This window comes from Pseudomonas sp. HS6 (assembly GCF_023375815.1).
Taxonomy (GTDB): Bacteria; Pseudomonadota; Gammaproteobacteria; order Pseudomonadales; family Pseudomonadaceae; genus Aquipseudomonas.
In genome coordinates this window covers 3198473-3657864 of record NZ_CP067412.1, presented here as the reverse complement: position 1 = coordinate 3657864, position 459392 = coordinate 3198473, and the positions used below count along the sequence as shown (strand labels likewise).

Below are 459392 nucleotides of genomic sequence, written 5' to 3'. Positions count from 1 at the left end.
GTACGGGTCGATCTGGCCGGGCAGCAGCACGGTTCGCGCAACGTCAAACCGGACCCGACACGGGTCAAGCAATACCTCGAAGGTTTCAACATCGAGCAATTCGAGATGGTCGGCACGATTGCCAATGCCTCCGGCTCCTTTGCGCTGCTGCGCGGGGCGGGCGGGGTGCATCGGCTGAAAGTCGGCGATTACCTGGGGCGCAACGACGGGCGCATCGTCGCGATCAGCGCCGCCCAGGTCGATGTGGTCGAAATCGTTCCCGATGGCGAAGGCGCCTGGCTGGAGCGGCCGCGCTCCATTCCTTTGAAAGAGCACTCATAGTGGAAGTCGAACAATGAACAGGATTTTCTCCACCCTCGGTTTTTCGCTATGGATAGCGCTGCTGTCGCCGATGGTTCAAGCGGCCAGTCTGAAGACGCTGGATGTTGCGGCGCTGCCGGGCGATCGCGTCGAGTTGAAGCTGTCGTTCGATGGGCCGCCGCCACAGCCCAAGGGCTACACCACCGATTCGCCGGCGCGAATTGCCCTTGATCTGCCGGGGGTGACCAGCCAGCTCACGAGCAAGACCCGTGATCTCGGTAGTGGTAATGCGCGCTCCGCCACAGTGGTCGAGGCCAACGACCGTACCCGGTTGATTATCAACCTGTCGCAACTGGCGCCGTATGACGCCCGGGTCGAGGGGAATACGCTGTTCGTGGTGGTCGGGCAAGGTTCCAAAGTCACCGCGCCGCGACCTGTCACCAAGGCTCCGCGCGCAACGCCGGTGGCCGCCCCGGCCCGGACGTTTACGCCGACGGCCAAGGCCATTCGTGGCGTGGACTTCCAGCGTGGCACGGCGGGCGAGGGCAATGTCGTCATCGACCTGTCTGACCCGACCATCGCGCCGGACATTCAGGAGCATGACGGCAAGATCATCCTCAATTTTGCTCGTACCCAACTTCCAGAACCATTGCGGGTGCGCCTCGACGTCAAGGACTTCGCTACCCCGGTGCAGTTCGTCAATGCCGGCGTCAGCGGGGATCGCGCGACCATCACCGTCGAGCCCAGCGGCACCTTCGACTACTCCACTTACCAGACCGACAACAAGCTGACCGTGAGCATCCGGCCGTTGACTGTCGATGACCTGCAAAAGCGCAACGCCGACCGCAACACCTATAGCGGCGAAAAGCTTTCGCTGAATTTCCAGGACATCGATGTGCGTTCGGTGCTGCAACTGATCGCCGATTTCACCAACCTCAATCTGGTGGCCAGCGACACGGTTCAGGGCGGAATCACCTTGCGCCTGCAAAACGTGCCGTGGGATCAGGCACTGGATCTGGTGCTCAAGACCAAAGGGCTCGACAAACGCAAGGTCGGCAATGTGTTGCTGGTGGCGCCGGCAGATGAAATCGCCGCCCGCGAGCGGCAGGAGCTGGAGTCGCAGAAACAGATCGCCGAGCTGGCGCCGTTACGTCGCGAGCTGCTGCAAGTGAACTACGCCAAGGCCGCGGACATCGCCAAGCTGTTCCAGTCGGTCACCAGCGCCGAGGCCAAAGTCGACGAAAGGGGTTCGATCACCGTTGATGAACGCACCAATAACATCATTGCCTACCAGACTCAGGATCGCCTCGACGAGCTGCGAAGGATCGTGGCGCAACTGGATATTCCGGTGCGTCAGGTAATGATCGAGGCGCGGATCGTCGAGGCCAACGTCGATTACGACAAAAGCCTGGGCGTGCGCTGGGGCGGATCGATCCAGAACAAGGGCAACTGGAATACCTCCGGGGTCAGCAATGGCTCGTCGACCACCATCGGTACGCCGGGCAGCACCAGCACCAACTCACCGTTCGTCGACATGGGCACGGTCAACAACACGTCCGGAATCGGTATCGCGTTCATCACCGACAACGTGTTGCTGGACCTTGAACTGACGGCGATGGAGAAGACAGGCAACGGTGAAATCGTCTCGCAGCCCAAGGTCGTCACCTCCGACAAGGAGACCGCGAAGATCCTCAAGGGCACCGAGATTCCGTATCAGGAAGCCAGTTCCAGCGGCGCTACGTCAGTGTCGTTCAAGGAGGCCTCGCTTTCGCTGGAGGTCACGCCGCAGATCACCCCGGACAACCGCATCATCATGGAGGTGAAGGTCACCAAGGACGAACCGGACTACCTGAACAAAGTGCAGGATGTACCGCCGATCAAGAAAAACGAGGTCAATGCCAAGGTGCTGGTGAACGACGGCGAAACCATCGTGATTGGTGGGGTTTTCTCAAATACTCAAAGCAAGGTCGTAGATAAGGTGCCATTTCTTGGCGATGTGCCGTATCTTGGCCGCCTTTTCCGGCGTGATGTGGTTTCGGAGAAAAAATCCGAGCTGCTGGTATTCCTCACTCCGCGTATCATGAATAACCAGGCGATTGCTGTGAGTCGTTGATTCTGTGCGAAATTTGATTCTTGTAGGACCGATGGGGGCTGGAAAAAGCACCATCGGCCGATTACTGGCCAAAGAGCTGCGCCTGCCGTTCAAGGATTCCGACAAGGAAATTGAACTGCGTACGGGCGCCAATATCCCGTGGATCTTCGACAAGGAAGGCGAGCCCGGTTTTCGTGATCGTGAGCAGGCGATGATCGCCGAGCTGTGCGCGTTCGACGGCGTGGTGCTGGCGACGGGCGGCGGCGCGGTGATGCGCGATGCCAACCGCAAGGCCCTGCATGAGGGCGGGCGAGTGGTGTATCTGCACGCCTCTGTCGAGCAACAGGTCGGCCGTACCGCCCGCGACCGCAATCGGCCGCTGCTGCGCACGGCCAATCCCGAGAAAACCCTGCGCGACCTGCTGGCGATCCGCGATCCGCTTTATCGGGAAATTGCCGATCTGGTGGTGGAAACCGACGAGCGGCCGCCGCGCATGGTCGTGCTCGATATTCTCGACCGCCTGGCACAGCTTCCGCCCCGTTAAAGCGCCGCCCGAAATGCGCTATCCTCGGCGTCCTGTCGAGGGTTGTGGCGGATCGCATGCAAGCGGCGTCACATCACTCAAGACCGGGGACATCCGATAATTCAAGGCAGGACGCCTGCTTCCATCTTCACTGTGGGGACACATGCAGACACTCAAGGTCGATCTAGGCGAGCGCAGCTACCCGATTCATATTGGCGAAGGACTGTTGGATCAGCCTGAATTGCTGGCTCCGCACATCCACGGGCGGCAAGTGGCAATCATCTCCAACGAGACCGTTGCGCCGCTCTATCTCGAGCGTCTGACCCGCAGCCTGTCGCAGTTTTCGGTAGTTTCCGTCGTGCTGCCGGACGGCGAAGCCTTCAAGAACTGGGAAACCCTGCAACTGATCTTCGACGGCCTGCTGACCGCACGTCACGACCGTCGCACCACGGTGATCGCCCTCGGTGGCGGCGTGATCGGCGACATGGCCGGTTTTGCGGCTGCCTGCTACCAGCGCGGCGTCGATTTCATCCAGATTCCTACCACGCTGCTGTCCCAGGTCGACTCGTCGGTGGGTGGCAAGACCGGTATCAACCATCCGCTGGGCAAGAACATGGTCGGCGCCTTCTATCAGCCGAACGTGGTGCTGATCGATACGGCGTCCCTGAAAACCCTGCCAGCGCGCGAGCTGTCGGCAGGCCTGGCGGAAGTCATCAAGTACGGCCTGATCTGCGACGAGCCGTTCCTGACCTGGCTCGAAGACAACGTCGACGCCCTGCGTGCGCTGGATCAAAAAGCCCTGACCTATGCCATCGAGCGCTCCTGCGCGGCCAAGGCTGCAGTGGTCGGCGCCGATGAGAAAGAAACCGGTGTACGCGCCACGCTCAACCTCGGCCACACCTTCGGCCACGCCATCGAAACCCACATGGGCTATGGTGTCTGGTTGCACGGTGAAGCGGTCGCTGCTGGCACTGTAATGGCGATGGAAATGTCCGCACGCCTCGGCTGGATCAGCGAGCAAGAGCGCGATCGCGGGATTCGTCTGTTCCAGCGTGCCGGCCTGCCGGTGGTTCCGCCGGAAGAGATGAGCGAAGCCGATTTTCTCGAACACATGGCAATTGACAAAAAAGTGATCGACGGTCGTTTACGCCTGGTGCTGCTGCGCCGGATGGGCGAAGCGGTAGTGACCGACGATTATCCGAAAGAGGTTCTACAGGCCACGCTGGGAGCGGATTACCGCGCTCTGGCTCAGCTTAAAGGTTAATAAGATTCCGATGACTAGTTTGCATGCCGACGAGGCGTTCCTCGGCCATTTCCAGTTAAGTCATGACCCTTTCGCTCCACGGGTCCCGGGCTTCAAATTCTTCCCAGCCCAGCGCAAACCGGTGCTGGGTCAACTGCATCACCTGGCGCGTTACAGCCAGTTGCTGCTGGTGGTCACCGGCCCTCAAGGCAGCGGCAAGACCTTGCTGCGTCAGGCGCTGGTGGCGAGCACCAACAAACAGTCGGTTCAGAGTGTTGTCGTCTCCGCCCGTGGCGCCGGCGATGCGGCTGGTGTGCTGCGTCAGGTCGCACAGGCGCTGGACGTGGCCCGAGCTGAAGTCGGGGCGATCCTCGATCAGGTCGTACAGCTGGCGCTGACCGGTCAGGAAGTCTATCTGCTGGTGGATGACGCCGAGCAGCTCGACGAGTCCGCCCTCGAAGCCCTGATGGCATTGGGTGCCGGCGCGCCGGAAGGCCGTCCGCATGTGTTCCTGTTCGGTGAGTCGTCGCTGATTGCTCAGCTTGAGGCGCTGCACCTTGAGGAAGAGCGCTTCCACGTCATCGAATTGCAGCCGTACACCGAAGAAGAAACCCGCGAATATCTCGACCAGCGGCTCGAAGGCGCCGGCCGTGGTGTCGAACTTTTCACCGCGGATCAGATCTCTGATATTCACGAAAGCTCCGAGGGTTGGCCGGGCAACATCAACCAGGTCGCTCGCGATGCTCTGATCGAAGTCATGATTGCCAGCCGCTCTGCGGTCAAGCGTCCAAGTATGGGGTTCAACATGCCGAAGAAACACGTATTGGCGATTTCCGCCGTCGTCGTGGTGGCGGTCGCTGCCGCCTGGCTGATGCCCGGTCGCAACAAGGCGCCGACCACCGGCGCACCGGCCAACGAACAGGCACAATTGCCATTGGGCCAGGGTGGTGCACCGAACGTGGAGTTCGCCGGTAACACTCAGCCGATGCCGTTGCCGCTGGTCGGCAATTCGCAACCGGTCATGCGCAAGCCATTGGCCGAAGCGGCCGGCGGGATCACTGAGGGTGACGACGGTGTGCCGCTGGAAGGTTCCAGCAATACACCGCCAACCGTGACCACTTCCGCGCCGCCGGTTGGTGTGCCGGCCGGTCCTGCACCGACGCCGGTTCCAGTTCCAGCGGCCAAACCGACGCCAGCACCGACTCAGGTCGCGACAGCCAAGCCAGTGCCTGCTCCGGCCGCTCCTGTCGCCAAGCCTGCTCCTGCGCCGGCCAAGCCTGTCGCAGCCGCTAAGCCTGTCGAGAAAGCGGCCGAGAAGCCGGTCACCGTCGCCAAAGCCGCCGGTGGCAGCTGGTACGCCGGCCAGGCGCCGGGCAACTATGTGGTGCAGATCCTCGGCACCAGCTCTGAAGCCGCCGCGCAAAACTTCGTCAAGGAGCAGGGCGGCGAGTACCGTTATTTCAAGAAAGTCCTCAACGGCAAGCCGCTCTACGTGATCACCTATGGCAGCTTTGCCAATCGTGATGCGGCCGTTTCTGCCATCAAGGCCTTGCCAGCGAAGGTTCAGGCTGGTAAACCTTGGCCTCGCACTGTCGCCAGCGTCCAACAGGAACTGGCAACAACTCGCTGAAGATTCGGCGGCCTTACCCAGGCCGCCTCTCCAAGCACCTCAAAATCTCTACAAGTGCGCGCCGTCTCTACAGACCGCGTGCCTTGTGGTGTCTGCGTCACAGTAGTCTTTGAGTCGTTGCGGTCAAAATTAAAAAAGTTTTGACTAGCACAGCAGATCGCTTTAAACCTTTCACAAATGCGACATGAATTTGCGACATTTCGTCGTCAAATTTGTGAGCCTCTGTGTCGCTGTGTACAATGACCACCCTTTTGCCCCCGCTAAGCCGGCGTACGTTCGGCGCGAGATGCAAGTGGTTGAATTGAAAAGAAATTTGCCTCGAAAAGAGGCAGCCTGGTGAGAAAGTGTCTATGAAAGCAGGTCTGTACCAACCAGATGAATTCAAGGATAACTGCGGTTTCGGCCTGATAGCCCATATGCAGGGCGAGCCCAGTCATACCCTATTGCAAACGGCCATTGAGGCCCTGACCTGCATGACCCACCGCGGTGGGATTAATGCCGACGGCAAGACCGGTGACGGTTGCGGTCTGCTGATTCAAAAGCCCGACGCCTTCCTGCGTGCCATTGCCCAGGAAGCCTTCAGCGTCGAGTTGCCCAAGCAATATGCCGTGGGCATGGTCTTCTTCAATCAGGATCCGGCCAAGGCCGAAGCGGCTCGCGAAAACATGAACCGCGAGATCCAGGCTGAAGGCCTGCAACTGATCGGCTGGCGCAAAGTGCCTATCGACACTAGCGTCCTCGGCCGCCTCGCCCTTGAGCGCCTGCCGCAGATCGAGCAGGTGTACATCGGTGGCGAAGGCCTGAGCGATCAGGACATGGCGGTCAAGCTGTTCAGCGCCCGTCGTCGTTCGTCGGTGGCCAACGCCGCCGACACCGACCACTACATCTGCAGCTTTTCCCACAAGACCATCATCTATAAAGGCCTGATGATGCCGGCCGACCTGGCCGCGTTCTATCCGGACCTGGGTGACCAGCGCCTGCAAACCGCAATCTGCGTGTTCCACCAGCGCTTCTCCACCAACACCTTGCCGAAATGGCCGCTGGCTCAGCCATTCCGCTTCCTCGCCCACAACGGCGAGATCAACACCATCACCGGCAACCGCAACTGGGCCCAGGCCCGTCGCACCAAGTTCAGCAACGATCTGATGGATCTGGAAGAACTCGGCCCGCTGGTGAACCGTGTCGGTTCCGACTCCTCAAGCATGGACAACATGCTCGAGCTGATGGTCACCGGCGGCATCGACCTGTTCCGTGGCGTGCGGATGATCATTCCGCCTGCGTGGCAGAACGTCGAAACCATGGACCCGGATCTGCGTGCGTTTTACGAGTACAACTCGATGCACATGGAGCCGTGGGACGGCCCGGCCGGCGTTGTAATGACCGATGGCCGCTACGCAGTGTGCCTGCTCGACCGTAACGGTCTGCGCCCGGCGCGTTGGGTCACCACCACCAACGGTTTCATCACTGTCGCCTCGGAAATCGGCGTCTGGAACTACCAGCCGCAGGACGTGATCGCCAAGGGTCGCGTCGGTCCTGGCCAGATCCTCGCCGTGGACACCGAAACCGGGCAGATCCTCGACACCGACGCGATCGACAACCGTCTGAAATCCCGTCATCCGTACAAGCAATGGCTGCGCAAGAATGCCCTGCGCATTCAGGCGACCATGGAAGACAACGATCACGGTTCGGCTTTCTACGACGTCGATCAGCTCAAGCAATACATGAAGATGTATCAGGTCACGTTCGAAGAGCGCGATCAGGTATTGCGTCCGCTCGGCGAGCAAGGCTATGAGGCCGTCGGCTCGATGGGCGACGACACGCCGATGGCCGTGCTGTCCCAGCGCGTGCGCACGCCGTACGACTATTTCCGTCAGCAGTTCGCGCAGGTGACCAACCCGCCGATCGACCCGCTGCGTGAAGCGATCGTGATGTCACTGGAAATCTGCCTCGGTGCCGAGCGCAACATCTTCCAGGAATCGCCGGAGCACGCTTCGCGCGTGATCCTCAGCTCGCCAGTGATCTCGCCGGCCAAGTGGCGTTCGCTGATGAACCTCGACCGCCCGGGTTTCGAGCGGCAGATCATCGACCTCAACTACGACGAAACCGTCGGCCTCGAAGCGGCGATCCGCAACGTCGCCGATCAGGCTGAAGAAGCCGTACGTGCCGGTCGTACCCAGATCGTCCTGAGCGACCGCCATATCGCGCCGGGCAAACTGCCGATCCACGCCTCGATGGCCACCGGCGCGGTACACCACCGCCTGACCGAAAAAGGCTTGCGTTGCGACTCCAACATCCTCGTTGAAACCGCAACTGCCCGCGATCCGCATCACTTTGCGGTGCTGATCGGTTTCGGCGCCTCGGCGGTCTATCCGTTCCTGGCCTACGAAGTGCTGGGCGACCTGATCCGTACCGGTGAAGTCCTGGGCGACCTCTACGAGGTGTTCAAGAACTACCGCAAAGGCATCACCAAAGGTCTGTTGAAGATCCTGTCGAAGATGGGTATCTCGACCATCGCCTCGTACCGTGGTGCTCAGCTGTTCGAAGCCATCGGTCTGTCCGAAGAAGTTTGCGAGCTGAGCTTCCGTGGCGTGCCGAGTCGCATCAAGGGTGCGCGTTTCGTCGACATCGAAGCCGAGCAGAAAGCACTGGCCACTGAAGCCTGGAGTCCGCGCAAGCCGATCCAGCAGGGCGGTCTGCTGAAGTTCGTCCACGGTGGCGAATACCACGCGTACAACCCGGACGTGGTCAACACCCTGCAAGCCGCCGTGCAGCAGGGCGACTACTCCAAGTTCAAGGAATACACCTCGCTGGTGGACAACCGTCCGGTGTCGATGATCCGCGACCTGTTCAAGGTCAAGACCCTCGACACGCCGCTGGACATCAGTGAAATCGAGCCGCTGGAATCGGTGCTCAAGCGCTTCGACTCCGCCGGCATCTCTTTGGGCGCACTGTCGCCGGAAGCTCACGAAGCCCTGGCCGAAGCCATGAACCGCCTCGGTGCGCGTTCCAACTCCGGCGAAGGCGGCGAAGACCCGGCGCGCTACGGCACCATCAAGAGCTCGAAAATCAAGCAGGTTGCGACCGGCCGTTTCGGGGTGACCCCGGAATACCTGGTCAACGCCGAAGTGCTGCAGATCAAGGTCGCCCAGGGCGCCAAGCCGGGCGAGGGCGGGCAACTGCCTGGCGGTAAAGTGAACGGGCTGATCGCCAAGCTGCGTTATGCAGTGCCGGGCGTGACCCTGATTTCGCCACCGCCGCACCACGACATCTATTCGATCGAAGACTTGTCGCAGCTGATCTTCGACCTGAAACAGGTCAACCCGAAGGCACTGGTTTCGGTGAAGCTTGTGGCTGAAGCGGGCGTCGGCACCATCGCCGCCGGTGTGGCCAAGGCCTATGCGGACTTGATCACCATTTCCGGCTACGACGGTGGCACCGGTGCTTCGCCACTGACCTCGATCAAATACGCCGGTGCACCGTGGGAACTCGGCCTGGCCGAAACCCACCAGACCCTGCGCGGCAACGACCTGCGCGGCAAGGTTCGGGTGCAGACCGACGGCGGCCTGAAAACCGGCCTCGACGTGATCAAGGCAGCCATCCTCGGCGCCGAAAGCTTCGGCTTCGGTACCGCGCCGATGATCGCGCTGGGCTGCAAATACCTGCGCATCTGCCACCTCAACAACTGCGCCACCGGCGTCGCGACTCAGAACGAGAAGCTGCGCAAGGATCACTACATCGGCACCGTCGACATGGTGGTGAACTTCTTCACCTACGTCGCCGAAGAAACCCGTGAGTGGCTGGCCAAGCTCGGCGTGCGTTCCCTCGAAGAGCTGATCGGCCGCACCGATCTGCTGGAAATCCTCGAAGGCCAGACCGCCAAGCAACATCACCTGGATCTGACCCCGCTGCTGGGCAGCGATCACATCCCGGCGGACAAGCCGCAGTTCTGCGGCGTCGAGCGCAATCCGCCGTTCGACCAAGGCCTGCTGGCCGAGAGAATGGTCGAGATGGCGACGTCGGCGATCAACGACCTCAGCGGCGCCGAGTTCGAACTGGACATCTGCAACTGCGACCGTTCGATCGGCGCGCGGATCTCCGGCGAAATCGCCCGCAAGCATGGCAATCAGGGCATGGCCAAGGCGCCAGTCACCTTCCGCTTCAAGGGCACTGCGGGTCAGAGCTTCGGCGTGTGGAACGCCGGCGGTCTGAACATGTACCTGGAAGGCGATGCCAACGACTACGTCGGCAAAGGCATGACCGGCGGCAAACTGGTTATCGTGCCGCCGAAGGGCAGCGCTTATCAGACTCAGAACAGCGCCATCATCGGCAACACCTGCCTGTACGGCGCCACTGGCGGCAAACTGTTCGCCGCCGGCACCGCAGGCGAGCGTTTCGCCGTGCGCAACTCCGGTGCCCACACGGTCGTGGAAGGCACTGGTGATCACTGCTGCGAGTACATGACCGGTGGTTTCGTCTGCGTCCTGGGCAAGACCGGTTACAACTTCGGCTCTGGCATGACCGGCGGTTTCGCCTACGTGCTCGACCAGGACAACACCTTCGTTGACCGGGTCAACCACGAACTGGTGGAAATCCAGCGGATCAGCGGCGAGGCGATGGAGGCCTATCGCAGCCACCTGCAGAACGTGCTGAACGAGTACGTCGAGGAAACCGACAGCGAGTGGGGTCGTGAGCTCGCCGAGAACCTCGATGACTACTTGCGTCGTTTCTGGCTGGTCAAGCCGAAGGCTGCCAACCTGAAGTCGTTGCTTTCCAGCACTCGTGCCAACCCGCAGTGATATGCGCCTGAAGAGTTTGATGAGGTTTTAACAATGGCTGAACGTCTGAATAACGACTTCCAGTTCATCGACGTCGGGCGCAAAGATCCGAAGAAGAAACTGTTGCGTCAACGCAAGAAAGAGTTCGTTGAGATCTACGAACCGTTCAAACCCCAGCAGTCGGCCGACCAGGCCCACCGCTGCCTGGGTTGCGGCAACCCGTATTGCGAATGGAAGTGCCCGGTGCACAACTTCATTCCGAACTGGCTGAAGCTGGTGGCCGAGGGCAACATCCTCCAGGCCGCCGAGCTGTCGCACCAGACCAACACCCTGCCGGAAGTCTGCGGCCGGGTGTGCCCGCAGGATCGTCTGTGCGAGGGTGCCTGCACCCTCAACGACGGCTTTGGCGCGGTGACCATCGGTTCGGTCGAGAAGTACATCACCGACACCGCGTTCGCCATGGGCTGGCGCCCGGACATGTCCAAGGTCAAACCGACTGGCAAGCGTGTCGCGATCATCGGTGCAGGCCCGGCGGGCCTCGGTTGTGCCGACGTGCTGGTGCGCGGTGGCGTGACCCCGGTGGTGTTCGACAAGAACCCGGAAATCGGCGGTCTGCTGACCTTCGGCATCCCCGAGTTCAAGCTTGAGAAGACCGTGCTGAGCAATCGCCGCGAAGTCTTCACCGGCATGGGCATCGAGTTCCGCCTCAACACCGAGGTCGGCAAGGACGTGACCATGGAGCAACTGCTCGCCGAATACGATGCCGTGTTCATGGGTATGGGCACCTATACCTACATGAAGGGCGGTTTTGCCGGTGAGGACCTGCCGGGCGTTTACGACGCGCTGGACTTCCTCATCGCCAACGTCAATCGCAACCTGGGCTTTGAAAAGTCGCCGGAAGATTTCGTCGACATGAAAGGCAAGAAGGTTGTGGTGCTGGGCGGCGGTGACACGGCGATGGACTGCAACCGGACTTCGATCCGTCAGGGCGCCAAGTCGGTGACCTGCGCTTATCGGCGTGACGAAGCGAACATGCCCGGCTCGCGCAAAGAGGTGAAGAACGCCAAGGAAGAAGGCGTGAAATTCCTCTACAACCGCCAGCCGATCGCTATCGTTGGTGAAGACAAGGTCGAAGGCGTGAAAGTGGTCGAGACCCGTCTCGGCGAACCGGACGCCCGTGGCCGTCGCAGCCCCGAGCCGATCCCGGGTTCCGAAGAGATCATCCCGGCCGACGCCGTGGTCATCGCTTTCGGTTTCCGTCCGAGCCCGGCACCGTGGTTCGAGCAGTTCGAGATCCAGACCGACAGCCAGGGCCGCGTCGTTGCGCCCGAGCAAGGTCAGTACAAGCACCAGACCAGCAACCCGAAAATCTTTGCCGGTGGCGACATGGTGCGCGGTTCCGACCTGGTGGTGACGGCGATCTTCGAAGGCCGCAATGCGGCTGAAGGGATCCTCGATTACCTGGGCGTCTAAACCCCGCTCGAAACTGCAATGCAATACCTGTGGGAGCTGGCTTGCCAGCGATAGCATCACCTTGGTTTACCTGACAAACCGAGTTGCATGCATCGCTGGCAAGCCAGCTCCCACAGTGTTTTGTGGTGTTGCAAAGCCAGCATTCCAGCGCGACAAATTGACCCGATAGACAAAAGGCTGACCTGCAACCGTGCCTTTTGCGTCGCGCTCTGAGAAAATGCCCGCACTTTTTTTCCGGATGCCGACATGACTGCCCTGAAGAACGACCGTTTCCTCCGCGCCCTGCTCAAGCAACCCGTAGACGTCACCCCTGTGTGGATGATGCGCCAGGCCGGCCGCTACCTGCCGGAATACCGCGCCAGCCGCGCTCAGGCCGGCGACTTCATGAGCCTGTGCATGAATCCGGAATTCGCCTGCGAAGTCACGATGCAACCCCTCGACCGCTATCCGCAACTGGACGCGGCGATCCTGTTCTCCGACATCCTCACCATTCCCGATGCCATGGGCCAGGGCCTGTACTTCGAGACTGGTGAAGGTCCGCGCTTCAAGAAAGTCGTCAGCACTCTGGCTGACATCGAAGCTCTGCCGATCCCGGACCCGCACAAAGACCTCGGTTACGTGATGGACGCGGTCAGCACCATCCGCCGCGAACTGAACGGCCGTGTACCGCTGATCGGTTTCTCCGGTAGCCCGTGGACTCTCGCCACTTACATGGTCGAAGGCGGCTCGTCGAAAGACTTCCGCAAGACCAAGGCGATGCTCTACGACAACCCGCAAGCCATGCACCTGCTGCTGGACAAGCTGGCGCAGTCGGTGACTTCGTACCTGAACGGCCAGATCCAGGCCGGCGCCCAAGCGGTACAGATCTTCGATACCTGGGGCGGCAACCTGTCGGCGGCGGCGTATCAGGAATTCTCCCTGGCCTACATGAAGAAAATCGTCAGCGGCCTGATCCGCGAGCACGACGGTCGCAAGGTTCCGGTGATCCTGTTCACCAAGAACGGCGGCCTGTGGCTGGAAAGCATCGCCGAGGCTGGCGCCGACGCACTGGGCCTGGACTGGACCTGCGACATCGGTAACGCCCGCGCCCGCGTCGGTGACAAGGTCGCACTGCAAGGCAACATGGACCCGACCGTGCTGTACGCCAAACCTGAAGCGATCCGCACCGAAGTCGGGCGCATCCTCGCCAGCTACGGCAAAGGCAGCGGCCACGTGTTCAACCTTGGCCACGGCATCACGCCTGAAGTCGATCCGGAACATGCCGGCGCCTTCCTGCGTGCGGTGCATGAACTGTCGGCGCAGTATCACGAGTAATCGGCGCTCAGCTCTAATGGTAGAAAACCAAAACGCCCGGCTTATGCCGGGCGTTTTTTTGTGGGCGTGAATCAGGCTTTTACGCCACCCAGTGGCGGCAACTTCGCCAGCTTCAACGCCACCAACAGCGCCACCAGCAACAACGCACCGATAAACAGACCGATCCCGTTCCACCCGGCCATGTGCCAGAACACTCCGCCCGCCGTCCCGGCGATGCTCGACCCGGCGTAATAGCTGAACAGGTACAACGAAGACGCCTGGCCCTTGGCCTTGAGTGCCCGACGGCCGATCCAGCTGCTGGCTACCGAGTGGGCGGCGAAGAAGCCGAAGGTGAAGATCAGCATGCCGATGATCACCAGTGGCAGCGGTGTGAACATGGTCAGGGCGAGGCCGGCGAACATTAGGGCGATGGTCGCCCACAGCACTTTGCGACGGCCCAGTTTGTCGGCCAGCGAACCGATTTTCGCCGAGCTGTAGATGCCCGACAGGTAGACCACCGACAACAGCCCCACAAACACCTGATCCAGGTGATACGGCTCGGCCAGCAGGCGGTAGCCGATGTAGTTGAACAACGTGACGAACGCGCCCATCAGCACGAACGCCTCAAGGAAAAGCAGCGGCAAGCCGGCATCGCGAAAGTGCATGGTGAAACCGTCGAGCAGGCTGCGCGGGTGCAGCGAGCGGGAGCGAAAGTTGCGTGACTCCGGCAGGATCTTCCAGAACACCGCCGCCGCGATCAGCGCCAGACCGCCGATCACCAGCATCGCTGTGTGCCAGCTGACGAAGTCGATCAGTACACCGGTGATCAACCGTCCACTCATCCCGCCGATCGCGTTGCCGCCGATGTACAGGCCCATCGCCAGACCGATGTGCTGCGGATGGATTTCCTCGCTGAGGTAAGTCATTGCAACCGCCGCCAGACCACTCAACGACAACCCGATCAGCGCACGCATGATCAGCACGCCGTGCCAGCTCGGCATCATCGAACTGGCGATGGTGCAAAGCGCCGCAGCAAACAGTGCGGCGACCATCACCGGTTTGCGCCCGACCCGATCGGAAATCGGCCCGGTGATCAGCAGACCGAAGGCCAGCATGCCGGTGGCCACCGACAGGATCAGGCTGCTCTGTGCCGCGTTGATCGAATATTCGTGGGACAGCAGCGGCATCATCGGCTGCACGCAGTACAGCAGGGCGAACGTCGCGAAGCCGCCGCTGAACAGCGCGAGTACCGTGCGCATGAACGCTGGTGTGCCTTTCTCGATGTAGATCTCTTGCAGTTCGGTCAGCACATCGTCCGCCGCAGCGGGCGGGACTTCATGGGCCAGTGGAGCGACGGCGGTTTTCACATCAGACCTCGGAGGGCGCGGGCAGGCAGGCAATGAAAAAATCATATAGCTGGCTAATGTTTCTATCCAATATATTGTTCGACCTGTTTGATAGCTTTAACGACCTAATGGGGTTTTCATGGAATTGCGTCACTTGCGCTACTTCATCGCCGTCGCCGAAGAACTGCACTTCGGCCGCGCCGCCCAGGTGCTGGGCATCTCCCAGCCACCGCTGAGCCAGCAGATTCAGGCGCTGGAACAGGAAGTCGGCGCACGGCTGTTCGAGCGTACCAATCGTCGGGTCGAGCTCAGCGAAGCCGGGCGACTGTTTCTGGAAGAGGCGCGGTTGGTGCTGGCTCAGGTCGACAAAGCGGCGGATGTGGCGCGGCGTGCGCAACTGGGTGAACTCGGTGAGTTGAAGATCGGCTTCACCTCGTCGGCACCGTTCAACTCGACCATTCCCCAGGCGATTTTTTCCTTCCGCCAGCGCTTCCCGGCCGTGCACCTGAACCTGCGCGAGATGAGCAGCACCATGGTGGCCGACGCGTTGGTGGACGAGTCGATCGAGGTCGGCATCATGCGTCCGCTGGGCCTGCCGGATTCGCTGAGCGTGGTCGAACTGATGCGTGAGCCCTTGGTCGCGGTGCTCAGCTCCAAGCATCCATTGGCGCAGGGCAGTGAGGAAGGTCTGTTTTTGTCGGCTCTGGCTCTGGAGCCGTTCGTGTTCTTCCCGCGCAGCTACGGCAGTGGTCTGTATTCGCAACTGATCAGCCTGGCCCGTGACGCCGGGTTCAGTCCGCACTTCGCCCAAGAGGCCGGCGAAGCCATGACCATCATCGGTCTGGTGGCGGCGGGCCTGGGCGTGTCGGTGATGCCGGCCTCGTATCAGCGGATGCGCATCGATGGCGTGGTCTATCGACCGCTGCTGGACCCCGAGGCTGTGACGGCGGTGTGGCTGGTGCAGCGCAAGGATCAGAAATCGCCGATGGCCAAGGCGTTTGTCGAGCTGCTCACACGCAAGGTCGAAGCCGGCTGATCAGGGCAGCCGCACCAGATCCCCCTTCAACGCCACCCGCGTCACAAACACCCCGGCGCGACATTCGTAAGTGTTCAGATCCTTGCGTACATGCTGGTCGTAGTAGCTGACGATATTGGTCACCGCATTGGCTCCGACGCGCTTGGCCTGGGCCTGCAGCGCAATAAGGTTCGACTGCAACACCCACTCGCACGAGTCGTGATCGCTCTTGTTGAAACCGTTGGTCTTCAGATCGCTGACCACGCCGCGCTGCAACATCCGCTGAGTCCCCTGTGGTCCATTGCCGATCAGGTAGAACTTCACACTGCCATCCAGCCGCCCGGCACGAATCGCATCCGACAGCACGTTTTCGAACGGCATGTACATCAGGTTGGTGGCGTGGCTGGCGCTGGGCAGCAGGCTGAAAAGGGTGGCGGCGATCAGGGCTTTCGCTTGCATGGTCATCTCCTTGACGGTGAAAGAGAACCGCGAGTGCTCGACCGACCGGGCTCGCCGTTCCGGCAGGCGCTATGTGTCGGCCTGTTTGAGCGAGTGTAGTTGTGGTGCACAGGTTTGGTTGGCTCGACTCCGTACATTTCGAGTAACGGAACTGTCTTAGGGAATATGGCCGTTGTTGCGCAAAATCAGTTCTTTTCAAGCGAGTGTCACGGATGCCACTTCGATACCAGCCTAAGGAGGGCAGTGTTTTGATTTGCGATTTCAGGGGTTATGAAATCCCCGAGATGGTCAAAGTCAGACCTGTTGTTGTGTTACGTAAACATCGAACCAACAGCCTGTTGGTAACAGTAGTGCCGTTGAGTACCACCGCCCCTGATTGTTTGCTCGGGCACCATCTTGAACTTGCAAGCCACCTTCAGGGAGCCAGCCCGAGCTGTTGGGCAAAGTGCGACATGATTGCCACAGTCAGTCTTTCGCGGCTTGATCGGATCAAAAGCCGGGATCGGCAAGGCAAACGCATCTACTTGATCTCACATCTTGCAACAGACGAATTTCACGCGATCAAAACCGCAGTCAGACGGGCGTTGGGACTGTGATGGCTACTGAGGTGGCGCATCAAAGCCAAATGCCAGCCGTTGCTCCACATGCAGTTTCAGGCAATACTGCCGGCGTTCCCGAAAGGGGCTTGTGAGACTCTGAGGATCCTGGGCAACCAGCCATCGCAGAGCCAGGCAGGTGAGAGGCGATGACAAGCCAACCTGTTTGTGAAAGGGCGCCGAAAGGCGCCCTTTGTCGTTTCTCGCGACTACTGAACCGTCGCCAGATCACCCTTCAACGCTACGCCGGCCATGATCGCGCCCGCGTGGCATTCGTAGTTTTTCGCATCCTTGCGCTCGTTGCTCTTGTAGAAGCTGACGATGTTGGTCACGGCGTTGGCGCCGGCGTTTTTCGCGGCCTGGTGCAGGCTGATGATGGCCGATTGCACGACCCATTCGCAGGCCACTTCATCGGACTTGTTGAAGGCGTTGGTCTTCTTGTTGGTCACCGCGCCAGGGCTGACGACGGTAACTTTGCCGGCCGGCGCATTGCCCGCCAGATAAAACTTCACGCTGCCGTCGATCTTGCCGGTACGGGTCGCTTCGGCGACCGCTTTGTCGAACGGCAGGTACACCGCCGTGTCACGGGCCTGGCTGACTGCCGGCAAGGCGCAGAGCAGCAGGGTGGCGGCAGCGAGTTTGTTCAAACGCATGGAGGTCTCCTTGACCTGAATTAATTCGGTTGCGTCCAGCGGCGGAAGATCAGCGAGGTGTTGACCCCGCCAAACGCGAAGTTGTTGTTCATCACGTAGTCGTGGTGCATCTGGCGGAATTCGCCGCGCAGGTAATCGAGTTTGCCGCAGTGCGGGTCGACTTCGTCGAGGTTGAATGTGTGCACGTACAGGTCGCGGTTGAGCATTTCGATACTGAACCAGGACTCCAGCGCACCGCAGGCGCCGAGGGTATGGCCGAGGAAACTCTTCTGCGAGCTGATCGGCATGCGCTCGCCGAACAGGCTGCTGGTGGCCAGGGTTTCGGCGATATCGCCCTGCTCGGTGGCTGTGCCGTGACCGTTCACGTAACCGATGGCGTCAGGCGTGAGGCCCGCGTCTTCCAGCGCCAGCTCCATCGCTCGACGCATGGTGACTTGCTCTGGACGGGTGGTGTGCTGGCCGTCGGCGTTGCTGCCGAAACCGACGATTTCGGCGTGAATGTGCGCACCGCGAGCGAGGGCGTGTTCCAGTTCTTCGAGTACCAGCATGCCGCCGCCTTCGCCGATCACCAGGCCGTCGCGGCCTTTGTCGTACGGGCGTGGCGAGGTTTGCGGTGCATCGTTTTTCAGGCTGGTGGCGTACAGCGCATCGAACACCATGGCTTCGGTCGGGCAGAGTTCTTCGGCGCCGCCGGCGAGCATCAGCGGCAAGCGTCCGAACTTGATCGCCTCGTAGGCGTAACCGATGCCTTGGCTGCCGCTGGTACAGGCGCTGGACGTCGGTATCAGGCGACCGGTGAGGCCGAAGAAGATGCTGATGTTCGCCGCCGTGGTGTGCGGCATCATCCGCACGTAGGAGTTGGCGTTCAGGCCTTCGGCTACCGAATTCAGCAGCATGTTGCCGAATGCCTTGATCTCGTCGGTGCTGCCGGTGGACGAGCCACAGGCCACGCCCATACGGCCGTCCTTGATCGATTCGTCGCCGAGCAGGCCGGCATCGGCCAAAGCTTTTTCAGCCGCGCCGACTGCCAGCCGCGAGACCCGGCCCATGCTGCGCAGTTGCTTGCGGGTCCAGTGCGCCGGCACCACAAAATCGTCGATTGGCCCGGCCAGTCGGGTATTGAGCTCGCTGAAGCGATCCCACTCGTCCATCCGGCGGATGCCGCTGCGGTTGGCGGCGAAGTTGCCGGCGATGGTGTCCCAGTCGCTGCCCAGCGAGGTGATGCCGGCCATGCCGGTGACGACAACGCGCTTCATCAGCACAAGCCTCCGTTGACTGCCAGCACCTGGCGGGTGATGTACGACGCTTCCGCCGACATCAGGAAATTCACTGCACCGGCCACTTCTTCCGGCGTGCCCATGCGTTGTGCGGGGATCATTTTCATCAGTTCTTCCACCGGCACGTTTTCATCGAGCATGGCCGTATCGATCAGGCCCGGCGCGACACAGTTCACCGTGATTTTGCGCTTGGCCAGTTCGATCGCCAACGCCTTTGCGGCACCGATCACACCCGCTTTGGATGCGCTGTAGTTGACCTGGCCACGGTTGCCGATCAGCCCCGAGACCGAGGTGATGCAAACAATGCGACCGGCGGCGCGACGACGGATCATCGGCATCATCACCGGGTGCAGGACGTTGTAGAAACCGTCGAGGTTGGTACGCAGCACCACGTCCCAGTCGTCATCGCTCAGGGCGGGAAACGCGCCATCGCGGGTCAGTCCGGCATTGAGCACCACGCCGTAGTACGCGCCGTGGGCTTCGACATCGGCTTCGAGGATGGCTTTGCAGGTTTCGCGGTCAGCCACGTCGAATTGCAGGATGCGCGCATTGCGACCGAGCGCTTCGACTTCGGATTTCACCGCTTGTGCCTCGCTCACGCCGCTGCGGCAATGCAGGACGATATCGTGGCCAGCCTGGGCCAGGCGCAGGGCAATCGCGCGGCCAATACCGCGACTGGAGCCGGTGACCAGTACGAATTCAGTCATCGTTCGACTCCTTCAATTGTTCAAGATATTGCGCCGCGTGCGGCGGTCGGAACACGTTCAGCCGGGCGCTGGCTTCGATGCCGGGTGCATTGATGTGACATTCGAACACGCCCATGCCGTTGTCGTCTTCCAGCGAGCGGATGCCATGGATGGTCAGTTCGCTGCCGACCGGAAACGCCTCGACATTGCATTCGAACTTGCGGGTGCCAAGCAGAAAGCCCAGCTCCACTGCTTTGCCTTTCTGCCGTGCATGGCAACCAGCGAAGGCAGCGACGCTCTGCGCCATCAACTCGACGCCGACCCACGCCGGCAGGTTTCCATCGGGCAAGTTGAACAGGCCGTCGGGCTTGACCGTCAGGGTGGTGCGGATCTGCTCATCGTCGAAGCTGAGGATTCGGTCGATCAGAATCATGTCGCCAGCGTGGGGCAGCAATTCGGCGAGCGGCCAGTCATTCATGGGGCGTCTCCGATAATCAGGCTGACGTTATTGCCACCGAAGGCAAACGAGTTGCTCATCAGGTAGCGGGGTGCAATGGACGCCAGGCGCTCGCTCGCGGTCACCCACTTCAGCGCTGGCAGGCCGGGATCGGCCTGGCCGTCCCAGACGTGCGGTGGCAAGGCGTGATCCGGGTTGTCGGCGCTCAGGCTCAGCCAGCAGAACGCGGCTTCCAGTGCGCCGGCAGCGCCGAGGGTGTGGCCGGTCATCGGTTTGGTCGAGGAACACGCCACGCCCTGCGGAAAAAGGGTGGAAACGGCAAGGCTTTCCATGGCGTCGTTGTGCTGGGTGGCGGTGCCGTGCAGGTTCAGATAACTGATTTGCGCGGCTTGCAGCTGTGCGCGATCCAGCGCCTGTTGCATGGCTTGCAACGCGCCACGGCCGGACGGCTCCGGTGCGGAAATATGGTGCGCATCGGAACTGGCGCCAGCGCCCAACAGGGCAATGGCGGGGCCGTCGCCGAGCTGTTTGCTCATCACGAACAGCACTGCTGCCTCGCCGATGTTGATGCCTTTGCGGTTGGCCGAGAACGGATTGCAGCGCTCGTCGGACACCGCTTCCAGCGACGAGAAGCCATTCAGGGTCAGCTTGCACAGGCTGTCCACACCGCCGCACAGCACCGCATCGCACAACCCCAGATCCAGTAGACGCCGGGCGCTCATCAAGGCCCGGGCGCTGGAGGTGCACGCGGTGGAAATCACGTAGGTCGGGCCGCTCAGTTGCAGCCAGTCGGCGAGGAACGTCGCCGGGGCGCCAAGCTCCTGTTGCCGATAGTCGTAATCGGCCGGGAACTGTTGGTCGCGAATGTAGTGCGCCAGGCCTTGACTGGCCTCGTCGATACCTGAGGTGCTGGTGCCGAGCACCACGCCGACGCGGTCCGGGCCATAGGCTTGGATGGCTGCGTCGATGTCGTCGCGAATCTGTAACGCGGCTTCCAGCAACAGCTGATTGTTGCGGCTCTTCTGCGCCAACATCTGCGATGGAATCGCCGCCAGTTCGCCGTGCACCGCGGCCACCGGCAGCTCGCGATCCGGCACCCAGCCAGACTCGCGGCGCATGCCCGAGCAATCGCCGGCGAACAGGTTGCGCGCGATCTCTTGCTTGTCACGGCCCAGGGCGCAGATCACGCCGAGGGCGTTGAGGTAGGCGGTCATGGCGTCGATTCACCTAAGGGAGAAACCCGATAGTGCGGGCCTTGGGGCAGGTTCAATTCGAAGCTCAACGGTTGTGCATAACGGATGTCCCAGCGTGCCGGCAAGGAACGTTGCCCGCCATGTTGCTGCGCGGTGGGATAATTGCGCGACAGCTCGCCGGCAGGCGTCAGGGCGAACAGCAGCGCAGCGAACAACTCCCGGGCTTCCGGATTCGGCGGCAGCAGGCCGTCGGCCTGCCAGCGTCCATCGATCAGTTGTTGACGAGCCTGGGGGATGCCCAGCGGGTCCATCATCGACCAGCGAATGCCCGGGCCCTCGCGCTGGATCACCAGCAACCAGTCCTGGCGTTGCTCGGCTTGCTGGCGCTCGATGTGCAATTGGAGCGGCAAGGGCAGCGTAGGGTTATCCACAGGCAGCGGCGCGTGGCTGGCACAGGCATTCAAAAGAAGTACTACGCCGAGCACAAAAAACCGCCACACATCGGACACTGTGGGAGCGAGCTTGCTCGCGAATGCGATCTCACATTCAATCTTTCTGGTGTCTGACACACCGCTTTCGCGAGCAAGCTCGCTCCCACAGGTGATGTGTGGCATCAGTTGTCACCTTGCAATGGTTTGCGCGCCACGACGTTGACCAAGGTTTCTTCGCGTTGGCCAAACGGTTTCGGCTTGCGCAGGCCAAAACGTTCGAGCAGACCGAAATCCTTCGAGCGGCTCCACCACAGGTACGGGTAGGAAACATTTCGTTCGCCGAACTCAAAGCCCTGCTGGCGAATCATTCCCAGATACTGCGCCGCACTCTTTTGCACGTGCATCGGATGGCGGAACAACCAGCGGATGACCCACGTATCAATGTAAGCCTCGGTGGACTCGGCGAACAGTAGATAACCGCCCGGCTTGAGCACCCGGTAGAACTCGGCCAGGGCCTTTTCCTGCTCCACCAGATGATGGAAGGTCTGGTGACAGAACAGCAGATCGACGCTCGCATCCGGGACATTCAGTGTCGCGCAGTCGCTGCCGATCAGCTCCACGGCGAAGCCCTGGCGCGCGGCTTCGACGGCGCTCAGTTCCAGGCTGTGCGGATCGGCATCGACGCCGATCAAACGCTGTGGCGCGAAGGTCTGGCGCAGATGGCCGAAGGATTTGCCCTGGCCGCATCCTGCATCCAGCAGCACCGGGTTGGCCGGCAGCGGTTCGCTGAACAAGCTGCGCAAATCATTGATCGCCACCCGCAACACATGGTGCTGCCAGGTGTGGCTGCGCAGGAACCAGAAGCCGAAACGGGTTTCCTCGACGTAGCTGTCGCTCAAGTAGTTCATGTGTCGTCCCTTGCACAGAGTTCGGAAATCGTTTTCAGCCGGCGGCGCGCTTCGCTGACAAACGGGTTGCGTTCGTCCCAGGCGTAACCGGCGAGGATCGAGCAGATCATGCGACGGATTTCGGGGGAGCCTTGCTCGTGGAAAATCACGTCCTGGAAAGTGCCGGCGTACCAGCCTTCGACGTAGCAGCGGAAGGTATCGACGCCGCGTTTGAGCGGTTCGGCGAACTCGCTTTGCCAGTCCACGGTTTCGCCCTGCAACTGTCGATGCAGCACACCGGCGGCCATGCTCGCCGAGCGCATGGCAATGGTCACGCCGGAAGAGAACACCGGGTCGAGAAATTCCGCCGCGTTACCCAGCAAGGCAAAACCGGGGCCGTGCAGGGTTTTGACATTGGCCGCATAGCCGCCGAGGGTGCGCGCCGGAGTGTCCCACACGGCATTGTTCAGCACCTTGGCCAGACTCGGCGTTTCAGCAATGAAACCGCGCAGGCAGGCATCGAGATCGGCATCGCGACCATTGAAATGTTCGGCAGCGGCGACCACCCCGACCGAGCAACGACCATTGCTGAACGGGATCGTCCAAAACCAGATGTCGCGGTGAAGCGGATGAGTGGTGATGAGGATTTTTTCGCGGTCGAAGGCAGGGTGGTCGATGTGATCTTCGACGTGGGTGAACACGGCCTGGCGCACCGGGAAATTCGACGGCGCCTCCAGGTCCAGCAAGCGTGACAGCACGCGGCCGTAACCGCTGGCATCGAGCACAAAATCGGCTTCGACGCGGTACTCACTGCCGTCTTCGCGACGCACATCGAGTTGCGGACGCGAGCGGTCGAAATCCACGCTGACAATGGCGTCGCCATAACGGATTTCCACGCCTTGCAACGCCGCCTGATCAGCCAGCAGTTTGTCGAAGTCGGCGCGTTGCACCTGGAAGGTGGTCGGTTTGCCGTCGGTGAACGTATCGCTGAAATCGAACGCGCTGTAGCGCTCGCCCCAGGCGAATGCCGCGCCGGTCTTGCGCTGGAATCCGGCGGCGTTCACCACTTCAAGCATCCCCGCCTCTTCGACGAAATCCAGGCAATGGCTGAGCAGGCTTTCGCCGATGGAAAACCGAGGGAAATGCTGGCGCTCGATGACCAGCACGTCGTGGCCCTTGCGCTTGAGCAACGCAGCGGCAATGGAGCCGGACGGGCCGGCGCCGATGATCACCACCTGACGGGATTCCATTTCAACGATTGGCACGCGAGCTCCTGGGTACGGCAATAGGGTTCAGTGACGCGCGGTGCAGGCCGATGAAGGCCGGCAGGAGCGTTGCGATCAAGCCCATCAGCATCAGCGCGAAGTAAAGCGCCGGGCTAATCAGCTGTTGTTGCAGCAGCAAATTGAGAAAAACGATTTCGCTCAAGCCGCGAATGTTCAACAGCACGCTTTCGCGCCAGCGGCTGGCGCCTTCGAACGACGCCCCGGCCCAGCCGAGGCCCAGCCAGTTGCCCAGCAGTTTGCTGGCGATCGGCAACAGCAGCAGCGCTGCCCATTGCACAGCGCCGAGGCTGGTAAAGGCGCTGTGCACATCGATCTGCACGATGCCAAACGTCAGGATCAGCGGAATCGCAATCCAGGTCTGCAAACGGTTCATCCAGCGTGCCGGCAACGGCAACACCAACGGAACTTTCAGCGCGGCCATACACAGCAGGTAGCCGATGCCGAAAATCAGCGCATTGAGCTTGTAGTGTTCGGCCAGCACCAACAGTGCAAAGAAACCCAGGCTGTACGTCAGTGGCCGGCGGATGCCGAACACCCGCAGCAGCACTGGCACGCAGGCCAGCCCCAGCGGCAGCAACAGACTGCTCAGGTGCAGGCTGCCTTGGGCGAGGCCGAACAGGGTCCAGCAGGTCAGGTCGATCAGGATCGCCGTCTGCACCAGACGCCGGGTGGCGGCGGGCGGATAATCGATATGGCGCAGGTACAGGTACAGCACCGGGATCGCGGTGATGGCGAACACCAGACCGATGGCCAGCGAGTTGAGCCATGGTTGCGCCGGCAGCAGCCAGTACGCCGCCGCCAGCCCGCAGGCGAACGGTACGGCGAAACTCGGCACGGCGATTTTCACACTCTGTCGATCCAGGCGCAGGTCGATCACGTCGCTGAGAATGTGCCCGAGCAACAGCGCGAAACTCAGGCTGTAGAGGTTCTTCAGCCAGGCCGGCGCAATCAGTTCGGCACCGCTGAGTTGCCAACTCGGTTCGATCCAGAAGTACATCAACAACGGCAGGACGAAGCTGGCCAGCAGCAACTGGCTGACGATCGGAATCAGCCCGAAATATCGACCGGCACGGGTGGCCAAGGCGAACAACGCCAGCGCCATCAGCCAGAAGACCACGACCATCATGCTGCCGGCTCCGCGACTGTCGCGGCATGGGCATGACGCCCGGCCCACGGCGCCAGCATGAAACTGAAGGCCAGCCCGAGGCTAACCGACAGACCGAAGTTGCTCACCGCCGGTGTACTCGACACTGCCAGCAGGCCGAACGACAGCCAGGTCGTCAGCGCCGCCAGCAAGGTGCCGAGCAAACTGACGGCTGCGCCGCCGACCTGCTCACGCATGAGAATCGCGTAATCGACGCTGATCGCCGTCACCAGCAGCAGACCGAACAGGCTGAACAGGGTCAGCGGCTGACCGAGCCAGCCGAGGCTGGCCAGGCTGCACAGGGCGGCGAGCAACGGCAGGGAAACGATGCGCAACGCACCGCCGAGGCCGAACGGCAGGATCAGCACCAGCACGATCAGCACGCAGGAAGCGAGTTTCAGTTCGGCGGCGCTGATCTGGGTTTCGGCGAACACCCGGTTCAAGTCACCAAGTCGATCCACCAGTTCCACACCGGGCAGATCCAGCGCCTGCACTCGCAGCAGCGCCGGATTGTTCAGGCCTTGCAGGCTCACCATCGCGGCCACGCCTTCCTCGGTCGGGCCGAGCCACAAGGTGCGGTAGGGCTCGCCGAGCGGGCCGACAAGTGCGGCGTCGATGTCTTCGGCGGGCAGGGCCTGCAATTGCGTCAGTTCGGTTTGCAGGGCTGCCAGCGGTACGCCGACTTCAAGCAGGGGCTGCCAGAATTGCGGCAACTTGTTCAGCGCTTCGCGAACCTGCTGTTGCTGGCTCGGCGGGCTGACCAATTGGTTGAGCGCCAGATAACCTTGCAACTTGTCGAGGTTGACCAGTTGATCCAGGCGTTCGCTCAGGGCCGCTTGGCGTTCCAGCAATTGCTGCTGGTTTTCTGCGCGCACCAGGAAGAACTGACTGGTCGGCTGATAACCGGTGATGCGGGCGATGGCCTGCGCTTCGTCGGTCAGGTGCTGCGGCGCGCCGACCCATTGGCGGATGTCGTTCTTGCTTTGCAGTTGCACCAGACCGCCGGCGCAAAAGGCGATCAGCAGGGCGAACAGAATCGGTGTGCGTACATGCTCCAGCAGGGTCTCTCTAAGGCTGACCATGCGCTCGGCCAGACGCAGCGGCCATTGCGCCGGGCGCAGTTCGACGTTGCTCAACAGCGCCGGCAGCAGGCACACCGCCGACAGGTAAGCGCCGAGCAGCCCGGCGGCGGAGAACACGGCAATCTGGGTCAGGGCCGGGAACGGCGTCCAGGCCAGCGCCAGATAGCCGATGGCGCTGGTGATCAGGCTCAGGGTCAGGCCCGACACCGTCAAGCGCAGTGCCGTCCAGCTGCGCCAAGGCTTGAGGCTCCAGCTCTTGGACAGATAGTGCAGCGGGTAATCCACCGCCACACCGATCAGACTCGAGCCGAGCACCAAGGTCATCACATGCAGATGCCCGAACAGTGCCACGCAAGCCACCGCGCCGAACAGCATGCCCACCAGCACCGGAATGAACGCCAGCAATACCCGCCAGCGGCGGAAGGCGAGCAACAGCAGCAAGAGAATGCCGAGGGTGGCACCGCCGCCGACCCAGGAGATTTCCCGGGTCGCTTGCTGCTGTCCGTTGGCCGCGTAGAGCAACCCGCTGGCGGCCAGCAGTTGCACATCGGATTTCGCCGCTTGCTCGCGGCTGTGTTGCAGCAGCGCGGCGACTTGCAGCGGCAGGTTCATGTCGAAGGCGTTGCCGGTGGTGCGCGCGCGCAGCAGTACCCAGCTCTTGCCGTCAGCATCGGCAATCAATGCGCCGCTGCCGATGTCCAGTTGCACCGCGCCGTGCTGCGGCTGGCTGTTCTGGATGCGTCCGGTGAGGCCCAGCCAGTCGTCCTGGCTCGGCACCAGACTGAAGCCGGTGAACGGGTCGAACAGCGCCTGCACCCGCTGGTGGATGAAGGCGTCCGGGTGTTCGATCAGCAACTGTCGATCATCGGCCGAGAGCATCGCCAGTCGACCTTGCAGCAACTGCGCGCGCAGGGCGGGCAGGTCGGCTTGCAGGTTCCATTGCACTTTTTCGAACAGGCCGCTGGCCTGCCATTGCTCGCCCAAAGTCTGGGCCATGGCGACGGCTTGCTGGCGATCGGCGTGGCCGACCAATACCAGCATTTCCCGGTTGAGCGGTTCCTGCATGCGTTGTTCGGCACGCTGCTCGACGGCGTCCGGATGGGTGCCGGGCACCAGCTCCATCAGGTTCGCCGACAGCGGTGCGCCGTCGCGCCACTGCCAGGCGCCCAGTGCGACGACGGCCAGCAGCAGGATCAGGAACAGCCAGGGCAGCCTGCGTTCACTCGGCAAAGTCATGTTGCTCCGCGTCGCTCAACGGTTGGCCGGCGGTGCTGTCCTGCATGCGCAGAACGGTGCTGTCGCCCTGGGTTTCCAGCAGTTCGATGGTGCTCACCAGCGTGCCGCCGGTGATGTTGATCCGGTTGAACACTTGCTTGAGCAGCACCGAACGCGGGGTGAGCGTCAGTTGCCATTTCTGCGCGTCGCCGTTCAGGGCCAGTTCGAAATCCCGTTGCAGGCCGCTGCTGTCGCCTTGCAGGACGGCGAGGAACAAACGGTTCTGCTCGGCGCCGGCGCTCTTGCCGGGCAACAGTTGCCAACCGTTGAGGTCACGACGGGCAATGCCTTTGGCGCTGATGCGGTAATCCTGCTGCAACGGGGTCTTCAGCAGCCACAGCAGGCCGTGGTTTTTGGCGAGGACAAAACTGCCTTTGCTGATCAGCGGCTGGGGCAGGGCGCGCAGGTGTTTTTCCTGAATGAACTGGCCGTGGATCACGTCCGGTTTCGCCAGTTGATCGCTCAACTGTTGCAGGTCGAAGGCGTTGGCCAGCGACGACAGGCCCAGCAACGCCAAGGCCCCGAGGGATTTCAGAAATACATTCATCGCAGCATCCTTTCCACGGCATCGGTGAAGACTTTCGGTGAGGCCAGTTGCATCTCGCGGCTGCTCACCTCGACAGCGACCTGCACCGAGCTGGCGCGGGTCAGGCGCTCGCCGGTCTGGGCGTCGGTGATCAGGTAGTGAATCTTCAGGCGGTTTTCCCATTCCACCAGGCTGGCGCGCACGTTCAGCCGCTGACCAAACACCGCGCCGCGCACGTAGCGCAATTGCAGGTCGATCACTGGCCAGGCGTAGCCCGAGTCGACCATCTGGTTGTAGTTGTGGCCGATCTTGTCGAGCAGTGCGCAACGCGCCACTTCCAGGTATTTCACGTAATGGCCGTGCCAGACGACGTGCATGGTGTCGATGTCAAAGAACGGCACGAGGATTTCCGTATCGGCGTGAAGCACTCCGGCACTACGCATGCAGCCTCCAGTGTTGCTCGGCGATGCGTTGCAGACACAGACGCAATTCGCCTTCCAGGGCACGGTCTTCGATCACCGGCGGGAAGTCTTGCGCCAGTTGCTCATGCATGGCGGCCAGCGACGGTGGCAGCGGTCGTGCGTCTTCATCACGGCCACGCAGCCAGACGCCCTGATTGGCCGCGAGCAGCGTGGCGGCAGCGACCTGTTCGGTCAGCTCCAGCACACGAATGGCGTCGCGGGCGGCGATGGTGCCCATGCTCACCTTGTCCTGGTTGTGACATTCGGTGGAGCGCGAGAAGACGCTGGCCGGCATGGTGTTTTTCAACGCTTCGGCGGTCCATGCGCTGGCACCGATCTGTACAGCCTTGAAGCCGTGGTTGAGCATTGCCCGGTCGGCGCTGGCGCCGGACAGGTTGCTCGGCAAACCGTGGTTGTAACGCTCGTCCACCAGCAGCGCGAGTTGTCGGTCGAGCAGGTCGGCGACGTTGGCCACGAGGTTTTTCAGGCTGTCCATGGCGAACGCGATATGCCCGCCGTAGAAATGCCCGCCGTGCAGCACACGCTCGGCTTCGGCGTCGATGATCGGGTTGTCGTTGGCGCTGTTGAGTTCGGTCTCGATGAACGAACGCAGCCAGTTCAGGCTGTCGGCCAGTACGCCGAGCACGTGCGGTGCGCAGCGCAGCGAGTAGCGATCCTGCAAGCGGTGCAGCGGCGCGGTCGGCGCGTCGATCGCCAGATCCTTGCGCAGCCACGCGGCGACTTGCATCTGCCCCGGATGCGGCTTGGCGGCGAACAGGCGCTCATCGAAGTGCTCCGGATTGCCTTGCAACGCCACCACGTTCAACGCGGTGATGCGGGTGGCCAGTTGCAGCAGATAATCGGCGCGAGCATAGGCGAGACAGGCGAGACCGGTCATCACGGCGGTGCCGTTCATCAGTGCCAGCGCTTCCTTGGGACGCAACACCAGCGGCGTCCAGCCCAGTTCGCGATGCACGTCGGCAGCCTGGCGGCGTTCGCCACGAAACATCACTTCACGCTCGCCGGACAGGGTCGCGGCAACGTAGGACAGCGGCGTCAGATCACCGCTGGCTCCCACCGAGCCTTCTTCGGGAATCAGCGGCAGGATGTCGTGCTCAAGGAAGGCGTGCAGGCGTTCCAGCAGTTCGATGCGCACGCCGGACACGCCGTGGCACAGCGACTGCAAACGCGCCGCCAGCACCGCGCGGGTGGCCTGGGCGTCGAACAGTTTGCCCAGCCCGCAACCGTGGAAGGTGTAGAGATGACGCGGCAGCGCCTCGACGTGATGCAGCGGCACCGCGACCACGCAGGAGTCGCCATAGCCGGTAGTGACGCCGTAGATCACGCCTTCCTTGTCCAGCAGCGAATCGAGGAACCGCGCGCCTTTGGCGATGCGTTCGCGGTAGTCGGCGTCGCTCTGCAACTGCACGGGCGCCTGACGGTTGGCCAGGGCCAGCACGTCTTCGATGCGCAAAGGGCGTTCGCCGAAGGTTACCGGCTCATGGGTTGGCGTCGTCATCGGTCTTCCAGAAAGGGTAAAAGTTGAACCATTGCTTGGGGGCTTCGAGGCAATAGTGACTCAGGCGTTCGGCATAGCGGGTCGCCCACTGATGAATGACCTGTTCGCGATCGCGGCGTGTCCACGTCACGGCATCGGCGAATGGCTCGAGGGTCAGGCGATAGTGGCCGTCAGGCTGCTTGAGGCACATCAGCAGATTGACCGGGCATTTCAGCAGGCCGGCCAGCAGCCACGGGCCTTGCGGGAACCGCGCCGGATGGCCGAGGAAGTCCACGGTCACGCTGCGCCCGCCGTGCAGTGGCACGCGGTCGCCGGCAATCGCCAGCCATTCGCCGCGCTCCAGGCGTTCGTGCAGTTGCAGCATGATCACCGGGTCCAGCTCGCTGACCTGGATCAGTCGCAGATTGGTCGCCCCGGCCTCGCCCAGCAGGCGATTGAATTGCTCGGCGTGCTTGGTGTGTACCAGCACATTCATGGTGACCTTTTCGCCGATCTCCGCCAGCGCCCGGCACACTTCGAGGTTGCCCAGATGCGCGCCCACCAGCATTTGCCCGCGACTGCCGCGCAACTGATTGCGCAGCAGCGCCGGGTCGATGATTTCGATCTGCTCGATGCGTAGCTTGCGGTTCCACACGTCGAGTTTGTCGAGCAGCGAATCGGCGAATGCCATGAATTGGCCGAACACGCGCCACAGGCTCGGACGCAACTCGTGGCGGCCGCTCCAGTCGGCGAGGCGTTGCTGATACTGCCAGGCACTGCGTCGTGCCGTGCGGCCGAACAGGAAGAAGTACAGGACGATGCCGTACAGCAGCGGACTCAGCAGGCGTCGGCCAAGAACCTTGGCGGCGAACGCGGTGAATTTCATCAGCAGAAAGCTGCCGCGTTCTTCGCGGTCGGCCCAGTGCTTCTTGTCGGTCTCGACGGTCATGCGCGCCACCGACGCCAGAGGATCGCGGGCAAGCGCAGCAACATGCCGAAGAACAGGCGTGTGTGCATGCTCGAAATCAGCACGTTGTCGTGGAACATCCGAAAGTGCGACACGCCGTCCAGCGGGTAATGCACGCTGGTTTGCAGCCAGCGCATCGGCTGGTTGCGCCATGACAGGCGCACGAGAATGTCCGAGTCGAAATCCATGCGCTTGCCGATCCGCGCCGAGTCGATCAGCGCCAGTGTCGGCTCCAGCGGATAGACGCGGAAACCGCACATTGAATCGCGGATCTGCAGCGACAGGCTGTTGATCCACACCATCACGTGAGTGAGGTAACGGGCGTACAGCCGACCCTTGGGCACGCTGGCGTCATACAGCGGATAACCGCAGATCAGCGCTCGCGGATGGACGCGGGATTCTTCGACGAAACGGCTGACGTCCAGCAAGTCGTGCTGACCGTCGGCATCGACCTGCAAGGCATGCGTGAAACCCAGTCGTGCGGCTTCACGCAGACCGGTCATCACCGCGCCGCCCTTGCCCTGATTGGTGGTGAGTCGCACCAGATACACCCGCTCGCGTTCGGCCAGGGCATCCAGCACGGCTGCGCAGGATTTGCTGCTGGCGTCGTCCACCAGAATGCACGGCAAGCCTTGGGCGAGCAGGGCGTCGACCACCGTGGAGATCGCGGTTTCGTGGTTGTAGACCGGGATGACCGCGCAAGGATTATGCATCGGCAGCTCCCAGCAGGATCCGGCCGCTGGAGCAGGTCGCGGTGTCGTTGCGGTAAGCGAAATACAGCTTGCCGCGTTCGGGGTCAAAGCGCAGGTGCAATTGGATTTCATCGCCGGGGCGCACCAGTTGCTGGAACTTCAGCACTTCCATTCCGGCGAACGGGCCGGGCAGGCTCAGCAGTTGCCGACCGAGGTTCAGCGCCCACTCGACCTGCACCACGCCGGGTAATACCGGGGCCTTGGGGAAGTGGCCGCTGAAGTAGGCCAGGTCTGGCGGCACACTCAGTTGCAGGCTCCATTCACCCTCGGTTTCGGTCTGCTCCAGAACTTCCGGTGCCTTCGGACGTGGTGCCAGCAGCAGTGCTTCGACATCGGCCTGAGGCAACTTGCCCTGAGTGTTCAGCGGCAGTTGTCGCAGCAAGCGCCAGCGTCGGGGCAAGGCGAGGGCTTCGCAATGCTCGCCGAGATGACGGCGCAGGGTTTCCGTAAGACTGCGCCGACCTTGTTCGCGCAGGGCAAACAGGCCTGATTCACTGAGCACCAGCAAGGCGCCGAGGGACGCGCGGTTTTCCTGCACCACGCCCAAACGCGCTTCGGCGACCCAATCATGGACGATCAGGGCCTGTTCCAGCATCGGCAGGGAGATACGTTTTTCTTCCAGTTTGACGATCCGGTCCAGTCGCCCGAGCAGTTCGAAACGACCATCGGCGTCGATGCGCGCGGCATCGGCGGTGTGTTCGATATGGCCGACGGGCAAGTACGGTGAGGCGATCAACAGGGCGCCGTCGACATCCTGGCTCAGCTCGACCCCAGCGAACGGCTGCCACAGCTGTTGGCCCTGACGCCAGGCGATACCGCCGGTTTCCGAGCTGCCGAGGATTTCCGTCGGCCACTGCTGCAAGCGCTGGTGCAAGCTTTGCGCGGCATCCGCCGGCAACGCACCGCCGGAGGAAAATACCCGGCGTACGGCGCTCAGGGCCGGCCAGTCGAGGTTGTCGACCATGCGCTTGAGCAGCGCCGGGCTGGCGACCCAGGCGAAGGCCGGGTGTTCGCGGCTGGCCCGCTGCATGTCTTCGGGAAAGGCCAGTTGTTTGCGCAGAAACACGCGTCCGGCACACAGCGGCCACAGCACACGGAACAACAGACCGTAAATATGTTGGGTGGCGACGCTGCCGATGATGCAGGCCTCACCGAGATCCGCGCCCCACAGTTGCTCGAGGGCTTCGACTTCATTGGCCAGTTGCCGCAGGGATTTGTCGATGCGCTTGGGTTCGCCGCTGGAGCCGGACGTGCACAGGCTCAGGCGGCACTGGTCGAGATCCAGTTCGGCGCCCGTCAGTGCGGTGTGTTGCAGGTCGCTCAGGTGCGCGTCGTCCGCGTGATCGGTCAGCCACAGGTCGACTTCATTCGACCAGCGCTGACGGGTCTGCGCTTGCAGGTCCGAAGGCAGCAATACGCTGACGCCGGCGCGCCAGGCACCGAGAAGTGCGACGGCCAGTTCTGCGGCATCTTCCAGGTGCACGGCCATTCGCTGCACACCTTTGGCTTGCAGGGCGGCGGCCAGGCTCAAGGCCTGTTCGCGCAGTTGTGCGTGATCGAGTGCCGGTGCGACGGTCATGGCGCGCTGCGGCAGATCCTTGAGCAACAGTTGCTCAAGTTTTATCCAGTTCATGGGCGACCTCTTACCCGTTGTCGTATCAGCCATTCAATGGCAAACATCAGGCCGATCAATCCGTAGGAGATCAGGCCGGTGTACAACATCCACCAGTGCAGCGGGGCCCAAAGGGTCAGCAGGGCCGCGCACAGACCGTTGCAGAAGAAAAACACGCTCCATGCCACGGTGACCTGGCGGGTGTAACGGATCGCCTCGGGCGGCAGTTGCGGCTCGCGAATTCGCGCCAGGCGTTCGACCATCGGCGGGCCGTATTTCAGGCTCAGGCTGAACAGCATCAACATGAAGCCGCTGATCAGCACCGGGTACCAGCGCAGTAACAGCGGGCTGTCGAACAGCGCCAGCAACAGGCAGAACACGATCGCCACGCAGGCCATCCACAGACTGCCGGGCTTGCGCTCGCCGGTCAGCGCACGGGCCAGCCACAGGCTGCCCAGCAGCAGACCGAACTGCCACGGCGCAAAGTGCTCCATGCCGAAATACACCGCAAAGGGGTACAACAGGCCTGCCAGCAGCAGGCCGAGGCCGATCAGTCGGCTCATGCGGCCGGTTGAACCAGACGGTAGACCGCCTCGACCACGTCGCCGACGGTGCGCACCGACTTGAATTCCTCGGCGGCGATTTTCTTGCCGGTCTGACGCTTGATGTGGTCGATCAGGTCGACCGCGTCGATGCTGTCGATTTCCAGGTCCTGATACAGGTTCGATTCCAGGCTCACCCGGGCCGGGTCCAGTTCGAACAGCTCGACCAGGGCATCACGCAGGGTGTTGAAAATGTCGTCACGAGTTTGCATGGTCCGGTCTCAAGCTGCCTGTTTTGCCGTGACGAACGCCGCAAGGCTCGCCACGTTGGTGAAATGGTTGCGGGTGTCCTTGGCGTCGGCGTCGATCTTGATGCCGTACTTTTTCTGGATGGCCAGACCAAGCTCCAGGGCGTCGACGGAATCCAGGCCCAGGCCTTCGCCAAACAGCGTCTGGTCGTCGCCAATATCGTCGACGCTGATGTCTTCGAGGCCCAGGGCGTCGATGATCAGCAGTTTTATCTCACGATGCAGATCGCTCATCTTCGGCGAGCTCCTTGATAAAAAAATGGTGCAGAAAGTCGTTGAGCTTGCGCGAAGCCTGCGGTGCAGGTCCTTGCGCGGCAAAGGTCTGTGGGTCTATATCGGCCCCGACACGAAAACTGAAATGAACGCGGCGGCTGGGGATGCGATACCAGGGCTCGGCCTTGGTCAGCGTAGTCGGGCTGACCTTGATGATCACCGGGGTAAGAATTTTCGCACCTCGTAGTGCGATGGCCGCCGCGCCCCGGTGGAAGGCCGGTGCCTGCCCGGGCTGCGTGCGCGTGCCTTCCGGGAAAATGATCAGGGTTTGTCCTTCTCGCAGTGCATCGGCGGCGGCATCGAGCATGTCCATGCTGCCGTCGTTGCTGATGTATTCGGTGCTGCGCAGCGGGCCGCGAGTGAAAGGGTTTTCCCACAGGCTTTTCTTCACCACGCAATTGGCGTGGCGCACCAGGCCGATCAGGAACACCACGTCGATCAGCGACGGGTGGTTGGCGATGATCATCTGCCCGGGACGGCCAAGGCGTTCGGCACCCTGAATGTCATAAGTCAGCACGCCGGTGCGGGCCATGAACCGGACGAAAAACCAGAACAGCCGACTGACGGTCTGCCGCGCCCGCTCCCGACGGGTTTTCGCGTCGCCCGACAGGCAGCCCAGCAGCGGAAACACCAGCAGGCGCAGGCACAGCCCGCCCAACCCGAACAGGGTGAAGCTGATGGCAGTGGCCAGCAGACGCCAGTGGTAGGCGTCGCGGTTTTTTTCGGTCACGGGTTGCGTTGCCAGGTCCATACACGATTTTTCCAGGCATGTTGGCAAAGGGTTTGCTGGCCGAGCAGGGTTTGCAGCATATTCAGCGCGTGGGGCCATTGCGCTTTGGACAATGCTTCGGGGGCGCTGTTCAGGGTCAGCCGCCAGTCGGTACCGGGGGTCAGCAGCAAGCCCACCGCATACGGAAACGGGACGTCATCGATCCACGCCGAATAGGCGGCGGGCGGTTGTTCTTCGGTGATCACCAACAGGACGGCGGGAGCGCCTTCGTTCAGCAGGGCGGCGGCTTCCAGCATGCCGTGTTCGAGGCCGTCGCCGGCGGCGGCGAGGGCGGTCATCTCGCTGGTCTCGCCGCGCATGATCGACCACAGGCCGATGATCGCGTTGTGCACGGAGAGGCTGAACTGGGTCGGTGACAGCGGTTGTTCGTTGGCCAGGTCGCTGAGGATGTCGAACGTGCGCGGGGTTTCACCGTGGCGGGAGACGAAGACCAGTGGCAGGTTTTCCCGACCGTCGGCCAGTGGCCAGCCGACACTGAAGGCCATCCGCGCCAGGCGGCTGAGACGGCGGCGCTGCATGGCCGGAAGGAACGACACATCGGGCGCGGCATCGCTGCTCGGGAGCGCGACCGGCTGTCGGCTCCAGGCTTGCCAGGCGTCCACACTGTCGAGCCCGGGAGCCCAGGCGCGCCATTGGGCGATGTTGAAGTTGATCACGGACATTCATCCCGCCCCTGCGGGCTGTTTTTGACGCGGTTCTGCCAATGCCACAGAGGTGCTGACCTTGCCGAAAGTGGCGTGGCGCTTGGCGCCGGGTGGCGCGCATTATCCCGGTGCGACGAGTGTGTAGCAAATGCTGGTTACATTTTGCGCGCTGAAATGGACCGAAGGGTACATGGCAAAAACTGTCACTTGGCCATTATCCGGGTTACGACGGGATTGTCTGTCGGGCATATCGACGGTCAATGGCGGCATTTGCGCCATGTCCATTGAGATATTTGCGCCTGACCCTGTAGTCCGTGTCCGTGAAGGTAGCGAAGCGATGCCGGGCACCACTACACTCGGTCATTCTTTGATACACGGAGGTTTTGTCATGCGGCGCGTGGTGTTCAATCAGAAAGGTGGCGTGGGCAAATCCAGCATCGCCTGCAATCTGGCGGCGGTCAGCGCCAGCGAGGGTTATCGCACGCTGTTGGTGGACCTCGATGCCCAGGCCAACTCCACTCAGTATCTGACCGGGCTCACCGGTGACGACATTCCGATGGGCATCGCCGACTTCTTCAAGCAGACCTTGTCTTCGGGCCCGTTCTCCAAGAAGAACAAAGCGGATATCTACGAAACTCCGTTCGACAACCTGCACATCATCACCGCCACGGCGGAACTGGCCGACCTGCAGCCCAAGCTCGAGGCCAAGCACAAGATCAACAAGCTGCGTAAGTTGCTCGATGAGTTGAGCGAGGACTACGATCGCATCTACCTCGATACGCCACCGGCTCTGAATTTTTACGCGGTTTCGGCGCTGATTGCTGCCGATCGTGTGTTGATCCCCTTCGATTGCGACAGCTTTTCCCGTCAGGCCCTGTACGGGCTGATGTCGGAGATCGAAGAGTTGAAGGACGACCACAACGAAGGCCTGGAAGTCGAAGGCATCGTGGTCAACCAGTTCCAGGCCCGGGCCAGCCTGCCACAGCAGATTCTCGACGAATTGATCGCTGAAGGTTTGCCGGTGCTGCCGGTTTACCTCGCCAGTTCGGTGCGCATGCGCGAGTCGCACCAAGCCAGCACGCCGTTGATCCACCTCGATCCACGACACAAGCTGACGCAGCAGTTCGTCGAGTTGCACAACTTGCTGGAAGACGCCTGAAAAAACAAAGTGGGAGCTAGCTCCCACTTTGGACGGTGTCGTCTCAGATGCCCTGGCTGCGCAGCCACGCCATCAGTTGCGGTAACGGAAACGCCCCACTCTGCCGCGCCACCTCACGGCCATTCCTGAACAGAATCAGGCTCGGAATCGAACGAATCCCCAACTGCGCCGACAACTGCTGATTGGCCTCGCTGTCCAGCTTGGCCAGCCGGCACTTGCCTGCCAATTGCGCGGCCGCCTGCTCGAACACTGGCGCAAACGACTTGCACGGCCCGCACCAGTCCGCCCATACGTCCACCAGTAACGGCAGATCGCCCTTGATCTGGCTGGCGTAATCGCCTTGCGTGAGTTCAAACGGCTTGTTCAGCAGCACCTCGGACTTGCAGCGCCCGCATTTCGGGTGGTCGTTGAGACGCTCGGCGGGGATGCGGTTGAGGCCGTTGCAGGAGGGGCAGGGGATGAGGAGTGGGTCGGTCATGATCGGAATCCGGTGGAGAGCTGATAACTCCTAGTTGGAGACGTTTGCTCATATTTTCAATCGTGCAGTGTTTGGCTGTGAGCCTAGGCTGATGTGGACCGGTTGAGCCCGTTGGTCTGCTCGGCTGTATCGCAACTTGCGATAATTTTGAGTTGTGATTAACTCCCCATAGCAGAATGCGATAAGGATGTTGCATGCATGTCATCACCGGAAAACGAATACGAGAAGCCAAAGAAAGGTGGCCTAATTCGGCTACTGCGCTGGATCATTGGTTTGAAATTGCGAAAGGGGGCAAGCCTTCAGACTTTGCGGCGATGAAAGCTTTGTTTCCTGCTATCGACAAGGTAGGTGAGTTTCATGTTTTCGATATCGGTGGCAATAAGCTGAGACTGATTGCCTACGTCAGGTATCGATCTCAAAAACTGTACATCAGGCATGTGTTGGATCACCGCGAATATGATCGGGGTAAATGGAAGGAGGAATGGGCATGAGTGTTCTGATAAAAAAAGCGGCTGAGCATTGGGAGTTCGTCTCGCCATTGCTGCGCAAGCCGAAAAACGAAAGCGATTATGACTTACTCGTCCAAGCGCTTGACGAATTGCTCGGGATGACGGGCGATGACGAATCCCATCCTTTGATGAGCCTGGTGGATATCATCGGTGACTGGATCGAAGAGTGGGATCGCATACATCATCCTGTATTCAAATCACCTGGTTTTGAGGTGCTGGGATATCTAATGCGTGAGCATGGCTTGACCCAGAGCGATTTGCCCGGGGTTGGAACTCAGTCGGTCGTATCGGAAATCCTTAGCGGCAAGCGCCAGCTCAACCTGCGGCAAGTCCGCTGGCTGGCCGATCACTTTGATCTCCCGATGGAGGTCTTTGCCCCGACTCACGAAGAACAACTGATCTCCAGATGCTTGCCCCACTCCGGCGGCCGCTCCGCATAGCTTTCCATTCCAGGCTGTTCCTCGAATGGATTGCTCAGCACCGCATGCAGCCGTCGCACTTCGGAGTAGTCACCCTGTTCCGCTGCATCAATCGCCTTCTGCGCCAGGTAATTGCGCAGGATGTACAGCGGATTCACCGCGTGCATCCGCGCACGGCGCTGTTCCTGATCGGTCGCGCCATCGCGTGCGACACGGGCGACATAGCGTTCGCCCCAGGCATCGAAGCCCTTGATATCGACGAAGTCATCGCGCAGGCGAGCGACGGCCTGTTCGGCTGACTCCTCACCCAGACGACGGAAGAACAAGGTGTAGTCGACGCCGCTGTTCTGCATCAGTTGCAGCAGTTGTTCCAGCAGTTGCTGGTCCTCGTCCTCGGCCGTGGTGAAGCCCAGACGGCGGCGCATCAGGTCGAGGTAGTACGCCTGGAACAGCGGCAGGTACAGGCCAAGGGTTTCGCGCAGGGCTTCGACGCTGATGAATGGCGTCAGGGCCTGGGCCAGGGCGCTGAGGTTCCACTGGCCGACCGGCACTTGATTGCTGAACGAGTAGCGGCCCTGATCATCGGAGTGATTGCAGATGAAGTTCGCGTCGAAGTCATCGAGGAAGGCGAACGGGCCGAAGTCGAAGGTGATGCCGAGGATCGACATGTTGTCGGTGTTCATCACCCCGTGGCAGAAACCGTAGGCCTGCCACTTGGCGATCAACTCAGCGTTGCGCTCGACGATTTCGCGGAACATCGCCAGGTACGGCTCCGGTTGTTCTAGGCACTGGGGAAAGTGCATCGCCAACACGTGTTCGCCGAGCGACTTCTGCTGCTCGGGCCGCTTGGTGTAATAGAAATATTCGAAATGCCCGAAGCGCACGTGGCTCGGCGCCAGCCGCAGCACCATCGCAGCGCGTTCCTGTTTCTCACGCCAGACCGGGGTGTCGGAACCGATCACGCATGCGGCGCGTGAGGACGGGATGTTCAACGCATACAGTGCTTCGGAGGCGAGAAACTCGCGGATCGACGAACGCAGCACTGCGCGACCATCGCCCATGCGCGAAAACGGCGTCTGTCCGGCGCCCTTGAGGTGCAAGTCCCAGTGCTCGCCGGCCGCGTTGTAGACCTCGCCCAGCAACAGCCCGCGACCATCGCCCAGTTGCGGGGTATAGCCGCCGAACTGATGCCCGGAATAGACCATCGCCCGCGGCTCTGCGTCGGCCCACAGTTTATGGCCGCCGAACAGTTCAGCGAATTCCTGGGTGTCAGCTGTCGCTGGGGCCAGATCCAGCAGCGCCAGGGCCGCAGGGCTGGCGACCACCAGTCGCGGGTTGTCGATCGGTTCGGGCAGCACGTGGGCCGAGAACGCGTCGCCCAGGCGGGCGAAGCGGTTGTCGAAGGTCAGTTCGTCGAGGGCTTTCAAGGGCCGGCTCCAGCAGAATGTCCGAGCATTCTGCTGGGATTAGCCGGGTTAGTCGAGTTTGGCGGGTGGCGGCTCTTGCAGCGGTTTTTGCTCGCCGCTGATCGGGACGATGGTTTTACTGTCGTCTTCGATCGGCACCAGTTTGTACTCCTGACCGTGAAGGTTCTTCAGGTAAACCTCCATCTGCCGGAACGAGATGTTGATGTGCTGCTTCTTGAACTCGCGGTTGATGAAGCGGTTGACCTCGTCGATGACCGGGTTGCGGTCACCGAGGTCGCGCACGTGCATGCGCAGTTCGTGGTCGAGGGTGCTTTCGCCGAAGTTGAGGAAGTACACATGCGGCTCGGGTTCTTTGAGCACGCGCGGGTTTTCCCGGGCGGCCTTGAGCAGCAGCTCCTTGACCAGATCCAGATCCGAACCGTAATCCACACCGAGTTTCAGCGTCACCCGGGTAATCGTGTCGGTCAGCGACCAGTTGATCAGTTGCCCGGTGATGAACGTCTTGTTCGGGACAATGATGTCCTTGCGGTCGAAGTCGGTGATGGTCGTGGCACGGATGCGGATCTTGCTCACCGTGCCCGACAGGTTGCCGATGGTGATGGTGTCGCCGATACGCACCGGGCGTTCGAACAGGATCATGATGCCGGAGATGAAGTTCGCGAAGATCTCCTGCATACCGAAACCGAGGCCGACCGAGAGCGCCGCTACCAACCATTGCAACTTGTCCCAGCTCACGCCGAGGGTCGACAGGGTCGAGACGAAACCGACCCCGGCGATCACGTACGACAGCAGCGTCGTGGTCGCGTAGGCACTGCCTTGGGCCAGATTGAGTTTCGACAGCACGAACACTTCAAGCAGGCCCGGCAAGTTGCGTGCGAGTGCAAAGGTGATGCCGATGATGATCAGCGCGCCCAGCATGTCGCCGATGCTGATCGGCACCATGCTCATGTTGGCGCCGGTGCCGCTGGTGTATTCGTAGAGGGTAATGTTGTCGAGGTACGAGAACACCGTGATCAGGTCGGCCCAGACCCAGTACAGCGCGGCGATGAAACCACCGAGCAGCGCCAGACGAATCAGGCGCAGGGACTGCTCGTTGACCTTTTCGATGTCCAGGGTTGGCTCTTCGATCACCGCTTCGCCGTCGCCGGCTTCCTTCGCTGCCTGACGTTTGGCCAGGGCGCGCTGGTAGGCCAGACGCCGTGCCGCGACCGCCAGACCACGGACGAAGGTCGCTTCAATCACCAGCCAGAACATCAGCAGGTACAGCGTGTTGATCAAGCGGTCGCTGAGTTTCAGTGCGGTGTAGTAGTAGCCGAAGCACACCGCGACGAACAGGGCGATGGGCAGAAGGGTGAACATCACACCCACGGCCTTGCGGAACAGCGAGGCGTTTTCGTGGGCCGGGCTGCTGATCAGCAGGCGGCTGAGCAGCCACGCCATCAGGGCGTAGCAGGTCAGTACCACCGGCATGCCCAGCACGTCATCGGCCAGCGCCGCCGGTTGCAGTTCGGCGACCGCCACCACGGCCACCAGAGCCATCACCACCAGACCGAGGCGACGCACCCAGCCCTGAAGGAATTCGACCTGCGGTTTCTCCCAGCGGAAGTGCAATTCGGCCACGCCGCCCGGCGCGAGTATCCGGTAAGCGGTGTAGAACACCAGCCACGCCTGGCCCATTTGCAACAGGGCCGCACCCATGTTGGCGTTCTGTCCTCGGGCGTCGATCTGTAGCGCCAGCCCGCACAGCGCCAGGCCCAGCGCCACTGGCATCGCCAGCAGAATGTTGATCAGGATCGCCTGCGGTGTATGCCACTGACTGTCGCGCTTGAAGTGGCCGATGTCCTGGTGGACTTTGTTCAGTCGCGAATACAGCTGTTTGCGACGCCACAGCAGCGTGCCGATCAACAGCGCCAGCGGCAGGAACAGTAGCGGACGTTGGGTCAGGCCGTCGGTCAGTTCGCTCAGGCTCGACGCCAGCGGCAAGGTGTCGATCTGACGTTTCAGGCGCTCCGGCACGCCGCGAATCCATTCGGTGTCCAGCGGCTTGTTGCTGGGAATCCAGAACATCTGCTCGTCAAGGGTCGCGCGCAAGCTTTGCGCGGTGCTCAGCAATTGCTTCTGGTTCAGTTGCAGGGTGATCGACTCATTGAGCATCGCGCTCAGTTCTCGATTCAAACGCTCGAGAAGGTCGGCGCGGGTGTTGGCCAGTTCCAGCAGGCTCTTGCGAAGTTGCGGTGTGACCTGCTCCGGCGGCTGGGTGGACAACAGGTTGTCGACGTAAGCGGTCGGATTGCTCAGCAGCTCGCGTTGCTGGCTGACTTCGAATTGATACAGGCGGATGTCAGCGATCTGATCCGCCAGGTCGCGGTCGACCTTGAGTCGCGGCAATGCCTGTTTCTGTTTATAGAGAATCTTCGACAACAACAGGCTGCCTTTGAGCACGTTGATCTGCTCGTCGAGGGCTGAGTCACTCTGGGTCACGCTGTCCAGTTGCTGTTTGGTCTGGAGGTTCTGCTGGGTGACTTCGTTGAGACGGTCGGTGCTTTTGAGCAAATAGTCGGAAAGTTTGAGGTTGGCCGCGCTTTCAGTGGCGAGCAGGGTGCTGCCGCCGGATTTCTGCGCCTCGATCGACTGCTGCGTCACGGTTTCCTGAGACAGGGCCAGACGCTTCTGGTTGATCAGGGTTTGCAGTTCCTGGATCTCGTGGTCCAGGCGGTCGGACTTTTCCGAGAGAAGGTCATGCTGGCTGTTGCCCAGGTCCTGCAACTGGTTATTGCCGGCCAATTCCTGACGGCGCAACGGGATCAGCGCATTGAGCGCAGCCAGTTCGGCGTTGAGCAGGTCACGTTGCTCGGCGCTCAGGGTCTTGCCGCTGTCCTTGCCGGTCTTGAGGATGTTGTTGATCTGCTGGATGCGCGTCTGGCTGCTGGCGATTTCTGCCTGGGCGCGCTCCGGGCGAGTCTGCGCAGTAATGATCAGGCTGTTGGCGTCGGCCAAGGCTTTTTGCAGATCGCTTTGCTGGGTCGAGCGCTCGGTGAGGATCTGTTCCAGCTGCTGGATGTTCTCTTTGGTGAAGCGCTGCGCCACTGGCACCACGGCGGTGGCTTTGAGTCGCGTCAGTTCACGCGCGTTCTCAATGGTCTGCTTCGGCGCGGTGGCCAACTGCTGCTTGAGGTCGCTCAGCTTCTGCTCGTAGTCACGCCGGTTGTTGAGTTGGTTCAGCGTGTTTTGCAGGAGCGTTTGCAGGGCCTTCTTGTCGGCCTCGGGCAGTTTGCTGTCGGTGAGCTTGTCCAGGTTGGCCTGCACGGCGTCGCTGGACGGCGGTTCTGCGGCTTGCAACTGGCCGACAGTAAGACTCAGGCCCAGCAGGGCCGCGAGGAAAAAGGAGCGCAGGGTAGGCATAGAGACCGGTCAAGCAAGTGAGAGTGGAGGCAGTTTAGAGGAAGAGCCCGGGGCCCGGGCGACTTCCTTCGGGGAATCTGACGCCCACTTTGCCGATCTTGTTCCCGTCCATGACCGCAACTGTCCAGTGGGTGTTGTTCCATTCCACCTGGTCGCCAACGATCGGTGCTCCGCCGACTTTCTGGGCAATGAAGTGGCCCAGGGTCATGTCCGGATCGATGCCTTCGGCCGGTAGGCCGTAAAGGGCTGCAACCGCTTTGAGCTGGGCGTCTCCTTCGAGTACGAAGTCGCCGAAGAAGCGTAGATCGAGGCCCCGTTGTGGCGCCTGGCTGAACAGTTTTCCGAGGGCCGGCAGGTTGTGTTCATGGCCGATAACACACAGCAAATCATCGACTTCCAGCACCGTACTACCCGACGGATGGAGCAGTTGCTGACCGCGAAACAGGGCCGCGATACGTGTGCCTTCCGGCATTTTCAGCTCGCGCAGGGGCGAACCGATGCACCATTTCTCCGCACCGAGCTTGTAAACGAACAGCTCCCACTCGCTGGTGACATGGACTTCGAGCGCCGCGCGGGAGATCGGCGCGGGCTCTGGCGGCACGGTCACCTTGAGCAGTCTGGCCACCCACGGCAGGCTCGTGCCCTGCACCAGCAGCGACACCAGCACGATGAAGAACGCGAGGTTGAAGTACAGCTGCGCATTCGGCAGCCCGGCCATCAACGGGAACACTGCGAGAATGATCGGTACCGCGCCGCGCAGGCCGACCCATGAAATGAACGCTTTTTCGCGACCGTGGAAGGCCTTGAACGGCAGCAACCCGACCACTACGGACAGCGGCCGTGCGAACAGAATCATCCACAGCGCCAGACCCAGAGCAGGTACGGCGATCGGCAGCAAATCGTGCGGGGTGACCAGCAGCCCCAGCACCAGGAACATGCCGATCTGTGCCAGCCACGCCATGCCGTCGAGCATGTGCAGGATGCCGTGACGGCTGCGCACAGGGCGGTTGCCAATCACCAGACCGCACAGGTAAACGGCGAGGAAGCCGCTGCCGTGCAGGGCGTTGGTCAGGGCAAACACCACCAGACCGCCGGCGATCACCAGGATCGGATAGAGGCCGGTGGCGAGGTTGATCCGGTTGACCAGTTGCAGCATCAGCCAGCCGCCGCCGAGACCGATCACGCCACCGATGCCGAACTCGCGGATCAGATGGGTCAGCAGGCTCCAGTGCAGGCCGGTCTGGCCGCTGGCGAGCATGTCGATCAGGGTCACGGTGAGAAACACCGCCATCGGGTCGTTGCTGCCGGATTCGATTTCCAGGCTGGCGGTCACCCGTTCGTTCAGGCCTTTACCGCCGAGCAGCGAAAACACCGCTGCGGCGTCCGTCGAACCGACGATGGCGCCGATCAGCAGGCCTTGAATCAGATTCAGGTCGAACAGCCACGCGGCGGCCATGCCGGTGAGACCGGTTGTTATGAGGACGCCGACCGTGGCCAGCGACAAGGCCGGCCACAAGGCTACGCGGAAACTGGACACCCGGGTTCGCAAGCCGCCGTCGAGCAGGATCACCGCCAGTGCGAGGTTGCCGACCAGATAGGCCGTCGGGTAGTTATCGAAAATGATGCCGCCGCCATCGACCCCGGCAGTCATGCCGACTGCGAGGATGATCACCAGAATCGGGATGCCGAGACGCGACGAAAGGGAACTGACAAGAATGCTCGCACCTACCAGCAACGCGCCGATCAAGAACAGGCTGTTGATGGTCGTCGCATTCAAAGGCAGTACTCCAGAAGCGGAAAGACGGGCACAAACTGACCATGCAGTCTGCGTGCCAGCGATTCTAACCTGTTGAAATGTGATGCTGTCAAAAAGGTTTTTCAGCGGGTTATTCGGGATTTGGGTTCGGCTTGCGATTGTCCCCCTCACCCTAGCCCTCTCCCGGAGGGAGAGGGGACTGACCGAGTGGCTCTCTCGGATTGCATCGACCTGAAATTCCGAGCCGAACTCAAGATCTTGAAAAGCCCTCCGATCTGCTCCCTTCCCCCTCGCCCCCCTGGGGGAGAGGGTTGGGCGGGCGGCGTTCCGATGAGGGGGTGGCTTTTGATCTTGACCTTGATCTAAAAAATCAAAGGCTGAACCGCCCAACCATATTGTTCAGATCCAGCGCCAGGCGCGACAGCTCATTACTTGCCGCACTGGTCTGATTCGCGCCGGTCGCCGATTGCACCGACAGATCGCGAATGTTCACCAGATTACGATCCACTTCCCGCGCCACCTGCGCCTGCTCTTCGGCGGCGCTGGCGATCACTAGGTTGCGTTCGTTGATTTCAACGATGGCCGTGTTGATGGTGTCCAGCGACATACCAGCGCCACGGGCGATGTTCAGGGTCGATTCGGCACGCTCGGTGCTGTTGCGCATCGAATCCACGGCGTGTTCGGTGCCGCTCTGGATGCTGCCGATCATGCGCTCGATTTCGCTGGTCGACTGCTGGGTACGGTGCGCCAGGGCACGGACTTCGTCGGCCACCACGGCAAAACCACGACCGGCTTCACCGGCGCGGGCCGCTTCGATGGCGGCGTTCAGCGCCAGCAGGTTGGTCTGATCGGCCAGCCCGCGAATCACATCCAGCACCTTGCCGATGTCACGGGATTCGTTGGCCAGATCACCGATCAGGGTCGCGGTGCTCTGCACGTCGGCGCTCATGCGTTCGATGGCGCTGACGGTTTCCTGTACCAGATCGCGGCCGTCACCGGCGGAGGTGGTGGCGTTCTTGGAGGCTTCCGAAGTGCTGACCGCGTTGCGTGCGACTTCTTCAACCGCGCTGGTCATCTCGTTGACCGCCGTGGCGGCCTGCTCGATTTCGTTGTTTTGCTGGGTCAGGCCACGGGCGCTTTCGTCGGTGACGCTGTTCAGCTCTTCCGCAGCGGAAGCCAGCTGCGTTGCCGAGCCGGAAATCCGTTGCAGGGTGTCGCGCAGCTTCGACTGCATCTTTGCCATGGCCGCCAGCAGGCGACCGGCTTCGTCGGTGCCGTCAACGTGGATCGGCTGGGTCAGGTTGCCTTCGGCGATGGTTTCCGCCGCATCCAGCGCTTTCGAGATTGGCTTGGTGATGCTCAGGGTCAGCAGCCAGGCGAACAGGAAGGTCAGGCCGGTGGCGATCACCAGCAGCGTCACCACCAGACTGAAGGCCGAAGAAAACTGCTCGGCGGCTTGCTGGTTGGTGTTGCTGATCTGCTCGCCGTTGATTTGCATCAGACGGTTGAGCACGGTGTTCATCGCTTCGGAGTTGTCGAGCAACTGGGTGTTCAACAGGTTGCGCAACTCATCCACCTGATTGTTGCGCGACAGGGTTTTCATCCGGTCTTCAATCTGGCGGTACTGACCCAGCAACTGCACGTACTGATCGTAAGCCGCACGCTCCTGCGGGGTGCCGATCAACGGCTCGTAATCGGTCTGGGCCTTGCGGATCTGCTGGTTGCGCATCTCCAGCAGTTCGACGGTTTTCTGCTGGACGTCCGGCTCGCGGTTCACCAGCAAACGGTACGACAGCACCCGCAGACGCAGGGTCAGTTGAGTGAACTCGTCGAGGTTCTTGATGCTCGGCACGCTGGTGGTGGTGATGTTTTCGGCGGCGCCGCGAATCTTGCTCATCTGGTTCAGGGCGAACACGCCGAGAATCAGCATCAGGCCGCCGATCAGGGCGAAACCGGTGAACGCCCGGGGGGCGATATTCATATTGCGAAGGGACATGGGGCGGATACCAGGAAGGGCCGCATCCATGCGGGCTGAGACTGCTGTTGGATGACTTATCGGTCATACGACTAAAGTCTTGAGCCGGTGCGCGTATTTGTCGCACGAAGGGCCGGGCGACGAAGTGCAGGAACCAGATCGGCAGATCACAGTCTCTAACACTCGCAGGAATGGTCGACTGCCAGGAAAATCAAGGCTTTGCGCCGGTTTAACCCTGGCATCCACGACGACTTTTCTTTATCGTACGCGCCCTTTGAAAAAGCCCTGGAAGATCAAAATGTTGGAAGCATCCCTCAGCCAATTGGAACAGCTCGTCAGCGACCTGGTGCAACAGAACCAGACCCTTTTGGAAACTAACCAGACCCTGTCCACGGAACTGGCCCAGGCCAAGGATGAAAACGAAAGCCTGCAACTGAGCCTGATGGAACAGGAAGAAAAGCACGGCGCCACCGCTGCGCGCATCCAGGCCCTGGTTGATCGCGTCAACGCAGGTCCTGTCAGCGCATGAACCACGGCACAGCAGGGGTAAAAGTCGTCTCCATCATGGGGGAGGACTATTCGATCAAGGCACCGGCCGGGGAAGAACAGACCCTGCTGGACGCCGCATTGATGCTCAAGGCCGCACTGGCCGACACCAAACGCAAATACCCGACGCTGATCGGTGACCGCCTGCTGGTGCTGGCGGCGATGAATCTGTGCTCGCAGCAGATTGAAATGAAGAAGCAGCACCAGCAGGAACTCGAGCGTTACCAAGAGCAAGTCAGCGCCACGGTCGAGACCATCGCCAAGACCATCAATCAGGGTTGATGGGGTTGCGCACAACCAAGGAATAAGATTGTCGATTGCGTTGTATACAATCGGCACGGCTGTTGCAGTGTTTCAGCCTCTTATTCTTTGGGGGTGCTCCATGCAGTTCTGGCGTCGCAGTATTCAATGGCAGCTGATCCTCGGCATGGGCACCGCCCTGCTGGTCAGCATCCTGATCGTGGTTGGCATTTATACCCTGGTGGTCAACCGCCTCGCCCAGAGCTATCTGGTCGAACAGGCCCTGCCGTCGAGCATCGAAGCGACGCGCAACGACATCGAGCGAATTCTCGTTCAACCCCTTACCGCCGCCAAAGACATCGCCAGCAATACGATAGTCCGCGACTGGCTGGCCACTGGTGAAGACTCCGCCAAAACGGCGGGCTTCGCGCAGTATCTGGAAGGCATCCGCGCCGAACACAATGCGTTCACCGCGCTGATCATCGGCACCGAATCCAATCACTACATCACCGAAAAAGGCCTGGATCGCACCCTCAGCCGATCCAAACCGGCCGATGCCTGGTTCTACTCTTTCCTCGACAGCAATCAGCCCCGCACCCTGAACATCGACAACGACGGGGCCACCGGAGAGCTGGCGCTGTTCATCGATTTGAAGGTGGAGCAGGCCGGCAAAGTGGTCGGCGTAGCGGGTCTTGGATTGAGCATGAAAGAGCTGTCGGAGCTGATCCACAACTTCAGCTTCGGTGAGCGCGGGAAGGTCTATCTCGTGCGTTCCGATGGCCTTATCCAGGTCCATCCCGAGGCACAGTTCAGCGGCAAGCGCACCTTGAGCGAGCAGATCGGCGGCTCAGCAGCACAAGCGGTCATGGGCCATAAAGTGGCGGCCAATAGCAGCTTCCAGCGCGACGGCGAAGACTTCCTCGCCTTCAGCCTGCCTTTGCGTGACCTCGGCTGGACCCTGGTGGCCGAAGTGCCACAGTCGCAGATCTACGCCGAAGCCCGCCGGGCGATGTGGATGAGCAGCGGCATCGGTCTGGCGGTGGCGCTGGTTTGCCTGGCGCTGGTGATCTGGCTGGCCCAAGGATTGGTGCGACCGATTCGTCAGGTAACAGCTGCGCTGGTAGCAATCGGTAGCGGTGGTGGAGATTTGACCCATCGGTTAGATTCCAGCCGCGCCGACGAGCTGGGCGACCTCGCTCGGGGCTTCAACCGTTTCCTCGACAGCCAGCGCGGGATGATCGCCGAGGTGTTGACCACCAGTGAACGTCTGCGTGTCGCGGTCGGCCAGGTGGCCCGGGTTGTGGATAACACCGCCGAGCGCTCAGGCCGCCAGCAGGAGATGACCGACATGGTCGCCACCGCCGTCCACGAAATGGGCCTGACCGTGCAGGAAATCGCCCAGAACGCCGGCAATGCTGCGGTCGCTTCGCAAACTGCTCGCGATGAGGCGATGCAGGCGCGGGAAGTGGTCGGCGGCTCGATTCGCCATATAGAAAGCATGTCCGATGAAATTGGCGTCGCGGCGGGGGCGGTGGGTGAGTTGGCGCATCAGGTGGCGTCGATCGATCAAGTGTTGGCGGTGATTCGCGGTGTTTCCGAGCAGACCAATCTGCTGGCGCTGAATGCGGCGATTGAAGCGGCGCGGGCCGGGGACATGGGGCGTGGTTTTGCGGTGGTGGCCGATGAAGTGCGGACACTGGCGCGGCGGACTCAGGCTTCAACCGACGAGATCCAGCACATGATCGGCAGCCTCAAGCAAGGTGCGGAGAATGCCGTGTCTTCAATGCGTACCGGACAGGCTGCGACCGGCACCGGGGTTGAATCGAGTCAGCGTACTGGAGCGTCGCTGACCGCGATTACCGGGCAGGTCGAGCGCATCAGCGACATGAACCATCAGGTGGCGACGGCGACTGAGGAGCAGTCGGCGGTGACTGAGGAGATCAACCGAAACGTGCAGGGGATTTCCGATCTTGCGCGGGCGACGGCGGGGGAGGTTCGGGCTTGTCGTGAGGATTGTCAGATGTTGCAGCGGTTGGCGGATGATCTGGCGCGGCAGATGGGTGGGTTCAAGTTGAGTTGAGTGCCAAGAGCCAAAGAGCCCCTCACCCTAGCCATCTCCCGGAGGGAGAGGGGACCGACTGCGGTGTATCACGCTCTCCGTCGACCTGAAATACCTTGTCGATTATGGATTCGGCAAAGCACTTTCAGGTCGGTGTACTTCTGAAGCATCCCCCATTCGGCCCCCTCTCCCTCCGGGCGGTCCGACGTTTCGGGAGGGCTGGGGAGAGGGCTGGCTTTAGAACCACGCATCCTGCATTGCCAGACACGTATCATCCCGCGCCTCCAGCAAAGCCAACTCATGCTGACACCCCGGCACTTCCCAGGTCAGAAAATACCGCGCCGCCTGCAACTTGCCCTTATAGAAGTCGACATCCGCCGCATTCCCCTTGGCTAGGCCTTCCTCCGCCCGAATCGCCTGCTCCAGCCAACGCCAGCCAATCACCGTGTGCCCGAACACCTTCAGGTACAACGCCGAATTCGCCAGGCTGCTGTTGACCTTGCCCTGAGCCAGATCCGTCAGCAGGCCGATGGTCACGCTCTGTAGACGAGCGACCAGTTTCTCCAAAGGCTCACGCAGTGCGGTCAACGATTCGTACGCCACCGCGCGCTCGGCCGTGTCGGCAATCAGGCGAATCAGTTGCTTGAGCCCGGCGCCACCGTTCTGCGCCAGTTTGCGTCCCAGCAAATCGAGCGACTGAATGCCGTGAGTGCCTTCGTGGATCGGGTTCAGACGATTGTCGCGGTAGTACTGCTCCACCGGGTATTCGCGGGTGTAACCGTGGCCGCCGAGAATCTGGATCGCCATTTCGTTGGCCTTGAGGCAGAACTCCGATGGCCAGGATTTGACGATCGGCGTCAGCAAGTCCAATAGCTCATGCGCCTGTTTGCGCTCGGCTTCGGTTTCCAGCGTGGTGGTGTCATCGAACAGTCGCGCCGCATACAGGCCGAGATCGAACGCACCTTCGACGTAGGATTTCTGCGTCAGCAGCATGCGTCTGACGTCCGCGTGCTGAATGATCGCCACCGGCGCCGTCGTCGGGTCCTTGCTGTCCGGCACCCGGCCCTGTGGACGTTCGCGGGCGTACTCCAACGAGTACAGGTAACCGGCGTAACCGAGCATCACCGCGCCCATGCCGACGCCAATCCGCGCCTCGTTCATCATCTGGAACATGTAGCTCAAACCGTGATGCGGCTTGCCCACCAGATAGCCGACACAATCGCCGTTATCGCCGAAGTTCAGCGCGGTCGAGGTCGTTCCGCGCCAGCCCATCTTGTGGAACAACCCGGCCAGCAGCACGTCATTGCGCTTGCCGAGACTGCCGTCATCGTTGACCAGGAACTTGGGCACGATAAACAGCGAAATCCCCTTCACCCCGGCCGGCGCATCCGGCAGTTTCGCCAGCACCATGTGCACGATGTTCTCCGAGAGCGGGTGATCGCCGCCGGAAATGAAGATCTTGTTGCCCTTGAGGCGATAAGTACCGTCGGACGCAGGTTCCGCGCGGGTACGAATATCCGACAGCGACGAACCGGCATGGGGTTCGGTCAGGGCCATGGTGCCGAAGAAGCGACCGTCGATCATCGGTTGCAGGAAGCGTTGCTTCTGCTCGTCGGTGCCGAAACTTTCGATCAGGTTGGCGGCACCCATGGTCAGGAACGGGTACGAGGTCGACGCAGCGTTGGCCGACTGGAAGTGGGCGAAGCAGGCCTGGGACAGCAATGTAGGAAGTTGCATGCCGCCAGCGTCGAAACTGCGCGCGGCGTTGAGGAATCCGGCTTCGAGGAAGGCATCCACCGCCGGTTTCACTTCGGGAATCAGAATCGCCTGACCGTTCTCGTAGCGCGGCTCGTTCTCGTCGCCCTTGCGGTTGTGCGGTGCGAAGTACTTCTCGGCGATGTTGCGCGCCGTGCCGATGGCGGCATCGAAGGTTTCGCGGTTGTGCTCGGCAAACCGCTCGCGCCGGGTCAGGCCCTCGGCATCGAGGACTTCGTACAGCTCGAAAGCCAGATTGCGGGAACTGAGCAGCGTCTCGGACATGGCGGCCTACCTTTTTTTGGAATGGACCGAGTCTAGGCGTGCGAATAAAGGCTGAACAGGAAGATTGATAACGGTGATGGAGAGGCCAAAAAAATGGGCGCCGGTGAGGGCGCCCATTTTTTATGTTGCCGGCAGAGTCGCTGATTAACCGATGGTCATCAGGCTGGCGTTACCACCCGCTGCCGCAGTGTTGACGCTCAGCGCGCGCTCGATCACCAGGCGCTCCAGCGCAATGTTGGTCTCGCCCTGGGACAAGCCCTGAACCCCAACGATGGCACCGGCACGCTTGGCAATCTGCTGGCAGACCGCACGCAACTGGTCGGAATGGCCGTGATGCAGAACTGCATCAAACACCACGTCGTCCTTGTTCCAGTCGGAAACCAGTTTGATCCGCGCCTGAATCTCTTTCGGCAGGCGTGCGAACAATGCCTTGCTGGTGTCGGATTCCGGCCAGACCGCCGAACCGCCCACTGCCAGTACTGCCGCGAGTTGGGTCAGCAGGTCACCTTCGATGTCCGCCAGGCACAGCACGTGCTCGCGCGGCAGGATCGCGTAGCTGTTCTTCTCGCCGGTCGGGCCGGCCAGCACGCGGGTGATGCCGCTTTGCGACTGGGCTGCGTATTGCACGCACAGCGTGCTCAGGTCGGCGAACTTGTTGCTGTCGGCCCAGGCTTTCAGGGCAACCAGCGGTTTGCTCAGGGCATCGCGCAGACGAACGTCCGGCGCCACGGCAGCATCACCGCGAGCGAAGGATTGTTCGATGGCATCGGTAGGACGCGTCGACAGCAGGCGGTACAGGTACAGCGGGCCACCGGCCTTCGGACCGGTCCCCGACAGGCCTTCGCCACCGAACGGCTGAACACCGACCACGGCACCCACGATGTTGCGGTTGACGTAGACGTTACCGGCGTTGACGTTGTCGATCACCTTGGCGATGGTCTCGTCGATGCGGGTGTGCACGCCGAGGGTCAGGCCGTAACCGGAGGCGTTGATCTGGGCGATCAACTGGTCGATCTCTTTACGCTTGTAGCGCACCACGTGCAGCACCGGGCCGAAGATCTCGCGTTGCAGCTCGTCGAAGCTTTCCAGTTCGATCAGGGTCGGCATGACGAAGGTGCCGCGTTTGACTTCCTCGGCATCGGCGATGGCCACCTGGTACACGTTGCGACCTTTGTCGCGCATGCCCTGGATGTGTTTCTCGATGCCGGCCTTGGCTTCGGCGTCGATCACCGGGCCGATGTCCACGGACAGGCGCTCCGGGTTGCCGAGACGGCTTTCAGCCATCGCACCTTTAAGCATTTCGATGACGCGATCAGCGGAATCTTCCTGCAGGCACAGGACGCGCAGAGCCGAGCAACGCTGACCGGCGCTGTCGAAGGCCGACGACACAACGTCGATTACCACTTGTTCGGTCAGTGCCGAAGAGTCGACGATCATCGCGTTCTGGCCACCAGTTTCGGCGATCAGCGGGATTGGACGGCCCTGGTTGTCGAGACGACCGGCAATGTTGCGTTGCAGCAGACGCGCGACTTCGGTGGAGCCGGTGAACATCACGCCCTTGACACGCTCATCGCCCACCAGACCAGCGCCGACGGTTTCACCGCGACCCGGCAGCAGTTGCAGCACGCCTTCCGGGATCCCGGCCTCGAGCAGCAGGCGTACGGCTTGTGCAGCCACCAGCGGAGTTTGTTCGGCCGGTTTGGCCAGGACCGGGTTACCGGCGGCCAGTGCGGCGGCGACTTGACCGCTGAAGATCGCCAGCGGGAAGTTCCACGGGCTGATGCAGACCACTGGGCCCAATGGGCGGTGGGCGTCATTGCTGAAATCGTTGCGAGCCTGCACCGCGTAATAACGCAGGAAGTCGACGGCCTCGCGGACTTCGGCGATGGCGTTGGCGAAGGTCTTGCCGGCCTCGCGAGCCAACAGGCCCATCAGCGGCTGAATCTCGCCTTCCATCAAGTCGGCGGCGCGTTCCAGAATCGCGGCGCGTTCGGCCGGCGGGGTGGCCTGCCAAATTGGCGCGGCGTTCAGGGCGCATTGAATGGCGTTGTCGACGTCTTCAACGGTGGCTTCCTGCACATGGCCGACCACGTCACGCAGATCGGACGGGTTCAGGACTGGTGCCGGTGCTTCGTTGCTGGAGGCGCAACCGAGCATCGGCGCGGCTTTCCAGTGGTTGTGCGCGGTGGCCAGCAGTGCGCAGGACAGCGATGCCAGACGATGTTCGTTGGCCATGTCGATGCCGCTGGAGTTGGCGCGCTCGGAACCATAAAGGTCGCGCGGCAGCGGAATGCGCGGGTGCGGCAGGCCGAAACCACCTTCCACGGTTGCCATCTGCTCAATCTGCGCAACTGGATCGGCCACCAGTTCCTGAATTGAAATCGACTGGTCGGCGATGCGGTTGACGAACGAGGTGTTGGCGCCGTTTTCCAGCAGACGACGTACGAGGTACGCCAGCAAGGTTTCGTGAGTGCCGACCGGAGCGTACACGCGGCACGGACGGTTCAACTTGCCTTCGGAGACTTTGCCTACAACCTGCTCGTACAACGGTTCGCCCATGCCGTGCAGGCACTGGAATTCGTACTGGCCCGGGTAATAGTTCTGACCGGCAATGTGATAAATCGCCGACAGAGTGTGGGCGTTGTGCGTGGCGAACTGCGGGTAGATGACTTCCGGCACCGACAGCAGTTTGCGGGCGCAGGCGATGTAGGAAACGTCGGTGTACACCTTGCGGGTGTAGACCGGATAGCCTTCCAGGCCTTCGACCTGGGCGCGCTTGATTTCGCTGTCCCAGTACGCGCCTTTCACCAGACGGATCATCAGACGATGACGGCTGCGGCGAGCCAGGTCGATCACGTAGTCGATCACGTACGGGCAACGCTTTTGGTAGGCCTGGATCACGAAACCGATGCCGTTCCAGCCGGTCAGTTGCGGTTCGAAGCACAGGCGCTCAAGCAGATCCAGCGACAGCTCCAGGCGGTCGGCTTCTTCGGCGTCGATGTTCAGGCCGATGTCGTATTGCTTGGCCAGCAGAGTCAGCGACAGCAGGCGCGGGTACAACTCGTCCATCACGCGCTCGTACTGGGCACGGCTGTAGCGCGGGTGCAGGGCCGACAGTTTGATCGAAATGCCCGGGCCTTCATAAATCCCACGGCCGTGGGAGGCTTTGCCGATCGAGTGAATGGCTTGTTCGTACGAGGCCAGGTACTTCTGGGCGTCGTGTTCGGTCAGCGCCGCTTCACCGAGCATGTCGTAGGAATAACGGAAACCCTTGGCTTCGAACTTGCTCGCATTGGCCAGTGCTTCGGCGATGGTTTCGCCGGTCACGAACTGCTCGCCCATCAGGCGCATGGCCATGTCGACGCCCTTGCGGATCATCGGCTCGCCGCTCTTGCCGATGATGCGGCTCAAGGACGAAGTCAGGCCGGCTTCGTTGTGGGTGGAGACCAGTTTGCCGGTCAGCAGCAGGCCCCAGGTCGCCGCGTTGACGAACAGCGACGGGCTGTTGCCCAGGTGTGGTTGCCAGTTACCGGTGCTGATCTTGTCGCGGATCAGCGCATCGCGAGTGCCTTTGTCCGGGATACGCAGCAGCGCTTCGGCCAGGCACATCAGTGCTACGCCTTCCTGGGACGACAGGGAAAATTCCTGCAACAAACCCTGAACAATGCCTGCACGACCGCCGGCACTCTTCTGGTTACGCAGTTTTTCAGCAATGGAGGCTGCGAGTTTGTTGGTGGCTTCGGCCATTGGCGCCGGCAGGCGAGCTTGCTCGATCAGCATTGGCACCACTTCCGGCTCGGGGCGACGGTAAGCGGCGGTGATCGAGGCGCGCAGTACCGATTGCGGCAGGATGCTTTCGGCGAATTCGAGGAAACATTGGTGGGCGTGATCGGTGTGGACTTCGCCCGCCTCATCGGCGTCCTTGGCGGTCAAACCGTTCAGCTCGGTCAGGGTTGCACCACCCTCGAGTTTTTCCAGGTAATTGAAAATTGCCTGCTTGATCAGCCAGTGCGGCGTGCGATCAATCGAGGTTGCGGCAGCCTTCAGGCGCTCGCGGGTCGGGTCGTCAAGTTTGACCCCAAGGGTGGTGGTAGCCATATTTTTATCCTCATAGGTGCCGCAGTTGCGCGACAACAGCTGGCGGCAAGATTAGCCGTGAGCTGAAAGAGGTGCAACCGGGTGCAACCCTTTTTTTGTCGGAATATTCGGCAGCTTGTCAGGAATAAATTTCAGCTTCGCGAAGATTGCTCTAGATGGGTGCTTTCAAGGTAGATGGCTGGGTGTCACTGCGCCGGAACGGTGCAAAATCGGCGGTTTGTAGTCGAAAAATCCACGTAGGTGCAACTAATTCTCAAGAAACTGGTTGCACCTGTTTTGCTTTGTTGCATAGGATTCGCGCCCAAGGTGCAACCGGGATAACCCGGTGTGCCGGCCAATGGCTTTCCTGGGGAAACATTGGTCATAAATGCGCGGCCGTGCGAATCGTCTGTCAGACGTCAGTCTGCAATCGGTGCAACCGCCGCCGCTACATAAAAACAAAGCCAGGGCACGTACGTAATGAGCGCAAGCAATCCAACCCTGATCACGTTCGTGATCTACATCGCAGCAATGGTGCTGATCGGCTTCATGGCCTATCGCTCCACCAACAACCTTTCCGACTACATTCTGGGCGGCCGCAGCCTGGGCAGCGTGGTGACCGCACTGTCTGCCGGCGCTTCCGATATGAGCGGCTGGTTGCTGATGGGCCTGCCGGGCGCCATCTACATGTCCGGTCTGTCCGAAAGCTGGATCGCCATCGGCCTGATCGTCGGTGCTTACCTGAACTGGCTGTTCGTCGCCGGCCGTCTGCGTGTTCAAACCGAGCACAACGGCGATGCGCTGACCCTGCCGGACTACTTTTCCAGCCGTTTCGAAGACAAAAGCGGCCTGCTGCGGATCATTTCGGCGGTGGTGATTCTGGTGTTCTTCACCATCTACTGCGCTTCCGGCATCGTTGCCGGTGCCCGTCTGTTCGAAAGCACTTTCGGCATGTCCTACGAGACTGCACTGTGGGCCGGCGCTGCGGCGACGATTGCCTACACCTTCGTTGGCGGTTTCCTAGCGGTGAGTTGGACCGATACGGTGCAAGCTACCCTGATGATCTTCGCGCTGATCCTGACGCCGATCATCGTGTTGCTGGCCACCGGCGGTGTCGACACCACGTTCCTGGCCATCGAAGCCAACGATCCTGGCAACTTCGACATGCTTAAAGGCACCACTTTCATCGGCATCATCTCGCTGATGGGCTGGGGCCTGGGTTACTTCGGTCAGCCGCACATCCTGGCGCGCTTCATGGCCGCTGACTCGGTGAAATCCATCGCCAACGCCCGTCGCATCTCCATGACCTGGATGATCCTGTGCCTGGGTGGCACCGTGGCCGTGGGTTTCTTCGGTATCGCTTACTTCTCGGCCAACCCGGATGTGGCAATGCCGGTGACCGAGAACCACGAGCGTGTGTTCATCGAGCTGGCGAAGATCCTCTTCAACCCGTGGATCGCCGGTATCCTGCTGTCGGCCATTCTGGCGGCAGTGATGAGCACCCTGAGCTGCCAGTTGCTGGTGTGCTCCAGCGCCCTGACCGAAGACTTCTACAAAACCTTCCTGCGTAAATCCGCCTCGCAAGTCGAGCTGGTGTGGGTCGGTCGTGCCATGGTGTTGCTGGTTGCACTGATCGCTATCGCAATGGCGGCCAACCCGGAAAACCGCGTGCTGGGTCTGGTGTCCTACGCCTGGGCCGGTTTCGGTGCAGCCTTCGGTCCGGTTGTGCTGATCTCGGTGATCTGGAAGAAAATGACTCGCGACGGCGCACTGGCCGGCATCCTGGTCGGCGCGATCACCGTGATCGTGTGGAAACACTTCGAAGTGCTGGGCCTGTACGAAATCATCCCGGGCTTTATCTTCGCCAGCCTGGCGATCTACTTCGTCAGCCTGCTGGGCCAGCCGAGCGCCGGCATGGTTCAGCGCTTTGAAGCGGCAGAGAAGGATTTCCATCTGAACAAGTGATGGGAATGAGCTGAGGCTCACAAAAGAACGGCCCGTTTCCTATAGGAAGCGGGCCGTTTTTTATTGCCTTCAATTTCTGATGAGCGCTGGAACCCCTGTGGGAGCTGGCTTGCCAGCGATGGCGATGCGTCAGTCGCCCTGAATGCTGGATGTGTCGACCTCATCGCTGGCAAGCCAGCTCCCACAGGGTTCTGCGATATTTCTGACGGATGTGTCTGTAGTTAAAAGCGTTGATTGTTGAAGGCCAAATCGAAGTTTTGAGTAGGGGAAATCTGATTTTTCAGTCACCCAACCTGCACCCCTTGTCCCTCATGCAGAATCGCCCGCCCTCCATCTGCAGAGAGACATCGGATGTTCGCGCCTGCCAATCAACCGCGTTTCACGTTGACCGTCGAAGGCGCCCAGTTTGACCTCAAAGTCCTTGAGTTCACGGGCAAGGAAGCCATCAGCCAACCCTTCCGCTTTGACCTGGAGCTGGTCAGTGAACGGCCGGACCTGGATCTGGAAAGCCTGCTGCACTGTCAGGCGTTTCTAAGTTTAGATGAAGATGGTTCCGGTATTCACGGTCAGATCTATCGGGTCGGGCAGGGGGATTCCGGCAAGCGTCTGACCCGCTATCACGTCAGTCTTGTTCCGCGCCTGGCTTATCTCGGCCATCGGATCAATCAGCGGATCTTCCAGCACCAAAGCGTGCCGCAGATCGTGACGCAGATCCTCAAGGATCACGCGATCCTGCGCGACGCCTTCGAATTTCGCCTCGGCAGCGACTACCCGCCCCGCGAATATTGCGTGCAGTACGCCGAGAGCGATCTGGCGTTCATTCAGCGGCTGTGTGCCGAAGTCGGCATTCATTTCCACTTTCAGCACAGCCCGAACGGGCATCTGTTGGTGTTCGGCGACGATCAAACGGTGTTCCCGCGTCTGGCCGAGCCGACGCTTTATCTGCCGGGCAGTGGCATGGCTGCGGCGGCACCGGCGATCAAGCGTTTCACCGTACGAGTTGAAACCCGCACCAGCGTGGTCACACGGCGTGATTACGACTTCAGCAAACCCCGGCTGGCGCTGCAAAGTCGCGCCGAAAGCGAACAGCGCCCGGTGCTGGAGGATTATCACTTTCCCGGCCAGTTCACCGAGCGCGAAACCGGCAAGCAACTGGCCCTGCGCACTCTTGAACGCCATGTCGCCGACTACCGTCAGGCCGAGGGCCGTAGCGATCAATCTGCTCTTGTCAGCGGACACTTCCTGCAACTGACCGAGCATCCCCGCCTGGACTTGAATGACCTCTGGCTGCTGACTGCCGTCGAGCACCATGGACGACAGCCGCAAGTGCTGGAGGAATCGGTCACCAGCGATGGCGATGAATTCCAGGGTTACCGTAATACCTTTCTCGCCACACCGTGGGACGTATTCTTCCGCCCTCCGATGGGCCCGGAAAAGCCACGGATGCTCGGCTACCAACCGGCCGTGGTCACCGGCCCCAAAGACAGTGAAATCCATTGCGACGAGTACGGCCGGGTCAAGGTGCAACTGGCCTGGGATCGCGACGGCGAACTCGACGAGCATTCCAGTTGCTGGCTACGGGTCGCCAGTGGTTGGGCTCATGACCGCTATGGCAGCGTGCTGATTCCACGGGTCGGCATGGAAGTGCTAGTAGGGTTCATCGATTCCGACGCCGACAAACCGCTGGTCATGGGTTGCCTGCCGAACGCGGCGACGCCGGTGCCGCTGGACCTGCCGGCCGACAAGACCCGCAGTATTTTCCGCAGCCAGAGCAGTCCGGGCGGCGGGGGCTACAACGAATTGCGCATCGAAGATCGCAAAGGCGCCGAGGAAATCTACCTGCGGGCCCAGCGAAACTGGACGCAGCATGTGTTGAATGATCAGCAGGTGCAGGTGGATAACCAGCGCAGTGTCGTCGTGACCGGTCTCGCCAAGCATGAATTGAAGGCCGATGAACAACGCATCACTCATGGCCAGCGCCAGACGGAAGTGAAGCAGGACGACCATCTCACGGTGACCGGCGACCGGCACATCCGCGTGAGCAATCAGGCAATCAACGCCAGTGCTCAATTCCACGTCAGCGCCGGCCAGCAAGTGGTGATCGACGGCGGGGCGAGCGCGACGATTCAGGCGGGCGGGCAGTGGATCAACATCGGCCCGGGTGGGATTTTCAGCAGCGTGCCGATTGTTATAGGTGGCGCGCCGATGGCGGCGATGAGCGCCGCGCCAACAGTGCCGGGGTTGCCGGAGAAACTGGTGGCGGCACCGGCAGCGATTCTGACCGCTGCGCAAATCATGAGCCTTAAAGGTGACGCGCCGTTCTGCGAAGAATGCGAGCGCTGCAAGGACGGTGTTTGTGCGGCTTGATCAATGGTTGAAGGATGAGCCGCTGAAATCGTCGGAGCAGTTGTTCGCGATTTTCAGCAGCGCCAGTCTGGTGGATCCGCTGAAAGCCTGGCCTTCGAATGCGCAGATGCCGAAACCGGTCTGGGCGGAAACGATCTATTCAGAGTGGGATGCAGTGATGCCCTACGTGGGAATCGTCGACGCGGGCAGTGAGTTTCTGGATTGGGTCGCGACCACGGAGTCTCGGGACTGGGGCTGGCTGGCAGTGTCCTCGGCGGGGCTTGAGGCGGTGGTCGAGCACGTTCGCAGTTTGACTCAGGTGCTGATGCCGGACGGGAAAGTGGTGTTCTTTCGGTTTTGGGATGGGCGGTATTTGTTGCCGATTCTTGAGTCGTCCGAGGTGGATGCCGGGCAATTGCTGCCGGTCCTGACGCGAGGATTGATCAACGGTCAGGCCGTCGAGATCGGGGGCAGGGAGCGGGTCTCGGGTCGGGAGTTTCCCTGGTGGTCGATGCCGGAAAAACTGCTGGCGCAGTTCGGCGGTGATGCCCGGGTCAATAATGCCTTGCAGTGGTTGAGCGAGGAGCAGCCGGCGTTGTTCGAGGCGTTTCCCGCTGATGTCTTGCGCTGCAAGGTTGTCAGGTTTTCTGCGGTTTCAGGGTCGGACGAATCGTCGGCTTCGGCATTGCTGGACTACTTGCGGGACGAGTCAGAGTGAAATTTCCGGGCAAAGGCTTCGGACGTTTCCTGCGAGTTGCGGCGGTTTGCGTGAACTGGTGGGCGCGGTGGTGCGGGGATAGTCTTTTGGCGGTCACCGCAAAATCGGTGACAGGGCGTGGAAGCCCTTTTATCGTTAGGCGCGTCAAGCTGCACCAGTCAGACGTCTTTGTCGTTTGAGTTTTTGGTGGCTGTGCGCGGGGCGCTTTCGAGTGCGCCGGGTGCCTAACGTCCCGGTCTTCCACACCTGCGTACAGCCGCCACCTAATGCGTGGAAGTGAGAGTTGGCGGCTCCATCCAATACGTTAGGAGTTAGTCCAGTGCCAACATTGAAACCCGATCCACCGTACGAACCCTTCATCCCCCACCCCAGCAACCGCCTCATGGCGCTGACCAGCAACTGCAACGACATGCCCACCCTGTTCATCGACACCCACGCCCCGCTCGATATCCTGATGGACGCCGCCAACTACCGCATTCGTGCGGTCATCCAAGTCCTGGAAAATATGTGCATGCGCGGCTCGGTCGAGTGCGACTCGGTCATCCTCAGCGACTTCGCCCAGCTCTGCGTGATTCCGCTGCGCGATGGCTGTGATGTGTTGGATGTGATTGGCAAGAGATTGCGCGCCTGTTGAGAGCACTTTGTGGCGAGCGGATAACTCCACTCGCCACAGGGTTCCATCGTGACGGACGCACCTTCAGGCAATCTTTGTAACCTCAGTCACGAATGTTCCGGCGTTGCTACGCGCGACCTTATAGCTGACTTTGTCGCCGACGCCGACTTCAGGTGATGTGTGCGTCTCTACAGTCAAGGTCACACCACCATCGTCGGGCGTTATTCCGATTGCGTAAATCAAATCTATAGCTCCCGTGAATCGGTTGAACTTTGAGACGTCGTTTACTGAAGCAACGGTGCCGGTTCCCGTGGTTGTATTAGAGTTGGGCATTTGTTAGTTCCTTTTCGAGAGTAATTGAGACTGCTCGAGCGTTGATGGCTAGTCGTTCAGTCGACTCATTGGGCGCCGTTTTTCGGCGATAGGGATACTGTCAAAGTTGACAGGTATGGGGTCCGAACCATTGAAAAAGGTTGCCGCTTGTCTGAATCCGGTCGTGTTCGCTAACTGGCTGAAGGAAGTAGCTGATGACGTGTGGGAGTTGTACCTTTGCAGCTTCTGTTCAGGCAGGTTTGAATGCGATGCCAAACGCGTATCAAGCCTGTAAAAGGTGTAAACCATGTCCCCGGTCTAATGTGTAAAGGATGTACCCGACAGCAAGACCACCCACTCAGCCCCCAACCCCTGACTTGCCGCCCGGTAAAAGGTAAACTTCCCGGCCTGCTCAGGAGCAACCATGAATTATCGTCACGCCTTCCATGCCGGCAATCACGCCGATGTGTTCAAACACCTGACCTTGACCCGCCTCATCGCCCTGATGTCGCGCAAGGAGCAGCCGTTTGCCTATCTCGACAGCCACGCCGGCATCGGTCTGTATGACCTGCAGGGCGATCAGGCCAACCGTACCGGCGAGTACCTGGAAGGCATCGCGCGTTTGTGGGATCAGCCGGATCTGCCGGCGCTGACCGCTGACTACATGAAAGTGCTGCACGAGATGAACCCGGATGGCCAGTTGCGCTTTTACCCGGGTTCGCCGGAGCTGGCGCGGCGTCTGACCCGACCGCAGGATCGGGTGATGCTCAACGAGAAGCACCCTGAAGACGGCGTTTTGCTCAAGGACAACATGGCCGGCGATCGTCGGGTCAAAGTGCATCTGGGCGAGGGCTGGCATGTCGCCCGCGCGATGTTGCCGGTGCAGGAAAAACGCGCGGTGATGTTGATTGATCCGCCGTTCGAACAGCTCGATGAAATGCAGCGTTGTGCGGCGTCGATGAAAGAGGCAATCGGCCGGATGCGCCAAACCGTGGCGGCGATCTGGTATCCGGTGAAGGATCAGCGCGCGTTGCGTCGTTTCTATCAGGATCTGGCCGGCACCGGTGCACCGAAGTTGCTGCGGGTCGAGCTGCTGGTGCATCCGCTGGACACGCCGAACAGCCTGAACGGCTCCGGGATGGCGATTGCCAATCCGCCGTGGGGGCTGGAGGAAGAATTGCGTGAGCTGCTGCCGTGGCTGTCCAAGAAACTGGGCCAGACCCAGGGTGGGTGGCAGATGGATTGGTTGATCGCCGAGAGCTGATCGGTGGGTTTAACGGTGTCTGATCGGACGCCTTCGCGGGCAAGTCGAATCGTCGCACCGCCACTCCCACAAGGTCGTGCGCGATTCCAGAATCTGCGCGAACCCTGTGGGAGCGGGCTTGCCCGCGATGCTTTTAGGACTCAGTTGCCTGCCAGACTCGGTGGCATGCAAACGCCGGTGCCGCCAATCCCGCAGTAGCCTTCCGGATTTTTCGCCAGATACTGCTGGTGATAGGTCTCGGCGAAGTAAACGGTCGGCGCCTGTTCGATTTCGGTGCTGATCTCACCCAGGCCCGCCTTCGACAATTCCGCCTGATAAACGGCTTTGCTCTTCAGCGCTGCATCCAGTTGCTCCGGGTGGGTCGCATAGATCACCGAACGGTACTGGGTGCCGATGTCATTGCCCTGACGCATGCCCTGCGTCGGGTTGTGCAGTTCCCAGAACATTGCCAGCAGCTCTTCGTAGCTGACTTTGTCTTTGTCGAAAACCACCAACACCACTTCCGAGTGGCCGGTCAGGCCCGAGCAGACTTCTTCGTAGGTCGGGTTCGGCGTGAAGCCACCGGCGTAACCGACCACGGTGCTGACCACGCCTTCACGCTGCCAGAAGCGGCGTTCCGCACCCCAGAAGCAGCCCAGTCCGAAGATCGCGAAATCGACGTCCTGAAAGAACGGGCCAAGCAGCGGCGTGTCTTTGAAGACGAAATGGTTTTCAGGCAGGGTCATTGCCGTTTCGCGGCCAGGCAGAGCTTGTTCTTTAGTCGGTAGCACGTTTTTGTTCACCAGAATTTCCGAGCGCAGAACCATGATCGTTCCTCTCAGTCAGGATGGGATGTCAATTACACAGACCACCAGTGTGCCCAATGATGCCCAGTTAATCACTAGTCAAAATGTGCGGGCACTTTGGTAGTGGTTTACAGCGGGAGAGGACCGCGCGGGTAGCGCTTGAGCGCCTGGATCAGCTCGCCGCCCGGAATCGGCCGGTCAAACAGGTAGCCCTGGCCGACGTCGCAGCGGTGCCGGCGCAGGAACGCCAACTGCTCGGCGGTCTCGATGCCTTCGGCCACGACCTTGAGTTTCAGGTTGTGGGCCATGGCGATCACGGCGGAGGTGATTTCCATGTCGTCCTGGTTGTCCGGGATTTCGTGGATGAAGCTGCGATCGATCTTGATGATGTCGATCGGGAATTTTTTCAGGTAGCTGAGCGACGAGTAACCGGTGCCGAAGTCGTCCATGGCCAGGGTCAGGCCCAGACGCTTGAGCTGGTCGAGTTGCAAGTGGGTGTCTTCGGTGGCTTCCAGCAGCAGGCCTTCGGTGAGTTCCAGCTCCAGCAGATTGGCCGGCAGCGCTTCTTCCTTGAGGATGTTGGCGATGGAGGCCACCAGATCCGGGTCGGAGAACTGCTTGGGCGACAGGTTGATCGCCACTTGCAGGTTGCCCATGCCGGCGGCGGTCAGCGCTTTGCTCATGCGGCAGGCCTGGCGGGCGATCCACTTGCCGATCGGAATAATCAGACCGGTTTCCTCGGCGACGCTGATGAACTGGTCCGGGCGAATCATGCCGCGCTCCGGATGATTCCAGCGCAGCAGCGCTTCCATGCCCAGCAGCCGCCCGCTGCGCAGGCACAGCTTGGGCTGGTAGAACACGTCCAGCTCGTTCTGGGTCAGGGCGCGGCGCAGGTTGTTCTCGACGAACAGTTTGTAACTGGCCTCGGCGTTCAGCGCTTCGGTGAACACCTGCACCTGGTGTTTGCCGTTGGCCTTGGCCTTGTGCAGGGCGAGGCCGGCGTTGCGCATTAGAGTCTGCGGGTCGCGACCGTGCAACGGCGCGCAGGCCAGGCCCACGGAGCCGGTGACACTGATCAACTGGTTGTCGACGAACATCGGTTTGTCGAGGGTCAGCAGCAATTGGCTGGCGATCTGTTGACCGGCTTCGAGGTCGGTGTTGTCGAGCAACACCGCGAACTCGTTACTGGCGAATCGCGCCAGGCTGCCGCTCGGGCTCAGGCTGTTACGCAGACGCCGGGCCAGGCTGATCAACAGTTTGTCGCCGGTCTGGTGGCCGAGGCTGTCGTTGATCCGCTTGAAGTTGTCGATGTCCACCAGCAGCAGGCTGATCGGGGTATCGCTGTCTCGGGCGAAGCGTTCATCCAGGTTGCGGATAAATGCAGGCCGGTTACCGAGATTGGTCAGGTTGTCGGTGTAGGCCAGGCGCTCGATGCGCTGCTGCGCCAGTTTGGTTTGGGTGATGTCTTCGTAGATGCCGATGTAGTGCGTCAGCTCGCGGTTGTCGCCGTAGACCTTGGAGATCGACAACTGGCCCCAGTAGGGTTCGAGGTTTTTGCGGCGGCTCTTGAATTCGCCCTGCCAGCTGTTGCTCTTGGCCAGCGCCGAAGGCGCGTCGAACAGCAGTTCGCTGAGGTTCTCCAGGGCCGGCAACTCCGACAGGCGCTGGCCGTGGACTTCCTCGGTGGTGTACTGGGTGATCGCGGTGAAGCTCGGGTTGACGTACTCGACCACACCGTCGCAATTGACCAGCAAGAAGGCGTTGGCGCTTTGCTCGACCGCACGCTGGAACAGGTGCAGGGCGCTGGTGGCGGTGCGGCGGTTGTGGTTATTGATGACCTGGGCGAACTGGTCGGCCAGCTCCCCGGCAAAGGCGATTTCGTCGGACTGCCAGGCGCGGGTGACGCCGGTCTGCTCCAGGCACAGCACGCCGACCACCTGGCCGTCGACACGGATACTGGCATCGAGCATGGCGTTGACGTCGCGCGGGCGCAGGGCCTCGGCCATTTCCCGGGTACGCGGGTCGCGCATCGCATTGTGTGCGTCGATGGCGCGGCTGCCGTGCAGCGCGTCCATATAGTCGGGGAAGCCGCTGACATCGATCACGTCCGGCAGGATGTATTCCTGGGTGGCGCGGTGATAGGCGGAAATCGGTACCAGCTTCTGGCCTTCGAGGTTCCACAGGCTGGCGCAGTCGATTTCATAGATATCGCAGGCGCAGCGGGTGATCAGTTCGGCGGCTTCTTGCAGGGAGTTCTGGCTGCTGTAGCGCTGGCGGGCCAGCAACAGGATCAGGTCCTGCTGGGCGCGTACCCGCTCCAGATGTTGCAGCTGTTCCTGCTGGGCACGCTGATTGAGCTCAAGGGCGATTTGCAGGCGCGAGTTCTGGGTTTCCAGGTCGACGGACGGCAATGCTGGCGCCTCGTCGAACACGTCGTCGACCGCCAGCAGGTAACCGCGCAGCAAGTGGCGGTTGTGCTGTTTGTAGGCTTCACCGAGTTCGAGAATGCTTAGCGCGCCGGCGGCGGTGTGCAAGGTATAGCGCACCAGATAATGCGGGCTGTCGCGTAGTTGTTGCTGGATCGCGTCGTGCAACTGATAGCGCGCTTCGGGCTCCATCAGGCTGGCGTAGGGCGAACCGACCAGCGCGCAGAGTTCTACGGCGGGCTGGCCGAACTGGCGTTCACAGTTGGGGTCGAGAAACAGCATCGCCCAACTGGCTTCATTCAGGCGCTCGAAACGCAGCATGCCGAGCCGCGAGGGCACAGGCAACTGCGTCACTACCTCGGCCACCATACGGCTGGCGGCATCGGGTTGGCTCTTCATGAAGGGAACTCGCTTGGAAATTTGCTGAACGCGCCGGGCTCTCGCCCTCTTTACTGTTGCCTGCGGCAAGGTTGCATCATTGCGGCACCGACTGACAAGAGACATGAAGGCCAAGTGCTATAAGAATATGTCGGCTGCAGTGAACATTTCTCCAGCGGTTGCCGGAAAGTAATGCTATCAAGCGTGGAGAGGGCCGTTCCAGAGCCTTCCGGCTTCCGGAACGGTCGTGCCACTGGATTTCATCGCAACGGAATATCGATGGATTGCAGGTGCCTGCCATCCCGATCGTGATAGTTGACCTGGATCCGCCCGGTCTCGACCACCATGTGCGCAAAGTTGTCCTGGCTGATGACTTGACTGGTCAGTTCGTGCCGGTATTCGCCTGCCTCGGTTTGCGCCAGCGGCTGGTCGAGCGTAAAGGTCGCTGCGGTGGCGTAGGGCAACAGTTTGCTGTTGCTCAACGGTGAAGACACGACGGTGTGTACTTCGAAGTCCGGGTCTTCGCTGTGGCTCAGGCGACTGGTCAGTGAGCCATGCACATCGCCGGAAATGAACACGACGTTTTTGAGTCGATGCCGGCGGATGGTTTCCAGCAGGCGCAGGCGCTGTTCGGGGAAGCCCGCCCACGCATCATCGCCGTTCATTTTGCGGTCGGGGTAGAACATGACGCTGGTGACCACGAACTTGACCCGCGCCGGGCTTTCGACCAGCCACGTGCACAAGGCCTGTTCCTGTTCTTCATCGAGGATGCGGCGGTTATCGGTCGACAAGTTGCGGCGAGTTCGACTATCCGTCACAAACCATTCGATATCGCCGTCGCTGAATTGATACCAGTAGTGCTTAAGTAAAGTACGGTCGATTGTGCCGTTAGTTGTTGATGAATAAACCGGGCTGTGACTGGCTTGATAGAATTCGTAAGCCGTCATTGCATTGCGAAATAGTGTTTCATCGGACGCGTTGGCGTTCATTGGCCAGTTATCTTCTATTTCGTGATCGTCCAGGATCATGTAAGTCGAAGTGCCGGACATCAATCGACGAATATTAGGCTGAGAAAATGCTGCACGATACTTTGCAATGAACTCGTCATAGTCGCGGTCCGGGGCGAACAGGTTCAAGTCGTCCGCGTAGATCTGATCGCCACACATCATGATGGCGCTGATCGCCGGTTTTGCGCCCTCGATCAACTGGCTGATAGACGCGAAGATCCGGTCGCCCAGATGCGGGAGGACCGGGATGCCGGAGGTCATGCGCAGGTAGCGACAGGACCCGAGGATGTAGGCACGAGGCTGCAAGGGCTGATGGCTGCGGGTGCGCAGGCGATACGTCTCCCGTGGCCATTGCAGCGGCAACTCCGCCACGCTGTGGATGGTGTGGACGGGACTCATCGGGCTGAACCAGCCGGTCTGGTATTCGTAGTCGGTGTCGGCTTGCAAATGATCGAGCACCAGCACTTCAGTCATGTCGCGGGTTGAATCCAGTTTGACAAACTGGCCTGTCTGCCATTGTTTCGAATCCAGTGCGCGGTAACGAATGCCGGCAAATACGGCAGCGTTATGTTGCCGTCCGCCACGAATAAAGATTCGCGCCTGGTTAGTTGTCATGTGGCCAATGATCGGGCCGACAGTAGGTTTCAGCATGTTCGAATCCATTCGAATAAATAAGGTTATGAATAAAGTTAACCAGTTTTATTGGTGCAACTTTGATTCGCCAAGGTTAGTTGCCTGTCGCTGAAAAATATCGACAGGAAGTGGACTCAAGTCGTGGCTTATATCAGCGCAAGTTGTGGGAAAAATGCAGGCGAACGTTATTTCAGGCAAAAAAAAGCCCCGCCAAACTGACGGGGTTGAGGTACGAGCGTGTGGCGCTCGAAAACGTGGAACCCGGTCGGCCCTCCGTTGCCGGAGGGCCGAGCGGTTTACAGCAGGATGGTGCGGATGTCCGCCAGCAGGCTGCTCAGACGCTGGGTGAAGCGTGCGGCAGCAGCGCCGTTGATCACACGGTGATCGTAGGACAGCGACAGTGGCAGCATCAGTTTCGGCTGGAAGGCTTTGCCGTCCCAGACTGGCTGGATGGTTGCCTTGGAAACACCGAGGATCGCCACTTCCGGCGCGTTGACGATCGGCGTGAAGCCGGTGCCGCCAATGTGGCCGAGGCTGGAAATGGTGAAGCAGGCGCCTTGCATGTCGTCAGCGGTGAGCTTCTTGTCGCGGGCCTTGGCGGCCAGCGCAGCGGCTTCGGCTGCCAGTTGCAGCAGGCTCTTCTGGTCGACGTTCTTGATCACCGGTACCAGCAGGCCATCCGGGGTGTCGACGGCGAAGCCGATGTTCACGTACTTCTTGCGGATGATCGCCTTGCCGCTAGGTGCCAGCGAACTGTTGAAGTCCGGCAGTTCCTTGAGCATGTGCGCGCAGGACTTGAGCAGCAGCGGCAGGATGGTCAGCTTGACGCCGGCTTTCTCTGCAACGGCTTTCTGAGCGATACGGAACGCTTCCAGCTCGGTGATATCAGCCGAATCGAACTGAGTCACGTGCGGGATGTTCAGCCAGCTGCGGTGCAGGCTCGACGCGCCGATCTGCATCAGGCGAGTCATCGGCACTTCTTCGATTTCGCCGAAACGGCTGAAATCGACGACCGGAATCGGCGGAATGCCCGCGCCACTGGTTGCACCAGCAGCAGCGGCCGGAGCTTCCTTGGCCTTCTGCATCATGGCTTTGACGTAAGCCTGCACGTCTTCTTTCAGGATGCGACCGTGTGGACCGCTGGAGCCGACAGCATTCAGCTCGACGCCGAACTCACGAGCCAGTTGACGCACGGCAGGGCCGGCGTGAACTTTGGCGCCAGGCTTGGCTGGAGCAGCAACCGGAGCGGCAGCCGCAGGTGCAGGTGCAGGTGCAGCCGGAGCAGCTGCGGCTGGCGCCGGAGCGCTCGGAGCAGCAGCGGCCGGTGCCGGGGCAGCAGCGGGAGCGGCGCCTTTGACTTTCAGCTTGAGGATCAGGTCGCCGGTGCCGACTTCGTCGTCCAGCTTGATGGAAATGCTTTCCACCACGCCAGCGGCAGGCGACGGGATTTCCATGCTCGCCTTGTCGGATTCCAGAGTGATCAGCGACTGGTCGGCTTCAACGCTGTCGCCAGCCTTGACCAACACTTCGATGATCTTGGCCTTGCCGGCCGAGCCGATGTCCGGGACGTGGATGTCCTGAACGCTGTCGGCCACCGGTGCGGCAGGTGCAGCGGCCGGAGCCGGCGCAGCGGCAGCGGCTGGAGCAGCAGCCTGGGCCGGAGAGGCCGCAGCAGGGGCCGCAGCACCCGCCACTTCCAGATCCAGGATCAGGTCGCCAGTGCCGACTTCGTCGTTCAGCTTGACGCTGATGGCCTTGACCACGCCAGCGGCAGGCGACGGGATTTCCATGCTCGCCTTGTCGGATTCCAGGGTGATCAGCGACTGATCAGCCTCGACTTTGTCGCCAACCTTGACCTGGATCTCGATGATCTGGGCCTTGCCCGACGAACCGATGTCCGGCACGTGCACTTGCTGAACCGAAGCGGCAGCAGGCGCAGCGGCTGGCGCGGCAGCAGCAGGAGCGGCAGCCGGCTTGGATTCAGCTTTGGCAGCAGGAGCAGCGGCAGCCGCTGGGGCCGCAGCAGCGGCGCCTTCGACTTCCAGTTCCAGCAGTTCGTCGCCTTCTTTCAGGCGATCGCCCAGCTTCACTTTCAGGCTCTTGATGACGCCGGCCTTCGGGGCCGGCACTTCCATGCTGGCCTTGTCCGATTCCAGAGTCAGGATGCTCTGGTCGGCTTCGATACGGTCGCCGACCTTCACAAACAGTTCAATTACTTCACCTTCACCGCTGCCGATGTCAGGTACGCGAATGAGTTCGCTCACAGAGTTTCTCCTCAGCAGTCCAGTGGGTTGCGTTTTTCCGGGTCGATGCCGAACTTGGTAATGGCCTCGGCCACGACTTTAGGTTCGATATCGCCACGGTCAGCCAGTGCTTCCAGGGCTGCCAACACCACGAAATGACGGTCGACTTCGAAGAAATGACGCAGTTTCTTGCGGCTGTCGCTGCGGCCGAAACCGTCGGTGCCCAGGACTTTGAATTCCTTGGACGGTACCCACTGACGGATCTGCTCGGCGAACAGTTTCATGTAGTCGGTAGAGGCGATGACCGGACCTTTACGGCCGCTCAGGCACTCTTCAACGTAGCTCTGCTTAGGCTTCTGGCCAGGTTTCAGACGGTTGCTGCGCTCTACGGCCAGGCCGTCGCGACGCAGTTCGTTGAAGCTGGTGACGCTCCACACGTCGGCACCGATGTTGAACTCTTCACGCAGGATCTTCGCCGCTTCACGGACTTCACGCAGGATGGTGCCGGAGCCCATCAGCTGTACGTGGTGCGCCGCATCGCGGGTGTCTTCTTCCAGCAGGTACATGCCTTTCTTGATGCCTTCTTCGGCACCGGCCGGCATGGCTGGCTGCTGGTAGGACTCGTTCATTACGGTGATGTAGTAGAAGATGTCCTGTTGCTCTTCGGTCATCTTCTTCATGCCGTCCTGAATGATCACCGCCAGCTCGTAGCCGTAGGTCGGATCATAGGTGCGGCAGTTCGGGATGGTGGCAGCCAGCAGGTGGCTGTGACCGTCTTCGTGCTGCAGGCCTTCACCGTTCAGGGTGGTACGGCCGGCGGTGCCGCCGATCAGGAAGCCACGGGTGCGGCTGTCGCCGGCAGCCCAGGCCAGATCGCCGATACGCTGGAAGCCGAACATCGAGTAGAAGATGTAGAACGGCAGCATTGGCTGGTTGTGGCTGGAGTACGAAGTACCGGCCGCGATGAAGGAGCTCATGGCGCCCGCTTCGTTGATGCCTTCTTCAAGGATCTGACCTTTCTGGTCTTCCTTGTAGAACATCACCTGGTCTTTATCGACTGGCTCGTAGAGCTGGCCGACGGACGAGTAGATGCCCAGCTGACGGAACATGCCTTCCATACCGAAGGTACGGGCTTCGTCCGGGATGATCGGAACGATGCGCGGGCCGATTTCCTTGTCCTTGACCAGTTGCGCGAGGATCCGCACGAACGCCATGGTGGTGGAAATTTCACGGTCGCCGGAACCGTCGAGGATCGCCTTGAGGGTATCCAGATCCGGAGTCGGTACGCTGAAGCTCTGTGCACGACGCTGAGGGACGAAACCGCCCAGTGCAGTGCGACGCTCTGCCAGGTAACGGGCTTCGGCGCTGTTTGGCTCCGGCTTGAAGAACGGCAGGTTTTCCAGCTCTTCGTCTTTCACCGGGATGTCGAAGCGGTCGCGGAACAGCTTCAGGCTGTCGACGTCGACCTTCTTGGTGTTGTGCGCGGTGTTCTTCGCTTCGCCCGCACCGGTGCCGTAACCCTTGATGGTCTTGGCCAGGATGACGGTCGGTTGTTCTTTGTGGTTGACCGCTTCGTGGTACGCCGCGTAGACCTTGTACGGGTCGTGGCCGCCACGGTTGAGTTTCCAGATCTCGTCGTCGGACAGGTCTGCAACCATCGCCTTGAGTTCAGGCGTGTTGAAGAAGTGTTCACGCACGAACGCGCCGTCTTTGGCTTTGTAGTTCTGGTACTCGCCGTCGATGACTTCGTCCATGCGGCGTTGCAGGATGCCGTCGACGTCCTTGGCCAGCAGTGGGTCCCAGAAACGGCCCCAGATGACTTTGGTCACGTTCCACTGAGCACCGCGGAACACGCCTTCGAGTTCCTGGATGATCTTGCCGTTGCCGCGAACCGGGCCGTCGAGGCGCTGCAGGTTGCAGTTGATGACGAAGATCAGGTTGTCCAGCTTCTCGCGGCCGGCCAGGGAGATTGCGCCCAGGGATTCCGGCTCGTCGCACTCGCCGTCGCCCAGGAAGCACCAGACTTTCTGTTTGCCCGGCTGGATGAAACCGCGGTGTTCCAGGTACTTCATGAAGCGAGCCTGGTAGATCGCCTGGATCGGGCCCAGACCCATGGATACAGTCGGGAACTGCCAGAAGTCAGGCATCAGCCAAGGGTGCGGGTAGGACGACAGGCCCTGACCGTCGACTTCCTGGCGGAAGTTGTTCATCTGGTCTTCGGTGATGCGACCTTCCATGAACGCACGGGCGTAGACGCCTGGCGAGGTGTGGCCCTGGAAGTAGATCAGGTCGCCGCCGTGTTCGTCGGTCGGGGCCTGGAAGAAGTAGTTGAAACCAATGTCGTACAGGGTCGCGCTGGAGGCGAAGCTGGAGATGTGACCGCCCAGGTCAGAATCTTTCAGGTTCGTACGCATTACCATGGCCATCGCGTTCCAGCGTACCAGCGAGCGAATGCGGCGTTCCATGAACAGGTCGCCAGGCATGCGTGCTTCGTGGGTAACGGGAATCGTGTTGCGGTAAGGCGTGGTGATGGCGTAAGGCAGTTGCGAGCCGCTGCGGGTCGCGAGTTCGCCCATACGGGTCATCAGATAGTGAGCACGGTCTTCGCCTTCTTTGTCGAGAACCGATTCCAGGGCGTCCAGCCATTCCTGGGTTTCGACGGGATCGAGGTCTTGCATGGCTTGCTCCAGGGCGGAAAGGCTTCCAGAATCGGTTGCCTGAGTTTGCGACTGGCCTTGTGGGCAGACGATTTAAAATTCTTGGATTGCCGACAGGTTGTTCCGGCGGCGTGTAGTTTTACTACAAATCATCCGGCATTTCAGCCTTTCGAATGTATAGACGAGTAGTAAAACTACAGATGAAAGGCTTGTGGCCTCCGACTGCGTTGTGAGAATAATCGTTAAGGTTGCTCTTTAGCCATCCGAAAAAGGTGAAAGTTTGATGCTGGCTGCCAAAGAAAAAGAAATTTCAGCTATTTCTCACTTTTGTTCGACAGTCCTTCGCGTAGCGGTTTTTCAATCATCACTACAAGCGGCCATTTACACGCCGATCAAGGATAGACCATGACCCTGCCCGCGCTTGCCGAACTGCCCGCCATTCTCCTGCCGTTGGTCAGCCGATCCGAGCAGTCGTTCCGTACGGCCGTCGCTCAGCTTGAAGATGATCAAGGCTTCTCCACCTGGACCCCGGAGCGTTGGGCGCAGTTCGCCCGCGTCACCGCCGCCAGCGATTTCGTGATTGAACAGAGCGTTCGTGACCCTTTGATGTTGTTGTCGCTGGTGCAGTCCGGCGAACTCGACCGGCCGTTCGCCCCCGGCGAACTGTGCGGGCAGATTGCGGCGGCGGTCAGCACCGCGCAGAGCGAGGATGAGCTGGGTCGGGTCCTGCGCCGTCAGCGCGCCCGTCATCAGGTGCGGATCATCTGGCGCGACCTGACTCGCCAGGCCGATCTGGTGCAGACCTGCCGCGACCTCTCGGACATGGCCGACGCCAGCATCGACCAGGCCTATCAATGGCTGTACAGCCGCCATTGCGAACAATTCGGCACGCCGACTGGCCGGCGCAGCGGCGAACCGCAGCAAATGGTCATCCTCGGCATGGGCAAGCTCGGCGCGGTCGAGTTGAATCTGTCTTCGGACATCGACCTGATCTTCGCCTACCCCGAGGGCGGCGAAACCGTCGGCGTGAAACGGGCGCTGGATAACCAGGAGTTTTTCATTCGCCTCGGCCAGCGCCTGATCAAGGCCCTCGACCCGATGACCGTCGACGGCTTCGTGTTCCGCGTCGACATGCGCCTGCGCCCGTACGGCTCGTCCGGCGCGCTGGTGTTGAGCTTCAATGCGCTGGAGCAGTATTACCAGGATCAGGGCCGCGACTGGGAGCGCTACGCGATGATCAAGTCGCGGGTGGTGGCCGGCGATCAGGTGGCCGGGGCGCAGTTGCAGGAAATGCTCCGGCCGTTCGTGTACCGGCGCTATCTGGACTTCTCGGCGATCGAAGCGCTGCGCACCATGAAGCAGCTGATCCAGCAGGAAGTCCGGCGCAAGGGCATGGCCGACAACATCAAGCTCGGCTCCGGCGGCATTCGCGAGGTCGAGTTCATCGCTCAGGCCTTTCAGCTGATCCACGGCGGTCGTGATCTGAGCCTGCAACAGCGGCCTCTATTAAAGGTGTTGAGCACGCTGGAAGGGCAAGGTTATCTGCCGCCGGCGGTGATCAGCGAGTTGCGCGAAGGTTACGAATTCCTGCGCTACACCGAGCACGCGATCCAGGCGATTGCCGACCGCCAGACCCAGATGCTGCCGGACAGCCCGCAGGATCAGGCGCGTATTGCGTTCATGCTCGGTTTCGCCGACTGGGACGCCTTCCATGAAAAGCTGATGTTCTGGCGTGGCCGGGTGGCCTGGCATTTCGCTCAGGTCATCGCCGATCCTGATGAGGAAGAAGGCGCCGACTGCGAAGTGGTGGTCGGCGGTGAATGGCTGCCGCTGTGGGAAGAGGCTCAGGACGAAGAAGCCGCTTGCCGTCAGTTGGAAGAAGGCGGTTTTGCCGACGCCACCAAAGCCTTGAAAGCGCTGGCCGGTCTGCGCAGCAGTCCGCAGCTGCGGGCGATGCAGCGTCTGGGGCGCGAACGTCTCGACGCCTTTATTCCGCGCCTGCTCGCCCAGGCGGTGGAGCATGACAACCCGGATCTGGTACTTGAACGGGTTCTGCCGCTGGTCGAAGCGGTGGCCCGGCGTTCGGCTTACTTAGTCTTGCTGACGGAAAACCCCGGCGCGCTGCGGCGCTTGCTGACGCTGTGCGCCGCGAGCCCGTGGATCGCCGAGCAGATCACCCGTTTCCCGCTGCTGCTCGATGAGTTGCTCAACGAAGGTCGCCTGTTCAAGCCGCCCTTGGCACCGGAACTGGCCGCCGAATTGCGCGAGCGCCTGACCCGGATCCCGGAAGACGACCTCGAACAACAGATGGAAGCCCTGCGCCATTTCAAACTGGCGCACCGCTTGCGTGTTGCAGCCTCGGAAATCTCCGGCAGCCTGGCGTTGATGAAAGTCAGCGATTACCTGACCTGGCTGGCGGAAGCGATTCTCGAACAAGTGCTGGCCCTGGCCTGGCGCCAGACCGTGGCCAAGTACGGCACGCCGCTGCGCACTGACGGCACGTTGTGCGATCCCGGCTTCATCATTGTCGGTTATGGGAAAGTCGGCGGGATCGAGTTGGGGCATGGTTCGGACCTGGATCTGGTGTTCATCCACGACGGCGATCCACAGGCTGAAACCGACGGGGCGAAACCCATTGATGGCGCGCAGTTCTTTACCCGGCTCGGCCAGCGGATCATTCACTTGCTGACGGCGCAGACCAACTCCGGCCAGTTGTATGAAGTGGATATGCGTCTGCGACCGTCGGGTGCGTCGGGGCTGTTGGTCAGTTCGCTGGGGGCATTTGCCCGCTATCAAGAAAATGAAGCCTGGACGTGGGAGCATCAGGCTCTGGTGCGGGCGCGGGTGCTGGTGGGCAGTCAGGATGTCGGCCAGGCGTTCGAGAAAGTACGGGCTCAGGTGCTGGGCAAGGCGCGGGATCTGGCGAAACTGCAACAGGAAGTGAGCGAGATGCGCGCCAAGATGCGCGATAACCTCGGCAGCAAGAGCACTGCCGCCGGTACCGGGGCAAATGCCTTCGACGCCACGGCGCCGTTCGACCTCAAGCAGGACGCCGGAGGTATCGTCGATATTGAATTTATGGTGCAATACGCGGCCCTGGCGTGGTCGCAGACCCACCCGCCGTTGCTGCGCTGGACGGACAATATCCGCATTCTGGAAGAGCTGGAACACGAGGGGCTGATGCCCGTCGAAGACGCCAGCCTGTTGCGCGAGGCCTATAAGGCCTATCGTTCCGCCGCCCACCGGCAGGCCTTGCAGAAGGATGCCGGGGTGATACCGGGCGATCAGTTCGCGGACGAACGGCGGCAGGTGATGCGGATCTGGCGCGAGCTGGGGCTAAGCTGATTCTCGAGACGGGGAGGCGTAAAGCCTCCCCGGTTCGTTTTTGGAAACCACATGAATATTCTGATCGTTGGGCCCAGTTGGGTCGGTGACATGGTGATGGCGCAGACACTGTTTCAGTGTCTCAAGCAACGCCACCCGCAGTGCGAAATCGACGTGCTGGCCCCCGAGTGGAGCCGGCCGATCCTTGAGCGCATGCCCGAAGTGCGCAAGGCCTTGAGCTTTCCGCTCGGCCACGGCGCGCTGGAGCTGGCGACCCGCCGGCGGATCGGCAAATCCCTGGCCGGCCAGTACGATCAGGCGATCTTGCTGCCGAACTCGCTCAAATCCGCGCTGGTGCCGTTCTTCGCCGGCATCCCGAAACGCACTGGCTGGCGGGGCGAATTCCGCTACGGCTTGCTCAATGACGTGCGCACGCTGGATAAAGAACGTTATCCGCTGATGATCGAGCGTTTCATGGCGTTGGCCTATGAGCCGAACGCCGAGTTGCCGAAACCGTATCCGCGCCCGAGCCTGCAAATCGACCCTGTGACCCGCGAGGCCACATTGGCCAAGTTCGGCCTGACCCTCGATCGCCCGGTGCTGGTGTTGTGCCCCGGCGCCGAATTCGGTGAAGCCAAGCGCTGGCCGTCCGAGCATTACGCCAAGGTCGCCGAGGCGCGCATCCGCGAAGGCTGGCAGGTCTGGCTGTTCGGCTCGAAGAATGATCACGCCGTCGGCGAAGACATCCGCGCGCGTTTGATTCCGGGCCTGCGCGAAGAGTCGGTGAACCTCAGCGGCGGGACTTCGCTGGCCGAAGCCATCGACCTGATGTCCTGCGCCGACTCGGTGGTCTCCAACGACTCCGGCCTGATGCACGTTGCTGCAGCGCTGAATCGTCCGTTGGTGGCGGTTTACGGTTCGACTTCGCCGGGGTTTACCCCGCCGCTGGCCGAGCACGTGGAAATCGTTCGCCTGGGCCTCGATTGCAGCCCTTGCTTCGATCGCACCTGCCGTTTCGGCCATTACAACTGCCTGCGCCAGCTGATGCCGGAAGCGGTCAACGATGCCTTGCAGCGTTTGCAGGGCTCTGTGGTCGAGGTTCATTAACTTGCGGGTATTGCTGATCAAGACCTCATCGCTGGGCGACGTGATTCATGCGTTGCCGGCGTTGACCGACGCAGCCCGGGCGATTCCCGGGATCAAGTTCGACTGGGTGGTGGAAGAAGGCTTTGCCGAAATCCCGACCTGGCACCCGGCCGTGGGCAAGGTGATTCCGGTGGCGATCCGTCGCTGGCGCAAAAACCTCTGGAAAACCATTACCAGCGGCGAGTGGAAGCGCTTCAAGCAATCCGTTCGGGCAAACAAATATGACCTGGTGATCGACGCGCAAGGCTTGCTGAAAAGCGCGTGGCTGACCCGCTATGTCAAAGCACCGGTGGCTGGCTTGGACAAGGGCTCGGCCCGCGAGCCGATCGCTGCGCGTTTTTATGATCGCAAACTGGCGGTGGCTCGTGGTCAGCACGCCGTCGAGCGCGTGCGCCAGTTGTTCGCCATTGCATTGGGTTATGACCTGCCCAAAGGCCTGGGCGATTACGGCCTCAATGTCGAGCGTCTGGTTGAATTGCCACGCAAGAATGCTTACGTGGTGTTCCTGCATGGCACCACCTGGGACACCAAGCACTGGCCGGAAAGCTATTGGCGTGAGTTGACCGAACGGGTCGGCTACCTCGGCGTCGGGATCAAGCTGCCGTGGGGCAACCCGCTGGAGAAGGCCCGGGCCGAGCGCATCGCTGCCGGCTTCAAGCATGCCGAAGTGCTGCCGAAACTGAACCTGGCCGGGGTCGGCAAGGTGCTGGCCGGCGCTCAGGCCTGCGTCGCAGTGGACACCGGTCTCGGCCATCTGGCCGCTGCGCTGGACGTGCCGACGATTTCGCTGTTCGGCCCGACCAATCCGGGCCTGACCGGCGCCTACGGCAAGTTGCAGATTCACCTCGGTAGCGATTTCCCGTGCGCGCCGTGCCTGCAAAAGAAATGTACGTATCAACCGACCGCGCAGGATGCCCGTCAGTTTGACCTGAAACGCGAGTTGCCTTTGTGCTTCACGCGTCTGAATCCCGAGCGTGTCGCCAGCCGACTGAGCACGTTGTTGATGGCTGAGGAGCTGCGTTGATGCAATTGGCATTTGTCCTTTACAAGTATTTCCCGTTCGGTGGTTTGCAGCGCGACTTCATGCGCATCGCCCTCGAATGCCAGAAGCGTGGCCATAAAATCCGCGTCTACACCCTGATCTGGGAAGGCGACGTGCCGCCCGGTTTCGAAGTGCTGGTGGCACCGGTCAAGGCGTTCTTCAACCATCGCCGCAACGAGAAACTCAGTGCGTGGATGGAAGCGGACCTGGCCAAGCGCCCGGTGGATCGCCTGATCGGCTTCAACAAGATGCCGGGGCTGGACGTCTACTACGCTGCCGACGGCTGCTTCGAGGACAAGGCGCAGAACCTGCGCCACTCGCTGTACCGTCGCTGGGGTCGCTATCGCCACTTCGCCGAGTACGAGCGCGCGGTGTTCGCCAAAGACGCCAAGACTGAAGTGCTGATGATCTCCGAAGTGCAGCAGCCGCTGTTCATCAAGCATTACGACACGCCGCTCGAACGTTTCCACCTGCTGCCGCCGGGCATCGCCCAGGATCGGCGGCGTCCGGCGGATGCCGACGAGATTCGCGCCGGTTTCCGCACCGAATTCAACCTCAAGGACGACGAACTGTTGCTGGTGCAGATCGGCTCCGGATTCAAGACCAAGGGCGTCGATCGCAGCCTGAAAGCGCTGGCCGCATTGCCCGCCGAGCTGAAGAAACGCACCCGGCTGTTTGTAATCGGTCAGGATGACCCCAAATTGTTCCAGATGCAGAGTGCAACTTTGGGGCTGGGCGACAACGTGACGTTCCTCAAGGGGCGCAGCGATATCCCGCGTTTCCTGCTCGGCGCCGATCTGTTGATCCACCCGGCGTACAACGAAAACACCGGTACGGTACTGCTTGAAGCGTTGGTCGCCGGGTTGCCGGTGCTGGTCAGCGCGGTCTGTGGTTACGCCCACTACATTGCCGAGGCTGATGCCGGGCGCGTGCTGGACGAACCGTTCGACCAGGCGCAACTGACGCAGTACCTGACTGACATGTTGAACGACGACGCTGCACGGGCGGCCTGGAGCCGCAACGGTCTGGCCTTTGCCGAGACGGCCGACCTCTACAGCATGCCGCAGCACGCGGCCGATGTGATTCTGGCGGAGCACGCTTAAATGAAGTTGATGCTGGCTGAACCGTTCAAGAGCCTCTGGGCTGGCCGCGACGCGTTCGCGGAAGTCGAAGGCTTGCAGGGCGAGGTGTACCGCGAGCTGGAAGCCCGCAGGACTTTGCGCACGGAAGTCGACGGCAACGGATTTTTCGTCAAGATCCACCGTGGCATTGGCTGGGGCGAGATTTTCAAGAACTTGCTGACCGCCAAGCTGCCGGTGCTCGGCGCGGGTCAGGAATGGAAGGCTATCCAGCGTCTGCAGGAAGTCGGCGTGCCGACCATGACCGCCGTCGCGTACGGTGAGAAGGGCAGCAACCCGGCGGATCAGCATTCGTTCATCGTCACCGAAGAGCTGGCGCCGACCGTCAGCCTCGAAGACTTCAGCATCGACTGGATCAAGCAGCCGCCGCAGCCAAAGCTCAAGCGCGCGCTGATCGCCGAAGTTGCACGCATGACGGGCATGATGCACCGCGCGGGGGTCAACCACCGCGACTGCTACATCTGCCATTTCCTGCTGCACACCGACAAACCGGTCACCCCGGAAAATTTCAAACTCTCGGTGATCGACCTGCACCGCGCCCAGACCCGTCCGGCGATCACTCAGCGCTGGCGCAACAAGGATCTGGCGGCGCTGTATTTTTCTGCGCTGGATATCGGCCTGACCCGTCGCGACAAGCTGCGTTTCCTCAAAGGTTACTTCCAGCAACCGTTGCGCCAGATCCTGGCGGAAGAAGCGCCGTTGCTGAGATGGCTCGAAGGCAAGGCCAACAAGCTCTACGAGCGCAAGTTGCGCTACGGGGATGCGCTCTGATGGCGGGTTGGAATCTTGAACCCGAATACAGCGACCTCGCAGCGGATTTCGGCAGCCTTGAAGCGGTATTCGCGCTTGAAGGCGAGCGTCTGACTCGCGATCCGCTGTCAGAAGTCATCCGCGTGCAGCGCAACGGCGTCAATTACTACGTCAAACGCTACGTTGGCGCCGGCAAGGGTTTGCGCCGTTACCTCGGCAAACCGCGGGTGAAGATGGAGTGGCAGAACCTCAAGCGTTTCGCCAAGTGGGGCATTCCCACCGCCGAAGTGGTGGCCTGGGGTCTTGAGCGCAATGGCATGGCCTACGATCGCGGGGCGATGATTACCCGCGAACTGCCGCGCACCGAGGACCTCTCGGCGCTGGCCGAGCGCAACGATCCCAAGCTCAAGGATCACGCCTGGGTCGACGGCATCAGCCGGCAGTTGGCCAGCTATACCCGGACGATGCACGACCATCGCTTCACTCATAACGATCTGAAGTGGCGCAACCTGCTGATCGACGATCAGGCGCAGCTTTTTCTCATCGACTGCCCGAACGGCGATTTCTGGCGCGGTTTCTGGCTCAAGTACCGGATTACCAAGGATCTGGCCTGTCTCGACAAGGTTGCCAAATATCACCTGTCGAACACCCAGCGCCTGCGCTTCTACCTGCAATACCGCCAGCGTGACCGGCTCAATGCCGCCGACAAGAAACGGATTCGTCACGTGGTGAGATTTTTCGAGGGACGCGAATGACTGATTTTCTCGCCGCTGAAGACCGTGCGCTGCTGGAGCGCCACGGTCTCGGCACGTTCGACGCGCTGTGGGCCAAGCAGCTCGAGGCGGTGGATGAGCCGAACACCGACGGCGGTGGCTGGAGCAGCGTGTTCCGGCTCGAACTCGAAGGCCACGGCTATTACCTCAAGCGTCAAAGCAACTACCTGACCCGCACCTTGCACGCGCCGTTTGGCGAGCCGACGTTCGCTCGGGAGTTTCGCAACATCAGCCGCTATAACCAGCTCGGCATTCCGGCGCTGCAAGCGGCGTTTTTCGGCCAGCGCAAAGTCAGCGGCGAAGTGCGCGCGATCCTGCTGACCCGCGCCCTCGACGGCTGGGATGACCTGGATTCGCTGCTGCAGCGCTGGTCGAGTCTCGAAGTCACGCAGCAATCGGCGATTCTCAAGGCCTGCGGCCAACTGGCGCGTCGCCTGCACGGTGTGCGTCAGATCCACGGTTGTTTCTATCCCAAGCACATTTTCTTGCGTGCCGAGGGTGCCGGGTATCAGGCGCAGCTGATCGACCTGGAAAAGACCCGGCCCTTGCTGTTCGGTCAGCGTGATCGGGTCAAGGACCTGGAGCCGCTGCTGCGTCGGGCGCCGGAGTGGAACGAGGCTCAGCTGCGCGAGTTGCTGGCGGCGTATCTCGATCAGTCGGTCGACAGTTCGCTGGTCGATAGCTGGGTCACGCGGCTGACTGCGCGGCGTAGTCGCAAGGAGACGCGCTGATGCAGTTGTCCGACCTGAAAAACGCCGGACGTACGCCGAGCCTGCCGCTGACGGTTTCGCTGGCCGATGCGGCGGGTGTCGCCGATTTGCAATTGCTCAGCCTGTTACGGGTGTTGCCGGGGCAGCGCTACGTCGGTGCCGGCGTGTGGCGCGGGCGTCCGGTGCTGGCCAAGTTGCTGGTCGGCAGCAAGGCTGCACGGCATTTTCAGCGTGAACTGGAGGGCGTGAAGCTGCTCGCTGCCCAGTGCATGACTACGCCGCTGCTGCTGGCCGATGGCCTGAAGGACGGCGAGGGTGGCTGGCTGCTGTTCGAGTTCCTCGAAGGCGCCGAAAGCCTCGGTGATGCCTGGAGCAAGGTCGAGTCCTTGCCGTTGTTGGCTGACGAACAGTCGGCGGTACTGGCCGAGGCGCTCGGTGCTATCGGCCAACTGCACGGCAAAGGTCTGTGGCAGGAAGACCTGCACCTGGACAACCTGCTGCGCCATGGCGGCCAGTTGTACCTGATCGATGGCGCCGGCATCTGTGTGGAAAATGCCGGTATGCCGTTGTCCCGACAGAAAGTGCTGGAGAACCTCGGGGTGTTTTTTGCCCAGTTGCCCAAGTCGCTCGAGCCGTTCACCGAAGAATTGCTGGTGTATTACCTGTTGAGCAACAGCGAGCACGCGCTGCCGCTGGAAGCCTTGCAGAAGCAGATCGACAAGGTGCGTGCCTGGCGGTTGAAGGATTTCCTGATCAAGGTCGGTCGTGAATGCACGTTGTTCAGCGTGCGACGCGGGGCCTTTGGCCTGCGCTCGATCCGTCGCGAAGAAGAACCCGCGATGCTGCCGGTGCTGGAGCAGGCCGATGCCTTGCTTGACCAGGGTCATTTGTACAAGACCGGCGGCGCGGCCAGCGTCGGCAGGGTCGAAGTGGCCGGGCGCCCTCTGGTGATCAAGCGTTACAACATCAAGAATTTTGCCCATTGGCTCAAGCGTTTCTGGCGCCCGAGCCGTGCGTGGCATTCCTGGCGCGAAGGCAATCGCCTGGCGTTCCTCGGTATCGCCACGCCCAAACCGCTGGCGGTGCTGGAAACACGCTTCTTCTGGTTGCGCAGCAAGGCGTACCTGATCACCGAGTACCTGGCCGGGCCGGACATCATCGAGCGTTTTGCACCGTACGTTGAAAGCGGCGAAGCGCCGGAAGCCGAGTTGCAGGCACTGGATCAGCTGTTTGCACGGTTGATTGCAGAGCGCATCAGTCATGGCGACTTCAAGGGCCACAACCTGTTCTGGCATGAGGATCGCTGGGCGCTGATCGATCTGGATTCGATGTGTCAGCACGGCTCGGCGGGCAGCTTTGCTCCGGCCTATGCCAAGGATCGTGCGCGGTTCATGCGCAACTGGCCTGAGAGCAGCGCGCTGTATCAAGTGATTGATCAGCGTTTGCCCAAGGATGTGTCGGACGCAGCGTGATTTCTTTCGCTGGTCGGTAAGACGTTTCCGCAATAAAAATCGGGTAAGGCATGTGGTGACAAATTCTTGTGACTTGTCCTACGGCCTTGCCAGAGCCCATGAACTGCCCCCCATAAAGCCCCGATGCTAGTTTGCCCCGACGTTCCCGGAGGGCAAACCTTGACCATCAAAACGGCTATCACCATCGGCGCATTTTCCTTGGCGTTATCTGGCTGCGGCACCGCCGTTACGGTGTTGCAGGGAGACGAAGACGCCACGCGTGGCCTGCGCAAACAGAAAACCTACTGCCAGTCCATTCCGCGCATCTACAGCGGCCTGGCCCATGACTTCTGCCTGCTGCACGCGCCGCCGGATCCCACTGGCATTCTGGTGCCGGTCGTCCTGCTCGACATGACCCTGTCGGGTGTATTCGATACGGCTTGCCTGCCGTATACGATCTATCGTCAGGCGGTAGACGGGAATATCAGTGTTTATTGGCGGCCAAGTCGTGGATAGGCCAATCGACAAGGGTTCTGCGGGGTGAACGACATGGGGCAATTCGCACAGGGTCATTCCCGCCACGTTTACGCTATAATCCCGCCCTTTAGCTGTCTCTCGCCCGGTGCGGGGGCACATCATTTTTCAAGGCGCATCGCGCCTGAATGCAGACTAAAGAGGCTAGACCCCTGTGGCATTGACGATTCTTGGCCTGTCCGGCGCCCTTAGCCATGATCCTTCAGCAGCCTTGTACATCGACGGCAAGCTGGTCGCGGCGGCTGAGGAAGAGCGCTTCGTACGCGATAAACATGCAAAGAACCGCATGCCCTACGAATCGGCGAAGTTCTGCCTGGAGCAGGCTGGCATCAAGCCGTCCGACGTTGACGTGGTGGCGATTCCGTTCGCCCCGATCAGCATTTTCGGCAAGGCTCGCTGGCAGTACGCCAAGCGTTACTGGTACGCCCCGGATCGTGCACTCGACGCGATCCTGATGGGTAACCGCCGCTACAAGCGCTATCGCAACAAGATCGTCTGGTGCCTGGAGCAACTGGGCTTCGATCCGAAGAAAATCAAGATCGAGCCGGTTGAACACCACCTGGCCCACGCCTCCAGCGCCTACCACTGCTCGGGTTTCAAAGAGAAAACCGCGATCCTCGGCATCGACGGCAAGGGCGAGTACGCCACGACCTTCTTCGGTTATGGCGAAAACGGCAAGATCCACAAGATCAAGGAATTCTTCGATCCGGACTCCCTCGGCGGCCTGTACGGCGCGATCACCGAGTTCCTCGGTTTCGACATGCTGGACGGTGAGTTCAAGGTCATGGGCATGGCGCCGTACGGCGACGCCAGCAAATACGATTTCTCGCGCCTGGCCTCGTTCGAGAACGGCGAGCTGGTGATCAACACCGACTACGCCAACGTGATCGGCCTGCGTCGCTATAAAGAGAAGGGCAAGGGTTACTACTTCTCGCCGAAGCTGATCGAGTGGCTGGGTCCGAAGCGCGAAGGCGACATCGCCGACGAGCCTTACATCCACTACGCCGCCAGCATTCAAGCGCTGTTCGAAAAAATTGCGCTGCAGATGATCGACTACTACCTGGGCGACGTGCTCAAGGAAACCGGCAAACTGGCTTACGCCGGTGGCTGTGCGTTGAACGTCAAGCTCAACCAGAAAATCATCGCCCGCGACGACGTCAAGGAACTGTTCGTACAGCCTGCATCCGGCGACGCCGGCACCGCAGTCGGCGCAGCGGCCTATGTGTCCAACGCCCGTGGCGTACCGGTCGAGAAGATGGAACACGTCTACCTCGGCCCGTCGTACAGCAACGAAGACGTGATCGCCGCGTGCGCCCGTCACGAGAACAAGCCGACCTGGCGCAAGCTCGACAACATGCCGGAGCAGATCGCCAAAATCATGGTCGATGGCAACCCGGTGGCCTGGTTCCAGGGCCGCATGGAGTTCGGTCCGCGTGCACTGGGTGGTCGTTCGATCATCGGTTGCCCGAGCGTCGCTGGCGTGGCTGACCGCATCAACCACCAGATCAAGTTCCGCGAGCGCTGGAGGCCTTTCTGCCCGTCGATGCTCGACACCGTTGCGCCACAGATGATCAAGATCGATCACCCGGCGCCGTTCATGACCTTCACCTTCGAAGTGGCTGAAGAGTGGAAGACCCGCGTGCCGGAAGTCGTCCACGAAGACGGTACGTCCCGGGCCCAGGTGCTCAAGCGCGAATACAACCCGCGCTACTACGACATGATGAAGGCGCTGGAAGTGCTGACCGGCAACGGCGTGTCCCTGAACACCTCGCTCAACCGCCGTGGTGAACCGATGATCTGCTCGCCGACCGACGCCCTGAACATGTTCTTCGGCTCGGATCTGCAGTACCTGATCATGGAAGACATCCTGGTGGTCAAAGAAGGCGCAAACGCTTATGACACGCTCGGCTGAACGCCATGTGCTGCAGTTCTGCCACGGCTATGACGGGCCGTTCCTGGACTGCGCGCGGCAGTACGCCAGCCTGTTCGCGGGCACCGGTTATCGGGTCACCACGGTCTTTCTGACCGGGGCGGCCGATAGCGAGGTGGCTGCGGCCTGCGCCTCCGACGAAGTGTTGTTCATGGAATACAGCTCCAAGGCCATTCGTGGCCTGAAGCTGGGTGCCATCGGCGATCTGCGCAAGATCGCCGCTTCACGCAATTTCAGTTTCTGCATCGCCCATCGCTTCAAGCCGATCTATATCGCCTTGCTCGGCACTTCGCTGCCGGTGATTGGCGTGCACCACGCGTTTGGCGATTACAAACGCGGCTCGCGCAAACTCTTTGCGCACATATTCCGCAAGCGCCTGAGCCTGCTCGGCGTGTCCGACGCGGTGCGCGATGACATGCGCCGTTGCCTACCGAAATGGCCGGCGGCGCGAATCCAGACCCTCTACAACCGCATCGATGTCTCGGCGTTGCAGATGAGTCAGGTGTCGGCCCGTGAAGCCCGCGAGACCCTCGGTCTGTCGGCGGATGCGTTCATTGTCGGCAACGTCGGTCGCCTGCACCCGGACAAGGATCAGGCCACGCTGCTGCACGGTTTTGCCGCGGCGCTGCCCGGTTTGCCGGCCAACAGCCAACTGGTGATTCTCGGCAAGGGTCGTCTTGAGGATGAACTCAAGGCGCTCGCCCGCGAGCTGGGCGTCGGTGATCGCGTGCTGTTTCTCGGCCAGGTGCCGGACGCACGCAATTACTTCCGCGCATTCGATGTGTTTGCCTTGAGCTCCGACCATGAACCGTTCGGCATGGTGCTGCTGGAGGCCATGGCCGCCGGCGTGCCGTTGCTGGCGACTGCGTGCGGCGGGGCGAAAGAAGTGGTCGAAGGCGTGGGCATTCTGTTCCCGCTGGGTGATGCCGAACATCTGGCCCAGGGCCTGAAACATCTGGCCGGCATGGACGAGCAGCAACGCCGTCAATGCGCCGAGATGATGTTCGATCGCCTGCGCGAGCGTTTCTCCGACCGCGCCGTACGCGACACCTTCTGGCATTTGCCGCAAGTTACCGATCTGGCACCGAGGGGCTGATGCTCAACCGATTTCAAGGCTGGCGCGAACGTGGCTGGTCGCCCGTTGACGCCTCAACTTATGCACAGGCCTGGCAGCGTTTCGGCGGCAGCGTCGCGACTCATCCGATGGTGGTCGAACGTCTGGCGGATCTGGCCGGCATTCCGGTGCGCTATCTGGCCTGGGAACAGCAGGGCGAAGTCAAAGCGGCGATCCCGACCTGGGGCCGCGACCTGGCCTTGTCCAAGGATGTGCTCAAGCGCAACGGCAAGAAAGGCCTGTTCGATCTCGGCAACGCCGAACTGATCCTGCCGGCCGCCGCCGATGCCCAGGCTCCGCTGCGCCATCGCGGGCGCTACCTGTCGGCGCTCAACGAGAACCGCTTCAGCGGTCTCAAGTTGCAGACCGAACAACTGGCCATGGCCCGTACCCCGGAAGAACTGTCGAAGAAGTTTCGCTACAACCAGCGCCGCGAACTGCGCCTGCTGGAAGAGGCGGGCGGGTTGGTGCGGCCGGTCAGCGACTTTTCGAGTGCTGAACTGGCGGCGATCTACTGCGACCTGTTCCAGCGTCGCTGGGGTTTCCCGGCCACTGGCGCGGCACGCATGGCCGAAGTCATCGAGTTGTTGCGCGAGCTGTTGATCGGCTCGGTAATTTTCCTCAACGATGCGCCGATCGCCATTCAGCTGGTGTATCGCGTCGAAGCGCCGGAGTGGATCAGCGTCGAGTACATCAACGGCGGCGTCGACCCTGAAACCCGTGAATTCAGCCCCGGCAGTGTCTTGAGCTTCCTCAATACGCAATCGGCGTGGGAGCACGCCCGGGCGCTGAACAAGCCGCTGCGCTTTTCCTTCGGTCGTGCCGACCGTGAATACAAGGATCGCTGGTGCAATCCTGTGCCGGTCTTCACCGTATGAGTCAGCCCATGAGCCGCAAACAGCAACTGCTCAAGCGCCACCGGCGCAATAAACGTGTCAGCCTGTTGATTGCGCTGATCGTGTTGATCGCCCTCGGCGTGCTGGTGGCCTGGTGGTTGCCGCTGGTGCTGGCGGTGGTTGGCTGGATCGCTCACGAAGCGTGGTTCGCCGATCACTTGTTCTACTCGCCGAAAGACGATTACCAATACAGCTTTCCGCCGTTCACACCGCAACCGAAAGTGCACTTGAACGGTGAGCAATTGCGCCTCGACGAGGGCGTGATGCTGGTGGATGACGCCACGCTGATCCTCGCTGTGCGGGTGAAAAGCACGTGGCTGGGACGTTTCTTTGATCCGCGTGTCGAGATGGCGGGTGGATCGAATCCGGATGCCCAGACCTTCGAACGTGGCGTCAACGGCCTGCGTTATCTGAACCTCAGCGGTCAGGCGCAAACCTTGTCGCAAGGCCTGCTGCGCCTGCGCGGGCGTTTCTGCCGAGTGACCGGCGAGCCGGTGCTGTGGGCGCTGGAGCAGCCGGACTACCGTCAGCAGCGGGTGATGGTCATCGCGCCGCACGCCGACGATGCAGAATTGGCTGCCTACGGACTGTACAGCCAAGCCAATGAAACCTGGATCGTGACTCTGACGGCAGGCGAGATCGAAGCCGAACACTATCAACAGATGGGCCTGAACAAGGTCGAGGCATCGCGACTCAAGGGCCGCTTGCGTGCCTGGGACAGCCTCGCCGTGCCGCGCTGGGCCGGCGTGCCGCAGGAACACTGCGTGCAGCTCGGCTACTTCTGCCTGCAACTGGCGGCGATGCAGGCTGCGCCGAATCAACCGATTGGCTCGCGGGAAGCCGATCTGAGTGACACGCGAATTTTTCGTCAGTTGAATCCGTTTGCCCTGCCTGGCGATGCCGACGGCGCGCCGACCTGGAACAATCTGCTGGCCGACCTGCGTGACGTGCTGTGCCGTGCGCGTCCGGATGTGATCGTGTTGCCACACCCGACGCTGGATCCGCACCCCGACCATATCTGCGCCCAAGAGGCCGTGCTGGAAGCCTTGCGCGGTCTCGATTACCAACCGACCCTGCTCGGTTACGCCAACCACTTGCACGACAACGATCGCTGGCCGATGGGCGACAGCGGGCAGGGCATCGCCTTGCCGCCGACGTTCGATGCAAACGTGGCGATGCAGCCGCTGTGCCTGCCGCTGCCGATCGAGTTGCAGCGGGACAAAGCCATGGCGCTGGGCATGATGCATGATTTGCAGCCACCGGCACCGTTCAAACGTCGCCTGCGCCGGTTGTTTCAGCGACTGCTGGCCGGTCGTCGTCCTTCGGTCTATGGCGAAAACGAATTTTTCCGCAAAGCGGTCAGACGCCAGGAGTTGTTCTGGGTACTGAAGCAGAGCGAAGCAGGCGCGACGGGATCGCACCGGGGAGAGGTATGAGTCAACGCGCAAAGGTTCTGCAACTGCAGCCCGACTACAACGTCAAATCCCATGATTTTGCTGACCTCGCCGAACAGATCGTCAAGGCTTTGCCGAAGGATCGCTATGAGGTGACGGCAGCCTTCCTGCGCGGCAAACCCGGGCCGGGTGAAGCCGTCAGCCGGGCCGACCGTTCGGTGTATTTCGAGTTTTCCGACAAGTCCCTCAAAGGCATGCGCCTGCGGGCGATGTGGCAGCTGTACAAGTTCTGCCGTCGGGAAAAGTTCGACGTGGTGATCTGCAACCGCTTCAAACCGGTGAACATGATGCTGACGCTCAATCGCTGGTTGAAAGTGCCGTTGTGCATCGGCATTTCCCACGGTTTTGGCGAGTACGACCGCTTCTATCGCCGTCGTCAGACTCAGCGCCTGATCGACCGCCACTGGCGTTTCGTCGGTGTGTCGCCAGCGGTCAAACAGTATTTGCTGGACTGCGATTGCGGTTTCACTGACCAGAACACGTACGCAATCACCAACGCCATCGACATCGAACAGGCCGAGGGTTTGCAGCACAGCCGCGAGCGGGCCCGTGAACTGTTGGGCATCGACCCGAAGGTGCGCCTGATCGGTGCGCTGGGCCGGCTGGTGTCGGTCAAGGGCCACACTTATCTGTTGCAGGCTTTCGCCCAACTGAAAGACAAATACCCGAACACCCAACTGGCGATCATCGGTGCAGGGCGCCTGCAAGCGCCGCTGGCCGCCGAGATCGAACAGTTGGGTCTGAGCGGCCGCGCGCACCTGCTGGGCTTCAAGGAAAACGCCCTGCAATATGTGCGTGCGTTCGACATCTGGACCATGCCGTCGCTGGCCGAAGGGCTGGGCCTGGCCTTGCTGGAAGGCATGAGCGGGCATCTGCCGGTAATCGCGTCGAACGTGCCGGCCATGCTGCCGCTGATCGAAGGCGCCGGTGGTCTGGCGATCACGCCCAAGGACGTACCGAGCCTGGTCGCGGCGCTGGATACTTATCTCGGGCTGTCGGATGACGAGCTCAGGGCCAAGGGTGAGCAGGCCTACCGCTATTTGCAGGAACAACACGACATCGAGGTCTTCCGCCAGGAATACCTGAACCTGATTGACTCCGGCCTGGCGCAGGCCCGCAAGGAACAACCATGAGTGAGGTCGCCGCCCTGAGCGATGCGCAACCCATCGTCACCGTCATCATCGCGTCCTACAACCACGGACCGTACATCGAGGAAAGCATCCTCAGCGTTATCAACCAAAGCTACCGGAACATCGAGCTGCTGGTGGTCGACGACGGCTCGAAGGATGACAGCGTCGAGCGCATCAATGCCTTGCAGGCAAAGCACGGTTTCGACTTCCGTGTGCAGCAGAATCAGGGCCTGACCAATACGCTGAACGGCGCGATTGCGCGGGCCAGGGGCAGCCTGATCGTACCGTTCGGCTCCGACGACATCATGTACCCGGACAGGATCGCCACCCAGGTCGCGTACATGGACGGCAAACCGGAAGTCGGTATTTGTGCCGGCAACATCGAGTTGATGGACGCCGACGGCAACCTTTATCCGGAGAAACGTCAGCGTCGGGACGTGCCGTTTCGTCGTCTGGATTTCGATGACATGTTCCTGGAGCGCAAGCCGTATCCGCCGGCGCCGACCCTGATGATCCGCCGTGAAGCGCTGGAGAAGGTGGGTGGGTTCGATCCGACGATTCGTCTTGAAGATCTGTACATCGAGCTGAAAGTCACCCGCGCCGGGTACTTCATCGATGGCCTGAACGTGGTGATGGCGCGCTATCGCAAGCACGCCACCAACTCCTACAAGAACCACCGTTTCATGATCGAAAACATCCTGCGCACCTATGCGCTGTTCAGCGATCACCCGCTGTACGACGAGGTGCGCTACAAGTCGCTCAATTCGATGTTCCTGAAAACTGCCAACCGCGACCGCAAACTGGCGCGGGAGCTGCTGGCACAGATTCCGTTCAAGGCCTGGAACAAGAAAACCTGGCGCGGTCTGGGCCGGTTGCTGTTTTCGCCGCTGGAAAAGGACTGAGGTCCTGGCCGCTAGCGATCAGCGAGCGGCTTTTTCCTCCAGACGCTTGTTGCCTTGCTGACGCTGGCGTATCCACTGGACGACCTTCTTGCCCGCGTTCATGCCGGGCTGCTCGATGTACAGGAACGTCGCGCTGCTGATCAGAATCAGCAGGCACGTACACACCGCCATCAGTGGCAGGTAGACCCAGGCGTCACGGGCATCGAGGCCAAGCGCCAGCGGCAGGCGCTGAACCATCAGCCAGAGTACGAAACCATGCAGCAGATAGGTGCTGTAGCTGATTTCTCCCAGCCAACGAATGCTGCGCGGTTTGAGGGCGCCGAACAGGGTGTTGCCCGAAGCCACGATCACGAAGAACAGTGATAGCAGGAACAACGGTGGCGTCTTGAATGCCCGGCTGAATGCGGTGAAGGCAATGGTCAATGCCAGCAGGGCGACCAAACCCGCCAATGGCGTTTTACTCCAGGCCACCAGTTGCGGGCGCCGCACCCAATACGCAGCCGCGATCCCGCCGAGGAAACTGGCCAGGAAGTGTTTCTTGAGCGAGTGCTCCCAGCCGACCAGTTGATACAGCGCATAAATCCCGATCAGGCACAGCACCACCTGGCGCCAGTTGCTCCGGAAGATGAATACCGTGGCGGCCAGTGGCAGCGCCATGTAGAAAAACACTTCGTAGGCCAGCGTCCAGGTGACGTTGGAAATCAGCATGCCCGTGTGCCGGTACAGATTGACGTCGGGTCGGTCAAAGGTCAGCCAGGCCAGGGTCTGCTTGAGCAGCTCCACGGCAGGCACTTTCAGTTCCCAGTTCTGCAGATGGAACACGGTGGTGAACACAATCAGCATCAACGGCAAGTACAGCGGGTACAGGCGAAAGCCCCGTGAGATGCCAAAGGCCAGCCAGTCGAACTGTCGGCCCTGAGACAGCAGGCGGCTCCAGAACAGAAAACCGGTGATCATGAAAAACAGGGCCACGCTGCCCTGGCCAAGCATCGAGTAGAAGGCGCTCGGTGGGAAGTCGATCACGCCCGTGCGCAGAAAGATCCAGGTAATGACCGAGTGATGCACGAACACGCCGAAGGCCAGATAGCCGCGCAGTCCGTCAATACTCGCGTAACGGCTTTCACCGGAATGCTGGATATGGCGGGCTATTTTCGGAATGGCACGCAGCAGCACTGCAGCGGTCACGATGGCCAGCAGATAGGCGGCCGGCGCAATGAGTGGGTTGGTTTCAATCATCAATTAACCCTGGCCGTGGTATTGCCGGCCAGCACTTGCTTGTGCAGATTGTCGACCGCAGATTGCGACGCCGTCATGGCGTATCCCTGGAGCAGCGCATCGAGGTGGTCCTCGAACAGCCAGCGCTTGTCGACGGTATAACGCTGCATGTGTCGCAGGTTGCGTTGACGCAGTGAAAGGCTCAGGGGCGAAGGGTAGATTCGCAGGTCCGCCAGATCAATCAGCCCGAACTCTCCGTCCTCCAGCACCAGCACGTTGCCCAGGTGCAGCGAGCGGAAGTAAACGCCCTTCTCATGCAGGCTGGCCATGAATTTGCCGAAGCGTTCGACCAGCGCCTGTCGTACAGCCGGTGCAGTGATGCCCTGCAGTACCTGGCGCAAGGTATGGCCCGGCAGCGGAGCGTAGTGCACTGCGCTGCTGCCATCGTCGAGGCGATACAGATTCAGCACCTGTGGGGTTGGAATGCCCATTGCGCGCAGTTGTTCGCTATTGATGGCGAAACGTTCGGAGTAAGGGTTGAAGTTGCCTGAGGTGTACCAGCGGCGGCGACGGAACAGCTTGAGGAAACTGCCATCGTTCAGGCGTAGAACCTTTGGACCCAGACCATCTTCTTCAATCACCTGGGCATCAGTGCCGAGCTGTTGCAGTCCGGAGGCCGACAGCTTTTGTACCGGTACGGTCAGAAGGCGTCGGGCCCGCTGATTGATGAGGAGCGCAGCAATCAGCGCCAGTGGAATCCACAGCAGGAACCAGTGTTCCTTGGGACGCGAAATGATGCCGCCGCCTTCTGTCAGCCCTGCACCGATACCGAACACTAGCCAGGTGGACGCGATGATCAACAACGGCTGCACGCGCTGACGCCAACTGCTCAGCAATCCCCAGAACTGGAAGAACAGCCACGGCAGCAAGCCCAGGATGCCGACGTAATAAAGCACCCCCAGGACAAAGCTGTGTGGTTCCTGAAAGTTGTAGCCAACGCCCGGGTCAATCGCGAGATCGGCACCGTAGCCATGGCCAACCCAGGGGTGATCGGAGATTTTTTGCAGGGCGATTTGCCAAATCTCGAAACGGTAGGAGTCTCCGCGTTCGGTGATCATTTTCGAAAACAGAGCCAGCACTGTGATACCGACGGCGGCCAACGCCCCCAGCATCACCAGTGAACGCCGATTCCAACAAATAAAAGCCAGCCAGAAAGCCGCGAGGGTCAAGGCCACCAACGGCGTTCTGGAGCCCGTCGCGATCACCGCGGCGAACATGATCAGCATCGCCGGCAGGCTCAGCCAAAGCAGGCGTCCATGCTTGCAGGACATGCTGATGCTGAGCCAGTAGGCGCAGAAGAAACCGAACAGATGAGAGCTGAGCAGCGGGTTGTCGAACGCTCCTCCGCCCACCAGACGCACGCCCGGTTGGTAATGCTGAACGAACGGGATCATGAAACAGACGGTGGCGATCAGTGCGACCACGGCCGCGGCGAACAGCATCGGAGACAGAATGTCGCTGCGGTAGCGCACCAGAAGGTAGCAGCCGACGAACAGCAGCAAGGTATGCAGTGGCGGCTTGAGCATCCCGCCGACCGACTCGTCATGCGGGCCCCAGCAAAGGCTGAACATCGCCCAGGCGACGAACACAAGCAACGCGAGAATCATCGGCTCGCGCAGCAGCTCCTTGAACTCTCGCGGGCGCAGGCACAGGGCAATCAGCGCCGGTATGCTGAACAGGCCGTAAAACAGCTTGTGGTGCAGGCTGCGACCCGGCAGGAAGAACAGCGCGCACAAGAGCAGGAAGTAGCCGACGGGAAGTATCCACAGGCTGATGAAATCGAAGATTCGATTGGACGTACTGCTGAAGCCGCGAAGTTGCATGCTGTGAGATTCAATCCTGAAGTTGATCGGCCATTGCGTTGATGGCTATTTGATGCTGAAAAAGGCGTCTAACAATAACAGCCTTTGCCCGATTGCCAGAACCCTGAAGAAGCTGTGCTAAAGTCAGCGTCCTTTTTATCGACTTTCGCGTGATATGACCGACTCCAGTCTCGCCGCAAGCCCTTCGAGCTTGAAAATCTACTTCCGCCTGCTCGGCTACGTCCGGCCGTATATCAGTCTGTTCCTGATCAGCATCGTCGGTTTTCTGATTTTCGCATCGACCCAACCGATGCTCGGTTACATTCTCAAGTATTTCGTTGACGGTCTGTCCAATCCCGAGGCCGTGCTGTTTCCCACCGTGCCGTACCTGCGCGACCTGCAATTGTTGCAGGCCGTACCGCTGCTGATCATCCTGATCGCTGCATGGCAGGGGCTGGGGTCCTATCTGGGCAACTATTTCCTGGCCAAGGTTTCCCTCGGTCTGGTGCACGATCTGCGGGTGCAGCTGTTCAACAACCTGCTGGTGCTGCCGAACCGTTATTTCGACAAGCATAACTCCGGCCATCTGATTTCGCGTATCACCTTCAACGTGACCATGGTCACGGGGGCGGCAACAGATGCGATCAAGGTCGTAATCCGTGAAGGCATGACGGTGATCTTCCTGTTCGCCTCCCTGCTGTTCATGAACTGGAAGCTGACGCTGGTGATGGTCGCGATCCTGCCGCTCATCGCCGTGATGGTGCGGACTGCGAGCAAGAAATTCCGCAAACAGAGCAAGAAGATCCAGCTGGCCATGGGTGACGTGACCCACGTGGCGTCGGAAACCATCCAGGGCTATCGTGTGGTTCGCAGCTTCGGCGGCGAAGCCTATGAAGAGAAGCGCTTCCTCGACGCCAGTCAGAGCAACACCGACAAACAACTGCGCATGACCCGCACGGGTGCGATCTACACGCCGATGCTGCAACTGGTGATCTACAGCGCCATGGCGGTGTTGATGTTCCTGGTGCTGTTCCTGCGCGGTGACGCCTCGGCGGGTGACATGGTGGCCTACATCACGCTGGCGGGTCTGTTACCCAAGCCGATCCGCCAGTTGTCCGAAGTCAGTTCGACCATCCAGAAGGGCGTGGCCGGTGCCGAAAGTATTTTCGAGCAGCTGGACGTCGAGCCGGAAGTCGATACCGGCACGGTCGAGCGTGATTCGGTCAGCGGTCGTCTCGATGTGCGCAACCTGAGCTTCACCTATCCGGGAACCGAACGTCAGGTGCTCGACAACATCAGCTTCTCGGCCGAGCCGGGACAAATGGTGGCGCTGGTGGGTCGTTCCGGCAGCGGCAAGTCGACGCTGGCCAACCTGATTCCGCGTTTCTATCACCACGACAAGGGCGAAATCCTGATCGATGGTGTGGAAGTCGAGCAGTACAAGCTGCTGAACCTGCGTCGCCACATCGCCCAGGTGACCCAGCATGTCACGCTGTTCAGCGACACCGTGGCCAACAACATTGCCTACGGCGACCTGGCCGGGGCGCCGCGCGAAGACATCGAGAAAGCCGCACGTGATGCCTATGCGATGGACTTCATTGCGCAGTTGCCGGAAGGCCTGGATACACAGGTCGGCGAGAATGGCGTGCTGCTGTCCGGCGGTCAGCGCCAGCGCCTGGCAATTGCCCGTGCCTTGCTCAAGAACGCGCCGTTGCTGATTCTCGACGAGGCCACCTCGGCCCTCGACACCGAATCCGAGCGGCATATTCAGGCGGCGCTGGATCAGGTAATGAAGGGCCGCACCACGCTGGTGATCGCCCACCGTCTGTCGACCATCGAGAAGGCCGACCTGATTCTGGTCATGGATCAGGGCCGGATCGTCGAGCGCGGCACTCACGACGACCTTCTGGCACAGAACGGCTACTACGCGCGTCTCAACGCCATGGGCCTCGACGCCCCGGCCGAAGACATCGCCTGATCCCGCCGAAAACCCTGTGGGAGCGAGCTTGCTCGCGATGACGGTGCAACAGTCAACATCAATGTTGAATGTGCATACACCATCGCGAGCAGGCTCGCTCCCACATTCATTTGTATCCAGACCTTTACCCTTCTTGACCAAACCTGCATAAATCCCGCGTCCGCGCTTGTTAAGGTTCCTGAACGAACTCTGATTTCCATCGAGGGGGCCATCCCCGTCGCGCGGGTACTCTCATGTTGCAACGCTATCTGTGGAAACTGCTGCCCAAGCCGCAGCGGGCCTTTCTGCTCGGGCGCCTGTCGGTGGTCGATCGGCAAGTGGTGAACAAGTCGATGTCGGCCAACCTGCGCTTTCCCAAGGCCTTCGCGCAGCGCTCCTGCCTGTTCATCCATGTGCCCAAATGCGCCGGAAGCAGTGTTTGCGCGTCGATGTTCGACGGGTGGCGGCCCGGCCATTTGCCGTTGTACTGGTATGAAGAGCAGTTTCCCGCGCAGTTCGCCTCGGCGTACAAGTTCGCCTTCGTCCGTGATCCGCTGGAACGTGCCTATTCGGCGTATGCCTTCCTGCGTGGCAACGAGCTAAGCAGCCGTGATCACGCGGCGCAGCAACTGGTCAGGCATTACCGTGACTTCGACGATTTTGTGACACGCTGGCTACATGCCGACACCATCGCACGACAGTTGCACTTTGCGGCACAAACGGACTTTCTCACCGATTCGCTGGGACGGCTGGCGCTGGACTTCATCGGTTATCAAGAACACCTGGAGCGGGATTTTCACCTCGTGTGCGAGCATTTGGGGCTGGCGAGTCAGTTGCAACACGTCAACAGTTCCCGGCAGCGACGGCCGTCGCCGGCGCGTGACTTCTGCACGCAGCGTACCCGACGGCTTGTACGGCGGGTCTACGAGCGCGACTACGAGATGCTCGGTTATGAATGAGACCAGGTCGGCCCTGCTGCCGTCGACCGGTCAAAATGCTGTGCAAGAAATGAGCGAAAAAAAACGCCGTTTCATCCTGTTGCAGCCACCGCACAAGCCTTCGCCAACCCTGTGTTAATATCGCGCCCCTGTTCATTTTGTATGTGGGATGCTCCATGAAGTTGTCCATGCCGCGATTCGATCAAGCCCCTGTCTTGGTGGTCGGCGATGTCATGCTCGACCGTTACTGGCATGGTGGTACCTCACGGATTTCCCCTGAGGCGCCGGTACCGGTTGTAAAGGTCGAGCAAATCGAAGATCGCCCGGGCGGTGCCGCCAACGTTGCCTTGAACATTGCCGCGCTGGGTGCGCCGGCGTCGCTTGTCGGTGTGACCGGTGACGACGAAGCCGCCGACAGCCTGAGCAACAGCCTCAAGGGTGCGGGTGTACGAGCCTTGTTCCAGCGCATTGCGCACCAGCCGACCATCGTCAAGCTGCGGGTCATGAGCCGGCACCAGCAATTGCTGCGTATCGACTTCGAAGAACCTTTCGCCACCGACGCTCTTGCGCTTGCCTCTCAGGTCGACGACCTGCTGGAAGGCATCAAGGTGCTGGTGCTGTCCGACTACGGCAAAGGCGCCCTGAAAAACCATCAGGCACTGATCCAGGCCGCCCGCGCCAAAGGCATTCCGGTGTTGGCCGACCCGAAGGGCAAGGATTTCTCGATCTACCGTGGCGCGAGCCTGATCACCCCGAACCTCAGCGAGTTCGAAGCCATCGTCGGCGGTTGCGTCGATGAGCACGAGCTGGTGAGCAAGGGCGCCAAACTGATGCACGACCTCGAGCTCGGCGCTCTACTGGTGACCCGCGGCGAACACGGCATGACCCTGCTGCGTCCGGATCATCCGGCACTGCACCTGCCGGCCCGAGCCCGTGAGGTGTTCGACGTGACCGGCGCCGGCGACACAGTGATTTCCACCCTGGCTGCGGCGATTGCCGCTGGCGAAGAGCTGCCGCACGCGGTGGCGCTGGCCAACCTGGCGGCCGGCATCGTGGTCGGCAAGCTCGGTACGGCGGCGATCAGCGCTCCGGAACTGCGTCGCGCGATTCAGCGCGAGGAAGGTTCGGAGCGCGGTGTACTGGGTCTGGAGCAACTGCTGCTGGCGGTGGCCGATGCTCGCGCGCATAACGAGCGGATCGTGTTCACCAACGGCTGCTTCGACATCCTGCACGCGGGCCACGTGACCTACCTCGAGCAGGCGCGGGCCCAGGGCGATCGCCTGATCGTCGCGATTAACGATGACGCTTCGGTCAGCCGCCTGAAAGGGCCGGGTCGACCGATCAACAGCGTCGACCGGCGCATGGCGGTACTCGCCGGTCTCGGCGCGGTGGACTGGGTGATCAGCTTCGCCGAAGGCACTCCGGAAAACCTGCTGCGCGAGGTCAAGCCGGACGTGTTGGTGAAGGGCGGTGACTATGGCATCGACCAGGTTGTCGGCGCCGACATCGTCAAAGCCTACGGCGGCACCGTGAAGGTGCTGGGGCTGGTGGAAAACAGCTCGACCACGGCGATTGTGGAAAAAATCCGCAAGTCCGAGTGATGCAAACATAAAGACCGCGCCTGCGATGACTCTCTGGAGTCACTCGCAGGCGCGGTCTTTTGCCGTTCAGGAATTCACTTTCTTGCGCGGCACGATCTTCTTCAGCAGTTGTTTCGCCTTGCCGCGCAATCGCGCCAGCCCCGTGTCCTTGGGTGGCGGCGTCAAACCTTGCTGGCGCAGCCAGTCCTTCCAGCGAATCCGCTCATCGCGCACCAGCCAGCCGTCCTGTCGGGCGAAGCTTTCCGCCAGATACAGACCACGGGTGCCTGCCGGGTACAAATGACCTTTCTTCAGCGTATACAGCTCGGGGAGCGGTTCGCCGTCCTGCAACGGCATCAAATACAAGTCCGGCCGCTTGCGGTCGAGCCGGGCGACCAGTTGATCGCCTTCCAGCCGTTCATCGACATGGAACAGGCTCAAGGACTTGGCCTCCTTGGGCACCTCCAGCCGCAGGTCGTAGATCAATTGCAGTGAGGCAGTCGGCAAGTGCACGTAGGCCTGGGGCCTTTCGAGCAATTGCTGATTGGCGCAGCGCACCGGTCGCGCTGAACCGGACAGCGGCGTCAGGCGAAAGGGCAGGGCCTCGCGATAGTGCAGCGCCGACGCGTACGGCGCCGGCAGCCAGGTGTCGTTGAAGCGCCCGCCGAGCCAGCCTTCCGGGGTTTCAAGCAGGCATTCTTCGGCGATCTCCTGGATTGCCGTGTGCAGCGGGATATTCAGTTCATGCGCCGGCACGTAGCCTGAAATCAGCTTGAGAACCACGTCGCCGCGATCCTGCCGGCGCTGGCGCACCAGCACCCAGTAATCGCGATTCTGCCAGTGCAGGGTCAGGCGTACCGAGACGCCGAGGTTGGCCAGCTCCAGTGCAAAGCGCTCGGCGTCGGCCACGCTGACCGGTTTGCGCCGTTGCAGGGTCTGGGCGAAATTCAGCGGCATGCCGACGCTCTGGTAGGTCAGGCCTTCGGGCGTCGCTTCGACGAACAGCGGCAGCGTCTTGAAGTTGCTCGGGTTCTTTCTAATGAGCGTACGCGGCATGTCGGCTCCTGCTTAAGGCCGCGAAGCGGCGTCATTGACCACGCAGGACCTGGGCAACGGTCGCAACGTTGTGGGCGAGGTGCAGCGGATTGATCGTCCCGACAATGGCACTGGCCACGCCGGGCTGGGCGAACAGCAACTCGAAGCTGGCGCGCACCGGATCCACGCCGGGGCTCAGGCACACGTGACCGCTGGCCAGGGCCTTCTTCACCAGGATGGCTTTGCCGTGGGCAGCAGCATAGTCAATGACAGCCTTCTCGTTTTGTTCGTTCAGATTGTAGGTGACCATCGCGCAGTCGCCTTGCTCCAATGCTTTCAGGCCGCCGTCGACGGTTTTGCCGGAAAAACCGAAGCCACGGATCTTGCCCTCGGCCTTCAGCGCCGCGAGGGTTGCATAGACTTCGCTGTCGTTGAGAATCGCCAGGTCATTGCCATCGGAGTGCACCAGCACCAGGTCGATAAAATCGGTTTCCAGACGTTGCAGGCTGCGTTCCACCGACATACGGGTGTGAGCGGCGCTGAAGTCGTGGGTCGACTGGCCATCGATAAATTCTTCGCCGACCTTGCTGACGATCACCCAGTCCTGACGCTCGCCGCGCAACAGAGGGCCGAGGCGTTCTTCGCTGTGGCCATAGGCCGGGGCGGTGTCGATCAGGTTGATGCCCAGCTCCCGCGCCTGCTTGAGCAGCATCCGCGCAGCGTCGTCGTCGGGGATCTGGAAGCCGTTGGGGTATTTCACGCCTTGGTCGCGGCCGAGTTTGACGGTGCCCAGGCCCAGCGGCGAAACCAGCAGGCCGGTGCTGCCCAGTGGGCGGTGCAAATCGTGCAGGGTCGGCAGGCTCATGGCAGCAGTTGCTCCCAGGCCGGAACGCCCATTGGTGGTTTCGGCAGCTCGGGCAGCGGAGCAGCGTGGCTCGGCTGGATGCCGTCGCGTTGCAGGGAGGCGATCACCCGGTCGGCGAAGTCCGGCGCCAGGGCGAGTTTGGTTGGCCAGCCAACCAGCAGGCGACCTTCTTCTGCGAGGAAAGCGTTGTCCGGGCGGGTCAGGCCGGTTTGCAGCGGCTCGGCACGGTCGACGCGCAGGGTCGCCCATTGCGTGGTGCTGAGATCGATCCACGGCAACAACTGTGCGATTTCCTTTTGCGCAGTGGCGATCTGCTCGGCTGGCTCGCGGGCAACGCCTTCGCTTTCGGCAATGTCGCCACCCATGTACCAGACCCACTGACCATTCGCTGCCGGATGGGTCGTGACGGTGATGCGTGGTTTGGTGCCGCCGCCCAGGCAATGAGCGTACAGCGGCTTCAGCCCCGCGCCCTTGGCGATGATCATGTGCAGCGGCCGGCGTTGCATGGCCGGATGAGTCAGGCCAAGGGCTTCCAGCAGGCCCGCCGTGCCCGCGCCGGCGCTGAGCACGATGCGCTGGGCGCGGATCTCACGGCCGTCGACCTTCAGGCCGACCAGCAAACCACTTTCCAGCAACGGTTCGATGTTCTGGCCGGCGAGCAGACCGTCGCCCGACAAGTCCGCCAGACGCTGGATAAGGCTCGGAACATCGACCACCAGTTCTGCGAGGCGGTAGACCTTGCCCTTGAAGCGCTTGTCTTGCAGGGCCGGCGGCAATTGATCGCCCTTGACCTGATCGACCCGGCCACGCACTGCTTTACTGGCGAAGAAACTGGTGAGGTTGCCGGCCAATGTGCCCGGCGACCACAGGTAATGGGCTTCGGACAGCAGGCGTACGCCGCTCAGGTCCAGCTCGCCGTTGCCGGCCAGGGCTTCACGCCAGCGACGCGGCATGTCGGCGATGGCTTCCGAAGCGCCGGTCAGCGCACCGTGCAGCGCGTACTTGGCGCCGCCGTGGATGATGCCCTGGGACTTCACGCTCTGCCCGCCGCCGAGGCTGGCGCTTTCCACCAGCACGGTCGAAAAACCCTGGCGGCGCAGGCGCGCGTTCAGCCAGAGGCCGGCGACACCAGCGCCAACAATCAGCACGTCGGTGGAAATGGGAGATGGCATGCAACGACCTCAGTGTTCAAGACGAGGGCGCAGTATACAGACTCGGGGAAAAGGGGATTTGTTGCTGATCAACAGAGGGAAGGCATCAGTCACTGTGGGAGCACGCTGGCTCCCACAGGCATCTGGATCGACTTATCAGTGGCCGGCGGTTTTCGAGAACAACTGGATCACCACCACGCCAAGTACGATCAAGCCCATCCCGAGCATCGCCGGGATATCCAGCTTCTGCCCGTAGATGAACAGCGCCGCGATGCTGACCATCACGATGCCCATGCCGGCCCACACCGCGTAGGCCACGCCCACCGGCACGCTGCGCACTACCAGCGTCAGCATCCAGAACGCGATGCCGTAGCCGACGATGACCAGCACCAGTGGCAAAGGCGTGCTGAAACCCTTGACGGCTTTCATCGAAACGGTCGCGATCACTTCGGCGCAAATGGCGATGGCCAGGTAGACGTAAGCGTTCATGTTCAAATCCTCATGTGAAGCGTTGCTTTCTGAGGCGGCATTCTAGTGACTCCCCAGATGGGGTAAAGTCATTACCTATCTGTTTAAAAGATGGGTTGGTCGATGAGCATGCAATGGAATCTGGATCAGTTGCGCGTGTTCGTTGCGGTCGCGGAACAGTGCTCGTTCTCCGCCGTGGCACGCCAGCAACGCAAGGCGCAGTCGGCGATCAGCAGCGCCATTGCGATGCTGGAGGACGACCTCGGTGTCAGTCTGTTCGAGCGTAGCAGCGGTCGCCAGCCGAGTCTTACCGAAGCGGGTGAGGCCTTGTTAGAAGAGGCACGGGAAGTGCTGCGTCAATGCGAGCGATTGAACGGCCGGGCCATGGCCATGTTGCGCGGTCAGGAGGCGCAATTGCGGGTCGCCCAGGATGAGGCGATGCCCTACCAGGCACTGGTGGAAAGCTTCGGTGCGCTGGCCGAGCAGTTTCCGACTTTGGAGGTGCAACTGACCAGCGCGGCCCAGGGCGAGGTTTCGCGCAAACTGGTGGAGCGTCGGGCCGATCTCGGATTGCTGTTCTATCACGATGAAATCCCCGAGGCACTGGAGCGCCGGGTGCTGGGCAGTGTGGAAATGGTCACGGTGTGTGGCGTCAATCATCCTCTGGCTGCGCAGTCGCAAGTCAACTGTCAGCAGCTTGCGCAACATCGGCAACTGTTGATGTCGACCCAGACCAGCGTCTATCCCGGCAGTGAACCGGCCAGCCCACAGGTGTGGCGCGCCGACAGTTTCTACGTGATGGCCGAATGGCTGGTGCGCGACCTCGGCTGGGCCTGGCTGCCGCGCCACGTGGTGCAGTACTCGGCTTACCAAGGCCTGATGGTGGAACTCGACAGCGAATGGACGCCGCCGGCGCTGGTGGTGGAGCTGGTCTGGCGCCGTGACGAACCCTTGGGGCCAGCGGCGCGATGGCTGGCGGAGCGATTTGCCATACACCTGCGGGCGATCGGCGGCAAAAGCCGATAAACTCCGCCGCCATGAATAGAACTCTCTACACCGCGCTGTTTTACCTGGGGCTGCCATTGGTGGCGATTCGGCTGTGGCTGCGCTCGCGCAAGGCGCCGGCGTATGCCAAGCGGATCGGCGAACGTTTTTCCTACGGGATGCCGAAGCTGCAACCCGGCGGCATCTGGGTCCACGCGGTGTCGGTGGGCGAAAGCATCGCGGCTGCGCCGATGATCCGTGCGCTGCTGCAACGTTATCCACAGCTGCCGATCACCGTGACCTGCATGACCCCGACCGGGTCGGAGCGCATTAATGCGCTGTTCGCCGATGAACCGCGCATCCAGCATTGCTACCTGCCTTACGATTTGCCCTGCGCGGCGGCGCGTTTTCTCGATCGCGTGCAGCCGAAGCTTGCCGTGATCATGGAAACTGAACTGTGGCCCAACCACATTCATCAATGCGCCAAACGCGGGATTCCGGTGGCGCTGGCCAACGGGCGCCTGTCCGAGCGTTCGGCCAAAGGCTACGGTCGGTTCAGCAAGCTGACTGCGCCGATGCTGGCCGAGATGAGCCTGTTCGCCGTGCAGACCGACGCTGAAGCCCAGCGCTTCCGTGATTTGGGCGCACGCCCTGAGACAGTGGAAGTCACCGGCTCGATCAAGTTCGACCTGACCATCGACCCGCAACTGTTGCAACGCGCCGCTGAGCTGCGCGGCCAATGGCAGGCGCTGGAGCGTCCGGTGTGGATCGCCGCCAGCACCCATGAAGGCGAAGACGAGGTGGTGCTGAATGCCCATCGCCGTTTGCTGGCCAACCATCCCGATGCGCTGCTGATTTTGGTGCCGCGCCATCCGGAGCGTTTCAACTCGGTGTTCGAACTGTGCCAGCGCGAAGGCTTTGCCACGGTGCGTCGGTCGACCGGCACAAACGTCGATGCTGCAACGTCGGTGCTGCTCGGCGACACCATGGGCGAGTTGCTGTTTCTCTACGCCCTGGCCGACAGCGCATTCGTCGGCGGCAGCCTGGTGCCCAACGGCGGCCACAACCTGCTGGAGCCGGCAGCGCTGGCGAAACCGGTGATCAGCGGCCCGCACCTGTTCAACTTCCTCGACATCGCCGCACAGTTGCGCAGCGCCGGGGCGTTGGCCGAAGTGGATGACGCCGAAGGGCTGGCGACAGAAGTGCAGCGGCTGTTCGAACTGCCGCGCGATGCACAGCGCATGGCTGAAGCCGGATTGAGCGTGATGCGCCGCAATCAGGGCGCGTTGCAGCGCTTGCTCGATGGCCTTGGAAGGTTGATCGACCGGCCATAAAAAAACGCAGCCTCAGGGCTGCGTTTTTGTTTAAGGCCGGGCCTTGAGCTGTTCTTCGGCGGCCTTGGCCAGATCCGGCGGCAGGAAATCCTTGTCCGGGTTGTAGTCGGCCTTCAGATAGCGAGTCAGGTCCTGCAGGTCGCCCGGGTTCAAGGTGCCCGCGGCCTGCTTCAGGCGCAGGTTGTCGAGAATGTAGTCGTAGCGGGTGTTGTTGTAATTGCGCACCGAGGTGTAGAGCTGACGCTGGGCGTCGAGCACGTCGACGATGTTGCGCGTTCCCACCTGATAACCGATTTCCGTGGCTTCCACCGCGCTCTGGTTGGAGATGATCGACTGGCGGCGCGCCTGCACCTGCTCGACGTCGGTGTTCACCGCGCGGTGCAGGTTGCGGGTGTTCTCCACGATCTGCCGGCGCAGGCTTTCGCGCTGCTGCTCGCTCTGATCCAGTTGCGCGTAGGACTGGCGCACTTGGGAGCTGGTCAGCCCGCCGCTGTAGATCGGAATATTCAGTTGCAGGCCTACGGTGCTCTGCTCGACGTTGCCACTGTACGGTGTACCGAAGGCATTCGGGTTGGCAAACCCGAGGGCGTCGTTGTCGCCTTTTTCGTACTTGGCCACGGCGTCCAGCGTCGGCAGGTGACCGGCCTTGCGCTGTTTCAGCGTTTGCTCGGCGGAGCTCACCGCAAAGTTGCTGGCCAGCAGATTGAGATTCTGTCTGGCGGCAGTGTCGACCCAGGCCTTGGCGTCGTTTGGCGCCGGCGGCAGGATCGGCAGGGTGTGGACGATGCCCTGGATCGAGTTGTACTGACGGTTGGTCAGGGTGATCAGCGCTTCGAATGCATCATCGACCTGGCGCTGGGCAACGATCCGGTTGGCACGGGCGGTGTCGTAACTGGCTTGAGATTGCAGCACGTCGGTCTTGTCCGACAGGCCCACGTCGAAGCGCTCGTTGGACTGGTCGAGCTGGCGCTTGAACGCCGCTTCTTCAGCCTTGGTCGAGGCCAGGTTGTCCTGGCTGCGCAGGACGTTGAAGTAGTCTTCGGCCGATTGCAGGATCAGGTTCTGCTCGGTGGCTGAGAGTTGCAGCGCGGCCTGTTCGTTGACGTCCTTGGCGGCCTGGTACTGGAACCAGCGATCGGCGCGGAACAGCGGCTGAGCCAGTGTCGCCTGATAGGAGTGGGCGCTGCGGTTGGCGATGGCCGAAGGCTGGTCGATCGAGGTGCGCACGTTGGCGGTTTCGGCGCCGCCGGAGAGGTTCGGCAGCAGCCCGGCGCGGGCCTGAGGCACCACTTCTTTCTGGGCACCGTACTGGGCGCGGGCGGCGGCCAGATCGGCGTTGTTGTCGACCGCTTCGTGATAGACGCTGACCAGATCGGTCTTGGTCGACAAGGGCGCTTCTGCTGCCCAGACCATAGCGTTGGACGCACAAGACACGGCAACAGCCAGTGAGAGTTTGCGCAGCATGAGGCGATCCCTAGCATGAATATTATGGAAATAATCCGGGCGCCAAAGGTAGGGCGCGGGCACTGCATCGTCAAGGCTTGGCGCCAAGGCGCAGCAGGGCAAGGCGAGTGTAGTTGTGCATTGAGGCGCTCACAATCCTGTCGGCCGCCGCAATTGCGCCATTCATCATGGTGTTTGCCACGGTGTTGGCGTTCTTTGCCGGTTGTGTCTAGACTGGCCGGGTTCTTGTCGGGGTGCCTTGCTATGAGGCTGAGATCGAATAATTTCGGATCCCGTTGAACCTGATCAGGTTAGCGCCTGCGTAGGGAACAAGATTTCTCGTCACCCGGCGAGTCCTCTTGTGCTTCGTCCGGGAAATTGTTCGACAATCGAACGCTCGACGACGATGCACAGCACCAGTCCTGGTGCGTCCGTGCCTTTCAGGTTCTGCTCCGACAATCCACTGCCTGGATGCTGTCTGGAGAGCCCGTGATGACTACAAAATCTAAAAACGCGATCAACCTGAGTGACTCGGCCAAGGTCGACGAGCAATCAGTCAAGCCGTTCACCCGTTCGCAAAAAGTCTACGTTCAGGGCTCCCGCCCGGACATCCGCGTACCGATGCGCGAAATCACCCTCGATGTGACCCCGACCGACTTCGGCGGCGAAATCAATGCGCCGGTCACCGTCTACGACACCTCCGGCCCGTACACCGATCCGAACGTAGTGATCGACGTGCGCAAAGGCTTGGGCGATGTGCGTTCGGCGTGGATCGACGACCGTGGCGACACCGAACGCCTGCCAGGCCTGAGCTCCAACTTCGGCCAGCAACGCCTTGCCGACGCCGAACTGACCAAGCTGCGTTTCGCCCACGTCAACAACCCGCGCCGTGCCAAGGCCGGGGCCAACGTCAGCCAGATGCACTACGCCCGCCAAGGCATCATCACCGCCGAGATGGAATACGTCGCCATCCGCGAAAACATGAAGCTGCAGGAGGCCCGCGCCGCCGGCCTGTTAAAGCAGCAGCACGCCGGCCACAGCTTCGGCGCGAGCATCCCGAAAGAAATCACCGCCGAGTTCGTCCGTGAAGAAATCGCTCGCGGCCGCGCGATCATCCCGGCCAACATCAACCACGTCGAACTGGAACCGATGATCATCGGCCGTAACTTCCTGGTGAAGATCAACGGCAACATCGGCAACAGCGCGCTGGGTTCGTCCATCGAAGAAGAAGTGGCGAAATTGACCTGGGGCATTCGCTGGGGTTCGGACACGGTGATGGACTTGTCCACTGGCAAACACATTCACGAAACCCGCGAGTGGATCATCCGCAACTCGCCGGTTCCGATCGGCACCGTGCCGATTTATCAGGCACTGGAAAAAGTGAATGGCGTGGCCGAGGACCTGACCTGGGAGTTGTTCCGCGACACGCTGATCGAGCAGGCGGAGCAGGGCGTCGACTACTTCACCATCCACGCTGGCGTGCTGTTGCGCTACGTGCCGCTGACCGCCAAGCGCGTGACCGGCATCGTGTCCCGTGGCGGTTCGATCATGGCCAAGTGGTGCCTGGCGCACCACAAAGAGAACTTCCTCTACACCCACTTCGACGAAATCTGCGAAATCATGAAGGCCTACGACGTCAGCTTCTCGCTGGGCGACGGCCTGCGTCCGGGCTCGATTGCCGACGCCAACGACGAAGCGCAATTCGGCGAACTGGAAACTCTCGGCGAGCTGACCAAGATCGCCTGGAAGCACGATGTGCAGTGCATGATCGAAGGCCCGGGCCACGTGCCGATGCAGTTGATCAAAGAGAACATGGACAAGCAGCTCGAGTGCTGCGACGAGGCGCCGTTCTACACCCTCGGCCCGCTGACCACCGACATTGCGCCGGGCTACGACCACATCACCTCCGGCATCGGTGCGGCGATGATCGGCTGGTTCGGTTGCGCGATGCTCTGCTACGTGACGCCGAAGGAACACCTGGGCCTGCCAAACAAGGATGACGTGAAAACCGGGATCATCACCTACAAGATCGCCGCTCACGCAGCGGACTTGGCCAAGGGGCATCCGGGTGCGCAGATCCGCGACAACGCCTTGAGCAAGGCGCGGTTCGAATTCCGTTGGGAAGACCAGTTCAACCTCGGTCTGGACCCGGACACCGCCCGTTCGTATCACGATGAAACCCTGCCGAAGGACTCGGCGAAGGTCGCGCATTTCTGTTCGATGTGCGGGCCGAAATTCTGCTCGATGAAGATCACTCAGGAAGTCCGCGAATACGCGGCCAACCAGCGGATCGACGCGGTCGACGTGGACGTCGCCCAAGGCCTGGCGGAACAGGCCGAGCGGTTCAAGAAGGAAGGCAGTCAGCTGTACAAGAAGGTTTGATCTGACCTGAGTCTGGCGGCGCTCGCGCCGCCGTCATCGCGGGCAAGCCCGCTCCCACAGTGTTTTGCGTTGCCCACAGGATTTGTGTTCAGCGAGGATTCTGTGGGAGCGGGCTTGTCCCGGGCGGCGTTCCGACGATGGCGATCAAAAAAACAACAAATGTCCCTCTGAGATAACACCCTTGAGCATTCAACCTGGTACTTATTCCCCCGACCTCGCTGTGCCCGCCGACAAGCGTGTATTCGGCGGTCGCGATCTGTTTTCCCTGTGGTTCTCCCTCGGCATCGGCCTGATGGTTTTGCAGACCGGTGCGCTGCTGGCGCCGGGGCTGGGCCTGTCGGGATCGCTGCTGGCGATTTTCCTCGGCACGCTGGTCGGCGTCCTGTTGCTGGCCGCCGTCGGCGTGATCGGCAGCGATACCGGCCTGTCGTCGATGGCCGCGCTGAAACTCAGCCTCGGCCGCCAGGGCGCGAGCCTGCCGGCGCTGCTCAATCTGTTGCAACTGATCGGTTGGGGTTCGTTCGAAATCATCGTCATGCGAGACGCCGCCAGCCTGCTCGGCACCCGTGCGTTCAGCGAGGGTTCGCTGTGGGCCAGTCCGATGTTGTGGACGTTGTGCTTCGGTGCACTGGCGACGTTGCTCGCCGTCAGCGGTCCGCTGACGTTCGTGCGCAAGATCCTGCGCAAGTGGGGCATCTGGCTGATTCTGGCCGCGTGCATCTGGCTGACCTGGAACCTGTTCGCCAAGGCCGATCTGGGTGCCTTGTGGGCGCAGGCCGGGGATGGTTCGATGCCGTTCGCCGTGGGCTTCGACATTGCCATCGCGATGCCGCTGTCGTGGCTGCCGCTGATTGCCGACTACTCGCGTTTCGGCAAGCGGGCAAAGAATGTGTTCGGTGGCACGGCCATCGGTTTCTTCATCGGCAACTTCTGGCTGATGAGCCTAGGCGTCGCCTACACCCTGGCCTTCGCGCCGAGCGGTGAAGTCAACGCGCTGCTGCTGGCGCTGGCCGGTGCCGGCCTGGGGATTCCGTTGCTGCTGATCCTGTTGGACGAGTCGGAAAACGCCTTTGCCGACATTCACTCGGCAGCGATTTCCAGCGGGATTCTGTTGCGTCTGAAAGTCGAGCATCTGGCGTTGGCCATCGGTGTGATCTGCACCCTGATCGCCTTGCTCGCGCCACTGGCGCAATACCAGAACTTCCTGCTGTTGATCGGCTCGGTGTTCGCGCCGCTGTTCGGCGTGGTGCTGGTGGATCACTTCATCCTGCGCAAGCGCAGTGGTCAGGTCGCTTCGGCCGCGTTGCGCTGGCCGGCACTATTGGCCTGGCTGGGTGGCATCAGCACCTATCACCTGCTGGCCAACCTGTATCCGGATGTCGGCGCAACCCTGCCGGCGCTGGTCGTGGCAGGGCTGCTGCAGCTCGTGCTCGGTCGGGCTTTCAGTTACGGCCGGGAAACAGCTCGGGCTTGAGGATGCCGTTCAGGCGCGGATAAGGGATCTTCAGTTCGACGTGGCCCAGCGCATAAGGCGCGATGGTGGTCACGTCGTACTTGAGGATCACGCCGCCATAGGTCAGCGCCACGTGCGGGGTTTTGACGAACGGCCAGTTCTTCACATATTCCGGTTCCTGATCGAGCTTGGTGCTGATCAGCCAGCTGTTATGCGCGACCTGCGCAGCCTTCCAGAACGCGTCTTCCTGACCCGGCACCAACATGTCCGACAGGCTCAGCACCTTGTGCTGCTGGCGCGAATAGTTGATGAAGCCGCGACCCGGTGTGCCATGGGCGCCGCCGGTGTCCAGGTAGCTAGACACTTCGACAATCACCAGACCGTCATGCTGCTCGCGTACTTTCGCCTGCAAATAGCTGCTGTTGCGCGGGCCGGCAGTGCGCAGGAACTGCTCGCGGTAGGCGGCCAGGGTCGGTGCAACCGGAGCATCCGGCGATGTGCGGGTGAATTGCAGCAGGCGTTTTTCGATGATGCCATCCAGTGCAGGCTCTGCCGGGAAGTGCAGGGTGTCGATGTTCACCAGCGGGCAGTCAGGGTTGGCGCAACCGGGTTTCAGTGTTTCCGAGGCATCGCGGGTGGTTTCCAGCGGCGTCCGGTAGTTGGGCTGGAACAGGCTGGCGCAAGCGCCCAGGGTCAGGGCGATGGCGGCCACGGAGGCGATTTTGAAAAGCGACATGGGCGTCCTTTCTGAAACAGGGGAAGGCAAAAAGTTACCGCTTCGACTCTCTACGAAGCGGTCAGTTCGCCACTAAGCTAATTAGAGTGGGTTTCGCCTCCACCGTCCATCCCGCTGACGGTAAAGGGGCTGCATCAAACGTCACCGGCGCGTTAGGATGGCGCGAAGTCGAGGTTGCAGGTAGCAGAAATGAACCTCGTATAGGATTTGCAGTAAACGAGGATGCTCATGACCGATTTTGCCAAAGCCATTCCGTCCGCCATCGACATCGTGCGACGCGAGCAATGCTACAAGGGCTTCTACAAGCTCGATCGCGTGCATTTGCGCCACGAACTGTTCGCCGGCGGCATGAGCCGCGAGATCAACCGTGAAGTGTTCGTACGACACGACGCCGTGTGCCTGCTGCCCTACGATCCGCAGCGCGATGAAGTGGTGCTGATCGAGCAGTTTCGCGTCGGCGCCATGGGCAAGACCACCAATCCCTGGCTGGTGGAGTTGGTCGCCGGTCTGATCGACAAGGAAGAAGTGCCGGAAGAAGTTGCTCGCCGTGAAGCGCAGGAGGAAGCTGGACTCGACATCAAGGCCCTGTGGCCGATGATGCAATATTTCCCGTCGCCGGGGGGCAGCAACGAGTTCGTGTATTTGTATCTGGGGCGTTGCAGCACCGAAGGCGTCGGCGGCCTGCATGGGCTGGAGGAAGAGGCAGAAGATATCCGCGTCACGGTCTGGGCCTTCGCAGATGCCCTGCAGGCCGTACGCGACGGACGGATTGCCAATGCGGCGAGCATCATCGCCTTGCAGTGGCTGGCGCTCAATCGCGCCGAAGTGAGGGGGCTATGGTCGTAAACAAACTGCGCGATCGCTATCGTGTCGACCTCGTGGGCCTGCAAGCCGCCTGCGAGGCCAACTACGCGCGTCTGATGCGACTGTTGCCGGACATGCGCCGCGAACCCGAGGCACGGCGCATCGCCGTGACCCAGGGTGACCAGATGCTTGGCGTGCTGGCCATCGAAGTGTTGCAGGCCTGTCCGTACACCACGACCCTGCAAGTACGTCAGGAACACAGCCTGCCCTGGCTGCCGGTGCCGCAACTGGAAGTGCAGGTCTATCACGACGCGCGCATGGCCGAAGTGATCAGCGCTGAACATGCACGACGCTTTCGCGGCATCTATCCTTACCCCAACGCGGCCATGCATCAGCCGGACGAAAAGGCCCAGCTCAATCTCTTTCTCGGAGAATGGCTGAGTCATTGCCTGGCCTGCGGTCACGAGTACGCTGCCGTTCGATAGCTGTGATAACAGCGGCAAGTTGTGAACTGCGTCCGGTTCGACGGTTCCTTCCCGGGGCTTTCCCCCAGCATAATTGCGAACCTTTCCGACCCGGCGATCCAGCCTTGGGAGAACGCCTTGCCGAGCGTATCGACTCTGACCACCGCCGATGCGGCGTTGCTGGTGCAACTGTCCGACAGTCATTTGTTCGCCGAGGCGGACGGTGCGCTGCTGGGCATGAAGACCCGCGAGAGCCTGCAAAAAGTCATCGAACTGGTGCTCGAACAGCAGCCGCAGATCGACTTGATGATTGCCACGGGTGACCTGTCCCAGGATGGCACTCTGGAGTCCTACCAGCAGTTTCGTCACATGACGGCGCAAATCAATGCGCCGCAGCGCTGGATTCCCGGCAATCATGATGAACCGCAGATCATGCAAGTGGCGGCTGTGCAAAGTGCGCTGCTGGAGCCAGTCGTGGACGTCGGCAACTGGCGCGTGACCCTGCTGGATTCTGCGGTGCCGGGCTCGGTGCCGGGGTATTTGCAGGATGAACAACTGCAACTGCTGGCCCGCTCCTTGAGCGAAGCGCCGGATCGGCATCATCTGATCTGTTTCCACCATCACCCGGTTTCGTTCGGTTGCGCGTGGATGGAACCCATTGGGTTGCGTAATCCCGAAGCGTTTTTTGAAGTGCTCGATCGTTTCCCGCAGGCCCGAGCCGTGTTGTGGGGGCATGTGCATCAGGAGATTGACCGCGAGCGCAATGGCGTGCGACTGATCGCCTCGCCCTCAACCTGCATCCAGTTCGAGCCGGGCAGTGTCGACTTCAAGGTCGGCGAACAGGCGCCGGGGTATCGCTGGTTGCGGTTGTTGCCGGACGGGCGGATCGAAACGGGTGTGGAGCGTGTCACCGATTTCCGGTTCACCGTCGATTACGGTTCCAACGGGTACTGATTCAAGGGCACAGCGCTGATTTCCTCGGGTGCTGGCCCAACACCCCTCGACTCCCTGTAAACTCCGCTTTCTTTAGCCGACACCCAGGGAGCTCAAATGTCCGGTTCGATCCTCTATATCCACGGTTTCAACAGCGCGCCGGCCTCGAAGAAGGCCTGTCAGCTGGTCGAGGTGATGGAACGGCTGGGTTTGAGCGATCAACTGCGTGTCCCGGCGCTGCATCACCACCCGCGTGAAGCCATCGGTCAGCTGGAGCAGGCAATCGCCGAGCTGGGTCGGCCATTACTGGTGGGAAGCTCCCTCGGCGGCTACTATGCGACTCACCTGGCCGAGCGCCATGGCCTGAAAGCCCTGCTGGTCAACCCGGCCGTCAGTCCGCACCGGATGTTCGACGGCTACCTGGGGACGCAGAAAAACCTGTACACCGACGAAACCTGGGAATTGACCCACGACCACGTGACGGCCCTGGCCGAACTGGAAGTGCCGGCACCGCAGGATCCGCAGCGGTATCAGGTGTGGTTGCAGACCGGGGATGAAACGCTGGATTATCGCCTCGCCCAGCAGTATTACCGGGCCTGTGCCTTGCGCATTCAGGCCGGTGGCGACCACAGTTTCCAGGGATTTGTTACACAATTGCCGGCATTGCTCAGCTTTGCCGGGATTGGCGCCGATACCTATCAGGCAATCGATTTCACCGCACTGTGAAGTCTTGCCCCATTTTCATTGAATCACTGACGACGAGACCTTATGGCCACTCCCAGCGCTAGCTCCTATAACGCCGACGCCATCGAAGTCCTCTCGGGCCTCGACCCGGTGCGCAAACGCCCCGGCATGTACACCGACACCAGTCGGCCGAACCACCTTGCCCAGGAAGTCATCGACAACAGCGTCGACGAAGCCCTGGCCGGCCACGCCAAATCGATCCAGGTCATCCTCCATGCCGACCACTCGCTGGAAGTCTGCGACGACGGTCGCGGTATGCCGGTCGACATCCACCCGGAAGAGGGTGTGTCGGGCGTTGAGCTGATCCTCACCAAGCTCCATGCGGGCGGCAAGTTTTCCAACAAGAACTACCAGTTCTCCGGCGGTCTGCACGGGGTGGGTATTTCCGTGGTCAACGCCTTGTCGACCCAGGTGCGGGTGCGGGTCAAGCGCGACGGCAACGAATATGAGATGACCTTCGCCGACGGCTACAAGGCCACCGATCTTCAGGTGATCGGCACCGTCGGCAAGCGCAATACCGGGACCAGCGTGTACTTCGCGCCGGATCCGAAATACTTCGATTCGCCAAAATTCTCCATCAGCCGCCTCAAGCACGTGCTCAAGGCCAAGGCCGTTCTGTGCCCGGGGCTGCTGATCAGCTTCGAAGACAAAGGCACCGGCGAAAAAGTCGAATGGCATTACGAAGATGGCCTGCGTTCCTATCTGGTAGACGCCGTCAGCGAATTCGAGCGTCTGCCGGACGCGCCGTTCTGCGGCAACCTGGCCGGGACCAAGGAAGCAGTCGAGTGGGCGCTGCTGTGGCTACCTGAAGGCGGCACTTCGGTCACCGAAAGCTACGTCAACCTGATCCCGACGGAGCAGGGCGGCACCCACGTTAACGGTCTGCGTCAGGGCTTGCTCGACGCGATGCGCGAGTTCTGCGAATTCCGCAGCCTGCTGCCGCGCGGCGTGAAGCTGGCGCCGGAAGACGTTTGGGAACGCATTGCTTTCGTCCTGTCGATGAAGATGCAGGAGCCGCAATTCTCCGGCCAGACCAAGGAGCGTCTGTCGTCCCGTGAAGCGGCGGCGTTTGTCTCCGGCGTGGTCAAGGACGCGTTCAGCCTGTGGCTCAACGCCAACCCGGAAACCGGTCTGGCCCTGGCGGAACTGGCGATCAGCAACGCCGGGCGTCGTCTGAAAGCGAGCAAGAAAGTCGAGCGCAAGCGCATCACCCAGGGGCCGGCATTGCCGGGCAAACTGGCCGATTGCGCCGGGCAGGATCCGATGCGCTCCGAGCTGTTCCTGGTGGAAGGTGATTCCGCCGGCGGTTCGGCCAAGCAGGCGCGGGACAAGGAATTCCAGGCGATCCTGCCGTTGCGCGGCAAGATCCTCAACACCTGGGAAGTCGACGGCAGCGAAGTGCTGGCCAGCCAGGAAGTGCACAACATTGCCGTGGCCATCGGTGTCGATCCGGGCGCCGAGGACATGAGTCAGCTGCGCTACGGCAAGATCTGCATCCTCGCCGACGCCGACTCCGACGGTCTGCACATTGCCACGTTGTTGTGCGCCTTGTTCGTCCAGCATTTCCGCCCGCTGGTGGATGCCGGTCACGTCTACGTCGCGATGCCGCCGCTGTACCGTATCGACCTGGGCAAAGAGATTTTCTATGCCCTGGACGACGCCGAGCGCGACGGGATTCTCGACCGTCTGGTGGCCGAGAAGAAACGCGGCAAGCCACAGGTCACCCGATTCAAGGGTCTGGGTGAAATGAACCCGCCGCAACTGCGTGAAACCACCATGGACCCGAACACCCGGCGCCTGGTGCAGTTGACCCTCGGGGAAGACTTCGCCGAGACCTCGGAAATGATGGACATGCTGCTGGCGAAGAAACGCGCCGGTGACCGCAAGACCTGGCTTGAGTCCAAGGGCAACCTCGCCGAGGTTCTGGCCTGATGCGGTTTGGCGGGGCCTTGGCGGGTGCTTTGCTGCTGGGGTCGATGACGGCGTCGGCGGAGCCTGTGCAAGAACTGCGCGTGCTCGCCGAACACCCGGTCGAAGGCATGCGCGGTGGCAATCTGTCGGGGCTGGCCCTGTGCGGCAACGAGCTGTGGACGGTGTCGGATCGCGATGATGACCAGATCTACCGTCTCGATACTCGCGATCCCGTCTGGCAGGCGACTGCCGTGCGCATCGATCCGCCGCCAGTCCCCGACAGCGGTTTGCCGTGGGGCATCAAGTCACGGACCTGGGCGGCGTCGTTCGTTCGTGGCGGTGACCTGGATTTCGAAGGGATCACCTGCGACAGCGCCGGCAATCGCTACATTGTCAGCGAAGGTCATGCAGCCGTACTGCAGGTGCCGCCGCAAGGGCCGTCGTCGTGGCTGAAAATCTCGCCGATGATGGTGCGCGAAGCTCGGGCCAGTGGCCTGTTGCTGCAATTCAATGCGATCTTCGAAGGTCTGGCGATCAATCCGGCGGGCGATCAGATGTGGCTGGCCGCCGAGCGGCAAAGCCGTGGCTTGTTGCTGATCAAGCGCCAACAGACGGTGTGGGACTGTGACGGTCGCTGTGTGCTGCTGAGCGAAGGCGGGATGGAAATGCAGCCGCCGCAGTTTCCCAAGGCCAGACCGGTCAATCGGGATTTTTCCGACCTGTCATTGTTCAACGGCAAACTGTTTACCCTTGAGCGCAACGCCTACCAGATCTGTCGCCGTGACGCGCAGACGGCCAAGGTCGAGCTTTGCTGGTCGTATGCGGCCGAGCTGTTGCAGAGCAATCGTCGTTACGCGCAGAACTTCGGGCTGGAAGAGGCACTGGTCATCGATGCTCAAGGCGCCTGGATCGGCGTCGACAACAATTTCGGCCCTCGCGCCGATGGCGAGGCGCGCCCGATCGTCTGGCGTTTCGCCGCGCCTGAGGGTGGCTGGAGCGCCAAGCCATGAGCCCGCAACCGCCGGGCAAACGCGCCGGTCGGGTGCTGATGATTCTGGCCTGGTGCGCGGCTCTGTTTCTGGCCACGCGGTTTTTCGGCCAGTGGGAAGAACGCCAGCGTAATCCCAATGCCGAGGTGACTTCGCAGCAGGGCAACGGCTATATCGAAGTGAAACTGATCGGCAACGCCCAAGGGCATTTTGTCGTCAGCGGACTGATCAACGGTCGGCCGGTGGAGTTCATGCTCGACACCGGCGCGACCGACGTGGCAATCCCGGCGGAGGTGGCGAAAAGCCTGAAGCTGGAAGAAGGTTTCGGTGTGACCCTGAGCACGGCCAACGGCCTGAGCCAGGGCTATCGCACCCGTATCGACCGCCTGCAACTGGGCGACATCGTGCTGCGGGACGTCCGCGCACTGGTGGCGCCCGGTCTGCATGGCGATCAGGTGCTGCTCGGCATGAGCGCCCTGAACAAACTTGAATTTACTCAGCGCGGCGGCACCATGCTGCTGCGCCAGACAACGAACCGATGAGGCCCGCATGAGCGACAACCTTGCAGACAGCTTAGATGGCGTAGAACGCCGGTCGCTGGCTGACTTCACCGAAAATGCCTACCTCAACTACTCCATGTACGTGATCATGGACCGTGCCTTGCCGCATATCGGCGACGGTCTGAAACCGGTACAGCGGCGTATCGTCTACGCCATGAGCGAGCTGGGGCTGGACGCCGATTCCAAGCACAAGAAGTCGGCGCGTACCGTCGGCGACGTGCTCGGCAAGTTCCACCCGCACGGCGACTCGGCGTGCTACGAAGCGATGGTGCTGATGGCCCAGCCGTTCAGCTATCGCTACACGCTGGTGGACGGTCAGGGTAACTGGGGTGCGCCGGACGATCCGAAATCCTTCGCCGCCATGCGTTACACCGAAGCGCGGCTGTCGCGTTATTCCGAAGTGCTGCTCAGCGAACTCGGCCAGGGCACCGCAGACTGGGGGCCGAACTTCGACGGCACCCTGCAGGAACCATTGGTGTTGCCGGCACGTTTGCCGAACATCCTGCTCAATGGCACCACCGGCATCGCTGTGGGCATGGCCACCGACGTGCCGCCGCACAACCTGCGCGAAGTTGCCACCGCCTGCGTGCGCCTGCTCGATGAGCCAAAAGCCACGGTCGAACAGCTCTGCGAACACATTCAGGGCCCGGACTACCCGACCGAAGCGGAAATCATTACTCCGCGTGCCGATCTGCTGAAAATGTACGAAACCGGCAAGGGCTCGGTGCGCATGCGCGCCGTGTACCACGTCGAGGACGGCGACATCATCGTCACCGCGCTGCCGCACCAGGTCTCCGGGGCCAAGGTGCTGGAACAGATCGCCGCGCTGATGCAGGCCAAACCATCGAAAGCGCCGCAGATCGCCGATCTTCGCGACGAATCCGACCACGAAAACCCGTGCCGCATCGTGATCATTCCGGTCAACAGCCGCGTCGATCACGACGCGTTGATGCAGCACCTGTTCGCCAGCACCGAGCTGGAGTCGACCTACCGGGTCAACGTCAACATCATCGGTCTGGACGGTAAACCGCAGCTGAAAAACCTGCGTGCGCTGCTGGTGGAGTGGCTGGAATTCCGCGTGCTGACCGTGCGTCGCCGCCTGCAATTCCGACTCGACAAGGTCGAGCGTCGCCTGCACCTGTTGGACGGTTTGCTGATTGCCTACCTCAACCTGGATGAAGTGATCCACATCATCCGCACCGAGGAACACCCGAAAGCCAAGCTGATCGAGCGTTTTGCCCTCAGCGAAATCCAGGCCGACTATATCCTCGATACCCGTCTGCGTCAGTTGGCGCGACTGGAGGAGATGAAGCTGCGCGACGAGCAGGACGAACTGCTCAAGGAACAAGCCAAGCTGCAAGCCCTGCTGGGCAGCGAAGCCAAGCTGAAGAAACTGGTGCGCACCGAGCTGTTGAAAGACGCCGAAACCTACGGCGACGACCGTCGGTCGCCAATCGTCGAGCGTGCCGAAGCCAAGGCGCTGACCGAGCACGATCTGCTGCCAAACGAGAAAGTCACCGTTGTGCTGTCGGAAAAAGGCTGGATTCGTTCGGCCAAGGGCCACGAGATCGACGCCACCGGCCTGTCGTACAAGGCCGGCGACGGCTTCAAGACTTCGGCGGCGGGGCGCTCCAACCAATCAGCCGTGGTCATCGACTCCACCGGTCGCAGTTATTCGGTGGCCGCGCACACCTTGCCGTCGGCACGGGGCCAGGGCGAGCCGTTGACCGGTCGTCTCACGCCACCACCTGGCGCCACGTTCGAATGCGTGCTGATGCCGGAAGACGACGCGCTGTACGTGATTGCCTCCGACGCCGGCTACGGTTTCGTGGTCAAGGGTGAGGACCTGCAAGCCAAGAACAAGGCCGGCAAGGCGCTGTTGAGCCTGCCGAACAACGCCAAGGTGATCGCACCGCGTCCGGTGACTGATCGCGAGAATGATTTACTTGCTGCGGTGACAAGCGAGGGGCGTATGCTGGTTTTCAATATCAGCGATTTGCCGCAGTTGGCGAAGGGCAAGGGCAACAAGATCATCGGTGTTCCAGGTGACCGTGTTGCCAGTCGTGAAGAGTTTGTCACGGACATTGCTGTCATTCCCGCCGGTGCTACGTTGGTCCTGCAAGCGGGTAAACGTCCGTACAAACTGAAAGCCGACGACCTCGAACACTACAAGGGTGAGCGTGGTCGCCGTGGCAATAAACTGCCTCGGGGCTTCCAGCGAGTGGATGCGCTGCTCGTCGAAAACCTCAATTAAGCGGCCAGGGGGCATTCGCATTCATTTCTCCGGCGGAGAAAATGAGTGAGAACGCCTCTCTAGAGCGTCCGATCTACGATTTAACCCGTAGATCGGCGCTTTGGCGCTGGAGTCGGAACGCATATTCACGGATGATATGGCCTTTCCAAGCGCCGGCGTGGCCGAGCGTTCTTCATATTTTTTGAGTATTTTCACTGTGGTCAGCCTTGTGGCGGCCACCTGGACGGGATGATGACTTCTCTGCGCCCCCTTATTCTCCTGCTCGCCGGCGTTCTTGGCCTGGCGGGTTGCAGCGTTCACCAGCCGGTGTCGCTGTATCAGCTGGACAGCGGAAGTCCGGCTCAGCCTGCGCAAAGCGCGGGCATGGCAGTTTTGCTGGGCCCTGTGGTAGTTGCCGACTACCTGCAACGTGAAACCCTGTTGCAGCGTCAGCCGGATGGCAGCCTGCAGGCATCGATCGACGGCCGCTGGGCCGGCAGCCTGTCTTCGGACATCGATCAGTTGCTGTTGCGTCAGGTCGCCGGCCATCTGGACAGCCAGCGTGTGGTATTGGCGCCGGCCACTCTGGGTTTCACCCCGGATGTGCAGGTGCTGTTGACCATTACCCGTCTAGACTCGGGTCAGTCGCAACCGGCGATCCTCGACGCGCAATGGCGTTTGATCGACCGTCGAGGTCAGGTTCGCGACAACCGCATCGTCCATCTGCAAGAGCAACATGCTGGCAGCACTGCCGCACAGGTGCAGGCGCAAGGCGTATTGTTGCAGCGTCTGGCCGAGCAGTTGTCGGTAGCGCTCAAGCCTTTGGCCAATCAGCCACCGGTTGCTGAGGCGCCGCGTAAGTCGGCACCGAAACCGGCTGCGCCGGCGGCGGAAGCCGAGAAGCAGCCGAAGATACCGATGGCTTCGCCGATTCGCACCGATATGGAAGTGTTTCGCTTCTAAGGCTGGAACGAGTCAGAACAGAGCCCGCCTTGTGCGGGCTTTGTTGTTTCTGGGCGTTGGTGGATCATGCTTTGGTACTCGGCTGGAAAAGCCCCTCACCCTAACCCTCCCGAAACGTCGGACCGCCCGGAGGGAGAGGGGACTGACCGAGGTGTCTGGCGTTATCCATCGACCTGAGAAATCGTGTCGATTACGGATTCACAGCCGAGCGTTCAAGTCGGTGTATCGCTCGAATATCCCCCAATCGGTCCCCTCTCCCTCCGGGCGGTCCGACGTTTCGGGAGGGCTAGGGTGAGGGGGCTCCAAAGTCTGGCGCAATCACGAAAACACCCCGCACAAAAAAGCCCGCAGACGAGCGATCATCTGCGGGCTTCTTTACATCAAGGCCTCAGGCCCGACGCTCATGCATCCGCGCCAGTTGCCGCTCAAGCATCGACGGATAAGGCTCCATCAACCGCTCAACACAGCAAGCCCCTTCAGGGCTGGCAATCGGCCGGATCCGCGCACGCTGGCGAATCAGCGCGTCGTCACCAATCTTGCGCTCCACCAGCAGCAGGTTGCGGCTGTGTTGCGACAGCGCCAGGGCGTCCTGCGCGGAGTCAGTCAGCAACAAGTCGATCTGGCTCAGGCCGAACAGTTCGTCGCCGAGGGTCAGGCCCAGCTGCAATTGCAGAGTGATGCCGCTGTCGGCGACTTCGATCTGCAACTGGTGGCCCAGCGCTCGCAGCAGCTCGCCGCAGCAAATGGCGTTGGTCAGGTAATCGTCGCCAATGTCCTCGGTGTGGAACAGCATCAGCGTACTGCCGTCGTTCAGGGTTTCGATTTCACCCTGATACAGCGAAGCGGCCTGCTCCAGGCAGTCGCGATAGCGCTCCTGCAACTCTTCCAGACGTGCCCGTGGCAAACGGCGCAGTTGCTCTTGCGAACCCAGCTGCACGGCCAGCACCGCCGTGTGTTGCGGCACGCTCGGGGTTGGCTGGCGAACGGCAGGTTGCGCGGGCTCGTTCAGCGATTCGTCACGCAGATCGGCAAACGGGTCTTCGTCATCGTCGTCTTCAACGGTGCTCACCACATGGCGCGGCGCAGGCTTCTGCGCGGCCATCGGACGGCTTTCGTCAAAACTCGGATCACGCAGGTTGCGCACTTCGAATTCCGGCTCGACGTCGTCGTCCTCGAACTCGGGTTCCGGCTCAGGCTCGGGAATGGTTGGCTCCGGGGCGTAGCTGGCATGCAGTTGACGGGCCAGATCGCCGATCTCGTCCTGGCGCTCGATACCCGGCGTGTATTCGTCGATCCGGCGCAGCCACACGCGCAATTGCAGCAGCGGCGTGGAGATGTGTCGACCCAGACGCAGGCTCAGGGCCAGGGACAGTGCCAGCAGGATCGCACTCAGGATGCCCATGCTTTGCAGGCTGATGGTCATCGGCTGCTGGAACTGGTCCATGTCCAGGCTGATGCGCAGTTGCCCGGCGGTCACGTCCTGGAAGGTGATCTTGCTCTCGTACATGCCCTCGGCTTCGCCCAGCAGGCTGTGCTTGGGCCGCTGACCGGACTCGGCGAGGATGCGGTTGTCCACGCTGTAGATGGCGGCGTGGGCCACCAGCTTGTTCTTGGTCAGGTTGTTGAGCAGCACGTTGAGGCTGAGGATGTCGTTGGACACCAGCAGTTCGGTCGCGGAGGTGGCGGTCTGCGTGGTCAGGCTTTCGCCCAGCGCATCGGCCTGCTCGTGCATGGCCTGCTTGAACTGCAAGCCCATCACGCAGGCATAGATCACCAGGGCCAGGGCGACCAGGATCACGTTATGGCTGGCAATGCGCAATGCAATCGGTACACGGCGGTGGCGCAGTGCACGGAAGATCAGCAGAAAGAAGTTATCGGTTTTAACTGGCGTGGGCCGGTTCACTGAGCTCGGCTCTTTTGTCCGTGAAGTTGACGCGCAGTATAGCGACAGGCCCTAGACCGGCAAAGCGCTGGCGGTGCCCGATGGTCACTGAAAGTGGGTAGAATGCGGTTTTTTTCCAGTTGCGGGGGTGCGCGTTGCGCGAAATCGTCCTGATTAACATCACGGGAGTCGACCGTCCCGGTCTGACGGCGGCCATTACCGGTGTTCTGGCTCAGGGTGGTGTGAACATCCTCGATATCGGTCAGGCGGTGATCCACGACATGCTGTCGTTCGGCATCCTCGTGGAAATCCCCGACTCCGAGCAAGGCAAGTCGGTGCTCAAGGACATCCTGTTCAAGGGTTACGAGCTCGACCAGCAGGTGCGTTTCACCCCGGTGTCCGAAGAGGATTACCAGCAATGGGTGGGCAATCAGGGCAAGAAGCGCCACATCGTTACCCTGCTGACCCGCAAGGTCACCGCCGGCCAGTTGCAGGCCGTGAGCTCGATCACCGCCAAATACGGCCTGAACATCGACCATATTGACCGTCTGTCGGGTCGCATGCCGCTGGACACCCCGGCCGACAAGGGCAAGGGCTGCATCGAGTTCTCCGTGCGTGGCGAAGCGGCTGATCCACAGGCCCTGCGCGCCGAATTCCTCAGCGTGGCCCAGGAACTGAACGTCGACATCGCCTTCCAGGAAGATTCGCTGTTCCGTCGCAATCGTCGTCTGGCGGTGTTCGACATGGACTCGACCTTGATCGAAGCCGAAGTCATCGACGAACTGGCCAAGGCCGCCGGTGTCGGCGACCGGGTTTCGGAAATCACCGAGCGGGCAATGGCCGGCGAGCTGGACTTCCGCGCCAGCTTCAAGGAGCGTCTGGCGCTGCTCAAGGGGCTGGATGTCAGCGTGCTCGATTCGATCGGCGCCTCGCTGCGTCTGACCGAAGGTGCCGAAACCCTGTTCGCCGAACTCAAGCGCCTGGGCTACAAGACCGCGATCCTGTCGGGCGGCTTCACCTACTTTGCCAAGCAATTGCAGGCCAAGCTCGGCATCGACTATGTGTTCGCCAACGAGCTGGAAGTGGTCGATGGCAAGTGTACCGGCGTGGCGATCGAGCCGATCGTCGATGCCCAGCGCAAGGCCGATCTGCTGAAACAACTGGCTGAAAAAGAAGGTTTGCGTCTGGAGCAGACCATCGCCGTGGGCGACGGTGCCAACGACCTGCCGATGCTGGCGATTGCCGGTCTGGGCGTGGCGTTCCGCGCCAAGCCGCTGGTCAAGCAGTCGGCGAAACAGGCGATCTCGACCCTCGGTCTGGATGGCGTGCTGTACCTGCTGGGCTTCCGGGACCGCGACGGGCAGCTCTGAAAACGGCACAGGATCGCAGCCCTCGGCTGCGGTCCTGGCTCAAAGTGATTTCCACAACGAGTCGAAATCCTCCTCGCTCCCGCCATTCTGCGCGGCCTCCAGCGAACGATAGGCAAACTGATTGAAACTGTGTGTGCTCGCCACCCGCCGATCCAGCCCGGCGCGGTGTTCTTCGCCCTGGGTGTTGATCATGACTTTGCTGCCTTCCTGAAACGGCAGTCGTGGCGCCAATAGCGTCGCGGGCAAGTCGATGGCGCTGATTTCCGGCAACAACAAACCTCGCAGGTAATGGCTGTGATCGTCCCGCGTGCGCACCAGTTGCAAGCCGCAGGGCTGCGCGTGTGGCGCCACCAGTTCGATGCCCATTTGTGTCCCGGCGCCGCGCACCTGGCGGATCCAGCGCACCACGGCAATGCTCCAGCCCTGATTCGTGGTGTCCTGGATGCCGACCATTTCCCCGGCCTGCAATTCGGCAGGCACCTCTTTTGGCCATGCCAGGCAATAACCGCCTGGGCTGTGGTTGATGACGGGCAATGCATAGGTCGGGTAGTGCGGCGGGCTGTCGGCGTCGCCTTCGTCGTCGGCCAGCGGTTCGTAGCGGATTTCCTCGTAAGGCAGGAATTCGTCGGACTTGCTCTGCGGGGCCGCATCGAATGCCTGGCTCCAGCTGTCCTTTTCCCCTTGGGCCACCGCACGGCTGAAGTTGGCGGCGCGCGAGCCGGGATGCCTGAGCAGTTCGCTGAACGTGCGTTCGCCGCCCAGATAGAAGTGCAGGGCGCTCATGCCGACACACACGGTCAGGTTGCCCTGGCCGACGGTGCGCTGAAAGCTGCGTTCGGCGGCTTCGCCCCAGGTCGCGTGCAGATGCTGGAGCGTGTCGAGCGTCAGGCCAGCCGGTACCGGCAGTGGTTTAGACGCATCCTGGTGCAGCAGGTGAGCTTCGATGGCATCGACCAGCGGTTGCGGATCGAAACCGAGCAGCCCCGGCTGTTGTTCGCTGCGAAATTTGCTGCGGTAGCGCGGACCTGCGTCGATCTGCGCAGAAATCGCGAACAGCCCTTCGTCCGAGGCGCCGGGATGCAGTTTCAGCCAGGCGCTCCACGGTTCAAGCACCTGCGCGAGTTGGGCGATCGGGTTCTGACGCAGTTGATTACAACGCGCACTGCCCAGCAGCAGGGCGGCGATATAGGTCTGTTCGACGCTTAGTTCACCGGCGAGGCTGGCCAGATCATCGCGCACCCGACGGTGTTGCAGCTGCAAGTCACGGGCGCAGCGAAACAATTGGTGCAGTTCAAACCACAGCTGATCCGGCGCCGGGCTGTACAACTGCGTGGCGCGCACCAGTTGCCCTTTCAGCGCATGGGCGGCGCGTTGCAGTGCCTCGCTCAGCAGGGCTGCCCGGTCTTTTGAGTATTTGGGGGCGATCCGCAGAACGATCTGTTTGTAACCGATGGTCAGTTGGCTTTGCAGTGACTGACACAGGTTGCTGATTTTGCGGGAGCGCTCATCGAGCATGATCGCCTGATGCAGAAAATGCCGCTCAAGGTGCTGGCAGACGAAGTACACCTCGGGTCGTAGCAGCTCGAGCAGTTGCAGGCGATTGTCGCTGGGCGTCAGCAATTGATTGAGTTCGCCAAGACCCTGATAGAGCAGGCGTGCGGTTTCGCCGATGTTGGCTTTCGGCAGGCCGGCGATCCAGCGCTTGAGATCGCGCGGGGTCGCTTCACAGAAAGACAGGCGTAACTGAGTCGGCGTCGGGGCGCTCAGTTGGGGTTGGGATCGAGGCTCACTCATGCCGTGACCAGCTCCGGCGGCGAATTGGGCAATGCTCAAAACTCTAGCAGTTGTGGTCTGTTTCGCAGGCGCTTGTCAGGCTTTTTTACCGTTGGTCTGCTGGCTGGGTGCCATTTCGGCAAGCGCTACTAGGCTCTCAGGCGTGCGATCGGAAACGCACGGTTGCACGGCTTGCCGCACACGTCGGGCAGGTCTCTGAAAAACTTCAAGGAGATGAGGTTCATGTCTAAATACGCAGTGGCAAATCAATGGGGCGGTAATTCGGCACCTTGGCATCCGGGTGGAACCTGGGTACTGGGCGCGCGGGACAACCAGAAAGTCGTCGCGATCGACATCAAGTCTGGCGATGGCGGTAAAAGCTTCACCGGCACCATGACTTACGCCGGCGAAGGCCCTATTGGCTTCAAGGCTCAGCGCACTGGCCAGAACCAGTACAACGTCGAAAACCAGTGGGGTGGCAACGATGCCCCGTGGCATCCAGGTGGCAAATGGGTGATCGGCGGTCGGGATAACCAGAACGTTATCGCGCTGAATGTCACCTCGAGTGACGGCGGGAAAAACCTCAGCGGCACCAATACCTACGCCAACGAAGGGCCGATCGGCTTCCGTGGGCAGATAGAGTAACGGCGCCACTCGGGTCGTGTCCGCCCCTTCGCAGACGTGCGGAAGGGCGGATCAACAGGTTCAGGCGTTCGGCAGTGCCAGGGCCTGGCCCATCTGTACCGGCGAGCCTGCTTTCATCTCTTCAACCCATTTCACCTGATCCGGCCCGAACAGCACGATCGCGGTCGAACCCAGCTTGAAGCGCCCCAGTTCCGCACCTTTCTCCAGATGAATCGGTGCACGGGCGGCTTCGTCGTAGCGGAAGGTTTTCAGTTCGCGTTTCGGCGGTGTGACCAAACCGGCCCATACGGTTTCAATCGATGCCACGATCATTGCGCCCACCAGCACCACGGCCATCGGCCCGCGCTCGGTGTCGAAGATGCACGCTACGCGCTCGTTGCGGGCGAAAAGTTCAGGGACGTTTTCAGCGGTGGTCTTGTTGACCGAGAAGATCCGGCCCGGGATGTAGACCATTTCGCGCAGGGTGCCGGCCAGCGGCATGTGCACGCGGTGGTAATCCTTCGGCGACAGGTAAACGGTAGCGAATTCACCGCCCATGAACGGCGCAGCATTGGCCGCATCGCCACCCAGCAATTCCAGCACGCTGAAGCTGTGGCCCTTGGCCTGGAAGATACGACCGTGTTCGATCGGGCCGAGTTGGCTGATCGCACCGTCGGCCGGGCTGAGGATAGCGCCCGGTGTCTGGTCCAGAGGGCGTGCGCCATCTTTGAGAGCGCGGGTGAAGAAGGCGTTGAAGTGCTCGTAAGCGGTCACGTCTTCAACCAGCGCCAGCGACATGTCCACCTGATAACGCTTGGCGAACCAGGTGGTGAAGGCATTCTTGAACCAGCGCACGCGGCACTCGGCAATGCAGCCGGCCAGGCGCGACAGCAAGTGATGCGGCAGCAGGTATTGGCTGATGATAAACAAACGCTCTTTCATGACTGTCCTTAAAAATCCTTAAAGCTCGACGGGGGTGTCGGGGTGGTTGCCCCATTCGCCCCAGGAACCGGCGTAGCCCTTGACCCGCGGATAACCGAGAGCCTTGGCCACCAGATAAGTGAAGCCGGACCGGTGATGGGTCTGGCAGTGAGTAATGATTTCTTTGTCTTTAGTGATCCCGAGGCTTTCGAGGATCTGCGGCATTTCGGTGCGGATGCGCAGCTGGCGCGCCTGATCCATGCCTGCCGTCCATTCGAAATTGACTGCGCCGGGGATGTGCCCACCCTTGGCCGCCAGCACTTTCTCGCCGGAATATTCCAGTGGCCCGCGAGCGTCCCAGATCGCCAGATCAGCGGCACCGAGGCGGCTTTGCAGGTATTCGCGGGTGGCGGTCGGTTCGTCGTGCAGGGTCAAGGCTACCGGGCCACCGGCGACAGGAGGGATCTGGATCGACATCGGCGAGCCTTCCGCCAGCCACGCCGGCAGGCCGCCGTCGAGGTAGTGGTACTGGTCGTGACCGATCACGTCGAGCAGCCAGATGAAACGCCCGGCCCAGCCGCCGCCTTCGTCGTCATAGACCACGTAGACCGCGTCCTTGTGATGACCCAGTTCACCGAACAGTTCTTCGAGTTTTTCTTTTGTCGGCAACAGGCCCGGAGCCGGTGCCTGGCCCAGCTGGGTGCGCTTCGGATCGACGAAGCGTGCGCCGGGGAGATGACCCTCGGCATAGCGGGCGGCACTGGTCAGATCCACCAGAATCAGGTTGCGGGCTTCGAGGCGAGGGAGCAGGTCGCTCGGCTCGATGACCAGCGCCAGGCCAGAGAAGTCAGACATGTGAGGTCTCCAGAGCACAAAGGGGAAGGATTGTAGCTGTCATTGGCCGCGCTGGCTAAAACTGTGCAGGGCTTTCTCGATGCACTGCGCGGTTTTGCCGAAGGCTTGCACGGTGATGTCGGCGAACGGCCCGCCACCCTGGTCGGCGACCACGATCATGATCACCCGGCCGTTATTCACCAACGAGCGCAGAAACAGATGTTCGCCACGGAACAGCGTGCGCAGGGATGGCGGCAGCAGGGCGGAGAACTGTGCGTTGTTGTCCGGGGTGATCCGTACCTGTGCCTGCTGCGCGAGCAAGCGTTGCAGCACGGTGCTTTGACTGACGACGAAGTTGAGCGCAGCGGCTTCCTTCGGCAGACCGGAAATCTGATGCACGCGCAGACTGGACTGCGTGCGGTCTGCCATCAGGATCATCACCCGGCGCATGCCGCTGGCCACCAGCGCATCGCGGGCGGCCATGGTCAAGTGCATGGCGTTGGTGAAACGGCTCGGCTCGGCCAGCAGTTCGGCACATTGCCGGCGCCACTTGGCGAGGTCTTCGGCGTTGGGGGCGGCGGCTGGCAGCATTCCGGCGGGCAGGCGACGGGTGCCCCACGGCCACAACAGGGAAACCGCCGGGTGCCACAGATCAGGCATCGAATGTCGGCGTGCGCTGTTGGCGGCCTGCTGGTGCAATTGTTGTTGCACCTCGTCCATCGAGATTTGCAGATAGAGGCTGGTCAGGTACTGCCAGCGCTCGCTGTGCGGACTGTCCCAGGCCTGTTGCGCCGACAGCGCCAAACCGTTGGCCAGCAGCACGGTGTTGGCCGGCTGATTGAGCCAGTGGCGCAGGGTCGGGTCGTCATCGAGGCGATTCTGCTGGCGCAGCGGATGATCGACATCGCGGGCGATGCGCAAAACCTTGACCAGCTCGGGCTGTTCGGTGAGCAGCAATCGATAACCCTGCTGCACCCAGATCGGCAATCGCCAGACTTCGACCAGCGCCTCACCAATCTTCAGCAGACGCACGCCGAACAATTGCTTTTCCACGTCGCGGGCCGATTCGCCCTTGTGGATAACCCGCACTTCCCATTCTTCGAGCAGTTTGGGAAAGGTCAGCGCCAGCGGCCACAGCGGCGACAGAAACAACAGACTGCCCCAATGAATGTCTTGCCACAGCCGCGCCAGGCGACTGGCAAAAAAACCGTTGGCCTGTTGCGTGGCGTGCTGACTGATCATCTGTATCTGGCGCAAGGCCTGGGGAATTTGCGCCTGCGGTTCGGCGGGCAGGCGTGCCAGCAGTTCTTCGGTACGGGCGAGGCCAAGGCGATTGATCGCGACCTCGAGGTTTTCCGCAGGCGCCGTCATGCTGCCCTGAGTGTGGCGGTTGGCTTCTCGAATGATGCTCAGCGCCAGCGCCGGGCTGTCCTGCATCAGGTCGGCAATGTCGCGCAACGAGCTGCGATTATCGCGAATGGCGCGGCAGACGCGATCGTGAGCCTCTTGCGGCACCGGCAGGCGCACGCCGTCGAGCAGCTTCACCCAGCCATCGAGTGTGGTGGGTTTTACGTGTGGGACGTTCGTTTCATTAGCCATGTCTGGACGAGATCTTCACTGACTGTAGACGCGCCCGGCATGGGCTAAATTGGCTTTTCGCCTGAACTGGCTATAGTCTGGCGCAGTTTTGCCGATAAGTAGAAGAAGAGATTTTTTAACTTCCGAATATGACCTTGAACCCGACTTAAATAAGTACTTTCTACCTATGGCTAAAATTATCGGCATCATCGTCGTATTCGCGAGCGTGCTCGGCGGATACGTGCTCTCCCACGGCAAGATTGCCGCCCTGATCCAGCCTTTCGAGGTGATGATCATCGGTGGTGCGGCACTCGGAGCATTCCTCCAGGCCAACCCCGGTTACATGACGATGCACGTGCTCAAGAAATCCCTGAGCATGTTCAGCTCGCGCTTCAGCCACACCTTCTATCTTGAAGTGCTTGGCCTGATCTACGAGATCCTCAACAAGAGCCGCCGTGAAGGCATGATGGCCATCGAGGGCGACATCGAAGATGCCGCTGCGAGCCCGATCTTCGCCAAGTACCCGGCGGTACTGAAAGACGAACGCATGACTGCGTTCATCTGCGATTACCTGCGCATCATGTCGTCCGGCAACATGGCTCCCCACGAGCTTGAAGGCCTGTTCGACATGGAACTGTACAGCCTGAAAGAAGACCTCGAACATCCATCCCACGCGGTGAACGGCATCGCCGACGCCATGCCGGGTTTCGGTATCGTTGCGGCGGTACTGGGTATCGTGGTGACCATGGCCTCCCTGGGTGAAGGCGATCAGAAGTCCATCGGTCTGCACGTAGGTGCGGCACTCGTGGGTACCTTCTTCGGTATTCTCGCGGCGTACGGTTTCTTCGGCCCGCTGGCGCACTCCCTGGCCCACGATGCCAAGGAAGAGCTGAACGTCTACGAAGCTATCAAGGCCTCGCTGGTGGCTTCGGCCTCCGGCATGCCGCCGTCGCTGGCTGTCGAGTTCGGTCGCAAGGTTCTGTACCCGGCTCACCGTCCAAGCTTTGCCGAGCTGGAACAAGCCGTTCGCGGTCGATAGTGCTCTGTTTTGCAAATACGTTCCTTTTTTGGCGAGTGACTGTTGTTGCCAGACAAGGCGCCGCGACGAGTCATAGCTTGCTATGGGGAGGAGCGGCAACGCCGTATGGCAACAACAGGCACCGTCAAAAAGGAACAGAATTTGTGAGACAGAGCACTCTGTATGGAAAATAACCAGCCGATAATCATCAAGCGCGTCAAGCGCATCGCTGGCGGGCATCACGGCGGGGCGTGGAAGATCGCCTTCGCCGACTTCGCGACGGCGATGATGGCGTTCTTCCTGGTGTTGTGGCTGCTGTCCACTGCGACCCCGGAACAGAAGATCGCCATCGCCGGTTACTTCAAGGACCCGGTCGGTTTCTCCGAGAGCGGCACGCCGTACATCATCGACCTGGGCGGCACACCGACCCTGGCGCCGGAAAACACCCTCAACCCTGAAGTGAAGTCGCAGCCGCAACCGGACAAGGTCACGGTCGACACCGAGCAGGTTGAAGGCATGGCCGAGCAGGTCGAGAAGGAGCGTCTGGAACTGTTGCTGCAAGAACTGCAGAACAAGGTCGACGAGAACCCTCAACTGCAGAAGTTCAAGGATCAGATCCTGTTCGAGATCACGCCGAACGGCTTGCGCATCCAGATCATGGACGCGGAAAACCGTCCGATGTTCGACTCCGGTTCTGCACGCCTGAAGCCATACTTCGAAGACATCCTGCTGGCCATGGCCGACACCATCAAAGCGGTGCCGAACAAGATCAGCATCAGCGGCCACACCGACGCCAAGCCGTACACCGGCACCGGTGACTTCGGTAACTGGGAACTCTCGGCCAACCGTGCCAACGCCGCCCGGCGTGCGCTGGTGGCGGGCAGCTATCCGGACGGTCAAGTGGCGCGGGTGGTGGGTTACGCCTCGTCGGCGCTGTTCGACAAGGAGAACCCGTTCAACCCGGTCAACCGCCGCATCGACATCGTGGTGCTGACCAAGAAGGCCCAGGCGGCCATCGAAGGTTCGCAAGGCGCAGAACCCGTGAAACCGGCCGAAGGGCAGAACGGTGAGGCCCCGGCCACACCGGTCGACTCGAACGCCTTGCCGGCGGATCAGCAGCCAGTGCCTGCGCACGAACTGCGCGAACGGTTGAACCTGTTTGACGACGCGGCGCCGAAGCCAACCGCGCCAGGCAGCGCGGCGCCAGCCCCGGCGCCCGCTACACCCGCCACTGCACCGGCCCCCGCGCCGAAGCAGTGACCCACAAAAAAGCCGCGAGATGATCGCGGCTTTTTTGTGTCTGGCTACTCAGTGGTTCAGTAACCGTTCTCCGGCAGGCTGGCGATGATCGAGCGGTAGCTGTTCATTCGCTGCTGCTGCACGCGGCCATCTTCCAGGGCCTTGAGCAAGGCGCATCCCGGTTCGCGGTCGTGCTTGCAGTCGCGGAAGCGGCAAGTGCCGAGTAGGTCGTCGAACTCGATGAACCCGGCCTCGACATCGGCGCGGCTGACGTGGCCCAGGCCGAATTCGCGGATACCCGGGGAGTCGATCAGTTCACCGCCACCGGGGAAGTGGAACAGGCGCGCGGTGGTCGTGGTGTGGGTGCCCTGGCCGGACAGTTCGGACAGCGGGCCGACGCGGGTTTCCACCTCGGGCAGCAGGCTGTTGACCAAGGATGACTTGCCGACACCGGACTGACCAACGAACACGCTGATGCGCCCGTCGAGCTGCTTCTGCAATTGCTCCATGCCGTTGCCGTGGTGCGCCGACACTTCCAGTACCGGATAACCCAGCGTGCGGTACACCGCCAGCAGTGCATTCAGCGCCGGGGCGTTCTGCTCGTCGATCAGGTCGAATTTGTTCAGCAGCAGCAACGGGCGGATGCCGGCGTGCTCGGCCGCGACCAGATAGCGGTCGATCAGATTCGCATGGGGCTCGGGCAGCGGGGCGAACACGATGACGATCATGTCGACGTTGGCGGCCACCGGTTTGAGCTGGCCACGGCTGTCCGGGCGGCACAGTTCGGTGGTGCGCGGCAGTTGCGCAACGATCACGCCGATGCCCTGGTTGCCGGCGCGCCACACAACCTGATCGCCGGTCACCAGCGCGGGCAGGTTGGCCCGCAAGTGGCAGCGGAAAACCTGGCCGGCCAGTTCGCCGTCAACGGCCTCGACTTCGACCTGCACACCGAAGTGGGCGATCACCAGGCCGTGCTGTTCCGGGCCCAGATCGCCGCCTTCGAGCGCCTCGACAGCCGAGGACTCGCGTTTGGCGGCGCGGGCGGCGCGCTCGCCCTGAATCTTTTCGATGCGCCAGTTTTGACGACGATTGAGTTGGCGTTTGGCCATGGGTGTTCCGTCTGAAGAATGCAGCGATTAGGTAAAACGGCCGCGAGTTTAGCACGCCCGGGCACCGCCCTAGGCTAAACTGCGCAGCATTGCCTAGGAGCCGAAATATGCAAAACCCGCAGAATCTGATCTGGATCGACCTGGAAATGACCGGTCTGGACCCGGAAAACGACGTCATCATCGAAATGGCCACCATCGTCACCGACAGTGACCTGAACACTCTGGCCGAAGGGCCGGTGATCGCCATTCACCACAGCGACGAAGTGCTGGCCCGCATGGACGAATGGAACACCCGCACCCACGGCAACTCCGGCCTGACCCAGCGCGTACGCGACAGTCGCGTGAGCATGGCCGAGGCTGAAGCCGAAACCATCGCCTTCCTCGAGCAGTGGGTGCCGAAGGGCAAGTCGCCGATCTGTGGCAACAGCATCTGCCAGGATCGCCGCTTCCTCTATACCCACATGAAGTCGCTGGAAAGCTATTTCCACTACCGTAACCTCGACGTTTCCACCCTCAAGGAGCTGGCCGCGCGCTGGGCGCCGGACGTGCGTGACAGCTTCAAGAAGGGCAGCACTCACCTGGCACTGGACGACATCCGTGAATCCATCGCCGAGCTGCAGCACTACCGCAAGCATTTCATCAAGTTCTGAGATCGGCGACCCACGCCGAGGCGCCCTCTTTTGGTGCCCCGGCGAAGTGAGTAGACTGCGCGCCTTCCTGCCAGGATCGCCACCATGTTGCTGATGCTCTACCTCGTCGCCATTACTGCCGAAGCCATGACCGGCGCTCTCTCTGCGGGTCGCCGCGGCATGGACTGGTTCGGCGTGGTGCTGATCGCCTGCGTTACCGCGCTGGGTGGCGGTTCGGTGCGCGACGTGCTGCTCGGGCACTACCCCCTGACCTGGGTCAAACACCCGGAATACCTGGTGTTGACGACGGTCGCAGCGATGATCACCGTGTTTACGGCACGCTGGATGCGTCATCTGCGCTCGCTGTTTCTGGTGCTCGATGCGGTCGGTCTGGTGGCGTTCACCCTGATCGGCTGCATGACCGCCCTGGAAATGGGCCACGGCATGCTGGTAGCTTCAGTCAGCGGTGTGATCACCGGTGTGTTCGGCGGCATCCTTCGCGACATCTTCTGCAACGACATCCCGCTGATCTTCCGCCGGGAGCTGTATGCCAGCGTCTCTTTTGCTGCCGCTTGGTGTTACATGTTGTGCCTGTTCCTGAACGTGCCGAGCGAACAGGCGATTCTGATCACGTTGTTTGGTGGTTTTCTTTTGCGCCTGCTCGCAATCCGTTTTCACTGGGAAATGCCGAAGTTTGTTTATAACGATGAACATTGACGAGTGGCTACAGCTTCTTACATTTGACTTTTAGTGGGCTTCTGGGTTGCGTGATATCTATAGTTGACGCCGCATATTAAATGCGGGTGCGTCAGGATGGATATCGATCACAGGAGTGAAAGCATGAATGAAGTTAACGAGCCAGTAGCAGAGCAGTCGAGTTTTTCGAGAGCTTTGGACAGTATCGATTTGAAAGTGAAATTTGATTCTGGTGCGTCCGCGCGAAGCAAAGTGCTATTTGGTAATGGGCGCATGCAAGTCAAGGTTCAGGTGCTAGTGTCCGGGTACGATGAAAGCGGAGATTATATTTCTGTGCCCGCAGATGTATTGAATACAGTAGAGCTTATTCATTACAACACCGGGAAAACGCTACGGGACGGTTGGAATGCCAGTACCGAACAGGGGCGATTCACGTTGGAGGCTCCCGTATCAGCGGATTCAATGGACGCATCGGACGATGAGTCGGAACAGCAGGTTCAGCCGCAGGTGCGCACCTTCTGGGTTTCGTCGGCGGGGGTTGGCACCTCACAGGTCGCAGCTCGCATTTCACTGAACGGAACCATTATCCGAAGCAACGGGACCGGCCTGTCGGGTCGCCACGACAGCAGCGTCACGCTGGAGGCGCAATTGCCGGTTACTTATTCCGTCGATCAATTTCGCTGGACGTCGACACGACGTGGCAATGAAGAGCCGGGTAATCGGATCCGGAACTACTATCTCGGACTTTATCCTCAGGGCCAGCAAATCAAGCTGGTTGACTGGAGCTCTTCGTACGGCACCGATAACGTTGAGTTTGTTCGAGGCAACAAGTTATACGCTACGAAGACCAATTATCTGTCCGGTTTTCTGGTTCGTCCGGATAAAAGGGAGATGTCCTTGAGCCTGCCTTATGACGGAGACCCGATTGCCTATACATTCTTTCCTGACGCAATTACGACCAAGACCAAGCACTATGTAGTCAGAGTGAATGACCGCGATGGTGAATTGACGGTGGTGCAGGCTTTATCCGAGTATTCGGATCTTTCTCGCAAGTCCATTGCCGACGGGACGTTTAACTTTTCGATCTATGATCAATACGGAACGGAACATAAACTGGCGATTCGAACTGACGCCGAAGAGCGTTCGTTCACTCTTGGGCGGGGATAAAACTGCGAAGTGGTAATAGATAGGTAAGCGCTTTGTAAAAGACCAAAACGGTAAGCTGCGATGTCAGTGTTCCATGTCGACATACCGGCATCGGCACAATCGCTCGTCAGCTCCTCGCTGTGGAAGGGGCTGACTCAATATCGCTCAAGGATGAGATTTGATGATCGGCAAACCGCCAAAGGGCTCAGGCCCATCTTCTGGAAAAACTGCTCCTCGCACGCCGGGATATGAAAATCCGCCGCGGGTGGGTTTTGAGCTCCCGGGTGCGCCACATCGGCCCGCATTGCCGCCGGTGGCAACTGCCCCTGTTAATTCAGGTACGGAAGCCGGAGTCTCGTCGTCCGTCGTCGAGACTGGCATGATCGTGTCCGAATCTGCGTCCGTGGTCCAGGCAACCCCGCCGATATTTTCGGCTCTGGCGGATTTCTGGATCAGTTCTGCTGTCGCACTGCCGGCCGTCGATGGGCAAGGATTCAGGATATTCAAGCAACGCCGGTACATCCAGCTGACTGACGGTCATCTTGTCCAGGTCGTCAAAGATCCCGCCACGGGTGACTGGCGAGCAACTCTGGCGAGTGAACTCACACCTTCCGGGCCGGTTCTATTACCTGATCAGCACAACCGTTACTGGCATCCGAAAGACAACAGCGGAGCGGTACAAGCCCCCAGTACGGACGACGCAGATGTTGAAACCTTTGCGCCAGGATCTTTCTCGACCCCATCGACTCGCCTGATCTCGCAATCCTCCGTCGAGCTCCGGGTGCGGGCGCTTTATCCCGACCTGCCGGACGCCGAAGTGACGAGCTTCATTGGCGAGCGTTTGCAGGTTGATCCGTACTCCGTTCTTCGGCGGCTGGAGCAAGAATCTGTCACGTTGCGCGAAGATCTGGATCGGTGGCTGGCAAGCGCATCCGTCACCCGCCCGGGTCATGAACCGGGGACGGGCGCTGCAAGCCGCGCTGCCCAGCAGCGGAGCCGTGAGACGTTCAGTCAGGATCTGCAAGCGATCTGGCGGCGCGACTCAGTATTGACCCAAGGAGTTGCCGATCACAGCTTTTCAACGTTCATCGATTTTTCGGGGGGGTTGCCGCACTTGTCCGCTCGGTTCGAATGGGTGACAGAGCTGGTGTTGAGCGCTCGTAACGTCAATGTGACGCTGGGGCGTTTTCTCGATGGTTTTCCCAATGTTCGTTTCCTGATTCTTGAGGCTGTACGGATGGACGAGTTTTCCCCGGCGATTTTCCAGATGCGGGATTTGCAGCATCTGACGTTGAACGGATGTTCGTTGCGATTAACCGAGAGCAGTGCCGAAGGTCTGTCCCGGATTGAAAGCCTCACGTTACTGGATCTGAACGACAACCCCTTGGGCATTGCCCCGCCTGTGGGGTTCATGCATGGGTTGGGTGAGTTGTTTCTGCGCGATTGCGGTCTGGCCGACCTTCCTTCCGGGGTGGAACGGTTACCTGCACTGACTCGCGTGGATTTGCGAGGGAACGACATCACCACCGTCGGCGATGAATTGTTCGAAATTGCGGATACACAGAATCTTTACCTGGATTTGAGGGGTAACCCGCTTGGCGAGACGGCGAGGCAGCGAATCAACCGTTATCTGGAAAATTCCAGTCTCGATCGTAAAGTGCAGATTCCCATGGATGAGGCCGATGTCGATGACGCTCCAGAATCAAGCGACAGTTCTGATAGCGGAATGGAGTCCGACATCGGATAAACACGGGACAGGAAATAAAAACTTGCTCGTTGGTTTGTAACGAGGTCTGAATATAAAAAAGCATGTGGCCCACTTTCTTCTTTGTCTGACTGGCTTTGAAGGGGTGGGTTTCTTGTGTTGGGGGTTCTGTTCAAGGCTTTGGATGGCTTGAATTCATATTCGATGTTTCAAGTTGTTCTGGGTGGGTTCTTTGTTTACATGTTGTCAGGTATTGGTGCTGTTATAGGATTTGCTGATGTGTTTAATATTTGGCTGCGCCCCGTTTGTTTTGATGTGGGTTTGTTGAATATTTGCATGTGGGAATTTTTGTAATGTTTGAAGATGTAGTCAGTGTTCAGAGGCTCGAGGTTAAGTTTGATTCGGCACCCACACTTCGCCATAAACAGCTCTACGCCAACGGCCGGATGCAAGTGCGGGTACTGGTACTGGTTTCGGGTGGCGACGCGCAGGCTAATGAAGTGTCTCTGCATGGTCACCGCGCCTTGCAGACGCTTCGCCTCATTTCCTATAACGGTGCGCGGCCACTTTCGGGCGACTGGAAAGTCGAGACCCGGGAAAATCGTTACGCCCATGACATGTCGGGCGGTATCGCTCGGGCCACTGCTCTGGTGCCGACTAGTCATAACCGCATTACCGATCCTGCCGACCCCCTTCAGGTCTATGAGTTCTGGGTCACCAGCACCAAGCCGGGCTCACTGCAGATTGCCGCCGAGATCACCCTGGGTGACGAAGTGATTCGAAGTAACGGTCAATCGAGCGGGGGCGACAGCAGCGTAACACTGGAGGCGATATCACCGGTCCAGTACCCGTTGAGCCACTTTTCCCTGGAAAAGGTCAGTGAGAGGATCGTTGATCGTTTCGATGCCATTCATCGGTATAACCTGGGGCTTAATGCAGGCCAGCGCTCTATTCATCTACTGGAATGGGCCAGCACCAAGGTGCAAAAGGATGACGATGACGCAACGCTGTTCTTTGCTTCCGGAAATATCGACGACTCCCATTCTGGCGGAAGAACTTATTGCGGTTATATGGCACCTGTCTATGGCGTCAGTGCAACCATTCGCGGGCCCAAGGGATATGTCGGGACACCCGTTAACCAGCAGCCGGGTAAGCTGACGGTATTGAGTTATCTCTCTCCCGACTATCAGCATCAGCGGGTACAGGATCAGGACTTTGCACTGACCGTGTTCGATGAGTTTGGCACTGCGCATTGGATTCAAATAAAACCGAATCTTTCTGGTCGTTCATTCAAGTTGGCTTGATTTCTCCTCGAATGTTTTAGCGAGCCTGATCGTCATTGTTTCGATGCTGCGGAGCTTCGCTTCGCAGTTCGTTGTTTATTATTTCCAGGCACAATAAGGAAGCTGTATATGGAGAACCCTTCTCCGGGCTCTGTGCATTCCAATGCATTCAATTTTGGCGAGTTTGTGAGGGGCGGTGTTGATCCTCGTACTGGCTTGTATACCTGTTCTTTATCTTTGGGCACTGCCCGCTCTGCGGACCTCAACGGGCCTTCGTTCGGACTTGCTCTGAGTTTCAATCCACTCGATAGCCGAAACACCGGCTACGGTTTGGGCTGGTCGCTGGCCACGACCCATTACGACACAATCAGCAAGATGATGACCTTGTCCGGAGGCGAGCGTTACAAGGCCGTCGAAACGGCCATGGGTCTTCAGTTCAGGGAAATGAAGCTGGAAAGCGTCAAGGTCGTGAAAACTGCTACTGGGCGCTTTGATGTTCGTTACAAGGACGGGCATCGGGAGGAACTGACGGTGCAGGGTGGCAGCTCAGTCGCCGTTCCTACCCGGATCGTGGCAGCCAACGGCGTGGCCATCACGTTGATTTACAAAGTGGTCAATCAATACCCGGAGCTGATCGAGGTCAAAGATGACCAACGAACGTTGCTGAAAATCACACGCAAGGCAACGCAGGTCACGTTGATTCAGAACCCGGACGCGACATCCAGAGCCGACTTCACCATGACGCTCAACAGTAATGATCGGGTTGTTGCGATCAGTCTGCCCGAGGGCAGGGGCTGGGAGCTCGAATATTCGCTCATCGATGAAATCGGTTACCTGAAACGGGTCGTGACGCCGCTGGGGGCCGTCGAAATCATTCGCTACAAGGAGCAAGGTCATCTGCTGCCTTCCGGCGAATCTGCTGCGACAGTGACGCTGCCCCATGTGATGTCCCATGATATTTATCCCGGGCACGGGCAACCGAAGGTGAGCAAGACTTACACGTTTTCGGATCGTAACTTTCTTGGGCATGGCTTGACGGTGGAGTCGTCCCACGATGGCGATCCGCTCTACTCTGCACCCTGGAATTACCGGTATGTGTCCGAGGAGCGTTTGTTGGTCGACGCCAAGGTACACAGTCACATCAAGCGGACATTCAACAAGTTTCACTTGTTAGTGGAGCAGGTCACGACGTGTGGGGAAGCGGTGACTTCGCAAAGCACCGAGTATCACCTTGCGCCAGGAAAATCTTTCAACGAACAACCGGCGCAGTTTCGCCTGCCCCGGACCCAGACTCTGAAGTACGAGAACCGCCTCACCAAAAAGCTGCGTCAGGAAACATCGGTCACCGAGTTCGATTCGGTGGGCAACCTGCTCAGGCAGGTGGGACCCGACGGTGTCACGACGCTGTCCGAATTTTATCCATCGGCCGGGGAGGCGGATTGCCCGGCGGATCCTTTCGGTTTTGTGCGGTTCGAGAAACAACGAACGGTCGTGGCCGCCTACGGTGGCGGGGCTTCGACTTGCACCCGTTTTCGATATGCCCTGCACTCGCCCCTACAGGGGGCGTCGCTGGCAAGCGTTGTGATTGTCGAAGAGCAGTTTTTCGAGAAAGTGGAGGGCAACGAGATCCTTCGTTCGAAAGTCGAGTATCGATACTTCGATACACCCGCGGATCCCCTCAGGCATGGCGCCTTGCAAGAGCAACGCGCCATTCGGAACGAACTGACCACCCGTTCGGCATTTACCTATCGACTGGAGGGGACTCGCCTTCATCTGACCACTACCGTTCATGGGTTCGACAATGCCCAGCAAACCACCAGGCAAGTCCTCTCGACACTCAGTGGATTGAAAATGTCCGAAACCGGGGCGGACGCTGATCGAGTCGATTACGAGTACGACGCCATTGGCCGCTGCCTGAGCAAGACCCTCTTCCCGAACACCGCCAACGCCGTCTCGACGACCTGGGGCTATCAGATTGCAGGCGGTGCATCGCCCGCAACAATGACGGTCACGGACCCGGCGGGGGGCGTCCAAAGAGTCAGTTACGACGGGTTGGGGCGTGTGATCGGCATCCAGGAGCTTGATTGCGATCACGCCGATGAGGCAGTGCCGCAAGAAAGTCTGATGCGCGCGGTCTACTCCGCACTTCATGACAAGGCGGGGCATCGGGTGGAGGAGACGCGCACAGACTGGTGGGGCGGCATTGCCTGTCCGGCCCGTACTCGACTGGTCTATGACAGTTGGGGGCAGGTCAAGCAAATGCACTATGCCGACGGTCGCGTAGAGCATCGCGAGGTCGATCCAGTCTCGCTCCAGGAGACGCAGTGGCAGGAGGGAATGGGGAAGGCCGTGACGCTTTTCAATGCTTTCGGCAAGCCGAAAAGTATTGAGATGCTCGACCAGAAGGGTACGAGCCTGGGCAAGTCGTTCTTTGAACATGACGGGTACGGCAGAACCCACAGTCAGACCGATCCGGACGGCAACAAGACCTTTTACCGATACGACGTTTTTGATCGATTGATTCGCAGCGAGTTGCCGGATGGGCATGCGGTCGAGACTGAATATGCCGATCACAGCGCCGAAGAGTTGCCGGTAAGGATCAAGGCTGGCGATCTGGAGCTGGGTCGCCAGGTATTCGACGGACTGGGTCGCCTGACTGCAAGTTCGGTCGGTGGTCGTACCTCCACAACGAGCTATGAAACGGGTTCCAGCCTGGCCAAATGGCAAATGGGCGCTGACGGGAAAAAGGTCGAATTCGCCCGGCCTCAGGGGCTCGGCGGCCGGGTGGTCGAGCGCAAGGCCGACGGACTGCTCTCCCTCGTCACCTATGACGCTGTGCATGGCAAGCCTGAAACCTGCAACGAGCAGGGGCGCGAACATCGTTTCGACTATTACCCTTCCGGGCGCTTGAAGTCCGAAATGACTGTGTACGGTGAGCACCGCCAGACGACGTCCCATACCTGGTCGCTCGGTGGCCGGCCGCTGGCCTTCATTGATGGACAGGGTAACGAACACAAGACCGAATATGACAAATGGGGGCGCAAGGCCGCTTTCACCCACGGCACTTTGCGGGCCGAATACGCCTACAACGCCGCAGGTCTGCTGGAGCGGGTCGATGCCTGGGATGCATCGACAACCCAGCGCATGAAGACCCATCTGGCCTATGACGATATCGGGCGTGAAACCACCCGTCGATTTGAAGTCGAAGGCCTGGAGAGCCAGACGCTGACGTCGAGCTACACCCCGTCCGGCAAGCTGGCGCAGAAAGTCCTGAAGCGCGGTATTCAAGTACTGCGCGATGAGCACTTCGCTTATGACGTGCGCGGGCGACTGAGTCATTACGCGTGCGAAGGTTCGCAGCGGCCACGGGATCCCTATGGCAAGGAAATCGTCGAGCAGACGTTCACCTTCGATGCGCTGGACAACATCCTCACACTGCAAACCCGATTCCCTCAGGGTGTCAATCTGACGACGTTCAGCTACAGCGTGATCGATCCCGCTCAGCTCACGGAGGTCAGTCATTCCCACGCGGATTATCCGCAACCGGTCACCCTGCAATATGACGCCAATGGGCGGATGATCAAGGATGACCAGGGTCGCATGCTGGCGTACGACGCGCTTGGACGGCTGATGGGGGTCAGCAATGCGCAAGGACAAGTGGTGCGGGGTCACCACTACGACGGTTTCGACCGCCTGGTCGAGCTGTCGCAACCCGGCAGTGCGGATACTCAACGTTACTATCACTGCGGTCGCGTCATCAACGAAGTACGTTGCGGCGATTCGCGCAGTGTCGTGCGACATGGAGGCCTGCTGTTGGGACAGCGCCAAGGCGGACTGGATGCAGGCGGGCGGATGTTCGGCACGGATCAGCAACAAAGTGTGCTGACGCTACTGCAGAATGGCCAGCTTGCAGACATCGCCTATAGCCCGTATGGGCATCGGGAAGCCGAAGGCGGATTCTTCAGTCTGCCGGGCTTCAGCGGCGAACAGCTCGATCCAGTCACCGGTCTCTACCTGCTGGGCAGCGGCTACAGGGCCTACAGTCCGACGCTGATGCGTTTTCTGTCTCCCGACAGCCTGAGTCCGTTCGGTGCTGGTGGCTTGAATGCCTACGCATATTGCCTGGGGGACCCGGTCAATCGTGTAGACCCCACCGGGCATTTTTCATGGCAGTCGATTGTCGGTATCGCATTGGGGGTTGTCGGAATTGCCGCGAGTATTGTGACCTTGGGGGGCGCGACACCTCTGGCGTTGCTCGCCATGGGGCTGGGCATCGCCTCGGGGGTGACGGGTATTGCCGGAGAGCTGGTCAATGAACGGGCTCCAGGGTCAGAAGCGGCATCGATACTCGGCTGGATCAGCCTGGGACTGGGCTTGGCTTCGGCGGGGGCGGGCTGGTTGGCTGCCCGGCAAATCATCACGCGGGGTGGGCGGATGCTGGGCAAAAACTTCAATGGACTTGCCGATGAGCCGGTCATTGAATACTACAAAAAAGGCAAGAAGACCGGAGCGACTGGCGCAAGGAATGCAGAACCGCCAGCCCCCCCTCCACGCTGGACTTTGACCGAGGACTACGCAGCGAACGATTACCTTCCCAATGGCAGACTGGGCAATGTTCCAAGGGCTAAATATGAGGAGTTCAGAGTCGATATCGCGACCAACAATAAATCGCCGATCGACGCTTCGAAAAACTATCCCGGGAGCAAATACGATCCTTATCCCAATTATGCCAATGCCAGGCCATTCAAAGGCTACGAGCACGCTCATACTCGATTGTCACAAGAGCATCGTGTGTTTTTCCTGACCAACAATGACATCCGACACGTCATCATAAAACAGATCGGATCGCATGATCCCGCATGGTAACCGATTCGTGGATTACAACCGCGTCAAGCGTCGCGTGCCGAATGTTGGCTCAGCGCCCACTCCACATGCTCCCTGACCAGCTCTGACGGATAATCCCGTCGCGCCTTCAACGCTTCCAGCACCGGAATCGTTGAAGGCGCATTGCCCAGCCCCACCGCCAGATTCCTTAACCAGCGCTCATACCCGGCACGCCGCAATGGCGATCCTTCAGTGCTGCTCAAAAACTTCTCTTCATCCCACAGAAACAGCTCCGCCAGTTCGGCGTTGTCGAGGTTGTGCCGTGGCTTGAAATCGCTTTCGCCGGACGGGCGGGCGAAGCGGTTCCACGGGCAGCAGATCTGGCAATCGTCGCAGCCGAACACCCGATTGCCGATCAGCGGTCGCAGGTCTTCGGGGATGGCGCTCTTCAGTTCGATGGTCAGGTAGGAAATGCAGCGTCGCGCGTCCAGCACATATGGGCCGACGAAGGCGTTGGTCGGGCAGATGTCGAGGCACGCGGTGCAGCGTCCGCAATGCTCGGTGCTGTGGGGTTCGTCCACCGGCAGGGGCAGGTCGACGAACAGTTCGCTGAGAAAAAAATAACTGCCGGCCTTGCGATTGAGGACCAGAGTATTTTTGCCGATCCAGCCCAGGCCTGCCTGTTCGGCGATGGCTTTTTCCAGCACCGGCGCGCTGTCGACGAAGGCTCGGAAACCAAACGGGCCGATCTCGGATTGAATCTTGTCCGCCAGTTGTTGCACGCGTTTACGGATCAATTTGTGATAATCGCGGCCCAAGGCATAACGCGAGATGTAGGCCTTTTCCGGCTTGGCCAGCAATTGCGCCATTTGCGTGTCGCCCGGCAGGTAGTCCATGCGCAGGGACACCACACGCAAGGTGCCCGGCACCAGCTCTTCGGGGTGCGAGCGTTTGCTGCCGTGGGCGCCCATGTAATCCATTTCGCCGTGGTAGCCGGCCTCGAGCCAGCGTTGCAGATGCTGCTCATGCTCGGCCAGGTCCAGACCGCTGATGCCGACTTGCTGGAAGCCCAGTTCGCGGCCCCAGTCCTTGATGGATTGGGCGAGGGCGGGAAGATCTGTGGTGATGGCGGACATGAGGCGAGAGAAACCGGAGCTGAGGTGCGTATAATTCTGCCAGACATCGGAGCCCGAAGACGCATGCCGCACACTAAAGATCAATTACCCGACGCGCTGTACCGCGCCGCGCAGGTGCGGGCGCTTGACGCACGGCTGATTGCTGCCGGCACGCCGGGCTTCGAATTGATGCAGCGAGCCGCCCATGCGACATGGCGCGAACTGGTGCGCCAATGGCCTTCTGCGAATGAATTGACGGTGTTGGCCGGGCACGGCAACAACGCCGGCGATGGTTATCTGATCGCTGCAATGGCCCACCGTGCGGGTTGGGCGGTGCAGGTGCTGGCCGTCGTCGACCCGCAACGCTTGCTGGGCGATGCGGCTTTGGCACATGCCGAAGCGGTGGCCGAAGGCGTTGCGATTGCTGCGTGGACTGCTTCCAGTGAGTTGCACGGAATTCTTGTCGACGCGCTGCTTGGCACCGGTTTGAGCGGTGAAGTGCGTGAGCCGTATGCATCTGCCATCGCAGCCATCAATGCCAGCAGTCTGCCGGTGGTGGCGGTCGATGTCCCTTCCGGTTTGTGTGCCGATACCGGCCATGTGCTGGGCAGGGCGGTGTGCGCTGACCTGACCGTGACCTTCATCGGGCTGAAGCTCGGCCTGTTGACCGGGGACGCGGCGGATCACGTCGGTGAACTGCTGTTTAACGATCTGCAAGCGCCTGCCGAAACCTACAGTGACATTGCTGTCGCCGCCTGCCGGCTCAACGTCGGTAATCTGCCGCGACTGCCTGCCCGGGCATTGGCTGCGCACAAAGGGCGTTTCGGCCATGTCCTGCTGATCGGTGGCGATCACGGCTTTGGCGGGGCGATTCTGCTCAGCACTGAAAGCGCGTTGCGCAGCGGAGCCGGGATGGTTTCGCTGGCGACTCGGCCAGAACATGTCCCGGCGGCATTGAGCCGGGTTCCGGAAGCCATGGCGTTGGGCACTTCGTCGGCCAATCAACTGATGGGGCTGCTGGGAAAGGTGTCCGTATTGGTGGTCGGCCCGGGGCTTGGACAGGCGAGTTGGGGCAGGGCGCTGCTGTCGGCCGCCGCCAATGCGCCGCTGCCGCAAGTATGGGATGCCGATGCGTTGAATCTGTTGGCCTCCGGTTTCGTCACTCTGCCCAAGAATTGCGTGATCACACCGCATCCGGGGGAGGCGGCGCGTTTGCTGAAGATCAGCACCGCCGAGGTGCAGGCCGATCGTCCGGCGGCGGCGCTGGCGTTGAGCAAAAAATATACAGCGGTAGTGGTGCTCAAGGGCGCGGGCAGCCTGATCGCTCATCCCGACGGGCGTCTGGCGTTGTGTCACCAGGGCCATCCGGCCATGGCCACTGCGGGCCTCGGTGATGTGCTGGCCGGTCTGGTCGGTGCGTTGCTGGCTCAGGGCATGAATGCGTTCGACGCGGCTTGCCTGGCGGTCTGGCTGCACGCCAATGCCGGGGCGCAACAAGGTAAATTCGGCCGTGGGCTGGCGGCCAGTGATCTGATTCCAGCCATTCGTCAGTTGTTGGAGGAGCATGCACCGTGTCTGAAGTAACCCTGTACCTGGCCGATGAACAGGCGATGAGCGACTTTGGCGCACGGATCGCCCGCGTGACCGGGGGGCATGGCCTGATCTTTCTCGAAGGTAACCTCGGGATGGGTAAAACTACGCTGTCGCGGGGGATCATTCGCGGGCTGGGGCACGTTGGCGCAGTGAAAAGTCCGACCTTCACGCTGGTCGAGCCCTACGAGATCGGTGACATCCGCGCCTTCCACTTTGATCTGTATCGCCTGGTCGATCCGGAAGAACTGGAGTTTCTGGGCATTCGCGACTATTTCGAAGACGACGCCCTGTGCCTGATCGAGTGGCCCGATAAAGGTGCAGGCTTTTTGCCAAAGCCTGACCTGACCATTACCATTAGCCCGCAAGACAGCGGGCGTTCGCTGACTATTTTGTCCCAGGGCTCGCGTGGCGAGGCCTGGTGTGCCGCTTTGGCATTGGAAACCAATTAAATGATGGGGTTAGGTATGCGCTTTCGCGCGTTGGTGGCTGCCGCTGGACTGATGTTGATGGCAGTAACCGTCAACGCTGTGGCCGAGACGAAGGTCAACAGCGTGCGCCTCTGGCGGGCGCCGGACAACACGCGTCTGGTGTTCGACCTGACCGGTCCGGTGCAACACAGCGTTTTCACCCTCACGGCACCGGATCGACTAGTGATCGACATCAATGGCGCTACCCTCGGCGCGCCTTTGAAAGTCTCCACCGCCAATACGCCGATCACTGCGATGCGCTCGGCCCAGCGTACGCCGACCGACCTGCGGGTGGTCATCGACCTGAAAAAAGCCGTCACCCCGAAAAGCTTCTCGCTGGCGCCGAACGCACAGTATGGCAACCGTCTGGTGGTCGATCTGTTCGATAACGCGGCCGATGCCGCGCCGCCGCCAACACCTGCGCCGACGCCGACGGTCGCGACCGTTCCGGCCGTGCCGGTTACCCCGACAGAACCTGCGATCAAACTGCCGCCGGCCCCGGCCGGCAAGCGCGACATCATTGTGGTGATCGATGCCGGCCACGGCGGCGAAGACCCGGGTGCGTCCGGTTCGCGCGGTCAGCGCGAGAAAGACGTGGTGCTGCAGATCGCCCGTGAGTTGCAGCGTCAGGTCAACGGCATGAAAGGCTTCCGCGCCGAACTGACCCGTACCGGCGACTACTTCATCCCGCTGCGTGGCCGTACCGAGATCGCTCGCAAAAAGGGCGCCGATCTGTTCGTCTCGATCCACGCCGACGCCGCGCCGTCTGCGGCGGCCTTCGGGGCTTCGGTGTTTGCATTGTCTGACCGTGGCGCCACCTCGGAAACCGCCCGTTGGCTGGCCGACAGCGAAAACCGTTCTGACTTGATCGGCGGTGCCGGCAACGTCAGCCTCGACGACAAGGACCGGATGCTCGCCGGCGTTCTGCTCGACTTGTCGATGACCGCCTCTCTGACCTCCAGCCTCAACGTCGGCCAGAAAGTCCTGACCAACATCGGCCGTGTCACGCCGTTGCACAAACAGCGTGTGGAGCAGGCCGGGTTCATGGTGCTGAAGTCGCCCGATATTCCGTCGATCCTGGTAGAAACCGGCTTCATCTCCAACGCCAACGAAGCGAACAAGCTCTCGGCCTCGAGCCACCAGCAGGCGCTGGCGCGTTCGATCAGCAGCGGCGTGCGTCAGTTCTTCCAGCAGAACCCGCCACCGGGCACTTACATTGCCTGGCTGCGTGATTCGGGCAAGATCGCCCAGGGGCCACGTGATCACCGCGTCAGCCCGGGCGAGACCCTGGCGATGATTGCCGTACGTTATCAGGTGTCGCCGGCCACGTTGCGCAGTGCCAACAACCTCAGCAGCGATGAGCTGAAGATTGGTCAGCACCTGACCATTCCCGGCACCGAACTGGCGTCCAAAGAATGAATCAGGTGTTGAACGCTGCCCGCATCGAACTGCTCAGCCCACGGCTGGCGAACCAGATCGCCGCCGGCGAGGTGGTTGAGCGCCCGGCCTCGGTGATCAAGGAATTGCTGGAAAACAGCCTCGACTCCGGCGCCAAACGCATCGACGTCGATGTCGAGCAGGGCGGCGTCAAGCTGCTGCGGGTGCGCGACGACGGCAGCGGCATTTCCGCCGATGACCTGCCGCTGGCGCTGGCCCGTCACGCCACCAGCAAGATCCGCAACCTTGAAGACCTCGAGCAGGTGATGAGCCTGGGCTTCCGGGGCGAGGCACTGGCGTCGATCAGCTCCGTGGCGCGCCTGACCCTGACGTCGCGTACCCGCGATGCCGATCAGGCCTGGCAGGTCGAGACCGAAGGTCGTGACATGGCGCCTCGCGTGCAGCCAGCGGCGCACCCGGTCGGCACCTCGGTGGAAGTCCGTGACCTGTTTTTCAACACCCCGGCGCGGCGCAAATTCCTCAAGACCGAAAAGACCGAATTCGATCACCTGCAAGAAGTGATCAAGCGCCTGGCGCTGGCGCGTTTCGACGTGGCGTTCCATCTGCGCCACAACGGCAAGACCATCCTCAGCCTGCACGAGGCTCACGATGACGCGGCTCGCGCCCGGCGTGTGGCGGCGATCTGCGGTTCGGGTTTCCTCGAGCAGGCGTTGCCGATCGAGATCGAGCGCAACGGCCTGCATCTGTGGGGTTGGGTCGGTCTGCCGACGTTCAACCGCAGTCAGGCGGACTTGCAGTATTTCTTCGTCAACGGCCGTGCGGTGCGCGACAAACTGGTGGCCCACGCGGTGCGTCAGGCTTATCGAGACGTGCTGTTCAACGGCCGGCATCCGACGTTCGCGCTGTTTTTCGAGGTCGATCCGGCAGCGGTCGACGTCAACGTGCACCCGACCAAACACGAAGTGCGCTTCCGTGACGGACGCATGGTGCATGACTTCCTCTATGGCACCTTGCATCGCGCTCTGGGCGATGTGCGGCCGGAAGACCAGTTGGCCGGTTCGGTCACCACCGCGATCGTGCGGCCAACCGGCCTCGAAGCGGGCGAATTCGGTCCGCAGGGCGAAATGCGTCTGGCCGCCAATGCGCTGCTGGAGCCGCCGCAGGCACAACCGACGTTCAATACCTCGCCGGGCGCGAGCACTGGCGGCACTTATCAGTATCAATACACGCCGCGTCCGCAATCAGCGGTGCCGCCGGCCGCCGAGGCTCAGGCCGCGTACCGCGAGTTTTTCGCGCCGCTGCCCGAGGCGAATGCCAACGCGCTGCCGGCCGGTCAGGAAGATATTCCACCGCTGGGTTACGCGCTGGCGCAGCTCAAGGGCATTTATATTCTGTCCGAGAACGCCCAAGGCCTGGTTTTGGTGGACATGCACGCCGCTCACGAGCGGATCATGTACGAACGCCTGAAGATCGCCATGGCCAGCGAAGGCCTGAGCGGCCAGCCGTTGTTGGTGCCGGAATCGCTGGCAGTCAGTCAGCGTGAGGCCGATTGCGCCGAAGAGCATGCGGCGTGGTTCCAGCGTCTCGGGTTCGAATTGCAGCGTCTGGGCCCGGAAACCCTGGCGATCCGGCAGATTCCGGCCCTGCTCAAACAGGCCGAAGCCAACCGTCTGGTGGGCGACGTATTGTCTGACCTGATGGAGTACGGCACCAGCGACCGGATCCAGGCACATTTGAATGAACTGCTCGGCACTATGGCCTGTCACGGCGCGATCCGCGCCAACCGCCGCCTGGCCTTGCCGGAAATGAACGGCCTGCTGCGCGACATGGAAAACACCGAGCGCAGCGGTCAATGCAACCATGGCCGACCGACCTGGACCCAATTGGGCCTGGACGATCTGGACAAACTGTTCCTGCGCGGTCGTTGATGAACCAGCTTCCTCCAGCGATTTTCCTGATGGGCCCGACCGCTGCGGGCAAGACCGACCTGGCCATCGAGCTGACCAAGGTGCTGCCGTGCGAGTTGATCAGCGTCGACTCGGCGCTGGTCTACCGCGGCATGGACATTGGCACGGCCAAGCCGTCCAAAGAACTGTTGGCTGAGTATCCTCATCGGCTGATCGACATCCTTGATCCGGCCGAGAGCTATTCGGCAGCCGATTTTCGCCGCGATGCGTTGCAGGCGATGGCCGAAATCACCGAACGGGGAAAAATCCCGCTGCTGGTTGGTGGCACGATGCTTTATTACAAGGCTTTGGTCGAAGGTCTGGCGGATATGCCGGCGGCGGATCCCGAGATTCGCGCGCAGATCGAGGAAGAGGCTGCACGCCTTGGCTGGCAAGCTCTGCACGATCAACTGGCGGCCATCGATCCGGAGTCAGCGGCGCGTATTCATCCGAACGATCCGCAGCGCCTGAGTCGTGCGCTGGAAGTCTATCGGGTCAGCGGTCAGAGCATGACTGAACTGCGGCTGAAACAATCTGAACAAAGTACCCAAGCTGCGGCATCGGGACTGCAACAATTGCCCTATACTGTCGCGAACTTGGCCATTGCTCCGGCAAATCGTCAGGTACTGCACGACCGCATTAAACAAAGATTCACAAATATGCTGGAACAGGGGTTCATTGACGAGGTCGTAGCCCTGCGTAATAGAAGTGACCTGCATGCCGGGTTGCCGTCTATACGTGCGGTAGGCTATCGCCAAGTCTGGGATTACCTGGATGGCAAGCTGACGTCGGCCGAAATGCAGGAGCGGGGCATCATTGCCACGCGCCAATTGGCCAAACGCCAGTTTACCTGGCTGCGCAGCTGGGACGATTTACACTGGCTCGACAGTCTGGATTGCGACAATCTGCCACGCGCCTTGAAATACCTTGGGACCATCTCCATATTGAGCTGAGTCCTTGCAATTGCCGTCTATCCTTGGGGGTGTGGCGGCAAAAGCCATCTGATTACCTATTTTTTATATTGAATCCTTAAAGGAGTGCGGCACATGTCAAAAGGGCATTCGCTACAAGACCCTTACTTGAATACTTTACGTAAAGAGAAAGTTGGGGTTTCCATCTACCTGGTCAACGGTATCAAACTGCAAGGTACGATCGAGTCGTTCGACCAGTTCGTTATCCTGCTGAAGAACACCGTCAGCCAGATGGTTTACAAACACGCTATCTCTACAGTCGTGCCGGTTCGTCCAATTCGTCTGCCAAGCGCAACCGAATCCGAAGCAGGTGACGCTGAGCCAGGTAACGCCTGATAGGAGTCTCCTTTGTTCTTTGAGCGCCACGGTGGTGGTGAGCGAGTCATCCTCGTTCACTTGGATGGACAGGACCCTGAGGCGCGCGAAGATCCGCAGGAGTTTCAGGAGTTGGCAAATTCGGCCGGCGCCGAGACCGTTGCGTTTTTTAACGTGCCGCGTCATCGGCCAACGGCCAAATTCCTGATTGGCAGCGGCAAGGTCGAGGAGTTGCGCGACCTGGTTCACGCCGAAGAAGCCGATCTGGTGATCTTCAATCACGTCCTCACGCCCAGTCAGGAACGTAACCTCGAACGTGTTTTCGAGTGTCGCGTGATCGACCGTACCGGTCTGATTCTCGATATTTTCGCCCAGCGCGCCCGTACCCATGAAGGCAAGCTCCAGGTAGAACTGGCTCAGCTTGACCACATGAGCACCCGGCTGGTTCGCGGCTGGACTCACCTTGAGCGTCAGGGTGGCGGTATCGGCATGCGTGGCCCGGGTGAAACCCAGCTCGAAACCGACCGACGACTGCTGCGGGTTCGCCTGCGCCAGATCAAGGGACGGCTGGAAAAAGTGCGCAGCCAGCGCGAACAGTCGCGTCGCGGCCGTTCACGTGCGGATATCCCTACCGTGTCTCTGGTGGGCTATACCAACGCCGGCAAATCCACGCTCTTCAATAACGTGACGAAATCCGACGTGTACGCGGCGGACCAGTTGTTCGCCACGCTGGACCCGACCCTGCGCCGTCTGGAACTGGACGACCTGGGGCCGATTGTCCTGGCCGACACTGTGGGTTTCATTCGTCATTTGCCGCACAAGCTGGTCGAGGCATTTCGGTCTACGCTCGAAGAGTCGAGCAATTCCGACCTGCTGTTGCACGTGATCGATGCGGCCGAACCGGATCGCATGTTGCAGATCGAGCAGGTGATGGTGGTGCTGGGCGAGATTGGTGCCCAGGACTTGCCGATCCTCGAGGTCTATAACAAACTCGATTTGCTTGAAGGCGTTGAGCCACAAATCCAGCGTGACGAAAACGGCAGGCCTCAACGGGTCTGGCTGTCGGCACGTGATGGCAGTGGCCTGGAGTTGCTTGAGCAAGCCATTGCCGAATTGCTGGGCAGTGATTTGTTTGTCGGAACCTTGCGTTTGCCCCAGCGGTTTGCGCGTCTGCGTGCACAGTTCTTCGAGCTGGGCGCGGTACAGAAAGAAGAATACGACGAAGAAGGTGTCAGCTTGCTGGCCGTTCGATTGCCGCGCTCGGAGCTCAATCGACTGGTCAGTCGTGAAGGCGTTGTGCCGACGGAGTTCATCGAGCAACACACTTTGCAATAAAAGCCTGAAAAAGCGGTTGTGCCGCAACGGCAGGCATTCTGTAGCATTGGTCGGCGCGCCGTGGGTGCGTCTTTGCTTTATCAGATGGAGAGCGCTATGGCTTGGAATGAGCCGGGTGGCAACTCGAACAATCAGGATCCTTGGGGTGGCAAGCGTCGTAATAACGGCGACCGCAAGGGACCACCAGATCTCGACGAGGCCTTCCGAAAGCTGCAGGAAAGCCTGAACGGGTTGTTCGGTGGTGGTAAGAAACGCGGTGACGATGGCGGTGGTTCGGGCAAGAGTGGCGGCTTCGGCGGCCTGCTCGGCATCGGCCTTGTCGTGCTGGCGGCCGTGTGGCTGTACAGCGCGGTGTACGTGGTGGACGAGCAGGAGCAAGCCGTGGTGCTGCGCTTCGGCAAGTACTACGAGACCGTCGGACCGGGCCTGAACATCTACTTCCCGCCGATCGACAAGAAGTACATGGAAAACGTCACGCGTGAGCGTGCCTATACCAAGCAGGGCCAGATGCTGACCGAAGACGAGAACATCGTCGAAGTGCCGCTGACCGTGCAGTACAAGATCAGCAACCTGCAAGACTTCGTGCTGAACGTCGACCAGCCGGAAATCAGCCTGCAACATGCGACCGACAGTGCGTTGCGCCATGTGGTGGGTTCCACCGCGATGGACCAGGTGCTGACCGAAGGTCGTGAGTTGATGGCCAGCGAGATCAAGGAGCGTCTGCAACGCTTCCTCGATACCTATCGCACCGGTATCACCGTCACTCAGGTCAACGTACAGAGCGCAGCCGCACCGCGTGAAGTGCAGGAAGCCTTCGATGACGTGATCCGTGCCCGTGAAGACGAGCAGCGTTCGCGCAACCAGGCTGAAACCTACGCCAACGGCGTGGTGCCGGAAGCCCGTGGTCAGGCCCAGCGCATTCTGGAAGATGCCAACGGTTACCGTGATGAAACGGTCTCCCGCGCCAAGGGTGAGGCAGATCGCTTCACCAAGCTGGTTGCCGAGTATCGCAAGGCGCCCGAGGTCACTCGTCAGCGTCTGTACCTGGACACCATGCAGGAAGTCTTCAGCAGCACCAGCAAGGTGCTCGTGACCGGCAACAAGAACGGCCAGAGCAACCTGCTTTACCTGCCGCTGGACAAAATGATTCAGAACAGTTCAGGCAGCAATGCACCGGTCACCGGTTCGGCTGCCGCCAGCAACAACACGGACGTCACGCCGCATGTCACTGACCTGCCGCAGTCGCGTACAAGGGAGACCCGCTGATGAGCAATAAATCGCTGATCGCCCTGATCGTTGGCGTTGTCGTGGTACTGGTTGGCTGGAACTGCTTCTACATCGTGGCTCAGACCGAGCGTGCGGTGTTGCTGCAGTTCGGTCGCGTGGTTCAGGCTGATGTTCAGCCGGGTCTGCACGTGAAAGTGCCTTACGTTAACCAGGTGCGTAAATTCGACGCACGTCTGATGACGCTGGATGCACCGACACAACGCTTCCTGACGCTGGAAAAGAAGGCCGTGATGGTCGATGCCTACGCCAAGTGGCGCGTGAAAGATGCCGAGCGCTTCTACACCGCGACTTCCGGCCTCAAGCAGATCGCCGACGAGCGTCTGTCCCGTCGTCTGGAATCGGGCCTGCGTGACCAGTTCGGTAAACGTACCCTGCACGAAGTGGTGTCCGGTGAGCGCGATGCGCTGATGGCTGATATCACGGCGTCGCTGAACAAGATGGCGGAAAAAGAGCTGGGTATCGAAGTAGTCGATGTCCGGGTCAAGGCCATCGACCTGCCGAAAGAAGTGAACCGCAGCGTGTTTGAACGTATGAGCACCGAGCGTGAGCGTGAAGCCCGCGAGCACCGCGCCAAGGGTAACGAGCTGGCCGAAGGCATCCGTGCCGACGCCGATCGTCAACGCCGCGTGCTGCTGGCTGAAGCCTATCGTGAATCCGAAGAGATTCGCGGTGACGGTGACGCCCAGGCCGCTGCGATCTACTCCAAGGCCTACGGGCAGGATCAGGAATTCTACGGTTTCTACCGTAGCCTGCGTGCCTACCGTGAAAGCTTCGCGAACAAATCCGACGTCCTGGTCCTCGACCCAAGCAGCGACTTCTTCCGTTACCTGGAAAAGTCCAAGCCTTGATACGACGTTGACCTGAATCATTCCGCCCGGCGGCTAAAACCTCGGGCGGGGTGATCCTTTGGGAAAACGTGTGTATGATGCGGCAGCCGGGAAATTCCCGGCTTTTTTGCGTCTGCACGTTTGATTGCTGTTTTTGTTGCAGAAGACCGGGTTGAATGACCCGACAGTTTTTCGAGGAAAGTGATGGGCGAAGCCGGTAACAGGCCTTTCGCCGCGTCGTTCATGCGCGTGCGTTTTGAACGGGTCGGTCATTTTCTGCTTCACTCAAGGCTCGCCCTCGGGCTGGCCGCCCGGATCTAAGGGGAATGGCGTAATGGCAACGGTAGACCGCTGGCTGCTGCCAGATGGCATCGAAGAAGTACTGCCACCGGAAGCGGCGCGCATTGAAGTCGCGCGTCGTCAGGTGTTGGATCTGTTCCAGAGCTGGGGTTACGAGTTTGTCGTGACTCCCCATATCGAGTACCTGGAATCCCTGCTGACCGGCGCGGGCCAGGACCTGGATCTGCGTACCTTCAAGGTCATCGACCCGCAATCGGGCCGGCAGATGGGTTTCCGTGCCGACATCACGCCGCAAGTGGCGCGCATCGATGCGCACACCCTGCGTCGCGAAGGTCCGAGCCGTCTGTGCTACGCCGGCAGCGTGCTGCATGCCCAGCCGCGTGCCTTGTCGTCCTCGCGCAGCCCGATCCAGTTGGGCGCCGAGTTGTACGGCGATGCGAGCCCGAGCAGCGACGTTGAAGTCATCAGCCTGATGCTGGCCATGCTGCAACTGGCGGATGTGCCGGACGTGCACATGGACCTGGGGCATGTCGGCATCTACCGCGGTCTGGCCCAGGCGGCCGGTCTGTCGGGTGAAGTCGAGCAGCAGCTGTTTGATGCGTTGCAACGCAAGGCCATCGACGAGGTCATTACCTTGACCGAAGGCCTGCCGGCTGATCTGTCTGGCATGCTGCGTGCACTGGTCGACCTGTGTGGCGGCCGTGAAGTATTGAGCGCCGCCCGTGAGCGTCTGGCCAATGCGCCGGCGCCCGTACTGGCTGCGCTGGAAGATTTGCTGGCGATCGCCGAGCGTCTGTCGGCGCGCTTCCCGGAGCTGCCGCTGTACTTCGATCTGGGCGAGTTGCGCGGCTACCACTACCACACCGGTGTGGTGTTCGCGGTGTTCGTACCGGGTGTTGGCCAGTCCATCGCTCAGGGCGGTCGTTACGACGACATCGGCGCCGACTTCGGTCGCGCCCGTCCGGCAACCGGTTTTTCCACCGATTTGAAAACCCTGGTGACCCTGGGGCGTGCTGAGATCGAGCTACCGTCTGGCGGTATCTGGATGCCTGACAGTACGGATGCGGCACTCTGGCAGCAGGTTTGCCAGTTGCGCAGTGAGGGTCAGCGTGTCGTTCAGGCGTTGCCTGGACAACCTTTGGCCGCCGCCCGTGATGCGGACTGCGACCGGCAATTGATCCAGCAGAACGGGCTTTGGCAAGTATCGCCACTGGCTTCTTGAGTTTTCCTGCCGGCCAACGCCGGCACCAAGTTTGCGCGAATGAGGACAAGTGTTATGGGTAAGAATGTCGTAGTCCTGGGCACCCAATGGGGTGATGAGGGCAAAGGCAAGATCGTTGATCTGCTGACCGAACATGCTGCCGCCGTAGTGCGCTACCAAGGTGGCCACAACGCTGGCCACACACTGGTGATCGACGGCGAAAAAACCGTCCTGCACCTGATCCCGTCGGGCGTGCTGCGCGAAGGTGTGCAGTGCCTGATCGGCAACGGCGTGGTGGTTGCACCTGACGCCCTGCTGCGCGAGATCACCAAGCTGGAAGAGAAAGGCGTACCGGTGCGCGAGCGCTTGCGTATCAGCCCGTCCTGCCCGCTGATCCTGTCCTTCCACGTGGCGCTGGACCAGGCCCGTGAAAAGGCCCGTGGCGAGCTGAAGATCGGTACGACCGGTCGCGGCATCGGCCCGGCTTACGAAGACAAGGTTGCACGTCGTGGCCTGCGTGTGGGCGATCTGCTCAACATGCCTCGCTTCGAAGACAAGCTGCGTGAACTGGTGGATTACCACAACTTCATGCTGGTTGGTTACTACAAAGAGCCGGCCATCGAGTTCGAAAAAACCCTGGCCGAGTGCAAGGAATACGCTGAGCTGCTCAAGCCGCTGATGCTGGACGTTACTGCCGAGCTGCACGACCTGCGTCGCGCCGGCAAAGACATCATGTTCGAAGGCGCCCAAGGTTCGTTGCTCGACATCGACCACGGTACCTACCCGTACGTGACCAGCTCCAACACCACCGCCGGTGGCGTGGCGACTGGTTCGGGCGTGGGCCCGATGTTCCTGGACTACATCCTGGGCATCACCAAGGCTTACACCACTCGCGTAGGTTCGGGTCCATTCCCGACTGAGCTGTTCGACGAAGTGGGCGCACACCTGGCCAAGCAAGGTCACGAGTTCGGTGCTACTACCGGCCGTGCCCGTCGTTGCGGCTGGTTCGACGCCGTTATCCTGCGTCGCGCTATCGATGTGAACAGCATCTCGGGCATCTGCCTGACCAAGCTGGACGTACTCGACGGCCTGGAAACCATCAACATCTGCGTCGGCTACAAAGATGCGCAAGGCAACACCGTTGCCCCGACCGATGCTGACAGCTACGTAGGCCTGCAGCCTGTGTACGAAGAAGTGCCGGGCTGGACCGAATCGACCGTGGGCGCCAAAACCCTGGAAGAGCTGCCGGCCAACGCTCGTGCCTACATCAAACGCGTTGAAGAGTTGATCGGCGCGCCGATTGACATTATTTCGACGGGCCCGGACCGCAACGAAACCATCGTTCTGCGTCATCCGTTCGCTTGATAAGTCGTTGATGTAAAAACACAAAGGCCCCTTCATCGGGGCCTTTGTCGTTTATGCCTGTTGGACGGCATGACCTTTGCTGTGAATCTGTCTACAAGAGTGCCATCAAATTAATGGCGTCAGAAGTAGAGGGATTCACAGTGTCGGCCGTTCTCTCACTGTTACAAAGCCGTTTGTTGCGGCCCGTATTCGTTACCCTTGGTATCGCCCTTTTGGTGCAAGTGTTGGTGGCCGTCGCCCTGACGCGGAGCACCGTCACCGCGCTGGAAGCCGACCTTGGTGCTCGCCTGGGCGTCGACAGCCAGAAGCTGTCCGGTGAGCTGGAGCAGGCCGGGCGTGAAGTCACGTCGAGCCTCGATACGTTATCCACCAATACTCGTCAGCGCCTGACTGCCGGCCTGTCCTCGCGTCTGAAGGACGAGCAGGCACAACTGCGTGCGACCCTTGAAAAAGACCTGAAGGACTCGGCCAACGACATGGCCCAGTTGCTCGCCTCCGTAGCGCCTCGCGCCATGTGGGACAGCGACGTGCCGACCTTGTCCGAATTCGCCCGCCGAGCCCAGCGCAATCCCAACGTGCTGTTCGTGGTTTACGACGACGCCACCGGCCAGCATCTGACCCGCTATCTCAACCGCGAAAATCCGATCAACAAGGCCCTTTTGGAAAAAGGCCAAGGTGAGCGAGCGCTGGATAAAGTGCTGGATGCGGCGAAGCATGATCCTTCGGTCTACTACCTCGAAGCGTCGATCAACCCCAACGGGGTGGAAATCGGCAAGGTGCTGATGGGCGTCTCGACGGCCTCGGTGGACACCGATCTGGCGGCGCTCGATCAGCGCTTCTCGGCGTTGATTGCCAGCAGCGATCAACTGGTCGGCGACAGCCTCAAGGGCGCGGCCGCCGACAGCGCCACGGCCATGCGCGCGCGCCTGCAATCGGCGCAATCCACGGCTGCCGAGATGAAAGCCAACACCACCAGTACCGTACAGGACGCCGCTGCCACGCTGCGCTGGCGCATCGGCATGGGCCTGGCGCTAGTCGGTGCCGGCGTGCTGTTGCTGCTGGCCGTGGTGCTCGGCCATCGTGTGGTCAATCGCCTGAAAATGCTCAACGCCGCCATGGACGACCTGGCAGCAGGTGAGGGTGATCTGACCAAGCGTGTGCAGATCAACAGCAAGGACGAGATCGGCGACATGGCTTCGGCGGTCAACCGCTTTGTGGATAAGTTGCAACCGATCGTGCGCGAGGCCGGGGATGTGGCTCAGCGTACCGGTGTGGAAATTGGCGCGATGACCCTGCGTAATGCCGGAGCCGATGCAGCGGCCGGAATGCAGCGTGATGAAGTCGCCGAAAGTCTGCGGGCACTGTCGCAAATGGCTGATGAGGCGCAATCGGAAAGCCATGCGATGCAGGCCGCGTTGAAGCAGGTGGTGGATATTCGTCAGGCTACCGACGAGAACACCCGCACGTCGGCCAAGGTCGGCAGCTTGATCGAGGCGTTGGCGGGGCAGGTCGATACCGGTGCGAAGGTCATCGAGCGCCTGGCGCAGCAGAGCGAGCAGATCGAAGTGGTGCTGACCGTGATTCACGGCATCGCCGAGCAGACCAACCTGCTGGCGCTCAACGCTGCGATTGAAGCGGCTCGGGCCGGTGAAACCGGACGTGGGTTCGCGGTGGTGGCGGATGAAGTCCGGGCGCTGGCGAGCAAGACCCAGAGCTCCACCGGCGACATTCAGGCGCACATCGTTGCCTTGCAGCAGGGCGCCCGCGAGGCGGTCGAGGCGATCGGTCAGGCCGGGCGTCAGGCCAGCGAAGGGTTGCTGGTACTGCGAGACAGTGCGCGGTTGCAGCAATCGGTGCAGGCGTCGGTCGAGCAGGTGCATGCGGCGATTGGCCTGGCGACTCAGGCCGCGGCGCATCAGGCGCAGGGTGCGCAGGCTGTGCGCGGTCGTGTCGAAACGATTCATGCCCAGGCCGAGAAAGCCGCTCAGGCGGTGGTCGAAACCACGGCCAGCGGCAAGGTGCTGGACGGGTTGGCGGCGCAGCTCAAGGCCAGTCTGGGTCAGTTCCGGGCTTGATATATTGCGGGCAAAAAAATCGCAGCCTCGGCTGCGATTTTTTATCGGCTCAAATACATTCGGGTCGTCAGCAGGTAGACGGGCAAGCCCGACACCACAATCAACAACGCCGCATAAGGCGCCGCCGCCGCAAACTCGACGTTCGCGGTGTGTGCCCACACCTCGGTCGCCAAGGTGTTGAGCCCGGTCGGACTCAACAGCAACGTCGCCGTCAGTTCCTTCATGGCATCCAGAAACACCAGCGCAAACGCCGCGCCCAGTGCCGGGAAGATGATCGGCAGGGTCACTCGACAGAACGCTGTGAACGAAGACGCGCCCAGGGTGCGGGCGGCCTCTTCCAGTTGTGGTGCTGCCTTGTTCAGCGCTGTGCGGATCGGCGCTTGAGCCAGTGGTAGAAACAGTAGCGCATAGGCGATCAGCAACAACGCGGAGGTCTGGTACAGCGCCGGCACGTAATGCAGGGCGAAATACACCAGGGTCAGAGCGATCACCAGCCCGGGCAGGGCGTGGAGCAGATAGGGCAGGCGCTCGGCCCAGATCGCCAGTTGGCCTTTGTAGCGTACCACCAGCAACCCGACCGGTACCGCCAGCACCAGACACAATCCCGCGCCACCCAGCGACAGCGCCAATGAAGACAACAAGGCTTCAGTGATCGCCGCAACCGGGAATGCCGCTGACGATCCCACGGCGAGCCAGTAAGCCAACATGCCCAGTGGAATTCCGCTGCCGACAATCGCCAGCATGAGGCAGTACAGCTGGCCGGCAATCACCCAAGGGCCCAGTCGCACTTGTTCAGCCTGGCGCGCCGCGCCCTGGCCGGTTCGCACATGACGGCCCTTGCCGCGCACGCGCAGCTCCAGCCACAACAGCATCAGGCACAGCGCCAGCAACACTGCCGACAGCATCGCCGCATTGGCATTGCTGAATTCCAGTTCGAATTGCTGATAGATCGCGGTGGTGAAGGTTTGCAGGCCAATGATCGACAGTGCGCCGAACTCCACCAGCATGTGCAATGCAATCAGCAGTGAACCGGCCAACAACGATGGCCAGAGCAGGGGCAGGGTGACGCGGAAAAACACGCCCCAGCGATTCTGTCCCAGGGTGCGAGCCGATTCTTCAAGAGAGGGATCGAGATTGCGCAAGGTTGCTGCGACCGGCAGGAAGATCAGCGGGTATTTCGACAGGCTCATCACCAGGATGGCCCCGCCGAGCCCTTCGAACTGCGCGCTGAGCGACACCCAAGTGAAGCTGCTGACGAAGGCCGGCACCGCGAACGGCAGGCAAAGAATCACGCCCCACAGGCGCCGGCCTGGCAGATTGCTGCGCTCCAGCAACCACGCCAGCGACAGGCCGATCACGCCGCAAGTCAAGGTTACCCCGACCATCAGCGCCAGCGTGTTGCGCAGCAGGCCGAACACATACGGCCGCCACAGCAAATGCAGCGCTTCGGCCCAGCCGGCCTGCCAGGCTTTGAGCCCGACGTAGGCCAGCGGCAACAGGCTCATGACCACCAGCAGCAACACCGGCAGCACCAGCCAGATCGACGGCCGCTTGCGCCGTGGCACATAACCCCCGCGTGTAGCGCGGGCGGATAACGATGCGGTCATCAGTTCAGGCCAACTTCGCGTTCCAGGTCCAGCGCCTCTTCGGCATTGCCCAGATCGGCGGGCGTGACGTCCGGCGCTTCCAGTTCGCTGAATGGCTTGAGGCCGCGATCCGATTCCATGCCTTTATGCAGCGGGTATTCGGCGGTGGTCTGAGTGATCACGCGCTGGCCTTCTTCGCTGGCCATGTAAGCGAGGAATTGCTGGGCTTCTTTTGGATGTTTGCTGGATTTCAGCACGGCTGCGCTGGAGACAGTAATCAAGCCACCAACGTCGCCGCCGGTGAAGTAATGCAGTTTGGAGTCGAGCTTGCCTTTCTCTCGCTGCAGGGCGAACCAGTAGTAGTTGTTCACCAGTACGGTGGCGACTTCGCCGTTTTCCACAGCCTTGAGGGCGACCATGTTGTTGCTGTAGGTCTTGCCGAAGGCGCGCAGGCCAGTCAGCCATTCTTCGGCGGCTTCGCGACCATGCTTTTTGATGATGGCCACGGCCTGTTCCTGGAAGGCGCCGCTGGTAGGTACGAAACCGACCTTGCCTTGCCACTGCGGATCAGCGAAATCCAGGACCGATTTCGGCAGGTCCTTTTCATCGACCAGTTTCGGGTTGAAGGCCACCACGCGAACCCGGGCGGTGACACCGATCCAGGTGCCGTTGCCGGCGACGTATTCTTTTGGCAGAACGGCCAGGGTTGCATCGTCGGCCTTGGCCAGCAGGCCTTGTTCGCCGAGGTTGTTCAGCGGTGGGGATTCTTCGGTGTAGATGACGTCGGCGGGGGAGCGGTCGCCTTCTTCGATGATCTGGCTGGCGAGCTGGTTGCTGCTGCCCTTGCGTACATTGACGTGAATGCCGGTCTTGGCTTCGAAGGCTTTTGCGATCGCATCGCCGACTTCCTTGTGTTGACCGTTGTAGAGCGTCAGGGAAACCGCATCGGCAGCCTGGGTGAGGGGGGGGGCGAGTGCCAGGCCGAGCAGGGTGAAGGTCAAGCCGCGGCGCAGGGTATTTCGAAACATCATTCGCAGGGTTCCTCACTGTCGCATTGCAAAAACTTGCAACAATGATAAACGATATCGTTTCTCAAATGCTCCTTGCGAGGGAGAAGGTGTGTCTGGTAGGCGCTGTGTCTCGGACTTTTCCAGGCCCCGGAAACGCAAAAACCCGCTTTCGCGGGTTTTTGTGAGATTCAAGATCGTAACCTTGAATTTGAATTGGTGCCCAGAAGAAGACTCGAACTTCCACGACCGTAAGGTCACCAGCACCTGAAGCTGGCGTGTCTACCAATTTCACCATCTGGGCTTCATCTTCAGCGTTGCCGCTGTTGATGTGGCGCACTATACGGAGCGTCTTTTGATCTGTAAACCCCTGATTTGATTTTAATAAATCAGTTTTAAGAAAATGACGGCTTAGAATGCAAAAAACCCGCTTTCGCGGGTTTTTGTGTGAGTCTTGAAACTGATCTAGTCTCAAACTCTAAATTGGTGCCCAGAAGAAGACTCGAACTTCCACGACCGTAAGGTCACCAGCACCTGAAGCTGGCGTGTCTACCAATTTCACCATCTGGGCATCTCGGCAACGTGTGTACGTCGTCGATGGCGCGCACTATACGGAGCGTGTTTTTAACTGTAAACCCCTGTCAGCAAAAAAAATGGTTTTTTTTACCAGCGGTGTTCAAAACGCCTTTCAGACGTCGATACAAGGCTCAAGACGCGCCTTATAGAGTCGGAAATTTCCCGTTTGATGGCGCCTATGCCAAACTAACCCGCATATAGACAAGGTGAAAACTCTCTAATGGCCGATTGGCAGTCCCTCGATCCCGAGGCCGCTCGTGAAGCGGAAAAATATGAAAACCCTATTCCCAGCCGCGAACTGATCCTTCAGCACCTTGCTGATCGGGGTTCGCCTGCTGCCCGCGAGCAACTGGTCGAAGAATTTGGTCTGACCACTGAAGACCAGGTCGAAGCCCTGCGCCGCCGACTGCGCGCCATGGAGCGCGACGCTCAACTGATCTACACCCGCCGCGGCACTTATGCGCCGGTGGACAAGCTCGACCTGATCCTCGGTCGCATCAGCGGTCACCGCGACGGCTTCGGCTTCCTGGTGCCGGATGACGGTTCCGATGACCTGTTCATGAGCCCGGCACAGATGCGTCTGGTGTTCGATGGCGACCGTGCCCTGGCCCGTGTTTCCGGCCTGGACCGTCGCGGTCGCCGTGAAGGTGTGATCGTCGAAGTGGTGTCCCGTGCCCACGAAACCATCGTCGGTCGCTATTTCGAAGAAGGCGGTATCGGCTTCGTTGTCGCGGACAACCCGAAGATCCAACAAGAAGTGCTGGTGACGCCAGGTCGCAATGCCAACGCCCAGATCGGTCAGTTCGTCGAGGTGAAAATCACCCACTGGCCGACTCCGCGCTTCCAGCCGCAAGGTGACGTGGTCGAAGTCGTCGGCAACTACATGGCGCCGGGCATGGAAATCGATGTCGCCCTGCGCACCTACGACATTCCGCACGTCTGGCCTGAAGCTGTTCTGAAAGAAGCGGCCAAGCTCAAGCCTGAAGTCGAAGAGAAAGACAAAGAGAAGCGCGTCGACCTGCGCCATCTGCCGTTCGTCACCATCGACGGCGAAGATGCCCGCGACTTTGACGACGCGGTCTACTGCGAAGCCAAGCCAGGCAAACTGCGCCTGTTCTCCGGTGGCTGGAAGTTGTACGTGGCGATTGCCGATGTTTCCAGCTACGTGAAGATCGGTTCGGCCCTGGACAACGAAGCTCAGGTGCGCGGCAACTCGGTGTACTTCCCCGAGCGCGTGGTGCCGATGCTGCCGGAGCAGCTGTCCAACGGCCTGTGCTCGCTGAACCCGCACGTCGATCGTCTGGCCATGGTCTGCGAGATGACCATCTCCAAATCCGGCGAAATGACCGACTACTGCTTCTATGAAGCGGTGATCCACTCCCACGCCCGTCTGACCTACAGCAAGGTCAGCGCGATGCTGGAAACGCCGAAGGCTACCGAAGGGCGCAAGCTTCGCGGTGAATACACCGACGTCTTGCCGCACCTGAAACAGCTCTACGCGTTGTACAAGGTATTGCTGGCCGCCCGTCACGTACGTGGCGCGATTGATTTCGAAACGCAGGAAACCCGGATCATCTTCGGTTCCGAGCGCAAGATTGCCGAGATTCGCCCGACCACCCGTAACGACGCGCACAAGCTGATCGAGGAATGCATGCTGGCGGCCAACGTGGCCACCGCCGAATTCCTGAAAAAGCACGAAATTCCTGCGTTGTACCGTGTCCACGACGGTCCGCCACCGGAGCGTCTGGAAAAACTGCGCGCGTTCCTCGGCGAACTTGGCCTGTCCCTGCACAAAGGCAAGGACGGCCCGTCGCCGAAGGACTATCAGGCTCTGTTGGCCAGCATCAAGGACCGTCCGGATTTCCACCTGATCCAGACCGTGATGCTGCGTTCCCTGAGCCAGGCGGTGTACAGCGCCGAGAACGACGGCCACTTCGGCCTGAATTACGAAGCTTATACCCACTTCACCTCGCCGATCCGCCGTTACCCGGACCTGCTCACGCATCGCGCGATCCGCAGCGTGATCCATTCGAAACAGGACACCCCGCACGTTCGCCGTGCCGGCGCGATGACCATTCCGAAGGCGCGCATCTATCCGTACGACGAAGCGGCCCTGGAGCAACTCGGCGAGCAATGCTCGATGAGCGAGCGCCGTGCCGACGAAGCGACCCGCGACGTGGTGAACTGGCTCAAGTGCGAGTTCATGAAAGATCGCGTGGGCGAGTCGTTCCCGGGCGTGATCACTGCCGTGACCGGTTTCGGTCTGTTCGTCGAACTCACCGATATCTACGTCGAAGGTCTGGTGCACGTCACCGCACTGCCGGGCGACTACTACCACTTCGACCCTGTGCACCACCGCCTGGCGGGCGAGCGCACCGGTCGCAGCTTCCGTCTGGGCGATACCGTTGAAGTGCGCGTCATGCGGGTCGATCTCGACGAGCGCAAGATCGACTTCGAGATGGCCGAGAAAACCATCAGCGCGCCAATCGGCCGAAAGAAGCGTGGCGCCGAAACCGCTGCTCCAGCAGCCAAGGTTGTGGACGAAAAGGCTCCGGCAAAAACCGCCAGCCGTCGTCCGGCCAAAGAAAAGGTGGCCGAGGCTTATCGCCCGAGCGATGCCGTGGCGAAAAACGCCGAACTGCGCAAAAGCCGTGAAATGAAGAAGGCCTTGCTGGCCGACGCCAAGAACGGTGGTAAAGCGGCGTCCGGGGGAAAGACCGGGCGGTCGGCGCCTGAAAAGGCTTCCGGCGGCAAGCCAGCCAAACCGAGCAAACACCGCAAGGGCCCGCCAAAAGCGGGTTCCGCTCCAGCCAGAAGCGGCGGGGCACGTAAACCGAAGGCGAAGTCATGAGTCAGTTGGAAAAAATCTACGGCGTTCACGCGGTAGAAGCGTTGCTGCGTCACCACCCTAAACGCGTCAAGCAGATCTGGCTGGCTGAAAGCCGCAACGATCCGCGGGTGCAGACGCTGATCGAGCTGGCCAACGAAAACCGGGTTCAGATCGGTCAGGCCGAGCGCCGTGAAATGGATGCCTGGGTCGAAGGCGTGCACCAGGGCGTGGTGGCGGACGTCAGTCCGAGCCAGGTCTGGGGCGAAGCGATGCTCGACGAGTTGCTCGATCGCACTGAAGGCGCGCCTCTGTTGCTGGTGCTCGACGGCGTGACCGATCCGCACAACCTCGGCGCCTGCCTGCGTTCGGCAGATGCCGCTGGTGCGCTGGCGGTCATCGTGCCGAAAGACAAATCGGCCACCTTGACGCCCGTCGTGCGTAAAGTGGCTTGCGGCGCGGCGGAAGTGATTCCGCTGGTGGCCGTGACCAACCTTGCTCGCACCCTGGAAAAGCTTCAGCAGCGCGGGCTGTGGGTTGTCGGCACGGCGGGTGAGGCCGAGGTCAGCATCTACGACCAGGACCTGACCGGCCCGACCATCCTGATCATGGGCGCCGAAGGCAAAGGCATGCGTCGCCTGACCCGTGAACATTGCGACTACCTGGTGAACCTGCCGATGGCCGGTAGCGTCAGCAGTCTCAACGTGTCGGTTGCGACGGGCGTGTGCCTGTTCGAGGCCCAGCGCCAGCGCGGGGCCAAGGCCAAGGCGGCTGCCAAAAAGGCTTAAGCTTCACGCAGTCCAAATGTGGGAGCGAGCTTGCTCGCGAAAGCGGAGTTACATTCAGCATCATTGTTGAGTGTTTCGCCCTATCGCGAGCAGGCTGCGCTCCCGCAGCGTTTTACGGCAGAGCGAAGTTTTGGTGGCTGTTCAAATAATCACCAATTGCCTTGCACCTCTTCTGTCCCTTCTCTACAATTGCGCCCCTTGCTGTGACGGCAGGCACGCATGTGCCCCGCGCCGGCAAGTCCATAAGTGTCATTCACTCCTTGTCTGACCGTTTTTGAGCGGCAGGCTACAACCCGTAAGGAGCATTCATGCGTCATTACGAAATCATCTTTCTGGTCCACCCTGACCAGAGCGAGCAAGTCGGCGGCATGGTTGAGCGTTACACCAAGCTGATCGAAGAAGACGGCGGCAAAATCCACCGTCTGGAAGACTGGGGCCGTCGTCAACTGGCCTACGCAATCAACAATGTTCACAAGGCTCACTACGTGATGCTGAACGTTGAGTGCACCGGCAAGGCCCTGGCCGAGCTGGAAGACAACTTCCGCTACAACGATGCAGTGATCCGTAACCTGGTCATCCGTCGCGACGAAGCCGTTACCGGCCAGTCCGAGATGCTCAAGGCTGAAGAAAACCGCAGTGAGCGCCGTGAGCGTCGCGAACGTCCTGAGCACGATGGCAGCGCCGATGGCGATGACAGCGATAGCGACAGCGACAACAGCGATAACGCTGACGAGTAATCCACGGACCTTTTAAGGAGCCTATCAAATGGCACGTTTCTTCCGTCGTCGTAAATTCTGCCGCTTCACCGCTGAAGACGTGAAGGAGATCGATTACAAAGATCTCAACACTCTGAAAGCCTACGTATCCGAGACCGGCAAAATCGTTCCAAGCCGCATCACCGGTACCAAAGCTCGTTATCAGCGTCAGCTGGCCACCGCTATCAAGCGCGCCCGCTTCCTGGCCCTGCTGGCCTACACCGACAGCCACGGCCGCTGAGACCGGGTAGTCGACAAGTAAGTAAGGGATCGAATGCATGCGTGCCTTAGCTGAATTCATCATGCGGGGGCGTATGCAGGCCACGCTGGTCGTGGCCGGATCTGCGGCATTGCCGCTGTTGTTCTGGTTGAGTGCCGCTGCAGGTTGCCTTGTGCTCCTGCGGCGCGGTTCGGACGCCTTGAGCGTCCTGGGTGTGGGAGTGTTGTCAGCGTTAGTGAGCTGGCACTACCTGAAAGACCCGACTGCACTGATTGTGCTGGTCGGGACCTGCGGTCTGGCGCTGGTTTTACGCGCCGGCCACACCTGGAATCGCGCGCTGCTGGTCAGCGTGGCCGTGGGATTGTTGATTGCCGTGAGCCTGGGGACTGTATTCAGTTCCTTCACCGAGACTCTGGCGCAGACGTTTGAACAAGTCTTGCCGCTGGCGATGGGTGAGGTCTACGAGAAATTCTCGGCAGATCAGAAGGCAATTCTCACTGCATTGGCAGTCCCACTGTCGATCATTTCGACAGCGGTGTCGTTGCAGGTTTTTAGCGTGCTGTGCCTGATTCTTGGGCGCTACTGGCAGGCGTTGTTGTATAACCCCGGCGGTTTCGGTCGCGAGTTTCGCGCCATCCGACTGCCGAAAGGCGTTGCGCTGTCGCTTCTGGCCGTCATGTGTGTGGCACCGTTCTTCGGTCTGCATGCCTTGGTCCTGTTGCCGTTGTGCAGCGTGCCGCTGTTCTTCGCAGGTCTGGCCTTGGTTCACGGGCTGGTGGCGCAGAAGCGGTTGGCCGGTTTCTGGCTGGTGGGGATATACGTGACGCTCGTGCCTTTCATGCACTTGCTCGGTCCGTTACTGGTGGTCTTGGCCATCGTCGACAGCCTGATTGATTTTCGCGGTCGTCACGTGTCGAAAGACACCGATAGCGCGAACGGTGAAGGTTAAAAGTTAAGAGGATTTTCACATGCAACTGATCCTTCTGGAAAAAGTCACCAACCTGGGCAACCTGGGTGACAAAGTGAACGTTAAGGCCGGTTACGGTCGTAACTACCTGCTGCCTTACGGCAAGGCTACCGCCGCGACCCCAGCAAACATTGCTGCGTTCGAAGAGCGTCGTGCCGAGCTGGAAAAAGCTGCTGCAGACCGTAAAGCATCGGCTGAAAGCCGTGCTGCCCAACTGGCCGAGCTGGAAGTGACCATCACTGCCACCGCTGGCGACGAAGGCAAGCTGTTCGGTTCGATCGGTACTCACGACATCGCTGACGCACTGACCGCCTCCGGCGTTGAAGTTGCGAAAAGCGAAGTTCGTCTGCCGAACGGCACCATCCGCAACGTGGGTGAATTCGACGTGGCTGTGCACCTGCACGCCGAAGTTGAAGCCACCGTACGCGTTGTCGTGGTAGCAGCTTAAGCAACACCTGATCGGCTGGCGGCTTGTCCGTCAGACGGTTAACATCGGGCACGATCCTGTTTACAGGTCGTGCCCTTTGTCTTTCTGTAATCCCTGCTTTTCCTGAATAAAAAGTGGCCATGAACGAAATCTCCGCTCCCGAGCAATACGATCTGCAAACCGCATCCTTGAAGGTGCCACCGCATTCCATCGAGGCCGAACAGGCCGTGCTCGGTGGTCTGATGCTGGACAACAACGCCTGGGAACGCGTGCTCGATCAAGTCTCCGACGGCGATTTCTACCGGCATGACCACCGTCTGATTTTCCGCGCGATCGCCAAACTGGCCGATCAGAACTCGCCGATCGACGTCGTGACCCTTGCCGAGCAACTGGACAAGGAAGGTCAGACATCGCAGGTTGGCGGTCTCGGCTACCTCGGCGAACTGGCGAAAAACACGCCGTCCGTCGCCAACATCAAGGCCTATGCGCAGATCGTCCGCCAGCGTGCGACGTTGCGCCAGTTGATCGGTATCAGCACGGAAATTGCCGACAGCGCCTTCAACCCCGAAGGTCGCACCGCCGAGGAAATCCTCGACGAAGCCGAGCGGCAGATCTTCGCGATTGCCGAAGCCCGGCCAAAAACCGGTGGTCCGGTGGGCGTAAATGACCTGTTGACCAAGGCCATCGATCGTATCGATACCCTTTTCAACACCGCTGACGCAATTACCGGCCTGTCCACCGGCTACACCGATCTCGACGAGAAGACCAGCGGCCTGCAACCGTCCGACCTGATCATCGTCGCCGGCCGTCCGTCGATGGGTAAGACGACTTTCGCGATGAACCTTGTTGAAAATGCCGTATTGCGCAGCGACAAGGTGGTGCTGGTGTACTCCCTTGAGATGCCTGGCGAATCGCTGATCATGCGTATGTTGTCCTCCCTCGGCCGCATCGACCAGACCAAGGTGCGTTCCGGCCAACTGGAAGACGACGACTGGCCGCGCCTTACCTCGGCGGTCAACCTGCTCAACGACCGCAAGCTGTTCATCGATGACACCGCCGGCATCAGCCCGTCGGAGATGCGTGCCCGGACCCGGCGTCTGGTGCGCGAGCACGGCGACATCGGCTTGATCATGATCGACTACTTGCAGTTGATGCAGATTCCCGGTTCCAGCGGTGACAACCGGACCAACGAGATTTCCGAGATCTCGCGATCCCTGAAAGCACTGGCCAAAGAGTTTCAATGCCCGGTGGTCGCTCTGTCCCAGCTCAACCGTTCCCTTGAGCAGCGTCCCAACAAGCGCCCGGTGAACTCCGACTTGCGGGAATCCGGAGCGATCGAGCAGGACGCCGACGTCATCATGTTCGTGTACCGGGACGAGGTTTATCACCCGGAAACCGAACACAAGGGCATCGCCGAAATCATCATCGGCAAACAGCGGAACGGCCCGATCGGCTTCATCCGCCTGGCCTTCATCGGCAAATACACGCGCTTCGAAAACCTTGCGCCGGGCAGCTATAACTTTGACGACGACGAGTAAGGGCTCCATCGTCTGAGTGCCCCTGATATTTCCGACCACAGCCGTCGGAATTGGTCATTTTTTGTGCTATATTCCGCGCCCGCGATTTTTCACCTCAACACCGGTCATCGACATGCAAGCAGCCAAGCCGTTATTTGACTATCCAAAATACTGGGCCGAATGTTTCGGGCCGGCGCCATTCCTGCCAATGAGCAGGGAGGAGATGGATCAGCTCGGCTGGGATTCCTGCGACATCATCATTGTGACGGGAGACGCCTACGTCGATCACCCGTCGTTCGGCATGGCGATCATCGGCCGGCTGCTGGAGTCGCAAGGCTTCCGCGTCGGGATCATTGCCCAGCCGAACTGGCAGTCCAAAGACGACTTCATGAAGCTCGGCGAGCCGAACCTGTTCTTCGGCGTCGCGGCCGGCAACATGGACTCGATGATCAACCGCTATACCGCGGACAAGAAAATCCGTTCCGACGACGCCTACACCCCGGGTGGCATGGCGGGCAAACGTCCGGATCGCGCGAGCCTGGTCTACAGCCAGCGCTGCAAGGAAGCCTACAAAAACGTGCCGATCGTGCTCGGCGGCATTGAAGCTTCGCTGCGCCGTATCGCCCACTATGACTACTGGCAGGATCGCGTGCGCAATTCGATCCTGATCGATGCCTGTGCCGACATCCTGTTGTACGGCAACGCCGAACGAGCGATTGTCGAAGTCGCCCAGCGTCTGTCCTACGGTCACAAGATCGAAGACATCACCGATGTGCGTGGCACCGCGTTCATCCGTCGTGACACGCCTGCAGGCTGGTACGAAGTCGACTCCACGCGCATCGATCGTCCGGGCAAGATCGACAAGATCATCAACCCGTACGTCAACACCCAGGACACCCAGGCTTGCGCCATCGAGCAAGAGAAGGGGCCGGTTGAAGATCCGGAAGAAGCCAAGGTCGTGCAGATCCTGGCCAGCCCGAAAATGACCCGCGACAAGACCGTGATCCGCCTGCCGTCGATGGAGAAAGTGCGTGGTGATGCGGTCCTGTACGCCCACGCCAACCGCGTGCTGCACCTGGAAACCAACCCGGGCAACGCCCGTGCTCTGGTGCAGAAGCATGGCGAGATCGACGTCTGGTTCAACCCGCCGCCGATTCCGATGACCACTGAAGAAATGGACTACGTGTTCGGCATGCCTTACGCACGTATCCCGCATCCTGCGTACGGCAAGGAAAAGATCCCGGCCTACGACATGATCCGCTTCTCGGTGAACATCATGCGTGGCTGCTTCGGTGGCTGCACCTTCTGCTCGATCACCGAGCACGAAGGCCGGATCATCCAGAACCGTTCCGAAGAATCGATCATTCGCGAAATCGAAGAGATCCGCGACAAGGTGCCGGGTTTCACCGGCGTCATTTCCGACCTCGGCGGGCCGACCGCGAACATGTACCGCATCGCCTGCAAGAGCCCGGAAATCGAATCCGCGTGCCGCAAGCCGTCCTGCGTGTTCCCGGGCATCTGCCCGAACCTGAACACCGACCACTCGTCGCTGATTCAGCTGTACCGCAGCGCCCGTGCGTTGCCGGGTGTGAAGAAGATCCTGATCGCCTCCGGCCTGCGTTACGACCTCGCGGTCGAGTCGCCGGAGTACGTCAAAGAGCTGGTGACCCACCACGTCGGCGGTTACCTGAAGATCGCCCCGGAACACACCGAGGAAGGTCCGCTCAACCAGATGATGAAGCCGGGGATCGGCACCTACGATCGCTTCAAGCGCATGTTCGAGAAGTACACCAAGGAGGCGGGGAAAGAACAGTACCTGATTCCGTACTTCATCGCCGCGCACCCGGGCACCACCGACGAAGACATGATGAACCTGGCCCTGTGGCTCAAGGGCAACGGCTTCCGTGCCGACCAGGTACAGGCGTTCTATCCGTCGCCGATGGCCACCGCCACCGCGATGTACCATTCGGGCAAGAACCCGCTGCGCAAGGTCACCTACAAGAGCGACGGCGTGACCATCGTCAAGAGCGAGGAGCAGCGTCGTCTGCACAAGGCGTTCCTGCGTTATCACGACCCGAAAGGCTGGCCGATGCTGCGTGAAGCGCTGATCCGCATGGGCCGTGCCGACCTGATCGGGCCGGGCAAGAACCAGTTGATCCCGACGCATCAGCCAGCTACCGACAGCTACCAGAGTGCCCGTCGCAAGAACTCGACGCCGTCCGGCAGCCATAAAGTGGCGAAGGACGTGAAAGAGAAGACCACCAAGATCCTCACCCAGCACACCGGTCTGCCACCTCGCGCCAGCGACGGCGGCAACCCGTGGGACAAGCGTGAGCAGGCCAAGGCTGCGGCGTTCGCCCGTAACCAGCAGGCTGCAAAGGATCGCAAGGACGCGGCGAAAGGCAAGGGTCCGAAACCGACGAAGAAGCCTGTAGTGCCACGCTGAATCGTTGCTGATATGAACAGAACGCCAACCTTCGGGTTGGCGTTTTGCGTTGTGCCTCGCAACATTTGCGTGCAACTGTGCCAAACCATTTCACCGCATCGCCCGATTTTGGTGCTGTACTGCCCTGAGCATTCCGGGAAAGCGCCCAAGCCTCTGCATGGCATAAGTCTTGCGCGCTTTCGAATACGCTTGGGCTCGCAGGAGGCACGCCGTGTCGATTCATGTCGCATTGCATCACGTCACGCATTACCGCTACGACCGCGCTGTCGAACTCGGCCCGCAGATCGTGCGTCTGCGCCCGGCTGCCCACAGCCGCACGCGGATTCTGTCTTATTCATTGAAAGTCTCGCCTGAGCAGCACTTCATCAACTGGCAGCAGGACCCTCAGGGCAACTACCTGGCGCGGCTGGTGTTCCCCGAGAAAACCGCCGAGCTGCGGATCGAGGTCGACCTGCTGGCCGAGATGGCTGTGTTCAACCCGTTCGACTTTTTCCTCGAGCCCTACGCCGAGAAAATCCCCTTCGCCTACGCCGCCGATGAACGCAAGGAACTGGCGCCGTACCTCGAAACCCTGCCGCTGACGCCGAAATTCAAGGCCTACCTGGACGCCATCGATCGCACTCCGCTGCCGGCCGTTGATTTCCTGGTGGCGCTCAACCAGCGCCTGAGCGAAGACATCAATTACCTGATCCGCATGGAACCGGGCGTGCAGACCCCGGAGCACACCCTCGAACATGCTTCCGGCTCCTGCCGCGATTCCGCGTGGTTGCTGGTGCAATTGCTGCGCAATCTTGGGCTGGCGGCGCGTTTCGTCTCCGGTTACCTGATTCAACTGACCGCCGACGTGAAAAGCCTCGACGGCCCGTCCGGCACCGAAGTGGACTTCACCGACCTGCACGCGTGGTGCGAGGTGTACTTGCCCGGCGCCGGCTGGATCGGCCTCGATGCCACCTCCGGACTGTTTGCCGGTGAAGGGCATATTCCGTTGGCGTGCAGTCCCGATCCGTCCTCGGCGGCGCCGATCAGCGGTCTGGTGGAACCTTGCGAGTGCGAGTTCAGCCACGAAATGTCCGTGGAACGGGTCTGGGAAGCGCCACGGGTGACCAAGCCCTACACCGAAGAGCAGTGGCAGGCGATCCAGGCGCTGGGCCGGCAGATCGATGCCGACCTGCTGGAAGGCGATGTGCGTCTGACGATGGGGGGCGAGCCGACCTTTGTGTCCATCGACGACCCGGATGGCGCCGAATGGAACACCGCCGCGCTGGGCCCGGACAAGCGCCGGCTCTCTGCCGAACTGTTCCAGCGCATGCGCAAGCATTACGCGCCGAAGGGGCTGGTGCATTTCGGCCAGGGCAAGTGGTATCCGGGCGAGCAACTGCCGCGCTGGTCGCTGAATTGCTACTGGCGCCGCGACGGTGTGCCGATCTGGCACAACAACGCATTGATCGCCGACGAGCAGCAGGACTACGGCGCCACGGGCGAACTGGCCGGCCGTTTTCTGGCGAGTGTCGCCGAGCGCCTGAAACTGCCGACACGCTTTGTGTTCCCGGCCTACGAAGACAATTTCTACTACCTCTGGCGCGAGGGCGCATTGCCAAGCAACGTCAGCGCCGAGGACTCGCGTCTGGAGGAACCACTGGAACGTGCGCGCCTGCGCAAGGTGTTCAGTCAGGGGCTGGACAAGGTCATCGGCCAGGTACTGCCGCTGGCGCGCACCGCCAAGGGCGATCAATGGCAGAGCGGGCGCTGGTATCTGCGCGATGAGCATTGCCGGCTGGTGCCGGGGGATTCACCGCTCGGCTATCGTCTGCCGTTGGGTTCGCAGCCCTGGGTGAAGGCGGCGGAGTACCCGTTCATTCATCCGAACGACCCGAATCAGGACTTCCCCGAACTGCCTGACACCGCGCAACTCAATCGACACGATGCGCCGGCCACGGCGGATGAGCGGGTGCCAAAAATCGAGGAGTCCGCCGACTGGCTGACCCGCACCGCGTTCTGCGCCGAAGCACGGGAAGGCCGGTTGTATCTGTTCATGCCGCCGCTGGAGCGGGTCGAAGATTATCTGGAACTGGTGGCCGCCATCGAAGCCACTGCCGAGGAACTGCACTGTCCAGTGCTGCTGGAAGGCTACGAGCCGCCGAGCGATCCGCGTCTGAACAACTTCCGCATTACCCCGGATCCCGGCGTGATCGAGGTCAACGTCCAGCCATCCGCGACGTGGGACGAGTTGGTAGAGCGCACGGAGTTCCTGTACGAAGAGGCGCGTCAGACCCGACTGTCCACCGAGAAATTCATGATCGACGGGCGACACACCGGCACCGGCGGCGGTAACCATTTCGTGCTCGGCGGGGCGACGCCGGCGGACTCACCGTTCCTGCGCCGCCCGGATCTGCTGCGCAGCCTGATCAGTTATTGGCACAACCATCCGTCGCTGTCCTACCTGTTTTCCGGACTGTTTATCGGCCCGACCTCTCAGGCGCCGCGAGTCGATGAAGCGCGCAACGATGCGTTGTATGAGCTGGAAATTGCTTTTGCGCAGATGCCTGAACCGGGAGAAGAGTGCGCGCCATGGTTGGTCGATCGTTTGCTGCGCAATCTGCTGATCGACGTCACCGGCAACACCCACCGTGCCGAGTTCTGCATCGACAAACTGTATTCACCGGATGGCGCCACGGGACGTCTTGGGCTGCTGGAGTTACGTGCATTCGAAATGCCGCCCCATGCCCGCATGAGCCTGGCCCAGCAGTTGTTGCTGCGGGCGTTGGTGGCGCGATTCTGGCGCGAGCCTTATGCGCCGCCGAAACTGGCGCGCTGGGGCACCGAGTTGCATGACCGGTTTCTGCTGCCGCACTTCATCGAACAGGACTTTGCCGACGTCATCGTCGAACTCAACAATGCCGGTTATCCGCTGCGCCCCGAATGGTTTGCGGCGCATCTGGAGTTTCGCTTTCCCAAGGTCGGCGATTACGCCGTCAACGGCATCGAGCTGGAATTGCGCCAGGCCCTTGAGCCCTGGCATGTGCTGGGCGAGGAGGGCGCGGCGGGCGGTACGGTGCGCTACGTCGATTCATCGCTGGAGCGCTTGCAGGTCAAGCTCACGGGGCTACCGCCTCAGCGATACTTGCTGACCTGCAACGGCATCCCGGTACCGCTGCAACCGACCGGGCGGGTCGGCGAGTTTGTCGCCGGTGTACGTTACCGTGCGTGGCAACCGGCCAACTGCCTGCAACCGACGATTCCGGTGCACGCGCCGCTGGTGTTCGACCTGCTCGACACCTGGATGCAACGCTCGCTGGGTGGTTGTCAGTACCACGTCGCCCATCCGGGCGGCCGCAATTACGAGACGCTGCCGGTCAACGCCAACGAAGCGGAGAGCCGGCGCATGGCGCGTTTTTTCCGCATTGGGCACACGCCGGGGAAACTTCCGATACCTAATGTCGAAACGAACGACGAGCTGCCGATGACACTCGATTTACGACGTTTCTGAATCATGCGCGACGCCCGGATTTTTCGTATATCCGGGCGTCATGTGCCTGCGTTAGTCTGACCGTTCCTTGCTGGCTGCCGAGCTTTCCATGCCTGACCTGCTTGACCGCTACCCGCTGACGGCGGGCAATTACCACGAACTGCTCGACGCCGGCGGGGCGGTGCGTCCGCACTGGCAGCGGCTGTTCGACCAATTGCAGCGCAGCACCCCGGCGCAACTGGTGCAGCGTCAGGCATTGCTGACCCGGCAGATTCAGGAAAACGGCGTCACCTACAACGTCTATGCCGACCCCAAGGGCGCCGATCGTCCTTGGGAACTGGACTTGCTGCCCCATGTGATCGCCGCCGACGAGTGGCAACAACTGTCGGCCGGAATCGCCCAGCGCGCGCGTCTGCTCAATGCGGTGCTGGCGGATCTGTACGGCCCGCAGCGGCTGATCAGCGAAGGCCTGCTGCCGGCGGAGCTGGTGTTCGGACACAACAACTTTCTCTGGCCCTGTCAGGGCATTGCGCCACCGGACGGGGCCTTTCTTCATCTGTATGCCGTGGATCTGGCGCGCACGCCGGACGGGCGCTGGTGGGTGACGGCGGATCGTACCCAGGCGCCATCGGGTGCCGGTTATGCGCTGGAAAACCGTACCATCGTGTCCCGGGCCTTCCCCGAGTTGTACCGGGATCTGAAGGTGCAGCACCTGGCCGGATTCTTCCGCACCTTGCAGGAAACGCTTGCCCGTCAGGCACCCTGCGACGATGACGCGCCGCTGGTGGTGTTGCTGACCCCGGGGCGTTTCAACGAAAGTTATTTCGAGCATCTTTATCTCGCGCGCCAGCTCGGTTATCCGCTGGTGGAGGGTGGCGACCTGACGGTGCGCGATGCCACGGTCTACCTGAAAACCCTCAGCGGTCTGCGTCGGGTTCACGCGATCATGCGCCGGCTCGACGATGACTTCTGCGATCCACTGGAGCTGCGCACGGACTCGGCGCTGGGCGTCCCCGGACTGCTTGAGGCCGTACGTCAGGGCCGGGTGCTGGTGGCCAACGCGCTGGGTAGCGGCGTGCTGGAGTCGCCCGGGCTGTTGGGCTTTCTGCCGAAGATCAATCAATACCTGTTTGGCGAAGAGCTGATCCTGCCTTCCATCGCCACCTGGTGGTGCGGCGAGGCGCCGGTGCTGGCTCAAGCGTTGGAGAAATTGCCGGAGCTGTTGATAAAACCGGCGTTCCCCTCCCAGAGCTTCGCCCCCGTTTTCGGGCGCGATCTGAGCGAAAAACAGCGCCAGAGTCTCGCCGAACGCATGCAGGCACGGCCTTATGCCTACGTGGCGCAAGAACTCGCGCAACTGTCCCATGCGCCGATCTGGCAGCCCGATGACGGCCAGTTGCAACCGCGAGCGATCGGCATGCGCATGTATGCGGTGGCCAGTCGTGATGGCTATCGAGTGCTGCCCGGTGGACTGACCCGGGTGGCGGCCGAAGCCGATGCCGAAGTGGTGTCGATGCAGCGCGGTGGTGCGAGCAAGGACACCTGGGTGCTGGGTGACCGGCCACCGAGCGGCGAACAGTGGAAGGCCCAGCGCAACATTGGCGTGCCTGATCTGGTGCGACGCGATCCGTACCTGCCATCGCGGGTAGTAGAAAACCTGTTCTGGTTCGGCCGTTACTGCGAGCGCTGCGACGATAGCGCGCGGCTGTTGCGGATCATGCTGGCGCGCTACGTCGACGGTGATGATCCGCAGGCCCTGCAGGCTGCCGTAGAGCTTGGTGAGCGACTGATGCTGCTGCCGGACGAAGGCGAGCTGCCGGAGCGCTTGCTCGCGGCTTTGCTCGGCGAGGACTGGTCATTCAGCCTGCGCTCCAACCTGCAACGCTTGCAGTGGGCTGCGTCGCAGGTGCGTGGCAAGCTCTCGCGGGAAAACTGGCAGGCGCTGGTGGAGTTGCAACGCGAAGCGACGGAGCTGGACACCGACGAGCCGGACTTCGGCGAGTTGCTGGATTTTCTAAACCGGCTGGTGATGTCGCTGGCGGCGCTGTCCGGTTTTGCCCTCGACGACATGACCCGCGACGAAGGCTGGCGTTTCCTGATGATCGGCCGGCGCATCGAGCGCCTGCAATTTCTCAGCAGCAGTCTCGCGGGCTTCCTGCGTGGCGCAGGCGCGTTCGATCAGGCCGGGCTGGAGTGGTTGCTGGAACTGGGCAACAGCAGCATCACCTATCGCTCGCGTTATCTGGCGGTGGCGCAGTTGATTCCGGTGCTCGACCTGTTGCTGCTGGACGAGCAGAACCCCCATGCGGTGTTGTTCCAGTTGAAACTGGTGACGCGCACGCTCAAGCGTCTGAACGATGATTTTGGTGTGCCGAGGGAGGCCGGGTTGCCAGAACTGGTCGAGCGTCTGGCACGCTTCGACCTGGGTTGCCTGGAAAATCCATTGTTCGGCGAGTCCAGCGTACGCGCGGCCCTCGACGGTCTGGCGGATCTGCTTCAAGACATTGCCGACGCCAGCGGCCAGGTGTCCGATCGTCTGGCCCTGCGCCATTTCGCCCATGTCGATGATGTCAGCCAGCGCACGGTGTCCGTCTGATGAATGCCCATTACCAGATCCTTCACGACACCTGCTATCACTACGACAGCCCAGTCTCGCTGGCGCAACAGTTGGCGCATCTGTGGCCCCGGGAATGCGCCTGGCAGCGCTGCACCGAGCAGCAATTGCTGATCAGTCCGGAGCCGACCGCACGTCGTGACGAACAGGACGTGTTCGGCAATCCGCTGACGCGCCTGGCGTTCGAGCGGCCTCATGATGAATTGCAGGTCAACGCACGGCTGACGGTCGAGGTGCTGGCGCGGCCGGCGCTGGATTTCAATCTGTCACCGGCCTGGGAATTGACGCGCAATGCGCTGACCTACAGCAGCCAGCCGCTGTCTGCCGAATTGCTGGAGGCTTGCCGTTATCGGTTTCAGTCACCCTACGTTCACTTGAAACGCAGCTTCGTCGACTTTTCCGAGAGTTGTTTTCCATCTGGGCGACCGCTGCTGCTGGGCGTGCAGGCGTTGATGGAAAAGATCTTCGACGAATTCACCTTCGACGCCGAGGCCACACAAGTCGCGACGCCGCTGGTCGAGGTGCTGGAGCGCAGGCGTGGGGTCTGTCAGGACTTCGCCCACCTGATGCTGGCCTGCGTGCGTTCCCGAGGATTGGCGGCACGCTACATCAGTGGTTATCTGCTGACACGGCCACCACCGGGGCAACCGCGTTTGATCGGCGCCGATGCGTCCCATGCCTGGGTTTCGGTGTTTTGCCCGGTGCTTGGCTGGGTGGACTTCGATCCGACCAACAATGTGCAACCGGCGCTGGAGCACATCACCCTGGCCTGGGGCCGGGATTTCTCCGATGTGTCGCCGTTGCGCGGGGTGATTCTGGGAGGGGGGAGCCATGATCCCGAGGTCCGGGTCACGGTAATGCCACTGAATGAGGGATGAGAACACGGCAGGAGCGGAGAAATCCGTTCCTGCCGGTTTTGCGTTCATTGGTCCTGCGGTGTTGCTCAGGCGTCGGGCGCCGGGTCTTTCGGTGCATCAACATCATCATCGGTCGCCACTTCACCGTCAGGGTTCAGTGCCGCTTCTTCAGCCATCTGTTTCTTGCGCTGAAGCTTTTCCTCTTTCTTCTGTTCCTTGGCCAGGTCACGTTGACGCTTGGCGAAGGAGTAATTGGGTTTGGCCATGGGCGATCCTCTTGGGTCGAAGGTGAGGTTGAGCGGCGCGTATTCTGCCCTGTATCGGTGCTCGGGGGTTAACCGGGTTTCTGGTCGACCCACTTTGGCGTGACGGTCGGCTGCCACTGATCGAGGGCATCGAGCAACGTTTGCGGCGATTCGCTCACTTGCAGCATGTCACGGTGCGGTGCGCGAACGAAGCCTTCGCCGACGATGTGATCGAGAAATGCGGTGAGTTTGCTGTAGAAACCGTTCACTTCCAGCAGGCCCAGCGGCTTGCCGTGGTAGCCGAGCTGGCCCCACGTCCAGACTTCGAACAGCTCTTCAAGCGTGCCGAGGCCACCGGGCAGGGCGATGAACGCATCGCTGAGCTCGGCCATGCGCGCCTTGCGGGCGTGCATGCCGTCGACCACTTCCAGGCGCGTCAGACTCTTGTGACCGATTTCCTTGTCCATCAGGCTCTGCGGAATGATCCCGATCACTTCACCGCCGGCCGCCAGTGCGGCATCCGCGACAATCCCCATCAGGCCCACAGCGCCGCCGCCGTAAACCAGAGTCAGTTTGCGCTCGGCAATGGCTGTGCCGAGGGCGATGGCGGCTTCGGTGTACGCCGGGGTGGTACCGGCGTTGGCACCGCAAAATACACAAACGGATGTGAGAGACATGCCTTCCTCCTGGGTCAATCGGTCACAGGGTAATGGCTGGCACGCCTTGATCCAAGGGCTAGACTTCGCGTTTCGGGGTTTCATAGGTGCCGCTGGCGCCACAGGCGTAGGCGGCGAGCAGGCTGCACAACAGACTGTTGAAGGACATGACGGGTGCTCCAGATGAGAGTCGAGCCCTGAAGATACGGCCCGGACAAACGTCTGGCTGTTAGATTGTTTCGATGAGTGTCATAGCCTGAAAGTTGTATACAATTTTTGACTCAAGTCATAGGAACTTGCGAAGATTTCAGGCAGTCTTTCCCCCATTCGTGTTTTTGTTAACCCTGCCTTGGAGATTCACCATGTTTTCCAAAGTTGTTGCGGTATCCCTGCTGGCGCTGGCCAGCAGCCAATTGATGGCTGCCGAGTGCAAAACCACCGTTGACTCCACCGACCAGATGTCCTTCAACACCAAGGAGATCGTGATCGACAAGAGCTGCAAGACCTTCACCGTCGAACTGACCCACTCCGGCAGCCTGCCGAAGAACGTCATGGGCCACAACCTGGTGGTCAGCAAGACCGCTGACATGCAGCCGATCGCCACCGACGGCCTGGCCGCCGGCATCGACAAGAACTACCTGAAAGACGGCGACGAGCGCGTCATCGCCCACACCAAGATCATCGGCGCCGGGGAGAAGGATTCGCTGACCATCGATGTATCGAAACTGGCAGCCGGCACCGAATACGGTTTCTTCTGCTCGTTCCCGGGCCACATCTCGATGATGAAAGGCACCATTGCTGTTAAGTAAGCAGGGCCACCGCGTTATCGTTCTTCGCGAGCAAGCTCGCTCCCACAGGTTCTATGTCTGACACAACTTTTGTGTACACCTGAAACCCTGTGGGAGCGGGCTTGCCCGCGAAGGGGTCCGCAGCATCGATAGAGTTGCAGGCCAAAGAAAAGCCCGCTGAGGATCACTCCTCAGCGGGCTTTTTCATTCACTCACTGATCACGGCGCAAACGGCATCACGCGTTTGTGATGAGTCTTTTTGTACGTGTTGACGATGATGTCGAACGCTTCCTGACGCACCGGCTCGCCGTGCAGGAAGGCGTCGATTTCGGTGTAGGTCACGCCGTGGGAGGCTTCGTCCGGTTTGCCCGGCGACAGGTCTTCCAGATCCGCCGTCGGCACTTTTTCCACCAGCGATTCCGGTGCGCCGAAGCTGCGGGCGATGGCTCGGACCTGATTCTTCACCAGCCCGCTGAGCGGAGCCAGATCGCAGGCGCCGTCACCGAACTTGGTGAAGAAACCCATCACCGCTTCCGCCGCGTGGTCGGTGCCGATCACCAGGCCATGGGCTGCGCCGGCGATGGTGTACTGGGCGACCATGCGCATCCGCGCCTTGGTGTTGCCGAGCACGAAGTCCACCGACACCGCGTGCTTGCCTTCGAAGGCTGCGACTTCGCCGGCCAGGGATTTCACCGCCGGGCCGATATTGACGGTGTGGCGTTCGTCCGGGGCGATGAAGTCCACCGAGGCCTGAGCGTCGTGTTCATCGAATTGCACGTCGTACGGCAGGCGCACGGCGATGAACTTGTAGGCCTCGTCACCGGTGCGCTCGCGCAGTTCACGCATGGCGCGCTGGGCCAGCAGGCCGGCGGTCAGCGAGTCGACACCGCCGCTGATGCCCAGCACCAGGGTCTTGAGTCCGGAATTGGTCAGGCAATCCTGGATGAAGGTGATGCGTCGGGCGACTTCCGCTTCGAGGGCCTGGTAATCGGCGAACGGCGGCTGAACGTTGAGCTGTTCAGCAATCTCACGCTGTACGGCTTGCATGAATTCACTCCTTGCTAGAAAGGCTGGAAACGGCAGGAACCTGGAAAACATGTCGCAAATAGGCGACGAAATTCGGGTCTTTGCAGTGGGTCTTGCCCGGCTCGTCGGAGATCTTCGCCACCGGTTGGCCGTTGCAGGCCGTCATTTTAAGCACGATGCTCATCGGTTCGACACCCGGAATGTCACAGGTCAGGTTGGTGCCGATGCCGAAGCTGACATTGATCCGGCCGCGCAGCGCCCGGAAGATCTCCAGCGACTTGGGCAGCGTCAGGCTGTCGGAGAACACCAGCGTCTTGCTCATCGGGTCGATGCCGAGCTTGTGGTAGCGGGCGATGCATTTTTCGGCCCAGATCACCGGGTCCCCGGAATCGTGGCGCAGACCGTCGAAGAGCTTGGCGAAATACAGGTCGAAATCGTTGAGGAAGGCGTCGGTGGTGATGCAGTCGGTCAGTGCGATCCCCAGCAAGCCGCGATATTCACGGACCCAGCAATCGAGGGCGGCGATCTGGCTGTCGATCAGCCGCGGGCCGAGTTGCTGATGGGCCATGATCCATTCGTGGGCCATAGTGCCCAGCGGTTTCATGTCCAGTTCGCGAGACAGGTGCACGTTGCTGGTGCCGACGAAACGACCGGGGAAATCGTGCTTGAGCACGCTCACCACTTCTTCCTGCACGCGGTAGGAAAACCGCCGACGTGTGCCGAAATCCGCGACCTGCAATTCCGATAGCTCGTCGGTCGAAGCATTGGCCGTCAGCCAGTCGAACTTGCGGTACAGCTGTTCGCGGGCCTGTTCCAGGACGGTTTCGCGGTAGCGATAGCGGTTGCGCACTTCGCTGACGATCGCCAGCAGCGGCACTTCAAACAAAATCACATGCAGCCACGGCCCGCGCAGTCGGATGAACAGCTCGCCGTTTTCGATGCCGGTGTGCAAATAGCGCAGATTGAAGCGGAACAGACCGAGGAATCGCAGAAAGTCAGGTTTGAGGAAGCTGATGCGCTCGAGAAAACTCAACTGATCAGCGCTCAGGCTCAACTCGGCCAGACGCTCGACCTGGAAGCGGATCTCCGCCAGATACGGGCGCAGATCTTCACTGTTACGGCAACGAAACTCCCATTCGACTTCGACGTTGGGGTAGTTGTGCAGCACCGCCTGCATCATCGTCAGTTTGTAGAAGTCGGTGTCGAGCAGGTTCTGCACGATGCGATCGGCAAACACACTCTCGCTCATAACGGGGTCTCCAGGCGGGCCGCGCGTTGGCGCGGTATCAATCAATGGCGCTAGTGGCGCATATCCGAGGCGGGGATTGCCAGCAATTTTTTGACCGCCACAGATCCCTGTGGGAGCGGGCTTGCCCGCGAAAGCGTCGGCAGGATCAACATCAATGTTGAATTTGATGCCGTCTTCGCGGGCAAGTCGGACCGCCGCACCGCCGCTCCCACATGGACTGAATACAACTTCAAACCGGACTGTCGATCTGCTCCAGCATCCACTTCACGAAATCCCGCACCTTGGGCACTTCCGCGGCGTGTTCCGGATAGGCCAGGTAATACGCATCGGTGCTGGGCATTGCATGCTGCCAGGGAATGATCAGTTTGCCGTCGGCCAATTCCTCTTCCACCAGGAACCTTGGCAGCAGGGCGACGCCGCAGCCGACCTGTGCGGCGCGGATGCACATATAAAAGGTTTCGAAACGTGGGCCGTGGTAGCTGTGCTCTGTCTGGTAGCCCTGACTGTCGAACCAGTCGTGCCACGCCTGGGGGCGGGAGGCGTTTTGCAGCAGCACCAGATCGGTGAGTTGCGTTGGATCAGTCAACGGAGTGTCCGGCAGGCTACTCGGCGCGCAGACCGGCACAAGCTCTTCGCCGAACAGCTTCAGGCATTCGGTGCCGGGGCGTGAACCCTGGCCGAAATAGAACGCCAGATCGCTGCGCCCTTGCAGCAAGTCATCGGCCTCCTGCTCGTTGCACAGGTCCAGATGAATCGACGGATGGCGCAGACGCCAGCCCTTGAGGCGCGGCACCAGCCAGCGGGCGCCGAAGGTCGAGGGCGTGGAGACCCGCAGGACTTCGGTCTCGCCGCCGTAGGAACGCAGGTAATGCGTCGACATCTCGACCTGGGTCAGGATTTTTCTGACTTCCACCAAGTACAGATCGCCGGCCGGGGTCATCTGCAAACGGCGGCGTACCCGACGGAACAACAAGTGCTGTAACAATTCTTCGAGTTGCGCCACCTGCTTGCTGACAGCGCTCTGGGTCAGGTTCAGTTCCTCGGCGGCCCGGGTGAAACTCAGGTGCCGGGTCACGGCCTCGAAGCACTGCAACGCGGTGATCGACGGCAAGTGGCGTTTGTTCAGCATGGGCGATCCTTTTCTTGTCTTTCTGCGCAGCATGAATAAACGGAATGATATCTCGCGTAAAGGTCGTTTGTTGCACAGCCATCCTGACGCTACAACTAAAGGTCTGCCCGGTCGTGAAAACGCGCCCGCACACATTCAGTTTTTCGCTTGAGGAGTGACCCATGGTTGCCGCATTGCTTGATCGTCTTGGTGTGAACCCGGCCCTGTACCAGAACGGCAAAGTGCCGGTGCATTCGCCCATCGACGGCAGCCGCATCGCCGCCGTGAACTGGGAAGGCCCGGCTGAAGTCGAGCAGCACATCAGTCGCGCAGATCATGCGTTCGAACAATGGCGCAAGGTGCCGGCCCCGCGTCGCGGCGAGCTGGTGCGTCAGTTCGGTGAAGTCCTGCGCGAGTACAAGAATGATCTCGGCGAACTGGTTTCCTGGGAGGCCGGCAAGATTACTCAGGAAGGCCTGGGTGAAGTGCAGGAAATGATCGACATCTGCGACTTCGCTGTCGGTCTGTCGCGCCAGTTGTACGGCTTGACCATCGCCTCCGAGCGCCCGGGCCACCACATGCGTGAAACCTGGCACCCGCTGGGCGTGGTCGGCGTGATCAGCGCGTTCAACTTCCCGGTCGCGGTGTGGGCGTGGAACACCACGCTGGCGCTGGTGTGCGGCAACCCGGTGGTGTGGAAGCCTTCGGAGAAGACCCCACTGACCGCGCTGGCCTGTCAGGCGCTGTTTGATCGTGTGGTGAAGAATTTCAGCGATGCGCCGGCCAATCTTTGCCAGGTGATCATCGGTGGTCGTGATGCCGGCGAAGCGCTGGTGGATGACCCGCGTGTCGCGCTGATCAGCGCCACCGGCAGCACCCGCATGGGCCGCGAAGTGGCGCCGAAAGTCGCCGCGCGCTTCGCCCGCAGCATCCTCGAACTGGGCGGCAACAACGCGATGATCCTCGGCCCGAGCGCCGATCTGGACATGGCGGTGCGCGCGATCCTGTTCAGCGCCGTCGGCACCGCCGGCCAGCGTTGCACCACGTTGCGTCGCCTGATCGCTCATGAGTCGGTGAAAGAAGAAATCGTCACCCGCCTGAAAGCCGCGTACTCCAAAGTCCGTATCGGTCACCCGCTGGAAGGCAACCTGATCGGCCCGCTGATCGACAAGCACAGCTTCGAAAACATGCAGGACGCGTTGGAGCAGGCACTGAGCGAGGGCGGCCGGGTGTTCGGCGGCAAGCGCCAACTGGAAGAGCAATTCCCGAATGCCTACTACGTTTCGCCGGCCATCGTCGAAATGCCGGAGCAGAGCGACGTGGTGTGCAGCGAGACCTTCGCGCCGATCCTGTACGTGGTCGGTTACAGCGATTTCGAAGAGGCGCTGCGCCTGAACAACGCGGTGCCGCAAGGCCTGTCGTCGTGCATCTTCACCACCGATGTGCGCGAGGCCGAGAAGTTCATGTCGGCGGTCGGCAGTGACTGCGGCATCGCCAACGTCAACATCGGCCCGAGCGGCGCGGAAATCGGCGGCGCGTTCGGTGGCGAGAAAGAGACGGGCGGTGGTCGTGAGTCGGGTTCGGATGCATGGCGCGCGTACATGCGCCGCCAGACCAATACGGTGAACTACTCGCTGGAGTTGCCGCTGGCGCAGGGCATCACGTTCGATTGACAGAGTAATCGATACGACGAAGAAACCTGTGGGGGCGGGCTTGCCCGCGATAGCAGTCTGTCAGCCAACTAACCTCTGACTGAACTGACGCAATCGCGGGCAAGCCCGCTCCCACAGGGTATGCAGTGTTTGTTAGGTTTCTGTTGGAGTCTGGCAATGCCGTTACGCGAAGAATGTCTGTGGGAAAAACTCACGCCGCAACGACCGGATAACACGGTGCTCAGGGGTGAGGTCAAAGTCGATGTCTGCGTGATCGGCGCCGGGTTTACCGGGCTGTCGGCGGCGCTGCATCTGCTGGAGAAGGGCAAAAGTGTCTGCGTGCTGGAAGCCCATCGCGCCGGGCATGGCGGTTCCGGGCGCAACGTCGGACTGGTCAACGCCGGGATGTGGATTCCGCCGGACGAGATTGAGGCCGGCTTCGGCGAGGCGGTCGGCAGCCAGCTCAACCGCATGCTCGGTGCGGCGCCGGCGCTGGTGTTCAGCCTTGTGGATAAGTACAACATCGATTGCCAGTTGCGCCGCGAAGGCACCCTGCACATGGCGCACAACGCCAAGGGTGAGGCGGATCTGCGCAGTCGCGAAGAACAGTGGAAACGCCGGGGTGCGCCGGTCGAACTGCTGACCGGAAAAGCCTGTGAGCAGGCGACCGGCACGCAAAAGATTGCCGCCGCGTTGCTCGACCGACGCGCCGGCACGCTCAATCCGATGGCGTATGTCACCGGGCTGGCGAAAGCCGTGGCGGGGCTCGGCGGGCAGATGTTCGATCACTCCCCGGTCACGCGCCTTGAACGTCAGGGCCAGCAATGGTCGGTGCAGACCGAGCAGGGTTCGGTGCTCGCCGAACAAGTGGTGATCGCCTCCAACGCCTACACCGAAGGCGACTGGACCGAACTCAAACGCAATTTCTTCCCCGGTTATTACTATCAGGTCGCTTCGGTGCCGCTTACCGAAGACGCTGCCCATGAAATCCTGCCGGGCGGGCAGGGCTCGTGGGACACACGCCAGGTGCTGAGCAGCATCCGTCGCGACAAGGACGGGCGTCTGTTGCTGGGCAGCCTCGGCAACGGCAATCAGAAACCGACCTGGTTCCTTAAGGCCTGGGCCGACCGGGTGCAGCAGCATTACTTCCCCAACCTCGAACCGGTGGAGTGGGAGTGCACCTGGACCGGGCGCATCGCCTTCACCCCCGATCATTTGATGCGCCTGTTCGAGCCGGCGCCGGGACTGGTGGCCGTCACCGGTTACAACGGTCGTGGCGTGACCACCGGCACGGTGGTCGGCAAAGCCTTCGCCGACTACCTGTGTAACGGAAATCCTCAGGCGTTGCCGATTCCCTTTGCACCGATGCAGCCCCTGGCGGGTGTGGGCTTGCGCAGTTGCCTGTACGAGGCCGGGTTCTCGCTGTATCACGCGGGCCAGTGCCTGCGCATTGTCATTTGAGTGTTGAAATATGTTGCGTGAAGCGGCGCTTTTCGGCGTAGCGACTAGCCTGTAATGGTGCGGGTTGTAGCAGTCCCGCACCAGCAGTGTGCAGTTCGGTGACGCGGGCTGTTACAGGCTGGTTGCACGTCGTTTGGCGCCGCGGTTGCAATGATGGCGCGTGCGGGTTGCGCCTGAAAAAATAAATGGTTTCACCTTCCGCGGTTTAGACGGTTGCACGCCCAATGAAAATGGGAACGAAACAGTCGAAATAACAAGAAAGCAGCGACTTTTTGAAGAATAAAAAACCGATGGCACGGCCCTTGCTCTGAGCAATCCAGTGAAGTCGCAGTGCCAACTAAAAAAAACCTTGGAGCACCACCTCATGTCCCAGACGTTTTACAAGAAAGGCTTTCTGGCCCTCGCAGTGGCTACTGCGCTGGGTGTTTCTGCGTTTGCACAAGCTGATGTGAAAATCGGTGTGGCGGGCCCTATGACTGGCGCCAACGCGGCATTTGGCGAGCAGTACATGAAGGGGGCACAAGCGGCGGCCGATGCGGTCAACGCGGCGGGCGGCGTCAACGGGGAGAAAATCGTCTTGGTCAAAGGCGATGACGCCTGCGAACCGAAACAGGCGGTGACGGTCGCCAAGGATCTCGTGAACCAGAAAGTAAACGGCGTTGTCGGTCACTTCTGCTCCTCTTCCACCATTCCAGCCTCTGAGATTTACGACGAAGCCGGCGTTATCGCGATCACTCCGGGTTCCACCAACCCGCAGGTGACCGAGCGCGGCCTGAGCGCCATGTTCCGTATGTGCGGGCGTGACGACCAGCAAGGCATCGTCGCTGGCGACTACATCGTCGACGTGCTCAAGGGCAAGAAAGTTGCCGTGCTGCACGACAAAGACACCTACGGTCAGGGCCTGGCCGATGCGACCAAGGCTCAGCTGACCAAGCGCGGCGTGACGCCGGTGCTGTACGAAGGCCTGACCCGTGGCGAGAAAGACTTCAGCGCCGTGGTTACCAAGATCCGCGCGGCCGGTGCCGACGTGGTCTACTTCGGCGGTCTGCACCCGGAAGCCGGTCCACTGGTCAAGCAACTGCGTACCGAAGGCCTGAAAGACGTGAAGTTCATGTCTGACGACGGCATCGTGACCGACGAACTGGTGACCACCGCTGGCGGCCCTCAATACGTCGACGGCGTGCTGATGACCTTCGGCGCCGACCCGCGCCTGTTGCCGGAAAGCAAGACGGTCGTGGATGCCTTCCGCAAGGCCGGCACCGAGCCTGAAGGCTACACCCTGTACGCCTACGCTTCGGTTCAGGCACTGGCTGCCGGCTTCAACGGCGCCAAGTCCAACAAGGGCGAAGACGCTGCCAAATGGCTGAAAGCCAACCCGGTCAAGACCGTGATGGGCGAGAAGACCTGGGATTCCAAGGGCGACCTGAAAGTCTCCGACTACGTGGTCTACCAGTGGGACGCGACCGGCAAATATCACCAGCTGGAAAAACAGAAATAACGGCACTTGATCAACCGGACGCCACATTCCCTGTGGGAGCGGGCTTGCCCGCGATGACGGCCTGACAGTCGACAACTTTGTTGAACGTTCTACCGCTATCGCTGGCAAGCCAGCTCCCACAAGGGGGCTGTGGTGGCCTGTCTGACATTGCTCCGACGTAAATCTGTATTTTTCCTAGAAGAACCGCGCGCCTCAGGGTGTGCAGGTTCTCACTGCGTGAGATTGCGTTATGGATGGTATTTTCCTGCAGCAACTGGTCAACGGCCTGACCCTCGGGTCGGTCTATGGCCTGATCGCCATCGGCTACACAATGGTCTACGGCATCATCGGCATGATCAACTTCGCCCACGGCGAGGTTTACATGATTTCCGCTTACCTCGCGGCAATCAGTCTGGCTCTGCTGGCTTACTTCGGTATCGAATCCTTCCCGCTGCTGATGCTCGGCACACTGGTCTTCACCATCGTCGTCACGGGGGTGTATGGCTGGGTCATCGAACGCATCGCCTACAAACCACTGCGCAACTCCACCCGACTGGCACCGCTGATCAGCGCCATCGGTATCTCCCTGATCCTGCAAAACTATGCCCAGATCAGTCAGGGCGCCCGTCAACAGGGTGTTCCGACGCTGCTCACCGGCGCCTGGCGCGTCGACGTCGGCTCGGGCTTCGTCCAGCTGACCTACACCAAGATCTTCATTCTCGTCGCGGCTTTCGTCGGGATGGGCCTGCTGACCTACGTGATCAAGTACACCAAGCTCGGCCGCATGTGCCGCGCGACCCAGCAAGACCGCAAGATGGCCTCGATCCTGGGGATCAACACCGACCGCGTGATTTCCTACGTGTTCATCATCGGTGCAGCGATGGCGGCCCTGGCCGGCGTGCTGATCACCATGAACTACGGCACGTTCGACTTCTACGCAGGCTTCGTCATCGGCATCAAGGCGTTCACCGCTGCGGTGCTCGGCGGGATCGGCTCGCTGCCTGGCGCCATGTTGGGCGGGATCATCCTCGGGATCTCCGAGTCGCTGTTCTCGGGCTTGGTCAACTCCGACTACAAAGACGTGTTCAGCTTCTCGCTGCTCGTACTTGTTCTGGTCTTCCGGCCTCAGGGCCTGCTGGGCCGTCCTCTTGTGTCGAAGGTGTAAGCGATGTCTTCAACCACTGCAAAATCCATTGATGTCAAAAAAAGCCTGGTTGAGGCGATTCTCGCCGGTCTGATTGCCCTGATCGTGTTCGGGCCGATTGTCGGCGTGGTACTCGACGGCTACAGCTTCAACCTCGAACCGACCCGCGTGGCGTGGATCATTGCCATCGTCATGGCCGGCCGGTTTGCCCTCAGCCTGTTCCTGCAAACCCCCAAGGGCCTGAAAATCCTCGAAGGTTTCGAGAGCACCGGTTCCGGTGTGCATGTGCTGCCCGCCGATCACAAATCCAGCCTGCGCTGGATCATCCCGCTGCTGATTGTGCTGGCCGTGGCCGTGCCGTTTGTTTCCAACTCCTACCTGCTGGGCGTGGTCATCCTCGGGTTGATCTACGTGCTGCTGGGGTTGGGGCTGAACATCGTGGTCGGCCTGGCCGGCCTGCTCGACCTGGGTTACGTGGCGTTCTATGCCATCGGCGCCTACGGTCTGGCGCTCGGTTATCAATACCTCGGCCTGGGCTTCTGGACCGTGCTGCCGCTGGCGGCGATCACCGCCGGTCTGGCCGGTTGCATCCTCGGTTTCCCGGTGCTGCGCCTGCACGGTGACTATCTGGCGATCGTGACCCTCGGCTTCGGTGAAATCATCCGTCTGATCCTTAATAACTGGCTATCGCTGACCGGCGGCCCGAACGGCATGCCGGCGCCACTTCCGACCTTCTTCGGCCTGGAATTCGGCAAGCGGGCGAAGGATGGCGGGGTGCCGTTCCACGAGTTCTTCGGCATCGCCTACAACCCGGACGTGAAGTATTACTTTATCTATGCGGTGTTGTTCCTGGTGGTCCTTGCCGTGCTGTACATCAAGCATCGTCTGGTGAAGATGCCGGTCGGCCGCGCCTGGGAAGCTCTGCGTGAAGACGAAATCGCCTGCCGCTCGATGGGTCTGAACCACGTGCTGGTCAAGCTCTCGGCATTCACCATCGGTGCATCCACGGCGGGTCTGGCGGGTGTGTTCTTCGCGACCTATCAAGGTTTCGTCAACCCGACCTCGTTCACCTTCTTCGAATCGGCGCTGATCCTCGCCATCGTCGTGCTCGGCGGCATGGGTTCGACCATCGGTGTGGTGATTGCAGCGTTCGTGCTGACCGTCGCCCCGGAACTGCTGCGCGGCTTCGCCGAATACCGCGTGCTGCTGTTCGGGATCCTGATGGTGTTGATGATGATCTGGCGACCTCGCGGGCTGATCCGCATCAGCCGTACCGGGGTCACTCCACGCAAAGGTGCCATTCACTATGAGAGGACTGCGCCATGAGTGAAGTCGTACTCTCTGTTGAAAAACTGATGATGCACTTCGGTGGCATCAAGGCCTTGAGCGACGTCAGCCTGAAGGTCAAACGCAACTCGATCTTCGCCCTGATCGGCCCCAACGGCGCCGGCAAGACCACGGTGTTCAACTGCCTCACCGGCTTCTATAAAGCCTCCGGCGGCAAGATAGAACTCAATGTGCGCGGCCAGCAGACCAACGTGATTCAACTGTTGGGCGAGTCGTTCAAACCGACCGACTTCGTCTCGCCGAAAAACTTTGCCAGTCGCCTGTACTACAAGATGTTTGGCGGCACCCACCTGGTGAACCGCGCGGGCCTGGCCCGGACGTTCCAGAACATTCGCCTGTTCAAGGAAATGTCGGTGCTGGAAAACCTGCTGGTGGCCCAGCACATGTGGGTCAACCGCAACATGCTGGCCGGCATCCTCAACACCAAGGGCTATCGCAAGGCTGAAAGCGATGCACTGGACTGCGCGTTTTACTGGCTGGAAGTGGTGGATCTGGTGGACTGCGCCAATCGTCTGGCCGGTGAGCTGTCCTACGGCCAGCAACGCCGTTTGGAGATTGCCCGGGCCATGTGCACGCGGCCGCAGATCATCTGCCTCGACGAACCGGCCGCAGGCCTCAACCCTCAGGAAACCGAAGCGCTGAGCGCGATGATCCGGCTGCTGCGTGACGAGCACGATCTGACCGTGGTGCTGATCGAACACGACATGGGCATGGTTATGAGCATTTCCGATCACATCGTGGTGCTGGATCACGGCATCGTCATCGCCGAGGGCGGGCCGGAGGCTATCCGTCACGATCCGAAGGTGATTGCGGCTTACCTGGGCGCCGACGAAGAGGAGCTGGTATGACCGGACCGATTCTCGAACTCAAGGATCTGGACGTGTTCTACGGCCCGATCCAGGCCCTCAAAAGTGTCTCGCTGCAGATCAACGAAGGGGAAACTGTCAGCCTGATCGGCTCCAACGGCGCGGGCAAGTCGACGTTGTTGATGTCGATCTTCGGCCAGCCACGGGCGGCGGGCGGGCAGATCCTCTATCAGGGCGTGGACATTACCCACAAGTCATCGCACTACATCGCCTCCAACGGCATCGCGCAGTCGCCGGAAGGGCGGCGGGTGTTCCCCGACATGACCGTCGAGGAAAACCTGCTGATGGGCACCATCCCGATTGGCGACAAGTACGCCAAGGAAGACATGCAGCGCATGTTCGAGCTGTTTCCGCGACTCGAAGAGCGCCGCACCCAGCGCGCGATGACCATGTCCGGCGGCGAGCAGCAAATGCTCGCCATCGCCCGGGCCCTGATGAGCCGGCCCAAGCTGTTGCTGCTGGACGAGCCGAGCCTGGGTCTGGCGCCGATCGTGGTGAAACAGATCTTCGCCACCCTGAGGGAACTGGCGAAAACCGGCATGACCATTTTCCTCGTCGAACAGAACGCCAACCATGCGTTGAAACTGTCCGACCGGGCGTACGTGATGGTCAACGGCGAGATCCGCCTGACGGGCACCGGCAAGGAGCTGCTGGTCAACGAGGAGGTGCGTAACGCCTATCTCGGCGGGCACTGAGTTTTCAGGTTTTCCACAGCGATACAGAGCCCCGAGATGCGAGTCCCGGGGCTTTTTTGTATCCAGAATCCATCACGACTCACGCCATTCCGGAAATTGTGGAAAACAAAATCCCCAACCTGCCAAAGCGCGACATATAGACGCTGCAAATCGCTGTTTTTCCACAGTTTTGACTTGTCCCCGTTTGCTGTGGAGCCGGCTGTGAATAACGTGGGAGTAGCTGGCTGAGAGCCTTTCAAACCGTGGCTTGCAGGCTTGTGATTGTTTTTTGATCAGGCCGTTTCCCAGTTGCTGGGGGCTCGTTTGTCAACCTTTTTATGGCCACTGCAAAACAGGCGAATGGATGTGGGCAGTCCTGTGGATAAGTCTGTGATTAAACTCTGGAAAGACTCCGCTAAGGGCCGTGATTACTGGCCCTGCGCAATCACGGCTGTGACCGATCAGTCGTGCAAAATGCCTTGCCCGGCACAATCGGCGGATCAGGGTCAAGCGAAAAACTTTGCTTTTGCCGCGCAAAGCCTTGTGTGGCGCGGCTTTGCGCATTTCCACTTGCCCCCGGAAACTGTGGAAGGGCTTGTGGATAACGTGCGTGCATGTGGCTACAGGCCACGCCGCACAAGGCGTTGCGAGCATTGATCAAAATATGAGCAGAAATGCACGCCAGTCGGTGGTTGCTCGTGAATGCCGGGCCGGGCATGCTGCCTGCTGATTTTCTATTCCAATGGCTGCCCCGGGTGGCCGAAGCAAGGAGAACACGATGTCCAACACCCTGTTTATCACCGGCGCGACGTCCGGTTTTGGTGAAGCCTGCGCCCGTCGTTTTGCCGAGGCCGGCTGGAAACTGGTGCTGACCGGTCGTCGTGAAGAACGCCTCAATGCGCTGTGCGCCGAGCTGTCGAAGCAGACCGAAGTGCATGGCCTGGTGCTGGACGTGCGTGATCGCAAGGCGATGGAGGAGGCGATTGCCAACCTGCCGCCGTCCTTCGCCAAGCTGCGCGGCCTGATCAACAACGCCGGGCTGGCGCTGGGCGTGGACCCGGCACCCAAGTGCGACCTCGACGATTGGGACACCATGGTCGACACCAACGTCAAAGGCCTGATGTACAGCACGCGTCTGCTGCTGCCACGCCTGATCGCCCACGGTCGCGGCGCTGGTATCGTCAACCTCGGTTCCATCGCCGGTAATTACCCGTACCCGGGTAGCCACATTTACGGCGCGACCAAGGCGTTCGTTAAACAGTTCTCGCTGAACCTGCGCTGCGATTTGCAGGGCACTGGCGTGCGCGTCAGCAACATCGAGCCGGGGCTGTGCGAGAGCGAGTTCTCGCTGGTGCGTTTCGCCGGTGATCAGGCACGTTACGACGCAACCTACGCCGGTGCCGAGCCGATCCAGCCACAGGACATCGCCGAGACGATCTTCTGGGTGCTGAATGCGCCGGCGCACATCAACATTAACAGCCTGGAACTGATGCCGGTGAGCCAGACCTGGGCCGGTTTTGCCATCGAGCGCAACAAGGCCTGACACCGCGTAACGGCTAATCGCTGGCAAGCCAGCTCCCACAGGGTTATCGGTGTACCCAAGCCTTGGGTTCGCCTTGAAACCTGTGGGAGCGGGCTTGCCCGCGAAGAGGCCGGAACGGGCAGTACAAGGCTTTGAGGTAAACTCCCCCTCGTAACAACCCCGCCGCACCCTGCGGTTTTCAAGGTTTTTCGAGGAGTTCAAGTGAGTAACCGAGGTGAGCAGTCGCTGCTCAAACAATCGACCATCCTGATGTTCGCCGTGGCGATCGCCGGGATCGTCACCGGTTTTGTTTCGGGTTCCCAGTCCATCCTGTTCGATGGCTTTTTTTCGTTGATTGCAACGTTCATCAAAGTCCTGATGCTGATCACGGCGAAGCTGATCGCCAAGCAAAGCAACCAGCGCTTCCAGTTCGGTTTCTGGCATCTGGAGCCGATGGTGCTGCTGATCGAGGGCAGTTTCCTGCTGCTGATCGCCATCTACGCGTTTCTCAACGGCGTGTTCGGCATCATCAATGGCGGTCGTGAAATCGAGCTGGGTCTGGTGATCATCTACGCGGCGGTGTTTACCGTTGTCGAGTTCGCCTACTTCTTCTACGTGCGCCACCGCAATCGCAAGCTTAAGTCGAGCCTGATTCAGTTCGACAACATCAGCTGGCTGGTGGACGCGATGCTCTCTGTGGGCCTGTTGATCAGTTTCCTCGCGGCGCTGCTGCTCAAGTCCCAGGGTTACGGCGAGTGGGCGAAATTTGTCGACCCGCTGATTCTCATCGTGCTGGCCCTGACCATGCTGCCGCCGGCGTTCAAGATCCTCGGCCCGGCGCTGCGTGACGTGCTCGGCATTGCGCCGGACACGCTGGACGATCAAGTCCGTCAGGTAATGGACGCGGCGAAGGCCGAGCATGGTTTCGACGACTACGTGTCCTACGTGCAGAAACACGGGCGGGCGCGGTTCATCGAGATTCATGTGGTGTTGCCGGCGGATTACCGATTGCAGAGCGTCGGCCAGCTGGATGTGCTGCGCGAGGAGATTTCCGCGAAGCTGGGCAAGCCGGACGCTGCGCGCTGGCTGACCATCAGCTTCACCGGCGACAGGAAGTGGATTGCCTGATGTTTCTGGGCGAGGGAGGCGACTCCCTCGCCACGGCTGTCAGCTCAGATAGTCGGCAAGGCCGCGATAGCAGGTCGCCAAGTGATACGGCGTGGTCGACGGCATGTCCTTGCGGCTGACCTCGCCCTGTTCGTCGCGGCATTCATACCAACCACCGGCGTGCAGGAAGCGCTGCTGCAACGCCTGCAACTGGCGCAGCACGGCGGCTTCGCTGCCCGGACGCAGTGTCAGCGCGCGCAGGTATTCGGCCTGGGCCCAGATACGCTGGGTCGAATCTTTCGGGCGTCCGTCCAGATTCAGATCGAGCATGGCCCGCACAGCACCGGACGGCTGCACCACGCCGTACTGCTCGGTGAACGCAAAGGCGCGGTCCAGCGCGACATGCAGTTTCGAACCGCGCAGCAGAGGCGAGGATTCCAGCAGGAAATACCATTCGAACTGATGGCCCGGCTCATACCAGTTATCCACAGCCCCCAGCGGTTTTTCCATCAGCACGCCATGTTGCGGATCGACGAAACGCTTGTGCATGGCTGTGCATAACTCGCTCAGCGCTTGCTTGGCCTGGGCATCTTCGCGCACGGACAGAGTGGCGAGGAAGGCTTCGGCCAGGTGCATCAGTGGGTTTTGCAGCGGACCGGTTTCCAGCGTGGTCCAGTCGCGGTCGAGGCAGGCTTCGTAGAGGCCATCACCGGTGGCGAAACGCCGGCAGATGACTTCCAGCGCAGCGTTCAGGGTCGATTCGACCAAGGGCTCGCGGGACTTTTCCCAGTAATGCGCGCAGGCGAACAGGATGAAGGCGTGGGTGTAGAGATCCTTGCGCTGATCCAGCGGTTTGCCCTGCGGATCGATGCTGTAGAACCAGCCACCGTGCTCTGCATCGTGGAAGTGCCGTTGCAGGGAGCGGAACAGCGCGGCCGCCCGGACTTCAGCGTTATCCACAACCCCGATCAGGCTGGAAAACAGATACAACTGCCGTGCGCAGGCCATGGCCCGATAGCGCTGCGGTGGCAGCGGCTGATGCGCGGCGTCCAGCGCCTCGTAAGGCAACGCCATGTCGGCGTTCCATCCCGGTCCTTGCCAAAGGGGCACGATCACGTCCAGAAAGTGCTGTTGCACTTCACCGAACAGGGCGGTCAATTCAGGCAGGGAAATGGAGCGGGAAGCATGAGGCATGGGCGGACGTCGTCACGGCAGGGGCGATTGCGCGACATGGTAGCAGAGCGGCGGCCTTTAGAGTCTTGGTGTCTGATCGGCCGTCATCGCTGGCAAGTCGAATCGTCGCACCGCAGCTCCCACAGGGGTATCGGTGTACACAATTTTGTGATCGCCTCGATACTGTGGGAGCTGCCTTGCCAGCGATGGGGCCGGATCAGGCAATAGAAATCAGCCGGCCAGCAGCCACGCGCCGGTCACCGCCGAAGCTGCTCCGACCAGTCGCACTAGCGGTGCGGCCGCCTGAGGCAGAAAGCGCACGACGGCATAACCCGCCGCATGCAGTGCAGCGGTCGCGACCACGAAACCGGCGGCATACGCCCACGGGCTCGACATGTCCGGCAACTCCAGGCCGTGGGCCACGCCGTGGAACAGCGCAAACAGCGCCGTCGCCGACACCGCCATCACCAGCGGCGGACGCACCGCCAGCGCCACCGCCAGGCCCAGCGCCAGCACCGACGCGGCAATCCCGCTTTCCAGCGTCGGCAACTCCAGTCCTTCAAAACCGAGCAGGCCGCCGATCAGCATGGTGCCGACAAAGGTGCACGGCAGCGCCCAGCGCGCGGCGCCTTGTTGCTGCGCGGCCCACAAGCCGACGGCCACCATCGCCAGCAAATGGTCGAGGCCGCCGATCGGGTGGCTGATGCCGGCCACCAGGCCAGAGTCGCCGTGGCCGGGGTGGGCGAAGGCCAGTGCCGGGGTCAGCAGCAGCGCGACGGCGCCGAGAATACGTTTGAGTGTCATGGAGAAGCTTCCTTGTTGATAGTGAATCAGGCCGCCGTCAGCAGGCCCTGGCGTTCGATGAAGGCGATGATTTCTTCCAGGCCCTGACCGGTTTTCTGGTTGCTGAACACGAACGGCTTGCCGTTGCGCATGCGTTGGGTGTCGCTGTTCATCATCTCCAGCGAGGCGCCGACCAGCGGTGCGAGGTCGATCTTGTTGATCACCAGCAGGTCGGATTTGCAGATGCCGGGCCCGCCCTTGCGTGGCAGCTTGTCGCCGGCCGAAACGTCGATTACGTAGATGGTCAGGTCGGACAGTTCCGGGCTGAAGGTAGCGGAAAGGTTATCGCCACCGGACTCCACCAGAATCAGGTCCAGCCCCGGAAAACGCCGGTTCAGTTGATCCACTGCTTCAAGGTTGATCGAGGCGTCTTCGCGAATGGCGGTGTGCGGGCAGCCACCGGTTTCCACGCCGATGATCCGCTCCGGCGCCAAAGCTTCGTTTCGCACCAGAAAGTCGGCGTCTTCGCGGGTGTAGATGTCGTTGGTGACCACCGCCAGGTTGTAGCGCTCGCGCAGGGCCAGGCACAGGGCCAGGGTCAACGCGGTTTTGCCGGAACCGACCGGGCCGCCGATGCCGACGCGCAGGGGTTGTGTGTTCATGTGATTCTCCAGATAAAAGGCCCTAGGAACGGAACAGGCGGCTGTACTGGCGCTCATGGGCCATGCACGCCAGGGACAGACCGAACGCGGCGCTGCCGAGGTGTTCGGGATTGATTCGGGTGGCGTCTTGCTGCGCCTGCTGCAACAACGGCAGCAGTTCGCTGGTCAGGCGCTGGGCGGCTTGCTGGCCCAGCGGCAGGGTTTTCATCAGCACCGCGAGCTGGTTTTCCAGCCAGCTCCACAGCCACGCGGCGAGGGCGTCCTGCGGGCTGATCCGCCAGGCGCGTGCGGCCAGTGCCCAGCACAGGGCCAGATGTGGTTCGACGCATTGTTCGAGAAAGGTCCGGGCCGGCAGATCAAGTTCGGGCAAACCGTTGAGCAATTGCTGCAACGAGTAGCCCATCTGCCGGCTCTCCAGATGCAGTTCGCGGGTTTCGCGGCTGGCGCGGTGGCTCTCGCAGAGCTTGCGCAATTCATCCCAGTTTTCGTTCGCTGCGGCCTGGCAATGGGAGAGCAGCAAGGGCGCTTCGAACCGCGCGAGGTTGAGCAGCAATTGATCGCTGATCCAGCGCCGGGCGCTGTCCGGGTTGCCGACGCGGCCGTTATCCACAGCCATTTCCAGGCCTTGGGAATAGCTGTAACCGCCAATCGGCAACTGCGGACTGGCCAGGCGCAGCAGCGCCCAGGCCGGGTTCACAAACGGACGCCGAACTGGTGGAGTTTCGGCGCGTAGTTGAAGTCCTCGTCACCGTGCCGCGAATGATGATGGCCGCCACCGTAGGCGCCGTGTTCCGGCTGGAACGGCGCTTCGATCGATTCGACCTGCGCGCCCAGCTGTTCAAGCATCGCCTTGAGCACGTAGTCGTCGAGCAGCCGCAACCAGCCGTCACCGACTTGCAGCGCAACGTGGCGATTGCCCAGGTGATAGGCGGCGCGGGTCAGTTCGAAGGCGTTGGCGCAGGTGACGTGCAGCAGTTGTTCAGGGCGGGCGCAGACCCGGACGATCCGGCCATCTTCTGCTTGCAGGTATTCGCCGTCATACAGTGGAGGCTGACCGCGCTCCAGAAACAGTCCGACGTCTTCGCCTTCGGCACTGAAACAGCGCAGGCGGCTTTTGCTCCTGGCCTCGAAAGTCAGGTGCAACTCGGCGGCCCAGACGGGTTGGGGGTCGATTCTGCGATGAATCACCAGCATCGGAAAGCTTCCTGCTAAGAACAATGCTCAGGCTAGAGCAAGGGGCTTGCCAATCGGACGAAGCGTAGGAAAACCCTGTCGGAGCGTAGTGGATGTTTCAAGATGTTGCAGGATTGTGAGGTGTTTTGGTGCATGAAGGTTTTTACATGCACCAATTTACGGCGCAAAAAAAATCGCAGCTCCAGGCTGCGATTTTTGCTTTCTTACTCGGTACTCCCGAGCCCTTGCCAGTGCTTGAGCCCGATAAAGATGAAGCGCAACTGCTGGGTGATCTTCGCCTGGGGCGTCAGATGCTCGGGCAGCGCTTCGGCCGGCGGGTCGATGATGTCCGGCAGGGTGGCGAACACCGATTTGACGATCAGGTCGGCCATCACGCTCAAGCCTTCGTGGTGCAAATGCTGCAACTTGGGCATCAAGGCCAGATCCGCTGCCAGGTCGGAGCTGATGTTCTCGCGCAACCGGCCAATCGCCTGGCGCACCGGCAGCGATCCACCGTACTGCTCACGGGCCAGAAACAGGAACTGTGAACGGTTGGCGCTGACCACGTCGAGGAAGATTCGCACCGAGGCATCGATGATCCCGCCCATGACGAATTCGTTGTGGCGCACCAAGCGGATGGTTTCGCGGAAGGTCTGGCCGACTTCGCTGACCAGTACAAGACCCAGTTCGTCCATGTCGGCGAAATGCCGGTAGAAACCGGTGGGCACGATGCCGGCGGTTTTCGTCACTTCACGCAGGCTCAGGCTGCCGAATCCTCGGCCGCTTTCCATCAAGTGGCGGGCAGCGTCCATCAGGGCGTTGCGGGTCTGTTGTTTCTGTTCGGCGCGGGGCAGCATCGCAAGGGTGTGTTCTTAGGCAGGACAAGCGCCGCACTCTAGCAAATCGGCTTTGCCGGCGTCGAACGGCAGCGGGGAATACAGCGGGGAACCGCGACTTCTTTATGTTTATGCGAGCCTCTGAAAAGTCAAAAGCCCAATCCGGGGATTGGGCTTTTTTTCCAGGCCGCCACGGGCTTAGCTCAAAGCACTGTTGCGTTCGATCACGCGGTCACCACCACCTTCGGCCAGGGTTTGACCTTGTGGGGTTTTGTCGTAGCCATCAGCCGCGAGGGTCTGGCCTTGTGGGGTGCGATCGGAACCATCGGCAGCAAGGGTCTGGCCTTGTGGGGTGCGATCGGAACCATCGGCAGCAAGGGTCTGGCCTTGTGGGGTGCGATCGGATCCATCGGCAGCAAGGGTTTGACCTTGTGGAGTGCGATCCGAGCCGTCTTGAACCAGACCTTTCTCTTCCAGGCGATCACGGCCGCCTTCAGCTACGGTTTGACCTTGTGGAGTCTTGTCATAGCCATCTTGAACCAGACCTTTTTCTTCCAGGCGGTTACGACCGTTTTCAGCCAGGGTCTGGCCTTGTGGAGTGCGGTCCGAACCGTCAGCGGCAACAGTCTGGCTGAACACCGAGTGGCTGGATTTCACTTGCGGGGTAGCCTGGTCGGCAGCTGGCAGAGCAAAAGCGGTGCTGGCCAGCATCGAGAGGGTAAGACTGAACAGAAGTTGGCGTTTCATGATGGGTTGCTCCTTGGGAGGGCGATAAAGTGGGTACGAGGGCAATGCTACTCTCGATAAGTCGATATAAAAGTTCATAAACACAATGGTAATAATCAACAGAATTGATTGTTCGCCCGGGAGGCTCTAGCTCGGGCGTTTCAGGCGGGTGGTTTTGCACTGGGGTGGGTATTTTCCACCCACTTGCGCCCCGCAAAAGTGCGGGTCCGGTAACGCCAAGTCGACCGATCGGTCAGAATGGCGACCGCTTTTTGGCCCCAATCGGGGCTTTCGATTAAACCTGCGGGCTGTTTGTCAGTCGTAGACTTCATGAGGGCCGTTAACGGCCCGTCGCATCAGCGGTGTCGATCCGCCGTCGTTTTCAGGAGCTTTGTGCATGACGCGCACCCGTAAAATCTTCGCCTGGACCTTCGCCACCCTTGTGCTGTTGCTGGCGGTGCTGGTCCTGATCATCGTGTTCTTCGATTGGAACCGGATCAAACCGCCGCTCAATGCCAAAGTCTCGGAAGAACTGCACCGACCGTTCGCCATCAACGGCAACCTGTCGGTGGTCTGGCGGCGCGAACTCGACGAAGGCGGCTGGCGCGCCTGGGTGCCGTGGCCGCATGTGGTGGCCGAAGACCTGACGCTGGGCAACCCGGACTGGTCGAAGCAGCCGCAGATGGTCACCCTCAAAAAGGTCGAACTGCGCATTTCGCCGCTGGCGCTGCTGGCACAACGGGTGACGATCCCGCGTATCGACCTGACTGAACCCAACGCGCAATTGCAGCGTCTGGCTGACGGTCGTGCCAACTGGACGTTCAAGTTCGATCCCAAGGACCCTAATGCTGAGCCCTCGAACTGGGTGGTGGACATCGGCGCCATCGGTTTCGACAAGGGTCATGTCACTCTGGACGACCAGACCCTCAAGACCAACCTCGACCTGCTGATCGATCCGCTGGGCAAGCCGATCCCCTTCAGCGAAATCGTCGGCGACAAAGCGGCGAAAACCGCGCTGGAAAAGGGCGGCGCACCGCAGGATTATGCTTTCGCACTGAAAGTCACCGGCCAGTACCACGGTCAGAAACTCACCGGCCAAGGCAAGATCGGCGGCCTGCTGGCCTTGCAGGATGCGGCCAAACCCTTCCCGCTGCAGGCCCAGGCGAAGGTCGGCGACACCAGCATCGAACTCGCCGGCACGCTGACCGAACCGCTGAACCTCGGCGCCCTCGACCTGCGCCTGAAACTGGCGGGCGCGAGCCTCGGCAATCTCTATCCGCTGACCGGTGTCACCCTGCCGGACACGCCGCCGTATTCCACCGACGGTCGTTTGATCGCCAAACTGCATGAGCCGGACGGCGCGCAGTTCCGCTACGAGCAATTCAACGGCAAGATCGGCGGTAGCGATATTCACGGCGACTTGGCCTACGTCGCCAGTAAGCCGCGGCCCAAGCTGAGTGGCGCGCTGCTGTCCAATCAGTTGCTGTTCGCCGACCTCGCACCATTGATCGGTGCCGACTCCAATGCCAAGCAAAAGGCCCGCGGCGGCGAAAGCAAACAACCAGCGGACAAAGTGCTGCCGGTGGAGGAGTTCAAGACCGAGCGCTGGCGCGACATGGACGCCGACGTCGAATTCACCGGCAAACGCATCGTCCACAGCGAGAAGCTGCCGTTCACCGACCTCTATACCCACCTCAAACTCAACGACGGCGAACTGAGCCTGGAACCGCTGCGTTTCGGCGTAGCCGGCGGCAATCTCGATGCGCAGATCCGTCTCAACGGCCGCACTGAACCGTTGGAAGGTCGGGCGAAACTGACCGCGCGCAAGTTCAAGCTCAAGCAACTGTTCCCGACCTTCGAACCGATGAAGACCAGTTTCGGCGAGCTCAACGGCGACGCCGACATCAGCGGTCGCGGCAACTCGGTGGCCAAACTGCTGGGCGGTGCCAACGGCAACCTGAAGATGCTGATCAATGACGGCGCGATCAGCCGTGAACTGATGGAGCTGGCGGGCCTCAACGTCGGCAACTACGTGGTCGGCAAGGTCTTCGGCGACAAGGAAGTGAAGATCAACTGCGCAGCGGCGGACTTCGACATCAAGACCGGGCTGGCGACCACGCGGCTGTTCGTGTTCGATACCGAGAACGCGATCATCTACATCGACGGCACGGCGAACATGGCCACCGAGCAGCTGGACCTGACCGTGACCCCGGAATCCAAGGGCTGGCGTCTGATCTCCCTGCGTTCGCCGTTGTACGTGCGCGGCAAGTTCATCAAGCCTGACGCCGGGGTGAAAGCGGTGCCGCTGATCCTTCGCGGGGCCGGCATGGTGGCGCTTGGCGTGATCGCCGCGCCGGCGGCGGGGCTGCTGGCGCTGGTGGCGCCGAGTGGCGGCGAGCCGAATCAGTGCGCGCCGTTGCTGGAGCAGATGAAGGCGGGCAAGGCACCGGTGACCGTCAAACCCACTAAATGATTTTTTAGCGTTTATCAGAAAGCAATCGCGGGCAAGCCCGCTCCCACAGGTTTTTCACTGAACCTGTGGGAGCGGGCTTGCCCGCGATCGGATCTGGAAGTCTCAGAGGTCTTTCAGGATATCGGCCATGTCATCCGCATGCTCTTCTTCCTGAGCCAGGATGTCTTCGAAGATCCGTCGCGTGGTCGGATCCTTTTCGCCGATGTACTGGATGATCTCGCGGTAGCTGTCGATGGCGATCCGTTCGGCCACCAGGTCTTCGTAGACCATTTCCTTCAAGGTGTTGCCGGCCACGTATTGCGCGTGGGACATCTTCGACAGCAGGTCAGGGTTGAACTCGGGCTCGCCGCCCAGTTGCACGATGCGCTCGGCGAGACGGTCGGCATGTTCGGCTTCCTGAGTGGCGTGCTCGAGGAACTCGTCGGCGGCGACGTTGGCTTTCAGGCCGTTGGCCATGAAGTAGTGGCGCTTGTAGCGCAAGACGCAGACCAGTTCGGTGGCCAGCGATTCGTTGAGCAGGCGCAGCACTTCTTCACGGTTGGCGCTGTAGCTTTCGGTCACCGCGCCATTTTCCACGTGCTGGCGTGCGCGCTCACGCAGGGTTTGAACATCAGACAAATGCAGGTCACTCATTTCAGTCTCCTGGAGGCTAATCCAATTGGCGTCACGTTCTGTTGACGTGATCGTTACCTGGTTGTGAGTGATGAACGCTGCAAAAAGTTTTGTCGGATTCAGCGCGGGACATGCCCGGAAAGTTGAGCCTCTTCGCGCAGCCAGGCAAAAAACGCTTTCACCGGTGGATGCCGCTCGCGGCCCGGTACGCAGAGGGCGCTATAACCGGCGCCGTCGACCTGCACCTCGCCCTTGTACGGCACCAGCAGACCGCTGGCGACGCTCTCCGAGACGAGGATGTTGCTCGCCAGCACCAACCCTTGCCCGGCGATGGCGGCTTGCAGGGCGTAATGCTCTTCATCGTATTCGCGAATGGCCGGATGCTGATTGAGCCAGTTCTCGCCCGATTGCGCGCACCACGCTTCCCAGCCATGGGCGTAAAGCTTGGAGTTGTGCCAACGCACGCTGATCAACGCCGGGGTGCGGCGAGCAGCCAGCGCCACCTGCTCCGGCGAGCCGTACACGCCGAACGATTCATCGAACAGGCACAACCCGTAGAGGTTCGGGTAGTCATCAAGGCTGTAGCGCAGCACCAGATCGACGCTGGCGTCCTGATGCAGGTCGATCACTTCGCAATGCGTATCCAGCCGCACATTGATGTTCGGATGCTTTGCGTAAAACCGCCCCAGTCGCGGCACCAGCCACAGCGCGGCGAAGGCGGCGGTGGTCGACAGCGTCAGGCTGCTGCCGCTGCGTTGCGGGCGCAGGGTGTCGACGCTTTGCGCCACTTCCAGAAACGCCCCGTGCAGGCTGCGGAACAGCCGCTCGCCACCCTCGGTCAGGCGCACCTGACGCGGCAGGCGTTCGAACAGCGCCACGCCAAGCCAGTCCTCCAGCGAGCGGATCTGATGGGAAATCGCCGTCGGCGTCACCGCCAGTTCTTCGGCGGCCGCCTTGAAACTCAATAGCCGTGAGGCGGATTCAAACGCGCGCAGGGCGGTCAGCGGCAATGAAGCGAACATGGAAGCTCCATAGATGAAATCAATTCATCCAGACTGATTTTTGCTCATTTGAGGCGATGGCGTGAGCGCTGCAATCTGGCACCACACAGTCATTCAAGTCTAGTCCCAAGGAGTCTCAGATGAGCAAGATTCTTGCGATCCATGCCAGCCCTCGCGGTGAGCGTTCCCATTCGCGGCGCTTGGCGGAAAGCTTTCTCAGCGCCTGGCAAGTCCGCCACCCAAAGGCTCAAGTGACCCGCCGAGAAGTCGGGCGTGCGTTGATTCCGGCGGTGAATGAAGCGTTTGTCGCGGCGGCGTTTTACCCGGAGCCCGAAGCACGTCCGCTGACGATGCAAGCGGATCTGGCGCTCAGCGATCAACTGGTGGGTGAGTTGTTCGATCACGACCTGCTGCTGATTTCCACGCCGATGTACAACTTCAATGTGCCCAGCGGCCTCAAGGCCTGGGTCGATCAGATCGTGCGTCTGGGCCTGACGTTCGACCACACCCTGGACAACGGCATCGCCCAGTACACGCCGCTGCTGCGCGGCAAGAAGGCGCTGATCGTCACCAGTCGCGGCGGTTTCGGATTCGGCCCGGGCGGTGAGCTGGAGGCGCTGAATCACGCTGATCCATGGTTGCGCACCGCGCTGGGCTTCATCGGCATCAACGACGTCACGGTGGTCGCCGCCGAGGGCGAGGAGTCCGCCGAACGCACCTTCGCGGTGTCGGTGGCCGAGGCCGAGCAGCGCTTGCTCGATCTGGCCCGGGCGTTCTAGGTGGCCTGGCTGTTCTTGCTGATCGCGGCCGGGTTCGAGGTCACCTTTGCCATGGGCATGAAGTACGCCGAGGGCTTCACCCGGCTCTGGCCGTCGCTGATAACGGTGATTGCTGCGGTGGGCGGGATTTACTTCCTGGCCCTGGCGATGCGCGAGTTGCCGGTGAGCATCGCCTACCCGATCTGGACCGCCATCGGCTCGCTCGGCACGGTGTTTCTCGGTTTCGCGTTGCTGGGCGAGAGTCTGACGCTGGTGAAGTTGCTGTCGGTGGGGCTGATTGTGGCAGGGGTGGTGGGGCTGAAGTAGGCTGCTCGTGGAGTTGTCATCATCAAGGAGGATGCTTGGCGGGCGTTTTGCACGTCATGCATCCACCCACCGACCACAAGGATGTTTGCCCATGTCGCAAGCTTCGGCCACACGTTATCCACTGGTGCTGGTGCCGGGAATGCTCGGTTTCATCCGGCTGGTGCTGTACCCGTACTGGTACGGGATCATCAAAGCGTTGCGCCGGGGTGGTGCGACGGTGATTGCGGTGCAGGTGTCACCGCTCAATTCCACGGAAGTGCGCGGCGAGCAGTTACTGGCGCGCATCGATGAAATCCTGCGCCAGACCGGTGCGACCAAGGTCAATCTGTTTGGCCATAGCCAGGGCTCGCTGACGGCGCGGTACGCGGCGGCCAGGCGCCCGGATCTGGTGGCGTCGGTAACGTCGGTGGCCGGGCCCAATCACGGTTCGGAACTGGCCGACTATCTGGCGAAACACTATCCGGCAGACAGCGCCCGGGGCCGCATTCTTGAGGCGCTGTTGCGTTTTGTCGGCTGGCTGATGGCATTCATGGAAACCGGTTACCACGGCCCGAAACTGCCGGTGGATATCCACGCCTCACACCATTCCCTGACCACCGAAGGCGTGGCGCTGTTCAATCAGCGTTATCCACAGGGCTTGCCTGATACCTGGGGCGGGCAGGGGGCGGAAGAGGTCAACGGTGTGCGTTATTACTCATGGTCCGGCACCTTGCAGCCGGGCAAGACCGACCGCGGTGGCAACCTGTTCGACGGCACCAACCGCAGTTGCCGGTTGTTTGCCAAGACCTTCGTGCGCGAGCCGGGACAGTGCGACGGCATGGTCGGACGCTACAGCTCGCACCTGGGCACGGTCATCGGTGATGACTATCCGATGGATCACTTCGACATCGTCAACCAGTCGCTGGGACTGGTCGGCAAAGGCGCGGATCCGGTGCGGCTGTTCGTCGAGCACGCGGCGCGCCTCAAGGCTGCCGGGGTTTAGCAGGCAGACCACGCTATCGTTCATCGCTGGCAAGCCAGCTCCCACAGTGATTCGGGCGTCCACAAGATGTGTGTTCGACCCCAGCCCTGTGGGAGCTGGCTTGCCAGCGAAGAGGCCGGATCAGGCAACGCTGAGTTTGCGGCCGAGCACCGTCGTCCAACGCTCGGAAAGAATCACTCCACCCAGCGTCAGCAAACCACCGACCAAGTGATACATCGCCAGTTGTTCCTTCAATACCACCGCGGCAATCAGCGCGGTGATCAACGGCAACAGGTTGAAGAACAGCGTGGTCCGGCTCGGGCCCAGACGCTGCACGGCCTGCATCCACGCCAGCGGCGCGAGCATCGAGGCCAGCAGGCACGCGTACAGCACCAACGGAATGTTCTGCAGGGTCAGGCCGGTTTTCGGCGACATGGCGTACAGCGGAAACAGCACCACTACCGCCACCAGCACCTGCAAATACAGCAACACCAATGGCGGCAAACGCAGCTGCCATTTTTTCAGCAAGGTGCTGTAGATCGCATAGGCGAGGGTGGCGATCAGCATCATCGCGTCGCCCAGGTTCACCCCGTGTTGCAGCAGTGCGCCGAGGCTGCCGGACGACACCACCACCAGCACACCGGCGAACGACAGTACCGCACCGACCAGCGCACCGGCGGTCAGGCGCTGGCCGAGGCTGATGATCGCCATGGCCAGCGACATCAGTGGCATCAGCGACAGGATGATGCCCATGTTGGTGGCGGTGGTCATGGTCGCGGCGAAGTAGGCCAAGCTCTGATAGACCGCCATGCCCAGCACGCCGAGGATGAAAATCTTGCCGAGGTTCGGGCGGATCTGCGGCCAGTGAGCGATGACCTTCCTGAGCATGAACGGGGTGAACAGCAGGCCGGCGAGCAGCCAGCGATAGAAGCCGATCTCGGCGGGAAAAATCGCGCCGACAGCCAGCTTGTTGATCACGGTGTTGCCGGCCCAGATGAAAATCGCCAGCAGGGGAAACGCGTATTGCATGGGAGGAAAAACCAGTACGTTGATGAACGGTGATTATCTCCTGTCTGGATGCAGGCCTATACTGCGAACCGGACAACCTGCCTCTGATTCCGGACAGCATGAACAGTAAACACATCGACCTTTTGGATTTCAGCGAATTGCCGTCGGCAGTGTATTTCCGCTATGCCGACTTCAACGCCCACGAATACGCCGCGCCGCACCGCCATCCGTGGGGCACGCTGGAATACGCGGCCCACGGCGTGCTGCACATGGATGTCGACGGCAGCCGCTTCATGTCGCCGCCACAATACGCGGTGTGGGTGCCGCCGCAGGTCGAGCACAGTTTCTACAGCCATCAGCCGGTCAACTATCGCGCGGTGTGTCTGGCGCCAGAGGTGTGCGCAGACTTGCCGGCCCAGGCCTGCACCCTGGCGATCAGCGATATCCTCAAGGCAATCCTCAAGGACTTCGCTGCCCGAGATGTGAAGATCCCCGCGTTCGACGCCGACCAGCGCCTGGCCCAGGTGCTGGTGGATCAACTGCGGCAGGCGCCGGTTCATCAATGCTATTTGCCCTACGCCAGAAGCCCCGGCTTGCTGACCATCCTAGAAACCCTGCAGGCCGAGCCCGGCAACAACGAGCCGCTGGCGCACTGGGCGGCGCAGGTGCATGTCAGCGAGCGCACCCTGGCCCGGCAATTCGTGCGGGAGTTGGGGATGAGTTTCGGCGAATGGCGCCAGCGCCTGCGTTATCTTGCGGCCATCGAGGCGCTGGAAAGTTCGCGCAGCGTGCAGGAAATCGCCTTTGATCTCGGCTACAGCAGCGGGTCTGCTTTCATCGCCATGTTTGCGCGGCAGGCGGGGTGTACGCCGGAGCAATACCGGCGCAGTCACCTTGAGGGTAGGAAGGTGTAACAAGCTTTGACTACACTCAGCCGGAGGCCGCCTCCATCGATGCGGCAACAAGGAGAAAACTCCATGAAGATGTTGCGTGTCCCTTTGTTGATGATCGGTCTGCTGCTGTGCTCCCAGGGTTTTGCCGCCACGGCGCAACAGAACAAGATGACCACCTGCAACGCCGACGCCACGGCCAAGAGCCTGAAAGGCGATGAGCGCAAGACCTTCATGAGCACTTGCCTCAAGGCAGCGCCGGCGGCCAACGACGCCAAGACGCTGACCCCGCAGCAGGAAAAGATGAAAACCTGTAATGCCGATGCCAAGACCAAGGCGCTGACGGGGGATGCGCGCAAGACTTTCATGAGTGATTGCCTGAAGAAGAAATGAGGTGGATTCGACGGGATGGGTTCGGCGTGAGAACCGGCCCTCACCCTAGCCCTCTCCCGGAGGGAGAGGGAACCGATTCGGGGATGCTTGGTATTTGCATCGACCTGAACGTGCGGTGCTGAATCCGGAATCGACCTGGTCTGTCAGGTTGCAGGAATTCTCTAAATCTACTCGGTCAGTCCCCTCTCCCCCCGGGAGAGGGCTGGGCCGCCAGTCAGACACCCAATCCGTAAACACCGCATATCCCTAGTGCTCCCCAAGGATCGCTGGCAGACTGCCAATCCTTTTACGCCGTTCGTTTTGAGGCTGTATGCCAACGTTTTCTGAGCGTCATGTTGTGTTCTGGGTCAGTTGCATCATCATTTTCGGCGGTTTGCTGCTGGTGCTGCCGCTGCGTCTGTTGCCCAGTCTGTTGGCCGGTCTGCTGGTGTTCGAGCTGGTCAACATGCTCACTCCGCAACTGCAACGGCTGATCGAAGGCCGCCGCGCGCGCTGGCTGGCGGTGGCGTTGCTGGGCACGCTGGTGGTGAGTGTGCTGGCGCTGATCTTTGCCGGGGCTATCAGTTTCCTGCTGCACGAGGCGGAAAATCCCGGGGCTTCCCTAGACAAGTTCATGGGCGTGGTCGACCGCGCGCGCGGGCAACTGCCGCCGTTTCTCGACAGTTACCTGCCGGCCAGTGCCGCTGAATTCCGTGTTGCCATCGGTGAATGGGCGAGCAAGCATTTGTCCGACCTGCAACTGGTGGGCAAGGACGCGGCGCACATGTTCGTGACCCTGCTGATCGGCATGGTGCTCGGCGCGATCATCGCGCTGCAGCGCGTACCGGACGTCACCAAGCGCAAGCCGCTGGCGGCTGCACTGTTTGACCGTCTGCACCTGCTGGTTCAGGCGTTTCGCAATATCGTTTTTGCGCAGATCAAGATTTCCTTGCTCAACACCTTATTCACCGGGATCTTCCTGGCGGTGATCCTGCCGCTGTTCGGGATCAAACTGCCGCTGACCAAGACCCTGATCGTGCTGACGTTCCTGCTCGGGTTGTTGCCCGTGATCGGCAACCTGATGTCGAACACGCTGATCACCATCGTCGGCCTGTCGCTGTCGATCTGGGTGGCGATTGCCGCGCTGGGTTACCTGATCTTTATCCACAAGCTCGAATACTTCCTCAACGCGCGCATTGTCGGCGGGCAGATCAGTGCCAAGTCCTGGGAGTTGCTGTTGGCGATGCTGGTGTTCGAGGCCGCGTTCGGCCTGCCGGGAGTGGTGGCGGGGCCGATTTATTACGCGTATCTGAAGAGTGAGTTGAAGCTGGGCGGGATGGTTTAACCGACAGATCTGTATTGGCTGAACGGACGCCATCGCTGGCCAGCCAGCTCCCACACTTCACACGCTGCTTTCGAAGCGGTATCAATCCTGTGGGAGCTGGCTTGCCAGCGATTGGCGCGACTCGGTATTAAATCAGTTCACCGAGCCATAACGCTTCATGGCTTCAATCGCCAGGCCGCTACCAATGCTGCCGAAGATATTGCCTTCCACATGCCGCGCGTTCGGCAGCATCGCCGAGACGCTGTTGCGCAGCGCCGGGATGCCGCTGGAACCGCCGGTGAAGAACACCGTATCGACCTGACCCACCGCCACGTTGGCGTCCGCCAGCAATTGCGTGACGCTGCCGCGCACGCGCTCCAGCTGCGCATCGATCGCCGATTCGAACAAGGCCCGGCTCAGCTCGACGCTCAGCCCGGATTCGATGCGGTCCAGCGGCACGTGGCGGCTGTCGTTGTGGGTCAGGTGGATCTTGGTTTCTTCCACTTCCATCGCCAGCCAGTGCCCGGCGCGCTGTTCGATCAGCTTGAACAGACGGTCGATGCCGCCGGTGTCCTCGATGTCGTAACGCATGCTGCCCAGGGCCAGGGTCGACTTCTGCGAGTACACCGAGTTGATGGTGTGCCAGGTCGCCAGGTTCATGTGGTGACTGGTCGGCATGAACGCGCCGCTCTTCATGCGGCTGCCGTAGCCGAACAGCGGCATCAGGCCCTGCAGGCTCAGTTGCTTGTCGAAATCGGTCCCGCCGATGTGCACACCGCCGGTGGCGAGGATGTCGTCGTGACGGTTATCGACACCACGACGCTCGGGCGACAGGCGCACCAGCGAGAAGTCCGACGTACCACCGCCGATGTCGACGATCAGTACCAGCTCTTCCTTTTCGATGGTCGACTCGTAATCGAAGGCCGCGGCAATCGGCTCGTACTGGAACGACACGTCCTTGAAGCCGAGCTTGCGCGCCACTTCCACCAACGTGTCTTCGGCTTCCTGGTCGGCCAGCGGGTCGTCGTCGACGAAGAACACCGGGCGGCCCAGCACCACTTGCTCAAACTCACGACCGGCGGCCGCTTCGGCGCGATTCTTGAGCTGGCCGATGAACAGCCCCAGCAGATCCTTGAACGGCATCGCCGTGCCGAGAACGCTGGTGTCGTGCTTGATCAGCTTGGAACCGAGCAGGCTCTTGAGCGAGCGCATCAGGCGGCCTTCGTAGCCTTCCAGATATTCGTGCAGCGCCAGGCGACCGTAAACCGGGCGGCGCTCCTCGATATTGAAGAAGACCACCGACGGCAGGGTGATCTTGTCGTCTTCCAGCGCGATCATCGTTTCCATGCCGGGGCGCAGCCAGCCGACGGTGGAGTTGGACGTGCCGAAGTCGATGCCGCAGGCACGGGCTGGAGAGGCGTCTTTCATGGTCTTTCGGTTCCGGTCAAAAAAACGGCCGCGCAGTGTATGTCAGTGCGCGACAGATTCGAAGGCCAGTCATCTGCTATTTCGCTACTAAACTGCCTTGAAAGCCCGAGCTTTGCCCCAAACTTGCTGGCATGGGCCGGCAGACACACCGGCGGTCGCAAGAACCGCCGTCCACTGCCGATAAACTTCTGCTGCGCCACCCGGTCACAAGTTTGAGATCGGTCAACCTGGCACGCGCGAATCGGCGCATGCTGACGGCGGCGCGAAATCGATAACGGATGGTGACTCCTTCAATGGACTTCAAAGACTATTACAAGATACTCGGCGTGGAGCCGACGGCTGACGACAAGGCAATCAAGGCTGCCTATCGCAAGCTCGCGCGCAAATACCACCCCGATGTCAGCAAGGAAAAAGACGCCGAGGCCAAGTTCAAGGACGCCTCGGAAGCCTATGAAGCGCTGAAAAGCGCCGACAAACGCGCCGAATACGACGACCTGCGCCGCTACGGCCAGCACGGTCAGCCGTTCCAGGGACCGCCGGGCTGGCAAAGCCGTGGCGGCTTCGGTGGCGGCGGTGGCGACACCGGTGACTTCTCGGACTTCTTCAGTTCGATCTTCGGCAACCGCGGCCCCGGTTTCGGTGGCGGCGAAGGCCGGCAATCCCGCAGTGCGGGGCGCAGAGGGCAAGACGTGGAACTGGAACTGCCGATCTTTCTCGAAGAGACGCTTTCGAACGAATCGAAAAAAATCAGCTTCCAGGTGCCGCAATACAACGCGGCGGGCCAACACGTCAGCAACACCAGCAAGAGCCTGAACGTGAAGATCCCGGCGGGCGTGACCGACGGCGAGCGCATCCGCCTCAAGGGACAGGGCGCACCGGGTATCGGTGGCGGCGCCAATGGCGATCTGTACCTGACCATCCGTTTCGCGCCGCACCCGAAATTCGATGTCGAAGGCGAAAACCTGATCATCACCTTGCCGCTGGCGCCGTGGGAGTTGGCGCTGGGTGCCGAAGTGGCCGTGCCGACCCTGACCGGCAAGATCAACCTCAAGGTCCCGGCCGGCAGCCAGAACGGCCAGCGCATGCGCGCCAAGGGCCATGGTTTGCAGAACAAGGCTGGCGAGCGCGGCTATCTGTTCGTCCAGCTCAAGGCCGTGATGCCGAAAGCTGCGGGCGATGACGTCAAGGCGCTGTGGCAGGAACTGGCGAAGAAAGCCGCCTTCAACCCGCGAGAGAACTTCTGAACCCGGCGACGGAGTAGCCCATCATGAGCAGCCCCCTGATCGTTCAACTGGACATGGCAGAATTCTGTGAGGCGGCCGACCTGTCGGACGTCTACGTGATCGAAATCGTCGAACACGGCATCCTCGAACCTCAGGGCGCGCAGCCCCGGGAATGGCGCTTCACCGATTACGAACTGGCCCTGGCCAAACGCGCCGCCAAGCTGCGGCGCGACCTGGAGCTGGAATGGGAAGGCGTCGCCCTGGCGCTGGACCTGCTGGAAGAGGTGAAGGAATTGCGGGCCGAGAACCGGATGCTGCGCCAGCGTCTGGCGCGGCTGGTGGTCGAGTAAACCTTCAGATCTGTCTGGGCAGCTTCACGCTGAACAGCGTCCCGGCGGCCTCGCTTGAACTGACTTCGATCGTCCCTTCGTGTGCGGTCACCACTTCCTTGACGATGAAAAGGCCCAGACCGAGGCTGGTCGATGGCTGGCCAAGTTCTTCGTCGGCACTGCGCACCAACGGATCGAAAATGGTGCCGACAGCCTCCTCAGGGATGGGGTCTCCGTAGTTGTGAACACTTAGAAGCACGCTGTCGGCTTCTCCCTTCAACGTCACGATGACCTCGCGCGGATTCGAGCCATGCTGCAAGGCATTGCCGATCAGGTTTTGCAGCAGTTGATCCAGCCGGCCCGCGTCCCATATGCCCCGGGTGTCACCCTCGACTTTGAGGGTCGGATCGCATTCCGGGTTGCCGGCACATGCTTCGGCAATGGCCGCTCGTGCTGCATCGGCCAGGTCCATCGGCGCCGGTTCGATCGGCAGTCTTTTGCCTAGTCGGCTGCGCACCAGCTCCAGCAAGTCGCTGACCATGGCCGCCATGTGCCGCGCGCCGTGTTTGATATTGAGCGCGCAAGTCAGCGCGTCACCTTCCAGCGTGGTTTTACGCATCAGCAATTCGGTGGACATGCTCACCGCTTGCAGGGGCGCGCGCAGGTCATGGCCGAGAATGGCGAGGAAAATATCGCGAGAGCGGTTGACCTGTTCGGCGTAGGCGGCGGTCGATTCGGCCAAGGCTTCGTCGATGGCTTCGTTGAAACGGATCATGTCTTGGAAACAGTTCAGGTCCGGAGTTTCCAGGCTGTCCACCCACAGACGGATCACACAGGCGCGCAGATGGCGAAACTCCGAGGTCATCTGTACCAGGTCGAAGCCTTCCGTATGGCGCAGTTCGCCGTGGCTGGCACCGGCCTGATCCAGGCTCGGGGTTTTTTCCGGGCCTTCACCCCTGGCCTTGGCCACTTGTTCGCCTGCGGTCTGCGTCGTGGTCATGTCCCGAGCGGCGGCCAGCAGAATTGTCCTCGCATGATCACGCAGCGCTGCACGATCCAGGTACTCACTTGCCGGTGTGATCGTCCTGGCGAACTGTTCCCACTCGTCGACGATCCGGTCCGTGTGTTGCCGGATGAATTCGGGTAAACGCATGGCAGAAGTCCTGAACATTCAGCAAGGTTCTGTCGATGGTAGACCCTTTACTCCGCATTGGTAGTGCCGTTGGGGCAGGTTCCCTGCCAACAACTATGTACCGCCGGCCAGCCCCGTCGCCGTGGTGTGCTGAAGCTCTATCAATCTGGAGTGACGCCATGCCTGACAAATCCGCCAATGGGAGCCGAGTCTCGGTTACCCGCAGCATCCACGGTGACTTTCTTGAAAAAAGCATTCCCGACTGGCTGCTCGCCGCTACGCCCGAGCGCCGAATGGCACTTAAAGGTGCCGAAAGACCTGTGCCCGATTGGTATCGAAAGGCTTCCCCGCAGCAACGCAAGGCCGTTGACGACAGTCATGTCGCAAGCTTCAAGGCCCAGTCCGGGCTGGACAAGGCCATGGACTGGTTGCAGGACATCGATACTTTCGCCGCGCCACTGCTGAGCAAGGCCTTGAAAGAACAGTTCAATGTCGAGCCGGACGTCAACAAGACCTTTCTGTTGCTGAGAAAACCTCTGGAGATCAGTCTTTTCGGCATCGATATCGGCCATTTCGATGTCATGAATCTGCCGCTGTTGCAGGCGGCGCTGCATAACTTCGAGGCATCGGAATGCGAAAACGGGGCCTTCCATGAAACCTCCGGGTTCGAGGTAGAAGGAGCCATGCCCGGTTCTCGGCAAAGGCTCACGATCTCGTTGACGGTCGGACAGTTCACGAGCCTGTGCCGGTCGCTGGACATCGGCGCGAAGTTTCAGGATTACTTGAAGAAGCATTTGCACCCCGAAGACAGCGTGTCCGAGGCTGTGTTGCGGGAGAAATTCTCCGCTGCGCAGAAGACAGCCCTGCGAGCGGCGGCAGAGCGGGCACTGCTGCAAAAGGATATTGAACCCAGGGACTACACCTCGATCATGGAGTTGATCGCAGGAAATCCTCAGCCGAGCCAGGGCCGCAAGCAGATCTGGCTCTGCGATCTGAGCCTGATGGGGCGAAGGACCACCGGGTGTGTCTGGTTTTCCATCTGCGAGGAGTATCGATACGCCAACGAGCGCCTCATTTACATCCCCAATGATCCTGAGCACCCGCTCAAACGCTACAGCGACAAGGAGCTGGATGAGCTGTTCAAGCAGCGTTTCACCGCCCGCCATGGTCTGGTTCCCGATGATCCGGCGCCGACGGATTACCAGCGCTTTTTCAGTCGGTTCATGGACTACGCGGACCTTCCCCGTTACTTCTCCGAGTTCAACCATGACGCCCCGCACAAGACGTTCGTCCAGACCATCGCCCCCTACGCGCCATTGCTCAATAGCTTGCTCAAAGGCAGCAGTCCATTCGCCGGGGTCCTGGGAGTAAAGGAGTTACCACCGCCGTCCCCGATTCGGCAGGTGCCTAACGAGGCCCCTTGGTTGCGACCGCGAGGTCTGTCGCAAAAAGGCCGGGGTCTCTGGGGAAAGAACATCGAGCTGTGGGGGTATCTGTTCGACCGGTATCGCGAAAAATTGATCGATGATGCCCGCAGCCATGCGGTGCCCACAGCGGACGTTGATGCCAGGGTGCGCTCGGAAAAGTTCGCAGTGTTGCTGAACATCGGCATGCTGGCGCTGACCGCGGTTTCGATGTTCGTTCCGGTGTTGGGGGAAATCATGATGGTGGTGACGCTCTCCCCGTTGTTGTCCGAGGCCTTCGCAGGGACGATCGAGTGGGCCGAGGGCAATCGCAAGGTTGCCAGCCGGCACTTGATCGATGTTGCCGAAAATCTCCTGGTGCTTGCGTTGACTGCCGGTGCGGCCAAAGGAATGGCCAAAATGGTCCCGTTGAAAGCCGAGCCGGTGATCGAGGACCTGCATTCGGTCCGGTTACCCAATGGCTCGACCCGCCTGTGGCGTGCCAGCCTGAGCGGTTATGAGTCTCCCGTGCCCTTCAATTCCGACGTCGTACACAACGCCAGTGGGCAATTCGAATTGAACGGCAAACACTACATCCGGCTCGATGGCCGTAGCTATGAGCAGTTCTACGATACGAACGTGTTGCGCTGGCGCATCAGGCACCCCACCGATTCAGAAGCCTATCAACCCCTTCTGAACCACAACGGTGCCGGCGCCTGGCGTTACGTTCAGGAGCGCCCGCTGACCTGGGATCGTCTGGCACTGATGCGGCGAATGGGGCCGATTGCAGAGGCTTATTCCGACGAACAACTGCTCAGGATTGCCGATGTCAGTGGCATGAGCGACGGCGCGCTGCGCAAGATGCATCTGGATAATGCGATGCCGCCTCCTCAACTGATGGAAGCCATTCGATTGTTCGACGTTGACCGAAGCGTCGGGCAGGTGATCAAACAAGTGGCGAGCGGACAAGCAATCGACGGGCGCTATCTTTACACCCTGCCTCTGGTCACCGAACTGCCGCGCTGGCCCTCCGGCCGCCTGCTGGAATTTTTTGAAAACGACAATCTGTCAGGGGTGTCGGTCAAGTACGGCTCGGAGCGCCTGGCGCCGGGGACAAAGCTGAAACCGCCGATTCGCCTGAGCCGCTCCGATGCGCTGAGTGGTGAGTTGCCTGCGCGTATTCTGGCGGCACTCGATGAGACCGAGGTCACTCGTCTGTTGGGTGGCGAGCCGGCAAGGGTAAGGGACACCCGTCCGATGGAGCTTCGCAAGCAACTTGCCGATCTGGCCCGGACCCGTCGCCCTGCGTTGTTTGAAAGCCTTTACAAGGGAACGGAGCCGGCGAGCGCGCATGTCATCAAGTTACAACGAGCGATACCCGGTCTGAGTGAACCGGCGGCGCAACGGGTCCTGGCTCAGGCCAGCCCCGAGGAAATCTCCCGACTGGACGGTACGCATCGTATTCCGCTGTCCTTGCAGGAGCAGGGGCGCTGGTATGCGCGGGAGGGGCGTCTGACTCGTGCCTATGCCGGTCTCTACGGTGAAAATATGGCACTCCCCGACAGTGCTCGCCTGGCGTTGCATGCGCTGGAAAAACTGCCGGGCTGGCCAGACGACTTACGCCTTGAGGTGCGCGAACGCGGGATCGAAGGACGGTTGCTCGATGGCATTGGTAGCGAGACTGCCAAGGTTCGGAAATATCTGGTCAAGCGCGGTCCTTACTATCAGGCGTTCAATGCGCGTGGTGAAACGCTCAATTCGATATCTGCCCACGGCGACGATTTCTATAGATCGATCATGCACGCCTTGCCTGATGAGGCACGCCGTTCTCTGGGAATACCGGAAGTGGGTCGCAATGCCGATCTGCAACGCGAGATCATCGATTACGCCATCGACCATCGCAGTGAATCGCAGCAGTTATTGCAAGATGCCGATGCACCCAACGTCTGGTTCAGGCCGCCGCAGCGTATTTCTGCGGACCTTGCGGGTTACCGCGCCAGCGGTTCGACCGGTGAACTTGCGCCTTCGCTGGTCGCGCGGGTTCGGGATGTATACCCCGCACTGACCGACGAGCAGGCGCGGGGGGTTATCCTCGAACAATGGCGCTCGGGCAAAAACGATCAGCAGATCCATCATCTGCTCAATAACCTGATGCGTGAGTGGGAGAGCCTGGAGGCGACGCTCGATAACTGGTTGGCATCGCCTGCAGTCGGCGGGCTGATTTCCCCCTACGGTTCCCGCTATGTTGCCGAGAGCATAAAGACTTGCTGGCGCAACGCACCATTGGCCGCCCTGGGGGGAGAATTTCGAGGCCTCAACATTATTACTCAGCGGCCTTTGCCAGAGTTGCCGGCCGATTTTTCCCATGTCCGCAACATGCTACTGATGGGGCCGGACACGGCTCGATTGCTGAAGCATTTTCCAAACGTCAGAACACTGCATATGTCGGCGCACGAGACTGAAGTCGACGGCCTCCTTGATGCGTTGAAACCGTTGCGACAACTCACGGATCTCGATCTCTCCATCCCGTCTTCCCAGCGTCTGTCCTCGAGGCTGGGCGAACTGCCAAGCCTCGAAAGCCTGAATCTGGTGGTGACCGGCAGTGGCGATCAGGCGGGCACCACTCATGTCCTGGACGTCAGCGGCCTGCGCAACTTGCGCAGGTTGGGGGTGGCGGACGACGGCATGCGCGACTGGCCTCGGGGCGTCCTCGATCTGCCATATCTGCAACGGCTGTATCTTCAGCGCACACGGATTGCCAGTGTGCCTGCCGGCTTCTATGGCGGGCATGAGCCCTTGTTGAGTGGGCTGACCCTGGACTGGTCGCTGTTCTCTTCGGAAAATTTCCGGCCGGTCTTCGAATTCTTCAGGCAGCAGCCACAGCGCGCAGGCGACCTGGACGCCATGCTCAACGACTACTGTCGCGGGCAACTCAAACGCTTTGGCGGCAGGCTCCCGGGGTTTTATGAGGGCTTGCTCGATCCTTTCGTTGCGCAGTGGCCAGGGATCCAGGAACGATTCGATGCAATGCAAGCGTTGAATACCCAGTACGCGGAGCTTGAGCGTCTCGATGGATGGATCGGTAATCCGTCGGATATTTTCCATGGCGGGTATGTGCGATCAGCAGTAGCGGAGGCTATCAGAACCAACTGGCGCGCCGGGTTGTTACAACGATACGGTGCGACCACGGGCAATCGTTTCAATACCTTTGCCGCAGGCCAGGCGCCGGTCCTCGAACTGACTGGTATTGCGGTGGATTCCTTTCCCTCCCTCCCGGCCGCAGGCTTCAGTCATGTGACCAAACTGCGCTTGAACGGCTTTCGTGCGCCGGCCCCGCAGATAGAGGGTTTTTTGCGTACGTTCGGCAATGTCCAGAGCCTCGAACTGAGCGAATGCAACCTGACCGGGCTGCCGCTGCAACCGGGGGATCTCACAGCGCTCGAGCACTTGAGCCTGCGTGACAATCCTTTGTCAGCGCTGGACGTTGGTGCGCTGACTCGCCTCAGATCACTGGATCTGCGTTCGACGTACCTGACGCAATGGCCGGCGGGCACCGAGCAGCTGTCGCAGCTGACATGGCTGGACCTGCGTAACACCCGGATCGATACGTTGTCCACGGCTGAGCTGGCGCAGGACGAGTTACTGGTCAATACCAATCTGACCGGAACCCCTCTGACTCCACTTGCTGAAGCCGATCTGGCCGCAGCCAGACAGCGCATCGAACAGGCCCGGGGGCTGGAGGGAGGCACGCTGGCCCGGTTTTCCCTCGAGGCTGTTCCGAATGAGTTTCCACCGAGAGAGACCGGCTCGTTGGTGATGAGTCGGTTGCTGTCTCTGCCACCGGAGACCGGCGCAGCGGAAGAATCGTTCGCCTTGCGCCTGCAACGGATAGTCCCCGACTACAGCGAAGAGCAGGCCCGACAAATGATTGGTCAGATGCGCGATGCCGCCATGACCGACCTGCAGATCGCTGCCCGGCTGGAAGACTGGGCCCATCTGTCAGAAACCCTGATCCGCCGGCTCAACAGTTGGTCTTGCATTCGAGAGGCCCGGGGGGAAGGCTGGGTGGTTTCATCGCGGACCCGCAGCCTCGCGGCACACCGTATCCTGGCGTGCTGGCGGGAAGGATTGCTAGGCAGAAGTGGCGGCCCTGGCAGCGAACTCAACCTCGATGGTCTGCAACTGGGGGACTTGCCCCGATTGCCCGTCGAGTTCGGTCATGTCCGCGAGTTGAATCTGACCGGCGTGAGAATGTCCGAACAGGGCTCCAATGGCTTTCTCGCAGCATTCCCCAATCTGTCGACCCTGAATCTCAGCGGCCAGGCCTTGCAGGCCGTGCCGGAAGCGATCGCCGGGATGACCGGGTTGCAGCGGCTGGAGCTGTCGAGTCTGGGTCTTGCCGACTCCGTTTCGCTCTACTTCACGCTAGCTCCTCTGGAACATTTGCAATGGCTGGACTTGAGCCACAACTTGCTGCAGGAGTTCAATGCCGAGCTGTTCGAGGAACTGCAACGGCTGGACCTGCGCAACAATCATTTGGCCGACTTGCCTGCGGGGGTGCTGGAGACGAGATCGCTCAGTGCGCTGAACCTGAGTGGTAATGACATTTTCTCGATTCCGCTACGGGCACTGGATGGAACCCATGAAACCCTGATGCAGGGTACGGACCTGTCGGACAACTACCATCTGTCCCTCGAAACCCTTGAAGCATTGCGCGACTACGCGCAGGCCAGAAACCTAGACCCGGTGCTGGGCATTCCCCGTGATCGGGTGCAGTGGATGATCGATGGTTACGCCAGTGAAACCGAAAGCGAGACGATCACCGATACCCAAAGCGTGGGGCTGAGCGATGATGAGTCCGACGAGGAAAATCCCGATCTGTTTGAACAGGATGTTTCCCCTCAAATGGAGCCCTGGCTGGAGCGAGGCATCCCCGAGGACGCCAATGACCACCGGGCCATATGGCATCGGCTGGCGGCCGAGCCTGGCAATGGCGATTTCTTTCATTTGCTCGAACGGATGAGAGACACCCTGGAGTTCCGACTTCACCGGGCCGATCTCATCCGGCGTACCTGGACCCTTCTGGAAGCGGCAGATCGATTTTCCGAACTGCGCCAGACGCTGTTCGCCATGGCGCGCACCCACACGACCTGTATCGATGGTCGAACACTGGCGTTCAGTGAAATCGAGGTGAAGGTGTTCGAGTACAACACATTGCTGGAGGTCGAGCCCGGGCTTGAACAAAAGGGCCGTGCGCTGTTGAACCTGTCACGCCAGTTGTTCCGTCTGGAGCAAGTCGAGAAAATCGCCGCTGAAGCGATCCATGGGCGCCTCGATCCGGCAGAAGTGCGCCTGCAGTATCGTATCGGTCTGACGGGCGGCTGGCCGGACGGTCTGACGCTGCCCGGTCAACCCCGATCCATGGCGTTCGGCAGGCCCGTCAGCGGAAACACTCTGGTTCAGGCGCGCGAGCGGGTACTTGAAACGGAGCGCAGCGACAGGTTCTACGAGGATCTGATCGGACGTCGATATTGGGTGGAGTACCTCAACGAAAAATACCCGCAGGCATTCGAGGCGCTGGAACGGCGCGCCGCTGAACGGCACGGGGAGGTCGAAGGGCAATTTGAAGGGCTCGATAGCAGCGCCTATCACGAAGCCCTGAACACTCTGGCCATCGAGAAGGACACCGCGCTGAATGTGAAACTCATCGAGTTGTCTCGACTGGAGGCGGGCGAAAATACGTCCACGGTCAAAGATTCGAATCACCCCGGCACGTCGAAGGGCGTGACGGGCCATTCCGATTCGTAAATCTGCCTTGCAACGCACGCCTGGAGCCGGCCGAACCGGCTCCAGGCTGCATTCAGAACAGAAAGTAACGCTGGGCCATCGGCAGGGTTTCGGCCGGTTCACACCAGAGCAATACGCCGTCGGCCTTGACCTGGTAGGTCTGTGGGTCGACGTCGATGTTCGGCAGGTAGTCGTTGTGGATGAGGTCGGTCTTCTGCACGTCGCGGCAGCCTTTGACCACGGCGATTTTCTTTTTCAGGCCCAGCGCTTCGGGCAATCCCGACTCCTGCGCTGCCTGGCTGATGAACGTCAGACTGGTGGCATGCAACGAGCCACCGTAACTGGCGAACATTGGGCGGTAGTGCACCGGTTGCGGGGTCGGGATCGAGGCGTTGGCGTCGCCCATCAGGCTCGCGGCGATGGCGCCGCCCTTGAGAATCAGCGTCGGTTTCACGCCGAAGAACGCCGGTCGCCAGAGCACCAGATCCGCCCACTTGCCGACTTCCACCGAACCCACTTCATGGCTGATGCCGTGGGTGATCGCCGGGTTGATCGTGTATTTGGCGATGTAGCGTTTTGCGCGGAAGTTGTCGTTGCCTTCGCCGTCCAGGGGCAACGGGCCGCGCTGCTTTTTCATCTTGTCGGCGGTCTGCCAGGTCCGCGTGATGACTTCGCCGACGCGGCCCATGGCCTGGCTGTCGGAGCTGATCATCGAGAACGCGCCGAGGTCGTGGAGGATGTCTTCGGCGGCAATGGTTTCGCGGCGGATACGGCTCTCGGCGAACGCCACATCTTCGGCGATGCTCGGGTCGAGGTGATGGCAGACCATCAGCATGTCGAGGTGTTCGTCGATGGTGTTGCGGGTGAACGGCCGGGTCGGGTTGGTCGAGCTCGGCAGCACGTTGGCGAAACCGCAGGCCTTGATGATGTCCGGCGCATGGCCGCCACCGGCACCCTCGGTGTGGTAGGTGTGAATGGTGCGGCCCTTGAATGCGCCAAGGGTGGTTTCGACGAAGCCGGATTCATTGAGGGTGTCGGTGTGGATCGCCACCTGCACGTCGTACTGGTCGGCGACGCTCAGGCAGTTGTCGATGCTCGCCGGGGTGGTGCCCCAGTCTTCGTGCAGCTTGAGGCCGATGGCGCCGGCCTTGACCTGCTCGATCAATGGTTCCGGCAGACTGGCGTTGCCCTTGCCGGTGAGGCCGATGTTCATCGGGAACGCGTCGGCGGCCTGGAGCATCCGCGCCAGGTGCCACGGACCCGAGGTGCAAGTCGTGGCGTTGGTGCCGGTAGCCGGGCCGGTGCCGCCGCCGATCATGGTGGTGACGCCGCTCATCAGCGCTTCTTCGATCTGCTGCGGGCAGATGAAGTGGATGTGGGTGTCGATGCCGCCGGCGGTGAGGATCATGCCTTCGCCGGCAATCACTTCGCTGCTGGCGCCGATGGCGATGGTCACGCCGGGCTGCACGTCCGGGTTGCCGGCCTTGCCGATGGCGGCGATGCGCCCGTCCTTGAGGCCGACGTCAGCCTTGACGATGCCCCAGTGGTCGATGATCAGGGCGTTGGTGATGACGGTATCGACCACTTCAGCCGCCAGTAGCTGGCTCTGGCCCTGGCCGTCGCGGATCACTTTGCCGCCGCCGAATTTCACTTCTTCGCCGTAAGTGGTGAAGTCCTGTTCGACCTCGATCCACAGCTCGGTGTCGGCCAGGCGCACCTTGTCGCCGACGGTGGGGCCGAACATGTCGGCGTAGGCTTGTCTGGAAATCTTCATCTAGCGTCCTTCAGGAAAATAGCGGTGAGCCATCGATCGTCTCCCTGACCCTCCCGAAACGTCGGACCGCCCAGAGGGAGAGGGGACTGATCGCGGTGAGGCGGCTATCGGTGATCGGCTCCCTCTCCCTCAGGGAGAGGGCTGGGGTGAGGGGCAGCGGCACACACGGACTCAGAGGTCACCCATGACCCGCCCGGCAAACCCGAACACCCGCCGGTGCCCGGCGTAATCCACCAGTTCCACCTCGCGACTCTGGCCCGGCTCGAAGCGCACCGCAGTGCCTGCCGGGATGTTCAGGCGCATGCCACGGCTGGCCGCGCGGTCGAAGGTCAGGGCGTCGTTGGTTTCGAAAAAGTGGTAATGCGAACCGACCTGGATAGGACGGTCACCGCTGTTCGCCACTTTCAGGCTGATCGTGCGACGACCGACGTTGAGTTCGATGTCGCCGGGCTGTATCCGGTATTCGCCGGGAATCATCAGTGGGCTCCTTGCAGAATCTTGTAGTAGAGGGCTGTCGGGCGGTACGTGCCGTTCGGGTCGCAGGCGTAGTCGGGAATTTCCCCGGCGCGGGTGTAACCCAGGGCTTTGTAGAAATCTTCGGCAGGAGAGCCGGCCTCAGTGTCGAGGTAGAGCATGCCGCGCTTGTATTGGCGGGCAGTCAGTTCCAGTGCTTCCATCAACTGCTGGCCGAGGCCGCGACGCCGAGCGTGTTCGCGCACCAGCAGTTTCTGCACCTCGGCGCGGTTCAGGCCGTTGGCCTTCTGGCACAGGCCCAGTTGCACGCTGGCCTGCACCTGTTCGTCCTTGACCACCACCCACAGCAAAACGTTGCCCTTGTTCAGGTTGTCCTGAACATCGTCGAAATAGGCGCGAGCCTGCGCGGCATCGAGATCGGCCATGAAGCCGACGCTGGCGCCATAGCCCACGGCGTCGAGCAACAGCTCAATCAGGCCCTGACGATAGTGGGCAAAACTTTCGGCATTGACGCGTCGCAGTTGGGCGGGGTTCATCGGTGTCACTCCTTGTTGGCGAGCGGCGGCTCCGCGCCAGGGTTGAGGGTCAGTTGCATGAACGTCAGGTCGAGCCAGCGGCCGAACTTGGTGCCCACCTGCGGCATCTGCCCGGTGGTGATGAAACCGGCGCGCTCGTGCAGGCGGATCGACGCCGCGTTGCCGCTTTCGATGGCGGCGACCATGACGTGCTTGCCGCAGGTTTTCGCACGTTCGATCAGCGCGGTCATCAACTGCGGGCCGAGCCCGTTGCCGCGTTGGTCGCTGCGCACGTAGACCGAGTGCTCGACCGTGTGACGGAAACCGTCGAACGGCCGCCAGTCACCGAACGAAGCGTAGCCGAGGGTGGTGTTGTCGGCGTCGGCGATCACCAGGATCGGATAAGCCTGGGCCTGACGCGCGCTGAACCACGCCTGACGGTTGCCGAGGTCGACCGGGGATTCGTTCCAGATCGCCGTGGTGTTGAGCACGGCGTCGTTGTAGATGTCGCGGATCGCCGGCAGGTCGGCGTGCAGTGCATCGCGGATGGTGTAAGTCATGGCGCGGCCTCAGACGATCGGTTGGTGGACGGTGACCAGTTTGGTGCCGTCGGGAAACGTCGCTTCGACCTGGATCTCCGGGATCATTTCCGGGATGCCTTCCATTACTTGATCGCGGGTCAGCAGGGTGGTGCCGTAGTGCATCAGCTCGGCCACGGTCTGGCCGTCCCGGGCGCCTTCGAGCAGCGCCGCCGAGATGAAGGCCATGGCTTCCGGGTAGTTGAGCTTCACGCCGCGGGCCAGTCGCCGCTCGGCAACGAGGCCGGCGGTGAAGATCAACAGCTTGTCTTTTTCGCGTGGGGTCAGGTCCATCGTTTGAAATCCATTTGGGCAGAATTGTGTGGTTCTTGCGGGTTGAGGGGTGTCAGTGCGAACCGCCCCTCACCCTAGCCCTCTCCCGGAGGGAGAGGGGACTGAACTCGGTTGTTTGTTATGGCCAGTTCAGTCAGCAACATTCTTGAGTTAACAAATTCTTTTCAGGCACCTCGGTCAGGCTCCCTCTCCCTCAGGGAGAGGGGACTGATCTCGGTCGATTATTGAGGCCAGGTCAGTCAGTAATTTTTTTGAGACTGCAAAATTCTTTCCAGACAGCTCGGTCAGGCGCCCTCTCCCCTCCGGGGAGAGGGCGGGGGGTGAGGGGCTGGTTCTCAAGTACTCCAGATTCTTGGCGAAACAGCTTCACGGCCAAGCAACGCAGGCCTGAGCAATCGCCACAATTCAATAAGCCACGCCCGCGCCAGCAACGCTTCACTGGCCAGACAACGGGCGACCAAAAGTCCGGGAAGTTGCGTCAGATCCCCGCGCACTTCATGACCCAGCGAACGGCAACGCTCCAGCAGTTCGGCATCAATCTCACCGGTGACCAGCAACGTCGCAAACACCGGATTGCCATCCAGGCCAATCGGCGAATCAAGCAAACCGTCATCACCGACGATGCGCTGGCGCTCATGCCACAGCAGCCGGCCATCGCGGCGAATATCCAGATGCGCCTGGAAATGCCCGAGGTCGAAACGCTCGCCACTGGCCGGGCGACCCAGCGCCACCACGTCCCAGTAGAACAGCCGCGCATCACCTTCAAGCTCGATCGAAGTCGAGAGTTCCGCCTGGGCGGCGCTGTAGACGATGGTTTCCTGGGGCAGCCATTCCAGTGTCGCGCCATCAGCGACATGCAGGTTCAGCGACTGATAAGCGGGCCCCGCCGCGCGATACCACTTGGCCGCGCCGGGGCTGGTGATCTGTGCCCAGGCGCCCTGTTCGACGCGGGCGCTGATGTTCAGCCGATCACCGCCGGCAATGCCGCCCGGCGGGTGGACGATGATGTGCTGGCAGACCTCGGGCCCTTCGGCGTACAGATGCTTTTGCACCCGCAACGGGCCGAGGTGCCGGCGTCGGGTCGGCCGCGTGCAATCGCCGAAGCGGGCGTAGGCCAGCTCAAGCTCGGCATGCCAGCTCGGGGTAAACAGGGCAGTCGCTAAAGGTAAGTTCATTTTTTCTGATTATCGTTAGGACGCTACAGATTAGACCGTAACCTCAAATAGTCACCAGCCCGCGTACACCTTCGGCTTCCATATTTTCGCCACGGCCCTGCTGCACGATCTCGCCCCGGGACATCACCAGGTACTGATCGGCCAGTTCGGCGGCGAAATCGTAGAACTGTTCCACCAACAGAATCGCCATGTCGCCTCGGGCTGCGAGCTTTTTGATCACCGCGCCGATTTCCTTGATCACCGACGGTTGGATGCCTTCGGTGGGTTCGTCGAGGATCAGCAGCCGTGGACGACTGGCCAGTGCGCGGCCAATCGCGAGCTGCTGTTGCTGACCGCCGGACAGGTCGCCGCCGCGCCGCTGTTTCATTTGCAGCAGCACCGGGAAGAGCTCGTAGATGAACGCTGGAACCTCCTTGGCTTCGCTGCCGGGAAAACGCGACAGGCCCATCAGCAGGTTCTCTTCCACGGTCAGCCGGCCGAAAATCTCTCGGCCCTGCGGCACGTAGGCGATCCCGGCATGCACCCGCTGATGCGGTTTGAACGCGGTAATCGGTTTGCCTTCCCAGTTCACCGCGCCTTCCTTGGCCGGCAACAGGCCCATCAGGCATTTGAGCAGCGTGGTCTTGCCCACGCCGTTACGGCCGAGCAGGCAGGTCACTTCGCCGACCTTCACATCAAAGCTCAGGCCGCGCAGGATGTGGCTTCCGCCGTAGTACTGGTGCAGCTTGTCGACTTGCAGCATGTTCAAATTCCTTCTGTTGCACACAGAACCCTGTGGGAGCTGGATTGCCAGCGATGAGGCCGGCATATCCAGCATTGATGTCGACTGATCCACCGCCATCGCTGGCAAGCCAGCTCCCACAGGTTTTTTATTCGCAAACCTTAGCGGCCGAGATAGACCTCGATAACTCGCTCATCGGCCTGTACCTGTTCCAGCGATCCTTCGGCCAGCACGCTGCCCTGGTGCAACACCGTGACGTGGTCGGCAATCGAGCCGACGAAGCCCATGTCGTGTTCCACCACCATCAGTGAATGCTTGCCCGCGAGCGACTTGAACAGCTCGGCGGTGAACTCGGTTTCGGCGTCGGTCATGCCCGCCACCGGTTCGTCGAGCAGCAGCAGTTGCGGGTCCTGCATCAGCAACATGCCGATTTCCAGAAACTGTTTTTGCCCGTGGGACAGCAACCCGGCCGGGCGATTGACCGAGGTGGTCAGGCGAATGGTGTCGAGCACTTCGCTGATCCGGTCTTTCTGCTCGCTGCTCAATTTCGCCCGCAGACTGGCCCACACCGACTTGTCGGTTTTCTGCGCCAGTTCCAGGTTCTCGAACACGCTCAGGGCTTCGAAAACCGTGGGTTTCTGGAACTTGCGACCGATGCCGGCCTGGGCGATCTGCACTTCGCTCATCTGCGTCAGGTCGAGGGTTTCGCCGAACCACGCCTTGCCATGACTTGGGCGGGTCTTGCCGGTGATCACGTCCATCAGCGTGGTCTTACCCGCGCCGTTGGGGCCGATGATGCAGCGCAGTTCGCCGACACCGATGTACAGGTTCAGATTGTTCAGCGCGCGGAAGCCGTCGAAGCTGACGCTGATGTCTTCCAGGGTCAGGATCGTGCCGTGACGGGTGTTCAGCCCCGGCCCCACGCGCTGGCCGAGGCCGAGGGCGTCACGACTGGTGCCGGCGTCCTTGTTCGGTTCCAGTGGCGGGAAAAAGGCCGGTTCCAGCATGAATTCAGCGCTCGCCGTGACTCTCATGATTCACCTCGTTTCTTCAGCAGACCGATCACGCCTTTGGGCAGGTACAACGTCACGACGATGAACAGCGCGCCGAGGAAGAACAGCCAGTATTCGGGGAAGGCCACCGTGAACCAGCTCTTCATGCCGTTGACCACGCCGGCGCCGAGCAGCGGGCCGATCAGCGTTCCGCGTCCGCCAAGGGCTACCCACACAGCAGCTTCAATCGAGTTGGTCGGCGACATTTCGCTCGGGTTGATGATCCCCACTTGCGGCACGTACAGCGCGCCGGCCAATCCGCACAACACAGCGCTCAACACCCAGACGAACAGCTTGAAACCGCGAGGGTCGTAACCACAGAACATCAGGCGATTCTCCGCATCACGCAACGCGGTCAGCACCCGGCCGAACTTGCTGCGTGCCAGCCGCCAGCCGATGAACAGACTCGCCACCAGCAGCAACACCGTCGCCAGAAACAGCACCGCGCGCGTGCCGGGTTCGGTGATGCCGAAGCCGAGGATCGTGCGGAAATTGGTGAAGCCGTTGTTGCCGCCGAAACCGGTCTCGTTGCGGAAAAACAGCAACATCCCGGCGAAGGTCAGGGCCTGGGTCATGATCGAGAAATACACGCCCTTGATGCGCGAGCGGAAGGCGAAGAAACCGAACACCAGCGCCAGCAACCCCGGCGCCAGCACCACCAGACACATTGCCCAGAGGAAGTTGCCGGTGCCGCTCCAGTACCACGGCAACTCGGTCCACGACAGGAACGTCATGAACGCCGGCAGGCCATCACCGGCAGCCTGACGCATCAGGTACATGCCCATCGCATAACCGCCGAGGGCAAAGAACAGACCGTGGCCTAGCGACAGCAGACCGGCGTAGCCCCAGACCAGATCCAGTGCCAAAGCGACGATGGCGTAGCAGAGAATCTTGCCGACCAGCGTCAGGGTGTAAGCCGAAACGTGCAGCGCACTTTCCGCAGGCAACAACGACAGCAGTGGCAGGGCGATCAGCAACGCGAAAACAACGGCACCAACAGCGAGGGAAGCTTTCGGGCCGGCCTTTTGTGTAGCCGTAACGAGCAGGGGCTGGTTCATCAGTCGATCACCCGTCCTTTCAGTGCGAAGAGGCCTTGCGGACGTTTCTGGATGAACAGAATGATCAACGCGAGGATCAGGATCTTGCCGAGCACCGCACCGATCTGCGGTTCGAGAATCTTGTTGGCGATGCCCAGGCCGAACGCGGCGAACACACTGCCGGCCAGTTGCCCGACGCCGCCGAGCACCACCACCAGAAACGAGTCGATGATGTAGCTCTGGCCGAGGTCCGGGCCGACGTTGCCGATCTGGCTCAGCGCCACGCCACCAAGCCCGGCGATGCCCGAGCCGAGGCCGAAGGCGAGCATGTCGACGCGCCCGGTGGGCACGCCGCAGCAGGCTGCCATGTTGCGGTTCTGGGTGACCGCTCGCACGTTCAGGCCCAGTCGGGTCTTGTTCAGCAGCAGCCAGGTCAGCACCACTACGAACAACGCAAAAGCGATGATCACGATGCGGTTGTACGGCAGCACCAGATTCGGCAACACCTGAATCCCGCCAGACAGCCACGCCGGGTTCGCCACTTCAACGTTCTGCGCACCGAACACCAATCGCACCAGTTGAATCAGCATCAGGCTGATGCCCCAGGTGGCGAGCAGGGTTTCCAGCGGCCGGCCGTAGAGGTGACGAATCACCGTGCGCTCCAGGGCCATGCCGATGGCGGCTGTGACGAAGAACGCCACCGGCAGCGCAATCAGCGGATAGAACTCGATGGCCTGCGGTGCGTAGCGCTGGAACATCAATTGCACGACGTAGGTCGAGTAGGCACCGAGCATCAGCATCTCGCCGTGGGCCATGTTGATCACCCCCAGCAAACCGAAAGTGATCGCCAGCCCCAGCGCCGCGAGCAACAGAATCGAACCGAGGGACATGCCGCTGAAGGCCTGGCCGAGCAGTTCGCCGATTAGCAGTTTGCGCTTGACCTGGGCGAGGCTGGTTTCGGCAGCGGTGCGCACGTTGGCGTCGGCTTCGACGCCGGGTTCGAGCAGGCCTTCGAGACGGGTGCGGGCCAATGGGTCGCCGGTTTCACCGAGCAGACGCACGGCCGCGAGACGCACCGCCGGGTCAGTGTCGACCAGTTGCAGGTTGGCCAGCGCCAGGCTCAGGGCGGCGTGGACGCTTTCGTCTTTTTCGCCAGCCAGTTGCTGGTCGAGGAATTTCAGCTGCGCGGGTTTGGCGCTTTTCTGCAATTGCTGCGCGGCGGTCAGACGGGTTTTGGCGTCGGCGGCGAGCAATTGGTGGCTGGCCAGTGCGGTGTCGATCAGACCCCGCAGGCGATTGTTCAGGCGCAGGGTTTTGGTCTGGCCGTCGATGCTGAGCTCGCCTTGTTGCAGGGCGTTGATCAGTTCGACACGGGCCGGGTCGGGCTGCGCGGCCCAGGTTTCCAGCAGTTTGGCCTGTTGCGTCGGGTTGGCGGCGACGAAGTCTTCGGCGTCGCTGGCGTGGGTGGCCATCGGCAGTAAAAGTACGAGGGCCAGGATCAAGCGGTAAAGGGCAGTGGGCATAGAGAGTCGCCTTGCTTGGATTTTGTGGGAGCTGGCTTGCCAGCGATGCAGGCGACTCGGTGCATCTGTTGGACCGAGGTGATGCCATCGCTGGCAAGCCAGCTCCCACAGGATCGGTGTCAGGCTCAAGCCTTGTGCTCAAGCCTGACATCCCATGGCTCAGTTGCTCTTCACCGCATACTCCGGCTTCTTGTCATTCCCCGGAATGAACGGACTCCACGGCTGCGCTCGAATCGGCCCTTCGGTCTGCCACACCACGTTGAACTGACCGTCGGCCTGGATCTCGCCGATCATCACCGGTTTGTGCAGGTGGTGGTTGGTCTTGTCCATGGTCAGGGTGTAGCCGGATGGCGCGGCGAAGGTCTGGCCGCCGAGGGCTTCGCGGACCTTGTCGACGTCGGTGGACTTGGCTTTTTCCGCCGCCTGCGCCCACATGTGGATACCGACGTAAGTGGCTTCCATCGGATCGTTGGTCACCGCTTTGTCGGCGCCCGGCAGGTTGTGCTTCTTCGCGTAGGCTTTCCAGTCATCGACGAACTTCTTGTTCACCGGGTTCTCCACCGACTCGAAGTAGTTCCACGCTGCGAGGTTGCCCACCAGCGGCTTGGTGTCGATGCCGCGCAGTTCTTCTTCGCCCACCGAGAATGCCACCACCGGTACGTCGGTCGCCTTCAGGCCCTGGTTGGCCAGTTCCTTGTAGAACGGCACGTTGGAGTCACCGTTGACGGTGGAGATCACAGCAGTCTTGCCGCCGGCCGAGAATTTTTTGATGTTGGCGACGATGGTTTGATAGTCGCTATGACCGAACGGGGTGTAGACCTCTTCGATGTCTTTATCCGCTACGCCTTTGGAATGCAGGAACGAACGCAGGATCTTGTTGGTGGTGCGCGGGTACACGTAGTCGGTGCCGAGCAGGAAGTAGCGCTTGGCGCCGCCGCCTTCTTCGCTCATCAGGTATTCAACTGCCGGGATCGCTTGCTGGTTCGGCGCGGCGCCGGTGTAGAACACGTTCGGCGACATCTCTTCGCCTTCGTATTGCACCGGGTAGAACAGCAGGCCGTTGAGTTCTTCGAACACCGGCAGCACCGATTTGCGCGACACCGACGTCCAGCAACCGAACACCACGGCGACCTTGTCCTGCGTCAGCAACTGCCGGCCCTTTTCTGCGAACAGCGGCCAGTTCGACGCCGGGTCGACCACCACCGGTTCAAGCAGCTTGCCGTTCACGCCGCCCTTGGCATTGATCTCGTCGATGGTCATCAACGCCATGTCTTTGAGTGATGTTTCGGAGATCGCCATGGTGCCGGACAACGAATGCAGAATCCCGACCTTGATGGTCTCGGCGGCCTGTACCGTCCAGGTCATGCCCATCGCGGCAATGGATGCCGTGAGTGTGAAAGCCTTGATCAAACTGCGACGCTTCATTGTGCGATCTCCACGAACGTTAAAGTTTTTTATGGTTGGCAGATGCGAACGACTGAAGGGTGTTTTGCAAGGGCTGTGCCCGGTCGGGTTTGAGCAGGGAAATGTCGGTTTAGAGCGGTTGCGCGCAGAGTCGGCGCACCACGAGGGGACGTGTTGCATGCAAAGGTGCAGCGGGGTGCGCCAGATTGGGGCGCACCCGGAGGATTCAGCGGCGGCGCATCAGGCCGATGAAGAACAGGCCGCCGAGGGCTGCGGTGGCGACGCCGATGGGCAGGTCTTCCGGTGCGATCAGGGTGCGTGCGGCGACGTCCACCCAGACGAGGAAAACGCTGCCAAGCAACACGCACACCGGCAACAGACGCCGGTGCTCGGCACCGATCAGGCGCCGGGCAATGTGCGGAACCATCAGCCCGACAAAACCGATGGAACCGCTGATCGACACCAGCACCCCGGTCATCAGCGAGGCAATCACGAACACTCGCAGACGCACCGCCCGCGCGTTCAGACCAAGGGTGACGGCGGTCTGTTCGCCGGCCATCAAGGCGTTCAGCGGGCGGGCCATACCGATCAATAGAATCAAGCTGAGCAACACGCTCAGTGCCGGCACAGCGAGCAATTCCCAGCGTGCCAGGCCGAGGCCGCCGAGCATCCAGAACATCACCGCGGAACTGGCGCGATGATCGCCCATGAACAGCAGCAGATTGGCGATCGCCATCATCACGAACGACACCGCCACCCCGCACAGCAGCAGGCGATCACTGTCCAGTCGACCGTGACGGTTGGCGATGCCCAGCACCAGGAACATGCTCAACAACGCGCCGATGAACGCGGCAATCGGCAACGTCAGCAGGCCGACGATCTCACCGACGTGCAGCACCACGATCACTGCGCCGAGGGTCGCGCCGGAGGTGACGCCGAGCAGGTGCGGGTCGGCCAGCGGGTTACGCGTCACCGCTTGCAGCACCGCGCCGATCAAGGCCAGCCCGGCGCCGACCAGTGCCCCGAGCAACATGCGCGGCACGCGGATCAGCCAGACGATGTGTTCCTGGCCGGCGCTCCAGTCCGGCATGCCGAGGCCGAACAGTTTGTGCAGCAGAATCCGCCACACCACGTCCACCGGCACCCGCGCCGGGCCGAAGCCCAGCGACACCACGCAAGACACCAGCAGCACCGCGCTGAGGGCAATCAGCAGCCAGCCGTAGCGACGATTGATCATTCGCCGTGGAAACCTTTGGCCAGGGTTTCAACCGCGAGCACGTTGTCGATCCCCGGCGTGGCCTGCACGTAAGGGATGACGATGAAACGCTGGTTCTTGATCGCGTCCACCGATTGCAGCGCCTTGTTCTTCAGCAGAAATTCAATCTTCTGCTCGGCGGTGATTTCGCTGTAGTCGACGATGACGATCACCTGCGGATTGCGCTCGACCACGGTTTCCCAGTTGACCCGTGTCCAGCTCGCTTCGACGTCATCGAGAATGTTGCGCCCGCCGGCGGCGTCGATCAGCGCTTGCGGCATGCCGAGACGGCCGGAGGTCATGGCGCGGTCTTCGCCGCTGTCGTACAGGAACACCCGTGGTTTCTCGGCGGGCAGATCTTTGCGGACTTCCGCGACCTGACCTTGCATGTCGGCGATCAGCGCGTTGGCGCGGTCCTGCACGTCGAAGATTTTGCCGAGGTTGCGCAGGTCGTTGTAGGTGTCTTCCAGCGTCGCGGCGGGGCGCTTCATCACGAAGGCGCAGGATTCGGTCAGCTCATAGACATTAATGCCTAGCGGTTGCAGGGTCTGCGGCGTGAGATCACCGCCGACGCGCATGCCGTAATCCCAGCCGGCGAAGAAGAAGTCGACGTTGGCGTTGAGCAGGGTTTCCACCGACGGGTATTTGGCTGCCAGCTCCGGCAGACCGTCGAGAAGACTCTGCATTTCAGGCGTCACCGACTTCCAGCCACTGACGCCGCTGTAGCCGGCCATCTTCGACTTGAGGCCGAGGGCGAGCATCATCTGAGTCATGTTGATGTCGTGGCTGACCGCGTGTTTCGGCGCTTCCTTGAAGGTCACTTCGCGGTTGCAGCTGTGGATCGTCAGCGGGTACTTGGTGGCCTCGGCGAAGGCTTGGGTGGTGCCCAGCAACAGAGCGAGGCAGAGCAGAGAACGCACAGTCATGGTCGGGTTATCCAGGTGATTCGCGGGTAGCCGTGGAGAGGGTGGGAATCGATCAGCGCTTCGACGCCGAACACGTCGCGTAGCAGTTCGACGGTGAGGACTTGTTGCGGGGTGCCGCTGGCGACGATGCGACCGTGATTGATCACATACAAACGGTCACAGAACGCGGCGGCCAGGTTCAGGTCGTGAATGCTTGCCAACGTGCCGATCTGCAACCGCTTGACCAGTTGCAGCAGTTCCAGCTGATAGCGCGGGTCGAGGTGGTTGGTCGGCTCGTCGAGAATCAGCAGTTGCGGTTGCTGGGTCAGGGCGCGGGCGAGGATCACGCGTTGTTTTTCACCGCCGGACAGCGTGGCGAATGCGTGATCTTCGAAGCCATCGAGGCCCACGGATTTGAGGGCCTGGGTGGCGAGTTGGCGGTCTTCCAGTGTGTCGCCGTCGAACAGGCCCTTGTGCGGCGTGCGGCCCATGGCGACCACTTCTTCGACGGTCAGGCCGAAGGCGTCGGGGAATTCCTGCAAGACCACGGCGATGCGTTGCGCGCACCAGCGTGAGGATTGTTTCCAGACGTTGTGGTGATCGAGTTTGACCTCGCCGTGTTCCGGCTGGCTGAAGCGGTAGGCGCAGCGCAACAGGCTGGTCTTGCCGCTGCCATTGGGTCCGATCAGCCCGACGAACTCACCGGCGGCCACTTGCAACGAGGCGTCACGCAGCTGGAACTGGTGATGACAGTGGCCGTGGCCCAGAGGTGTCCAGGCGAGATGGGTGAGGGTGAGTGATGTCATAGAGCGTTCAGTGTGATCTCGATTTCTGTGTTTTTTCCGGTAGATCCATCCCCCTCACCCCAACCCTCTCCCCCAGAGGGGGCGAGGGGGAAAGGGAGCCGATCTTCGTGCTCTTCAAGTCCTGAGTTCGGCTCGGTATTTCAAGTTGGTGCAACTTGCCCAAACTCCTCGGTCAGTCCCCTCACCTCCAGAGAGGGGAAGGGAGCCGAGCTTTATGCTCTTCAAATCCTGAGTTCAACTCGGTATTTCAAGTCGGTGTAACTTGCCCAAACACCTCGGTCAGTCCCCTCTCCCTCCGGGCGGTCCGACGTTTCGGGAGGGCTAGGATGAGGGCAGGGCCAGTGAGTCAAAAGGTGTAATCAGCCGTGACAAAGAACGAACGAGGTTCCCCCAGAATCCACTGCTGCCCCTCATTGTATTGGCTTTGCGCGTATGTCCGGTCAAACAGATTGTTCACCTGCAACCCCAGCGTGGTGTTACGCAGGGCTTTCCACGACAGCGTTGCATCGACCACGGTGTAGCTCGGCAGCTCGTTACGGTTGGCCATGTCGGCGTAGCGCGCATCGACATAACGCACGCCGGCACCAGCCTTCAGATCATCGGTCAGCGCCTTGCTCAGCCACAGATTGGCGGTGCGACGTGGCACGTCCACCGGGCGATTGCCATTGCGCGACACCGGCACGCCACCGACCACTTCTTCGAAATCGTCGTATTTGGCCTTCACGATCGCGGCGTTGGCTTGCAGCTGCCAGGCGTGCGGCAGTTGCAGATCGAGGCTGGCTTCCAGACCGTTCGACGATTGCTGCCCGACCTGCTGTTTGAGCGTCGGGTTGCCCGGATCGTCGGTCAGCAGCTTCTTCTTCACGATGCGATACGCCGCCAGCGTGAATTCGCCACGCTGATCCCAGAACAACTGCTTCAGGCCGATTTCGGTTTGCCGCGCGGTCGACAAGCCGTATTGCTGCTGGCTCGGGCTCAGGGAAATCAAACCGCCAATGCCATCGGTGCTGGTGGCGACCTGACCGTAGAACGAGGTGTCCTGCGTCAGCGCGAACACCAGGCCGGCCTTCCAGTTGTTGCCGGTCAGGGTCTTGTCGCTCTGGCTGCCGTCGACCAGGCTGTTGCGATCCACGTGCACGTAGTCGCGGCGCACACCGGTCACCAGCGACCAGCGCTCGCTCAGTTGTGTGCGGTTTTCAGCGAATACCGACATCTGCTTGGTGGTGCTATCGAACTGATCGCGATACGGATTGCGGCTCTCGAAATAACCGGTTTGCGGGTGATACAGATCCAGCGGCTGACCGTTCGGCAATACGTCATTAAACGGCGAGTTGCTGTTGAGCTGAAAGCGAATGCGGTTGTAGTCGACACCGGTCACGGTCTGGCTGTCGAGGCCGAACAGTGAGTGCTTGAAGGTGAAGGTCTGGCGGTCACCGACCTGTTCCTGTTTGTGGCCGATGCCAAAGTAGCCGCTGCGGCTGAGTTGCTGGCTGTCAGCGTTGAAGTTGTAGTTCTCGGCGTTCTGCCAGCGGCGCTGGGCCTTGAGGTAGTACAGCTCGTTGCTGGCGCTGACTGCATCGTTGATCTGCCAGTCGCTGGTCAGGCGCGTCCATTGATCGTTGTAGTGCTGCTTGTCGTCGCGCACGTTGTAGTTCTTGTTGCGCAGGCTGGCTTTCAACTGGCCGTTGATCAGTGGTGTGCCGAAATAGTTCTGCGGGCGCTGATCGCCGTAATCGTGGGCCAGGGTGAAGGCCAGATCGTCAGTGGCCTGCCAACGCAGGGCGGCGCTGATGAAGTCGCTGGACGAGTCGCCGCGATCGACCCAGCCGTTGCTGCGCAGGCGATTGAGGTTGAGGCGATAGCTCAGGGTGTCGGTCAGCGAACCGCCGCTGTCGAACGCCTGCTGCTGGCGGTCGAACGAGCCGTAGCCGACGCGCACGTGGTTTTCGATTTCACCTTCGAACGGTTTCTTCGGTATCACGTTGACCACCGCGCCGGTCGCGCCTTCGCCGTACAGCACTGAAGCCGGGCCGCGCAGCACATCGACGCGCTCCACCGACCAGGTGTCGACCGGGAAGGTCACGGTGCCCATGCCGGTGTACATGCGGTTGCCGTCATACAACTGCATCACCGAACTCTGCCCGGTAAAACCCCGGGACTGCAACGAAGTGCCGCCATCGCCCGGCGTGCCGGTGCGACTGATGCCGGTGCTGCGCGACACCGCGTCCTGCACGCTGCGATCACCACGGGCGCGGACCTGCTCGCCGCTCAGGCTTTCGACGCTGGCCGGAGTTTCCATGGCCGTGAGGTTCAGGCGCGAACCAGCGCTGGTCGGCGTGGTCAGGCTGACGGTCTGGTCGTCATTGACCACGGCGGTGATGGTGCCGGTGGGCAGCGTCAGCGGGGCGTTGTCGGCGTGGGCATTGTTGTTCAGGGCGAACAGACAGAGGCTGGACAAGAGGTACTTGTTCATCGGGGCGGTGAATCACTTCTTCAAAAGAAAAGCCCGCAGGCTCATGACAGTGCATGGCTGCGGGCAGAGCAGCAAATTTGCGTTATACAGTAACACTAAAAAATGCCGGAGTTTAAGCCCCGGCAGTTTAAAGATCTGTCTAGATCGCGCATCTCGCCTGTTTCATGATGAAGTTGAGGCAGATTCAGTTTGACGGCCCAGACGCGACAGCAACAACCGATCCAGCAACCACACCACCACCAGCGAAGCGCCCACCAGTGGAAACACCACCGCGAGAACCAGCATGATCGCCACGCCGGTTTTCCATTTCGGCAGATCGTGGCGCAGCGGTGGTACGCCGAACTTTCCTTGCGGGCGACGCTTCCACCAGATCACCACGCCGCTGACGGCGCTGAGCAGGATCATCAGGCAGATCAGCAGCACGATGATCTGATTGAAAGTGCCGAACATCTTACCTTCGTGGAGCATCACGCCGATCTCGGTGGCCCGAGCGACGGCTCCGTATTGCTCGAAACGCACGTCAGCCAGAACCTTGCCGGTGTACTGATCGATGTGCAGGGTGGCGTCGTTGCGCGGGTCGTCGGCGAATACGGCGATGGTGAACACGCCGGTGGCGGTGGTCGGCATTGTGATGCTGTAGCCCGGCTCGACCTTTCGCTCGATGGCGATGTTCTGCACGTCTTGCAGGCTGATGATCGGCGCGGCGGGGCCGTGTTGCATGCCGCCGTGGGCCATGTGTTCGGCGTGGTCGCCGGACATCGGCATCGGCGTATTTTCCATGGCCCAGGGTACGGTCTGGCGCGCGGCGTTGTTGAGGCTGCCGGCCTCGACGTCGGAGGTCGGTACGTTGTCCCACATCGCCGCCGGGAACACGTTCCACACCTGGGCGTACTGTTTGCCCCAGAAGCCGGTCCAGGTCATGCCGCTGAGCAGCATCACCAGTAACAACGCGGCGCCCCAGAATCCGGTGACCGCATGCAGGTCACGCCACAACACGCGACCGCGACTGTTCAGACGTGGCCACAGAATTCCGGCTGCCTGACCTCGCGGCCACCACAGGAAAACCCCGGACACCACCAGCACCACGCCCCAACCGGCGGCGAGTTCGATCAGCCGGTCACCGACGGTGCCGATCATCAATTCGCCGTGGATCGCCCGGGCGAGCGCTTGCAGATTCTGCTTGGCATCCTGCTCGCCGAGGATGTCGCCGTGGTATGGATCGACGAACACGTTCAGCTCATGGCCGGCATTCTTCACCACGAATTGCGCGCTGCGCTCGGCGTTCGCGGGCGGCAGGTACTGGGTGACCTGTCCCTGTGGATAAGCGCTTTTGACCTTTTGCAGCAAATTATCGGCCGGCACGGTGTGATGCCCGGCCGGGACGTTCAGCAGGCTGCTGTACATCAGCGAATCGAGCTGCGGCTTGAACAGGTAAATCATGCCGGTCAGGGCCAGCATCACCATGAATGGCGCGACGAACAATCCGGCATAAAAATGCCAACGCCAGGCCAGGTTGTAAAAATTCGGTTTGGGCTGTTTCATCACGAGTGCTCCGCTTGGCTTGGATCTTCTAGTTGTCTGTTGTCACTCGCTCCCTCAAAGGGAGCGAGTGCCCTTGAGGGTTAGAAACTCATGTCCACCTTGGTCCAGAGCGTGCGCCCCGGTTCATTGATGGCTTGCGGGTCGTTGGCCGGGTAGCCGAACCCGGCGTTGCCCGCCAGGTTCAGGTGTTCGGCGTAAGCCTTGCCGAACAGGTTGTCGACGCCGGTACTGACCTTCCAGTTCTTGTTGATCCGGTAGGCACCGTTGAGCGAGAACACGCCGAAGCCTGAACTCTTGTCGTAATCCTTGCCGACCACGTTGCCCTTGTTCTGGTCGATACGGTTTTGCGCGGCTACCACCCTCCACAGTGCGCCGGCGCTCCAGTTGTCTTCGCTGTAAGTCAGGCCGAAACGGGCATCCAGCGGCGGCATCTGCGGCAAGGCCTTGCCGTCGCTGCTGTTCTTGCCCCAGGCGTAGGCCAGGGTCGCATCGGCTTTCCAGTGGTCGGTGAGCTTGTAGGCTGCGCCGAGTTCACCGCCCATGATCCGCGCGTCGATGTTCTCGGCGCGGGAGGTGCTCATGCCCATCATCGTTGGGGTGTAGTCGAACAGGATGTAATCGCGCACCACGCCGATGTACCCCGAGGCCCAGGCTTCGAGGTCGGCGTCCTTGTAGTTCACGCCGAAGTCGAGCTGAGTGGTTTTTTCCGGTTTGATCGAATCGAACGCATTGACCGAACCGGCCGGGCCGGACTTGGGCGAAAACAGCTCCCAGTAATCCGGGAAACGTTGGGCGTGGCCGAGGCCGGCGTAAAGCGTGGTCGGGCTATCGGCCAGATCATGCTCGTAACGCACGAAGCCGCTCGGCAGGGTGTCGGCGCGGGTTTCGTCAGCAGTCGGATTCGGGCGGGACATCATTCCCGAGCCGATGCTCTGGCGATAATCCTTGGCCGAGGCACGGTCGACCCGGGCGCCAGTGATCAGGCGGTCACGGTCGGCGGCGTACCAGGTCATTTCGCTGAACACCCCATAGTTATGGAAGTCGGCGTCCTTGGTGTACGGCTGATCCTTGTAGGTATCGATGCCCATGCCGCTGCGCTGACGGTGTTCGTTGGTCTGCGCATCGAGGCCAGTGATCAGCTGGATGTCGGCCCAGCGCCAGGTCGCTTTGATCCGCGCGCCGAGGGTGCGACGGTCGACGTTGGACGCCATGGGACCTGCCATCATCCCGGTGCCGGATGGCGTGCGCAGGGTGTAGTTGTCCATCACGTGGTCGGCGTAGTTGTAGTAGACCTGCGCTTCGAGCTTCTCCAGCACATCGGTGATGTTGGATTTCTCGAAGCGCAGGCCGAGGCTTTCACGCAGGAACTGCGAGCCGTCCATGCCGCGCCCGGCGTAGCGCGCTTCGCCGTCGCCCTTGCCGGCGGTGAGTTCGATCAGGGTGTCGGCATCCGGGGTCCAGCCCAGCGCCACATCGCCGTTCCACTTGTCATAGCGCGAGGCGACGGTGTCGTTGTTGCCGTCGCGGTAGTCGTCGGAATGCGCGGTGTTGCCGATCACTCGCACATAGCCCAGCGAGCCGCCGGCCGCCGCATCGACGACTTTGTCGAAGCGTCCGTTGGAACCAGCCAGCACGCTGGCATTCACGCGGGTGCCGAGTTCGCCGAAGCTTTCCGGTTCGCGGTCGAACAGGACCGTGCCGGCCGAGGCACCCGGTCCGTAGAGCACTGTTTGCGGACCTTTGATCACGGTGAGTTTGTCGTAGGTCTCGGGCGAAATGTACGAGGTCGGCGCGTCCATCCGGCCGGGGCAGGCACCGAGCATCATGCTGCCGTTGGTGAGGATGTTGAGCCGCGAGCCGAACATCCCGCGCAATACCGGATCACCGTTGGTGCCGCCGTTGCGCACCAGGGCGAAGCCGGGAATGGTCTTCAGATAGTCGCCGCCATCGCTGGCCGGCACCGGTTGGCGCGGGTCCTTCGGGTTGGTGACGATGGTCAGCGGCGAGCTCGGGGCGATGGCGGTGATTACCGTCGGGCTCAGTTCTTCTGTGTGGCCGGCGTGTTCATCGGCGTGGACCAGCGGGGACAGCAGGACGCCGCAAAGGACGGCGGTAGCGTGCCTGAAACGAACACGGGATTCGTTCAGGGCGAAGGACGCCGGGGCAGAGCCCGAGCGTGGGACAGCAGAAAACCTGGACATGACAATTTCCATCAAACAGTCGTAAACGACACGGCCGGCAGCCTGAAGCTGTCTTCTCAACCGTGTGCAATCAGAGGTGGGTGTTTACGCTGCGACGGGCGGGGCGCGGCTGCGGGCGCCGGGGAAGAAGGTCTGCCGGGCATGGCCCAGACGCGGGGAGGGTGGGGTGAAGGTGTTGACGTGGGCGATGCTGAACGTGGCAAAACTGCCGCCGCCAGTCAGCGCCGGGCAGTTGAACAGCAGGCTGCAATAACCGCATTTTTCCCACAGCACATGGTGCGAGGATTGCGGCGGGCAGTGTTCGGCCGAGGGTGTTGCTTCATGCGCGGTATGATCCATGCCCGCCATGTCCATCGACATGTCCATGCTCATCGGCATCGAAGTCGAGGCGTGCTGATCCATCGGCATCGACTGAGAAATCAGCGGGCCGATGAAGATCATCAACATGGCGAACAGGGCGATCCAGCTGCCGCGTGTCAGGTGTTCAGTCTGACGGCGTTGCACGGACGACCTGGCGCTGCGCGGGCGCATGGGCGGAGTCTGCCGAAGGGGTTACTGGGCGTGCGCGTGTTCCGGCATGTCTTGCGGTGGTTTCTTCTGCACGGCCACTTCGACGGTCACGTTACCGGCCTTTTCGAAGTGCAGGGTCAGCGGGAAGCGCTTGCCATCGGTCAGCAGACTGCGGTCGGTCGGATTCATCAACATCACGTGATAGGCCATCGGCGCGAAGGTCACATTTTCACCGGCCGGAATCGCGACGTTCGGCACCTGTTGCATCTTCATCAGGTCGCCCTGCATCACGTGTTCGTGCAGTTCGGCCGTCGGGGCGATGGGCGAGTCGACGCTGAGCAGGCGGTCAGCCGTCTTGCCGGCGTTGTGAATGATGAAATACGCGGCAACCGTCGGTGCGTTCGGCGGCAACTCCTGCGACCACGGGTGGGCGATTTCCAGCTCGCCGGCCTTGTATTCGTGGGCATGGGCGAAGCACGCAGGCAGCAACAGCGCAGCGATGACGATGAATTTGTTCAACATGGCAGTTCTCCAGAACGATTTGAAACGCAGGTCAAATGCGGGAACAAATCAAACCAGAGGGGAGGCGCGGGGATTGAGGCTCGGCCATTGCTGGCGCGGAGTCGGGGTTTGCAGCACGGCGGGCGCCACACTGCGATTGCTTTCGTATCGGGCGAAATACAGCTGCGGCGAATGCCCCGGCAACGCCACCACCGGCGCCGATCCGGAACAGCACCAGCAATGCTGCATGGTCGAATGATTGTCACCGCTTTGCGGCGCCTTCTGATCGAGGCTGCCGATGTCGATCGCCACCATCTTCGTCCCGCTGCCGGTGCAGAAACTGCTCCACAGCAACTGCTCGGCCGGCGTTTGCGCCGCCTGCGCCATCGCTCCCGTCAACGGCATGGCGAGCATGTTGAACAGCACTGCAAAGCAGGCGATCCAGGCAAATGCGAGCCGGTGTCGGTTCATGGGACAGGTCCGTAGGGTGGGCGATCAGGCGCGGCTATTTAGCCTGATCAGGGCCGATAAGTAAAAAAGCGTCGTGCGGTTTGGTGTCGCAGCGCTCTTTCAAGAGAGTGTAGCGGCTCGAATTTGCATTGCATGGGACTTGCGTCAACAACTGAAGCTATCGCGAGAGGAAAAAGCTCCGTCCCGATCAAGGTCTTTCAAGAGCCGAGATGACGTCAGCAACCGTCGAAAACTCCCGATCAACCTCCGCCAATCCAGGCCGTTTCAACACCATCACCGGCACCCCAAGCTCCCGCGCCACTTCCAGTTTCGGCTCGGTTGCGGTGCTGCCGCTGTTCTTGCTGATCAGCACGTCGATCTGCCGGCGTTCGAACAGCGCCCGCTCATCTTCCAGCAGAAACGGTCCACGGGCGCCGATGACTTCGCAGCGTTCGTTGCCGGGGTAGACGTCGAGGGCGCGCAGGGTCCAGAACTGGTGCGCAGGGATTTCATCGAGGTGCTGAAGCGGTTCGCGGCCAAGGGTAAACAGGGGGCGGCGGAAGGGTTCGAGGGCGGTGATCAGTTCGGCCCAGTCAGCGACTTCGCGCCAGTCATCGCCCGGCTCTGGTTGCCACGCCGGGCGGCGCAGGGCCCAGCAGGGGATGCCGGTGAGTTGCGCAGCGGTGGCAGCGTTCTGGCTGATTTGTGCAGCGTAGGGGTGGGTGGCGTCGAGCAGCAGATCGATGCCTTCATCGCGAATGAACTGCGCCAGACCTTCGGCGCCACCGTAGCCGCCGACGCGCACCTGACACGTCAGATCGGTCGGCACCCGGCCCACTCCGGCCAGACTGTAGATGTGTTCCGGCCCCAAAGTACGCGCGATGGCCAACGCTTCAGTCACACCACCCAACAACAGAATCCGTTTCATACAAAAGCCCCCGCATGGCCGACGATGCCGCCCTGACGATCAATCGCAAATACTTCGACCTGGACCTGAGCCGGCACCACGCTACGGGCAAATTCCAGGGCATGGCGGCAAACCTCATCGCCCAGCGCAACGCCCGCCGCGCTGGCCATCGCCAACGCCTGCTGACTGGTGTTCGCCCCGCGAATGGCTTGCTGCAAATCGTCATCGGCGCCAATTGCCGCCGCCCACTCTGCCAGTTGCGGCAGGTCGATGCTTGAATGACGCGAGTGCAGATCCATGTGCCCGGCCGCCAGTTTGCTGATCTTGCCGAAACCGCCGCACAGGCTGAGTTTATCCACAGGCACTTTGCGCAGGTGCTTGAGTACCGCGCCGACGAAGTCGCCCATTTCGATCAGGGCGATTTCCGGCAGGTCGTAGACCCGGCGCATGGTGTCTTCGCTGGCGTTGCCGGTGCACGCGGCGATGTGCAGGTAGCCGTTGGTTTTCGCCACGTCGATGCCTTGATGGATCGAAGCGATATACGCCGCGCAGGAAAACGGCCGGACGATGCCGCTGGTGCCGAGGATCGACAGCCCGCCGAGGATGCCCAGGCGCGGGTTCATGGTTTTGAGCGCCAGGGCTTCGCCGCCCTCGACGTTGACCGTCACCTCGAAGCCCCCGCGATAGCCGGTTTCTTCGGCGAGCAACGTCAGGTGATCGCTGATCATCTTGCGCGGCACCGGGTTGATCGCCGGTTCGCCGACGGCCAGCACCAGCCCCGGGCGGGTCACGGTGCCGACGCCCTTGCCGGCGTTGAAGCGAATCCCCGGCTCGGCCATCAGGCGCACCCGCGAATAGAGCAGGGCGCCGTGAGTCACGTCCGGATCGTCGCCGGCATCCTTGATGGTTCCGGCTTCTGCGCCGTCTTCGGTTAGTCGGCAGAACTCCAGACGCATCTGCACCTGTTTGCCCTTGGGCAACACAATCTGCACGGCGTCAGCCACTACTCCGCCGAGCAACAGGCGGGCAGCGGCGAGGCTGGTGGCCGTGGCGCAGCTGCCGGTGGTCAGGCCGCTGCGCAGGGGCGCGGGTTGTTCGGCAGTTTCGTCACGCATCGAGGGGTTTGACCAGATCGAGCAGGGTGATCGGCAAGGCCTGGCGCCAGGTGTCGAACTCGCCCAGCGGCTGCGCCTGGGCGATGTGGATGCGGGTCAGCTCGCCGCCATGGCGTTCGCGCCAGCTCATCAAGGTCATTTCGCTTTGCAGGGTCACGGCGTTGGCCACCAGTCGGCCACCGGGTTTGAGTTGTTCCCAGCAGGTGTCGAGCACGCCTTCGCGGGTCACGCCGCCGCCGATGAAAATCGCGTCCGGGCGTTCCAGTCCGGCGAGAGCCTGCGGTGCGCTGCCGCGAATCAGTTGCAGGCCGGGAACGCCCAGCGCATCACGGTTGTGTTCGATCAACTGTTGTCGGCCGTCATCGGCCTCGATAGCCAGAGCGCGGCAGCTCGGGTGAGCGCGCATCCATTCGATGCCGATCGAACCGCTGCCGGCGCCGACGTCCCACAGCAATTCGCCCGGTGTCGGAGCGAGGCGGGCGAGGGTGATGGCGCGCACGTCGCGTTTGGTCAATTGGCCGTCGTGCTGGAAGGCCGAGTCCGGCAGGCCGGCGAGGTGTGACAGGCGCAGTGTCTGCGGATCGGCCAGGCACTCGATGGCGATCACGTTGAGGTCGGCAATGGCCGGGTCATTCCAGTCGTTGGCGGTGCCGTCGATCCGGCGTTCGGCGTTGCCGCCCAGATGTTCCAGAACGCTCAGGCGACTGGGGCCAAAACTGCGCTCGCGCAGCAATGCCGCAACCGCCGCCGGGCTTTGACCGTCATTGCTCAGCAGCAACAGGCGCACGCCGCTAGACAGTTGTGCGTTGAGGGTCGCAAGCGGGCGAGCCACCAGCGACAGCATACTAACGTCCTGCAAAGGCCAGCCCAATCGGGCTGCTGCCAGCGAGCATGAGGATGGCGATGGCAGAACCAGCATCTCGGCCACCGGAACCTGCCGCGCCAGACTCGCCCCGACGCCGTAGAACATCGGATCACCGCTGGCCAGCACGCACACCGCTTCGCCTCGACGCTCGAGAACCGGGGCCAGGGAAAACGGGCTCGGCCACAACTGGCGCTCGCCACGGATGCACACCGGCAACAGATCCAGCTGACGCTGACCGCCGATGATCCGCGAGGCGCCCAGCAGGGCGCGTCGGGCATTCTTGCCCAGGCCCTTGAAGCCGTCTTCACCGATTCCTACTACTGTCAGCCAGGGTGACATCTGTAGCCCCTCAAAAAAGTGTCCGCAAACGCGCCGTTCCGACGGGCAGACTTTTCATGCCGTCGGACAAAGCAGGCATAATACCGCGCCTTCGCCCGCGAAGCGCCTTTCCCACAGAGCTGCCAGCCCTTGAACGAACGCCGGATGTCCAACGCCATACGCCCCTCGGCCTGTCCGGGGTTGCTGCGTATCGTCCAGGCGCTGGATGGCGGGATCTGCCGGATCAAGCTCGATGGCGGTTCGATCACGGCCGATCAGGCCGATGCGGTGGCCAATGCCGCCGAGCGGTTTGCGGGTGGAGCGATCGAGGCGACCAATCGTGGCAATCTGCAGATTCGCGGCATCGGCGAGCAGTCCGCCGCGCTGATCGACAGCCTGCTGGCCGCCGGTCTCGGGCCGCGAACCGCAGCGGGCGACGATGTGCGCAACCTGATGCTTAGCCCGGCCGCCGGCATCGACCGACAGATGCGCTTCGATACCCGTCCATTGGCCGGGCAGATCCTCGAGACCTTGCAAAGCCATCCGCGTTTCCATGAGCTGAGCGCCAAGTTCGCCGTGCAACTGGACGGCGGTGAAGCGTTGGCGATGCTCGAGCATCCCCATGACCTGTGGTTGTCGGCATTCGAAGCTCGCGGCGACACGCTGCTGGCGTTCGGTCTGGCGGGTTGTCCGACGGATCGGCCGCTGGCTGCCGTGGCGCTTGCGGACGGACATGCGCTGGTGGTGGCGGTGCTGGAACTGTTCCTTGAACTGGCCCGGCCGGAGCAGGCGCGAATGCGTCATCTGCTGGATGAGTGTCCGGCGCCGGTGTTCCTGGAAAAAGTCGCTCAGCGGATCAACCTGAAAGCCGTCGCTGATTGGCAGCGCGAAGCCGGACCAGAGGGTTTGCACCTCAGCATCCACCCTCAGCAATCGGCTGGTCAGGTCTATGTCGGTGCCGCACCGGCGCTCGGCCGCCTCGATCCGGACATGTTGCGTGGCGCCGCGCAATTGGCCAGAACCTTCGGCGACGGCAGTCTGCGTTTCACCCCTTGGCAAAGTCTGTTGCTGCCCAATGTGCGTGAGACGGATGCGGTTAAAGCGCTCGATGCTCTGAGCAAGCTGAACCTGTTGACCCATGTCGACGATCCCTTAGCGCACCTGATCGCCTGCACCGGCTCCAACGGCTGCAGCAAAGGCCTGGCCGACACCAAACACGATGCCCGCGTTCTGGCTACGCTGTTGCCACACCCCGTGGATGTGCACCTGTCCGGCTGCCCGCGTTCCTGCGCCGCCGCGCACCGTGCTGCAGTGACTCTGCTGGCGGTCGCTCCCGGTCACTACGATCTCTATTTTCGCGATGCAGCACAGCCCGGTTTCGGCGCGCTGCACGCTCACAACCTTACTATCGAAGCGGCCGCGACCTTGCTCGCCGCCCGCTCACGGAGCCCCCTTGATGCTTGATTACATCCGCGACGGTCAGGAGATCTATCGCAACTCCTTCGCGATCATTCGCAGCGAGGCCAACCTGGCTCGCATCCCGGCCGACCTGGAAAAACTCGCGGTGCGGGTGATCCACGCCTGCGGCATGGTCGAGGCCATCGACGGGCTGCAATTTTCCGAAGGCGCCGGCAAGGCCGGGCGCGATGCGCTGGCCGCCGGCGCGCCGATCCTGTGTGATGCGCGGATGGTTTCCGAGGGCGTGACCCGTGCGCGTCTGCCGGCCAACAACGAAGTGATCTGCACCCTGCGCGACGACAGCGTGCCGGAGCTGGCGCGCGAGCTGGGTAACACTCGCTCGGCGGCGGCGCTGGAATTGTGGCGCCCGCATCTGGAAGGCAGTGTGGTGGTGATCGGCAACGCGCCGACCGCGCTGTTCTATCTGCTGGAAATGCTCGACGCCGGCGCTCCGAAACCGGCGCTGATCCTCGGCTTCCCGGTGGGCTTCGTCGGTGCTGCCGAATCCAAGGCCGAGCTGGCCGCCAACAGCCGGGGCGTGCCGTTCGTGATCATGCAGGGCCGCCTCGGCGGCAGCGCCATGGCCGCCGCTGCGGTCAATGCCCTCGCCACGGAGATCGAATGATGCAGGCCAAAGGACGTTTGATCGGCCTGGGCGTCGGCCCCGGTGATCCGGAACTGATTACCGTCAAGGCCCTGCGCCTGCTACGCGAGTCGCCGGTGGTGGCGTATTTCGTGGCCAAGGGCAAGAAGGGCAACGCGTTCGGCATCATCGAGGCGCACCTGCAAGATGCGCAGAACCTGCTGCCGCTGGTGTACCCGGTGACCACCGAAGTGCTGCCGGCGCCGCTGTCCTACGAGCAAGTGATCAGCGATTTCTACGATGACGCGGCCGAGGAAGTGGCCGCGCATCTGGATGCCGGTCGCGATGTGGCGGTGATCTGCGAAGGTGATCCGTTCTTCTACGGCTCCTACATGTACCTGCACGATCGCCTCGCCAGCCGTTACGAAGCCGAAGTGGTGCCGGGCGTCTGCTCGATGCTCGGTGGCGCTTCGGTGCTGGGCGCGCCGCTGGTGTATCGCAATCAGAGCCTGTCGGTGCTGTCCGGCGTGTTGCCTCACGAAGAGCTCAAACGTCGTCTGGCCGATGCCGACGCGGCGGTGATCATGAAGCTGGGGCGCAACTTCCCGAAAGTACGCGACGTGTTGGCAGAGCTGGGCCTGGCCGAGCGTGCGCTGTACGTCGAACGCGCGACCATGGCCAATCAGAAGATCGTGCCGCTGGATGAGGTCGAGCCGATGTCGTCGCCGTACTTCTCGCTGATCATTGTTCCCGGCGAACGGTGGCAAGGCTGATGACCCAATCCACACCGGCCATCGTCATTCTCGGCCAGGGCGCACTGGCCACGGCCCGTCGTCTTCAGCAGGTCTATCCGGCTGCGCAGATTCACGGACTGAAAGGGCGCGTCGAAGGTGCCGACCTGACTTACAGCGAGTTCGGCGCAACCCTGCGCGAGTTGTATCAACAGGACACGCCGATCATTGCCTTGTGCGCGGCGGGTATCGTCATCCGTACATTGGCGCCACTGCTGCTGGAAAAAGGCGTCGAGCCACCGGTGCTCGCCGTGGCTGAAGACGGCAGCGCTGTGGTGCCGTTGCTTGGTGGCCTGGGCGGGGTGAATGTCATGGCCCGTGAGATGGCGGCTGCACTTGAAGTGGCAGCGGCGATCACCACCAGCGGCGAATTGCGCTTCGGCACCTGCCTGCTCAACCCGCCCGGCGGTTACGCGCTCGGCGATCTGGAGCAGGGCAAGCGCTTTGTCTCTGACTTGCTCGCCGGCCACAGCGTGCGCATCGATGGCGCTGCGCCGTGGCTTGCGCAGGCGCAATTGCCGGAAGATCCACAGGCGCAGCGCTCGATTCATGTCGGCAGCGATGCCCGTGTGGCGAGCGCCAGTGAGTTGCTGATTTATCCGCGCAGCGTGGCGGTGGTGGTCGGTTCCGAAGTGGCTGACCTGTCGGGCTTCATTCGCAATGCGTTGCTGCAGTCCGGTGTGGCGATTCAATCGCTGGCCTGTCTGGTGGCGGCTGATGTTCAGATGGCCAGCCCGGCATTGCGTGAAGCTGCGCTTGAACTGGCGGTGCCGCTGCGCTTTGTTGCGCCAGCGAGTGACATCGTTGAACTGGCTCGCGATGCAGTCCCTGACGCTCGAATCATCACAGCATCCCACGACCTTGCCATCGCAGTGGCCGAACAGCCGCTGGATGTTTCGCAGGTCGGTCGTCCGCGTGGTCGTCTGGCCGTCATCGGCCTCGGCCCGGGTGCAGCCGAGTTGATGGTGCCGGCAGTGAAGGCCGAACTGGCCCGGGCTACCGATGTGCTGGGTTACGAAACCTACGTACGCATGGCCGGTCCCTTCCGCGAAGATCAGGTGCAGCACTGCACCGACAACCGCGAAGAAATGCAGCGCGCCCGGCATGCTTTCAGACTCGCCGCTCAGGGCCGTTCGGTGATTGTGGTTTCGTCCGGCGATCCGGGCGTGTTCGCCATGGCGGCGGCGGTGCTCGAAGCGTTGCACGAGTCGACGGATCAGGCGTGGCACAGCGTCGATCTGGAAATCCTGCCGGGTGTTTCCGCCTCGCTCGCCACCGCCGCTCAGGCCGGTGCGCCGCTGGGCCACGATTTCTGCGTGATGTCGCTGTCGGACAACCTCAAGCCGTGGTCGATCATCGAAAAACGCCTGGATCTGGCCGCCGAAGCTGATCTGGCGTTGGCGTTCTACAACCCGATCTCCCGTGCCCGTCCGTGGCAACTGGGGCGAGCGCTGGAAATCGTCGCGCAACATCGCGCGCCGCAAACGCCGGTGGTGCTGGGACGTGACATCGGCAGGCCCGGCCAGACGCTACGCACCACCACGTTGGGCGCGTTGACCCCGGATCAGGTGGATATGCGCACCATGGTGCTAGTCGGGTCCTCCACGACCTGTACTTTTTCTCGGGCCAGCGGTGGCGATTGGGTGTACACCCCGCGCTGGTATGGCGAGAAACCTGATAACTGAGGCATAAAAAAAGCGGCTCTTCGGAGCCGCTTTTCATTTCAGGGGTGGCAGTTCAGCCAAGATAACCTTTCACCCCAGTAAAGATGATCTGTGCCGCCAGTGCACAAACGAACAATCCCATGAGCCGACTGACGATCTGCAATCCCTGATCGCCAAGAATCCGCTCGATTCGATTTGACAGATACAGCACCACACCGACGGTAAAACTGGCCAGGGCGATACTCATGATCGCGATCAGCTTGTCATCCCAGTGCGGCTGGCTGACGCCCATCACCAATAGCGCACCGATAGTGCCGGGACCGACGGTCAACGGAATGGTCAGCGGTACGATGGTCACATCCTGCTGCACATTGTCTGTCTGTACCGCCGACTTGCCCTGCGCCATCCCCAGTGCCGAGATGAACAGTACGCTGCCAGCACCGATGCGGAAGGCATCCACAGTGATCCCGAACACATCGAAAATCACCCGCCCGAACAAATACAGCAGGACACTGGAGACAAGCGTGGCGATGGCCACTTTCCAGGCCAGGCGGCGCTGCTCCTTGCGTGAGTAGCCACGCGTGAGGCTGATGAAGCAGGACAACACGAAGAACGGGCTGTAGAGCACCAGCATCTTCAGGTAAACGCTGAACAACACGTGGAGCATGGTTTTGGCTCGCATTCGGATTGAGGTGAAACAAAGTCTATCAGTCGATCAATTACCTGTGGGTGGCGCGCTTGAATTATTTACTTGTTAGTTTCCTTTGTGGAGGTGCTTGGTTGTGCGCATCTAAGTGTTGTTGTCGGTTGTTTGTGGATATGGTGTTACATGTTTTGGTTTGTTGGAGTTGATGGGGTTGGGTATTGTTCTTTCGGCAAGTTCATGAGGGACTTGTTTAAATTAACGTAAGGACAGTGTCATGAGTAAATATACTACTAGCCAGGCTTATATCGATTCCTGCATCAAAAATTTGAAAGAGTATGATTTGGGCGAGCCGTTGGCTGTTGCGCCTCGCAGGATGTTCTCCCTGGGTGACGATGTTGAAACGCCGAGCAAGGGTTCGATTGTAGGCGAGGGTGTGCTTAGTTTTAGCGGTAATCTCTCGGGTGTTAACCGCGCAGATGCACAGAATGCTTTTCTCTATGCATCGTTAGTGGCAAATAAACAGTATCCGGCGGAACACCAGGGCAAAGAGTGGTACATGATATTCCGCGAAGTCATGACCAATATGGGTTGGGCGCCTGTCACCCGATACTACAGCGATCTTAAAGTAGGCGGGACCAGTGTCCGTATGGACCAACTGGTTCTGCAAATCCTGGGCTCGGTCGTTGCCGGGGTTGCGTTGCCAGGCCCGACTTCTGCATTGATGCTGAAAGTGGCGGGTGACGCCATCGCCGCTCTGAAACAACGTGAAACCGCACTGACGGTTTATGAGCGAAACCTGTTGGAACAAGGCGTAGGCGGAGTCACCGCAGGGGCGTGCACAGAAGTAAACGGTGTAACTATTTTTGCTATCGGAGCAGTGCGTTTCAAACGTCGAAATACATCGACCAAAGTAATGTTTGTCGATGTTGATGTTCGTAATGTGGATCTGTATAGCGGTGAAACAGTGTTTGAGAAAAATGATGCTCTTGCTGAAGCCACTCGTGCGTTTGTCTCGGGCAAACTTGTGGCGCACGCTCTCAAGAAGATTGATTACGACATCTAATTAAGTAAGTAAGGGTAATCGTGCATCGATTGCCCTTATTCAAAAAAGAGAGGTGTTGATGTGCAAGATTTATATACAGTATTGATGGTTGGGGCGGCAGTCCTGATCGTGCCTGAAACAGACGATGTGACCATTTACGATGATGTGATCAACACCGTGTTGTACGCGCAGTTGGTGGCGAATAAGCAGACGGAAAAAGAACCGGATACTCTCTGGTATGACGTCTATAGCGACATTATCGATGGTTTTTGGTTTCGGTATGAAAAATCGCGAGAGGACAGGACTCTTGCTCCAGACAGTGATGTTTGCGCAGTGGACTGGGTAGTGGCTGCGATGTCCAAAGTGAATGCTGACGAAGGGCAAGCAATCGCCGAAGTAATGGCTCGATTGGAGAAGATCTCGGATACGACTCCCGCCATCAAAATGTTGCGTACCCATGTGCAGAAAGTATCCGAGCATGTAGTGATGCCAGTGCCGGCACCTGCAGAGGACGTGCACATGATGGTGATTGTGGCGCAGTCACCCACTTCGTTCCGGAGTGTGTACTTCGAACTTAAAACCGATCAGGCACTGGGCCCCAGCCCTCTGTTCCAGCGTTATCGTGCCGAGGACGTGAAAGGCGCTGTTACTTTGCGGGCTTTCCGCGCGAATCTGGTGGAATCCCAGTATGTCCCGGTGCGTCACGAACTTGCCCTGAAGATCAAAAGCAGAATCAAAGACAATGTTGCTGTGCTGGAGAAGGGCGACCCGTCTTGCTGCGCTGTACTTCCAGAGAGGCTCGGCAATGACTGACGTATTTGCACCTGCATCCGCAGTGGTCGGTGCCAGCGTTGTGTCGTTTGCAGCTGGCCTGCCGGCTTCCCATCGGGAAGACATTTACATGAGCACGGCTTTTGCGCAACAGAGCACCCGAGCGGCGATGGCCGATGGACTATCGGGCGATTGGTTCGACTATTACTGCAATAAACTGAAACATCTGGGCTGGGACGTGCCACGACCTCAAACGTTTTCCCCCGAGCCTGTCGCCCCGATGGGCAGCAAGGCCCTGCAGCGTATAAAGGCTTCCCTCGGTGAGGAGTTCTACTTGCCCATGAGGCGGGCCATGGCCGAGCTGGAGCGAAACTTATTGGCGATGGAAGTGTTTGAGTCCACTAGCCTTGAGGCCGATGTCGGCTGTTTTCAGATGATTCCGTGTGTCATGAACGGCGCGCACAAGGTTGAACTCGGGGTCTACCATCGCAGGTTTTCGATTCAGCGAGAGATCTCGCGGTTCCTGTTTCTCAAAAATGAATCGCTTGAGCGCGAGAGTATCGAGCAACTGACTGCGATCACCTTCAATACGCTTCACTACGCGACATTTCGGGAGAAGGTGAAGAAAGCGGTACTGTCACAGTCGAGCAAATACCTGAGAGAACTTGAAATTTGAAAGGATGACCGCACGGCATCACTCAGAAGGTGGAAGCCGTTCGGTTTTGCTGGTCGCGCTGGGCCACCCAGTGTTCGATCAACTCGCGTAACTGCGATAACTCCACCGGTTTGGCCATGTGCCCGTCCATGCCGGCCTGGCGCGCACGCTCCTTGTGTTCGGCGAGAATGTGCGCGGTCAGTGCGACGATCGGCGTACGGATGCGCTGATTGCCGACTTCCCAGGCCCGCAGTTGCTGGGTGGCGGAGAAACCATCGAGGATCGGCATTTCGCAGTCCATCAGCACCAGGTCGTAGCGCTGGGCCTTCATGGCCTGCAAGGCTTCTTCGCCATTGCTCGCGGTGTCCGGTTGCAGGTTGAGCTTGCCGAGCATGCCGCGAATCACTTTGGTGGAAATCGTGTTGTCTTCGGCGACCAGAATGCGGAAATCGCTCGGGACTTTGACTGCCGTGGCCGGGCCAACGGCTTGTGGCTGGAACACCGCCTGGCCACGGTTGCGCTGGTTCAGCTCGTCGGCCAGTGTGGTCTTGAGCGTGTAGCCGGCCACCGGTTTGGCCAGGATGCGTTTGATCCCCGAGTTGCGCGCGATGATCTTGCTCGGCGCGTTGCTGATGCCGGTGAGCATGATCAGCAGAATGTCGTGGTTCAGGCTCGGGTCTTCCTTGATCTTGGCCGCCAGTTGCATGCCGGTCATGCCGGGCATGTTCTGGTCCAGCAGGACCACGTCGAAATAGTCACGCAGGTGCGCTTTGGTGCGCAGCAGGGCCAGCGCCTCCTTGCCCGACGGCACGGCGCTGACGTTCAGGCCCCAGGCGCTGCACTGTTGCACCAGTACTTTGCGACAGGTGTCGTTGTCGTCGACCACCAGCACCCGCGCGCCTTGCAGCGGACTGTCGAGATCGGAGGTCGGGTGCTCCAGGCGGTCTGGGTCCAGCGGCAGGGTCAGCCACAGCGTGCTGCCCTGGGTGGCGCCGCTCTTGATGCCGAACTCACCCTGCATCAGGCGAATCAGTTGCCGTGCGATCACCAGCCCGAGATTGCCGCCCAAGCGGTTGGCCGACAGGAAGTGCTTGCTGTGCAACTCGGCGTGCATCAACGCATCACGCTCTTCCTGGTCCATCGGCTGGCCGCTGTCTTGCACGGCGATGCGCAGGCGTGGCTTGGCGCTGCGTTCATCGAGGGCGACCACCACCAGCACTTCGCCTTCTTCGGTTTTCTTCAGGGCGTTTTCCAGCAGGCTTAGCAGCGTCTGGCGCAGACGGGTCGGATCGCCGCTGATGACCCGTGGCACTTGCGGCTGGATGAAGCTGATCAGCTCGACGTTCTGCTGTTCGGCCTTGGCGCGGTAGATGCTCAGGCAATCGTCGATCAGGGCGTTGAGATCGAATTGCACGTCGTCCAGTTCGATCTGCCCGGATTCGAGGCGGGAGATGTCGAGGATCTCGTTGATCAGGGTCAGCAGTTCGTTGCCGGCGCTGTGGATGGTCTGCACGTAGTCGCGCTGCTTGACCGACAACGGCGTGCCGAGCAGCAGTTCGGTCATGCCTAGTACGCCATTCATCGGCGTGCGGATTTCGTGGCTGATCTTGGCGAGGAATTCGGCCTTGGCATTGATTTCCGCGTTGCTTGCGGCGAGGTCGCGGCTGATGCTGAAACGGCTTTCGGTGATGCTGCGCTGGCGCTCGCCCAGGGCGATGCTCATCAGCAGGCCACTGATACAGATGAAGCCCATCAGGGTCATGATCAGGCCTTGCGGCGCCACCAGGGTCAGCCCCAGCAGGGCCGGAAGGATGATCAGCGTGCCGATGTTGAACACCACCATGGCGGCGACGAACAGACGGGCAGGGCGGTAGCCTTTCTGCCAGTGATAGAACGCTACCAGCAACATGCTCAGCCCGGCCAGGGCCACCAGTGCGTAGGTGATGATGTTCAGCGGCAGGGTGTTGACGAACAACAGCAGCAGGCTGCAGATCACGATGAACAGGATGTCGCCCAGCAGCAGTTTGTTCAGCGGATGCGGGCTGAGCGGGGCGAAGAAGCGGTAGGCGAACATCAGGCCGGCCGGTGCGGTCAGCAGCAGTGCCAGATAGGCGCCGGGGGTCTGGATCGCGTGCCAGTTCGGCAGCCAAGGACCGGCGAGGTTGAGCAACAGCAACAGGCTCAGGCTCAGCAACGCTTCACACACCGCCAGCCACAGGCTGCTGCGCGAGCGGGTGTAGGCGTAGCGGATCAGGTTGTGCAGGATCAGCATGGCGAGGCAGCCGAACAGCAAGCCGTAGATCAGCGTCTGATTATGGTTGGCCGCGCCCATCACCGCCGATTGCAGGGTGATGTATGGACGCAACTGATGGTCGGAGACCAGGCGCAGGTAAACGTCGAGGGACTTGTCGCTTTGCGGTAATGGCAGCAGAAAATCGCTGCTCGGCAGTGGGCGCTCGGCCTGGGCCTGGACGGTGCCGGTTTCCCGTTGCTCGATCAGCCTGTCGCCATCGAGCACGTACAGATTGAGGTGGGACAGGTCGGGAGCGAAGATGCGCAGCACTTGTTCGTGCTTGCCGGGCGCCAGTCTGAAGCGCAGCCATAACGCGCCATCGGGTTCGGCCGCGGTGAGGCGGTCAAGCTCGATAGGGCTGAATTGATTGGTGTAGCGGGCGGAGCGGATGTCGCTCAGCTGGAGGTTGCCCTGATCGTCGAGCAATACCGACCAGCCACTGCCTTGCGCGGCCTGGGCCGGGAGCATGCAGAGCAAGGTCAACAGTGTGACGGTGAAGCCTATGGCAATCCTGAGCCAGCGCACGGCGAAATCCCTTCGTAGGTTGATGCCAGAATATAACGATGCGCAGCGTCGGAACAGTCCGGCAAGGACCAAGGGCCCTTGCCGGAAACACAGCGTAGCTTATTACAGAGTTTCGCCGCGTTCACGGGCAATGGCGCGGTAGCCAATATCGGTGCGGTAGAAGCAGCCTTCCCAGTCGATGGCCTTGGCCAGTTTGTAGGCCTGCTCCTGGGCAGCACTCACGCTGGAACCCATGGCGGTAGCGCACAGCACCCGACCACCGGCGGTCACGACATTGCCGTCCTTGAGCGCGGTGCCGGCGTGGAAGACCTTGCCTTCCAGGCTCGCTGCCGCGTCCAGACCGTTGATCGGCGCGCCCTTGGCGTAGTCGCCCGGGTAACCGCCGGCCGCCAGCACAATGCCGACACTCGGACGTGGATCCCACTGCGCTTCAACCTTGTCCAGCGCCTGGGCCAGTGCCGCTTCGACCAGTAACACCAGGCTCGACTGCAGACGCAGCATCACCGGTTGGGTTTCCGGATCGCCGAAACGGCAGTTGAACTCGATGACCTTCGGATTGCCGGCCTTGTCGATCATCAGACCGGCGTACAGGAAACCGGTGTAGACGTTGCCTTCTTCGGCCATGCCGCGCACGGTCGGCCAGATCACCAGATCCATAACACGTTGGTGAACGTCAGCCGTGACCACTGGAGCCGGGGAATAAGCACCCATGCCGCCGGTGTTCGGGCCGCTGTCGCCGTCGCCGACGCGTTTGTGGTCCTGGCTGGTGGCCATCGGCAGAACGTTCTTGCCGTCGACCATGACGATGAAACTGGCTTCTTCGCCGTCGAGGAATTCTTCGATCACGACGCGCGAACCGGCATCACCGAAAGCATTGCCGGCGAGCATGTCGCGCACGGCGTCTTCGGCTTCTTGCAGGGTCATGGCGACGATCACGCCTTTACCGGCAGCCAGGCCGTCGGCCTTGATCACGATCGGTGCGCCTTTTTCACGCAGGTAAGCCAGGGCCGGCTCGATCTCGGTGAAGTTCTGGTAGTCGGCGGTCGGGATCTTGTGGCGCGCCAGGAAATCCTTGGTGAAGGCTTTCGAGCCTTCCAGCTGTGCGGCACCGGCGGTCGGACCGAAGCAGTCCAGGCCTCGGGAGCGGAACAGATCGACGACGCCGGCAACCAGCGGCACTTCAGGGCCGACGATGGTCAGGGAAACGTTCTTCTCGGCGAAGTCGGCCAGTTGCTCAAGGGCCAGCACGTCGATGGCGACGTTTTCGCACTTGGCTTCAATCGCAGTGCCGGCGTTGCCCGGTGCCACGAAAACCTTCTGCACACGCGGATCCTGAGCCACTTTCCAGGCCAGGGCGTGTTCGCGGCCACCGCTGCCAATGATCAAAACATTCATTTCAAAAACCTCGGATGACGCTAATTCTGTTGAGCGCCGCAGGGGCGCTTTTCTGTGGGAGATGGCTTGCCAGCGATAGCATCACTGCGGTCTGTCTTAAGAACCGAGGTGGCTGCATCGCGGGCAAGCCCGCTCCCACAGGGAATCGGTTTATCAGTGACGGAAGTGGCGCATACCGGTGAATACCATCGCGATACCAGCCTCGTCGGCAGCAGCAATCACTTCAGCATCACGCATCGAACCGCCTGGCTGGATCACCGCAGTGATACCGACCTTGGCCGCATTGTCCAGACCGTCGCGGAACGGGAAGAACGCATCCGATGCCATCACCGAACCGGCGACTTGCAGACCAGCGTGTTCAGCCTTGATCGCGGCGATACGTGCCGAGTTCACGCGGCTCATCTGGCCAGCGCCGACACCGATGGTCTGACGGTTCTTGGCGTAGACGATAGCGTTGGATTTAACGTACTTGGCCACTTTCCAGGCAAAGATCAGGTCGTGGATTTCCTGTTCGGTCGGGGCGCGTTTGGTCACCACTTTCAGGTCGTCGGCGCCGATCATGCCGATGTCACGGCTCTGTACCAGCAGGCCACCGTTGACGCGCTTGTAGTCCCAGGCAGCGGCACGGTCGGCCGACCACTCGCCGCAGGCCAGCAGGCGCACATTGGCCTTGGCAGCAACGATGGCGCGGGCTTCTTCGCTGACGCTCGGGGCGATGATCACTTCGACGAACTGACGCTCGACGATCGCCTTGGCGGTCTCGGCATCCAGTTCACGGTTGAAGGCGATGATGCCGCCGAACGCCGATTCGGTGTCGGTGGCGTAGGCCAGTTCGTAGGCCTGACGGATGCCGCCTTCGGCGTCCGGGCTCACGGCCACGCCGCAAGGGTTGGCGTGCTTGACGATCACGCAGGCCGGTTTGACGAAGCTCTTCACGCATTCCAGCGCGGCGTCGGTGTCGGCCACGTTGTTGTACGACAGTTCTTTGCCTTGCAGCTGAGTCGCGGTGGCGATGCCGACTTCGGCTGGTTTGGCCTCAACGTAGAACGCCGCGCTCTGGTGCGGGTTCTCGCCGTAGCGCATTTCCTGGGCCTTGATGAACTGGCTGTTGAAGGTGCGCGGGAATTCGCTGCGACCTTCGGTGCTGAGGGTGTCAGCGGCCTGGTTCACGGTGCCCATGTAGTTGGCGATCATGCCGTCGTAGGCGGCAGTGTGTTCGAACGCCTTGAGCATCAGGTCGAAACGTTGTGCGTAGGTCAGGCCGCCGGCCTTGAGGTTTTCCAGGACGTTGGCGTAGTCGCTGGCATTCACCACGATGGCCACGTCTTTGTGGTTTTTCGCGGCCGAACGGACCATGGTCGGGCCGCCGATGTCGATGTTCTCGATGGCGGTCGGCAGGTCGCAGCCTGGCTTGCTGATGGTGGCTTCGAACGGGTACAGGTTGACGGCTACCAGATCGATCGGCTTGATGCCGTGCTCGTTCATGATCGCGTCATCGATACCGCGACGACCGAGGATCCCGCCGTGGATTTTCGGGTGCAGGGTTTTCACCCGACCGTCCATCATCTCTGCGAAACCGGTGTAATCCGCGACTTCCACTGCGGCCACGCCGTTGTCCTGCAGCAGTTTGAAGGTCCCGCCGGTGGAAAGGATTTCCACGCCCAGGGCTTCCAGCTCCCTGGCGAATTCGAGGATCCCGGTCTTGTCGGAAACACTGATCAAGGCGCGGCGGATCGGCAGGCGGGTAGTCTGGTCGGTCATCTCAATTTCCATCAAAAGCAAGGGAAGTCAGCAAAAAAGGCGACCGGTTTTACGCGGGCGCCTTTCTGGTTTGATTGAATGCTTACAGCAGATCGTACTGCTTGAGTTTCTTGCGCAGCGTGCCGCGGTTGAGTCCGAGCAGCTCGCTGGCCTTGGTCTGGTTGCCCTTGACGTAGTTCATCACGCTTTCGAGCAGGGGAGCCTCGACTTCGGAGAGCACCAGGTTGTACACGTCCGTGACGGCTGCGCCCTCAAGGTGGGCGAAATAATTGTGCAGCGCTTTCTCGACACTCCCGCGAAGGGTCTGGCCTTCTTCGCTCGGGGTATTGAGGTGCTGTTTCAAATTCACGTTGTCGCTCACGGGTGTTGTTCCACTCACTAAAGTCTCGGTCATCATCGTCATGCGGCCACCCCTTCTCCGTCCCCTGTCAGGCTCTTGTAACGTTCGGCGAAGAACTCCCGAACGTTGGCGCATTGTGTTTCCGTACCATCCAAACGATTGAAACGGGCGCGAAACTCCTTGGCGCCCGGCAAGGTTGCGAGATACCAGCCCACATGCTTTCGGGCAATGCGTACGCCCATCACGTCCCCATAAAAGGCGTGGAGGGCGGCCAGATGCTCAAGCAGAATGCGTTCCACCTCGATCAGCTCCGGCGCCGGCAGTTTTTCGCCTGTACGCAGGAAGTGTTCGATCTCACGAAAAATCCATGGCCGCCCCTGGGCAGCCCGGCCGATCAACAGGCCATCGGCACCGGTCGCGTCGAGCACGTAGCGGGCCTTTTCCGGCGATACGATGTCGCCGTTGGCAAAGACCGGAATCGACACCGCCTGCTTGATCGCGGCAATGGTGTCGTACTCGGCTTCGCCGGTGTACAGGTCGGCGCGGGTGCGGCCATGCACCGCCAGCGCCGTGATCCCGGCCTGTTCGGCGATCTTCGCCACGGTCAGGCCGTTCTTGTTGTCGCGATCCCATCCGGTGCGGATCTTCAGGGTTACCGGCACATCAACCGCACCCACGACGGCGTGCAGGATCTCGGTAACCAGCGCTTCATCCTTCAACAACGCGGAGCCGGCGGCCTTGTTGCAGACCTTTTTTGCCGGGCAACCCATGTTGATGTCGATAATCTGTGCACCCAGTTCGACGTTGGCCCGGGCCGCGTCCGCCAGCATCTGCGCGTCGCCACCGGCAATCTGTACCGAGCGCGGCTCGGGATCGCCTTCGTGGATCATGCGCATGCGCGACTTGCGGGTATTCCACAGGCTCATGTCACTGGTGACCATTTCCGAGACTACAAGCCCTGCGCCCAATCGCTTGCACAACTGACGAAAGGGCTGGTCGGTGACACCCGCCATAGGGGCGAGGATCAAGCCGTTCTGCAATGTATATGGGCCGATGCGTACCGCCGACATAGGACTTCCCTGAAGTGGGGCCGGATCATGAGAGTTCGAAAAAGGGTTGGCATGATACCCGCTCTCGATGACTGGATAAAGGCTGAATTGAACAAAATCTGAACAGTTATTCTGTTATTACCGCCGGTTTGGTCGTGCGGTGCAAAGTCAGAAAACTGCCGTCAATTGCGGAGCGGTGAAGCGTTTCACTCGGGCGAGTGGAAACTCAGGCTGTAGTTCACCGCTTTCGGCCCCGGGTCGAGGATGTCCAGGGCGATGTGGATCGGCGTCTGCGGCGGCATTTCCGCCATGCCTTCGAGGTCGCCGTTGAGATATTCGCCAGGCTTGAAGCGACGGCTGGCGATCAGGTGACCGTTGAGGTCGGCGAAGCGCAACTCCAGCAGCGGAAACGGTTGCGAGAACGGTGCGCGGTTATAAATGATCGCGTCCACCACCAGCGCTCCGCTGAATTCCGGATGGCTGCGCACTACCAGGTTGCTGCTCTTGATCTTGGCGATATCGACCTTGGACGGCACCGTGCAGCCGATCTGCGGGCACAGTTGCTGGAACCACGGACGGTATTGATCCTGGCGGGCCAGCTCATCGAAATGATAGGCGATGTACTGGCCGGCGAGAGCGCCGGCGGCCAACAGGATCAACAACAGCCAGAGCAGGCGTCGGCCCCAAGGGGAGCGGCGTTTCTGCCAGTCCAGTTGCAGCGGGTCGTCGGTCAGGTCCTGTAACACTTCGGCACGTACGCCGGGCTCGCTGCGTTCGCGTTTTTTGCGCGGCGGCTCGACCGGTGTCAGATCGTCGTCCACCTCGTCACTGGCTGACAGGCGTTCGTGGCGAGCGGAATGATCGATCGGGTCGTGCAGGCGCAATTGCGGGATGGGCGGCTCGTCATCGAGGTCCACCGGCTCCAGCGATAGCGAAGGTTCGGTGCGTTCCGGTTTTGCCGGTTCGGCATCGATGACTTCGGTTTCGTGTTCAGGCTCGGCTGGTCGCTCGTCCGCCGGTTCGCTGAACAGGCTGTCCGACCACGGCTCGTCTTCCGGCTCGTGGCTGTCGCGACGCGCGCTGAGAGACTCTTCGCGCGGTCGGCCGAATTCGGTGGTCGGCTGGATTTCCCGTTGCTCGAGGCGGGCCAGTTCCTGATCAAGATCCAGGCTGTCCAGGTCCAGCTCGGCGGCGCTCCACTGCTTCTGGCTGATGGCGCGTGGCTCAGGCGTTTCGATGGGCTCGGGTTGTCTGGCGACGACCGGTGTTTCTGTGACCGGTGCCGGTTCGACGATGGCTGGCGCTACCGGCGTGACTGCTTCCTTGCCTGCGCGCTGTTCGAGCAACTGCTTGGCTGCGTTGAACACTTGCAGGCAGGAGCCGCAACGAACCACTCCGCGTGCCACGCTCAATTGAGTGTGGCTGACGCGGAAACTGGTTTGGCAATGCGGGCACTGGGTGACGAAGCTGTCGGTCATGCGGCGATCCGGATTGAGCAGGCGGTCATTCTAGCGCCGACGGCCGGTGATGCGCACCCAGCCATCACGATTGGCGATCGGGTCGAGATCGAAGTCCTGCGCGTAGGCGGCGGCGACTTCTTCGCCCTGTTCGGCGAGGATCCCGGACAGCGCCAGACGCCCGCCGGACTTGACCAGGCCGGACAGTTGCGGCGCCAGAGAAACCAGCGGGCCGGCCAGGATGTTGGCCACCAGCACGTCGGCTTTGACCTGCGGCAGATCCTCCGGCAGGTACAGCGGGAACAGCTCGTCGGCAATACCGTTGCGACCGGCGTTGTCGCGGGAGGCTTCCAGCGCCTGCACGTCGATGTCGGTGCCGACGGCTTCTTTCGCGCCCAGCAGCAGCGCGGCGATGGCCAGAATCCCCGAGCCACAACCGAAGTCCAGCACGTTGCAGTCTTTCAGGTCCTGACCGTCCAGCCATTCCAGGCACAGGGCGGTGGTCGGGTGGGTGCCGGTACCGAACGCCAGGCCCGGATCCAGCAGCAGGTTGACTGCGTCAGGTTGCGGCGCGGCGTGCCAGCTCGGCACGATCCACAGGCGCTGGCCGAATTGCATCGGCTGGAAACCGTCCATCCAGCTGCGTTCCCAGTCCTGGTCTTCGATCACTTCGCTGTGATGCTCGGGCAGCGGGCTGCCGGTCAGCAGTTCCAGATGGGCCAGTACCGGGGCGGCTTCGGTGCCGCCCTCGAACAGGGCCAGCAGGTGGGTGTGTGCCCACAGCGGGGTGGTGTTGAGTTCCGGTTCGAAGATCGGTTGATCTTCGGCGTCCATGAAGGTCACCGAGACGGCGCCCACTTCAAGGAAAGCGTCTTCGTAGGTTTCGGCTTGTTCTGGGCTGATGGCGAGACGGACTTGCAGCCAAGGCATGGCGGGCACCTGTGAAAAAGATTGATTGCAGCCTAGCGGCCTGCGAGAAGCGCGCAAGTTTACGCGAGCGCGATGGTTTTGTGGGAGCGGGTAATGTGTGAGCAGATGAAACCTTAAGAAACAACAAAGCCGCCCGAAGGCGGCTTTGTCAGGTGCGGGCTGAAGCTTAGTGCTTCTCGCCAGCCAGCTTGTGCTCGAGGTAGTGAATGTTCACGCCCCCTTTGCAGAAGCCTTCGTCGCGGGTCAGATCACGGTGCAGCGGGATGTTGGTCTTGATCCCGTCAACCACGATTTCGTCCAGGGCATTGCGCATGCGCGCCATGGCTTCGTCGCGGGTGGCGCCGTAAGTGATCAGCTTGCCGATCAGCGAGTCGTAATTCGGCGGAACCGCATAACCGCTGTACAGGTGCGAATCGACGCGAACGCCGTTGCCGCCTGGTGCGTGGAAATGCTTGACCGTGCCCGGGCTCGGCATGAAGGTTTTCGGGTCTTCAGCGTTGATCCGGCATTCCAGCGAGTGACCGCGGATAACCACGTCATCCTGAGTGAACGACAGCTTGTTGCCAGCGGCGATGCTGAGCATCTCCTTGACGATGTCGATACCGGTGACCATTTCCGAAACCGGGTGCTCCACCTGAACACGGGTGTTCATTTCGATGAAGTAGAAACGACCGTTCTCGTACAGGAACTCGAAGGTGCCGGCGCCACGGTAGCCGATGTCGACGCACGCCTTGACGCAGCGGGCGAGGACTTCCTTGCGGGCCTGCTCGTCGATGCCCGGAGCCGGCGCTTCTTCGAGGACCTTCTGGTGACGGCGCTGCAGCGAGCAGTCACGGTCGCCCAGATGGATGGCGTTGCCCTGGCCGTCGGACAGAACCTGCACTTCGACGTGACGCGGGTTGGTCAGGAATTTTTCCAGATAGACCATCGGGTTGCCGAACGCCGCGCCAGCTTCGGTGCGGGTCAGTTTGGCGAAGGCGATCAGGTCTTCTTCCTTGTGCACCACGCGCATGCCGCGACCACCACCGCCGCCAGCGGCTTTGATGATCACCGGGTAGCCGACTTCACGACCGATGCGCAGCGCCGTTTCTTCGTCTTCCGGCAGTGGGCCGTCGGAGCCTGGAACGGTTGGAACGCCCGCTTCGATCATCGCGTGCTTGGCCGATACCTTGTCGCCCATCAGGCGAATGGTGTCGGCTTTCGGGCCGATGAAAGCGAAACCGGAGTTCTCGACCTGCTCGGCAAAGTCGGCGTTTTCCGCGAGGAAACCGTAGCCTGGGTGAATGGCGGTAGCGCCAGTCACTTCAGCGGCCGCGATGATTGCCGGGATGTGCAGGTAAGAGTGCGCGGCAGAAGCCGGGCCGATGCAGACGGATTCGTCTGCCAGACCCAGGTGCATCAGCTCTTTGTCGGCCTTGGAGTAAACGGCGACGGTCTTGATGCCCATCTCTTTGCAGGCACGCAGAATCCGCAGGGCGATCTCACCGCGGTTAGCGATCAGAACTTTTTCCAACTTCGCAGTCATCAAAGGCTCTCCGCAGTTCAAACGATGGTGAACAGCGGTTGGTCGTACTCAACCGGCTGGCCGTCTTCGACGAGGATGGACTCGATCACACCGCTGGTTTCAGCTTCGATGTGGTTCATCATCTTCATGGCTTCAACGATGCACAGGGTGTCGCCTTTCTTCACGGTCTGGCCGACTTCAACGAAGGACGGCGAGGTTGGCGAAGATTTGCGATAGAAGGTGCCGACCATCGGCGAACGGGCAACGGTGCCGTTCAGCGCTGGAGCAGCAGCGGCAGCCGGAGCGGCGGCAGCAACTGGGGCGGCAGCGGCAACAGGTGCAGCGGCCGGAGCCTGCATCGGAGCCGGTGCGTAGTACTGCTGCGCCGGGGTCTTGCTGTGGCGGCTGATGCGTACGGACTCTTCGCCTTCCTTGATCTCGAGCTCGTCGATGCCGGACTCTTCCAGCAATTCGATCAGTTTCTTAACTTTACGGATATCCATGAATCATCAACTCCCAAGGGTCGGTCAGGGGCGTATAGCTTGTTGTTCAAGCTGCTCTAGTGCAGCCTCCAGGGCCAGTCGATAACCGCTGGCGCCAAGGCCGCAGATCACTCCCACCGCTACGTCGGAGAAGTAAGAGTGATGGCGGAAAGGTTCGCGTTTGTGCACGTTGGACAAATGCACTTCGATGAATGGGATGCTCACTCCCAGCAGCGCGTCACGTAATGCGACACTTGTGTGCGTAAAAGCCGCTGGATTGATCAGAATGAAGTCCACACCTTCGCCGCGTGCGGCGTGGATGCGGTCGATCAATTCGTACTCGGCATTGCTCTGCAGGTACAGCAGATGATGGCCGGCTTCACGGGCGCGGCGTTCCAGGTCCTGATTGATCTGCGCCAGGGTCGTCGACCCGTAGGTCCCGGGTTCGCGGGTGCCGAGCAGGTTCAGGTTGGGGCCGTGCAGCACCAGTAGCGTTGCCATCTGCGTGTTCCTTGTTATGGGTGAGCCTTCGTCAGAACCCGGCGACTATGCCGCAAAGACTTTGTGACTGTCCAGTTCTCTGCAATAGCCAGCACGATCTCCGATGTTTGCGCGAAATATGTGACTGAGTGATCAGATCCGGTCATTCACGCTGCCAAACCCGACACAATCGCGATCAGACGCGGAACGCCTGAACCGCTGTGTGCAGTTGCCCACCCAATACCAGCAGATTCTCACCCTGTTCACGTCCTTCGCCGATGCGCAGCAAGTTATCGCCGCCCAATTGGTGAATCCGTTCGCTGTGATCGCGGATTTCGCTGACCGCGCCACTTTGCTGCGCTGTGACATCGGCGATGCGCACTGCCGTGTCGGAAATGGTCTGGATTGCGCCGACAATCTTGTCTAGCGCCCCGTCCGCCGATTGCGCCTGATTGGCTGTGGCTTCGGCGTGCTCAACCTGAGCGCGCATACCTTCGACCGACTGTCGGGCGGCGGTTTGCAGGCCGGCGATCAAGGTTTGAATTTCTGCGGTGGCGCCAGCGGTGCGTTGCGCCAGTGAGCGGACTTCCTCCGCCACCACGGCAAAACCACGACCCATTTCCCCAGCGCGGGCAGCTTCGATGGCTGCGTTCAGGGCCAGCAGGTTGGTCTGGTCGGCAATCGAACGGATCACCGTCAACACGCCACCGATGGTGGCCGACTCTTCCGCCAGATGCTCGATCATCTGCGCATTGCCTTGTACTTCCTCTACCAGCGCATGCAGGCCGGTGAGGCTCAGGCCGATGACTTTTTGCCCGTGCTCGACGGCCTGTCCCGCATGACGGCTGGCGTCTGCGGCCTGGCGCGCATCGCCGGCCACTTGTTGGATGGTCGCTTCCAGTTCGCTGAGGGAGTCGCGGATCAGCGCGGTATCGCCGGCCTGATGTTCGGCGCCGCTGTGCAGGTCATTGCTCAGCTCGGCGAGGGTGCGGCTGCTGCCCGCCACTTGTTCGGCATTGCCGCGAATCGTCCCGACCAGATCCACCAGATAGGCACGCAGGCGATTGAGCGAGGCTTCGATGTCGTGCAGTTCGCGGTTGGTTTTACCCAGATGAATGTCGCGGCTGAAATCGCCTTCGGCCCAGGTCGAAAGCGCAGGGGCGAGGTTGGTCAGGGTGCGGGCCAAGCGTCGCTGCAAGGTGTCGATCAGCAGGGCGATCAACAGGATCAGGCCGATCATCACGCCTTGCATCAGGCGCACTTCGCTCTGGATCTGCCCGTGTTGGGCGCGTACCACCGGCTCCAGGCCGGCGATGGCTTGTTGCACCGCAGCGATTTTCTCGTGGGTGGCGGTGCTGAGCTCGGTGCGTTTCTGGATCTGGTCGCGGGTGCGGGCCAGTTCTGCCGGGTAACGGCCGAGCAAACTGTTGAGTTCGCGTTTGAGGCCGACGCCGGCGTCTTCGGCGACGGCTTTTTCAGTGCTTTCAATGCCCATCATCGAGGCAAAATCGTCGCTGCCGGATTCGCTGCGGGTGACCACACCAAGCAGGGGCAGGGCATCGATTGCCTGAGCCTGGGTGCGGATGTTGGTGACTTCGCGCTCGACGTCGGCAGCCAGTTCACTGCGCCCGCTGCTGGCCAGTTTGTCCCGGGCCAGCGATAACTTGCCCAGATGTTGAGACGCCGCGAGCAGTGGCGTCAGGTAAGTCGAGTTGCCGCCGGCGTAGGTGCTGAGCTGATCGAGGCTCGCACCCAGTTCGCGCTCCGCCTGCAACAGCAAGGCTTGCGGATCGCCGGCCAGTTTGCCGGCGGCGAGCAGGTCGGTCTTGCTGAATTCTTCGAGGCTCGACAGGCTTGGACGCAGGGTGTCGGCCAGTGCCGGCGGCAAGTCACCGAGCTCTTTCTGCAAGCTGTCGATGGCCTGGCTGGCGCTGCTCAGGCGCAGGGCGTCGCCGCTGCCGAGGTAGTCCTCGACGTTACGCGCGACTTCATTCTGAAATTGCTGGGACAGCCCGAGGTAGCGCTCCATCAACAGATAGGGGCGCTCGAGGGCTTTTTGCGACCACCACAGCGTGGCGCCGAGGGCCACGCAGACGGCGACCAACAACAGTGTGTTGAGATTGGTGAGCAACTTCAGGCGCATGACGGCTACCAACGGCAGAAATGGTAAGCGCCTGAATTTATTGCGGTTCTGTTACAGGGTTATGACCGAATCGGTGGATTCCGGTGAAAAAGTGGCACTTTGCTTTGAGTCCCGCGCGGTCTGCACCCGATTGCGACCTTCACCCTTGGCGCGGTACAGCGCCTCGTCGGCCTGGCTCGCCATCATCAGGCTGTCGGAATCGTCGTGCATCTCCACCACCCCGGCGCTGAACGTGCACCACAGGTCGTGAGGCTGGGCCGGGTAATGGATTTCGGCGAAGCGCTGGCGGATTTCGTCGAGCACTTTGTGCGCGGCTTCTATATCGGTGTCGGGCATGACGATGGCGAATTCTTCACCGCCGTAACGGCCGATGAAGTCGGTCTTGCGTAGGCGTTGCTTGAGGAACAGCGCCAAGCTCTTGATCACACGGTCGCCCATGGGATGGCCGTGGCTGTCGTTGACCCGTTTGAAGTGGTCGATGTCGAGCATCGCAAAACTCAGCGGCTTGTTTTCGCGGCGGGCACGGAACGAGCAGTCTTCCAGCAACTGGAGAATGTGCGTGTGGTTGTAAAGGCCGGTGAGACTGTCGCGGACCATTCGTGCCTTGAGATTGCGTGCACGCGCTGCGCGGTTGCGCACCGTGGTGATCAGGTGGCGCGGCTTGATCGGTTTGGTCAGGAAGTCGTCGCCGCCCTCGCTCATGGCGTCGAGTTGTTTGTCCAGGTCGTCTTCGGCCGATAGATAAATGATCGGCACGCTGACGTAGCGGTCGTTGTGACGGATGACCTTGGCCAGTTCGGTGCCGGTGCAGGCCGGCATGTACATGTCGAGGATGATCAGGTCCGGCTGGAAGTCCGCCAGCTCGGCCATGGCCTGAATCGGCTCGATCAGTGTGCGAGTGACAATCCCGGCGCTGTTGAGCAAGCGTTCGGTGTGCATCGCCTGAGCGCGGGAGTCGTCGATGATCAGCACTTTATAAGGCTCGTACTGTGCGACACAGGTCAGGACTTCGATTTTTTCCAGCAGGCTCGAGGCTTCGAGGGTGCCGGTGAGAAACTCCTGACCGCCGGCGCGCACGGCGGCGAGGCGGGTCGGGGTGTCGGTTTCATGCAGGCTGAAGAACAGCAGCGGCAAAGGCTCTTCCAGACCTTGCTGGGCCTCGGCGGCGAGTTTCAGGCCGACGCCGGCGCCGCTGAAGTCCACGTCCATGACGATGGCGGCTGGCAGGCGCTCGACCATCGAGGAGCGAAACGCCGACACGCTGTCCAGCGCCTGGGCGCTCAGACCAAAAAACTCCAGTTGCTTGGCCAGCCGCTCGGCGCGGTCGTGATCCTGAAGCATCACGTAGATCGGTTTGCGCAGGGGCGGCAAAAAGGTCTGGTCGAGCTGATCGCCATGGCGCAGGCCGGTGCGCGAAAGACGCTGCATCAAACGGTTGAGGTCAGTGATCAGGCCACTGCTCAGGCGCCCGCGATTGGCATCCACCGCTTCCAGCGACTGGCTGATGTGATGGGCCAGTTGGGTGTGCTCGGGCTGTTCGAAACGCTCGGCAAAACGCAGCAGGCGCAGATTGGCTTCGCTCAGTTCGGCGAGGTCGGCAGTGGACCACTCACTGCGTTGCAGGCGCTGCCATATCTCAAGAATCTGACGTGCCTGATGAATTACCCGCTGGGCAAAGTGGTGCTTGAGGCGCTCACGGCTGGGGTCTTCTGGCTCGGTCATATCCTGACTACTAGTTAGGGTGCATGCTGAGATCGACTGGTGGCTCTATGCTAGCACCTCTTTCCGGTTACATGAGTGTCGTACGTCAATAATCTGCGGTGCGTCACCATTCAGTTTCTGACCAGCTGGTTTCAATTCGAACCTGTTTGTCGGGGGAGGTCCCTTGGATCCGGGTACTCTAAGGCTTATCAAGAAACAATTTCTATCGCAGGCCTGATGCGAAAACGGGAGGGTTCACGAATTTTTCCATCGGCATCGACAAGGTTTTCTCAGGGCCACGGGTATCAGGGAATCCCTTAGCGCACGACGGCAGGCCCAAAGAGTCACCCCCTGTCATTATTGACGGGTGCGAGTCAGAGGCACGTTGTTGTATGGTTGCTGTCGAACCGTTGAACCCAAGATTGAAAGGATATCGCCATGCTGGACTGGAAGAATCGCGCGGGCAGCGCGCCCGAACGTGCCGCCGAGCCGAAGTCGGCCGCGCGCAGCTATGTTGGCGGCCTGTTGTTCAGCCGCGCGCTGGCCACGCTGGTCGGTATTTACCTGTTGGTGACCATCGGCCTGGGCTGGTACTGGAGCGAAGAGCCGGCCCTGTTCCCGGTGGCGCAGAACGCACAGCTGGCCGCCGAGAAAGAAGGCAAGCAGATGGTGGTTGGCTACACCACGGTCGAAACCCTCAAGACCGTCGCCGGCACCCTGCTGAACAAGCCGGGCGGCTACATTTCCAACGACCGCTTCCCGCCGGGCCTGTGGATGGACAACATGCCGAGCTGGGAATATGGCGTGCTGGTGCAGGTGCGTGACCTGACCCGTGCCTTGCGCAAGGACTTCGCCCGCTCGCAGTCGCAATCGGCTGAAGACGCCGATCTGGCCAAGGCCGAACCGCGCTTCAACTTCGACAACAAGAGCTGGATTCTGCCGTCCAGCGAGTCGGAGTACCAGGAAGGCATCAACTCCCTGAGCCGTTATCAGGCCCGCCTGTCTGACCCGACGCAAAAGAACGCGCTGTTCTACGCTCGCGCCGACAACCTGAACAACTGGCTGGGTGATGTCGGCACCCGTCTCGGTTCGCTGTCGCAACGCCTGTCGGCCAGTGTTGGCCGGGTCAAGCTCAACACCGCGCTGAAAACCGAAGTGCCGGCGGTGGGTGAAGTGCCACAGGTTGACGAGGAAATTGTCGAGACCCCGTGGATGCAGATCGACAACGTGTTCTATGAAGCCCGCGGTCAGGCCTGGGCGCTGTCGCACATGCTGCGTGCCATCGAAGTCGATTTCGCCGACGTGCTGGCGAAGAAGAACGCCACGGTCAGCGTGCGCCAGATCATTCGTGAACTGGAGGCTTCGCAGGAGCCGGTGTGGAGCCCGATGATCCTCAACGGCAGCGGCTTCGGGGTACTGGCCAACCACTCGCTGGTGATGGCCAACTACATTTCCCGGGCCAACGCCGCCGTGATCGACCTTCGTCAACTGCTCAATCAGGGCTGAGTCATGAGCGACAACGCCAGAGAGGCTGCCCATCGGGCGGCCTCGGATGCCGAACAGATCGCCTGGGTCGATGAGCAGGACAACCTGCTCGGCGCCCTGGTGCGTTCCGACCTGCGTGAGCGCGGGCTGATCGGGCGTGGCACCTACATCATGCTGTTCAACTCCGTCGGCGAACTTTGTGTCCACCGACGGACCTTGAGTAAAGCCATTTATCCCGGTTATTGGGATGTGGCGGCGGGGGGGATGGTGCAGGCGAACGAGACCTACGCAGAGTCGGCGGCCCGTGAGCTGGAAGAAGAGCTGGGGGTGAGCGGCGTCGAGCTGACGGCTCATGACCATTTCTACTTCGAGGACACCGGCAATCGTCTGTGGTGCTCGGCGTTTTCAGCGGTATGGGACGGGCCGCTGATCCTGCAGCCGGAAGAAGTGCTCGAAGCACGCTTCATTCCGGTCGATCAGGTCATGCTGGAAATCGAGCAGAAGCCTTATTGCCCGGACTCTCTGGCAGCCTTGAAGCGCTATCTGAAGGCTCAGCAAAGCGACGTCGCAAAGAACTCATAAAATGGCGCCGATTGGCACTTAGCAATCGGCGTTTTTGCCGTTACACTGCGCGACCTTTTCAAGCTGTGCCGGCCTGCTTTGCAGGAGCAACCGACACAGTAGCGCTGCCCCTGCCTGAGTGGGGCTTCGCGGTCGATAGCCTTGCCCAAGGCTGCGATCAGTCTTTGTCCTCCCAAGAGGATTGCCGGTGGCCAAAAAAGCCGCATCCTTCGCCGCCCTGGGCGGTCTGGTATTTTCCACCGACGCAGGTCGTCATTGCCCGGAATGCAGTAAGCCGGTGGACGCCTGTATCTGCAGACAAACCGTGATCCCGGCCGGCGACGGCATTGCCCGCGTTCGCCGCGAGAGCAAGGGTCGTGGCGGCAAGACGGTGACCACCATCACCGGCGTGCCCCTGGCCGAAGACGCACTCAAAGAGCTGGCGACAACGTTGAAGAAGCGTTGCGGCACCGGCGGTGCGTTGAAAGACGGGATCATCGAAATCCAGGGCGATCATGTCGAGCTACTCTTGGCCGAGTTGATCAAGCACGGTTTCAAGGCGAAGAAGTCCGGCGGCTAGCAGCCTCTGTGAAAACCACCAGCGGCTTGATCCGGCACTGATTGTCATCAGTTTCGGCGTCGTCACCATGGTTTTCACAGAGCCTGTTCATGACCGGTTTCTAAACTCAACGCTGTCAGCGCGGTCTACCGCCCCGCTGACGAACCGTCATTTTCATTCTTTAGACTGCGCCGGCCTGCATCAGGCGACGCACTATGACTTCTTTATAGGGGACTTCGATGTCCGTACGACGCACACGCAAAGACGATGGCAGCCAATGGACAGTTGCGGACAGCCGCAGTGTTTACGGGATTCGCCATTGGGGGGCCGGGTATTTCGCGATCAATGACGCCGGTCGCGTCGAAGTTCGTCCGAACGGCCCGAGCAGTTCACCGATCGACCTGTTCGAACAAGTCGACCAGTTGCGCAAGAGCGGCCTTTCGTTGCCGCTGCTGGTGCGTTTTCCCGATATCCTGCAAGACCGCGTGCGTCAGCTGACCGGTGCTTTCGACTCGAACATCGAGCGTCTGGAATACCAGAGCAAGTACACCGCGCTGTACCCGATCAAGGTCAACCAGCAGGAGGCGGTGATTGAAAACATCATCGCGACCCAGAACGTTTCCATCGGTCTGGAAGCCGGCTCCAAGCCTGAGCTGCTGGCCGTGCTGGCACTGGCGCCGAAGGGAGGCACCATCGTTTGCAACGGTTACAAGGACCGCGAGTTCATCCGTCTGGCGCTGATGGGCCAGAAGCTTGGCCACAACGTGTTCATCGTGATCGAGAAAGAGTCCGAAGTCGGTCTGGTGATCGAAGAAGCCGCCTCGCTGAAGGTCAAGCCACAGGTCGGCCTGCGCGTGCGCCTGTCGTCGCTGGCGTCGTCGAAGTGGGCGGACACCGGTGGCGAGAAATCCAAATTCGGTCTGTCGGCGGCGCAACTGCTGTCGGTGGTCGAGCGCTTCCGCGCCGCCGGTCTGGATCAGGGCATCCGCCTGCTGCACTTCCACATGGGTTCGCAGATCGCCAACCTCGCGGACTACCAGCACGGCTTCAAGGAAGCGATCCGTTACTACGGTGAGCTGCGCAACCTTGGTTTGCCAGTCGATCACATCGACGTCGGTGGCGGTCTGGGCGTCGACTACGACGGTACCCACTCGCGCAATGCCAGTTCGATCAACTACGACATGGATGACTACGCCGGTGTCGTGGTCGGCATGCTCAAGGAGTTCTGCGACGCGCAGAGCCTGCCGCACCCGAACATTTTCTCCGAAAGTGGCCGTTCGCTGACCGCTCACCACGCCATGCTGGTAGTGCAGGTGACCGACGTCGAGAAGCATAACGACGACGTGCCGCAGATCGAGAACAAGGAGTCGCTGCCGGAAACCGTGCAGTGGCTGGTTGATCTGCTCGGCCCGACCGACATCGAAATGGTCACCGAAACCTATTGGCGCGCCACTCACTACATGAGCGACGTGGCCACCCAGTACGCCGATGGCAAACTGACCCTGGCCGAAAAAGCCCTGGCCGAGCAGTGCTACTTCGCCGTGTGCCGTCGCCTGCACAACTCGCTGAAGGCGCGTCAGCGTTCGCACCGTCAGGTGCTGGACGAACTCAACGACAAGCTGGCCGACAAGTACATCTGCAACTTCTCGGTGTTCCAGAGCTTGCCGGACACCTGGGCCATCGGCCAGGTGTTGCCGATTCTGCCGCTGCACCGTCTCGACGAAGAGCCGCTGCGTCGTGCTGTCCTGCAAGACCTGACCTGCGACTCCGACGGCAAGATCAAGCAATACGTCGACGAGCAGAGCATCGAGACCAGTCTGCCAGTACACGGGTTGAATGAAGGTGAGGATTACCTGCTGGGTATCTTCCTGGTGGGCGCCTATCAGGAAATTCTCGGCGACATGCACAACCTGTTCGGTGACACCGATTCGGTGAACATCTACCAGAACGCCGACGGCAGCGTGTACCACGCCGGGATCGAAACCCACGATACCATCGAAGACATGCTGCGCTATGTGCACTTGTCGCCGGAAGAGCTGATGACCCACTACCGCGACAAGTGCGCCAGTGCCCGTATCAGTGCTACCGAACGCACCCAGTTCCTCGATGCGCTGCGCCTGGGTCTGACCCGCTCCTCCTACCTGTCTTCCTGACGTCAGGTTCCGAATCCATCAGGTTGTCTGAAATTTTTCCGCACGCAGCGGAAGTTTCGGATGACCTGATGAGACTTCTCTTTTTCTGCTAGCGAATTGGCCTTCATCCTCACAAGAAAAGTGATGTTGTCTGCTTTTCGCGTAGGCCATTTCCTAATTTGTACTTCGGCTCTCTACTCGGCCATGGCTCTCGGCGAGAATCCCCGGCCGCCCCTCCTGTAGAGAATCGCCCATGTTCGATCCAGCCGACGAGTCGTCGTTTCGTCTCGATGTCGCGGGTCTGTCCGCCCCGCTCGAAGTCCTGGCCTTTACCGGTTGCGAGGCGATCAGCGAGCCTTTTTCGTTCGAAATCGATCTGTTGATCGACGATCCTCATCTCGACCTTGCCGGCTTGCTGTACCGCTCGGCACGCCTGTGCTTCGGGCCTTCGGGCAACGGCGTGCACGGACTGCTACAGGGCCTGGTCCAGCACGAACATGGCCGCGGCGCCAGGTTATGCCGGGCACGACTGGGCCCGAAGCTGAGTTGTCTGGGCCTGCGCCATAGCCAGCGGATCTTCAGTGGCCGCTCGGTGCCGCAGATCCTCGATCAGGTGCTCAGGGAGCACGGCATCAGCGGCCATCAGCGTCGGTTCGAATTGCAGGCCGACCACCTGTCCCGCACGTTCTGCACCCAATACGGCGAATCGGATCTGCAACTGGTGCAGCGCTTGTGCACGCAGTCGCGGATCCACTATCACTTCGAGCATGGGCGCGAGAACCATTGCCTGGTATTCGGTGATGATCCGGCGTTGCTGCCGCAAACGGGGAGCGTGAGTTTCGCAGCTGAGGGGCGCGCGCCGGCGGTGCGTCGCTGGCTGATGCGGGAACAGGCCCGTGGGTCCGCCGATTATGCCCTGCGAGCCCGAACGGCACAGGGACATTCCGATGTGCCAACCCTGCGTTGTGGTCGTTGGCTGAGTTTGTCACCACGGCCGTTTGCGGAGTGCAACACCCACTGGCTGTTGACCCGTATCGAGCACCGCGCGGATCAGATGCTCGAACCCTCCTACAGCAACCGCCTCTGTGCCGCCGAGCACTTGCAGGTGTGTGAACCGGTCGTCGAACGTTCCGCATTGCGCATGGGCAGTCTGCAGCGGGCCTGGGTGGTGGCGGTCGACGAGCCGCAACCGGATTGCTCGCGGCCGGTGGCGGTGCAGTTCGACTGGCTCTATCAGGGCGAGGGGGCAAAACCCAGTCACTGCTGGCTGCCATTGGCTCCCGCATTGGCGGATACGGCGCTGACGTCATTGCGTGAAGGCGTCGAAGTGGTGGTGAGCTTTCTCGAAGGCGATCCGGAACAACCGGTGATCAGTGGTGTTCTGCAGCCGGCGGCAACCACTGATTGCCATGAGGATGACGAACCGCCACCGCTCCCCGACACCCTGGCGAGTGAAGGCCTGGCGCCATGGCTGACGACGGGCGAGCCCTTGTTGCTGTTGTGTCTGATGCCGGGAGGCGGCAGTTATCGATACTGTCGGGAGTCGGTGTGCAGTTGTCGACTGGTTGCGGGGCTCAGCCCGGGCGATGGACGATGAGCGGCAAGGCGCCGGGGCAACGTGCGCAATGGCTTTTGCTGGATGTCGCGCATTCACCGCAGGCGTTGAGTGCATTACGCCAAGGGTTCGCTGGCGTACCGCACTTGAAGTTGTTTGATGGCACGGAGTTCCAGCCCGTGTGCGAGCAGGGGCCGTTGTTGGTCGATCTGCGTGATTGCCCGGCGCTGTCGGCGTTGTGTCACTCCGACCCGCAGACCTGGTGCGGGTTGCTGCTGGGCAGCGAGGCCTCGACCGAATCGTTGCGTGAGCATTTGCAACGGATGCTGACGGTTTCTGTCGGCCTGAATCATCGTGCGCTGCTCAACTACTACGACCGGCAGACCGCCAGCTACTTTTTCGACGCCTGCGATGCCCGCCAGTTGAGCCGCTGGCTCGGGCCGATCAGTTGGCTGCGCTGGTTCGGCGGTACCTGGGGCGACCGGGCAAGCGGCAGCCTGGGCTGGCAACAGCTGCGAAATCCGGGACTGGCCGTCGAGCCACTGAAGATCGAACAGGCACTGACCCGTCAGCAGCGTGAACGCTTGCACCGTTGCCTGCTGGAACAACATATCTGGCGCTGGAGCCAATCGACGGGAACCGATTACCGCACGTTGTCCTCCCACGTTGAACAGGGTCTGACATTGGGTTTCAGCGAGCGCGCCGTGCTGGATGACTGGTTGTGGCTACGCTTGCAGCATCCGCGCGCAGAGCTGGTGCAACCGCCACAAGGATTGACCCAGCAAGAGCGGCTCGATCATCTGCGTCGACGCTGGCAGAACGACCCATCCTGACACGAGGTTTCGCGCGCATGGTCCACTCTTTACGGCATTGGTTCGGCGCGATTTTCGCTGGTTTTTTGCTGTTGATACTCGGTGGTTGTTCGCCGTTGAAAATGCTCAACGGCCTGACGCCCGCGGACAGTTACGTCAAAACCGCGGACATTGCCTACGGCGAGGACCCGCGTCAGAAGCTCGATGTCTACGTGCCGCGCGATCTGTTCGAAGACGCCCCGGTGGTGGTGTTTTTCTATGGCGGCAGCTGGAACAGTGGTGATCGTGGCGATTACCGGTTTGTCGGCGAGGCGCTGGCCTCACGGGGCATTGTGGCGGTGCTGGCGGATTATCGCTTGTATCCGCAGGTACGTTATCCGCTGTTTCTCGAGGACGGGGCTCGCGCCGTCGCGTGGACCAAGGCCCATATCCATGGATTCTCCGGCGACCCCCGGCGGCTGTACCTGATGGGGCACAGCTCCGGGGCCTATAACGCGTCGATGCTGGCGCTGGATCCGCGCCTGCTGGGCGCGGTCGGGATGTCGCCGGCAGACCTGAGCGGCTGGATCGGTCTGGCCGGGCCTTACGATTTTCTGCCGATCAAGAATCCCGAGGTGCGTCCGGTGTTTTTCTGGCCGGACTCACCGCCGCAATCGCAGCCGATCCGGCATGTCAGCCCCGGAGCACCACCAGCACTGCTGATCGCCGCGAGCCGGGACAGTCTGGTCGATCCGACCCGCAATACCGGCGGGTTGGCGCGATCACTGCGCGAGGCCGGCGTGCCGGTGCAGGATTTGTACTATGCCCGGCCAAACCACGCGACGCTGGTGGCAACCCTGTCGCGGCCATTGCGGTGGTTGGCGCCGGTATTGGATCAGATTGTCGGCTTCATCCGGCACACGCCGCCTCAGTGAGCCGCGCCGGCAAACCAGCCGTCATTACGCCGCAGTCGCCACGCCAGTGTGCCGAGGGTCAGGCTGCGCAGCACCATGAACAGCAGGAATGAAATCCACAGTCCGTGATTGCCCAACCCGCTCAACGCCCAGGCAAAAGGCAGCAGCAGAATGACCGTCAGCAGCATGCCATTGCGCATTTCCCGGGCGCGGGTGGCGCCGATGAACAGACCGTCGAGCAAGTAGCTCCAGACTGCAATCAACGGCAGAACGGCGAGGTAGGGCAGGTAGATGAACGCGGTCTCGCGCACGCTCTGAATGTCGGTCTGCATCTCGATGAACAAGTGCCCGGCAAACAGAAACAGCGCGGCGAACCCGAGGCTGGCGAGCAACGACCAACCGCCAGCCACCACCAGCGAACGACGCAACGCAAGACGGTCTCGGGCGCCGATGGCATGCCCGCACAAGGCCTCTACCGCGTGGGCCAGGCCGTCCAGCGCATGGGCGGTCAGCAGCAGGCCGTTGAGCAGCAGCGCGTTGGCCGCGACCGTAGCGTCGCCCAGGCGCGCGCCTTGTACGGTGATCAGGAAAAACACCGATTGCAGCGCCAGGCTACGGATGAAGATGTCGCGGTTGACCCCCAGCAGCGGTCGCCAACTCTGCCACAACCTCAGTGCCGCCCAGACGATGTGCCCGGGATAGGCGCGCAAAGCCTTGCGGGTGAGTGCCAGACCGAGCAGGGCGCCGCTCCATTCGGCGATCACCGAGGCTCGGGCCGAACCGACCACGCCCCAGTCCAGGCCGATGACAAACCACAGGTTCAGCACGATGTTGATCAGGTTGGTTGTCAGCAGAATTGCCAGCGGCGCACGGGCGTTCTGGGTGCCGAGAAACCAGCCGACCAGCGCATAACTGGCCAGCGCCGCCGGCAGCCCGAACAGGCGGGTGTGGAAGAAGTCGCGGGTCAGTTGATTGAGCTCCGGCGACGGTTGCATGAAGTGCAGGGCGACACCGCTCAGCGGCACGCCCACGGCACCCAGCAGTAACGCCAGTCCCATCGCCAGCAACAGACCTTGCAGCAGGATCTGCCGCAGCGCCGCACCATCGCTGCGCCCGGCGGCCTGCGCGGCGAACCCGGTGGTGCCCATGCGCAGGAAACCCATGGCCCAGGCCAGAAAGGTATACAGACTGGCTCCGACCGCCACCGCACCCAGCTGATGGGCGTGGGGCAGGTGACCGATGACGGTGCTGTCGACCAGCGCCACCAGCGGCACGGAAATGTTAGAAAGGATCATGGGGGCGGCGAGGGCCCAGACCCGGCGATGGGTCGGGCGGTCGCGCCAGTCGGCGGTCAGGTTGGACATGCGGGCTCCTTGGGGAGCGGCATTGTAGCGGGTGGGGTCAGTGAATGATCCAGCTCAGCAGCCACAATCCCAGCAGCAGCCAGATGATGCCGGCGATTATCGACGCGTTCATGAATGCGCGGATCGCCGACCACAGCAGCATCAGGCCGACGATCAGCGCGATGATGCTGATGATCGAAGTGTCCATGCCCAGGGCCTTCGCCAGCCCGTCGACGAAGTTGCCGCCGGCATTGCCCAAGATGTTGAACAGGCCGCTCAGGCCGTCGACGATGAAGCGGATGATCGCGCCGAGCGCCTGGCCCAGCCATTCGAAAAAGCTTTCTACCTGCATGTTTGCATCCTGATGAAAGAGCTGAGCCTTGGGCCGCGCCGGGGGCGGCCGAGTTCCCTGCAAGCATAGAGGGTTTGCCGGTTGGTGGCTGCCCCTTGCCTTCGCGCAGCATCCCCCCGAAGCTATACGCCTTCAGGAGAAATCGATGAACCTTGTTGAACTGACCGAACGCCTGCACGCCATTCGCGACCGCAATGACTGGCGGCAATTTCACAGCCCGAAAAACCTGGCCATGGCCGCCAGTGTGGAAATGTCCGAGCTGGTGGAAATCTTCCAGTGGCTGACCGAGGACCAGTCCCGCCAATTGCCGGCGGACAAACTGGCCCACGCCGGACAGGAAGTCGGCGACATCGTTCTGTATCTGTTGCTGCTGTGCAGCGAGCTGGGGCTGGACATGAATGAAGTGGTGCGCAGCAAGCTCGCCGACAGCGAACGGCGGTTCAGCTGATGAGCGACCGTCATTTCGATCAGTTGGCGACCCGTTTCGCCGAAAAAATCTACGGTGGTGCCAAAGGCGCGATTCGCCTCGCAGTGTTGCAGGCTGACCTCGCCGAAGCCCTGCCGGATCGCCCTTTGCGGGTGCTGGACATCGGCGGCGGCCTGGGCCATATGTCGCTGTGGCTGGCTGAACGCGGGCACGAGGTGACGTTCACCGAGCCGGCCGAGCCGATGCTCGAAGGCGCACGCCAGCGTTTTGCCGAAGCCGGGCAAACCGCGACCTTCATTCAGGCGCCCTGGCAGGAACTGCTCGGCCAGCTCACTGAACCCTATGATCTGGTGCTGTGCCATGCGGTGCTGGAATGGCTGGCCGAACCCCATGCGATCCTGCCGGTGCTGCATCAGTTGACCAAGCCCGGCGGCTGGCTGTCGCTGGCGTTCTATAACCGCGATGCACTGATTTACCGGAACCTGCTCAAAGGCCATTTCAAGAAAATGCGCAAGAACGACATGGCCGGCGAGAAGCAGAGCCTGACCCCGCAGCAACCGCTCGATCCACGGGAACTGGCGACGCAACTCGCCGGGTTGTGGCAGGTCGAAACTCAGAGCGGGGTACGGGTTTTCCACGATTACATGCCGGTGGAATTCCAGGCCCGTGCCGAATTGATTGATTTGCTCGAGATGGAACTCGCCCACCGTCGTCACCCAAGCTTCGCCGGGCTTGGGCGCTACTTGCACTGGATCTGCCGGCCGATCTGATCGGAGCGAGAAATGAAAGGTCATTCTGGGTTACTGCTGATCTGTCTGGGGTTGGCCGCGTGCCAGGGCAGCAACCCTTATGTGGCGCAGTCGCGGCCATTGCCGCCAGCGCCGCCGCAAGCCGCGACTACCTTCGACCGCAGCGCTTATCCGGCTCCGCCTCGGGATTATGGGCGCTACCGCAGTTGGGCGTGGCTCAACGGCCAACTGCCGCCGGGCTCGGCCTGGGCGGATTCGGCGCAAGTGGCCGAAGCCGTCAGCAATGCGCTGGATCAGCGTGGCTTGCGCCCGCTGCATGACAATCGCCCGGCCGACCTGTTTGTCAGTGCCAACCTGAGTCTGGAAACCCGCTTGCGCCAGGTCCAGGACGATTACGGGTACGGCGGATACAGTGGTTATGACCGTTACGGCCGGGGTTACGGGATGTACAACACGGTGCCGATCGTACGCACTTATCAGGAACAGGTCGTGGTGGTACGGGTCGATCTGTTCGATGCCGGCAGCGGTCAGCCGGTCTGGAGTGCCAGCGCCGAAACCGGCACTCAGGGCAACCAGAGTGACCGTGCAGATGCGATCCGGGAGGCTGTCGAAAAGGCAATGTCGGCGTATCCTCCCAGTTAGCTTCCTGCCAGTCAGAAGCTCCCCCAGGTTCATGTCTTCCACCGGAGAAAAACCATGTTCCGCCGTCTCGCTTTACTGGCCGTGGCCGCGCTGCTCAGTGCCTGCGCCGCCAACCAGGTCAATCATGACTTCGACGCCAGCCGCGACTTTGCCGCCTACCGCAGCTGGAGCTGGAAAGAACCCGCCCTGCAATACCGTCCGGACGACCCACGGATCAAGAGCGACCTGACCGAACAGCGCATCCGCCAGTCCGTCGCCGATCAGCTGGATCAACGTGGCCTGCGCCCGGCCGCTGCGGGCACTAAAGGTGACTTGAGTGTGCAGACCTACCTGATCGTCGAGGATCGCCAGCAACAGGTGACCACCAACTACGGCGGCGGTTGGGGTGGCCCGTGGAATGGTTACTGGGGCGCGCCGATGTACAACGAAACCCGCAACATCACCTACAAGGTCGCGACCATTCAGGTCGACCTGCTTGACGGCAAGGACGGCAAACTGGTGTGGCGCGGCAGCGATGAACAGATGCTCAGCCGCACGCCGAACCCGGCGGATCGCAGCAACGCCATCCGCGAGACGGTGACCCGGATCCTGTCGAATTACCCTCCGCGCTGAGCCTGCGCAAACAAACGGGAGCCAATGGCTCCCGTTTTTTATGGAGAAGCGGCTGGCGCGTTGCCAGCAGTGTCGTTGCAGCGCGTCTACACTGAAATCCACCAATGGAGGTTGCGCCCGGCAGTACGCCGGCAAAGGAGTGCGCCATGTCGCGTCATCCGCAGTGCGGCGGGCCTGTCCGGCAGCGAGGGGCGATCGGCTTGATGGCGGCCGCCACTCTCAGCCTGGCGCTTGTACTGATGCTGTTGGTGGTGGACACCGGCCGGTTGTACATGGAACAACGCAAACTGCAGCGGCTGGTGGACACCGCCGCCCTCGAAGCCGTCAGCCGTGGCGGCAATTGCCTGCCGGGCCTCACCGCCGCCAGTTACGCCGGGCAAAGTGCGACCCGCAACGGGTTTACCGCCGATGCCAACAACGTCATCGTGGTCGATTGTGGAACCCTGGTGACAGCCGCCACCGGCCTGCGCACGTTTACGGTGGATGCCACGCAATCGGCGACGGTCAAGGTTGCGGCCAACCGTACTGTGACGACCAGTTTCGCCGGTGGCGTGCAATCGCTGTTCAGTAGCACCCCGCTCAGTCTCAACACGGTGCTCTACGCTTCGGCGGTGGCCGCCCAGCCAAAGCCGACCGTCGCCCAACTGAATATCCGCAGCAACCTGGCCAGCATCAACACCGCCCAGTCGAACATCCTCAACCCGCTGTTTTCCGGGTTGCTCGGCGGCAACGTCAACCTGACGGCGGTGGGCTGGAACGGTTTGCTCAACACCGACATCAACCTGCTCAGCTACCTGAATCAACTGGCGATCAACCTCAACGTGGCCGCCGGCAATTACACCCAGTTGCTCAATACCCAGGCCACGGTGACGCAACTGATTCAGGCCGCTATTACGGCGGTCCAGCTCAACGGCGCAACCGTTGACGTGATAACTGCGCTGGGCCAGCTGCAAGTGGCGGCGATCAATGCCGCGCCGGTGAAACTCGGCGACATTCTGCAACTGCAGACCGGCACCACGGCCGCCGGGCTGGATGCCAATTTGCAGTTGCTGCAACTGGTTCAGGGCGTCATTCAGCTGGCCAACAGCAAAAGTGCGGTGGCTGCCACCCTGCCGATCAATGTGCTGGGGCTGGCGAATGTTACGGTGCGGGTCAAAGTCATCGAGCCGCCGCAGTTCTCGGCGATTGGTGATCCGGCGCTGGCGAAGGCCAACCCTTTGGGGCCGAACCGGATTTATGTGCGTACCGCGCAGATTCGCACGCTGCTCTCGATCAACCTGCCGGTATTGTCCGGCGTAACCGGGCTGACCAATGCGGTGCTGGGGCTGGTTGGCACCCTGACGCCGACGCTCAACGCGCTGCTGAGTCTCAATCTGGTTGCCACACTGAATTCGGTCGGTTGCCTGCTCGGTGCCGGTTGCGAACAACTGGACCCGCAGTTGTTGCCCTCGCCGGAAATCGACATCAGCCTGGATGCCGGCGGCGCCATCAGTTATGTCACCGACTACAGCTGCCCGACCGGCAACACCGGCACAAAAAGCCTGACGGCCCGTACTGTCACCTCGGTTGCTGACCTCAAATTGGGCAAGATCGACCCGACCAACGCGTTCTCGTCACTCGCCGAACCCACCGTCACACCATTGCCGTTGGTGGATCTGGGTACCGTGACCTGCCACAAGATCCTGGGAATCGGCAGCTGTGATCCGAGCACCCACGTGCAATACGGCGCGGGCGGCATCGCGATCATGGTCAACACCAGCGTGGCGCAGAACACCCAGGATCTGGTGTTTTCCAGCAGTACACCATTCGCCACGCCGCCAAACCTGAAGCTGCCGCCGAGCGTGATTTCAGCAGCGCCCAGCAGCAACATCGTCAACAGCCTGGCGAGCACCCTGGCCGGGATCAATCTGATCGTCTACAAACCCCAGGGCAGCAATCCACTGGGTTCGATCATCACCGGCGTCGCCAGCCTGATCAGCGATGTCACGACGATCCTGCAACCGCTGATCACCAATCTGGTAAGCCCGTTGCTGGATCCGCTGCTCAACAATTTGCTCAAGGGTCTGGGAATCAATCTGATGGACGTGGACGTCGGCGCCAATATGACCTGCGGCCAGACCGGGAAGGCGTATCTCGTCATCTAGTCATCAGGGGCGATCGGCAGTTCGATGCAGAACCGTGCACCGTCCACCGAGTTGCGCACACTGAGATGACCGCCCATGTTCTCGATGATCCCGTAACTCACCGACAATCCCAGGCCAGTGCCGACACCCACCGGTTTGGTGGTGAAGAACGGCTCGAAAATCCGCTCCAGCAGACGCGGGTCGATGCCGCCGCCGTTGTCCTCGACCCACAGTCGCACCTTCGAATCGTCACGTTCGGCGTAGATCGAGATCCACGGTTTGAACCCTGAGTCGGACTCGCGCTTGCCCAACAACGCATCCCGGGCGTTGACCATCAGATTGATCAGCACCTGCTCAAGTTGATCGACATAACCGCGCACTTGAACGACAAATGCAGTTTCACTGATGCGCAAATCCACGCCTTTGCCACGCATACCTTCGGCCAGCAGCGACAGCGTACCTTCGATGGCGCTGGCCGGGTTGAACAGTTGCTGTTCGATCTCGGAACGGCGACCGAACACCCGCATGTGATCCACCACTTTCGCAGCGCGCTGGACCTGTGCGTCGATGCGATTGAGTTTGTCGGTCAGATAATCGATCTGTACATCGCCGTTGCTCAGGCGCTTCTGGACGTTGACGATGGCCATGCGCATGACGTTCAGCGGCTGATTGATTTCGTGGGCGAGGCCGGTGGCCATTTCGCCGAGGGTGGCCATTTTCGCGCTTTGCGTGAGTTGCTGCTGGGAGCGGCGCACCTCGGTGTTGTCGCGGCCTACCGCCTGCACTTCGATCAGTTTTCCGTGCTCATCGAACACGCCGCGATCCGACCACACCCACCACGCATGCTCGCGCCCCGGCAATTGCAGGCTGATTTCGGCGGTGCTGACGGGGGATTGAGGGGTCAACTGCGCCAGGCGCTCAACGAAGGCGGCGCGCTGAGCGTCGGACATCCAGCTGCCCAGATCGACCCCCGCCAGATCTTCCGGTGAGCATTCGAGATAAGTCGCCAGCGGCCGGTTGCCAAATGTCAGGGTCAGGTCCGGGCGATAGCGGCAGATCATCGCCGGCGAGTCTTCCACCAGAATCCGGTAGCGTTCTTCACTCTGTCTGACCTGTTCGGCGGCCAGCGTTGCCTCGGTGACGTCCAGCCACAAACCGACGGCTTCCACCGGCAGGCCGAGGTCGTTACGCAGCAACCGGGCTTCGTCGAGCAGCCAGTGATAATCGCCGTGACGGTCGCGCAACCGATAACGGGCGCGCACCGAGCCTTCGCGCAGCAGTTGTCGGGTTCGTTCGAAATACAGGGCCCGGTCATCCGGATGAATCCGCTCGGCCAAGGCGCCGGCGTCGCAGTCTTCCAGGCTCCAGCCCATTAACGGTTGCAGGCTGGCGCTGAAAAACGCCGGCAGCAATGCCCCTTCGATGTACTGCTGGACGTAAATCACCGCCGGCGAACTGGCGATCAGGTTGTCCAGCCGCGCATGGGCTGCAGCGGCCAGTTGCTGCTGGTTCTTGATGTCGCTGATGTCGAGCATGAAACCCACCAGCCGACGGTGATCTCCCGTGCCGGTGACTTGCCCCTGCAGGCGATACCACGCCGGCACCTGACCGGCATCGGGATGATGCAGGCGCACGCACAGGTCGAGGACTTCCCCGTGCAGTTGCAGGGCTTGCAGGCGGCTGCGGACTTCTTCGCGGTCGGCGGGATGGATCAGCGTCAGCCAGTTTTCCAGCGTCAGTGTCGGTCTGTCCTGATGCAGGAGGGCGGCCAGCGTGGGGGCCAGGTGAATCTGCTCGCCACTGCCGATTTCCCACCAGCCAGTGCCGAGCAATGTCTGCAAGGATTCCAATCGCTCCAGTTGCAGTTGATGCTGCTGTTCACGCAGGCGCCCGAGCAGCGGACCCGCCAATGCCCCGGCCAGCATCAGCCAGTCCCGATCGGTCAGATACGGCGCAGTCTTGTCCACCGCGTAAAAACCGCAGAGCAACCACGCCATCACGCCTCGATCATCGCTGTAGGGCACGGCGAAACCTTCGGCGTTGCCGAACAGGCCCTGGACCCGCGAGTGTTCATACTGGCCGTAATGTGCACCCAGGCGCTGCGGGCCGGTGCCATTGAGGCTATCGAGCGGCGTGCCCAGACGCTGGCCGTCATGCCACAGCGCCGGTGCGTCATGGGCGTGGAATTGCTGGTGGATCTGCCAGCCCTGTTCCTGTTCGTCGAGCAGGGCGAGTGCCAGACTCGGGATTTGCCAACGTTGGGCGATCACCTGCAATTGTTCGCTGACAAGCATCGGCAATCGTCCCAGGCTGCAACTGCGCAACTGCTTGCTGATCTGTTCGGCGAGCATATGGCACGACTCGCGCTGATGGGCCTGCTGGCGTTCGGACAACAGGTCGGCGATGTCGATCAGTTGCAGCAGCCAGCCATTGCCCAGCGGCTGGACCCAGCCTCGCAGGTGCAGGGTCTGGTCGCTCAGGCCGGGAAAGTCCAGATCCAGCAGTTGCCCTTGCCAGTCCTGCGGCCGGCCCTCGATGGCCAGTGTGCTGTGGGGCAGCAGGTAGTCGGGCAGTGGCAACGGTTTGTCACGGGGCGTCTGTTGCCTCAGCAGTTGGCGCAGCGGGCCGGCCATTTGCAACACACAGCCGTCGTTATCGAGGTGGACGTGCAGGCCCGTCGCGGGTGAGCCGAGCGCGTCCGGCTGGTCGCCGGCGAGCGGGGCGCGCTTGAGCAGACGGCCGAGCAGATTGTCCCCGGTCGTCAAAATTTCAGGCTCGAGCTGGCGGTCAGGTTGGTTGGCAGGCTGGGTACGGTGCCGATGCCGGGCAACACTAGAAACGGAATGACCTGATTCAGCTTACTGACGGGGTAATTGACGCTGACGGTGAGCGTGCCCGCTGTCGGGTCATAGACCGCTGACGTATCAGTGCCAACCACCACATTCAGCGACGACAGCGTCAACGACAATTGCTGGGTCAGTGCGGCATTGGCAGTGTTGACCACTACGGTTGAATAGTTGGGAGTCGTGGGGTCGACCGCCACGGCGCGGCGTATCGCTTCGGCGGTGGCCTGGTTGAAAGTCTGCATCAGCATGAACGGCAGGGCATAGCTGACCAGACCGTAAAACACTGCAAAAAAGATCACGAACACCAGAGCGAACTCGATCGCCACCGCACCTTTTTGCGCCTTCCGAGAGCCGGTTTTCATCCGTGCGTCTACCCTGACAGTCACTGCGTAGTATCAGCATAGAATCATTCAGCAAAAACGGACGGTTTTTACCGGATGCAAAGTCTTGCCCTTCTGATCTGGTTGACCGTGTGCGCGGCACAGGATGCCCGGCATCGACGGATCGCCAATGCCCTGACTTTGGGTGTCGCTACCTTGGCGCTGGTTTATCTGTTGTATTTCGGCACCACGTGGATGGGCGCGGAAGCCGGGCAGGGCGGGTGGGCTAGTCTGTTGGCGCTGGCATTCACGCTGCCGGGGTATTTCATGGGGCGGATGGGTGCCGGCGATGTGAAATTAATGACAGCTCTTGGCCTTGCGACGGACGGCACATTGCTGCTCGGGGTGTTTATCGGTGCCGGTGCGGCGAGCGTGATCTGGATTTTTCTGGCGCCGCGCGTCTGGCAGTATATGAGTCAAGGGCTTAGAGATCGTGTTCGATATATGGCGCCATCGATGTCAAAAAAGCTGCCATTTGCGCCGTTCGTGCTGGTCGGGTTTTTACTGACTCTACCGTGGATCCATTAGTCGCCAAACGCCACTAGTCTTATGTACATAGTCGGAAAGTGCGTCTACTTTCTAATGAACTGGTTATACAGCCAATGGCTGACAGTACAGGAATGGTCAGTTTTGGCCTGGGCATGGAGTGGCACGTGAACAAGCTTACATCTGCGGTAAAAGTCCTCGTTGTCGATGATCAGCCCTTGATCGTCGAAGAACTCTGTGAATTTCTCGAGAGCAGCGGCTACCGCTGTGTTCCGTGTGAGTCCAGCAAAGAGGCGATCGAGCGTTTTACGGACGACACCGCAATCGGCCTGGTGCTGTGCGATCTGCACATGCCGGACATGGACGGCATTCAACTGGTGCAGGCGCTGCAACGGCTGGCCGGTAAAGATCGGGCATTCGAAGCGATCATGCTCACCGGACGCGCCGACAAGCAGGACGTGATCAAGGCGTTGCGCGCAGGGATTGCTGACTACTACCAGAAACCGGTCAATCTGGATGAGTTGCTGGAAGGCTTGCAGCGTCAGGAAGTGGTGCTGCAGGAGCGGCAGAAAACCCTGCAACTGGGGCACTTGAATCAGAAGCTTCAGGACCTTTCGTCGTCCATCAATGATCTGTACCAGGATCTGGACAAGGTTCGTCGCGGACCGACGCCCGTTCGTGACGAGGTCCCGAGTGAGGCTGATGCGCAGGAGATCCCGGCGATCTTCAATCAGTTGTCACCACGGCAACTGGACGTTGCACGTCTGGTGGGCAAGGGCCAGACCAATTATCAGATTGCCTGTGAGCTGGGCATCACCGAAAACACGGTGAAGCTTTACGTTTCACAGGTATTGCGCCTGACTCACATGCATAACCGCACGCAGCTGGCGTTGGCCTTGTCACCGAGTGCGGCGGCTTTGCGGCAGCGGGTTACGGCTCACTAGTCTTGATCCCCGGCAGCCTTCGGGCTGCCCGCGATGGCGCCCTCTGCACCCTCCCGGACTAGTTTTTTGTCTCGATCTTGCCCCCGGCATCCGGGTCATAGAAATCGGGAATGTCGTAGTTGTATTTCTTCAGCCAGCGCTGCATCGCCAGTTCACGCTCGGTGGCCGTGGCCGCTTGTGGGTCAGGCGACGCGGCCTTGTTGCGGCTTTGCAGTAACAGCCAGCCTTCGGTTTCCTGCTGCTGGGCTGATGCCGGCCCGGCGTCGATGGCCAGTGCGCCGAGCGGCAGGCTCAGCAGGCTCAGGCAGCACAGGGTCTTGAACGTGTTCATGGCGCCTCCTTGAAGTTCACTTGATCGTCGTCGGTTGCGGGTCAGCCACCACCGCTACCTGATTGCTCGCGGTGGGTTTGGCCGGGGCCGGGGCCTTGAGTTTTTCTGCTCGTTCCTGGGCGTCGGTGAACTGTTCCGGGGTCAGGTGCGCGCGGCTGACGACTTCGGCGGCTTGCTGCCAGTTGTTCTGGTAGATCAGCAGAGTGACCAGGTTCAGCGTCGCCAATTGATTGTTCTGTTTCAACTCGATAGCTGTCAGAAACTCGAAGCGAGCGTCTTCGAGTCGCAGCTGATTGAGGTACACCACGCCCAGGTCGTTGCGGATGTTTTCATTGGTCGGCGCCAGTCGCGCAGCCCGTTGCAGGTGGGCCTGCGCCTGGCCGTTATCACCGCGCGCGGCATACAACTGACCCAGACCATGTTCGGCGTCGGCGTTGAGGCAAGTGCCGAGCAATCCTCTATACAACGGCTCGGCTTCACTGCGTCCCAGCAAACGATAGACCTTGGCCTTGCGCAACCGCACCTCGACGAGGTTGTCGGGCAGACCTTGCAGGTTGGCCAGGCTGGCGTGCAGCTTGCCGTCATTGGCAAGGTCATCGGCCAGGTTCAGCGACAGCTCCTGTTCGGAGCTCAGCTTGCTGCAACTGGCCGGCGCCAGCATCGTCGTCCACGGCGCCTGACCGTCCGTTGCGCAACCGCCGAGCAGCAACAGACTTGCCACGACCATCAGTGCTTTCATCAATCGCTCTCCATCGCCAGTGTCAGGACGCAAACGCCCGGGTGATTGCGGTAAATCCAGGGCCCGCCAGTACGATCAGCAAGGCCGGAAACAGAAACAACATCATGACCACCGACATCTTCGCCGACATCTTCGAGATGTATTCCTGCAAGCGTGTCAGGCGTCGGTCATCCAGCAGTTGTTTGAGCGCCAGCAGCGATTTCATCGCGCCGCCGCCCTGCTGAATCAGCTGTTGCAGGATCACGCAGGTGTCGGTGAATTCATCCACCGCCAGCATCGCGGCAGCTTTGTTCAGTTCCTGCCCGAGCTCCAGACCCGAGTCGACGCGGGCCAGAATCAGGCGCAATTCGCTGGTCAGCTCCGGCAGCAGCTTTTGCCCCTCGATACTGAGCACACGCAGGGCTTGCTCGACGGCCATGCCGGACTCGAACAGGATCCGCAGCAAAGGAATGAACGTCGACACCTCCACCGAAATGATTTTCTGCCGACGGCCAGCGGCATAGGCCAGCAGGCGCTTGGGCAGCAGATAGCCGGCACCGGTAGCAATCATCGGCACCAGCCAGCCGTTGGGGGCCTGGGGAAAGAACACTTCCTGCAAAAACAGCCCCAGGCCCAGCGTCAGCAGCGGCGTACCGATCTGGCAGGCGGCAAACAGCGAGCGCTCACTGGCACGGCGCCAGCCGAGGCGGCTGAGCAGGGTCTGGGTTTCGCTGTCGATGCTCACCGAGCGCTGGCCGAACCGGCTGTTTCCCAGTGCCCGCAGCCAGTTGCCGAAGCGATTCTCGCGCACGAGGTGGCCCTGCAAACGCTGGTTGACCTGACGCACCCGGCGGCGCTCGGTCAGCAGGTGGTTGCCGACCAGCAACAGGGCGCCGAGCAACAGCATGAGGCTGGCCAGAATCACCATGTCAGACACTCCTCAACATGCGCCACAGTGCCAGGCAGCCGATCACCTGCAATATCACCGCGATGATCAGCATCGTGTGGCCCCCGGAGTCGTTCCACATACCGAGCATGTAGCCGGGGTTGGTCAGCATGAAGTAGCTCACAATGATCAAGGGCAGCGATCCGAGCACCCACGCGGTCATGCGGGTTTCGCCTGTCATCGCACGCAACTGACGAGCCCCCTGGTCGCGCTCTCGAATCAGTTTGATCAGGTTCTCCAGCAATTCGCTGGCGTTGCCGCCATAGCGATGATTGACCTTCAGGCCCAGAGCGAACATGCGTAGTTCGTCCTGTTCGTAGAGCTCGGCGAAGTCGCTCACCGCATCCGGCAGGTTGACTCCCAGTTGCACGTTGCGCTGCACCCGGCCCATCGCCGACTTCAACGGATCGTCACTGGTTTCGATGCCGCCCATCACCGCGTCGCTCAGGGTCCTGCCGGACTTGAGGCTGCGCACTGTGTGATCCAGCAACTGCGGCAGTTGTTCGATCATGCGGTTGAGCCGGCGCCGGTACAGCCAGGCGATGTACAGCCGCAAAATCAGGGGCGGTGCCAGCATCAGGGTCAACAGGCCGATCCAGTCAGCCAGCAGATAACCCAGCATCATGGCCACGACCCACAACGACAGCCACAGCCCGAAGTGCTCGGTCGGACGGCCGAGACCCGCCCGCAGAAACATTCGCTCCAGCCCGGTCCACGAAGTTTTTTCGACCGTTTGCGGTTGTCCGGCGGCGAGGCGAGAGAGCACCCGTTCATTAGCGGTCTTGCGCGCACCCTGCAGGAACAGGCGAATCGACAGCCCCAGCATCAGCAGGCAAATGACGATCAGGATCAGCGGTCCGATCATGACGAAAGCTCCATGCGCTCAGCCCAGGCTCGACTCGTGCCGCAACTTGTCGCCGGCCGGGTTGACCGCTTCTCGCAGGAAGCCGAAACCGGTGCGTCGATCAAGACGGAACAGCGTGTTAGTGACGTAGACGTCTTCGCGCACGCCGACCACTTCCACCACCTCGCTGACGCAGCGGCGGCCGTCGGGCATGCGCGTCAGCTGGATGATCACGTCGAGCGCAGCACAGATCATCTGGCGCAGGGTGCGTTCGGCCACGGTGCGCCCGGTCAGGCCGACCAGGGTTTCCAGACGCAGCAACGCATCCTGGGCGTTGTTGGCGTGCACCGTGCTCATCGAGCCGTCGTGACCGGTGTTCATCGCCGTGAGCACGTCGAGCACTTCGACGCCCCGGATTTCGCCAAGAATGATCCGGTCCGGACGCATCCGCAGGGCGTTGCGGATCAGGTCGCTGGCCTTGACTTCGCCATGTCCCTCGGCGTTCGGCGGCCGGGTTTCCAGACGTACCACGTGCGGGTGACCGAGCTGCAATTCGGCGACGTCTTCGATGGTCACCAGCCGTTCGTGGGGATTGATCAGCTGACTGAGAATGTTCAGCAGCGTGGTCTTGCCGGTGCCGGTGCCACCGCTGATCAGGATGTTGCAGCGCTTGCCCACGGCGTCCTGGAAACAATCGAAAATCGCCAGGTCGATGGTCTGCATGGCGATCAGGTCGCTGCTCTTGAGCATGTCCTTGCGGAATTTTCGAATCGACAGACAGGGTCCGTCGAGGGCGATGGGCGGAATGATCGCGTTGACCCGGCTGCCATCGGGCAGGCGCGCATCGACCATCGGCGAAGACTCGTCCAGCCGTCGCCCGAGCGGCGCCAGAATGCGCTGCATGACTCGTTCGACGTGATGCGCATCGATAAAGCGCAGATCACTTTGATGCAGTACACCGTCGCGCTCGACGAATACCCGGTGCGGGCCGTTGACCAGGATTTCGGTCACGGCGGGGTCGCGCAGCAGCACTTCCAGCGGACCGAATCCGGTCAGTTCATCAACGATTTCTTCCGCCAGCCGCTCCATCTCGTAGCGTGAAATCGCCAGGTGCAGACGGGCGATGTATTCGGCGACCTTGTCGGTGACGAACTGCGCCAGCAATGGCCGCGAACCTTCCAGCAGGTTTTTCCCGGACTCCTCGATGGCATCGATGATGTAGCGATGCAGGACCAGTTTCAGACCTTCGTGGTCGGTGTTGCCCGACTGACCTCGCGCCGGAGCACCGAAGAGTTTTTCCGGGCTCATGAGGTGCCTCGCAACCGGTCGAACCAGGTGACCTTGGGTTTGGCCAGGCCTTCGGAGCGTTTGGCCAGGCGTTCGCCGAGCGCCCGCAGGCTCTGGGTGAGTTTTTCCCGGGGGGCCAGTTCAAACAGGCTGATTCCCTGATTCTTGGCATTCATGCGCAGCTCCGGACTCAAGGCCAGCACCGCGATCACTTCCAGATTGAAGGTCTTGCCGAGGGTTTCTGCATCCGGCGCGACGTTGCTCAGATAGCGGTCGACCAACAGCCGTCCGTGATCGAGCTTCATGCCTTTTTCCCGCCACAGATTGAACACCGCCAGATTGCGCCGGCAATCGAGAACATTCTGGTCGGTGTACCAGATCAGCTTGTCGCAATGGCTGACAAAGGTGCGCAGGGCTTCGCTGTCAGGCTGGCCGGTGAGGTTCACGACAATGTGCTGGAAGTGTTGGCGCAAGGCGCTGAGCAACATGAACAGCTCGGCGGCACTGGTGCTCTCCAGCGGTTCGTCATTGTCGGCGTACGCCAGAATCCGCAGCCCCGCTTCCGCGCTGGTGAAGGCACTGTCGATCAACGTGGCGTCGAGCCTGCGCAGGTGGCGCAAGGCATCGCCGAAGTGGAACGAACTCTCCAGCCCCAGCAATGCAAGGCTATCGCCACGGGGCAGGCCGAGATCGAGCAGCAGCGTCTGCTGCCCGCTCTTTTGCACCACCAACGCCATATGATTGGCCAGTAGCGCGCCGTCGGAACTGCTCTGCACACCGTACAAAACCGTCAGACCACCCAGTTGCGTATTGTGGGTCACTGGCGGCATGCGTTTGCTCAACCGACGCACTAGCCCGGCCACTTCGCTGGAGCGCGAGCCGTAAGCCACAAAGTCCCTTGCCCCGGCGCGCATGGCGTTGAGCACCAACTGATTGTCCATGCCGTCGCCGAGGGCAACGATTGCCAGCATCGGTTTGGCTTCCAGTGCGCCCTCGATCAGCGCGCTCTGAGCCACCACGTGTTCGCGATCGAGGCCGACGAACACGAGGCTGGCGAAGGTGACATCCACCAGTGCGAGCAATTCATCGAGGCTGCCGGCACCGGCGCTGACCACTTGACCTAGCGGCGCGAGGGCGCTTTGCAGCCATTCCAGATCGGTGCTGTTGCGGGTGATGGCGAGAAAGGTCTGGCTCAGGCTCTGGCTCATTGGGACAACCCGCTGCGCTTGTCGAAGTTGCCGTTTTCCAGGAAGAACATGCGGTAGAAATTCGGGTCGTAGTTGCGCAGTTTTTCACCCGGCAACGAGGGCAGTTGCGCGTCTGCCGACAACGGCCGCACCAGATGCGGGGTGACGATCATCAGCAGCTCGCGCTCTTCGCGCTTGATCTGCGAGCTTTTGAAAAACGCCCCGAGCACCGGGATATCGCCCAGCCCAGGAAACTTGTCGACCTGGGAACTGTTGGTGGTGCTGATCAAACCGCTGATGACAAAACTCTCGCCGTCCGCCAGGGAAATGCTGGTGTCAGTGCGGCGGATGGTCAGGGCTGGCACCGTGGTGCCGGCGATCTGCACGGCGTTGCTGAAGTCCAGCTCGCTGACTTCCGGCGCGACTTTCAGGGCGATGCGGTCGTGGCTGATGATCGTGGGCGTGAGGGTCAGGCGGATGCCGAATTCCTTGTATTCGATCGACACGCTGTCGCTGCCGGAACTGGGCACCGGAATCGGAATCTGCCCGCCTGCGAGGAAGCTGGCGCTCTGCCCGTTCAGCGCCACCAGGCTTGGCCGCGCCAAGGTGTAGGCGAAACCGCTGCCTTCCAGGGCATTGATGATCGCCATGGTATTGCCGCCGATCCACGAGAAGTTGAACAGCGAGTTGTCCACCGGCAGTCGCGGCTGCGGGACGCCATCAATGGGCGGCAATGTCCCGGGAGAGCCGAAAAGGAAATTGCCACGGGTGCCGATCAACTTGGCCGAGGCCTGTTTGAGTTTGGTGCGGCTGACTTCGACGAAGCGGATGTCGGTCTGCACTTGTGAAGGCAGCAATGCATCATCCGAGGGCAATGTCCCCGCAACCGTCAGGGCTGAGGTGGCAGCACCTTTGACAAACACCATACTCTGGCGCGGCTCGCTGGAGCAGCCGGTCCAGACCATCAGGCTGGTAGCGCCAGGGGCCACGGCGGTGAGGAGGAATGACGAATTGCCGTTGGCATGCACGTCGGCAATTTTCGGATTGCCGACGGCCAGGCGTGTGATTGCCACCGGTGATTGCATGTCCTGCTGCCAGCCTTCGTTGATCTCAATCACTGGCGGCAAGCGCCCGAGGGCCGAGCAGTTGCCGGTGGCCGCATGGGCAGCGTTTATCGACAGTCCCATCAGCAGCAAGGCTCGGAGCACGGGATTGAAGGTCGGCCAGGAACGACTCTGCATGCACTTGGATCCTTGCTCAGTCATGGATTTTGTTGGTTGACCTGATTGCCGCGAATCACTTCCACGGCGGGTCGAACGGCACCGGCGTGATCGCCGCTCGATGGCGCCTTCGGTGCAGACCCCAGCGCCAGCTGAGTGAACTGGAAAAGCTGGCTGTTGGCTGCCACCAGTTTGTCCGGTGTCTGGCTTTCGCCGGCCCAGTACTTGGCCAGACGCTGTTCTTCGCTGCTGCGCACGGCCAGGCGTAATGTCCCGACCTGGGTAGCGAGCATCATTCGACTCAACAATTGCTCAGGCACCGCCAATACCACGGTGCGCGCGGTGACCCGGCGCTGGTCCTGTTTGAGCTTGTCGTCGGCGCTCAATGCGGGAGCGGACGGTTGGCCGTCGTTGGTCAGACCGTACTGTTCGCCAACGCCGAGCACACGCATGGCTGGTACGACAATCTGTGCCGATTGCTGCGGATTGCTGGCGTCCTGGCGCAGGAACAGCAGCACATCGACATAATCCCCGGGAATCAATTGCCCGGCCGCACCGATCACTTCATCGACCGACACCGCCAGCGCACGCTCATCGCGGTGGATCATGCGCGCCAGCGTTCCACCGGCCTCGAAGCTTTCATCGTTGAGCCAGGTCCCGGCACTCAGGTGGCGCCACGGTGTGCGGCCCACGGCCTGATCGATTGCGCCGAGGCTGCCGGCAGGCGCACTGAGCAGTTTTTCAACGGCCAGGTCGGCGGCCGTGAGGGGGGTGAACGGAGGAACGTCACGCACCAGAACCACGACTGGCTGACGGGTCTGATCTTCGGCGGCAGCGACGGTTTTTTCGACGGTGACCACTGCAGGCACAGGTGCCTCGGCAACCGGCGCGGGTTGCCGGCTGAGCACCAGGCCCCAATAGCCGACAACAATGGCTCCCAGTAAAAGCACCGCGGCAAGGCCCATGGTGACGCGACTGTTCATGATGGCTCTCCCTTTCCTGCTGCACTACCAGCCCGTACTTCCTAACAAGGGAACATCGCAATCAGGCAGCTATGAACATCCAACTATTTCGCTATTTCCACGCTAGCTGAATCAAGCCAAAACGCCATTACTGGCCGGCAAAAAACCTACGAAAGTATGGGGGTTGGCCAATTAGCAGTCGAAATACGGGGCGCGACGAAACAACTAATCCTTTATGACTAATCCGTTCTTACAGTTGTTGGGAGAGGGTTTGTTGACAATGCTCAATTGGCACGGTGGAAGCTTTGCCGCTGTAGCGACATCGGCGCCATGAGCGCAAAGGAGTGGACGTATGATTCTCGATTATCTGCTGGCCAGGGCACGACTGTTTTTCAAAAGTGACGAAGGGGCTTCGGCTATCGAGTACGCGATCGTGGTGGCGATGGTGGCGGTAGTGGTCGTGGTATTCGTGACGCCAATGGGCACCAAGGTCTTCAACATCTTCAGCCAGATACTGACCACACTGGGTGGCACGGCCCCGACCAAACCCGGCATACCTTGACCGAGTTCCCCCTCCCTCTGTCGATGCCTGTTTGCTGTTGAGCGAAAGCGTGCAGGCATTGCCCCGATCATAGGCTTTCCGGTGTCCGGAAGATCCCGGGCATGAAGGAGAATGTCCATGCTCTTTGAATACCTGATGGTGCGTGCCCGGTCGTTCCTGGCGAGCACCGAAGCCGCGTCGGCCATCGAGTACGCGATTGTGGTGGCGATGGTCGCCATTGTGGTCGTGGTGTTCGTGACGCCTGTCGGTGCCAAGATGTACGCGATCTTCAGCAACATCCTCACGGCCTTGGGCGGTACGGCGCCGGCGGCACCCGTGCAGACACCCTGATTCGATGGGTAGCGAATCTCGCACTACACTCGGTTCCACCTTCAGTTTCTCAGGGATTGCCCAATGACTGCTTCCTCGCTGCCCCGCCAACAGTTGCTTCTGGTTGACGATGAAGAGGATGCGTTGCTGGAGTTGGCGGAGTTGCTGGAGGGCGAGGGCTTCGTCTGTCATACCGCGACGTCGGTCAAACTCGCCCTGCATCATCTGACCCGTCATCCCGATATCGCCCTGGTGATCACCGATCTGCGCATGCCGGAGGAAAGTGGCATGTCGCTGATCAAGCGTCTGCGCGAACACACCTCACGCCAGCATCTGCCGGTGATTGTGACGTCGGGGCACGCAGACATGGAAGATGTGAGCGACATGCTGCGGTTGCAGGTGCTGGATCTGTTTCGCAAGCCGATCTATCACGTGCGGCTACTGGAGACGCTGGACAATCTTTTCCCCAAGCCCCAGGTCAACGCTTCCTGAGTGCTGGCTTGCGGCTCGCCGGCCGCAGACTGCAAAGCCTTGAATGAAAAGCCTGAAAAATGACGCCATCGGTTTGACTTTTTGATGGTGTCGAAATGATGGCTCGTGTACATTCCCCGCGCCCGGACCGGACACCCCGGTAGGGTCGGTAGGGAAGCCTGAACGAATACGTGAGCCCTGCTGAAACTGTTTTTGATGTTTTGGAAGGGAATCCCGTCGTGAATACCTCTTGCCTGCGCCGCTCGCTGTTGGCGCTGTCTGTTTTTGCCGCCATCACTCATATGCCTTTCGGTCATGCCGTCACCGACGATTACGATTTGAGCAGCGGGCCGTTGAACAGCGTCGATCAGTACTATGGCTTCCTGAATCTCGTCGGCACCACGAACGTAGTGCAAACCTCACCATCGGCCGTCACCAGCGCCGCACAGTTCACTCGGCCAATGGCCAATTATGATGTGTCCAACAAGGCGCAAATCACCATCGACGGCGCCACTCACGGCGTCGGCATCGGTATGTATGCCGGTGGTGTGTCCTGGTCAAAACTCAATTACAACCTGTACAACCGCGGCACGATCGACGTCAACGGTCTGGCCGACAGTGGCGACTCGACCGGCTTCCTCGTTCAGGGCGTGACCATCGGTGGCAACTTCAGTAACGAACGCAATGCCCGGATCAACGTCAGCGGCAATCGGGCCACCGGGGTTTCACTCACCGGCGTGAAACTGACCTATGGCGTGACCAACCATGGTTCGATCACGGTCAGTGGTACCGGCGCTCGTGGCATCTATCTGGAAAACACCACGCAGTCCATGCCGGTCTACAACGAAGGCACTATCAAGGCCATCGGCAGCGGTGCCGAGGGCTTGACCATAAACGGGGCGAGCTTCGTTCCCCAGGCCGGCGTCAATACCAGCAGTGTCGCCAACATGGGCACGCTTTCGGGTGAAAGCATCGGCATACACGTGAGCAATCAACCCGTGGGCGCTGGCTTGTTCAATATCATTCAGTTCGGTGGTTTGATCGAAGGGGGCAAAGCCGCCATTCAGGTCGATGACGGCCAGGCCTATTTTCGTTGGCAGGGCGGTGACGTAAAGGGCGATCTGCTGGGCCTGTCCGGTGTAACGATTGACGGCGAGACGCGTTTTTCCGGCTCGACGATCAAGTCCGGTTACGTCACCGTACAAGAAGGAACGCTGACGCTCGTGCAACCTCACACCACGATCATCGGCGATCTGGACATGGAGGAAGCGGACTCGGTGATCGCGATGTCGGTCGGCAACGACACCGATATCAATCGTCCGGTCCTTGCCGTCACTGGCAAAACTGAAATCGAGCCGGGCGGTCACTTGCAGCTGGAGGCCCGTTCGAGCGATTTCCGCACGGCTGCAGGAGGCAACCGTTACACCTTGATCCGTTCCGGCACGCTGACCGGTGGCGAGAACCTGACGGTGGTGTCGACCTCGGCTTTGCTGGACGTGAAAAGCTACGGGGTCGAAGGCAACGATGTGAAGGCCCTGGTCAGCACCAAGCCGGAAGAAACCGTGGTTGAAAATACGCTGGATGCTGGCGGTTCGAGCAACGGAGCAAAAGCGGTGGGTCGTCTCTCCAGTGCGCTGATGTCCCGGCTCGACGAACATGATCCGGTGTTCCAGGCATTCGCCAACGCCAGCACCGATACGCAACTGGCACGGCTGTCCGAAAGCCTCAGCCCCGATGTCAGCCGTGGGGTGATTCACGCCGCCACCAACAGTCAGACGCTGGTGTCGGGTGTCATCAATGATCGCTCCAGCCGCGCCCGTACCGTTGGCGTAGCCACGGACAAAGGTGTCTGGCTGCAAGCCTTGAGCAGCGACGCCAACCAGGATGAGCGCCGTGGTGTGAGTGGTTACGATGCCGACAGCCACGGCATCGCCGTCGGTGCCGATGGCCAGTTGAATGCCGATCTGGCGGTCGGTCTGGCGTACAGCTACCTCGACACCGATGTGAAATCCGATCGCGGCAACAAAACCCAGGTGACCGGGCATGCGCTGACCCTGTACGGCAACTGGACCCATGACAACTGGTTCGTCGATTCATCGCTGATGTACGGTTGGAACGACAACGAATCCAAGCGTTACATCGCCGGCACTCGGGCCAAGGCTGACTACGACAGCAACGTGTTCGGCGTCAGTGCGCTGGCCGGTTACACCGTGCGTCTGATGCCAAATGTGGTGCTTGAACCGCAGGTCGGTGCGCGTTACGCGAACGTGAAAATGGACAGTTACCGCGAGAAGGGCAGTTCGGCTTCGCTGAATGTCGGCAGCCAACGCTATGAAGTCGGTGAAATGGGTGTTGGCGCGCGTTTGGCCGCCGCGTTTGATTTGGGTGCCGGCAGTCTTGAGCCTGAAGCGAAGTTGATGGCCTGGCATGACGTGATTGGCGACAAGACCGGGACCACGTCCTCGTTTGTGTTGGGCGGCGACTCGTTCACCAGCCGTGGCACGACACCGGTGCGCGACAGCTATGAGCTGGGCCTGGGCGCCAACTATCGCATGGGTGCATGGAGCGTAGGCGGGTCGTACAACTACGTGACCGCCAGCGGCTTCAATGCTGACGGTTTCACGGCGAAAGTGCGTTACGCCTTCTGATTCCGGAGCCTGCCGGGTTACAGCTGATAGCTGAAGCTGATGCTGTAACGCGGCCGGCGATTGAACGTATCCAGTGCTTCATCCGACATCGGCTTGGCCGCTTCCAGCGCAATGTTGTAGTACTTGGCATCGCCGAACCTCAGGCCCACTGCGGCCGAAGACAGACTATTTGCCTGCACCGGCAACTGGTTGAACCAGCTGCGCGAGCGATCGAGCACCACGTAGGGTTGCAGGATCCGCACCCAGCTGCCGTCGCGGTTGAAGCTGTAGTTGATCTCGTAAGCCACCCCCCAGCCCTTGTCGCCGGACGCCTGGTCGTCGGGGTAGCCGCGGCCGAAATTCTGCCCGCCGAATACCGCACGTTCGCTGTCGGGCAGGGTGTCGTCGGTCCAGTACAACGCTCCCGATAGCACGCCCTGCCAGTTGTCGAAGAACTTGTCGCTCTGTACCCCCGATAGCCGCAGACGGAAGAAATGCAGGTCGATGGCGCTGTTGTTGGTTTTCGCGCCCATGCTGTCGAAGCCTTGATAAACCCCGCCACTGAGAATCCGCAGTTGCCGGGCGTCGGCCTTGCGCCAGTCGCTTTCGAAGGCGAGGGCGCGGATGTCGGTGCGCTCTTCGGCGCTGAGCGGGTAGCCGATGACGTTGTAGCGGGTCTTGTCGTTGACCGCGTAAAGGCGCGATCCGGCCGTCAGCAGTTCATTCGATGCGGCAATCAGCGGCACACTGAAACCGATCGAGTAACGGTCGTTTTCGCGGTGCGGCTTTAGTTCCAGACCGTTGTTCAGCAGCACATTGGTGCCGGGGTCGGCGCGATAGCGCGAGGCGGACAGACTCAGTTGCGTGCCTTCATCGTCGAGGAACTGGTTGTAGTCCAGTCGATAGTAATGCTCGTGATCATCGCCTGGCGGAAACAGACCGCTGAGGCTCAACTGTTCGCCCATCGAGGTCTGTGAATTGCTGCTGACACCCAGCAAGGCCTGGGTGCCGTTGCGATTGTCTTCGGTCGTGCTCAGGGTGCTAGTGAACGGTTTGCGACTGGCCTGGGCAACCAGTGTGGTTGCACCGTCGGTGGTGCCTGGCGGTGGTACCTGGGCCTGGATCGTCACGCCGGGAATGCGCGTCATCAGCGTGGTGTAGCGCTCGAAGGTCTTGCGGGTCAATGGGCGTTCGGCCTGGATCTTCGCCGTCAGTTTGTCGAGCAGCCCTTTGACTCGACCAATATCACCCTGTACTTGCACATCCCGCACGTAACCTTCCACCAGCACTACCCGCGCCGCGCCGTCATCGAATGTCTGCTGTGGCAGGAAAGCATAGGACAGCAGGTAGCCGTCGTTCTGGTAGCGACGGGTGATAGTGCGCGTCGCTTCGATCAGATCGGCGAGGCTGGATTCGTGGCCGATCAGGGGTTTGTAGATCTCTGCCAGTTCGTTGAGCGGGTAAATCGTGCCGCCTTCGATCTGTACGGTTTTCAGGTTGAGCTTCGTGCCCATCATCAGCGGCTCGGCTGCAGCGGCACCGGGTTCCGGGACTTGCAGCGGCGCGGCGCCCGGACGGTAGGCGTCGGCGGGCAGGTTCGGCACCGGCAGGTTACGGATGGTTTCATTGCTGTTGAGAAAGCTGGGCAGGGTGTCGGCGAGGGCAGTGGAACTGAGACTGAGGAACAGCAGGGATGCCATAACGCGCATAGGACACTCCATGTTCAAACCGCAGCACTGGGCAGGGTTTCTCCTAAGAAAAAAGCGGAAGACTCGTGGGAATCTTCCGCCCTCAACCAAGCGTAGGCGCTGTAGGTTAGGCCGTCGAATCGGCCAGGTGCAATTCAGCGTTTGTTGCCGCCCAGAGCGCCGGTCAGGCCGCCGAGGACCCCGCCCAGACCTGTGCCGGTGCCGCCATTGGTGGCACCACCGAGCACTCCGCCGACGGCATTGACCGTGTTACTGACCACAGTGGTGACCGGATTGGTGGCGGGGGTGCCGGCACCGCCGTTGAGCAGGCCACCGACGGCGGTCACAGTGTTGCCCACCGTGCCGACAGTACCTCCGACCGCAGTGACCACTGGATTGGTTGTGCTGCCAGCGAGGGTGCCACCCAGATTACTCACGGCGCCGCCCACTTGCGCTGTCAGGCCGGCGACCGGACCACCGAGCCCGGTGGCGTTGCCGACGTTTTGCGTCAGGCTGGTGGCTGCGCTGGTCACAGGGCTCAGGCCCGTGCCGACGACATTGCCGACATTGGCCAGCGCCATGGTGGGTGCCGTGATCGTTGTACCTGGACCACCGACAGCAGTATTGAGCGAGGCCACAGTGTTGCCCGCCGACACCAGCACATTGCCAGGAGCGTTCAGCGAACCATTACCTGCCGCCAGACCGGAACCGACATTGGCCACGGCCCCGCCGACTGTTTGCAGCAGACCGGTGCCTCCGAGGCCACCGCCGATGCCGCCCGAGTCCCCGCCAGTCCCGTTGGCCACCAGTCCGCCGGCCTTGCCGACCGTGGTGCCGACATTACTCAGCGCGCCGCCCAGCGTGTTGGTCAGGGCATTACCGTTGCCAGCGCCGGTCACTTTGTCACCGAGGCCGTCTACGGTACCGCCGACTTTCTGGATCACGCCGTTGAGGGGCGCGCCGAGACCGGTGGCGCTACCGAGTTTGTCGGTGGTGCTTTCAACCATCGCAATCACCGGCACCAGTTTCTGACTGACCTGCGTGGTGAGTCCGCCGAGCGGTCCGGTGGTCGTGGCGGTACTGAGGGTGTCGCCCAGCATGGTGACTTTCTCGCCGACGCCGTCGAGCAGTGGCGCAACTTTGGTCACGACCCCGCCGACCACCGGAATACTGCCGGTGGCTGTCGCCAGCTTGCCGCTGACATCCGACACACCGTTGCCGACATCCTGCACCACACCGCCGACCGACGATGCGGTCACACCCAGGCCATTCGGGGTGCTGGCCAGTTTGCCGATGCCGTTGGACACACCATCCCCCAGCGTGCCGACCACATTGCCGGCGGTATTGGCGACGCTTTGCACCACACCTCCCACCACCGGAACCGTGCTGAGGGAGTCGCCAACCTGGCTGACACCATCACCCACACCGCTGACGGTCTTGCCAACATCCTGTACCAGGGTGGTCGTCACCAGCGAAGGAGTGGTGGGATTGGTTGGATTTGTCGGATCCGTTGGATTGGTCGGGTTGGTTGGATTGGTTGGATTGGTCGGGTTTGTCGGATTGGTCGGATTGGTCGGGTTGGTGCCGCCAGTGCCACCGGTTCCGCCAGTGCCAGCCGTACCATTACCGCCGGTGCCTCCGGTCCCACCGGTGTTGCCAGTCCCACCGGTGCTGCCGGTGCCTCCCGTCCCGCCAGTGCCAGCCGTATCGCCGGTGCCGCCAGTTGCGCCCGTACCGCCCGTACCCGCAGCGGCACTGTCTGGAGAAGAGCTGCCGGACGTACTGTGATGGCCGCCACCACCGCTGCTGCAACCGGAGAGACCGAGAGAAAGAATCAATGCCAGCGCTGTTGCCGATTTGCACCACACTTGAGTTTTCATGAGGGGTATTCCTTGCACCTGTCACAACGTTCGTTGTCTTCGATGGCCCGCCGATTCTGTTGCCGGCAATGCCTTCGTCCGTTGTGCTCATATCAATCGCAAGGTTGGATCCACACCATTCTCGAGTTGGTATTAACGCCTTTATATAGGTCGGTGAGCGTGCTGCTTAACGACTAATGCCGAGGATATAAACGCGCAAAAAAAAGCCTTGAAAATCAAGGCTTGATGTTTGACAAGGGGCTGGATAACGGCGGCAGAAACTTAAGTTATATACACACAATTAATCATATTCCGCAGCTGCGGATCGATTCAGGCAATCGGTTGCCAGTGACCGACCATGTGTTCCAGATCCCCGGCCCCGATCAGACGCAACTCGCCGCTGGATCCCGCCGCACTGGCGAACAGTGAAACCTCACTCGGCAGGCGCACCGGTTTGCGAAAATGCACGGCGATTTCCAGGTTGGCTTTCGGCAGATGATCCGCCAGTGCAGCCAATGTGCGGGCCTTGTTCCACAGACCATGGGCAATGGCAGTGGGGAAACCGAACAGCCTGGCACTGGCGGCGCTCAGGTGGATCGGATTGTAGTCGCCGGAGACTTTGGCGTATTGCCGGCCGATGTCCGCCGGGGCTTTCCATTGCGCCACCTGCATCAGTGGCAGCGATGGTTCCCACGCCTGTTCGAGCGCTTCGCCCTCAAGCTTCACGCCTCGACAGAGCATCTGACTTTCGGCTTCCCACAGCGGACCGAGTTGATCGTCGAGGGTGGTCAGCAGTTCGAAGGTCGCGCCTTTCGGATGCGGTTGCAGGTTATGCACCCGAACGCTGGCCTGCGCGCGACTGATCCCGCCCATCGGCCGCAGAATGCGGATGCGATTGCTCAGGTGAATCAGCCCCAGCAGCGGGAAAGGGAAGTCGCTGGCCGTGAGCAATTGCATCTGCAACGCAAACGCCAGGACGTGTGGATAAGTCGGCGGCAGCAGCCCGTCATCGGCAAAACCGCAGACCTTGCGATAGGCCGCGAGGCGTTTGCCGTCGACATCGACCCCGCAGCGCAAGCCGCTGTCGGGCAAGTGGGTGCCGGTGATTTTGCGCCGGGTCGCTGCCCGGACATACAGCCCCGGCAGACTCGGTTCACGGTGCAACGTGTGCCAATCGATGCTCATGCCTAAGCCCCCAGAACACTTTGTCCACAGACCCGCAATGCCTGTCCGGTGAAGGCGCCGGTGCCCGGTTGCGCCAGCCAGGCCACGGCTTCGGCGACGTCCTGGGGCAAGCCGCCCTGGCCCAGCGAACTCATGCGCCGGCCGGCTTCGCGCAGGCCAAAAGGAATGTGCGCGGTCATCTGGGTTTCGATGAACCCCGGCGCCACGGCGTTGATGCTGATGCCGCGTTCCAGCAGTGTCGGTGCCCAGGCCTGGGCCAGCCCGATCAGCCCGGCCTTGCTCGCCGCGTAATTGGTCTGCCCGCGGTTGCCGGCAATGCCGCTGATCGATGCGAGTAAGATCACCCGCGCGTTATTGCGCAGGGTGCCGCTGTCGAGCAGGGCCTTGGTCAGCACTTGCGGGGCGTTGAGGTTGACTGCCAGCACCGCGTCCCAGAATTCCGGGGTCATGTTGGCCAGGGTCTTGTCGCGAGTGATGCCTGCGTTGTGCACCAGAATGTCGAGGCCGTCCGGCAGCTGTTCGATCAGTTGCGCGGCGGCGTCTTCGGCGCAGATGTCGAGGGTGATGGCGCGCCCGCCGAGGCGCGCGGCCAGGGCTTCCAGATCAGTCTTGGCCGGCGGCACGTCAAGCAGTATCACTTCGGCGCCGTCACGGGCCAAGGTTTCGGCGATGGAGGCGCCGATGCCGCGAGCCGCGCCGGTGACCAGCGCCTTGCGCCCGGCCAGCGGACGTGTCCAGTCGGTCACTGGCGTGGCACAAGGATTCAGACGAATCACTTGCCCGGAGACAAATGCACTTTTCGGCGAGAGGAAAAACCGCAGCGGCCCTTCGAGCTGATCCTCGGCGCCTTCGCCCACGTAAATCAATTGCAGGGTGCCGCCGCTGCGCAGCTCCTTGGCCAGCGAACGGGAGAAACCTTCGAGCGCTCGTTGGGCACTGGCGGCGAACGGTTCGCGCAGGGTTTCCGGGGCACGACCGAGGATCACCAGGTGCGCGCTGCTGTCGAGGTTCTTCATCAACGGCTGGAAGAACTCGCGCAGTTGTTTTAGCTGGTCGGTGTGCTGCAAATCGCTGGCGTCGAAGATTACAGCCTTGAGTTTCGGGCCATGGCCGGGAATCCACTGCGTGGCGGACGAAGGCTGATCGCCGTAGCGATAAATGGCATCAGTCAGCCGGTTGGCAAAGGCGCCGACCCGTTCGGCCAGCGGCCCGCCGCCGATCAGCAGTGCACCGTCCACCGGCCGAAGGCGCCCGGCCTGCCAGCGCTCCAGCCGCACCGGCGACGGCAGGCCGAGGGCCCCGACCAACCGATGGCCGATGGACGAGTTGGCGAAGTCGATATAGCGGTCAGACATGGAACGCTCTCCAGAAGATGGGGTTCAAAGTGTGGACTGCGAAGGGCAATCAATCGTTCGATCCACGCAATAAGGCCTACGCTAGAACAGCAGAGTAGTTTGCCCCCGGCGCTTTTGTGGCCGAACTCGATGGCAAGTACACCACTTTACCCTGTGGGAGCGGGCTTGCCCGCGATGGCGGAGTGTCAGCCACTGAGGATGTTGGATGTGCCGGCCCTATCGCTGGCAAGCCAGCTCCCACAGGGATTTCCACGAATCTGGATCAATAAGGAGCATTTCATGAGTCAGCTGCGCCGCGTCGCGATCATTGGTGGCAACCGCATTCCGTTCGCCCGTTCCAACGGGCCGTATGCCACCGCGAGCAATCAAGTGATGCTAACCGCCGCCCTCGAAGGCCTGATCGAACGCTACAACCTGCATGGCCAGCGCATCGGCGAAGTGGTCGCGGGGGCGGTGCTGAAATTGTCACGGGATATGAACCTGACCCGCGAATGCGTGCTCGGCTCGCGCCTGTCGCCGGCAACGCCGGCCTATGATATCCAGCAGGCCTGCGGCACCGGCCTGGAAGCCGCGTTGCTGGTGGCGAACAAGATCGCCCTCGGCCAGATCGATTGCGGCATTGCCGGCGGCGTCGACACCACGTCGGACGCGCCGATCAGCGTCAGCGAAGGCTTGCGCAAGATCCTCCTGCAAGCCAACCGCGCCAAGACCACTGGTGACAAGCTCAAGACCTTTCTGCAATTGCGCCCGAAACACCTGATCCCCGAATTCCCGCGCAACGGCGAACCGCGCACCGGTCTGTCGATGGGCCAACACTGTGAATTGATGGCTCAGACCTGGAACATCCCCCGAGAAGAACAGGATCAACTGGCACTCGAAAGCCACCACAAACTGGCGGCGTCCTACAGCGAAGGCTGGCACAACGACCTGATGACGCCGTTCCTCGGCCTGACCCGCGACAACAACCTGCGCCCGGACCTGACCCTGGAAAAACTCGCGACCCTGAAACCGGCCTTCGAGAAAAGCGCCAAAGGCACACTGACCGCCGGCAACTCCACGCCACTGACTGATGGCGCATCGGTGGTGTTGCTGGGCAGTGAAGAGTGGGCGAAGGAACGTGGTCTGCCGATCCTTGCCTACCTGCGTGACGGCGAAGCGGCAGCGGTGGATTTCGTCAACGGCGCAGAAGGGCTGCTGATGGCCCCGGTGTATGCGGTACCGCGCTTGCTGGCACGCAATGGTTTGACCTTGCAGGATTTCGACTACTACGAAATCCACGAGGCATTTGCCGCGCAGGTGTTGTGCACGCTCAAGGCCTGGGAGGATCCGGAGTACTGCAAGACCCGGTTGGGGCTGGATGCGCCGTTGGGGTCGATTGATCGCAGCCGCTTGAACGTCAAGGGCAGCTCATTGGCGGCGGGGCATCCGTTTGCGGCGACGGGTGGGCGGATTGTGGCGAACCTGGCGAAGTTGTTGGATGCGGCGGGACGGGGGCGGGGGTTGATTTCGATTTGTGCGGCTGGCGGCCAGGGTGTTACCGCCATTATCGAGCGTTAGAAGAGCAAAAAGCTTTCCCTCACCCCAGCCCTCTCCCGGAGGGAGAGGGAGCCGATTGGGGGGGATGCTTCAGAATTCCGCCGACCTGAAAGAACGTTGTTGAATCCATAATCGACTCGATCTTTCAGGTCGATGAATAGCGAAAGACAACTCGGTAGGCTCCCTCTCCCTCCGGGCGGTCCGACGTTTCGGGAGGGCTGGGGTGAGGGAGCTTTTGACTTTGACTCAGGTGCGGAACCGCCGCACCAACCCATCCAGCTCATTCGACAACCCCGCCAGACTCTGCGAATCCAACCGCGCCGAATTCGCCAGCTCCGCCACCAACTGCGCATCACCATGAATCTGGCTGATATGCCGATTGATGTCCTCAGCCACCTGATGCTGCTCTTCGGCGGCGGTAGCAATCTGCGTGTTCATGTCACGAATCACATCCACCGACTCACGGATCTGACCAAAGCTTTCCCGCGCCTCGCCAATGCGTGCCACCGATTGCTGCGACACATCGAGGCTGGCGCGCATCTGTTGGGTCACGGCGCTGGTGCGCTTGGCGAGGTTGCCCAGCAGACCGTCGATCTCCGCCGTCGAATCCGCCGTGCGTTTGGCCAGTGCGCGAACCTCATCGGCCACCACCGCAAAACCGCGACCTTGCTCACCGGCCCGCGCCGCTTCGATGGCCGCGTTGAGCGCCAGCAGGTTAGTCTGTTCGGCAATGGAACGGATGGTGCCGAGAATCGACTGGATGTCGTTGCTGTCGCGCTCCAGTTGTTGCATCGACTGCGCCGACTGCTCCAGTTCCTGGCTCAGTTGATCGACACTGTTCACCGCCGCATCGATCTGCTGCTGACCTTCGCGGGCCTGGCGTTGGCCGCTGTCGGCCGACTCTGCTGCCTGGCTGCAAGAGCGGGCGACTTCGTTGGCGGTGGCGACCATTTCGTGGAACGCGGTCGAGACCATGTCCACGGCTTCACGCTGGCGTCCGGCCGCTTCGGCCATGTCGCCGGAAACCCGGGTCGAACTCTGCGAAGTGGCGAGGATTTTCCCGGCCGCACCACCGATGTGCTGGATCAGGCTGCGGATCGCGGTCAGGAACTGGTTGAACCAGTTGGCCAGTTGCGCGGTTTCGTCGTTGCCACGGATGTCGAGGTTTTTGGTCAGATCGCCTTCGCCCTGGGCGATGCCTTCCAGACCGCTGGCGACGCTGCGGATCGGCCGTACGATCAGACTGGCGAAACTGGCGCCGACCACGGCGAAGATGACCGCCAGCACAGCGGCGATGATCGCGATCAGCCAGGTCAGTTGAGTGGCCGAGCTCATCACGTCGGTCTGTTTGATCAGGCCGATAAAGGTCCAGCCCAGTTGCTCCGACGGCCAGACGTTGGCCATGTAGCGCTCGCCGTTGAGTTCGACTTCCACCAGCCCTTTGCCGGCCTTGGCCAGTTGCGCGTAACCGTCGCCGAGGCTGTCGAGGGGCTTGAAGTTGTGCTCGGGCTGCTTCGGATCGACCAGCACCGTGCCGCTGTTTTCCAGCAGCATCAGGTAACCGGTTTCGCCGAGTTTGATCTGTTTGACGATCTCGGTGAGTTGCTTGAGCGTGACGTCGATACTGACCACGCCACCGTTGCTGCCGAGTTTGTTATCGATGGTGCGCACGGTGCTGACGTAGGTCGCATCGTCCTGCGCCCAGTAATAGGCGGCGGTGCGGAACGGTTTGCCGGGTTTGGCCTGAGCGGCCTTGTACCAGGGGCGCTGGCGCGGATCGTAGTTGCTCAGCTTGGGATCATCAGGCCAGGAGACGTAACCGCCGGCAGCGGTGCCGACGATCGCGTAGGCGTAGGCCGGGTGGCTGTTGCCCAGATCCTGAAGGAAGGAGAAGACCTTTTTGTCCATCTCGCCCTGCGGGACGCTTTCGGCGTTGGCGCTCATGTAGGTCTTGAGGCTGTCGTCGGTGTTCTTGATCAGCGGTTGCGTCGCCAGGTAATCGACGTTCTGGCTGATGCCGTCAAAAAAAAGCTGCATGGCGTTGCTGACCTGGCGGATCTCGCGTCCGCTGCCGTCGACAAAACCTTCCCGGGCATCGCTGCGCAGGTTGAGTACCACCAGCGTGGCGACCAACACCACGGGCAAGCAGGCGATGATTGCAAACGCCCACGTCAACTTCTGTTTGATGTTCATCCGCGCTCCAGATTTTCTTGTAGGCCCACGCAGTGCAGATGACTCGCGGTTTATTGGCAGCCGAAAAACGTTGTTTTCCACTCCATTCCTTGAGTGCGACATCGAAGTTTTTTTTGGAACGATTGTCGGACAAATTCCTCTGTCTCTGAGGACTTCGGCTGCCGGAGAGGGAAATTGAGGCTGTAAGAGAAAATTCTTACGAGTGGAGTGATGCTGGATGTCAGATTCTGTCGCAAATGCCCTCAAGTCCTTGCGCCAACAAGTTCTGCGGGCTCGGCTATGATTCGCAGCGGTTGATACAAGTGCGATACAAGAGCAGCGGATCGGCCCGTTTGATCCGGCACAGTGTGTGCATCCACAGGTTCACAGGTCGGCAACCCCTCCCCGTGATGCGAGGATTGCCGTATAACGAGTGACATTCGCGTGTTTGGTAATAAAGGACCCACAATAAAAGCTGATGAAGACTCCAAAACGCATTGAACCCCTGATCGAGGACGGTCTGGTCGACGAAGTGCTGCGTCCACTCATGAGTGGCAAAGAAGCAGCTGTTTATGTGGTGCGCTGCGGCAATCAGTTACGTTGCGCAAAGGTCTACAAGGAGGCGAACAAACGCAGTTTCCGCCAGGCGGCCGAGTATCAGGAAGGCCGCAAGGTTCGTAACAGCCGACAGGCCCGGGCAATGGCCAAGGGTTCCAAGTTCGGGCGCAAGGAAACCGAGGACGCCTGGCAGAACGCCGAAGTCGCGGCGCTGTTCCGTCTGGCCAGTGCCGGGGTGCGAGTGCCCAAGCCGTACGACTTCCTCGAAGGCGTGCTGCTGATGGAACTGGTAGCCGACGAATACGGTGATGCCGCGCCGCGTCTGAACGACGTGGTGCTGGAGCCGGATCAGGCCCGCGAATACCACGCGTTCCTGATTTCGCAGATCGTGCTGATGTTGTGTACCGGTCTGGTGCACGGTGACCTCTCGGAGTTCAACGTGCTGCTGACACCGACCGGCCCGGTCATCATCGACCTGCCGCAGGCGGTGGACGCGGCGGGCAACAACCACGCGTTCAGCATGCTGGAGCGTGACGTCGGCAACATGGCGTCGTACTTCGGCCGGTTCGCTCCGGAGTTGAAGAAGACCAAATACGCCAAGGAAATGTGGGCGTTGTACGAAGCGGGTACGTTGCACCCGGCCAGCGTGCTGACCGGCGAGTTCGACGATCCCGAGGACCTGGCCGATGTCGGCGGGATCCTGCGCGAGATCGAAGCCGCGCGTCTGGATGAGGAGCGCAAGCAAGCCATCCGGGCGGCGGACGACGAGCCCAAGGGCAAGTCCGACGAACCGCCTCCGCCACCGTGGATGCAGTAAGCATCTGAAAAAGAAAACCCGGCTTCGGCCGGGTTTTACACATTCAAGGATTGATTGTGACCACTACCTCCCGCAATGCCCGGCTGATCATCACGGCGCGGCTGATTTCCGATTTCGGCGCTTTCCTGAACATGGTCGCGCTGGCCACTTATGTCTATCTGCTGAGCAACAGCGCCATGAGCGTCGGGATTTTCCTGGCCAGTCGCGTGGGCGGCGGGATTTTCGCCAGCCTGATCGGCACTGCGTTTTATCGTCGATGCAGTGGTCGATTGCCGTTGATTGCCTTCGATCTGCTGCGCGCCGCTGTGCTCGGGTTGTTGCTGGTTGTGCCGGTCAGTCAGCAGGCGTTGTTGCTGCCGCTGATTGCGTTCGGCCTGGGCTTTGGCAATTCGATGTTCGCCATCGGCCTCAACAGTCAGTTGCCGCGCTTGATCGAACCGGCGCAGTTACTCAAGACCAATGCCTGGATCACGTCCGCCTCGTCCATGGCGATGGTCGGCGGCAGTCTGGTGTCCGGGTTGCTGGTTGCGGGATTTGGTTTTGAAACGGTGTTCGCGCTGAATGCGCTGACTTATCTGCTGGCGGCCCTGTTGATCGCGCCGCTGCGGTTCAGCGCACCGGAGCCAGTGGCGGAATCCAGCGCTAAACAGGGTGAATGGTCGGCGTTGTTGCAAGGCCTGCGCAGTGCCCCGGTGGTGGCCGCGATGTTGGCGGTGACCATGGCCGACACCCTTGGCAGCGCTGCGCACAACGTGGGATTTCCGATCATTTCCAAACTGCTCACGCCAGATTCGGCGAGCACCACGCTGGGCCTGATGCTCGCGGTGTGGGCCAGCGGCAAACTGCTGGGCGCGCGGATCGCCAGTCGCCTGAGCGGCTCTGACAACGTCCATCTGGAGCGCCGCTATTTCGGCGGCGTGTTGTTGATGTCCTGCGGCTTTATCCTGATGTTCCAGCAGCACAGCGTCATCGGGCTGTTGCTGTTTTCGCTGCCGGCCGGGCTGGGTGACGGGTTCTCGGAAGTCGGCCTGATGTCACGTCTGCAACGGGAGCCTGAGCCGCTGCGCCTGCCGATCTTCAGTTTCCTGACGCTGTTGCAGATGACCGGGTTCGGCGTCGGCATGCTGATCGCCGCGCCGTTCTACAACTGGTGGGCGCCGGGTGCCGTGGTGTTGCTGTTCCACGGCATTCCCCTCGCCACTGTGCTGTCGATGAAGGTCCTGCTGCTCAGGCGCGAGCGGGTTGCGCGCAGCAGCCCGACGCCAGTTCCTTGAGGATCGGGCAGTCCGGGCGGTGGTCGCCCTGGCAGTGTTCCACCAGATCCTGCAGGGTGTCGCGCAGTTCGCCGAGTTCGCGGATCTTCTGATTCAGCTCGTCGATGTGCTGGCGGGCCAGGGCCTTCACATCGGCGCTGGCACGCTGACGGTCCTGCCAGAGCGTCAGCAGTTTGCCGACTTCCTCCAGCGAAAAACCCAGGTCCCGCGAGCGCTTGATGAACGCCAGCGTATGCAGGTCATCGTCGCCGTAGACGCGATAGCCGCTGTCGGTGCGATGGGCGGCCCTTAGCAGACCGATCGATTCGTAATAACGGATCATCTTTGCGCTCAGGCCACTGTGGCGGGCCGCTTGGCCGATGTTCATCGGTTGTCCTCCAGATCCTCGGGTTTCCAGGTTTTCAACAGTAGCGCATTGCTCACCACGCTGACGCTCGACAATGCCATCGCTGCCCCGGCCAGCACCGGATTGAGGAAGCCGAACGCCGCCAGCGGAATGCCGATCAGGTTGTAGACGAAGGCCCAGAACAGGTTCTGCCGGATCTTCGCGTAAGTCTTGCGGCTGATCTCCAGTGCCGCCGGCACCAGCCTAGGGTCGCCGCGCATCAGGGTGATGCCGGCGGCGTGCATGGCTACGTCGGTGCCGCCGCCCATGGCGATGCCGATATCGGCAGCGGCCAGCGCCGGGGCGTCGTTGATGCCGTCGCCGACCATGGCCACGACTCCGGTTTTTTTCAGTTCGGCGACGGTGGCGGCTTTGTCCGCCGGCAGCACTTCGGCGTGGACGTTTTCGATGCCCAGCGCTTCCGCCACCACGCGAGCGCTGCCTCGGTTGTCGCCCGTCAGCAAGTGGCTGTGGATATGTCGCGCGGCCAGTTGTTGCACCGCGTGCAGCGCGCCGGGCTTGAGGGTGTCGCCGAACGCGAACAGTCCGAGGACGCGGGGAGCGGGGCTTTGTTCGATCAGCCAGGACAGTGTCCGGCCTTCGGTTTCCCAGGCCTTGGCGGATTCCGCCAACGTGCCGGCGTCCAGACCGGTTTCTTCCAGCAGTCGGCGATTGCCCAGGGCCAGACGTCGACCGTCGAGATGGCCAGCGATACCGCGACCGGTCAGGGACTGGCTGTCGCTGACGTCGGGCACCGCCAGATTGCGCTCGGCACAGGCATCCAGCACCGCTTTGGCCAGTGGATGTTCACTGCCGCGTTGCAGCGCGCCGGCGGCCGTCAGCAGGGCGTTTTCATCACCGTCGATCGCACTGAAATGCGCGATGCGCGGGGTGCCGGAGGTCAGGGTGCCGGTCTTGTCGAACACCACGCTGCTGACTTCATGGGCGCGTTCCAGTGCTTCGGCGTCCTTTATCAGAATCCCGTGGCGCGCCGCCACGCCGGTGCCGGCCATGATCGCAGTCGGCGTCGCCAGACCGAGGGCACAAGGGCAGGCGATCACCAGCACCGCGACGGCGTTGATCAGCGCGGTTTCCAGCGGCGCGCCATACAGCCACCAGCCGATCAATGTGGCGAGGGCCAGCAGCAGAACCGTCGGCACGAACACCTGACTGACTTTATCCACCAGTTTCTGGATCGGTGCTTTCGCCGCCTGGGCGTCCTCCACCAGACGGATGATCCGCGCCAGTACGCTTTCCGCGCCGAGCGCCGTGGTGCTCACCAGTAAACGGCCTTCGCCATTGATCGCACCGCCGGTGACCTTGTCGCCCGGTTGTTTGGGCACTGGCAGGCTTTCGCCGCTGATCAGCGCTTCGTCGGCGTGGCTCTGGCCTTCCAGCACCTGGCCGTCCACCGGGAAGCGTTCGCCGGGTTTGACCAGTACGAGGTCACCGAGGCGCAGGGCGCTGATGGCGACGTCCTGTTCGCGACCCTCGATGACTTGAATTGCTCGCTCCGGGCGCAACGCTTCCAGTGCACGGATGGCACTGGCGGTCTGGCGTTTGGCGCGGCTTTCCAGGTATTTGCCGAGCAGCACCAAAGCGATGACCACTGCCGAGGCCTCGAAATACAGATGCGGCATGCGCCCGGCGGCGGTCGCCCATTCATAGAGACTCAGGCCATAACCGGCGCTGGTACCCAGCGCTACCAGCAAGTCCATGTTGCCGGCACCGGCGCGCACCGCTTTCCATGCGGCTACATAAAAACGTGCACCGAAGATGAATTGCACCGGGGTGGCGAGGGCAAACTGCGCCCAGGCCGGCAGCATCCAGTGAATGCCGAACGGTTGCAGCAGCATCGGCAGCACCAGCGGCAAGGCGAGGGCAATCGCACAGATCAGCGCCCAGCGCTCGTGGTTCAGGCGTTGCTGACGATTGTCGGTCTGGTGTTCAAGTTCGAAGAGGCTGGCTGAATAACCGGCCTTGCTCACAGCGGCGATCAGGAGCTGAGGATCGACAACGCCAAGCAGTTCAAGATGGGCACGTTCATTGGCGAGGTTGACGCTGACGCTTTTCACCCCCGGAACCTTGTTCAGGGCGCGTTCGACACGGCCGACGCAGGAGGCGCAGGTCATGCCGTCGATGTTCAATTCCACAGTGTGCTGCGGCACGCTGTAGCCGGCGCGCTCAACCGCTTCCATCAGCGCTGGCAGGCTGTCGCCGGGTGCCTGCACGCGGGCCTGTTCGGTGGCGAGGTTGACGCTGACGGCACTGGCGCCGCTGACTTTGCTCAACGCCCGCTCGACACGGCCGGCGCAACTGGCGCAGGTCATGCCGCTGATGGGCAGATCGAACGTGATGGAATCGGACATCGGTCGTACTCCCTGTAGTGGATGTCTACAGGATCAACCTTGCCATGCTGGCAAGGTCAAGCACCAAAAAAATGGTGGGAGCGAGCCTGCTCGCGATTGGGGCATTACAGTCAACATCGAGGTTGCCTGTATGACCGTCATCGCGAGCAGGCTCGCTCCCACACTTTTTGAATGCTCAGTAACCGAGATCGGTGCGCTTGAGGTACATGCCTTCCGCATTCATCGCAATCCGGAACTTCAGAATGTCACCGGCATGCAGTTTGATCTCCTGCGAGCCCGGCGCGAGCATGCCCGGGTTGCAGCCCGGCATTTGCCCCGGCAGCAGTTTCAGGCGCAGCGAGACATTGCCCGGCGGCAGGTTGAACGAGGTGCTTTGCTCCTGGAACAGGCGAGCCGACAGTTGATCCTGGATGTACACGCCGATCTCGCAGGAGGTCGCGACTTCCAGGCGCTCGCGGGAAATGATCAGCACTCCGTAATCTTCCCCGGCGGCATGCACCGAAGGGATCGCGGCAAAGAGGCTGAGAAAGCCAAACAGGCTGAAAGCTGACCAGCGCATGGCTGAATCTCCTGAATTTATGTCATTGATGCACGCAGCTTGGCCGAGCGCGGCGCCGATTGCCAGCCCGGCAGTTTTTTGCAGAACTTGACCTTGCCATCGTGGCAAGCTCGAAACTGCCGGCAACCTCACTCAAAGGAGTCATTCCATGCAAGTGTTCACTGTTGAAGGCATGTCTTGCGGTCACTGTGTCAAAGCCGTCACGCAAGCGGTCCAGAGCAAGGATCCGGCGGCCAGCGTGCGGGTCGATCTGGCGGCGAAGGAGGTCGGCGTCGAAAGTGCGTTGAGCGCCGAGCAGGTGATCGAGGCAATCAGCGAAGAAGGGTATGCCATCAAACTCGCCTGATCTTTTTAATAGTTAGCGAGCTACCGGAATGTTCAAGGCGTCCTCGCGCGGCTAGACTGTCGGGCTGCACTCTCGACTAAAGTGCCCGCCCAACTGCTTGCCGAACCTGGACGCCTGATGAACTTCCGTACCATTTTGATTCTCGGTGCCTTGACCGCTTTCGGTCCGTTGGCGATCGATTTCTATCTCCCCGCGTTTCCCACCATGGCGCTGGCGTTCGGCACCGATGAGAAACACGTCCAGCTGACGCTGTCGGCTTACTTCTTTGGCCTGTCCATCGGTCAACTGGCTTACGGGCCGGTGGCAGATCGCTTTGGCCGAAGGCTTCCGTTGCTGGTGGGGCTGACGCTGTTCACGCTGGCATCACTGGCCTGCGCCTATGCACCGAATCTGGAATGGCTGATCGGCGCGCGGTTCGTCCAGGCGCTGGGCGGTTGTGCGGGGATGGTGATTGCCCGGGCGGTGGTCGCCGACAAATGCGACGCGGTGGGGTCGGCGAAAGTCTTCTCGCAACTGATGCTGGTGATGGGTCTGGCACCGATTCTGGCGCCGATGCTCGGCGGTTTGCTGGTCAACACGACGGGGTGGCAGTCGATCTTCCTGGTGCTGACCGGGTTCAGTGCCCTGGCCGGACTGGCGGTGGCACTCGGCCTGCCGGAAAGTCTGCCGGCCCATGTTCCGCGTCAGCCATTGTCCGGTGCTCTGCGTCAGTACGGTCGACTGCTGACCGACCCGGTCTACATGGGCCATGCCCTGACCGGCGGCATCGCCATCGCCGGGATGTTTGCCTACATCGCTGGCTCCCCGTTTATTTTCATCAAATTGTATGGCGTGCCAGCCGAGCACTTCGGCTGGCTGTTCGGCACCAACGCGGCCGGTTTCATTCTGGTGGCGCAGTTCAACGCACGACTGTTGGCCAAGCGTGGCCCGGCCTTTCTGCTGTCACGGGCAGTCTGGGTTTACTTCGGCGCCGGGCTGACGCTGCTTGCGGTCAGCTCTTTGCACACCGAGGCACTGTGGCCGCTGCTGATTCCCTTGTTCATCTGTGTGGCCAGTCTGGGTTGTATCAGCCCCAATGCGGCGGCGAGTGCGATGAACGGGCAGGGCGCTCGCGCCGGCAGTGCGTCAGCGTTGCTCGGCAGCATGCAGTTCAGCGTCGCCGCAGGTGCTTCGGCGCTGGTGGGGGTTTTGCACGATGGCACCGCCGTGCCGATGGCCATGGTCATCAGCCTGTGCGGTCTGTTGGTGGTCAGCGCGGCGATGCTCACCCGGCGCATACAGAATGCCCGGGCGCTGGCAAAGGCGCAGGCCGAAGTCTGAACGGAAGAACTCAGCCGACAGCGCGTTGCTGGCCGAGGTCGGGAATCTGATGGGGCGCGTAGATACGCGCTTCGAGGGTGCGAGTGAAGGCCCGAGCTTCAGCCTCACTGCGGAATGTCACGGCGTGCTGGTCGAGACGAACTTGCCACTGGGACTTTGCCACTTCTTTTATCAGGATCTTCATTGCTGACCTCCCGGACGTAAAAGATTGCATCGCAGAGGTTTCGATTGTAGACCCGAATACGATCGCAATTGTGACAAGGGTCAAGCATCTGACTGACGGCAAGAAGCGACCGCAGCCCCCGCGCCAGATACTTTTGGCACCGGCGAGGACTGCGGTCTCCGGAGTTTTAGAAACTTTCTAAAACAATTTTCCCCTTGGCCTTGCCGCTTTCCAGCAACTCATGGGCACGGCGCAGATTGCTCGCGTTGATCGTGCCGAAGTGCTCGCCCACCGTGGTCTTCAACGTCCCGGCATCGATCAGGTCGGCCACCCGGTTGAGCAATTTGTGCTGCTCGATCATGTCCGGCGTTTCGAACAGCGAGCGGGTGTACATGAACTCCCAGTGCAGCGACAGGCTCTTGCGCTTGAGCTTGGTCACGTCCAGCGACTTCGGATCATCGATCAACGCCAGTTTGCCTTGCGGCGCCAGCGCCTCGACCAGTTGGTCCAGATGCTGATCGGTCTGGGTCAGGCTGGCGACATGGGTCACGTGGCCGAGGCCGGCGCGTTTCAGTTCTTCGCTCAACGGCTGGCTGTGATCGATCACCCGGTCGGCGCCCAGCTCTGTGACCCAGTCGCGGGTTTGTGGGCGAGAGGCGGTGCCGATCACTTTGAGCCCGGTCAACTGGCTGGCCAGTTGGGTCAGGATCGAACCCACGCCACCGGCCGCGCCGACGATCAGCAGGCTCTGACCTTCGTCAGTGTTGCCTTCGCGAATTTGCAGACGTTCGAACAGCAACTCCCACGCCGTAATGGCGGTCAGCGGCAGGGCCGCGGCTTCGGCGTAACCGAGGGTTTTCGGCATATGGCCGACAATCCGTTCATCGACCACGTGCAGTTCACTGTTGCCACCGGCCCGGGCGATGGAGCCGGCGTAGTACACCTTGTCGCCTGCCTTGAACAGTGTCACTTCACTGCCGACCGACTTGACCACACCGGCCACGTCCCAGCCCAGCACTTTGGCGGCGCCGCCTTCTGGCGCGACATTCTGGCGAACCTTGGTATCGACCGGGTTGACCGAAATCGCTTTGACTTCCACCAGCAGGTCGCGCGGGCCGGCTACCGGCTCCGGCAGCTCGATGTCTTGCAGGGATTTTTCGTCGCTGATCGGCAGGGACGCGTAATAGGCGATGGCTTTCATGGATGACTCCGAAACGTGCTTAAAGGAAGGATTCAGGCGATGGCGCGCAGACGCTTGAGCTCGAAGTGTTCGAGGAAGCCTGCGGCCTGCGCCCGGAAATGCTGGATATGTGCGCTGTCATCGTGGGCCTGCAGGGCTTCGTCACTGGCCCACTGCTCGATCATGTAAAAGGCTAGCGGGTTGGCGAGGTCCTGGTGCAGGTCGTATTGGCCGCAACCGGCTTCCGCGCGGGTCGGTTCGATCAGTGCGCGCAGATGCTGTTCGAGGGCGTCCTGCTGGCCAGGTTTGGCGATCAGGGTGGCGATGGCGGTGAATGGCTGGGACATGTTCGACTCCGGAACAGGATGAATTCGATGGGTGGCATGATTGGCTATTTCTACGCGAGATAAAACCGGCTAAAAGAGCAGTCTCTTTCAATATTATTTTGATAATCGAGGCTGAAATGCTGCGTTTCGATGACTTGCAGTTGTTTGTCCGGGCGGCGGATCTGGGCAGCCTGTCGGCGGCGGCCCGGGTGATGGACATGTCCGCCGCCGTGGCCAGCGCGGCGCTCAAGCGCATCGAGCAACAACTCGGCGCACGGTTGCTGGCGCGTTCCACCCGCAGTCTGCGCCTGACCTCCGAGGGCGAAGGCTTCCTCGAATACGCTCGGGCGGCGCTGAGCAATCTGGATGAGGGCCGTCGTCTGCTGGCCAGCGGTCAGGATCAGGTCAGCGGGATTCTGCAACTGTCGGCACCGTCGGATTTCGGCCGCAACCTGCTGCTGCCGTGGCTCGACGAATTTCAGCGTGAACACCCGAAACTGACCGTGCGCCTGTTGCTGGGCGACCGCATCGCCGACCTGTTTCGCCAACCGGTGGACATCGCCTTGCGCTACGGCGAACCGGAAGACTCCAGCCTGATCGCGTTACCCATCGCCGCGCAGAACCGTCGGGTGCTTTGCGCCTCCCCCGGCTATCTGGCGAAACACGGCGAGCCGACTCAACTGGAGCAGCTCGCGCAGCACAATTGTCTGCTGTACATGCTGGGCAGTCGGGTGCATGACCATTGGAGTTTTCATGACGGCAAACGCGAGGTCGGCCTGACTGTCAGTGGCGATCGCTTCAGCGATGATGCCGATGTGGTGCGTTTATGGGCCGTCGCGGGGGCGGGCATCGCTTACAAGTCGTGGCTGGATGTGGCCGACGACGTGCTCACCGGGCGCCTGAAAGTGCTGCTGCCAGGGTTGCTCTGCGAGCGGGCTCCGCTGAATTTGTTGTGCGCCCATCGCGCACAGTTGAGTAAGCCGGTGAACCTTTTGCGGGAGATGCTCGCCAGCCGTTGCGCCGAATTGAGTAGCCGATTTCCCGTTTTTCCGCATGTTGATCATTAGTCGCAGGTAAATAGCGAAATTTCTGTCAGGAACAATCACCAGCTGTACCCGCTCCGGCGCAGGACGCCGCGAGCAACCCGCTTATACTAGCGACCGCTTGAAGCCTGCCCCGGCACGCAGGCACAGGCATGATCGGACCGACGCTGGCCGGGCAGCGGTGACGATCGCGTCGAGTACTGCGAATGCCGGGTGGAAGTGTGTTGCCTTGCCCCGGATCAAGGCGTTTTGCGCGGCTTGGCCGACGACTGATTACTGGTCAAGATGTCTCTGAGCAGTAGACGATACGATTCAACAGGGAGTGAATACATGGAACATGCACCTTGCATCAGCCAGATCGCCACGTTGCTGGCCGATCCCAAACGCAGCGCGATGATGTGGGCGTTGATGGATGGCTCGGCCCGGCAGACCGAGGAGCTGGCGCTGCTGGCGGGGCTGTCGCCCTCTTCAGCCAGTGCGCATCTGGGGCGCTTGTCCGCTGGCGGTCTGTTGAAGGTCGAGGCTCGCGGGCGCAAGCGCTTCTTCCGTCTGGCAGCTCCCGAAATCGGCGCGGCCATCGAGGCGTTGGCAAGCGCCACTCTTGCCAGCGCTCCACGGGAGATTCCCGATGTGTTCAAGCGCACCACACCCATCGCCAGGCCCCAGTCCGCGCCATCGTCCCTGCTGCGTGCGCGTTTTTGCGATGATCATCTGGGCGGTACGCTGGCGGCCGACCTGTACCAGCGCCTGCTCGATGCCGGCTGGATTGAACAGCTTGAACATCGGGTGGTGGTCACCCATAAGGGCTCGACACAGTTGGCCAGTCGTGGGGTCTTCATCCAGGCGCTGGCTCATCGCAATGTTCAGGTGGCTTGCGCGTGCCCGGACTGGAGTGAACGACGCCCGCACATGGGTGGTTCGCTGGGCGCAGCGTTATTGCAGCTGTTCATGCAGTCCGGCTGGTTGATGCTGCCCAATGACTCCCGCGCCCTGCAACTGACGGCGGCGGGACAGCGGGAAATTCATCGATTCGCCCGGGAAACCGAGCTGGAAATGGCGTTTTAGAGCGCTTCACGCCATTGTCGGATGACAGGCGTCGCCTACGGCTGCGAACAGGTCGCATCTGGCACAAGCGCTGAATGGCTATCGCGCACACTCGATCCGCAGACATTTCGGATGGAGAAGGTGGCATGGACACAGGAAGCTTCAGCGCGGCAGATCGACTGGAACGCCTGCCGGTCAGCGGTTATCACCGGATCATATTCATCATCATCGCCCTGGCGTTTTTCTTCGACTCCATGGATCTGGCGATGATGACCTTCCTGCTCGGCTCGATCAAAACCGAATTCGGCCTGAGCAGCGCCGAAGCCGGGCTACTCGCCAGTTCGAGTTTTTTCGGCATGGTGCTGGGCGCATCGCTGTCAGGATTGCTGGCTGATCGTTTCGGTCGCAAACCGGTATTTCAGTGGAGCATCGTGTTGTGGGGCTTGGCCAGCTACCTGTGCTCCACGGCGCAGATGGTCGAGAGCCTCACGCTGTTCCGCATCCTGCTGGGGATCGGCATGGGCATGGAGTTTCCGATTGCCCAATCGATGCTGTCGGAACTGATACCGGCCAAGCGTCGCGGGCGATACATTGCCTTGATGGACGGCTTCTGGCCGCTGGGTTTTGTCGCTGCCGGAGTTCTGTCGTATTTCCTGCTGCCGCTGATTGGCTGGCGCGACATCTTTCTGGTGCTGGCGGTGCCGGCGGTCTTTGTATTGGCGATCCGTTTTTTCATTCCCGAGTCGCCACGCTGGCTGGAGCAGGCGGGCAAGCATGACGCGGCGGACAAGGTGCTGTGTGCAATTGAGGATCGGGTGCGGGCGTCGCTCGGCGGGGCTACGTTGCCGGAGCCGGTTCGCCTGCCTCGGGTGATCACGCCACCGGGCAACTTCCTGTCGGCCCTCGGCCAGATCTGGTCGCCGCAGTACCGACAGCGCACGATGATGATCTGGAGCCTGTGGTTCTTTGCGCTGCTCGGGTTCTATGGACTGACGTCCTGGCTCAGTGCGTTGCTGCAACAATCGGGGTTCGCGGTCACCCAGTCGGTGTACTACACGGTGTTGATTTCCCTCGGCGGGATTCCAGGTTTTCTGATGGCGGCGTGGCTGGTGGAGCGCTGGGGGCGTAAGCCGGTGTGCATCGTCACGTTGCTTGGCGGCGGGGTGATGGCGTTTCTGTATGGCCAGAGTGCGGTGTTTGGCGGCAATGTCGGATTGCTGATCGGCACGGGTCTGTTGATGCAGTTTTTCCTGTTCGGCATGTGGGCGGTGCTCTACACCTACACGCCGGAGTTGTATCCGACCTCGGCGCGGGCGACGGGCTCGGGTTTCGCCTCGGCTATCGGGCGCGTGGGATCGTTGCTCGGGCCGCTGATCACCGGTCTGGTGTTCCCGATCACCGGGCAGGGCGGGGTGTTTGCACTGGGGGCGTTGTGCTTTGCGGTGGCGGCGGGGGTGGTGTGGTTGTTCGGGATGGAGACCCGGGGCAAGACGCTGGAAGAGTTGACTGAAGCGGTTGTGCGCTGAGACCTGAAAAGCCGTTCGAACACGGGTGTGTTCGAACGGCTTTCGGCCGTTACGGTTTTACCAACCGCGCATCCAGGCTGTTCTGTGCCAGGCGTTTGGCCTGATCCTGAGTCATGCCCAGGTGCGTGTGCAGCGCATGGAAGTTCTCGGTGACATAACCGCCGAAATACGCCGGGTCATCGGAGTTCACCGTGACCTTCACGCCGCGCTCGAGCATGTCGAGGATGTTGTGCTGCGACATGTGATCGAACACGCAGAGCTTGGTGTTCGACAGCGGGCACACGGTCAGCGGGATCTGCTCGTCGATGATCCGCTGCATCAGGCGCTCGTCTTCGATGGCGCGCACGCCATGGTCGATGCGCTGGATTTTCAGCAGGTCGATGGCTTCCCAGATGTACTCCGGCGGGCCTTCTTCGCCGGCGTGGGCGACGGTCAGGAAGCCTTCGTGACGGGCACGGTCGAACACGCGCTGGAACTTGCTCGGCGGGTGACCCATCTCGGAGCTGTCCAGGCCTACGGCGACGAACGCATCACGGAACGGCAGCGCCTGGTCGAGGGTTTTCTGCGCTTCGTCTTCGCTCAGGTGGCGCAGGAAGCTCAGGATCAAACCGCTGGTGATGCCCAGTTGCTGCTCGCCGTCCTTCAGCGCGGCGGCGATGCCGTTGAGCACCACTTCGAACGGGATGCCACGGTCGGTGTGGGTCTGCGGATCGAAGAATGGTTCGGTGTGGATCACGTTCTGTTCTTTGCAGCGCAGCAGGTAGGCCCAGGTCAGGTCGTAGAAATCCTGGGAGGTGCGCAGCACGCCGGCGCCCTGGTAATACAGGTCGAGGAATTCCTGCAAATTGTTGAAGGCGTAAGCCTTGCGCAGGGTTTCGACGTCGCTCCACGGCAGGGCGATCTTGTTGCGTTCGGCCAGGGCGAACAGCAGCTCGGGCTCCAGCGAACCTTCGAGGTGCAGGTGCAGTTCGGCCTTGGGCAGGGCGTTGAGCCAGTCGTACATTATTGGAATCTCATCAGGTGCAATGACGGGCATTCTACAGATGCCCGCCGAAACAATTGGCAAAACCTGACCAACCGATCCATCACACCGCTTCCTGCTCCCGTCGATAGGCGTAGGTATCGGCGAAGCGCGACAGCAGGAATTCGGCGCAGGTAGTGGTCGGGTATTTCGCGGGATAGTGTGCGTCCTGACAACCGGGCAGGCATTCGATACATGTGTCCGGGTGCGGTTCGGCGAAGAACGGCATCGAGTAGCGATCCACGCCGAGCGGGCTGATCACCCGGTGCGGGGTCGAGCGATAACGGTCGTTGCTCCAGCGCGCCATCATGTCGCCGAGGTTGACCACGAATGTGCCGTCGATGGGCGGGGCGTCGATCCACTGACCTTTTACGTTTTTCACCTGCAAGCCGCAGGCCGCGTCCTGATACAACAGCGTTATGCAGCCGTAATCGGTGTGCGCGCCGGCACCTTGCTGCTCGGCGGAGCTGGCGGTGTGACGCGGCGGGTAATGGATCATTCGCAATACGCTGACTGGCTCGTTGAAGCGTGTATCGAAGAAGTCGCGCTCGATGCCCAGCGCTAAAGTCATGGCCCGCAGCAGGGTTTGCGCGAGGGCCTGCATGTCGAGGTAATGCTGTTCCATCAGCGTTTCCCAACCGGGAATGGCCGGATGACGGTTGGGGCCGCGCAAGGGTTTTGCTGCCAGCACCTCGGGGTGATCGGCCGGCAGGTGCAGGCCCATGTCGAAGGTTTCCTTCAGATCGCTGGGTTTGTCCGGGTCGAGTTGCTCGGTGGCGATGGCACCGTAGCCGCGGTGATGACGGGTTTGGGTGATGTCGATCTTGAGTTTTTCCGCTGTCGGCAATGCAAAGAAGTGCCGGGCATGATCGAGTAAGGCATTGATGCGCTGCGCAGAAATCGGATGACCCTTGATGTAGAAGAAGCCCCATTCGCGGCAGGCGTGGTCGATCTGTTCGGCGACGGCGGACCAGGCGTTCTGGTCGGTAGAGTAGAGCGGCGAGATGTCGATGATCGGAAGGCTGTTCATGCACAATCCTTGGAGTCATGTGAGATCCAGTGTGGGAGCCAGCCTGCTGGCTCCCACAGGGTTTTATGGCGGGCAGGCGTTACTTCGGCATCTCGGCCTTCATCCCTTCGACGTAGTAATTCATCGACGCCAGTTCCACATTGGTCGCGCTGACCCCTGCCGGGATTTTCTCGACCCCGGCCTGATCCTTGATCGGCCCGGTGAACGGTTGCAGGGCGCCGCTCTTGATGTCGGCAATGATCTGCTCGGCTTCGGCCTTCACCGGCGCCGGCACCAGATCGCTGATCGGCAATTCGACCGTGCCTTCCTTCAACCCACCCCAATAGTCCTGGGATTTCCAGTTGTGGTCGATCACGCTCTGGGTCGCCTGAATGTAATGCGGCGCCCAGTCGTTGACGATTGAGGTCAGCACGGCTTTCGGGCCGAAATGCGCCATGTCGGAAGCGTAGCCCACGGCATACACACCACGTCGTTCGGCGGCCTGGATCGGCGCCGGGCTGTCGGTGTGCTGGAACACCACGTCCACGCCCTGATCGATCAGCGCGTTGGCAGCGTCGGCCTCTTTACCCGGATCGAACCAGGAGTTGACCCAAACCACTTTGATTTCGGTGCCGGGGTTGTACTTGTTCAGGGCCAGCTGGATGGCGTTGATGTCGCGGATCACTTCCGGGATCGGGAACGAGGCGACGTAGCCGATCTTTTTGGTCTTGGTCATTTTCGCCGCGAGGAAACCACCGACATAACGGCCTTCATAAGTGCGCGCGAGATAGGTGCCGAGGTTCTTGTCCTGCTTGTAGCCGGTGGCGTGCTCGAAGGTCACTTTGGGAAACTGTTTGGCGACTTTCACCGTCGGGTTCATGTAGCCGAAAGAGGTGGTGAAGATCAGGTCGTAGTTGTCCTTGGCCATGTTGCGGATCACCCGCTCGGCGTCGGCGCCTTCGGCGACGTTCTCAACGTAGTTGGTGGTGATCTGCGTGCCGAGCTTTTCCGCCAGCGCCTTGCGCCCCTGTTCATGCTGATACGTCCAACCGTGGTCGCCGATGGGGCCGATGTAGACGAAGCCGACTTTCAGTGGATCGGCGGCACTGGCGCCCAGGCTGAGGCCAAGGCCCATGGCGATGCACAGCAGTGTTTGCATTGGACGTTTTTGCATGAACGCGAACTCCCTTTTGTTGTGTGTGGGGAGGGCAATGCAAAAGGCTGACCAAGCGGACAACAAATCGATTCGAAATCGCGGCGAGGTGTTCGCGAGCTAGCCCGCCCCCACAAAAGCACCGCGATCCCTGTGGGAGCGAGCCTGCTCGCGATGAGGCCGGTGCGGCCAATAAAAGTGCAGCGGCTGTAACGGTTGCTGCCGGCTGGTGCGCTAAGGTGTAACGAACCATTAGCGCCGCCTCGCAGTCAGTAACTCATTCGTCCCCAGCGCCCGCAGGCCCACCATGCTCACGATCCTCAAGCAAGAAAGCTTTCTGCTGCTGGCTCTGATCGCCGCTCTCGTGGCGTATCCGCTGGAACACTGGTTGCTGCACAGTGGCCAGATCGTCGCCCTGACCGGCGGGCTGGTGTTGATCGCATTCATCGTCGCCGCCTCGATGCGCGTCGCCCATCAGGCAGAACTGCTCGCGGAAAAGGTCGGCGACCCGTACGGCACGATGATCCTGACCCTCGCCGCCGTGCTGGTGGAAGTGGTGATCCTGGCGATCATGATGAGCAACGAAGCCTCGCCGACCCTGGTGCGCGACACGATCTATTCGGCGGTCATGCTCGACATCAACGGCATCCTCGGTCTCGCCGCATTGATGGGCGGGATCAAGCATGGCGAGCAGTCCTACAACGATGATTCGGCCCGCAGTTACAGCGTGATGATCCTCACCGCCATGGGCGTGTCGATGGTGGTGCCGGAGTTCATTCCCGAGGCCAACTGGAAAATCTATTCGGCGTTCACCATCGGCGCGATGGTGGTGCTTTATGCGTTGTTCCTGCGCATGCAGGTCGGGCCGCACAGCTACTTTTTCAGCTACAGCTACCCGGACAAACGTCGCAAGAAAGAGCCCGTGGAACAAGAGCCGAAACCGGTCAGCCTGGCGCTGTCGATCGGCATTCTGGTCTTTGGTGTGGTGGTGATCGGCGCACTGGCCGAAGTGATGTCCAAGACCCTCGATCTGGGCCTGGAAGGGACGGGCGCACCGCCGGTGATCACGGCGATTCTGGTGGCGGCGATCTCGGCAGCGCCGGAGATTTTGACCGCGTTGCGTGCAGCGTTGGCCAACCGTATGCAATCGGTGGTCAACATTGCGATGGGCGCTTCGTTATCGACGGTGATTTTGACGGTGCCGGTGATGGAAGCGATGGCGCTCTACACGGGGCAGCCGTTTCAGATGGCGATGACGCCCGTGCAGACGGTGATGATCTTCATCACGCTGATCGTCAGCGCGATCAACCTCAATGACGGGGAGACCAATGCCATTGAGGGCATGACCCATTTTGTGTTGTTTGCGACGTTCATCATGTTGTCGCTGCTCGGCCTTTGAGCCCACCAGAAACCACTGTGGGAGCTAGCTTGCTAGCGATTACGGTACATCAGTCAACATCTCTGTTTACTGACAGATCGCAATCGCTAGCAGGCTAGCTCCCACAGGTTTAACCACTGGGTAATCAGGTGCCGGCAATCAACTGCCGAGCCGCCTGGCTGTGATCGGCAATCAGGCCTTTGAGATCCAGCCCTTCAACCTGCCCGTCAACCACGCGCCACTTGCCGCCGACCATCACGCGATCCGCGCGGTCCGCACCGCACAACAGCAATGCCGAGATCGGGTCATGACTTCCGGAGAAGCGCAGCTCATCGAGCTTGAACAACGCCAGATCCGCCTGTTTGCCGACCGCCAGTTCGCCGATGTCGGTACGGCCCAGCAAGCTCGCCGAACCCTTGGTCGCCCAACCCAGCACACGTTCCGGGGTGATCTTCTCGGCACCATAACGCAGGCGCTGGATGTACAGGGCCTGACGCGCTTCGAGGATCATGTTCGACGCATCGTTGGAGGCCGAGCCATCCACACCCAGACCGAACAGTGCACCGGCATCGGTCAGGTCGATGCTCGGGCAGATGCCGGACGCCAGACGCATGTTCGAGCTCGGGCAATGGCAGATGCCGGTGCCGGCCGCGCCGAGGCGGGCGATTTCGTCGGGGTTGAAATGGATGCCGTGGGCCAGCCAGGTGCGCGGGCCGAGCCAGCCGACGCTGTCCAGATAATCCACGGTGCGCAGGCCGAAGCGTTGCAGGCAGAAATCTTCTTCGTCGAGGGTTTCGGCGAGGTGAGTGTGCAGGCGCACATCGAGTTTGTTCGCCAGTTCGGCGCTGGCGGACATGATTTCCGGGGTCACCGAGAACGGTGAGCATGGCGCCAGCGCGATCTGGATTTGCGCGCCGTCACCACGCTCGTGGTACTCGTGAATCAGCCGCTGGCTGTCGTCGAGAATTACCTGGCCTTCCTGCACGGTCTGCTGCGGAGGCAGGCCGCCGTCCTTCTCGCCGAGGCTCATCGAACCGCGGGTGAGCATGGCGCGCATGCCCAGTTCACGCACGGTTTCGACTTGCACGTCGATGGCGTTTTCCAGGCCATCCGGGAACAGGTAGTGGTGATCGGCGGCGGTGGTGCAACCCGACAACAGCAACTCGGCCAGCGCAACCTTGGTGGCGAGGGCGAGTTTTTCAGGCGTCAGGCGCGCCCAGACCGGATACAGGGTTTTCAGCCACGGGAACAACGGCTGATTGACCACCGGCGCCCAGGCGCGGGTCAGGGTCTGATAGAAGTGGTGATGGGTGTTGATCAGGCCCGGCAGGATCACGTGTTCACGGGCATCGAACACTTCATTGCACGGGGTCGACGGCTGTTGGCCGGCGCCGAGCACTTCGGTGATCACACCGTCTTGCAGCACCAGACCGCCACGTGCATCGAGGCCGTTGGCCGTGAAAATGGCGAGGGGATTTTTTAACCAGATACGGGTCGCAGGCATTGTGGCCGGCTCCTCTGAAAGTTGGGTTCAGGGTTGCCAGCTCAGTGTTGCCCTGTCTGCTGATCCAGGGTCGCCGCGAAGGACGAGGTGCGGAGTTTCGATCAAAATGTTGCGACGGGCAAGTCCAACCCGACCAGACACCGGGATAACCCTGTGGGAGCGAGCCCCCCACAGGGTCCAGTGATTACCAGGGAATGGTTTCACCTTTGTAGTTCACGAAGTGATGGCCGCCCTTGCCGGCAAACGCATCCACCTGATCCACCAGACCACGGGTGCTGGTCTCCACGTCGATGTCGGCACCTTCGCCGCCCATGTCGGTTTTCACCCAGCCTGGATGCAGCGACAGCACCGTCAGTTTCTGATCGCCCAACTGCGTGACGAAGCTGTTGGTCATGGAGTTGAGCGCCGCTTTGCTGGCCTTGTACAGCGCCAGTTCCGGTGCGTCGGGCATGGTCACGCTGCCGAGTACCGAACTCATGAATGCCAGCACGCCGCTGCCGTCGCGAATCTGCCCGACAAAGCGTTGGGCCAGGTTGATCGGTGCCACGGCGTTGGTGAAGAACAGCTGACCGACTTCCGCCAGCGTTGCGCCGCCCGGCGTCTGGACTTCAGGGCCCTTGACCCCGGCGTTGACGAACAGCAGGTCGAAGGTCTCGCTCTTGAGCTGTTGGCTCAGGGCGATCACCGCTTGCTGGTCGTCCATGTCGAGTTTTTCGATCTGCACGTTGCCCAGTGCTTTCAGTGCCTCGGCGTTCGCAGGATTGCGAACCGTGGCGGTGACTTGCCAGCCGTCGGCCAGCAGGGTTTTCACCAGTCCCAGGCCCAGGCCTCGGGAGGCGCCGATGATCAGTGCGTGCTTGGCAGGATTAAGTGCGGACATGACGGGCTTCCTTGAAAGTTGAAAGATCACGGGTTCAATGGACAGCGTTGACCGAGCCGTTGCTGCAACTCGTGGCGCAACTCGCCGAGTTCGGCCATGCGGGTTTCGATCAGCTTGAGCTTGTCTTGCAGCAGTTGCGTGACGGCCGTGTCGGGGTTTGGCGATTGCCACAACGCGCCAACGCTGCTGCCGATCTCGCCGAGGGTAAAGCCCAGACGCTGCGCCGTCTTGATGTAAAGCACCAGTTGCACCATCTCCGGTGGATAGTCGCGATAACCGTTGGCGCTGCGTTGCGCCGCGATCAATTCGCGCTCCTCGTAGAAACGCAGCGTGTCACGGCTGACATCGCAGGCCTGGGCCAACTCACCGATGCGCATCAAGGACATCTCGAAAGTGTTTGACCCTGGAGCATACTCCAGGCTTTACCGTGGTTGCTCCCTGAATTTTCGGAGCAAGGACGATGTGGACTTCAACGCAGTATCGCAACGTGGTGCGTGGCAGTGCCTGGTATGACTTGATCGTCACGGCAGCGTTTGTCACGCCGTGGAGTTTTGCCGCATTGCATGGGCTGTTGACGGCGTTGAGCCAGATGCTGAATCTGCCCGGCGAGCTGCCGCCGTTCGAACCTGTGCACATGTTGATGGCGAATCTGTTGGGTTCGGTGGTTTGTGTTTGGGCAGTGCTGCGGATTCGTGATCCGCAGCTGGCTTATGGACGCTATGACGCGGTGGCGCGGTTTCTGTTCGCCGCGTGGCAGGCGTATGCCCTGGCCCATGGCGCCAGTTCGATGCTGGTGGGCTTTCTGGTCTTCGAACTGGCGTGGGGTGTGGCTCAGGTATTGCCGGTTCAAAGCACCTCAGTGCCCGGGCTGCCACGGCTGTCCCAGTGACACCGGCGCATACAACCGCGTACGCACCGCATCCCGCGACAACAGCACCAGCACCAGAATGGTCGCGACGTACGGCAGCATCGCCAGCAAGCTCGACGGAATCGCCAGTCCCAACCCCTGCGCCACCAGGTGCAGGATGCTGGCGAGTCCGAACAGATACGCCCCGAGCAACAGTCGCCACACCCGCCAACTGGCGAACACCACCAGCGCGAGGGCGATCCAGCCGCGTCCGGCGGTCATGTTTTCGGCCCACATCGGCGTGTACGCCAGCGACAGATAAGCCCCGGCCAGTCCGGCCATCGCTCCGCCAAACAGCACCGCCAGTGTACGCACGGTCAGCACAGGCAAGCCCATGGCACTCGCCGCATCAGGATTCTCGCCGACCGCTTGAATGATCAGCCCGACACGACTTTTCACGATCACCCACGCCACCAGCGCAAACAGCGCGAATGACAGGTACACCAGCAGATCTTGAGCAAACAGCATGCGGCCGATCAATGGGATCTCACTCAGGTAAGGAATCGCCAGCGGCTCGAAACCGGCCAGCGGTTTGCCGACCCACGCCGCACCGACAAAGGTCGACAGGCCCACGCCAAAAATCGTCAGCGCCAGCCCGGTCGCCACCTGATTGGCGTTGAACACCAGTGCCACCAGCGCAAACAGCGACGACAACAGCATCCCGGCGAGCATCGCCAGTACAACGCCGAGCCACAGATTGCCGGTGCTGAAGGCGACGATGAAACCGATCACCGCACCAAACAGCATCATCCCTTCCTGCCCGAGGTTGAGCACGCCGCTCTTTTCGCAGATCAGTTCACCCAGCGCCACCAGCAGCAGCGGTGTGCCGCAACGCACCATGGCGTAGAAAATATTGCTCAGCAGATCGATGTCCATCACAGCGCTCCGGCGGTTACGGCGGTGGTTGAAGTGCGTCGGGCCCAGCGCAGGTTCAGGCGGGGTCGGTAGAGGATCAGCACGTCACAGGCCAGCAGGAAAAACAGCATCATTCCCTGGAACAACTGGGTGATCGCCTGTGGCAGGTTCAGCGTCATCTGCGCGCTCTCGCCACCGATGTACAGCAGCGCCATCAACAGGCTGGAAAACAGAATCCCGATAGGGTTGAGCCGCCCGAGAAACGCCACGGTGATCGCTGCATAGCCATAACCGGGCGAGACTTGCGGCACCAGTTGCCCGATCGGCCCCGTGACTTCGCAAACACCGGCAAGTCCCGCCAATCCTCCGCTGATCAACAGCGCGAGCCAGATCAGGCGTTTCTCGCGAAAACCGGCAAATCCTGCCGCGCGTTTATCCAGCCCGAGCACTTTGATCTGGAAACCGACAAAGCTTTTCTGCAACAACACCCACACCGCCACCAGCGCCAACAGGGCGAAATACACCCCGGCGTGAACCCGGCCATCCTCAATCAACAGCGGCAAACGGCTGGCGTCGCCGAACATCGCCGACTCGGGAAAGTTGTACCCGGCCGGGTCCTTCAACGGCCCGTGGACGCAGAACAGCAGCAGGTTCAGCGCAATGTAATTGAGCATGATGCTGGTGAGGATTTCGTTGGCATTGAAGCGCGTGCGCAACCAGGCGGTCAGCCCGGCCCACGCGGCGCCGGCGAGGGTGCCTGTGAGCAGGGTCAGCACTAGTGCCCAGCGGCTTTGCATGTCGATGATGTTCACCGCCAGCGCACTGCCGGCCAACGCACCGAGCAACAACTGACCTTCGGCGCCGATGTTCCAGATCCGTGCCTGATAAGCCACCGCGAGGCCCAGGGCGCAGAGCAGGATCGGCAATGCCTTGACCAGCAGTTCGGAGACGCCATATAGGTCGCTGACTGGCGCTATCAGCAAGGTGTGCAAGGTTTGCAGCGGATCGTGACCGAGGGCGATGAACAGCAGCGAGCCGCAACCTAGGGTCAGCGCCGCCGCCAATAGCGGCGAGCACCACAGCATCAGGCGCGATTGTCGGCCACGGGGTTCGAGAGAAAGCAGCATGGAAAACTCCGTTAAACCGAGGCGGGTTGGGGTTGAGGGCTGTGGAACTGACCGGCCATCCAGCCACCGACATCGCTGATCCGGGTTTGCGCGGTATCTTGCAGCGCCGACATCTGTCCGCCGCAGAGCGCGCCGAGGCGATCGCAGATCTGGAACAGTTCGTCGAGGTCTTCGGAAATCACCAGGATTGCTGCGCCGGCATCGCGCAGTGCGATCAGGGCGCGATGAATCACCGCCGCCGCGCCGACGTCCACGCCCCAGGTCGGGTGCGCCGCGATCAGCAATTTCGGCTGCTGGAGGATTTCCCGGCCAAGGATGAATTTCTGCAGGTTGCCGCCGGACAGGCTGCGGGCGGCAGTTTGGGTGTCAGGAGTTTTCACCCCGAAGCGCTGGATGATCGCTTCGGCGAGGGATTCAACTTTGCTGCGTTCGATCAGCCCGTGGCTGACCAGACCTTGTTGAAATGCGGTGAGCAGGGCGTTGTCGGCCAGGCTCAACTCCGGCACCGCGCCGTGACCGAGACGCTCGGCGGGGACGAAAGCCAGGCCGAGTTTGCGGCGTGCATCCGGGCGCAGATCGGCGACGGGGCGTTCTTGGAAACAGATGGTTTGCGCTGCGTCGCGGGGCAGGATTTGCTCGCCGCTAAGCAGTGCCAGCAACTCATCCTGACCATTGCCAGCCACCCCGGCGATGCCGACGACTTCGCCGCTGCGCACTTGCAGGTCGATGTCGATCAACGAACAGCCGAACGGATCGGGGTTGTGCCAGTTCAATCCGCTGACCTGCAGAAATGTCGCGCCGCCACTGACTTTCGGGTATTCGCCGATCAACGCCGCCGACTCGCCGACCATCAGTTGTGCCAGTTGTTGGTCGGAGCATTGCGCCGGTACGCAATGCCCAGCCACCCGACCTCCGCGCAATACCGTGGCGCTATGGCACAAGGCGCGCACTTCGCCGAGTTTGTGGCTGATGAACAGAATGCTGCAGCCCTCGGCCGCGAGCCGGCGCAGGGTGATGAACAACTCGTCGGTTTCTTGTGGCGTGAGTACCGAGGTGGGTTCGTCGAGAATCAACAGGCGAATGTCCTGCATCAGGCAACGGACGATCTCCACCCGTTGGCGCTCGCCGATCGACAGGCTGTGGACAAGTCGCTCCGGCTCCAGCGCCATGCCATAACGGCGGGACACTTCGCGGATTTTCGGTTCAAGCTGTTTCGGCGCCCCGGCGGCCGGGCCCATCGCCAGCGCAATGTTCTGCGCCACGGTCAGGGTTTCGAACAACGAGAAATGCTGGAACACCATGCCGATGCCCAACTGCCGGGCCTGGGCCGGGTTGCGCATGTTCACCGGTTGCCCTTGCCAGAGCATTTCGCCCGAGTCGGCCTGGGTAACGCCGTAGATGATTTTCATCAGCGTGCTTTTACCCGCACCGTTTTCACCGAGCAGGGCGTGGATTTCACCGGGGGCGATGCTCAGGTCGATGGCATCGTTGGCCAGGCAACCGGGGTAATGTTTGCTGATGCGGCGCAGCTGCAGGCGCGGGGTGGGCGTGGCGTTGGGCATGACAGGCTCGGCTTGCTTGGAGTTGTGCCTGTGGATAAAGCAATTTCCTGGCCATTGAGTCAGGAACCCGTCAAGCCCTTGCCCGGCGACCCTTCAAGTAGAGCCACGAAGGTAAAACTGCTCCGATTCGCGGCACCAATTAAGCGCAAAGCCTTTGAACAGGCTCCAGTTTTGTACGTGAAATTCTGGTTAAAAAACGAGCAATCGCGCCGGAGCCAAGCAGCACCTGCGGCTAAGGGAGTCATGAACGGGTTATCCACAGGTTGCTCCACAGTATTTGTGCGCAATCAGAAAACCTTGGCATAAGCGCACCGGTGCTATCTCCCAATGGCGATAAACACATCTAACTGATTGTTTTTGCTTGGAATTAAACTTTTTTCATGTGGTTTGGGCGAAAAGTGTACAAATCGCGCAAAGCCACGTGACAGAAGGGTTACAGCGGTGTGTGCTCAGGTTATCCACAGTCGGGTGCACAGCTGATGTGGGCAACTCGGTGGAATAAGCGAATTGTGTCGTGCCCTGAAATATTGCAGGTGCTCAGCGCTGGAGCAGTATGCGTCCACGGCTGAGATCGGCCAGTTGGTTTTGCAGCAACGGAATCTGTGCTTCCCCCACTGCCAACTGTAATTCTACGCCGTTGGCGGTGAAGTTCTCTTCCACAACGAGGCCGCCGAGATCCGCCACCCGCAATTTCACCAGCGCCAGTTCGGCAAACCCGCACGCGCAACGCAGGGGCACGCGGCTGATCAATTCGATTTTCGTCGCCGCTTGCAGGCACTTGTTCGCGCCGCCGCCATAAGCCCGGGCCAACCCGCCGGTGCCCAGTTGAATGCCGCCATACCAGCGGATCACCAGCACCGCGACCTGATCGCACTCCTGCGCTTCGATGGCCGCGAGAATCGGACGCCCGGCCGTTCCACCAGGTTCGCCGTCGTCGTTGCTGCGGTACTGATCACCGAGTTTCCACGCCCAGCAATTGTGTGACGCGTTCAAGTCGCTGTGCTGCTCGATGAAGGCTTGCGCATCGGCAGGGCTGCCGATCGGTGCGGCGAATGTGATGAAACGGCTTTTGCGAATCTCTTCGCGGAACTCGCAAAAGCCGCTGAGGGTGAATGGCATAGAACGACTTATATAGAAGGAGTGAGGCCGCAGCCTTTGAGAATGATGCGGATCAGGTTGCTGCCGGCGTCTTCCATGTCCTGTTTGGTCAACTTGCTGCGGCCGGTCACCCGGCAGATTTGCGTGGCAAAGTCGGCGTAATGCTGGGTGCTGCCCCACAACAGGAAGATCAGATGCACCGGGTCGACCGGGTCCATTTTGCCCGCGTCGATCCAGGACTGGAACACTCCGGCGCGGCCCAGGAACCAGGCGCGGTAATCCTGGTTGAAATATTCGGTCAGGCATTCGCCACCGCTGATTACTTCCATCGCAAAGACGCGCGACGCCTGCGGATGACGGCGGGAAAACTCCATTTTTGCGCGGATGTAGCGGGTCAGCGCTTCGGCCGGATCGTCCTCGGCGGTCAGGGTGTTGAAGGTGCTGTCCCACAGCTCGAGGATGTTGCTCAGCACCGCCACGTACAACCCGAGCTTATTGGTGAAGTAGTAATGCAGATTCGCCTTGGGCAACCCGGCCTTGGTGGCGATGGTGTTCATGCTGGTGCCTTTGAACCCGTGACGGGCGAACTCGTCTTCGGCGGCTTTGATGATGGTCTCTTCGTTCTTCTGACGAATGCGGCTGGCAGGTTTGCCGCCGTGAGCGGGGACTTCAAAGGTCATAGGCACTTCCGGGTTTGTCTGTGGGGTGCAACCAGTTGCGTTGATAGCGCAACCATCGGCTCGCGACAAGCCTTCGGCGAATAATACGCCGGTCGCTAGCGCGTTGCGGCCAGGCTTTCGAGAAAGCTTTCCAGTACCAGATGCGGGCGCCGACCCTTGCGGGTGACCGAGGCAAGGCTCAAATCATAGAAGCGTGTGTTGGCCTTGAGCGCACGCAGTCGCCCCTGTTGTACCCAGAGGCTGGCGTAGTGATCTGGCAGATAACCGATGTAACGCCCGGTCAGAATCAGGAACGCCATGCCCTCACGGTCGGAAGCACTGGCGGTACAGTTGAGAGCTTGATAGTGGGCCTGGATCTCCGCTGGCAAACGGAAGGTCGGCGCGATGGCGTCCTGACTGTTCAGGCGTTCGTCGTCCAGTTGCTTGTCATCGACATAAAACAGCGGATGGCCGACCGCGCAATAAAGCAGCGAACGTTCGCTGTACAGCGGCTGATATTCCAGTCCCGACAGCGCACTGGCCTGCGGCACCACGCCGACATGCAGGCGTCCGTCGAGTACGCCTTGTTCGACTTCGTTGGGGGCGATCATGCGGATCTGGATCTGCACGTCCGGCCCACGCTCCTTCAACTGCGCCAGTGCATGGGTGATGCGCATGTGGGGCAGGGTGACGAGGTTGTCGGTCAGGCCGATGATCAGTTCGCCGCGCAAGTGCTGGTGCAGGCCGTTGACCTCGGTGCGGAAACTTTCCAGCGCACTTAAAAGCTGCAGCGCCGATTGATAGACCTCGCGGCCCTCTTCGGTCAAGGAGAAACCGGCGCGGCCGCGTTGGCACAGACGCAGGCCGAGGCGTTGTTCCAGATCGCTCATCTGCTGGCTGATCGCCGAGCGACCGATACCGAGCACGGTTTCCGCCGCGGAGAAACCGCCGCACTCCACCACGCTGCGAAAAATCCGCAGCAGGCGAATGTCAAAGTCACTGACCTGAGCCAGTGGATCGGGGCGGCGGCTGCTCATGTTGTTGTTCTCATTGTTTAGCAGAGTTCTAACTGAAGGTTAGAAGAGTTGAATTTCACCGACTTTATCCGCGTGGCAATTTAGCCGCAACAACGCTTTCTATCTCTCTGACGCTTATTGCCCTGCGAGGTTTTGCCCGATGAACATGCCTGAAAACGCGTCGTCGCCACTGGCCAGCCAACTGAAGCTGGACGCGCACTGGATGCCGTACACCGCCAACCGCAACTTCCAGCGCGACCCGCGTCTGATCGTCGGCGCCGAAGGCAGCTGGCTGATCGACGACAAGGGCCGCAAGGTGTACGACTCGCTGTCCGGTCTGTGGACCTGCGGCGCCGGGCATACCCGCAAGGAAATCCAGGAAGCGGTGGCCAAGCAGTTGGGCACTCTCGATTACTCGCCGGGCTTCCAGTACGGTCACCCGCTGTCGTTCCAGCTGGCGGAGAAAATCACCGACCTGACGCCGGGTAACCTGAATCACGTGTTCTTCACTGACTCGGGTTCCGAGTGTGCCGATACCGCGGTGAAAATGGTCCGCGCTTACTGGCGCCTGAAAGGCCAGTCGACCAAGACCAAAATGATCGGCCGCGCCCGTGGCTATCACGGCGTGAACATCGCCGGAACCAGCCTCGGCGGCGTCAACGGCAACCGCAAGCTGTTCGGTCAGGCGATGATGGATGTCGATCACCTGCCGCACACCTTGCTGGCGAGCAATGCATTTTCCCGTGGCATGCCGGAGCAGGGCGGTATCGCCCTGGCCGATGAGTTGCTGAAGCTGATCGAGCTGCACGATGCTTCGAATATCGCTGCGGTGTTCGTTGAACCGTTGGCCGGTTCCGCTGGCGTGCTGGTTCCGCCACAGGGCTACCTCAAGCGTCTGCGTGAAATCTGCGATCAGCACAACATCCTGCTGGTGTTCGATGAAGTGATCACCGGTTTCGGCCGTACCGGCAACATGTTCGGTGCCGACACCTTTGGTGTGACCCCGGACCTGATGTGCATCGCCAAGCAAGTCACCAACGGCGCGATCCCGATGGGCGCGGTGATTGCCAGCTCCGAGATCTATCAGACCTTCATGAACCAGCCGACCCCGGAATACGCCGTGGAATTCCCGCACGGCTACACCTATTCGGCGCACCCGGTGGCTTGCGCCGCTGGCCTGGCGGCACTCGACCTGCTGCAAAAGGAAAACCTGGTGCAGAGCGTGGCCGACGTCGCGCCGCATTTCGAAAATGCCCTGCACGGCCTGAAAGGCGCGAAGAACGTCATCGACATTCGCAACTACGGCCTGGCCGGTGCGATCCAGATCGCGGGCCGTGACGGTGACGCCATCGTGCGTCCGTTCGAAGCCGGCATGGCGTTGTGGAAAGCCGGGTTCTACGTGCGTTTCGGCGGCGACACCCTGCAGTTCGGCCCAACCTTCAACAGCAAGCCGCAAGACCTCGATCGTCTGTTCGACGCGGTCGGCGAAGTGCTGAACAAGCTCGACTGATTTTTCCTTCTATATATACCTACAAAAACGGGCACTCCATGGCGGGTGCCCGTGGACAAGAATTCAGGAGTTTTCGATGAGCGTTATCCCGCATTTGATCAATGGCGAACTGGTGACCGAGAACGGTCGCGCTGTCGATGTGTTCAACCCGTCCACTGGCCAGGCGATCCACAAGTTGCCGCTGGCCAGCCAGGAAACCATCCAGAAAGCCATCGATGCCGCCAAAGCTGCGTTCCCGGCCTGGCGCAATACGCCACCGGCCAAGCGCGCCCAAGTGATGTTCCGTTTCAAGCAACTGCTGGAGCAGAATGAAGCACGCATCTCGCAATTGATCAGTGAAGAACATGGCAAGACGCTGGAAGATGCTGCCGGTGAGCTGAAGCGTGGTATCGAGAACGTCGAGTTCGCCTGCGCAGCGCCGGAAATCCTCAAGGGTGAGTACAGCCGCAACGTCGGCCCGAACATTGATGCCTGGTCGGACTTCCAGCCGCTGGGCGTGGTGGCCGGTATCACGCCGTTCAACTTCCCGGCGATGGTACCGCTGTGGATGTATCCACTGGCGATCGTCTGCGGCAACTGCTTTATCCTCAAACCGTCCGAGCGTGATCCAAGCTCGACCCTGCTGATCGCGCAACTGTTGCTGGAAGCGGGTCTGCCGAAAGGTGTGATGAGCGTGGTTCACGGTGACAAGACTGCGGTGGATGCGCTGATCGAAGCGCCGGAAGTCAAGGCGCTGAGCTTCGTGGGCTCGACGCCGATTGCCGAATACATCTATGCCGAAGGCACCAAGCGCGGTAAACGCGTACAGGCACTGGGCGGCGCGAAGAACCACGCGGTGCTGATGCCGGATGCGGATCTGGACAACGCCGTCAGCGCACTGATGGGCGCGGCTTATGGTTCTTGCGGCGAGCGCTGCATGGCAATTTCGGTGGCCGTGTGTGTGGGCGATCAGGTAGCCGATGCGCTGGTGGCGAAACTGGTTCCACAGATCAAGGCATTGAAAATCGGTGCCGGTACTTCGTGTGGTCTGGACATGGGGCCGTTGGTCACCGGTCAGGCTCGCGACAAAGTCAGCGGTTATGTCGAAGACGGCGTGGCGGCGGGCGCGACCCTGGTGGTCGATGGTCGTGGTCTGAGCGTTGCCGGTCACGAGGAAGGCTTCTTCCTGGGTGGCTGCCTGTTCGATAACGTCACCCCTGAAATGCGCATCTATAAAGAAGAAATCTTCGGGCCGGTACTGTGCATCGTTCGGGTGAACAGCCTGGAAGAGGCAATGCAGCTGATCAACGATCACGAATACGGTAACGGCACCTGCATCTTCACCCGTGATGGTGAGGCGGCACGTCTGTTCTGCGACGAGATCGAAGTCGGCATGGTCGGTGTCAACGTACCGCTGCCGGTGCCGGTGGCTTACCACAGCTTCGGCGGCTGGAAGCGCTCGCTGTTCGGCGACCTGCATGCCTATGGTCCGGATGGTGTGCGCTTCTACACCCGTCGCAAAGCGATCACCCAGCGCTGGCCACAGCGCGCGAGCCATGAAGCTTCGCAATTCGCATTCCCTAGCTTGTAAGTAGAAGGGCAGTGCAAAGAAGGCCGACCTTTTAAGGTCGGCCTTTGCGTTTCGGAGCTTTTTTGACCGATATGACAGATTTATGAAATTAAAAGTTGACGGCAGATTCTGGAGGCCTATAATTCGCCCCACTTCCGGCGCAGTCGAAATGCCTCGATACCGATGAACGTATCACCCGCCGCCAGACCGGTGTTAACGCCGGTTTTCAGGTTGATCGTCACGCCGACGCCCTGGTTGGCATCTTCGTAGCTGGCGGTGTCGAATCCTGCGCCACCGTTGAGCTGATCAGCCCCTTCGCCACCGATGAGAAGGTCGTTGCCATCCCCACCATTCAACACATCATCACCCGCCAAACCGCGTATTTGATCATCGCCGGCGGTACCTGCCAGCGTATCGGCACCGTTGGACCCGTAAATTACAGCCATTACATCTTCCTTGTATGAGTGTGTTTGTGTTGGGAGCTGCGTTGAATCGCCTGGTGCTACAGGGGTTTTCACCCTCCCTGATGCATGCAAGGCCTGATTGCGAAAAGGCTTGAGAATGGCGAAAAATCCGACCGGGCTGAACCAGACCGGCAATGTCCGACACAATCGAAATAATCACCGCGCACAAAGGCTGCGCCGTCATTGCGACGTGCAAGCGGCAACAGGAGAAATGATTTCAATCGGTTTGAATGAAGTCTTGCTGACAGGAAATTCGGCAATGCGCGGACAGTGAGTGCGTGAAGGATCTGACCGGCGACGCTGAACTCGGGCACCGTGGCGGGCGCACTGACGAAATTATGACTCTTCAAATCGTTGCATCCCTGATGACTACTGATGGCTTCCAAGCCACCGGACCCTGAGCCCGGTTGAAGATAGGTGGTGCGGATTAAAGTTTGACGCGCATTGCCGCTGCTCCGCAAGAGTGCAAGTTCCGCACCATTGCGACCGACGAACGGTAGAAGCCTGAACAAATGTCCCAAATGACGCGCATAAAAAAACCGACGCACGGGGCGTCGGTTTTCATTGCAGCTTTCAGATCACATCAGGTCATCTGAATGATGGTCTGCATGATGGTGCTCTGGGTCGAGATGGTCTTGGCGTTCGCCTGATAGTTGCTCTGGCCCTTGATCAGGTCTACCAGTTCATTGGTCAGGTTAACGTTGGACTCTTCCAGGGAGTTGGACTGAATGGAGCCCAGAGTACCGGTTTCCGGAGCGTCATAACCCGGAATACCCGATGCGAAGGTTTCCTTCCAGCTGGTCCCGCCAACGGCTTGCAGGCCCTGTTCGTTGGTGAAGCTGGCCAGCGCAACCTGGCCGATGGCCTTGTTCTGGTTGTTGCTGAAGTTGGCGAACAGAGTACCGGTGCCGTCGATGGTCAGGTTGGTGATCTGGCCAGTGGCGTAACCGTCCTGGGTCGGAATCGAACGCGCGGTGTCCGCGTTGTACTGAGTGGTCTTGGCCATCGAAACGGTAATGCCGGCCGGGTTGGCTGCTGCGCCGTTTGGCGTAAAGACGCCGTTGGTCACGGTTCCCGGTTTCCAGTTTTTCAGGGTCAGGTCATTGCTGATGATCGGGGCCGCTGGATTCGCCGGATTCGGCGTGCTGACCTGAGTCAGTTTACCTGCAGAGTCAAAGGTAAAAGTGGAAGCCACAGGCGGAGTGGTTTTCGGATCGCTACCGGTAGCATCCGGGTTGCGACCGTCCACCAGGGTGTAAACCTTCCAGGTATTGGAACCGGTTTTCACCACGTACTGATCCATGGGGTGCATGTTGCCCTGGCTGTCATAGATCGGGGTGCTGAACGACTTGGTGTAGGACGCGGTCTTGGTCGGGTCAAACGGAACGCCTGTTGCAGCCGTATCGTCGATCACCGGCGCAGTCGAGTCCAGGTTGATGGTCGAGGTCACCAGCGAGGTGGACTTCGGCGCCAGGTTCGAGGTGTCGATCTTCAGGTCGGTCAATACGCCGTTGATGATCTTGCCGTTGGCATCCACACCGTAACCTTGCAGACGCGAGGTGTAGTCGGTGTTGGTAATGAAACCGTTATTGTCGACCTTGAACGTACCGGCACGGGTGTAGGACACCGAACCGTTGTTGCTCAGGGTGAAGAAGCCCGAACCGTTGATGCCCATGTCCAACACGTTACCGGTGTTGTTGATGTCACCCTGGGTGAACTGCTGGGAAACGTTGGCCAGGCGTACGCCGTTGCCGATGACCTTGCTGCCGCTACCCAGGCGAGTGGCCGAGTAGACGTCTTCGAATTCTGCACGGGACGATTTGAAACCGGCGGTTGCGACGTTGGCGATGTTGTTGCCGGTCACGTCCAGTTGCTTGTTGGCTGCATAGAGACCGCTAAGGCCGATATTGAAAGACATATTCCACTCCTTTGTGCCGGTTAGTCGGCTCTATATACCAATGGTTTGTACTTTGGACAGGGCAACGGTGCCCTTGCCGGACAGGTTGAGCATCAGCTCGCCGCCGGTCTGGCTGATCGTCACGCTGGTGACGGTGGCCGGCAGGTAGGTCGCCATATCGGTCGAAGTACCGTTGATCGATGCGTTGGCCTTGACGGTGTAGGTACCGGTCTTGACCAGGTTGCCGTCCTTGTCCTTGCCGTCCCAGGTGAAGCTCGCGGCGCCTGCGGCGCGACTGCCCAGGTCGATGGTGCGAATCGCCGTGCCGCTGCTGTCGCTGATGGTGACGGTACCGCCGGCAATCGACGACGGAACGGTGACCGAACCGGTCATGCCTTTGCTCGGATCGTCGAGCTGGACCGAGTTGGTCTGCACGATCACATTGCGGCCAACCAGCGAAGAAGCCTGCAACGCTTGCGACGAGTTGTAGTTGCCGGCCAGCGAACTCACGGTGCTGTTGAGGGTGGTAATCCCCTCGAGGCTGCTGAACTGCGCCAACTGGGCAACGAATGCACTGTTGTCCTGCGGGTCGAGCGGGTTCTGGTTTTTCAGCTGAGTTACCAGCAATTGCAGGAACGCATCCTTGCCCAGAGCCTGGCCGCCGGTGGAGCTGTTAGTGGCCGAAGCAATGCCATCGGCTGTCGAACTGGTCTTTTTCGACGAGTTCGCCAGGATGTCCTTCATGCTCAGGCTGCTGGTGGTATCGGTAACACTCATGGCAGTCGCCCCTTATTACTGACCGAGGGTCAGTACCTTCTGCATCATGGTTTTGGCGGTGTTCATCATTTCGGCGTTGGTCTGGAACGACCGGCTCGCGGAAATCATGTCAGCCATCTCTTCCACCACGTTGACGTTCGGGTAGTAGACGTAGCCCTTGGCATCCGCAGCCGGATGGTTTGGCTCGTAGCGCGCTTCGAGGTTGCTCTGGTCTTCGACCACGCCCATGACCTGCACGCCTTGACCGGCAGCGTCCTGGTTCTGGAACAGCGAGTTGCTGCCGCCGCTCTGACCGCCCTGGAACATGGTGGCGAACACCGGGTGACGGGCGCGATAGGTCTGGTCGATGCTCGACGAGACGGTTTCGGCGTTGGCGATGTTCGAAGCCACGGTGTTCAAACGCGTGGTCTGTGCGCTCATGCCGCTGCCGGCAATGTTGAAAACGCTGGACAGGGACATGGATTACTCTCCGCGCAGGGCTGACACCAGCCCTTTGAATTTGCTGTTGAGCAGCGTGAAGCTGGCCTGGAAGCCGACGGCGTTTTCCGCGTAGTTCGACTGTTCCAGTTGGGCGTCAACGGTGTTCTGGTCGATCGACGGCTGCATCGGCGTGCGATACATCAGCGACTCGTCGCCATTGCCCAGGCCTTCAGCTTCGATGTGACGGCTGTTGGTCATGTTCAGGGCGATGGTGCCGTTGGCGTTCTTCTGGCTCTGTGCTTCAAGCACTTTGGAGAACTCCAGATCCCGAGCCTTGTAGTTCGGGGTGTCGGCGTTGGCGATGTTGTTGGCCAGGACTTCGGCACGCTGGGCGCGGAAGCCCAGGGCTTTTTCGTGAATTCCGAGCGCTTTATCGAAGCTGATGCTCATGTCGGGAACCTTCAGGTGACCGGGTTTTTCGTAACTGGGTTATAGCAAGCTGCGTGCCAGTTTTAAAAAGCCCCGGATTCCGGGGCTTTGCAGGTGATCGGCAATGCGGCAATGCCAGAAAAGCGGCAACGGGTTTCCGCCGAATGCCGCTTTTCTGCCGCTTGCCGTCATCGCAAAAACGCTCAGGCATAAAAAAACGGGAGCCCCTGAGGACTCCCGTTTTTGGTGTTGCCGGTGCAAATTACTTCGCCTGGTAAATGATCCCCGGGCTGCACTGGACCATCTGGTAATGGTCCGGCAAACCGTTCAGCGCTTCGGAAGCGCCGAGGAACAGATAACCGCCCGGCTTCAGCGTGCTGTGAATACGCAACAGGATGTCTTTCTTCACCTCGGCGGAGAAGTAGATCAGCACGTTGCGGCAGAACACGATGTCGAACTTGCCAAGGCTTGCGTAGCTGTCGAGCAGGTTGAACGAGCGGAATTCCACCCGGTTCTTGATCGGCGCCTTGATCACCCACCGCCCCGGCCCTTTCGGGTCGAAGTAGCGCTGCAGACGATCGGTGGACAAGCCGCGACCGATTGCCAGGCTGTCGTACTCGCCGGTCTTGCAGTTGGTCAGCATGCTGCCGGACAGATCCGTGGCAACGATCTGCACACCCATCTTCAACTGACCGAGGTTGGTCCGCTCGAACTCGTCGATCGACATCGACAGGGAATAGGGTTCCTGACCCGACGAGCAAGCCGCCGACCAGATCCGCAGACGCTGGTTGGGAGCCGCCTTGATCGCCTCGGGCAGCACCTTGTTCTTCAAGACTTCAAACGGATAGGTGTCGCGAAACCACAGGGTTTCGTTGGTCGTCATGGCATCGACCACCTGCTCGCGCAAACCGCTGCGCGGCTGGGTCTGGATGCGCTGTACCAGCTCACCCAGGGACTTGATGCCTTGCTGCTCCATCAGTTTGTTGAGACGGCTCGAGACCAGGTACTGCTTGTTTTCACCGAGCAAAATGCCACAGGCTTTTTCCAGGAAGACCCGGAACTGTTCGAAATCCAAATTACCCGTAGACAAATGATGCCGCCTCTTAAATCGTGTTGACCGCCAGGGACGGAAAGTCCCTAGCTGATATCTGCTGCTTTGATCCGGTCGACTACCCGGGATGCCAGGTCATCAGGACGGAATTTGGCCAGGAAGTCATCGGCACCGACCTTCTTGACCATCGCCTGGTTGAACACACCCGACAACGAAGTATGCAGGATGATATGAAGCTTTTGCATGCGAGGGTCGCTGCGGATTTCGGCCGTCAGGGTGTACCCGTCCATCTCCGGCATCTCGATGTCGGAGATCATCATCAGGAACTCTTCTTCCGGCTTCTTGCCCTCATCGACCAGCTTGCGCAGGTAATCCAGCGCCTGCTTGCCGTCGTTCAGCGCCACCACTTCAACGCCGACCGTCTGCAGGCAACGCGTCACCTGCTTGCGCGCCACCGACGAGTCATCGACCGTCAGCACCCGCAGAGACAGCGCCTTGCTCTGGGTCTCGACATCCACCACGCCGACCGAAATCGCTTCCGGTGTTGGTGCGACTTCCGCCAGCACCTTTTCGACGTCGATGATTTCGACTAACTGATTGTCCACCCGAGTCACAGCGGTCAGGTAATGATCCCGACCGGTCCCCTTGGGTGGCGGATGGATCTCTTCCCAGTTCATGTTGACGATACGTTCCACCGAGCGCACCAGGAAACCCTGGGTCTTGGTGTTGTATTCCGTGATGATCACGAACGGACTGTTCTTGTCTTTCAACGCCCCGGAACCGGTCGCCATTGCCAGATCAAGGATCGGAATGGTCGCCCCCCGGATATTCGCCACCCCGCACACGACAGGACTGGACTTGGGCATCAGCGTCAGTTGCGGGCACTGCAGCACTTCCCGAACCTTGAACACGTTGATCCCGTAGAGCTGCTGGCCGTCGAGACGGAACAACAACAGCTCCAGGCGATTCTGCCCTACCAGTTGCGTGCGCTGGTTCACCGAATCCATTACACCAGCCATGCCCAGACTCCTACACCAACGCCAAGTGTTGTTGCGACGCACATTCATTGCTAAACGGCACGGCGCTTGCTTTTTAACTCTTATGAACACTCAAACGACATTTTTCCGACGCCTGACATCCCCCCTTCGCAGAGGACTTTGCGCGGTGTCCGCCGCTTGCCTGTTTTTCGCGGGCAGCCCTGCCATTGCTGATGCGGTTACCTTGCCTGACATGCTTATCGGCGTCACTCAGGGCTTTCTTGAATTCACCGTAGAAGACTATCTGGCTACCAGTCAAACGGAAGGGCGTTATGAAATCGAGGTCAAGCAGCTCGATCCTCGCATGCGCATGCCTATGTGCGACAAGGAATTGACAGCTTCGCTGGAGAGCCCGGCACGTCCTCTGGGCCGTGTGACCGTCAAGGTTCGCTGCGAAGGCGCCTCCCCCTGGACCGTGTTCGTACCCGCTCAAGTCCGCCTGTTTCGCCCGGTCGTGACCACCACTCGTCCGCTCAAACGCGCCGGCATCATCGAGCCTCAGGATGTGACCCTGCGCGAGCAGGATGTCAGCCTGATCAACCAGGGTTTCCTGACGTCGGTAGATGAAGCCATCGGGCAAAAATTGACCCGACCAACGGTCGCCGACCAAGTGATTACCCTCGTGCATCTGGAACAGGCGGAAGTCGTTCGCAAAGGGGATCAAGTGGTGATTACCGCCCGCAGCGGCACACTCGCTGTGCGCATGCCGGGAGAGGCCCTGTCCAACGGCGGCCTGAAAGAACAGATTCGAGTGAAAAACCTCAATTCCCAACGGGTCATCAAGGCGCAGGTCATGGCGCCGGGCCAGGTGGAAGTGGCAATGTGAGCAACGATTGGAGCGAAGACAGGAAAGCCTCGTGAGTGATCGCGCAGAAAACTGGCGCCAACCTGAGCTGTTCCCTAAACTGTGCCGCAGCAGGACTTGCGCGGCGCATGCAGGCTCATTGGTAAAAGAGCCTAAAGTTTTCCAGGGGATGGCCGAGAACATGGCAAGCGTCCAAATTCCCAGAGGTTTTTAACATGGTCATCGATTTCAGCCGTTTGAACAGCTCCTCGTCACTTACGGGCAGTACACGTACCAGCACGCCTAAGGAAACCGCCGAAACCGGCACTTCCGCGCCGCTGAATACCCCGGCCGAACAGGCCAGTACCGCAAAAAGCGGGGAATCGGTACACCTCAGCAATGAGGCTCAACAGTTGCAGAAGGTCACTGACAAGCTGCGCGATCAGCCTGCCGTCGATAAAGCCCGTGTGGCCGAGTTGAAAGCAGCGATTGCCGATGGCAGCTATAAAGTCGACAGCAACCGTGTAGCCAGCAAACTGCTCAACTTCGAAGCCCAGCGCTAGGCCTCGGTCAGCGCCAGGCTTTTGGACGCTTAAAACCCAAGGCCAGCCATGCACGACACTACTTTATTGCAACTGATCACCGACGACTTTGCTCCAGCTCAACAATTGCTGGAGTTACTGCAATCCGAGTCTCTCGCCTTGCATGGTCGCGACATGCCACTACTGGAAGAAATTCTGGCGCGCAAACAGGCATTGATCATTCTGCTCGAACAGCATGGCCGCAAACGCAGCGAAATCCTCGCCAGCCTCAATCTCTCACTCGACCGTAAAGGCCTGGAGCAACTCGCCAGCCAGTCGAGCATCGGCGAGCAGTTGCTGAGTCAGAGCGACGTTCTGACCGACCTGATCGCCCAGTGTCAGGCGGCCAACGTCAAGAATGGCCAGTCGATTGTGATACAGCAGGCCGCCACGGCCAACCAGCTGAAAATCCTCACCGGCGGCGAGCCACCCGCGCTCTATGACGCCAGTGGCACCTTCTCCAAACTGCAGAAACCACGCGCGCTCAGTCAAGCGTGATTCTTTCTTCTATGCTTGCGCCCTATCAACGCGCGATACATGCTGGCAAAATACTGGCCAGCCGTAGTCAAATTTTGTCTGGAGATTGATTTAACGTGTCCAATGATGACGCTCCGCAGCCCCCAAAGGTGCTCACCACGCCCCTGGAGATCTCCAGCAATCTGCGCCAGCTGCAAGAGAGCCATGATCCGCTGATCATCACGTTCCACGAGCGCAGCCAGCGCTTCCAGAGCTACCTGATTGAAGTGGATCGCGAAAACGGTTCGATCAAGCTCGATGAGATGATCCCGCGCGACGGTGAACGTTTTCTGGAAGCAGGCGAACCGTTCAAGGTCGAGGGTTTTCATGATGGCGTCCGCATTGCCTGGGAATGTACAGGGACGCTGACCATCAAAGACTCCGACGGCGACCGTTTCTACACCGGTGACTTACCGACCGAAGTGGTTTATCACCAGCGCCGCAACGCCTTCCGCGCCGCACTGAAACTGACCGACCTGGTCAGCGTCGTGCTCGGCGGCGAAAAGCTCAAGTCGCCGCTGGACGGCAAATTGCTGGACATCTCGGCCACGGGTTGCAAGTTGCGCTTTGAAGGCAACATCACCGACCGCCTGCAACTGGGCGAAGTCTATGACCGCCTCGCTGCCGCACCGCTGTTTGGCAATCAACCGGTATCGGTCGAACTGCGCTACCTGCACTTCGAAGAAAAGCTCAACATCACCTTCGCCGGCCTGCGCTTTCACAACATCAGCGGCCCGGCAGCGCGTAACGTCGAGCGTTTCGTCTATCAGCTGCAACGTGAAGCACGGCGTTTCGACAAAGACGATCTCTGATTGGTAGCGCCATGAAAAACGGGCAGCCCCTTGCGGTGACTGCCCGTTTTTTTATGCCCGGTGTTTTTTCAGGATCAAGGCCTGGCGCCGCTGATGTCCGGCGCTGGATTGTCGTTGCCGCTCTCAGGCTCCACAGGTGATTCGGGCTCAACGGCGGGCTCAGGCGCAACGTTATTCTGCATCTGCTCCTGCACCACCTGCTCATCGACTCGCGGATCGAGTGCCGCCACCAGCGGCGAACTGGACATGCTGTCCGGCATCGCCACGTGATGCAGCGGCGCGTCGTCGACCTGATGCAGATTGGTCACGGCTTTCGGCCGGATGCGCCACACCAGCACCAGCGCGAAGAAGCTGAAAAACGCATACAGGCTCTGGCTGCCGAACATTTTCATCAACACACCGGCCAACAACGGCCCGATGCTGGCGCCAACCCCGTAGGTCACCAGCAGCATCGCCGTCAACGACACACGCCGATCGCCTTCGACATGGTCGTTGGAGAACGCAACCGCCAGCGGGTATAGACAGAACTGCACCAGCGAGCACAGGAAGCCGACGCCAAACAGGATCTCCAGCGGCACTTGCGGCAGGATCGCCAGCGGCAAGGCAGCCACGGCCAGAAAACCGGCGAAGCAACGGATCAGCAAGGCCCGATCATAGCGATCCGAGAGCCAGCCCAGCGGCCATTGCACCAACAGCCCGGCGAAGATGCAGGTACCCATGAACAAACCGACCTGCTCGGTGGACAACCCTTGCTGCGATGCATAGAGCGGTGCCAGACCGTAAAACGAACCGATGATCAAACCGGCACCGAGCACCGTACTCAATGACTGCGGTACTCGCTTGATGAAGAAGCGCGGCTCCATCGGCGCCGGATGCAAAGGCGCCGGGTGAATCCGTCGGGTCAGTGCCACGGGCACCAGGCACAACGCGAAACACAGGGCGACCAGCATCAGCAGTTCCAGCCCCAGCCCCGGGTGCATGACCAGAATCAGCTGCCCGAGCACCAGCCCCAGATACGAGGCAATCATGTAGCCGCTAAACACCACGCCGCGCTGATTGGCGTCAGCCTGCTCGTTCAGCCAGCTCTCGATTACCATGTATTGGCACATCATGCCGAGACCAACGATGGTCCGCAGCACCAGCCAGGCCGGCAGCCAGTCCACCAGACCATGACCGAGTACTGCCGCGCCGACGATCCCGGCACACGCCGAATAGGCACGGATATGCCCGACCCGGGCAATCAATCGGTGACCGATCTTGCCGCCCAGCACCAGACCGAAATAGTTGGCCGCCATCAACGCACCGACCCACAGTCCGTCGACATGGTCGGCCGCCAGACGCAAGGCCAGATAAGTAGAAAGAAGGCCCGAGCCGATCAACATCATCAGCGAGGCGAAATACAGCGCTCGAAAGGATTTCCAGATTTGGCGCATCGGCGTTCCGAGCGGCTCCTTGCGGTGAGTATCGGGCTATCAAACGATAGCCCGATGGCGACAGTTCGTCAGGCCTGGGCAGCTAGAACACGCCGTTCCCAGGGAGTGATTTCATCGTAAAAACTGGTCAACTCCATGGTTTTCGAAGCGATGTAGCCTTCGATGAACTCCTTGCCGAACAGTTCCTTGGCCAACTGGCTGCGTTTCAGACGCTCGAGCGCGGCGTGCAAAGTACACGGCAGCGAAAGATTGTCCGGCACTTCGAATTCACCCTGGATCGGCGCACTCGGCTCCAGCTCATGTTCGATACCGTGCAGACCGGCCGCCAGACTCGCGGCAATCGCCAGGTAAGGGTTGGCATCGGCGCCCGGCAAACGGTTCTCGACCCGGCGGGCGACCGGCGAACTGGCCGGAATCCGCAAGCCCGCAGCGCGGTTGTCGTGGGACCAGCAGGCATTGTTCGGCGACGCAAACGGATGGCACAGACGCTGGTAGGAATTGACGTTCGGTGCAAACAACGCGGTGAAATCGGCCATGCCTGCCTGCTGCCCGCCGATGAAATGGCGGAACGTCGCAGTCGGCTGACCGTTTCCATCGCTGAACACATTCTTGCCGCTGCCGATCTCGACGATGCTCTGGTGAATGTGCATCGAACTGCCCGGTGTGTGCGCCAGCGGCTTGGCCATGCAGACCACGGTCAGGCCATGCTTGAGCGCGACTTCCTTGAGCAGGTGCTTGAACAGGAAGGTCTGGTCGGCCAGCAACAGCGGATCACCGTGCAGCAGGTTGATCTCGAACTGGCTGACGCCCATTTCGTGCATGAAGGTATCGCGCGGCAGACCCAGGGCCGCCATGCATTTGTAGACTTCACTGAAGAACGGCCGCAGACCGTTGTTGGAACTGACGCTGAACGCCGAATGGCCATCTTCGCGACGACCGTCGAGACCGACTGGCGGCTGGAACGGTTGAGTCGGATCAGTGTTCGGAGCGAACACAAAGAATTCGAGTTCAGTCGCCACCACCGGCGCCAGGCCGAGGGCTGCGTAGCGGGCAATGACTTTCTTGAGCTGGCCACGGGTCGACAGGTTGGAGCTTTCGCCGGTCAGCTCGTCGGCATCGCAGATCGCCAGGGCACGCGGCTCCTGACTCCACGGCAGAGGATGGATCTGCGCAGGATCGGCCACCAGCGCCAGATCGCCGTCATCGCTGCCGTAGAACCGCGCAGCGGGATAGCCCCCCATGATGCATTGCAGCAGCACCCCCCGGGCCATCTGCAAACGCCGCCCTTCGAGGAAACCCTCGGCGGTCATTACCTTGCCTCGTGGTACGCCGTTCAAATCCGGCGTGACACATTCAATCTCATCAATGCCCGTCAATCGCTGCGCGAGTGAACGCTGGCCATCGGTTGTCATGACGCAATCCTTGTTATTGTGCGAGCCGCGAACGGCGACCCGGACAAAATAGGCTTCAGCTGTTCGGAATATCAAGCAGCGGCCAACAAAAAGACTTCGAGTCGATGAACCCGTGATTCAGGGCAGGTAAATACTGAACACGCCGCCGCCCAGTGGCCCGCCATTGCGGATCTCGGTCCGACCGCCGACACCGTTGCGCTGATGCAGCGCCGCTATGCGCCCGGCGAAGTACAGACCGAGGCCGGTACTGCCGCTGCTGTGATTGATGCCCTGCACATAGTCGGCCTGGCGCTCGAGCATCTCGACCGGGTAACCGTCGCCGTCGTCGTTGATGCTCAACACCAGTTGCCCGGCCTCGTCACTGACGGTGATCAGCAGCGATTCGCGGGCGTAGCGGATTGCGTTGTTGATGCAGTTGCCCAGCACCGAGGCGATCAGTTCACGGTCGAAGAAACCCAGGGGACTGAGCGGGTCGACTTCGTAAGTCGCAATGATTCCACGACTGGCGAAAACCTCTTGATGAGCCGCCAGTTGCGCCTCGATGAAATCGTCCAGATCGTGGTAAGCCGGCTGCAACGGCATCTGGTTGACCCCGAGCTTGTACAGCCCCAGCAACTGAACCAGCATGCCGTTGAGGTGGGCGAACTCGAAGTCGATCACGCCCTGCTCCGGCACCTTGCGCTGGGCCTCGGGCAGACGCGCCAGCCATTGGCTGTGGGCCTGCATCAGCATCGCCAGAGAGTTCTTCATGTCGTGCACGGTGGAGGCAATCACCGTGGAAAAATCCAGTGCCTGCTCGTCTTGGTTCATTCGCCAAACGCCTTGCTTTTCAGCTTCTGATAACGCGGATAACGCGCGTCGGTGTCGGGCATCAGGCCGACCATTTTCAGGCAGGCCCGACATTCTTCCAGCTCCGCCGACGGCACATTGGTGTCGGTGCCGTGCAGCAGCGATTGCGCCATGTTCAGTGCAATACTGATGTTCTTCGGTTGCATCTTCAGCGCCTTGCGGAAGACTTCGCGGGCCTCCACCAGGTTGCCGGTCTTGTACACGCGCACGCCCTGACGGTTGAGGTCGGCGGCCGCGTTACTGGAGCTGAGAATAGTCGGGTCGTCGGTGAGCTTGGCGATGTCTTTCATCACCGTCGGGTCATCGCCGTAGATTTCCGCGCAGCTCTTGAGCATCGACGTGCCCGCCTCGGCCTGACCGAGCATCTGCAATTGCTTGGCGACCAGCAGCGCGGCCTCGGGGCTCATGAACTGTTCCATGCCGTCGAGGCGCATCAGCGCTTGCTCGGTGAGTTTCTCGGCGGTTTCGGCGTCGTTGAGCAGCAGGCTGGTGGCCTTCATCAGACGCGCACGAATCTGCAGGCCCGGGTCGGTCGGGTTTTCCTTGGCCACGGCACTGAGGGTGGTGTTGATCTCCAGCCGCGTGCGGGTGTCGAGGCCCTTCTCGCTGCCCTTGCTGATCAGCGCATGGGCCAGGCCCAGATTGCTTTCCGGGTCTTTGAAGCGCGACTGCGCGCCTTGGGACACGGCCTGACGATAGGCCCGCGACGCCGTGTCGAAATCCTCGTTGGCCATTGCCAGTTTGCCGAGTAGCGCCTGTCGGCGCACCGCCAGCGGCGACAGGCGAATCGCCTCTTCCAGTGTCCGTTGCGCGCCTTTGGTATCACCTTCGGCCACCAACACATCCGCCATGCCGTCGTACAGCGCCGGCATCATCGGGAACACCTTCAGGGCTTTTTCATACACGCCTTTGGCCTGGGCAATCTGACCGCGCTTGAACAACAACTTGCCCAGCCCGGCAAATGCCCACGGCAACGGCCGGTCAGCGATGATGCTGTCATACAGCCGCTCCAGCGCTTCGTTCTGATTCATGTCGCGCAAGGCATCCGCGCGATAGCGCAGGCACAACGGCGAATAGCGGATGTCCTGCTTGCACAGGGCGATACAGGCGTTGAGCACCTCGACCGGTTTGCCACGGTCGAGGGCTTGCAGAATCGGTTTGAGCAGGGTCTTGCGCTGCTCCAGACGTTCAAGACGCTGGGCCAGGCCGATGCGGTTGAACGGCTTGGTCAGGTACGCATCCGGCTCGTGCTCCAGGGCACTGAGCACCATTGCCTGACTGGTCTCGGCGGTGACCATCACAAACACCGCTTCGTGACTGATCAGCTTGTCCACCATCAGGTCTTCCAGCACCTGCTGACCGTTTTTCTTGCCGTCACCGAGGTGGAAGTCCTGGAGGATGAAGTGATAGGACTTCTGCGCGCACATTTTCAGCGCCTGCTCACCGGTGTCGGCGGTGTCCACATCCTTGACGCCCAACTCGCGCAACATCGAGCGTACGGAACTGCGGAAATCCGAGAAATCATCGACGATCAGAAAACTCTTTTGGTGATACGACAGCATCGAGGATTTCCAGGCAATTGAAGAGGATGGACCGAGGGCACATTTCAGGCGCGCAGATAATAGCTGCCGGCCAAATGCTATCAAGCGATTTCGTGCGACTCTGAAGTCACCGAACGGGTTATCGGCCGGATCAACGGTTCTCTTGAAGCGGGGCTTCAAGATTCATTGCACAGCGATTACCCTGCGCGCCTGCTCTCACCCTCCTACTTCAAGGTTTTCATCGTGTACATCAAAGGACGCTACATCGTGTCGGCCTGTGCACTGCTGTTTCTCCAGCAGGCACTGGCGACCGGAATGGACTGCACAAAGGCTGTGAGTGTTGTGGAGAATGCGATTTGCGCCAGTGAAGGCCTGCGTAAGCTGGATGGCCAGATGGGCGCGATCTATCGCCAGTTTATGAATGCGGCACCGCAGGCGCAGACAGAGATCAAGAAGGCCCAGCGCGAATGGTTGAAGGAGCGCAACCAATGCGCCGAGGACGTCAGCTGCCTGAACCAGCGATATCAAGATCGTTTGCAGGTACTGAACGCGCAGTGGAGCGATGCGCTGGCTTACCAGCCAGCCGAGACTGATAAACAGGCAATGGTCGATCTGCAGCAACGAATTCAGGAGATGAGCAAGATTCATCCCGAGTTTGCACTGGAGCGAACCCTTGAGTCTCTGCGGACTAACACCACTGAAACGTCATTCTCTGGCGAGACCGGTGAAGATGACCAGACCCTCTTTCCCAAGACCCGGCCCAAAGATGTCACGACGGACGAGTGGAAGGCGCTGACCGCCTCGGATATCACCGGAGCGGTGGATTTCGGGCAGACCTCATACACCCTGATGGATCTGGACGGCGATGAGCAGCGCGATCTGATCGTATCGACTTATGCCGGTGGCACGGGGTTGTTCACTTACACCGAAACCTACCTTCGTACTCAAGACCGGTTCATCCGGAGAGCCGCTGCGCTCGGCCCCGAGAAGAGCGCCGAGAGCTATCTTTTTTACACCAATGATCGAGGTGCGAACCAATCCAACGACTGGATCACGCTCCACGGTAAAGTGTATGCGGCCTATCGCAACGGGACCTATGGTGTCGACCAGGTCTATTTGCTCAACCCCCTGAAAATAAACAGCGATGTTCCCACCGTGACGGTGGGCTATCGGTATGACCTCAATGTGCCCCGCACCCAGCACAAAGAAGATGGTGTGACAGCCTTCGATCTCGAGCCGGCGCTGCACCAAACACTCAACCGAGCACTGTCCAAACTGAGTGAAAGCACCACCGCAAAAGCCACTGCTCAGAAGAGTCCGCTCTGTCCTATTCCTCCGAGTGGCGCCGGGGAAAACGATTACTACAGTTATGGTCCGACGCATTACACCATCGAAATGGTGGCTGATTTACCCGTCGTCATCGGAAGCGATTGCTACATCGGGGCATTGATTGACTGGTTTGGCGGTTACAGCGAAAACGGAGGGCTATCAGCACAGCTCGCATTGCGCAAACCTGATTCAGACGGAGGTGGCCTCACTTACGAAGTCAACGGACGTCGACATCTGACCGGAGTGAGCACTTCAATCGGAAAAGTCGAGCCGGATGACGGGATCTAGCCTCTGCCACCCTTGACCGGCCAGCACAAAAAAGCCCCGCCAGATCACTCTGCGCGGGGCTTTCTAAAATATGGTGTCCCAGGGCAGGTTCGAACTGCCAACCTTCCCCTTAGGAGGGGGATGCTCTATCCAATTGAGCTACTGAGACACAGGACTGTCAGTGCGACAGACGGCGTGCATGTTAACGGCCAGGCCCTGATTTGTCATGTCGTCCGCAGGGCTTTTTAAGTGTAGGCAGGCGCCCTGCAATGCAGTCGGACATTTTATCGTGCAATTTGCATCCCTCCAAAAAGCCATCATTGCAGAATGCAATCCACGCCGTTCTAAAAACCCTGCTAAATGCTTGTTTTTAAAGGACTTGGCAGCGGTTAGACTAGTGGCACGACGGCTGCTTCAGTGATTCTTATAAAAGAACAACTGGAGTCCCGCCTCATGAACCGCGTCCTCTTGCTCGCCAACGCAATCGCCCTGACGGTTCTGGTGGGGTTTCAATTTGTTCCTCAACACACTGAGACAGTGGCACAGCGCATGCCGCACTACCTGCAAGTGCAAAAGGCGCCGCAATGGGCGGTGCTGAGCGATCAGCGCGGCATTGTTGCGCAAGATGTCAGCGAGTCAGATCAGGCACAGACGACCCCCATGTCCGAACGCCTGGTGTTTTGAATCATTTTTGGAGTACAGCATGTCCAAATCCGCCCTGGGGTTGTTGATCCTCGCTTTCTTGAGCGGTGTTTTGCATTTCTCGCTGTTCGAAGAGACGGAAATCTCTTTACCCCTGATTGGCTGTGGCGTTTTCGCTGTGCTGTTTGCGCTGGCGCTGGTTGCCGGGCGCAAGATCAAGTTTGATCCGGTTCTGCGCTGAGCCTGACCAGGTTCAGCAGTTGATCGACGGCATCAGTGAGGTCGCCCGAGTTGTCGATCAGATGCACAGGCTTGTCGGTTGAACGTCTTTCCTTGAACAGCGCGTTGCGGGCGAGCCTGGCATCGATCTGCTCAAGGGTCTCCCGGCCACGCCTGAGCAAGCGTTCACGCAAGACATCATCGCGAACTGTCAGCAACACTGGCACCAGTGTCGGGTAGCCTTCCAGCGCTTGTCGAAGGTTCGCCCGAGAACCGTTGACCAGCACGTACTTTCCGGCTTTCAACCATTGGTCCATTTCTACCGGAATTCCGTAGGAGAGGCCGTTGGCTTGCCAAGCGAGAGAAAAATCACCGGCTCGCTGACGCCGCTCGAACTCTTGCGGGGTCACACCGATCGCATCCTCGCCCACCGATTCGGCCGAACGCGTGATCACCCGACGTATGACTGCGCAGTTCAAATCGCGTAAAGGCTCGCGCGCAGCCTCGATCAGACTGTCCTTGCCGGAGCCGGATGGCCCCATAAGATAAATCAGCCTGCCATCCATCCTGAAAACGCCCTCCGGCGGGCATTTGCCCCTAGTAAATCGGCCATTTGCCACTATCCTGTACAAGGTAAGGAACAAGGATTCTAGCCGCATAGCATGCACGGTCTGACGTCTTCGGGCATCTGTTCGTGCGCTTCAGGACGCGGTCAGCGATACGGGCCGACGCATTCTTTTCAAACCAGTCCGCATTTCTGATAATTGGTGCTGGCATTACGCCTTTACCCGGCTCAATATTTGTCACAGAATTGACGCCAATGATCTGGCAATTTTGAGGCATGATGCGCGCCTCTTAACAATTCAGGTTGAACCATTTGGCGCGGATGCTTGTCCTACGACTCATCCTGCGGCCAATCCCGAGAACCGCTCCCCTGAACTAACCGGTTAAATATATGCGCCCATTGAAACAGGCAATTTATTCCAGCCGTACGGCTGACAAGTTCGTCGTACGTCTGCCAGACGGAATGCGTGAACGCATTGCCGAGGTGGCTCGCAATCATCATCGCAGCATGAACTCCGAGATCATTGCGCGCCTTGAGCAGAGTCTTATTCAGGAAGGTGCACTGGGCGAAGAGCTGAGCATGCGCCTCGACAGCCCGGAGCTTTCGCTGCACGAACGCGAGTTGCTGCAACGCTTCCGTCAACTCTCCCATCGCCAGCAGAACGCGCTGGTTTCTCTGATCGCCCACGACGCCGAAATGGCCGCAGACGCATCCTGAGTCAAACCGAACATCTCAAGCCAGCATGAATGCTGGCTTTTTTTTGCCCGACATTCGGGCTTTTCAAGGACGAAAAAAAGCCCGCCAATCGGCGGGCTGTTTCGATGCGAGCAATCAGAGCAGGAAAATCGTTGCCAGTCCCAGAAAGATGAAGAAGCCACCACTGTCGGTCATGGCCGTGATCATCACGCTGGCACCCATTGCCGGGTCGCGCCCCATCTTGGCGAGGGTCATAGGGATCAATACGCCCATCAACGCTGCCAGCAGCAGGTTGAGCGTCATGGCGGCCGTCATCACCACACCCAGCGACCAACTGCCGTAGAGCAAGTAAGCCACCACACCAATCACACCACCCCAGACCAGGCCGTTGATCAACGCTACGGCGAGCTCCTTGCGCATCAGACGCGACGTGTTGCCGGTGCTGACCTGATCGAGCGCCATGGCACGAACGATCATGGTGATCGTCTGGTTGCCGGAGTTGCCGCCAATGCCCGCCACAATCGGCATCAGGGCCGCCAGCGCCACCAGCTTCTCGATCGAGCCCTCGAACAGACCGATCACCCGCGACGCGACGAATGCCGTGATCAGGTTGATCGCCAGCCACGCCCAACGGTTGCGCAGGGATTTCCAGACCGAAGCGAAAATGTCTTCCTCTTCACGCAGACCCGCCATGTTGAGGACTTCGTTTTCGCTCTCCTCACGAATCAGGTCGACCATTTCGTCGATGGTCAGACGGCCGATCAGCTTGCCGTTCTTGTCGACCACCGGGGCCGAGATCAAGTCGTAACGTTCGAACGCCTGAGCAGCGTCGTAGGCGTCTTCGTCCGGGTGGAAACTCACCGGATCGCTGGCCATTACTTCGGAAACCTGTTTCTCAGGGTCATTGACCAGCAATCGCTTGATCGGCAGCACGCCCTTGAGCACGCCGTCGTAATCGACTACGAACAGTTTGTCGGTATGGCCCGGCAGCTCTTTGAGGCGGCGCAGGTAACGCAGAACCACTTCGAGACTGACGTCCTCACGGATGGTCACCATCTCGAAGTCCATCAGCGCACCGACCTGCTCCTCGTCATAGGAGAGGGCCGAACGCACACGCTCGCGTTGTTGCTGATCCAGGGTCTCCATCAGCTCATGGACGACGTCTCGCGGCAGCTCGGAGGCCAGGTCAGCAAGTTCGTCGGCATCCATGTCCTTGGCGGCAGCCAGGAGCTCGTGATCATCCATGTCGGCGATCAGCGTTTCACGGACGGAGTCGGATACTTCGAGAAGAATGTCGCCGTCGCGATCAGCCTTGACCAACTGCCAGAGCGTCAGACGATCGTCCAGCGGCAGGGCTTCAAGAATGTAGGCAACGTCGGCGGAGTGCAGATCATCGAGCTTGCGTTGCAGCTCGACGAGGTTTTGCCGGTGGACCAGGTTCTCGACCCGGTCATGATGTGCGCCTTCCTGGCGGTGAGTCAGGTCTTCGACGACCCGTTGGCGCTGCAGCAGCTCAACGACCTGAGCCAGGCGATCCTGCAGGCTTTCCTGTGTTTTCTTTACTTCGATTTCGGACATAGGCGAACTCCACTCCCAGCAGCGGGGCACGCCGGAAGGATCAATCAGTCAATTCATGATTGGTAAAACGGGGTACTGAGTAACTACTGGGTAAGTCCATGGAGGTTTTCCATAAGCCCCGGCGGGGCTGACGGGCGCAATGATACACCGCCTGACGGTTTTAAACGTTAAAAATCTAGGCTGAAACAAGCGCTTGCGAGACAAAGCTGAGCGCTGTCCTGACTCTTCAGACTGCGACGACTCATCCTGAAAAGAAAACACACCAGCAGTAAAAAAACTGCCGGCTACGCTTGAGAAAGATCGTCATGGAGGACGCCGAATGCCATCGAAAACATCCCGATTCATGTTGACCACCCTGCTCTGCCTCCCACCCATAGGGAGCGCAACGACACTTCATCGCTGTGAAGCCGCTGACGGCAGCCTCACCTTCACGACACTGAGCTGCGCGAACGATGAGCATCTTTCACTTCAGGAAGTACGCCCCTACTCGCCCGGCTCGACCGTGGCACTGATGCCCGAAGCCCGGCACGAAGAAATATCCGGTATGAATATCAGAAAACGGGAAATGGCTGTCGTTGGACGGACGCAAGACAAATGCGGAGATCTGATCGATGCGCGACAGAAGCGCGAAGCAATCATCAATCAACGAATCATCGCCGGCATGAGCCAACAAGATGTTGAAAGCGCCCTGGGCAAACCCGACAAGGTGAGCATTCGCAATTCGGCAACGAGCTATCGTTACGACCTCAAGCGAGGCCGCAGTGCTCAAGTTGATTTTGATGAGAAAGGATGCGTGACGGGAAAAGCCAAATCCCGGACAGCAAAAAGCCCGCGTTAAACGCGGGCTTTTCGGTATATGGTGCACTCGACAGGATTCGAACCTGTGACCGCTCGGTTCGTAGCCGAGTACTCTATCCAGCTGAGCTACGAGTGCATTTTGTGTTTTTAGACCAGACCACAACTGGCTGAAACCAAGTTATCTGCATTACTGCAACTAACCCTTAAATGGTGCACTCGACAGGATTCGAACCTGTGACCGCTCGGTTCGTAGCCGAGTACTCTATCCAGCTGAGCTACGAGTGCATTTGTGTTTGATAGACCAGATCACACCTGGTTGAAGCCGAGTCATTTACATTGCTGCAATTGACTCTTAAATGGTGCACTCGACAGGATTCGAACCTGTGACCGCTCGGTTCGTAGCCGAGTACTCTATCCAGCTGAGCTACGAGTGCATTTGTTGCGCCGCATTATAGCCCGTCTAATCTCTATTCAAACCACTTTTTCTATTAATTTCAACAACTTACAGAAAAAGCCAGATTACGACGTACTAAGCAAATAATGGCGGAGAACGGGGGATTCGAACCCCCGACACCCTTGTGAGGTGTACTCCCTTAGCAGGGGAGCGCCTTCGGCCACTCGGCCAGCTCTCCGCAACACGGGGCGTATCTTAACCAACCTTTTCCCCGTTTGCAAACATAAAAATCGATAAAAATTAATGGCTTGGTTCTTCGTCCTTCTCTTTCTTTATACGCAGATAGATTTCCTCACGGTGCACGGCCACCTCTTTCGGGGCGTTGACGCCGATACGCACTTGATTTCCTTTAACGCCGAGCACGGTCACGGTGATTTCTCCATCACCGATAATCAGGCTTTCTGCGCACCGACGAGTCAGAATCAGCATACCTTTCTCCTCACGCGAATCATTTCAGGGACAACAGTCTGCAAAAAAAAGGCACCCGACCTACAACCGGAGCGATCGTAGCCCTACATGCCTGAGTATTGACCAGCGCGAGCAAAAGAACAGTTCAGGGCTCGCGCCATTCAAAAAATAAAGGGCGCGGTCAGACCGCGCCCTTCATTGACCAGGATTACTCGCCCTGACGGGCCGGAGCGTCCAGTTCGAAAGCCGTGTGCAGGGCGCGCACGGCCAGTTCCAGGTACTTCTCTTCGATCACCACGGAAACCTTGATTTCCGAAGTCGAGATCATCTGGATGTTGATGCTTTCCTTCGCCAGGGATTCGAACATGCGGCTGGCCACGCCTGCGTGGGAACGCATGCCGACGCCGACGATCGAGACCTTGGCAATCTTGGTGTCGCCGACGACTTCACGTGCACCGATCTCGCGAGCGGTGTTTTCCAGCACGGTCTGTGCGGCCTGGTAGTCGTTGCGGTGCACGGTGAAGGTGAAGTCGGTGGTGTTATCGTGCGCGACGTTCTGCACGATCATGTCGACTTCGATGTTCGCGGCACTGATCGGGCCGAGAATCTTGAACGCCACGCCCGGGGTGTCTGGCACGCCACGGATGGTCAGCTTGGCTTCATCGCGGTTGAAAGCGATGCCGGAAATGATCGGCTGTTCCATGGTTTCCTCTTCATCAATAGTAATGAGGGTGCCCGGACCCTCCTTGAAGCTGTGCAGTACGCGCAGCGGAACGTTGTACTTGCCGGCGAACTCCACCGCGCGGATCTGCAGCACCTTGGAACCGAGGCTGGCCATTTCCAGCATCTCTTCGAAGGTGATCTTGTCCAGACGCTGAGCGACCGAAACCACACGCGGGTCAGTGGTGTAGACACCATCGACGTCGGTGTAGATCTGGCATTCGTCAGCCTTCAGCGCAGCGGCCAGCGCCACGCCGGTGGTGTCGGAACCGCCACGACCCAGGGTCGTGATGTTGCCGTGCTCGTCGACGCCCTGGAAACCGGCGACCACAACCACGCGGCCGGCCTTCAGGTCGCCGCGAATCTTCTGGTCATCAATCTGCAAGATACGCGCTTTATTGTGCGCACTGTCCGTCAGGATCCGCACCTGGTTACCGGTGTACGACACCGCCGGCACACCACGCTTGATCAGCGCCATGGCCAACAGGGCAATCGTCACCTGCTCACCGGTGGAAACGATCACGTCCAGCTCACGCGGAACCGGTTGATCGTCGCCACTGATTTGCTTGGCCAGATCGATCAGACGGTTGGTTTCGCCGCTCATTGCAGACAGCACAACCACCAGGTCATCGCCGGCATCGCGGAATTTCTTAACCTTGTCGGCGACCTGCTCGATTCTCTCGACAGTGCCGACCGAGGTGCCTCCAAATTTCTGTACGATCAAAGCCATTTCAAAGCCGCCTCTGCCCATGAAGGGCGCCCAATAATCAACTCAAACAGCCGTCGGGCCCGCCACTAGACTGCGGGCCCCACGGGCCGTCTTATAAACCCTGCTCGACGAATGGAATGGTCAGCGCCAGTGCGCCATCCAGTGCGCCGGCGTCAACACCACCGCCCTGCGCCATGTCCGGACGACCACCGCCCTTCCCGCCCACTGCCGCAGCAGCCTGTTTCATCAAATCACCGGCTTTGAGTTGGCCAGTCAGGTCCTTGGTCACGCCTGCAACCAGTACGACCTTTTCCTCATGGACACTGCCGAGCAGGATCACTGCGCGGCCGAGTTTGTTTTTCAGCTGATCGACCAGCGCCAGCAGCGCCTTGCCATCCTGACCATCCAGACGCACGGCCAGAACCTTCACACCCTTGACGTCCACGGCCGAGGCCGACAGATCGTCACCGGCAGCAGCAGCGGCCTTGGCCTGCAACTGCTCGAGCTGCTTTTCAAGCGCACGGTTGCGCTCCAGCACAGCCGACAGCTTGTCGATCAGGTTGTCGCGGCTGCCCTTGACCAGGTTGGCCGCTTCCTTGAGTTGTTCTTCCGCTGCGTTCAAGTAGGCCAGCGCCGCAGCGCCGGTGACTGCTTCGATACGACGCACGCCCGATGCCACACCGCCTTCGCTGATGATTTTCAGCAGGCCGATGTCGCCGGTACGGTTGGCGTGGATACCGCCGCACAGCTCGACGGAGAAATCGCCGCCCATGCTCAGCACGCGCACGTTGTCGCCGTACTTCTCGCCGAACAACGCCATCGCGCCTTTCTGCTTGGCGGTTTCGATGTCGGTTTCTTCGGTTTCAACAGCGGAGTTCTTGCGGATCTCGGCGTTGACGATGTCTTCCAGCGCTTTGATTTGCTCAGGCTTGATCGCTTCAAAGTGGCTGAAGTCGAAACGCAGGCGCTGGCTATCAACCAACGAACCTTTCTGCTGAACATGCTCACCCAGCACCTGACGCAATGCAGCGTGCAGCAAGTGAGTGGCCGAGTGGTTCAACGAAGTCGCGTGACGCACTTCGGCATCCACGTGGGTTTCCACTGGCGCGCCGATGATTAAACTGCCGGACGCCAACACACCGTGGTGCAGGAACGCGCCGCCGGTCTTGGTGGTGTCGCGCACGTCGAAACGGCTGTTGCCGGCCTGCAGATAACCGCAATCTCCCACCTGGCCGCCAGATTCAGCGTAGAACGGCGTCTGATTCAGAACGATCACCGCCTCTTCGCCTTCATTCAAGACGTCGACCGACTGGCCATCTTTATAGATGGCGACAATTTTCGCCGAACCGCTGGTGTCGGTGTAACCGGTGAACTCGGTGGCCACATCAACCTTGACCAAGGTGTTGTAGTCCAGACCGAACGAGCTGGCCGAACGCGCACGAACACGCTGGGCTTCCATCTCACGTTCGAAACCGACTTCGTCGACGGTCAGGCTGCGCTCGCGAGCGATGTCGGCGGTCAGGTCCATCGGGAAACCGTAGGTGTCGTAGAGTTTGAACACCACGTCGCCCGGCACCACGGTGCCTTTGAGTTCCAGCAGATCCTGCTCGAGAATCTTCAGGCCGTGCTCCAGGGTCTTGGAGAACTGCTCTTCTTCGGCCTTGAGCACACGCTCGATGTTCGATTGCTGCTTCTTCAGTTCCGGGAACGCTTCGCCCATCTCGGCGACCAGCGCCGCAACGATCTTGTAGAAGAAGCTGCCGGTTGCGCCCAGTTTGTTACCGTGACGGCAGGCACGACGGATGATCCGGCGCAATACATAACCGCGACCTTCGTTGGACGGCAGCACGCCGTCGGCGATCAGGAAACCGCACGAACGGATGTGGTCGGAAACAACCTTGAGCGAAGACTGGTCGCCATTTTCGCAGCCGATTGCCTCAGCCGAAGCTTTCAGCAGGTTCTTGAACAGGTCGATGTCGTAGTTGGAGTTGACGTGCTGCATCACCGCACTGATCCGCTCCAGGCCCATGCCGGTATCCACCGACGGCGCTGGCAACGGATGCAACACGCCGTCGGCGGTGCGGTTGAACTGCATGAACACGTTGTTCCAGATCTCGATGTAACGGTCGCCATCTTCTTCCGGCGAACCCGGTGGGCCGCCCCAGATGTGGTCGCCGTGATCGTAGAAAATCTCGGTGCATGGGCCGCACGGGCCGGTATCGCCCATGGTCCAGAAGTTGTCGGACGCGTAAGGCGCGCCTTTGTTGTCGCCGATGCGAATCATGCGCTCGACCGGCACACCGATTTGTTTGGTCCAGATGTCATACGCTTCGTCGTCGGAGGCGTAGACGGTAACCCAGAGCTTTTCCTTCGGCAGTTTCAGGACACCGGTCAGGAACGTCCAGGCGAAGGTAATCGCGTCGTGCTTGAAATAGTCACCGAAGCTGAAGTTGCCCAGCATTTCGAAGAAGGTGTGGTGACGGGCGGTATAACCGACGTTTTCCAGGTCGCTGTTCTTGCCACCGGCACGCACGCATTTCTGGCTGCTGGTCGCACGGGTGTACGCGCGTTTTTCCTGGCCCAGGAAGCAGTCCTTGAACTGGTTCATCCCCGCGTTGGTGAACAGCAGGGTTGGGTCGTTGCCCGGAATCAAAGAGCTGGAGGCTACACGGGTGTGGCCTTGCTCTTCGAAGAAGCGAAGGAAGGCTTCACGGATTTCTGCGCTTTTCATTAGGTTCTTCCACGGAGGCTGCGGCCAAAGGCCTGTGCGAAACGTCAACAGACGAAGCGACGGCAAAGGGCCGCATTATATCGGCCCTGCGCGCGGGGTACAGCGTGTTTATACGATAGAAACGGTCAATTGGGCGGCTAACGCTGTCACTTGCGCGAAAACTCGACGAATGTCGCGATCACTTGCTCGATTTGCGAGCGATTGACGTCCATGTGCGTGACCATCCGCAGACGGGCGGCAGCGCTCAATTTGATCCCGCGCTCGGCGGCAAACGCCTTGATCGCCTCGGCACGGTCGCCCATCTGCACGTAAACCATGTTGGTCTGCACCGGCTCGACGGTGAAACCGGCCTCGCGCAGGCCTTCGGCCAGAAATTGCGCGTTGGCATGGTCATCCGCCAGGCGCTCGACGTGGTGATCCAGCGCATACAGCCCCGCCGCCGCCAGCAACCCGGCCTGACGCATGCCACCGCCGACCATCTTGCGCAGGCGCCGCGCCTTGCCGATCAGCTCGACCGAACCGCAAAGTACCGAACCCACCGGCGCGCCGAGGCCTTTGGACAGGCACACCGACACCGAATCGAAGTATTGCGTGATCTCCCGGGCATCAACCCCAAGTTTGACCGCTGCGTTGTACAACCGCGCGCCGTCCAGATGCAGTTGCAGGCCGTTGTCCTGGGTGAACTGGCGCGCCCGGGCCAGATATTCCAGAGGCAGCACTTTGCCTTGCATGGTGTTTTCCAGCGCCAGCAGACGCGTACGGGCGAAGTGGAAGTCGTCAGGCTTGATCGCCGCCGCCACCTGATCCAGGTCCAGCGAACCATCGACCTGCACTTCAAGCGGCTGCGGCTGAATCGAACCGAGCACTGCCGCACCGCCACCCTCGTACTTGTAGGTATGCGCCTGCTGCCCGACGATGTACTCGTCACCGCGTTCGCAATGCGCCATCAAGCCCAACAGGTTGCTCATGGTGCCGGTCGGGACGAACAGCGCGGCTGCAAAACCCAGCCGTTTTGCCAGTTCGGCTTCCAGACGATTGACCGTCGGATCTTCGCCATACACATCATCACCGGTGGCCGCAGCGGTCATCGCGTCGAGCATGGCGGGAGTCGGTTGGGTGACGGTGTCGCTGCGAAGATCGATAACACTCATGAACCTGGCCTCTGGTCAGCAGGGGAAATCCCTTTTCGAAGAGGAATTACTGCGGGCATGGCGCGGATTAATCAACCCTTGCGCAAGGAAAAGTCGCTTCCACGCTTCGAAAAACCCGATGGCAATCATCACAAAGGCGCGATGCACAGCCCGGCAATCTGTGTTAAAAACGCTGCGCCGCCCGATAAAGGGTGGCGAAACGTTCTCAGGGCGGGGTGCAATTCCCCACCGGCGGTAATTGCGCGCAATGCGCATAGCCCGCGAGCGCTTGGTGTCAGGCACGGCAAAAGCTGTGAGCGGCGGCAAGGTCAGCAGACCCGGTGTGATTCCGGGGCCGACGGTCATAGTCCGGATGAAGAGAGAACGGGATTGACGCCAAAGGGCCGTCCGCAAGCCTTCGAGCATGCGCGCGTACCCTTGAATCCCTTTCGATTCATAACGCCCTGTTTTTCACACAAACAGGAGTCAGAACATGCAACCCACCGCTATCGACAGCAAAAGCAAACACACCCACGGCGAGCGCGTCGCGTTCATCCAGGCCTGCTGGCACAAGGAAATCGTCGATCAGAGCCGTAAAGGCTTCCTCGCCGAAATGATCGCTCAGGGCTATCAGGAATCGGACATCGATTTCTTCGAAGTCGGCGGCGCCTTTGAAATGCCTCTGCACGCCAAACTGCTGGCCAAGACCGGCCGTTATGCCGGTATCGTTGCCGCTGCCCTGGTGGTGGACGGCGGGATCTATCGTCACGAATTCGTCGCCCAGTCGGTCGTCAGCGGCCTGATGCAGGTTCAGCTGGAAACCGAAGTACCGGTGTTCTCGGTGTCGCTGACCCCGCACCACTTCCATGCCGGCGAAGAACACCAGAAGTTCTTCTTCGAACACTTCGTGCACAAAGGTCAGGAAGCGGCGAAGACATGCGCCGATACGTTGCAGAAAGTGCGTGCGTTGCGCCGCACCGAGCCACGTGCTGTAGCGGTCTAAATACGCTGAGTGAGATCTCCGGTCTCACTCATCCCTCTGTGGGAGCAGGCTTGCCTGCGATAGCGGTGTATCAGTCACTGTAGATATTGACTGACTGTCCGCCATCGCGGGCAAGCCCGCTCCCACAGTGGTTTATGTGGAACCGAAAATCGGGTCAGGCGAGATTTTCGTCAGTGGTCGGCACAATCAAAATGCCCGCCCGCAGGCCGTTCTTGACCTTGGGATTGGGGAAGATGATCCGCGCGCCCTGTTCCTCTATGACCCAGCGGGTATTGGCCAGGTCTTCGGCCAGCACATAACCCACATCCAGTTCCGAAAAGTTTTCGATGTCCGCCGGCAGGTTCAGGCGGAACGCATCGCTGTGCTTGATGATTTCCCGCGCCACGCTGAACAGTTGCAGACCGTCCAGGCCCTGCTCGGCCATCTCCGGCTCGGTGCCTTCGATGATCTGCTTCAGACGGGTTTCCAGCAGCGACACGTTTACCCCGGCGTTCTGCCCGAACGGCCGCGCCTTGCCCAGTTCCAGCGTGAAGGACTCAGCCCCGAGCTTGTCGTAGGTGTAGGAGCTGAACACGATCGACGGTTTGTTCTGCAACAGCACCGCCTCCATGCCGGCGGCACGCAGGCGGGCCAGTTCCTGACGGGAATGCTGGCGACCTTCCTTCCACGGATACAGGGCGAACTGTTCGATTTTCGAGCCACGAATCGCCGTGTGCAGGTCGTAGTGCAGACGCTGACGATCCGGCACGCTGAAGAAACTCGCGGCCAGGCGCTCCAGCTCGCAGGCACGCAGGGCTTCGGAGCCGCTGCTTTGTTCGTGACGGCCGTTGAACAGCCGATTGACGTCCTGCTCGATGAAACGCTCGCCCTTGCGAATCGCTTCCGGGTTGCCGAACAGGAACAGAATGCGTGCGCGCGGCTTCAGATCGCCGCGGGCGATGTCATGCAGCAGCCGGTCGAGCAATTCGATCGGTGCCGTTTCATTGCCGTGGATGCCTGCCGACAGCAGCAGGTCCAGGCCATTGTCGCGCGCTTCGGGTGGCCGGACTTCCAGCGCACCCTCGCTCAACCAGCGCATGCGCACGCCTTCGACAGTCAGTTGAGTCTTCTCCGCCGGTTCGCGGCCGGCGAGGGTCAGTTCAAGCAGTTTGCCGAGGGCGAGCATAGAGCGGTTTCCTTAGTGGTCGTGGTTGCAATCCGGGCCGTGCACGTGGTCTTCGTCGTCGCCAACGTCGGCCGGTTCCATTTCCAGCTGCAGACTTACCAGATTAGTCGCCAATGGGCGCAGCAGCAGGTTGGCGTACTCAGCATCGCCCTCTTCGACGTCCACGCCGATCAACAGTTGGCCGCGGCCGTCCTGCTGAATCCACAGCTCTTTGCCTTGCCACATGACCGCGACGCGGGTACAGGAAGTTTCCAGTTGCTTGCCATCGGTGTCTTCAAGGATCAGCCGCAGGGAATCGCTCATGTCTTTTTTACGCTCAGTTGGGGAGACAAACCGCGCGCCGCGTTCAGGCGGCGCGCCGGTCATCAATTGATCTGGAATGGATAAACCGCGCCCAGTTTAAGGATTTGCGTCAGTTCATCCAGTGCCGTCCGGCATTCAAGCAGCAATTGCGGGTCCGCCAGGTCGCTTTCGCTCAGGCGGTCGCGGTAGTGCTTTTCAACCCATGCGGTCAACGAATCGTACAACGGGGCGGTCATGATAACCCCTGGGTTGACGGCCGCCAGCTCGGTTTCGTTGAGCGCGACGCGCAGTCGCAGGCACGCCGGGCCACCGCCGTTCTGCATGCTTTGCTTGAGGTCGAAAACCTTCACTTCACGGATCAGGCCGCCGGAGTTGGTCAGGCCTTGCAGGTAATTCCACACGCGCTCGTTGCCACGGCACTCTTCCGGCACGATCAGCAGCATCGAACCGTCAGGACGCGACAGCAACTGGCTGTTGAACAGGTAGGAACGCACCGCATCGTCCACGGTGACCGCCGAACGCGGCACGCAGACCGACTGGAAGTTGCCGCCGACCTTGGCCAGTTTGGCTTGCAGTTCAGCCAGCATCTGATCGGTGTCGAGGAACGCGTCCTCGTGATAGAACAGCACCTCGCCGTTGCCCACCGCGATCACGTCGTTGTGGAACACGCCCTGATCGATCACGGCCGGATTCTGTTGCGCGTAGACCACGCCTTCGTCGCGCAGACCGTGCAGACGGGCGACCGCTTGCGAGGCTTCGAGGGTCTGGCGTGCCGGGTACTTCTGTGGTGCCGGGTAACGAGTGTCGAACGCACTGCGACCGAACACGAAAAACTCGACGCCAGCCTCGCCGTACTCACGGCAGAAACGTGTGTGGTTGGCCGCGCCTTCGTCGCCGAACTGCGCCACCGCCGGCAATGCGGCGTGGTGAGCAAAGTGCTGTTGATCGGCGAACATTGCACCCAACACGCGACTGGTGGTCGGGTGCTCGATGCTGCGGTGGTATTTGCAGTTCAGGTTGGCGGCGGTGAAATGCACGCGACCGTCAGCGGTGTCGGCACTCGGGCTGACCGTGGCGGCGTTGGCCACCCACATGCTCGACGCCGAGCAACTGGCAACCAGCAGCGGCATCGCGTCTTTCGCGGCGCGCTCGATGACCTGCGCGTCGGTGCCACTGAAACCCAGACGGCGCAAAGCGGCCACGTCCGGACGCTCCTGCGGTGCGAGAACGCCCTGCTGAAAGCCCATTTCCATCAGCGCTTTCATTTTCGCCAGCCCTTGCAGCGCCGCTTCCTTCGGGTTCGAGGACTGCTGGCTGTTGCTCTGGGACGCAACGTTGCCGTAGGACAGACCACCGTAGTTATGGGTCGGCCCCACTAGACCGTCAAAATTGACTTCATAGGATTTCATCAGCGAGGCTCCACGAGAATCTGTTGTTATAGGCATCGGGTAACAATTCAATAAGACCGAGTCGCGGCCTTCGCTGGCAAGCCAGCTCCCACAGGTTCAGCAGTGTTCACAAATTTTGTGTTCGACTCGGACCTTGTGGGAGCTGGCTCGCCAGCGATGGGCATCACGCCATCTTCACGCCAGGCGTCAGGGCCGCCGGCATCACCAAACTCGGAGTTTCCAGTGAGGCCACCGGGTACGCGCAGTAATCCGCCGCGTAGTAGGCACTGGCACGGTGGTTGCCCGAAGCGCCGACACCGCCGAACGGTGCGCTGCTCGCAGCCCCCGTCAGCTGCTTGTTCCAGTTGACGATCCCGGCACGGCTTTCCAGCCAGAACTGTTGGTAACGCTCTTCGGAATCCGACAGAAGACCAGCGGCCAGACCAAACGCGGTGTCGTTGGCTTCGGCAATCGCCGCCGCAAAATCGGCGTAGCGGATCACTTGCAGCAGCGGACCAAACAGTTCTTCGTCGGAACGATCGGCAACCGCCGTCACATCAACGATGCCCGGGGTCAGCAGCGCCGACTGAGCCTGTGGCTGAGTCATCGCCAGCAACGACACCGCGCCGTTGGCCAGCAGATGCGCCTGGGCGTCCATCAACGCTTTCGCCGCGCCGAGGGAAACCACCGAGCCCATGAACGGCGCCGGTTGCTGATCGAACGCGCCGACTTCGATGGTCGAGCTGACGTCCACCAGACGCTTGAGCAGGCTGTCGCCCCACGCGCCTTGTGGCACCAGCAGACGACGGGCGCAGGTGCAACGCTGACCGGCAGAAATGAACGCCGACTGAATGATCGTGTACACCGCTGCGTCGAGGTCGGCGACCTGATCGACCACCAGCGGGTTGTTGCCGCCCATTTCCAGCGCGAGGATCTTGTCCGGGCGACCGGCGAACTGCTGGTGCAGGTGATTGCCGGTACGGCTCGAGCCGGTGAAGAACAGACCGTCGATGCCCGGATTCGCCGCCAGCGCGATACCGGTTTCGCGGGCGCCTTGCAGCAGGTTCAGGACACCGGCCGGCAGACCGGCTTCGATCCAGCACTTGACCGTCAGCTCGGCGACTTTCGGCGTCAGCTCGCTAGGTTTGAACAGCACGCTGTTACCGGCCAGCAGTGCCGGCACGATGTGGCCGTTCGGCAAATGGCCGGGGAAGTTGTAAGGACCGAACACCGCTACTACACCGTGGGGCTTGTGGCGCAACACGGCGGTGGCGTCGCCCAACGGGCCGCTCTTCTCGCCGGTACGCTCGCGGTAGCTCTGCACCGAGATCGCGATCTTGTTGACCATGCTGGTGACTTCGGTCGCAGCTTCCCACAGCGGTTTGCCGGTTTCTTCACCAATGGTGCGGGCCAGTTCGTCGGCGTGGTTTTTCAATGCGGCGGCGAACGCTTCGAGCACGCTGATGCGATCTTCCAGGGTACGACGGGCCCAGCTTGGGAACGCCTGACGCGCAGCCTGCACGGCGGATTCGACCTGAGCGGCAGTGGCGCTCTCCCCCGACCACAGCACTTGCTGGGTCACCGGGTTCAGCGATTGAAAGGCTTCGCCCTGACCGGCCAGCCACTCACCTGCGATGTATAGCGAATTCATTATTTCGACTCCCGGGCAGCAGACAACGCCACGGCGCGAACCTGATCGCCAGCGTTGAGTTGAAGACGTTTGGCGGTCAGCGGATCGACCACCAGCGTGCCAGCGGCCAGACGGGCCGGCGCAGCCGTGATGCGGCAGTCTTCGCGTTTGCGGTTATGGATGATGAACGGCGTGGCGTCGTCGCCCGGCGTGCCGATGGCCAGCACCAGCGCTTCGCTGTCACGCACCGCGCGGATCTTGCTGGTCTCGCACTCGATGGCTGGACCTGCGTCGAAGATGTCGACGTAACCCTGGTAGCTGAAGCCTTCGCTCTTGAGCATCGCCAGTGCTGGCTCGGTGTCCGGGTGCACCTGGCCGATGACGTTGCGCGCATCCGGCGACAGGAAGCAGGTGTACAGCGGGAATTTCGGCATCAGCTCGGCGATGAACGCCTTGTTGCCGACACCGGTCAGGTAATCGGCCTGGCTGAATTCCATCTTGAAGAAGTGACGGCCCAGGCTTTCCCAGAACGGCGAGCGACCGGCTTCATCGGATACGCCGCGCATCTCGGCAATGATCTTGTTGCCGAACATTTCCGGGAATTCGGCGATGAACAGCATCCGCGCCTTGGACAGCATGCGACCGTTGAGGCCGGTGCGGTAGTCGGCGTGCAGGAACAGCGAGCACAGCTCGGAATTGCCGGTCAGGTCGTTGGCCAGGAACAGCGTCGGAATCTCGCGATAGATGTTCAGTTCCTGCGAGGCGCTGACGGTGAGGCCGACGCGGAAGTTGTACCAAGGCTCGCGCAGACCGACGGCGCCGGCGATGGCGGAAATTCCCACCACGCGACCGTTGTCATCTTCGAGCACGAACAGGTAGTCCGCGTCGCCACGGCCGGCTTCACCGCGAAAGGTCTTCTCGGCCCAGCCGACCCGGTGGGTCAGGCGCTCTTCGTTGGCCGGCAAGGTGGTCAGGCCGGTGCCGGTGCTGCGGGCCAGGTCGATCAGAGCGGACAAATCGCTGCTGCGTACGGGACGAACAATCATGCTATCTCCTCAAACGGGCCGCCGTGGCCACCCGTGAAACTCGCTAAGGCGTTAAACCGCCACCAGGCGCACGCTGGCACCTTCACCGACGCCCAGGGCTTCGGCCGCTTCCAGATCCAGGGTCACCGGTTTGCCCGGCGCGTAATCCAGTTCCAGCAATACCGCGCGGTAATCCTGCAACTGGGCATTGGCCACCAGATACTGGCGCCCGGCACCTTTGACCGGCTCGCCGATTTTCACCGGTACCACACGGCTCTGGGCGATCGAACGGATCCCCGAAACGCGCGCATGCAGGGTCGGGCCACCGTCGAAAATGTCGATGTAGTGATCGGTCTCGAAGCCTTCGCGCATCAGGATGTCGAAGGTGATCTGCGCACGCGGATGCACCTGGCCCATCGCTTCTTGAGCGGAATCCGGCAGCAGCGGCACGTAGATCGGGTAATGCGGCATCAGCTCGGCGAGGAACGTACGGCTTTTCAGGCCACACAGACGCTCGGCCTCGGCGTAGTTCAGGTCGAAGAAGTTGCGACCGATGGCGTCCCAGAACGGCGAATCGCCGTTTTCATCGCTGTAACCGACGATCTCGGTCACCACCGAATCAGCGAAGCGCTCTGGATGGCTGGCAACGAACAACAGACGGCCCCGGGAGTTGAGCTCCGAGAACGGCGAACCCACCAGCTCGCGCTGCACGTAGAAACTGGTCAGCAAGCTGTTGCCGGTCAGGTCGTGGCATTGCGAGAGCACGTGGATCTTGTTGTGGATCTTCAGCTCGCGGGAAGCGTGCACGAAGGTCTCGTTGCGAAAGCTGTAGAACGGCTCGGAATAACCGGCCGACGCGACGATCGCCGAGCAGCCCACCAGCTTGCCGGTGGCGGTGTCTTCGAGGACGAAGAAGTAACTCTCCTCGCCGTTGAAGCTCACTTCGGCGGCAAACGAGGCTTCGCTCGCGGCGATCTTGTCGCTCAGGCGTTCAACATCATCCGGCAAGGAAGTGACACCAATCGGGCTGTCCGCAGCCAGACGCTGTACCTCGCCCAGATCAGCCATTTGCGCGGGGCGCATCACCAGCATGGTGTCACTCCTTTCTCTACTTCAGGTCGGCGAAAGCGCCGACTCGGGAAAAAAATGCCGGGCAGGCCCGGCACAGGAAAATGGTCCCGACGTCGGTCGATAACGACAGACGCCGGGCGGTCTTGCATGAATCAGGCTTGGGTCAGTTTCGCCGCAGCACGTTCGAAGCGATCCAGACCGGCGTCGATGTCCGCGTCTTCAACCACCAGGCTCGGGGCGAAACGGATCACGTCCGGGCCGGCCTGCAGAATCATCAGGCCTTCTTGCTCAGCGGCGTTGAAGATGTCCTTGGCCTTGCCTTTCCAGGCATCGCTCAGCACGCAACCGATCAGCAGACCGAGACCACGCACCTGGGTGAACAGGCCGTACTTCTCGCCGATCTGTTGCAGGCGGGTCTTGAACTTGTCGTGCTTGGCGTTGACGCCGTTCAGCACCTCAGGGGTGTTGATCACGTCGATCACCGCTTCAGCCACGGCGCACGCCAGAGGGTTGCCGCCGTAGGTGGTGCCGTGAGTGCCGACGACCAGGTGTTTGGCCAGCGCTTCGGTGGTCAGCATTGCCGCGATCGGGAAACCGCCGCCCAAGCTCTTGGCGCTGGTCAGGATGTCCGGAACCACACCGTAATGCTGGTAGGCGAACAGGTTGCCGGTACGGCCCATGCCGGTCTGCACTTCGTCGAACACCAGCAGCGCGTTGTTCGCGTCGCACAGTTCACGGGCGCCTTGCAGGTATGCCAGCTCGGCCGGCAGAACGCCGCCCTCGCCCTGGATCGGTTCCAGAACGACCGCGCAGGTCTTGTCCGAAACAGCGGCTTTCAGGGCCGCCAGATCGTTGTACGGCACGTGGGTGATGCCGGTGATTTTCGGGCCGAAACCGTCGGAGTACTTCGACTGGCCACCGACGTTCACGGTGAACAAAGTGCGGCCGTGGAAGCTGTTGAGCGCGGCGATGATTTCGTACTTCTCGGTGCCGAAACGATCAAACGCAACGCGACGGGCCAGCTTGAAAGCGGCCTCGTTGGCTTCGGCGCCGGAGTTGCAGAAGAACACGCGCTCGGCGAACGTGGCGTCGATCAGCTTGTGCGCCAGACGCAGCGCCGGTTCGTTGGTGAACACGTTGGACACGTGCCACAGCTTGTTCGCTTGCTCGGTCAACGCACCGACCAGCGCCGGATGCGCGTGGCCCAATACGTTGACGGCGATGCCGCCGGCGAAGTCGATCAGCTCGCGGCCGCTCTGGTCCCAGACGCGGGAACCGGCGCCACGCACCGGAATGAAAGCGGCAGGCGCGTAGTTGGGAACCATTACCTGGTCGAAATCGGCGCGTTGTACCGCAGCGTGCTCAACGGACATCGGAGTCTCCTGATGAGGGCCACTCGCCTGAAACTGGCGAGCGATGGGGGGATTGTAAGGACAGTTTTCAGCCCGGCCTTGTCGCCAAGCGACAACTTCTTATAGCGCAAACCCCGGATTTTCCCGGGTTTACGGCAATGCGACATATAGCGTCGCAAAGGCGCAGTTTAAACTGTCGCCGCCAATTGCAGCACGCCTTGCGAGCATATCAATCGGAATGGGCAGGCCTGTCATATCTATGTACCGCACACCTTTGACGGGCACTTGATAAGTACGCGCTCGAGGCGCTTTGAAAAAACACTTAAACAGCGCAAAAAAAACGCCACGGAAATGAGTTCCATGGCGTCTTTTCAAGACCCGTCTTTCAACCGCGCTCGGGCGGCACCGATGACAGTTCGAACGGACTGCTGCTGCGCCGCTGGTTGCGGTCTTCCCGCGGCGTGGCGCCGAAAAAGTTGCGATAGGCGCTGGAGAAATGCGGCCCCGAGGAGAATCCGCACGACAGGCCGATCTGGATGATCGACTTGCTGGTCTGCATCAACATCTGCCGGGCCTTGTTCAGGCGCAATTCCAGGTAGTACTGGCTCGGCACGCGGTTGAGGTATTGCTTGAAGATCCGCTCCAGTTGGCGACGGGATACGCACACGTGCTGAGCGATTTCGTCGGTGGTCAGCGGCTCTTCGATGTTGGCTTCCATCAACAGCACCGCCTGGGTGAGCTTCGGATGGCTGGAGCCGAGACGGTTCTGCAACGGAATGCGCTGACGCTCGCCGCCTTCGCGGATGCGCTCGACCACCAGTTCTTCGGAGACCGCACCGGCCAGTTCAGCACCGTGATCACGGGCCAGAACTGCGAGCAACAAGTCGAGCACCGACATGCCACCACACGCGGTCAGACGATCGCGATCCCAGTCGAACAGGTGACTGGTGGCGATGACTTTGGGGAAGCGTTCGGCGAAATCGTCCTGCCAGCGCCAGTGCACCGCCGCGCGGTAGCCGTCGAGCAAACCGAGTTGCGCCAACGGATACACACCGGCCGACAGACCGCCGATCACACAACCGGCGCGCACCAGTTGTTTCAACGCGCTGCTGAGCACCGGCGCCAAAGTCGTCGGTGGCTCGTCAGCGAGCAGGAACAGTTTCTGGAAGTTTTCGAGCTTGCCGGCCCAGGGTTCGCCGGGCAGTTGCCATTCACCTTCGGTCGGTGCTTCAGCCTGCAGGAACGACAACTCGTAAACCACGTCCGGATGCACACGCTGGGCAACACGCAAGGCCTCCTCTGCCAGCGCCAAAGTCAGAGCTTTAGTGCTGGGCCAAATCAGGAAACCAATTCGATGGGCAGTCATGGGCGGGCAATCCGAAGCGAAGAACGGTGATGAAGGCAAGGGCCAATGCTAGCCCGAAAATGAACACAAATCCTGAAATCGGCTGAGTTCCAATGTGGGAGCTGGCTTGCCAGCGATGGCGGTGGGTCTGCACCAGAAATGCAAGCTGGCTCACCGCTTTCGCTGGCAAGCCAGCTCCCACAGGAATTGGAGTCGATCTCTAGGTCGCGAAGCATGACCTAATTTGGTGCATAACGGGAGCGATTACTTGAGGCTGCCCGAGAGGAATTGTTGCAAACGTTCCGACTGCGGATTGACCAGCACTTCACGCGGGTTGCCGCTCTCTTCAACGACGCCTTTGTGCAGGAACACCAACTGGTTCGACACTTCACGGGCGAAGCCCATTTCGTGAGTCACCACCACCATGGTGCGGCCTTCCTGAGCGAGGGCCTGCATGACCTTCAGCACGTCGCCGACCAGTTCCGGGTCGAGGGCCGAAGTCGGTTCGTCGAACAGCATCACTTCCGGCTCCATCGCCAGCGCACGGGCGATTGCCACTCGCTGTTGTTCACCACCGGACATGTGCCCCGGGAACGCGTCCTTGCGATGAGCCACGCCGACCTTATTCAGGTAGTGCTCGGCTTTCTCGCGGGCTTCGGCCTTGGACACGCCCAGCACGTGAACCGGCGCTTCCATGATGTTTTCCAGCGCGGTCATGTGCGACCACAGGTTGAAGTGCTGGAACACCATCGACAGGCGCGAACGCATGCGTTGCAGCTGTTTCGGATCAGCGGCTTTCAGCGCGCCGTCCTTGTTTGCCACCAGCTTCAACTCTTCGTTGTTGAGCAGGATCTTGCCCGCGTGCGGCTGCTCGAGCAGGTTGATGCAGCGCAGGAAAGTACTTTTGCCGGAGCCACTGGAGCCGATGATGCTGATCACATCGCCAGCGGCCGCTTTCAGGGAAACGCCCTTGAGCACTTCGTGACTGCCATAGCGTTTATGCAGGTCTTGGACTTCAAGTTTGTACATGCGGTCGGTTCTCACAAAAACAGTCAGTCGTTGAGCAAAGGGCCGTCGCGCAGCGCATCGCGCCCCGCCACTTTGGCCAGCCAGAAACCGGGTTGGGCGTAACGCAGCCGCTCAATGGCAAACAGCACCCCGGACGTACCAGCACACACCGTGCTGACCCGATCCGACAGCGGATCGATCACTTCAAAAATCTTGTCACCGGCTTCAACCCACTCGCCGGGCTTGCGCAGAAAACTCACCACGCCCGGATGCGGCGGCAGGAGCAGTTCCGTGCCTTCGAACGGCATGCCTTCGCACGGTTCGCGCACGGCGCTCGGCCACTCGCCACGGATCAGGCCTTGCTCGGCGAGGAACGCCAGAATACCTTCCGCCCAAGCCTCAGCCTGCGCAGGTGTGGTGTCAGCCTGACCACCCAGTTCAACGGTGGTCGCCAGGCACGCCAGTGGAATCTGTGCGTCCGGGAACAGGCGCGACAGACGCAGCCACGGTAGCGAACAGGCTTCGTCGAACGAGCTGCCGCCGGAATCTTCCGCCAGCAGGCCGACTTTCACATCCAGGTGCGCGGCGAGCGAACGCCACTGCGGCCAGTGCTGCGGCAAGGCATACATGTGCAGCGCGGCTTCACAGTCGCAATGCAGATCCAGCACCACATCGGCGGTGGCGGCATGTTGCAGCAAGGTGCGCTGCATGCCTTGCAACTGGCTGTTGGCCTCAGGTAATGCGGCCAGGTGATCGGCCATCGCCTGACGGATCAGACGGATGTTGGCGTGCGGATCATCACCGAGTTGTCCTTGAAGCTTAGCGGCCACGGGGGCGCTGAGCTCGACGAAATCACGGTTGAAATTCTTGCCGCTGCCGGCCTCGAAACGCCCCTGATGGTTGCCTTGCAGCAACTGGCCAAGACCCAGAGGGTTGGCCACGGGAACCAGCTCGATGACGCCGTTGAGCAAGCCCTTGGCTTCGAGTTCGCCGAGGCGTTTTTTCAGTTCCCAGGCAGTACGCATGCCGGGCAATTCGTCAGCGTGGAGGCTCGCCTGGATGTAGGCCTTGCGCTCACCACTCCCGAAGCGAAACACCGAAATCCGGCGCTCGCTGCCCAGGTGGCTCCACGGCAGAACGTGGTCGATGCGTTCCATATCAGTGCTTCCTCGGAGCCAGATAGCTCAGCCAGCGACGCTCGGCCAGCTTGAACAGGCGCACCAGAATGAAGGTCAGGCACAGGTAGAACACGCCGGCGGTGATGTACGCCTCGAACGGCAAGTAAAACTGCGCGTTGACGGTACGGGCCGCGCCGGTGATATCGATCAGGGTCACGATGGACGCCAGACTGGTGGTCTGCAGCATCATGATCACTTCGTTGCTGTACTGCGGCAGCGCCCGGCGCAGGGCCGATGGCAGCAGGATGCGCTGGTACATCTTGAAGCGCGACATGCCCATGGCCTTGGCCGCTTCGATCTCGCCGTTCGGCGTGGCCTTCAGGCTGCCGGCGATGATTTCGGCGGTGTAGGCGCTGGTGTTGATCGCGAACGCCAGGCACGCACAGAACGTTGCGCTGGACAGCCACGGCCACAGGAAGCTTTCACGCACCGCTTCGAACTGGGCCAGACCGTAGTAGATCAGGAACAGTTGAACCAGCATCGGCGTGCCGCGAATCACGTAAGTGAAGAGCCACGCCGCGCCGTTGACAACAGCGTTCTTGGATACACGCATCAGCCCCAGCGGCAGCGCCGCGAGCAGACCGAAGAACAGCGACAGCGCGAGCAACTTGAGGGTGGTCACCAGACCGCCGAGGTACAGCGGCAGGGCCTCCCAAATGACGTTGTAGTCGAAGATCATAGATCAGCCGCCCTTACGCCTACCGAGTAGCGCTTCTCAAGGTGACGCAGCGCCAGCAACGAGACACTGGTGATGACCAGGTACATCGCCGCCACTGCGAGGAAGAAGGTGAAAGGCTCGCGGGTGGCGTCGGCCGCCTGCTTGGCCTTGAACATCATGTCTTGCAGACCGACCACGGAAATCAGTGCGGTGGCCTTGGTCAACACCAGCCAGTTGTTGGTGAAGCCCGGAATCGCCAGACGAATCATCTGCGGCACCAGCACCCGGAAGAACACCTGGAAGCTGCTCATGCCGTACGCCATGCCCGCTTCGGCCTGACCTTTGGGGATCGCCATGAACGCGCCGCGGAAGGTTTCCGACAGGTACGCACCGAAGATGAAGCCGAGGGTGCCGATACCGGCGGCCAGCGGATTCAGGTCGATGTAGTCGTCATAGCCGAGCATTGGTGCGACGCGGTTGAGCAAGTCCTGGCCGCCGTAGAAGATCAGCAGGATCAGCACCAGATCGGGAATCCCGCGGATCACCGTGGAATACAGATCGCCCAGCCAGGCCAGCCAGCGCACTGGCGACAGGCGCAATGCGACACCGATCAGCCCGAGAACGATGGCCAGGGCCATGGACGACAAGGCGAGCTGAAGCGTCAGCCAAGCGCCATCGAGGATGACAGCCCCGTAGCCTTTCAACATGATTCAGGTCCTCGAAAGTTGGGATGAAAAAATGGCGCAAACCGCAGAGATCCTGTTGCTTGCGCCATTTCGGACGGGTCGAGCGACGTCTTTACTTGCCGTAAATGTCGAAGTCGAAGTACTTGTCCTGGATTTGCTTGTACTTGCCGTTTTCGCGAATGGCCGCGATGGCAGTATTGATCTTGTCTTTCAGGGCGTCGCCCTTGCGCACGGCGATACCTACGCCGTCGCCGAAGTATTTGACGTCGGTGAAGGCAGGGCCTACGAACGCGAAGCCTTTGCCGGCGTCGGTTTTCAGGAAGCCGTCATTCAACAGCGTAGCGTCCGCCACAGTACCGTCGAGGCGGCCGGCGGCCACGTCGAGGTAGATTTCGTTCTGCGAGCCGTACGGCTTGATCTCGGCACCCAGCGGGGCCAGGACTTCGCGGGCGAAACGCTCGTGGATCGAACCACGCTGCACGCCGATGTTCTTGCCCTTCAGCTCAGCCAGACCTTCGCTGACCTGAGTGCCTTCCTTCATCACGAGGCGGGCCGGGGTGTTGTAGTACTTGTTGGTGAAGTCCACGGACTTCTTGCGGTCGTCAGTGATCGACATGGACGACAGGATCGCGTCGATCTTGCGCACTTTCAGTGCCGGGATCAGACCGTCGAATTCTTGCTCGACCCACTGGCACTTGACCTTCATTTCTTCGCACAGCGCGTTGCCGATGTCGTAGTCGAAACCGACGATGCTGCCGTCCGGCGCTTTGGAAGCAAATGGAGGGTAAGCCGCTTCGATACCGATCTTCAGAGGCTTTTCATCGGCGAATGTCGGCAGGGACAGCACGGACAGTGCCAGGGCGCCAAGCAGCACAAGTTTCTTCATCTTGGGACTCCATCGGTAAAGGGCAAAAACGGCAGAGTGAGCGACAGCCCAATATGCGAATGGGTGAATCGGGAAAGCGGTGCTGCATCTGTGGGAAATTTCCCATTGAAACCGTCAGCGATTTCAACACGAGCCACGACGAGCGAGTGATCGGCATTCTAACGACAGGCCCGAAGCCGATATTTCTTCAATGCGACAACTAATTACAGATGCACCGAGAAACCCGCTTGAGCACATTGACAGCTCCGCAATTTCATGCAAGAGCGAAAGACAGTGAACCGATCTATGCTGCAAATTGCGGGCCTATTATTCGCAAACCCTTCTAATCCGGCAAGCGCGGGGTGATGTCTTATTTTTCACCGGGTGTTTTGAGGCCCTGAAACAGGGCGCGGCGTTTCCCATCGCCCCGTTGCGGAGCAGGCGGTTACACATTCAGTTACTTGAAGGCGGACGGGTAACAGTGGGAATGAGCTGACAGAGCAATTCGATAATTATTGGCTGCAGGTTTTGTGTTCCATCAAAGGATTGCACCTTTGCATGACAAACCGCTTTCGCTGGCAAGCCAGCTCCCACAAGGATCTACGCTGCTCGCGCAACCTCCAACACACCACAGAACCTGTGGGAGCTGCGGTGCGACGTTTCGACTTGCCAGCGAAGGGGCCGACCTTAGCAACCCATAAACTACAGACAATAAAAAGCCCCGTCCGGCGCAATGCCGGACGGGGCTTTTCAGCCTTCAGACCCGCCGCTTACGCGACGTTCATGGTCTTGTGCGTATCGATCAGATGCTGCACCACGCCCGGATCGGCCAGGGTGGAGATATCACCCAAGCCATCGTATTCAGCTGTGGCGATCTTGCGCAGAATGCGACGCATGATCTTGCCCGAACGGGTCTTCGGCAGCCCTGGCGCCCACTGGATCACGTCCGGCGAAGCGATCGGCCCGATCTCCTTGCGCACCCAGTTCTTCAGCTCCAGGCGCAGTTGCTCGCTCGGCTCTTCACCATTCTTCAGAGTGACGTAGACATAAATGCCCTGCCCCTTGATGTCGTGCGGCACACCGACCACCGCCGCTTCGGCGACTTTCGGGTGAGCGACCATGGCGCTTTCGATCTCGGCGGTGCCCATGCGGTGGCCGGACACGTTGAGCACGTCGTCTACACGACCGGTGATCCAGTAGTAACCGTCGGCATCGCGGCGGGCGCCGTCACCGGTGAAGTACATGCCACGGAAGGTCTTGAAGTAGGTGTCGACGAAACGGTCGTGGTCGCCGTAAAGGGTGCGCGCCTGACCCGGCCACGAATCGAGAATCACCAGATTGCCTTCGGCTTCGCCCTCGATGATGTTGCCGAGGTTGTCCACCAGCGCCGGCACCACACCGAAGAACGGGCGTGCCGCAGAACCCGGCTTCAGCGCATGAGCGCCCGGCAGCGGGCTCATCATGTTGCCGCCGGTTTCGGTCTGCCACCAGGTGTCGACGATCGGGCAACGGGACTTGCCGACATTCTTGTAGTACCAGTCCCAGGCTTCCGGGTTGATCGGCTCGCCGACCGAACCGAGCAGACGCAGGCTGCTGCCGTCCGCGCCTTCAACAGCGGCGGTGCCGGAGGCCATCATCGCGCGGATCGCGGTCGGCGCGGTGTAGAGGATGTTGACCTTGTGCTTGTCGACGATCTTCGCCACCCGGGTGATGTCCGGGTAGTTCGGCACGCCTTCGAACAGCAGCGTGGTCGCGCCGTTGGCCAGCGGGCCGTAGACAATGTAGGAGTGACCGGTGACCCAGCCAACGTCGGCGGTGCACCAGTAGATTTCGCCCGGACGGTAGTCGAACACGCGCTCGTGAGTCATCGCCGCGTACAACAGATAGCCGCCAGTGGTGTGCTGCACGCCCTTCGGCTTGCCGGTGGAGCCGGAGGTATAAAGGATGAACAGCGCTTCTTCAGCGCCCATCTCTTTCGGCGCGCAGACAGTGCCCGCCACTTTCATCAGGTCTTCGTACCAGATGTCGCGATGCTGGTTCCACTTGATGTCGCCGCCGGTGCGCTTGCACACGATGACTTTCTGGATGCTGCTGGTTTCCGGGTTGGTCAGGGCGTCGTCGACGTTGGCCTTGAGGGAAATCTTCTTGCCGGCGCGGATGCCTTCGTCAGCGGTGATCACCACTTTCGAGCGGCAGTCGATGATGCGACCGGCCAGGGCTTCCGGCGAGAAACCGCCGAACACCACCGAGTGAATCGCGCCGATCCGGGTGCAGGCCAGCATGGCGACCACGGCTTCGGGGATCATCGGCATATAGATGGTCACCACGTCGCCGCGGTGTACGTCCTGGCCACGCAGGGCGTTGGCGAGTTTGCACACTTGTTCGTGCAGTTCGCGGTAAGTGATGTTGCGGCTTTCGGAAGGATCATCGCCTTCCCAGATGATGGCGACTTGATCGCCGCGCTCGGCCAGATGACGGTCGAGGCAGTTGTAGGAAACGTTCAGGGTGCCGTCGGCAAACCACTTGATGTCGACATGGTGATCGTCGAACGAAGTCTGTTTCACCGTGGTGAAAGGCTTGATCCAGTCGAGGCGCTTGGCTTGTTCGCGCCAGAAACCGTCAGGGTTGACGACCGACTGTTGGTACATGGCTTTGTAGGTCGCCTCGTCGGTCAGCGTATTGGCCAGAACCTCGGGACGAACGGGATACAGGGAAGCCGCACTCATCTTTCCTACCTCGGTGTAATAGTTGTTTTTGTATGACCCTGTTGTAGCCGGGGCGACCGTATAGAACCATTCGACGATGGTAGTAACAAGCCCCTACAAAACATCCAGAAATGACCAAAGCACCTCTGAAGCAAACCACGCAACCCTTGTGGGAGCTGGCTTTCCAGCGATTCAGACGACCCGGTTTCCAAGGAAAGCCGCAGCGCTGATAACACGATATCCAGCGATTGTTACCAAATCTGCCAAAGGTGTTTATCAAAACCGGGTCTGTTTACCCCTACCCCGCCTCCCTAGAATTCACCTCGCCGACAAGGCAAAGCGATTAACAACGTTACAGCCCCCACGAAGGCCGTTAATCCAGTTCTGAAGTAACAAACCAAAACGATGAAGTTCCACACGCAACCCCAAAAAGGTTGCGTGACCCCACTCGACCTCAAGAAGGTAAATTTCAAATGAAAGCTTTATTGGTTCTGGCCCTCAGCAGTCTGTGCGCAACCGCCATGGCAGACGAGGTCCCGACTGATGTCGCACAGCAACAACCGGCTATCGAGGAATACACTTACTCCACTCACCTGGACATCGCCAACGTTGTATCGATGAGCGAAGTTCCGAATGTCTGCGAAGTGGTTCCGATGAAAATGGAGTACGACGACTCCACCGGCCAGCGCCACATCCTGCGTTACAGCGTGATGGGTAACGGCTGCACCAATTGATGGTTTGAGACTGCACCGAATCGGATCACTCAGCGCAACATCGAGGGTCGATTCCAGCCCGGCTTCGGTCGGGCTCAGTTGTGTTTGAAGAGACGTAAAAGGGTTGCAAAACACAAGATGTAGTGAAAACCGCGTTTTTTTGTTCATTTCTTGAACAAATCGTCATTCGTAGAATTTTTCCGAAAAAAAATCTATACCGGGCAAAGCCCCATAAACCCTCGCTCCGACCGAAAAACCACCCTCCTCGGCCGCGCCATGAGCCGATTCGCCGCACCACGCGCGCGAAAATTTCCCTATAATGCCGCCCTATAACGGGCCTGCAATATTCCCTTACAGGGATGAATAGCCAGTCTGAAGCCCCGCAGCAGCGTCCAACGTTGCCTGCGCCCATCAGAGGCTCTCGGAACCCCGTACTAAATTCTGTTTTATTGCCTGCCTTAGCTGCTGCAAAAAACGATTCCTTAAGATCCAACGCGGCCAGTACGGTCGTGTGAAAAACCAACCATCAGTTTTCACACGGGCATCTGGCCCTCACGCAGGAGACGACACGTCATGCTGAGCTGGGACGAATTCGACAAAGAAGACAGTGAAGTAGCAGCAGTGAAAGGCGCCAACGCCGGCCACGCTACTGAAGCCAACATGGACCGCCTCGACAACGCTGGCGGTGCCGCTGCTCTCGAAGCCCGCGCCGTGACCGCCGCTGACTCGGCCGCCGTGGCCCGCGCCAAGGCTGCACTGAACTCCCTCGACGTCGCCGAAGGCCTCGCCGAACTCGAAGGCGCCTCCGCCCGTGTCGCCGTTGACGAAAAGCGCATGATCAACTGCCGCGCCGACCTCAACCAACTCGTGCCATTCAAGTACGACTGGGCCTGGCAGAAGTATCTGGACGGTTGCGCAAACCACTGGATGCCGCAAGAAGTCAACATGACCGCCGACATCGCCCTCTGGAAAGACCCGGAAGGCCTGACCGACGACGAGCGCCGCATCGTGATGCGCAACCTCGGCTTCTTCTCCACCGCCGACTCCCTGGTTGCCAACAACCTGGTGCTGGCCGTGTACCGCCTGATCACCAACCCGGAATGCCGCCAGTACATCCTGCGCCAGGCGTTCGAAGAGGCGATCCACACCCACGCCTACCAGTACTGCATCGAATCGCTGGCCATGGATGAAGGCGAGATCTTCAACATGTACCACGAGATCCCGTCGGTCGCGAAAAAAGCCGCCTGGGGCCTGAAATACACCCGTTCGATCTCCGATCCGAAGTTCGAAACCGGCACCCCGGACACCGACAAAGAACTGCTGCGCAACCTGATCGCCTACTACTGCGTTCTGGAAGGCATCTTCTTCTACTGCGGCTTCACCCAGATCCTCTCCATGGGCCGCCGCAACAAAATGACCGGCGTCGCCGAGCAGTTCCAGTACATCCTGCGCGACGAATCCATGCACCTGAACTTCGGCATCGACGTGATCAACCAGATCAAAATCGAAAACCCACACCTGTGGGATGCCGAAATGAAGGAAGAAGCGACCCAGATGATCCTGCAGGGCACCCAACTGGAAATCGAATACGCCCGCGACACCATGCCTCGCGGCGTACTGGGCATGAACGCGGCGATGATGGAGGACTACCTGAAGTTCATCGCTAACCGTCGCCTGTCGCAGATCGGCCTTAAAGAAGAATATCCAGGGACGACTAACCCGTTCCCTTGGATGAGCGAGATTATGGACTTGAAGAAAGAGAAGAATTTCTTTGAGACGAGAGTTATTGAGTATCAGACTGGTGGGGCGTTGAGCTGGGACTAATTCCCTGAAACGCTAGCAAAACCGAAAATGAGGCTGCCAATAGGCGGCCTTTTTCACGATAGCGTCATCAATTTTCCACCCATACCACTGAATAATCGCAAGCATCAAAATCCTCGCGAATGGGAAAGCCATAGGTCATAATGTCCCACAAAATTCCCGCCGAGCCTTTCGTATGCCGTCCGCTCAATCACTCGAACTTCTAAAACAAGCAAGAAGTCGATACACCCAACGTGAGATCGCCGAACACGTCGGTAAGGATGCAAAGACTATCCGCAGATGGGAAAAGGGAGAGTCTCCATGCCCCGTCATGCTTGAACCAGCGCTGAAATCACTACTAACGCACCCTGAAACCAAGGAAGTCATGAGTTCTCAACCGAAATTTAAGTTTATTGACCTTTTCGCCGGAATCGGTGGAATTCGGATGGGCTTTGAGGCACATGGTGGTGAATGCGTATTTACGAGCGAGTGGAATACGTACTCAAAAAAAACATACATTGAAAATTATGGCGACAACCATCTATTTGTTGGCGACATAACTCCATTCCCCAGCAGCGATATTCCCGACCATGACATTCTTTTAGGTGGCTTCCCATGCCAACCTTTTTCCCTTGCAGGTGTCAGTAAAAAAAATTCGCTGGGACGCCCGCACGGGTTTGAATGTACAACCCAAGGGACTCTTTTTTTTGATGTGGCGCGAATTATCGAAGCAAAAAGGCCGAAAGCATTTCTTTTAGAAAACGTCAAAAATTTAATATCACATGACAAAGGAAATACTTTTAGGGAAATTATAAGAACGCTCAAAGACGAGCTTGGTTACGAAGTCCATTACAAAGTAATAGACGGACAGCACTTTACACCTCAGCATCGCGAGCGAATTATAATTATTGGATTTAAAGAAAGTACAAATTTCACTTGGGATGAATTATGTCTTCCTCCAACCCCTTACCGTCTTTCTAGCATTTTACATAAAGATGATGGTAGCGAACCAATGCTGCCTTGGGACGGCGACAAATACTTTGACCATAGCCGTTGGGCAGTGCAGGAAAAGTATACCCTCACCCCAAAATTGTGGAATTACTTACAAGCATATAAGTTGAAGCATAGCGCCGCAGGAAATGGCTTTGGTTTCGGCCTAGCATACCCTGACAGCATCACCAGGACGTTGTCGGCTAGATATCATAAGGACGGCTCGGAAATATTGGTATACCAAGGCACTCTTAAAAATCCAAGGAGATTAACTCCCCGAGAGTGCGCAAGACTTATGGGATTTCCAGATACTTTCAGAATTCCAGTAAGTGACACACAAGCATATCGCCAATTTGGTAATAGTGTAGTGATGCCTGTAATTAAAGAGGTAGCTAGAATTATGCTCCCCCATCTAGAAGGTCATACTCAAACCGTAGAAAAAAAATCGGACCTTTTGCACGCTTAACTATGGATATCGTTTCCCCCTCAACTCGAAGCCGGATGATGTCCGGCATTAGAGCCAAGAATACAAAACCGGAGCTAACAATTCGTAGGTCCCTTCATAAACTTGGGTTCAGATATAAGCTTCATGAAAAAAAACTGCCTGGGAAACCTGATCTAGTTTTACCAAAGTACAATGTGGTCATATTCGTCCATGGTTGTTTCTGGCATGGCCACAACTGTCCATTATTCAAGTGGCCCAAAACGCGTCCAGAATTCTGGCAAAAAAAAATAGGTCGAAATAGAGAAAACGACCACCTCACAGAAAAAAAACTGCTAGACAATGGTTGGAGAGTTTGTAAAGTATGGGAGTGTGCCATCAGAGGTAATGGCATCACCGTAAGCAACGTAATTGTGGAGCTGAGTCGATGGATAAGGGGAGGTTCATCCAATCTCGAAATTTCGCGAGCAAGCTTTACTGCTGAAAAAGTTTCCAACACTCCAAAAAATGAAGGTCTTCAGGATGAAGAAAACACAATGGATACGGCAAGAGAATCAAATAGCCCTCCGCCTTCCATGCGGTGAAACTGTAGAACCTACCGCGCTGGAAATTTTCCAGATTGTGTTTCAAGGCATCACTCACTACAAAAGTTACGAAGTAGAAAACCCGAAACTTCATCTGCCGGATGTCACCTTTTCAAAAATACCCGCAGAAGTGACACTTTGCATAAGCTCTGAATCAAACAATATAAAGTCTGAGCTTGGTGTAAGCTCCACATCCGAGTTTATTGCTATTTCGACAGACTCTGATCAAGCGATCATAAATTCCACATGGCATCCAATTCATAAAAGCCAGTTCCACACCGCGCTAGCTTGGCTAAGTTCAAAGAATATAAATATAAACTCAGGGCTAAATATTGCTTCACTTATAGATATACGCATCTCTGAAGATCAACCTTTCAAGGTAATTGATACAGTTTCAGAAAAAGATTTCACACCGACCTATGATGGCGCCCATGCAATTGCAATAGACGGCTTAAATGCCAAACTGTATGAATATCAAGCCATCGGAGTTCTACACCTTCAGAAAAACTCACAGCAGGGTGTTGGGTGTGTACTAGCTGATGAAATGGGGCTGGGGAAAACCTTACAAATCATTGCCCTATTGCAGCAAGAAAAAAACTCCTTGCGAGGTCCATCACTAATTATTGCTCCTGCAACACTAATAGAGAATTGGGCAAGAGAAATCATTCAATTTGCTCCGAATCTTGAGATACAAAAGCACATTGGATCGGATCGTGCAGGAATAACAAAAAAGCTAGGGTTATGTGACATCACGATTACCTCCTACGAAACTGCAATAAAAGATGAAATTCTACTCGCATCAATAAACTGGAATATCATCACCCTGGACGAAGCGCAAAATATAAAGAACCCTCATGCGCAACGAACCTTAGCTATCAAGCGCCTGCCCTGCCGCGTCCCTATTGCAGTTACTGGCACTCCCTTCGAAAACAAACTAGAAGATTTGTGGTCAATCTGCGATTTTGTTTTACCGGGCTTATTAGGTGATCTAGATCAGTTCAACATTCGCTTTTCTGACTCTGCTTACGGCGCAGAAAACATTGCTCCCATCATTGCGCCTTTAATATTACGGCGAATGGTTTCTGAAGTCGCCGATGATTTACCTAACAAAATCGATATCCCCCAAGCGCTGCCAATGAGCACTCTCTTGGCAAATAAATACGAAATTATAAGAACTGAGATCTTAGCTGAGTATGGAGCTGCTGCAGGGCTGGTAGCAACATCGAAGCTTAGAATGTTTTGCGCAAATCCATCAATGCATCCAGATTGGTTAGTTGAACCAATTCAAGAAACCCCAAAATATATTAGACTCATTGAAATCCTGTCAGAGATTTTTTCGAGAAATGAAAAAGCACTGATATTTTCAACTTATCAATCAGTAGCCGATTTGTTTATTGAAAATCTACCAAAAAACTTTCCAACTAATTTTTTTAGAAAAATTGACGGAAGGACTCTTGTCATGGAAAGACAACTAATCGTCGATGAGTTTTTTAATTTTGAGGGAACTGGTGCACTGTTTCTTAACCCAAAAGCGGCTGGTTCTGGATTAAATATTACTGCGGCTAATCACGTCATACATTTCAATCCAGAATGGAATCCAGCACTAACAGCTCAGGCTTCAGCTAGGGCCTATCGACGAAAGCAAAAAAAACCAGTCACAATACATCATCTTTATTATGCAGACACAGTTGAAGAAGTTATCAGAAATACCTCACTATCGAAACAAACCCTTGCTGGACAGGCTGTGACGGGCCATCAAGGAGAAATAGAACCGATTGTAATCGCTGACGCCTTAAATATTTCCCCAATAAACTCTAAGAATTAAATTATGACTAGAGAAGCAAGAAAGAAGCTAAGCCCAAACGATGCGGGAAAAACAGGAACGCATCAAGCCGGCATCCTGGTTCCCAAAAAAAGTGAAATCCTAACTTTTTTCCCAACTCTTGAAAGGGGAACCAAAAACCCGCGTCAAACGATTGTAATGTTTGAAGAACAAGACAACACTAGGTGGGAGTTCTGCTACATACACTACAACAACAAACTTTTTGGCGGCACTCGAAACGAATATAGATTAACAGGCATGACCAACTACCTACGCTCTACGAACGCAAACGTAGGTGACATAATTTCCTTCTCAAAAAATGATGATCTCTCTTACAAAATAAAAATTATCCGATCCCGTACTTCAAATAATGACAGCGCAACATGCGACACGCTGATACTTACCAGCGGCTGGACAATCATCAACTGCAAGTGATAAATGGACATCATCATGAATGACAATCTTTTTACTGTAGCACCCGATGTAGCTCGTATCAGTGAAGGATTAAGAGATACTGGGTACGATTTTAACACTGCTATTGCTGACATCATCGACAATTCCATTGCAGCGGAAGCCAATCTCGTCGATGTGCGAATCGTAGTTGACTTTACCGGAAATATAATTATTTCCGTAGGAGACGATGGTAACGGCATGGATAGGCCTGCTTTAATGGACGCTATGAAATATGGTTCCCCCAAACGTCCAAGTGCTAAAAGTTTGGGGAAATTTGGGCTAGGACTTAAAACCGCATCAACTGCATTCTGCAGACGTTTATCCGTGGTCTCAAAGTTTACAGCCGATGTAGATCCTCTTCGGGCAACCTGGGACTTAGATGTGATGGCGGCCCGGAATAGCTGGGATTTGGAAATAACATCACCATCCGATAGCGAGCTCGAATTACTGAATATAACCGCAAAAAATAATCACGGCACAGTGGTAATCTGGGAAAGTGTAGACCGAATACTCAATGGCTATAAAGACCCCACTGCCCCCCCTCTAAAAAAGGCAGTACTACGCTTAGTAAAAAATTTGCAGGAACATATAGCCCTTGTTTACCAACGCTTTCTTGATCCCAACGATGATCGTGAGCGAACAGTAAACATTCGAGTAAATGATGAAGTGGTAGAGGCTTGGGATCCATTCTGCATTGCTGAAACTAAAGAGCCCGTTGCTTTTGTTACTCAAGACCTAGTTCTTCCTGATGGAACGAAAACAAACTTTATTATTAAAGCCTTTATCTTACCCCGAAAAGAAGAATTCAGTAGCGAGGAAGCAAAAGTTGCTGCGCGGGTTTCCAATGAAAGACAAGGCGTTTACGTTTACAGAGAAAACCGACTAATCCATGGTCCTGACTGGATGGGAATGTTCAAACAGGAACCGCATTATTCTCTAATGCGAGTTGAATTATCATTCGACCATACGTTAGATACCGCATTTCAAGTTGATATAAAAAAATCTCGTATAAATCTCAATTCAGATCTTTATGAATGGCTCCGTGATAAAATCCTTGCAGCTCCTCGAAGAGAAGCGGAAATACGTTATCGCCGAGGTGTAGCAAGCACTGCAACGGGCACCGCTGCACTTCTCCATGCTTCCTCAAGCAATGTGATAAACCAAAAATCAGCAGGACTCACAAAGGCAGAAGTTAACATCGTTGATGCTGGCACCGGCGAGGTAACTGTCAATAACAAGTCCGGCACGACAACCGCGACGATGAAAATCGTCGACTCTACGGATACCGGTTCGATACACATTACTACTGCACCAACTCTAGAGCATGGTGCATTGTGGGAACCTAGTATTGGCAGGGGGTCTGCTGCAGCAGTGTCGCTTAACACTGGACATCCATTTTACTCTAAGGCCTATCTACCGAATAAAGAGAACAGTCCAGTAATACAGGCATTAGACTATCTATTATGGGCTCTCGCCCAAGCAGAACTTAACAATGTAAACAACGCAAACAAAGACGCATTCGAAGAGTTCCGAATCGAAGTATCCAGAAACCTCAAAAAGCTTGTAGCAGACTTACCTGACGCAGTAGATGGAGATATTGCTTAATGGCAGCACTCGACATCAAAGTATTATGCCGCCGTCTTGAAGGTAGGTTTGGCATACGCCTTACAACTGGAGAAAAGACTATCGATGGCGGTCAATTTGATGTCATAAGACCTTCCGACTTAGATGATGGAAATAGCTTCTGCATTATTGTTTCAAGAACACACCGACAAATCGAAGCGTGCTTTTCCGCAGACAATTTCTCTGGAGCTATGCTCCGGAGAATGTCGGAGGCTGACAGCGAATCAAAAATTCAATTTGATCGAATTCGTACCACTCAGGAAAACCTTCAAATATACGTAGCAACAGACGGCAACTTTACCGAATCATTAGCTGAAAACAATAAATCATGGCAAAAGCTTGATATCGATGTATGCCAAAGGCTCTCTACCTCTGAAACGACTACAGACTCCATACTCGCTCACGCTCTAAATGTCACTACTTGCTGCCTATCTTTAACCTTATCATTACTAACATTAGAAGACGCGGAAAGCTCTGACCACTTAATAAATAAAGGATATCCAGAAGGTTCAATAACGCGCATTGAGGTTAACAAATACGAAAGAAACCCTTCAAATAGAGCTGCATGCATTTCTTACTACGGTACAGCATGCCAAGCATGTGAGTTCGATTTTTCCACTTTCTACGGAGAAATTGGCGAGGGTTACATTCAAGTTCATCATTTGACTCCAGTTTCAAAACTCGGGAAAGATTACATCATCAATCCCGTTGTAGACTTAGTACCCTTATGCAGCAATTGCCATTCGATGATTCACCGAAAAAATCCACCTCTATCCTTAAACGAATTAAAGCAACTTGTAAAAAAACGCACAAAAATTCAAACTTAGACACACTTCTTGACTAAACTTTAATCTTGACCTAACGCACATCATGAATATACTTACGGGCGACGCCTAAGAAACGTCTGTACCAGAGCGGTCCTCCGCACCCGACAGTCATGCGGCTTTTTTTCGTCTGCGGTTTCTCTACGCCTGCGAAAAGTCCCGTTATGTCGGGAGTGGGCGAATACAAGACCCGAAAGGGGAATATGTCCGGCCCGTCTCTGGTGGGTTTCTTAGCTCCCGACACCCTTAACGAATGCCCTAAGAAAGCAGCCAGAGGTAAATGGAAATGCCTGACTACTCAGCCTTCACGATGAAGGCGAATCGCTGTACCCGCCGTTTGAATCCCGTGCTCCCGACTTGGGGGGCACGTCATGTCTGAACCACTTCTTCCAACACGATTTGTCCGCAACAAAACCCACCTGCATGCCCTTCTGGTGGAGAACCAGGCCTGGTTCTGCGTCCATGAACTGGGGCGGCTGATGGGTAAATATCTGGATGAGCGACAGCTGCGCAAACTCGACGCCGATCAGCGGCAGATGATGTGCGTGGAGACCTACGGCGAGCCCGGAGAACATCTGATGGTGAGCGAGTCAGGTGTGTATGCGCTGTTGATCTATCACTACTGTCCCGAGTATCGGCAGCTTCGTGAGTGGGTGACGCATCAGGTTGTGCCTGCGCTGCGAGATGCCCGTCCGATGCGCTCGGTTGAGCGTCCAACGTTGAGTGTTTTGAGCTGGCCGAAGATGTCGCTAAGCACGTTGCACTGGCAGGATGAGCCGTGGATTCGTTTGCGGGACATGCCGTGCTTGCTGGCGGAGGATCCGTTCAATCGGCAGGAATCCTGGTGGCGTAAAGCTTCACGAATGCTGCGTAGTTACTGACATCAAAAAACCGCTGCTTGAAAACTCAAGCAGCGGTTTTTTTATGGCCCAGAGTGCCTGGGATAGCCAATCCCCGGCAGACTGGTTCTGCATCATTCTGAAAACAATCAGTGCAACCCACCCCATCACCCGCTATTAATACCCCTCCCCCACTCAAGGACCCGAGCCCCACCATGAAATTCGACCTCGCCTACTGCCTCAGCCTCGACGACAAACTGTCGATCTATGACGTTCGCGATCTCAATTTCGATGAGACGGTGGCGTTCGATTCCGCGAAGGAACACTTCCAGTGCCCCAACGACGCCTGTCGTTCGGCGTTCGATGCTTCCAACGAGTTGGGTACGTTCAACGCCAAGAACGTGAATTACGTGCGCACGCCGCACTTCAAGAATCTGCCCGGTACGCAGCATGTGGCGGGTTGTCCGTATGTGAGTTTGAAGACGTCGGCGCCGGGGGTTGAGGCGGCGGATGGGGAAACGGATGACGGGCGGGAGGAGCATTTCCCGTCGGAATTGTTGCTGACACGCCGTGAGTATGTGCGCAAGCCTGCCGCGCCTGCGGGGGCGGCGGATGTGTTGCGGGATGATCCGGTGCGGGTGGCGGCTACCAACTCGAAAGAGTCGCCGAGTCGTGAGACGGCGCCGGACAAGACCAGTGTCTTCGCTCACCCCGTGGAGTGTTTTGTGTCGAACTTCGCGGACAAGGATTTGCTCAAGCGCATGCCGTTGAAGATTGGCGAGCATACGGCGCCGTACAGTTCGTTCTTCAAGAAGATCGAGTACTTGATGGACAACAAGGGGCTGATTTACTGGGGCCGGATCAAGAAAATCGAGGACTTTCACAGCGCCAGTTTCCGGATCGATTTCGAGGACAAGGTCTGGTTCAAGAAGCCGGATGACAGCAAGAAGAAGCCTTATCCGGTCAGTGTCTATCTCAACAAAAAGCTGATCGACAACTACCGCAAGCGCAAGGCGTTTCTGGAAGAGATCAAGCACGCCATCGACAGCGATAAGGAGTTGTTTTGCTTCTTTTATGGCGTGACGCCGGAGTTGAAACAGGTGCCGGGCAAGAAGAACCCCGAAAAACCTTTCGAGGTCTTCAATGCCAATATCGAGAACCTGGATCACTTCATTATTCGTGAAGCGCCGGGGTTGGCGTGATGGTTAGTTCTGGGGCAGTTGCAGTTTGACGGCGCCGGGGTCTTGCATGATCAGGGAGTACGGCAGGATCGACCACTCGGGCTCATCGCAACCACGTTGTACGCGGGGGAAGTACGGCCCCAGATAAATACCCTTGGCGGTGAAGTACCAATCGAAAGCGCTCCAGACATTTTCATCGGTGTAATCACAGCTGTCTTCATCACCTGCGGCTGGTTTCTTCATTTCGTTGGGATACAGCGAGGTGAACTGCTTTATAAGCCATTGCACAAACACCTCTCTCTGTTCGCCATTGCTTATCTCCGTCGGAGTGCCTTCGTGCGCCCCCACTTTCAAAACGTCTTCCAGCTTTAATTCCTGGCCAGTATGAGCATTGAGATTGATTGGGGAGTTGCCGACATCCGGGTGCGCGCCGCCGCAGTCGTAACCGGTGTTGATGTTCAGGCTGACGATATCGGACGACAGAAACGTGGGCGCGACGCTTTGCCATTGCTCGGCACTTTCGCCACCTTGCAGCATGCAGGCGTGATAACTGATGACCTCTTTCCAGAGACGTTCCAACAATTGCTCGTTGATCCGCTGCTGCTCTTCTTTGGGATAACCGGACTCAATACTGAATAAAGAGATTTTCGACTCAGGCTCCGCCCACCATTGCAGGTCGTAGCCCATGAAGTTCTCTTTCTTCCCCGGTTTGAGCTTGAGCCCCTGCAGGCGCAAATATTCGTAAGGATCGTCTTTCGGCAACGTGGCAATAAAGGGCAACGTCGTTGCGGTCGGCGCTGGAAGTTTGGCCTCGACCAGTTGCACCAGCAGCTTTTTGCCCTTCGGGTTTTGCCATTCGCCCTGCCAGCCGTTGGCGGTGGATTTCAGTTTGAGGGTTGGCAGCGGCTTGTCATCGCCGTAGCGATTGTTGCCCTCGGCCAGCGTCAACGCACTCTCTTGTAATGAACCGCTGAGGGCCAAATCGCGGTGATACTTCTCGTAGAAGTAACGACCGGTCACTTCATCCGGCTGCTGAGTGTTGAGTTCCACCACAATCGGCGTCTTGCCCAATGTGCCGGTGAACACGCGCGGACCATCTTCGGCATGGGCGGCGGAAATCAGTGTGAACAACGCCACGGCATATGGCGCCAGGCGTAACAGTCCCTTGAGCATGGATCGATCCCTGAATGAGTCGGAAGTTGCGCCGGGACGTGGGGGCCGGCGCTGGAAAATTCGCGGCGAATTATGGCGAGGTTGTGTCCGGTAATCGAGATATGTAATTCGAGCTCTAACGACGCGTCATGGCAGTTGCAGCGCTACACCACCCGGATGTTGTTTGACGACGTTGTACGGCAGAACACTCCAGTCCACGAATCCGCATACCGCTGCGACATGCGGAAACGATGGATCGAGCTTGATGCCTTGCGGTGTGAAATACCAACCAGGGAAGTCCCAAGGACCTTCATCGTTGTAGCCGCAGTCGTCTGAGCCTTCCGGCGTGATGGTCATGTCTTTCGGGTAGAGCCTGGTCAATTGGGCAACCAGCCAAGGCGCTAACTCCGTGGTGCGGTACTTTGACCAGACATCAGATGAACCGGATGATGTGTCGATGTAGTCGTCGCGCTCTTCATGACGTACTGGCTGGCCCTGCCCGACCCACAGAACATCTTCAAGGGTCAGTAACTTGCCGCTCTTTGTATCGATATTGAGCGCTTCCTGGTTTTGATCCGGGTAGGCTCCGCCACAGAAGTATTCGGTTGAAATGCGCACGCTCATCACTGCCGATGACATCCACAGCGGTTGACTGGATTGAGCGTAATAACCGCCGCAGCCATATGACGACAACACTTGGCCCCACAAACGCGCCATCAACTGCTGGTTGATACGCTGACGCTCCTCAGGGGAGTAACCCGAGACCACTTCGAAGAGTGAAGTTTTTGTCTGCGGCTCGCTCCACCATTGCAGCGTGTAGCCCATGAAGGTTTCGGTTTTGCCTTTCTTGAGCGTGACGCCCTGCAACCGCAAGTACTCGTAAGTTGCATGATCATGCAACTTGGCCAGATAGGGTAAGGAGCCGGCGGGTACTTCGGGAATGATGGCTGGCTTCAACTCGATCTTCAGGGTCTTACCGGCGGTACTTGTCCACTCGCCACTCCAACCATCAAGTGCTGGCTGCAAGCGAAGGGTCGGACGAGAGTTCTCCATCCGCGAGCCTTCCTCCAGCACCAGCGTTTCCCCATCCATGGCACCGTCGAGTGCCAGATCCTTGCGGTACTTCTTATAAAAGTAACGACCCTCTCCGGTACGGGTATTTATTTCGAGGACGATGGGCGATTTACCCAGAGTGCCGGTGTACACCTGCGCGCCGCTGTCGGCCCAGGTCGCAGTCGACACAAACAACCCCGTCAGCAACAGAACACCGAAAAGGCGCAACAGTCCTCGGAACATCACTTCATCCTTGAGTAAACGAGCCGTTGCTCGCAAAAAGTAGCCGCGGATTATGTAGAGGTTGCAGTGCAGAATCGAGCGACTTCAGACTCAATTCACGCACATGCTGATCATCACAATCACCAGCAACCCGATATACACCCAAGCATGCACCCGATCCGGTATCCGCCCGATCCACGGCGTCGCCAGTCGAATCCCCAGCATCGAGCCCAGCGTCAGCACCGCAAACGCCAACAGATCCACATACCCGATAAACCATGGCCCGAGGTCTGTCTCGCTAAATCCGGCCATCACCATGTACGTCAGCGTCCCCGCCAAAGCTACCGGCATGCTCAGCGGATTGGCCATCGACGTCGCCTGCGACATGCTCAACCCGCAACGCCGCAATAACGGCACGGTCATGACGCTTCCTCCTAAACCGAGAAACGTCGCGATGGCGCCAATCCCCACACCGCCGCCAGACGTTTCCACCGTTCCCAATCGCCGTGGGATGACGCCTTCGGACTGTGTGAGAAAGCCGCGTCGCAACAGGCAATCGACAATCGTCACACCGAGGTAGGCGATGAAGGCATAACGAATGACTTCGCCACTGACCCACACCGCTGCGACTGCGCCGACAACCGCGCCCAAACCGATGAACCCGCCCAAGGGCCAGAGGTAATCACGAATAAGATTGCCGGCGCGGCGGTGTTTGTCAGTGGCGACCAAGGCGTTGACGATCATCACGCAAGTCGAGGTGGCGACGGCGATGTGCATGGCGGATTGGCTGATCGGGTCGTCAGCGCCGTGGCCGGCGGTAAGCATGCGGTACAGCAGCGGCACGACGACGAAGCCGCCGCCGAAACCAAAAAGTACGGCGGTGACGCCGGTCAGGCAGCCGAAGAGTGTCAGCAGGAGGTAGAACATGGCGCGTCGTCCGTTGTTTGGGAGCGGTCGACGATAGAGCCGCAACGCTTGGCCTGCTTCAGCAAGTCAGCCAATAATGTTTGCGTTTACGCCAATCGCTGGATGCCTCTCGATGCGCAATGTTTCGATCAATCTGCTGGATGACACGCCGCGCCCTGTGGTGGCGATCGGTACGGATTATCCCCACGGCTATCTGTTGCCACGTCATACACATCGGCGGGCGCAATTGTTGTATGGCGCGACCGGGGTGATGCAGGTCAGCACGCATGACGGCAACTGGGTGGTGCCGCCGCAGCGGGCAGTGTGGATTCCGCCGGGGGTGGCGCATGAGGTGTTGATGCTGGGGGTCAGCACTCGCAGTTTGTATATCGAGCCGGGGGCGGTGGATCTGGGTGAGCGCTGCCAGGTGATCAGCGTGTCGCCGTTGATGCGGCACTTGCTGATGGACGCCGTGGAGTTGCCGCTGACGTATGACCAGACCGGACGCGACGGTGTGCTAATCGATTTGCTGCTGCATGAATTGGTGCGTAGCGCACCGCTGCCGTTGCATATCCCGCTGCCGTCTGACGGAAGACTGCTCGAACTGTGTCAGACCTTTCTGCATCAGCCGAATGCCCATCAATCGCCCCAGCAATGGGCCGATCAGCTGCACGTAAGCTTACGCACCTTCAACAGACTGTTTCGTCAGCAGACCGGCCTGAGTTTCAGCCAATGGCGCCAGCGCGCCTGCGTGGTGTTGGCGCTGGCACGGCTGGCGGCGGGTGAAGCGGTGACGCGGATTGCCCTGGATTTCGGCTATGACAGCCCGGCGGCGTTCTCGACGATGTTCCGTCGGATCCTCGGTCAGGCACCGTCCGTCTGGTTGGAGGCGGCGAACTAGGGCAAATCAAAAAATGCGTTTGATCCCGGCCGAAAACAACTGTACAAAAACACAGTACATTTCCATCAGCACTCTCGAGCCCGGAGCACACCATGGCCTCTTCAGCGATGAATCTCATCCTCGAACGTATCGCCCTTTTCCAGTTCACCCCGACCCACTGCGCCCAGGCCCGAGGGATGTTGGGCTGGAGCGTGGAACAACTGTCGCGGGAGGCAGGGGTTTCGGTCAATGACATCCAACGGTTCGAAGCGCAGCAGGAAGTGGCGGATTCGGCGCGGCTGGCGTTGACCTATCGGTTTGAGGCGCAGGGGCTGGTGTTCTTTCCGGGGTTTACGCCGGGGCGTGGGGGGAATGTCAGAGGTGCTATGCCGGATTCAGTGAGTCATGGAGATTATGCGATGGCTGACTGAAAGGACTGATTGTGATTATTCCAATATAGGTATATTTTTCGCATGAGTACAAGGAAGCCACTCCTGTGGGTTAGCAGTAGCAAGAAAGATCTGAAGCAGATGCCCACAGATGTACAGGATGTTTTTGGTCACGCACTGGATTTGGCCCAAAGCGGTCTCAAACATCCAGATGCAAAACCTCTGAAGGGGTTTGGAGGCGCGGGTGTCCTCGAGTTGATTGAGGACTTTGATACGAATACCTACCGCGCCGTTTACACGGTCCGTTTTGGCAATGCGATTTACGTCTTGCATTGTTTTCAGAAGAAGTCGACCACCGGTATAAAAACCGCGCAGTGCGATGTCGATCTGATCCGAAAGAGACTTCAAGCCGCTCAGGATCACGCGAAAGGAACATAGAAATGAATGAAATCGAAGAAAGCAGCGGAAACGTCTATCAAGACCTTGGCTTGCCAAACGCCAGTGAAATGCAGGTCAAGTCACAGCTTGCCGCAAAGATTGGCGAAATCATCAAAGCGCGTCATCTCACTCAATCTCAAGCATCTGAAATCTTGGGGCTCTCACAACCCAAGCTATCCGAAATGCTGAGAGGGAAATTCCGCGGCATCAGTGAAGCCAAGATGATGGAATGCCTTTCTCATCTTGGGCGAGATGTCCAAATTGTTGTCAAGTCGGCCCCTCGCTCACGCAAAGAGGGCCGAATTGAAGTGGTGTTTGCATAACGCGAAACCCTACTACGCCCCTTGCACCACCGCCTCACTCTCCCCTTCAACCGCCAACCACCACGCATTCCCGCGTTGCGGCTGTGCCAGGTTGAACGCCTCGCCCATTTGCGGAGTGGTAATGGAAACACTGCGCTCCCAGGCCAGTGCAAGAATGCGGTCAAAGGGTTCATGCCAGGCATGCATCGCCAGGTCGAACGTGCCGTTGTGGATCGGGAGTAACCAGCGGCCCTTAAGGTCGATGTGGGCTTGCAGGGTTTCTTCCGGTTGCATGTGCACGTGGGGCCATTCGACGTTGTAGGCGCCGGTTTCCATCAGGGTCAGGTCAAACGGGCCGTATTGTTCGCCGATGCGCTTGAAGCCATCGAAGTAGCCGCTGTCGCCGCTGAAGAAGATTCGTGTATCGCCATCGATGATGACCCACGAAGCCCAAAGGGTCTGGTTGCCGTCAAACAGGCCACGGCCGGAGAAGTGTTGCGACGGGGTGGCGATGAAGCGGATGCCGGCGACTTCGGTGCCCTGCCACCAGTCGAACTGGCGGACCTTGCTGGCATCGATGCCCCATTTCACCAGCGTGTCACCGACGCCCAGCGGGGTCAGGAACACATTGACCTTGTCCGCGAGTTTCAACACTGCTTCGTAGTCGAGGTGGTCGTAGTGGTTGTGCGACAGGATCACGGCTTCAATTGGTGGCAACTCGTCGATGCTGATCGGCGGCTGGTGGAAGCGTTTCGGGCCGGCCCATTGCACGGGCGAGGCGCGCTCGGCGAACACCGGGTCGGTGATCCAGAACTTGTCTTGCAGTTTCAGCAGCAGGGTCGAGTGACCGAGACGATAGACGCTGTGATTCGGCGCAGCGATCAGGTCGGCGCGGGTCAAAGGCTGCACGGGAATGGCCGACGCCGGGCGGGTGTTGCGCGGTTTGTGAAAGATCATGTTCCACATGATGCGCAGCATCTTTCGCACACCTTCGCGTTGCACTGGAGCGTGATTGCGGAAAGTCCCTTCGGCCTGGCGCGAAGCTTCAGGTACAGGACTGACCGCGGAAGAAATTGATTTGGCCATGACTGAATGACTCCAGAAAAACCGCGCAACTCACGGTTTTCCAAGGTGGGACGATAAATGGCCAAGGCACGCACGCATCAGCCGGACATCTGGTTTTAGGTTGCACCGATTAACGCAGCATTACACTGATCGGTGTACTTTCTAGGTTGCATCAAACCGGATGACAAGTAAACTGCCGAGTGTAATTTCCTCCTTTTTCCTGCCGAATCGAATTTATGACAGCTCCAACGCGCCTTACCGACCGCAAACGCGAAGCCATCATCCTGGCGGCCATTACTGAATTCCGCGCCAACGGTTTCGAAGTCACCAGCATGGACAAGATTGCGGCCACCGCCGGGGTGTCGAAGCGTACGGTGTACAACCATTTTCCGAGCAAGGAAGAGCTGTTCGCCGAAATTCTCAACCAGTTGTGGGCACGGATCAGCACCGAGCAAGCCGTGTCGTATCTGCCCGATCAGCCGTTGCGCGATCAACTGCGAACGATGCTGCTGGCCAAGTTGCAGATGATGGCGGACGACAATTTCATGAATCTGGCACGTGTCGCCATTGCCGCCGCGATCCACTCGCCCGAACGCGCACAGAATATGGTGGCGCGCATGGGCGAACGTGAGGAAAGCGTGACCGTGTGGATTCGCGCGGCTCAGGCGGACGGTCGATTGAAACCGGTCGATCCGGAGTTCGCCGCGCATCAGGTACAGGGCCTGCTCAAATCCTTCGCCTTCTGGCCGCAGATTTCCATGGGCCAACCGGCGCTCGACAACGCATCGCAAAATGCCGTGGTCGAGTCGGCGCTGGATATGTTCCTGGCCTGCTATCAGCCCTAGATCGTGCCTGCACCAAGATTAAATGGCTCACAAGGACACTGAATTTTCCCGCTGGAATAAATGACAATGTCTGTCATTGACCGATGAACGGTCACTCTGAAGAATTACACTGCAAAGTGTTTCAGAATGAATCTGGCGAAGAACATCATGGATAACCAACGCGGCAAAGGCTTGTCATTCGCCAGACGCATTTACCTGCCACGTGCCATCGGTTTGGGCGTCGGTCTTTTCAGTGTCGGCGCCGCTCTGTATCCATTGAACATGCCGGCCTGGCTCTGGGCGCTGCTGCTGTTCAATGGTTTTCTCTGGCCCCACGTCGCCTATCAATGGTCAACTCGCTCGGCCTTTCCCTACCGCGCCGAACGTCGCAACCTGCTTTATGACTCGGTGTTCGGTGGTTTCTGGACCGCGTGTTTCCAGTTCAACCCGCTGACCGCCGTGACCATTCTGTCGATGATGACCATGAACAATGTGGCCGCCGGTGGCCGGCGGCTGTTCCTGCTCGGCGCCCTCGCCCAGGTGATCGGCGTGCTGTTGGGCTGGTCGGTATTCGGGGTCAAGTTCAACCTGACCACCACGCAGACCCAAGTCTGGGCCTGCCTGCCGATGCTGACCCTTTATCCGCTCGCACTGGGGATGGTCTGTTACCAACTGGCGATCAAACTGGCCGAACACAAACGCACCTTGAGCGCCCTCAGCCGCACCGACAGCCTGACCGGCCTGCTCAACCACGGTGCCTGGAAAGACCTGCTGCACCTCAAGTTCCAGCAGTGCCGCGACCACAACAGCCAAGCCACGCTGGCACTGATCGACATCGATCATTTCAAGGTGATCAACGACAGTTACGGGCACATCGTCGGCGACGCAGTGCTGCAACAACTGAGTCGCAAACTGAAATCCGTGCTGGATGAAAGTGAGCTGGCCGGTCGTTACGGCGGCGACGAGTTCTGCGTGATCCTGCCCAACCTGCCGCTGAGCAAAGCTGAGGCCTTGATGGAGCAACTGCGCCAGGCTCTGCATCAATACCGCCATCCCGAGGTGCCCGAGTTGCGCGTCAGCCTGAGCATTGGGCTGGCGCGTTTTCAACTGACCTACGCGGATGCACTCGACTGGCTGGATGACGCCGACAAAGCGTTGTACACCGCCAAGCACACGGGCCGTAACACGATCAGCGTAGCGTTGAGCCGGTCCAGCGCCTGACAAAAGTTGTACAAGATCCGGACAAACCACTTTCTTGTACAACTTTATAAACTTTGTATAAGATTGAGCCGTCAGCCTGGATGCTGGCACTATGAAGTCAACGCCGAACGTCGCCAGCATCTTCGGCCTGCCGCCGCGGGAACAGGGACAACACCTCTAGCCCTATTTCCGGAGCGCACCCAGCATGTTTTTCAATCGCCACAAGTCCGTCATCGACGACCTGCAACACACCATCACCGAGCAATCCGGTTTGCTCGAAGCTATCAATCGCTCCATGGCGGTGATCGAGTTCGATCTCGACGCAGTGGTATTGCGCGCCAACGACAACTTCCTCAAGACCATGGGCTACACCGCCGAACAGGTGATTGGCCAGTCGCACCGCCAGTTTTGCCCACCCGATTTTGCCCGCAGCAGCCAGTACACCGAGCTTTGGTCGAAGTTGAAAAACGGTCAATTCCAGTCCGGCACCTTCGAACGCGTCGACAGCCAGGGCCGGCCGATCTGGCTCGAAGCCAGTTACAACCCGATCAAGGATGCTTCGGGCCGCGTGGTGAAAGTGGTCAAGTACGCCATGGACGTCACCGCCAAGGTGCAGCAGGAAAGTGAAGCCAACGCCAAGTTGCAGGCCATCGACCGGGCCATGGCGGTGATTGAGTTCGACCTCAATGGCAATGTCCTTACAGCCAATCAGAATTTTCTGACGCGCATGGGTTACACGCTTGCCGAACTCAAAGGCAAACATCACCGCTTGTTCTGCACCGCAGAGCTGGTCAGCAGCAGCGAGTATCAGGATTTCTGGCGCCGGCTCAATCAGGGTGAGTTGTTTCACGGGCAGTTCGAACGCGTCGACAAACGCGGGCAAACCGTCTGGCTGGAGGCCAACTACAACCCGGTCTACGACGCCGCCGGCCGGCTGTGCAAAGTGGTGAAATTCGCCTCGGACGTCACCGCCCGGGTCGAGCAGCACGAGCAGGATGCGCGCAGCGCCAGCGCCGCCTATCACATCTCTGTCGCCACCCGAAAAGTCGCCGAGCAAGGCACGCAAGTGATCCAGCAAACGGCCAGCGAAATGCGCGAAATCGCCGACGACATCGCTGAATCTTCGAACCTGATCGCACAGCTCGGCGAACGCTCCGAGCAGATCACCACCATCGTCAACACCATCCGTGCGATTGCCGATCAGACCAATCTGCTGGCCCTGAACGCCGCGATCGAAGCGGCCCGTGCCGGCGAGCAAGGTCGCGGTTTTGCCGTGGTGGCCGATGAAGTGCGGCAACTGGCGGCACGTACCAGCGGTTCGACGGCGGAGATTTCCAACATGATCGGCCTGATCCAGAGCGAAACCCGCCAGGCGATCAAAAGCATGGACGGCACCCGTGGGCGCGCGGCGCAAGGTGTCGAGCTAGCAGATCAGGCCGGGACGGTGATTCTGCAGATTCGCGACGGCGCCAGCGAAGCCGTGGACGCGGTGAGCATGTTTGCCAACGAGCGTACGCCGGGATAAGGCCAACACGGGCGACGCAGGGCTATAGTGACTCAACGTCCCAAGCCCTGCCGAGTCCGTCATGACCACCGAAAAAACCGAATCCCCCGCCGCTGCCACTGTCGATCACCTGCGCTTCCACCGCCCCCACGCCCACCTCAACACAACCTTCGGCAACGACAAGTTCGCCTTGCGGGCCGAGGCGTTCGCGCGGTTCTTCGGTACGCCGACTTTCCTCGGCGCGCAAACCCTGATCGTGGTGCTGTGGGTGTGCCTCAACATCTTTGGCGTGACGACCTTCGACGTCTATCCGTTCATCCTGTTGAACCTGGCGTTCAGCCTGCAATCGGCCTACGCCGCACCGCTGATTCTGCTGGCCCAGACCCGTCAGGCCGCACGGGACAAGGCGCAATCGGACGCCGACGCGCAGCACCGCGAAGCCTTGGCCGTGGCCAATTCCGAGCGTCAGGTGCAGGCGGCAAAGAACACCGCGCAGTTGCTTGAGCTGCTGGAGCAGAACACCCGGCTCACCGAAATGACCAAGAACCTGACCGAGCGCATCGAAGGCCTGACCCGCGAGTTGCACGATCACATGCGCCAGAACCCGCAATCCTGATCACGGCAAACGCAGCGCCCGCCCGAGTTCATCGAACAGCGTGACCACCGAGCGCAACGCGCGACAGTCCGGGCGGGTCAGCAACCACAGCGCGGTGTCATAACCGTGCAGCGGTTCGCTCAAGGCTCGCAGGCCTTCGGTAATCAGAAAGTCCGGCAACGCCGCGACGCCGAGCCCGGCGCGCACCAGCTCTGTCACCGACAGCATGCTGTTGCAGCGGTAACCCGGCGTCACGCCCGGCAAGTGCTGGCGACGCCAGACGACGGTCGGGTGATCGGGCAGGAAATCGTCCGGAGCGATCCAGGTCAGCGTGGTCAGATCGGCCTCTTCAACATTTTGTAGATAACGTTCACTGGCGCAGACCCGGTAGGCAATTTTCGCCAGTTCCCGTCCGACCAGATGCTCCGGTGGTGTGCGCGTCAGGCGCAGGGCGATGTCGGCATCGCGGCGGCTGAGGTTGGCGAAATCGTTGGAGGTGCTCAACTCGATGGTCAGCGCCGGGTAGTTCGGCATGAACTGCGCCAGCGCCGGCAGCAGCAGACCTTGCAGCACCGAATCGGTACAGGTCAGGCGCACCGTGCCGCTGACCACTTCGCCGCCCTGCTCCACGCCGATGCGCGCCGCTTCCAGTGCCTGTTCGGCGCGTTCTGCCTGTTCCGCCAGAGTCTGCGCAAGACTGGTGGGCAGGTAACCCGCTCGGCTTTTTTCGAACAGTTGCTGACCCAGCGCGGCTTCGAGCCTGCGCACGGCGCGAAACACCGTCGACACATCGACCTTCAACAGCTGCGAGGCCCGGGCCAGAGAGCCGCCGCGCACCAGGGCGAGAATCAGCGCCAGGTCCGGGAAGTCGAGTCGATAGTGCGTCGCTGCATTGATCACTTGGGGAAATGCCCATATTGAGTGCGTGAACGCCAATCTATAGTGAGCATCATCCATCAACAAGCACAGCGAACACTCATGGAATCCAGAGCACTGCGCATCGCCCTGATCGGTGACTACGACCCGCAAGTCACCGCCCACCAAGCCATCCCCGTTGCCCTTGGGCTGGCGGCGGAACACATTCGCCGTCCCGTAAATTTCGAGTGGCTGGCCACGGACGGGATTCACGTCGATACACCGTTCGATGGTTTCGACGGTTTCTGGTGTGTCCCGGCCAGCCCTTACAAGAGTGAAGCTGGCGCGTTGCGGGCCATTCGTTTTGCGCGCGAACAGCAGCGACCGTTCCTCGGCACCTGTGGCGGTTTTCAACATGCCGTGCTGGAGTTTTCCCGCAACGTGCTCGGATGGGCCGATGCCGAGCATGGCGAAACATCGCCCGGGTCCAGCCGTGCGGTGCTCACGCCGCTGACCTGCTCGCTGGTGGAAGCGGTGGACAGCATTCACCTGGTGCCCGGTTCGTTGATCGCCAAGGCGTACGAAACATCCGAGATTCGTGAAGGTTATCGCTGCCGTTTTGGTGTGAATCCGCAGTTCGAACGGGAATTGCTGACCCATGACCTGCACGCCGTGGGCCACGATTCGGCCGGCGATCTGCGCGCCATCGAACTGAAAAACCATGTGTTCTTTGTCGCGACGTTGTTCCAGCCGGAACGTGCCGCGCTCAAAGGTTTATTGCCACCACTGGTGCGGGCGTTTGTAGAAGCCTGCTCGGAGCAACGTCGATGAAATCGAACACTGAATGTTTCGCCGTGATCTTCACCTCGACCCGCACCGACGGAGACAACGGCTACGCCGAAGCCTCCGAGCGCATGATGCAATTGGTGGGCGAGCAACCGGGGTTTCTCGGCATCGATTCGATCCGGGGCGCGGACGGGGTGGGGATTACGGTTTCGTACTGGGAGAGCGAGGCGGCGATTCTGGCTTGGCGTGAGCATCCGGAGCACCGCGTGATTCAGGCGCGTGGGCGGGCGGAGTGGTATTCGGCGTTTCATACACGGGTGTGTCGGGTTGAGCGGGAATATCGGTTCGGCCAGTGAGTATTGAGGTGAATTCACTGGCCCCTTCGCGGGCAAGCCCGCTCCCACAGGTACCGCGTGATTTTCAGAACAACCCATAACCTGTGGGAGCGGGCTTGCCCCGGGCGGCGTTCCGACGAAGGGGCCGGAACAGTCACAGCAGAACCTCAGCCCTTCACCAGACTGCGCACCGCCTCAATCTCCGGCACTTCACGCTTGCTCATGTAAACCCGCAACGGTTCGGTGATGTTGATCCGGTCATCGATGTGCTGATCGAGCAGCAACTGGATCAGTTCGCGCTTGAGGGTCATGGTTTGCTCGGTGGCCGGTGACCAGACAAATTCGCTGGCGGGAATGATGCCGTCATCGGCCACGTCCATGCCAAACGAGTCTTCGCTGAAACGCACGATGTACTGGCCGGTCTTGCGGTTGAGGCCGACAAAACCCTTGAGGTCGTCGGCCGCCTGGCAGATGAGTTGGGATGTGATGCGCATGGTAAACCTCACAAGAGTGATCGAAGGTTTACACGCAGGGCATTGAGGCACACCCTCTGCCGGGGTGGTTGCCGTGGCCAAGCGTACTGCAAACAAACGCACAAAAGTGCGGAAATTTTCGCTTTCAGTACGTTTATGTCGGTCTTGCGATAGCACGTTTTCGTTTGAGTTGCTAAAAGGGACATCTTCGAAAATACCTGCGAAAGGACCTCGACATGCCCGCCACGTTTACCAAAAGCGCTCTGCTGCTGAGCCTGATGCTCGGCCTCGGCCAGGCCCACGCTGCCGCCCAGCCAAGCCCTGTTGCATTCGCTGCCTCCGAGGGCATTCCGCACCCGGCGGTGATCGCCCACCGTGGCGCGTCCTTCGATGCACCGGAATCCACCGCAGCCTCCTACAAGCTGGCCCGCGACCTCGGCGCCGACTACCTGGAAATGGACCTACAGCGCAGCAAGGACGGCGTGCTGTTCGCCCTGCACGACAACAACCTGCAACGCACCACCGACGTCGCCAGCAAGTTCCCGGATCGCAAGGACAGCCCGGCCAACGCCTTCACCATGGCCGAACTGAAAACCCTGGATGCCGGCAGCTGGTACAACAAAGCCTACCCGGATCGCGCGCGTCCGTCCTACGCCGGCCTGAAGATTCTGACCCTGGACGAAATCATCGACATCGCCCAGGCCAACCCGCAGCACAAGCCGGGCCTGTACATCGAGACCAAGGAACCGCAACTGTTCCCTGGCATCGAGCACGACCTGAAGGAAAAACTCCAGGCCCGTGGTTTGCTGATCCCGGCCGGCGCCAAACAGCCAAAAGACGCCACCAGCGTCGGTGCAGGCAACGGCAAAGTGATCCTGCAAACCTTCGAGAAAAACAGCCTTGAGCTGCTGCAAAAGGAAATGCCGCAGGTGCCGAAGATCTTGTTGCTGTGGGTCGGTGAAGGCAGCATCGAGCCGAAATCGAAAGTGACCTTTGCCGAATCCGGCGAGAAGGACAAGAACACGTTCTACGGCAAGCAAGAGCCGAAATCCGAAGCTGAATTCAAGCAATGGATAGACTACGCCAAGGCTCAGGGCGCCATCGGTACAGGCCCTTCGGCCAAACTGACTCACGGCGGCGATCAGAGCTATTCGGATCTGGTTCAGCCATGGATGAACAAATACACCCACGACAAGGGAATGCTGGTGCACGTCTACACCGTCGATGAGCCGGTGGACTACGAGAAAGTCATGGCTGCCGGCGTCGATGGCATCTTTACCAACCGCGCCAGCGAGCTGCTGAAGTTCTACAAACGCCCGGCCGCCGCCAGTGTGGATCAGGTGTTGAAGAACAACGGTTTCTGATGCAACCGGACACCCCGTGGACAGGCCGCCTCTGGCTGGGGCACGACTATGGCCTGATCCACGGGATGTCGGGGCGCACTGCGCCCCACTCCCACTATGCGCACCAACTGATTCTTGCGCCTGACCGGCCGTTGACTGTACTGGTCGAGGGCGAAACCGTCACCACTTCCCGCCTGCTGATTACGTCACAGACTCGCCATGCGATTGTCGAGGCGCCGGATCCCGTGTTCACCGTGTACGCCGAACCGTTGCGGTTTGAGGCCCAGACGTTGCGCGATGCGCTGTTCGACAGCGAGTTGTCGTTGTCAGCACTGGATTACGCCATTGGCCAATGCCCGCGCCGCGAGCTGAGCGATCCGCGAATCGAACGCGCCCTCGCCACTGTCGATGCCTCGCTTTCGAGCAAAGTCGCCGCCAGCGCCGTGGCTGATTCCGCCCATGTTTCCCTGAGCCAGTTGCAGCGCTTGTTTGTCAGTCAGGTCGGCTTGCCGGTGCGGCGACTGGTGTTATGGCGACGATTGCGGCTGGCGATGGCTGCGATTCTGGCAGGTAATGCGGTGACCGATGCCGCCCACTCCGCCGGGTTTGCAGACTCTGCGCACTTCTCCCGCAGCCTGAAAAAACTCTTCGGCGTCACCGCCCGCCAGGCGTTGCAGCACATCGAATTGCGCCTGCTGGACTGACTCAACGTCTCAAGCCGTCCGGCACTTTCGGTTCCTTGCTCAGCGCTGCCGGTTCGAACGGATCGAGCAACTGCACCATATAGTCCCGTGGAAAATCTGGGCGACTGCCGATGCCCAGGTCGCCCTCGCCGATTCGATAGTTTTCCGTGTAAAAACCGGTGCCCAGCAGCCAGTCCCACAGGGTGAAGAACAGCCCGAAATTGACGTCACCGGCGCGCCCGTACTTCATGTGGTGAAAGCGGTGCAACGGCGCCCAGGCGAAGATCCAGCGCAACGGACCGACGCGCATGTCGACGTTCGAATGTTGCAGTAACAGTTGAATCGCGATGGCGAACGCCAGCAACACCGCCACCTCGGACGGAATCCCCAGCACCAGCAACGGCAGCAGCCCCGCCGTCGCCTCCAGCAGTTGATGCAGCGGATGTTTCATCAAACCGTTGAAACCGTAGAGCCGCTCGACACTGTGATGAATCGCGTGCAGCCGCCACATCCACGGCACGCGATGGCTGGCGTAATGCACCAGGCTCACGCCCGCATCAGCGATGAAAATCGCCAAGCCGACTTGCAGCCACAGCGGCCAGTTCGACGGCCATGCACCGTCAATCGCCAGCAGCGTTACCAGCCCCGGCAACGCCAGCAGGCCGACGGCGTTCAGCGCTTCGTTGACCAGCGCGTGGAGCATATCGCGACGACGGTCACCGGCCGGGCGATTCCAGTTCACTTCATAAGGCAGCAGCCATTCAGCCGCGAACGATACCGCCAATGCCAAAGCAAACAACGGCAACAACCACAGCAGCGAATGCCCCGCCAATCCAATCCCGCCGCCAATAAATCCCCCCCAGAACAACGGCGCATACAACCACGAAAAGATGCGTTTCATGTCCACCTCCATTAATCGAAGGCTGAGCATGAAAGTTGCCCGCGAACGGCGATTGAACAAACGACGCAAAACACCCACGGCATTTTTTAAGGGTGAATTAAGTTGAAGTGGCTAACCTGAACTCACTTGAACGAATCACCCAAAGGAATAACCGATGAAAACCTTGACTGCCCTGTTTACCGCTGCCGCCCTGACCCTCACCGCTGGCCTGGCCCAGGCTGACGTTCGCGTCGATCAGATTCCTGAGCTGGTGAAGTCCGGCAAGATCAAGTCGCTGGAGTCGATGAACGAACAAGCGCTGAAACTGCACCCGGGCGCGACCATCACCGACACGGATCTGGATAATCACTTCAATGGTTATGAGTACGAAGTTGAATTGCGTACTGCTGATGGCAAAGAGTTCGATGTGGACTTCGATGCGACCACTGGCAAGGTGCTGAGCAACAAGCAAGACACTTGAATGGCTGCTAAAACAAAGCCGCACGATTATTGGATCGTGCGGCTTTTTTGTGTCTGCCTTGAGAACTTCGTCGCCAGATAGATCTTTCCCCCCTCACCCCAGCCCTCTCCCCCAGGGGGGGCGAGGGGGAAAGGGAGCAGATCTCCATAGGTTTCAAAAACTGAGGTCAACTTAGAACTGTCAGGTCGGCGCACCTCTAACATTCAACTCCGCTTGTACCCTTCCGATGTATTGGGAGGGCCAGGACGAAGGGAAAGGGAGCTGATCGGGGGATTTTACGCACCTGAGTTCGACACAGGATTTTCAGGTCGATGTATCTAGCAAAAACACCTCGGTCAGTCCCCTCTCCCTCCGGGAGAGGGCTAGGGTGAGGGGAACGGCTTCACGCGGTAGTACTGACCAACGCCCCCGACGTACTCGAATCCGACTCCTGCAACGCCGCCAACAACGCCGCCGTCGCCGTCTGCAACGAAGCCGAAGTCGTCGCGATCTGCGTCTGCGCAGCCGCAACATCCGCAGCCTTGGCATCCTGACTTTCCTGTTTGGCCTGAGCCGCTTGCAGCGCCTGTTGCTGTTCCTGCAATTGCTTCTGCAACTCGGCAATCTGCTTGCGCAGTTCTTTCACGGTATCCGATTCTTCGTTGCTGGAACTGCTGTCCCCCGAAGGTGCAGCGCCGCCGCCCGCCGCGACTTTGCTGGTGTCAGCTTTCACACCGGTGCTGGCCGCCGCCGTGGTCGAGGTGTCGTCGCCCGTGTCGGCGATCGAGGTTTTGCTGGTGGACGTGGTGACGGTTTGATTGATCGAAACAGACGTGATGCTGACCATGGGAAATCTCCGATGACGGTTATGAATAACCGGCCATCGGCGGCGGCCTGCACGAATTGAGATCGACTGTGTACCGACTCGGTAACCGGGCCGGTACACAGTCACTGGCGGGTCAGACGCTCAGGCGAGCGGTGACGTCGTTCAGTTGGCCGGAGAGGCCGTGCAGGTTCTGACTGGCGCTTTCGGTGCGCTGCACGTTGTCGAGGTTGGTGCTGGCAATCGAGGTGATCTCGGTCAGGTTGCGCGAGATGTCCTCGGCCACCGAGGTCTGCTCTTCCGCCGCCGTAGCGATCTGGCGGTTCATGTCGCGGATCGCTTCCACCGCGTGGGTGATGCGCTCGAGCATGGCGCCGGCCTGGGTCACTTGCTCGACGCTTTCATCGCTGCGGGTCTGGCCGCTGTCGATGGCGTGGGCTGCATCCACCGCGCCGGTCTGCACGCTCTGGATGATCTGGTTGATCTCGATGATCGACTCCGCCGTGCGCTGCGCCAGATTACGCACTTCGTCAGCCACCACCGCAAAACCACGCCCGGCTTCACCGGCACGGGCCGCTTCGATGGCGGCGTTGAGCGCCAGCAGGTTGGTCTGCTCGGCGATCCCGCGAATCACTTCCAGCACCTTGCCGATGCGGCCGCTGTCGGCTTCCAGACGACGGATCACGGTGGCGGTGTTGGCGATTTCGCCGCGCATCTGAGTGATGCTGTGGATGGTGCTCTGCATGACCTTTTCGCCCTGCTGGGCGGACTGGTCGGCATCGTCGGCAGCACGCGCCGCATCGGCCGCATGGCGGGCGACTTCCTGGGCGGTGGCGGACATTTCGTTCATCGCCGTGGCCACCTGATCGGTGCGGTTGAACTGCTCGTTGGTGCCGCCGGCCATCACGGTGGCGATGGCGTTCAACTCGCCGCTGGCGCTGTCCAGATCCTTGGCGCTGCGCTGCAGATGGTTGAAGGTTTCGGCGAGGAAATCGCGCAGGGTGTTGGCTGCTGCGGCCAGGTTGCCCAACTCGTCCTGACGGTCGCTGGACACACGCTCGACCAGACGGCCCTTGCTCAACTGGGTGACGTAGTCGATGAGTTTGCGGATCGGATCGACCAGGTTGCGGTTGACCAGCCACAGGCTCAGCAATCCGATCAACAGGCCGGACGCGAGCATCACCAGAATCCCCAGCATTACAGTGCGATCAGCGCCAGCGCTGATCAGCGCCGACTGTTCGGTGCCCTGCTTGCGCAGCTCGGCCACCAGTTCGCTCATCTGATCGCTGGCGGCGCGGTCGACGCCTTTGACGGCGGTGTCGCCAGCGGTCGGATCGGCACCGGCGGCGACGTAGGCATCGCGACCTTTCTGGTACGCGCTGCCGAGCAGACGGTGCTCTTCACGCAGCCGTTCGATACGGGTTTTCAGCGAAGGCTCGAGGCCTTTCTGATTGGCCAGTTCACCGAGGATGTTCTGCACATCGCGCTGGCGATCTTCGAACTGGCCCCAGTATTTGGCCAGGTCTGCCGGTTGCTTGCCGCGCAGCAGGACGTTTTTCCACTCCTGCACCTGCACCTTGAATTGCAGGTTGGCTTCGTCGATCAGTTGCGACGTGTGCAAGGGGCCGGCAATCAACTGGCTGTAGTTCTGCACGCCGTTGGACAGGAAATGAAAGCAGGCCAGCGCGATCAACAGCATCGCCAACAGACTGCCGCTCAGCAGGGCGAGAATTTGCGCTCTCAGGGATTTTTGCAACATCGCAGGTACTCATGACAGGGATGAGGCACGTCCGGTAAGACGTGAATTGTGGCCGGACATCCGTGTCGGCGAACCTTGGCTCTTGGCCGAAGGCGCGCAACCTAACTCATGCGTGATCGGCGTGCCAGAGGGCTTCTTGAGAAATATCCGACCGCCGGTAAGGCATTGATTCTGGCGTCATTTACCTGTCACCAAAACGTCACACGGCATTGCAATGATGCGGCTCAGGTGAATCTGCAAATCCCGCGACAGACGCCCTCCTCCCAGCGAGACTTCATGAACCACAGCCTCGATATCAGCCATCGCGATCCAGACCTGTTCGGCTTGCTCTACGGTTTTCGTTTCCGCCCCGGCGAGCGCGGTCGCGAAGTCGACTCGGCGACTGCATTGCGCTACCTGCAAGACGACACCGATGGCGACGAATTCCTCTGGCTGCACCTGAACCTCGCTCACGCCGCGTGCGAGCGTTGGATGAAAAGCCACCTGCAATTGCCCGAGGAGTTTTTCGAGGCGCTGCATGAAGGCTCGCGCTCGACTCGCATCGAGCATGTGGATTCGGCGTTGTTGGCTGTGGTCAACGACGTGGTATTCAACCTCAGCAGCATGGTCTCCTCGGACGTGTCGACGCTGTGGGTCTGCGTGCGCAGCAAACTGATCGTCAGTGCGCGCCTGCAACCGCTGCACTCGGTGGACAAGCTGCGTTCGTCGGTGAAGGCCGGCGAGCGCTTTCGCTCGCCCTCGGAATTGCTCGTGCACTTGCTGCGCGACCAGGGCGAAGTGCTGACCCAGATCGTGCGCAAGACCAGCATGAGCGTCGATCAGGTCGAGGACGAGTTGCTGTCCTCGCGACTGTCGACCAACCGCGCCGAACTCGGCGCCAACCGTCGGGTGCTGGTACGCCTGCAACGACTGCTGGCGCTGGAGCCGGGTTCGCTGCTGCGCCTGCTCAATCGGCCGCCGCCCTGGTTGCAGAAGGAAGACGTGAAAGAGCTGCGCAAGTCCACCGAAGAGTTCGCGCTGATCATCAACGACCTCACGGCCCTCGGCGAGCGGATCAAGCTGTTGCAGGAAGAGATCGCCGCCAACCTCAACGAACAGAGCAACCGCACGCTGTTCACCCTGACCGTGGTGACGGTGCTGGCGCTGCCGATCAACATCATTGCCGGTTTCTTCGGTATGAACGTCGGCGGCGTGCCGCTGGCCACTGATCCGGAAGGGTTCTGGATTCTGGTGGCGCTGGTGGTGACGTTTACCGTGATTGCCGGGCGCTGGGCGTTTCGCAAACGCGGGGACTATTAGGACCAGCGGCGCGGCTAATCGGCCAAACACTGACCTGCCGCAGTCTCTCTGTAATATTTAGCAACGATCATGGGCGACACTCCTTCCCCCGCTCAGGATTGTCCTCCCATGGCTACTCCCTCCCTGACCGCCAGCCCGGCCCCTGCCTCCAGCGGCAGGCCGGCGCTCGACAAGAAAACCGGCCCCTTCACTTACGTGGTGTTCTTTGCCGTGCTGGCCATGGGGATGCTCTTCACGGCCTACAGCCTGATGCACGACATGCACGAACTCGGCACGGTGGTCACCACCTGGACCCCGTTCCTGCTGCTCGGCGTGGCGCTGTTGATTGCGCTGGGCTTTGAGTTCGTCAACGGTTTCCACGACACCGCCAACGCCGTGGCCACAGTGATCTACACCCACTCGCTGCCGCCAAATGTGGCCGTGGTGTGGTCGGGTTTCTTCAACTTCCTCGGGGTGCTGCTGTCGAGCGGCGCGGTGGCGTTCGGCATCATTGCGTTGCTGCCGGTGGAGCTGATTCTGCAAGTCGGTTCGTCCGCCGGTTTCGCGATGATCTTCGCCCTGCTGATCGCTGCGATCCTGTGGAACCTCGGCACCTGGTGGCTGGGCCTGCCGGCCTCGTCGTCGCACACGCTGATCGGTTCGATCATCGGCGTTGGCGTGGCAAATGCCCTGATGCACGGTCGCGACGGCACCAGCGGTGTGGACTGGGCTCAGGCGACCAAGATTGGTTACGCACTGCTGCTGTCGCCGCTGGTGGGTTTCGGTTGTGCGGCGCTGTTGCTGCTGGCGCTGCGCGCGTTCGTGAAGAACCGTTCGCTGTACAAGGCCCCGGAAGGCAACACCCCGCCGCCGTGGTGGATTCGTAGTTTGCTGATCCTGACTTGCACCGGCGTGTCCTTCGCCCACGGTTCCAACGACGGCCAGAAAGGCATGGGCCTGATCATGCTGATTCTGGTTGGCACCCTGCCGATGGCTTATGCGCTGAACCGCACCATGCCGGAAGAGCAGTCGCTGCAATTCGCCGCTGTTGCCCAAGTGACCCAGCAAGCGCTGGTGAAAAGTGCGCCACTGCCGGCACCGGCCAATCCACGCGCAGTGCTCTCCGACTACGTGCGTAGCAAGGAAGCCACGCCGCAACTGATCCCCGCGCTCGCCTCCCTGACCGGGCACATCGGTGAAGAAGTCAAAGGCTACGGCTCGCTGGCGAAAGTCCCGGCCGAGGCCATGGGCAACGTGCGCAACGACATGTACCTGGCCAGCGAAACCATTCGCCTGATGGACAAGAACAAGGTCGGCACCTTCGACGCCGACACCAGCGGCAAGCTGCAACTGTTCAAGCAACAGATCGACAACGCCACCCGGTTCATTCCGCTGTGGGTGAAGATCGCGGTGGCGATTGCCTTGGGGCTGGGCACCATGGTCGGCTGGAAGCGGATTGTGGTCACGGTCGGCGAGAAGATCGGCAAGACCCACCTGACCTACGCCCAAGGCGCCTCGGCGGAAACCGTGGCGATGCTGACTATCGGCGCCGCCGACATGTTCGGTCTGCCGGTGTCGACCACCCATGTGTTGTCCTCGGGCGTGGCCGGGACCATGGTCGCCAACGGTGGCGGCCTGCAGATGAAGACCATCCGCAATCTGCTGATGGCGTGGGTGCTGACCTTGCCGGCGGCGATTCTGCTGTCGGGCAGCCTGTATTGGTTATTCACTCAGATCTTCTGATTAACCGGAATCCCTGTGAGAGCCTTTGCTCCCACAGGGATTTGCGGCAGGAATCAGAGCGTCGAACGAATCAACTCCCCCAGCCAATCCATGAACACCCGCACCCGTAACGGCAAATGCCGCTGCCGGGCGTATAGCAGTGAAATGCCCATCGCCGGCGCAGTGTATTGCGGCAGCACCGTGACCACCTCTCCGGTGTCCAGATAGCTGTTCATCCCGGTACGCGGCACCTGAATCAGACCGAATCCACCCAGGCACGCCGACTCGTAGGCATCGGTGCTGTTGACCGTCACGCTGCCGGCCATCGGCACGCGGTGGACCTGCCCGTCCTGCTCGTAGACAAACCCTTCCGATCGCGAACCCAGCACTCCGACGTAATGCACCAGCCGATGCTGTGCCAGATCTTCCAGGGTCTGCGGCACGCCGTAGCGCTCGAGATACGCGGGGCTGGCGCAGTTGATCATGCTGAAGTCCCCCAGGTGCCGCGCCACCACCGACTGATCGGGCTGCGCGCCGATGCGCACCACGCAATCGAAACCTTCGGCGAGCAGGTCGACCCGGCGATCGGTGCTGCTGATTTCCAGCTCCAGGTTGGGATGGCGCGCCATGAATTCCGGCAGCTTCGGCATGATCAGCCGCCGCGACAGAATGTTCGGCATGTCGACCCGGATCCGCCCGGTCAGCGACGCTTCGTCCTGGCGGAACAGGTTCTCGATTTCGTCCATGTGCGACAGCAGATCCTTGCTCCGCTCGTACAGCGCAAGTCCGTCCTGAGTCGCCTGGACCTTGCGCGTGGTGCGTTGAAGCAGGCGCGTGCCGAGCAGGCTCTCCAGCGCCTGCACTTGCTCGGACACCGTCGAGCGCGGCAGCCCCAGACTCTCCCCCGCCATCGTGAAACTCGACAATTCGCTGACCCGGACGAAGGTGCGCAGCAGTTCCAGTTTGTTCATGGGCCACCTGTTGATTGTTCGGACATTCCGACCAGTGATTCCGGTTTCAGTCTGTTTATCACCTCATGGCGGATAAATAAACTTTGCTGCATCAACCGTCACTGCTCTCGAGGAAGACTCATGAACCGCAAAATCGCATTGATCACCGGTGCCAGCCGTGGCCTCGGCAAGAACGCCGCCCTGCACCTCGCCGAGCAAGGCGTGGACATCATCGGCACCTACAACAGCCGCGCCGATGAAGCGCAATCGCTGGTCGAGGAACTGAAAACACTCGGCGCCAACGCCGTGATGCTGCAACTGGATGTCGGCCGCAGCGAAGGCTTCGCCGATTTCGTTGTGCGGGTGGAGCAAGCGCTGCAACAGCTCGGGCAACCGCGCTTCGACTTCCTGATCAACAACGCCGGGATTGGTGTACACGCTTCCTTCGCCGAAACCACGCCGGAGCAGTTTGACCTTCTGATGAACGTGCAGTTGAAAGGGCCGTTTTTCCTGACTCAGCAACTATTGCCGCTGATCAACGATGGCGGGCGGATCATCAACATCTCCAGCGGTCTGGCCCGCTTCACCCTGCCGGGCTATGCCGCCTACGCGGCGATGAAAGGCGCGATGGAAGTGCTGACCCGCTATCAGGCCAAGGAGCTGGGTGCGCGGCAGATCGCCGTGAATATCCTGGCACCGGGCGCCATCGAAACCGACTTCGGCGGCGGCGCGGTGCGCGACAATTCGGCGCTGAATGCCATGGTCGCCAGCAACACTGCGCTGGGCCGTGCCGGACAGCCGGATGACATTGGTGGTGCACTGGCACTGTTGCTGTCGCCGGGGGCGCAGTGGATCAACGGTCAGCGGATCGAAGCGTCAGGCGGGATGTTTCTTTAAGCCCGAAAAAGTCCGGACAAAAAAAATCGCAGCCCTCGCAGGCTGCGATTTTTTGTTTCAGCTCTGGCAAGCGTTGCGCATCACCAGCCGCTCGCGCACCACGTCATAACCCCAGTGATAGACGTAGGTGTACGGCAGGAAGAACAGCAGCACGCCGATGTCGAGCAGGAACGCCTGCCACAGGCTGACCGACAGCCACCATGCAATCAGCGGCACGCCCATCACGATCAACCCGCCCTCGAACAGCAGCGCGTGCGCCACCCGCACCCAGGCGTTGTGGGCGATGTTCCAGCGCTTGAGCATCCGGTCGAAGAAGCCGTTGAACACCACGTTCCAGCCCAGGGCCAGCAACGCAACAGCGATGGTTACAGCGCCCATTTCGACCAGCGGTTTGCCCATGATCCACGCCAGCAACGGGGTACAGATCAGGATCGCCAGCAGTTCGAAACCGATGGCCTGGAAGATACGCTCAGTGATGGATTTGTTGGCAGTCATGGCCGAGTCCTCTGTGAAGATGGTTGCCATGATCCAGCACCGCACCGATACTTCATAACCAATAACCATCGATCAAGGCGATAGTTCATGGCGTCTCAGGAAGTGTTGCTCGCGTTTGTCCAGGCGGCGACTCAAGGCTCTTTTTCAGCGGCGGCGCGCAAACTCGGGCGCAGTCAGTCGACGGTGAGTGCGGCGGTGGCCAGTCTTGAGATCGATCTGGACTTGATCCTGTTCGACCGCAGCAGCCGCAAACCGACCCTGACCCCGGCCGGCCACGTGATGCTGCAACGGGCCGAGGCGATTCTGTCGGCCACCAGCCGCCTGGAAATGACCGCCCGACAACTGGCCCAGGGCGTCGAGCCGAAACTCACGGTGGCGATTTCCGACACTTATCAGTCCGACCGTTTCGAAGCCGCATTGGTGGGCTTCGAGCAGCGCTATCCGGATCTGGAGCTGGAATGCCTGATCGCCGAGTGCGATGACCTGATCGAACTGGTGCAACGCGGTCGGGCGCATCTGGCATTCGCCGAGATGCAGGAAAACTATCCGCCGGACTTGGCGACCTCGACCGTCGCCGAACGTACCGAAATCGCCTTGTTTGTGGGTCGTGGGCATCCGCTGGCGACGCAGGAACCCATCGATCAAACAGTCCTTGAGCAGCATCGCGAGCTGCGCCTGGCAACCATCGTCAACCCCTATGACAGTCGTGGTAAAGGCCGGGTGTGGTCGGCGCCGAGTTATCTGATGCTGCTGGAGATGGCCGAAAAAGGTTTCGGCTGGGCGCCGTTGCCGCGCTGGCTGGTGGAGCGCTTCGGCAACGATCTGCTGGTTGAACTGAAGGTGCGCGGCTGGCCGAAACCGGTGTTCGTCGATGCGCTGTGGTCGCGGCTGTACCCGCCGGGGCCGGCGGGGAGCTGGTTGCTTAGCAAGATGCTGGAATAGCGGCGTGCCCATCGCGAGCAAGCTCGCGCCCACACTAGATCTGTGTCGTTCACAAATCGCCTGCTGGCGATGGCGGCCGATCAGACAGCAGCAATTTCAGCCGGGCGGTTCACCTGGAAATACTCATGCAACCCGCGCATCGCCGGCAATTCCAGCGCCTGCGCCGCATAACACAACCCCACCCGCCGGGTCGGCGCCGGCAGGTGCAGCGCACGCACCACCACCCGCGTCTGTCCGCTCACCAATGACTGCGGCAACATCGCCACGCCGACACCCGCCGCCACCATGTGCAACGCTTGCTGCAATGAACCGGCATGTCCCGCCACCGCTTCCGGCGAGCGCCCGTACAGCGCCATCAATCGCTGATGGGACGGATGCTGCGGACAAGTGATCCAGTCCTCGATCGGCGCCCAGCCTGCCTGCGCGTTGGCCATCGGATGATCGAGGGGCAGCGCCATCACATAGGACTCTTCCCACAGCGGCAGGAACAGTTCGTCTTCGCAGCACATTTCCTCGACCGCCAATCGACCATCGCCGTGACAACCCTCTTCCAGAGTCAGCAGCAGATTGGGCAACGCCTGATGGGCCATGCGCACGAAGGCTTCGATGTGACTGGCGGCAATATCGCCCTCGATGCCGAGGGTCAGCGGCGCGCGGTTTTCGCGGCCGCGAAACATCCGGCTCAGCGCCTCGGATTCGGCCACCATCCGCCGTGCCTGTGGGTACAGAAGGCGCGCTTCGTCGCTGACTTCCACACCACGGGGCTGACGCACGAACAGCGTTGCACCAAGTTCTTCTTCCAGCTGTTTGATGGTCACCGACAACGTGGGCTGACTGATGAACAGCCGTTGCGCGGCGGCGGTGATGTTGCGTTCTTCGAACACCGCGAGGAAGGCTTTGAGATGGCGGATATCCATAGGAGATTCCGATAGCAGACAGAGGAATAAGGCATTTTTCAGCCTTCAGCGGGCTAAATATACTGCGTCACGAATCTGGTTATTTGTTTTTCTTATCTCAGGAGTTCAAACATGGGCAAGCCATTGATCATCATCACCGGCGCCAGCTCGGGCATCGGCGAAGCCACCGCCCGCCGCTTGAGCGCTGCCGGTCATCCGCTGCTGTTGCTGGCGCGACGCATCGAACGCCTCGAAGCACTGGCCCTGCCGAACACCCTCAGCCGCCGCGTCGACATCACCGACCGCGCCACGTTGCTGGCCGCCGTGGCCGAGGCGGAAGCGCAGTTCGGTCCGGCCGATGCACTGATCAACAACGCCGGGGTGATGCTGCTGGGCGAGATGAGCAAACAGGATCCGGCGCAGTGGGACCAGATGCTCGACGTCAACGTGAAAGGCCTGCTCAACGGCGTGCACGCGGTGGTTGCCGGGATGATCGAGCGCAAGCACGGCACGATCATCAACGTCAGCTCGGTGGCCGGGCGCAAGACCTTCCCGAACCATGTGGCGTATGTCGGGACCAAGTTTGCGGTGCATGGGTTGTCGGAGAACCTGCGTGAAGAGTTGTCGCCGCATAACGTACGCGTGACTACGATTGCGCCGGGTGCGGTGGAAACCGAATTGCTGAGCCACACCACGGATGAGGCGATCAAGACCGGGTATCAGGCTTGGAAGCAGGATATGGGCGGGACGGTGTTGAGTGCCGAGGATGTGGCTACGGCGATTGCTTATGCTTATGGGCAGCCGCAAGGGGTTTGTATTCGCGAGATTGTGATGGCGGCTACGCGCCAGCAGGCCTAAAGCCGAGAGGCAAAAGCAAAAGCGCCCTCACCCCAGCCCTCTCCCGGAGTGAGAGGGAGCCGACCGAGGTGTCTTGCGTCATACATCGACCTGAAATACCGAGTCGATTATGGATTCACGGAGAATCGTTCACGTCGGCGCCGAGGTGTATTACGCGATACGCCGATCTTTAAATCTGGTCGATTATGGATTCAGAGCAAATCGCTCACGTCGGCGTATCTCTCCAATATCCCCCATTCGGTCCCCTCTCCCCCCGGGAGAGGGCTAGGGTGAGGGCAAACGATCCAAAGCCGAAAGTCGCCCTTCAATAAACCGCCGTTCCGGCTCTTGCCGGGTCAACTCCAGCGCCCGCAAATAAGCCGCCCGTGCCTCCCCAACCCGCCCCAACTGCCGACAAAACTCCGCCCGCGCCGAATGCGCCAGGTGGTAATCCTGCAACTCCCCCCGGTCCAGAATCCCCTCAATCAAGGTCAACCCGGCCAGCGCTCCATCACGCTTGGCCACCGCCACCGCCCGGTTCAACTCGATCACCGGCGACGGCACCGCCCGCAACAACACGTCATACAGCCCAACGATCTGCTGCCAATCCGTCTCCCCCGCCGTCGGCGCTTCGGCATGCACCGCCGCAATCGCCGCTTGCAGGCAGTAAGGCCCGAAGTGTCTCGTGGTCAGTGCCTTTTCCACCAGATCGCAGCCTTCGGCGATCAGCTCGGTATTCCACAATTCGCGATCCTGATCATCCAGCAGAATCAGTTCACCATCAGGCGTCGACCGCGCCGACCGCCGCGATTCGTGCAGCAGCATCAACGCCAGCAAGCCCATGACTTCCGGGTCCGGCAACAACTCCAGCAACAACCGCCCGAGGCGGATCGCCTCGCGGGTCAGGTCTTCACGGGTGACCTGGGCGCCGCCGGATGCTGAATAACCTTCGTTAAACACCAGATAAATCACCCGCAGCACACTGTCGAGGCGTTCGGGTAATTCGCTCAGGTTCGGCACTTGATAAGGGATTTTCGCGTCGCGGATCTTGGCCTTGGCGCGCACGATGCGCTGGGCAATCGCCGCCGGGGCCGAGAGAAATGCGCGGGCGATTTCCTCGGTGGTGAGGTCGCAGACTTCACGCAGGGTCAGCGGAACTTGCGCGTCCGCCGCCAGTGCCGGGTGACAGCAGGTAAAAATCAGGCGCAGACGATCGTCTTCCACGTCTTCAGCGTCCCATTCGGACTGTTCCAATTCTTCCAGTTGCGCCAGCAACAATGGCTGCGAGGCCTTGAACCGTGCGCGCCGACGCAACACGTCGATGGCCTTGAAGCGCCCGGTGGACACCAGCCACGCACGCGGATTGTCCGGTACGCCGTCGCGCTGCCAACGCTCGACCGCGACAAAGAACGCCTCATGCAAAGCTTCTTCGGCGAGGTCGAAATCGCCAAGCAAGCGGATCAGTGTCGCGAGGATCCGCCGCGAGTCTTCGCGATAGATCTGCTCGACCCGGGCCGCGACCTCAGACATTCAACTGCCGCACGGGACGCACTTCGACACTGCCGACCCGGGCTGCCGGAATGTTACCGGCGACCTGAATCGCTTCGTTGAGATCCCGCGCGTCGATCAGGTAGAAGCCGGCCAACTGCTCCTTGGTTTCGGCGAACGGGCCGTCGGTGATCGACAACTTGCCGTTGCGCATGCGCACCGTGGTGGCGGTCTGCACCGATTCCAGCGCTTCGGCGGCGACCATCCGGCCGCTGCCCTGGATCGATTCGGCGTAGGCCCAGCATTCGGCGTCTTCCGGGCTGTCGGGGGACGAATGCAGCAGGCGCTCATCGCTGTAGACCAGGCATAAATACTTCATGGCGTTCTCCTGAATCGGACGGATCAACTATGGCTGAAGATCAGGGTTTCGCATCGAACAGGGTCGAGCCAGTCATCGGATCGAACGGCGCCGACCAGTGTTCGTGGGCAATTTTCCACACCCCGCCGACCAGCCGATAGCAGGCGGTGGCGCGCATCCAGCAACTCTGGGCTTCACCCTTTTCATTGGTGCCGCCGCAATTGGCCACCCAATGGGCGAAGGCGATGTTGTCCCCGGTCTCGATGGCAATTTCATGGAATTCGAAAATGTGCGGGCCGGGGCACATTTCCATGCAGGCCACCCAGTGGGCGCGGTAGGCCTCTTTGCCCTTGAATTGCAGGGCCTTGATCGCATCGAACGAGAGGATGTCGTCGGCGTACAGGGTCATGACCTTTTCCACGTCCTTGGTCATGACAGCCTGACGGTAGGTGTCGATCACGGCTTGAATCTGCGCTTGTGTACTCATGGGTTTTCTTCCTGGTTTTTGTTGTGAAGACACCTTTAGTCGCTCGGCAATTGGCCGGATCGACAACCGAAACAAAAAATTTCCGAAGAAGACAAAATCGCTAGAATCCGAGCCTCATCTTTGTAGGAAAAAGGAAATTCCCGTGTCAGCCCGACTCGTGCCTTACGAAAACCTGAACGCCACCCAACGCCAACAGGTCGAGGCCATAGAAATCCACGCCGAGCAGATCAAGTTCTCCGGCGACATCCACGGCGCCCTGCACACGCTGCTGTCGAAACCCGGCCCCGGCGTGAAGGGTTTTGCGTTGCTGGCCGAGGACGTACCGGTGGCCTTCCTGCTGCTCAAGCGCCCGCCCGTTCTGCCGGAATGGGCCGATGAACACAGCGCCACCCTGCATGCATTGCAGGTCGATCACCGGGCCCAGGGCAAGGGTTATGGCAAGGCCTGCCTGCTGGCGCTGCCGGACGTTGCGCGTCAGGCATGGCCGGACATCAAAGGGCTGGAACTGTCAGTGGATGCCGACAACGACGCCGCGATTGCGCTGTACGCCAAGTATGGCTTCGTCGACAGCGGCGAAGCGTACAAGGGGCGCATTGGTTACGAGCGGCGCATGGGTCTGTTCTTCTAATCGTCGAGGGAGCAACGATGATCGATTCAATCGAAGCACTGGAAGCTATTTACGGATTGCCCCACGAGCGAGCGGTACGCAAGCAGATCGGTTTTCTCAACGAGGACTATCAGGCGATGGTCCGGGTCTCGCCGCTGGTGATCGTCAGCTCGGTGGGCGCCGACGGCATCGACGGTTCACCGCGCGGCGATGCACCGGGGTTTGTGCGGATCATCGACGAGCACACCCTGGCCCTGCCGGATCGCCCGGGCAACAACCGCATCGATACCTTGCGCAACGTGCTGCACGATCCGCGGGTGTCGCTGCTGTTCATCATTCCGGGGATTGGCGAGACGTTGCGGGTCAACGGCACCGCGACCATCAGCGCTGATCCGGAGTTACTGGAAAGCTTTGCGGTCAACGGCAAACCGGCGCGCACGGTGTTGCTGGTGACGGTGGAGGCGGCGTTCTTTCACTGCTCGAAAGCGTTTGTGCGTTCGGATGCGTGGAATCCGCAAACTCACTTGCCGCGCTCGGCGCTGCCGACGGCGGGTGCGTTTCACAAGCGTCTGAACGACGGCCAGTTCGATGCCGAGACCTACGATCGCGAAGCCCCGGCGCGGGTGCGTGAAACGCTCTACTGAAGTCTTTACAGGGTCAGGATCATCTCGTGCCACGCCATCCCGCCGTGGTCGGACTCGGACGGCTTGATATAGGCAAAACCGAATCCGGCGTACAGCGGGATGTGCCGATCCTTGCACATCAGGTGAATCGTCGCCTTGCCTTGGGCGCGCATGCGCTCGATGAATTCGCCCAGCAGACGTTTGGCCAGGCCCAGGCCTTGATAGTCCGGATGCACCACCACCGACATGATCACAACATTCGGCCCCGCCGGGTCGTGGCCGATCAGTTCCTTGAACGCCTCGTCGGACATCTGCACCTCGAACGCCGCACCGGAGTTGATGAACCCGGCCACCTGCCCGTCCACCTCAGCGACGATGAAACCGTCCGGCCAGGTGGCGATGCGCGTGGCGATCTTCTCGCGGGTCGCGGCTTCGTCACCTTCATAGGCGAGGGTTTCAATGGCGTAGCAGCGGTCCAGGTCGGCGGCGGTGACGTGGCGGATGACGGTGTTCATGGCGGCTCGAAATCAGTGAAAACAGGGCCGCCAAGGATAAAGGAATAAGGTGTTCATATCGATCCGCACGGGCGGCGTAAAGCCTGCGTATAAGCGCTTTTCTTCGGATTCGGGACGGTCTATTCCTGACCACTGTCTCTGATCACCCGAAGGGGAACAGTTTATGAGCAGCGTGGAAATCGGTTTGTTGATGGTGTTGGGTATCAGCTTTTTCGGCTTCATCACCCTGGGCATCGACCTGTTGCGGGCACGACGGATCAAGGGCAAGTAAGGCTTGATCGGCAGCGCGAAGCGAATTCGCGCTGCCGGTCATTCATCAGGTTTTCTTTTCGACCGGGACGCAGATTTCCAGCGTGCCGGCATTGGTTTTCGGATTGAAATCGGCGCTGTAGCGTTCCAGCTCCGGGGCGTTGAGGCCCTTGTATTCGGAGGCCGGCAGCCAGGTCTTGTAGATGTACTCAATGGTCTGCGGCAGAAGATCCAGCGAACCCTTGTGCTCGAACACCGCGTACTGACGCGGCAGGATTTCGATCCACGGATACTTTTCCTGCGGGAAGTCATCCAGCTTCCTGATCTCGACCCCGGCCATGTAATCGAAACCGCCGTTGCCGTCGAAATTGCTGCAGACGCCGTAGGTCACTTCGCCCTTCTGCCCCGGAATATTTCCGATGTGCGGGATCAGTTTTTCCCACAGTGCGGGGATGTCCTGGACGGTCTCTTTGGTGAAACGATCGCGAAAACCTGCAATCAGCAGGAAGTGTCCATGTTCGAAGCGAGGTTCAGCCACTTCGACGCGTTTTTGCTCATCCATGACTCGACTCCTTGGAACGAAAAAAGTGGGTTCGGCTGGGAGTATAGAAGCCAAACCCGATTCGCACATTTACAGCGTATGCAGGGCCTCGGCCGCGCCGGAGCCGACGAACTCGTTATAACCGGATACGATCACGTAGACCGCGAAATAGCAGAAGATCGCCGCAGATGCCATGTAGGAATAGCGCAGCAGCTTGTCGCCCAGCAGTTTGCCGCCATGGCTCGCCGCAAAGCACAGACCCGCCGACCACAACAGCCCGGCACACAGGAAGCCGCCGAGGAACAGCGCCGAGCTTAGCGGGCCGCCGCCACCGGAGCGGGCGATCAAGGTACCGCCCACTGCCGCGAACCAGAGGATGGCGCTCGGCGACGACATGGCGAGAAAGATCCCACGGAAGAATTCCTTGCGATGGGAGTTCTGGCCGACCTCCGCCGTCTCCGCCAGCATCGCTTCGTGGTGGATCGCCGAATAGATCATCTTCGCCGCGAAGTAGATCAACAGCGCCGAACCACCGATCCACAGCACCCAGCGCACGGTTTCGTATTGCAGCAGAACGGTCATCCCGGCCAGCGCCAGAACGGCGTAGATCAGGTCGCCGACGCAGGTGCCGAGGCCCAGGGCAAAACCCTGAAAATAGCCGCGCTGCATGGCCAGGGTGATCATCGCGATGTTGGCTACGCCGATGTCCAGGCACAGCGAAAGGCTCAGCAAAAAGCCGCTGGTGAATTCCATTAACCGTTTTCCTTGGGAAAAATTGTTGTCATACACGCTGGACAGTCTGCCATCGCTGCCCTTATCTTCCGCCACAGGTCACCGCAGTGACCAGCGTCGCTCGGACGGTTCCGGGCGCTTACGTTATCCGAGGCAACAATGGCTGAACAAGGTTCGCCGCGCCGCTTTGCGCGCATAGATCGACTCCCCCCTTACGTTTTCAACATCACTGCCGAGCTGAAGATGGCCGCCCGACGTCGTGGCGAAGACATCATCGACTTGAGCATGGGCAACCCCGACGGCGCCACACCGCCGCACATCGTTGAAAAACTGGTGCAGGTTGCACAACGCGAAGACACCCACGGTTACTCCACGTCCAAGGGCATTCCGCGCCTGCGTCGGGCGATTTCCAATTGGTACAAGGAACGCTACGAGGTCGATATCGACCCGGAAAGCGAAGCCATCGTCACCATAGGTTCCAAGGAAGGCCTGGCCCACCTGATGCTGGCGACCCTGGATCAGGGCGACACCGTGCTGGTGCCGAACCCGAGCTACCCGATTCACATCTACGGTGCCGTAATTGCCGGCGCCCAGGTACGGTCGGTGCCGCTGGTGCCGGGTGTGGACTTCTTCGCCGAGCTGGAGCGGGCGATTCGCGGCTCGATCCCGAAACCGAAGATGATGATTCTGGGCTTCCCGTCCAACCCTACCGCGCAGTGCGTGGAGCTGGACTTCTTCGAGCGGGTGATCGCCCTCGCCAAACAGTACGACGTGCTGGTGGTGCACGACCTGGCCTACGCCGACATCGTCTACGACGGCTGGAAAGCCCCGTCGATCATGCAGGTGCCGGGCGCCAAGGACATCGCGGTGGAGTTTTTCACCCTGTCCAAGAGCTACAACATGGCGGGCTGGCGGATCGGTTTCATGGTCGGCAACCCGGAACTGGTCAACGCCCTGGCGCGGATCAAGAGCTACCACGACTACGGCACTTTCACCCCGCTACAGGTTGCCGCGATTGCTGCGCTGGAAGGCGATCAGCAGTGCGTACGCGACATCGCCGAGCAATATCGCCAGCGCCGCAACGTGCTGGTCAAAGGCCTGCATGAACTGGGCTGGATGGTCGAGAACCCGAAAGCTTCGATGTACGTCTGGGCGAAAATTCCCGAAGCCTATGCGCATCTGGGTTCGCTGGAATTTGCCAAGAAGCTGCTGGCCGAGGCCAAGGTCTGCGTCTCGCCGGGTGTCGGATTTGGTGAGTACGGCGACGATCACGTGCGCTTCGCACTGATCGAGAACCAGGACCGGATTCGTCAGGCGGTACGCGGGATTCGCGGGATGTTCCGAGCGGATGGCCTGGCGACCAAGTAACTGCCCCCTCCCCACACCTGATCGTTCCCACGCGGACGATTCGACGCCTCGACGTGGGAACGATCAACTCGCGAATTGCACCCACAAAAAAACCGCATCGCTGCGGTTTTTTTGTGCCTGCATCTTCTTAAACGAAGAGAGGCTTAAACGAACAGTGACAGCAGCAGGATAAAGCCCAGCGCAACCACCGACAGGATGGTTTCCATCGCGGTCCAGGTCTTGAAGGTTTCCGCCACGGTCATGTTGAAGTACTGCTTCACCAGCCAGAAACCGGCATCGTTGACGTGGGACAGGATCAAGGAACCGGCGCCGGTGGCCAGCACCAGCAACTCACGGTTCACACCCGGGATCATCCCCACTACCGGCACCACAATGCCCGCGCCAGTGATGGTCGCCACGGTGGCCGAACCGGTCGCGATACGGATCACCGCTGCCACCAGCCATGCCAGCAGGATCGGCGAGATCTGTGCGCTGACCGCCATGTGGCCGATCACGTCGCCCACACCGCTGGTCACCAGCATCTGCTTGAAGCCACCACCGGCACCGATGATCAGGATGATCGCGGCGGTTGGCGCCAGGCTGGCGTCGAGCCATTTGAGCATCTGCTGAGAACCGATGCCCTGCTTGGCACCGAAGGTGTACAGCGACAGCAGCAATGCCAGCAGCAGCGCCGAGATCGGGTGACCGATCATGTCCATCCAGGTACGGAAGAAATGACCGTCCGGCAGCGCCACGTCGGCGAAGGTTTTCAGCAGCATCAGGAACACCGGCAGCAGCACGGTGACCAGGGTGATGCCGAAGCTTGGCAACTTGGCCGAATCGGTTTCACGGGCCAGTTGATCGACCAATTCCTGGTTCGGATGACCCGGAATGTGCTTGGCGATGAACGTACCGAAGATCGGGCCGGCAATGATGGCAGTCGGCAGCGCGACGATCAGACCGTAGAGAATGGTCTTGCCGATGTCGGCACCGAACACGCCGATAGCCAGCAGCGGGCCCGGGTGTGGCGGTACCAGGCCGTGCACGGCGGACAGGCCGGCGAGCAGCGGGATACCGATTTTGATGATCGACACACCGGTGCGGCGAGCGACGATGAACACCAGCGGAATCAGCAATACAAAGCCGATTTCGAAGAACAGCGGAATGCCCACCAGGAACGCGGCGAACATCATTGCCCACTGCACGCGCTCTTTGCCGAACGCGCGAATCAGGGTCTGGGCGATCTGATCGGCACCGCCGGATTCGGCCATCATTTTGCCGAGCATGGTGCCCAGCGCAAGGATGATGCCGACGAAACCGAGCACGCCACCGAAACCGTCCTGGAACGCCTTGATGATGGTGCCGATCGGCATGCCGGACGTCAGGCCGAGGAACGCGGCGGCGATGGTCAGGGCAATGAAGGGATGGAGCTTGAACTTGGTGATCAGGACGATGAGTCCGATCACCGTGACCACTGCATCGAGCAGCAGGTAGGCGTCGTGGGACATGCCAAACATTGGGGGTGTCTCCTGGCTTGTTGTTGTTATTAAAGCGGGTTAATCAGAAGTCGTGAGGACAGCGCTATCTGCATGAACACACTCATACCGCCTGCTTCAGGCCATGGGCCTGCCACCAGACGTGGGCTTGTCCGGCAAGCTCTTCAACGCTGTGGATCGAAGCATTCAGGGCCAGGGTCAACGGCTCGCCCTTGGGCGATTCGAGGGTGGCGAACTGGCTTTCGATCAAGGTGGCCGGCATGAAGTGGCCCGGACGGTGGGACACACGTTCGGCGGCAACTTCCGGCGTCAATTCGAGGAACACGAAGCCCAGGCCCGGCAAGGCGCTGCGCAACACTTCGCGATAACTGTGCTTGAGGGCCGAGCAGGTCAGCACCGGGCGTTCGCCCAGGGCGTCGACGCGACGCAGTTCATCGCACAGGCTGTCGAGCCAGCCGGCACGGTCTTCGTCGTTCAGGGGGATCCCCGCGCTCATCTTTTCGATGTTCGCGGCCGGATGGAAAGTATCGCCTTCAATGGCAGTGGCGCCGCTCAATTGGCACAGGGCCTCGCTGACGCACGTCTTGCCGCAACCGGCAACGCCCATGATGACCAGGGCGGTGATGGGATGATTCATGAAACACCTCAGCGCGCAGACAGCGCTACCTTTGCTAACTATGACTCTAGTGCACAGGCAGAAATTGCCGACGCCTTCTTGTCGTTTTTTTGGGTTGCAGCAGGTTTTGTCCCAACGCCAAAAAGCGAGGATCAGGCAGGACCTCGCTTACGCATTTGCAGCTGCATAAGGACAGCGCTACCTTAGTGCCTTGATTTTTGTTTGGCAAGCCGCCCGATGACCACCCCTAAAAACGATAAAAACACCCGCACCACCGGCCGTCCCACCCTCAATGAAGTCGCCCGGCTGGCCGGGGTCAGTCCGATTACGGCTTCTCGCGCCTTGCGCGGGGTCAGCACTGTCGCTACCGAACTGGTGGAAAAAGTGCAAAAAGCCGCGCAGGAACTCAACTACGTGGTCAACCCCGCCGCCCGCGCCCTGGCCTCGGCCCAGAGCCATTCGGTGGTGGTTCTGGTGCCTTCGCTGGCCAACCTGTTGTTCATCGACACTCTGGAAGCCATTCATCGGGTGCTCACGCCCAAGGGCTTCGAAGTGCTGATCGGCAACTTCCACTATTCCCGCGATGAAGAAGAAAATCTGCTGCGCAACTACATGGCCTATCAGCCACGGGGTTTGCTGCTGACCGGTTTCGACCGCACTGAAAGTTCGCGGCGGATGATCGAGGCCAGCAACATTCCCTGTGTGTACATGATGGAACTGGACAGCGCCGCCGGAGTGAACTGCGTCGGATTCTCCCAGCTCAGCGCCGGGGAAACCGCCGCCGAACATTTGCTGTCCCGTGGCCGCAAGCGCTTGGCATACATCGGCGCGCAACTCGATCAACGCACCCTGTTGCGCGGTGAAGGCTTTCGCAAAGCACTACAGAAGGCCGGTCGCTACGACCCGGATCTGGAAGTGCTGACCCCGCGTTCATCCTCCGTGGGCCTGGGCGGAGAGCTGTTCCTGCAACTGCTGGCGGCGCATCCGGATGTCGACGCGATCTTCTTCGGCAACGACGACCTGGCTCAGGGCGCATTGCTCGAAGCGCTGCGCAACGGGATCAAGATCCCCGAGCAAGTGGCGATCCTCGGTTTCAACGACTTGCCGATGTCGGAGCACATGGTGCCGCGCCTGAGCAGCATCAACACCCCGCGTGAAGCCATCGGCCGGCGTGCGGCGGAGCAGATGCTGACGCTGATGGCCGGCAACAGCGTGGCGCGGCCGGTCGAGGACATGGGCTTCGAACTGAAAATCCGCGAGAGCACCTGACTCAACTCCCCAGCAACTCCACAAGAGCCAGCGCGCCCTTCTGCAACGGCTGGCTCTTGAGCCACACCGCGTGCACCGGCAGCACCAGACCGTTTTCGATGTTGCGGAAATTCAGCCGTTTCAACCGTCCGTTATCGAGCCACGGCTGCACCACCGACAACGGGAAATTGCCCCAGCCCAACCCTGCCTCGACCATCTCCAGCGCGGTCTCCAGGCTGTCGGTGCGCCAGTGGGACTCGGCCACCAGCGGCCGGGTTTCGCTGATCGGCAAGTCGCGACTGCCAACGACGATCTGCCGCACATGCACCAGATCTTCAAGAAACAGATCCTGCCCCTGCAACAGCGGGCTGTCCGCCGCCAGCGTGGCGATCATCCGTTCACTGCCGACAAACTGAAAGCGCTCCAGCACGTTCACGCTCAACCCGGCGAACGCCAGGCACACGCTGACCCGCCCACTGTGGAGCATCGCCAGCACGTCATCCTGCGGCGCGGTCAGCACTTCGATGTCGAGCAGCGGGTGGCGCTCACTGATGTCCTTGATCGCCGCCAGCAAACGTCGCCGATCAATGTCCGCCGCCACGCCAATCGATAACTTGCTCTCCAGCCCCAGCGACAACTGCACCGCGTGCACCTGCAATTGCTTGAGCTGATCGGCGATCAGTCGCGCATGGGGCACCAGCGACAGCGCCATCGCCGTAGGTTGGGGTTCGCGATGGCTGCGGTCGAACAGCGGATAGCCGAGTTCGGCCTCCAGATTGCCGATGGCCATGCTCACCGCCGACGGGACTTTGCCCAACGCCCTGGCTGCGGCGGAAAACGAGCCGCGCTCAATCACTGCGAGAAACAGCTCGATGCTTTCGCTGTTGAAATTCACATCATTTACCTATCAATAAAACTGAAAGCTACTGACTTTTTCTGTCACCTCCATTGAAGCTATCTTTCGTCGCCTTCGCCAGCCCCACTGGCCACCCGTCGCAAGAAAGAGGCAATTCCCCATGCAAGGCGTCAAACGCAAACTGGTCTATGTGTCGCTCTATGAAGTGATCGGCATGACCTTCTCGGCTCTCGGCCTCGCCTTGTTGTCCGGCACTTCGCCCGGCAGCACTGGCCCGCTGGCGGTGATCATCACCACCATCGCCGTGACCTGGAACTTCATCTACACATCACTGTTCGAGCACTGGGAAAGCCGTCAGGTGTCGCGCACCCGCACGGTCAAACGCCGCATCGCCCACGCCGTCGGTTTTCAACTGACGCTGATCGTGTTCCTGATTCCGCTGATCGCCTGGTGGATGAACATCAGCCTGATCCAGGCCTTTTTGTTGGACCTGGCGCTGATCGTGTTCATCCCTTGCTACACCTTTGCGTTCAACTGGCTGTTCGATAAGGTGTTCGGCTTGCCGGCCTCGGCGCTGCCGGATCCGGTACCCGCAGCATGAATCGCTAATCCGTAAGCGGATATTGCAAGAAATCGGCGGTTTTACTGCTTAAGCCGCCGATATAAACAATCCTTGATTTCCGATAGCAGGCTAAGCTTTTCCATCATAAAAAAATGGATCGGCCCATGACTGCACACGCCCCCGCCGCCGCGCAAAGCGACGGTATCGACCCGATACGCGCCGCACAGGTTTCCGCCCGCATCGACCGTCTTCCGGCGGTCGCCACGATCTGGCGGCTGGTGGCGCTGCTGTCGATCGGTGGTTTCTTCGAACTCTACGATCTCTTCCAGACCGCCTACATCAGTCCCGGACTGATCCGCGACGGCATCTTCGCCACCGGCAATCAGGGCGTGTTCGGGTTCTCCGATCAGGCCGCGTTTGCCTCGGCGACGTTCCTTGGATTGTTTCTAGGTGCCAGTTTGCTCAGTCCGTTGGCGGACCGCTTCGGGCGGCGGGCGATCTTCACCTTCGCGCTGGTCTGGTACACCGTGGCCACGGTGCTGATGGGCGTGCAGAGTTCGGCGCTGGGGATCATCTGCATGCGTCTTCTGGTGGGCATCGGCCTCGGCATCGAACTGGTGACCATCGACGCCTACCTCTCGGAACTGGTGCCAAAACGCATGCGCAGTTCGGCGTTTGCCTTCGCGTTTTTTGTGCAGTTCCTGTCGGTGCCGGCGGTGGCGCTGATGTCTTGGTGGCTGGTGCCGCAGGCGCCGTTCGGGGTGTCCGGCTGGCGTTGGGTGGTGCTGGCCAGTGCGGTGTTCGCGCTGTTTATCTGGTGGCTGCGCAAACGCCTGCCGGAGTCGCCGCGCTGGCTGGCCCAGCATGGTCGCTTCGATGAAGCGAACCGGATTCTCGATGACATCGAAGCGCGCTGCGAGAAGGATTACCGTAAACCACTGGACGCGCCGGAAGCCGTGGCCGTCGATGTTGAAGGCAAGGGCCGTTTCGCCGACATCTGGCAACCGCCGTACCGGCGCCGCGCACTGATGCTGATCGTCTTTCACATCTTCCAGGCCATCGGTTTCTTCGGTTTCGGCAACTGGCTGCCAGCGCTGCTTTCCGGTCAGGGTGTCAGCGTCACTCACAGCCTGATGTACGCGTTCATCATCACCCTCGCCTACCCGCTCGGGCCGTTGTTGTTCGTCAAATTCGCCAACCGCTTCGAGAACAAGTGGCAGATCGTCGGCTCAGCCTTGGGCGCCATGACCTTCGGCACGTTGTTCGCGTTGCAGACCAGCGCCTTCGGCCTGATCTTCTGCGGCGTGATGATCACCTTCTGCAACGCCTGGCTGAGCTTCAGTTACCACTCCTATCAGAGCGAACTGTTCCCCACCAACATCCGCGCCCGGGCGGTGGGGTTCTGTTACTCGTTCAGTCGTTTGTCGACGGTGTTCAGCAGCCTGTTGATCGGTCTGTTCCTCGACCACTTCGGCACGCCGGGGGTGCTGGCGTTCATTGTCGTCAGCATGCTGATCGTGATGCTGACCATCGGCTATTTCGGCCCCCGCACCCGTAACCTCGCGCTGGAAAACATCGCCCATCGCTGACGGGCGACGGTCATCTTCTGCCGCCGGACGGCAAAGGATGACCGCTTCCGAAAACCCGCAACGCCTTAACCTGCTGAATCCACGGGGCTTGTTCTGGCGGCACGGTAATTGCTGCTTTACCGCCGACAGCAATTACCACAAGGTCCTTCATCATGTTGGTCAGTTCGAAACAGGCGAATTTGATTCATCTGCCCAAGCGCCTCACCGAAGACGCGACAGCGTCGGCGGCTGCCGGTCTGCAAGGCGGGCTCCACGGCGCCATGCTGCAATCGCTGCAAAACCAGGCGCAGGGGCAAACCACTGACGCCACCAACCAGATTCAAAGCTCGGCCACGCAACTCGCCACCCAGCAAGTCAGCGAAGCCACGCGCATCAGCGACAACGTCGATGAGGCGTTCGCCAAGACCCGCGTTGGCCTGCAGACTTCTGACGCTTCGCAGACCAAGACCACCGGCACTTCCGCTACCGACGAATTCAAGGACTACATGAGCAAGACGCCGGAACAGCGTCTGCGCGACAGCATCCTGAAGGAAATGGGTTTGACCGAAGACGACATCAAAGCCATGCCGCCAGAGAAACAACTGGCCATCGGCAAAGAGATCGCCGATCGCCTGCAGGACAAGATGAAACTGGCCGAAGCCGAGAAGCAGAACAAACAAGATGCCAACTCGGTCAAGATCAGCGACCAGTCGGCAGACAAGTTCCTCGCTTCGCTTTAAAGAACGGCGCAATGAAAAAGGATCCCTCAGGGATCCTTTTTTTCAGCCGTGAAGCCGTCAGTTCAACTGCAACGTCTCGTTGAACTGGCTGATCGCATCCACCACATGCCGCGAGCCCTGCTGAATCTCCCGGATCGCGTCGCCCGCCTCGTTCGCCAGTTCCACCCCGAGCCCGGTGCGGCTCAGGCTCGACTGCATGCTCGACACCGCACTCAGTGACAACTCATGGTTCTTGCGCACCACATCGACGATCTCCAGGGTCGCCTGACTGGTCCGCGCCGCGAGGCTGCGCACTTCGTCCGCCACCACCGCAAAACCGCGTCCGTGCTCGCCCGCCCGCGCCGCTTCGATGGCCGCGTTGAGTGCCAGCAGGTTGGTTTGATCGGCGATCCCGCGAATGGTCTGGACGATGGTGCCGATGATGTCCGACTGCTTGCTCACCGCATCGATGCTCAGTGCCGCTTCATTGAGGTCGCGGGAAATGTCCTGAATGATCTGCACCGTTTGCTGCACGACCTGTGAGCCTTTTTGCGCGCAGGCGTCGTTTTGTACCGAGGTGCTGTGGGCCGATTCCGCAGCGGTCTGCAAGGTGGTCATCTGGTGCGTGATGTCGCTGGCGAACTTCACCACTTTGTACAATCGGCCCTTGGCGTCGAACAACGGGTTGTACGAGGCTTCGAGGTAAACGGTCTGCCCGGACTTGTTCTTGCGCTCGAACCGGTGTGAGTGATATTCGCCGCGATTGAGCGAGGCCCAGAAAGCCTTGTACTGCGCCGACTCGGCTTCGGCACGGTGACAGAACAGACTATGGTGATGGCCAACGATCTCGTTGAGCGAGTACTGCATGGTCCGGAGGAAGTTGTCGTTGGCCGTGATCACATTGCCTTCCGGGGTGAACTCGATCACCGCCATCGAGCGGCCGATCGCCGCCAGCATGCTTTCCTCTTCCTTTTCCTTGTTCACGCGCGCCGTAATGTCCGACGCCACTTTGATCACACTTCTGACTTGTTTGTCCGGGCCATAGACCGGCATGTAACTGGCCTCGAGCCAGATCTCCTGACCGCGCTTGTTCAAACGCAGGAAAGTCCCGCTGATCGGCTCGCCACGGGCCAGATCACGCCACAACTTGGCGTATTCCTCGCTGCGGTAAAACTCCTCTTCGCAAAAGACCCGGTGATGTTTGCCACGCACTTCCTCGGCGCTGTAGCCCATGGTCTTGCAGAAGTTGTCATTGGCATCCAGAACGATGCCGTCGGGGGTGAATTCGATCATTGCCATCGAACGGCTGATCGCCTCCAACTTGGCGTTGGCTTCGGTCAGGGCACAGCTGAAGCGTTCGATTTCCTGCAGGTCAGCCTTGTGATGTAGGTTGAACATGTCTCTATCACCTTCCGCGCGGTCTTTTGATTTGATGAAAGTTCAGGTCTTTCAGAATCCACCACTACGTTCCACAGAACAGGCACACGCATTCCTCCACAGGAGGAAGTTGTCAGGTGATAAACGATGATTAATCAAAGAGTCCATGCAGCGACGCTCTAATCAAGACATCCTTCTCTTGATAGCCCGCGAGCGGGCCATTCCTAACATGCAGAAGAACTTCCATTTAAAAACAGCTCCTTGTCGGTCAAGTGTCGGTGCCTTGGATTGCGCACTCTGGCAGCTTTGAGATCGGTAACCGCTAGCGGTCGGAGCCCATTGGATGGCGTTCGACATAGTTAGTTATGAATGAGCATAGACAGCGCAAAGCCTTGCGCAAGGCCACTAGTCGGCCAGCAATGAGGGAGTTCGGACAGGAAATGGACGAGAAACGGTTCAGCGCAAAAAACGTTTTTCCTGCTCGGACGCCATCGCGGGCAAACCACGCTCCCACAGGTACCACGCTAGCTTGAACATTGCGCAGAACCCTGTGGGAGCGGGCTTGCCCGCGATGGCGTCGGTGCAGCACTACAGAAATATAGGAAAAGAACTACAGACTGCCGCTCACCTTATTCGCCACCTCACCCGGCACCCACGATTTCCACACTTGTGGTTGATCACGCAGGAACGCTTCAGCGACTTGGCGTGGTTGCTGGCGCTTCTCGCTCATCCCGGCCAGGGTCTGGTTCAGCAAATCGATCGGCAAATCGACCTTTTCAAAGAACGTCACCAGTTCCGGATACCGCGCCTTGAACGGCGCCGACACGCCAATCGCCAGGCTCGCCGGCATCGAGCGGGTGCCTTTCGGATTAGGGTTATTGGCATCGGCCAGGGTCTTCCAGGCTTCGGCGTCGAACGGTGGCTCTTCCAGCTTCACCAGTTTGAAGCGACCGAGCAGCGGCGTTGGCGACCAGTAGTAGAACAGCACCGGTTTGCCGCGCTTGATCGACGACGCCACCTCAGCATCCAGCGCCGCGCCGGAACCGGTGCGGAAGTTGACGAAGCTGTCATTCAGCGCATACGCCTTGAGCTTCTGACTGTTGACGATTTCCGAGGTCCAGCCGGTCGGGCTGTTGAGGAAACGCCCGCGACTCGGGTCCTCAGGGTCTTTGAATACATCCTTGTAGCGCGGCAGGTCGGCCACGGATTTCAGCTCCGGCGCCAGCGGTTTGATCCCGCGCTCGGGGTCACCCTTGATCACATATTCCGGCACCCACCAGCCTTCGGTTGCGCCCTTCACCGTGTCACCGAGGCCGAACACCTTGCCTTCGGCGGCAGCTTTGACCCACGCCGGACTGCGCCCGGCCCACTCTTCGCCAATCACTTGAATGTCGTTTTTCGCCAGCGCCGCCTCGAGGCTGACGGTGCTGCCCGGCAGCGTGTCGGTCGGGTAGCCGTAGCCTTTCTCGACAATCAGACGCAGTACTTCGGTGATGAAGCTGCCGCTTTCCCAGGTGATGTCGCCGAAGTGAATCGGCGCGGTTTTTTCCGCTGCCACGGCGTGGCCGGCTGTAAGGGTCAGGGCCAGCAGCGAACTGCCGAGCAGGGTTTTGATCGATCTCATGCGGACCTCTTGTTCTGGGAGGAAATCAGGGTTTGGTTGGCGCTGTGGCGGTTGCACAGGGCTTGGGAGCGGGTCATGTACATGCTCACCGAACGCTGGGAGATGCCCAGTTCGGCAGCGATTTGTGGGTAGGTCAGGCCGTCGATGCGGGCCAGCAGAAAGGTTGAGCGCACCTTGCCCGGCAGGCGCTGGAGCGTCCGGTCCAGATGCTTGAGGCTCTGCGACAGGTCGGCGAGTTCTTCGGGAGACGGCGCGTGGTCGAGGTCACTCTGTTGCAGTTGATGCAGATGCCGACGCTCCAGATCACCCCGCCGCCAGCGCTCGTAAAGCAGCCGCTGGGCAATGGTGGTGAGCAACGCGCGGGGTTCGCGGATGGCGGTCAGGCCCGGTGCCTCGAGCAGTTGCGCGAAGGTTTCGGCGGCAATGTCTTCGGCGCTGGCTGCATCATTCGATTGCCGACGCAGACGTGCGCACAACCATGGGTAATGGTCGCGAAACAACGTGTTCACATGATTGCGATGGGATGAGTCGGCGCCGGACATGGGGGCTCCTTGGTCAAGGGTCGCTGAATGTCCGGTCGTCCGGTGGCGCGATCCTAGCAAGGTGCCTTATGCGTTAAAAATACTTAAAAAGAATTTTTATATTCCATTAATGAATTAGCCGGAGCCGCTACCGCAAGCGGCCATAACCCAGTTCTTCGGCCTCGCGCTGATAATCCAGCAGGACGAGGTAATCGCCTTCGCTGGCGGGAAGCACTTCGGGCAAACCGAGGATACGAGCCACATCAGGCAAGTCTTGCAGGCTGCGGTTCATCGCCCGGCGCAGGTGTTCGATCTGCGTGTCCGAAGCACTGGCAGCGGTGATGAAGGGCAAGGTCGGGCTGAACGCACTGCGCGCCACCACCCGCAAACCACTGACCTCTTCGGCGGCGTGCTGCGTCAGGTAGGCAAAGGTCACGCTGTCGATGGCCGCCAGATCGGCGCGATCTTCGCGCAACCAGCGCAGGCTTTCGCGATGGCCGCCACTGAGGCCGACCGAAGCGAAAAACTGACCGTCCCGCTGCAATGGCGCCAGACGCTGGCGCAACAGGTTCATGCCGCTGTTGGAGTCTTCGCTGTTGATCACCCCGCGACTGTCGAAGAACTCCGCCAGACTGCGGCGCGGATCATCGGCACGGGCAAGAATCAGGCTGCAATGGTTGCCGGCGCTGGCGTCCGGTAATTCGTAGCGTGGACGGCCGACAATCCGGACCTGACCACGCAGCGCGGTCATCAACGGATAGCCGCAGGTCTGGGTCAACAGCAACTGCGGCGACAGCCAGAGTTCGGGCAGCGACAAGCCTTCGGCCTTGAGTCGCGAGCGGCCCAGGTGATCGAGAATCCGCGCGAGCCACTGTTCGTTCGCCGCGCGGATCGACTCGGGTGCGGTGTACATCAACAGCTCTGCGTAACCTGACGTCATGGTGGCCTCAAATAAACGGATGCTGCGGGCTGTCAATCGGTTTGATGCCGTGCCGGCGCCACAATTGCCCATAACCTTGCACCAGAAATCCGCCACTGCGCGCGACCCATTGCTCCCGGCGCATACGGTAAGCCTTGGGCAAGTCGTACCAGGCCAGCTTCGGCAAATCGTGATGCACCAGATGAAAATTCAGGTTCAGGAACAACCAGCGCCACGGCCACCCGGCTTCGTTGAGCACCGTGCGCTGTTCCGGTTGTACGTGCGGCCGGTGTTCATAGTAGGAGCGAATCATCGCAATCGACAGCGCCGGAACGCTGATCAAAAACAGGTAATGCCAGATCGGCAATACGCTGTAGCGGGCGATGAAAAACAGCATCAGCACGGTCAGGGCACCGTGGGTCAGCCACATCAGCCAAGCCTGACGCTCGCCATTTTTCAGACGCTGCAGTTCTTCGCCGGCCAGCGCCAGCAACGCCAGCGGCGCACCAAGAATGAATCGGCCTAATACGGTCTTGTTCAGCCAGTGCAGGCTGCGTTCGAACAGCGAACTGCCCTGCCAGCGCTCGGCACTCAGGTAACGGCTTTCAGGGTCGATGCCGGGGATCGTCAGGTCTTCATCGCGATGGTGCTGCAAATGGCTGTCGCGATAGAGCGTGTAGGGATACCACACGGCGAATGGCGCATAACCGAGAACTTTGTTCACAAAGGTCCAGCGCGTCGGATGCCCGTGGAGCAATTCGTGCTGCACCGACAGCCACAGCACCAGCAACGGAATCAGCAGCAAGGTGCTCCACCAGAGGCCCAGCCATCCGCTGCCCAGCACAATCGCGAACCAGCTGCCGTACACGCCGATCAGCAGCAGCCAGGTCGGCCACTCGGTGCGGGCGGTGAAGCGCTGGCGCAGGGTTTCGATTTGCTGACGATGGCGATCGTCAAAGTAATGGGCCATGGCGTTGCTCGGAAAAGGAGTCCATTCCTTCTGTGCAACGACAACGGAAATTCTTGCAGTTTATTTTTTACAGAGAACGCGGGAGCCCGGATCCGGGCTCCCGAAAGACATGATCAATGGCCAAATATGTCGACTTTTTTCGCCCTTTTCTCGTGGCGTTTCTCGATGGCGGTCTTGGCCGGTTTCTTCTTCGCGGCTTTCTTCGAATCCATACCTTTGGACATGATGCGTACTCCACTCAGAGGGGATGTGAGATCAGGTATACACCTATCCCGGCGAGCACGTTGTTTTATAATCCGCGGCTTTTGCACCGGCAGTCCGATTCATGACCGACATCCGTTACAGCCAGCTTGACGACCTGTCCTGGCCCTTGATGAACAAGTTCTACCGCCAACATCAATCGTCGATGAAAGCGGTGCGCGAGGCGCAATTTTGGGTGGCGCGGCGCGAGGAAATCGTGGCTGCGTTGTGCCTGCGGCCGGTGTTCGGCGGGCATTGGCTGACCGGGTTGTTCGTCGACCCGGCCTGTCGCGAGCAAGGCATTGCAGCGCAATTGATTGCAGAAGCGGTGAAGGACGTCGAGGCGCCGGTGTGGCTGTTCTGCCACCCGGACTTGCGCGGTTTCTACGAGCGGCGCGGCTTCACCTTCGACCCTGCCCTGCCCCAGGCGATGGCCGAGCGTTTGAGCCGTTATGCGCGGAGCAAGCCGATGATTGCCATGGAGCTGGCGCCGCGCCTTGGCTAGTCAGTCGTCGGCGTTGGGATCGAGATCCGGGAACATCACCTCGGTGTAACCGAACTTGCTGAAATCGGTGATGCGCGACGGGTACAGCCGACCGATCAAGTGATCGCATTCATGCTGCACCACCCGCGCGTGGAAGCCCGATGCAACGCGCACGATCGGCTCGCCCTTGGGGTCGACACCTTCGTAGCGGATCTGCTGATAACGATCCACTGCGCCCCGCAGGCCGGGCACCGACAGACAGCCTTCGAAGCCCTCTTCCATCAAGGGACTCAACGGCGTGATCAGCGGATTGATCAGGATCGTCTGCGGCACGGCTTCGGCGTCCGGGTAACGCTCGCTGTGCTCGAAACCGAAGATCACCAGTTGCAGGTCGACGCCGATCTGCGGCGCGGCCAGGCCGACACCGCCGACGCTTTCCATGGTCTGGAACATGTCGTCGATCAGTTGCCACAGCTCAGGGCTATCGAGCATTTCGGCAGGCACTGGCGGGGCAATGCGCAGCAGGCGTTCGTCGCCCATCTTCAGGATTTCACGGATCATGATCAGGCTTCGTCTGTGTTCGGGTCGAGCGAATGATCGCGCCCAAGTCCGGAAACGTGTTGTTTGGGATGTTCATCGAGTTCGCCGGGGACTTTCTCTCCCGGGTCCTTGCCCTCGCTGGACATGTGTTCGATCACCGCATTCATCTCCGCGCCCAGCAACAGCACGGCGGCGGAAATGTAGAAATACAGCAACAGCACGATGATCGCACCGATGCTGCCATACATGGCGTTGTAGTTGGCGAACGTCTTGACGTAAAACGCGAACCCCAGGGACGCGATGATCCACACCACCACCGCCAGCACCGAGCCCGGGGTGATGAAACGGAACTCCTGTTTGACGTCAGGCATCACGTAATAAATCAACGCGACGGCGACCATCATCAGGATCACGATCACCGGCCAGCGAGCGATGGTCCATACGGTGACGATGAAGTCTTCCAGCCCGAACTGACCCGCAATCCAGCCCATCACCTGAGGCCCCAGCACCATCAGCGCCGCGGCGGCCAGCAACATGCCGGCGATGCCGACGGTGTAGAAAATCGACAGCGGGAAGCGCTTCCAGATCGGCCTGCCTTCGACCACGTCGTAGGCCGCATTCATCGCGCTCATCATCAGGCGCACACCGGCGGACGCGGTGTACAGGGCAACGACGATACCCACTGAAAGCAGGCCGCCCTTGGATTGCTGCAACTGGTCGATCACCGGGTTGACCTGCTCCAGCGCCTGGGGCGGCAACACCAGCTCCGATTGCAGGCGCAGCCAGGAGAAGAAGTCCGGCAGGTGCAGGAAGCCGATCAGGGCAATCAGGAACAGAATGAACGGGAACAGCGAGAACAGCATCTGGTAGGCCAGTGCCGAGGCATAGGTCGACATCTCGTCGTCCATGAACTCGGTGACGGTACGCACGATGACCCGGTGCAGGGGCAGGCCTTTCATGTCGGGGAAAATCATTCGCGTCTCCTTTCGCCGCAAAACAGGTTGAAGTCGTGGCGACTCAGGGGCCGTTTTTCTCTCATCAAAGTAGCTTACTTGGCGACTTTGAAACACTGTGATCCGTGACTGTATGTGAACGGGACACGAAAACGGCCATCCTTGGATGGCCGCTTCGGTGTTTCGTTCAAGGCTGGATCAAGCCTTGTCGACGCCTTTCTTGATCGCATCCTTGGCTTTGCCCACCGCTTGCTGGGCCTCGCCTTTCTTCTCTTGCAGTTTGCCTTCGGCTTGCAGCTTGGTGTTGTCGGTGGCTTTGCCGACACCCTGCTTGACGTTGCCGACGGCTTCGTTGGCCATGCCTTTTACTTTATCGCCTGTGCTACTCATGGTGTTTCTCCTTGGTGCATTGAAGGGGAAAAGTCAGTACGTAATGATTGACTGGCCCGGTTTGCCCCAAGTTTCATTTATTTTCAGGGCTTCATTTCGTCGCGACGTGCAGGTTGCGCTTTATGTTTGTGAGCGTAGCCCCGAGAATGCCCACCATAAGGGCGCCAGGCGCCACAGAACTGATCCCGCAGGAATGTTATGAAACTCGATAAAAAGCAGGCCATCGCCCGTCGCAACCAGGAACTGGGCGGTGCCGTGCTCGGCACCAACAACTGCCACTTCGCCGAACTGAACCGCAACCGCAATATCTGGTGGTTCGATCTGCCGGTGACGCGCCTGGCGATCGGTCAATACGAGTGGATTCACCTGTTGATGCACACCCCGGCCACCGACGAACTGCTGCACCTGAAAGTGCCGACCGTGTTTCTGCGCGAGAAGCTCGAAGGCCTGGTGATCCGCAACGAAGGCAAGCGCAAGGCAGCCCTGAGCCTGGAACTGAGCGCCGACAAGGACTCCTACCTGCAGGACATGCGCCCGGCGGGGACCAACGTGAATTTCGCGCCGTTCCGTCAGTAAGATTAGGGGAGCCCTCTCCCCTCACCCTAGCCCTCCCGAAACGTCGGACCGCCCGGAGGGAGAGGGGACCGACCGAGTAGTCTTCACGAAGTACACCGACCTGAAATATCGAGTCGAACTCGGGTTTTGAACAGCCCCCGATCGGCTCCCTTCCCCCCTCGCCCCCTTGGGGGCGGTCCGACGTTTCGGGAGGGCTGGGGTGAGGGGGTAGGATTTACCAGACACCGCAAATCCTTACATGCACCAACAAAAAGCCCCGCATCTGCGGGGCTTTTTATTTTACGCGGCGTTCTTCGCCTTGATCTTCTTCAGCTCTTCGTCGCGCAACTCGCGGCGCAGGATCTTGCCGACGTTGGTGGTCGGCAGCGCATCGCGGAATTCCACCGAACGCGGCACCTTGTAGCCGGTGACGTTGGCGCGCATGTGCTCCATCACCGTTTCCTTGGTCAGCGTGACGCCTGGTTTGGCGACGATGAAGATCTTGATCGCTTCGCCCGACTTCTCGTCCGGAATGCCGATGGCCGCGCACTGCAACACGCCCGGCAGGGTCGCCAGCACGTCTTCCAGTTCATTCGGGTACACGTTGAAACCAGAGACCAGGATCATGTCTTTCTTGCGATCGACAATGCGCATATAGCCGTCCGGCTGGATCAGCGCGATGTCGCCGGTCTTCAACCAGCCTTCGCTGTCGAGCATCTCGTCGGTGGCTTCCTGACGCTGCCAGTAGCCCTTCATCACTTGCGGACCCTTGACGCACAGCTCGCCGATTTCGCCCAGCGGCTGCTCGACACCGGCATCGTCGATGACTTTGCACAGGGTCGACGGCACCGGAATGCCGATGGTGCCAATCTGGATGTTCTGGATCGGGTTGACCGTGGCCACCGGGCTGGTTTCGGTCATGCCGTAACCTTCGCAGATCGGGCAACCGGTGACCGCTTTCCAGCGCTCGGCCGCAGCCAGTTGCAGGGCCATGCCACCGGACAGGGTGACTTTCAGCGCCGAGAAATCCAGCTTGCGGAAACCTTCGTTGTTGCACAGGGCCACGAACAGCGTGTTGAGGCCGACGAAGCCGCTGAACTTCCACTTCGACAGTTCCTTGACCATCGCCGGCAGGTCGCGCGGGTTGCTGATCAGGATGTTGTGGTTGCCGATCAGCATCATCGCCATGCAATGAAAGGTGAACGCATAGATGTGGTAAAGCGGCAGCGGGGTGATCAGGATCTCGCAACCTTCATTGAGGTTGGAGCCCATCAGCGCCTTGCACTGCAGCATGTTGGCGACGAGGTTGCGATGGGTGAGCATCGCGCCCTTGGCCACGCCGGTGGTGCCGCCGGTGTATTGCAGCACCGCGACGTCGCCGCTGTCCGGGTTGGCTTCGGCGACCGGTTGACCCTGGCCCTTGCTCAGCACGTCGTTGAACTTGACGGCTTTGGGCAGGTGATAGGCCGGGACCATTTTCTTCACGTACTTGATGACGCTGTTGATCAGCAGGCGCTTGATTGGCGGCAGCAGGTCGGCGACTTCGGTGACGATGACGTGTTTGACGCCGGTTTTCGGCACCACGGCTTCGGCCAGGTGCGCCATGTTCGCCAGGCACACCAGCGCCTTGGCGCCAGAGTCGTTGAATTGGTGTTCCATTTCCCGCGCGGTGTACAGCGGGTTGGTGTTGACCACGATCAGCCCGGCACGGATGGCACCGAAGACGGCGACCGGGTACTGCAACACGTTGGGCAGTTGCACGGCGATTCGATCACCGGGCTGCAAATCGGTATGCTGTTGCAGATAAGCGGCAAACGCACCGGACAATTCGTACAGTTCACCGTAGGTGATGGTCTTGCCCAGGTTGCTGAACGCCGGTTTGTCGGCGAAGCGTTGGCAGGATTGCTTCAACACTGCCTGAATATTCGGGTACTCGTCTGGATTGATGTCGGCAGCAATTCCAGCGGGGTACTTATCCTTCCAAAAGTCTTCGATCATGGAAGCCCACTCCTCAGCAACGCGAATTCAGCACCGCATTTGATGCGATTATTATTGGTGTTTGTTTATTGGTGAGTCTGGCTTTTTACAAGGCCGAGAAGTCACAAAGCGCGCCGAGAGTAGCAGCTTTGCCAAGGGTCGACTAGAGCCAAAAGCGGCCCCTACAGTCATTTTCATGACTCAAGAACTACTGGCAGTCATTTTAGAGCAAAAATCCTATAACTCCCTAAAAGCCCCGGAATTCCGGGACAAAAAGCAAAAAATCGCTAGCAAGGCTAGTTCCTACAGGATCACCGTATCCCTGTGGGAGCTAGCTTGCTAGCGATTGCGCGAAGCGCAGTCTTTATGCGATATCGCGCAACTCCCGCCGCAGAATTTTCCCGACAGGCGTCATCGGCAACGACTCACGCAGCACGATGTGTTTCGGCACCTTGTAAGCGGTGAAATTCTCTTTGCAGTAGGCCTTCAGCTCTTCCAGGCTCACGCCGGTTTCCCGCGCCACCACAAACAGCTTCACCGCTTCCCCGGAGCGCTCGTCCGGCACGCCGATCACTGCGCAGTTAGCGACTTTCGGATGGGCCATCACCACGTCTTCGATTTCGTTCGGGTACACGTTGAAACCGGAGACGATGATCATGTCCTTCTTGCGATCGACGATGCGCACGAAACCGTCCGGGTCGATCACCGCGATGTCGCCAGACTTGAACCAGCCCTCGGCATCCAGCACCTCGGCGGTGGCCTCGGGTTTCTGCCAGTAGCCCTTCATGATCTGCGGGCCCTTGATACACAGTTCGCCGCGCTCACCCAAAGGTTGCTCGACGCCGTCGTCATTGATGACTTTCAACCGGGTGCCCGGCACCGGCAGGCCGACCGTGCCGATTCGTGACAGCTCGCCGTACGGGTTGGTGCAGGCTACCGGCGAGGTTTCAGTCAGGCCGTAGCCTTCGGTGATGCGGCAACCGGTGATCTGCTCCCAGCGTTCGGCGGTGGCCTTGACCAGTGCTGTGCCGCCGGAGTTGGTGAGCTTGAGGGTGGAGAAGTCGAGTGTCTTGAAGTCCGGATGATCCATCAGCGCGACAAACAGTGTGTTGAGCCCCAGCAGTGCCGAGAACTTCCAGTTTTTCAGCTCCTTGATGAAGCCGCCGATGTCACGCGGGTTCGTGATCAATACGTTGTGGTTGCCGGACACCATCATGCACATGCAATTCGCGGTGAAGGCATAGATGTGGTACAGCGGCAGCGGCGCGATCATCACTTCCTGGCCTTCGCGCAACAACGGCTGACCGTCGCTGCCGAACTGGCCGAGACAGGCGCGAACCTGCTGCATGTTGGCCACCAGATTGCCGTGGGTGAGCATCGCGCCTTTGGCCAGACCGGTGGTGCCGCCGGTGTATTGCAGGACAGCGATGTCGTCGAGACCGACCTTTAATGGCTTGATGCCCAGGCCCCGGCCCATGCGCAACGCGCTCTTGAAGGAAATCGCCTGGGGCAGCGAATACGCCGGCACCATCTTCTTCACTTTGCTGACCACGGTGTTGACCAGCCAGCCCTTGGCGGTGGGCATCAGGTCGCCCATCTTCGCTTCGATCAGGTACTGAATGTCGGTGTCCGGCAGTACTTCCTGGACCTTCTGGCCGAACATGTTCAGGTACACCAGCGCCCGGGCACCGGAGTCCTTGAACTGGTGACGCATCTCCCGCGCGGTGTACAGCGGGTTGGTGTTGACCACGATCAGCCCGGCGCGCAGTGCGCCGAACACGGCAATCGGATAATGCAGGACGTTGGGCATCTGCACCGCGATGCGATCCCCCGGCACCAGATCGGTGTGGGCTTGCAGGTAACCGGCGAACGCGGCGCTGTAGCGCTCCAGCTCGGCGTAGGTCAGGGTCACGCCCATGTTGCTGAACGCCGGGCGATCAGCGAATTTCTTGCAGGAACGCTCGAACACCTCGATCACCGACTTGAATTCACCCACGTCGATGTCCAGGGGTACGCCCGCCGGGCGTTTGTCATTCCAGAAATCAGGTTGCATTGTTCTTGTCCTCTTTACCTGAGCCGATCCGGGGCCGCTTCGCTGTCATTTTTCTCTTGTCCTTGAAAAAGCCGAAAGCAAAAAGCGGGGCTTCACGGACACTAGCAGCTATGGTCATTCAGGCAAATATGGGCGACGTCCTCATTGATCGTGTGAATCTTCCTGCCGTGGCGTGAGCTGATCGGACGCGCTATACAATGCAATCTCTGCAAGCCCCTGTAGTAAAAGCATGCCGCAAAAGGAATCGCCATGATCCACGACACTTTCTGGCTGGACGCGAGTGACCGCAGCCGCCTCTTCGTCAACCAGTGGCTGCCGAATACGCCGCTGAAAGCGGTGATTCTGCTGGCCCACGGCATGGCCGAGCACAGCGCTCGGTACGCGCGGCTGGCAGAGTCGTTCTGCGCCGAAGGCTACGGGGTGTATGCGCCTGATCAGCGCGGCCATGGCAAAACCGCCGATCATGGGACGCTCGGGCATTTCGCCGATGACGATGGCTGGTGCAAGGTGGTTGGGGATCTCGCGAGCCTCAACCAGTTCATCGGCCAGCGTCATCCGGGCGTGCCGATCGTGCTGCTCGGGCACAGCATGGGCAGCTACATCGCGCAGGCTTATTTACTGCATCACAGCGCCAGCCTGCACGGCGCGATTCTCAGCGGTTCGAATTTCCAGCCGGTTGCGCTGTACCGCGCGGCCCGGCAGATCGCCAGGTTCGAAAAACTGCGTCAGGGTGCCAAGGGTCGCAGTGCGCTGATCGAATGGCTGTCGTTCGGCTCGTTCAACAATAAATTCAAACCGGCGCGCACCGCGTTTGACTGGCTGAGTCGCGACCCGGCCGAAGTCGACAAGTACGCCACCGATCCGCTGTGCGGCTTTCGCTGCACCAATCAGTTGTGGATCGACCTGCTCGGCGGGTTGCAGCAAATCAGCAAAGCGTCCAATCTCGCCCAGATCGACCCGGGCCTGCCGCTGCTGGTGATTGGCGGCGAATGTGATCCGGTGAGTGAAGGCAAGCGTCTGACTGATCTGGCCAATGCCTTGCGCGCGGCCGGCAGCCAGAACCTGCAACTGAAAATCTACCCGCAGGCGCGGCACGAATTGTTCAACGAGACCAACCGCGACGAAGTGACCGCCGATGTGCTGGCCTGGATCGACCAGGCGCTGAGCCATCGTCGCCCTCACCGCAGCGAATAATTTTTTGTGGATTCATTTAATCCGTCACAGGAATCAAGACCGATGACCCAGGTTACCAACATCCCTTACGAAGCTCTCGAAGTCGGCCAGACCGCCAGCTACAGCAAGACGGTAGAAGAGCGTGACATCCAGCTGTTCGCCGCGATGTCCGGCGACCACAACCCGGTGCACCTGGACGCCGAGTTCGCCGCCGCCAGCATGTTCAAGGAACGCATCGCCCACGGCATGTTCAGTGGCGCGTTGATCAGTGCGGCCGTGGCATGCGAGCTGCCTGGGCCGGGCACCATTTACATCGGCCAGCAGATGAGCTTCCAGAAGCCGGTAAAGATCGGCGACACCCTGACCGTACGCCTGGAAATCCTCGAGAAACTGCCGAAATTCCGCGTGCGCATTGCCACTCGCGTGTTCAACCAGCGCGATGAGCTGGTGGTGGACGGCGAGGCAGAGATCCTGGCTCCGCGTAAGCAGCAGACTGTTACCCTGCCGACCTTGCCGGCCATCAGCATCGGCTGATTGGCCCTGTAAAAAACAAAGTGGAAGCGAGCTTGCTCGCGATATGGCCGGATCAGTCAACATCACTGTTGAATGTCAGTCCGTCATCGCGAGCGAGCTCGCTCCCACAGTTTTTTCAGTGACGCTTACGAGCGTGCGCGAGCCTGGTTACGCAGCGCTTTCACCTGATCATGATTGCGTTGCACGCCGTGGTACTGACGCTCAACCAGATCACGAATGCCGACCAGGTTGTGCTTGTTGATCTTCTCGATCGCTTCCCGATAAGCCTTCAGAGCGTGATCTTCACCACGCTCGGCTTCGTTGAGCACGGCTTCTTCGTCCTTGCCGGTGAACATGGCTTTGACGTCGACCCAGCGACGATGCAAGTCACCACTGACGCTGGTGGAGGTTTCCGGATCGCCACCCATCGAGCGCACCGCTGCCTGCAGTTCAGCTGCGGCAGTTGCGCAGTCGGCTGAACGGGTCACGAACAGGGTTTTCAGTTCTGGGTGCTTGATGTCTTCAGCGCAGGTCTTGAACCCTTCCTGACCGTCCTTGCTGGTTTCGATCAGGTCGTTGAGGACGGAGATGGCTTCTTTATTCATGTCAGTCATTTTTCAATTCCTTGCGTTGGTGAAAGATGCAAGGAGTGTTGCAGTGGTCGTGCCAGCTTTCGCCAAAGAATTTAATTGTTATTTTTCAATGAGTTATAAATAAAACAGAATTCTGTATGCCTGTTATTTGCATGATCTGTCATTTGGCCTGCATGCAGAATGCCTGTATTTTCCAAAGTGTTTTTAACGCCAGACGATTTCAACGATGAACCCTGAAAAACTCGAACTGCTGGTCACCCGCGAAATGCCCTTCGGCAAGTACAAGGGACGGATCATCGCCGACCTCCCCGGCCCGTACCTGAATTGGTTTGCCCGGGAAGGTTTCCCCCACGGCGAACTCGGCGGCCTGTTGGCGCTGATGCAGGAAATCGATCACAACGGCCTGTCGGAGCTGCTTGAACCGTTGCGCGCCAAACATGGCAAACCCGCCCCGCGCCACTGAGGCGCATCCTGATCCGAGTCGACCATGCCCGATAACACCCGCCGCGCCCGAGACGAAGCCTTCTGGCAAACCTTCGCCGACCGTTACGACCGCCACCCCGGCCCCGTGAACCTGGAAAACGGCTACTTCGGGCGCATGTCGCGAACCGTGGTCGAGGACTACCAGCGCCACATCGAACTGATCAACAACAGCAACTCGGTCTACGTACGCCAACGCTTTGAACAGCACGACAGCCTCGACATCCGCGCGCAACTGGCCGAGCTGATCGGCGTACGCGCTCAGAGCATCGCCTTCACCCAGAACGCCACCGCCGGCCTGCAGTCGCTGATCCGCAACTACAACCGCCTCGAGCCTGGCGATCAGGTGCTGATCTGCGATCTGGAATACGACACGGTCAAAGGCGCCATGCGCTGGCTGGCCCGCCATCGCGGGGTCGAGGTGATCGAGATCGAGCACACGTACCCGGCCAGTTTCGACAGCCTGCTGGCGACTTACCGCGAAGCCTTCATCCGCTATCCAAAGCTCAAGCTGATGGCGCTGACCCACGTCACCCACCGCACTGGTCTGGTGATGCCGGTGCAGGCCATTGCCGCGCTGGCCAAGGAGCATGGCGTCGATATCATCCTCGATGGCGCCCATGCCCTCGGCCAGATCGAGTTCGATCTGGAAGCGCTGGGTATCGCGTTCGCCGGGTACAACCTGCACAAATGGATCGGCTCGCCGCTGACCCTGGGTTTTCTGTATATCGCTCCGCAGCGTCTGGCCGACATAGACCCGGACATGGGCGAGATGCATTTCCCGCTCAACGACATCCGCTCGCGCACACCCTACAGCACGCCGAACATACCGGCGCTGATGACCCTGCCGCTGGTGTTCGAGGAACACCGCTCACTCGGTGGCGCGGCGGCCAAGGGCGCACGGGTCAACTACCTGCGCAACCTGTGGGTCAGCGCTGTGCGCAACTTGCCGGGCATCGAAGTCACGACCCCGGACGATCCGCGGCTGTATTGCGGCATCACTTCTATTCGGTTTACCCGACATGCCGACCAGCAGGCGATGGTCGAACGACTGCTCAGCGACTACAACCTGTTCACCGTCGTGCGCAACGGCGCCGCCTGTGGGCCGTGCATCCGCATCACGCCGTCACTGACCACCACGGCGGCGGAGATTCAGTCGCTGGTTCTGGCGCTGAACGAACTGCGCTAAACCGTGTACTTGTCGAAGTCCTCGGGCTTGATCTGCGACGACACCGCAAAGGTGTCGATGCCGATCGTGAGGTGGCCGAAGTAACCGTCTTCGTGTGACTCCCGGCCGATGGGCCACACCGTCAAGGTCGAGGCTTCTCCGCCCATGTTGGCGTAGTAGCTGTCGTCGGCGTTGCACACCGGCACCGAACCGCGCCCGCGATACGCCTTGGCGTTGAGCACCCCGCGAGAAACCACCTCGGGAAAGTACAGCTGCCCGACCCAGGCCACATTGCGTTCCTCCAGATATTCGTTGCCGGCGACGATGCGAACCGCCACGTGAATGTGCAGGGCGCGTCCGGCGTAGAAACCCGGATAGATAGTGGTAAAACGCACCCTACCCTTGTGATCACTGAACTGGCCACCGCGCAGATAGGTGTCATCGTCGGTTCGCGGAACTGAACCGATCGCATCGACATCGACTTCCAGATCCGGGTTGATACGGCTCCAACCGGAATAGGCACCGCGTGCGTTGCAGTGCCAGATATCCACCAGGGCGCCGCTGACCGGTTCGGCGGTCATCGCATCGACGATGGTCAGGCGCAACAGCAAAGGCAAGCCCTCGGCACCTTCACTGATGTTGCGGCGCAGCAGTTTGGGATTGCGAAAATACGGCCCGGCGACTTGCTCGGGGGCCAGTTGATAAACCGATGGAGCTGAAGGCTGGTTATCCATGACGCGTTCTCTCTTCCATAAGATGAACGCAGGTTAACGCCACACGCAAAGCCAGGTGCGGTAACTATGTATCTCCAGATAACGTATCTCGAGATAACGAAAGTTTTTAGCGGGCAAAAAAAAACGGTGCACCGACCAAGCGCACCGTTAAAGCCGTAGAACACACAACGAAGTGTCAGGAAAAAACTATTTCAGAAGCATCAGTCCAGCAGCGCCAGAGCCTCGGCGGTGCATTCCTGAATGCGCGCCCAATCGCCGTTCTTGATCCACTCCGGATCGAGCATCCAGCTACCACCCACGCACATGACGTTTTTCAGCGCCATGTAGCTCTTGATGTTGGCCGGGCCGACGCCGCCAGTCGGGCAGAATTTCACTTCGCCGAACGGGCCGCCGAGGGCTTTGATGGCCGCCACGCCGCCGCTGACTTCAGCCGGGAACAGCTTGAAACGGCGATAACCCAGGCCATAGCCTTCCATGATGCCGGAGGCGTTGCTGATGCCCGGCAGTAGCGGGATCGGGCTTTCGACGCTGGCTTCCAGCAGGTCGCGGGTGATGCCCGGGGTGACGATGAATTGCGAACCGGCCGCTTCGGCAGCAGCCAGCATGTTGCGGTCGAGCACGGTGCCGGCACCGGTCACCAGCTCCGGGCGCTGTTCGCGCAGGATCTGGATCGCCTTGAGGCCGAACTGCGAACGCAGGGTCACTTCCAGCGCGGTCAGACCACCGGCGGCCAAGGCGTCGGCCAAGGGCAGCACGTCCTGTTCACGGGCGATGGTGATCACCGGCAGGATCCGCGCCTTGGCGCAGAGGCTGTCGATCAGGGCAACTTTGTCCGCCATGGAAACGGTCGGGGATGGGGTTGTCATAGCGGCTGTTCCTTGGCTCATGGGCACCAGTAAATCTCTAACGTAGGTTGCAGAAACGCGCGAACCGGCATGGCGGCGACGTCGTTGGATGCCAGTGCGGCATTCAGGGTGGTCAGTTTCGACTGACCGGAAATCGACAGAATCTTGTGCCGTGCCGAGGCCAGCAGTGCGCGGCTCATGGTCAGACGTTGACGCGGCACACTTGGCGCGAGCATTGGCCAGCAGCGACGGGTGCCGTCGGCTTGCAGGGCTTCGGTCAGGTTCGGGCTGTCCGGGAACAAAGACGCGGTGTGACCGTCATCGCCCATGCCCAGCACCAGTACATCAATGGCCGGCAATTCAGCAAGCAAGCGGTCAGCGTTTTCAGCAGCCTGCTCGACGTTGGCCGCCGCGCTGTAAAGGCTGAGGAATTGCGCCTTGGCCGCCGGGCCCTTGAGCAGATACTGCTTGAGCAGACCGGCATTGCTGTCGGCGTGTTCGACCGGCACCCAGCGCTCGTCAGCCAGGGTCACTACGACCTTCGACCAGTCCAGTTCCTGCTTGGCCAGGTGCTGGAAAAACGCCACCGGGCTGCGACCGCCGGACACCACCAGCACGGCGTTGCCGCGCGCTGCCAATGCATCGCTCAACTGCTTGGCGACATTCAGCGCCAGGCCTTCGGCGAGCAACACCGGGCTCTTGAATTCGTGGGCATTAACGCCCGCGGGCAGTTTCACATCAGATATCGCCATACCACGACCTCCCGTCCCGCGTGATCAATGCAATGGAGCTCATCGGCCCCCACGACCCGGCCGCATACGGCTTGGGCGCGTCACCGGATTTTTTCCACCCGGCGATCAACTGGTCACACCACTTCCACGCGGCTTCGATTTCATCTTTACGGACAAACAGGTTCTGATTGCCGTTCATCACTTCCAGCAACAACCGCTCGTAGGCGTCGGGGATCCGCGCGCTGCGCCAGGTGTCGGAGAAATTCAGTTGCAACGGGCCGCTGCGCAGTTGCATGCCCTTGTCCAGGCCTTGATCCTTGGTCATCACACGCAAGGAAATGCCTTCGTCCGGTTGCAGGCGGATGATCAGTTTGTTGCTGATCTGCAGGCGCTGCTCCGGGGCGAAGATGTAGTGCGACGGTTCCTTGAAGTGGATGACGATCTGCGACAGCTTTTGCGGCATGCGCTTGCCGGTGCGCAGGTAAAACGGCACGCCGGCCCAGCGCCAGTTGCGGATGTCGGCACGCAGAGCGACGAAGGTTTCGGTGTCGCTCTGGGTGTTGGAATTCGGTTCTTCGAGGTAACCCGGTACGGATTTGCCTTCGCTGTGGCCGGCAATGTACTGGCCGCGCACCACTTGAGTGGTCAGGCCTTCCGGGCTGATCGGCGCCAGCGCCTTGAGCACTTTCACTTTTTCGTCACGGATGCTGTCGGCGGACAGGTCGGCCGGCGGATCCATGGCGATCAGGCAAAGCAGTTGCAGCAAGTGGTTCTGGATCATGTCGCGCAGCTGGCCGGCCTTGTCGAAATAGCCCCAGCGGCCTTCGATGCCGACCTGCTCGGCCACGGTGATTTCCACGTGGGAGATGTAATGCTGGTTCCACTGGGTTTCGAACAGGCTGTTGGCAAACCGCAGGGCGATCAGGTTTTGTACCGTCTCTTTGCCCAGGTAGTGGTCGATGCGGTAAGTGCGGTTCTCCGGGAAGAACTGCGCCACGGCGTCGTTGACCTTACGCGAGGATTCCAGGTCCGAGCCGATCGGTTTTTCCAACACCACGCGGGTGTTTTCGGCCAGACCGACTTTCGCCAGGTTTTCGCAGATCGCGCCGTACACCGCCGCCGGGGTGGCGAAATAGGCAATCATGCGTTGTTTGGTGCCCGCCAGATCGACCAGCGCCGCGTAATCTTCAGCCTTGAGGAAGTCGACGTGCAGGTACGTCAGGCGCGCCAGAAAGCGCTCGGCCACGGCCTCGTCCAGTTCCTTGCCCACGTAGCGGCGCAGTTCGGCGGCAATGAATGCCATGTGCTGCTGTTCGGTGCCTTCTTCACGGGCCAGCGCGATAATACGCGTGTCCTCGTGCAGCAAACCGGCGCCATCCAGGTGATAAAGGGCAGGAAACAGCTTGCGCAGGGCCAGATCGCCCAAGGCGCCGAACAAGGCGAAGGTGCACGGTTCAACCGTAATCGAAGGCATGATGTTTGTTCTTTTATCAAGTTAAGCTACAAATACCTTTTTTCAAGGCATCACTCAAGGGAAAATGTAGTAATAACCACAACATTTTCGCAAAATACAGATTCCGAGTGGTGGTCGGTCGGAGCCATCAGTAGGATAGGCCACCGTCACGGGCCACATCAAAGGCCCAATTTGCATAGCCGCGCGCTTATCGGCGCCGGTGAATCTAGGAATTCTTATGGACCGCGTGCGAAATTTACTGGAACAAATCCAGAGTCGCCTTGAAGAGCTGAACAAGGCCGAACGCAAAGTCGCCGAAGTGATCCTGCTCAACCCACAGCAGGCCACCCGCTTCAGCATCGCCGCCCTCGCCCAGGCGGCGTCGGTCAGTGAACCGACGGTCAACCGTTTCTGCCGTTCGTTCGGCGTCAGCGGCTACCCCGAACTCAAGCTGCAACTGGCCCAGAGCCTGGCCAGCGGCGCGGCGTATGTCAGCCGTGCTGTAGAGGCTGACGATAATCCCGAAGCCTACACACAGAAGATTTTCGGCAGCGCCATCGCCTCGCTGGACAGCGCCTGCCAGGCGCTCGACCCGAACCTGATCAGCCGCGCCGTCGACCTGTTGATCCAGGCCCGGCAGATCCACTTCTTCGGCCTGGGTGCTTCGGCCCCGGTGGCGCTGGATGCGCAGCACAAGTTCTTCCGTTTCAACCTGGCGGTGACCGCCCACGCCGACGTGCTGATGCAACGGATGATTGCTTCGGTGGCGCACACTGGCGAATTGTTCGTGATCATTTCCTACACCGGCCGCACCCGCGAACTGGTGGAAGTGGCGCGCATTGCCCGGGAGAACGGCGCTTCGGTACTGGGCCTGACGGCAGAGAATTCGCCGCTGGCCAAGGCCAGTACGCTGAGCCTGAACATTCCGTTGCCGGAAGACACCGACATCTATATGCCGATGACCTCGCGGATCATTCAGTTGACGGTGCTGGATGTGTTGGCGACGGGGATGACCTTGCGTCGCGGGGTGGATTTCCAGCCGCATTTGCGCAAGATCAAAGAGAGCTTGAATGCCAGTCGGTATCCGGTGGGTGACGAGTTCAATTGATCCAACATTTGCACTGACAAGTCCTGCCTCATCGCTGGCAAGCCAGCTCCCACAGGTTTCATTAGTGTTCGCGAATTGTATGTTCGGCGCAGACACTGTGGGAGCTGGCTTGCCAGCGATGGGGCCAGCAGCAACAAACTAAGCAGCAGCCCAAGCCTGCAAACTCAAATGCGCCTTCTCCCCCGGCGCCAGATGCAGGCTGTCCGTCCCACCCGCCGCCGCTTCAACACAGACAAACTCCGAAATCTCATCCCAGGTCACGCCCAGCAACGGCCGCGCCCCCGGATGCCACACAACCGTGTCCGCACTGTCACCGGTATCGATGCACAACTCGCGCTGCCAGGCGCGATCCTTGAGCTGTAATTCGCCGTCGTGCTGGAACACGCGCTGACAACCACCATCAACCCGCAACTCGCCCTCCTGCTGGCAAACCTCACGGTTCAACTGGTCGTAACCCTGCGCGCCTTCGAGCCCAGACAGCGCTATCTCACTCACGTCACCAATACGCCAGTAAGCGTGCAAAGCCTGGCTCAACTGGCACGGCATGTCGTCCTGATGCTCGGTGCTCAGACGCAATTCCATACGCTCACCCAAGTGTGCGTGCAAGTCCACCTGCCAGTCGCACAGCTGCAATTGCCAATGCAGGCGCACGCCATCATCGGCGCTGCTGCTGTCGAGCAGTTTCCAGTCCAGCAGTCGCGCCCAGCCGTGGGACGGCCACGCGTTTTCGCTCGGATGGCGGCCATACCACGGCCAGCAAACCGGCACACCACCACGGATCGCCCCGACGTGCGGCCACTTCGCCGCGCACCACAGCCACGGTTTTTGCCCGCGCGGCTGAAAATGCAGCAACTGCGCACCCTGACGACTGAACACCGCCTGACACAGCGGATGGTCGATCACCAGCACATCGCGCATCTGATAGCGCTCCCAGGCGAACACCGGTCGTTCGCGCAGGGATTTGAAGAAGCGTTGCAGCGGATGCTCATGCATGGGCCACGGTTCCAGATTCAACTTTCATGGGCTGCGACACCCCTTTCCAAAAAAAAGCGGACAGCCAAGGCTGTCCGCAAATATGCGCACATAGAGAGGAGCTTATCGCAGACGCGTTAGAACGTAGACTGAATTTTCAGGCCAGCGACCAATGCGTTGTCCACTTGATCCACGCCACCCGGGTGAGTGATGTATTGCAGGTTCGGACGCACGGTCAGCCAGTTGGTGACGTGGAAGCCGTAGTTGATCTCGTAGTTGTATTCGGTCTCACGAATCGGCGAGAACGCCGCGTTGTCGTAGTCCGAAACACCGTTGGAAGCGTTCAGCAGCTCGGCGTTTTTCTTCACGTCGTCGTTGACATGGATACGCGCGGCACCGATACCGACGTCATCCTTCGGACGGGCGTCGAACGGGCCTTTGTAGACAAACATCACCGACTGGTAGTTGTCGATGAAGTTGGTGTCCTTGTCGTGGAACGTGGCGTTGGCCGCGATGTTCAGACCACGGGAAGCGTCGCCGTTGTGGCTGGTGAGTTGCTGTTGCGCAACGAACCAGTAGCCGTGTTTGCTGCTGTGGGTGCGGTAAGCATTGCCGGTGGTTGCTGCGTCGTTGCCGTTGATGTCTTCGCGGACGTCATTGGCGTCAGCCGTGCTCTTGTAGTAACCGACGCGGTATTCGCCCGGCAGGCTGTTGACCTTCGGCGACCAGACCAGCTCGACTGGCAGCACGGTACCGGCGGTGCCACTGCCGCTGAGCTTGAAGCCGTTGCCGTGTTCCAGCTGCGACGGGTTCTGGTTGTACGCACCGATCTGCGCGAAGAGCTCGTCGTTGATGTTGTACTTCACACGGATCGCGGCCTGGCTGACGGGCCAGTTGTACCAGATGTTGGTCGCCCAGTTACCGACTTGCGAGCCGCAGAACGCCAGGTTCTGGAATTCGCACGGGAAGGTGTTGAAGTCTTCGCCTTCACCGA

General features: G+C 60.4%; 406 protein-coding genes, 7 tRNA genes and 2 riboswitches (2 of these 415 running past the window's edge). Of the genes, 196 read left to right on the top strand and 217 right to left on the bottom strand.

What is annotated here, in order from left to right; translation table 11 throughout:
- From JJN09_RS16465 to hemE, 8 genes are all read left to right on the top strand, one after another.
- On the top strand, positions 1-321 hold the 3' portion of the coding sequence (locus JJN09_RS16465; protein WP_249482667.1) for a pilus assembly protein PilP. It extends 204 nt beyond the left edge of the window; the window shows 321 of its 525 coding nt (coding positions 205-525); the start codon falls outside the window, past its left edge; its stop codon occupies positions 319-321.
- A gap of 13 nt (positions 322-334) precedes the next feature.
- A complete protein-coding gene (gene pilQ / locus JJN09_RS16460) occupies positions 335-2413 on the top strand; it encodes a type IV pilus secretin PilQ (protein WP_249482666.1) in 2079 nt (692 codons plus the stop codon).
- Between the two features lie 4 nt (positions 2414-2417).
- Positions 2418-2936 carry a shikimate kinase AroK gene (aroK, locus tag JJN09_RS16455; RefSeq protein WP_025110261.1) on the top strand — a complete coding sequence of 173 codons (519 nt, stop codon included), beginning with the start codon at positions 2418-2420 and terminating at the stop codon, positions 2934-2936.
- A gap of 142 nt (positions 2937-3078) precedes the next feature.
- A complete protein-coding gene (aroB, locus tag JJN09_RS16450) occupies positions 3079-4179 on the top strand; it encodes a 3-dehydroquinate synthase (protein WP_249482665.1) in 1101 nt (366 codons plus the stop codon).
- A gap of 10 nt (positions 4180-4189) precedes the next feature.
- Complete coding sequence (locus JJN09_RS16445; RefSeq protein WP_249482664.1) at positions 4190-5788, top strand: AAA family ATPase; 1599 nt, start codon at positions 4190-4192, stop codon at positions 5786-5788.
- 350 nt (positions 5789-6138) lie between these two features.
- Positions 6139-10584: a glutamate synthase large subunit gene (gltB, locus tag JJN09_RS16440; RefSeq protein ID WP_249482663.1), complete on the top strand. Its 4446-nt coding sequence runs from the start codon at positions 6139-6141 to the stop codon at positions 10582-10584.
- A 33-nt stretch (positions 10585-10617) separates the two neighbouring features.
- Positions 10618-12036 carry an FAD-dependent oxidoreductase gene (locus tag JJN09_RS16435; protein WP_007909438.1) on the top strand — a complete coding sequence of 473 codons (1419 nt, stop codon included), beginning with the start codon at positions 10618-10620 and terminating at the stop codon, positions 12034-12036.
- A gap of 246 nt (positions 12037-12282) precedes the next feature.
- Positions 12283-13350 (top strand): uroporphyrinogen decarboxylase, encoded by a 1068-nt coding sequence (gene hemE / locus JJN09_RS16430; RefSeq protein ID WP_047290897.1) that lies wholly within the window; start codon positions 12283-12285, stop codon positions 13348-13350.
- 71 nt (positions 13351-13421) lie between these two features.
- Here the strand turns inward: hemE and JJN09_RS16425 are convergent, their stop codons facing one another.
- Complete coding sequence (locus JJN09_RS16425; protein WP_249482662.1) at positions 13422-14696, bottom strand: MFS transporter; 1275 nt, start codon at positions 14694-14696, stop codon at positions 13422-13424.
- A gap of 118 nt (positions 14697-14814) precedes the next feature.
- Between JJN09_RS16425 and JJN09_RS16420 the strand changes: the two genes are divergently transcribed.
- The gene (locus JJN09_RS16420) at positions 14815-15711 is read left to right on the top strand and encodes a LysR family transcriptional regulator (RefSeq protein WP_039766450.1); all 897 of its coding nucleotides are present in this window, start codon (positions 14815-14817) and stop codon (positions 15709-15711) included.
- On the opposite strand, the gene JJN09_RS16415 is transcribed toward JJN09_RS16420, so the two are convergent.
- Positions 15712-16149, bottom strand: coding sequence for an excinuclease (locus tag JJN09_RS16415; RefSeq protein ID WP_249482661.1), 438 nt, complete (start codon positions 16147-16149; stop codon positions 15712-15714).
- Positions 16150-16361: 212 nt separating this feature from the next.
- On the opposite strand from JJN09_RS16415, the gene JJN09_RS16410 reads away from it, so the two are divergent.
- Positions 16362-16745 carry a type II toxin-antitoxin system PemK/MazF family toxin gene (locus tag JJN09_RS16410; protein ID WP_302851889.1) on the top strand — a complete coding sequence of 128 codons (384 nt, stop codon included), beginning with the start codon at positions 16362-16364 and terminating at the stop codon, positions 16743-16745.
- Positions 16746-16954: 209 nt separating this feature from the next.
- Here the strand turns inward: JJN09_RS16410 and JJN09_RS16405 are convergent, their stop codons facing one another.
- The 21 genes from JJN09_RS16405 to JJN09_RS16305 all read right to left on the bottom strand — a co-directional run bounded on the left by JJN09_RS16405 (position 16955) and on the right by JJN09_RS16305 (position 35507).
- Positions 16955-17398, bottom strand: coding sequence for an excinuclease (locus tag JJN09_RS16405; RefSeq protein ID WP_249482660.1), 444 nt, complete (start codon positions 17396-17398; stop codon positions 16955-16957).
- A 20-nt stretch (positions 17399-17418) separates the two neighbouring features.
- Positions 17419-18654 (bottom strand): beta-ketoacyl-ACP synthase, encoded by a 1236-nt coding sequence (locus JJN09_RS16400; protein ID WP_249482659.1) that lies wholly within the window; start codon positions 18652-18654, stop codon positions 17419-17421.
- Positions 18654-19382, bottom strand: coding sequence for a 3-ketoacyl-ACP reductase FabG2 (locus tag JJN09_RS16395; protein WP_249482658.1), 729 nt, complete (start codon positions 19380-19382; stop codon positions 18654-18656). Before JJN09_RS16395 ends, JJN09_RS16400 begins: the two co-directional genes overlap by 1 nt.
- Positions 19375-19839: a hotdog family protein gene (locus tag JJN09_RS16390; RefSeq protein WP_249482657.1), complete on the bottom strand. Its 465-nt coding sequence runs from the start codon at positions 19837-19839 to the stop codon at positions 19375-19377. The genes JJN09_RS16395 and JJN09_RS16390 overlap by 8 nt, the downstream gene beginning before the upstream one ends.
- Entirely contained in the window at positions 19836-21032 is a 1197-nt protein-coding gene (locus JJN09_RS16385) for a beta-ketoacyl-[acyl-carrier-protein] synthase family protein (RefSeq protein WP_249482656.1), read from the bottom strand. The genes JJN09_RS16390 and JJN09_RS16385 overlap by 4 nt, the downstream gene beginning before the upstream one ends.
- Positions 21029-21511 carry a hypothetical protein gene (locus JJN09_RS16380; protein WP_368388960.1) on the bottom strand — a complete coding sequence of 161 codons (483 nt, stop codon included), beginning with the start codon at positions 21509-21511 and terminating at the stop codon, positions 21029-21031. The genes JJN09_RS16385 and JJN09_RS16380 overlap by 4 nt, the downstream gene beginning before the upstream one ends.
- Before the next feature lie 113 nt (positions 21512-21624).
- Positions 21625-22350 (bottom strand): class I SAM-dependent methyltransferase, encoded by a 726-nt coding sequence (locus tag JJN09_RS16375; RefSeq protein ID WP_249482654.1) that lies wholly within the window; start codon positions 22348-22350, stop codon positions 21625-21627.
- Positions 22347-23594: an NAD(P)/FAD-dependent oxidoreductase gene (locus tag JJN09_RS16370; protein WP_249482653.1), complete on the bottom strand. Its 1248-nt coding sequence runs from the start codon at positions 23592-23594 to the stop codon at positions 22347-22349. Before JJN09_RS16370 ends, JJN09_RS16375 begins: the two co-directional genes overlap by 4 nt.
- Complete coding sequence (locus JJN09_RS16365; protein WP_249482652.1) at positions 23581-24741, bottom strand: sodium:proton antiporter; 1161 nt, start codon at positions 24739-24741, stop codon at positions 23581-23583. The genes JJN09_RS16370 and JJN09_RS16365 overlap by 14 nt, the downstream gene beginning before the upstream one ends.
- The gene (locus JJN09_RS16360; RefSeq protein WP_249482651.1) at positions 24738-27077 is read right to left on the bottom strand and encodes an MMPL family transporter; all 2340 of its coding nucleotides are present in this window, start codon (positions 27075-27077) and stop codon (positions 24738-24740) included. Before JJN09_RS16360 ends, JJN09_RS16365 begins: the two co-directional genes overlap by 4 nt.
- Positions 27061-27663: an outer membrane lipoprotein carrier protein LolA gene (locus tag JJN09_RS16355; RefSeq protein ID WP_249482650.1), complete on the bottom strand. Its 603-nt coding sequence runs from the start codon at positions 27661-27663 to the stop codon at positions 27061-27063. The genes JJN09_RS16360 and JJN09_RS16355 overlap by 17 nt, the downstream gene beginning before the upstream one ends.
- Entirely contained in the window at positions 27660-28085 is a 426-nt protein-coding gene (locus tag JJN09_RS16350) for a thioesterase family protein (protein ID WP_096819899.1), read from the bottom strand. The genes JJN09_RS16355 and JJN09_RS16350 overlap by 4 nt, the downstream gene beginning before the upstream one ends.
- The gene (gene hutH, locus JJN09_RS16345; protein WP_249482649.1) at positions 28078-29622 is read right to left on the bottom strand and encodes a histidine ammonia-lyase; all 1545 of its coding nucleotides are present in this window, start codon (positions 29620-29622) and stop codon (positions 28078-28080) included. The genes JJN09_RS16350 and hutH overlap by 8 nt, the downstream gene beginning before the upstream one ends.
- Entirely contained in the window at positions 29603-30550 is a 948-nt protein-coding gene (locus tag JJN09_RS16340; protein ID WP_249482648.1) for a glycosyl transferase, read from the bottom strand. Before JJN09_RS16340 ends, hutH begins: the two co-directional genes overlap by 20 nt.
- Positions 30547-31281 (bottom strand): glycosyltransferase family 2 protein, encoded by a 735-nt coding sequence (locus tag JJN09_RS16335; protein WP_249482647.1) that lies wholly within the window; start codon positions 31279-31281, stop codon positions 30547-30549. Before JJN09_RS16335 ends, JJN09_RS16340 begins: the two co-directional genes overlap by 4 nt.
- The gene (locus tag JJN09_RS16330; protein WP_249482646.1) at positions 31274-32953 is read right to left on the bottom strand and encodes an acyl-CoA synthetase family protein; all 1680 of its coding nucleotides are present in this window, start codon (positions 32951-32953) and stop codon (positions 31274-31276) included. The genes JJN09_RS16335 and JJN09_RS16330 overlap by 8 nt, the downstream gene beginning before the upstream one ends.
- Positions 32950-33495, bottom strand: a complete 546-nt coding sequence (locus JJN09_RS16325) for a hypothetical protein (protein ID WP_249482645.1) — start codon at positions 33493-33495, stop codon at positions 32950-32952. Before JJN09_RS16325 ends, JJN09_RS16330 begins: the two co-directional genes overlap by 4 nt.
- A complete protein-coding gene (locus JJN09_RS16320; RefSeq protein WP_007909503.1) occupies positions 33492-33746 on the bottom strand; it encodes an acyl carrier protein in 255 nt (84 codons plus the stop codon). The genes JJN09_RS16325 and JJN09_RS16320 overlap by 4 nt, the downstream gene beginning before the upstream one ends.
- Positions 33747-33755: 9 nt before the next feature.
- Positions 33756-34016 carry a phosphopantetheine-binding protein gene (locus tag JJN09_RS16315; protein ID WP_085711082.1) on the bottom strand — a complete coding sequence of 87 codons (261 nt, stop codon included), beginning with the start codon at positions 34014-34016 and terminating at the stop codon, positions 33756-33758.
- Positions 33997-34806, bottom strand: a complete 810-nt coding sequence (locus tag JJN09_RS16310; RefSeq protein WP_249482644.1) for a 1-acyl-sn-glycerol-3-phosphate acyltransferase — start codon at positions 34804-34806, stop codon at positions 33997-33999. Before JJN09_RS16310 ends, JJN09_RS16315 begins: the two co-directional genes overlap by 20 nt.
- Positions 34782-35507, bottom strand: a complete 726-nt coding sequence (locus tag JJN09_RS16305; protein ID WP_249482643.1) for a beta-ketoacyl synthase chain length factor — start codon at positions 35505-35507, stop codon at positions 34782-34784. The genes JJN09_RS16310 and JJN09_RS16305 overlap by 25 nt, the downstream gene beginning before the upstream one ends.
- Before the next feature lie 370 nt (positions 35508-35877).
- On the opposite strand from JJN09_RS16305, the gene JJN09_RS16300 reads away from it, so the two are divergent.
- Positions 35878-36648, top strand: coding sequence for a ParA family protein (locus tag JJN09_RS16300; RefSeq protein WP_096819891.1), 771 nt, complete (start codon positions 35878-35880; stop codon positions 36646-36648).
- Positions 36649-36691: 43 nt separating this feature from the next.
- Here the strand turns inward: JJN09_RS16300 and trxC are convergent, their stop codons facing one another.
- Complete coding sequence (gene trxC, locus JJN09_RS16295) at positions 36692-37126, bottom strand: thioredoxin TrxC (protein WP_249482642.1); 435 nt, start codon at positions 37124-37126, stop codon at positions 36692-36694.
- Positions 37127-37320: 194 nt separating this feature from the next.
- Between trxC and JJN09_RS16290 the strand changes: the two genes are divergently transcribed.
- Both JJN09_RS16290 and JJN09_RS16285 read left to right on the top strand, forming a co-directional pair.
- Complete coding sequence (locus JJN09_RS16290; protein WP_249482641.1) at positions 37321-37617, top strand: type II toxin-antitoxin system HigB family toxin; 297 nt, start codon at positions 37321-37323, stop codon at positions 37615-37617.
- Positions 37614-38075 carry a type II toxin-antitoxin system HigA family antitoxin gene (locus JJN09_RS16285; RefSeq protein WP_249482640.1) on the top strand — a complete coding sequence of 154 codons (462 nt, stop codon included), beginning with the start codon at positions 37614-37616 and terminating at the stop codon, positions 38073-38075. The genes JJN09_RS16290 and JJN09_RS16285 overlap by 4 nt, the downstream gene beginning before the upstream one ends.
- Here JJN09_RS16285 and selO read toward each other — a convergent pair.
- From selO to JJN09_RS16265, 4 genes are all read right to left on the bottom strand, one after another.
- On the bottom strand, positions 38018-39481 hold the full coding sequence (gene selO, locus JJN09_RS16280) for a protein adenylyltransferase SelO (protein WP_249482639.1): 1464 nt from the start codon (positions 39479-39481) through the stop codon (positions 38018-38020). The genes JJN09_RS16285 and selO overlap by 58 nt on opposite strands.
- Before the next feature lie 48 nt (positions 39482-39529).
- Positions 39530-42883, bottom strand: coding sequence for a mechanosensitive channel MscK (gene mscK, locus JJN09_RS16275; protein WP_249482638.1), 3354 nt, complete (start codon positions 42881-42883; stop codon positions 39530-39532).
- A gap of 34 nt (positions 42884-42917) precedes the next feature.
- Positions 42918-44660 carry a potassium/proton antiporter gene (locus tag JJN09_RS16270; protein ID WP_249482637.1) on the bottom strand — a complete coding sequence of 581 codons (1743 nt, stop codon included), beginning with the start codon at positions 44658-44660 and terminating at the stop codon, positions 42918-42920.
- A 349-nt stretch (positions 44661-45009) separates the two neighbouring features.
- Complete coding sequence (locus JJN09_RS16265) at positions 45010-46635, bottom strand: methyl-accepting chemotaxis protein (protein ID WP_249482636.1); 1626 nt, start codon at positions 46633-46635, stop codon at positions 45010-45012.
- Positions 46636-46912: 277 nt separating this feature from the next.
- Between JJN09_RS16265 and JJN09_RS16260 the strand changes: the two genes are divergently transcribed.
- From JJN09_RS16260 to JJN09_RS16250, 3 genes are all read left to right on the top strand, one after another.
- Positions 46913-47143, top strand: coding sequence for a hypothetical protein (locus JJN09_RS16260; RefSeq protein ID WP_249482635.1), 231 nt, complete (start codon positions 46913-46915; stop codon positions 47141-47143).
- The gene (locus JJN09_RS16255; RefSeq protein ID WP_096819884.1) at positions 47140-47442 is read left to right on the top strand and encodes a cell division protein ZapA; all 303 of its coding nucleotides are present in this window, start codon (positions 47140-47142) and stop codon (positions 47440-47442) included. Before JJN09_RS16260 ends, JJN09_RS16255 begins: the two co-directional genes overlap by 4 nt.
- Before the next feature lie 100 nt (positions 47443-47542).
- Complete coding sequence (locus tag JJN09_RS16250) at positions 47543-49480, top strand: methyl-accepting chemotaxis protein (protein ID WP_249482634.1); 1938 nt, start codon at positions 47543-47545, stop codon at positions 49478-49480.
- 216 nt (positions 49481-49696) lie between these two features.
- Here JJN09_RS16250 and JJN09_RS16245 read toward each other — a convergent pair whose 3' ends face one another.
- Together JJN09_RS16245 and putA are read right to left on the bottom strand one after the other, a co-directional pair.
- A complete protein-coding gene (locus JJN09_RS16245; RefSeq protein WP_249482633.1) occupies positions 49697-51499 on the bottom strand; it encodes an acyl-CoA dehydrogenase in 1803 nt (600 codons plus the stop codon).
- Positions 51500-51643: 144 nt separating this feature from the next.
- Positions 51644-55597, bottom strand: coding sequence for a trifunctional transcriptional regulator/proline dehydrogenase/L-glutamate gamma-semialdehyde dehydrogenase (gene putA / locus JJN09_RS16240; protein WP_192559596.1), 3954 nt, complete (start codon positions 55595-55597; stop codon positions 51644-51646).
- 459 nt (positions 55598-56056) lie between these two features.
- On the opposite strand from putA, the gene putP reads away from it, so the two are divergent.
- The 4 genes from putP to JJN09_RS16220 all read left to right on the top strand — a co-directional run bounded on the left by putP (position 56057) and on the right by JJN09_RS16220 (position 61239).
- On the top strand, positions 56057-57541 hold the full coding sequence (gene putP / locus JJN09_RS16235; RefSeq protein WP_249482632.1) for a sodium/proline symporter PutP: 1485 nt from the start codon (positions 56057-56059) through the stop codon (positions 57539-57541).
- Positions 57542-57892: 351 nt separating this feature from the next.
- Positions 57893-59908 (top strand): type VI secretion system tip protein VgrG, encoded by a 2016-nt coding sequence (locus JJN09_RS16230; protein WP_249482631.1) that lies wholly within the window; start codon positions 57893-57895, stop codon positions 59906-59908.
- Positions 59898-60605, top strand: a complete 708-nt coding sequence (locus JJN09_RS16225) for a DUF4123 domain-containing protein (RefSeq protein WP_249482630.1) — start codon at positions 59898-59900, stop codon at positions 60603-60605. Before JJN09_RS16230 ends, JJN09_RS16225 begins: the two co-directional genes overlap by 11 nt.
- Positions 60606-60924: 319 nt before the next feature.
- A complete protein-coding gene (locus tag JJN09_RS16220) occupies positions 60925-61239 on the top strand; it encodes a hypothetical protein (RefSeq protein WP_249482629.1) in 315 nt (104 codons plus the stop codon).
- A 63-nt stretch (positions 61240-61302) separates the two neighbouring features.
- Here JJN09_RS16220 and JJN09_RS16215 read toward each other — a convergent pair whose 3' ends face one another.
- Positions 61303-61551, bottom strand: a complete 249-nt coding sequence (locus JJN09_RS16215; RefSeq protein WP_249482628.1) for a hypothetical protein — start codon at positions 61549-61551, stop codon at positions 61303-61305.
- 403 nt (positions 61552-61954) lie between these two features.
- On the opposite strand from JJN09_RS16215, the gene JJN09_RS16210 reads away from it, so the two are divergent.
- A complete protein-coding gene (locus tag JJN09_RS16210; RefSeq protein ID WP_249482627.1) occupies positions 61955-62794 on the top strand; it encodes a 23S rRNA (adenine(2030)-N(6))-methyltransferase RlmJ in 840 nt (279 codons plus the stop codon).
- Positions 62795-62934: 140 nt separating this feature from the next.
- On the opposite strand, the gene msrA is transcribed toward JJN09_RS16210, so the two are convergent.
- The 5 genes from msrA to aceE all read right to left on the bottom strand — a co-directional run bounded on the left by msrA (position 62935) and on the right by aceE (position 72944).
- Positions 62935-63600, bottom strand: a complete 666-nt coding sequence (gene msrA, locus JJN09_RS16205; protein ID WP_102620170.1) for a peptide-methionine (S)-S-oxide reductase MsrA — start codon at positions 63598-63600, stop codon at positions 62935-62937.
- Between the two features lie 107 nt (positions 63601-63707).
- A complete protein-coding gene (locus tag JJN09_RS16200; RefSeq protein ID WP_249482626.1) occupies positions 63708-66404 on the bottom strand; it encodes a bifunctional diguanylate cyclase/phosphodiesterase in 2697 nt (898 codons plus the stop codon).
- Between the two features lie 239 nt (positions 66405-66643).
- Positions 66644-68041 carry an alkaline phosphatase D family protein gene (locus tag JJN09_RS16195; RefSeq protein ID WP_249482625.1) on the bottom strand — a complete coding sequence of 466 codons (1398 nt, stop codon included), beginning with the start codon at positions 68039-68041 and terminating at the stop codon, positions 66644-66646.
- A gap of 278 nt (positions 68042-68319) precedes the next feature.
- Positions 68320-70287 (bottom strand): dihydrolipoyllysine-residue acetyltransferase, encoded by a 1968-nt coding sequence (gene aceF / locus JJN09_RS16190; protein WP_249482624.1) that lies wholly within the window; start codon positions 70285-70287, stop codon positions 68320-68322.
- Between the two features lie 11 nt (positions 70288-70298).
- Positions 70299-72944 (bottom strand): pyruvate dehydrogenase (acetyl-transferring), homodimeric type, encoded by a 2646-nt coding sequence (aceE, locus tag JJN09_RS16185; RefSeq protein WP_249482623.1) that lies wholly within the window; start codon positions 72942-72944, stop codon positions 70299-70301.
- A gap of 262 nt (positions 72945-73206) precedes the next feature.
- Here aceE and JJN09_RS29670 point away from each other — a divergent pair, with 262 nt between their 5' ends.
- From JJN09_RS29670 to JJN09_RS16110, 16 genes are all read left to right on the top strand, one after another.
- Entirely contained in the window at positions 73207-73332 is a 126-nt protein-coding gene (locus JJN09_RS29670; protein WP_255261909.1) for a hypothetical protein, read from the top strand.
- Positions 73329-76268, top strand: a complete 2940-nt coding sequence (gene glnE, locus JJN09_RS16180; protein ID WP_249482622.1) for a bifunctional [glutamate--ammonia ligase]-adenylyl-L-tyrosine phosphorylase/[glutamate--ammonia-ligase] adenylyltransferase — start codon at positions 73329-73331, stop codon at positions 76266-76268. Before JJN09_RS29670 ends, glnE begins: the two co-directional genes overlap by 4 nt.
- Before the next feature lie 51 nt (positions 76269-76319).
- Positions 76320-77354: a lipopolysaccharide heptosyltransferase II gene (waaF, locus tag JJN09_RS16175; protein WP_249482621.1), complete on the top strand. Its 1035-nt coding sequence runs from the start codon at positions 76320-76322 to the stop codon at positions 77352-77354.
- 1 nt (position 77355) lies between these two features.
- Positions 77356-78417, top strand: a complete 1062-nt coding sequence (gene waaC / locus JJN09_RS16170) for a lipopolysaccharide heptosyltransferase I (protein WP_085711109.1) — start codon at positions 77356-77358, stop codon at positions 78415-78417.
- On the top strand, positions 78417-79538 hold the full coding sequence (locus JJN09_RS16165; RefSeq protein WP_249482620.1) for a glycosyltransferase family 4 protein: 1122 nt from the start codon (positions 78417-78419) through the stop codon (positions 79536-79538). Before waaC ends, JJN09_RS16165 begins: the two co-directional genes overlap by 1 nt.
- Entirely contained in the window at positions 79539-80345 is an 807-nt protein-coding gene (gene rfaP / locus JJN09_RS16160; RefSeq protein ID WP_249482619.1) for a lipopolysaccharide core heptose(I) kinase RfaP, read from the top strand.
- Positions 80345-81079 carry a lipopolysaccharide kinase InaA family protein gene (locus JJN09_RS16155; RefSeq protein WP_249482618.1) on the top strand — a complete coding sequence of 245 codons (735 nt, stop codon included), beginning with the start codon at positions 80345-80347 and terminating at the stop codon, positions 81077-81079. The genes rfaP and JJN09_RS16155 overlap by 1 nt, the downstream gene beginning before the upstream one ends.
- Positions 81076-81828, top strand: coding sequence for a lipopolysaccharide kinase InaA family protein (locus JJN09_RS16150; RefSeq protein ID WP_249482617.1), 753 nt, complete (start codon positions 81076-81078; stop codon positions 81826-81828). Before JJN09_RS16155 ends, JJN09_RS16150 begins: the two co-directional genes overlap by 4 nt.
- A complete protein-coding gene (locus JJN09_RS16145) occupies positions 81828-83279 on the top strand; it encodes a lipopolysaccharide kinase InaA family protein (RefSeq protein WP_249482616.1) in 1452 nt (483 codons plus the stop codon). The genes JJN09_RS16150 and JJN09_RS16145 overlap by 1 nt, the downstream gene beginning before the upstream one ends.
- A gap of 159 nt (positions 83280-83438) precedes the next feature.
- The gene (locus JJN09_RS16140; protein WP_249482615.1) at positions 83439-83774 is read left to right on the top strand and encodes a YceK/YidQ family lipoprotein; all 336 of its coding nucleotides are present in this window, start codon (positions 83439-83441) and stop codon (positions 83772-83774) included.
- 172 nt (positions 83775-83946) lie between these two features.
- Positions 83947-85704, top strand: a complete 1758-nt coding sequence (locus JJN09_RS16135; protein ID WP_007952261.1) for a carbamoyltransferase — start codon at positions 83947-83949, stop codon at positions 85702-85704.
- Positions 85688-86818 (top strand): glycosyltransferase, encoded by a 1131-nt coding sequence (locus JJN09_RS16130; RefSeq protein ID WP_248738555.1) that lies wholly within the window; start codon positions 85688-85690, stop codon positions 86816-86818. Before JJN09_RS16135 ends, JJN09_RS16130 begins: the two co-directional genes overlap by 17 nt.
- On the top strand, positions 86818-87714 hold the full coding sequence (locus tag JJN09_RS16125; protein WP_249482614.1) for an antimicrobial resistance protein Mig-14: 897 nt from the start codon (positions 86818-86820) through the stop codon (positions 87712-87714). The genes JJN09_RS16130 and JJN09_RS16125 overlap by 1 nt, the downstream gene beginning before the upstream one ends.
- Before the next feature lie 8 nt (positions 87715-87722).
- Positions 87723-89168 (top strand): PIG-L deacetylase family protein, encoded by a 1446-nt coding sequence (locus JJN09_RS16120; RefSeq protein ID WP_249482613.1) that lies wholly within the window; start codon positions 87723-87725, stop codon positions 89166-89168.
- Positions 89165-90319: a glycosyltransferase family 4 protein gene (locus tag JJN09_RS16115; protein WP_249482612.1), complete on the top strand. Its 1155-nt coding sequence runs from the start codon at positions 89165-89167 to the stop codon at positions 90317-90319. Before JJN09_RS16120 ends, JJN09_RS16115 begins: the two co-directional genes overlap by 4 nt.
- A gap of 14 nt (positions 90320-90333) precedes the next feature.
- Complete coding sequence (locus JJN09_RS16110) at positions 90334-91218, top strand: glycosyltransferase (RefSeq protein WP_302852067.1); 885 nt, start codon at positions 90334-90336, stop codon at positions 91216-91218.
- Between the two features lie 18 nt (positions 91219-91236).
- Here JJN09_RS16110 and JJN09_RS16105 read toward each other — a convergent pair whose 3' ends face one another.
- Together JJN09_RS16105 and JJN09_RS16100 are read right to left on the bottom strand one after the other, a co-directional pair.
- On the bottom strand, positions 91237-92454 hold the full coding sequence (locus JJN09_RS16105) for an acyltransferase (protein ID WP_249482610.1): 1218 nt from the start codon (positions 92452-92454) through the stop codon (positions 91237-91239).
- Positions 92454-94316 (bottom strand): bifunctional O-antigen ligase/aminoglycoside phosphotransferase family protein, encoded by a 1863-nt coding sequence (locus tag JJN09_RS16100; RefSeq protein WP_249482609.1) that lies wholly within the window; start codon positions 94314-94316, stop codon positions 92454-92456. Before JJN09_RS16100 ends, JJN09_RS16105 begins: the two co-directional genes overlap by 1 nt.
- Positions 94317-94470: 154 nt before the next feature.
- Between JJN09_RS16100 and msbA the strand changes: the two genes are divergently transcribed.
- From msbA to hldE, 3 genes are all read left to right on the top strand, one after another.
- The gene (gene msbA, locus JJN09_RS16095; RefSeq protein WP_249482608.1) at positions 94471-96273 is read left to right on the top strand and encodes a lipid A export permease/ATP-binding protein MsbA; all 1803 of its coding nucleotides are present in this window, start codon (positions 94471-94473) and stop codon (positions 96271-96273) included.
- Between the two features lie 233 nt (positions 96274-96506).
- The gene (locus JJN09_RS16090) at positions 96507-97211 is read left to right on the top strand and encodes a sulfotransferase family 2 domain-containing protein (protein WP_249482607.1); all 705 of its coding nucleotides are present in this window, start codon (positions 96507-96509) and stop codon (positions 97209-97211) included.
- A gap of 155 nt (positions 97212-97366) precedes the next feature.
- Positions 97367-98791: a bifunctional D-glycero-beta-D-manno-heptose-7-phosphate kinase/D-glycero-beta-D-manno-heptose 1-phosphate adenylyltransferase HldE gene (hldE, locus tag JJN09_RS16085; RefSeq protein WP_249482606.1), complete on the top strand. Its 1425-nt coding sequence runs from the start codon at positions 97367-97369 to the stop codon at positions 98789-98791.
- Between the two features lie 66 nt (positions 98792-98857).
- Here hldE and JJN09_RS16080 read toward each other — a convergent pair whose 3' ends face one another.
- From JJN09_RS16080 to JJN09_RS16065, 4 genes are all read right to left on the bottom strand, one after another.
- Positions 98858-99826 (bottom strand): metal ABC transporter ATPase, encoded by a 969-nt coding sequence (locus JJN09_RS16080; RefSeq protein ID WP_249482605.1) that lies wholly within the window; start codon positions 99824-99826, stop codon positions 98858-98860.
- Between the two features lie 31 nt (positions 99827-99857).
- Entirely contained in the window at positions 99858-100670 is an 813-nt protein-coding gene (locus tag JJN09_RS16075) for an aldo/keto reductase (protein ID WP_249482604.1), read from the bottom strand.
- Positions 100667-101842 carry an FAD-binding oxidoreductase gene (locus JJN09_RS16070; protein ID WP_249482603.1) on the bottom strand — a complete coding sequence of 392 codons (1176 nt, stop codon included), beginning with the start codon at positions 101840-101842 and terminating at the stop codon, positions 100667-100669. The genes JJN09_RS16075 and JJN09_RS16070 overlap by 4 nt, the downstream gene beginning before the upstream one ends.
- 135 nt (positions 101843-101977) lie before the next feature.
- Positions 101978-102310 (bottom strand): multidrug efflux SMR transporter, encoded by a 333-nt coding sequence (locus JJN09_RS16065; protein WP_096819849.1) that lies wholly within the window; start codon positions 102308-102310, stop codon positions 101978-101980.
- Between the two features lie 102 nt (positions 102311-102412).
- Between JJN09_RS16065 and JJN09_RS16060 the strand changes: the two genes are divergently transcribed.
- Together JJN09_RS16060 and waaA are read left to right on the top strand one after the other, a co-directional pair.
- Positions 102413-103315, top strand: a complete 903-nt coding sequence (locus JJN09_RS16060; RefSeq protein ID WP_249482602.1) for a LysR family transcriptional regulator — start codon at positions 102413-102415, stop codon at positions 103313-103315.
- Positions 103316-103326: 11 nt separating this feature from the next.
- Positions 103327-104607 (top strand): lipid IV(A) 3-deoxy-D-manno-octulosonic acid transferase, encoded by a 1281-nt coding sequence (waaA, locus tag JJN09_RS16055; RefSeq protein ID WP_249482601.1) that lies wholly within the window; start codon positions 103327-103329, stop codon positions 104605-104607.
- A gap of 30 nt (positions 104608-104637) precedes the next feature.
- On the opposite strand, the gene JJN09_RS16050 is transcribed toward waaA, so the two are convergent.
- Complete coding sequence (locus JJN09_RS16050) at positions 104638-106071, bottom strand: TolC family outer membrane protein (protein ID WP_249482600.1); 1434 nt, start codon at positions 106069-106071, stop codon at positions 104638-104640.
- 219 nt (positions 106072-106290) lie between these two features.
- Positions 106291-106396: riboswitch (TPP riboswitch) on the top strand.
- 146 nt (positions 106397-106542) lie between these two features.
- Here JJN09_RS16050 and thiC point away from each other — a divergent pair.
- Together thiC and cytX are read left to right on the top strand one after the other, a co-directional pair.
- The gene (gene thiC, locus JJN09_RS16045; protein WP_249482599.1) at positions 106543-108432 is read left to right on the top strand and encodes a phosphomethylpyrimidine synthase ThiC; all 1890 of its coding nucleotides are present in this window, start codon (positions 106543-106545) and stop codon (positions 108430-108432) included.
- Positions 108433-108613: 181 nt separating this feature from the next.
- Positions 108614-109906, top strand: coding sequence for a putative hydroxymethylpyrimidine transporter CytX (gene cytX, locus JJN09_RS16040; RefSeq protein ID WP_249482598.1), 1293 nt, complete (start codon positions 108614-108616; stop codon positions 109904-109906).
- Here cytX and JJN09_RS16035 read toward each other — a convergent pair.
- A complete protein-coding gene (locus JJN09_RS16035) occupies positions 109875-110621 on the bottom strand; it encodes an RsiV family protein (protein WP_249482597.1) in 747 nt (248 codons plus the stop codon). The two genes, cytX and JJN09_RS16035, sit on opposite strands and share 32 nt — an antisense overlap.
- Before the next feature lie 228 nt (positions 110622-110849).
- On the opposite strand from JJN09_RS16035, the gene JJN09_RS16030 reads away from it, so the two are divergent.
- The 9 genes from JJN09_RS16030 (at position 110850) to JJN09_RS15990 (ending at position 120222) form a co-directional block, all read left to right on the top strand.
- Entirely contained in the window at positions 110850-111467 is a 618-nt protein-coding gene (locus tag JJN09_RS16030) for an NUDIX domain-containing protein (protein ID WP_249482596.1), read from the top strand.
- A complete protein-coding gene (locus JJN09_RS16025) occupies positions 111458-111910 on the top strand; it encodes a DUF1249 domain-containing protein (RefSeq protein ID WP_096819841.1) in 453 nt (150 codons plus the stop codon). Before JJN09_RS16030 ends, JJN09_RS16025 begins: the two co-directional genes overlap by 10 nt.
- Before the next feature lie 117 nt (positions 111911-112027).
- Positions 112028-112843, top strand: coding sequence for a 3',5'-cyclic-AMP phosphodiesterase (gene cpdA / locus JJN09_RS16020; RefSeq protein WP_249482595.1), 816 nt, complete (start codon positions 112028-112030; stop codon positions 112841-112843).
- Between the two features lie 96 nt (positions 112844-112939).
- Positions 112940-113548: a YqiA/YcfP family alpha/beta fold hydrolase gene (locus tag JJN09_RS16015; RefSeq protein ID WP_064382909.1), complete on the top strand. Its 609-nt coding sequence runs from the start codon at positions 112940-112942 to the stop codon at positions 113546-113548.
- A 42-nt stretch (positions 113549-113590) separates the two neighbouring features.
- Positions 113591-115498: a DNA topoisomerase IV subunit B gene (gene parE, locus JJN09_RS16010; RefSeq protein ID WP_096819839.1), complete on the top strand. Its 1908-nt coding sequence runs from the start codon at positions 113591-113593 to the stop codon at positions 115496-115498.
- Positions 115498-116487, top strand: coding sequence for an esterase-like activity of phytase family protein (locus JJN09_RS16005; RefSeq protein WP_249482594.1), 990 nt, complete (start codon positions 115498-115500; stop codon positions 116485-116487). The genes parE and JJN09_RS16005 overlap by 1 nt, the downstream gene beginning before the upstream one ends.
- Entirely contained in the window at positions 116484-117008 is a 525-nt protein-coding gene (locus JJN09_RS16000; RefSeq protein ID WP_249482593.1) for a TIGR02281 family clan AA aspartic protease, read from the top strand. Before JJN09_RS16005 ends, JJN09_RS16000 begins: the two co-directional genes overlap by 4 nt.
- A gap of 7 nt (positions 117009-117015) precedes the next feature.
- On the top strand, positions 117016-119280 hold the full coding sequence (gene parC / locus JJN09_RS15995; RefSeq protein ID WP_249482592.1) for a DNA topoisomerase IV subunit A: 2265 nt from the start codon (positions 117016-117018) through the stop codon (positions 119278-119280).
- A gap of 231 nt (positions 119281-119511) precedes the next feature.
- Positions 119512-120222: a membrane integrity-associated transporter subunit PqiC gene (locus tag JJN09_RS15990; protein ID WP_249482591.1), complete on the top strand. Its 711-nt coding sequence runs from the start codon at positions 119512-119514 to the stop codon at positions 120220-120222.
- Between the two features lie 388 nt (positions 120223-120610).
- Here the strand turns inward: JJN09_RS15990 and JJN09_RS15985 are convergent, their stop codons facing one another.
- Entirely contained in the window at positions 120611-122125 is a 1515-nt protein-coding gene (locus JJN09_RS15985) for an AhpA/YtjB family protein (protein WP_249482590.1), read from the bottom strand.
- 134 nt (positions 122126-122259) lie between these two features.
- On the opposite strand from JJN09_RS15985, the gene serB reads away from it, so the two are divergent.
- Positions 122260-123474 (top strand): phosphoserine phosphatase SerB, encoded by a 1215-nt coding sequence (serB, locus tag JJN09_RS15980; protein ID WP_249482589.1) that lies wholly within the window; start codon positions 122260-122262, stop codon positions 123472-123474.
- A gap of 39 nt (positions 123475-123513) precedes the next feature.
- On the opposite strand, the gene JJN09_RS15975 is transcribed toward serB, so the two are convergent.
- Positions 123514-125268: a molecular chaperone gene (locus tag JJN09_RS15975; RefSeq protein ID WP_249482588.1), complete on the bottom strand. Its 1755-nt coding sequence runs from the start codon at positions 125266-125268 to the stop codon at positions 123514-123516.
- A 222-nt stretch (positions 125269-125490) separates the two neighbouring features.
- On the opposite strand from JJN09_RS15975, the gene JJN09_RS15970 reads away from it, so the two are divergent.
- Positions 125491-125892, top strand: a complete 402-nt coding sequence (locus JJN09_RS15970) for a lectin OAA (protein ID WP_249482587.1) — start codon at positions 125491-125493, stop codon at positions 125890-125892.
- A gap of 60 nt (positions 125893-125952) precedes the next feature.
- Here JJN09_RS15970 and asd read toward each other — a convergent pair whose 3' ends face one another.
- The 3 genes from asd to JJN09_RS15955 are packed head-to-tail and all read right to left on the bottom strand — an operon-like array spanning position 125953 to position 129225.
- On the bottom strand, positions 125953-126813 hold the full coding sequence (gene asd / locus JJN09_RS15965) for an archaetidylserine decarboxylase (RefSeq protein WP_249482586.1): 861 nt from the start codon (positions 126811-126813) through the stop codon (positions 125953-125955).
- An 18-nt stretch (positions 126814-126831) separates the two neighbouring features.
- The gene (locus tag JJN09_RS15960) at positions 126832-127647 is read right to left on the bottom strand and encodes a rhodanese-like domain-containing protein (protein WP_249482585.1); all 816 of its coding nucleotides are present in this window, start codon (positions 127645-127647) and stop codon (positions 126832-126834) included.
- Positions 127648-127686: 39 nt separating this feature from the next.
- Positions 127687-129225 carry an HDOD domain-containing protein gene (locus JJN09_RS15955; protein WP_249482584.1) on the bottom strand — a complete coding sequence of 513 codons (1539 nt, stop codon included), beginning with the start codon at positions 129223-129225 and terminating at the stop codon, positions 127687-127689.
- A 166-nt stretch (positions 129226-129391) separates the two neighbouring features.
- Between JJN09_RS15955 and motA the strand changes: the two genes are divergently transcribed.
- Positions 129392-130243 carry a flagellar motor stator protein MotA gene (gene motA / locus JJN09_RS15950; protein ID WP_007952169.1) on the top strand — a complete coding sequence of 284 codons (852 nt, stop codon included), beginning with the start codon at positions 129392-129394 and terminating at the stop codon, positions 130241-130243.
- 162 nt (positions 130244-130405) lie between these two features.
- Positions 130406-131482 (top strand): flagellar motor protein MotB, encoded by a 1077-nt coding sequence (gene motB, locus JJN09_RS15945; RefSeq protein ID WP_249482583.1) that lies wholly within the window; start codon positions 130406-130408, stop codon positions 131480-131482.
- Positions 131483-131538: 56 nt separating this feature from the next.
- On the opposite strand, the gene rsgA is transcribed toward motB, so the two are convergent.
- Positions 131539-132570, bottom strand: a complete 1032-nt coding sequence (rsgA, locus tag JJN09_RS15940; protein WP_102620136.1) for a small ribosomal subunit biogenesis GTPase RsgA — start codon at positions 132568-132570, stop codon at positions 131539-131541.
- 107 nt (positions 132571-132677) lie between these two features.
- Here rsgA and orn point away from each other — a divergent pair, with 107 nt between their 5' ends.
- From orn to JJN09_RS15910, 6 genes are all read left to right on the top strand, one after another.
- Positions 132678-133220 carry an oligoribonuclease gene (gene orn / locus JJN09_RS15935; RefSeq protein ID WP_096819824.1) on the top strand — a complete coding sequence of 181 codons (543 nt, stop codon included), beginning with the start codon at positions 132678-132680 and terminating at the stop codon, positions 133218-133220.
- Positions 133221-133304: 84 nt separating this feature from the next.
- Positions 133305-133916 carry a trimeric intracellular cation channel family protein gene (locus JJN09_RS15930; RefSeq protein ID WP_064593093.1) on the top strand — a complete coding sequence of 204 codons (612 nt, stop codon included), beginning with the start codon at positions 133305-133307 and terminating at the stop codon, positions 133914-133916.
- 123 nt (positions 133917-134039) lie between these two features.
- Positions 134040-135062: a hypothetical protein gene (locus JJN09_RS15925; protein ID WP_249482582.1), complete on the top strand. Its 1023-nt coding sequence runs from the start codon at positions 134040-134042 to the stop codon at positions 135060-135062.
- A gap of 160 nt (positions 135063-135222) precedes the next feature.
- Entirely contained in the window at positions 135223-136788 is a 1566-nt protein-coding gene (locus JJN09_RS15920) for a leucine-rich repeat domain-containing protein (protein ID WP_249482581.1), read from the top strand.
- Between the two features lie 311 nt (positions 136789-137099).
- Complete coding sequence (locus JJN09_RS15915; RefSeq protein ID WP_249482580.1) at positions 137100-138050, top strand: hypothetical protein; 951 nt, start codon at positions 137100-137102, stop codon at positions 138048-138050.
- A gap of 108 nt (positions 138051-138158) precedes the next feature.
- A complete protein-coding gene (locus JJN09_RS15910) occupies positions 138159-142895 on the top strand; it encodes an RHS repeat domain-containing protein (protein ID WP_249482579.1) in 4737 nt (1578 codons plus the stop codon).
- Positions 142896-142918: 23 nt separating this feature from the next.
- Here the strand turns inward: JJN09_RS15910 and queG are convergent, their stop codons facing one another.
- Positions 142919-143989, bottom strand: a complete 1071-nt coding sequence (queG, locus tag JJN09_RS15905; protein ID WP_249482578.1) for a tRNA epoxyqueuosine(34) reductase QueG — start codon at positions 143987-143989, stop codon at positions 142919-142921.
- A 63-nt stretch (positions 143990-144052) separates the two neighbouring features.
- Here queG and JJN09_RS15900 point away from each other — a divergent pair, with 63 nt between their 5' ends.
- The 12 genes from JJN09_RS15900 to JJN09_RS15845 all read left to right on the top strand — a co-directional run bounded on the left by JJN09_RS15900 (position 144053) and on the right by JJN09_RS15845 (position 159048).
- Positions 144053-145552 (top strand): NAD(P)H-hydrate dehydratase, encoded by a 1500-nt coding sequence (locus tag JJN09_RS15900; RefSeq protein WP_249482577.1) that lies wholly within the window; start codon positions 144053-144055, stop codon positions 145550-145552.
- Entirely contained in the window at positions 145540-146010 is a 471-nt protein-coding gene (gene tsaE / locus JJN09_RS15895; RefSeq protein ID WP_096819821.1) for a tRNA (adenosine(37)-N6)-threonylcarbamoyltransferase complex ATPase subunit type 1 TsaE, read from the top strand. Before JJN09_RS15900 ends, tsaE begins: the two co-directional genes overlap by 13 nt.
- Positions 146011-147447, top strand: coding sequence for an N-acetylmuramoyl-L-alanine amidase (locus JJN09_RS15890; RefSeq protein ID WP_302851888.1), 1437 nt, complete (start codon positions 146011-146013; stop codon positions 147445-147447).
- 5 nt (positions 147448-147452) lie between these two features.
- Complete coding sequence (gene mutL / locus JJN09_RS15885) at positions 147453-149354, top strand: DNA mismatch repair endonuclease MutL (RefSeq protein ID WP_249490815.1); 1902 nt, start codon at positions 147453-147455, stop codon at positions 149352-149354.
- Positions 149354-150325: a tRNA (adenosine(37)-N6)-dimethylallyltransferase MiaA gene (miaA, locus tag JJN09_RS15880; RefSeq protein WP_249482576.1), complete on the top strand. Its 972-nt coding sequence runs from the start codon at positions 149354-149356 to the stop codon at positions 150323-150325. Before mutL ends, miaA begins: the two co-directional genes overlap by 1 nt.
- Positions 150326-150418: 93 nt before the next feature.
- Positions 150419-150679 (top strand): RNA chaperone Hfq, encoded by a 261-nt coding sequence (gene hfq, locus JJN09_RS15875; RefSeq protein WP_007902656.1) that lies wholly within the window; start codon positions 150419-150421, stop codon positions 150677-150679.
- 12 nt (positions 150680-150691) lie between these two features.
- Positions 150692-151993, top strand: coding sequence for a ribosome rescue GTPase HflX (gene hflX, locus JJN09_RS15870; RefSeq protein WP_249482575.1), 1302 nt, complete (start codon positions 150692-150694; stop codon positions 151991-151993).
- A gap of 96 nt (positions 151994-152089) precedes the next feature.
- Entirely contained in the window at positions 152090-153259 is a 1170-nt protein-coding gene (gene hflK, locus JJN09_RS15865) for an FtsH protease activity modulator HflK (RefSeq protein WP_085685164.1), read from the top strand.
- Entirely contained in the window at positions 153259-154128 is an 870-nt protein-coding gene (gene hflC, locus JJN09_RS15860) for a protease modulator HflC (protein WP_007950723.1), read from the top strand. The genes hflK and hflC overlap by 1 nt, the downstream gene beginning before the upstream one ends.
- Positions 154129-154441: 313 nt before the next feature.
- Positions 154442-155629, top strand: coding sequence for an ATP phosphoribosyltransferase regulatory subunit (locus tag JJN09_RS15855; protein ID WP_085746509.1), 1188 nt, complete (start codon positions 154442-154444; stop codon positions 155627-155629).
- A 54-nt stretch (positions 155630-155683) separates the two neighbouring features.
- Entirely contained in the window at positions 155684-156973 is a 1290-nt protein-coding gene (locus JJN09_RS15850) for an adenylosuccinate synthase (protein WP_201235777.1), read from the top strand.
- A gap of 140 nt (positions 156974-157113) precedes the next feature.
- Positions 157114-159048 carry a methyl-accepting chemotaxis protein gene (locus tag JJN09_RS15845; RefSeq protein ID WP_249482574.1) on the top strand — a complete coding sequence of 645 codons (1935 nt, stop codon included), beginning with the start codon at positions 157114-157116 and terminating at the stop codon, positions 159046-159048.
- Between the two features lie 41 nt (positions 159049-159089).
- On the opposite strand, the gene JJN09_RS15840 is transcribed toward JJN09_RS15845, so the two are convergent.
- The 4 genes from JJN09_RS15840 to JJN09_RS15825 all read right to left on the bottom strand — a co-directional run bounded on the left by JJN09_RS15840 (position 159090) and on the right by JJN09_RS15825 (position 162212).
- A complete protein-coding gene (locus JJN09_RS15840; protein WP_249482573.1) occupies positions 159090-160655 on the bottom strand; it encodes an iron ABC transporter permease in 1566 nt (521 codons plus the stop codon).
- Entirely contained in the window at positions 160655-161665 is a 1011-nt protein-coding gene (locus JJN09_RS15835) for an iron ABC transporter substrate-binding protein (RefSeq protein WP_249482572.1), read from the bottom strand. The genes JJN09_RS15840 and JJN09_RS15835 overlap by 1 nt, the downstream gene beginning before the upstream one ends.
- A gap of 193 nt (positions 161666-161858) precedes the next feature.
- Positions 161859-161945, bottom strand: a tRNA-Leu gene (locus JJN09_RS15830).
- A 180-nt stretch (positions 161946-162125) separates the two neighbouring features.
- Positions 162126-162212 (bottom strand) — tRNA-Leu (locus tag JJN09_RS15825).
- 225 nt (positions 162213-162437) lie between these two features.
- Between JJN09_RS15825 and rnr the strand changes: the two genes are divergently transcribed.
- From rnr to JJN09_RS15770, 11 genes are all read left to right on the top strand, one after another.
- On the top strand, positions 162438-165068 hold the full coding sequence (rnr, locus tag JJN09_RS15820; protein WP_249482571.1) for a ribonuclease R: 2631 nt from the start codon (positions 162438-162440) through the stop codon (positions 165066-165068).
- Positions 165065-165832, top strand: a complete 768-nt coding sequence (rlmB, locus tag JJN09_RS15815) for a 23S rRNA (guanosine(2251)-2'-O)-methyltransferase RlmB (RefSeq protein WP_007967448.1) — start codon at positions 165065-165067, stop codon at positions 165830-165832. Before rnr ends, rlmB begins: the two co-directional genes overlap by 4 nt.
- Positions 165833-166140: 308 nt before the next feature.
- Positions 166141-166569, top strand: coding sequence for a 30S ribosomal protein S6 (rpsF, locus tag JJN09_RS15810; RefSeq protein WP_007950702.1), 429 nt, complete (start codon positions 166141-166143; stop codon positions 166567-166569).
- A gap of 28 nt (positions 166570-166597) precedes the next feature.
- Positions 166598-166828, top strand: coding sequence for a 30S ribosomal protein S18 (gene rpsR, locus JJN09_RS15805; RefSeq protein WP_002551829.1), 231 nt, complete (start codon positions 166598-166600; stop codon positions 166826-166828).
- 37 nt (positions 166829-166865) lie between these two features.
- Complete coding sequence (locus JJN09_RS15800) at positions 166866-167756, top strand: hypothetical protein (RefSeq protein ID WP_249482570.1); 891 nt, start codon at positions 166866-166868, stop codon at positions 167754-167756.
- A gap of 19 nt (positions 167757-167775) precedes the next feature.
- Entirely contained in the window at positions 167776-168222 is a 447-nt protein-coding gene (gene rplI, locus JJN09_RS15795) for a 50S ribosomal protein L9 (protein WP_008078307.1), read from the top strand.
- Positions 168223-168341: 119 nt separating this feature from the next.
- Positions 168342-169739, top strand: coding sequence for a replicative DNA helicase (gene dnaB / locus JJN09_RS15790; RefSeq protein WP_249482569.1), 1398 nt, complete (start codon positions 168342-168344; stop codon positions 169737-169739).
- A 112-nt stretch (positions 169740-169851) separates the two neighbouring features.
- Positions 169852-172164 carry a YgiQ family radical SAM protein gene (locus JJN09_RS15785; RefSeq protein ID WP_249482568.1) on the top strand — a complete coding sequence of 771 codons (2313 nt, stop codon included), beginning with the start codon at positions 169852-169854 and terminating at the stop codon, positions 172162-172164.
- Positions 172165-172375: 211 nt separating this feature from the next.
- The gene (locus tag JJN09_RS15780) at positions 172376-175651 is read left to right on the top strand and encodes a DUF2126 domain-containing protein (RefSeq protein WP_249482567.1); all 3276 of its coding nucleotides are present in this window, start codon (positions 172376-172378) and stop codon (positions 175649-175651) included.
- 88 nt (positions 175652-175739) lie between these two features.
- Positions 175740-178226 carry a circularly permuted type 2 ATP-grasp protein gene (locus JJN09_RS15775; protein WP_249482566.1) on the top strand — a complete coding sequence of 829 codons (2487 nt, stop codon included), beginning with the start codon at positions 175740-175742 and terminating at the stop codon, positions 178224-178226.
- On the top strand, positions 178226-179122 hold the full coding sequence (locus JJN09_RS15770; protein ID WP_249482565.1) for a transglutaminase family protein: 897 nt from the start codon (positions 178226-178228) through the stop codon (positions 179120-179122). The genes JJN09_RS15775 and JJN09_RS15770 overlap by 1 nt, the downstream gene beginning before the upstream one ends.
- A gap of 65 nt (positions 179123-179187) precedes the next feature.
- On the opposite strand, the gene JJN09_RS15765 is transcribed toward JJN09_RS15770, so the two are convergent.
- Positions 179188-179367, bottom strand: coding sequence for a hypothetical protein (locus JJN09_RS15765; protein WP_085732676.1), 180 nt, complete (start codon positions 179365-179367; stop codon positions 179188-179190).
- Positions 179368-179435: 68 nt separating this feature from the next.
- Positions 179436-180023 carry a TIGR00730 family Rossman fold protein gene (locus JJN09_RS15760; RefSeq protein ID WP_169428627.1) on the bottom strand — a complete coding sequence of 196 codons (588 nt, stop codon included), beginning with the start codon at positions 180021-180023 and terminating at the stop codon, positions 179436-179438.
- Between the two features lie 341 nt (positions 180024-180364).
- On the opposite strand from JJN09_RS15760, the gene azu reads away from it, so the two are divergent.
- Positions 180365-180811 (top strand): azurin, encoded by a 447-nt coding sequence (azu, locus tag JJN09_RS15755; protein ID WP_179692845.1) that lies wholly within the window; start codon positions 180365-180367, stop codon positions 180809-180811.
- Positions 180812-181009: 198 nt separating this feature from the next.
- Here the strand turns inward: azu and nadE are convergent, their stop codons facing one another.
- From nadE to JJN09_RS15740, 3 genes are all read right to left on the bottom strand, one after another.
- Positions 181010-181837 (bottom strand): ammonia-dependent NAD(+) synthetase, encoded by an 828-nt coding sequence (gene nadE, locus JJN09_RS15750; protein WP_249482564.1) that lies wholly within the window; start codon positions 181835-181837, stop codon positions 181010-181012.
- A 4-nt stretch (positions 181838-181841) separates the two neighbouring features.
- The gene (gene pncB, locus JJN09_RS15745) at positions 181842-183065 is read right to left on the bottom strand and encodes a nicotinate phosphoribosyltransferase (RefSeq protein ID WP_249482563.1); all 1224 of its coding nucleotides are present in this window, start codon (positions 183063-183065) and stop codon (positions 181842-181844) included.
- 229 nt (positions 183066-183294) lie between these two features.
- Positions 183295-184194, bottom strand: coding sequence for a LysR family transcriptional regulator (locus tag JJN09_RS15740; RefSeq protein WP_249482562.1), 900 nt, complete (start codon positions 184192-184194; stop codon positions 183295-183297).
- Positions 184195-184355: 161 nt separating this feature from the next.
- On the opposite strand from JJN09_RS15740, the gene JJN09_RS15735 reads away from it, so the two are divergent.
- The 9 genes from JJN09_RS15735 to JJN09_RS15695 all read left to right on the top strand — a co-directional run bounded on the left by JJN09_RS15735 (position 184356) and on the right by JJN09_RS15695 (position 195444).
- Positions 184356-185846, top strand: a complete 1491-nt coding sequence (locus JJN09_RS15735) for an aldehyde dehydrogenase family protein (protein WP_249482561.1) — start codon at positions 184356-184358, stop codon at positions 185844-185846.
- A gap of 156 nt (positions 185847-186002) precedes the next feature.
- Positions 186003-187286 carry an FAD-binding oxidoreductase gene (locus JJN09_RS15730; RefSeq protein ID WP_249482560.1) on the top strand — a complete coding sequence of 428 codons (1284 nt, stop codon included), beginning with the start codon at positions 186003-186005 and terminating at the stop codon, positions 187284-187286.
- A 364-nt stretch (positions 187287-187650) separates the two neighbouring features.
- Positions 187651-188784, top strand: a complete 1134-nt coding sequence (locus JJN09_RS15725) for a branched-chain amino acid ABC transporter substrate-binding protein (protein WP_249482559.1) — start codon at positions 187651-187653, stop codon at positions 188782-188784.
- Positions 188785-189013: 229 nt separating this feature from the next.
- Positions 189014-189928 (top strand): branched-chain amino acid ABC transporter permease LivH, encoded by a 915-nt coding sequence (locus JJN09_RS15720; RefSeq protein ID WP_249482558.1) that lies wholly within the window; start codon positions 189014-189016, stop codon positions 189926-189928.
- 3 nt (positions 189929-189931) lie between these two features.
- Complete coding sequence (livM, locus tag JJN09_RS15715) at positions 189932-191233, top strand: high-affinity branched-chain amino acid ABC transporter permease LivM (protein WP_249482557.1); 1302 nt, start codon at positions 189932-189934, stop codon at positions 191231-191233.
- Positions 191230-192102: an ATP-binding cassette domain-containing protein gene (locus tag JJN09_RS15710; RefSeq protein ID WP_249482556.1), complete on the top strand. Its 873-nt coding sequence runs from the start codon at positions 191230-191232 to the stop codon at positions 192100-192102. The genes livM and JJN09_RS15710 overlap by 4 nt, the downstream gene beginning before the upstream one ends.
- A complete protein-coding gene (locus JJN09_RS15705) occupies positions 192099-192815 on the top strand; it encodes an ABC transporter ATP-binding protein (RefSeq protein ID WP_249482555.1) in 717 nt (238 codons plus the stop codon). Before JJN09_RS15710 ends, JJN09_RS15705 begins: the two co-directional genes overlap by 4 nt.
- Before the next feature lie 757 nt (positions 192816-193572).
- Positions 193573-194337 (top strand): SDR family oxidoreductase, encoded by a 765-nt coding sequence (locus tag JJN09_RS15700; RefSeq protein WP_249482554.1) that lies wholly within the window; start codon positions 193573-193575, stop codon positions 194335-194337.
- 201 nt (positions 194338-194538) lie between these two features.
- The gene (locus JJN09_RS15695; protein ID WP_249482553.1) at positions 194539-195444 is read left to right on the top strand and encodes a cation diffusion facilitator family transporter; all 906 of its coding nucleotides are present in this window, start codon (positions 194539-194541) and stop codon (positions 195442-195444) included.
- Positions 195445-195483: 39 nt separating this feature from the next.
- On the opposite strand, the gene JJN09_RS15690 is transcribed toward JJN09_RS15695, so the two are convergent.
- The 7 genes from JJN09_RS15690 to JJN09_RS15660 form a co-directional block, all read right to left on the bottom strand.
- Complete coding sequence (locus JJN09_RS15690) at positions 195484-196617, bottom strand: AGE family epimerase/isomerase (protein ID WP_249482552.1); 1134 nt, start codon at positions 196615-196617, stop codon at positions 195484-195486.
- Between the two features lie 210 nt (positions 196618-196827).
- Entirely contained in the window at positions 196828-197400 is a 573-nt protein-coding gene (locus JJN09_RS15685; protein ID WP_249482551.1) for a HupE/UreJ family protein, read from the bottom strand.
- 26 nt (positions 197401-197426) lie between these two features.
- Positions 197427-198041, bottom strand: coding sequence for an urease accessory protein UreG (gene ureG / locus JJN09_RS15680; protein ID WP_008001031.1), 615 nt, complete (start codon positions 198039-198041; stop codon positions 197427-197429).
- A gap of 22 nt (positions 198042-198063) precedes the next feature.
- Positions 198064-198738, bottom strand: coding sequence for an urease accessory protein UreF (locus JJN09_RS15675; protein ID WP_249482550.1), 675 nt, complete (start codon positions 198736-198738; stop codon positions 198064-198066).
- Complete coding sequence (ureE, locus tag JJN09_RS15670) at positions 198735-199235, bottom strand: urease accessory protein UreE (RefSeq protein WP_249482549.1); 501 nt, start codon at positions 199233-199235, stop codon at positions 198735-198737. Before ureE ends, JJN09_RS15675 begins: the two co-directional genes overlap by 4 nt.
- Positions 199236-199438: 203 nt before the next feature.
- The gene (locus tag JJN09_RS15665) at positions 199439-200071 is read right to left on the bottom strand and encodes a TetR family transcriptional regulator (RefSeq protein WP_249482548.1); all 633 of its coding nucleotides are present in this window, start codon (positions 200069-200071) and stop codon (positions 199439-199441) included.
- Between the two features lie 177 nt (positions 200072-200248).
- A complete protein-coding gene (locus tag JJN09_RS15660; protein ID WP_249482547.1) occupies positions 200249-200797 on the bottom strand; it encodes a hypothetical protein in 549 nt (182 codons plus the stop codon).
- A gap of 376 nt (positions 200798-201173) precedes the next feature.
- On the opposite strand from JJN09_RS15660, the gene JJN09_RS15655 reads away from it, so the two are divergent.
- Entirely contained in the window at positions 201174-203249 is a 2076-nt protein-coding gene (locus tag JJN09_RS15655) for an AsmA family protein (protein ID WP_249482546.1), read from the top strand.
- Positions 203250-203351: 102 nt separating this feature from the next.
- Here JJN09_RS15655 and JJN09_RS15650 read toward each other — a convergent pair whose 3' ends face one another.
- Together JJN09_RS15650 and JJN09_RS15645 are read right to left on the bottom strand one after the other, a co-directional pair.
- Positions 203352-203882 (bottom strand): bacterioferritin, encoded by a 531-nt coding sequence (locus tag JJN09_RS15650; protein ID WP_064379129.1) that lies wholly within the window; start codon positions 203880-203882, stop codon positions 203352-203354.
- Positions 203883-203980: 98 nt separating this feature from the next.
- Positions 203981-204883, bottom strand: coding sequence for a LysR substrate-binding domain-containing protein (locus JJN09_RS15645; RefSeq protein WP_249482545.1), 903 nt, complete (start codon positions 204881-204883; stop codon positions 203981-203983).
- A 119-nt stretch (positions 204884-205002) separates the two neighbouring features.
- Here JJN09_RS15645 and JJN09_RS15640 point away from each other — a divergent pair, with 119 nt between their 5' ends.
- The 3 genes from JJN09_RS15640 (at position 205003) to JJN09_RS15630 (ending at position 206929) form a co-directional block, all read left to right on the top strand.
- Entirely contained in the window at positions 205003-205641 is a 639-nt protein-coding gene (locus JJN09_RS15640; protein ID WP_249482544.1) for an FMN-dependent NADH-azoreductase, read from the top strand.
- Complete coding sequence (locus JJN09_RS15635) at positions 205642-205947, top strand: multidrug efflux SMR transporter (RefSeq protein ID WP_249482543.1); 306 nt, start codon at positions 205642-205644, stop codon at positions 205945-205947. It abuts the gene before it with no gap.
- Between the two features lie 91 nt (positions 205948-206038).
- The gene (locus tag JJN09_RS15630; RefSeq protein WP_249482542.1) at positions 206039-206929 is read left to right on the top strand and encodes a triacylglycerol lipase; all 891 of its coding nucleotides are present in this window, start codon (positions 206039-206041) and stop codon (positions 206927-206929) included.
- Positions 206930-207049: 120 nt separating this feature from the next.
- Here JJN09_RS15630 and JJN09_RS15625 read toward each other — a convergent pair whose 3' ends face one another.
- A complete protein-coding gene (locus JJN09_RS15625) occupies positions 207050-207937 on the bottom strand; it encodes a DMT family transporter (protein ID WP_249482541.1) in 888 nt (295 codons plus the stop codon).
- Positions 207938-208035: 98 nt separating this feature from the next.
- Here JJN09_RS15625 and JJN09_RS15620 point away from each other — a divergent pair, with 98 nt between their 5' ends.
- From JJN09_RS15620 to JJN09_RS15610, 3 genes are all read left to right on the top strand, one after another.
- Positions 208036-208830: a helix-turn-helix transcriptional regulator gene (locus JJN09_RS15620; RefSeq protein WP_249482540.1), complete on the top strand. Its 795-nt coding sequence runs from the start codon at positions 208036-208038 to the stop codon at positions 208828-208830.
- Positions 208831-208893: 63 nt separating this feature from the next.
- Complete coding sequence (locus tag JJN09_RS15615; RefSeq protein WP_025111807.1) at positions 208894-209199, top strand: PsiF family protein; 306 nt, start codon at positions 208894-208896, stop codon at positions 209197-209199.
- 310 nt (positions 209200-209509) lie between these two features.
- Positions 209510-210523 (top strand): AI-2E family transporter, encoded by a 1014-nt coding sequence (locus tag JJN09_RS15610; protein ID WP_249482539.1) that lies wholly within the window; start codon positions 209510-209512, stop codon positions 210521-210523.
- A gap of 132 nt (positions 210524-210655) precedes the next feature.
- On the opposite strand, the gene JJN09_RS15605 is transcribed toward JJN09_RS15610, so the two are convergent.
- Positions 210656-211930: an Hsp70 family protein gene (locus JJN09_RS15605; RefSeq protein ID WP_249482538.1), complete on the bottom strand. Its 1275-nt coding sequence runs from the start codon at positions 211928-211930 to the stop codon at positions 210656-210658.
- Between the two features lie 293 nt (positions 211931-212223).
- Between JJN09_RS15605 and JJN09_RS15600 the strand changes: the two genes are divergently transcribed.
- Together JJN09_RS15600 and JJN09_RS15595 are read left to right on the top strand one after the other, a co-directional pair.
- Positions 212224-213174, top strand: coding sequence for a DnaJ C-terminal domain-containing protein (locus JJN09_RS15600; protein WP_249482537.1), 951 nt, complete (start codon positions 212224-212226; stop codon positions 213172-213174).
- Between the two features lie 23 nt (positions 213175-213197).
- A complete protein-coding gene (locus JJN09_RS15595) occupies positions 213198-213503 on the top strand; it encodes a chaperone modulator CbpM (RefSeq protein WP_249482536.1) in 306 nt (101 codons plus the stop codon).
- Positions 213504-213507: 4 nt separating this feature from the next.
- Here the strand turns inward: JJN09_RS15595 and JJN09_RS15590 are convergent, their stop codons facing one another.
- Positions 213508-214635, bottom strand: a complete 1128-nt coding sequence (locus tag JJN09_RS15590; RefSeq protein ID WP_249482535.1) for a sensor histidine kinase KdpD — start codon at positions 214633-214635, stop codon at positions 213508-213510.
- 158 nt (positions 214636-214793) lie between these two features.
- Between JJN09_RS15590 and JJN09_RS15585 the strand changes: the two genes are divergently transcribed.
- Positions 214794-221825, top strand: coding sequence for an NEL-type E3 ubiquitin ligase domain-containing protein (locus JJN09_RS15585; protein WP_249482534.1), 7032 nt, complete (start codon positions 214794-214796; stop codon positions 221823-221825).
- A gap of 52 nt (positions 221826-221877) precedes the next feature.
- Here JJN09_RS15585 and ureC read toward each other — a convergent pair whose 3' ends face one another.
- From ureC to cbiE, 23 genes are all read right to left on the bottom strand, one after another.
- Positions 221878-223578, bottom strand: coding sequence for an urease subunit alpha (ureC, locus tag JJN09_RS15580; RefSeq protein WP_249482533.1), 1701 nt, complete (start codon positions 223576-223578; stop codon positions 221878-221880).
- Between the two features lie 171 nt (positions 223579-223749).
- Positions 223750-224055: an urease subunit beta gene (locus tag JJN09_RS15575; protein ID WP_096819774.1), complete on the bottom strand. Its 306-nt coding sequence runs from the start codon at positions 224053-224055 to the stop codon at positions 223750-223752.
- Positions 224055-224588, bottom strand: coding sequence for a GNAT family N-acetyltransferase (locus JJN09_RS15570; RefSeq protein WP_249482532.1), 534 nt, complete (start codon positions 224586-224588; stop codon positions 224055-224057). Before JJN09_RS15570 ends, JJN09_RS15575 begins: the two co-directional genes overlap by 1 nt.
- 5 nt (positions 224589-224593) lie before the next feature.
- A complete protein-coding gene (locus JJN09_RS15565; protein ID WP_249482531.1) occupies positions 224594-225127 on the bottom strand; it encodes a GNAT family N-acetyltransferase in 534 nt (177 codons plus the stop codon).
- Between the two features lie 9 nt (positions 225128-225136).
- Positions 225137-225439 carry an urease subunit gamma gene (gene ureA / locus JJN09_RS15560; RefSeq protein ID WP_007950602.1) on the bottom strand — a complete coding sequence of 101 codons (303 nt, stop codon included), beginning with the start codon at positions 225437-225439 and terminating at the stop codon, positions 225137-225139.
- Positions 225440-225774: 335 nt separating this feature from the next.
- Positions 225775-226614, bottom strand: coding sequence for an urease accessory protein UreD (locus tag JJN09_RS15555; RefSeq protein WP_249482530.1), 840 nt, complete (start codon positions 226612-226614; stop codon positions 225775-225777).
- Between the two features lie 43 nt (positions 226615-226657).
- On the bottom strand, positions 226658-227356 hold the full coding sequence (urtE, locus tag JJN09_RS15550) for an urea ABC transporter ATP-binding subunit UrtE (protein ID WP_096819770.1): 699 nt from the start codon (positions 227354-227356) through the stop codon (positions 226658-226660).
- A gap of 140 nt (positions 227357-227496) precedes the next feature.
- Positions 227497-228369, bottom strand: coding sequence for an urea ABC transporter ATP-binding protein UrtD (urtD, locus tag JJN09_RS15545; RefSeq protein ID WP_249482529.1), 873 nt, complete (start codon positions 228367-228369; stop codon positions 227497-227499).
- Positions 228366-229445 (bottom strand): urea ABC transporter permease subunit UrtC, encoded by a 1080-nt coding sequence (gene urtC / locus JJN09_RS15540; protein ID WP_249482528.1) that lies wholly within the window; start codon positions 229443-229445, stop codon positions 228366-228368. Before urtC ends, urtD begins: the two co-directional genes overlap by 4 nt.
- On the bottom strand, positions 229445-230947 hold the full coding sequence (gene urtB, locus JJN09_RS15535; RefSeq protein WP_249482527.1) for an urea ABC transporter permease subunit UrtB: 1503 nt from the start codon (positions 230945-230947) through the stop codon (positions 229445-229447). Before urtB ends, urtC begins: the two co-directional genes overlap by 1 nt.
- 159 nt (positions 230948-231106) lie before the next feature.
- Positions 231107-232372, bottom strand: a complete 1266-nt coding sequence (gene urtA / locus JJN09_RS15530; RefSeq protein ID WP_249482526.1) for an urea ABC transporter substrate-binding protein — start codon at positions 232370-232372, stop codon at positions 231107-231109.
- A gap of 205 nt (positions 232373-232577) precedes the next feature.
- Positions 232578-233588 (bottom strand): iron ABC transporter permease, encoded by a 1011-nt coding sequence (locus tag JJN09_RS15525; RefSeq protein WP_249482525.1) that lies wholly within the window; start codon positions 233586-233588, stop codon positions 232578-232580.
- Complete coding sequence (locus JJN09_RS15520; protein WP_249482524.1) at positions 233585-234532, bottom strand: ABC transporter substrate-binding protein; 948 nt, start codon at positions 234530-234532, stop codon at positions 233585-233587. Before JJN09_RS15520 ends, JJN09_RS15525 begins: the two co-directional genes overlap by 4 nt.
- Positions 234529-235317, bottom strand: coding sequence for an ABC transporter ATP-binding protein (locus JJN09_RS15515; RefSeq protein ID WP_249482523.1), 789 nt, complete (start codon positions 235315-235317; stop codon positions 234529-234531). The genes JJN09_RS15520 and JJN09_RS15515 overlap by 4 nt, the downstream gene beginning before the upstream one ends.
- A 346-nt stretch (positions 235318-235663) precedes the next feature.
- Positions 235664-237790 (bottom strand): TonB-dependent siderophore receptor, encoded by a 2127-nt coding sequence (locus JJN09_RS15510; RefSeq protein ID WP_249482522.1) that lies wholly within the window; start codon positions 237788-237790, stop codon positions 235664-235666.
- Between the two features lie 162 nt (positions 237791-237952).
- Entirely contained in the window at positions 237953-239332 is a 1380-nt protein-coding gene (locus tag JJN09_RS15505) for a PepSY domain-containing protein (RefSeq protein ID WP_249482521.1), read from the bottom strand.
- An 80-nt stretch (positions 239333-239412) separates the two neighbouring features.
- Positions 239413-241533, bottom strand: coding sequence for a TonB-dependent copper receptor (locus JJN09_RS15500; RefSeq protein WP_249482520.1), 2121 nt, complete (start codon positions 241531-241533; stop codon positions 239413-239415).
- Positions 241534-241617: 84 nt separating this feature from the next.
- Positions 241618-242064, bottom strand: coding sequence for a DUF2946 domain-containing protein (locus JJN09_RS15495; RefSeq protein ID WP_249482519.1), 447 nt, complete (start codon positions 242062-242064; stop codon positions 241618-241620).
- A 21-nt stretch (positions 242065-242085) separates the two neighbouring features.
- On the bottom strand, positions 242086-242565 hold the full coding sequence (locus JJN09_RS15490) for a copper chaperone PCu(A)C (protein ID WP_249482518.1): 480 nt from the start codon (positions 242563-242565) through the stop codon (positions 242086-242088).
- A gap of 48 nt (positions 242566-242613) precedes the next feature.
- The gene (locus JJN09_RS15485) at positions 242614-243015 is read right to left on the bottom strand and encodes a DUF2946 domain-containing protein (RefSeq protein WP_249482517.1); all 402 of its coding nucleotides are present in this window, start codon (positions 243013-243015) and stop codon (positions 242614-242616) included.
- A gap of 187 nt (positions 243016-243202) precedes the next feature.
- Positions 243203-243922 (bottom strand): cobalt-precorrin-6A reductase, encoded by a 720-nt coding sequence (locus JJN09_RS15480; protein ID WP_249482516.1) that lies wholly within the window; start codon positions 243920-243922, stop codon positions 243203-243205.
- Positions 243919-245016: a cobalt-precorrin-5B (C(1))-methyltransferase gene (locus tag JJN09_RS15475; RefSeq protein WP_249482515.1), complete on the bottom strand. Its 1098-nt coding sequence runs from the start codon at positions 245014-245016 to the stop codon at positions 243919-243921. The genes JJN09_RS15480 and JJN09_RS15475 overlap by 4 nt, the downstream gene beginning before the upstream one ends.
- Positions 245009-246220 (bottom strand): precorrin-6y C5,15-methyltransferase (decarboxylating) subunit CbiE, encoded by a 1212-nt coding sequence (gene cbiE, locus JJN09_RS15470; RefSeq protein ID WP_249482514.1) that lies wholly within the window; start codon positions 246218-246220, stop codon positions 245009-245011. The genes JJN09_RS15475 and cbiE overlap by 8 nt, the downstream gene beginning before the upstream one ends.
- A 144-nt stretch (positions 246221-246364) precedes the next feature.
- On the opposite strand from cbiE, the gene cobG reads away from it, so the two are divergent.
- The 4 genes from cobG to cobJ are packed head-to-tail and all read left to right on the top strand — an operon-like array spanning position 246365 to position 250716.
- Entirely contained in the window at positions 246365-247663 is a 1299-nt protein-coding gene (gene cobG, locus JJN09_RS15465; protein WP_302851887.1) for a precorrin-3B synthase, read from the top strand.
- Positions 247656-248282 carry a precorrin-8X methylmutase gene (locus JJN09_RS15460; RefSeq protein ID WP_085609238.1) on the top strand — a complete coding sequence of 209 codons (627 nt, stop codon included), beginning with the start codon at positions 247656-247658 and terminating at the stop codon, positions 248280-248282. The genes cobG and JJN09_RS15460 overlap by 8 nt, the downstream gene beginning before the upstream one ends.
- A complete protein-coding gene (locus tag JJN09_RS15455; protein ID WP_192560901.1) occupies positions 248282-249013 on the top strand; it encodes a precorrin-2 C(20)-methyltransferase in 732 nt (243 codons plus the stop codon). Before JJN09_RS15460 ends, JJN09_RS15455 begins: the two co-directional genes overlap by 1 nt.
- Complete coding sequence (cobJ, locus tag JJN09_RS15450) at positions 249013-250716, top strand: precorrin-3B C(17)-methyltransferase (RefSeq protein WP_249482513.1); 1704 nt, start codon at positions 249013-249015, stop codon at positions 250714-250716. Before JJN09_RS15455 ends, cobJ begins: the two co-directional genes overlap by 1 nt.
- Positions 250717-250768: 52 nt before the next feature.
- Here cobJ and JJN09_RS15445 read toward each other — a convergent pair whose 3' ends face one another.
- Positions 250769-251362, bottom strand: a complete 594-nt coding sequence (locus JJN09_RS15445) for a MarC family protein (protein WP_192563344.1) — start codon at positions 251360-251362, stop codon at positions 250769-250771.
- A 253-nt stretch (positions 251363-251615) separates the two neighbouring features.
- Here JJN09_RS15445 and JJN09_RS15440 point away from each other — a divergent pair, with 253 nt between their 5' ends.
- The 3 genes from JJN09_RS15440 to JJN09_RS15430 are packed head-to-tail and all read left to right on the top strand — an operon-like array spanning position 251616 to position 253830.
- Positions 251616-252404, top strand: coding sequence for a hypothetical protein (locus tag JJN09_RS15440; RefSeq protein WP_249482512.1), 789 nt, complete (start codon positions 251616-251618; stop codon positions 252402-252404).
- Between the two features lie 60 nt (positions 252405-252464).
- Positions 252465-253196 carry a hypothetical protein gene (locus JJN09_RS15435; protein ID WP_249482511.1) on the top strand — a complete coding sequence of 244 codons (732 nt, stop codon included), beginning with the start codon at positions 252465-252467 and terminating at the stop codon, positions 253194-253196.
- A complete protein-coding gene (locus JJN09_RS15430) occupies positions 253189-253830 on the top strand; it encodes a hypothetical protein (protein ID WP_249482510.1) in 642 nt (213 codons plus the stop codon). Before JJN09_RS15435 ends, JJN09_RS15430 begins: the two co-directional genes overlap by 8 nt.
- Positions 253831-253852: 22 nt before the next feature.
- Here JJN09_RS15430 and JJN09_RS15425 read toward each other — a convergent pair whose 3' ends face one another.
- The 12 genes from JJN09_RS15425 to gcbA form a co-directional block, all read right to left on the bottom strand.
- Positions 253853-256627 (bottom strand): hybrid sensor histidine kinase/response regulator, encoded by a 2775-nt coding sequence (locus JJN09_RS15425; RefSeq protein WP_249482509.1) that lies wholly within the window; start codon positions 256625-256627, stop codon positions 253853-253855.
- A 102-nt stretch (positions 256628-256729) separates the two neighbouring features.
- The gene (gene purD / locus JJN09_RS15420; RefSeq protein ID WP_249482508.1) at positions 256730-258022 is read right to left on the bottom strand and encodes a phosphoribosylamine--glycine ligase; all 1293 of its coding nucleotides are present in this window, start codon (positions 258020-258022) and stop codon (positions 256730-256732) included.
- Between the two features lie 153 nt (positions 258023-258175).
- Complete coding sequence (gene purH, locus JJN09_RS15415) at positions 258176-259783, bottom strand: bifunctional phosphoribosylaminoimidazolecarboxamide formyltransferase/IMP cyclohydrolase (protein ID WP_249482507.1); 1608 nt, start codon at positions 259781-259783, stop codon at positions 258176-258178.
- Positions 259784-259865: 82 nt separating this feature from the next.
- Complete coding sequence (gene fis, locus JJN09_RS15410) at positions 259866-260186, bottom strand: DNA-binding transcriptional regulator Fis (protein ID WP_003186237.1); 321 nt, start codon at positions 260184-260186, stop codon at positions 259866-259868.
- On the bottom strand, positions 260183-261193 hold the full coding sequence (gene dusB / locus JJN09_RS15405) for a tRNA dihydrouridine synthase DusB (RefSeq protein ID WP_249482506.1): 1011 nt from the start codon (positions 261191-261193) through the stop codon (positions 260183-260185). Before dusB ends, fis begins: the two co-directional genes overlap by 4 nt.
- A 185-nt stretch (positions 261194-261378) precedes the next feature.
- Positions 261379-262650, bottom strand: a complete 1272-nt coding sequence (locus tag JJN09_RS15400) for a DUF3426 domain-containing protein (protein WP_249482505.1) — start codon at positions 262648-262650, stop codon at positions 261379-261381.
- A gap of 30 nt (positions 262651-262680) precedes the next feature.
- A complete protein-coding gene (prmA, locus tag JJN09_RS15395; RefSeq protein ID WP_085732735.1) occupies positions 262681-263559 on the bottom strand; it encodes a 50S ribosomal protein L11 methyltransferase in 879 nt (292 codons plus the stop codon).
- A gap of 166 nt (positions 263560-263725) precedes the next feature.
- Positions 263726-265084 carry an acetyl-CoA carboxylase biotin carboxylase subunit gene (gene accC / locus JJN09_RS15390; RefSeq protein WP_096819741.1) on the bottom strand — a complete coding sequence of 453 codons (1359 nt, stop codon included), beginning with the start codon at positions 265082-265084 and terminating at the stop codon, positions 263726-263728.
- 17 nt (positions 265085-265101) lie between these two features.
- Positions 265102-265566, bottom strand: coding sequence for an acetyl-CoA carboxylase biotin carboxyl carrier protein (gene accB / locus JJN09_RS15385; RefSeq protein WP_096819740.1), 465 nt, complete (start codon positions 265564-265566; stop codon positions 265102-265104).
- A 24-nt stretch (positions 265567-265590) separates the two neighbouring features.
- On the bottom strand, positions 265591-266046 hold the full coding sequence (gene aroQ / locus JJN09_RS15380) for a type II 3-dehydroquinate dehydratase (protein ID WP_007951022.1): 456 nt from the start codon (positions 266044-266046) through the stop codon (positions 265591-265593).
- A gap of 175 nt (positions 266047-266221) precedes the next feature.
- The gene (locus JJN09_RS15375) at positions 266222-268168 is read right to left on the bottom strand and encodes a methyl-accepting chemotaxis protein (RefSeq protein WP_249482504.1); all 1947 of its coding nucleotides are present in this window, start codon (positions 268166-268168) and stop codon (positions 266222-266224) included.
- A gap of 51 nt (positions 268169-268219) precedes the next feature.
- Positions 268220-269890, bottom strand: coding sequence for a diguanylate cyclase GcbA (gene gcbA, locus JJN09_RS15370; protein WP_249482503.1), 1671 nt, complete (start codon positions 269888-269890; stop codon positions 268220-268222).
- Between the two features lie 417 nt (positions 269891-270307).
- Here gcbA and JJN09_RS15365 point away from each other — a divergent pair, with 417 nt between their 5' ends.
- The 7 genes from JJN09_RS15365 (at position 270308) to JJN09_RS15335 (ending at position 277887) form a co-directional block, all read left to right on the top strand.
- Complete coding sequence (locus JJN09_RS15365) at positions 270308-271375, top strand: DUF2333 family protein (protein ID WP_096819736.1); 1068 nt, start codon at positions 270308-270310, stop codon at positions 271373-271375.
- Between the two features lie 3 nt (positions 271376-271378).
- A complete protein-coding gene (locus tag JJN09_RS15360; protein WP_249482502.1) occupies positions 271379-271936 on the top strand; it encodes an NUDIX hydrolase in 558 nt (185 codons plus the stop codon).
- Positions 271937-272123: 187 nt separating this feature from the next.
- Positions 272124-272495 (top strand): translation initiation factor Sui1, encoded by a 372-nt coding sequence (locus JJN09_RS15355; RefSeq protein ID WP_096819734.1) that lies wholly within the window; start codon positions 272124-272126, stop codon positions 272493-272495.
- Between the two features lie 218 nt (positions 272496-272713).
- Complete coding sequence (speA, locus tag JJN09_RS15350) at positions 272714-274627, top strand: arginine decarboxylase (RefSeq protein WP_249482501.1); 1914 nt, start codon at positions 272714-272716, stop codon at positions 274625-274627.
- A 232-nt stretch (positions 274628-274859) separates the two neighbouring features.
- Positions 274860-276203, top strand: a complete 1344-nt coding sequence (locus tag JJN09_RS15345) for a type VI secretion system Vgr family protein (RefSeq protein WP_249482500.1) — start codon at positions 274860-274862, stop codon at positions 276201-276203.
- Positions 276200-276994 carry a DUF4123 domain-containing protein gene (locus JJN09_RS15340; protein WP_249482499.1) on the top strand — a complete coding sequence of 265 codons (795 nt, stop codon included), beginning with the start codon at positions 276200-276202 and terminating at the stop codon, positions 276992-276994. The genes JJN09_RS15345 and JJN09_RS15340 overlap by 4 nt, the downstream gene beginning before the upstream one ends.
- A 17-nt stretch (positions 276995-277011) precedes the next feature.
- Positions 277012-277887 carry an alpha/beta hydrolase gene (locus tag JJN09_RS15335; RefSeq protein ID WP_249482498.1) on the top strand — a complete coding sequence of 292 codons (876 nt, stop codon included), beginning with the start codon at positions 277012-277014 and terminating at the stop codon, positions 277885-277887.
- Here the strand turns inward: JJN09_RS15335 and JJN09_RS15330 are convergent.
- Both JJN09_RS15330 and JJN09_RS15325 read right to left on the bottom strand, forming a co-directional pair.
- Positions 277881-279230, bottom strand: a complete 1350-nt coding sequence (locus JJN09_RS15330; protein WP_249482497.1) for an MATE family efflux transporter — start codon at positions 279228-279230, stop codon at positions 277881-277883. The two genes, JJN09_RS15335 and JJN09_RS15330, sit on opposite strands and share 7 nt — an antisense overlap.
- A 37-nt stretch (positions 279231-279267) precedes the next feature.
- Positions 279268-279561 carry a hypothetical protein gene (locus JJN09_RS15325; protein ID WP_249482496.1) on the bottom strand — a complete coding sequence of 98 codons (294 nt, stop codon included), beginning with the start codon at positions 279559-279561 and terminating at the stop codon, positions 279268-279270.
- A gap of 145 nt (positions 279562-279706) precedes the next feature.
- On the opposite strand from JJN09_RS15325, the gene JJN09_RS15320 reads away from it, so the two are divergent.
- From JJN09_RS15320 to JJN09_RS15300, 5 genes are all read left to right on the top strand, one after another.
- Positions 279707-280009, top strand: coding sequence for a MazG-like family protein (locus tag JJN09_RS15320; protein ID WP_007951009.1), 303 nt, complete (start codon positions 279707-279709; stop codon positions 280007-280009).
- A complete protein-coding gene (locus JJN09_RS15315) occupies positions 280009-280758 on the top strand; it encodes a methyltransferase (protein WP_221534663.1) in 750 nt (249 codons plus the stop codon). The genes JJN09_RS15320 and JJN09_RS15315 overlap by 1 nt, the downstream gene beginning before the upstream one ends.
- Positions 280759-280770: 12 nt before the next feature.
- Complete coding sequence (locus tag JJN09_RS15310; RefSeq protein ID WP_249482495.1) at positions 280771-281379, top strand: DUF4136 domain-containing protein; 609 nt, start codon at positions 280771-280773, stop codon at positions 281377-281379.
- Positions 281380-281433: 54 nt separating this feature from the next.
- Positions 281434-281991 (top strand): DUF4136 domain-containing protein, encoded by a 558-nt coding sequence (locus tag JJN09_RS15305; protein ID WP_249482494.1) that lies wholly within the window; start codon positions 281434-281436, stop codon positions 281989-281991.
- 146 nt (positions 281992-282137) lie between these two features.
- Positions 282138-284135, top strand: a complete 1998-nt coding sequence (locus JJN09_RS15300; RefSeq protein ID WP_249482493.1) for a pilus assembly protein TadG-related protein — start codon at positions 282138-282140, stop codon at positions 284133-284135.
- Here the strand turns inward: JJN09_RS15300 and JJN09_RS15295 are convergent.
- Together JJN09_RS15295 and JJN09_RS15290 are read right to left on the bottom strand one after the other, a co-directional pair.
- Positions 284132-286879 carry a PAS domain-containing sensor histidine kinase gene (locus JJN09_RS15295; RefSeq protein WP_249482492.1) on the bottom strand — a complete coding sequence of 916 codons (2748 nt, stop codon included), beginning with the start codon at positions 286877-286879 and terminating at the stop codon, positions 284132-284134. The two genes, JJN09_RS15300 and JJN09_RS15295, sit on opposite strands and share 4 nt — an antisense overlap.
- A complete protein-coding gene (locus JJN09_RS15290; protein WP_249482491.1) occupies positions 286876-287322 on the bottom strand; it encodes a TadE/TadG family type IV pilus assembly protein in 447 nt (148 codons plus the stop codon). Before JJN09_RS15290 ends, JJN09_RS15295 begins: the two co-directional genes overlap by 4 nt.
- A 75-nt stretch (positions 287323-287397) precedes the next feature.
- On the opposite strand from JJN09_RS15290, the gene JJN09_RS15285 reads away from it, so the two are divergent.
- Entirely contained in the window at positions 287398-287868 is a 471-nt protein-coding gene (locus tag JJN09_RS15285; RefSeq protein ID WP_249482490.1) for a prepilin peptidase, read from the top strand.
- 125 nt (positions 287869-287993) lie between these two features.
- Positions 287994-288770, top strand: coding sequence for a response regulator transcription factor (locus JJN09_RS15280; protein ID WP_302851886.1), 777 nt, complete (start codon positions 287994-287996; stop codon positions 288768-288770).
- 58 nt (positions 288771-288828) lie between these two features.
- Here JJN09_RS15280 and JJN09_RS15275 read toward each other — a convergent pair whose 3' ends face one another.
- The 8 genes from JJN09_RS15275 to cpaB are packed head-to-tail and all read right to left on the bottom strand — an operon-like array spanning position 288829 to position 296286.
- Entirely contained in the window at positions 288829-289101 is a 273-nt protein-coding gene (locus JJN09_RS15275; RefSeq protein ID WP_249482489.1) for a DUF3613 domain-containing protein, read from the bottom strand.
- A gap of 16 nt (positions 289102-289117) precedes the next feature.
- Positions 289118-289840: a tetratricopeptide repeat protein gene (locus JJN09_RS15270; protein ID WP_249482488.1), complete on the bottom strand. Its 723-nt coding sequence runs from the start codon at positions 289838-289840 to the stop codon at positions 289118-289120.
- A gap of 22 nt (positions 289841-289862) precedes the next feature.
- Positions 289863-290747 (bottom strand): type II secretion system F family protein, encoded by an 885-nt coding sequence (locus JJN09_RS15265; RefSeq protein WP_249482487.1) that lies wholly within the window; start codon positions 290745-290747, stop codon positions 289863-289865.
- A gap of 1 nt (position 290748) precedes the next feature.
- Positions 290749-291630 (bottom strand): type II secretion system F family protein, encoded by an 882-nt coding sequence (locus tag JJN09_RS15260; protein ID WP_249482486.1) that lies wholly within the window; start codon positions 291628-291630, stop codon positions 290749-290751.
- 18 nt (positions 291631-291648) lie between these two features.
- Positions 291649-292917, bottom strand: a complete 1269-nt coding sequence (locus tag JJN09_RS15255; protein ID WP_249482485.1) for a CpaF family protein — start codon at positions 292915-292917, stop codon at positions 291649-291651.
- On the bottom strand, positions 292914-294104 hold the full coding sequence (locus tag JJN09_RS15250; protein WP_249482484.1) for a pilus assembly protein: 1191 nt from the start codon (positions 294102-294104) through the stop codon (positions 292914-292916). The genes JJN09_RS15255 and JJN09_RS15250 overlap by 4 nt, the downstream gene beginning before the upstream one ends.
- Positions 294101-295324 carry a type II and III secretion system protein family protein gene (locus tag JJN09_RS15245; protein ID WP_249482483.1) on the bottom strand — a complete coding sequence of 408 codons (1224 nt, stop codon included), beginning with the start codon at positions 295322-295324 and terminating at the stop codon, positions 294101-294103. Before JJN09_RS15245 ends, JJN09_RS15250 begins: the two co-directional genes overlap by 4 nt.
- A gap of 20 nt (positions 295325-295344) precedes the next feature.
- On the bottom strand, positions 295345-296286 hold the full coding sequence (gene cpaB, locus JJN09_RS15240; protein WP_249482482.1) for a Flp pilus assembly protein CpaB: 942 nt from the start codon (positions 296284-296286) through the stop codon (positions 295345-295347).
- Positions 296287-296617: 331 nt separating this feature from the next.
- Between cpaB and JJN09_RS15235 the strand changes: the two genes are divergently transcribed.
- From JJN09_RS15235 to JJN09_RS15220, 4 genes are all read left to right on the top strand, one after another.
- A complete protein-coding gene (locus JJN09_RS15235; protein ID WP_249482481.1) occupies positions 296618-296827 on the top strand; it encodes a Flp family type IVb pilin in 210 nt (69 codons plus the stop codon).
- 117 nt (positions 296828-296944) lie between these two features.
- On the top strand, positions 296945-297157 hold the full coding sequence (locus JJN09_RS15230) for a Flp family type IVb pilin (RefSeq protein WP_249482480.1): 213 nt from the start codon (positions 296945-296947) through the stop codon (positions 297155-297157).
- A 63-nt stretch (positions 297158-297220) separates the two neighbouring features.
- On the top strand, positions 297221-297628 hold the full coding sequence (locus JJN09_RS15225; protein WP_249482479.1) for a response regulator: 408 nt from the start codon (positions 297221-297223) through the stop codon (positions 297626-297628).
- A 218-nt stretch (positions 297629-297846) separates the two neighbouring features.
- Positions 297847-300255, top strand: a complete 2409-nt coding sequence (locus tag JJN09_RS15220) for an autotransporter outer membrane beta-barrel domain-containing protein (protein WP_249482478.1) — start codon at positions 297847-297849, stop codon at positions 300253-300255.
- A gap of 17 nt (positions 300256-300272) precedes the next feature.
- Here the strand turns inward: JJN09_RS15220 and JJN09_RS15215 are convergent, their stop codons facing one another.
- The 4 genes from JJN09_RS15215 to JJN09_RS15200 form a co-directional block, all read right to left on the bottom strand.
- On the bottom strand, positions 300273-301943 hold the full coding sequence (locus tag JJN09_RS15215; protein ID WP_249482477.1) for a ShlB/FhaC/HecB family hemolysin secretion/activation protein: 1671 nt from the start codon (positions 301941-301943) through the stop codon (positions 300273-300275).
- A 134-nt stretch (positions 301944-302077) separates the two neighbouring features.
- Positions 302078-303802, bottom strand: coding sequence for a collagen-like triple helix repeat-containing protein (locus JJN09_RS15210; RefSeq protein ID WP_249482476.1), 1725 nt, complete (start codon positions 303800-303802; stop codon positions 302078-302080).
- Positions 303803-304111: 309 nt separating this feature from the next.
- A complete protein-coding gene (locus JJN09_RS15205; RefSeq protein ID WP_249482475.1) occupies positions 304112-304966 on the bottom strand; it encodes a MaoC family dehydratase in 855 nt (284 codons plus the stop codon).
- A 2-nt stretch (positions 304967-304968) separates the two neighbouring features.
- Positions 304969-306321 (bottom strand): 3-oxoacyl-ACP reductase, encoded by a 1353-nt coding sequence (locus JJN09_RS15200; protein ID WP_249482474.1) that lies wholly within the window; start codon positions 306319-306321, stop codon positions 304969-304971.
- A gap of 279 nt (positions 306322-306600) precedes the next feature.
- On the opposite strand from JJN09_RS15200, the gene JJN09_RS15195 reads away from it, so the two are divergent.
- Positions 306601-307878: an acetyl-CoA C-acetyltransferase gene (locus JJN09_RS15195; RefSeq protein ID WP_249482473.1), complete on the top strand. Its 1278-nt coding sequence runs from the start codon at positions 306601-306603 to the stop codon at positions 307876-307878.
- A gap of 225 nt (positions 307879-308103) precedes the next feature.
- Here JJN09_RS15195 and JJN09_RS15190 read toward each other — a convergent pair whose 3' ends face one another.
- Complete coding sequence (locus JJN09_RS15190) at positions 308104-310050, bottom strand: methyl-accepting chemotaxis protein (protein ID WP_249482472.1); 1947 nt, start codon at positions 310048-310050, stop codon at positions 308104-308106.
- A 457-nt stretch (positions 310051-310507) separates the two neighbouring features.
- Between JJN09_RS15190 and JJN09_RS15185 the strand changes: the two genes are divergently transcribed.
- A complete protein-coding gene (locus JJN09_RS15185; RefSeq protein ID WP_249482471.1) occupies positions 310508-311404 on the top strand; it encodes a PA4780 family RIO1-like protein kinase in 897 nt (298 codons plus the stop codon).
- A gap of 56 nt (positions 311405-311460) precedes the next feature.
- The gene (locus JJN09_RS15180; protein ID WP_249482470.1) at positions 311461-312678 is read left to right on the top strand and encodes an MFS transporter; all 1218 of its coding nucleotides are present in this window, start codon (positions 311461-311463) and stop codon (positions 312676-312678) included.
- Here the strand turns inward: JJN09_RS15180 and cueR are convergent.
- From cueR to JJN09_RS15165, 3 genes are all read right to left on the bottom strand, one after another.
- Positions 312632-313045, bottom strand: coding sequence for a Cu(I)-responsive transcriptional regulator (gene cueR, locus JJN09_RS15175; RefSeq protein ID WP_249482469.1), 414 nt, complete (start codon positions 313043-313045; stop codon positions 312632-312634). The genes JJN09_RS15180 and cueR overlap by 47 nt on opposite strands.
- Positions 313042-315432 carry a heavy metal translocating P-type ATPase gene (locus tag JJN09_RS15170; protein ID WP_249482468.1) on the bottom strand — a complete coding sequence of 797 codons (2391 nt, stop codon included), beginning with the start codon at positions 315430-315432 and terminating at the stop codon, positions 313042-313044. The genes cueR and JJN09_RS15170 overlap by 4 nt, the downstream gene beginning before the upstream one ends.
- A 175-nt stretch (positions 315433-315607) precedes the next feature.
- Positions 315608-315991, bottom strand: a complete 384-nt coding sequence (locus tag JJN09_RS15165; protein WP_085732773.1) for a hypothetical protein — start codon at positions 315989-315991, stop codon at positions 315608-315610.
- 148 nt (positions 315992-316139) lie between these two features.
- Between JJN09_RS15165 and JJN09_RS15160 the strand changes: the two genes are divergently transcribed.
- Together JJN09_RS15160 and JJN09_RS15155 are read left to right on the top strand one after the other, a co-directional pair.
- A complete protein-coding gene (locus tag JJN09_RS15160) occupies positions 316140-316337 on the top strand; it encodes a heavy-metal-associated domain-containing protein (RefSeq protein ID WP_007958490.1) in 198 nt (65 codons plus the stop codon).
- Positions 316338-316454: 117 nt separating this feature from the next.
- The gene (locus tag JJN09_RS15155; protein WP_249482467.1) at positions 316455-317657 is read left to right on the top strand and encodes a multidrug effflux MFS transporter; all 1203 of its coding nucleotides are present in this window, start codon (positions 316455-316457) and stop codon (positions 317655-317657) included.
- 10 nt (positions 317658-317667) lie between these two features.
- Here JJN09_RS15155 and JJN09_RS15150 read toward each other — a convergent pair whose 3' ends face one another.
- The 3 genes from JJN09_RS15150 to JJN09_RS15140 form a co-directional block, all read right to left on the bottom strand.
- The gene (locus JJN09_RS15150) at positions 317668-317841 is read right to left on the bottom strand and encodes a hypothetical protein (protein ID WP_170929593.1); all 174 of its coding nucleotides are present in this window, start codon (positions 317839-317841) and stop codon (positions 317668-317670) included.
- Between the two features lie 166 nt (positions 317842-318007).
- Complete coding sequence (locus JJN09_RS15145; protein ID WP_249482466.1) at positions 318008-319021, bottom strand: zinc-binding alcohol dehydrogenase family protein; 1014 nt, start codon at positions 319019-319021, stop codon at positions 318008-318010.
- A 32-nt stretch (positions 319022-319053) separates the two neighbouring features.
- The gene (locus JJN09_RS15140) at positions 319054-319347 is read right to left on the bottom strand and encodes a putative quinol monooxygenase (protein ID WP_096819697.1); all 294 of its coding nucleotides are present in this window, start codon (positions 319345-319347) and stop codon (positions 319054-319056) included.
- 116 nt (positions 319348-319463) lie between these two features.
- Here JJN09_RS15140 and JJN09_RS15135 point away from each other — a divergent pair, with 116 nt between their 5' ends.
- The 3 genes from JJN09_RS15135 (at position 319464) to JJN09_RS15125 (ending at position 322939) form a co-directional block, all read left to right on the top strand.
- The gene (locus JJN09_RS15135) at positions 319464-320393 is read left to right on the top strand and encodes a LysR family transcriptional regulator (protein ID WP_249482465.1); all 930 of its coding nucleotides are present in this window, start codon (positions 319464-319466) and stop codon (positions 320391-320393) included.
- 306 nt (positions 320394-320699) lie between these two features.
- Positions 320700-321434, top strand: coding sequence for a helix-turn-helix transcriptional regulator (locus JJN09_RS15130; protein WP_249482464.1), 735 nt, complete (start codon positions 320700-320702; stop codon positions 321432-321434).
- 125 nt (positions 321435-321559) lie between these two features.
- Positions 321560-322939 carry an MFS transporter gene (locus JJN09_RS15125; RefSeq protein ID WP_249482463.1) on the top strand — a complete coding sequence of 460 codons (1380 nt, stop codon included), beginning with the start codon at positions 321560-321562 and terminating at the stop codon, positions 322937-322939.
- 49 nt (positions 322940-322988) lie between these two features.
- On the opposite strand, the gene JJN09_RS15120 is transcribed toward JJN09_RS15125, so the two are convergent.
- From JJN09_RS15120 to JJN09_RS15110, 3 genes are all read right to left on the bottom strand, one after another.
- Entirely contained in the window at positions 322989-323942 is a 954-nt protein-coding gene (locus JJN09_RS15120; RefSeq protein WP_249482462.1) for an adenosine deaminase, read from the bottom strand.
- Between the two features lie 82 nt (positions 323943-324024).
- Positions 324025-324990, bottom strand: coding sequence for a 2-oxoglutarate and iron-dependent oxygenase domain-containing protein (locus tag JJN09_RS15115; protein WP_249482461.1), 966 nt, complete (start codon positions 324988-324990; stop codon positions 324025-324027).
- A gap of 79 nt (positions 324991-325069) precedes the next feature.
- Entirely contained in the window at positions 325070-326143 is a 1074-nt protein-coding gene (locus JJN09_RS15110) for a BMP family ABC transporter substrate-binding protein (RefSeq protein WP_249482460.1), read from the bottom strand.
- 286 nt (positions 326144-326429) lie between these two features.
- On the opposite strand from JJN09_RS15110, the gene JJN09_RS15105 reads away from it, so the two are divergent.
- Positions 326430-327521, top strand: a complete 1092-nt coding sequence (locus tag JJN09_RS15105; RefSeq protein WP_249482459.1) for a calcium:proton antiporter — start codon at positions 326430-326432, stop codon at positions 327519-327521.
- A 124-nt stretch (positions 327522-327645) separates the two neighbouring features.
- Here JJN09_RS15105 and JJN09_RS15100 read toward each other — a convergent pair whose 3' ends face one another.
- The 3 genes from JJN09_RS15100 to JJN09_RS15090 form a co-directional block, all read right to left on the bottom strand.
- A complete protein-coding gene (locus JJN09_RS15100; protein WP_249482458.1) occupies positions 327646-329004 on the bottom strand; it encodes an 8-oxoguanine deaminase in 1359 nt (452 codons plus the stop codon).
- Between the two features lie 184 nt (positions 329005-329188).
- A complete protein-coding gene (locus JJN09_RS15095) occupies positions 329189-329884 on the bottom strand; it encodes an SDR family oxidoreductase (protein WP_249482457.1) in 696 nt (231 codons plus the stop codon).
- Between the two features lie 26 nt (positions 329885-329910).
- Complete coding sequence (locus JJN09_RS15090; protein ID WP_249490813.1) at positions 329911-330261, bottom strand: MerR family transcriptional regulator; 351 nt, start codon at positions 330259-330261, stop codon at positions 329911-329913.
- 83 nt (positions 330262-330344) lie between these two features.
- Between JJN09_RS15090 and JJN09_RS15085 the strand changes: the two genes are divergently transcribed.
- The gene (locus JJN09_RS15085; protein WP_249482456.1) at positions 330345-330773 is read left to right on the top strand and encodes a hypothetical protein; all 429 of its coding nucleotides are present in this window, start codon (positions 330345-330347) and stop codon (positions 330771-330773) included.
- Here the strand turns inward: JJN09_RS15085 and JJN09_RS15080 are convergent.
- From JJN09_RS15080 to JJN09_RS15055, 6 genes are all read right to left on the bottom strand, one after another.
- Positions 330741-331667 carry an ABC transporter permease gene (locus tag JJN09_RS15080; protein ID WP_249482455.1) on the bottom strand — a complete coding sequence of 309 codons (927 nt, stop codon included), beginning with the start codon at positions 331665-331667 and terminating at the stop codon, positions 330741-330743. The genes JJN09_RS15085 and JJN09_RS15080 overlap by 33 nt on opposite strands.
- Positions 331667-332773 carry an ABC transporter permease gene (locus JJN09_RS15075; RefSeq protein ID WP_249482454.1) on the bottom strand — a complete coding sequence of 369 codons (1107 nt, stop codon included), beginning with the start codon at positions 332771-332773 and terminating at the stop codon, positions 331667-331669. The genes JJN09_RS15080 and JJN09_RS15075 overlap by 1 nt, the downstream gene beginning before the upstream one ends.
- 11 nt (positions 332774-332784) lie before the next feature.
- A complete protein-coding gene (locus tag JJN09_RS15070) occupies positions 332785-334335 on the bottom strand; it encodes an ABC transporter ATP-binding protein (RefSeq protein ID WP_249482453.1) in 1551 nt (516 codons plus the stop codon).
- A gap of 537 nt (positions 334336-334872) precedes the next feature.
- The gene (locus JJN09_RS15065; protein WP_249482452.1) at positions 334873-335454 is read right to left on the bottom strand and encodes a YigZ family protein; all 582 of its coding nucleotides are present in this window, start codon (positions 335452-335454) and stop codon (positions 334873-334875) included.
- An 8-nt stretch (positions 335455-335462) separates the two neighbouring features.
- A complete protein-coding gene (locus tag JJN09_RS15060; protein WP_249482451.1) occupies positions 335463-336113 on the bottom strand; it encodes a TetR/AcrR family transcriptional regulator in 651 nt (216 codons plus the stop codon).
- 95 nt (positions 336114-336208) lie between these two features.
- A complete protein-coding gene (locus tag JJN09_RS15055; RefSeq protein ID WP_192559700.1) occupies positions 336209-337129 on the bottom strand; it encodes a LysR family transcriptional regulator in 921 nt (306 codons plus the stop codon).
- A gap of 139 nt (positions 337130-337268) precedes the next feature.
- Here JJN09_RS15055 and JJN09_RS15050 point away from each other — a divergent pair, with 139 nt between their 5' ends.
- Positions 337269-338618 (top strand): aspartate aminotransferase family protein, encoded by a 1350-nt coding sequence (locus JJN09_RS15050; protein WP_249482450.1) that lies wholly within the window; start codon positions 337269-337271, stop codon positions 338616-338618.
- A 76-nt stretch (positions 338619-338694) separates the two neighbouring features.
- Positions 338695-340188, top strand: coding sequence for a CoA-acylating methylmalonate-semialdehyde dehydrogenase (locus JJN09_RS15045; RefSeq protein ID WP_249482449.1), 1494 nt, complete (start codon positions 338695-338697; stop codon positions 340186-340188).
- A 116-nt stretch (positions 340189-340304) separates the two neighbouring features.
- On the opposite strand, the gene JJN09_RS15040 is transcribed toward JJN09_RS15045, so the two are convergent.
- Positions 340305-340613 carry a calcium-binding protein gene (locus tag JJN09_RS15040; RefSeq protein WP_249482448.1) on the bottom strand — a complete coding sequence of 103 codons (309 nt, stop codon included), beginning with the start codon at positions 340611-340613 and terminating at the stop codon, positions 340305-340307.
- Between the two features lie 115 nt (positions 340614-340728).
- Between JJN09_RS15040 and JJN09_RS15035 the strand changes: the two genes are divergently transcribed.
- On the top strand, positions 340729-340905 hold the full coding sequence (locus JJN09_RS15035; protein ID WP_249482447.1) for a hypothetical protein: 177 nt from the start codon (positions 340729-340731) through the stop codon (positions 340903-340905).
- Between the two features lie 309 nt (positions 340906-341214).
- Here JJN09_RS15035 and flgE read toward each other — a convergent pair whose 3' ends face one another.
- From flgE to JJN09_RS15005, 6 genes are all read right to left on the bottom strand, one after another.
- On the bottom strand, positions 341215-342549 hold the full coding sequence (flgE, locus tag JJN09_RS15030; protein WP_249482446.1) for a flagellar hook protein FlgE: 1335 nt from the start codon (positions 342547-342549) through the stop codon (positions 341215-341217).
- 30 nt (positions 342550-342579) lie between these two features.
- Positions 342580-343305: a flagellar hook assembly protein FlgD gene (flgD, locus tag JJN09_RS15025; protein WP_249482445.1), complete on the bottom strand. Its 726-nt coding sequence runs from the start codon at positions 343303-343305 to the stop codon at positions 342580-342582.
- Positions 343306-343320: 15 nt separating this feature from the next.
- Positions 343321-343764, bottom strand: a complete 444-nt coding sequence (gene flgC, locus JJN09_RS15020) for a flagellar basal body rod protein FlgC (RefSeq protein ID WP_007960329.1) — start codon at positions 343762-343764, stop codon at positions 343321-343323.
- Positions 343765-343767: 3 nt separating this feature from the next.
- On the bottom strand, positions 343768-344175 hold the full coding sequence (gene flgB, locus JJN09_RS15015) for a flagellar basal body rod protein FlgB (protein ID WP_007960328.1): 408 nt from the start codon (positions 344173-344175) through the stop codon (positions 343768-343770).
- Positions 344176-344416: 241 nt separating this feature from the next.
- Complete coding sequence (cheR, locus tag JJN09_RS15010) at positions 344417-345244, bottom strand: protein-glutamate O-methyltransferase CheR (RefSeq protein ID WP_249482444.1); 828 nt, start codon at positions 345242-345244, stop codon at positions 344417-344419.
- Between the two features lie 47 nt (positions 345245-345291).
- Complete coding sequence (locus JJN09_RS15005) at positions 345292-346224, bottom strand: chemotaxis protein CheV (RefSeq protein ID WP_007960326.1); 933 nt, start codon at positions 346222-346224, stop codon at positions 345292-345294.
- Positions 346225-346306: 82 nt separating this feature from the next.
- On the opposite strand from JJN09_RS15005, the gene flgA reads away from it, so the two are divergent.
- The 4 genes from flgA to JJN09_RS14985 all read left to right on the top strand — a co-directional run bounded on the left by flgA (position 346307) and on the right by JJN09_RS14985 (position 348935).
- Positions 346307-347068: a flagellar basal body P-ring formation chaperone FlgA gene (gene flgA, locus JJN09_RS15000; RefSeq protein ID WP_249490812.1), complete on the top strand. Its 762-nt coding sequence runs from the start codon at positions 346307-346309 to the stop codon at positions 347066-347068.
- 194 nt (positions 347069-347262) lie between these two features.
- Positions 347263-347589 (top strand): flagellar biosynthesis anti-sigma factor FlgM, encoded by a 327-nt coding sequence (gene flgM, locus JJN09_RS14995; RefSeq protein WP_249482443.1) that lies wholly within the window; start codon positions 347263-347265, stop codon positions 347587-347589.
- Positions 347590-347637: 48 nt separating this feature from the next.
- Positions 347638-348105 (top strand): flagella synthesis protein FlgN, encoded by a 468-nt coding sequence (locus JJN09_RS14990; protein ID WP_249482442.1) that lies wholly within the window; start codon positions 347638-347640, stop codon positions 348103-348105.
- Positions 348106-348200: 95 nt separating this feature from the next.
- Positions 348201-348935 (top strand): flagellar brake protein, encoded by a 735-nt coding sequence (locus JJN09_RS14985; protein WP_249482441.1) that lies wholly within the window; start codon positions 348201-348203, stop codon positions 348933-348935.
- Between the two features lie 74 nt (positions 348936-349009).
- Here JJN09_RS14985 and JJN09_RS14980 read toward each other — a convergent pair whose 3' ends face one another.
- The 4 genes from JJN09_RS14980 to JJN09_RS14965 all read right to left on the bottom strand — a co-directional run bounded on the left by JJN09_RS14980 (position 349010) and on the right by JJN09_RS14965 (position 354191).
- Complete coding sequence (locus JJN09_RS14980; protein WP_249482440.1) at positions 349010-350368, bottom strand: MFS transporter; 1359 nt, start codon at positions 350366-350368, stop codon at positions 349010-349012.
- A 68-nt stretch (positions 350369-350436) separates the two neighbouring features.
- The gene (locus JJN09_RS14975) at positions 350437-351678 is read right to left on the bottom strand and encodes a glutamine synthetase family protein (RefSeq protein ID WP_249490811.1); all 1242 of its coding nucleotides are present in this window, start codon (positions 351676-351678) and stop codon (positions 350437-350439) included.
- A gap of 219 nt (positions 351679-351897) precedes the next feature.
- Positions 351898-352590: a sensor histidine kinase KdpD gene (locus JJN09_RS14970; protein WP_249482439.1), complete on the bottom strand. Its 693-nt coding sequence runs from the start codon at positions 352588-352590 to the stop codon at positions 351898-351900.
- On the bottom strand, positions 352587-354191 hold the full coding sequence (locus JJN09_RS14965) for a tetratricopeptide repeat-containing response regulator (protein ID WP_249482438.1): 1605 nt from the start codon (positions 354189-354191) through the stop codon (positions 352587-352589). Before JJN09_RS14965 ends, JJN09_RS14970 begins: the two co-directional genes overlap by 4 nt.
- Positions 354192-354413: 222 nt before the next feature.
- Here JJN09_RS14965 and JJN09_RS14960 point away from each other — a divergent pair, with 222 nt between their 5' ends.
- Entirely contained in the window at positions 354414-355787 is a 1374-nt protein-coding gene (locus tag JJN09_RS14960; RefSeq protein WP_249482437.1) for a lysozyme inhibitor LprI family protein, read from the top strand.
- A gap of 71 nt (positions 355788-355858) precedes the next feature.
- On the opposite strand, the gene JJN09_RS14955 is transcribed toward JJN09_RS14960, so the two are convergent.
- Positions 355859-355935 (bottom strand) — tRNA-Arg (locus JJN09_RS14955).
- Positions 355936-356219: 284 nt separating this feature from the next.
- Between JJN09_RS14955 and JJN09_RS14950 the strand changes: the two genes are divergently transcribed.
- Positions 356220-356450, top strand: coding sequence for a hypothetical protein (locus JJN09_RS14950; protein WP_249482436.1), 231 nt, complete (start codon positions 356220-356222; stop codon positions 356448-356450).
- Between the two features lie 19 nt (positions 356451-356469).
- Positions 356470-356649, top strand: coding sequence for a PA3371 family protein (locus JJN09_RS14945; RefSeq protein ID WP_249482435.1), 180 nt, complete (start codon positions 356470-356472; stop codon positions 356647-356649).
- On the opposite strand, the gene phnN is transcribed toward JJN09_RS14945, so the two are convergent.
- Positions 356624-357193: a phosphonate metabolism protein/1,5-bisphosphokinase (PRPP-forming) PhnN gene (gene phnN, locus JJN09_RS14940; protein ID WP_249482434.1), complete on the bottom strand. Its 570-nt coding sequence runs from the start codon at positions 357191-357193 to the stop codon at positions 356624-356626. The two genes, JJN09_RS14945 and phnN, sit on opposite strands and share 26 nt — an antisense overlap.
- Before the next feature lie 389 nt (positions 357194-357582).
- On the opposite strand from phnN, the gene JJN09_RS14935 reads away from it, so the two are divergent.
- A complete protein-coding gene (locus JJN09_RS14935; protein ID WP_003178899.1) occupies positions 357583-357909 on the top strand; it encodes an Arc family DNA-binding protein in 327 nt (108 codons plus the stop codon).
- Between the two features lie 114 nt (positions 357910-358023).
- Here the strand turns inward: JJN09_RS14935 and mgtE are convergent, their stop codons facing one another.
- Positions 358024-359466 (bottom strand): magnesium transporter, encoded by a 1443-nt coding sequence (mgtE, locus tag JJN09_RS14930; protein WP_249482433.1) that lies wholly within the window; start codon positions 359464-359466, stop codon positions 358024-358026.
- A 319-nt stretch (positions 359467-359785) separates the two neighbouring features.
- On the opposite strand from mgtE, the gene JJN09_RS14925 reads away from it, so the two are divergent.
- On the top strand, positions 359786-360304 hold the full coding sequence (locus JJN09_RS14925) for a cell envelope protein SmpA (RefSeq protein WP_249482432.1): 519 nt from the start codon (positions 359786-359788) through the stop codon (positions 360302-360304).
- Positions 360305-360323: 19 nt separating this feature from the next.
- Here the strand turns inward: JJN09_RS14925 and JJN09_RS14920 are convergent.
- From JJN09_RS14920 to ltaE, 8 genes are all read right to left on the bottom strand, one after another.
- Positions 360324-360400, bottom strand: a tRNA-Arg gene (locus JJN09_RS14920).
- A gap of 72 nt (positions 360401-360472) precedes the next feature.
- A tRNA-Arg gene (locus tag JJN09_RS14915) sits at positions 360473-360549 on the bottom strand.
- 72 nt (positions 360550-360621) lie between these two features.
- Positions 360622-360698: transfer RNA gene (locus JJN09_RS14910), tRNA-Arg, on the bottom strand.
- Between the two features lie 107 nt (positions 360699-360805).
- Positions 360806-360896: transfer RNA gene (locus JJN09_RS14905), tRNA-Ser, on the bottom strand.
- 62 nt (positions 360897-360958) lie between these two features.
- The gene (gene csrA, locus JJN09_RS14900) at positions 360959-361147 is read right to left on the bottom strand and encodes a carbon storage regulator CsrA (RefSeq protein WP_002554426.1); all 189 of its coding nucleotides are present in this window, start codon (positions 361145-361147) and stop codon (positions 360959-360961) included.
- A gap of 187 nt (positions 361148-361334) precedes the next feature.
- Positions 361335-362576: an aspartate kinase gene (locus tag JJN09_RS14895; protein ID WP_249482431.1), complete on the bottom strand. Its 1242-nt coding sequence runs from the start codon at positions 362574-362576 to the stop codon at positions 361335-361337.
- 91 nt (positions 362577-362667) lie between these two features.
- Entirely contained in the window at positions 362668-365286 is a 2619-nt protein-coding gene (gene alaS / locus JJN09_RS14890) for an alanine--tRNA ligase (RefSeq protein WP_249482430.1), read from the bottom strand.
- 146 nt (positions 365287-365432) lie between these two features.
- Positions 365433-366437: a low-specificity L-threonine aldolase gene (ltaE, locus tag JJN09_RS14885; protein ID WP_249482429.1), complete on the bottom strand. Its 1005-nt coding sequence runs from the start codon at positions 366435-366437 to the stop codon at positions 365433-365435.
- Positions 366438-366634: 197 nt separating this feature from the next.
- Positions 366635-366806: riboswitch (FMN riboswitch) on the top strand.
- A 103-nt stretch (positions 366807-366909) separates the two neighbouring features.
- Between ltaE and JJN09_RS14880 the strand changes: the two genes are divergently transcribed.
- Complete coding sequence (locus JJN09_RS14880) at positions 366910-367419, top strand: 6,7-dimethyl-8-ribityllumazine synthase (protein WP_011335530.1); 510 nt, start codon at positions 366910-366912, stop codon at positions 367417-367419.
- Between the two features lie 154 nt (positions 367420-367573).
- On the opposite strand, the gene astE is transcribed toward JJN09_RS14880, so the two are convergent.
- The 14 genes from astE to acs form a co-directional block, all read right to left on the bottom strand.
- Positions 367574-368584: a succinylglutamate desuccinylase gene (astE, locus tag JJN09_RS14875; RefSeq protein ID WP_249482428.1), complete on the bottom strand. Its 1011-nt coding sequence runs from the start codon at positions 368582-368584 to the stop codon at positions 367574-367576.
- A gap of 12 nt (positions 368585-368596) precedes the next feature.
- On the bottom strand, positions 368597-368887 hold the full coding sequence (locus tag JJN09_RS14870) for a topoisomerase II (protein WP_102621065.1): 291 nt from the start codon (positions 368885-368887) through the stop codon (positions 368597-368599).
- Positions 368888-368949: 62 nt separating this feature from the next.
- Positions 368950-370296 (bottom strand): N-succinylarginine dihydrolase, encoded by a 1347-nt coding sequence (astB, locus tag JJN09_RS14865; protein ID WP_249482427.1) that lies wholly within the window; start codon positions 370294-370296, stop codon positions 368950-368952.
- A 163-nt stretch (positions 370297-370459) separates the two neighbouring features.
- Positions 370460-371929, bottom strand: coding sequence for a succinylglutamate-semialdehyde dehydrogenase (astD, locus tag JJN09_RS14860; RefSeq protein ID WP_249490810.1), 1470 nt, complete (start codon positions 371927-371929; stop codon positions 370460-370462).
- On the bottom strand, positions 371926-372951 hold the full coding sequence (gene astA, locus JJN09_RS14855) for an arginine N-succinyltransferase (protein WP_249482426.1): 1026 nt from the start codon (positions 372949-372951) through the stop codon (positions 371926-371928). Before astA ends, astD begins: the two co-directional genes overlap by 4 nt.
- Positions 372952-373002: 51 nt before the next feature.
- A complete protein-coding gene (gene aruF / locus JJN09_RS14850) occupies positions 373003-374022 on the bottom strand; it encodes an arginine/ornithine succinyltransferase subunit alpha (RefSeq protein WP_096818103.1) in 1020 nt (339 codons plus the stop codon).
- Positions 374023-374153: 131 nt separating this feature from the next.
- Positions 374154-375374 (bottom strand): aspartate aminotransferase family protein, encoded by a 1221-nt coding sequence (locus tag JJN09_RS14845; protein ID WP_249482425.1) that lies wholly within the window; start codon positions 375372-375374, stop codon positions 374154-374156.
- 364 nt (positions 375375-375738) lie between these two features.
- The gene (argR, locus tag JJN09_RS14840) at positions 375739-376719 is read right to left on the bottom strand and encodes a transcriptional regulator ArgR (RefSeq protein WP_249482424.1); all 981 of its coding nucleotides are present in this window, start codon (positions 376717-376719) and stop codon (positions 375739-375741) included.
- A 243-nt stretch (positions 376720-376962) separates the two neighbouring features.
- Entirely contained in the window at positions 376963-377727 is a 765-nt protein-coding gene (locus JJN09_RS14835; protein ID WP_003227281.1) for an ABC transporter ATP-binding protein, read from the bottom strand.
- A gap of 23 nt (positions 377728-377750) precedes the next feature.
- Positions 377751-378863 carry a succinylglutamate desuccinylase/aspartoacylase family protein gene (locus tag JJN09_RS14830; RefSeq protein ID WP_249482423.1) on the bottom strand — a complete coding sequence of 371 codons (1113 nt, stop codon included), beginning with the start codon at positions 378861-378863 and terminating at the stop codon, positions 377751-377753.
- Position 378864: 1 nt separating this feature from the next.
- On the bottom strand, positions 378865-379563 hold the full coding sequence (locus JJN09_RS14825) for an ABC transporter permease (RefSeq protein ID WP_249482422.1): 699 nt from the start codon (positions 379561-379563) through the stop codon (positions 378865-378867).
- Positions 379560-380249, bottom strand: coding sequence for an ABC transporter permease (locus tag JJN09_RS14820; protein WP_007951063.1), 690 nt, complete (start codon positions 380247-380249; stop codon positions 379560-379562). Before JJN09_RS14820 ends, JJN09_RS14825 begins: the two co-directional genes overlap by 4 nt.
- A 91-nt stretch (positions 380250-380340) precedes the next feature.
- Positions 380341-381114, bottom strand: coding sequence for an ABC transporter substrate-binding protein (locus JJN09_RS14815; protein WP_249482421.1), 774 nt, complete (start codon positions 381112-381114; stop codon positions 380341-380343).
- Between the two features lie 749 nt (positions 381115-381863).
- Positions 381864-383819, bottom strand: coding sequence for an acetate--CoA ligase (gene acs / locus JJN09_RS14810; protein WP_096795023.1), 1956 nt, complete (start codon positions 383817-383819; stop codon positions 381864-381866).
- Positions 383820-384271: 452 nt separating this feature from the next.
- On the opposite strand from acs, the gene JJN09_RS14805 reads away from it, so the two are divergent.
- The 10 genes from JJN09_RS14805 (at position 384272) to JJN09_RS14760 (ending at position 395090) form a co-directional block, all read left to right on the top strand.
- Positions 384272-384532 (top strand): DUF2790 domain-containing protein, encoded by a 261-nt coding sequence (locus tag JJN09_RS14805; protein ID WP_102621035.1) that lies wholly within the window; start codon positions 384272-384274, stop codon positions 384530-384532.
- 552 nt (positions 384533-385084) lie between these two features.
- Positions 385085-386335, top strand: coding sequence for a ribonucleotide-diphosphate reductase subunit beta (locus JJN09_RS14800; protein WP_166219009.1), 1251 nt, complete (start codon positions 385085-385087; stop codon positions 386333-386335).
- A 172-nt stretch (positions 386336-386507) separates the two neighbouring features.
- A complete protein-coding gene (dcm, locus tag JJN09_RS14795) occupies positions 386508-387767 on the top strand; it encodes a DNA (cytosine-5-)-methyltransferase (RefSeq protein ID WP_302852065.1) in 1260 nt (419 codons plus the stop codon).
- Positions 387768-387769: 2 nt separating this feature from the next.
- A complete protein-coding gene (locus tag JJN09_RS14790; RefSeq protein WP_302852064.1) occupies positions 387770-388327 on the top strand; it encodes a very short patch repair endonuclease in 558 nt (185 codons plus the stop codon).
- Positions 388266-390152, top strand: coding sequence for a DEAD/DEAH box helicase (locus JJN09_RS14785; protein WP_249490751.1), 1887 nt, complete (start codon positions 388266-388268; stop codon positions 390150-390152). The genes JJN09_RS14790 and JJN09_RS14785 overlap by 62 nt, the downstream gene beginning before the upstream one ends.
- A 3-nt stretch (positions 390153-390155) precedes the next feature.
- Entirely contained in the window at positions 390156-390584 is a 429-nt protein-coding gene (locus JJN09_RS14780) for an EcoRII N-terminal effector-binding domain-containing protein (RefSeq protein WP_249490750.1), read from the top strand.
- A gap of 15 nt (positions 390585-390599) precedes the next feature.
- Positions 390600-392207 (top strand): ATP-binding protein, encoded by a 1608-nt coding sequence (locus tag JJN09_RS14775; protein WP_234205829.1) that lies wholly within the window; start codon positions 390600-390602, stop codon positions 392205-392207.
- On the top strand, positions 392207-393052 hold the full coding sequence (locus JJN09_RS14770; RefSeq protein WP_249490749.1) for an HNH endonuclease: 846 nt from the start codon (positions 392207-392209) through the stop codon (positions 393050-393052). Before JJN09_RS14775 ends, JJN09_RS14770 begins: the two co-directional genes overlap by 1 nt.
- A gap of 368 nt (positions 393053-393420) precedes the next feature.
- Positions 393421-393930 carry a Bro-N domain-containing protein gene (locus tag JJN09_RS14765; protein WP_249490748.1) on the top strand — a complete coding sequence of 170 codons (510 nt, stop codon included), beginning with the start codon at positions 393421-393423 and terminating at the stop codon, positions 393928-393930.
- A 173-nt stretch (positions 393931-394103) separates the two neighbouring features.
- The gene (locus tag JJN09_RS14760; RefSeq protein ID WP_249490747.1) at positions 394104-395090 is read left to right on the top strand and encodes a hypothetical protein; all 987 of its coding nucleotides are present in this window, start codon (positions 394104-394106) and stop codon (positions 395088-395090) included.
- 3 nt (positions 395091-395093) lie between these two features.
- Here JJN09_RS14760 and JJN09_RS14755 read toward each other — a convergent pair whose 3' ends face one another.
- The 3 genes from JJN09_RS14755 to JJN09_RS14745 all read right to left on the bottom strand — a co-directional run bounded on the left by JJN09_RS14755 (position 395094) and on the right by JJN09_RS14745 (position 398423).
- Positions 395094-396242: a hypothetical protein gene (locus JJN09_RS14755; protein ID WP_249490746.1), complete on the bottom strand. Its 1149-nt coding sequence runs from the start codon at positions 396240-396242 to the stop codon at positions 395094-395096.
- 126 nt (positions 396243-396368) lie between these two features.
- A complete protein-coding gene (locus tag JJN09_RS14750; RefSeq protein WP_249490745.1) occupies positions 396369-397517 on the bottom strand; it encodes a hypothetical protein in 1149 nt (382 codons plus the stop codon).
- 90 nt (positions 397518-397607) lie between these two features.
- A complete protein-coding gene (locus tag JJN09_RS14745; RefSeq protein WP_249490744.1) occupies positions 397608-398423 on the bottom strand; it encodes a sulfite exporter TauE/SafE family protein in 816 nt (271 codons plus the stop codon).
- A gap of 112 nt (positions 398424-398535) precedes the next feature.
- Between JJN09_RS14745 and JJN09_RS14740 the strand changes: the two genes are divergently transcribed.
- From JJN09_RS14740 to JJN09_RS14725, 4 genes are all read left to right on the top strand, one after another.
- Entirely contained in the window at positions 398536-399303 is a 768-nt protein-coding gene (locus JJN09_RS14740) for a helix-turn-helix domain-containing protein (protein WP_249490743.1), read from the top strand.
- Between the two features lie 92 nt (positions 399304-399395).
- Entirely contained in the window at positions 399396-399713 is a 318-nt protein-coding gene (locus tag JJN09_RS14735; RefSeq protein ID WP_249490742.1) for an XRE family transcriptional regulator, read from the top strand.
- Between the two features lie 42 nt (positions 399714-399755).
- Entirely contained in the window at positions 399756-400109 is a 354-nt protein-coding gene (locus JJN09_RS14730; protein WP_302852063.1) for a type II toxin-antitoxin system RelE/ParE family toxin, read from the top strand.
- Between the two features lie 2 nt (positions 400110-400111).
- Complete coding sequence (locus JJN09_RS14725; RefSeq protein WP_249490740.1) at positions 400112-400432, top strand: helix-turn-helix domain-containing protein; 321 nt, start codon at positions 400112-400114, stop codon at positions 400430-400432.
- 12 nt (positions 400433-400444) lie between these two features.
- Here the strand turns inward: JJN09_RS14725 and JJN09_RS14720 are convergent, their stop codons facing one another.
- A complete protein-coding gene (locus tag JJN09_RS14720; protein WP_249490739.1) occupies positions 400445-401497 on the bottom strand; it encodes an MBL fold metallo-hydrolase in 1053 nt (350 codons plus the stop codon).
- A 215-nt stretch (positions 401498-401712) separates the two neighbouring features.
- Here JJN09_RS14720 and JJN09_RS14715 point away from each other — a divergent pair, with 215 nt between their 5' ends.
- From JJN09_RS14715 to JJN09_RS14700, 4 genes are all read left to right on the top strand, one after another.
- A complete protein-coding gene (locus tag JJN09_RS14715; protein ID WP_249490738.1) occupies positions 401713-402321 on the top strand; it encodes a TetR/AcrR family transcriptional regulator in 609 nt (202 codons plus the stop codon).
- A 147-nt stretch (positions 402322-402468) separates the two neighbouring features.
- A complete protein-coding gene (locus tag JJN09_RS14710; protein ID WP_249490808.1) occupies positions 402469-403521 on the top strand; it encodes a diguanylate cyclase in 1053 nt (350 codons plus the stop codon).
- A gap of 184 nt (positions 403522-403705) precedes the next feature.
- Complete coding sequence (locus tag JJN09_RS14705; RefSeq protein WP_249490737.1) at positions 403706-405025, top strand: PAS domain-containing methyl-accepting chemotaxis protein; 1320 nt, start codon at positions 403706-403708, stop codon at positions 405023-405025.
- 61 nt (positions 405026-405086) lie between these two features.
- A complete protein-coding gene (locus JJN09_RS14700; protein ID WP_249490736.1) occupies positions 405087-405620 on the top strand; it encodes a DUF1003 domain-containing protein in 534 nt (177 codons plus the stop codon).
- On the opposite strand, the gene JJN09_RS14695 is transcribed toward JJN09_RS14700, so the two are convergent.
- Entirely contained in the window at positions 405621-406562 is a 942-nt protein-coding gene (locus JJN09_RS14695) for a LysR family transcriptional regulator (RefSeq protein ID WP_249490735.1), read from the bottom strand. It abuts the gene before it with no gap.
- 15 nt (positions 406563-406577) lie between these two features.
- On the opposite strand from JJN09_RS14695, the gene JJN09_RS14690 reads away from it, so the two are divergent.
- Together JJN09_RS14690 and JJN09_RS14685 are read left to right on the top strand one after the other, a co-directional pair.
- On the top strand, positions 406578-407285 hold the full coding sequence (locus tag JJN09_RS14690) for a CTP synthase (RefSeq protein ID WP_249490734.1): 708 nt from the start codon (positions 406578-406580) through the stop codon (positions 407283-407285).
- Entirely contained in the window at positions 407282-407596 is a 315-nt protein-coding gene (locus tag JJN09_RS14685) for an antibiotic biosynthesis monooxygenase (protein WP_249490733.1), read from the top strand. The genes JJN09_RS14690 and JJN09_RS14685 overlap by 4 nt, the downstream gene beginning before the upstream one ends.
- A 146-nt stretch (positions 407597-407742) precedes the next feature.
- On the opposite strand, the gene JJN09_RS14680 is transcribed toward JJN09_RS14685, so the two are convergent.
- Positions 407743-408069, bottom strand: coding sequence for a DUF2025 family protein (locus JJN09_RS14680; protein WP_249490732.1), 327 nt, complete (start codon positions 408067-408069; stop codon positions 407743-407745).
- Positions 408070-408284: 215 nt separating this feature from the next.
- Here JJN09_RS14680 and JJN09_RS14675 point away from each other — a divergent pair, with 215 nt between their 5' ends.
- Both JJN09_RS14675 and JJN09_RS14670 read left to right on the top strand, forming a co-directional pair.
- A complete protein-coding gene (locus tag JJN09_RS14675; protein ID WP_249490731.1) occupies positions 408285-409412 on the top strand; it encodes a glycerophosphodiester phosphodiesterase in 1128 nt (375 codons plus the stop codon).
- On the top strand, positions 409412-410095 hold the full coding sequence (locus tag JJN09_RS14670) for a helix-turn-helix domain-containing protein (RefSeq protein WP_249490730.1): 684 nt from the start codon (positions 409412-409414) through the stop codon (positions 410093-410095). Before JJN09_RS14675 ends, JJN09_RS14670 begins: the two co-directional genes overlap by 1 nt.
- 1 nt (position 410096) lies before the next feature.
- Here the strand turns inward: JJN09_RS14670 and JJN09_RS14665 are convergent, their stop codons facing one another.
- Positions 410097-410975 (bottom strand): sterol desaturase family protein, encoded by an 879-nt coding sequence (locus JJN09_RS14665; RefSeq protein WP_249490729.1) that lies wholly within the window; start codon positions 410973-410975, stop codon positions 410097-410099.
- A 154-nt stretch (positions 410976-411129) separates the two neighbouring features.
- Here JJN09_RS14665 and JJN09_RS14660 point away from each other — a divergent pair, with 154 nt between their 5' ends.
- Entirely contained in the window at positions 411130-411435 is a 306-nt protein-coding gene (locus JJN09_RS14660; RefSeq protein WP_249490728.1) for a PepSY domain-containing protein, read from the top strand.
- 382 nt (positions 411436-411817) lie between these two features.
- On the opposite strand, the gene JJN09_RS14655 is transcribed toward JJN09_RS14660, so the two are convergent.
- Positions 411818-412261 (bottom strand): hypothetical protein, encoded by a 444-nt coding sequence (locus JJN09_RS14655; protein WP_249490727.1) that lies wholly within the window; start codon positions 412259-412261, stop codon positions 411818-411820.
- 112 nt (positions 412262-412373) lie between these two features.
- Positions 412374-413996, bottom strand: a complete 1623-nt coding sequence (locus JJN09_RS14650) for a methyl-accepting chemotaxis protein (protein ID WP_249490726.1) — start codon at positions 413994-413996, stop codon at positions 412374-412376.
- A gap of 276 nt (positions 413997-414272) precedes the next feature.
- Between JJN09_RS14650 and JJN09_RS14645 the strand changes: the two genes are divergently transcribed.
- Together JJN09_RS14645 and JJN09_RS14640 are read left to right on the top strand one after the other, a co-directional pair.
- Positions 414273-415295 carry a transporter gene (locus JJN09_RS14645; protein WP_249490725.1) on the top strand — a complete coding sequence of 341 codons (1023 nt, stop codon included), beginning with the start codon at positions 414273-414275 and terminating at the stop codon, positions 415293-415295.
- Positions 415296-415403: 108 nt separating this feature from the next.
- Entirely contained in the window at positions 415404-417017 is a 1614-nt protein-coding gene (locus tag JJN09_RS14640; RefSeq protein WP_249490724.1) for an inorganic phosphate transporter, read from the top strand.
- 53 nt (positions 417018-417070) lie between these two features.
- Here the strand turns inward: JJN09_RS14640 and JJN09_RS14635 are convergent, their stop codons facing one another.
- Positions 417071-417967 carry a LysR family transcriptional regulator gene (locus JJN09_RS14635; protein WP_249490723.1) on the bottom strand — a complete coding sequence of 299 codons (897 nt, stop codon included), beginning with the start codon at positions 417965-417967 and terminating at the stop codon, positions 417071-417073.
- Between the two features lie 120 nt (positions 417968-418087).
- Between JJN09_RS14635 and JJN09_RS14630 the strand changes: the two genes are divergently transcribed.
- Positions 418088-418843, top strand: coding sequence for an SDR family NAD(P)-dependent oxidoreductase (locus tag JJN09_RS14630; protein ID WP_249490722.1), 756 nt, complete (start codon positions 418088-418090; stop codon positions 418841-418843).
- 57 nt (positions 418844-418900) lie between these two features.
- Here the strand turns inward: JJN09_RS14630 and JJN09_RS14625 are convergent, their stop codons facing one another.
- The gene (locus JJN09_RS14625; RefSeq protein WP_249490721.1) at positions 418901-419338 is read right to left on the bottom strand and encodes a multidrug/biocide efflux PACE transporter; all 438 of its coding nucleotides are present in this window, start codon (positions 419336-419338) and stop codon (positions 418901-418903) included.
- 87 nt (positions 419339-419425) lie between these two features.
- Here JJN09_RS14625 and JJN09_RS14620 point away from each other — a divergent pair, with 87 nt between their 5' ends.
- Positions 419426-420280, top strand: coding sequence for a LysR family transcriptional regulator (locus JJN09_RS14620; protein ID WP_249490720.1), 855 nt, complete (start codon positions 419426-419428; stop codon positions 420278-420280).
- Between the two features lie 80 nt (positions 420281-420360).
- Here the strand turns inward: JJN09_RS14620 and JJN09_RS14615 are convergent, their stop codons facing one another.
- Complete coding sequence (locus JJN09_RS14615) at positions 420361-421197, bottom strand: LysR family transcriptional regulator (protein WP_249490719.1); 837 nt, start codon at positions 421195-421197, stop codon at positions 420361-420363.
- Positions 421198-421308: 111 nt separating this feature from the next.
- Between JJN09_RS14615 and JJN09_RS14610 the strand changes: the two genes are divergently transcribed.
- Positions 421309-422034, top strand: coding sequence for an SDR family oxidoreductase (locus JJN09_RS14610; RefSeq protein WP_249490718.1), 726 nt, complete (start codon positions 421309-421311; stop codon positions 422032-422034).
- A gap of 264 nt (positions 422035-422298) precedes the next feature.
- On the opposite strand, the gene JJN09_RS14605 is transcribed toward JJN09_RS14610, so the two are convergent.
- From JJN09_RS14605 to JJN09_RS14595, 3 genes are read right to left on the bottom strand one after another with little or no spacing between them, the layout of a single operon-like run.
- Positions 422299-423543: an RNA polymerase sigma factor gene (locus JJN09_RS14605; RefSeq protein WP_249490717.1), complete on the bottom strand. Its 1245-nt coding sequence runs from the start codon at positions 423541-423543 to the stop codon at positions 422299-422301.
- Positions 423536-423880, bottom strand: a complete 345-nt coding sequence (locus tag JJN09_RS14600) for a YciI family protein (protein WP_007951101.1) — start codon at positions 423878-423880, stop codon at positions 423536-423538. The genes JJN09_RS14605 and JJN09_RS14600 overlap by 8 nt, the downstream gene beginning before the upstream one ends.
- Positions 423881-423920: 40 nt before the next feature.
- Complete coding sequence (locus JJN09_RS14595; protein ID WP_249490716.1) at positions 423921-424346, bottom strand: SgcJ/EcaC family oxidoreductase; 426 nt, start codon at positions 424344-424346, stop codon at positions 423921-423923.
- Positions 424347-424488: 142 nt separating this feature from the next.
- Between JJN09_RS14595 and JJN09_RS14590 the strand changes: the two genes are divergently transcribed.
- A complete protein-coding gene (locus JJN09_RS14590) occupies positions 424489-424974 on the top strand; it encodes an N-acetyltransferase (protein WP_249490715.1) in 486 nt (161 codons plus the stop codon).
- 17 nt (positions 424975-424991) lie between these two features.
- Positions 424992-425597, top strand: coding sequence for a pyridoxamine 5'-phosphate oxidase family protein (locus JJN09_RS14585; RefSeq protein ID WP_249490714.1), 606 nt, complete (start codon positions 424992-424994; stop codon positions 425595-425597).
- 5 nt (positions 425598-425602) lie between these two features.
- Here JJN09_RS14585 and JJN09_RS14580 read toward each other — a convergent pair whose 3' ends face one another.
- The 3 genes from JJN09_RS14580 to JJN09_RS14570 all read right to left on the bottom strand — a co-directional run bounded on the left by JJN09_RS14580 (position 425603) and on the right by JJN09_RS14570 (position 427634).
- On the bottom strand, positions 425603-426091 hold the full coding sequence (locus JJN09_RS14580) for a GNAT family N-acetyltransferase (protein ID WP_096818197.1): 489 nt from the start codon (positions 426089-426091) through the stop codon (positions 425603-425605).
- A 316-nt stretch (positions 426092-426407) separates the two neighbouring features.
- Positions 426408-426902 carry a GyrI-like domain-containing protein gene (locus tag JJN09_RS14575; protein WP_249490713.1) on the bottom strand — a complete coding sequence of 165 codons (495 nt, stop codon included), beginning with the start codon at positions 426900-426902 and terminating at the stop codon, positions 426408-426410.
- Positions 426903-426971: 69 nt separating this feature from the next.
- Entirely contained in the window at positions 426972-427634 is a 663-nt protein-coding gene (locus JJN09_RS14570; RefSeq protein WP_249490712.1) for a LysE family translocator, read from the bottom strand.
- 138 nt (positions 427635-427772) lie between these two features.
- On the opposite strand from JJN09_RS14570, the gene alaC reads away from it, so the two are divergent.
- Positions 427773-428981 carry an alanine transaminase gene (gene alaC, locus JJN09_RS14565; protein ID WP_249490711.1) on the top strand — a complete coding sequence of 403 codons (1209 nt, stop codon included), beginning with the start codon at positions 427773-427775 and terminating at the stop codon, positions 428979-428981.
- Positions 428982-429124: 143 nt separating this feature from the next.
- On the opposite strand, the gene JJN09_RS14560 is transcribed toward alaC, so the two are convergent.
- A complete protein-coding gene (locus JJN09_RS14560; RefSeq protein WP_096818205.1) occupies positions 429125-430477 on the bottom strand; it encodes a GntP family permease in 1353 nt (450 codons plus the stop codon).
- 82 nt (positions 430478-430559) lie between these two features.
- Positions 430560-431093 carry a gluconokinase gene (locus JJN09_RS14555; RefSeq protein ID WP_249490710.1) on the bottom strand — a complete coding sequence of 178 codons (534 nt, stop codon included), beginning with the start codon at positions 431091-431093 and terminating at the stop codon, positions 430560-430562.
- 216 nt (positions 431094-431309) lie between these two features.
- On the opposite strand from JJN09_RS14555, the gene JJN09_RS14550 reads away from it, so the two are divergent.
- Positions 431310-432341 (top strand): LacI family DNA-binding transcriptional regulator, encoded by a 1032-nt coding sequence (locus JJN09_RS14550; protein ID WP_249490709.1) that lies wholly within the window; start codon positions 431310-431312, stop codon positions 432339-432341.
- A 1-nt stretch (position 432342) separates the two neighbouring features.
- On the opposite strand, the gene JJN09_RS14545 is transcribed toward JJN09_RS14550, so the two are convergent.
- Positions 432343-433215: a LysR family transcriptional regulator gene (locus tag JJN09_RS14545; RefSeq protein WP_249490708.1), complete on the bottom strand. Its 873-nt coding sequence runs from the start codon at positions 433213-433215 to the stop codon at positions 432343-432345.
- 121 nt (positions 433216-433336) lie between these two features.
- On the opposite strand from JJN09_RS14545, the gene JJN09_RS14540 reads away from it, so the two are divergent.
- The 3 genes from JJN09_RS14540 to JJN09_RS14530 all read left to right on the top strand — a co-directional run bounded on the left by JJN09_RS14540 (position 433337) and on the right by JJN09_RS14530 (position 436046).
- Positions 433337-433777, top strand: a complete 441-nt coding sequence (locus JJN09_RS14540; RefSeq protein WP_249490707.1) for a PACE efflux transporter — start codon at positions 433337-433339, stop codon at positions 433775-433777.
- Between the two features lie 125 nt (positions 433778-433902).
- Positions 433903-435327 (top strand): MFS transporter, encoded by a 1425-nt coding sequence (locus tag JJN09_RS14535; RefSeq protein ID WP_249490706.1) that lies wholly within the window; start codon positions 433903-433905, stop codon positions 435325-435327.
- A gap of 152 nt (positions 435328-435479) precedes the next feature.
- A complete protein-coding gene (locus JJN09_RS14530) occupies positions 435480-436046 on the top strand; it encodes a hypothetical protein (RefSeq protein WP_249490705.1) in 567 nt (188 codons plus the stop codon).
- Positions 436047-436103: 57 nt separating this feature from the next.
- Here the strand turns inward: JJN09_RS14530 and JJN09_RS14525 are convergent, their stop codons facing one another.
- From JJN09_RS14525 to JJN09_RS14505, 5 genes are all read right to left on the bottom strand, one after another.
- Complete coding sequence (locus JJN09_RS14525; RefSeq protein WP_249490704.1) at positions 436104-437423, bottom strand: PAS domain-containing methyl-accepting chemotaxis protein; 1320 nt, start codon at positions 437421-437423, stop codon at positions 436104-436106.
- Between the two features lie 589 nt (positions 437424-438012).
- Positions 438013-439026: an ABC transporter substrate-binding protein gene (locus JJN09_RS14520; RefSeq protein WP_249490703.1), complete on the bottom strand. Its 1014-nt coding sequence runs from the start codon at positions 439024-439026 to the stop codon at positions 438013-438015.
- Entirely contained in the window at positions 439023-439568 is a 546-nt protein-coding gene (locus JJN09_RS14515) for a sigma-70 family RNA polymerase sigma factor (RefSeq protein ID WP_249490702.1), read from the bottom strand. Before JJN09_RS14515 ends, JJN09_RS14520 begins: the two co-directional genes overlap by 4 nt.
- A 127-nt stretch (positions 439569-439695) precedes the next feature.
- Positions 439696-440487: a phosphate/phosphite/phosphonate ABC transporter substrate-binding protein gene (locus tag JJN09_RS14510; RefSeq protein WP_249490701.1), complete on the bottom strand. Its 792-nt coding sequence runs from the start codon at positions 440485-440487 to the stop codon at positions 439696-439698.
- 7 nt (positions 440488-440494) lie between these two features.
- The gene (locus JJN09_RS14505) at positions 440495-441436 is read right to left on the bottom strand and encodes a fatty acid desaturase (protein ID WP_249490700.1); all 942 of its coding nucleotides are present in this window, start codon (positions 441434-441436) and stop codon (positions 440495-440497) included.
- A gap of 325 nt (positions 441437-441761) precedes the next feature.
- On the opposite strand from JJN09_RS14505, the gene JJN09_RS14500 reads away from it, so the two are divergent.
- Positions 441762-442181 carry a GNAT family N-acetyltransferase gene (locus JJN09_RS14500; protein WP_249490699.1) on the top strand — a complete coding sequence of 140 codons (420 nt, stop codon included), beginning with the start codon at positions 441762-441764 and terminating at the stop codon, positions 442179-442181.
- On the opposite strand, the gene def is transcribed toward JJN09_RS14500, so the two are convergent.
- From def to JJN09_RS14485, 3 genes are all read right to left on the bottom strand, one after another.
- Entirely contained in the window at positions 442182-442721 is a 540-nt protein-coding gene (gene def / locus JJN09_RS14495; RefSeq protein WP_115078954.1) for a peptide deformylase, read from the bottom strand. It lies immediately after the preceding gene.
- Between the two features lie 2 nt (positions 442722-442723).
- Positions 442724-443674, bottom strand: a complete 951-nt coding sequence (locus tag JJN09_RS14490; RefSeq protein ID WP_249490698.1) for a YihY/virulence factor BrkB family protein — start codon at positions 443672-443674, stop codon at positions 442724-442726.
- A 177-nt stretch (positions 443675-443851) separates the two neighbouring features.
- Complete coding sequence (locus JJN09_RS14485) at positions 443852-444043, bottom strand: CsbD family protein (RefSeq protein ID WP_027612573.1); 192 nt, start codon at positions 444041-444043, stop codon at positions 443852-443854.
- A 198-nt stretch (positions 444044-444241) separates the two neighbouring features.
- On the opposite strand from JJN09_RS14485, the gene JJN09_RS14480 reads away from it, so the two are divergent.
- The gene (locus JJN09_RS14480) at positions 444242-444619 is read left to right on the top strand and encodes a hypothetical protein (RefSeq protein WP_249490697.1); all 378 of its coding nucleotides are present in this window, start codon (positions 444242-444244) and stop codon (positions 444617-444619) included.
- A gap of 279 nt (positions 444620-444898) precedes the next feature.
- On the opposite strand, the gene fadD1 is transcribed toward JJN09_RS14480, so the two are convergent.
- Both fadD1 and fadD2 read right to left on the bottom strand, forming a co-directional pair.
- A complete protein-coding gene (gene fadD1, locus JJN09_RS14475) occupies positions 444899-446596 on the bottom strand; it encodes a long-chain-fatty-acid--CoA ligase FadD1 (RefSeq protein WP_096818229.1) in 1698 nt (565 codons plus the stop codon).
- A gap of 343 nt (positions 446597-446939) precedes the next feature.
- Positions 446940-448628 (bottom strand): long-chain-fatty-acid--CoA ligase FadD2, encoded by a 1689-nt coding sequence (gene fadD2, locus JJN09_RS14470; RefSeq protein ID WP_249490696.1) that lies wholly within the window; start codon positions 448626-448628, stop codon positions 446940-446942.
- A gap of 249 nt (positions 448629-448877) precedes the next feature.
- Between fadD2 and JJN09_RS14465 the strand changes: the two genes are divergently transcribed.
- Both JJN09_RS14465 and JJN09_RS14460 read left to right on the top strand, forming a co-directional pair.
- Positions 448878-449822, top strand: a complete 945-nt coding sequence (locus tag JJN09_RS14465) for an alpha/beta hydrolase (protein ID WP_249490695.1) — start codon at positions 448878-448880, stop codon at positions 449820-449822.
- A 42-nt stretch (positions 449823-449864) separates the two neighbouring features.
- Complete coding sequence (locus JJN09_RS14460) at positions 449865-450335, top strand: MaoC family dehydratase (RefSeq protein ID WP_003227420.1); 471 nt, start codon at positions 449865-449867, stop codon at positions 450333-450335.
- A 125-nt stretch (positions 450336-450460) separates the two neighbouring features.
- On the opposite strand, the gene JJN09_RS14455 is transcribed toward JJN09_RS14460, so the two are convergent.
- On the bottom strand, positions 450461-450928 hold the full coding sequence (locus tag JJN09_RS14455) for a PA2169 family four-helix-bundle protein (RefSeq protein WP_129395188.1): 468 nt from the start codon (positions 450926-450928) through the stop codon (positions 450461-450463).
- 205 nt (positions 450929-451133) lie between these two features.
- Here JJN09_RS14455 and JJN09_RS14450 point away from each other — a divergent pair, with 205 nt between their 5' ends.
- A complete protein-coding gene (locus tag JJN09_RS14450; RefSeq protein ID WP_096509378.1) occupies positions 451134-451370 on the top strand; it encodes a DUF3820 family protein in 237 nt (78 codons plus the stop codon).
- 24 nt (positions 451371-451394) lie between these two features.
- Positions 451395-452576: an aminotransferase class V-fold PLP-dependent enzyme gene (locus JJN09_RS14445; RefSeq protein ID WP_249490694.1), complete on the top strand. Its 1182-nt coding sequence runs from the start codon at positions 451395-451397 to the stop codon at positions 452574-452576.
- Here JJN09_RS14445 and JJN09_RS14440 read toward each other — a convergent pair.
- The 4 genes from JJN09_RS14440 to zwf all read right to left on the bottom strand — a co-directional run bounded on the left by JJN09_RS14440 (position 452573) and on the right by zwf (position 456339).
- A complete protein-coding gene (locus JJN09_RS14440) occupies positions 452573-453289 on the bottom strand; it encodes an intradiol ring-cleavage dioxygenase (RefSeq protein WP_249490693.1) in 717 nt (238 codons plus the stop codon). The two genes, JJN09_RS14445 and JJN09_RS14440, sit on opposite strands and share 4 nt — an antisense overlap.
- A gap of 200 nt (positions 453290-453489) precedes the next feature.
- Positions 453490-454155 (bottom strand): bifunctional 4-hydroxy-2-oxoglutarate aldolase/2-dehydro-3-deoxy-phosphogluconate aldolase, encoded by a 666-nt coding sequence (locus JJN09_RS14435; RefSeq protein ID WP_011335602.1) that lies wholly within the window; start codon positions 454153-454155, stop codon positions 453490-453492.
- 17 nt (positions 454156-454172) lie between these two features.
- Positions 454173-454886: a 6-phosphogluconolactonase gene (pgl, locus tag JJN09_RS14430; protein WP_249490692.1), complete on the bottom strand. Its 714-nt coding sequence runs from the start codon at positions 454884-454886 to the stop codon at positions 454173-454175.
- On the bottom strand, positions 454873-456339 hold the full coding sequence (gene zwf, locus JJN09_RS14425) for a glucose-6-phosphate dehydrogenase (protein WP_249490691.1): 1467 nt from the start codon (positions 456337-456339) through the stop codon (positions 454873-454875). The genes pgl and zwf overlap by 14 nt, the downstream gene beginning before the upstream one ends.
- Positions 456340-456565: 226 nt before the next feature.
- Between zwf and JJN09_RS14420 the strand changes: the two genes are divergently transcribed.
- A complete protein-coding gene (locus tag JJN09_RS14420; RefSeq protein WP_169842436.1) occupies positions 456566-457426 on the top strand; it encodes a MurR/RpiR family transcriptional regulator in 861 nt (286 codons plus the stop codon).
- Positions 457427-457564: 138 nt separating this feature from the next.
- Here JJN09_RS14420 and JJN09_RS14415 read toward each other — a convergent pair whose 3' ends face one another.
- Together JJN09_RS14415 and JJN09_RS14410 are read right to left on the bottom strand one after the other, a co-directional pair.
- The gene (locus tag JJN09_RS14415) at positions 457565-458419 is read right to left on the bottom strand and encodes a D-hexose-6-phosphate mutarotase (protein WP_249490690.1); all 855 of its coding nucleotides are present in this window, start codon (positions 458417-458419) and stop codon (positions 457565-457567) included.
- Between the two features lie 116 nt (positions 458420-458535).
- Positions 458536-459392 carry the 3' portion of a carbohydrate porin gene (locus JJN09_RS14410; protein WP_249490689.1) on the bottom strand. It continues 493 nt past the right edge of the window, so 857 of the gene's 1350 nt are visible here — the last part of the coding sequence; its start codon lies beyond the right edge, outside the window — the gene reads right to left on this strand; its stop codon occupies positions 458536-458538.

Excerpts from the sequence above, each read along its gene's own strand:
- pilQ (WP_249482666.1), top strand. The coding sequence starts at position 335 with ATGAACAGGATTTTCTCCACCCTCGGTTTTTCGCTATGGATAGCGCTG.
- aroB (WP_249482665.1), top strand. The coding sequence starts at position 3,079 with ATGCAGACACTCAAGGTCGATCTAGGCGAGCGCAGCTACCCGATTCAT.
- JJN09_RS16445 (WP_249482664.1), top strand. The coding sequence starts at position 4,190 with ATGACTAGTTTGCATGCCGACGAGGCGTTCCTCGGCCATTTCCAGTTA.
- gltB (WP_249482663.1), top strand. The coding sequence starts at position 6,139 with ATGAAAGCAGGTCTGTACCAACCAGATGAATTCAAGGATAACTGCGGT.
- JJN09_RS16435 (WP_007909438.1), top strand. The coding sequence starts at position 10,618 with ATGGCTGAACGTCTGAATAACGACTTCCAGTTCATCGACGTCGGGCGC.
- hemE (WP_047290897.1), top strand. The coding sequence starts at position 12,283 with ATGACTGCCCTGAAGAACGACCGTTTCCTCCGCGCCCTGCTCAAGCAA.
- JJN09_RS16420 (WP_039766450.1), top strand. The coding sequence starts at position 14,815 with ATGGAATTGCGTCACTTGCGCTACTTCATCGCCGTCGCCGAAGAACTG.
- JJN09_RS16415 (WP_249482661.1), bottom strand. The coding sequence starts at position 16,149 with ATGCAAGCGAAAGCCCTGATCGCCGCCACCCTTTTCAGCCTGCTGCCC.
- JJN09_RS16410 (WP_302851889.1), top strand. The coding sequence starts at position 16,362 with ATGCCACTTCGATACCAGCCTAAGGAGGGCAGTGTTTTGATTTGCGAT.
- JJN09_RS16405 (WP_249482660.1), bottom strand. The coding sequence starts at position 17,398 with ATGCGTTTGAACAAACTCGCTGCCGCCACCCTGCTGCTCTGCGCCTTG.
- JJN09_RS16400 (WP_249482659.1), bottom strand. The coding sequence starts at position 18,654 with ATGAAGCGCGTTGTCGTCACCGGCATGGCCGGCATCACCTCGCTGGGC.
- JJN09_RS16395 (WP_249482658.1), bottom strand. The coding sequence starts at position 19,382 with ATGACTGAATTCGTACTGGTCACCGGCTCCAGTCGCGGTATTGGCCGC.
- JJN09_RS16390 (WP_249482657.1), bottom strand. The coding sequence starts at position 19,839 with ATGAATGACTGGCCGCTCGCCGAATTGCTGCCCCACGCTGGCGACATG.
- JJN09_RS16385 (WP_249482656.1), bottom strand. The coding sequence starts at position 21,032 with ATGACCGCCTACCTCAACGCCCTCGGCGTGATCTGCGCCCTGGGCCGT.
- JJN09_RS16375 (WP_249482654.1), bottom strand. The coding sequence starts at position 22,350 with ATGAACTACTTGAGCGACAGCTACGTCGAGGAAACCCGTTTCGGCTTC.
- JJN09_RS16365 (WP_249482652.1), bottom strand. The coding sequence starts at position 24,741 with ATGATGGTCGTGGTCTTCTGGCTGATGGCGCTGGCGTTGTTCGCCTTG.
- JJN09_RS16360 (WP_249482651.1), bottom strand. The coding sequence starts at position 27,077 with ATGACTTTGCCGAGTGAACGCAGGCTGCCCTGGCTGTTCCTGATCCTG.
- JJN09_RS16355 (WP_249482650.1), bottom strand. The coding sequence starts at position 27,663 with ATGAATGTATTTCTGAAATCCCTCGGGGCCTTGGCGTTGCTGGGCCTG.
- JJN09_RS16350 (WP_096819899.1), bottom strand. The coding sequence starts at position 28,085 with ATGCGTAGTGCCGGAGTGCTTCACGCCGATACGGAAATCCTCGTGCCG.
- hutH (WP_249482649.1), bottom strand. The coding sequence starts at position 29,622 with ATGACGACGCCAACCCATGAGCCGGTAACCTTCGGCGAACGCCCTTTG.
- JJN09_RS16340 (WP_249482648.1), bottom strand. The coding sequence starts at position 30,550 with ATGACCGTCGAGACCGACAAGAAGCACTGGGCCGACCGCGAAGAACGC.
- JJN09_RS16335 (WP_249482647.1), bottom strand. The coding sequence starts at position 31,281 with ATGCATAATCCTTGCGCGGTCATCCCGGTCTACAACCACGAAACCGCG.
- JJN09_RS16330 (WP_249482646.1), bottom strand. The coding sequence starts at position 32,953 with ATGAACTGGATAAAACTTGAGCAACTGTTGCTCAAGGATCTGCCGCAG.
- JJN09_RS16325 (WP_249482645.1), bottom strand. The coding sequence starts at position 33,495 with ATGAGCCGACTGATCGGCCTCGGCCTGCTGCTGGCAGGCCTGTTGTAC.
- JJN09_RS16320 (WP_007909503.1), bottom strand. The coding sequence starts at position 33,746 with ATGCAAACTCGTGACGACATTTTCAACACCCTGCGTGATGCCCTGGTC.
- JJN09_RS16315 (WP_085711082.1), bottom strand. The coding sequence starts at position 34,016 with ATGAGCGATCTGCATCGTGAGATAAAACTGCTGATCATCGACGCCCTG.
- JJN09_RS16310 (WP_249482644.1), bottom strand. The coding sequence starts at position 34,806 with ATGGACCTGGCAACGCAACCCGTGACCGAAAAAAACCGCGACGCCTAC.
- JJN09_RS16305 (WP_249482643.1), bottom strand. The coding sequence starts at position 35,507 with ATGTCCGTGATCAACTTCAACATCGCCCAATGGCGCGCCTGGGCTCCC.
- JJN09_RS16300 (WP_096819891.1), top strand. The coding sequence starts at position 35,878 with ATGCGGCGCGTGGTGTTCAATCAGAAAGGTGGCGTGGGCAAATCCAGC.
- trxC (WP_249482642.1), bottom strand. The coding sequence starts at position 37,126 with ATGACCGACCCACTCCTCATCCCCTGCCCCTCCTGCAACGGCCTCAAC.
- JJN09_RS16290 (WP_249482641.1), top strand. The coding sequence starts at position 37,321 with ATGCATGTCATCACCGGAAAACGAATACGAGAAGCCAAAGAAAGGTGG.
- JJN09_RS16285 (WP_249482640.1), top strand. The coding sequence starts at position 37,614 with ATGAGTGTTCTGATAAAAAAAGCGGCTGAGCATTGGGAGTTCGTCTCG.
- mscK (WP_249482638.1), bottom strand. The coding sequence starts at position 42,883 with ATGCCTACCCTGCGCTCCTTTTTCCTCGCGGCCCTGCTGGGCCTGAGT.
- JJN09_RS16265 (WP_249482636.1), bottom strand. The coding sequence starts at position 46,635 with ATGTCCCTTCGCAATATGAATATCGCCCCCCGGGCGTTCACCGGTTTC.
- JJN09_RS16260 (WP_249482635.1), top strand. The coding sequence starts at position 46,913 with ATGTTGGAAGCATCCCTCAGCCAATTGGAACAGCTCGTCAGCGACCTG.
- JJN09_RS16255 (WP_096819884.1), top strand. The coding sequence starts at position 47,140 with ATGAACCACGGCACAGCAGGGGTAAAAGTCGTCTCCATCATGGGGGAG.
- JJN09_RS16250 (WP_249482634.1), top strand. The coding sequence starts at position 47,543 with ATGCAGTTCTGGCGTCGCAGTATTCAATGGCAGCTGATCCTCGGCATG.
- JJN09_RS16245 (WP_249482633.1), bottom strand. The coding sequence starts at position 51,499 with ATGTCCGAGACGCTGCTCAGTTCCCGCAATCTGGCTTTCGAGCTGTAC.
- putA (WP_192559596.1), bottom strand. The coding sequence starts at position 55,597 with ATGGCTACCACCACCCTTGGGGTCAAACTTGACGACCCGACCCGCGAG.
- putP (WP_249482632.1), top strand. The coding sequence starts at position 56,057 with ATGAGCGCAAGCAATCCAACCCTGATCACGTTCGTGATCTACATCGCA.
- JJN09_RS16230 (WP_249482631.1), top strand. The coding sequence starts at position 57,893 with ATGTTCGCGCCTGCCAATCAACCGCGTTTCACGTTGACCGTCGAAGGC.
- JJN09_RS16215 (WP_249482628.1), bottom strand. The coding sequence starts at position 61,551 with ATGCCCAACTCTAATACAACCACGGGAACCGGCACCGTTGCTTCAGTA.
- JJN09_RS16210 (WP_249482627.1), top strand. The coding sequence starts at position 61,955 with ATGAATTATCGTCACGCCTTCCATGCCGGCAATCACGCCGATGTGTTC.
- msrA (WP_102620170.1), bottom strand. The coding sequence starts at position 63,600 with ATGGTTCTGCGCTCGGAAATTCTGGTGAACAAAAACGTGCTACCGACT.
- JJN09_RS16200 (WP_249482626.1), bottom strand. The coding sequence starts at position 66,404 with ATGAAGAGCCAACCCGATGCCGCCAGCCGTATGGTGGCCGAGGTAGTG.
- JJN09_RS16195 (WP_249482625.1), bottom strand. The coding sequence starts at position 68,041 with ATGCTGAAACCTACTGTCGGCCCGATCATTGGCCACATGACAACTAAC.
- aceE (WP_249482623.1), bottom strand. The coding sequence starts at position 72,944 with ATGCAAGACCTCGATCCCGTCGAAACCCAGGAATGGCTGGACGCCCTG.
- JJN09_RS29670 (WP_255261909.1), top strand. The coding sequence starts at position 73,207 with ATGCTGGCTGCCAAAGAAAAAGAAATTTCAGCTATTTCTCACTTTTGT.
- glnE (WP_249482622.1), top strand. The coding sequence starts at position 73,329 with ATGACCCTGCCCGCGCTTGCCGAACTGCCCGCCATTCTCCTGCCGTTG.
- waaF (WP_249482621.1), top strand. The coding sequence starts at position 76,320 with ATGAATATTCTGATCGTTGGGCCCAGTTGGGTCGGTGACATGGTGATG.
- JJN09_RS16165 (WP_249482620.1), top strand. The coding sequence starts at position 78,417 with ATGCAATTGGCATTTGTCCTTTACAAGTATTTCCCGTTCGGTGGTTTG.
- rfaP (WP_249482619.1), top strand. The coding sequence starts at position 79,539 with ATGAAGTTGATGCTGGCTGAACCGTTCAAGAGCCTCTGGGCTGGCCGC.
- JJN09_RS16155 (WP_249482618.1), top strand. The coding sequence starts at position 80,345 with ATGGCGGGTTGGAATCTTGAACCCGAATACAGCGACCTCGCAGCGGAT.
- JJN09_RS16150 (WP_249482617.1), top strand. The coding sequence starts at position 81,076 with ATGACTGATTTTCTCGCCGCTGAAGACCGTGCGCTGCTGGAGCGCCAC.
- JJN09_RS16145 (WP_249482616.1), top strand. The coding sequence starts at position 81,828 with ATGCAGTTGTCCGACCTGAAAAACGCCGGACGTACGCCGAGCCTGCCG.
- JJN09_RS16130 (WP_248738555.1), top strand. The coding sequence starts at position 85,688 with ATGACACGCTCGGCTGAACGCCATGTGCTGCAGTTCTGCCACGGCTAT.
- JJN09_RS16125 (WP_249482614.1), top strand. The coding sequence starts at position 86,818 with ATGCTCAACCGATTTCAAGGCTGGCGCGAACGTGGCTGGTCGCCCGTT.
- JJN09_RS16120 (WP_249482613.1), top strand. The coding sequence starts at position 87,723 with ATGAGCCGCAAACAGCAACTGCTCAAGCGCCACCGGCGCAATAAACGT.
- JJN09_RS16115 (WP_249482612.1), top strand. The coding sequence starts at position 89,165 with ATGAGTCAACGCGCAAAGGTTCTGCAACTGCAGCCCGACTACAACGTC.
- JJN09_RS16105 (WP_249482610.1), bottom strand. The coding sequence starts at position 92,454 with ATGATTGAAACCAACCCACTCATTGCGCCGGCCGCCTATCTGCTGGCC.
- JJN09_RS16100 (WP_249482609.1), bottom strand. The coding sequence starts at position 94,316 with ATGCAACTTCGCGGCTTCAGCAGTACGTCCAATCGAATCTTCGATTTC.
- msbA (WP_249482608.1), top strand. The coding sequence starts at position 94,471 with ATGACCGACTCCAGTCTCGCCGCAAGCCCTTCGAGCTTGAAAATCTAC.
- JJN09_RS16090 (WP_249482607.1), top strand. The coding sequence starts at position 96,507 with ATGTTGCAACGCTATCTGTGGAAACTGCTGCCCAAGCCGCAGCGGGCC.
- hldE (WP_249482606.1), top strand. The coding sequence starts at position 97,367 with ATGAAGTTGTCCATGCCGCGATTCGATCAAGCCCCTGTCTTGGTGGTC.
- JJN09_RS16080 (WP_249482605.1), bottom strand. The coding sequence starts at position 99,826 with ATGCCGCGTACGCTCATTAGAAAGAACCCGAGCAACTTCAAGACGCTG.
- JJN09_RS16075 (WP_249482604.1), bottom strand. The coding sequence starts at position 100,670 with ATGAGCCTGCCGACCCTGCACGATTTGCACCGCCCACTGGGCAGCACC.
- JJN09_RS16070 (WP_249482603.1), bottom strand. The coding sequence starts at position 101,842 with ATGCCATCTCCCATTTCCACCGACGTGCTGATTGTTGGCGCTGGTGTC.
- JJN09_RS16065 (WP_096819849.1), bottom strand. The coding sequence starts at position 102,310 with ATGAACGCTTACGTCTACCTGGCCATCGCCATTTGCGCCGAAGTGATC.
- JJN09_RS16060 (WP_249482602.1), top strand. The coding sequence starts at position 102,413 with ATGAGCATGCAATGGAATCTGGATCAGTTGCGCGTGTTCGTTGCGGTC.
- waaA (WP_249482601.1), top strand. The coding sequence starts at position 103,327 with ATGAATAGAACTCTCTACACCGCGCTGTTTTACCTGGGGCTGCCATTG.
- JJN09_RS16050 (WP_249482600.1), bottom strand. The coding sequence starts at position 106,071 with ATGCTGCGCAAACTCTCACTGGCTGTTGCCGTGTCTTGTGCGTCCAAC.
- thiC (WP_249482599.1), top strand. The coding sequence starts at position 106,543 with ATGACTACAAAATCTAAAAACGCGATCAACCTGAGTGACTCGGCCAAG.
- JJN09_RS16035 (WP_249482597.1), bottom strand. The coding sequence starts at position 110,621 with ATGTCGCTTTTCAAAATCGCCTCCGTGGCCGCCATCGCCCTGACCCTG.
- JJN09_RS16030 (WP_249482596.1), top strand. The coding sequence starts at position 110,850 with ATGACCGATTTTGCCAAAGCCATTCCGTCCGCCATCGACATCGTGCGA.
- JJN09_RS16025 (WP_096819841.1), top strand. The coding sequence starts at position 111,458 with ATGGTCGTAAACAAACTGCGCGATCGCTATCGTGTCGACCTCGTGGGC.
- JJN09_RS16015 (WP_064382909.1), top strand. The coding sequence starts at position 112,940 with ATGTCCGGTTCGATCCTCTATATCCACGGTTTCAACAGCGCGCCGGCC.
- parE (WP_096819839.1), top strand. The coding sequence starts at position 113,591 with ATGGCCACTCCCAGCGCTAGCTCCTATAACGCCGACGCCATCGAAGTC.
- JJN09_RS16005 (WP_249482594.1), top strand. The coding sequence starts at position 115,498 with ATGCGGTTTGGCGGGGCCTTGGCGGGTGCTTTGCTGCTGGGGTCGATG.
- JJN09_RS16000 (WP_249482593.1), top strand. The coding sequence starts at position 116,484 with ATGAGCCCGCAACCGCCGGGCAAACGCGCCGGTCGGGTGCTGATGATT.
- parC (WP_249482592.1), top strand. The coding sequence starts at position 117,016 with ATGAGCGACAACCTTGCAGACAGCTTAGATGGCGTAGAACGCCGGTCG.
- JJN09_RS15990 (WP_249482591.1), top strand. The coding sequence starts at position 119,512 with ATGACTTCTCTGCGCCCCCTTATTCTCCTGCTCGCCGGCGTTCTTGGC.
- JJN09_RS15975 (WP_249482588.1), bottom strand. The coding sequence starts at position 125,268 with ATGAGTGAGCCTCGATCCCAACCCCAACTGAGCGCCCCGACGCCGACT.
- JJN09_RS15970 (WP_249482587.1), top strand. The coding sequence starts at position 125,491 with ATGTCTAAATACGCAGTGGCAAATCAATGGGGCGGTAATTCGGCACCT.
- asd (WP_249482586.1), bottom strand. The coding sequence starts at position 126,813 with ATGAAAGAGCGTTTGTTTATCATCAGCCAATACCTGCTGCCGCATCAC.
- JJN09_RS15960 (WP_249482585.1), bottom strand. The coding sequence starts at position 127,647 with ATGTCTGACTTCTCTGGCCTGGCGCTGGTCATCGAGCCGAGCGACCTG.
- JJN09_RS15955 (WP_249482584.1), bottom strand. The coding sequence starts at position 129,225 with ATGGCTAATGAAACGAACGTCCCACACGTAAAACCCACCACACTCGAT.
- motA (WP_007952169.1), top strand. The coding sequence starts at position 129,392 with ATGGCTAAAATTATCGGCATCATCGTCGTATTCGCGAGCGTGCTCGGC.
- motB (WP_249482583.1), top strand. The coding sequence starts at position 130,406 with ATGGAAAATAACCAGCCGATAATCATCAAGCGCGTCAAGCGCATCGCT.
- rsgA (WP_102620136.1), bottom strand. The coding sequence starts at position 132,570 with ATGGCCAAACGCCAACTCAATCGTCGTCAAAACTGGCGCATCGAAAAG.
- orn (WP_096819824.1), top strand. The coding sequence starts at position 132,678 with ATGCAAAACCCGCAGAATCTGATCTGGATCGACCTGGAAATGACCGGT.
- JJN09_RS15930 (WP_064593093.1), top strand. The coding sequence starts at position 133,305 with ATGTTGCTGATGCTCTACCTCGTCGCCATTACTGCCGAAGCCATGACC.
- JJN09_RS15925 (WP_249482582.1), top strand. The coding sequence starts at position 134,040 with ATGAATGAAGTTAACGAGCCAGTAGCAGAGCAGTCGAGTTTTTCGAGA.
- JJN09_RS15920 (WP_249482581.1), top strand. The coding sequence starts at position 135,223 with ATGATCGGCAAACCGCCAAAGGGCTCAGGCCCATCTTCTGGAAAAACT.
- JJN09_RS15915 (WP_249482580.1), top strand. The coding sequence starts at position 137,100 with ATGTTTGAAGATGTAGTCAGTGTTCAGAGGCTCGAGGTTAAGTTTGAT.
- JJN09_RS15910 (WP_249482579.1), top strand. The coding sequence starts at position 138,159 with ATGGAGAACCCTTCTCCGGGCTCTGTGCATTCCAATGCATTCAATTTT.
- queG (WP_249482578.1), bottom strand. The coding sequence starts at position 143,989 with ATGTCCGCCATCACCACAGATCTTCCCGCCCTCGCCCAATCCATCAAG.
- JJN09_RS15900 (WP_249482577.1), top strand. The coding sequence starts at position 144,053 with ATGCCGCACACTAAAGATCAATTACCCGACGCGCTGTACCGCGCCGCG.
- JJN09_RS15890 (WP_302851888.1), top strand. The coding sequence starts at position 146,011 with ATGATGGGGTTAGGTATGCGCTTTCGCGCGTTGGTGGCTGCCGCTGGA.
- miaA (WP_249482576.1), top strand. The coding sequence starts at position 149,354 with ATGAACCAGCTTCCTCCAGCGATTTTCCTGATGGGCCCGACCGCTGCG.
- hfq (WP_007902656.1), top strand. The coding sequence starts at position 150,419 with ATGTCAAAAGGGCATTCGCTACAAGACCCTTACTTGAATACTTTACGT.
- hflK (WP_085685164.1), top strand. The coding sequence starts at position 152,090 with ATGGCTTGGAATGAGCCGGGTGGCAACTCGAACAATCAGGATCCTTGG.
- hflC (WP_007950723.1), top strand. The coding sequence starts at position 153,259 with ATGAGCAATAAATCGCTGATCGCCCTGATCGTTGGCGTTGTCGTGGTA.
- JJN09_RS15855 (WP_085746509.1), top strand. The coding sequence starts at position 154,442 with ATGGCAACGGTAGACCGCTGGCTGCTGCCAGATGGCATCGAAGAAGTA.
- JJN09_RS15850 (WP_201235777.1), top strand. The coding sequence starts at position 155,684 with ATGGGTAAGAATGTCGTAGTCCTGGGCACCCAATGGGGTGATGAGGGC.
- JJN09_RS15840 (WP_249482573.1), bottom strand. The coding sequence starts at position 160,655 with ATGACCGCATCGTTATCCGCCCGCGCTACACGCGGGGGTTATGTGCCA.
- JJN09_RS15835 (WP_249482572.1), bottom strand. The coding sequence starts at position 161,665 with ATGATGTTTCGAAATACCCTGCGCCGCGGCTTGACCTTCACCCTGCTC.
- rnr (WP_249482571.1), top strand. The coding sequence starts at position 162,438 with ATGGCCGATTGGCAGTCCCTCGATCCCGAGGCCGCTCGTGAAGCGGAA.
- rlmB (WP_007967448.1), top strand. The coding sequence starts at position 165,065 with ATGAGTCAGTTGGAAAAAATCTACGGCGTTCACGCGGTAGAAGCGTTG.
- rpsF (WP_007950702.1), top strand. The coding sequence starts at position 166,141 with ATGCGTCATTACGAAATCATCTTTCTGGTCCACCCTGACCAGAGCGAG.
- rpsR (WP_002551829.1), top strand. The coding sequence starts at position 166,598 with ATGGCACGTTTCTTCCGTCGTCGTAAATTCTGCCGCTTCACCGCTGAA.
- JJN09_RS15800 (WP_249482570.1), top strand. The coding sequence starts at position 166,866 with ATGCGTGCCTTAGCTGAATTCATCATGCGGGGGCGTATGCAGGCCACG.
- rplI (WP_008078307.1), top strand. The coding sequence starts at position 167,776 with ATGCAACTGATCCTTCTGGAAAAAGTCACCAACCTGGGCAACCTGGGT.
- dnaB (WP_249482569.1), top strand. The coding sequence starts at position 168,342 with ATGAACGAAATCTCCGCTCCCGAGCAATACGATCTGCAAACCGCATCC.
- JJN09_RS15785 (WP_249482568.1), top strand. The coding sequence starts at position 169,852 with ATGCAAGCAGCCAAGCCGTTATTTGACTATCCAAAATACTGGGCCGAA.
- JJN09_RS15775 (WP_249482566.1), top strand. The coding sequence starts at position 175,740 with ATGCCTGACCTGCTTGACCGCTACCCGCTGACGGCGGGCAATTACCAC.
- JJN09_RS15770 (WP_249482565.1), top strand. The coding sequence starts at position 178,226 with ATGAATGCCCATTACCAGATCCTTCACGACACCTGCTATCACTACGAC.
- JJN09_RS15765 (WP_085732676.1), bottom strand. The coding sequence starts at position 179,367 with ATGGCCAAACCCAATTACTCCTTCGCCAAGCGTCAACGTGACCTGGCC.
- JJN09_RS15760 (WP_169428627.1), bottom strand. The coding sequence starts at position 180,023 with ATGTCTCTCACATCCGTTTGTGTATTTTGCGGTGCCAACGCCGGTACC.
- azu (WP_179692845.1), top strand. The coding sequence starts at position 180,365 with ATGTTTTCCAAAGTTGTTGCGGTATCCCTGCTGGCGCTGGCCAGCAGC.
- nadE (WP_249482564.1), bottom strand. The coding sequence starts at position 181,837 with ATGCAAGCCGTACAGCGTGAGATTGCTGAACAGCTCAACGTTCAGCCG.
- pncB (WP_249482563.1), bottom strand. The coding sequence starts at position 183,065 with ATGAGCGAGAGTGTGTTTGCCGATCGCATCGTGCAGAACCTGCTCGAC.
- JJN09_RS15740 (WP_249482562.1), bottom strand. The coding sequence starts at position 184,194 with ATGCTGAACAAACGCCACTTGCCGTCGATCACCGCGTTGCAGTGCTTC.
- JJN09_RS15735 (WP_249482561.1), top strand. The coding sequence starts at position 184,356 with ATGGTTGCCGCATTGCTTGATCGTCTTGGTGTGAACCCGGCCCTGTAC.
- JJN09_RS15730 (WP_249482560.1), top strand. The coding sequence starts at position 186,003 with ATGCCGTTACGCGAAGAATGTCTGTGGGAAAAACTCACGCCGCAACGA.
- JJN09_RS15725 (WP_249482559.1), top strand. The coding sequence starts at position 187,651 with ATGTCCCAGACGTTTTACAAGAAAGGCTTTCTGGCCCTCGCAGTGGCT.
- JJN09_RS15720 (WP_249482558.1), top strand. The coding sequence starts at position 189,014 with ATGGATGGTATTTTCCTGCAGCAACTGGTCAACGGCCTGACCCTCGGG.
- livM (WP_249482557.1), top strand. The coding sequence starts at position 189,932 with ATGTCTTCAACCACTGCAAAATCCATTGATGTCAAAAAAAGCCTGGTT.
- JJN09_RS15710 (WP_249482556.1), top strand. The coding sequence starts at position 191,230 with ATGAGTGAAGTCGTACTCTCTGTTGAAAAACTGATGATGCACTTCGGT.
- JJN09_RS15705 (WP_249482555.1), top strand. The coding sequence starts at position 192,099 with ATGACCGGACCGATTCTCGAACTCAAGGATCTGGACGTGTTCTACGGC.
- JJN09_RS15700 (WP_249482554.1), top strand. The coding sequence starts at position 193,573 with ATGTCCAACACCCTGTTTATCACCGGCGCGACGTCCGGTTTTGGTGAA.
- JJN09_RS15690 (WP_249482552.1), bottom strand. The coding sequence starts at position 196,617 with ATGCCTCATGCTTCCCGCTCCATTTCCCTGCCTGAATTGACCGCCCTG.
- JJN09_RS15685 (WP_249482551.1), bottom strand. The coding sequence starts at position 197,400 with ATGACACTCAAACGTATTCTCGGCGCCGTCGCGCTGCTGCTGACCCCG.
- ureG (WP_008001031.1), bottom strand. The coding sequence starts at position 198,041 with ATGAACACACAACCCCTGCGCGTCGGCATCGGCGGCCCGGTCGGTTCC.
- ureE (WP_249482549.1), bottom strand. The coding sequence starts at position 199,235 with ATGCTGGTGATTCATCGCAGAATCGACCCCCAACCCGTCTGGGCCGCC.
- JJN09_RS15665 (WP_249482548.1), bottom strand. The coding sequence starts at position 200,071 with ATGCTGCCCCGCGCCGAACAGAAACAACAGACCCGCAACGCCCTGATG.
- JJN09_RS15660 (WP_249482547.1), bottom strand. The coding sequence starts at position 200,797 with ATGAAACGCCAACTTCTGTTCAGTCTTACCCTCTCGATGCTGGCCAGC.
- JJN09_RS15655 (WP_249482546.1), top strand. The coding sequence starts at position 201,174 with ATGACGCGCACCCGTAAAATCTTCGCCTGGACCTTCGCCACCCTTGTG.
- JJN09_RS15650 (WP_064379129.1), bottom strand. The coding sequence starts at position 203,882 with ATGAGTGACCTGCATTTGTCTGATGTTCAAACCCTGCGTGAGCGCGCA.
- JJN09_RS15645 (WP_249482545.1), bottom strand. The coding sequence starts at position 204,883 with ATGTTCGCTTCATTGCCGCTGACCGCCCTGCGCGCGTTTGAATCCGCC.
- JJN09_RS15640 (WP_249482544.1), top strand. The coding sequence starts at position 205,003 with ATGAGCAAGATTCTTGCGATCCATGCCAGCCCTCGCGGTGAGCGTTCC.
- JJN09_RS15630 (WP_249482542.1), top strand. The coding sequence starts at position 206,039 with ATGTCGCAAGCTTCGGCCACACGTTATCCACTGGTGCTGGTGCCGGGA.
- JJN09_RS15625 (WP_249482541.1), bottom strand. The coding sequence starts at position 207,937 with ATGCAATACGCGTTTCCCCTGCTGGCGATTTTCATCTGGGCCGGCAAC.
- JJN09_RS15620 (WP_249482540.1), top strand. The coding sequence starts at position 208,036 with ATGAACAGTAAACACATCGACCTTTTGGATTTCAGCGAATTGCCGTCG.
- JJN09_RS15615 (WP_025111807.1), top strand. The coding sequence starts at position 208,894 with ATGAAGATGTTGCGTGTCCCTTTGTTGATGATCGGTCTGCTGCTGTGC.
- JJN09_RS15610 (WP_249482539.1), top strand. The coding sequence starts at position 209,510 with ATGCCAACGTTTTCTGAGCGTCATGTTGTGTTCTGGGTCAGTTGCATC.
- JJN09_RS15605 (WP_249482538.1), bottom strand. The coding sequence starts at position 211,930 with ATGAAAGACGCCTCTCCAGCCCGTGCCTGCGGCATCGACTTCGGCACG.
- JJN09_RS15600 (WP_249482537.1), top strand. The coding sequence starts at position 212,224 with ATGGACTTCAAAGACTATTACAAGATACTCGGCGTGGAGCCGACGGCT.
- JJN09_RS15595 (WP_249482536.1), top strand. The coding sequence starts at position 213,198 with ATGAGCAGCCCCCTGATCGTTCAACTGGACATGGCAGAATTCTGTGAG.
- JJN09_RS15590 (WP_249482535.1), bottom strand. The coding sequence starts at position 214,635 with ATGCGTTTACCCGAATTCATCCGGCAACACACGGACCGGATCGTCGAC.
- JJN09_RS15585 (WP_249482534.1), top strand. The coding sequence starts at position 214,794 with ATGCCTGACAAATCCGCCAATGGGAGCCGAGTCTCGGTTACCCGCAGC.
- ureC (WP_249482533.1), bottom strand. The coding sequence starts at position 223,578 with ATGAAGATTTCCAGACAAGCCTACGCCGACATGTTCGGCCCCACCGTC.
- JJN09_RS15575 (WP_096819774.1), bottom strand. The coding sequence starts at position 224,055 with ATGATTCCCGGCGAATACCGGATACAGCCCGGCGACATCGAACTCAAC.
- JJN09_RS15570 (WP_249482532.1), bottom strand. The coding sequence starts at position 224,588 with ATGAACCCCGCCCAACTGCGACGCGTCAATGCCGAAAGTTTTGCCCAC.
- JJN09_RS15565 (WP_249482531.1), bottom strand. The coding sequence starts at position 225,127 with ATGACTTACACCATCCGCGATGCACTGCACGCCGACCTGCCGGCGATC.
- ureA (WP_007950602.1), bottom strand. The coding sequence starts at position 225,439 with ATGGACCTGACCCCACGCGAAAAAGACAAGCTGTTGATCTTCACCGCC.
- JJN09_RS15555 (WP_249482530.1), bottom strand. The coding sequence starts at position 226,614 with ATGAACTTACCTTTAGCGACTGCCCTGTTTACCCCGAGCTGGCATGCC.
- urtE (WP_096819770.1), bottom strand. The coding sequence starts at position 227,356 with ATGCTGCAAGTCGACAAGCTGCACCAGTACTACGGCGGAAGCCACATC.
- urtD (WP_249482529.1), bottom strand. The coding sequence starts at position 228,369 with ATGAGAGTCACGGCGAGCGCTGAATTCATGCTGGAACCGGCCTTTTTC.
- urtC (WP_249482528.1), bottom strand. The coding sequence starts at position 229,445 with ATGAACCAGCCCCTGCTCGTTACGGCTACACAAAAGGCCGGCCCGAAA.
- urtB (WP_249482527.1), bottom strand. The coding sequence starts at position 230,947 with ATGCCCACTGCCCTTTACCGCTTGATCCTGGCCCTCGTACTTTTACTG.
- urtA (WP_249482526.1), bottom strand. The coding sequence starts at position 232,372 with ATGAAGCGTCGCAGTTTGATCAAGGCTTTCACACTCACGGCATCCATT.
- JJN09_RS15525 (WP_249482525.1), bottom strand. The coding sequence starts at position 233,588 with ATGATCAATCGTCGCTACGGCTGGCTGCTGATTGCCCTCAGCGCGGTG.
- JJN09_RS15520 (WP_249482524.1), bottom strand. The coding sequence starts at position 234,532 with ATGACTGTGCGTTCTCTGCTCTGCCTCGCTCTGTTGCTGGGCACCACC.
- JJN09_RS15515 (WP_249482523.1), bottom strand. The coding sequence starts at position 235,317 with ATGACATCACTCACCCTCACCCATCTCGCCTGGACACCTCTGGGCCAC.
- JJN09_RS15510 (WP_249482522.1), bottom strand. The coding sequence starts at position 237,790 with ATGAACAAGTACCTCTTGTCCAGCCTCTGTCTGTTCGCCCTGAACAAC.
- JJN09_RS15505 (WP_249482521.1), bottom strand. The coding sequence starts at position 239,332 with ATGAAACAGCCCAAACCGAATTTTTACAACCTGGCCTGGCGTTGGCAT.
- JJN09_RS15500 (WP_249482520.1), bottom strand. The coding sequence starts at position 241,533 with ATGTCCAGGTTTTCTGCTGTCCCACGCTCGGGCTCTGCCCCGGCGTCC.
- JJN09_RS15495 (WP_249482519.1), bottom strand. The coding sequence starts at position 242,064 with ATGCGCCCGCGCAGCGCCAGGTCGTCCGTGCAACGCCGTCAGACTGAA.
- JJN09_RS15490 (WP_249482518.1), bottom strand. The coding sequence starts at position 242,565 with ATGTTGAACAAATTCATCGTCATCGCTGCGCTGTTGCTGCCTGCGTGC.
- JJN09_RS15485 (WP_249482517.1), bottom strand. The coding sequence starts at position 243,015 with ATGAACCGACACCGGCTCGCATTTGCCTGGATCGCCTGCTTTGCAGTG.
- JJN09_RS15480 (WP_249482516.1), bottom strand. The coding sequence starts at position 243,922 with ATGAAACGGATTCTGTTGTTGGGTGGTGTGACTGAAGCGTTGGCCATC.
- JJN09_RS15475 (WP_249482515.1), bottom strand. The coding sequence starts at position 245,016 with ATGCGTGACGAAACTGCCGAACAACCCGCGCCCCTGCGCAGCGGCCTG.
- cbiE (WP_249482514.1), bottom strand. The coding sequence starts at position 246,220 with ATGTCACCCTGGCTGACAGTAGTAGGAATCGGTGAAGACGGCTTCAAG.
- cobG (WP_302851887.1), top strand. The coding sequence starts at position 246,365 with ATGTCCAACGCCATACGCCCCTCGGCCTGTCCGGGGTTGCTGCGTATC.
- JJN09_RS15460 (WP_085609238.1), top strand. The coding sequence starts at position 247,656 with ATGCTTGATTACATCCGCGACGGTCAGGAGATCTATCGCAACTCCTTC.
- JJN09_RS15455 (WP_192560901.1), top strand. The coding sequence starts at position 248,282 with ATGCAGGCCAAAGGACGTTTGATCGGCCTGGGCGTCGGCCCCGGTGAT.
- cobJ (WP_249482513.1), top strand. The coding sequence starts at position 249,013 with ATGACCCAATCCACACCGGCCATCGTCATTCTCGGCCAGGGCGCACTG.
- JJN09_RS15445 (WP_192563344.1), bottom strand. The coding sequence starts at position 251,362 with ATGCTCCACGTGTTGTTCAGCGTTTACCTGAAGATGCTGGTGCTCTAC.
- JJN09_RS15440 (WP_249482512.1), top strand. The coding sequence starts at position 251,616 with ATGAGTAAATATACTACTAGCCAGGCTTATATCGATTCCTGCATCAAA.
- JJN09_RS15430 (WP_249482510.1), top strand. The coding sequence starts at position 253,189 with ATGACTGACGTATTTGCACCTGCATCCGCAGTGGTCGGTGCCAGCGTT.
- purD (WP_249482508.1), bottom strand. The coding sequence starts at position 258,022 with ATGAATGTTTTGATCATTGGCAGCGGTGGCCGCGAACACGCCCTGGCC.
- purH (WP_249482507.1), bottom strand. The coding sequence starts at position 259,783 with ATGACCGACCAGACTACCCGCCTGCCGATCCGCCGCGCCTTGATCAGT.
- fis (WP_003186237.1), bottom strand. The coding sequence starts at position 260,186 with ATGACGATGATGACCGAGACTTTAGTGAGTGGAACAACACCCGTGAGC.
- dusB (WP_249482506.1), bottom strand. The coding sequence starts at position 261,193 with ATGTCGGCGGTACGCATCGGCCCATATACATTGCAGAACGGCTTGATC.
- JJN09_RS15400 (WP_249482505.1), bottom strand. The coding sequence starts at position 262,650 with ATGACCGACAGCTTCGTCACCCAGTGCCCGCATTGCCAAACCAGTTTC.
- prmA (WP_085732735.1), bottom strand. The coding sequence starts at position 263,559 with ATGCCTTGGCTGCAAGTCCGTCTCGCCATCAGCCCAGAACAAGCCGAA.
- accC (WP_096819741.1), bottom strand. The coding sequence starts at position 265,084 with ATGACTGCGAAGTTGGAAAAAGTTCTGATCGCTAACCGCGGTGAGATC.
- accB (WP_096819740.1), bottom strand. The coding sequence starts at position 265,566 with ATGGATATCCGTAAAGTTAAGAAACTGATCGAATTGCTGGAAGAGTCC.
- aroQ (WP_007951022.1), bottom strand. The coding sequence starts at position 266,046 with ATGGCAACGCTACTGGTGCTGCACGGCCCCAACCTGAACCTGCTCGGC.
- JJN09_RS15375 (WP_249482504.1), bottom strand. The coding sequence starts at position 268,168 with ATGCGCCTGAAGTTGCTCACCAATCTCAACACACTGTTGTTGGTCGCC.
- gcbA (WP_249482503.1), bottom strand. The coding sequence starts at position 269,890 with ATGACCGAGCCAGAAGACCCCAGCCGTGAGCGCCTCAAGCACCACTTT.
- JJN09_RS15365 (WP_096819736.1), top strand. The coding sequence starts at position 270,308 with ATGCTGGACTGGAAGAATCGCGCGGGCAGCGCGCCCGAACGTGCCGCC.
- JJN09_RS15360 (WP_249482502.1), top strand. The coding sequence starts at position 271,379 with ATGAGCGACAACGCCAGAGAGGCTGCCCATCGGGCGGCCTCGGATGCC.
- speA (WP_249482501.1), top strand. The coding sequence starts at position 272,714 with ATGTCCGTACGACGCACACGCAAAGACGATGGCAGCCAATGGACAGTT.
- JJN09_RS15345 (WP_249482500.1), top strand. The coding sequence starts at position 274,860 with ATGTTCGATCCAGCCGACGAGTCGTCGTTTCGTCTCGATGTCGCGGGT.
- JJN09_RS15340 (WP_249482499.1), top strand. The coding sequence starts at position 276,200 with ATGAGCGGCAAGGCGCCGGGGCAACGTGCGCAATGGCTTTTGCTGGAT.
- JJN09_RS15335 (WP_249482498.1), top strand. The coding sequence starts at position 277,012 with ATGGTCCACTCTTTACGGCATTGGTTCGGCGCGATTTTCGCTGGTTTT.
- JJN09_RS15330 (WP_249482497.1), bottom strand. The coding sequence starts at position 279,230 with ATGTCCAACCTGACCGCCGACTGGCGCGACCGCCCGACCCATCGCCGG.
- JJN09_RS15325 (WP_249482496.1), bottom strand. The coding sequence starts at position 279,561 with ATGCAGGTAGAAAGCTTTTTCGAATGGCTGGGCCAGGCGCTCGGCGCG.
- JJN09_RS15320 (WP_007951009.1), top strand. The coding sequence starts at position 279,707 with ATGAACCTTGTTGAACTGACCGAACGCCTGCACGCCATTCGCGACCGC.
- JJN09_RS15315 (WP_221534663.1), top strand. The coding sequence starts at position 280,009 with ATGAGCGACCGTCATTTCGATCAGTTGGCGACCCGTTTCGCCGAAAAA.
- JJN09_RS15310 (WP_249482495.1), top strand. The coding sequence starts at position 280,771 with ATGAAAGGTCATTCTGGGTTACTGCTGATCTGTCTGGGGTTGGCCGCG.
- JJN09_RS15305 (WP_249482494.1), top strand. The coding sequence starts at position 281,434 with ATGTTCCGCCGTCTCGCTTTACTGGCCGTGGCCGCGCTGCTCAGTGCC.
- JJN09_RS15300 (WP_249482493.1), top strand. The coding sequence starts at position 282,138 with ATGTCGCGTCATCCGCAGTGCGGCGGGCCTGTCCGGCAGCGAGGGGCG.
- JJN09_RS15290 (WP_249482491.1), bottom strand. The coding sequence starts at position 287,322 with ATGAAAACCGGCTCTCGGAAGGCGCAAAAAGGTGCGGTGGCGATCGAG.
- JJN09_RS15285 (WP_249482490.1), top strand. The coding sequence starts at position 287,398 with ATGCAAAGTCTTGCCCTTCTGATCTGGTTGACCGTGTGCGCGGCACAG.
- JJN09_RS15275 (WP_249482489.1), bottom strand. The coding sequence starts at position 289,101 with ATGAACACGTTCAAGACCCTGTGCTGCCTGAGCCTGCTGAGCCTGCCG.
- JJN09_RS15270 (WP_249482488.1), bottom strand. The coding sequence starts at position 289,840 with ATGAAAGCACTGATGGTCGTGGCAAGTCTGTTGCTGCTCGGCGGTTGC.
- JJN09_RS15265 (WP_249482487.1), bottom strand. The coding sequence starts at position 290,747 with ATGGTGATTCTGGCCAGCCTCATGCTGTTGCTCGGCGCCCTGTTGCTG.
- JJN09_RS15260 (WP_249482486.1), bottom strand. The coding sequence starts at position 291,630 with ATGATCGGACCGCTGATCCTGATCGTCATTTGCCTGCTGATGCTGGGG.
- JJN09_RS15255 (WP_249482485.1), bottom strand. The coding sequence starts at position 292,917 with ATGAGCCCGGAAAAACTCTTCGGTGCTCCGGCGCGAGGTCAGTCGGGC.
- JJN09_RS15250 (WP_249482484.1), bottom strand. The coding sequence starts at position 294,104 with ATGAGCCAGAGCCTGAGCCAGACCTTTCTCGCCATCACCCGCAACAGC.
- JJN09_RS15245 (WP_249482483.1), bottom strand. The coding sequence starts at position 295,324 with ATGCAGAGTCGTTCCTGGCCGACCTTCAATCCCGTGCTCCGAGCCTTG.
- cpaB (WP_249482482.1), bottom strand. The coding sequence starts at position 296,286 with ATGAACAGTCGCGTCACCATGGGCCTTGCCGCGGTGCTTTTACTGGGA.
- JJN09_RS15235 (WP_249482481.1), top strand. The coding sequence starts at position 296,618 with ATGATTCTCGATTATCTGCTGGCCAGGGCACGACTGTTTTTCAAAAGT.
- JJN09_RS15230 (WP_249482480.1), top strand. The coding sequence starts at position 296,945 with ATGCTCTTTGAATACCTGATGGTGCGTGCCCGGTCGTTCCTGGCGAGC.
- JJN09_RS15225 (WP_249482479.1), top strand. The coding sequence starts at position 297,221 with ATGACTGCTTCCTCGCTGCCCCGCCAACAGTTGCTTCTGGTTGACGAT.
- JJN09_RS15215 (WP_249482477.1), bottom strand. The coding sequence starts at position 301,943 with ATGCGCGTTATGGCATCCCTGCTGTTCCTCAGTCTCAGTTCCACTGCC.
- JJN09_RS15210 (WP_249482476.1), bottom strand. The coding sequence starts at position 303,802 with ATGAAAACTCAAGTGTGGTGCAAATCGGCAACAGCGCTGGCATTGATT.
- JJN09_RS15205 (WP_249482475.1), bottom strand. The coding sequence starts at position 304,966 with ATGAGCATCGATTGGCACACGTTGCACCGTGAACCGAGTCTGCCGGGG.
- JJN09_RS15200 (WP_249482474.1), bottom strand. The coding sequence starts at position 306,321 with ATGTCTGACCGCTATATCGACTTCGCCAACTCGTCCATCGGCCATCGG.
- JJN09_RS15195 (WP_249482473.1), top strand. The coding sequence starts at position 306,601 with ATGAGTCAGCTGCGCCGCGTCGCGATCATTGGTGGCAACCGCATTCCG.
- JJN09_RS15190 (WP_249482472.1), bottom strand. The coding sequence starts at position 310,050 with ATGAACATCAAACAGAAGTTGACGTGGGCGTTTGCAATCATCGCCTGC.
- JJN09_RS15185 (WP_249482471.1), top strand. The coding sequence starts at position 310,508 with ATGAAGACTCCAAAACGCATTGAACCCCTGATCGAGGACGGTCTGGTC.
- cueR (WP_249482469.1), bottom strand. The coding sequence starts at position 313,045 with ATGAACATCGGCCAAGCGGCCCGCCACAGTGGCCTGAGCGCAAAGATG.
- JJN09_RS15170 (WP_249482468.1), bottom strand. The coding sequence starts at position 315,432 with ATGTCCGATTCCATCACGTTCGATCTGCCCATCAGCGGCATGACCTGC.
- JJN09_RS15165 (WP_085732773.1), bottom strand. The coding sequence starts at position 315,991 with ATGCGCTGGTCAGCTTTCAGCCTGTTTGGCTTTCTCAGCCTCTTTGCC.
- JJN09_RS15160 (WP_007958490.1), top strand. The coding sequence starts at position 316,140 with ATGCAAGTGTTCACTGTTGAAGGCATGTCTTGCGGTCACTGTGTCAAA.
- JJN09_RS15155 (WP_249482467.1), top strand. The coding sequence starts at position 316,455 with ATGAACTTCCGTACCATTTTGATTCTCGGTGCCTTGACCGCTTTCGGT.
- JJN09_RS15150 (WP_170929593.1), bottom strand. The coding sequence starts at position 317,841 with ATGAAGATCCTGATAAAAGAAGTGGCAAAGTCCCAGTGGCAAGTTCGT.
- JJN09_RS15145 (WP_249482466.1), bottom strand. The coding sequence starts at position 319,021 with ATGAAAGCCATCGCCTATTACGCGTCCCTGCCGATCAGCGACGAAAAA.
- JJN09_RS15140 (WP_096819697.1), bottom strand. The coding sequence starts at position 319,347 with ATGTCCCAGCCATTCACCGCCATCGCCACCCTGATCGCCAAACCTGGC.
- JJN09_RS15135 (WP_249482465.1), top strand. The coding sequence starts at position 319,464 with ATGCTGCGTTTCGATGACTTGCAGTTGTTTGTCCGGGCGGCGGATCTG.
- JJN09_RS15130 (WP_249482464.1), top strand. The coding sequence starts at position 320,700 with ATGGAACATGCACCTTGCATCAGCCAGATCGCCACGTTGCTGGCCGAT.
- JJN09_RS15125 (WP_249482463.1), top strand. The coding sequence starts at position 321,560 with ATGGACACAGGAAGCTTCAGCGCGGCAGATCGACTGGAACGCCTGCCG.
- JJN09_RS15120 (WP_249482462.1), bottom strand. The coding sequence starts at position 323,942 with ATGTACGACTGGCTCAACGCCCTGCCCAAGGCCGAACTGCACCTGCAC.
- JJN09_RS15115 (WP_249482461.1), bottom strand. The coding sequence starts at position 324,990 with ATGAACAGCCTTCCGATCATCGACATCTCGCCGCTCTACTCTACCGAC.
- JJN09_RS15110 (WP_249482460.1), bottom strand. The coding sequence starts at position 326,143 with ATGCAAAAACGTCCAATGCAAACACTGCTGTGCATCGCCATGGGCCTT.
- JJN09_RS15105 (WP_249482459.1), top strand. The coding sequence starts at position 326,430 with ATGCTCACGATCCTCAAGCAAGAAAGCTTTCTGCTGCTGGCTCTGATC.
- JJN09_RS15100 (WP_249482458.1), bottom strand. The coding sequence starts at position 329,004 with ATGCCTGCGACCCGTATCTGGTTAAAAAATCCCCTCGCCATTTTCACG.
- JJN09_RS15095 (WP_249482457.1), bottom strand. The coding sequence starts at position 329,884 with ATGTCCGCACTTAATCCTGCCAAGCACGCACTGATCATCGGCGCCTCC.
- JJN09_RS15090 (WP_249490813.1), bottom strand. The coding sequence starts at position 330,261 with ATGCGCATCGGTGAGTTGGCCCAGGCCTGCGATGTCAGCCGTGACACG.
- JJN09_RS15085 (WP_249482456.1), top strand. The coding sequence starts at position 330,345 with ATGTGGACTTCAACGCAGTATCGCAACGTGGTGCGTGGCAGTGCCTGG.
- JJN09_RS15080 (WP_249482455.1), bottom strand. The coding sequence starts at position 331,667 with ATGGACATCGATCTGCTGAGCAATATTTTCTACGCCATGGTGCGTTGC.
- JJN09_RS15075 (WP_249482454.1), bottom strand. The coding sequence starts at position 332,773 with ATGCTGCTTTCTCTCGAACCCCGTGGCCGACAATCGCGCCTGATGCTG.
- JJN09_RS15070 (WP_249482453.1), bottom strand. The coding sequence starts at position 334,335 with ATGCCCAACGCCACGCCCACCCCGCGCCTGCAGCTGCGCCGCATCAGC.
- JJN09_RS15065 (WP_249482452.1), bottom strand. The coding sequence starts at position 335,454 with ATGCCATTCACCCTCAGCGGCTTTTGCGAGTTCCGCGAAGAGATTCGC.
- JJN09_RS15060 (WP_249482451.1), bottom strand. The coding sequence starts at position 336,113 with ATGACCTTTGAAGTCCCCGCTCACGGCGGCAAACCTGCCAGCCGCATT.
- JJN09_RS15055 (WP_192559700.1), bottom strand. The coding sequence starts at position 337,129 with ATGAGCAGCCGCCGCCCCGATCCACTGGCTCAGGTCAGTGACTTTGAC.
- JJN09_RS15050 (WP_249482450.1), top strand. The coding sequence starts at position 337,269 with ATGAACATGCCTGAAAACGCGTCGTCGCCACTGGCCAGCCAACTGAAG.
- JJN09_RS15045 (WP_249482449.1), top strand. The coding sequence starts at position 338,695 with ATGAGCGTTATCCCGCATTTGATCAATGGCGAACTGGTGACCGAGAAC.
- JJN09_RS15040 (WP_249482448.1), bottom strand. The coding sequence starts at position 340,613 with ATGGCTGTAATTTACGGGTCCAACGGTGCCGATACGCTGGCAGGTACC.
- JJN09_RS15035 (WP_249482447.1), top strand. The coding sequence starts at position 340,729 with ATGGCGAAAAATCCGACCGGGCTGAACCAGACCGGCAATGTCCGACAC.
- flgE (WP_249482446.1), bottom strand. The coding sequence starts at position 342,549 with ATGTCTTTCAATATCGGCCTTAGCGGTCTCTATGCAGCCAACAAGCAA.
- flgD (WP_249482445.1), bottom strand. The coding sequence starts at position 343,305 with ATGAGTGTTACCGATACCACCAGCAGCCTGAGCATGAAGGACATCCTG.
- flgC (WP_007960329.1), bottom strand. The coding sequence starts at position 343,764 with ATGTCCCTGTCCAGCGTTTTCAACATTGCCGGCAGCGGCATGAGCGCA.
- flgB (WP_007960328.1), bottom strand. The coding sequence starts at position 344,175 with ATGAGCATCAGCTTCGATAAAGCGCTCGGAATTCACGAAAAAGCCCTG.
- JJN09_RS15005 (WP_007960326.1), bottom strand. The coding sequence starts at position 346,224 with ATGGCTGGTGTAATGGATTCGGTGAACCAGCGCACGCAACTGGTAGGG.
- flgA (WP_249490812.1), top strand. The coding sequence starts at position 346,307 with ATGAACACTCAAACGACATTTTTCCGACGCCTGACATCCCCCCTTCGC.
- flgM (WP_249482443.1), top strand. The coding sequence starts at position 347,263 with ATGGTCATCGATTTCAGCCGTTTGAACAGCTCCTCGTCACTTACGGGC.
- JJN09_RS14990 (WP_249482442.1), top strand. The coding sequence starts at position 347,638 with ATGCACGACACTACTTTATTGCAACTGATCACCGACGACTTTGCTCCA.
- JJN09_RS14980 (WP_249482440.1), bottom strand. The coding sequence starts at position 350,368 with ATGCGCCAAATCTGGAAATCCTTTCGAGCGCTGTATTTCGCCTCGCTG.
- JJN09_RS14975 (WP_249490811.1), bottom strand. The coding sequence starts at position 351,678 with ATGACCGCCGAGGGTTTCCTCGAAGGGCGGCGTTTGCAGATGGCCCGG.
- JJN09_RS14970 (WP_249482439.1), bottom strand. The coding sequence starts at position 352,590 with ATGAACCAAGACGAGCAGGCACTGGATTTTTCCACGGTGATTGCCTCC.
- JJN09_RS14965 (WP_249482438.1), bottom strand. The coding sequence starts at position 354,191 with ATGCTGTCGTATCACCAAAAGAGTTTTCTGATCGTCGATGATTTCTCG.
- JJN09_RS14950 (WP_249482436.1), top strand. The coding sequence starts at position 356,220 with ATGAACCGCGTCCTCTTGCTCGCCAACGCAATCGCCCTGACGGTTCTG.
- JJN09_RS14945 (WP_249482435.1), top strand. The coding sequence starts at position 356,470 with ATGTCCAAATCCGCCCTGGGGTTGTTGATCCTCGCTTTCTTGAGCGGT.
- phnN (WP_249482434.1), bottom strand. The coding sequence starts at position 357,193 with ATGGATGGCAGGCTGATTTATCTTATGGGGCCATCCGGCTCCGGCAAG.
- JJN09_RS14935 (WP_003178899.1), top strand. The coding sequence starts at position 357,583 with ATGCGCCCATTGAAACAGGCAATTTATTCCAGCCGTACGGCTGACAAG.
- mgtE (WP_249482433.1), bottom strand. The coding sequence starts at position 359,466 with ATGTCCGAAATCGAAGTAAAGAAAACACAGGAAAGCCTGCAGGATCGC.
- JJN09_RS14925 (WP_249482432.1), top strand. The coding sequence starts at position 359,786 with ATGCCATCGAAAACATCCCGATTCATGTTGACCACCCTGCTCTGCCTC.
- csrA (WP_002554426.1), bottom strand. The coding sequence starts at position 361,147 with ATGCTGATTCTGACTCGTCGGTGCGCAGAAAGCCTGATTATCGGTGAT.
- JJN09_RS14895 (WP_249482431.1), bottom strand. The coding sequence starts at position 362,576 with ATGGCTTTGATCGTACAGAAATTTGGAGGCACCTCGGTCGGCACTGTC.
- alaS (WP_249482430.1), bottom strand. The coding sequence starts at position 365,286 with ATGAAAAGCGCAGAAATCCGTGAAGCCTTCCTTCGCTTCTTCGAAGAG.
- ltaE (WP_249482429.1), bottom strand. The coding sequence starts at position 366,437 with ATGAGTGTTATCGATCTTCGCAGCGACACCGTCACCCAACCGACTCCC.
- JJN09_RS14880 (WP_011335530.1), top strand. The coding sequence starts at position 366,910 with ATGCAACCCACCGCTATCGACAGCAAAAGCAAACACACCCACGGCGAG.
- astE (WP_249482428.1), bottom strand. The coding sequence starts at position 368,584 with ATGCTCGCCCTCGGCAAACTGCTTGAACTGACCCTCGCCGGCCGCGAA.
- JJN09_RS14870 (WP_102621065.1), bottom strand. The coding sequence starts at position 368,887 with ATGAGCGATTCCCTGCGGCTGATCCTTGAAGACACCGATGGCAAGCAA.
- astB (WP_249482427.1), bottom strand. The coding sequence starts at position 370,296 with ATGAAATCCTATGAAGTCAATTTTGACGGTCTAGTGGGGCCGACCCAT.
- astA (WP_249482426.1), bottom strand. The coding sequence starts at position 372,951 with ATGATTGTTCGTCCCGTACGCAGCAGCGATTTGTCCGCTCTGATCGAC.
- aruF (WP_096818103.1), bottom strand. The coding sequence starts at position 374,022 with ATGCTGGTGATGCGCCCCGCGCAAATGGCTGATCTGGGCGAGGTACAG.
- JJN09_RS14845 (WP_249482425.1), bottom strand. The coding sequence starts at position 375,374 with ATGTCCGTTGAGCACGCTGCGGTACAACGCGCCGATTTCGACCAGGTA.
- argR (WP_249482424.1), bottom strand. The coding sequence starts at position 376,719 with ATGACTGCCCATCGAATTGGTTTCCTGATTTGGCCCAGCACTAAAGCT.
- JJN09_RS14835 (WP_003227281.1), bottom strand. The coding sequence starts at position 377,727 with ATGTACAAACTTGAAGTCCAAGACCTGCATAAACGCTATGGCAGTCAC.
- JJN09_RS14830 (WP_249482423.1), bottom strand. The coding sequence starts at position 378,863 with ATGGAACGCATCGACCACGTTCTGCCGTGGAGCCACCTGGGCAGCGAG.
- JJN09_RS14825 (WP_249482422.1), bottom strand. The coding sequence starts at position 379,563 with ATGATCTTCGACTACAACGTCATTTGGGAGGCCCTGCCGCTGTACCTC.
- JJN09_RS14820 (WP_007951063.1), bottom strand. The coding sequence starts at position 380,249 with ATGTTGAAAGGCTACGGGGCTGTCATCCTCGATGGCGCTTGGCTGACG.
- JJN09_RS14815 (WP_249482421.1), bottom strand. The coding sequence starts at position 381,114 with ATGAAGAAACTTGTGCTGCTTGGCGCCCTGGCACTGTCCGTGCTGTCC.
- acs (WP_096795023.1), bottom strand. The coding sequence starts at position 383,819 with ATGAGTGCGGCTTCCCTGTATCCCGTTCGTCCCGAGGTTCTGGCCAAT.
- JJN09_RS14805 (WP_102621035.1), top strand. The coding sequence starts at position 384,272 with ATGAAAGCTTTATTGGTTCTGGCCCTCAGCAGTCTGTGCGCAACCGCC.
- JJN09_RS14800 (WP_166219009.1), top strand. The coding sequence starts at position 385,085 with ATGCTGAGCTGGGACGAATTCGACAAAGAAGACAGTGAAGTAGCAGCA.
- dcm (WP_302852065.1), top strand. The coding sequence starts at position 386,508 with ATGCCGTCCGCTCAATCACTCGAACTTCTAAAACAAGCAAGAAGTCGA.
- JJN09_RS14790 (WP_302852064.1), top strand. The coding sequence starts at position 387,770 with ATGGATATCGTTTCCCCCTCAACTCGAAGCCGGATGATGTCCGGCATT.
- JJN09_RS14785 (WP_249490751.1), top strand. The coding sequence starts at position 388,266 with ATGAAGAAAACACAATGGATACGGCAAGAGAATCAAATAGCCCTCCGC.
- JJN09_RS14780 (WP_249490750.1), top strand. The coding sequence starts at position 390,156 with ATGACTAGAGAAGCAAGAAAGAAGCTAAGCCCAAACGATGCGGGAAAA.
- JJN09_RS14775 (WP_234205829.1), top strand. The coding sequence starts at position 390,600 with ATGAATGACAATCTTTTTACTGTAGCACCCGATGTAGCTCGTATCAGT.
- JJN09_RS14770 (WP_249490749.1), top strand. The coding sequence starts at position 392,207 with ATGGCAGCACTCGACATCAAAGTATTATGCCGCCGTCTTGAAGGTAGG.
- JJN09_RS14765 (WP_249490748.1), top strand. The coding sequence starts at position 393,421 with ATGTCTGAACCACTTCTTCCAACACGATTTGTCCGCAACAAAACCCAC.
- JJN09_RS14760 (WP_249490747.1), top strand. The coding sequence starts at position 394,104 with ATGAAATTCGACCTCGCCTACTGCCTCAGCCTCGACGACAAACTGTCG.
- JJN09_RS14755 (WP_249490746.1), bottom strand. The coding sequence starts at position 396,242 with ATGCTCAAGGGACTGTTACGCCTGGCGCCATATGCCGTGGCGTTGTTC.
- JJN09_RS14750 (WP_249490745.1), bottom strand. The coding sequence starts at position 397,517 with ATGTTCCGAGGACTGTTGCGCCTTTTCGGTGTTCTGTTGCTGACGGGG.
- JJN09_RS14745 (WP_249490744.1), bottom strand. The coding sequence starts at position 398,423 with ATGTTCTACCTCCTGCTGACACTCTTCGGCTGCCTGACCGGCGTCACC.
- JJN09_RS14740 (WP_249490743.1), top strand. The coding sequence starts at position 398,536 with ATGCGCAATGTTTCGATCAATCTGCTGGATGACACGCCGCGCCCTGTG.
- JJN09_RS14735 (WP_249490742.1), top strand. The coding sequence starts at position 399,396 with ATGGCCTCTTCAGCGATGAATCTCATCCTCGAACGTATCGCCCTTTTC.
- JJN09_RS14730 (WP_302852063.1), top strand. The coding sequence starts at position 399,756 with ATGAGTACAAGGAAGCCACTCCTGTGGGTTAGCAGTAGCAAGAAAGAT.
- JJN09_RS14725 (WP_249490740.1), top strand. The coding sequence starts at position 400,112 with ATGAATGAAATCGAAGAAAGCAGCGGAAACGTCTATCAAGACCTTGGC.
- JJN09_RS14720 (WP_249490739.1), bottom strand. The coding sequence starts at position 401,497 with ATGGCCAAATCAATTTCTTCCGCGGTCAGTCCTGTACCTGAAGCTTCG.
- JJN09_RS14715 (WP_249490738.1), top strand. The coding sequence starts at position 401,713 with ATGACAGCTCCAACGCGCCTTACCGACCGCAAACGCGAAGCCATCATC.
- JJN09_RS14710 (WP_249490808.1), top strand. The coding sequence starts at position 402,469 with ATGGATAACCAACGCGGCAAAGGCTTGTCATTCGCCAGACGCATTTAC.
- JJN09_RS14705 (WP_249490737.1), top strand. The coding sequence starts at position 403,706 with ATGTTTTTCAATCGCCACAAGTCCGTCATCGACGACCTGCAACACACC.
- JJN09_RS14700 (WP_249490736.1), top strand. The coding sequence starts at position 405,087 with ATGACCACCGAAAAAACCGAATCCCCCGCCGCTGCCACTGTCGATCAC.
- JJN09_RS14690 (WP_249490734.1), top strand. The coding sequence starts at position 406,578 with ATGGAATCCAGAGCACTGCGCATCGCCCTGATCGGTGACTACGACCCG.
- JJN09_RS14685 (WP_249490733.1), top strand. The coding sequence starts at position 407,282 with ATGAAATCGAACACTGAATGTTTCGCCGTGATCTTCACCTCGACCCGC.
- JJN09_RS14680 (WP_249490732.1), bottom strand. The coding sequence starts at position 408,069 with ATGCGCATCACATCCCAACTCATCTGCCAGGCGGCCGACGACCTCAAG.
- JJN09_RS14675 (WP_249490731.1), top strand. The coding sequence starts at position 408,285 with ATGCCCGCCACGTTTACCAAAAGCGCTCTGCTGCTGAGCCTGATGCTC.
- JJN09_RS14670 (WP_249490730.1), top strand. The coding sequence starts at position 409,412 with ATGCAACCGGACACCCCGTGGACAGGCCGCCTCTGGCTGGGGCACGAC.
- JJN09_RS14665 (WP_249490729.1), bottom strand. The coding sequence starts at position 410,975 with ATGAAACGCATCTTTTCGTGGTTGTATGCGCCGTTGTTCTGGGGGGGA.
- JJN09_RS14660 (WP_249490728.1), top strand. The coding sequence starts at position 411,130 with ATGAAAACCTTGACTGCCCTGTTTACCGCTGCCGCCCTGACCCTCACC.
- JJN09_RS14655 (WP_249490727.1), bottom strand. The coding sequence starts at position 412,261 with ATGGTCAGCATCACGTCTGTTTCGATCAATCAAACCGTCACCACGTCC.
- JJN09_RS14650 (WP_249490726.1), bottom strand. The coding sequence starts at position 413,996 with ATGTTGCAAAAATCCCTGAGAGCGCAAATTCTCGCCCTGCTGAGCGGC.
- JJN09_RS14645 (WP_249490725.1), top strand. The coding sequence starts at position 414,273 with ATGAACCACAGCCTCGATATCAGCCATCGCGATCCAGACCTGTTCGGC.
- JJN09_RS14640 (WP_249490724.1), top strand. The coding sequence starts at position 415,404 with ATGGCTACTCCCTCCCTGACCGCCAGCCCGGCCCCTGCCTCCAGCGGC.
- JJN09_RS14635 (WP_249490723.1), bottom strand. The coding sequence starts at position 417,967 with ATGAACAAACTGGAACTGCTGCGCACCTTCGTCCGGGTCAGCGAATTG.
- JJN09_RS14630 (WP_249490722.1), top strand. The coding sequence starts at position 418,088 with ATGAACCGCAAAATCGCATTGATCACCGGTGCCAGCCGTGGCCTCGGC.
- JJN09_RS14625 (WP_249490721.1), bottom strand. The coding sequence starts at position 419,338 with ATGACTGCCAACAAATCCATCACTGAGCGTATCTTCCAGGCCATCGGT.
- JJN09_RS14620 (WP_249490720.1), top strand. The coding sequence starts at position 419,426 with ATGGCGTCTCAGGAAGTGTTGCTCGCGTTTGTCCAGGCGGCGACTCAA.
- JJN09_RS14615 (WP_249490719.1), bottom strand. The coding sequence starts at position 421,197 with ATGGATATCCGCCATCTCAAAGCCTTCCTCGCGGTGTTCGAAGAACGC.
- JJN09_RS14610 (WP_249490718.1), top strand. The coding sequence starts at position 421,309 with ATGGGCAAGCCATTGATCATCATCACCGGCGCCAGCTCGGGCATCGGC.
- JJN09_RS14605 (WP_249490717.1), bottom strand. The coding sequence starts at position 423,543 with ATGTCTGAGGTCGCGGCCCGGGTCGAGCAGATCTATCGCGAAGACTCG.
- JJN09_RS14600 (WP_007951101.1), bottom strand. The coding sequence starts at position 423,880 with ATGAAGTATTTATGCCTGGTCTACAGCGATGAGCGCCTGCTGCATTCG.
- JJN09_RS14595 (WP_249490716.1), bottom strand. The coding sequence starts at position 424,346 with ATGAGTACACAAGCGCAGATTCAAGCCGTGATCGACACCTACCGTCAG.
- JJN09_RS14585 (WP_249490714.1), top strand. The coding sequence starts at position 424,992 with ATGATCGATTCAATCGAAGCACTGGAAGCTATTTACGGATTGCCCCAC.
- JJN09_RS14580 (WP_096818197.1), bottom strand. The coding sequence starts at position 426,091 with ATGAACACCGTCATCCGCCACGTCACCGCCGCCGACCTGGACCGCTGC.
- JJN09_RS14575 (WP_249490713.1), bottom strand. The coding sequence starts at position 426,902 with ATGGATGAGCAAAAACGCGTCGAAGTGGCTGAACCTCGCTTCGAACAT.
- JJN09_RS14570 (WP_249490712.1), bottom strand. The coding sequence starts at position 427,634 with ATGGAATTCACCAGCGGCTTTTTGCTGAGCCTTTCGCTGTGCCTGGAC.
- alaC (WP_249490711.1), top strand. The coding sequence starts at position 427,773 with ATGGCTGAACAAGGTTCGCCGCGCCGCTTTGCGCGCATAGATCGACTC.
- JJN09_RS14560 (WP_096818205.1), bottom strand. The coding sequence starts at position 430,477 with ATGTTTGGCATGTCCCACGACGCCTACCTGCTGCTCGATGCAGTGGTC.
- JJN09_RS14555 (WP_249490710.1), bottom strand. The coding sequence starts at position 431,093 with ATGAATCATCCCATCACCGCCCTGGTCATCATGGGCGTTGCCGGTTGC.
- JJN09_RS14550 (WP_249490709.1), top strand. The coding sequence starts at position 431,310 with ATGACCACCCCTAAAAACGATAAAAACACCCGCACCACCGGCCGTCCC.
- JJN09_RS14540 (WP_249490707.1), top strand. The coding sequence starts at position 433,337 with ATGCAAGGCGTCAAACGCAAACTGGTCTATGTGTCGCTCTATGAAGTG.
- JJN09_RS14535 (WP_249490706.1), top strand. The coding sequence starts at position 433,903 with ATGACTGCACACGCCCCCGCCGCCGCGCAAAGCGACGGTATCGACCCG.
- JJN09_RS14530 (WP_249490705.1), top strand. The coding sequence starts at position 435,480 with ATGTTGGTCAGTTCGAAACAGGCGAATTTGATTCATCTGCCCAAGCGC.
- JJN09_RS14525 (WP_249490704.1), bottom strand. The coding sequence starts at position 437,423 with ATGTTCAACCTACATCACAAGGCTGACCTGCAGGAAATCGAACGCTTC.
- JJN09_RS14520 (WP_249490703.1), bottom strand. The coding sequence starts at position 439,026 with ATGAGATCGATCAAAACCCTGCTCGGCAGTTCGCTGCTGGCCCTGACC.
- JJN09_RS14515 (WP_249490702.1), bottom strand. The coding sequence starts at position 439,568 with ATGTCCGGCGCCGACTCATCCCATCGCAATCATGTGAACACGTTGTTT.
- JJN09_RS14510 (WP_249490701.1), bottom strand. The coding sequence starts at position 440,487 with ATGACGTCAGGTTACGCAGAGCTGTTGATGTACACCGCACCCGAGTCG.
- JJN09_RS14505 (WP_249490700.1), bottom strand. The coding sequence starts at position 441,436 with ATGGCCCATTACTTTGACGATCGCCATCGTCAGCAAATCGAAACCCTG.
- JJN09_RS14500 (WP_249490699.1), top strand. The coding sequence starts at position 441,762 with ATGACCGACATCCGTTACAGCCAGCTTGACGACCTGTCCTGGCCCTTG.
- def (WP_115078954.1), bottom strand. The coding sequence starts at position 442,721 with ATGATCCGTGAAATCCTGAAGATGGGCGACGAACGCCTGCTGCGCATT.
- JJN09_RS14490 (WP_249490698.1), bottom strand. The coding sequence starts at position 443,674 with ATGATTTTCCCCGACATGAAAGGCCTGCCCCTGCACCGGGTCATCGTG.
- JJN09_RS14485 (WP_027612573.1), bottom strand. The coding sequence starts at position 444,043 with ATGAGTAGCACAGGCGATAAAGTAAAAGGCATGGCCAACGAAGCCGTC.
- JJN09_RS14480 (WP_249490697.1), top strand. The coding sequence starts at position 444,242 with ATGAAACTCGATAAAAAGCAGGCCATCGCCCGTCGCAACCAGGAACTG.
- fadD1 (WP_096818229.1), bottom strand. The coding sequence starts at position 446,596 with ATGATCGAAGACTTTTGGAAGGATAAGTACCCCGCTGGAATTGCTGCC.
- fadD2 (WP_249490696.1), bottom strand. The coding sequence starts at position 448,628 with ATGCAACCTGATTTCTGGAATGACAAACGCCCGGCGGGCGTACCCCTG.
- JJN09_RS14465 (WP_249490695.1), top strand. The coding sequence starts at position 448,878 with ATGATCCACGACACTTTCTGGCTGGACGCGAGTGACCGCAGCCGCCTC.
- JJN09_RS14460 (WP_003227420.1), top strand. The coding sequence starts at position 449,865 with ATGACCCAGGTTACCAACATCCCTTACGAAGCTCTCGAAGTCGGCCAG.
- JJN09_RS14455 (WP_129395188.1), bottom strand. The coding sequence starts at position 450,928 with ATGACTGACATGAATAAAGAAGCCATCTCCGTCCTCAACGACCTGATC.
- JJN09_RS14450 (WP_096509378.1), top strand. The coding sequence starts at position 451,134 with ATGAACCCTGAAAAACTCGAACTGCTGGTCACCCGCGAAATGCCCTTC.
- JJN09_RS14445 (WP_249490694.1), top strand. The coding sequence starts at position 451,395 with ATGCCCGATAACACCCGCCGCGCCCGAGACGAAGCCTTCTGGCAAACC.
- JJN09_RS14440 (WP_249490693.1), bottom strand. The coding sequence starts at position 453,289 with ATGGATAACCAGCCTTCAGCTCCATCGGTTTATCAACTGGCCCCCGAG.
- JJN09_RS14435 (WP_011335602.1), bottom strand. The coding sequence starts at position 454,155 with ATGACAACCCCATCCCCGACCGTTTCCATGGCGGACAAAGTTGCCCTG.
- pgl (WP_249490692.1), bottom strand. The coding sequence starts at position 454,886 with ATGGCGATATCTGATGTGAAACTGCCCGCGGGCGTTAATGCCCACGAA.
- zwf (WP_249490691.1), bottom strand. The coding sequence starts at position 456,339 with ATGCCTTCGATTACGGTTGAACCGTGCACCTTCGCCTTGTTCGGCGCC.
- JJN09_RS14415 (WP_249490690.1), bottom strand. The coding sequence starts at position 458,419 with ATGCATGAGCATCCGCTGCAACGCTTCTTCAAATCCCTGCGCGAACGA.